Here is a 461,373-nt window from a genome sequence, read left to right as displayed (position 1 = left end):
TCAATTTTTGCTATGTTGGTAATTAAGGGCAGTGAAATGTACGGTCAATGTTATGGTAGCAAGGCACTTGATATATACAATGCTTAAACTCATTTGTTGCTTATCATTAGCTTAATATCAATCATTATTAGCAGAACAACATTTACGACCTGAATGACCATTTTTGTTTACAAGCGGTTGTGTTTTACAGTGTTTCGTTTGTGGATTTATAACTTGCAGTATTTGAGCAATCGGTCATATTTAACAATAACAAGGGTAAGGGGAAGTTGATGCAATCACTAAAAGTTAAAGACTACTTAAATACGCATCCAGTCACGTTCAAACCAAACATGCCAATTGAAGATGCTTCTGAACTATTAACCAAAAGTCACGAATTAGGTGGTCCAGTGGTTAACGAACATGGCAAACTTGTCGGTTTTTTATCGGAATCTGATATTCTGGAAAAAATGCTTGAAACCAGTTACTACTCTGAACATATATGCAGTGTGGCTGAACTGATGCGAACAGATGTGTTGTCGGTAAAACCATACACAAGCATTGTTGAAATAGCGCAAGACATGGTAAAAGCAAAACCCAAAGTCTACCCGGTTGTTGCCGATGACGGTTCTTTGCTTGGCACAATATGTCGTACCGATGTGCTCGCCGCGATTGACAAACAAATACGTTCAAGCTTTCAGGTAACGACTAAAATGGGTTAAAGGATCGAAGAAAAAGCCATTTTCTTGGCCTTGTGATCAATAAATATGTTGTGACCCAACAAGATTTACCTGTTAAAATTTAGGGCTGTTTAGCCCTTTTTCGCATTTTGAGTAAATTTTGTCCGAACAAAACCTTTCTTTAAAATCTCTGCTTGATCCACTGTTTCAACAACTGGCGAAAGTGCGCGGTTGTGATCGTGGACTTTTAAAAAAACGCCTACATGGTGTGAAAAAAATCCAAAAAGTTGAAAAGCAACGCGTCGCTTGCGAACAAATTTGCGTGGCAATAGAACAATCCATCAAAAAGAAACAGCGTTTAATAAATCATCTTCCTAAGGTTGTGTATCCAGAGCAACTACCGGTAAGTCAAGCGGTTGACACCATAAGTAAAGCAATAGAAGAAAACCAAGTGGTTATTATTGCCGGTGAAACAGGCTCGGGTAAAACCACACAAATCCCAAAAATTTGTTTGCAACTTGGTCGCGGCATTGACGGCTTTATTGGCCATACCCAACCACGACGTATTGCGGCTCGAACGGTCGCTAACCGAATAGCGGAAGAGTTACAGACCACATTGGGCGAACAAGTCGGTTATAAGGTTCGTTTTACCGATCAAGTCAGTGATAACACTTATATAAAGTTAATGACCGACGGTATTTTGTTAGCCGAGATGCAAAAAGACAGGCTATTACGCCAATACGATACCATCATTATCGATGAGGCCCATGAGCGCAGCTTAAATATTGACTTTATTTTGGGTTACCTAAGACAAATCTTACCGAAGCGTCCAGATTTAAAGGTTATTATTACCTCGGCTACGATTGATCCTGAGCGTTTTTCAAAGCACTTTTTTGATGCCCCAATTATTGAAGTTTCAGGACGAACATACCCCGTTGAAGTTTTATATCAGCCTTTGGATGAAGTCGATGGTGACTACATTCAAGGTATCTTAAACGCCATCGATACCCTAGACGATTTACCCCTTGGCGACATCTTAGTCTTTTTAAATGGGGAGCGTGAAATCCGAGATGTTGCTTATACTCTGGAAAAGCTTAATTTACGCGACACTCAAATTTTGCCACTGTTTTCACGCTTAACGGTTGCTGAGCAAAACAAGATCTTTGCCCCACATCGAGGTCGCAATATTGTGTTAAGTACCAACGTGGCCGAAACGTCCTTGACGGTTCCCGGGATCCGATATGTTATTGACCCAGGGACGGCGCGCATCTCGCGTTACAGTTATCGCACTAAAGTACAACGACTGCCCATAGAACCAATATCCCAAGCCAGTGCAAATCAGCGCTCTGGACGCTGTGGCCGTGTTGCCGCGGGTGTCTGTATTCGCTTATACAGTGAAGAGGACTTTTTATCTCGCCCTGAATTTACCGATCCGGAAATTCTACGTACCAACTTAGCGACTGTTATTCTGCAAATGTTGGCACTTGGGCTTGGCGATGTTGCTAAATTTCCATTTGTGCAAGCCCCAGATAATCGCAATATAAATGATGGTGTGCGCCTATTACAAGAACTTGCGGCTATTACCCTAGGTGATAACGCATTACCTAAACTGACGCAATCAGGACGGCATTTAGCTAAGTTTCCAATCGATCCAAGGCTGGCGAAAATGTTGTTGACCGCTACTACGTTAGGCTGTAGCCAACAAGTGGCAATTATCGTAGCTGCGCTGAGCATTCAGGACCCACGTGAGCGGCCAATGGAAAAACAGCAGGCGGCCGATCAATCTCACAGCCGATTTAAAGATAAAGAGTCGGACTTTTTATCTTTGTTAAACCTTTGGGTTTATGTTCAAAAACAACAAAAAGCACTGAGTGGTAATCAATTTCGCCAAATGTGTAAAAAAGAATACTTGTCTTATTTGCGCATAAGGGAATGGCAAGATATTTTTAGCCAGCTAAAACAAACGTTTAAAGATAACGATTTAACCTGGAATGATTTTGACCTTAGCGCCTTTGAAGAGTCACCAACGGGTTTAGACACATTACACCAAGCACTATTGTCTGGCTTATTAAGCCATCTTGGCAACTTAGATGAAAACCGCGAATATAAAGGGGCAAGAAACAGTCGTTTCTTTATATTCCCAGGTTCAGGACTCGCTAAGAAAACCCCAAAATGGTTAATGGCGACAGAACTTGTTGAAACCAGTCGTTTATTTGCTCGCATGTGTGCCAAAATTGATGTTGCCTGGATTGAGCCCTTAGCAGAGCATTTAATCAAACGCAGTTACCTTGAACCGCACTGGGAGAAAAAAAGAGGTGCGGTGATGGCCTACGAACAAGTCAGTTTGTATGGCTTGGTCATCGTCACTAAACGTAAGGTAACGTACACCGCAATTGAGCCAGAGTTATGTCGAGAAATGTTTGTTCGCGAGGCGTTAGTGCGTGGTGATTGCCAGATCAATGAAACTTTTTTACAGAAAAATAAACAACTGGTCGCGCAAATTGAGGATTTAGAAGATAAAGCAAGACGCAAAGACTTTTTAGTTGAAGAAGAAGAGTTGGTGCGTTTTTATCTTGACAAGATTCCGCCACAAGCGAACTCACAAGCTAGCTTTTTAGCTTGGTGGAAAACCCAAAAGAAATCTGATCCTAAGTTACTGGATTTTTCGAAAGAGCAGTTATTAAAGCAAGAGGGCAAATTAAGGGCGAGCGAATACCCGGATGTTTGGCAACAAAAAAATCTAAGCTTACCACTGAGCTATAACTTTGCCCCCGGTTCTGAAGACGACGGGGTTAGCGTAAATATCCCAATTAGTATCTTGAATCAGGTTGAAGAGCAGGGCTTTGACTGGATGATCCCAGCATTGCGCTTAGAGCTTATCACTGCGCTTATTCGTTCATTGCCAAAGCAGCAACGTAAAAACTTTGTCCCTGCGCCAAATTTTGCACAAGCTTGTTTTGAAGCGATTTCGCCTGCTTCTGGCAAAATAACCGAAGCGTTAGAAAAACAATTGCTGAGGATGAGTGGTGTTCGATTACCCGAAAATTGCTGGGACTGGGATTCGATTGAAAGCCATTTAAAAATGAATTTTAAAATTGTATCCCATCGCGGTAAGTTGCTCAAACAAGGTAGAGACTTAGGGCTATTAAAAGAGCAATTGCAAGGTAAGGTTAAGGAAAGCATTAAATCGGTGGCAGAAAAGGGCATCGAGAGGAAAAATATTACCGAGTGGGACTTTAATCACCTCCCCAAAAGCTATGAGAAAAAAGCCGGAGGGCTATCAATTCAAGCGTATGTTGGCTTAGTTGATCATAAAAACAGTGTGGCCATTGAATTATTTGAACACCCCACTCAAGCAGAACAAGCGATGCTAAAAGGTTTAACGCGTTTGGTGTTAATGAGTATTCCATCACCGATAAAGTATTTAGAAACCAAGTTACCGAATAAAGCCAAGCTTGGCTTGTATTTTAATCCTTTTGGCAAAATAACCGATTTACTGCAAGATTGCATTCAAGCCTGTGCACAACAGTTAATCAAAGAGCAGGGGCAGTTGGCGTATCAAAAAGCTGAATTTGAACAGGTAAGAGATACGGTACGTGCTGAAATCGCCGATAAAGTACTGGCAAGTGCACTGAAACTTGAGCAAATTTTAACCTTGCGCCATACCTTAGCAAAACAGTTAAAAGGTAATGTACCATTAACTATGATCCAGGCCCAAGGCGATATAAAACAACATTTAGAAAGCTTGGTTTATAAAGGCTTTGTTAGTGAATGTGGTAGCGATAAGTTAGACGATATCTTACGATACTTAAAAGCGATAGAACGTCGATTGGAAAAATTACCAATAGATCCAAATCAAGATAGGTTAAAAACCATGGATGTTGAAAAAGCCAAAGCTTGGTATCAAACGTTACTGAATCTACAACCCAAACATCAACCCATTAGTGAGGATGTTAAAGATGTTCGCTGGATGATTGAAGAGTTTAGAGTGTCATTATTTGCTCAAAATATGGGGACAAAAATGCCCATCTCGTTAAAACGAATTAAGAATCATATAGAACAACTGCAAGCTTAAATTAAAAACCCAGAGATCTTTTGCTCTGGGTTTTTTATATGCCTGTAAACACAGCAAAAGTTGACAAGAGTCGAAGCTCTACCTATAACTGATTTAAAGATCATAGTGTGTGTTTTATATGAATAACTGTTCACAAAAAAATCAACAGCATCGCAATGCGTTTCGGACCATGTTAAATCATCAGGTTAGGCTGTTATTTCTTGATGATGCCGAAAACATTGAAACATTTGCTAATTGTCGAGATGTAAGTGAGTGTGGTCTTGCCCTTGAAGTTGAACACCCTGTCGAAACAGGACAACGATTAAGGGTGCACTTTGAGTGGCAAGAAGAAAACCCATTGTCCATATCTGACTGCGAAGGCATTGTCCTTCGCTGCACACCTGAGAGTAATGAACTTTATTTATTAGCGGTTAAAATTACCGACTATTTATAGGGTTTATGCCAAAGTACTAATGTCGTATTCAACTTTGAAAGTTCGAGCTTATCTCATTTCACCTAATCATTTATAATTGATAGCCTAACCTAAAAAAGCCAGGTGATATTTTTATTGTTATTTTAATTGGATACAGTAAAGTAAAATGTGTTAATGCATTTATCCTACTAATTTAAAAGGGAAAATAATGAAAATAAAGCTATTGATTTGCTTGCTATCGATACTAAGCCTTACAGCTTGTAGTGCTTTTGTTAGCGGAAACAGCAATAAAAAAACGGTGTCCAGTAGTTTGATCAATTACTTGTACCCAGATCAGCAAAGTCGGGTGGAGCATAAAGCGGAAACACCCACTTTAAACCTACCAGTAAGAGTGGGTCTAGCCTTTGTACCGTCAACAAATAATGCTAATCATTTACCCAATGCAGAACAAATAAAACTACTCGAACAAGTGAAAGCTTCTTTCTTGCAATATGATTACATTGAAAGCATTGACGTTATTCCTTCAACTTATTTAACAGGTACTCGTGGCTTTGACGGCTTAGAACAAATTTCACGTCTTTATGATGTAGAGGTGATGGCATTGGTATCTTACGACCAAGTCACTAAGTCCTATGAGAATAAAGCCGCAGTGTTGTATTGGAGCATTGTTGGCATGTACTTAATCCCGGGAAATGACAATGTGATACAAACGTTTGTTGATACCGCTGTATTTGATATAAAAAGTCGAAAAATGCTGTTTAGAGCACCTGGGATCAACAAAGTAGAAGATAGTAGCACTGCGATTAAAGTCGACAAAACCATACAACAAAAGTCGATGAAAAGTTTTACCGTGGCCGTTGATGATATGGTGCTGAATTTAAACGAAGAATTGGCACGATTTAAAACACGAGTCAAAGAAGAGAATATTGCAAAAGTGACGCTTAAAAAAGGTTACAGTGGTGGCTCCCTCACAAGCTGGTGGCTGGCGCTTCTTATGGGCTCATTAATTGCTAAAGTTGGATTCAAGCATTTTCTTAAACAAAAGAGATAATTATTTTATCACCTTAGCAATAGTACAGATACCATCCTTAAATTAGTTAGATCTAAATTTAAGGATGGTATCTTTTTTTGTTATCGCAATAAGTTCAGTCACCAATTCGCTCGATATTTGCTTAAAGAGACATTACAATAGCCAACAAATTCATTAGATACAGATGTCATTATGTCATTACCTCCTTGCCCAAATTGCAAATCAGAATACGTTTACCAAGATCAAGAGCTCTTAATTTGCCCTGAATGTGCTCATGAGTGGAACCCAAATCAAATTCAAGAAGAAGACACTATTTCGGTAAAAGATGTGAACGGAACCTTGTTAGCCGAAGGTGATAAAGTGACGGTTGTAAAAGATTTAAAAATCAAAGGTAGCTCGCAAGTGATCAAAATTGGTACGAAAGCAACGATCAGACGAATCTTCGACAAAAAAGATCATGAATTAGATTGTAAAGTCGATGGTATCGGAGAAATGATGGTGACTGCGAAATTCGTTAAAAAAGCCTAAATCTCTCACTTTACATGCGCTATCTATTCATAAGCGTAGCCATGGTCTTAACGGCTTATGGGCTTGCGTTTAATGAAGCGCGAAAAGAAGTAGTCTACTTATGCAAAACTTTGTCGTTGGTAGCACAAGAGCTTCTGTTATTCGCCAATTAGATAGCGCGAAATTTTCTTATTATCAGCAAATTACATCCAATATACACTTTAAAAGTTAGGTACATGCTCATTTGTATCAGTGCACTATTGTATTGGATGCAAATGATAGGGTTAAAAGCGCAACCTATACTAACCGACTATTTTAAATAGCATGACTTTAACGTGAGTATTTGCTCAACGATATGGGCATAACGCACGTTCTCGATACAGTGGCTTTTATCTCAATAATAATACTCAAATGATTCATTGAGACGCTACGGTTTTTAAATAAAATGTAATTAATCCAAGACTATTTACCAAAAAAAGTCGATAATTAGCCCTAACGTAATCTCTTAGGCTTTCGCCTTTTGAACATCTTGTGCATTAATTGCAACAATTGCTTCATTCGCCTGCGACAGCAGCAACACTGTGGACATATATCCTATGGAAATCAAAGTAAACTTTCTCGATAACCTGCGCTTAGAAGCGAAGTTTGACGACTTTACGGTTATTACCGATCAACCTATTCGTTATAAAGGTGATGGCTCTGCACCTAGCCCGTTCGACTACTTTCTGGCCTCATCAGCTCTATGTGCTGCTTACTTTGTAAAGGTTTATTGTTTATCTCGTGATATTTCAACCGACAATATTCGTATTTCTCAAAATAATATCGTAGATCCAGAAGATAGATATAACCAGGTGTTTAAGATTCAAGTTGAACTACCAGAAGAGTTATCAGAAAAAGATAAAAAAGGGATTTTACGTTCAATAGAACGTTGTACGGTTAAAAAAGTAGTGCAAACAGGGCCAGAGTTTCAAATAGAAACGGTTGATAACCTAGAAGCGAATGCCCAAGCCATGTTGCTAAGTGAAAACGATGCGAATGCCTGTACTTACATTTTGGGTAAAGACTTACCACTAGAGCAAACCATTGCTAATATGACCGAGATATTGGCCAATTTGGGGATGAAAATTGAAGTATCATCTTGGCGTAATATTGTGCCAAATGTTTGGTCTTTACATATTCGAGATGCCGCCTCGCCGATGTGTTTTACTAATGGTAAAGGGGCAACCAAAGACAGCGCTCTATGTTCAGCTTTAGGGGAATTTATAGAGCGATTAAATTGTAATTTCTTCTATAACGACCAATTTTTTGGCGAAGAAATTGCGAACAGTGATTTTGTTCATTATCCGCATGAAAAATGGTTTAAACCAGGCCCTAATGACGAATTACCAGAGGGGATTTTAGATCCGTATTGTTTAGAGATTTATAACCCTGATGGAGAATTAAAAGGCTCGAATTTAATCGATACAAACTCGGGTAAAATCGATCGCGGTATTTGTTCAATTCCTTATAAAAGACAAAGTGACGGTGAAACCGTGTACTTTCCCTCTAATTTAATTGAAAACCTATTTCTAAGTAACGGTATGAGTGCCGGCAATAATTTATATGAAGCCGAAGTACAGTGTTTATCCGAGATTTTTGAACGCGCAGTCAAACGCCAAATTATCGAACAAGAAATTGCCTTGCCTGATGTCCCCGATCATGTTCTCGAAAAATATCCAAGTATTTTGGCAGGCATTGACGCCCTCGAAAAACAAGGTTTTCCTATTGTGGTCAAAGATGCCTCATTAGGTGGTCAATTTCCGGTGATGTGTGTCACCTTAATGAACCCAAAAACTGGCGGAGTATTTGCTTCCTTTGGCGCTCATCCAAGTTTTGAAGTGGCACTTGAGCGTAGCTTAACCGAATTGTTGCAAGGACGTAGTTTTGAAGGTTTAAACGATGTTCAGCGGCCAACGTTTAATAGCCAGGCGGTACAAGAACCAGAGAACTTTGTTGAGCATTTTATTGACTCAACAGGGGTAATTTCATGGCGTTTTTTCAGTGCCAAACACGACTATGAATTTTGCGAATGGGATTTTACCGGCACCAACGAAGAAGAAAGTGCCGGCTTGTTTGCTATCTTAGAAAACATGGGCAAAGAAGTCTATACCGCGGTGTTTGACCAATTGGGCGCGACGGCTTGTCGTATTTTAGTGCCTGATTACTCTGAAGTGTACCCAGTTGAAGACCTTATTTGGGATAACACCAATAAAGCGCTGAACTATCGACAAGATATCTTAAACATTCATCGCTTAAGTGATGAAGAACTTGCGGATTTATTACACCGTTTAGAAGAAAGCCAACTGGATGTGTATATTGATATTCGCACTTTAATAGGCATTGAATTTGACGAAAATACAGTTTGGGGTCAATTAACCATTTTGGAGCTTAAGATCTTAATTAACCTTGCCCTTGGCGATCTTGAGGAAGCGATTGAACAAGTTGAAGAGTTTTTACAATACAATGACAATACGGTTGAGCGAGGCTTGTTTTATCAAGCAATGCATGCGGTTCTTGAAGTGGCATTAAATGACGAACTGGACATTGAAGACTACTTATTTAGCTTTAAACGTATGTTCTCAGAATCGGTTATTGACAATGTGATCGGCTCAATTAATGGCGATGTTAAGTTTTATGGATTAACTGAAACCAGCATGCAATTAGAAGGGTTAGATAAACATTTACGTTTAATTGAAAGCTATAAAAAATTACACAGTGCGCGTGCAAAGGTTGCCGACAAATTTTGCTAAGGTAGCTTAAACCGTTGTTTCAAAATATAAAATTGATATGATAAAAGGCCAGTTTAGAAAACTGGCCTTTTTTATGAGGCAAAGTAAAGCTCGCTGATAGTAGAACAATAAAACGCAGGGTAGGTAAAGTTTAAAGATGGCAGAACCAGACTATTTATCAATAAATCAAAAAGCATGGGATATGCGCACGCCCACTCATTTAGCCTCCAAATTTTACGATGTAGGCGGATTTTTACAAGGCGCATGCACATTAAATCCTATTGAGCTTGAATTGCTTGGCGATTTAGTTAATGCAAAAGTACTGCATTTACAATGTCATTTTGGCCTAGACTCTTTGTCATTAGCGAGAAAAGGGGCGGATGTTACCGGTGTAGACTTATCCGCAAGCGCGATAAAAGCCGCGCAACAGTTATGCCTAAAAACAGGTTTAGCTGCCCAATTTATTCAAGCTGATGTCATCGACTTTGGTAAGACCAATAGACAACAGTATGATTTGGTCTTTACCTCCTATGGTGTCCTTTGCTGGTTACCGGATTTAAGTGCTTGGGCCGAAACGATTCATCGCGCTTTAAAACCTGGTGGCCAACTTATTTTGGTTGAATTTCATCCATTTAATGATGTGTTGTCAGGCTATGACTATTTTTTTCGAACAGAGCCTGATATCGAACAAGAAGAGACCTACACTGAGAACTGTAATGGTGCGCAATCAACGGTTGTAACGTGGCCGCATGCCTTATCGGAAGTGATCACGGCCTTAATTAACGCAGGCATGCAAGTTGAGGTATTTAACGAGCATAAATACAGTCCATACAATTGTTTTGAAGGCTTAGAACAGGTTGAAGGCAAAGGTTTTGTGAAAAAATATCATGGGCATACCGTGCCCCTCATTTATTCCATTAAAGCGCGTAAACAAGCTTCATTATGGTAAATTTGTGTAATTAATCACTGCAACGTACAAATAAAATAACGACATGTACTATCGCCTTTACTTTATTTAGGTTGATCGCATATGCTTAAATTTAACACATTTTAACTGCTGGCACTGGTAACTGAAAACATTGAGTCAGTACATAATGAAAACATTTTATTAAACACGAGGTTTATATGCTAGGTGAAAACCACTCTCTACTGAAAGAATTTCCAGATCACAAAGAACGTATTTTAAAGCTTAGTAAACAGGATGAAACGTTTGCTGACGCCCATAAAAAGTACGATGCATTAGATAAAGAAATTCGGATCTTGGAGTTAGATGGTTCACCCATAGATGATGCAGAAATGCATCAACTAAAACACGACAGAGCAGAGTTAAAAGATTCTTTATATCAACGTCTCGTTGAGGCAGAATAAACAAACACTAAAATACAGGGACGTTGTATGCACTTTCTCGAAAACCGGATCCCCCCACCTGTTGTCATGATGGTGTTTGGAGTCATTATGTGGGGCTTGTCAAAGTTTGATCAGCTCCTCATGCTCGAAGCAACTCTTCAGCTTAGCTTGCTTGTTAGCTTTATCGCCGCCGGGGCGATAATCGCGCTTGTTGCAATGGTAAATTTTAGGCTAGCCAAAACCACGGTTAATCCTTTACAACCTGATCAAGCCTCAACCTTGGTTGTCTCTGGGGTTTTTCGTTATTCAAGAAATCCTATGTACTTGGCTTTGGTATTTTTTCTTATCGCTTTTGCCCTTTATTTGTCATCGCTTTGGGCATCCCTTGGTATTGTCGGTTTTATTCTCTATATCAATGTGTTTCAAATAAAACCTGAAGAACGTATTTTAACAGCACGCTTTGGCCAAGCCTATCTGGATTATTGTGATCGGGTAAGACGTTGGATTTAACCTGCTTTGGTTTTAATTTGGGTTAGCGCCACCGTCTCTTTTTAAGCCGTTTAGCTTTAAAGTTGCGAAGTCTTCGCTTCATCTGGCAACAGTTTACGGATCACTTTTGCGGGCATACCGCCGACTAAAGAGAAGGGCGGAACGTCTTTATTGACCACCGAGCCACTTGCAATTACACTGCCTTTTCCTATTGTTACCCCCTGATTTATAATGACATTTCCACCAACCCAGACATCATCTTCAATGGTGATGGGAAGGCAAAAGGTTTCCCATTGTCGTCGTTTTAAGTGATCTAAAGAATGCGAAGCCGTATAGAACTGGCAATTTGGCGCTATCAATACGTGATTACCTATGTTGATATGAGCACCATCTAGCATCATCGCGCCCATATTAATTAGGCTGTTATTGCCAAGATGAATATGTTTGCCAAATTCGCAATGAAATGGAGGGCAAATAACCGAATTTTCACCGACATCTAACAGTTTAAAAAGGTGTTGTTGTGCTAATGCTCGATCAGATGTGTGGTTCACTTTTTGCAAATATTCAAACGCATCTTGTCGTAGCATTGTTATATAGGGATCAGACCCATCAAAGATTTCACCGTTGATCATTTTTTCATATTCGCTCATAACTCACCCTACAACTGCCGATTATCATGCTTTTTTTCGCGAACACCTTGCTGGTGCACTATCTGCTAATTTTATCTTACTCATTGAGAAATAAACATCATTTCGTTAAATGGAGTTAAAAACTCAACAACATTTTAATCCCCTAAAGTTGCGCGCAAATTGTTTTATGTAATGCTTATAAGTAGAACAACGTTGAGTTGGAGGAGTCTTGAAAGCGCTTTCCTTTGATCCGAGCACCGATACATTCGATTTAATCGATAAACCAATACCAGAGCCTTCAGATTATGACGTTTTGTTGCAGGTAAATGCCTGTGGTCTAAACCCTGTTGATGTCAAAATAACACAGTGGAAATCATTGGTTCCAAACATGCACGCACAATGGGTGCCTGGCTTAGATGTCAGTGGAACTGTGATCGCAAAAGGGCGTTATGTTACTCAATGGCAAATTGGCGATAACGTTTTAACTCATGGTGACATGCTCAAAGAACATGGTGGGTTTGCACAGTACAGCGTTCAAGATGCCCGCAGTTGTATTGTTCACCCAAATGTTGACTCAGCGGTTGCCGCCGCGACGCCTTGCGCCGGATGGACAGCATGGCGAGCGTTAGTTGATAAATTGCGTTGTCGAAAAGGCCAGTCGGTTTTCATTGCTGGTGGATCGGGTGGGGTAGGAAGCTTCGCGGTGCAAATAGCCGCGTATTTTCAATTAAAGCCAATTATAGCTTCTTGCTCAAAGGGTAATTTTGATTTTGTTAAATCATTAGGGGCTGATCATATTATTGATTATCAACAACAAGATGAATTAGACCAGATAAGAGATCTAACCAATGGCCAAGGGGTAAACTTGGGGGTTGATACAGTAGGCATTCCAACGGATCAAATGGTGGCAAATGCGTTGGGTTATGAAGGTAAAATGGTCGAACTTGTCGATGTTGTTAGACCAGATAAATATCAAGATGTTTTTCTTAAGGGCTTAAGTTTTCATCAATTAAGTTTAGGCAGTGGTCACCGAAATGGTGAAGATGCGTTGGCGGACTTAGTGCTGGCGGGAGAAGAATTTTCTGCCTTATTAGAGCAGGGGAAACTTCGGGTACCTAAGCTGGCTAAAGTAGGATTTACAGATCTAAAAGAGGCATTATTATCCATAGCGAAACAACGAACTGTCGGCAAAGTGGTGTTGTCAATTAACGAGTAAAGCTTTGATCCTCGGTATAATAGCTACTGATCACGTTTAAATCGTTTTGACTTATTAAGGGGAAAGTCTGACGCTTATAATAGCGCTTATAGGTTTTATAAAAAATATCACTCTGAGCAATAATGTCTAACTGCCGAATAAAGTCGATACCTAACTGCTCGTGCATTAAACAACAATCACTGTATGTTGCAATAACCTCAAATAAGCTTATGCCAGATTGAATCAGATGCTTATCTACCTCCATAAAAAAAGCAGCTCCGGTCCAATATACTCGCTTATAAGCGTTTAATTGCCACATGTTTGCACTGACATAACTAAGATTGCCCGACAGTTTCTTCGTCATTGCTGCACCACTTTGCAACCCGCGTCTTACCCGCTTAAGGTAATCTCTTTTACCCAAAACCCCACTTTTAAGCATCGCGATATATTGTACATAGGTGGCAAATCCTTCATTAAGCCAAAACGAAGGGTAGTCAAGGTAGGGTAAATATAAGTGCGAAATCTCATGATAAAGAGTCCAGTCTTCAATCAACTCACTTAAACTGGCGTTGATATCAATGTATAAGTTAATTTCATTAGGTGCGCCACGTATAACTTGTGCCCAAGGCACAGATTGGCTCGGATCAGTTGATTTTAAAACATTAAATTTAATCCGCTTAAAAGGAAACGTGCCAATTGTCCCTTCAACAGACCTTAAACCATGCTCTATCCAGTGATAAATAATGTGTGTATTTTTGCTTGTTAGCCCTGTCGTTGATATATCAACGTCTACTGCGTTACTTTGAAAAGGCAATAATAGAGTCAAAATAAAAAGGCGTCTAACCATAACAAGGTACATATTAATTCCTTTTCTAAGTGCCAATAAAACCATGAAGTATCCGTTAAAGGTTTTCGATGGTTGTTGATAAGCACTAGGCTGGTTTTTTATATTAAGCGTTTTATGCAGCAAGTGGGTCTATTGATGAAAATGATAATGTTAGCGTTTAAACATTGATTATTGAGAAATAAACTCAGTCATCACCGCGTTACGTAACAAAGCAGGCGGTAATAAACCCTGTGCCAGCAAAAAGTCATGATATTTCTTTTGATCAAACGCGTCTTGCATTAATAATTCGGTTTCAACTCGTAAGTCCATCAAGCGACAATAGCCATTAAAATAGGAAATAGCTTGCCCAGGTGAGCGAATACTGTATCTGTCTAATTCCGATTGGGCCATGGCCGTAGAGAGTACGATATCGTCGGTTAATATTCTTAATGCTTGGTCTTTGGTTATCGAGCCCGTATTTAATCCAATGTCGAGCAAAACCCGGGCCGAACGAATGAGTCGGCTCCAGTTTGTGGCAAATTGCCCTTCGAGGGTTAAAAACGGCTTAACTTCTTCTTCCATATAAAGCGCCCAGCCTTCTACATTGACCGAATTAAAGGCAAATAGCATACGGGCAATACTGACGCCGTTTTCAACCATGGCAGCAAATTGTAACTCATGACCGGGGCGAGCTTCGTGCGCAGAAAGTGGCCAAGCAGCCGCTTCATAGGTAAAATCATCAATGCTTACCTGTTCGCCATTTTGTCCTGTTGGTAATTTTAACGGCAATACAAATTCGCCGATTTCACCGGTATTATGAATCAAGCGTGGGGGCTTCATAAACGGTGCTGGTACCATCGCACTTTCGGCGTTTGAAGCGATACGAATATTTAGTGCTCGTTTGGGTAATGATACAATATTGTTTTTCTTTATAATGGCTTCTAATACATCATTTTTTTCTCGAAAAAAAGGCAATATTTTGTCGCCTGTTATTTGCTCGGACTTTAACCTTTTGAGCACATAGCGGTAGTCATTAATCGGAAAGTCTTTTCGTTGCGCTATTTGTCGTGCCAACCCATTCATATTGTTTTGTAATTGTTTAAACTCAACCCGAGCCCTTGATTGCAACTGATCTAATGGCATATCAATACCATATTGTTTGAGATTAAATTGATAAAGCTCTGTAGGTAAACGAAAGTCCTCACGAGCATGGGGTAAAATTTGACTCTTAAGGAACATTTTATACTGGACGGCTTGTTGTTTTAATTTTTGCAAGGCGGGTCGATAGCCCTCAATGTTATAACGTTGAAATAGTTGGCTAATTTCTGACAACAAAGTGTCAATCGAGTTTAAATGTTGGCTTACTTGTTGTTTTATTGGGGATTGCTTGTTGGTCGTTGCTAAATCGGCCTTCATACGGGCAATGGCCTGAGTTAGTAACGGGGTATAACCACGGGTTGAGCCAGTATATTTATTTAACCGAGTTAATGCGGCTTGATGTTGTTCGGGACTATTTTGAGGATCGAGCAAATTGCGTAACCCGTTATAAATCAGCGATGGAATATTTTGATAATACTTCAGGTGTTTATTTTTAAGTTTAATGCCTGCAATGGCTTGGTTACCAGCATCAATTAAAATAACCAAGTCTTGTTTCACCTTTGACTGCGATGTTGATGCAATCGCCAACTGTTTTTTTAAAGCGACAATGGCCGATGCTAAATCCTCTATTTGTTGTTGTTCATTGGCTTGAGTAACATTGCTGATGGCTTTATCAAAACCGTCGACGCCAAACTGGGAAGCATTTTCTGGCTCATAGGTTGCCATTACTTTTAATAAAATTTGGCTATGTTGGTTACTCTCGTTAACCCAATGGGAAACAGTACTGGCATTGGCGATAACCGGTGGCGCAAGTAAGCAAAATAGCAAAAATAGCCGAGGTATTTTAATCATTGATTAATAACCGTTTTAAATAACGTAAGATGTCTTAAGGTTAAGTGTTAGCGACAATGACCAGAATGGCAAAAGTGGGGCGATGAAAACCTGATCTTATGAAGATCAGGTTAAAAACTGACTAGGGCGATTAATCTTATTTACAAGAAAATTAATCCATTTGGCAAATAAGACCTTTAAGATAATAGCCTTCTGGATAATTTAACGAAATAGGGTGATCTGCTGCCTGCTGTAGTCGTTCTATAATGCGTCCTTCACGGTTGGCATCTAAGGCTGCATCGGCAACAATTTTTTGAAATAAGCCCGCATCCATTAACCCAGAGCAAGAGAATGTAAACAATAAGCCATTTTTGTTTAACAGTTGCATGGCTAACATATTAATGTCTTTATAGCCTCGACATGCTCCCTTAAGTTGGGCTTTTGAATCGGCAAACTTTGGTGGATCCAATATGATCATGTCAAATTTTTTGCCTTCGTCGCGATATTGACGAAGCAGTTTAAACACATCTTTTTTTAGAAACTGTACGTTGTTATCGGCTAAACCATTTAATTGTAAATTCTGTTTGGCTAAATCGAGGGCGGTCTGAGACACATCTACATTGATGACTTCTTTTGCGCCTGCATGTGCGCAGTGAAGAGAGAAAGTGCCAGTGTATGAGAAGCAATTTAAAATGGTTTTCCCACTTGCGTATCTGCCTGCCGCTACCCTTGAATCTCTTTGGTCAAGATAAAATCCGGTTTTATGGCCCTGTTCAACATCGACTTTTATTTTTAAACCATGCTCTTCTATAACGGTTTCGGTTGAACTTAAAGGGTCGCTAATCCAACCTTTGGTGAGTTCAAGTCCCTCTTTTTTTCGTACATCAACATCTGAACGTTCATAAATTGCATGCTCTGGGTAAAGCTCATTTAATACCGAAAATAGGGTGTGGCGATGAAAATCAGCCCCCGCGCTTAGCAATTGGCAACAAATAATTTGGTTATATACATCTATGGTTACCCCTGGCAGATTATCCGACTCACCTGCAATTAAACGATAGCCTGTTAAACCACCATCTGAGATAGCTTTGAGTCGACATAATTTTGCATTTTCTATCCGAGTTTTGAAAAAGTCCCTATCTACCTGCTCTGCTTGGTCAAACGTCCACACTCTGACCCGAATTTGAGAATTAGGTGAATATGCACCTTTAGCTATCCAATTTCCTTTACTATCATATATATCTATAGTCTCTCCAGAAAGCGGATCACCGATCACCTTATTGACGGCTTTAGAAAATACCCAAGGGTGACGACGGAGCAAAGATTTTTCTCTGCTAGGATTTAACATTATTCGTGCGGACATACTATATTTCTTTATAAATGAAAAAGAGCACTGATTGTAAACAATGCGGCATCAGGAAACAATCAAGCGACAATAACAAAGGGTTAAATATGAAAGTTTGCTATATTGCAAAGGTAACAGGCAAAGTGCAGGGTGTCTACTTTAGAGCATCGGCACAAAATCAAGCGATTGATTTAAGCCTAAGCGGATATGCGCATAATCAAGAAGACGGTAGTTTGGAAGTCATGGTGTGTGGCGATGAATACAACGTTCAGCAAATGATTGACTGGTTACATGAGGGACCAGAAGACGCGGAAGTGGTTAACGTTGTGACAGAGCAGACACCGCCAAGAGATCTTAATCATTTTTCTATCGGTTAAATATTAAACAGTTAATCCGATGATCCAGCATTTTCATGGTGGCATATTTGTTTGTCATTTAGCTACGTTGCAGCAAAGTGGCTAAAACTATATTATTGTGATTATCTGTTTTGGTTGCAAAATCATCTGCAACAACGTTTATATGCTCTTACCCTATAAAGCGAAAACGAGGCATGGTTTTACCATCGCGTTCAATGATTTCGGTAAACATCGACAAAGGTCTGATCCAAATCCCCCTGTCGCCATATAATGGCTGATAGACCACAAACTCTTCCTCTGTTTCACTGTGTCTTGCCAGGTGTAGGACTTGATAAAAATTACCTTTAAAATGTTGGTATTTACCCACTGGGATGCTCATCTAAATTCTCTTATAAACAAATAAAGCTAAAGTTTAAGGCTTTAGGGTCCCACATTGCCAGCAAATTTCGAAATTGGCGTCAATTTTTTCACGGCAAGAATGGCACTCCCAAAGGGTGGTATCAATAACCCCTGATTTTTGTTGCTCAATTAATTGATTCGCTAAGTCAGCTTGTTCAGGGTTAATAAGCCAAACTTGAGGCCAACATTCAACGCTTGGAACTTCACCGGCTATAGAGGTTAAATTTTGATTTTTTATGATGCACTCTATTTGGTGACTTTCTAGAATATTTTTTATGTGGTGCACTTGGATCAAATTGTCAGCGCTATATATTTTTTGCATGTTGACTCCAAACGTCTGCTTTTCTTCAATATAAATCAAAGTTCGGTTTATTCACAATAGGGCCCGTGTTTTTGCTCGCATTAAAAATAAAAAAGCCGCTGATGCGGCTTTTTTATTGGAGATATTAACTAAATTAAGAGTTACATGCTTCTTTTAGAGCTTTACCTGCTTTAAAGCCTGGTGCTTTAGTTGCAGCGATTTGAATTTCAGCACCTGTTTGTGGGTTACGTCCAGTGCGCGCTGCACGGTCACTTACTTTAAAAGTACCGAAACCAACAAGTGAAACATCACCACCGTTTGCTAACTCTTCAGTTACAGTGTTGATTAAGCTGTCAAGTGCACGTGTAGCAGAAGCTTTTGAAATATCAGCGCCTTCGGCCATTTTAGAAACTAATTCACCTTTGTTCATTGGGATTCCTTTTGTTACTAGTTGTTATTATTTATAAGTGCAAATCCATACTAGATAAAATTGAATTGATGAGCAATACCTTACCTAAAGTTTTTTTACTTATTTGTTAAAAAAATGATAAAAGGTAGGTTTTTAGAGGCTTATGCCTATTTCAAAGGCAAAAACTAGAGGGTTTTCAGGAGCAGTTGGTTAAATAATAGGTTAAAGTTTAACCCTGTGATGGCCAAAGTTTAACCCCATGTTGGATTTTTATATCAAGCTCAGGCACGTTTTGTTAGCCAAATTAAGGTTGAACAGCATAAAACTTTTATCTTAACCTGACGATCAATTAGCTGTGGCAGAAAATAATGTTTTAAGGAGCATTTTAATACGGTCAAAACGACCATGATCATAGTGTTATTATGAATTCTTATTTTTGACTGGAAAACTAATAGTAAAATAAGGAAATAAGGAAATAAGGAAATAGATGAAATGAAGGAAATTGGTTGCGGGAGCCAGATTTGAACTGACGACCTTCGGGTTATGAGCCCTAATTTTTTTACCTTTCTTAATGTATTTTATGTCCTTTCTATTTACTTTGATTTTCTTAGTGTCTGAAATATATAGAAAAGTCATATCAAATTTGTGACAAATGTGACTGATTGAGATGAACGTCTGTTTATAGAGTTGTCACAAATTAAAACTTTAATCTATGGTTGATAATAACGATTATTGACCTTCGGCCTTATTTTCTGGTGAGTGGGTTTACTTACATTGCGTGAATAAGGTAAGAAAAATTGACTAACAACCACAGCTTTATCCAAAACCTGAAAAAAGAACTTTCTGTGCACAGTTTTATGGAAGCAAAAGAGTTACTCGATAAAGTCAGTATGCGTGAATATGGATATATCGTTGAAGTAGTTAAACGCCTTTATGAAAGCTATCAGCTAGCGCTTACCCTTGAATGTCCAAGAAAGATTAAACAAAGCATCTCTAGACGTCATCAAGCTCTTGAAGCAATAATAAACAGCCAAACGTATGCTAATTATTCACAAGTCAGATTACCTCATAACGCTATTAGAGGGCGGATTCAGGAATACCCTATAACAGCGTTATTAGTCCAGAGTTTCTCGAGCGCATTACCACAAAAGAAAAGGGAGTTATTATTATTATTGACGTTCATCGTAGTCGAAATATTGTTATCTATTGGCGAACGTGAAAACAGTAAACAAGACCATGCGATTAGTCAATCTATAGTTAATAAAACTGAGAATAATCAACGCCCTAAGTCGCCGTGTCTACAATTTAGATTTTGCTAAGTCTTTTCTTAGAAAAAACTACTCACTTAATAAGTTTTGTATTTCAATTAATACCTATAACGCTTATGCTTATATACAGATAATAATAAGGACGTATCATGCATGACCATCAGGCGCTCATTGTTACCGCTTTTTTGATACTTGTTTTTGGTTTGGTGAGCAAACTTTCGGAAAAATCACCTATAACAGCCCCCATGTTTTTTTTGGCCGCTGGAATCTTATTTAGTTTTATCGGTTTATTTGATGTCCATGTTGAAATGGGGTTGATTAAAACCCTTGCTGAATTAACCTTAATTATCATTCTGTTTGTGGATGCATCATTAATTAAATTTGATAAATTAGGTCAAGCTCTTTCAGGTATCCCAACAAGGCTACTAGCTATTGGCTTACCATTAACTATGATTCTTGGAAGCGTAATAGGTTCACTCTTGTTCCCTCATTGGAGCATTTGGCTGATTGTTTTAATCGCCTTAATTTTATCTCCAACCGATGCAGCATTAGGTCAGGCGGTTATTAAAAGTGAGAAAGTTCCAAAAAACATTCGAGATTCGGTAAGTATTGAAAGTGGTTTAAACGACGGTATTGCACTACCGCCAATTTTAGTTTGTATTGCAGCATTATCTGCACCAGACGGAATGCTACCAGAAGGAGGTAATTGGTTTAATTATTTATTTTTACAATTAACTCTTGGGCCTTTGATTGGTGCTTTAATTGGCTGGGGAGGCGGTAAAGCGATTGAATTCGCCTCGAAAAGGGATTGGATGGCACCTACTTTTCAACAATTGTCGTCAGTTTCTTTAGCAATTGTAGCGTTTGCATTCGCTGAGTTGTTTCATGGCAATGGTTTTATTAGCGCATTTTTTGCTGGTTTAATATTGGCAGTACAAACTAAAGATATTCGTCACAGAATTCAAGAGTTTGGAGAGGCAGAGGGGCAATTATTCTCACTTTCCATTTTCTTCTTGTTAGGGTTGGTTGCAGTACCTACTTTCTTCCCATATTGGAATATGCAAACCTTTATTTATGCGCTACTTAGTTTAACTCTTATTAGAATGTTACCGGTATTTCTGTCTTTACAAGGTACCCAACTTTCGACATCGAAAAAGCTTTTCGTTGGGTGGTTTGGCCCAAGGGGGATAGCTTCGGTATTGTATTTACTGATAGTAATTGCCGAACTCGGTTCTACAGGATACGAAGAGGCACTTTCTGTTGTAGTTCTCACCGTAATATTGAGTACATTTTTACATGGGATTAGCGCAACGTTTCTAACGAATAAAATAAGTAGGTAGAAGTGAATTTATCCTTTTTTATTTTGCTAATTAGCCTTGTGTCCTTGCTTATTTTACCTAGCTTTTTTGAGCTTTATTGGCAAAGAATAGTAAGGATTTCATTGTTAATTACTATCATGTATGCGTTTTTAAATTTGGTTAAAATTCGTCATTGGGAGTTGCGAGTAGGCAGCTTTCTCGCATTGATTACCTTATGTTTAAACATACTTTGTTTAGAATATAATAACGAACATATAATACTAGCTACCATATTTATCAATATAGTTTTTCACGCTTTCATTATTGTTGAATTGCTAAGGTTTATAATTAATAGTCAAACTGTGAATGGCAATACGTTATCAGCCGCCGCATGCACATACTTAGTCATAGGATTGGTTTGGAGCTATATTTATGCATTAATTGACTTCTATAGTCCTGGTGCAATTTTATCTATAGATTCAAACAATGTTTTTGAATACTTTCCACAGTATTTATATTTTAGCTTCGTAACAATAACCACATTAGGCTATGGTGATATTTCACCAACTACAAATATAGCGCAAAATTGGGTAGTTTTTGAAGCAATTGTAGGGCAATTTTATTTAGCCATTTTAATTGCTAGATTAGTTGGACTTTATCAACCAAACAAAATTAAAGTAAAACAAGATTGAAAGAAAATTACTTTTTATAAATGTTAACATTATTTTAGAAAATCTATATCACGGGACTTATTATGGATTATGCAGCGTTGTTTTTAGTCTTTTTTGTCGGTATTGTCATTTTTTATGGCATTATCGTCATTCATGACATTCCTTATGAAATAGCTGTTCATCGAAACCATCCTCATCAAGATGCATTACATGTGGCGGGGTGGATCAGTCTGTTTACCTTGCATGTGATTTGGCCATTTTTATGGATATGGGCCACGCTTTATCGTGAAGATAGAGGTTGGGGGTTTAGCGGGAGTCAAACAACTACTGATTTATCTCAACTTAAATCAGAACTAGACGCTGTTAAAAGTGAATTAAATGAACTTAAACAACAACTATCAGCGGATAAAGGAGAAGAATAATGGACTTAATAATTATCTTAACCTATACCGCTATTTGTACGGTTGTTTTTAAAGTTTTTAAAATTCCAATGAACAAATGGACAGTACCCACGGCTGCTCTAGGTGGTATTGGGATATTGGCAACATTACTTATATTGATGAATTACAATCACCCATATGCAAAATATGGCAAAGAAATTTTTGTCAGTGTTCCTATTGTTCCTAACGTTACAGGCACAGTAAAAACTGTTGATGTACAAGCAAACCAGCCGGTTAAGCAAGGCGACTTATTGTTCACGATTGACCCTACACCTTTTCAAGCAAAAGTCGATCAATTAACTGCGCAACTAGTGGATGCCAGAAGTGCTGATTTACAAAATGACCAAAATTTGCAAACAGCGATAGCGAACGTAGCGCAAGCACAAGCAGATAGAGATAGAAAAAACGATAATTATCAACGCTACCTTCAGGGTAAAAACAATGCTGGGGAAAACTCACCGTTTACTGAACAAGAGCTAGAAAATAGAAAAAAACTATTTGAAGCCGCTGAATCAAAACTTACCGCAGTTAAGTCTGAGCAGCAACGTGTCAAGTTAGTCGCTGAAGCACAAATTGCAGGAGTTAATCCGAAAGTTGCACAGTTACAAGCACAGTTAGATAAAGCAATGTTTGACTTAAGTAACACTGAGATTCGCGCACCATCAGATGGTGTAGCAACGCAAGTTGCACTTCGCCCAGGTGTTCGCGCAGCATCACTGCCTCTACGTCCTGTTATGACCTTTATTCCCAAAGAGAAAAGACGGTTTGCCGGACTTTTTTGGCAAAATTCTTTGTTAAGAATGGAACATGGTTCAGAAGCTGAAGTGATATTTGATAGTGTCCCGGGGCGTGTATTTAAAGGTAAGCTTGTTCAACTATTACCGGCGATGTCTGAAGGTGAATTTCAAGCTAATGGTCAATTGATCTCTGCGAAAAAGCTTGCAGCACATGGGTTTGCTGTAGGTATCATCGAGTTGGAAGATGATTTATCAGAATTTAACTTGCCTTTAGGAGTACAAGGTAAAGCTGTGGTCATTAATGGAAATCATGATCCATTGCATGTGTCATTGATGCGTAGGATATTGTTAAGAATGATGGGGTGGATTAACTATGTTTACCCAATCAAGTGACAAACAGTAAGTAATAAAAAGCACTACTATTGTAGTGCTTTTTTTTATTGACGGATTTATCGTTTAAACTGATTCAATATCTCTGAAACAACTAGCTCTAAGGTGGCAGAACGATCTTTAGCGTCTGATTTTTTAAGCTTTTTAGTTGCCCAGCCATGCCAAGCTGGTTGCTTCGTTTTTACATCATAAATGTCAATCGCTAACATGCCTTCTGTATACTGTCTTACTTCAGTTTCGTTTGGCCAAGGAGCAGAAAAACCTGCGCCATAATAGCCTCCGTAGTAGCGTCTTCCCCACGTGAATGAGTGATAGCTAGAGGGATAAGAATTAACTTTAATTTTATCTCTGCTGCCGACAGAAAATGATACGGTAAAATCAGCTTCTTCCTGGTTTGAGACAAGCTTAAATCCTTGCGATAATAATTTCTTTTCAATTGAATCTGCTATCTCAAGTTTTAGTATAGGGCTCATTCTCTTAGGTGTGGCTATCGCTTTCGATTCATTTAACCATGTAAATGTTTGGTAATTAGTTGTATCTACTTTTTCATTTACGTCAAAATTGAGTTTTGGGTCATAAGTGGATTGACAAGCACCTATAAAAAATCCTACAAAACATATTAAACTGAGCTTTTTAAACATTGTCCCTTCCTTTTATATCTTGGCTTTCTTTTAAGCAAATGATAGTACCTATTTCATATTTAGGCTTTTTACAAAAAAACGCTATTAGAAAAAGCCTAATTCATAAGATACAAAGTATTGTTATTCAAATATATGTTTTTTCACAGTTGTTTTTATCTAGTGCACTCCCTGGCCGATAATGATTACTTAATCCGACACCAAGATTGTTACACTCAATAGTTAGAAACTAACATCTGTTTTTCGATACTTATTTTTGTTTATTGTGCGAGATAACCTTTGTAAAACGTTAGATAGGTTATATATTAAAAAATAGCCAACAATGAGAGAAAAACCTTTGTTTTTTCAATATAATACGGATTACTGGCTTTGTGTCTTAGAATAAAAAATAAGGAAACATATTCATGAAACTTGGCACTCAACTATTGCTAATTAGCTAATTAGCTCATTAGCCGCGCTTTCCTCTTGTACAAGCAATTCAAATAATGATTCAGCTCAAACGATAGAGCCAAAAGTTATTAATCCATGTAAAAAAATTAATGCGTTAATTGATGAATATGACAATAACTTTAACCGTATTAAGCTAGAACAAACTAACATGCGGTTTAGTCAAGTATGGAAAGCTAAATATCATCTAGTTGGTGATAGTTGTCAGATTTTCGCTTGGGGAAATGATAGACACACTTATTCATGCAGCGTATCTGCTCCTAATAAAGAAATAGTCGACTATTATTTTAACAACGCAAAAAATACCGCTCAATCTTGTCTAGGTGAACAATGGCAATCTGCTGAGGGACCTAGAACAAAAGACCAAGGCTATAAGGTTGAATTTACTCAACCAGGTAAGTATATTCTCTATATCCCAACAGTTTCCTCGTCGACTCATGCTTTGCTTTATCTGATATCGCCAGATAGTTTGCCTAAATTTACGGCTTGTATAATGACTGCCTTGATCTGAATGAAAAATAACATCAGAAGGCTTATCTCTGCTTTCATAAGCCATCATTAAGGCCTTGCTTGTTAAAGCACTATCTGGTGATAACGACATTGCCCAGCCAACAGGCTTACGGGCAAATAGATCTATAACAACCGCAAGATAGGCCCAGCGGTTTCCTACCCAAACGTAAGTAACGTCACCACACCAAACAGTATTTGGCTCAACTACATCAAACTGTCTATCTAGTAAGTTTGGTATTTCAACATGCTCTTTAGCGCCTTTTTTATAGCTATGCTGAGGCATTTGGCAGCTAACTAGCTCAAGCTCTCGCATTAGCTTAGTTGCTCGGTATCGACTTAAATCAAAACCACGGTTTGATGCTATATCCGCTATCGTTCTAGCACCTGCTGAGCCGTTGCTCTCTCGGTGAATTTGCTTAACTTCACTTAGCAAGCGTAATTTATCTGCTGGGATCGATTTATCCCTGATACGCCAGTATTTATAACTACTGCGGTGAACCCCAAACACTTCACATAAGGTTTTTATGCGGTATTTAGCCTTGTTGCTCTGATTGAGTTTCTCGATTAATTCGAATTGTTCAGGGAGTCTGACATCAACAGAGCGGTAGCCTTTTTTAGAATTTCCTTTTCTAATTCAATACGCTCTATCTTTTTCTTCAGCTCACGAATTTCTATTTGCTCTGGCGTCATTGGTGACGCTTTAGGTGCTTGACCTGTACGCTCTTCTTTTAACTGTTTCACCCATTTACTTATGGTTGAATAACCAACGCCCATTGCTTGAGCTGCCTCTGCATGAGTGTAGCCGTTATCGACGACTAATTGGGCTGTTTCTAATTTGAATTCTGGAGCGTAATTTGGTTTTTTCTTCTTTGCCATTTGTGTCACCTAAGTGGTTATGAGATGTATAATAACATCTCTAATTAGGTGGCCAAATTCAGTATGCCACTACACTAGGAGTTATGTATAAATATGGACTTGGCCAAAGTACTTCTCTAAAAACAGCTTATAAATATTTCGAAAGAGCTGCTAATAAAGGATTTGCAAATTCTCAATTTGCATTAGCCATGTTACATGTAGAAGCACAAGAAGAACATAAAGCAATTGAGTGGCTTCAATCATCGGCAGAGCAAGGCTATGCACCTGCCCAGTTTGAACTTTTCTATGCCTACAAAGATGGGCTTGGAACGGATAAAAACATTAAGTTAGCAACACGTTGGTTGGTTAAAGCAGCTCAATCAGGCCATGGTGAGGCAGCATCAATGCTTGCTTATATATATGAAAAAGGGATCGGTATTCCAGAAGATATTATAAAAGCAGGGGTGTGGTGGAAAAGAGCTGCTGCATTAGGTGATATATCAAGTAAAGTAGAAGCTGCTATGCTCTATGGTTCGCCTAATTCATCCGATGTTAATCATGAGAAAGCCATTAACTTATTGAAAGAAGTTGAAAATTCAAACACTCAAGATTCTAACATGGCACTAGGCTGGCTTGCATTATTCTATGAAGGTGGCTATTCAGGTGAAATAAATTACGAGAAAGCAGTTAAATATAGGGAAAAAGCTATAAAAATTGGTGAAACAAGCAGCCTATTTCCATTAGGTCTTCACTATTTGAACGGCAGTGGAGTTGAAAAGGATTTCCAAAAAGCGATGCAACTATTTAAAAAAGCAGGTGAAAGTGGTGATCACAGGGGTAGAGATTACTTAAAGGTTACTGGTTTTTATTAATCATTTGTTAAAAGATGACGCTGTAACTACATCTGTGTAATTGCCTATTATTAATCCTTAAAAAGCGCCTAAAATAGGTATTAGAGCGAGCATGGGTGACGTTGGTGCGTGTTGGGATAATGCGGTTGTAGAAAGGTTCTTCGGCAGCTTAAAACATGATTAGTTGTTAAAAGTACCACAACAGAGTCGTGAGCATATTAGAAATGATGTAACGGCATATATGAGCTAATTACAACTTAAAACGGCTTCATACAGCTAATGGTGATCTATCGCCAGTGGAGTATGAACAAAGTTCCTTAAGAAAAGTGTCCTGAATTAGTTGCGCAGAACAAAACCTCTACTGTTGTAGATAGACAACAACGTTCACAAACAAGAATGTCTAAACCTTGGCGCGACACAATGCAACACATTATCGCCAAAGAAGGGCGAATACGTTGAATTCAACACCCCCCGGAATGAACATCACATATCAAGCAGTATTTAAGGGACAATAGGGGCACACGAGGTGTTTTATCCCAACCGGCAAGAGAATATTTATCTTAATTGATTAACAGGAGCGACGTTTGGGCGAAGGTCAATTTGTTAGTTACTTAAAGATACTAAATGCATTTTGTGACACCGCGTTTGACACAGTTCAGGCACAAACTTAAAAAGTAGAGTATCACTGTTTGATAACGGAAAGATAGGAAAATTGGTTGCGGGAGCCAGATTTGAACTGACGACCTTCGGGTTATGAGCCCGACGAGCTACCAGGCTGCTCCATCCCGCGTCCGAATGTGTTTTATAAGTGATTATAAAACAAAGCCTTAGAAGTTTTAATTCATTCTAAAAAGAATTGGTTGCGGGAGCCAGATTTGAACTGACGACCTTCGGGTTATGAGCCCGACGAGCTACCAGGCTGCTCCATCCCGCGTCCGAATGTGTTTTATAAGTGATTATAAAACAAAGCCTTAGAAGTTTTAATTCATTCTAAAAAGAATTGGTTGCGGGAGCCAGATTTGAACTGACGACCTTCGGGTTATGAGCCCGACGAGCTACCAGGCTGCTCCATCCCGCGTCCGAATGACCTACAACAGAGTAGGTAAGCCAGTAAAGAGGTTTTACTTCCCCTTACTAAGGAAGATGTTCAGATATCCAAAAAACCGTATATAAATCAGAGATTTGGTTGCGGGAGCCAGATTTGAACTGACGACCTTCGGGTTATGAGCCCGACGAGCTACCAGGCTGCTCCATCCCGCGTCCGAATGTTCTACGTTGTTGTAGAAAGCCAGTAAAGTGATTTACTTCCGTTTACTAGGGAAGGTTTCAGAATACCAATATCTGCGTAAAGAGAAATTGGTTGCGGGAGCCAGATTTGAACTGACGACCTTCGGGTTATGAGCCCGACGAGCTACCAGGCTGCTCCATCCCGCGTCCGAATGCCTACATAATGTAGGAAAGCCAATAACTGTTTACTTCGAGTTATTACGAAGCGCTTCATTTTTAAGATTAATCTATACTGGAATTGGTTGTTGGAGTCGGTTCTTGTTATAGCGAACTGACGACCTTCGCCCAAAAACGTTTTTTCTTAAAATTGGTTGCGGGAGCCAGATTTGAACTGACGACCTTCGGGTTATGAGCCCGACGAGCTACCAGGCTGCTCCATCCCGCGTCCGAATGCCTACAATAGTAGGGAAGCCAATAACACTTTTACTTCTTGTTATTAAGAAGGTTCTCATTCTAAGCCAATTTCAACATAAATCAAATTTAACTTGATTCAATTGTTTACCCTATATATTGGTTAAACAAGAATTGGTTGCGGGAGCCAGATTTGAACTGACGACCTTCGGGTTATGAGCCCGACGAGCTACCAGGCTGCTCCATCCCGCGCCTGAAAACGAAGCGTACTATAGTGATTTGATTTTCTAAAAGCAAGTATATTTTGGGATTGTTGTGCTGTTTGTACTTTTCTTCAACACTTTGGGGTTTATTACTACAAATTTTAACCCTTTTAGGTTATTTCTATACGTATAGTTAAATTATTTTACCTTGATAACGGTCGAAATAAGACAAATGGACCTCTCTCGTTTATAATCCACGCCATTATTGATTTTGGATTTCAACATGACTCATTTTTTAGCATTAACTTCCTTTGGTATAGAATCGTTACTGGCACAAGAACTTACAGATCTAGGCGCAACAGAAGTTGTGCAAAAACCTGAAGGCGTTTATTTTGTTGCTGACTTTGCCACCGCTTACCGCATTTGTTTACATACTCGTTTGGCCAGTCGTGTATTAGTACGCATTGCAGAAGAAACCGCATCTGTAACAAAAGACGAGTTATATGATGCAGCTCGTGCAATACAGTGGCCTGAACATTTTGATTCAGAGTCCTTCTTTGCTGTCGACTTTGTTGGTAAGAACGAAGCGATTCGAGACTCACAATTTGGTGGGTTAACGGTTAAAGATGCCATTGTCGATTGTTTTAGAGAGGCAGGTTTTGAACGCCCGTCGGTGGAAAAACAAAATCCGGATATTCGAATCCAAGCGCGTTTATTAAGAAATAAAGTGACGTTTTACATCGACTTTTCAGGCCGGTCTTTATTCCAGCGTGGTTATAGAGAAGGCACAGGTGCGGCGCCAATCAAAGAAAACTTAGCTGCAGCGATGATAATCCGCTCTGGCTGGCTAGAAGATATTAGCAAGCCACTTGTCGACCCTATGTGCGGTTCTGGTACCTTATTAATGGAAGCCGTTTCAATGGCGGCCAAAATAGCCCCAGCTATTAGCCGAGAGCATTGGGGATTTGAACGTTGGAAGTTTCATCAACAAGACACCTTCGCATCTATTTTGGCACAAGCAAAGGCTGAGTCAGACCAAAATTTACAGGCATGCAAAGTAAAAGTGTTTGGCTCTGATATGGATGCCAAGGTGCTTAAAAGTGCCAAAGCGAATGCCCGTAATGCAGGCTTTGCCCATCTAATCGAATTTAAACAACAAAAGGCAGAAGACTTAACTAATGTCTATGGGCAACAAGGGCATATTCTTTTTAACCCACCTTATGGAGAACGTATTGGTTCGCTACCAGAACTGGTCTCAACGTTTACCGAATTAGGTAAAGTGTTTAAACAACATTTTTTACATTGGCGTGTTAGCTTAATTACCTCCAACATCGAAATGCTGTCTTTGTTAAAGTTAGCAAGCTATAAGCGTTATAAGTTTAAAAATGGCCCTTTGGACTGTCAGTTTGCTCTTTATGATATCAATGATAAGCAAATCGAAAGAACGCCCAAAGAAGCCGACTTTGCTGGTCAGCATTCAGATTTTGCTAATCGATTAAAGAAAAACCTAAAAGGCTTAAAATCTTGGTTAAAGCAAAATGCGGTAAATTGTTACCGTGTTTACGATGCGGATATGCCAGAATTTAACGTTGCAATCGATAAGTACGGCGATCATATTGTTATTTTTGAATATGCCGCGCCAAAAGGTATTGATGAAGCCCTAGCAGCCAAACGTTTACAAGAGGTCATATATTGGGCCCCTAAAGTGCTCGAAATTGATCCAAACAAAGTATCGTTGAAAGTACGGGCTAAACAAAAGGGTAAAAACCAATATCAGCAATTAAGCAAAACCAAAGACGCTTTAGTCGTACAAGAATATGATGCGTTATTTAAAGTGAATTTGTGGGATTACCTCGATACTGGCTTATTTTTAGATCACCGTAAAACCCGTCAAATAGTGGCGAAAAAAGCAAAAGGTAAATCTTTATTAAACCTTTTTGCTTATACCGGTTCGGTGTCAGTACAAGCCGCATTAGCTGGCGCTGAAAAAGTCACCACGGTCGATATGTCTAACACCTATTTAGAGTGGGCTAAAGATAATTTTGAGTTAAATAAGCTACGTGGTCATAAATACGGTTTCGTGCAAGCGGATTGTTTACAATGGTTAGAAAAAAATACCACAACCTATGATTTGGTGTTTATTGATCCGCCAACGTTTTCTAATTCTAAACGAATGGAAGACTCGTTTGATGTTCAACGCGATCATATCAACCTTATAAAAATGGGGATGAAATCGGTAAGCCCAGGTGGTGAGCTTATTTTTACCAACAATAAACGCAATTTTAAAATGGATTTTGATCAATTGAATTTGCTTGGTTTTAAAGCCGAGTGTTTGACCGAGCGCACCCGTGATGTGGATTTTAAACGCAATAAGCACATTCATAACAGCTGGCAAATTAGTCGTCTTTAGGAATAACCATGGCGTTAGAACCGAAATATCATTTATACGGCACCCAAGGGTGCCATTTATGCGAACTTGCTGAACAATTGTGTAACCAAGTTTTAGCAACAGAAGAATATAAATATTTGGATATAGTTGACTCGCCAAAACTGGTGGAATTATATAGTATCTCTATCCCAGTACTTGAACGCCTCGATAATGGCAATACCTTATTTTGGCCATTTAATTTAGAACAATTACAAGAGTTTATTTGTGGAACTGATTAGAATAACCAATGGTGAATTAGCCTTTGGCGAAGGTAAAATCCTTGATAATGCCGAACTTAGAATCAAACAAGGCGAACGTCTTTGTTTGGTTGGTAAAAACGGCGCTGGAAAATCGTCGTTATTAAAAATTTTAAATTCACAACAACTTCTGGACGATGGCAGCTTTGTTGTTTCAAATAATGTCCAAATTGCAATGCTCGCGCAAGACCCTCCGAAAAGTATTGACCAAACTATTTTTGACTATGTCGCTAAAGGGCTCAAAGCCAACGGTGAGTTAATCAAAGCATATCATGATATTGTTAATTTGGTGGCGGAAGATCCCAGTGCAACAAACTTGGAAGTGATGGCCAATGTACAAACCCAACTCGAGCAAAATAACGCCTGGGATGATGAACAGCGCATAGAGCAAGTTCTTTCAAAATTAAGTTTAAATGCTGATCAAAACATCAACGAACTCTCTGGTGGTTGGCTGAGAAAGGTTGCCTTGGCGCAAGCGTTAGTTACTAACCCTGATGTGTTATTGCTGGATGAGCCTACTAACCATCTAGATATCGACAGTGTGTTATGGCTTGAGAACTTTTTAAAAGGTTTTAACGGCACCATTGTTTTTATCTCCCATGACCGTGCTTTTATTCGCAGTCTTGCCACGCGCATTGTGGACTTAGACCGAGGTGTTTTAAAGTCCTATCCAGGGGACTATGACGCCTACTTAAGTCAAAAAGAACATGACTTACAAGTTGAAGCACAACAAAATGAATTATTTGACAAAAAACTCGCCGAAGAAGAGACCTGGATTCGTCAAGGGATCAAAGCCCGTCGTACTCGTAATGAGGGGAGGGTAAGAGCGCTTGAAAAATTACGTCTTGAGCGTAAAGCTCGTCGCGAAGTGAAAACTCAAGGCGAAATGGTGATGAGCCAAGGAGAACGTTCCGGTAAATTAGTCTTTGAATGTCAAGGTCTTGGTATTGAATTTGGTGGTAAGCAAATTATTAATAACCTTGATTTACTTATATCAAGAGGGGATCGTATTGCTCTGATTGGTGGTAATGGTACCGGTAAATCGACCTTATTAAAGCTAATTACCGAACAATATCAGCACACAGAAGGAAAAATGCGCCACGGGGTTAATCTAGAAGTGGCTTATTTCGATCAACACAGAGCGCAACTTGATGTTGATATGACGGTACAAGATGCGGTTTCCGATGGTAAGCAAGAGGTGATGGTTAATGGCAAACCTCGCCATGTTCTTGGTTATTTACAAGACTTCTTATTTAGTCCGAAACGCGCCAGAACACCGGTGAGAGCCTTGTCCGGTGGCGAAAGAAATAGATTATTACTGGCAAAATTATTTTTAAAGCCAAGTAACTTATTGATTTTGGATGAGCCCACTAACGACCTAGACATAGAAACACTGGAACTGCTTGAGATGGTCGTGGCAAACTATTCTGGAACGGTCTTATTGGTCAGCCATGATCGAGATTTCGTAAATAATTGCGTAAATACTTGCCTTTACTTTGATGGAAGTGGTCAAATAGAGCAAATTGTTGGCGGTTATTCCGATGTTGAAGAATATTTATTATTTCGCGCGGAACAAAAGAAGAAATTTGACATCCAACCGAAAAGTAAAGAGGATAAACAACCTTCTTTAACGACAAAGAATAAAAACAAGCTGTCTTATAAGGAACAACGCGAGTTAGATGCCTTACCAGGATTAGTGGAAACGATGGAAAGTCAAATTGCCGAGTTACAACAACAAATAAACTCGCCAGACTTTTTCAATAACGAACAAGCTAAAACCCAAACGGTTTTGGCCGAGTTACAAAAACTAGAATCTGAACTCGAAATCGCGTTTGACCGATGGACAGAATTAGAAGAATTTCAAGAGAAAAGTAGTTAATGAAAACCTTGATAAAATCCCTTTTAACCGTAAGTATTTCATCTGCCCTTTTATCACATGCTGCTAACGCTGCCACTTATGAAGTGATCGACTTAGGCTTAGTTGACACGGTTAAGAATACCTATGGTATAGAACAAAATAACGTGAATCAGTCGCTCTTGTCTGGTCAAACGTCGTATAATTTTCCTGTCCAATTTCAATATTTAGACGAAGATGACTTTGATGCCATTGTTAACCTGGCGGACCAAAGTCACGAGCAAGTATTTGATTTAAATGATATTGAAGATGAAGATGCGCTTCGAGCTGGCAACCCTACGGCTAACGATTTAGCTTGGACCATTCGTTTTTTACGAGCCCGTAGTGGAGATACTTATCAACACTATGGTGATACCTTTGTTTTTGTCAATGATGGCCAAGAAACCAAACAACTAACGGTCTTCGATCAAGAAATTCCAGGTACCGGCGAACTATCTCGCTCGACCAATAATGTTCCAGCTGGGATCACTGACGATGGCTGGGTATATGGTACTTCTTCAGCGCCTTATCTACCTTTACCCGTCTTTACCGATAACCGTGATGAAGAGGTAGTACACTGGGTAACCCACAGCAGTGATGGTGACCCTTTAAATGGTTTTTCTAGTCGTGGCTGGGTGAGTTTTGACGGTGAAAGTATTGTTGAGTTGGTGCCATTTGAAGCTACCTATGGTGGTGTTTCAGCTGTAAATGATATTAATATCAACCGTGTTGCCGTGGGTACTTCAAGTGTCGACTTAAATGAGAACACCTTAGAAGACATCAATAATGATGACAATTTAGGTTGTTTTGATAATGATTGGGTTGGTGAACGCGTACCTTTTGAAGTATGTATTTATCGTTATAAACAAAATTTATATTTTTCAAATGCCATAAAATGGGAAGTTAACACCGATGGTAGTGTTAACGTCGTTGATTTAGGGACAGGTGTGGTTAATGTCAATGCCGATGATGAGCGTTCATTTACCAGTTCTGCAACCGCGATTAATGATAATGATATCATCGTCGGCTATTCTAATTTTTGGTGGGACAAAGATGAAACCACACCGAGTAAAAATGAGCGAGTAGGCACTTTTGCTGCGGTATTTAAAAATGGGCAGGTGCTAGATTTTACTGACCGTGATGACTATTTTGAATCGCGCGCTACCGGCATTAACAACAGTAATGTTTTTATTGGCCATATGTGGAAGTCTATTAATGGTAATGCTCGGTCTAAATTTTTCTATGCCGATGCCAACAGTGAGCAGATCGTGCCAGTGTTCCCAGAAGACTTTTTTAATGGCTCTTCTAGCTTGGCACACGACATCAACGAACATGGCGTAATTGTTGGTGAAGGTGAAGTTGAAACCTTTATTGATTCACCTTCGACTCCGCGTCGTCGTCATGGCTTTATGTATGATATAAATACCGATACTTTTACTGACATCAATTCACTATTGTCATGTACTAGCCCATATACTGTGGTAGAAGGTCGTGATATTAACGAGAAGAATGAAATAATTGGTACTGCATTTATTAAGCAAGACAAATTAGACGCAAAAGGTCAGCCGATCATTATTGATGGTGCAGTTCAACAAGAGGATGTTCTTCGTGCTGTTTATCTTCGTCCAATTGAAGGCGGAGAAGTGGAAGATTGTAGTGCGTTAGAAGAAAAAGTTGAACGTAAAGGTGCAAGCTTTGGTTTGTGGTCTTTATTTAGCTTGGGTTTACTTGGTTTAAGTCGTCGATTTTTCACTAAGTAACGTTCATTTATCCCATCTGAACACAAGGCTGTAGTATCAAGCCATTACCTTTTGTCTGCACAAATGGTGAACTGTGCCCTATAAATCCCTTTGGCTCGACCAACTAGCTTAGAGCTAAAGGGATTGTCTATTGGACAAATATCTGTCCAACATAAACTTATTGTAGTAAGTATCGCGCTATTTGATTTTCCCTTCGATACCGTTAGGGTGGATTTATGTAGGCGACAACTAGGTAGGCCACAGCTTAACTTCCGCTTTTAGCGAATGACTGCCGCTGCATGTCACGACAACAGCAGAGTGTTTTGCTTAATAGAATTTCTAAATTCAGAGTCACATTATACCAATCCCATTAAGTTCTTACCCAACACAAAGTAACATCAGAGGTTCATTAACACGTTAATTTTTTTAGCATAGTCATAATATGGTACAAAAATTTAAAGCCATTAATGAATATCTGATGCACTGCCAAAGGGCGAACTTTAAAGGTTTTTATTCTCACTGAGTGTGCAAAGACTTAGTGGATTTGGTGTTATTAGCTTTAGCGGTATATTCTTCTAAAAATCTACGATGCCTTTTTTGGTGCCATGTAAGCATATTATCGGCAATTTTAACGGCATGACTTTGGTACTTAACCGCTGTGTCATAATCTCCAATTTCGGCATAAGCTCTAGCAAGATTATGGTGGCTATATGCGTCAGTCGGGTATCGTTTTACCATTTCTTTGAAAACTCTGATGCCTTTTTCTGGCAAGTTCTCTAGTAAGTAAAAACCTAAATTATTTATCGACGTTTTAGGCGAAACTTCAAATCCGTATTTTTGTTTAGATAAGTAATTATAATGCCTCACGATAGAATCAACTCCCTGCTGGGATATAGCTGATTCAGGAGGCAATCCATCATTAATATCATCAAAGAGCTTTTCTATTCCCGTAATCACTGAAACGAGGGGTAACGACATAAAATAATACTCTTCATAATGCTTGTAATGCCAATCTAACGATTCAGGGGCATGATTAGATAGTAAGGCTTGAAGTTGACCATAAGACTGCAATTGGTGTTCTTCTTTTATGTTTGTTCCGTGACTAAACAGTAAAAATTTGGGAGTGTTTTTAACTTTTTCTAATTTCGATTGAGCCGTTGATAATATTCCAGCGTAGTCATCTTGCAACTCCGGACTGATAGCGATATACGCATCAAACATTTCAGGTTTATTAATTAAAGTAGACAACACTAGTGTGCCGTTGCTCCTAAATCCGCTCATTATTCTAAAGCCGTTAGTTCTGTACTTACTATCAATTTCAGGGAGAAGTTGGGTCTCAAAAAAATCTAGGAGGGGGGTCGTTTTTCCTGAAGAATCAAAAAGCATCCCAACTCTATTTCCCTGAGCCGGAGTTACAATGATTGTCTGTAGCCACGGCCATTCGCCATTGTGACTCATCCAGTCATGCATTCCCCTAAGATATGTATCGGCATTTGGGTGAAAGTCGAACATTAATATATACGATTTTTTCTTATTGTTGGCATAGCCCGAAGGAAGAGAGACATTGAAGCTTAAGGGCTTTTCAAAGCTTGGATGAAGCAATTGAATTTGATCTTGAATGCTATTAGTCGCGGCATTGACGAAAAAACATGAACATAAAGCTATTATAGCTACTAAACGGTTGATATACATGACAATCCTTTGGTGATTTTTATTCTATAGTATCGATGTTATCACGACAGATTGTATTTTTACCAGACAAGTAAACGAGTCGAGTCATGGTAAATTTGCAGAGTTATCAATAATAACGTAAGTTATTGATTAATGAATTTAGCGGTTAATGGCCGTTGCGCGCTATAAGGTGACATTGAATTAAGCAATGTAGCAAACTTTCAAATAAGGTATTTCAGTGGAAATTATAGGATTTATTTTGGGCGGGATTTCACTTCTAGCGGTACTTTTAGATATATTTGTTTTTCACACCTATTTTCAGTTTTTCTCTGGTCGAAAGACGACATTAGAAAAAATGATCGAGAAAAAGTAAGTCCCGTTTTGAACGTACAACAGCCCTTTATAATATTTATAATAATCTCTTTTATTCTAAAAAGAGTTTCATTATTCACCTGTCCCAACGATATATCTCTAATTAGGTGAACAAAATAACTACGCTACTACAGATATCGTCAGTTCGTAACAAAACGGATATTGCCTGCCTTTGTCCATTAAAGTGCCATAGGCATTGAATCACCACCTATAAAAACAAAAAAGGAAAACACCATGAAAAGACCACTGATTAATTTATTGCATGCGCTCACTCGTACACTGCGTGCAGTACCCGTTGGAATTGTACTCATACTCAGTTTATTGTCATTTAACACCTTGAGCGCCGATGTTACTGAGGTGTCTGTGGTGAAAAGGGCATTGCCTGTTTATCCTAAGTACGCGATTAAAAATGGCTTAGAAGGCAGTGTATTAGTCAATTTCAGTATAGAAAAAGATGGAAATGTGTCTGATATTCAAGTGGTTGCTTCAGATCTCGATGGTCTTTTTGATGCCCCAACCATACTTGGGCTCCAGAAGTGGGTTTACACGAAGTCAGCACAAAAACATCGTAACCAATATGTAGCGATTGAATTTTCCTTGTCAGAAAAGCCGGCGGGAACGCAATACGCCAACGTTGAGAAAATTAAGGTTAGAGCAGAATAAATCGTAGTGCCTGAAGATCATAATTCCCACGATATATTGTAGCAAAACAGATCTCTAGCGATTGAAAATCAGCTCGTGGGGATTATATTTTAGCCAGAGATAGAGGCTGATAGCACTTAGAATACTTTATGTCTTTGACATGCGTTTGGGGCATGTCAATTACATAACGGCACAAATTGCAGCGTAAATATCTAACTTTGCCTGTAGGACTTACGTTGAAGCTTTTCAGCTAGTTACTTGGCTTCGCTTTCAAATCTTTCTTGGTGAGCAGTATCTATCTGTACAATAGCAGATAACTTTTGTGCGGCGAGCGGTTCCTTCCTTACTCGCTAAATGAGGATGCTAGAGTTACTTTAAAGTCATTGAAAGATGATATCTTAGAGATCGGTTACCCAATTGCTGAGACGAATAAAAAGTTTATTGACAAGAAGGTAATCGTACATTAGATTAAAGTAAGTTAAATTAAATCAAACACCTAACAGCAGAAAAGAGCGAATTATAGTCTTTCAGAACACTACTTATCTATCGAGTATTTAAAGGAGTTTCATTGAATCGAAATATATTTCTTCTTTGGCAGGGACAACTCATCAGTCAGCTTGGAATGCAGGCATATACAATAGCGATGATGTTTTGGCTTATGGAAAATGCAAAATCATCGATTTTGATGAGCACCATGATGATACTTTCTATTTTACCAAGTTCTCTCTTAGGTCCATTAGCAGGTGTTTTTGCAGATATTTATTCAAAGAAAAAAATAATCATACTTACTGACTTTCTACGAGGACTATCAGTATTTGCTTTATTTATTTTAATTTTCTGGGAGTTCAACAATAATTTGATCATTCTAGCTTTTGGGTTCGTTTCTATAATTTTAGGTATTTCTAGAGCATTTTTTCAGCCAACAGTTGATTCTTTGATACCTGAACTGGTAAGCCAAGAAAAGTTATCTAAAACTGTTGCTGCTTTCCAATCTAGTGCTCAATTTTCAAATATCATTGGTCAATTGCTTGGTGGTATATTATATAGACTCTTTGGTGCCCCATTGCTTTTTCTATTTGATTCAATTTCCTATATTTTCTCAGCCATCAGCCAAGCTTTCATAAAAACAACTGATAAAGAAAAAAGAATTTCTAAAGATATAAAATCAACGTTTAGTGAATATAAAGAGAACTTAGTCATAGGGTTAAAGTATGTAAAGAGCAACAAAGGCATGTTTCCATCGATGTTATTTGCATCTTCTGTAAACTTATTTTTAGCTCCTATAATGCTATTTTTACCTTTTCATGTTACCGAGCAAATCCAAGAAAAAGCTAACTGGTATGGATTTTTATTAGCGGCAATGGCTCTTGGAAGTATATTAGGTTACTGGGTATCAGCTTCGATTTCTTTAAAAAGTTTAGGCCGAACTTTTAAAATGTTTGTTGGAATGTTATCAATAGCAATAGGGATATACCTATTGAGTCAAAGTAAAATTTCTTTTCACTCTTTATTTTCAATCTGCATTGTAGGGCTGGGATTGGGGCTTTTCAATTTACAGTCGATAACTTTATTTCAAGAAGGCACACCTGATGAATTAAGGGGAAGGGTTATGAGTCTATTGATGGCCGTTTCAAGTGCTTTATTGCCCTTAGGCTTATTATTAAGTGGTTTTTTGGGGACATTAATAAATAACGATACGGCCTTAATATTCATGTTTTCTTCAGTATCAATTCTAGTAATCACAATTTTAAGCTTTTTGAATTTAAATATTCGGGAGTTTATTGGTAACGAAATCAATAGAAAGTCAGAGATTTGTAATTAACCTTATTTGCCAGCTGAAGTTAACTTGCGTAACTTCATCAGGCAAAAGACATAAAAGGGTGAACAATAGTCAATTGCTATTTGCTATTTTCCTGCGACTTAGACATGATGTCGTTGTACATCTGTAATATGCCTTTGGCTAATTTACCGTATTCTGGATGACGCTTAACCACATCCATCACTTGATGCGCATCGTCAAAAACTTGCTGTAAAAAGGCTGTATCGTACTCATCTAACACGCCACCAGCGTCGACTTTCGCTTGCAACTTTTTTACTTTTGCTAAGCGCTCTGTTTCAAAACGCTTTAATATCACGGCAATAACACCTTTATCTTTTTGTTGAAGATCCACAGTACACCTGCCATTTATCGAGAATCCATACTAAGTGAATTAAATATTAGACTAATTTAGTGTTAATTGGCATTTAAAACGGAACCACGGATTGAATTGTAATCCGATCCACAATAACAGAATAAACCTTCAAGCATCCATTATTGTAGCGTCAAATTGATGGCTCGCTTTAATGACAACTCTTGGTCTAAATAGGCTCAATTTAAAACGCAATGCAACGGAATAGGTTGTTATCACCTTAATCATTTGATGAATTCGGCTCGGCTTGGGATCAAATGCACGTATATTAGATATTGTTAATGGGTAGAGAGTGACACACAAGCGACATTAAAGTCACTTTGAAACTGGAGGAAGTCCATTCAAAAGCGTTATGCTATGACGACTTTATTTTTCTAACTTAGTTAATGACTCCAGGTGCCACAAAACGCTTATACAAAAAGGGCTATGAATGTTATTTCATAACCCTTTTTCTTTTTTGATAACGCCATACCAAATACAAGAAAGGTAAATGGCGAGCCTCTTGGTTTGTTAATGTTTAGACAAAATGAGGCAGATATATTCTCTATCTTTAGATTAAAACGATGAAGTATCGGTAAATAAACCCACTTTCAAATCGGTGGCAGTGTAAATAACTTTACCATCGACCGAAACCGTACCATCGCCAATGCCCATAAATAGTTTACGCTTAATAACGCGTTTTAAGTCTATTTTGTAGGTAACTTTTTTATTCGTTGGTAAAATTTGACCAGTGAATTTTACTTCACCTACACCTAGTGCTCGGCCTTTGCCTGGGCCACCTGACCATGCTAAATAAAAACCAACTAATTGCCACATTGCATCTAAGCCTAAACAACCAGGCATAACTGGGTCGCCTTTAAAGTGACAATCGAAAAACCAAAGATCAGGATTGATGTCTAATTCGGCAATGATCTCGCCTTTACCATATTGACCACCGTCTTCGGTGATTTTAAGGATGCGATCCATCATCAACATGTTGTCAGATGGAAGTTTAGAGTTACCAGGGCCGAATAATTCACCCGTGCCTGCTTTAATCAAGCCTTCTTTATCGTAAGAATTTTGTGGTTCCATAGGAGTCCAAGTTTCATAGTTTGTATCAATTTCTGCCGCATCTGCTGGGCTTATAGTATTGTGTTGATCCATATTTGCTCTAATTTTTTCTGATGAAAGGGCGATAATTGTTGTTCTTTCAGTGAACACTTGTAGCTTGAACTTTAGCGTACACGCGTACGCCAGACAACAACTTTTTTTATTAATTGCAATTTTTTTAGTTATGCGTAACCATAAGAATACATTGCAACAAGTAGAGAGTATTATGCCAAATAAAAAGCCTAAAACAGCTCTGACCAATGCTGAAAAACAGAAAAGGTATCGAGAGCGTCAAAAAAACGTTGGAAAAAAAGAAGTTAGAGGTTACCTTTCAGCAGAAGCTATGGAGTGCTATGAGAACATCAGCGCGCAAACAGGTTGGACCGACAGCACAATTTTGTCTAATGCTATGCGGATCACTTATGCCGCCTATAAAAATGGCCAAATTGGGTTGTTGAACAACTGGCTTACAGAAAATAAGCTGTAAACAAGTGTTCGCTAAAACTTGGGCATTATAATCGCGTTAAATAAACATTTTAATCATGACCTAAGATGTTGGATTACGCTACAATGCTGCTTGTAAAAGCAATTTCATATTAAGGTGATAAGGAAGAGAAAAGTGATCAAAGTATTATTGGTAGATGATCATGACTTGGTTCGTACTGGCATTAAACGATTATTAGAAGATGCAAAAGGTATAGAGGTGGTGAGTGAGGCATCTACAGGTGAAGAAGCTGTTCAGTATTGTCGTCAACATACACCCGATGTGGTTCTTATGGATCTTAATATGCCCGGCATTGGTGGTATGGAAGCAACCAAAAAGATTTTACGCTATTCACCGGACGTTAAAGTGTTGTTTTTAACCGTTCAAGTTGAAGAACCCATTCCGACCAAAGTGATGCAAATTGGCGCGTCAGGGTTCTTAACCAAAGCAGCTGGGCCTGAAGAAATGATCCACGCAATCAAAGCGGTAAAATCCGGTCAGCGCTATTTAACCTCTGAAATTGCTCAAAAAATGGCGCTTAGTCAATTTCAAGACAGTGATACTAACCCATTTAGCACGCTTTCGGAACGAGAGTTGCAAATCATGATGATGATCACCCGAGGTGAAAAAGTCATTACGATTTCCGAACAGTTGAATTTAAGCAGTAAAACGATAAACAGCTATCGTTATCGGATGTTTGAAAAACTGTCTGTATCTAATGATGTCGAACTGACTCACATTGCGATTCGGTATGGTATGTTAGATTCGAAAGGATTTTAAAGTGGATGACAGACCAAGCTATTAATCCATCCGAACAAGCCTTCGAATATAAGGCTTTTTTAGCCAGTGTTAGTGAGCAAAGCGGTGTATACCGTATGTACGATGTAAATCAACAGGTGATTTATGTTGGCAAAGCTAAAAACCTAAAAAAACGTCTCGCCAGTTATTTTCGCAAAGACCTTGGTAGTGTGAAAACCCGAGCCTTGGTCAGACAAATTCACGCGATTGATGTGACTTTAACCCACACTGAGGGTGAAGCATTAATCCTTGAAAATAATTATATTAAGAAATATCAACCCAAATACAATGTCTTATTAAGAGATGATAAATCCTACCCTTATTTATTAATTACCGATCATAAACATCCTCGGCTAACCTCGCATCGAGGTGGAAAACGCATAAAAGGTGAATATTTTGGTCCGTTTCCAACGATTGGCTCGGTTTGGGAAAGTCTGCGCTTAATGCAAAAATTGTTTCCAATAAGGCAATGTGAAGACAGTTATTATCGCGCTCGCTCACGCCCATGTTTGCAGTATCAATTAAAACGTTGCTCGGCCCCTTGTGTTGATAAAATTAGTCAAGATGAGTACAAGCAACAAGTTGATTTGGCGAGAATGTTTTTAAAAGGGAAAAACGATCAAGTGATAAACGTCTTGGTCGGTAAAATGGAACAAGCCAGTATCAAGCTTGAGTTTGAACAAGCGGCCCATTTTCGCGACCAAATAGCAACCTTGCGCAAAGTTCAGCAACAGCAATTTGTGACTGGGATGGCATCAGAGTTAGATGTTGTTGGATATTTCCGCTTTAAAAACCAAGCTTGCATGCATTTGCTGTTTATTCGCGATCATAAAATATTGGGCAGTAAAAGCTATTTTCCAACCATTCCCAATGATACCTCTGATGAAGAAATTATTAGTGCTTTCATAGCGCAACATTATTTAGGTGAGGGCGTTGATCAGGGTAATATAGCCAAAGAAATTATTTTACCCATGGACATATCAGCAAAAAATGAATTGGCTTCGCTATTAAGTCAACAGGTTGGAAGAGAAGTAAAACTTGCGGTAAAGGTAAGAACGGAACGGGCAAAATATCTTAACCTTGCCAACACCAATGCTCAGAATGCTCTGCAAGTTAAAAATAGCCATAAGCAGTCGATGCAAGCAAGATTTAATGAGCTTAATCAAGTCTTTGATCTAGGCAAACCGATTGAACGAATTGAGTGTTTTGATATCAGTCATACCATGGGCCAACAAACCATTGCATCTAATGTGGTGTTTAATACCGAAGGCCCGTTAAAAAGTGACTATAGACGCTATAATGTTGTCGGTATTACCCCAGGTGATGACTACGCTGCCATGTCTTTTGCCTTAAATAAACGTTATGGCAAAATGAAAGACTTAGACAAACTGCCTGATATAGTGTTTATCGATGGGGGGAAAGGGCAGTTAGCACGAGCTGAAAGTTTCTTTAATGATCTTAATATTGAGAAAACCCCATTATTAATTGGTGTGGCAAAAGGTGAATCACGCAAACCCGGGTTAGAAACCTTGATTATGGCGGGCAGTCACCAATTAATTTCGTTACCAGCTACATCACCCGCATTGCATTTAGTGCAACATATTCGTGACGAGTCACATCGGTTTGCCATTGCGGGGCACCGAGCTAAACGGGGTAAACAGGCAAAAAAATCGAGTTTGGAAGAGATCCCAGGCATTGGCGCGAAAAAGCGTCAGGCATTGCTAAAATATCTTGGCGGCTTGCAAGAAGTAAAGAAAGCCAGTGAAGATGAATTAACTAAGGTGCCGGGGATCAGTAAAGCATTAGCAAAAAATATTTATCAATCCTTGCATGAAAATAACTAAACATCATGTACAATGTCGTAAAAATAAAAAACAGTTTTGACTTATGTGGACTTTACCAAATCAAATAACGCTATTTCGTATTATATTAATTCCAGTTTTTGTACTGGTGTATTACTTTCATGACTTAATGCCCGAGGATTATTCTAAGAACTGGGCAAATTTTGCTGCCTTTGTGATTTTTTGGTTTGCTTCTATCAGTGATGCCTTAGACGGTTATCTTGCCCGCAAATTACAACAATCCAGTGCCTTTGGTGCCTTTATCGACCCCATAGCCGACAAACTCATGGTAACGATTGCATTAGTGCTGATTGTTATTGAATACCAAAGCCTTTGGGTTACCATTCCTGCTCTTATTATGATTGCGCGTGAAATTGTGATAACGGCATTACGCGAATTTATGGCCGATTTAGGTAAACGCAATAATGTTGCCGTATCCGATTTAGGTAAATGGAAAACAGCCGCACAAATGTTGGCTATAATGGGGTTAATATGGAACCCTACCTATGACGTACCTCTGGTTCTTTTTGATTTACCGGGCTTTATTTTGATTTATTTAGCTTGGGCGTTTTATTTTGTTGCAACATTATTTGCTTTTGTTTCTATGTTTCAATATTTAAAAGCATCATGGCCTGAATTATCGGGCGAAAAATAAGCATAATAATCGTGACTTTAGCTAAAATTTCGGCAAGTTAGCTGTATTTTGAGCAGTCAGTAAAAAAATGAAATTAAAGTGTTGACTCATCAATAGAACGATGTAGAATGCACATCCGTTGACAGGACGTCAGCAATTGAAAGCGGCTGTAGCTCAGTTGGTAGAGCATCACGTTGCCAACGTGAATGTCACGAGTTCGAGTCTCGTTAGCCGCTCCAATTTAACTAGGGAAGTACATCACCAGCTTGTTGATGAAATCGGCGGGTTGGCAGAGTGGCTATGCAGCGGATTGCAAATCCGTGGACCTCGGTTCGACTCCGGGACCCGCCTCCATTCTGCCCGGGTGGTGGAATTGGTAGACACAAGGGATTTAAAATCCCTCGTCTTAACGGACGTGCCGGTTCAAGTCCGGCCCCGGGTACCATTTCATCAAACAAAACTGTTGGTGTATAATTTGAAATATGCGGCTGTAGCTCAGTTGGTAGAGCATCACGTTGCCAACGTGAATGTCACGAGTTCGAGTCTCGTTAGCCGCTCCAATTTCAAATAAAATATAGATTATATAAAGCGGCTGTAGCTCAGTTGGTAGAGCATCACGTTGCCAACGTGAATGTCACGAGTTCGAGTCTCGTTAGCCGCTCCAATCTACTTTTTTACTACTTGATTATTGAAAGATGTCAGGGCAAAAGGCCGAAAGGTATCATGCCCGGGTGGTGGAATTGGTAGACACAAGGGATTTAAAATCCCTCGTCTTAACGGACGTGCCGGTTCAAGTCCGGCCCCGGGTACCATTTCAATATCAATAGTAACTCTGCGATGCGGCTGTAGCTCAGTTGGTAGAGCATCACGTTGCCAACGTGAATGTCACGAGTTCGAGTCTCGTTAGCCGCTCCAATTTCGTTTATGTATTCATAAACAAGTAGGGTACCAATCCTTACTATAAAAAGACTAACCCTGCGCCCGGGTGGTGGAATTGGTAGACACAAGGGATTTAAAATCCCTCGTCTTAACGGACGTGCCGGTTCAAGTCCGGCCCCGGGTACCATTCTTTAAAGAAAAACTGCAGAGAATGGAAAGGGATGTAATTAAGCGGCTGTAGCTCAGTTGGTAGAGCATCACGTTGCCAACGTGAATGTCACGAGTTCGAGTCTCGTTAGCCGCTCCAAATTTCGTATGGTAAATATCTGGCGGGTTGGCAGAGTGGCTATGCAGCGGATTGCAAATCCGTGGACCTCGGTTCGACTCCGGGACCCGCCTCCATTATTTATTGTACAACAATGCGGCTGTAGCTCAGTTGGTAGAGCATCACGTTGCCAACGTGAATGTCACGAGTTCGAGTCTCGTTAGCCGCTCCAATTTCGTTTATGTATTCATAAACAAGTAGGGTACCAATCCTTACTATAAAAAGACTAACCCTGCGCCCGGGTGGTGGAATTGGTAGACACAAGGGATTTAAAATCCCTCGTCTTAACGGACGTGCCGGTTCAAGTCCGGCCCCGGGTACCATTCTTTAAAGAAAATCTGCATCGAATGTAAAGGGACATAATTAAGCGGCTGTAGCTCAGTTGGTAGAGCATCACGTTGCCAACGTGAATGTCACGAGTTCGAGTCTCGTTAGCCGCTCCAATTTCTTCTTACGATATTCATAATCCCATCTTAATCTATTCCATAAATATTATCTTAAAGATAAAATATCTCATTGATTGTTTTTGATAAAATTTAATAATCAACTAATATCATAGCCAAGTTTATTTAATCTAAAGCGTGCTTAGCATTACCATAAGCGAGCTTCGAGGCTTTATGAATATTATTCGTAATGTAATGGCGATAATTGTTGGAATTATTGTTGGTGGCTTCGTTAATATATCGATTGTCAGTTTCGGTCCTAGCATGATCCCTGCGCCAGCAGGTGTTGACGTCACTAATATGAAGTCAATTGCCCAATCCATTCATTTATTTGAACCTAAACATTTTCTCTTTCCATTTATTGGCCATGCTGTCGGTACCTTTGTTGGTGCTTTGTGTGCCTTTTTAATTGCGGCCAGTTACCCTGTTTATATGGCCATTGTCGTTGGTTGCGTCTTTTTAGCGGGTGGAATAACTTCAGCATTTATGATCCCTGCACCACTGTGGTTTGTGATTGTTGATATTGTTTTTGCTTATCTACCTATGGCATTAGTTGCTGCGTTATTAATCAAAAAGATAATAACAAACCGTTATTAGCAAAACATCGATAAACATCCCGATACTTTTAATGAATATATGTTAGCAATGCACTTTATAACCAAAACTTTAAAAATACTCTGTATCACATTGATAATATTACTTATTGGTCTTGTCGGCTTTATTGGTTGGAACTTATATCCTCATCAGAATTTACAAAACCTGCCGGATGAATTAATTTCATTAAACTCTGAGCTGGGATTAAAACTGCTTGAACAGGCCGACTTTAAACAAGATTATGCCTTAATAGATAATCATTTTATTGCCCAAAGCACGGTGAGTTATTGTGGTGTTGCATCTGGTGCTATGGTGCTAAACGCTCTTGGTGAAAAAACAGACCAAATTAATTTTTTTAATGCGAACACCAATAATATCAAATCAAGGTGGCAAGTGACCTTCACTGGAATGTCGTTATCTGACTTAACGGGTTTTTTATTGGCTTATGGTAAACCCGTTAAAACATATTATGCCAGTGATTCATCGCTAGACTTATTTAGGCAGGTATTAAGGGATAATCTTCAAAACGAGCATGATTTTATCTTAGTTAACTATCAGCGAGAAGCTCTTGGGCAAGGCAGAGTTGGTCATATATCACCTATTGTGGCATTTCATCAACAAAACGATCTGGTACTGATTATGGATACAGCAGCCCATAAATACCCGCCAACGTGGGTGCCTGTTTCTTTATTATTTAACGCCATGCTAGAACAAGACAACAGTGTGGGGAAATCGCGCGGTTATATAGAGGTTTCGGCCAACTAAACAAATTTTGAAAAAAGCACCTCCCGATTGAGGTGCTAAAAGCTTTGATTGGGCTTCGATTGAAGCTTGACTAAGGCTTGATCAAGGTTTGGTTAATTGATCAACCTGAACTTTTAATTGCGCTAGAAAGTCATCGTTGGTAATGGTTTGGGTTTGTTGATCGAAGTTATCAAAAAAGTTTGGTAGCGATAAGCTTCCCTTAACCTTGGCGGCAAAGTAGGGGGCTGAAGTGACCGCGCTGGCTAATACATTTTGAGCGCCGCCCGGCCCTGGGCTAGTAGCCAACATTAATACCGGTTTATCTTGGTATACATTACGATCAATTCTTGACGTCCAATCAAATAAATTTTTAAAGGCTGCGGTGTACGAGCCATTGTGTTCAGCAAAAGAGATGATAATGGCATCGGCTTGACCTATTTTAGCGAAAAAGTTTTTGGCTAACTCGGGCTGCCCTAATTCATCTTCTCTTTCGTGACTAAACAGAGGTAGCTCATAGTCGTGGATATTAAGGGTTTCAATTTCTGCATTATTAACCAGAGATGCGGCAAATAAGGCTAATTGGGCATTAATGGAATTTGGATTATTGCTAGCAGCAAAAGCTAATACTTTCATTTATGATTCTCTCTTAATGTTTATTCTTTTATTAACCAGCACTATACCTGAAGTGGTAATGCCGATACATGTTGAATTTAATTTTTTATTTTAAATGTCTTTGATTAAGGTTTTTATCAGTAATATCTATTAACTGATGATAAACGCGATCTAAGACAAAAAAGTTCACCATAAATCTTACTTTAAGCTAAGAACCTTGCTCGAAGAAACGATATATGGCTTGAGTGATTTAGCCAAACAGGGTAACGTTTACATTTATAATAAAAATCAATTTATTCAATCACATTGAGGTAAATCCTAGCATGAACGACTTGGTTATTCGCGACGCAGTGGTAACAGACGCGGCCACCATCTTACACTTTGTTCGAGAATTAGCGATATTTGAAAAAGCTGAACATGAGGTTCAGGCAACTGAAGACAGTATACAGGCATCCATTTTTAGTGCCGATTCGGTAACCAAAGCTCTGATCTGCGAAAAAGCCGGGGTCGCGGTGGGGTTTGCCGTTTATTTCTTTAATTATTCAACATGGTTAAGTCAAAACGGGCTATTTTTGGAAGACTTATACGTGAGCCCTGAGCATCGAGGGGGCGGGGCTGGTAAGGCATTATTGAAACATCTTGCTAAAATTGCTGTAGAGAAACAATGCGGACGTTTTGAATGGAATGTATTAGATTGGAACCAACCCGCTATCGACTTTTATCAATCATTAGGGGCGAAACCTTTAAATGAATGGGTAGGTTATCGATTGACTGGGGACTCATTGATGCAATTGGCAAACAGCTAGTTGCCTAACGAAACCAATAATTTGCGCCATAATCTAATAGAGCAAAACACATTGGGGATATTTATGCATATTAACAGAAACATTTTGGCCATTGCTATGGTCTTATTATTAGTAGGATGCCAATCGGCATATTATTCTGCGATGGAAAAAGTCGGGGTTCATAAACGTGATATTATGCTTGATAGGGTCGAGGCCGCTCAAGAGTCACAAGTTGAAGCTCAACAACAGTTTACTTCTGCCCTTGACCAACTTAGCCAACTGATCAAATTTGAGGGTGGCGATTTACAAGCGCAATACGACGCGACTAATGAGCAATACGAAGCAAGTAAAGCCGCAGCAGATGATGTAACCGAACGTATTGACGCCATAGAAGACGTTGCTGGTGCGTTGTTTGAAGAATGGCAAACGGAAATTAATGAGTACAGTAGCGCCTCATTAAAACGAAAAAGCCAAAGCAAATTGGTTAATACAAATCGTCAGTATAATACCCTGATTAAGTCAATGAGAAAGGCATCAAGTCGAATGGAGCCAGTGCTAACGGCATTAAAAGACAATACACTTTATTTAAAGCATAACCTCAACGCGCGAGCGATTGGTGCTTTACAAGGTGAATACGAGTCGATAAAGGCCGATGTCGAAGTGTTAATAAATGACATGAATAAATCGATAGCAGAATCACAACAGTTTATCGATATGCTACAACCCGAAAGCTAAAATACCTACGATAGGATGTAATCGTAATTTATCTTAAAACATATTTATGAGAAGTAATATGCTAAACAATATATTAAAGACCGTCGCTTTATTCGTATTCGTCACTGGTTGTTCAACAACCTATAACCCTGAGGTGGATTTTAATCCAGAGTATAATTTTAATGCGGTTCAAAGCTATCATATTTTGGCCACATCAAAAACTGATCCGACAACAGACAATTTAAACAAACACGTTAGCGACTTGGATCATCAACGGCTAGTAAAAGCCATAGACCATGCTCTCGAACGCAAGTCTATGGTTGGTGTCGATAAAAAAGAAGAAGCAGATGTTTGGGTTAAGTATTTAATTACTAGTAAAGATAAAACACAGGTTCGTACTTATAATACTGGTTTTTATAACTGCTGGCATTGTCGTGGCACGTTTGGTTTTCACACCACAGATATTGATGTTCGCAATTATGTCGAAGGGACCGTGATCATTGACTTTATCGATCCAAAGTCTAATCGTTCAATTTGGCGTGCAGTGGAGTCAAAACCGGTTAAAAAGAATATCTCGGTTAATGAAAAACAAGCCAAAATTCAATTGATGGTAGATGCCATGTTGGCATCATTTAAATCACCAACACCATACGTGCAATAGTATTTATCTGGTATTAGTTGGGCACCAGTATCAACTTAAAAAGTCATAAAAAAACCTCGCATTTAGCGAGGTTTTTTTTCAGCATATGCTGAAAGCAGTCATTATTATCTGGCGCGGAAAATAATGCGACCTTTTGATAAGTCATAAGGTGTTAATTCAACAGTGACTTTATCACCTGTTAAAATACGGATGTAGTTTTTACGCATTTTGCCGGAGATGTGTGCTGTTACAACGTGCCCATTTTCTAATTCAACACGGAACATAGTATTAGGTAATGTATCTAATACTGTACCTTGCATTTCAATATTTTCTTCTTTCGCCATTGGGCGTTAAACCTCTAATAAAGACTAATTTAAAATTCTGCGCAGATAATGCCGAAATCCAAGCGATTTGTAAAGGAAATTATCAACTCTAAACCCAAAAGTGGAAAGTTTTTTATCAACATACACTCTGTCGCGTCTAAAAATTGCTTTGTTGGGTTATTTATGAAATTCGACCCATTGCTCGTTTTGTAAGCGCTGATGTGGGTAAAATGCTTTTTTGTAGTTCATTTTCGCACAGTCATCAATTTGATAGCCTAAATAAACAAATTCTTTGCCCAGTTGTTCGGCTAATTCTAATTGCATTAAAATAGCAAATTTTCCTAAGGATAACCTATGATAGTCTGGGTCGTAGAAAGTATATAAGGCGGACAATGCATCGGGTAAATGATCGCAAACAGCCACCGCAATCAGTTTACTTTGATCATAAATTTCGATAAAAAACTGGCTTAACTTAGTACTGAAAAGAAAACCTTGATATTGCTCTTTCGTCGCTGGATACATACTGCCATCTTGATGAATGGTATTAATGTATTTTTCATACAAGGGGTAATAGGCGGTTCCAGATATGGTTGCTACCTTAATGGTTAGGTGACGATTACTATTTAACAAACGCTTTTGACTTCGACTAGGCTTAAAGCGTTTAACTGGAACGCGCAACGATTCACAGGCTTTACAGGCTATGCAGTGAGGGCGATAAACTTGATCGCCGCTGCGCCGAAAACCGGCCATAAGTAGCCGTTGATAATTTTCGTTATTTAAATCACTTTCATTGGTGACCACAATCAATCTTTCTTGTTGATTGGGCAAATAATTGCAATCAAAGTTTTTGGTTAAACCAAATTGAAAATATTTATTTTCAGCCATAGTTTAGTTGTAACTCTTTTGGACACCAAAAGTCATCATCTATCGCCTGCTGCACGAGTTTGTTTAAGTGTTTTAAATAGTCTGCGCGCGAAATTTCAATGGCGCCCATCGATTGTAAAAAAGGATTTTGCAACTGACAATCAATTAATTCGATGTTTATGGTTTGTAAATGTTGGCAAAGAGCCAATAACGCGATTTTAGACGCATTAGGTTTTCGATAAAACATCGACTCACCACTAAAAGCACCGTTTATAGCAACGCCATATAAACCACCGACTAAGTGACCTTGCTCCCACACTTCGATGGAATGCGCAATCCCTAACTTATGCAACTCTAGATACGCGTTTAACATTTCAGGCAATATCCAGGTATCATCGTTCCGAAATGGCGCATCAGAGCAATTATTAATGACCTGTTCAAATGCTTGATTAATGGTAATGTGATATGGCGATTTTTTAACAAACTTTTTTAGGGTTTTGTTTACCCTTATTTGTTGGCAATAGATTATTGCTCTAGGATCTGGGCTCCACCATAAAATGGGATCGTGATCGCTGTACCAAGGGAAAATACCCTGGCGGTAAGCGCGAATTAAACGGGCAGAAGACAAATCGCCCCCTATGGCAAGTAAGCCATTGGGTTCTTGCAGGGCATGTTCGGGATGTGGAAAAGCCAGATCCTTGTCGTTTAATGAATAAAGGATCTGACTCATAACATGCTCAATAAAGGTTTATTGTGCGTCTAGGTAACGCTCAGCATCTAAGGCGGCCATACAACCTGAGCCAGCAGATGTGATCGCTTGACGATAAATATGGTCAGCAACATCGCCAGCGGCAAAAATACCTTCTTTGCTGGTTTGTGTTGCATTACCATGAGTACCGCTTTGAATGGTTAAGTAACCATCTTTCATATCAAGTTGGCCGGCAAAAATATCGGTATTAGGTTTATGCCCAATGGCAATGAAACAACCCGCAACATCAATTTCTTCGGTCGCATCTGACTTAGTGTCTTTTAATCGTAAACCAGTCACGCCCATGTCGTCACCAAGGACTTCGTCTAATGTGCGGTCAAGGTGTAAAATGATATTGCCATTTTCTACCTTGTCCATCAGACGTTTGGTTAAGATTTTTTCACTTCTAAAAGTATCACGACGGTGGATAAGGTGAACTTCAGAAGCAATATTCGCTAAGTATAAAGCTTCCTCAACAGCGGTATTACCACCACCAACAACAGCCACTTTCTGATTACGATAAAAGAAACCATCACAGGTTGCACAGGCAGAAATACCTTTACCCATAAACGCAGTTTCTGATTCTAAACCAAGATATTGAGCCGACGCCCCAGTACAAATGATTAACGCATCGCAGGTGTAACTACCGGCACTGCCTTTTAATTTGTATGGCTTTTGCGAGAAGTCTACTTCGTCAATGTGATCAAAGATAATTTCAGTATCAAACTTTTCAGCATGCTTTTGCATACGTTCCATAAGAGCAGGACCGGTTAAGTCATCTGCATCACCTGGCCAGTTTTCGACGTCGGTGGTTGTGGTTAATTGACCACCTTGTTGCATACCTGTGATCATCACAGGTTTTAAGTTTGCTCGAGCAGCATAAACCGCAGCAGTATAACCGGCAGGGCCAGAGCCTAAAATCAAAAGAGGGCAATGTCTTGCATCACTCATGTACAACTCCAAGAGAATAAAAAATGTTAATGCTTAGTTGATTGGGATTCTAAGCAAATAATACAAGGGTAACAATAAAAAAAAAGCGCAGTAACAATACTGCGCTTTTAAATTTAAAGATCAATTTTATGAAAGTGCAACTTTTGGTTCAACAAATTCAAAGCCTAAGCTTTGTGCAACGCTTTCACAAGTTACTTTACCGTCAATAACGTTTAAGCCGTTTAAGAAGTGCTCATCTGTTAATAAAGCTTCTTTGTAACCTTTGTTTGCCAATTTAATGATGTATGGCAAGGTTGCGTTGTTAAGCGCAAAAGTAGAAGTACGAGGTACCGCGCCTGGCATATTAGCAACACAGTAGTGGACAACGTCATCGACAATGTAAGTAGGCTCTGCGTGTGTTGTCGCTTTCGACGTTTCAATACAACCACCTTGGTCAATCGCAACATCCACAATTGCTGAGCCAGGTTTCATGTTCTTGATGTGTTCTGCTGTAACCAATTTAGGGGCAGCTGCACCTGGAATTAATACACCACCAATAACCAGATCAGCTTCTAACACGTGTTTTTCTAATGCATCAGCGGTTGAGTAAATAGCTTTTACTTTGTTACCAAACTGGGCATCAAGACGACGTAAAACATTGATGTTTCTGTCTAAGACAACAACTTCAGCGCCCATACCAACAGCCATTTGAGCAGCATTGTTACCAACCATGCCACCACCAATAACAACAACTTTAGCCGGTTCAACACCTGGAACACCGCCTAAAAGCATGCCGCGACCTAGGTTTGATTTTTCTAATGCCTGAGCACCTGCTTGAATTGACATTCGACCAGCAACTTCTGACATTGGCGCAAGCAGAGGTAATCCACCGTTTACATCGGTTACGGTTTCGTAGGCGATACATACGGCTTTAGACTTAATTAAATCTTCGGTTTGTGCAAGATCAGGAGCTAAGTGTAGGTAAGTGAATAAGATTTGACCTTCGCGTAACATTGCTCGTTCAACAGCTTGTGGTTCTTTAACCTTAACAATCATCTCTGCACGGGCGAATACTTCGGCTGCAGTGTCTAAAATTTCAGCGCCGGCATTAATGTAATCTTCGTCAGTAAAACCAATGCCAATACCAGCGTTATGCTCTACAAAAACAGAATGACCATGTGCAATAAGTTCACGTACGCTTGCTGGCACCATGCCAACGCGGTATTCGTGATTTTTTATTTCTTTTGGTACACCAATAATCATAATTTTTCTCTCTGAAAGTACGTGTGTAAAATTATCGGCAAGTATATCTCCTATTTGAAAGGATATAGTGTTGTATTTTGGGGTTAAATAGATAAAAATATCGGTTAATTTAGAATTTTTAGAATAATATTTGGTAGTGCGTGAATAATTATCAACTGGATAGAATCGACCGCAACATTCTGTTTGAATTACAGCAAAATGGACGGTTGTCTAATGTCGAACTTTCTAAGCGGGTCGGTTTAAGCCCAACGCCTTGTTTAGAAAGGGTAAGACGCCTAGAAAAAAACAACATCATTTGTGGTTATAGTGCAAATTTAAACCCTCAGTACTTAGGGGCTTCATTACTGGTGTTTGTCGAAATAACGTTAAGCCGAACATCACCAGATGTATTTGAAGAATTCTCTAAAGCCGTTCAAAAAGTGGATGTGATCCAAGAGTGCCATTTGGTATCGGGTAAATTCGACTTCTTATTAAAGACCCGGGTATCGGATATGCAAGCCTATCGTAATCTTTTAGGCGATACCTTACTGACATTGCCCTTTGTCAGTGAATCGCGCACTTATGTGGTGATGGAAGAGGTGAAAGCAGGTAATAAATTACCCATAAAGTAACCAAGCATAAAAATGGTCGGATACAACTATGTTATCCTACCCTAAATTCTGCTAATTTAAGAAAGATACAATAAAAATGAATACGCGGAACAATACTTTGTCTGATTCAGAATCTACAAAACTTACCGGAACTCAGCGTTTACTTGAGACTGGGTTAATATTTACCAGTATTTTTTCCATCTATTTGGTGGTTTGTTTACTGAGCTTCGATCAAGCCGATCCTGGATGGTCGCAAACGGCGTATCATGCCGACATTAAAAATGCAGGGGGTGTCTGGGGCGCTTACATGTCCGACATTCTGTTTTTTACGTTTGGTAAAATAGCCTTTACCTTCCCATTTGTACTGGCGCTTCTTGGTTGGGTGTTGTTTCAACGTGTCCATCTTTTATTCCAAATAGATTTCTTTACCCTCGGTCTTAAATTATTAGGGGGACTGTTTTTCTATATTGGTATCACCGCTATTTTCAGTATGAACTTTAGCGATATATACGGGTTTTCTGCTGGTGGGGTGGTAGGGGACTACGTATACATTAGCTTATTGCCGTTTTTAAATTACATTGGCTCAAGCCTTCTATTTTTAGTGCTAACTTGCTCAGGATTTGTTCTTGTCACTGGTTGGTCAGTGTTTATGATCATTGACTACATTGGAGAAAAGGCCATTGCAGTAGCTTTTGCTTTATACCATCTAGGTCTGAGCCTTAAAGACAAGTTTGCATCAGCCCCTGAAAAAGTGGGTACTGTTACGGCAAAAGATCCAACCCTTGCGAACTCCACAGATAGCGAGCAACAAGTCGACTCGCCTTTGGTTACCTCAGCTGGTAAAGAAAATGAGTTAATTACAGAGACTGAACTTGAGATAGAAGACAGTGCTCAAAGCCTATTTTCAGCTGACAGTATGGATTCTGCCAACATGGATACTATCGAAGCAAACACCTTTAATGAGGTGATAGATGAGGATTCGAGTATAGTGCAGGCGCCATCATTGGATGATGATTTTGTCGATATAGACGATTTAATGGATGAATCTGCGGTATTTAACATCGATGAAGAGTTTTCCGAGGGCGAATTAGACGCTGCCTTTTCAAATGTCGAAAAGCTTGATGTACCAGATGATAAGCCTGTTGCAAGCCAAAGTCAGGGGGCAGCTACTAAGGGTGACACGCCATTTGACAAATACAAGGGCATGCCAACAATTGAGTTACTGGATAAACCACATCGAACTAAAAACCCAATTAGCCCAGATGAGTTAGAACAGGTGTCGCGCTTGGTCGAGGCCAAATTGATGGATTATGGGGTACAAGCCGAAGTTGTTGCTGTGTTACCAGGACCTGTTATTACCCGTTTTGAACTTGATTTAGCCCCAGGGGTTAAAGTCAGCAAAATTACTAATTTATCAAAAGATTTAGCACGTGCTTTATCGGCTGCCAGTGTTCGTGTTGTGGAAGTTATTCCGGGTAAATCGGTTATTGGTCTTGAAATTCCAAATAAATACCGTGAAATGGTGCACTTAAGTGAAGTTATAGAGTGCGACGATTTTGTTAATTCTAAATCGTCACTGGCCATGGTTGTCGGTAAAGACATCGCTGGCGATCCCATTGTGGCCGATTTGGCTAAAATGCCACACCTGCTGGTTGCCGGCACCACGGGCTCTGGTAAATCGGTGGTGGTAAATGTCATGATCATCTCGATGTTGTATAAATCAACTCCTGAAGATGTGCGCTTTATCATGATTGATCCAAAAATGTTGGAACTTTCTATTTATGAGGGTATCCCACATTTATTATCTGAAGTTGTTACCGACATGAAAGATGCGGCTAATGCCCTTCGTTGGTGTGTTGGTGAAATGGAAAGACGTTATAAACTGATGTCAGCCCTAGGGGTTCGAAACCTAAAAGGCTATAACCAAAAAATTAAGCAAGCGATAGAATCCGGTGAGCCTATTACCTGTCCATTATGGAAACCGGGTGACAATATGCTGGACTCAGCCCCAGAACTTGAGAAACTGCCAAGTATTGTGGTGGTGGTTGATGAATTTGCCGACATGATCATGATTGTCGGTAAAAAGGTTGAAGAGCTTATCGCGCGCATTGCACAAAAAGCACGTGCTGCCGGTATTCACCTAATTTTAGCAACTCAGCGCCCATCAGTGGATGTGATCACCGGCCTGATCAAAGCGAATATTCCAACTCGAATGGCGTTAACGGTGTCTTCGCGTGTGGATTCGAGAACCATTTTAGATCAGCAAGGTGCGGAACAATTACTGGGCCATGGTGACATGCTTTACTTACCTCAAGGGACTAGTATTCCGCTAAGGGCACAAGGGGCCTTTGTAGACGACCATGAAGTTCATGCCGTGGTAAATGATTGGAAATCACGCGGCAAACCAAGTTACATTGAGGAAATTTTGTCTGGCGAAACCACCGAAGATAATTTACTACCGGGTGAAGTTTCAGAGTCAGAAGAGCAAGAACTTGATGTGTTATACGATGAGGCATTAGCCCATGTTACCGAAAGTCGCCGAGCGTCCATTTCTGGGGTACAACGTAAGTTTCGAATTGGCTATAACCGAGCAGCCAGATTGATTGAACAAATGGAAGCCTCAGGTGTTGTAAGTCCTCCGGGGCACAATGGTAATCGTGAAGTTTTAGCGCCACCGCCAGTAAAAAATTAATTCGATAGAGAACCTTAGATGTATTTTAAAAAATTATTACCCGTATCCATTATCGCGACTTGTTCTTTTTTTAGTTATGCCGAAGTCGCAACACCTGAGCGAGAGACTCAAGCTGTGGTCATCACTAACGCTGAGCATTTAAAACAGCAGTTAAGACAAAAACTTGATAAAAACAAAGGCTTTAGCTCGATGTTTAAGCAACTTGTTTTGGACAACGATGGCAATGTCTTGCAACAAAGCCAAGGTAAACTTGTGGTAAAACGACCTAATTTAATCTATTGGGAAACCCAGCAACCGGATGAAACTCTTGTTATTAGTGATGGTCATACACTTTGGTTTTATAACCCATTTGTTGAGCAAGTATCAGCGTTTAGTATAAGCAATGCGGTTACCAATACCCCGATTTTATTATTAAGTGATACTTCAAAGAAAACCTGGCAAGATTATCAAGTATCGTTAATTAAAGACAATGAATATGAAATTTTGTCGTTAAACGATGAAGCCCAAGTTAAATCGTTAAAGTTAGTTTTTGCAAACGACACTATTACCGCCTTTACGATTGTTGATGCGACGGGGCAAACGAGTCAGTTTGATTTATCGAACGTGGTGACCTCACCATTACCAAACGACAATGTCTTTACCTTTGAATTGCCTGCAGGCGTGGACTTTGATGACCAACGATAACGGCTCATTTTCTTTTGGTTTTGATGATCAAAACGATGCTCAAAACGAGGGGCAAAACCAGCAATTTGCCCCCTTAGCAGCGCGTATGCGCCCCAAAACAATTGAACAATATATAGGCCAACAACATTTATTGGCGATAGGGAAGCCACTTCGGATAGCGATAGAGCAAGGTCATTGTCACTCTCTTATATTTTGGGGACCGCCGGGTACGGGCAAAACCACATTAGCAGAGATTATTGCCCATTATGCTAATGCAGAAATTGAACGTATTTCTGCGGTTACTTCCGGGGTGAAAGAGATCCGCTCGGCGATTGAAAAAGCTAAAATGAATGCGCAAGCGAAAAACCGCCGCACTATTTTGTTTGTTGATGAGGTGCACAGATTTAACAAGTCACAACAAGATGCTTTTTTGCCGTTCATTGAAGATGGCACCATCACTTTTATTGGTGCGACCACGGAAAATCCAGCCTTTGAACTAAATCAAGCCTTGTTGTCTCGAGCGCGCGTATACTTACTTAAAAGACTGAGCGTTAGCGAGCTTGAAACCGTTTTAAAACAAGCATTAACAGATCCAGAACGCGGGTTTGGTAAGTACAGCGTTCAGCTCGAAGACAAAGCGCAAGAGTCGCTCATAGCATTAGCTAATGGTGATGCCAGACGGTTATTAAATTTACTGGAAAATTGCATTGACTTAGCTGAGAATCGCCAAGATACAATTCATATTTCTTTGGCCACAGTAAATTTAGTTGCCGGCGAAAAACAGGCTTTATATGATAAAGGCGGTGATCACTTTTACGATTTGATCAGTGCTTTTCATAAATCCGTTCGCGGCTCTAACCCCAATGCGGCTTTATATTGGTACAGTCGTATTTTAGAAGGCGGTGGCGATCCGTTATATGTCTGTCGTCGTTTGCTAGCGATTGCCAGTGAAGATGTCGGAAATGCCGATCCTAGAGCCATGCAATTAGGGGTTAATGCGTGGGATATTTACCATCGAGTTGGACCAAGTGAAGGTGAAAGAGCCATAGCACAAGCCGCGGTTTATATGGCATTAGCTCCCAAGTCTAATGCCGTTTATACCGCCTTTAAAGCGGCTCGCGCACTCGCTAAAGATACTGGCCATATGGAGGTGCCTATTCATCTTCGAAATGCAACCTCACAGTTAACAAAAAACATGGGCCATGGCCGAGAATATCGTTATGCTCATGACGAACCAGGCGCTTTTTCCCCCGGTCAAACTTATTTTCCTGAACAACTAGGAGAATTAGACTTATATCATCCGACCGATCGCGGTCTAGAGCGCAAGCTACAAGAAAAAATTGATTATCTCAATAGCTTAAATCAGCAAACAGGAATAGAATTTGATTAATAATGGCCTTATTTACCTATATATTGCCGCTGGAGGAGCTACTGGCGCCTGTTTACGGTTTTATATTGGTCAATTAGTCTTAAATTGGTTCGGAAAGGGATTCCCTTTTGCCACCTTGATCGTTAATATAACGGGTTCTTTGATCATGGGGGCTTTATACGGACTCATTGAATCCGGTGTGTTAGAGATTGTGCCATATCGCACTTTAATTGGTGTTGGCTTTTTGGGCGCATTAACCACCTTTTCAACGTTTTCATTAGATACCTTGTTGTTAATACAACAGGGAGATATTTTAAAAGCCATGTTAAACGTTTTACTAAATGTGGTGCTATGTTTATTAGCAGCGGGTTTAGGAATGTTTTTGTGTAGTAAATAAATAACAAGTGACAAATCATGCTTGATCCAAAATTGCTAAGAGCAGACTTACAAAACACTGCAGACTTATTAGCCCGACGCGGCTTTACTCTTGATACGCAAGCACTTACGGCTTTAGAAGAAGAACGTAAAGAATTGCAAGTTCGCACCCAAGAGTTACAAAACCAACGTAATACTCGCTCTAAATCTATCGGCCAAGCTAAGGCACGTGGTGAAGATATTCAACCATTATTAGCCGAAGTAGGTGAGCTAGGTAGCCAGCTTGATGCGGCTAAAGAAGAGCTAAATGTGATTTTAGCTAAGATTGATGAAATCGCATCTAAAATTCCAAACCTCCCAGATCAATCGGTTCCTGATGGAAAAGATGAAAACGATAACGTAGAAATACGTCGTTGGGGTACTCCTCGTGAATTTGATTTTGACGTAAAAGATCACGTCGACATTGCCACAGCCCTTGATAAAGGTCTTGATTTTGAAGCCGGTGCTAAATTGTCAGGTACTCGTTTTGTTGTGATGCGTGGGCAAATGGCTCGTTTACATCGTGCCATTGGACAATTCATGCTAGACCTGCACACCGAACAACACGGTTATAACGAAGCGAATGTACCATTATTGGTCAATCACGACTCATTGTACGGCACGGGTCAGTTGCCAAAATTTGGTGAAGATTTATTTCACACCGATTTGAGTAACAAGAAATTCTCATTGATCCCAACCGCAGAAGTACCACTTACCAATTTAGTGCGTGATGAAATTGTCGATGAAGCCGAGTTACCAATTAAGTTAACGGCGTTATCGAGCTGTTTTCGTAGTGAGGCAGGCTCGTCTGGTCGTGATATTCGAGGCTTAATTCGTCAGCATCAGTTTGATAAAGTGGAATTGGTGCAATTGGTTAAACCTGAAACCTCATTTGATGCGTTAGAAGAGTTGACCTTGCATGCCGAGAAAGTGCTGCAATTATTAGAACTACCGTACAGAACAGTGAGTCTGTGTACTGGCGATATGGGCTTTAGTGCAACCAAAACCTTCGATATTGAAGTATGGCTTCCTGCGCAAGGCACTTATCGTGAGATTTCTTCTTGTTCAAACATGGGGGATTTCCAAGCACGACGTATGCAAGCGCGTTTTCGTAACGAAAACAATAAGCCAGAATTGCTGCACACCCTAAATGGTTCTGGTTTAGCGGTTGGTCGTACCTTAGTGGCCATTTTAGAAAACTATCAACAAGCAGATGGTAGCGTTAAGGTGCCAACGGTGCTTCAACCATATATGGGTGGATTAACCCAATTAGGTTAATGGCTAAAGCTTTACGAGCATAAAGTTATAACTTAGGGATATTCCTGATATTGAAAAGGATCTGCTCATCAGATCCTTTTTTTATTGCTTATTTTACCACGCCTTACACTGTCCGAATTACCTTTGCTCCCCTTGTTTTAATGGCTAAAAACGGTTTTCATCTTTTCATTTAATTACCGCAGAAAGTGATCTAGGCTTAGGTTGTTAAATCTAAATTGAATACGGAGTGGGTAATGTATAAAGAAATTATTGCGTTTTGGTTTGAGGAACTTGAACCAAAGCAATGGTGGCAAAAAGATGATCAATTAGATCAACTCATTCAATCTCGATTTGCGCAACTGCACACTCAAGCCAAAGCCGGTGAACTTTACACTTGGCGTGAAAATGCTGTGGGCAGCTTAGCTGAAGTGATTATTCTTGATCAGTTTTCCCGGAATATCTATCGCAATAAACCTGAATCGTTTGCCAGTGATCCAATGGCTTTAGCGCTTGCTCAGGTTGCTATAGCGAAAAATTTTGACGCGAAATTATCAGCTGTACAGCGCAGTTTTTTGTATATGCCTTTCATGCACAGCGAGTCTGAAAAAATTCATCAACAAGCGGTCACATTATTTCAATCATTAGGCAATGAAAGCAGTTTGGAGTTCGAATTAAAACACAAAGTCATCATTGATAGGTTTGGTCGTTACCCACACAGAAATCAGATCCTCGCACGTAAATCATCAGCGCAAGAATTAGCATTTCTTGAGCAACCAAATTCAGCTTTTTAATCGCAATTAAACGAGATGATGGAATAGAAAAGAGATGAAAAAGGCATACAACATTGTGCAAATTGTTCGAATTTATGATCAAGAAAAGTTTAATCACTATGTTGATGGTCATATTCCCACGCTTGAAAAGTTTGGCGGTAAATTCTTAGTTAAAGGATGTCAGGGTGAAATTTTAGAGGGTGATTGGGAAAGTAACCTTATGGTCGTGCATGAATTTCCCAGTATCGCACAATTTAAAAAGTGGTATCAGTCAACAGAATATCGTCCTTGGAAAGAGATGCGTCAGTTAGCAGCAAAGGTTAATGTGATTTTGACCGAGGGCGAATAGAACCTTTCCTTTAACCTCACTTATGTTATTGTTGTTTTAAATAGAAAAAGTTGGAAATTTTTTGCTGACAGCATCGTTCTCCAACCCAGGAAAGGCTTTACTCACAAAGGAAAATGCGGTGAAATTTTCAACAATAAAGAATTCGTTTTGGCAATTTTCGTTAATGACTGCATTTGTGGTCTCAATAGTGTTGACCTTAATTATTGTTATTTGGGAGTGGCTTGAAAACCCAGGCGGTATTTTTCATGATCAACAGGGCACAAACTGGCACTTTGTTTACGATACCGCTATCAGTTGGTTTGTTCCAACCTTTATTTATGTTGCGATTATTAGTGCGGTATTATATTTTCTGCTCAAACTTATTCAGTGGTTTATAAAACTCGCCTTTAATAAAACGAAAACAACGATGAAAGAATAAATTAGCCGTTTATATTCATACGAGAGGCTAAATTGTTCTTTCAACCGTAATGTTAATTTATCTCATTTTGCCTTAACGCTGTGACTTTTGGGGAGCAGCGTTTTTACTTGGAAAAAATACTTTACAGGGGCATGTAAAGCGGTTCTGTTATTGTTCATCCTAGCCTTTATATTTGCTGATTAATCGTTGGCCAATATGGTTATCTAAATTTCTTCAATCTGCACGTTAACATTAAAAAATCGATAATTTTTACAAAATCAATGGCATCGGCTTTAATTAAGGGAACGTGATCTATGTTTAATGCTTCGCTTAGCACAGACTAGTTACGTATGTTGTCTCACATTAAGATATGAAACTTTAAGTGTTTTAACATCGTGATGTGCCTCTCAAATCATGTGGTATTGGGTTCTCGATTAATTTAATTACTATTTGGAGTAACAATGAACAACAAGATTATTGGGATTGTACTTATTATTGCGGGGGTAGCCTTAGCTTTATGGGGCTACAACATTTATGACTCTCCGAGTTCACAACTTTCAGAAGCAATCAGTGGCGAGGTTCCTATAGAAGCCTGGCTCGGTATGGTTGGTGGTATTATTGCCGTCTTAATTGGGATCACAAGGTTAAAGTGATGTTCAAAAGTTCAACTGATTTTTAATCAGTTAATAGGTGCTGAACGTGCAAGTCCTAATAAAATGCCTGTTTTTGACTTGCACCGCAACACGTTATACACCTAAAGCTTTGGCTTTAATAACGAGAGATTCAACGTAATATGACGCCTTTTAAATTGAAAACAACAACATATTCAGTCTTATTTTTATCCATTTTTATTGGTTTTTGTAATACCGCTTGTGCAGGAAAAACCAAACATCTTTCAGCAGAAGAGTCAGATCCTAAAGTTTTAGGTTGGATGGTTGGTAATCCACCACCACCTGATAAGCTTATAAGTCAACCTCAATCGAACTATTTTAGTTTTCCAAAACTACGTTGGACAGTCTGTCATATAAGAGAGTTTTTACCGACAAAAAATGTCGTCAAAGGGTTTGCTGATGCTACAGCCTTTGACTATGCCCTAGATGAAAACATTGACAACGTAACCTTTAAGCCCTCGGGTAGCCAAAATACCATGACCTGGAAGCAGTCTTTATCTGCAAACTATACCGACGGCATGTTGATTTTACATAAAGGTAAAGTTGTTTATGAAAAATATATTGGCTGTCTTGATGAAAATGCTAAACATGCAGCCATGTCAATGACCAAGTCTTTTACTGGGCTGTTAGCTGAGATGTTAGTCGCAGAAGGGACGCTAGATGAGACGGCTTTAGTCGGATCGATTATTCCAGAATTAAAAGGCAGTGCATTTGAGGATGCTACGGTTCGCCAAGTGATGGATATGACCACAGGATTAAATTACAGCGAAGATTATTCAGATCCTAACGCCGATATTTGGATTTATTCGGCTGCCGCCAGCCCATTACCAAAACCAGCAGACTATCAAGGCCCTAATGGCTATTATGAATACTTACAAACGGTTAAAAAAAGTGGCGAGCATGGCGAAGCTTTTGGTTATAAGACCATCAATAGTGATGCCTTAGGTTGGTTAGTGTCTCGCAGTGCGAATAAAAATTTAGCCGATTTATTGTCTGAGAAAATTTGGCAAAAAATTGGTGCGGAACAAGATGCGTACATGACCATCGATGGTAAAGGGGTACCTTTTGCCGGTGGCGGTTTGAGTGCAGGTCTTAGAGATTTAGGCCGTGTTGGACAACTTATGTTAAATGACGGGGCATTAGATGGACAGCAAATTGTACCGAAATCTGTGATAAGAAGTATTAAAAAAGGTGGAGACAAACAGGCTTTTGCAAAGGCTGGTTATGCATCGCTACCAGGTGGAAGTTATCGCAGTATGTGGTGGATATTTCACAATTTACATGGCGCCTATGCGGCCCGAGGTGTTCACGGCCAAACAATTTATGTCGATCCTGTGGCAGAGATGGTTATTGTGCGTTTTGCCTCTTTTCCTGAAGCCAAAAATGGCTACATTGATCCTACCTCATTACCTGCCTATCAAGCTGTAGCGGAGTATTTATTGTCGAAAAAGAATTAGGTAGAATTCGCTGATAAATTAGCCAAAACAGCATAACTGAGTTGTCGATGAGCATGTTAATTCGACTAGGCTTTATCTGGTGGTGCGTTCTTTTCTGCCAGCTCTGCTCTTTTGGCGATTTGCTCGGTTAATCCTTTAAATAAAAAGACATGTGCAGGTAAGCAAACATACCAGTAAATCAAACCAAGCGGGCCTGCTGGGTGCCAATAAGCGTTCGCTAAGATCAATCTATGATCGCCTTTATCCCGAATAATAAATTCTAATACGCCCGAACCAGGGCCTTTCATTTCCATTTTTAAAGTCATTACATTGGGGGGTTGCAAAGCAATAACTCGCCATGAATCAACGACATCACCAACTCGCACATTGACTGGATGGCGACGCTCGCGACGAAAGCTCGGGCCACCAAAAAACCAATCTAAAACTCGGCGCAAATACCATAAAAAATCAGCATAATAAAACCCTTTACTGCCCCCAAATGCCGTCACTTGCTCAAATATTGCCTCGACACTGGCTGATGAGCGAGCGCTGTCGCCAGTATTTTTTGCATAAAAACTGAATTTTGGATCATAATCTCGACATGAAATCGAGCCAGTCACCCAATGGGCTACTTTAGTATTTTGTTGCTCAACCTCTAAACACTCATATACGGCTTGTTCAAATGTTATTAATTTTAATGGGATTAGTGATTTTATTTCTTCATCGTTTGGGATCACATCCTGCTTTAAACCTTCTATTAAAGCTTTAGCAATATTAGCGGGCACCGAGGTCACGGCTCTCAGCCAATAAGACACCATTTTAGGGGTTAATAACGGTACTTTAATAAGGTTAAATTTATGCTTTGTGTATTTAGCGTATTCTTTCATCATTTGTTCATACGTTAATACGTCAGGACCACCTACCTCATAGATTTTGTTTCCTTGTATTGGTAATTCAATTAATTTAATAAAGTAGCTGAGCAAATTTGTCAAAGCGATAGGTTTTGCTTTGGATAATACCCACTTTGGGGTAAGGAGAATGGGTAAATGATTAACAATATCACGCATCACTTCGAATGCCGCTGAGCCCGGACCAACAATGATTCCAGCTCTTACTTCGGTCACCGGCACCGAAGTGGACGCTAAAATTTCACCTGTTTGTTTGCGCGAAAGAAAATGTTCTGATTGAGCGTTGGGGGGGAGTAGGCTGCCTAAATAAATGATGCGCTTTACACCAGCTTGCTCAGCTGCTTTGACAAAATTATGGGCGGCTTGATTGTCAAGTTTGGCAAAGTCTTTGCCCGCAGCCATTGAGTGTACCAAATAAAAAGCGATGTCTATATTGGCTAATGCTTGCCCCAGAGTTTCTGGTTTTAAAGCATCGGCAGAAACGGTTTCTATATCTTCCCAACCGCGAGCGAGTAGAACCCTTTTTTGACGTGCGCTTGCGCGCACATCATAGCCATGTTGTTTAAGTTCTGGAACCAAGTGGGTGCCAATATAACCACTGGCACCAAAGACAAGAACCTTAGTTTTTGTGGGCAAACATTACCTCATATTAGATTTTAAGGGGTTTAATAGGCAAGTCTCTATAACGCTTGCCTGTGGCCGCAAATATGGCATTGGTTAAAGCGGGCGCAAACGGCGATACCCCAGGTTCACCAAGCCCCGTAGGTGGATGATCTGAATCCATAATATGAACACGTACATTGGGCATTTCATTGATGCGAAGAACAGGGTAGTCGTGAAAATTGGAATTCACCACAGCGCCATCTTTAAAAGTAACTTCGGTATAAAGTGCTAATGACATCCCCATAACGACAGCACCTTCCATTTGTGCTGTAGCTCCGTCAGTATTTAAGACCTGACCGCAATCAATCGCACAATCTACGTTTACCACCTCAATGTTATCACCGTCTACTTTTACATGAACCGCCATCGCAACATAGCTTTGAAAGCTATAATGCACTGCTAAGCCGATGGCTTCACCTGGTGGCAGCGTTTTGCCATAGCCCGACTTGTTTGCGACCAGATTAAGGACGGCTTTAGAGCGCTCTACTTGCTCCTTTTGGTCTGGATTTGGGTTGCTGTCATATAAATTGTTTAAAAAGGCAAGGGGATCTTTACCCGCTTTATAAGCCAATTCATTAGCAAAGCTATTAAACGCAAAGCCATAAAAAATAGCATAAACAGCTCGATACCAGCCAATTCGAGTGTGTGCAGGCGCTTCACCCGTTTCGCTGCGAAAATTTGCTACGCCAAAAGGGTGATCATCTACGTCTTTTAAGCTATCTGCTGGTGCCTTTTGTAAGCCGGGTACGAATAAAGAGGTAATCGAGGGAAATGCCGCTCGATGAAGCCAACCTGTCACATTACCATCATTATCTAACGCGCCTTCAATATGTTGCGCATTAATAGAATGATAATAACCGGTACGAGTATCCTCTTCTCTGCTCCAGGTCAGTTGTACTGGCGCATTAATGTGTTTAGATAAAACGGCTGCTTCATGAACATAATCGCATTTAAATTTACGGCCAAATGCACCGCCAGCCATCATCACGTTAACATAAATGTTCTCTTGTTTAAGGTTTAAGTATTGTGCTAACACTTTTTGAATGTCTTCCGGGCTTTGAGTTGATGCCCACACTTCACATCGATCGTCTTTAACCCAAACCACACTGGCATTAGGCTCCATTGGCGAATGAGACAAATGACCACCGGTGTACGTTGCACTGACTTTATGTTTGGCTTTTGCAAATGCTTTTGTGATATCGCCACGCTCACTGACAAGCTCTGCTGGCTTTTCTACATTTTTAACCAACATCTTGCGATACTGTTTGGTGTCATAATTACCGTTAGGGCCACTATCCCATTCAATTTTTAGCTTTTTCAACGCTTGTTGAGCTGTCCAAGTGTTATCTGCAACAACCGCGACACCGCCAAGTGAGCCAAAGGGCACTTTTAACGGAGAAATCTCTACGACATCAATAACGCCTTTAACGTTTAATGCATCGGTTTTATCGAGCGATTTTAATCGCCCACCAAACACTGGGCAGTGTGTTATGGCCGCATACTTTAGACCTGGAAGCTTGGTATCTACGCCATAGGTTCGTTTGCCCACCACAACCATATGTTGGTCATGTCGATCTAGCGCTTTACCAATATAACGATACTCGCTTTTTTGTTTTAATTTAGGTTTATTGGGAACTGGCTGAAGCGCGGCCAAAGATGCGAGTTCACCGTATGCCAATGTTTGTTTTGTGGCTTTATTAATGACAAAATGATTTTCAGCGTAGCAATTATCGACCGATGTGCCCCAAACTTTTGCCGCAGCCGCGATTAACATGAGTTTAGCCGAGGCACCTGCTTCTCGCATTGGTTGAAACATGACTCGAATACTCGCTGATCCACCTGTTGCCTGAGGCCCATACTTTTCTTTATTTCCCTCACCTTGTTTTACGGTTACGCGTGACCAATCTGCTTCCATTTCATCGGCTACAGCCGCCGGTAAAGCGGTACTAATGCCTTGACCCATTTCACAGCGACCACAATATAGTGTGGTATCGCCATTGCTATCAAGATGTATAAAAGCGCTTGGATTAAATGTTTCAGCATCAGGGGAAGTGGTATTGGCACTAACACCGGGCAATGTAATTCCAATCATTAAGCCGGTGGTGGTGACCGTAGCCGTTTTTAAAAAAGTACGACGGCTTTGATTGCTAGGTTCTACATTATAGCCACTTGCTTTCATGGCAGCGATTACATGTGGGTTCATCTTAAACCTCCTTAGCTAAATCGTAAGAAGCAGATTTAATCGCTTTTTTTATTCGCTGATAGGTGCCGCAACGGCAAATATTGCCTTGCATGGCACTGACGATTTCTTCATCTGTAGGGTTAGGGTTGCTATTAAGTAAACTGGCTGCATTCATAATTTGCCCCGCTTGGCAATATCCACATTGGGGGACATTATGCTCTAACCAAGCCTTTTGCAGAGGATGTTGACCATCTTTTGACAAGCCTTCAATGGTGGTGATTTGTTTATCAATGATTGAATTTAACGGAGTGATACAAGAGCGCATGGCGACCCCGTCTACATGTACGGTACAAGCACCACAAAGGCCTGAACCACAGCCAAATTTGGTGCCCGTAAACTCTAGTCGGTCACGTAAAAACCACAATAAAGGCATGTCTTCGGGCACGTCAATGTCATATGCCGCGCCATTGATGAAAATCTTCTTACTCATGATGTCAACCTAGGTTAATAAATTGTTAATATACACCATAGCAGATCTTATATAGGCAAAACAATTTATCCCATTAATAGGGTAAGAAAATGGTTCTTTTGACTAAAACAAGTCAACAAGTAAAGTGAAGTTCAATAGAAGGGCGCAGTGAAGGGCTTAGTGAAGGGGGGCGCTAACAACAAACAAGAGATGTAACGCCAGCTAACACACTTTATTGAAAGCGTTGTTAGCTGGTTTATCATTTAAATACAGCGAGCTGGTTTGGGTAAACCCGCAATTTTAGTGGCTTGTTTAGCTGGACCTTTGGGGAACAGGCGATACAAATAACGACTGTTGGCTTTTTCTTCACCAAATTCTGCTTTTAATGCCTTTATTAAGGCTCTAATGGCAGGTGACGTTTTGTAGGTTAAGTAAAAATTACGGACAAAATTAACCACTTCCCAATGATCTTCGGTTAAGGTTATTTGCTCTTGTTCGGCGATGATAACCGCAAGGTCTTGGTGCCAGTCACTGACGTTGAGTAAGTAGCCTTGTTTGTCTGTTTCAATTTCTTGGTTATTAAACATTATTGCCATGTAATGATTTTCTCTGCTTGTTCGGTTTCTTCTATTAGGCTTTTATAATCCACGGCCTTAAACAATTTGGCTGGATTAATACCACGGGCGCTAGCGTGTAAGTCTAGATAAAGAATGGTATTTGATAAGGTTAAAAGACTCGGGTGGTTCACATTGTAAACGCCATCATCTAATAACAAAACCCGATCATCATTATTTAACAGGCTAAGGCATAAACTTAACCGGTCAGATTGAAAGCCGGACGTTCGCACTAAATGTAAATTTGCCATGAATTTCCTTAAAACGTTAAAACGACATCGCAATCAGCTAAAGATTGTTTGATGTCGGCAGGTGCAACAATATTGGCATGCTCAAATACCGACTGCTCGCTTAATTGCCTCGCTTGTAATGAGGCTTTACAAATATAAATATCTTCAATATCGTAAAATTCCAATGCTTGGAACGTGGCGACATAATCTTTATGACTTATTTCCTGTGGCAGTTGATTTTTTTGAATTTGGTAAACACCATCTCCGATAAAAAACATGCTCACTTTTAGCTCATAGCTGGCGAGAATTAAGGCTGCATCAAGTGCTTCTTTGCCGATACCGGCGTGAAACGTTGATTGAGAATTAATGATCGCGTAATGTTTGGCGGGTTTTGCAGCGTTTGCGCTCATAATTGCACTACCTTATCAGCACCATTTGTTAATACGGCCAACTCTCCTAAACCCGATATAGTAAAGGCTTGGTGAATATTGTGCTGTAAAGGGGTATCGGTTGAGTCTGATAAACCACGCTTTTCTGCAGCGCTAATACACAAATGTAATGGGGTTTGGCTGTTTTGATGAAACGCGACCCATTCGTTAAGCAAGTTTACTTCATCTGATGGAACTTGAATATTGGTATTCGCGTTTAATACGCCTTGTTGGTAAAAGAACACACCATTAATACGGTGGCCACTGGCTATTAAGCTTTTGGCGATTTCTAATGCTGTATTGGTTTTGTTGTCGGTCGGTGCAGTACTGACCACAAGTGCATAACAACTCAAAGACTTTCCTTACAATGAATGAGTTAATTTAACAAATAAAAAAGGCTCCCAAAGGAGCCTTTATAGTATAAATGATTTTACATCATATATTAATCGTCATTACCAGAAAGAGCGCCTAATAAGTGCAATAAGTGTACGAAAATATTATAAATATTTAAGTACAAAGATACTGTTGCACGGATGTAGTTGCGCTCACCACCGTGAATAATACGACTGGTGTCAAATAAAATTAAACCAGACATGATCATAATGATGGCAGCACTGATTGCTAATGAAAGTGCAGGGATGCCTAAGAAAATGTTAGCAATACCTGCGATCAAAGCAACGATTAAGCCGACCATTAAAAAGCCACCCATAAATGAGAAGTCTTTCTTACTGGTTAAGGCGTAGGCAGATAATGCGAAGAAAATTAACGCTGTACCGCCTAAGGCTTGCATGATTAAAGAGCCACCGTTAGGTAAAGAAGCATAAACATTAAGCATTGGCCCTAGTGAAGCGCCCATTAAACCTGTAAAAGCAAAGATCCAGAAGATACCGTTCGCTTTATCGGCTTGTTTGTGAACGACAAACAGCAAACCAAATGCCACCAACGTCATAACTAACGCGGCAATGTGAGACAGACCCATAGCCATAGAAACGCCTGCTGTTACGGCACTAAAGGCTAGTGTCATACCAAGTAACATGTATGTGTTACGCAGAACTTTGTTGATTTCAATTGCTGAGCTTTGACTCGCAACATTAAAATCCATTTGAGATTGCATAAAATTTCCTCTGAAAAGTTAATTACTTTAATTTAGATGGGGTTAAAGCGAAAAAATTCAATCCAATTTTATTTACGAAGGAATTATCTGTCTTTAACCTAAATTTAATTACCTTTATATCGCAAAGCGCGCGTAAGGTAAACCATCTTTGACATATTATGACACAGCTTTTTTAACAATTCCAAGCGAAAGCTGTGACAAAATATTATCGAATTTGGCTTACTTCATTATTACGAAAGCAATCGATGCTGTGATCATTTACCATCCCGCACGCTTGCATGTAAGCATAAATGATGGTCGAGCCAATAAATTTGAATCCACGTTTTTTTAAATCTTTACTTATTTTGTCTGAAATAGGGGAGCTAGATGGGTAATCAGTTAAGGTCTTTAGTGAATTATTAATGGGTTTAAAGTCAACGAAGGCCCAAATGTAATCACAAAAACTACCAAACTCTTGCTGAATTTTAATAAATTGCTTGGCGTTATTAACAGCGGCTTGCACTTTTAAACGGTTTCGAATAATACCAGGGTTTTGCAGTAAAGCCTCAATTTTAGCATCGTCGTATTTCGCTACTTTGCTGACCTCAAACTGGTCGAACAATTGACGGTAATTTGCTCGTTTTTTTAATACGGTATACCAACTTAAACCCGCTTGCGCCGCTTCTAAAGTTAAATACTCAAACATTTTTTGATCGTTAAATACAGGAACGCCCCATTCTTCGTCATGATATTTAACATAATCGGGTTTCGACTCATCTAACCATGGGCACCGGCACTTGGTGTTTTGCATAGACCCTCCAGTTGTTATCTTTGTTGCTTGTATTTATGCGTAATTTGAGGCAAAAATCAACGGAATGTACAAAAAAAGGGCAAACAAACTTTTTTTTAAAATTAACCCTTTACAAGGCTAAAAAGAGTCTCTATTATTCGCACCAACTTCAGGTGAGATGGCTGAGTGGTCGAAAGCACCGGTCTTGAAAACCGGCATGGGTTTGTAGCCCATCTAGGGTTCAAATCCCTATCTCACCGCCATGTTAAAAAAAGCCCGCTATTTAGCGGGCTTTTTGCTTTATAACTAATAAAGTTAAGACGTTACTTCATTAACAGACAAGGCTAATGAAAACTATCAACTTGGTTTTTACCCTATCCTTAGTCTGAATTTGACATTAATACCCGCAAGTTAAGTCAAATTTGATTACTAGGTTTTATACTAAGAATAATTACTGCATAAATACGTGCAACCACGAAGGCCATGGTACTGTGTTAATACACAATATTTTCAACAACAGTTATAAAAGAATATCAGATTTTTTGCCTGAACTTATGCTGATCATCGGTGTAAGCTTGTCTTTTGTTGCTGTTTTTTATATTCAAAATCATCAGAAGCAAAATATTACCGCTGAATTTGAACACATTGTTGAAAAACGAGCACAAGCATTGCAGCAAAATCTAAATTGGAAAGCTCAAACGCTGCGAAACCTAGCTGACTTTGTATCGGTTATCAAAGATAATGATGTTGATTTTATCAAAAATACCATCAAGCAATTTAATTTTAATCAACAAGACTTATTATCCCTAACCTGGCTGTCACATGATCAGTTAGTGTCAGAACACTTAAATGAAGAAATCAGTAATGCACTTAAATTAAAACAAAATATTCAGCAGTTTGGTCCCCAGTTTAAGGTGCAATTAGAACAACCTTCGTTACTGCAAAAAAATATTTTCACCCAAGAATTTATGGTTATTAATGGAAAAGTAACCATGCCATCAGAGCAACAACCAAAACCCTATTTTGTGGTTATTGTTCCAATAACCGATGTAAATGATCAAGCCCATCCTTTAGATACACAAACACGTAATGTATTTGGTTACTTTGTCGCGCTATACGATTTAAAAAATACTTTTGAGCAATCCGCTTTAATGGGGGACTCAATGGGTATTAACATGCGATTGGTGGATATCACTAACACTGAAAAAACCGTGTTATTAAGTCATCTAAGTCGCAAAAAAGATTTGAGTGTGAGTGATTTAAAGTATCATACCAATAACTTGGTGTTTGGCGATAAACGCTTACAATTAGAAGCGCAAGCCACCGACAGGTTCATTAAAGAACGGTTATCGTTTTTACCATTTATTGTGATACCGCTTGGCATGTTTATCAGCAGTTATTTTGCTCGATTCATAAAACGAAAATTTTATCCGAGTAATTTCGACAATTAACTTAGACCGACGTCCGCCTCTTTTTAGCCCATACTTGCCTGTTTATCTTAAAAATAACCCTGAGTCATCGCTTTTTCTGTTTTTATCTACGGCCAAACCGTTATACTGAGAAAAACCATAATTTAATTTTAAAAGGTGCTTGTTTTATCATGAAGATTAAACATATTCTCAGTATTTTCATTGCCACACTATCAATCTCTTTAGTACCCGCTGCGACGGCAAAGAGTGATAATTCTGATTTTTATACATTCGACTTCGAGCGAAAGTCTTATTCGATGAAAGATGTTGAGCAACAGTTTTTCACCACATTCCCACACGATGATCCAACCGCAGGTGATGTGATTTACGATCGTAAACTGTGGAAACATGACAATATGATCGAACTAAAAAACCAAGATGGTTTGTTTATGTACATTCGAAGTCGTGATGATGTGCCGATGTTTGATTCCGTTCGTTTAACCTCTAAAGCGTATTACAACATTGATAACAACGAAACCATTCTGTTTGTTTTTAAAGGTAAATTACCTTCAGCCAATGGTTTATGGCCAGCTTGGTGGCTAAATGGCGGGCAAGAACCGACATGGCTATACGCAGGCGAGGGTAAATTAGATACTGATAAACATTTAGACAGTTATTCAGGCGTCGGCCATTTTTATAACACCCCAAGTCCGGTAAACCCTACGGATTGGCCGGCGGCAGGGGAAATTGACATTATTGAAAACATTAATGGTCATAAAACTATTCATAATACCTTACACACTTGTCCACAGATGTTTGATGGGCAGTGGAATGACAGTACTGTGGCCATTAACTGTGCTAATGCTAACTCGAGCGATCCTAATCCAGGGTGTAGCGGTACCCCATATGAAATAGAAAAACCCGAAGGCACTTTTGCTATAGCTTGGCAAAAAGACACCATTAAATATTACTACTGGAACAGTAAAGATGATGTTCGTAAAGAAGGGGGACCTTTAAGTGAAAACCCTGATCTTGCTATGTGGGACAAGCAAAGCCTTAAAAATACAGTAAAATTACTGCCAGGAAGTCAAAGTTGTGATGCCAGCGTCCATGAACCATGGCAATGTAAGAGCTGTAAAGGCTCAGAAGATACTGGTTTTGTTAACATGAAAGTTATTTTTAACATTACCACCTGTGGTAAATGGGCGGGTCTACAGTTTGATGATACCCCAGAAGCACTTGCTAATTGTAAAGCGCACATTTTAGGTGAAGGTAAGTCAGACATAGACAGCCAGTCAATTAAGATTGAATACCTGTCGGTTAAAAAACTATAATCAATAGTACAAACCTAAACACTAGAAAAAAGGCTGATTTATCAGCCTTTTTTGTGTTATTTACTAAGGCACTAAGGTGATAGGTACTTCAACCGCGTGCGCCAGTTTGTTGGCAAGGCTACCGATTAATAAATCCATCACGGTAGAGCGACTTCGTCGGCCTACAAATAACATAGAGACGTCATTCTCTTTCAAGTATTTAGTGATTTGAAAAGCAGGATCACCCAATACGATGTCAGAGCTCACGTCTACTTCATCACTTTGTAGCTCTTTTAACATTGGTCCCATGACATGCTCTACAATATTCGCTTTTTGGCTTTCTTCACTCGGCTCAGGTGGGATGTATCCTTCAATCGCTAAGGGCATTTTATGGGTATTATCAATAACATAAAACAGTTTTACCGCAGCTTTGGTTAGTTTTGCTAGTTCAATGGCTTTTTGCGCTGCTCTAATACTGCAATCACTGCCATCGGTTGCAACTAGATAGGTATGTTCAGACATACTTCCTCTCTTAATAACGTTTCGTTATGTTACATCCTTACAGTTTCAGTATAGAAGTTGAAGAGGTTTTTATAAACCTAATAGCGGATGTTTTAATCGATTAAATAGGCCTTAAAATGCTAATAAAAAAGCCTGCTATAAGCAGGCTTAATACAGTGCGAACGAACAACGAAATTAGAATTGTTCGGTAAACGTTCGATTAATAACGTCTAACTGTTGTTCGTCGGTTAATGAGTTAAATCGAACCGCATACCCAGACACACGGATGGTCAATTGTGGGTACTTTTCAGGATTCTCACGAGCATCTAGTAACATTTCACGATCCAGCACGTTGACATTTAAATGTTGACCGCCTTCACGAGGTTTTTCTGTTTCGATGTTCACATCTCTAAACTCATCAATAGCAAGTTCACTGAACTTAGCTTGAGTGTCGGCAGGGTATTTTGTTGCGCTTTTTGAACCTAAGCAAATTGCCGTGTCGATGTCTTCATTTACTAACCAAATTGAGTTAATTAACGCTTGGTCTGATGATTTTAAAATCTGAATACCTTTCATTTGGCTAAAATCTCTGTGTTATGAAATAAAATTAAATCGGATCTTAACGATAAGATCCGCTAAAGGCGAATTTTAAGCTTGATCTAGCGCAAACAATTCAACGGTTTTCATATAATATAAATTACTGATTGACCCTCATATTGGTTATAAAAAACGCTTTTTATATTGCAAGTGGTTGAATATAAAACAAGTTGGGTTGAAAATAAGCAAACAGTTTAAATTTGAGTTTTTTTACTTTACAAGCTCAGCTGCAAGCTATAATATTCGCACCAACTTCAGGTGAGATGGCTGAGTGGTCGAAAGCACCGGTCTTGAAAACCGGCATACGTTTGTAGCGTATCTAGGGTTCAAATCCCTATCTCACCGCCATGTTAAAAAAGCCCGCTATTTAGCGGGCTTTTTGCTTTCTAGCACAAGTTCTCAACCTCATCGCCTTTTCAAATAAAATACCAGTGCCTCTTTTCATTTAACAAAAGCAAAATCAAACCTGAGTTTTGTTGTTCAAACTCAGGTTAACTGCTAAACCTAAGGTAGATCAGGTTTTTATTGTTCAATCATGGAAATTCTTACCACAGTAGGTGGCTTAGGGCTGTTTTTATTGGGCATGGTTATTATGACTCAGGGATTAAAAGAGTTAGCGGGCCAACAAATAAAAAACATCCTTGCTCATCTAACTAAAACACCTTTAAGTGCGGTTACTTTTGGTGCTTTATGTACCGCTTTAATGCAATCTTCTTCTGCCACCACACTCGCTGCTGTTGGTTTTGTGGCGGCCGAAATCATTACCTTTACCAGTAGCTTAGGGATCATTATAGGGGCGAATCTAGGAACGACCATAACCGGGTGGTTGGTGGCTCTTTTGGGCTTTAAATTTAAAATTGGAATCCTAGTATTTCCCTTCATCTTTTTTGGTGCTTTGCTTAAATTGGTGGCTAAAGGGCAGTTGTCGCATTTAGGTTTTAGTATTGCTGGCTTTGGCTTGGTGTTTTTAGGCATTAACCATATGCAATTGGGGATGGAGCAATTACAAGCGGTTTTTAGCTTTGATGGCTTCCCAGGTGATACCTGGTTTAGTCGAATACAACTCATAGTCTTTGGCATTTTATTTACCATTGTTACCCAGTCTTCAAGCGCTGGTATTGCCGCCACTTTAACCGCACTAAATGCCGACTTTATTGTGTTTGAACAAGCCGCAGCATTGGCCATAGGCATGGACATTGGGACTACAGCAACCGCTGCACTAGCGACGGTTGGCGGGTCAATAAACAGTAAGCGAACAGGTTTTTCTCATGTTATATATAACGTGTTAACCGCTATTATGGCGTTCTTCTTGATCAGCCCATTTATTGCCATCATAACCACATTTTTCCCCACTTTATTAACCGATGATAGTGAAATAGCTTTAGTTATATTTCATTCTGGTTTTAATTTTCTTGGGGTTTTGTTGGTTTTACCTTTTACTCACCATTTCGCGCATTTGATGCAAACTTTAATCGTGGCAAAACCGCATCAGCACAACCGCTTCCTGGACGAAAGCTTATTACAAACGCCAGATTTGGCGTTATTGAGTGTTCGAAAATCGTTACGTTCACACACTTTGGCCTTGCTGCATAGTTTACAGGATCTGTTGAAGCTAGGGAGCTCATCGCTAGATTTATCAGAACTTCAAACAAGTTTAAATGAATGTCACGATTATATTGACCGGATCCACCTGACACCATCTAAAGAGCAATTTTGGGCTCAGTTGATTCATTCTATTCATCTTATTGATCATCTTCAAAGACTGCATGAACGGTGTGAAGAAGATAGAGCAAGAGCAATCACAGCCAGTCAATGGCAAGGGTTAACGCCCTTTAAACAAAGGTTAAAAGAAAATATTTGTGATTTACAGTTAAGCCTTCAACATGAACAGTTAGAAAAGCTCAAGACGGTTTCCAATAATGCTTTAGCTTTGTCTGAACAAGTGAATGAATTTCGTCTTCAATTAAGACAGCAAGTTACCGAAGATATTGGCAAAGGGGCGCTTAGTGTCAGTGAGGGAACGCAAATTTTAGAGGCGATACGTTGGTTTAACCGAGTTTGCTATCATTTACACAGAATTTCTGACAGGATGTATACGCTGGAAAGCCTTAATACATTTAAAGTAGAAAAAGAATAAAAATAGGATTGTTGTGAAAAAAATCATTATCTTTGGCAACTCGTCATCGGGCAAATCCACGATGGCCAAAAATATGGCTCGTACATCGAATATTGAGCACTTGGATTTAGACACTATCGCTTGGGAAAACACAACCCCTCCTGTGAGAATGACGTTGGGGAAGTCACTCACTGTTATTGAAACATTTATTAATAGTCATTCCAATTGGGTTATAGAAGGCTGTTACGCCGACTTACTTGAATTGATTTTACCGCATGCTAATGAAATGATCTTTTTAGATTTGCCAGTTCAATCATGCGTTGAAAATGCCCAAAACAGGCCTTGGGAACCTCATAAATATCGCACTAAGCAAGAGCAAGACGCCAATTTAGAGATGTTAATTGATTGGATAAAAGCCTATCAACAACGTGATGACGTTTTCTCTCAACAAGCCCACCAAAGACTTTATGAAAAGTTTTCAGGGGCCAAGGTGCGATATACTGGTAGGCCTGGGTAAAATGCAGTTGCAAAGCGCACTCGATACCATCATTTTGGCTTGCGCTCTGGTTTTTCATTAGGGAAAATATCTCTTCACTTTACTATTGAGAATCGCTTATGTTGCATTTTTGGAATGGCAATAAATCTTCCGCTCGCCAATCTTACGAACTCGACTTACTTACATCTTGTTTAAGGGCTGCCGGCGTTCAAGAACCCTTGTTTGATGATAGAACCGATCGGCCAAAAGCTGAAGATGAAGGCAATGTCTTTAACCAAGGTAGCGACGTTCTAGTAACCGTCGCTGGCAATGAAAAATTTGAAGACCAAGATAAAATTATTGTGCCCCATCCACTTGCTAAAGGTTTACTTGGGATCCGGATATTACTCATTGAAAAAAGCCAACAACAACACTTTCAGAAGCACTTTAGCCAGAAACATTTACAGTCTATGGCCATTGGCATACCTGAAACTTGGGTTGATGCTGAGTTGTTTCGACAAAATGATTATTTAGTAAATGAGAAGGGCAGCTTTGAGCAATTATTTGCATTTATCGAAAATGGCGAGTTTGATTACAGTGCCTTAGGAGCAAATGAAATCGAGGAGATCGTCAAAGCACAACAGAATCAATACCCAGATGTTGGTATTGAATCCAGTTTAATATTGTATTACCCCTATCCCTTATTGTTTTATGTCAATGTGAATAAACCTGAATTAGCCCAACACATTGAACAGGGCTTGCTGAAACTACAGCAATCGGGGGAATTTGATCAGATTTTTTTCAAGCATCATGGCGATGTGGTTAAACGACTGAATTTACATCACCGTAAAGTCATTACGTTGAAAAACCCGTTTTTACCTGACCAATTTAAAGACTTTCATTCTCCTTTGTTAGCGCCATGATATAACCTCATACGTTTAGCGGCACGATAATTAAACAAAAAATGTCAGTTTTTAGGCGAACAATATACAAAAGCCATTTTTTTTGAAATTTCTTTGTTTTTCCTCTTTACAAGGTTGGCAACTAGCTATAATATTCGCACCAACTTCAGGTGAGATGGCTGAGTGGTCGAAAGCACCGGTCTTGAAAACCGGCATACGTTTGTAGCGTATCTAGGGTTCAAATCCCTATCTCACCGCCATATTAAAAAGCCCGCTATTTAGCGGGCTTTTTGCTTTTTATCCTATGGTAAATCTATTTACTCTCTGCTCTTTATCCCTGTTGCAATTCATTTTCTAATCCGGTTTGTTAACCAGGCCTATGCAGGCTAAAAATTTAAATTATACTAATCCCATTAAGTTTTTTGAATTGATCAGCGAACAGCTCTATTTTTAAAACAGTTAATTCAAAAGACAAAAGCAACGTATCATTAAAGATATTGAATACCTAAAACGAGGACAACGTATTAAGGTTTATGGCTTTTAAAAGGATCTTTGAAACGGGTCTTTTAAACGGATGGGACAATGGGAAAAATTGCAATATTGGCGTTTAAACCTAAAGCAGGCAATTTTGAGTTGTTAAAACGCTTGGTGCTAGAACATTATGACTTATTAGATCAACAAGGCTTGGTTAGCGCTCGTATGCCCGTCGTAATGCACAATAGCGATGATATTATCATCGAAATCTTTGAATGGTCATCAGATGAGGCCGCAATTTTGGCCGACATGAACCCCGTGGTGCAACAAATTTGGCAAGACTTTGAAGAAGTTGCTGAGCGTATTCCGATGGCACAATTACCTGAAGTCAATGACTTGTGTGCGCTTTTTTCCCCGATAAATTAATGTCATGCCTTAAGCGGTTAGGTCAATAGATTTGCTAAGCAAAGGCATTTTATGAATTTTTGTCTATTTAACATGTCTCAACTAAGAGTCTGTCGTTATTTTAGGTAACTGAATTAGATACTCGATATTGGTTCGTTTTGGTATTTTTCACTTTGTAACCAGTGGATAAAAAAGAGCACACTTAGTGATATTACAAGGAGATAATACCTAAACTGTCACTATTGATAACGCAATCAAGTTAGGAGACATAATGAATCTGAAGATTTGTCGTAACATTCTAAGTAGCATTACGTTTTCATTGTTGTTGTTTTCCTGTGCCCACGTCAATGATCCTCTAGCGGATTTAAAACACACAACACTGACCCATCAGTCACTTTATGACGATAATGCGTTTTTGGGCTACAAGGATTACTCGGTGGTTAGTCAAGATCAAATTTTTGCGTTAAATGATCAGATGAAGGCGTTTGTCGCCACCCAACTGCAAACCGAAAAAGAGCCTTATCAACGCGCAAAAAAACTTTTAACCCATTTATTTAGCCAATCTCCTACGTCGTTGCAATATCAAAATGGGGCTAATTTAACCGCCATTGAAACCTACAATCAAAACGTTGCCAATTGTTTGTCATTAACCATTCTTGCCTACACCTTGGCAGAACACGCGAAACTGACTTTAGCCTTTCAAGAAATCATCATTCCCGAGTACTGGGTTCGTAATGGACAATATAATCTGTTGACAGGGCATGTAAATTTAAAAGTGACTGGAAAAAAACAGGCTCCAGGTAAAGTCGTTTGGGGGCAAAACAGCATTACCATTGATTTTGATCCCTACAGTACCAAGCATCATTTTACCAAACGATTGATCAGCAAAAATAAAGTGACAGCGATGTTTTATAATAACCGTGGCGCTCAGGCAATTGTTGCTGGCGATAGCCCAAAAGCCTATGCCTACCTTAAAGCAGCCACATTAATGGACCCTAAATTTGGTCCCGCCTGGGCTAATTTAGGTTTACTTTATAAACAGCAAAACCTACTAGAGCTTGCCGAAAATACTTATATAAAGGCAATATCTTTAGATAATAAAAACTATAACGCTTGGAATAATTTAAGCATTTTATATGCAAGCCAAGCTAAAGATGAAAAAGCCAAAGCTATCGATATATATTTACTCAATGCTCGAATCCATAACCCTTATTACCATGGTCTTCTTGGTGATGAAGCGCTTTATCAGGGTAACTTTAGTCAAGCCATTAAACATTTTAAACGTGCCAATAAAATGAAACCCGAAGAAGATGAGTTTTACTTTGGCTTAGCCAAAGCGTACTTTAAGTTGGGTGACTTAAACAAGTCTCAACGCTACTTAATGAAAGCGAAAGCCCATGCTCCTTTTCAATCGATTGAAAAAAAATACCAAGACAAATTGAGTCTATTTTCTAGTTTATAAACCTATACATATTGGTTTTTCACGTCAATACTGGCATATCGAATCGATAAAGTGACAAATAGACAGTCTCAATGAGTCTGTTAACTTAATTAACACAGAGATTTAATATCTTGATTATACGAAAAATTATTAACTAAGTTATAATAGCCATATCTGCGCGGGTATGGGCATGTTCACAACCTTAATTACCCACATAAACGCATAATCTTGGCATAAAGCCATTATTAACTCATTTTGTTGTTTCACTTGGGGACTTCCATGAATAAAAAATTTATCACCGCTCAAGAATTATTAGAAGATTCTTTTCGCGTGGCCGCACAAGTATACAAAGACGGTTTTCGTCCTGAATTTATTATTGGCATATGGCGTGGCGGTGCTCCAATTGGTATTGCCGTACAAGAATATTTTGATTACAAGCAAGTTGAAACAGACCATATTGCGGTAAGAACATCGTCTTATTACGGGATTAATCAACAATCAAAAGAAATTAAAGTTCACGGCCTTCATTACTTAATTGAAAATGCTAACGCCGATGACAAACTTCTTATTGTTGATGATGTATTTGACTCTGGTCGCAGTATTGAAGCGTTAATTGCCCAAATTAAACAACAAATGCGTTTAAATACACCAACAGATATTCGTATTGCTTGTCCGTGGTACAAACCGAAAAATTCTAAAGTTGATATCGAGCCAGATTACTACGTTCATGAATCAGAAGAGTGGTTGGTGTTCCCGCATGAATTATCGGGCTTGACGCCCGATGAAATTATTGCAGGCAAGTCAGACTTAAAAAATATCCATGACTTGATCGTTGAAAAGTAGTTTTAAATGAGGAAGCTTTTGCTTCCTTTTTTATGGTGAAATATTTCTTATCGGGTTTTGTCAAACAAGGGTATCAGGTTGCTTCGGGGCAAACCCCTGATCCTAGATTTAAACAAGGCAGTATTGCGTTGCAAAAACCCTTGTTTAAGCAATTAGGTCTTGATTTAGATGCGTGCTTTAACGGTACCATCAATGTGAATATTAAACCTTACGCTTTTGACATTGTAAGGCCCGATTACACCTTTCATCACGTAAAGTGGGCCAAGGCGATGCCCGCTGAAAGTTTTTCGTTTATTCAATGCCAGCTTATGCACCGCGCCCGTTTTTATCCGGTGCTCGTATACTTTCCACATCCAGAAACCAAACCCGATCATTTCCAATCAAAATCGACCATAGAGTTACTTAGCCCATATATTGTAAACATGCACTATAACGACAAAGTGACCGTCATTATTGCGCAAAATACAATATCACTAAATAAAATTTAATGGTCAGCTAAGCACTCAGTACACATATTCTGTCTATACTTACAGCGCATCGATACTTACACCATAACTATTTTTCAGTAACTTATTAATACTCGTTCCCTCAGCAATATATTATTTGGAGATCGCATGAACTTAACCGACATAGCAAACTATCGTTATTCGACCAAAGAATTTAATTCAAATAAAAAGATACCCGAACCAGAGTTTCAGCAAATTCTAGATTTGCTTCGTTTTAGCCCTTCAAGTGTTAACTCACAACCCTGGCATTTTCTCATTGCCACATCAAAAGAAGCCAAAGAGCGGGTAAGCAAAGGCACGCAAGGCGTGTTCAAGTTTAATGAAGCTAAAATATTGGATGCATCCCATGTCATTGTGTTTTGCGCAAAAACAGAAATCGACGAACAATACATGTTACATCTTTTGGCATCTGAAGAACGAGATGGACGATTTGCAGAACCAGCACACAAAGATATGATGCACGCGGCAAGAGCGATGTTTATAAATATTCACCGTTATGATTTAAAAGATGTGCAACATTGGATAGAAAAACAAGTGTACTTAAATATGGGAACCATACTGCTGGGCGCGGGCGCTTTAGGTATTGATGGATTACCTATGGAAGGGGTAGACAAGCCTGTTTTAGACCAAGAGTTTGGCTTAAGAGAACAAGGGTATTCGGTCGTTGGGGTACTGTCGTTGGGCTATCGTGCCGATACTGACTTTAATGCCGCATTGCCAAAGTCAAGACTGCCATCAGAAGAAATATTTACCTTTTTACCCTAAAGCTTTAACGGCAACAATGCTAAATTTCGCATGCCCCTATACCCTAAAGTTTTGCTCCGATAGCGTTTAGATGTTGTCCTAAAGGCCAACCTTTATTGGTTGGTTTGCGCTAATAAAAATATAAAAACCTAATATTTGTTTTATATTTAAAGAGTATCGGCTTAATCAAGCTGTTGGTTTGATAGCACCATAAATAATGTTTAGTGAGTTCGTTAACAGAGTGCTAAGGGTGAAACAAAGGGCTTATAGTTTGAAGGAAAAACTTTATGCATGTCTTGAATGCGATTACTTGTTAACCTTGCCCCATCTGCTAGAGGGTGAAACGGCCTTTTGTCCAAGGTGTAGACACCCCATAGTACAACGTAAAATCAATTCCATTAATCGCACCTTAGCGGTTTGCTGTTCTGGTTTGTTAATTTTTATTCCCGCTGTTTTTGAACCTCTGATGTCAATGAAAATACTTTCTTTACAAAGTTCAGCCAGCTTGTTTACGGGCATGATTGCCTTGTGGCAAAGTGAAATGTATTTGGTCTCCAGTTTGATCTTTTTCTTTTGTATCTTTACCCCTCTAGTCAAGTTGTCCTGTGCGTTTGTTATTTGTGTCGGGGTAAAATTTCAGTGGGGATATCAAATGTGGTTTAAAAAACTTTTCTTGTACTACCACCGTGCCGATGTATGGGAAATGCTCGAAGTTTTTATGATTGGAGTGCTGGTAGCCATATTCAAGTTAAAAGATCTGGCAGACTTAACGTTAAACTTTGGCATTTTATGTTTTGCTACTTTAGTGGTTTGTGTGAACGCACTTAAAGTCACTTTAGATCACGACATGGTTTGGGACACCATTGATTATGACAAAGGATAAAACAATAGCGGTTAATGCCAAAGATAACGGCTTAGTGTTATGTCAAGTTTGTCATCAACTGGCGAAATACCAACAACAAGAGCAAAACTTTTGTCCTCGTTGTGGCTCTGCGATAGACGTTCGATTTAGAAACTCGCTGCAACGATGCTGGGCATTAACCATTTGCTCTTTAATTGTCTTTATTCCGGCCAATACGTATCCCATCATGACCTTCTTATATTTTGGTAATGGCCAAGGCGATACCATCTTATCTGGGATCATTGCGTTATTAAAATTTGAAATGTATCCAATTGCAGCCATTGTCTTTATTGCCAGTTTTTTAGTACCCGCGGCTAAAATCTTTGGCTTATTTCTACTGTTAAATTCTTTACGCAGACGATCAGCCTTTAGTCCAGAAAAACGAACTAAAATATATCGTTATATAGAATTTTTTGGTAAATGGTCAATGATTGATGTATTTGTCGTCGCTCTACTGGTTGCTCTTGTTGAGTTTGGTACATTTCTTCGGATAGTGGCAGGCCCAGGTGCTACCGCTTTTGGCATTATGGTCATTTTAACCATTTTTGCCGCCAATAGCTTTGATCCAAGATTACTATGGGATGAGGAGTCGGTGGATGACAGCACAACAAGTTAATGAACAACCTAAAGCTTTGGTGAAAAAATCGTCCACTATTTCGGCGATATGGTTGTTGCCGATAATCGCGGGTGTTATCGGCTTGTACTTGCTTTATAAATCCTTTACCGATGCGGGTATCGACATTGTGGTGCAGTTAGATCGCGCTGATGGTATTACCGTCAATAAAACCCAGCTTAGATACAAAGGGTTTCCTTTAGGTGTTGTTAGAGACTTAGCATTCACCGAAGATTTACAAAATGTCTTGGTGAGCATTGAAATGGATAATGCAGCAGAAGATTATTTAAATGAAAATACGTATATTTGGCTGGTTAAACCCGAGGTGAGTTTGTCAGGTATTTCTGGCCTTGATACTGTTTTAACCGGTAATTACTTTGAAATGTTACCCGGTGATGGCAAGCAAGAGCAACGCTATTTTGAAGCACTTAAAAAACCACCGGCTTTAAGTCAAGAGTACCCAGGCCTTCACCTTATTCTTCATTCCAAAGACTTAGGGTCCATATCTCATGGCAGCAGTGTGTATTACAAACAAATCAAAGTGGGTGAAGTCTATGCATATGAATTTTCCCAAGACAGTTCTCATATTGAAGTTAAAGTGATCATTGAGGAGCAATATGCTCATTTAGTCACCATGCACTCGCGTTTTTGGAATGCCAGTGGGATTTCGTTAAAAGGCGACTTGTCCGGCTTTAAAATGCAAACTCAGTCATTATCATCGATTATTGGAGGTGGCATCGCTTTTCATAACCCTGAGCCTGCAAAACACGACAATGAGGTAAACGATTTTACAGAATTTCCATTATATGAAGATTTCGAGCAGGCGCGTGCAGGCGTGAGTGTGGTGATGAATTTTCCGAAAAATAGTGGTGTAAAGGCTGGGGTCACTAAGGTCATGTTTGAAGGTTTTGAAGTAGGGCAGGTTGAAAGCCTGACCTTTAATGAAGACACCGGTGGGGTAAAAGGTAATGTATTATTAAACCCTAAGCTAGAGCCGTTTTTGCTTTCTAAAATGGACTTTTGGCTAGTAAAACCGATGATAAGTCTTGATGGGATTGCGAATTTAGACACCATTTTAAGTGGGGTATTTGTGTCATTTCGCTTAGGTGAGGGAGAGCCCGCTCGCGAATTTGATGTTTTACCATCGGCGCCCCCCTTAAATTTTTCAGAACCTGGGTTGCATTTATCGCTGTACTCAAACAATGTAAAGTCATTAGCCGTGGGATCAAACATTTACTACAAAGACTTAAAGGTCGGAACAGTACAAGATCATCAATTTATCGACGGTAATGACAGGTTTGAAGTAAAGATTCATATTATGCCTGAGTATCAACACTTAGTTAATAGCAGCAGTGTCTTTTACGAACTTAGTGGGATCACCGCAAAAGGCAGTTTACAGCAATTTACTTTAGAAACAGGCCCTTTACAGACCATTATTTCTGGCGGTATTGCCTTTCAAACCTTAAAACCACGCAAAGGTCAAACAGTAAAAAACGGGACGATATTTGCTTTAAACAGCAGTCTTGACGATGCGTTAAACAGTGAAATAGTGACTTTAACGGCGGATATTAATATTGATTTAGTCGCCGATCTTACGCCAGTAAAATTTGGTTCTAAAGTCATTGGCAAAGTCATTAAAATTGAGCCCTCATCCGATCTAAGTACATCGACAGTAACGATAGGTTATCAAACTCAGTACAAAGGATTATTTAAGCAAACGACAAAAGTTTGGTTGGTTGAACCTGATATTTCAACGGGCAACTTAGAAGGGGTTAATGCACTGTTTAATGGCAGTTTCATTGAAGTAAGCCAGGGCAGTGGAAAAGCACAGAATGCATTTACTTTATTGAGTCAAGCGCCGGTTAAAGAGGCATCTGCACCCGGGTTACAAATACACTTACGTTCCGATAACACGAATTCTTTAACCAAAGGGGCGGCGATTACTTATAAGCAAATGTTAATAGGAGAGGTCGATGCCATTAACTTTACAGAGCAAGGTGATGCGATAGATATTGCGTTGACGGTGGATGAGAAATTCCGTCATTTAGTGACCGAACAAACTCGATTTTATATAGGAAGTGGTTTTGATATCAAGGCGGACTTGACGGGGTTAAAAATTAAAACTGAAAGCGTCAGCAGTATTGTCCAAGGTGGTATTGCGATAGATAATCAACGCGCCGACTACAGCAAGCCCGCCAAAGAAAAAAGCCAATATATTTTATACAGTAAATTTGATGATCTAGAGCACACCGGCCGGCAAATCAAAGTAACGTTTGAGCAGATCATTGATATTCAAAAAGGTGCGAAAGTGCAGTTTCATCAACATCAAGTTGGATATGTTGAAGATGTATTATTAAATCCTGAACTGACGAAAACAATGTTAATCGTTAACTTAAACGATAAGTATGAGCGTTTAGCTAAAGTTGGCAGCAAATTTTGGTTGGTAAAACCGATCGTAAGCATCAGTGGTATAAAAGATGCGAAAGCCTTATTAACCGGCAATTACCTTGGTGTTATACCGGGGTCAGGCCATAGCCAAAATGAATTTATTGGCTTGGTTAAAGAACCCGCTTTACAATCCTTACCTACGGGCTTAAACCTTACCTTAACAGCAACAAGAGCCGGTTCAATTCGTGCTTCAAATCCGGTTTATTTTAGGCAAATACAGGTAGGTCAAGTACTAGGCACTGAGCTTAATCAACGCTCAAATGGGGTGTATATCTACATAAATATTGACAAACAACACCAGCATTTAGTCAGTTACTATTCTCGTTTTTACAATGTAAGTGGGGTAAATGTGCAAGCGAGCTTATTCTCGGGGTTTAATATAGACACGGCATCGGTAGAGTCTATATTTCAAGGTGGTATTGCCTTTTCCACCCCTGACGTCACCAATTTGAACAAAGTTGATAATGGCGCTACATTCAAGCTTTACCCCAAAGTAAAGCAAGAATGGTTAGATTGGCAACCGGTATTAACACCACCATAATCTAATATATTCTAAACAATATAATTAGTTAGCAATAAACCATTATATAAATTTAAACAAAGAACAAGTTAAAGCTATGATTTCATGGCATTTGGGCTAAGGTCATTTCTTTTTTGAATACACCTGGGCAAAGGGTAATTTATCTTCAACTCAACGGGTAAATATGGCCGTTTATAAGCCTAGTTTAAGCCTAAGTTTGTAGATTTAGGTTGAGATCTTATTCAAACCCCCGTATTTTATAAGGCTTGTGCAAACAAATCTTACAACTAAGCTTTGTCTCTTGCGGGGGCTTTTTTCGGCCTGCGTAATAATTTGCCAATGATTTTCAACGAATAAATTGAGAACAATAATATTATGAATAAATTAACCAAGCTCTTTGCCATCACGGCCGCTCTATCATCGGGTCAAGCAATGGCAAATGACACCATTTCAATAGATGACATTCCAAACATTGAACACGTACTGCAAAACGCCGTTAGCCCAAGTGGCGATTATGTTGCCTTTACCCGTAAATTAGCACCAGAGCTATACGTTGATAAAGACAGCAACAGTTTTAGCGAGCTGTACATTGTTGACAGTAAGGGTAATGAGCGTCCATTTATTACCGGGAAAGTCAATGTAAGCCGTCTAGAATGGTCGCCTGATGGCCAATTTATTTATTTTCTAGCAAAGCAGGGCGAAGATAAATTTACTGCGCTTTACCGTATTCCATTTAACGGTGGTGAAAGCCAAAAAGTTATGGCGTTAAAAGAAACGTCAATCAGTTCATACGACATCAGCCCCAAAGGCGATAAAATTGCTTTATTAGCAATGCCGGCCAAAGATAAATCTGAAAAAACATTGCAAGAACTTGGTTTTAAAGCCGAAGTTTATGAAATGGGATTGGATAATAAGCAACTTTTCGTTACTGATTTAGCCATTAACGACAAACCTCTAGCCCTAGAAGCGTTTGATATTAACGCGTATGTTGCGGATATGAATTGGTCTGAAGATCAAGACAAGTTGTTGGTTAAAACACAGCCGACAGCACTCATTGACGATACATACACCAAATCGCAATGGCATGTAATGGACTTAGCATCAAGTAAATTTACTTTATCACTTTCGACTGAAGGTAAATTGAATCAAGCAGAGTTTTCACCAAGTGGTGATTACATTGCCATTATTGGTGCAGAAGATAAGCACGATCCATCGGCAGGGCGCTTGTTTTTAGCCAATACCAACAGTGGCGAAGTGAGTGATTGGATCCCAAACTTTAAAGGTCATGTAAGTGACATTGAATGGTCAAATAAAAAAGATCAACTTAACTTCATTGCGCAAGTTAATACCGAATCTGTGGTTGCTAGCATTAAACCTGGCACAAGCACATACGATACCATCGTTAAGCCTGGTACGTTTATCGCCTCAAATCTAACCATCTCAGACTCTGACAAAACCATGATGGTGAATGGTCATACCGCAAAACACCCAAATGAAGTGTTTATGGTTCGCGATAACAAGGTTACTAAATTAACCGATTCAAACCCTTGGCTGGCAAACAAACGTTTTGCCAAGCAAGAAACCATAAGCTTAAAAGCTCGCGATGGTGTGGAACTTGATGGTGTATTGGTTTACCCATTAGATTATAAAGAAGGTACTCGTTACCCGTTAATTATGCAAGTGCACGGTGGTCCAGAAGCGCACGAGAAAAACGGTTGGGTAACCGCGTACTCTAAGCCAGGTCAAATGGGCGCAGCTCGTGGTTACGCTGTATTTTATCCTAACTACCGTGGTTCTACGGGTAAAGGTGTGGCCTATTCAAAACTTGGTCAAAACGACTATGCCGGTGCTGAGTTTAACGACTTAGTTGATATGAAAAACCACTTAGTTGAAATGGGCGTTGTTGATAGTAAGCGTGTTGGTATTACAGGTGGCTCATACGGTGGTTACGCATCGGCTTGGGGGGCAACTAAATTAACAGAGCATTTTGCCGCGAGTGTTATGTTTGTTGGTATTTCAAACCAGTTATCAAAATTTGGTACGACAGATATCTCTAACGAAATGCATTTAGTGCATGCACGTTCATACCCATGGGATAAATGGCAATACTACTTAGAGCGCAGTCCAATTTACTGGGCTCATCAGTCAAAAACGCCATTATTGATCATGCACGGTAAAGCCGATCCACGTGTGCACCCAGCACAATCGATGGAAATGTACCGCTACATGAAAGTGCAAGGTAAAGATGTTCGTCTAGTTTACTACCCAGGTGAAGGCCATGGTAACCGACGTGCTGCTGCGCAATACGATTACAGCTTACGTTTAATGCGTTGGATGGATAACTATCTTATCGAAGGCAATAAAGACATGCCTGAATATGAGTTAGATCATAAAGGCAAAATGGAAGCTAAGAAAGACAGCAACAAAGACCAAGCAGAAAACGACGCTTAAACATTTAGAGTTTCGGTAAATGAAAGCCCGCAAGTTGATACTTGCGGGCTTTTTTATTTTTCCGTGGTCAATGGTTAAGAATGCTTTCATAAAAAACATCAGTAACGGCATTCAAAAGTCTCCTAAAATCGCTACAAGGCGCTATTTATAACGGTTTAAGCCAGATAACGATTGAAAATGTCCGTGCGCTACGTGAATTCTTTTTTATTGTGGCTAACTTTAGCCACAATATTTAACCAGAAGCGCTTAAATGTTTTAGTAATCCACTGATATTAATACTATTTGTTTATTTGCGAGTAAGGCTGTGGATTATATTTAGGAGGTTGCTTTAATTGCATCCTGTATGTTTTGCATAACGCGTTTATGTTAATCTGGTCAGGCGAATGCATTTAGCTAAGCGCTAAGGTGTTTATAAGCTTACTCATCATATCGATAAAATAAGCCCAGCACAGAAATTTAAATACATATGACAAAGACAGGGCTATTTACATGGCTCAAATGTCCGTTAATGTTAATTAGTGGACATTTTGATTTTAAGCCTTTATAGTGTTGATTACGTCTCTTAATCCGTGTTTTGGGCTTCAAGTGTTATCTTTAGTTTAATATCTATACCGCTAGATACGTTTTTAACTGGTAATATCGTTGTCGTTAAATACGATTATGGATTGTTAAAAAGCCCTTACAATTTGCATTTTATTGCGCTGATTACAACCTTAATAATGATAATAATTTATGACCGATACTTTTACCGCTCAACCCTTGTTTGATTCTCATCGACATTTTCAATTACTTAAACGCAACCAAGTTTTCTCTGACGACACGCCAACCGTTAAACAATTTGTAGAGTCTGTAAGTCAAACGGTTGCCGATGCTTTTGATGACTATAAGTTCACCAAAGAATTTCTTCAGTCTAAAGGACGTCGAAATGAAGCTACGTACAATTTATTTCGCACCGAAACCGAAAAGTTTCTCTTGTGGTCATGGCTGATCAATAAAAAATCTATTGTGCAGTTAAAACGACGTGATCTTGAAGCGTATATTGACTTTGTGCATAAGCCACCGCATCAATGGATCTCGGATAATGTTTATCGTCGATTTGAAAATCGCAATGGTATTCGCGATGTTAATCCTGACTGGCGCCCATTCACAATAAAAATTCCCAAAGCTCAACGCCTTGATAATATTGATTTTAAAAAGAAAAAACAAAATTACCAATGTTCTCAAGATGCTTTAAAAGCCACCTTTTCAGTTCTTAATGTCTATTATGACTATTTAGTTAGTGAAGATTATGCCTTTGGCAATGCCATCGCTTCGGTGAAAAAAGACTGCCCTTATTTAATCAAAGATGCTTCTTACACCGAAGTGAAACGATTATCTTCACTGCAATGGGACTACATTTTAGAGTCGTCCGAACTTTTAGCCAGTGAAAATGACAACCATGAACGGACCTTATTTATAATAGCGACGCTTAAAACCTTATATTTACGTATATCTGAATTGTCTGAGCGCGCTAATTGGTCGCCTACAATGGGCCATTTTTGGCAAGATAAAGATAAAAACCACTGGTTTAAAGTTTTCGGTAAAGGTTCTAAACAACGTGATGTGTCGGTTCCAGACTCGTTTTTACCGTATCTAGAACGCTATCGGGCAAGCCGCGGCCTGTCTGGTTATCCCTTATCGAGTGAATCTGATCCTCTTATTCATAAACTAAAAGGCTCTGGCGGCATGACTTCTCGCCAGTTAAGGCGAATTGTGCAGCAAGCATTTGACTTTGCTTATGAACAAATGGTGCAAGAAGGATTTAAGAACGAGGCGCAAACACTAAAAGAAGCAACAACGCACTGGCTACGTCATACGGGGGCTTCTATGGATATCGACTCAAGGCCATTAAAACATATGGCAGACGAATTAGGCCATGCTAGCATGGGAACAACCGATAGAGTCTACGTGCAATCAGATCACCTTGAACGGGCTAAATCTGGTAAAAAACGTATTGTTGAAAGTCGATAAGTTTACTGTAAAGAACGAAAAAACTTATATAAGCACAGTATATTAACCAATAAAGGCCAATAATCTTGGCCTTTATTGGTTTAAGTTATCAATTTACTCGTCTTGAGCCGATATGGCGCTCGGCGCTGAAAAAGTTCGAAAATTAGGTAACTCTAGGGCTAATGCGGGGTCAAGCTTGACGTTATACCAGTTAATCCGCCAATCTAAGTGAGGGCCTGTCGAGCGCCCTGTTGAACCAATTCTTGCTACTGGTTGAGATTGTAATACTCTGTCACCAACTTTGACATCGGCACCACTTAAATGCAAAAACGTTGAGGTAATACCATGGCCGTGGTCAATCACCAAAGTACCGCCAGAATAAAACATGTCTGGTACCCAAAGCGTCACCGTACCTGCTGCAGGAGCATAGACAGGTGTGCCTTTTTTTCCCGCATAATCAAGGCCAAAATGCGGGTTTTTCGGAACCCCATTATAATAACGTTGACTACCATAAACCCCGGTAATAACCCCGTTTGCTGGGGCTTTAAAGCCATGGGCAAAGTCGATATTCGATGATGAAACCGCCCTTACCTGACCAATTTTTTTATTATCTTGGCGAATGCGCTCTAATGCTTTCGGATCTGGCTGCATGATTTTTTTGGCAATACCTTCAATCTTTTGAATGTTGTATTGACGTTTTGTTGGGGTTAAAGCTTTTGATAAGGTTTCACCCGATGGTTCGGTAATCGTTAAGGTATGTGTTTTGTCGTCATCACGAGAAAAACCAAAGGTAAAATAACCATGTTTCGACACTTTTAGTGCCCGATCATCAAAAAGCACTTTATTTGCTGCCTCGGTTTTGCCTACCATTAAGCCACCTTGGGTTAGCGCACCTTCGAGCTCGAGTAAAACCTCGGCGTTTGCCCAATTTAGGCAACAGGCTAAACATAAACCCCAAAAGGTGTAGACCTTATTTTTACGCATTAGCAATCGCTCCTTTACCGACACCTTCAAAAGCAACCACCTTAAAGTTTGCTTCTGGATGGCGTTGTTTTAATTGTCTGGCAATAAAATCGGCCAATAGTTCCACCGTGGAGTCGCAATCAACGACATCAAGGCGGGAGCTTAAAACCGCAATATCAAATCGACCTTGTGGCGCATAATAAGAAAAATATTGATGTTCTGGTTTTAAAGCCACTTTGGCATTAGCCGATAGTTCAATTTCGTCGATGGTTGCTCTATCTGATTCACTGGCTAAATATATATCTCGCCATCTGGTGCACCAATAGCGCTCTAATTCTAGATCTCGAGTACCGTCTTTATAAAGGTGGATGGGCGAGCGATGACCATGGGCTATGCGTTGACAATTACCATCGTGTTTTTTCAAACCATGGGTATAGTGGTAATAATCACCGACTATGTTTTCAGCTCTAAGGTGTAAAGAGATACCTTGCACGTTTTCAGGAAGTTGCTGTTTTATAACCTTTTCAAGGTAACGCGTTACGTTTTCTTCATTAATTTCAGCGCAGTCCAACTGAACAAAGGCCTGGCTTGGAGATTGTAAATACATCTCAAAACCTGGGGCGTCAAAGTCCACATACAAGTGATCAGAGCGCACTGACTCTGACACCTGTACATTGGTATCTTTTATGGGTAACACCAGCTTGTGATCAACCGCGTCATCGATGATGGCTTTTATTTGCTTTTTAACAATACCAAAATCTAAAACCATACTTTCTGCATTTAAATCACCACTTAAAGTGACATCAACAATCCAGCTTTCGCCCACAACGCCTCTTTGAGATGATAAATACGAAAAATCTATAACGGTTAAATCGTTAACAAACAGCTGCATGTTTTTCATAAGTGCCCTACTTTACTTGCCAAAGAATTTGCTCACCGGCACGAATAGGTACAACAACATCATCACCAAATGGCAGGGTTTTTGGAATATCCCAAGGTTCTTTAACCAAGGTGATCGTGTCTTCATGCCTTGGTAATCGATAGAAATCGGGGCCGTTGAAGCTCGCAAACGCTTCTAATTTATCTAATGCATTTTCCTGTTCAAATACCTCAGCATACAATTCAATAGCTGCGTGCGCAGTATAAGAGCCAGCACACCCACACGCATTTTCTTTATTTGATTTTGTGTGTGGTGCTGAGTCAGTACCTAAGAAAAATTTCTTAGAGCCACTTGTTGCAGCTTCAACCAGTGCTTGCTGATGAATATTACGCTTTAAAATTGGCAAACAGAAAAAGTGTGGTTTAATACCACCTACAAGCATGTCGTTACGGTTAAATAATAGGTGATGCGCGGTAATCGTTGCCGCGATGTTGTCAGAGCCATTAGCAACAAACTCAACCGCATCTTTGGTTGTGATATGCTCAAGAACGATGCGTAAGTCTGGGAAGTCTGCCACAACCGGGGTTAAAATTCGGTCAATGTATTCTTTTTCACGATCAAAAATGTCGATGTCACTATCGGTTACTTCTCCGTGAATGAGCAACGGCATGCCAACAGATTGCATTGCTTTTAATACTGGGTAGATATTTTTCACATCAGTCACACCCGAGGCAGAATTCGTGGTAGCACCTGCAGGATATAATTTTGCGGCATAAACTAAGCCCGCTTTGTGTGCTTCTTCGATATCGGCAGCGGTAGTATTATCGGTAAGGTAAAGCACCATTAAAGGTTTAAACTGCTCACTTTCGCTGGCATCCATAATTCGGTCATGGTATTGCTTAGCTTGTTCAGCATTCATTACCGGCGGCACCAAGTTAGGCATAATAATAGCGCGACCAAAATAGCGACTAATATCGCGAACGGTATCTTTTAATACGTCGCCATCTCTAAGGTGAACATGCCAGTCATCTGGTCTTGTAATGGTTAATGTGGTCATAAATAGTGTCTCAAATACTGCGAACTGTTTAATCATAAAACAGCATGAAAATGAAAATTAACGCATCCTACTCTGTGCTATGCCAAGATGCAAAAATAAATGTTGTTAAGACTGCTCTTTAACCGCTTATTCTTCGGTTGTATCAGCCTGATTTTGTTCCAATAACTTCATTAATTGTTCTTTTAAGTTAGGTGGGACTTTGTAAATGGTCAAACTGTCTTTTTCAGGATTATAAACCACATCTTGACCAAAGTGAGAACGCTCAAAACTGACGCTTATACCAGCACCATAACCTGAGTATTTTGTAACTTTGTTTATAACTGTTTGATCATGCGGAAAGCTTTCTTCTATTTCTAGTGCGTTGTCTTGGCAAAATTGATAAAAACTGTTGCTTTCGTCTTCTGTGCGAATGCTGGCCGATAACTCTTTTAAATGAACTTCTTGGCCAGAGTGATGTTGCTCTTTACAGTAGGTTAAAAGCTCTTTTCGAGCTTCTTGTTTTTCTTCTGCGTTCAGTTGATTAACATTGACGTATTGCTCAACGGCTTCAACTAAATTGTGCGATTGTTGTTTAGGATCGATACCTTCTTCGCAGTTTAAAAAATCGAGGAAAAAGTCGGCTACTTTGCGACCGGCACGACCTTTTATAAAAGAAATGTACTTACCCGATTCTCTGTTATCGCGATACGCGAATATGTCAACTCGTGCGGCTAACGTTAATCGAGTAATATCAATGTGTTGGTCGGCAGAAATATTTAACTCGCCGTCAACATAAAAGTGTTCAGAGATTGGCAGTAACGCCACCAATAAATATTGACCACCTAAAGCTTCATAATGACATGTTACGAGATACCCTGTTTCGGCCAATTCGTATTTTTCTAATTCTTTTTTAAGGCGTAAGCTTGCCTGGTTTGAAAATGGAATAAATTCGTCAGGATTATCAAGGTAGTCTTGCAGCAATTGATCAAATGGCTTTTCAAAACCGTCAACCGGCTCAGATTTAAAACCGCCAAAGGCTTTACTGCCCTTGCTGTTGTAAAGTTTATGCAAAGACTCAACAAAAGCGGACATCTTTTCCGTCACCGCAATCGGTCCATTGCTGGCCTCTAAGGTGACTTCTGTGCTGTTTTCCGCTTTATTAAGATAATGTAGATCGATATTGGTTATAATTAAACTCATAATAATTGAATGATAATACTTTTATTTTTAATTGTTGAAATTCGTTAGTATATTAACTTGTGCAAGCATTTGATAAACTACAGCTAAATTATTAACAGGACGAATGTAAATCTTATGCCTATTGTCTCAAAATACTCCAACGAACGCGTTGAAAAAATTGTTCAAAACCTTATCGACGTTTTAGTTGACGAAGAAGCTTCTACGGATCTTGCCCTAATGTGCTTGGGAAATACCATTTCCACTATTATAAATAATCAAGTACCAGAAAGCCAAAGAGAAAATATCAGTAAAAACTTTTCTGCGGCACTTGCAAAATCAATAAAAACAAAATAAAGATAACGCGATTACAATTATGGTAAATAAAGACAATACGACGTACAGCAAGCGTTTATTACAATTAATAAGTTGGGGCCATTGGTTCACTTTTTTTAATATTTTTGCCGCCATTATAATCGCGATAATTTTTCTCAATGCCGAGGGTATACCAGACGACTTGATTGGTAAATTCTATATGTTTACCAATTGGTTTAGCCATATGGCATTTCTAACTTTTATCTTATTTGTATTAACGGTATTTCCGCTGACCTTAATTTACCCTAAAACTCGTTTTATTCGGGGGGCGGCTTCCCTTATATTCACCTTGTTGCTTACCCTACTAATGCTTGATGGTTTTACCTATTACCATCTGGGTTACCATTTAAATTGGGCCTCAAGTAGCCAGATTTTTAGTTTGCTGTATGAAAAAATGCAGGTCAACAAGCTCGCTTTCGCAGGTCATATCGTATTAACCCTTTTAACCCTATTGGTGTTTGAATTAGTTGCCAGTAACTATGCTTGGAAGCATTTAAGAAGCTTACAGCAATTACTGTGGCCAAAGATCTTCGTTGGCGTTTTGGTGTCATCATTTTTTATCAGTCATCTAATTCACGTTTGGGCCGATGCCAATTTACAGTATTCGGTTTTACGACAAGACCGAGTGTTGCCGTTTTCTTATCCATCAACGGCAAAAACATTATTAACAAAGTATGGCTTATTTGATCAGCAAGACTATGCTCAGCGTCGTAACTTATCGATAAAATTGGAACAAAAAGCCCCACAATATCCCGATAATGGTGCCCAATGCGCAATCACCAATAATGTTCAGGGTTCGGTATTTATTGTTCTCAACGACGATACGTTAACCGAAAAACAAGTTAAGCAGTTTAAACTTAGCTCATCAATCCCTGCTTCCCAATTGTATAACCATATGGACAGTGCCTTAGACCATGATGCATGGTTTAACCTTTTATTCAGTCTGCCAAGCATTTACCAACAAGATATTTTGGCTCAAAATAAAAAACCAATGCTGTTTCAAGCGATGAGTCAACAAGATTTAACCACCAGTTTGACCGTGTTTTCTGAAAATAAAACAATGGGGATTGAGAGTGGTTTATCGTCTTTGTTTGAAAACAGTGAACAATTTAACGATATCGACAAGTTCCTTTCTGCATCTGCGTTAAACGGCTTTAAACAAGGGGTGCATATATTCTATTTTTCGGACATGTCAGAGTATAAATACGATTTATTTGTAAATGCCCTATTGCTGGCTCAAAAATCTAAGCAACAAAAAGACATCATTTGGCTTGGCTCTTTGGGCAATAAAAGCTTTGAGCAAAGCTTTTCGCCTAAACCCTCACTGCTTATTTGGCCGAATAAAAAAGCTCGAGAAATTACCCGTTTGTCGTCACCAATGGATATCCAACCAACGTTGATGCGTTATTGGTTGCAATGTAGAACGTCCTATAAGGAATACAGCAACGGCAAAAACTTATATCGATTAAAAAATGATCGCGTAATTGGTAACACCAGTAACGATGGTTTAATGATATTTAAAAAAGACAAAACCATTTTTATTGACCGTCAAGGTAACTTTGAAAGTTACTCTACACAGTTAAACACGCTTATATCAGAAAGTTACAACTTTCCAATGATGATAGATGGGATCAATAGTTTGAACCAGTTTTCGGTTTATCATCAACAAAAACAAGCGGTCAAATAAGCTAAAAAGACTATAAATTAAGCAGTTAAACAATAACTTGGATTTATTGATTGCAATCATTGAGTTTTTCATTAACATACAAAATTGTTGTCAAACAACATTTGTCGGGGTGTAGCGCAGTCTGGTAGCGCGTGCGTCTGGGGGACGTGAGGTCGCAGGTTCAAGTCCTGCCATCCCGACCATATTTTAGAGCCTGTTTTTACAGGCTTTTTTTATTTCCGCCATCTCTGAATCTACGACCCAAATTCATTCCATCGCACATATATCGCACCGCCCTGTCCGACTTAGAATTAACAACAGGGATTGAGCATAAGCAATAAAGAAAAATCCCCATGATAATGGGGCTAAATATTATTTTTTCCCATTGTTTTTTCTTTATAAAAATATATTACCTTTGTATCTTGGATGATCGCCCTGTATCAAATTTTTAAGATAGCAACATTGCGTGCTTGAAAACTGCCCTAAACGAGACTTATCAACTACGCTATTAACAGTACCTACTTGAAATTAATCCCAAATGCAGCGAAATACTAGTGGGACACGCATAGACTGGAAATCGATTTTAGAAAGTAATGGGCCTGTTATAACTGTCCTTGTATGTACAAATATACTTTGGGGTAACATTTATCCTTCTATGATCAACTAGGAGTAAATAATGAAACAATCGAAACTTATTGGCACAATTTTGTTGACATTGGGCATAACAGGTAATGCCGTTGCACAGAATGATTTTTATGCGGGTGCGAGCATCGGGCAAGCTACCATCGATGCGTGTAGCGGTCTCACCAGTTGCGACGATGAGGACACAGGCTGGAAGATCTTCGGCGGTTGGGAGTTCAATTCTAATCTCGCCTTTGAGGCCGCTTGGGTGGATTTTGGTGAGATCGATGGTTCCATAGACGGTTTCAAAGTCAGTGCCGAAGTAGACGGGTTTTCACTCGCTGCAAAGGGCATACTACCGCTCAATGAGCAGTTTGACCTGTTCGGCAAGTTTGGCGTGATCGCGTGGGATGTCGAAGGGGGTGGCGTAGCTTCCGGAATTGATGATGATGGCACAGACCTTTTGTATGGCCTCGGCGCTGAATACAAGTTCACTGATCAGTTCAGCATTGTCGCTGAGTGGGAGTGGTATGATATCGACGAAGACGTTGATCTGTTTTCTATCGGTGTACTGTTCAGGTTTTAACTGAACGAAACAATCAATCTCAAATAGGCCATTGTACAACCTCGCGACTCGGCACAACGGGATGGATCGCAGATGAACACTCGCCTCAGTTGGGCAGGAAGTTGAACGCAACCAACTCGAGCTTCGATACGTAGTAGGTTATTAAAAAACGAAAAAGGGCAGCCTTTGTGTCGCCGTACTTGGTCTTATAAATGATAATTTTGGAAGAATTGAATATTGGGGACGTAAGGTCGTAGGTTCAAGTCCTGCCATCCCGACCATATTTTTTAGCCTATTTTTTCTAGGCTACTTTGTTAAAAACAAATTATCATAACGCTATCAATAAATTAAACCAATCTCGTAATCTTTAGCTAAAATCACCTTTCAACAAGCCATAAAAACTAGGTTGTTTTTTGAATTTTTTAAAACAATTTTGTTTAGCCACTGCTATACTTGAGGCGCAGTAAGTACAATGAATTAACATTTGTCGAGGAGCTTTATTATGTCAGGCAATCTTGCATCATCTGACTATCTAAGTGACCAGCCAGAAGGTCTCGCCAATGATGTTTTACTTCAAATGCAAACACACATTGCTCAATTAAAAATACTGAGCATATTCCCGTCGGTCATTAAAGACAATTCTCATTATTCAACAAAGCGTCAAAGCAGGCGAAAGCGGCTCTGAAGCAACCTCTCTTTTAACAAAAAAAATAAATTGCCACCAAGGATCTCTGTATCTTCGATATATGAGACTTTCTCATTTAACCTAAAAAAATAAGGGTTTTACAATGAAGAGTATTAACAAGCAATTTAACAGCTCGAATCCGCTGTTTTATGGATTCGTATATACCATCTTTCTATTGTTTTTTTTTAGCGCATCTACACAAGCTGGCAAACCAACGCCAATTGATGTGCAATCTAAAATAACTATTTTTGACTCCCAACAATGTGTAAGGGAGCGCTCTACTTTAAGCAGTTTAACCTGTACCGCCAATGATGTTCGATTAGCCGACATTACATTGGGTTCAGGGGCTTCTGGAGAATGTACTGCGGGTGAAGATGTTACTCAAAATTTAAATTTCAGAGTCATTTCAACTGCTAATATTCGCTATAACTGGTCGTTTTATACTACGTTAGATAGCACAGCTACGCCCTTAGAAGGGCCAGGTAATGTGTGTTCTATTTGGGTCGGTGAAATTATTGGCGATGGTGCTAATTCTCAATCTGTTAATGGTGATGTCTGTACCGATGTTACTAAATCACAACCTGCTGAATTTATCGACCAAGCGTTAACCTTTAAATGTCAAGATACCGATGGTGATGGTTTTGTAGACCTACCCTATTGTGCGACTTGGAGTCAAAGTGATGATGACCTATGTACTACAGATAATATTGGAGATATAGACCCTAATTCACTGCCTGTACCTGGCTCTCCTTCAAAATGTAATTGTGAAGATATTGCAATTCCCGTTCTCGTAAAACCAGCAGCGCCAACGTTGGTTAAAGCACCTTTACAGGTATCTCGAACGGAAGCTCAAATTTATGCTGGTACTGATACCTTTGAATTTGATCTAAAAATCACTAACCCTAACGAAAGTGCTCCCATAATAATCACTGAAATAACCGATATATTTGATCTTCAACCCTATGTTATTCCTACTAACATAAACACCACACCCAATCTAATAGTAAACGAAGACGAAGTGTATTTAGTTAGTGCAACCGATAGCTCTGGTGGTACTTGTTTATCTAATGGTCCTATCACAATTGCTGGCGGGGAACATTATATCTGCAAAGTTACTTTTCGTTGGAAAAGCTTAGACCTTTATGACACTGATGGAAACTTTGATAATGGTGTTAAAGAAGATAAAGTGAACAGTTTTAAAGTTAAGTGGAAAAGTACAAATCAAGTTTCTGAAATCGAAGAAACGGGTCCATCTAACAACGCCATTGCCAGTATTACAGATGTGGCACCAATACTTACTTTATCAAAATCTGTAAGTCCAACATCTATCAATGAAACTGGTGAACCCAGCTTTGATCTGGTTACCTATACCCTGACTTTTGGTAATGACAGTGGTTGGGATACCATCAATATAAGCGATGAAAATCTAGCTGATGTATTACTGCAAAATGGACTCGCCCCCCAAAATATAGATTTGAGCCAATGTGATATTTCGAATTTAATTGTTGGTGAAGCGAATAAAGTGGACTGCGTATACTCTGTTAATCTTGCTTCAGTTTACCCCTCTTTAAATGCCGGTGATATTTACAAGAATACCGCTACCGCCACGCCAACCGATGAAGAAGGTAGTAATGGTGCGCAAAAAACAGCGATGGCAACGGTGGATGTAAACAATGTATCGCCAATGGTTACCTTGAAAAAATATGTTCGAGCGGGTCAATCGTTGAGTACTAATGTTGCAGATTATAATGATGTTTCAACCTTGGTAGGTGAATTCGAATTAAACGATTTAACCAACGCGCCTAAAGTTACTTACTTGTTTGTGGTAACCAACAATAGCTTCGAGCCTTTTACGATTGTTGATTTTATCGATTTCGCAGATGATAATGGCCAAGGCTTTAGCACCACTCCTCCATCTTCCAATTATGATGTAAACATCGCAGACACAACACCGTTATATAACTCGTGTAATGGACTTGATGGGTCAATTCTAAATACCAGTGTACCAACGTTTGATCCAATAAATCCGGATGCTAATAAAGTGCATTGTTTAATCACCTTTAAAGTGAAAGGTGATGATGACGAAAGTGTTGATAACACGGCTTGGGTCTTGGTTGATGATGGCGATAGTCCACAAGCGCTTCAGGATTTTGATACTGATGCTGCCATGGTAGACTTCACTCCAAAACCAATTAGTTTTAATCTTGGCATTGGTTTAAGCGCCATTATCGAAATAGAAGTCACTGCCGATGAGAATAACGTTGAAGCGACTGAATTTAATCCATTTGAAGATATTGTCGTGTTAGCTATCCCACAAGGTAGCACGATACCGACAGAGGTTTCCCTTCTTACAACGGACTTTAATAAATTTACTATTTCTAATATAGATTGCTCAGATCAAACGCAAGTCTTAATACCAAGTGACAATCCTGTCGAAGCATCTTACTCTTGTCGTTTTCAAGCATCTGCTAATAACGCTTCTTTGTTAGACACGGCGGTAGAAGTCATTGATAACTCATTAACCATCAAGGCAAGGGATAATGATGGTGGTACTCCAGAAAGGTTGTCGTCAACAATAACCGTGAAAAAATCAGCTAGTATGAGTAACTAGGTTAAACACGGATATTTAAAATTTACTACGAATTTAGTGTCACTTCTAAAATTCAGAAGTGGCACTTTTTTATCAAAGACATCAAATATAAGTTTTTGTTGAAAGTTATCACTTTTGAGCAAATACCTTGCGTAAAAATGTGCTTTCTTATCATCTTTGTGCATTGTTTTCTGCTAGGGGGAGTATCTTATCTGCCGAACCTTGTGGCTCAATTGTCCCGGCATTGTTGCCTTGTTGTTGCAAAAATTTCTCACGTTTTTTTAACTTTACTTGTTCTAAGTTTGCATATGCTTTACTGAAGTAGCGAGGTGATGAATCAATAGCAGATTGAAAAAAATATTCTGCTTGTTCAAGGCGCCCTTCAAGCATAAGAAAATACCCTATATCATTGTATGCCTCATATTCATGCATCACCTGTTTAAGCGTCGTTAAAGCGCGATCGTACAGCCCCTTGCGGGCGTAAACTAAGCCCAAATTACTCCAGGCCTTTGTGTAATCATTATCAAGATTAATGGCATCACGAAAATAGCGTTCAGCTGCTGTCAATTCACCCGTTAGGTAAAAAGAATAACCGAGGTTAGCCATTATTATGGCTGTTTGTTGTTTGGTTAGCGCTAATTTGTAATAAATCCGAGCTAACATAAAGTTACGGTGCATATCTTCGATGACGCCTGATGCGTTATATGAATCAACCGGGGACTCATCATCAAGGGTATGGTAACCAAACTGTCTTTTTGTCCCTAAGGTTCGTAACCTTTTTTGATCCAACAATATCGCTTTTTGAAGGTGCTCTTGCGCCTTTGAGTATTGGCGCCTTTCCATTTCTATTATGCCCAAATGTTGATGCGCTAAGAGCAAACCTGGATCAGAACTTAACGCTTCTTTATATGCCTTAGCAGCAATATCATCGCGCCCATCAAGGTCATGAATTCTACCAATGCGTAATAAAATTTCGGCATCATTGGGTTTCTGCTCTAAGCAATGAATATAGTAAAACAAGGCTTTATCCATTTCCTGACTTGTTTCTGCTTTTCTAGCTAAGGTAAGTGCTTTGTCATATGTTAGATTTTCAGCTATCGAACTGATCCCCTGCCCAGCTAATAAATCTTGTCTATTGAGTGCATTCTTGGTCGATTTTTTTGAATCAGTCGTTTGACATCCTAATAAAATACATGCCATCAACAAAAGCAGTAGCTTCGAAGTTATTCTTGTTGTCATTCGCTCGCCTATTTTTATTTAACTTTAAGGTTTTATTAGCAGCTTCATAGGTTTATTTAAAAACCGCCAATACTTTTAATATAGCTGGTCCAACGGCGACAATAAAGAAAGAGGGCCAAATGCAAACCATCATTGGAAATATCATTTTAACACCCACTTTTGCAGCCATTTCTTCTGCTTGTTGCAACCTCTTATCTCGGTATTCATCTGCATAAACTCGTAAAGTTTTAGCAATACCCGTGCCTAAACGAAGACTTTGCACAATAACTGAATTTAAACCTCGGATGTCCTCTAAACCGGTGCGTTCAGAAAATTCATGTAATGCTTGTTGCATGCTAAACCCCATTCTTACTTTACTGCAGACAAGACTTATTTCTTCAGATAAGTCGGGATGAACAAACGCCATTTCCTTACTTACACGTTGCAATGATTCTAATAAACCTAAACCCGATTCACAGCAAACCACGAGTAAGTCAAGGGCATCAGGGAAAGCTCGGCGTAAGGTTGCCATTCGCTTATTCGCTAAATAGGTGATAACCATCCCAGGAAGTAAATAACAAATACCACAAATTAGAGCGACTAGATAAAATGTGACGAAGGTAGATAAAGTGGGAAATAAGTAAGAAACAGCTGCGGCTAAAATAAGGCCAATTAATAATAATAATAGTTTTAGCGCATTATACAGCTTCAATGCATTTTCTGAGTGAAAGCCGGCATGAATAAGCAAACGCCGAGTCTTTTTATCCCCTGAAAATTGTTTGTCCAGAAACGATAGATTTTCTAAAGAATGTTCTAATGATGAACGTTTGCCGGTATCTTGTTGATCAACGGCTTGATTTTGGAGCTTTTGCAACTTAATACGTACCGGTGAGTACAAACCCGAATATACAAACCCTAATGCCACAGCAAGGGTAACACCCGCCAACAGCGCACCTATATATACCACCCAACGGGTTGTCATAGGATCATCGGTAAGACTTGTAATTAAACTGAAAATAAAATCCATAATTTATAGCTCAATATTTATTAATTTATTAATCCAGACGATGCCAACGACCATAGCGACACCCCCCCACTTTAATAAGTCAATGCCTTGTTCTGACTCGAATAAAGTGCTGACATAGCCTGGAGAAGAAAAGTATAAAATAGCAAATAGAACAAACGGTGTTAGAACCAATACCCAGGCAGACAGTCGCCCTTCAGCGGATAAGGTTTTTACTCTACGCTTAAACTTAAAACGTTGCCTAATAACCTTGGATAAACCATCAATTTTTTCCGCTAAATTCCCCCCTGTTTCTTTCTGTATACTGACAGCACTCACAAATGCCATAGCGGAAGTAGTGGGAACTCGGTTGACGAACGTCATTAATGCGGTTTTAACATCTGCGCCAAAATTTATTTGTTTAAACAGCACGTTAAATTCATCACTCAAAGGGCCATAGGTCTCATCAACGACCAATTTAATTGCTTCAGAAAAAGCATACCCTGCTTGCAGGCCGCGTTTGAGCACATCTAACGACTCTGGAAATTGCATTTCAATTTGTTCTAACCGATTATTTACTGCTCGTTTTAATCGAAGCCAAAAGAACACAATAACAATTAGGGCCCAAACGATAATAAAGACAAGATCAAAAGTGTAGAACCAAACGATTGGTATTGACACAATAAGTGTGGCAAGCAGTAATAATAGGTATTGATGACCAAACATCTTAGAGCCTGACATTTCCAGATTGCAGGTCAAATTTTCTATAAATTCAATTTTCTCAAGTCGAGCAAATATTGGTGAAAGTTTTTTTACCCGAGCATTCAGAAGTAAATTGACATGCATTCCTTCTTCGCCAGCTAACTCTCTAAGTTGTTTTTTCAACTCTTTGGTTTTTGCGCGCTGCGGGTTATAAATAGACACAAAAAGCGTTTGTGTCAAAAACAACACGGCAGCAAAGACTAAAAGCAAAAATATAAGCTGATTACTCATTAAACCTCCTAAAAACTTAATAGATCGTCATTAAGTCCAAAAATGGTATTGGGTAAATGGATACCTTTAGCTCTAAAATCTTTTACAAAATTAGGTACCACCCCACTACTGGTAAATTGCCCTAAGATATTACCTTGTTCATCTTTTCCGTGTCGTTTAAAGCTAAATATTTCAGACATGGTAATAACTTCTCCTTCCATGCCATTGATCTCCTGTACACTGGTAATTCGTCGCTTACCATCTTCATTTCGTTGCAGTTGAATAACAACGTCAATAGCCGAGGCGATTTGTGCTCTGATGTTCTTTATTGGCATATCAAAACCGGCCATACAAATCATATTTTCTAAACGACCTAGTGCATCCCTTGGGGTGTTTGCATGCAATGTCGTTAGAGATCCTTCGTGCCCTGTATTCATTGCCGCGAGCATATCAACGGCTTCGGCACCACGAACTTCTCCTATGACAATTCTATCGGGGCGCATCCTTAAGGTATTTCTGACCAAGTCTCTTTGAGTGACTTCTCCAACCCCCTCAATGTTGGCTATTCGTGTTTCAAGGCGTACCGTGTGTGGTTGTTGTAATTGTAATTCAGCCGAATCTTCTATGGTAATAATGCGCTCATCCTCAGGAATATAACCAGACAGAATATTTAACAAAGTGGTTTTGCCACTACCGGTACCGCCAGAGATAAGCACGTTAAGTTTTCCCATTACAACAGCCTCTATAAGCTGACCTATTTCAGGGCTCATAGAACCGTAGTCAATGAGTTGCTGTGCTGTGAGTTTATCAACCGTAAAGCGACGAATAGACATACTGGGCCCGTCTAGAGCTAAAGGCGGAATAATGGCATTCACGCGGGAACCATCTTGTAATCTGGCATCGACCATTGGCGATGATTCATCAATTCTTCGACCTACACTCGATACGATGCGATCAATAATATTAAGTAGGTGAGCATCGTCATAAAACTTAACAGGCACTCTTTCCAATTTGCCAAACCGTTCAACGTAAATATTGTCGTGACTATTAATTAAAATATCTGAAATACTGCTATCAGCTAACAAAGACTCCAAGGGACCAAGTCCCAATATTTCATCAAAGATTAACGCTATAATTTTTTGTCGAGTAGCGAGGTTTATTGGTTGATGAGTGTCATTGAGTAAATGATTGGCGACTTCGCTTATTTGCTCTTTCGCCTGACTTTCGTTCATGTTCTCCAATACGGATAAGTCAATCATTTGTAAAATCTTGGCAAATGTAGCCTGTTTTATCTCTAACTCTTCATTACTTAAAGCGAGATAGGGATGGTCGACTTCATCGACGGCGGAAACGGATGTGTTCTGGGTTTGTGAAGATAATTGCATTTAAAGCCGTCCTTTTAATTTAGCCCAAAAACCGGTTTTGACTTCTGACTTTATAAGGTGGGGAGCAACCACTGCAACGATGCGATTAAGATCGTTTTCTAGTTGCTTTGTGCCTTGTATTTCCTGCAAGGATTTACCTAAGTCGGTACATGCCGTTGCTAATTCATAATCATTATTGACCTTAATTATTCGTTCAACTTTAAGGGTTTTAGCGATATCATCTAGTGCAATTGAGCTGTGTTTAGTGGAAAAACGATTAACAACGATGTGGATACGAGCAATGTCTATGCCCATATTGTAAGTCAACTGTTCAATTAAGTGCTTGGCTTCTCGTATGCTGGCTATATTTTGTTGAACAACAATTAATATGATTTCTGATTGTTCAATTACGGGGATAGAAAAGTGGTCTAAACCTTGAGACAGGTCGGCCATCACCAATTTAAAATGATCCCGCATTTTATTCATTAATGCCGTAAACTTTACCTGCTTATCACGATCATTTGCAGACAAAAGCGAATAGGAACGTACCGGCATAAGGCTTAAGTTGTCACGACGACACATGATATTGATCATTGCACTTGCATCGAGTTTTTCTACATCATCTAAAGCGTCGTTGAGAAAATATGAAGGAGTAAAGTTTAAGCTTTCAGCCAGAGTGCCATGTTGTAAATCCATATCAACTAAGGCAACGGTTTCCTCAGTCTTTTTACAGAGCACCTGTGCTAATGCACATGCAATGAAGCTGGCGCCAGCTCCTCCCTTACCGTTTAAAATTGATACCAAAGGACATAACCGGCTAGGTAAATCAAGTTGTTCTACCGCTTTTTTAATGGAAGGAAGAAGGTCTACTTCTGCCGATTTTAACGAAACTAAGTCAGATAAATTTAGGTGAAGAGAGCGTCTTAATAACTGTTGCGGTAAGTTATCTCCAACTAAAATAAGCTTGGACTTTTCATTATTCACCTGTTTTAAATCTTGTGCTGTTTGTTGTTCATTTCCACAATAAACAACAATAACTACATGGGCTAACTCTTCTTTTTGTTCCATTTTATTTTTTATAATCAGTGACAAGCGATTAATAGGTGTTAATAAGGCTTTCATTTGTTTATTCACCTTTTCATCCTCGCACACTAGAAGAGCTTGCACAGAAAAAGGAAAAGTAACATTAGGCTCAATATCTTTATAGATTGGCTCATGATGTTCTTTGGTAACCGCATTCAAGTTAAACAATTTGGACTTCATACTGCACTCCTAATAATTGCTATTAACGAACTTAGCAACTTGTGTAGTCATAGCGACTGACTCCTAAACTTTCACGTGGAATAGTGGTTGAAAAATCAGGTGAATTCAGGGTTATCGAAAAGCCCGGTAACAAAAAATTATGCTGATAATTCTGGATCGTTACTCGAACTAAGCGCACATCACTAAAGTGAGTGGCTTGGGAACCGTTAAGTGTTAGATAACTCACCGCCACATTGTTGGCACTAAAATTAGGTAATAAGCTTTGCTGTTCGAATGATGCGATACCGGCTATGCCTGTACTTGCGCCAATGGTTTGTCCATCAAGCCCAGGATCGGTTAAAATGTTACACACTGCAGCTAATCTGGCTCCACGGCGTGAAACCTCGGTTAGCACGCTCCAGGTATACATTAATCGGGAAACTTCGAGTACGGCAAACAGAACTAAAAAAAAGATACTGCCTACAACGGCAAATTCAACAGTGTAAACACCTTGTACAGACCGGTTCATGCGCCTAAAGCCCTCATGGTATAGTTAACCGTTAATGGAAAACCTAAATTTGTCGAGTCATTAGTTATAAAATGAGGTAATGAGGTAAATATCATCGGTTGCCAATGATAACTGACACTGATAGTGACAAAATTACCCGTAGTCGATAAGGTGATGGTCGTAATATTGTCTGCAGATAGACCAGGAAGAAGCTCTTGTGATGCACTGGTATCTCCATGGATGAACAAGGCGAGTACTTCGTCACGAGCTAATGATAAGTCAACTGTTGAGGTAGTCCCATTAACCGCATGAACACTCATATATCTCGCGGCATCACGAGCAAATTTATTTAGTGCATTATATTGATATAGCATTCGAGAAAATTCTGCGACCGAAAAAATTATGAGCAGTAAAAAAGGCAACATTAAAGTTAACTCAACAACAGCCAAACCTGATATTCTTTTACGGTAAATCAACGTTTTTCTCTTCATGACTTATACCTAAGAATCAGTCGAACCGGGAACTCGGTAAAGCACTATTGTATAGGGCCCAATGCCATCTTCTGCTATACCTGAGGGAAGCCCAAGAGCACCACATTCTTTAAGAAATTCTCCAACGACGTATGATTCTTGTCCTCCCGATTGCACACTTTGGGTTAAAAAGAAGCAACCTGAACCTAAATAAGGAATGCTTGATGAGCCATTGGTTTGGTTGGTGCAGTCACCAACAACAACTGAAAGTACCCGACGTCCATCTGCGACGTTTACCCTAGTTTCTTCAGTCGTGCCATCAGTATGTATAGGTACTGTGCAGCTCGCTGATAGGCTTTCGTCGTAAGAGTCCCGTATGTAGTGATAATATCGGTAAGCGTTATTGGTATCAGTATCAATTGTAAAATAGTTTTGATCTTGTTCGTTTGTATGCTCGCTGATGGTCATCACTTGACCCTCGCAAGTATTTTTATCACTCGGAAAATCAGCATCATTGACTGGACCATTGTATTTACCAAAGCGAGTATTTAAACCTTGAGAGAGCGGGCCTACGGTATTGCCGGGCTCTGTTGGTATCCCCTCCCCTGGCGTTGATGTAGCTGGATCAGGTGGTGCAAAACAAGTTGGCACATTACTGTTTGAAGCACCTGCCATCGCATCACGGATGTCGGCGCCGCCTTGAGCATCATTGAGACGAATTAATTGAAAATTTCCAGGCCCAATAGACTCAGTACCCGCTCCAGCTTTCATAACATATAAACCACCTCCCGTTGGTGGTGAAGACTCATTATTAATTGGAAGCCCAAAAAAATCACCATCGTTATGGTTAAAATCATTGGGTTCTGGGGCACATACCAGCATTGGCACAAGATCATAATAGCACTCAATTAATCTGGTACTTGGACCTGCTTGTGCGGTTGCTGAAACCTGCTTATTAAAACTCATCACTTGAGCTAAAAAATTGCTTAACGAAACATTACTCACCCTAATTCGAACGTATTCTCCATTTGTACTCGGTGTCGAATTATCTATTTCAGGGGTCTGATAAAAATCTACCCAAATTTGGCTGGTTAATTGAGCGATACCATAGTCGGTGATATTAGTTGTGATCGCGCTACGAAGCTCATGATTATCTGGGTGATTAAGATTTGCATCTATCATTTCGATAGCAGCTTGTCGAGCATCTGAACGACTTACACCAAGATCTAACTCTTTAGCAGCATGAAGTGCAGCGGCATCGACAATATTTTGCAAGCGAGTTTTATGCAACAACATATGATTACCATCAAGAGCAAGGGCAGCCAATGCAATCAAAGCAAATAGAGCTATGGTGAATACCACTAAAATATTACCTGTTTGACGCTGGTAATGACCGCAATGACTCAAATCAATCACTTCGATATCTGGCATAATTTTTTCTGACTGTTGTTGGCAAAACTTCATGTCTGTGTTCATCTGTTATATCGCCACGTTGGGTTTGTTTTCATTGCATCAGCAATAAAAATCCTTTTGAGTCCTAAACCTATGTTAAGGTAAATATCGCTAACTTTACTTTCTTAAAATCATCAATTATCTATGCCTGTCGTTGCCTCTTGCAGATCGCTGTCAGCTGACTTAACATAGTTTTTTATCACTTGTTCTCCGTAGCTTCCGTTAAGTCCGGTTACTATGCCTTCATTTGTTTGAGATGACGTAGCATCGAGTATTTGGTGATGCTTAATATTAACGATGCTATCGGTAATTGGGTAAGGGTCGTTACTTGAGCAAGCACTCAACAAATAAATACTTACCGCCAATAGCACACCATTAGTTTGTCGTTCGGATAACATACTAGTTTCCTTCATTATTGGTTAATTGATGACCATAAACTTGTTTTGTTCCACCGCTGTCTGGCAACATAACGGTATTTCTGTTCTCTATTTGGTTTAGTGAATCTTGAGTTTTAGGGGGGTGCCTTGGTGTCATTTGACCTAGTAAATAAAAGCTTAAATCATCGACGGGGACAAAATTATCGGTTGGTAACACAATATTTTGTTTATTAAATGGTCTAACTAATCTAGGCGTGACCAGAATAACCAATTCAGTTTGCCCTTTGACAAACTCTTGACTCCGGAACAACTGCCCTAGAATTGGAATATCACCCAAGCCGGGTATTTTATCGACACTTTCACGCAAGTTATCACTGATCAACCCACCAATTGCAATGGTTTGTCCATCGCCGAGTTCTACCGTTGTTGAAGTGGTTCGTTTTAAAATAGAAGGTACCACAAAGGCAGAACCTGAGCCTTCAGGTCTTATCGTTACCGCATTGGCGTTACTTAATTCGCTTACAAATACATTTAAATTAAGATTAATTTTTCCACTATCTAAAATGGTTGGTAAAAAATTAACACCTACGCCAAAATCACGATACTCAACGCCTGTATTATCACGACCAGGTACTGGCACGGGCACTTCGCCACCGGATAAAAATTGTGCCTGCTGGCCACTTAATGCGGTGATGTTAGGTTCTGCTAAAATTTTTGCTAAACCATGCTGTTTAGCAACATCAAAAGCAAAGTTAAGCAACATTTCGCCATCGAGGTAACTACCAAAAAAACCCCTTGAAATTGCAGGACTAACACCTAAAGCATCAAATACATCGCCTCCCGATATAATCCCTGCTTGACCATCGGTGCCGTCAAAAATCATCGAAAACTTAGAGTCTAAACGTCTTGCTACTTCTGTTTGTACCTCTGCCACAGTGACTTCCAACATGACTTGTTGTCCACCTCCCACAGTGAGCATGTTAAGTACTTTACTGTACTGTGAATTTGCACTGGCAGCTTGCGCGTAGGCGCTTGCAAGTTCAACCGCCATATTCATTTTAGCTAAGGAAGAGGCTTGACCACTTAAGATTAATTGTCCTTGAGAGCTTTCAATGCCAATGTTTTCTTGCGGTAAATAGTGATATAAACGCTCACGTAAGCCGTTTAAATCATGCGACACTTCTAGGTTTATAACATCAAGGACTTGGTCATTTTTATCCCATAGCATCACATTGGTATGTCCAAGAGACTTTCCAACAATATATAATTCACTTGCTCGGATAATTAAAATATCAGCAATACTTGCATTACCAACCGATACCCGATGAATACCTTTGCCTATTTTTAGGGTTTTTGATTTATATATGGGGACTTTTACCGTACCTTTTTTCTCCATTGTTGGTCCACCAGCATAGGTGTTGCCCGCCCAAAGCAAGCTAATACTGAAAAAACCGAGGAGAACGATATTAAGCATATCCCTGACCATTTTAGTTATTTTTGCTGTTTTCATAGCGAATCCTTGTTTATTAAATAGAGACCGAGATAGTTTCTTTTACCACACCACGAATGACTTCAACTTTACGATTTATTGGTTGCGCTTTCTTCTTTGTGATCTTTTCTTTTATGTCCATATCAACATTTTTCGTGGGTAAGACTTTCGGTTGGGCAGCGTACATTTTCAGATCTTCTTGATTCGTTTTTTTATTATTAGGATTACGTAAAGCAAGTTGTAATGCCCCCTTTCGGGTTGCACTGAGTAAAGTTTCCGCTTGGGGTAAACTGACTTCAACCGTCACTGCACGTACTATCTGGGGCTTGCCTTCATCGGTGGAGGCGCGTTGATCAACAGCAAGGATTTTAATGTTTGATAACACCACTTCCGTCGATGGACCTCCCTTACTTTGAAACGTGGTGAGAATATCGACATGATTTCCGGGTAATATAAAACCTGATACGCCAATGACGTCATTTACGCGAATGGATACTGCACGCATATTTTCCCCGATCAAACTCGCTAAAGTACTGCCCTCACCTTTTTTTGATACGCGTTGGCTATGCAGTAAATCGCCAGGAAATAAGCGTTGTTTAGCCACCATTCCTTTTGCGTCTTCTAAGCTGGTGATTGCCCCTTGAGGAACCATTTCTTCAGGAACAGATACTAAGGCTATATTTTTGGTATTTATGATTGTTCCTGTACCAATGGGGGTGGTGACTTTTACCACTTGAACAAAGCCTTTTTGTACATTGACTGCTCGATTTTCATCGAGCCAACTTTTGGCGATATAGACAGCCCCTAAGCCAAAAGCTGCTGACAGTAAAATAAAAAGTAAAACATTTTTATTCATGATATTTCCTTCGCTATGTGCTGATTTAATGGCCATTCACTTTTAAATGAGTTCATTTTGTCTGCCGTATTTATGTTTCTGATACAAAGTAACTGTGCCAAGCATAGTTGAGTAATTCTTTGGTGATGGTTAATTCAATTTGATTAAATTTAATTTGATCACTGATAATTGATTGCAAGTCACGTGGATAGCAGGGTAAGAAATGACGCTGATGCCTTTCGTGTAAGTCTGTTACTAAATAGGTAAATATCTCATCACTGCACTCTAATCGTTGTTGCTGACATTGCTGAAACCACAAAATTCGGTACTGCTTTTCAGTTAATGGTTCAAATTCAATTTTATAGCCAATACGACGCAAAAACGCTTCGTCTACCAAATCACTCGGTGCTAAGTTGGTCGAGAACAATAAAATAAGTTCAAACGGTAATTCAAAGTGCAGTCCAGCTTGTAGGGTTAAAAAGTCACGAGACTCTTCTAGTGGAATAATCCAACGGTTAAACAGTGCTTTAGGAGATATGTTTTGCCTACCTAAGTCATCGAGTAGCAAAATCCCATTATTAGCTTTTAGCTGCAATGGTGCTGTATACAATTTGCTGTTGTTATCAAATCGTACATCTAACATATCCAAAGTTAACTCTCCGCCAGTTACCACCAAAGGTCGTTTACACAATAACCACCTAGGATCGTGGTGAGCATCAAGCATTAATGTATTCGTCTGTTCGATAGGCAGTACTTGATGAATTTCTGGATCAAATACTTGAATAATGTCGTTATTAACTTCAATGGCGTAAGGAATAAGTACAGCATCCCCAAAAACCAGATTAAGGTGACGACAGAAATAGCTTTTTCCCGTTCCTGCATGACCATAAATAAGAATAGGTTTTTTTGAGTTGAGCGAGGGACCAATGTGATTGATTAATTCTTCTGAAAAGGTTTGCTTGGTAAACGCTTGTTGTAATGAGTCCCTAGTAACGACTCGTTGGCGACTGCTTTGTTTTTTGCATATATCGTTATATTGACCAATCGGCACGGGCGCAGGACCAAGGTATCCGCTACGTTGAAAAGCCTTTTGCGCTTCGGCTCTGCCCAGATGACTGAGCACATAACGCATTTGTTGATTTTGTTTTTCATTGCCTTTATCAAACTCACTCGCCGCTTTTTTTGATGTATGGGCATTGTAATTCTCTACCCAAGCTTTACGTTTACATAAATCTAGCAACTCCTGAACAATACTTGGAGAAATACATAATAGCTTAGCTAATTCTATTAAGGTTAAGACACTATTAAACTGAATATGTTTAACCAGCAATTCTAATAATACGTGTTGTTTTAATCCCAAAGAAGATATCTTGGTTGGGTAAGGGGCAAGCTTGGAATGTTTTATTGTGGCTAAGCCTGGGCTTGAATTATGGTCAATATCATGTGTCTCTGTTGAGCTCAATTTTTGATTTTCTTGGGAAGAAAAGGCACTAGAGTTATGCGAACCCTGACTGTTTACGTCTTTTGAAGTATGTTTTAATTGTTCTTTTGTTGGCTGATATTCAGTGTCCTCAGCATCTTGTCGACACTGAGTTGATTCTTTTTTATTCTCTTTATCATTAATTTTTAATGACGTATTTTTAAATAAATTCATCATGGTTATTTTATTATCTTCTTATCAGAAGTTTATTAGTCGCCGTTGGATATCAGAGCCTTTAATGCGCTAGGATCTATCCTTAATGTGTATCGCTATGTAAAAATGGTACGGATTAAAGTTACTGACTAAAGTCCTAGGCAATAAACGCCTTAAAAGCTTGAGTGACCCCTGAATCATTAGCACATGCCCACAGCCAGCCTAAAAACAATGCAGGGGCATAAGGAACTTTCAAAGATGCGGCTTCACCCTGCTCGGCTTTAAAATAGGTTTTTGTTATAAGGCATTGCCAGTAACGGGTTAGTGTTAGCATAATGCCTTTAAACCCCACTTGGTAAATAACAAATAATAGAGTTGTTACTCCCCCAAAAATGACGGCATACAAGAGTGTTGAAAATAACATATTTTGCGCGACCAGCATCGGCCCTACGGCCATCATAAGTTTAATATCTCCAGCCCCAAGAGCCCTTAAGTAAAATAAAGGGAATAAAATAACAAAAGGTAGTAACACTCCGAGCAAAATATTCATTAAACCAGGTAGTTGAAACAACAATAATTGTAAAAGACACCCTACGATAAACACCCTTAAGCATAAGACATTAGAGATGCGCTGAACTTTTAAATCATTAAAAGTGGCGATAACGAATGCAATCGCAACCACCAGTAAGACTAAAAGTATTTTTATATCAGCGCTCAAAACCTGACCTAATGACTATTTACAGTTTGTAGAGGAAGCTGCATCACTAGCCCCATCAGCAGCTACACATAGGTTGTCAATGGTACCCTCGACAGCGTCTCCTAACTGGCTGAAAGCTGTTACCACAGCAACCGATACTAATGCACCCGCGATAGCGTATTCCACGGCGGTTAAACCGTTTTCATCTTCAATAAAGTCAGAAAATAATTTTTTTAAATCTTTCATCAAGTTAATACTCCCAAAAGCTAATTTTTTATTGGCACTAATTTAATAATAATGCTTTGACGTACAGAGATAGAGATATGGCATTGCATATCCTCAATGAGGGATAATATTAGTGAGCTTACTTTTAATGTGGTATCACACAGTTGCTAAAATATGTCACCAACTTGCGAAATTAAGAGAGTCTAAATACTGATATTGATTTTATCGGGTTTGTTTCAATCGATTGGAATAAGTCTATAAAGCTATAATAGGTTTGTGTTATGAGTGCTTCGAATTCGCGCTGACTTTAAAAAGTCCCTAAACGAGGCGATAAACATGACGACGTTACTCTCGCCAACTAAAAGTATAAAGACTTTTATATCAGCGCTTAAAGGCTTTAGTTAGCTACACGATGCAGTTGCATCACTGCCCGATGCTGCGGTACAAAGCTCGTTAACAGTACCTTTTACAGCGGTACCCAACTGGGTGAAAGCCGTTACCACAGCAACCGAAACTAATGCGCCAGCAATGGCGTACTCCACTGCGGTCAGACCGCTTTCATCTTCAATAAATTCTGAAAATAATTTTTTTAAGTCTTTCATTATTTAATACTCCGAAAAGTTGATTTTTTAATAGGCATTACTTTAATTAATAATGCTCATACAGAGGACGCGCATCGCTTATCCCCAACGAGGGGTAATGATAGTCAGCTTAAACTTTAAGTGGTATCACACAGTTGCTATTTTATGTCTCTAACTTGCGATATTACGGGGAATCACTGCTCAATTACTTGCAATGGGGAAGTTGTTTTTGAATATGACTTAAGCTTATATTTGTTTGTTTTCAAAATATTGAAAAAGTGCGCTGACACTTTGAGTTCTGCTTTTAAGTTTTGTAATGTGGCGATTACGAAAGTAATCGCCACTACCAATAAGAATTAAAGAATGCTTATTAAAATTATGTGCTTGAGGTACAGCCTGTAGTTGGCGTTGCCGCACTGGAACCTGATGCAGCTGTGCAAAGTTTGTTAACAGTACCTTCTACAGCAGTTCCTAACTGGGTGAAAGCCGTTACCACAGCGACCGATACTAATGCGCCAGCAATGGCGTATTCCACCGCAGTCAATCCGCTTTCATCTTCAATAAATTCTGAAAATAGTTTTTTTAAGTTTTGCATTAATTTAATACTCCGAGAAGTTGATTATTTTTAATAGGCATTACTTTAAATAATAATGCTCACGCACAGAGGTATGGCATTGCATATCCCCAATGACGGATAATAGTAGTGAGCTTGTATTTTATGTGGTATCACACAGTTGCTAATTTATGTTACCAACTTGCGACATTAGGGCTGGCTAAATGCAAGAGTTGTATTCGCAGATTCAGTTGCACTTGTTTGGGCTAAACCATCAAATCCATAAACATCGGGTAATTGATGCAACACACCTTGTTCGTCTACCCAAACGGTATAATACGCTAGGAAGGTAGGAATAGAATTATTTAATGCAAGAGTTTGGGTTTGTTTGCTGTTAAGGGCGGATGTCTCAAACTTGCTCTTATCGTTTTTGTTAATATTTTGGCTGGCCCCAGTTTGCCAGATATAATGCATTTGCTCTCTTTGAACACGACTTTTGTTTAATAAGTAGCGGGCAAGTAAATCAGCATCCTCTAAGCGCACACAGCCATGGCTCAATGCTCTATAAGGCTTGTTAAATAAAGATTTGACTGGAGTATCATGTAAAAAGATGGACTGGTTGTTAATAAGATTAAATCGGTATCGACCTAAGGCATTATACTGCCCAGGTTGTTGCACTAACCTATAATCTTTTAAAAGCTGTAAAAGAGGTAAGTTTGGTTTATTTAAGCCTACCTTTATATTAGAACCCGGCGAATTAGCAATTAATTGAAAACCTCTATCGTGCAAACTTATGTAATTATGTAAATATTCTGGCCATAAGTCGCTTTGAATGATGTTTCGTGTTGGCGTCCAACTCGGATTTAACGTGATACTATTAATTTTACTGATCATAAATGGGGTTGGGCGAGCTTGTTTACCAACAATGACTTTCATTTCTAGGCGTTCTTCACCTTCCTCGAAAACCCAGAGTTTAAATTGCGGAATATTTACAAATATGTAGTGGTCAGGTAATTGCTTAGGTAATAAAAACCAACGACTTAAATTCTTTTGTAAGCGAGCAACGATTTTTTTTACTGGGGTGTTCAAGACAATAAGAGTTTCTTCATCTAAATGGCCATTAATTTTTAGCCCGTGTCGTGATTGAAAGCGCTTTATGCCATTAATTAAATGGGTATCTAATATTGACTGTCGATATGCACTCAAATGTTTTTGTTTCTGGTCAAATGAATGCCGCGGTAAATCACCATGACGCTGTAATAATTCACGAATAAGCTTTATTTTGGGGTGCCTTTGCCCCAGTTTAGGGCTGAAATCGAGTTCAACCTTAGGCCACGGGTGATATAAAAAACCTTGGTAATGCTTAATAGCATGTCGAAGACGTGTAACTTGGTCGTATGGTGGAAGCATACGAGTTATTAATGATGCTAGTCGCTTTTGTTTCACTGCCAATTCAAACTCTTGCTCAAACGAGACCATATCAACCATATTATTTTCTTGACTAACGGGATAGTAATTATTCATTTTAAGGGGTTGAAAAAATCGTTGATTTGCATTTGAAGTGTTCTGATGAAGGTTAAGATTAGATAGGTTAAAGAGCGAAAACATCAATGTCGTCATTCGACGATCAAATTCCCTCGGTTGCTGTTTTGCTAATTGTCGAAGTTCTCCAAGTGCTACCCAACCCAAATCCTCAACCAATTCTATTAAGCTTAGACTTGCAAGAGTATGCTCTAGGAAGTTTCCATCCTTTGACGTATGTGTTTTTGCTAACCACAAGTACTCACGCTTTGCCATTGTGATAAAGGTTTGATATTGAGACTCTGTTATACTAGCCATTGGGGCTTGGAGCGTATTTAATTGACTATTTGCCACGGCCACGGATAAAAATGAGAAAGAAAGCAGAAATAAACACAGTAACGGCATGAAATAATGAGTTTTACGTTTAAACAGTGTCAAACCTCTCAGACGTTGTTGAAGTTTTATGCCCATAGCACCTGTATTCGTTATATAAGCGTTTAATAAAGTTTTGCTCTCATATTGTGAGCGACGATTCGTTGAGTTTCTCAATAGGTTGATTTCGTAATCGTTGATAAGATTGGTATAAATCACTGACGGTTATATTTTGCTCGCCTGTTGCATAGGAATGTGGGGTGACATTAAAATGAACCTTAAAGCTTCGACAAAAATGGGAAGGACTTGAAAAACCTAATTCATAGGCAATGTCTGTGACAGAGTTGTTTTGCTCTCTTAATAACCGTTCCCCCTCTTCTAACCGGCGACATAATAAGTAATTACGGTAAGTTAAACCGCACATTTCACGAAATAAATGCGACAATCGACTAGCGCTTAAATGCACCCGTTTTCCTAGGTCTTCGAGCGAAGGGGCTTTTTTAAAGTCTTTTTCAATGACCATCAACAACATTTCAAACGGACTGCTTTGTTTTAAAGTCTGACAGTAACCTTCAGGACAATGCCCTTTGGACAAAAAGATATTGTTCTGCTCAAAGGACTCACAGTCATTGCCCATTAGGTTACAAAGTAATCTATCAATATCTAATTTCGACATTGGTAATAAAAAAGCATCGTCCACACCAAGTCGTAAACAATGATGCAGTAAAGGAATTGACAAAGAAAGGGCTCCAACAAAGAAGCAACTGCGCACGAAACGTGCTTTTAATGCTTCAAGTATGTGCATATAAGCTTTGCTCGAGTTTTCACAAACATAAAAAATACCGACAGGATCTGTCGTTATTTCAAGCGCATCATCAACTGAGGTTGCCGTTATATTTAAGCCCGATACGGGACTTATTTTCTGTTGACAATCCTTAGCAAGCTCAATATCTGAAGATACGATGCAAATCTGTTGGGTTAATGGCAATATTGATGTCAAACTCCTGTTTTCCTTTTGACTGAATTAGAAATTTTTGAAAAATATTAGAAATAACTGCCGAGGTATATAACTAATAGATCAATTCGAAGCATAGTCAAGTTTGACAAGGCATGTTGTTTTCAAGGTTTGCCGTTAAGTTATCTCCCCTGAGAAGTAAACACTTCGAGTGAAATAACCTATTACCCTTCCCAATACGCTTCTTCTAAACTGTCTTCACGTTCTGGCAATCCTCTAGAAAGTCTCGGGCTGTGCTGGGCTAATACTTCATAGGCTGCTCGATTGGCGTATTTACAAATTTGAGAAAAAGACGAATAGCATAAGTCTTTGGTTGCGTGCTTTCTTGAGTTGGGTAACATCACTCGATGGTAATCATTTGATGCTAAATCGTGTAAAAGCGCCGAAAGTGCTGCATCTCCAGCACCATTGGTATTGCGAATAACTTCTGGCCCGCCCATAAACGGCGCAATATGCGAAAAGACTTTTATCGGAGTTTTACAATTCTCTTTAAGTTTTGGCCGAGAAAATTCGTATTGATTAAATTCTGGGATAACCCCAGGAAGCAGACTGCGGCTGGTTAAACGCTTTTCACTGTCTTCTGTATAACCTGCGGTATAAAGACCTGTGGGACCTGCTGTTATCAGCACCAAATCACATAAATCAAGGGCAAAGTCACTGGCCGCTAACGGGTCTGCAAAACCGGTCAACGCTTCCCCTTCGTCTTCGTTCATGGCTAATATGGTGACATGTTGTTTTATAAACTGTTGCCACCATTTAGGGTCTTCTGCAATCAGAAATCGAGTACCGAGTGTGAGAACCACGGGCACATTTGCTTCGTTAGCGTATTCAATCGCCTTCATTGCCGCTTCTTTCATGGTATCTTCAGGTGAAGATCGCATTAAATAGGCGGTTAGCACCAAAGCAGAAGAATTTTGAATCACGTCTTGGTCGATAAAATCTGGACTGAGTTTATCCATAGCGCCTTTACTAATGGCAAAAGTACGCTCGCCACAGTCCGTCACTAAGGTAAAGCAACGACCGATAGAGCCTTGAACAGGTTGCAAATAGTTTAAATTAACCCGAGAAGAGGTATTACATAAATACCGATAAGAATAACTGCCCACCTTAATGTTATTACTCATAACGCCAAATAATACCGACTTATCGTCGGCTAGGGTCGAATAATTATGAACGGTGTTGCCTATGGTGCCACCTGCAAATTGATTACTAATAAGTCCACCATCATTAATTTCATCATACAACTGTTTAGCCGTATCATCGTCGATTAATGTGGAATTACCTTTAGGTAATTTATACCGAGTCAATAAGTCGTCGGTTACCTTCGCTTCGATGTCGACAAGGATCTGGTCTATGCCGGTAATATAGGTTTGCGTACTTTCATCGCTATGTTTGATTTGCGCTAATAGCGGGTCTCTTTCGTTTACTGGGAAATAATGTTTATTTTTGCGTTGTCCAGGAAATTTCATCTTCAACCTTACTTAATTAAACAATTCGGTGATTATCTTTGAATACATAGCGTATTGACACTCAATTTAAAACTTAATTTAAACCTAACCACTCCCTGCAAGTTTAGGTCATTTATTGCTGTTCGGGTAAATTCTAAGAGCTGATTGCGCTACCAACGCTCTTTAAGTAACAGTTGTTAACTCTGTCGGTAAAAAAACAACCACAAAAACCCACTATTGACGGCATTTGCTTGATATTTTTTAAACTGGCGGTACAATCGGCTCACGAAATAGCTTACACGTGTACACTTTGGAAAGAATTAAAGGTATGAGTCAGATAAACCTTGTTAAGAAAATCCGTCAACATATGGCAACCATGGCGGATAAAACGGCTTTAAGAAACGGCACCAAAAAAGACTGGATTGATATCAGTTGGTCTGAATTTCAACAGCAAACAGACGAACTCTCTAGCGCACTGGTCGCTTGTGGATTACAAGAGCAAGAAAATGTTGGTATCTTTGCTAACAACTGTGCACGTTGGAGCATTGCTGATCTTGCTATTTTACAAAACCGTGCGGTTTCGGTACCTATTTACCCTACCAACACTCCAAAGCAAACGGCCTACATAATTAATGATGCTCAAATTAAAATATTGTTTGTCGGCGAACAAGCCCAGTTTAACGCGGCCGCATTAATTTTTGATCAATGTGACTCGTTAGAAAAAATTGTTGCGATGGACGATAAAATCGATCTGAACAACCACTCTAATGCACTGCATTGGCATGATTTTGTGCAACAGTACGTTGGCGATTTTTCAGAAGTTGAGCAGCGCATCAAAAATATAGCAGATACCGATCTCTTAACCATTATTTATACCTCGGGAACTACCGGCGATCCTAAAGGTGTGATGCTTGATTACAGTAATATTCATGCTCAGTTGCATTTACATGACATTCGAATTTCAATAAACGAAGACGATGTTTCGTTATGCTTTTTACCTTTGTCACACGTGTTTGAACGTGCTTGGACGTTCTTTGTGTTATACAAAGGCGCAACAAATTGTTATTTGTCAGATACCAATTTAGTCAAACGAGCTTTAGAAGAAATAAAACCTACGGTAATGTGTGCGGTACCAAGGTTTTACGAAAAAATTTATTCAACTGTGTTTGACAAAGTGTCTCGCGCCCCAATGCATCGCAAAATTATATTTACGTGGGCGGTAAATATGGGTGCTAAAGTTGCCTTAGCAAAACAACAAAATAAACCTATTGGTAAAGTGCTGGCGAAGTGCTACCAATTGGCAGACAAAATGGTTTTAAACAAGTTACGTCAAGTCCTTGGTGGTAACATCAAAATGATGCCATGTGGTGGTGCCAAACTTGATCCTATTATTGGTCGTTTTTTCCAAGCGATAGGCATTAATATAAAGCTAGGTTACGGTATGACCGAAACCGCGGCCACTGTCTCATGTTGGGATGAGCTAAATTACGATCCAGAATCGGTTGGTAGCATCATGCCAGGAGTTGAAATTAAAATTGGTGCGCAAGACGAAATTTTAGTGAAAGGCCCAATGGTTATGAAAGGCTATTACAATAAGCCTGAAGAAACTGCCAAAACATTCGATCACGATGGCTTTTTAAAAACTGGCGATGCCGGTCATTTTAAAAATGGTAACTTATACATTACCGACCGTATCAAAGAATTGATGAAAACCTCTGGCGGTAAATACATTGCACCTCAAATGATAGAAGGGGCATTAGGTAAAGATCATTTTATTGAACAAATAGTCGTTATTGCAGACACTAAAAAGTTTGTCTCTGCGTTAATCGTTCCCTGTTATGAAGTATTAGAAGAATACTCAAAAGAGTTGAATATCAAATACAATAACCGGATGGATCTAATCAAGAACAGCCACATTATTGAACTGTTTGAAAAGCGACTTGCAGATTTGCAAGATGAGTTAGCAAAATTTGAGCAAGTGAAAAAGTTCACCCTGTTGTCAAAAAACTTTTCGATGGAAAAAGGTGAAATGACTCCAACTCAAAAGCTACGACGCAAAGTCATTAATGAAAGATATAAAAATGAAATTGATAAAATGTATGGTGAGTAATTAACACTATATATCATCAACGGGAGCATTAAATAGGCTCCCGTTTTTATTTACCCAGTTGTAAGTGCTCGGCATTTATACCCACAAAATACTCACCCACCTTCGCCCCATGCAAAAGCCGTTAATGGCCAGGTCTTAAACAAATATGGTTAATATCATATATTGATCTAAAATTCTTCGTAGGCCGTTTAATAACTAGGCCAAGTCATTTTTGTCACCATCTTTTTAGACAACAATTTCTTGTCTAAACTTCAAACGTCTGCCTCTAAATGTGTTCTTGTGTCATGATTTTTGAAGTCATTGTCACCTTGACCAAAAATTCGGAGGATCTCATGATTCGTCACTACTATTTAAGCGAAAATCTTTCTGAGTTAGAGCAATTTGAAAAAGAATTGCTTAATAACGGCTTTACCTTACCGCAAATGCATGTTTTAAGTGAAAACGACGCCGACGTCCAATTACACCACTTAAATGAAGTAGAGTCCGTGTTAAAAAAGGACATCGTTCACTCAACGGAAGTTGGTGCTACGGTCGGAGCCATTGGTGCTGTCTTAGTACTGGCCACTACGTACCTTTTTCAGTGGTATCAAAGCCCAGCAGGTTGGATGCCATTTATTTTCTTGGCCATCATTGTACTAGGCTTTTGTACTTGGGAAGGAGGCTTCATTGGTATTCAACGACCAAATGTAGAATTCGAACGTTTTCAAAGTATGCTTCGAGATGGTAAGCACATATTTTTTGTCGACGCTGATGTGAAACAAGAAGCAACGTTAAACAAAGTTGTTAATAAACATCCTAATCTGGTTGTCGAGGGGATCGGTGAAGCAGCACCTGAGTGGATTGTACGAGGCCAGCAAAAATATCATGAGTTTATGAAAAATTAGGCTTACCTATTCTCTACTATCAGAAGCAAAAAAGGCGCATCAGCGCCTTTTTTGTTAGTGTATTTTCATCACAAAAATGGACGTATACACCTTCTATAAGAACACAATATAGCGCTAATTTCTGTTTTCTTCTGCTCTCACCTTTGCCTTCAACCCTGATCTAATAAAAATTTAAATAAAGTTAATACCTCTAATACCTCCTAATTAGGCAAACATTTATAAATTTATTTTCTATTACGAAAATGCCGGCAAAAATCCATAACAGACCTAGAAACACTTTACCTTTTAAACAGAAAAAACTTTTGACTTATTAAACAGTACCATTAGAGGTATGTGTGTATTCACACACCAAGCCATAGGGTTATAAGGGTTATTACAATTGCTTTATAAGGGGTTATCAGGGTTATGGCTGCAATATATTGCGGGGTTGTCAGGGTTATCTTGTAAATAAGTATGGGAGTTGTTAGAGTTATCAATAATTTTAATAAAAACACCTCGAGACTGGTATTATGCGCTTCCCTATTGTTCTGCTATTTAACCCCGAATCATCCGATTACAAAGTCACTGTGCCAGATTTACCTGGCTGTGAATGTCGGTCTAAAAGCATTGATAAAGGATTAGATGAAATTTTGGCGGTGATAGAGTCTCATCTATCGTTACTGAGTGAATATGGAGAAGATATTCCGGTGGCAACAAGTTTTGAAAATCATGTTGGTAAAATTGAATATCGAGGTGGTGTTTGGGCTATCGTCGATATCGACATCACCCCTTTTCTAGGTAAAAGCCATAAAATTAACGTCACCCTGCCTGAGTTGTTAATAAAGAAAATTGATGATCGGGTTTCGGTATCGCCGGAATATAAAACTCGTTCGGGCTTTTTAGCTTGTGCTGCCATTAATGAGTTAAAAAAATAATTCCCTTGTTTGTTTATAAGCCATCTAATTGACTGGCGAATAAGGTATAATATTGTTTCCAAAAATTAAAAAAGACTGGATGTTATGAATAAAAACCTATTACTGTTAAGCAGCTCTCGTGAAGGCAATACTGAGTATCTTTCCCATGCCAAGCCGATGATTAACGATCACTTAAAAGGCATAACCGAGGTTTTATTTATTCCCTACGCTGGCGTTAGTATCAGCTATGACGAATATACCGAACGTGTACAATCTGCATTATCCGATTGCCAAATAACCATTGTGGGGATTCATCAATGTGCCGACCCCATTGCTGCCGTGAAAGAAGCGAAAGCCATTGCTGTAGGTGGTGGCAATACATTTCACTTATTACACCAGTTATATCAACACAAACTTGTGAAAGAGATCCAAACCAGAGTGAATGACGGCTGCCCATATATTGGCTGGAGTGCGGGCTCGAATATCGCAGGTATGAGTATAAAGACAACAAATGACATGCCGATTATTCAACCCAAGTCATTTGACGCACTGAATTTAGTGCCTATTCAACTAAACCCTCATTACACTGACTTTAACCCGCCAGGGCACAACGGTGAAACACGAGAGCAACGTTTACAAGAATTTATGGTATTAAATCCAACGACTTATGTTATCGGCATTCAAGAAGGCAGTGCATTAAAAATGCAGAATAACCATTTGCGATTAATCGGTGGAAAACAAGGTTTTGTATTTAAAGCTGGCGATAAAACCACGGTTGAAGATCAAAGTGACTTAAGCCATTTATTGCCTTAAACCTGATTAATAATTTAGGCTATACCATTGGTTTAATTATAAAAATAATGATTTTAAGGTAACGCGTTACCTATGGTTTTTTCCTAAACCACCTTTCAAGCGAATTGATACAGCCCATCCCCTTGTTCTTTTAATAATTGATTTAATATTTAAGAATAAGGGGGTTCTTTTAAGCCATTTCAGTGTCAAATAATCTTGTTTTTAGCGTTTAGCGCAATAATATGATGTATTATTATTCTCGAACAGTTGTGGACAGCGAATAACTGAAATAGCGCAACCGTTAGCCCATTTACGGCTACCTTTAAAGCAGATAAAAACGTAGGCGATATACACGTAAATTTGCAGATATTAAGCGAGCTTGGTACTAGAGAGCCCTTCATTTGCTAAACTGCGCTTTATTTTGGGCTTTGTAGCGTTGCCGATTTTGAGTACGTTAAAGTAAATATCCATGCTTAGCCAAGCCATCAAGCACTTTAATTATGGCAATACTTGATGTACTCAATAAGGATATAAAATCTCAAATTTCGGCCATCTTAAGTCGAAATTTAACCAATTAGATAAAAGCAGGCATTTTTTTGCAAAAATTACGCCTTCTGGGGCAATATTTACTTGAGTCTATTTTTGGCACAGGTAATATAGCTAGCCCTAAAGAATTAAAATACTTGATAATTAACGAGGTCAAATAATGTCAGTTGCAACCATTACTGATGTACTAAAAGGAAAAATAGCTGTTGGTGAGACAGTGTCAGTACAGGGGTGGATCCGTACCCGTCGAGATTCCAAAGCAGGAATTTCATTTTTAGCTATTCATGACGGATCATGTTTCGATCCTATCCAAGCGGTAGTGCCAAGTGACCTTAATAATTACCAAAATGAAGTATTAAAACTAACAACAGGTTCTTCTGTAACAGTAACCGGCTCCTTAGTTGAATCTCAAGGTAAAGGTCAGTCTTTTGAAATCCAAGCCAGTGCTGTAACGGTACACGGTTTTGTTGAAGACCCAGACACTTACCCGATGGCAGCTAAACGTCATTCTATTGAGTTTTTACGTGAACAAGCGCATCTACGTGCCCGTACCAACATTGGCGGCGCCGTAACTCGTGTTCGCAACTGTTTGGCGCAAGCGATTCACCGCTTTTTCCACCAAAAAGGCTACTATTGGATCAGCACACCGATTATTACTGGGTCAGATACCGAAGGCGCGGGTGAAATGTTCCGCATCAGTACTCTGGACTTAGAAAACTTACCGCGTGATGATAAAGGGTCAATCGACTACAAAGAAGACTTCTTTGGTAAAGAAACCTTTTTAACCGTTTCAGGCCAATTAAACGTTGAAACATACGCTTGTGCCCTTTCTAAAGTTTATACCTTTGGTCCTACATTTCGCGCAGAGAATTCAAATACTTCACGCCACTTAGCTGAGTTTTGGATGGTTGAACCAGAAATCGCATTTGCTGATTTAAACGATGCTGCCACCCTTGCTGAAGAAATGTTACGTTATGTCTTTAAAGCCGTACTTGAAGAACGTGCTGACGATATGGCGTTTTTCCAACAACGTGTAGATAAAACGGTTATTGACCGTTTACAGTCAGTAGTCGATTCAGAGTTTGTTCGTCTTGACTACACCGATGCAATTGACATCCTTCTTAACTGTGGCAAAAAGTTCGAAAACAAAGTGTCATGGGGTGTTGATTTAAATTCTGAGCACGAGCGTTATTTAGCAGAAGAGCATTTTAAAGGCCCAGTTGTTTTACAAAACTACCCGAAAGACATCAAAGCTTTCTACATGCGTATGAACGATGACGGCAAAACAGTGGCTGCAATGGATATTCTAGCCCCTGGTATTGGTGAGATCATCGGTGGTTCACAACGTGAAGAGCGTTTAGATGTTCTTGATGCTCGTATCGAAGAAATGGGCTTAGACAAAGAAGACTACAGCTGGTATCGCGACTTACGTCGTTACGGTACTGTACCACATTCAGGTTTTGGTTTAGGTTTTGAACGTTTAGTTGCCTACGCTACTGGTATGCAAAACGTACGCGATGTGATCCCATTCCCTCGTACACCAAAATCAGCAGACTTTTAATTCGCCTTAAAGCCATTAAATAATGCTAAATAAAAAAAGAGAATCAGATGATTCTCTTTTTTTATTTCTATTAAAACTTGTTCAGTAATCCTAATTAGTTAATTAAATAAAACGACTTTTAATGACTTGGCAAATATCTTGTGCCCACTGCTGATAGACTTTAGCGCCTGGGTGAAATCCATCCGATGCCATAAGTTCAGTAGGGATCACCTTACTTTGCGTTGGCAGTTCAATCGGTAAATAATGCGCGTTTTGTCGTTTGCTTAACAATTTTGCCATCGCTTGATTAAAACCCTGTGCCCCGAAACCTAGAAACCATCGCAGTGGACTTGGGATCACCGGAAATTGCCCTACCGGGGGGAGCCCGCTAATGATCACTAGATTAGGCTGATATTTTGAATCCATTAAATCTAATAATTGATTGAGGTTTTTTAACCACTGTGTACGACTTTTACCTGTGGTTAAATCATTTAAGCCTATTGACGTAACAACCACATCTAATTTGCATTCAGGAAGCTTGGTTAAATGACGAATTGTCGATGCGGTAGTCGCCCCTGTTTTCGCTTCGAGTGACCATTGCACGGCAAAATGTTGACTTAATTGCTGACATACTTGGCCAATTAGCGCTTGGTCTTGATGTTCAACGCCAACACCGGCAGCCGCAGAATCGCCTGTGATCATTAGCCTTAATGGTTTGCCATTGCCCGTATGACCAAAACGCTCGCCTTTGGGCTCCGCTAATTTAGGCACTTGTTTACGTAAGGTCTTACCTTGAATAAAACACACAGGTAAAAGTGGTAGCAAAGCCAATTTTTTTAATGAATTAACCAAACCTTATTCCCAATAGTGGACAAAATCTTCGGCATCTTTGCGTTTTTTTATAGGCACATCTTTTGATGGAGTACCGATGTATAAAAAGCCGACAATGTCATCGTTAGAGTGGATCTTAAAAAATTGTTTTACTTTTGGATTATAAGCAAAATGGCCGGTTCGCCAAACCCCTTGAAACCCTTGAGCGACACAAGCCATTTGCATATTATAAATGGCACAACCTGCGGTAATTAACTGTTCTTGCTGTGGAACTTTAGGGTGGTCTTTATAGTTGGTCGCCACCGTTATGATCAGCGGTGCTCTAAACGCCATCTTACTGGCTTTATTGAGTTTAAAGTCATCACCACCCTGCTCTTTTACGATTTCAACAAACACATCGGTTAACTTTTTTAAGCCTTCACCACGAACAATATGAAATTGATAAGGATTTAACCCACCGTGATCGGGTACCGACATAGCAGCGGCTAAAATGTTATTAAGCGCATCGGCACAAGGCGCGGGTTCGCTAAGCGAACTAAAAGATTGACGTTCAAGTAAGAAATTAAGTACAGACATAAATAATTGAAATCTTGTATTAGGTATTAACCATAGATGATATGGGAAAGCGCAGCAAAATAACAGAGTTTAACCGCGAGCCCAAACCAAATGTTCACTTAATCATCGTTGTTTTGATGGGATAACAATAAAGGCTGGTTCGAAATTACATCCTAAACCAACCTTTCACTATGTCACTTTCACTTACACTTTCACTATGTAATTTTGCTTTAAGCGCTTTAGCAGACGAAATGGTTTGTATGAGATTAAGACTCATATCCCCAAGATTTATTTTTATCGCCATACTGAATACAGGTGGTTTGAATAAAAAGTAAGTACATTGTAATGAGCGAAAATTTCGTAAAAATTGGTTCAAAATAACTTGCCATGGTTAAACCAATAGCCACCGCTAAAAGCAAATACTTAAGCCCCACTTGAACTTGCCTAGAGTCAACGCCCAAAGCCCATAATCTAAACCACCAAGGCTGTGTTTTCCAATGTTCTGATTTTTTATCTATCACGTTAATTTCCTCTGTTAGGGTTGATATTTCAACTTCAAATACAGAGGCGAGAGATTTGAGTGTTTCTAAACTGGCACTTTGACCACTTTCGACACGTTGAATGGTTCTGATGCTAAGACCACTAAACCGAGCAACTTGTTCTTGTGACCAATTTTTTTCAGCTCTTAATTTTTTAACTATCATTATTATTCCTCGCTTCTGTGAGCGATTACCATGCCATTTTTCGCTTCGTGACGGTGACGAAATACACCCGACAGGATGCCGACAACGTTAAATTTTGTAACATAAGGCTCGCAGTAAAACCTAAAAACAGTGCGTTTATTTAAACGACCTGTTCGCTGTTTATTGAACCTTGTCTTTTGCTTTTTTACCTAAGGGAGAATCTACAGCAACCATTGTATCTGAACCACAAAATCGACATCCTTGGTAACGACTATAATGGCGCCAAAGTGAGTAGGTTATTCCTGGTACGATAAATAATAACCAAAGAATAATTTCAATAAGCAAACTCCCTCGAGTCACTATCTTAGGCTTTCCTATTGCTCCACAATAAGTACAAATTAATTTACTCACTCCCCTTCCTTTAACGTTTAAAGCCTTTGAAATCTTATCAAGGTGTTTGGCCTTAAATAAAATGTGCCAACCTTATTTTTTAAATATACCTGCTTTACTACCTAACACTGAAAACTAGAAAATATGTAAAGCTTGGTTCGTCATCTTAAGCAAAAGCCTTATTAAACTCTACGTTACCATTTGGCACGTCACCAGTTAAAACTAATGATAGAAAATACTCAGGCGGGACGCCGTTAAACACTAAGCCACTAAACGCTGTAAAACCGAAGCGGTTATAGTACTGGGGTTCGCCAAGAAGCACGCAACCTTTAGCGTTTAAGTCTCTAATGGCATCTAAACCTGAAAATATAAGCTGTGAACCCACACCTTGGTTTTGATATTCTGGCAAAACTGAAACCGGTGCTAAACCATACCAGCCAATAAATTCATCGTTTACCTTGACCTTAGAAAAAGCGATATGGCCAACCACCTCATTATTAATCTCTGCAACTAAAGACACAGACAGAGCATTATCGCTACGTAAGTTAGCGACTATGTTGTGTTCTGTTTGGTTACTGTGAGGATGGTTTTTAAAAGCTTCAATGATCACTTTTTCTATAGCATTTATGTCACCATCACACTCTGGACGAATATGTATTTTTTGAGTCATACCTTAAACCTTTTAGATTGGGCTAATATCTTGATAATTAACGAATTGAATAACTTAAATGTCGTTAAAGTTGGTCCTTAACTTTAGTAACCATTTTTTCAATATACTCAATGACTATCCATGGATCTGTGTCATCAAAAAGATGCGACGCATATTTCATAGTAACAGCCTCCGTATTTTTGGTAATTGCCTTTAGTTTTTCTTGCGAGCGGTTCCAAGAGTTTGTATAAGCGTCTACATCCTCATAACTCATTTTTGTTTGGCGTATACTTACGTGTGGAATGCCTCTAGACATGACCGTAACCGGAATATCTGCAGAAATAGCATACATCGTTGAAAGTGACGAAGCTTCTTCAAAATCTTCAAACGAATGATGATTACGTTCCCAGTCTATGATCCACTCCATCGTTTTCCAACCATCGCTTGACATGGATGATTTCAGGTCTTGATACCAACTTTCATGTACGGCATCAACAAAAACAATGCCTTTGACTATTTCAGGTTTTTTATGCGTGAAAGCCCTTGCTACTAATCCACCGAATGAGTGAGGCACAAGAATAACGTCTTGCCATTTTAATTTTTCGCTGAGCCCTTCTAGTTCATCAACTAACTCAGACATTGTTCTCACTTTAGGGTTGTCGTATGCACTTTTCCCATAGCCAGCACGGTCGTACATACACACTTTATAATTTTTAGGTTCGATGCCGCGAAATGTATTCTTATAGGTAGAATGTACCTCTAATCCCATTCCGGCTAGGAGCACAACGGTTAACTCACCTGTTCCTTTGCAAACATAAGCAATTTTATGTTCATTCACTTCGACAAATTCATCAGCGTGTTCTTGTGCCAACAAAAGACTTGAAAAACTAATGACACACAAAGTTAAAAAATATTTCAACATGCATTATTCCTTATAATCACTAACACTGACGAACTGGTTAATGTAATTTCATTAATAAACTGACAATCTTTACTTCTATTGACATGCCTCACTCAAACGAAGAAGCACGCATTAGGCTGTTCTTACTTAAGTGCATTGTTATGACCATAATTATCACTCACGTATTCGCTATTAAAATCGGCTTTTATTGCTAAGGATTTAGCAAAGGTGCTTTTCGCTGTCTCCTTATCTCCTTTTGATAAGTAGGCAAACGCTAAGCTGTCATAAACCTGAGGTGCATTGGGAAACAATGCAACTAAATATTCGAACATATCAAAGGCCTCTGCCCACGATCCTGTTTTGACAAGTTCCATGCCTAATTCATTGACTGTTCGGCCAATAAATTGCTTATAACCACTCTCGCGGTAAGCTTGTTTAAAGTGCTTAGCGAACGGCTGTTTTCCTTTAGTTTGGTAATACTTAAAGGCAAAGTTTTTTTCCAGTGGCCTAATAGATTCATACTCACCATTTTTGATAAACGACAGTATTCGACCAGAAATGAGCTCAGCGACTAAGTTATCTGTGTTGGCAAGTACCACAACTTCGTAACCATTTGTTAGATCAACTTCTACCGCCGCACTGACGCCCTGTCCGCCCCCATATGCCCGCCAATTTTGGCCATCCATTGCAAATATTCTGCGATTAAGAGAGTCTGAGTTTTTCAATATTTTATCGGTATAAAACAGTGCTCGATAGAATCGTTGCACATCCCCAACAGTCGATTCAATACCGCCATCAGGACTAGGATGTTCAGTAACCCCTACTTTCCTTAATGTACTGTCGTACTGGTAGGTATATCGAACCGACTGATTATGATGAGAATTAAAAGGTTTGAAAGTGGTCAAGGCCATTCCCGCTCGATGGAATATATTGTTTTTCAAGAGCTCCTCAAATGGCTTTCCCGTGATTTTTTCAAGAATCACACCTAAAACCACATACCCATAGTTTGAATATTGATGCTCAGAACCGGGGTTAAATAACAGAGGTCTGTTTATTAAAAGGTTTAGCTTCTTTTCTAGCGTATCGAAGGCAAGTGGATTTTCGCGATATTCGGCGACAAAGATATCGGCAAAGCCAGCACTATGGTTTAGTATATGTTCAATTGTGATTGTGTCGGCAAGAGGTTGTTTAAAGCCCAATTTAAAGGTAACCAGCTTATCGCTTAATCTTAACTTACCCGCCTCAACTTGTTGCAAGACTAGAACCTTAGTAAAGTCTTTCATGATAGAGCCAAGATTAAAACGGCTTTGACTCGTATTGTTTATACCTTCTTCAACATTCTGCAATCCATATGACGATAAGAATATTTCTTTATCATCTTTTGTGATCAGCAAACTCCCTGAAAACCACCCCATCTGATGGTATTGCTTGGCAATGGTGTCTGCTATTACGGCAAGTTTGGTGGAATGACTGCTCTGCTCATCTTCTTTATTAGAGGCTAGAGAACAGACTGAAAACAATAAAAATAACACTAAAACTGAATTTCGAATCATATGGCTGATACTCCTCTGTCATAATACCCGCATGCTAGACCAAATAGATCGAACTTCCTAGCATGCGACTGTTAGCTGTAAATAATTGCTGGTTGCTTAATACTCACTCTTAAAAAAATAATAAACCTTAAAGATTTCATTAATTGTTGTAGGGACGACAATTAATGCCCCTGCAATAAAATATGACTGAGCATAAAAAAACCTTCGCTCAGCATAATCTAAACAATTACTTATTTGGTCTAAATAGTTAAGTATATGATCATCATATGTTGCGATGCATTTGCCCGCTTCAATTAAAGTATTAACTTCATTCCAGTGAATACCTATGCCTAAGCCGATAAGTGCTAAACCATAAAGGAAGCTATACTTTTCGGCGTTTAAGAAGATAGCGAATAAAATTGCATACAGTAGAATTAGAGTATTCCAAACAATAAAGAATATATTCGAACTTAACTCTCTAAGTAAAACAAGGGTTAAGGCAAAGGCAATTGCGAAAATCCATTGTCTTGCAGAGAGTTTATATTTAAGCATGACTTCCTTGTTCACCTAACGCCTAACACGGGTAAATATTATTGCTAAAAAGTTGAGTAACGAAAACTGCAAACTTTAATTTGTCTTTAATAATTAGTTTGTTAGCTATACTATGCACCAATAATCATGGGGGTGCAATTGCAAGACATGCAGATAATTATCAAACCTAAAAAACAAAGACTAAAACTTCGCTCTTATTACATATAAAGCTAACAAAGCCATTGTCTTTAGATTTGCTATTCAAAGAGTAAATAAAATAGAGTGGCGTTCAAATTTTTTATATTTAAGCGAAATTTTTCTCAGAAATAATTTTAAGCCAGAGACGTGCATTAAAACGAATGTTGAAGCGCCCAATAAATCTACCATGGCCATGAGTTATAAACTCAACATAATTTCAGGATCGGCAACGAGCATGACTAAGCACATAGCCAACAAGTATGGGTTCCTGTTTATATGTTTTTTATGTGTAAAATGGTACAAATTACACAGTTGTTTTTCGCAGGCAAATAAACGTTGACGTTCCTACTATACCAAATGTAGCCAGAACAATAGGAGTAATGTGGTCATAGGCATTATTGAAAAAGAGCGAAACAACAAGCGCAATAAATAATAGTCCGAAAGCCATGAATTTCACTGAAACTATATAAGCAATAATTCTAACCAACCTGTTGCCTTTTGTATTAAGAGCCGCGACCACACAAATATAAGCCCCTACGATAATTAACGAATAAAAAGGTACTTTGCCCATTAGAAATGCACCTAAGCCAATTGCTGCCAATAAAGAGAAAAAAGCGGTTAAAACAAGCCTTAACACTTTCAATGGAATTCCTTATACATAATGCCCAAGTTAATGGGCAAACAAATGTTGGCTAAAATAAGCGATGCAAGGACAAAAAAACAAAGTTATTTGTCCGTCTTGAAAACCCATGTTAGCGGTAAATTAAGCAAACAATACCTTATAGAAAATATAGCCAGCTGGGATTAAAAGTAATATACCCCAAGTTAAACGTTTCGCTTTTGTTAATTGAAACTTCGGCTCAAACATCACCAAATCGCTAATCAACCACAATGCTGGTGCAATTGATAATATCAAGGCATCTGAACTAGGTATAGAAACAGTACCCGAGCGAGTAAACATAGTCAGTTCACCCGAAAAAGCACCAAACAAACAATAAATCAAAGCAGCCATTGGAAGTAAGTAGTGCTTAATAGCTCGAGTTTTTAGATCTGTGTTTTCATAATCCATTTTATAATTGTCCTTTTACACTTAACGCCTGAATAATATAAGAGTGAGTTTGGCAGTTTTATTGCGTTGTTTGCAACTAAATATGACAAGCTTTAGTGAATCATCACAATTGACTTGTTATGCATTACAAACCACCGGCTAAATCCAAAAAATTACCAGTAGAAAATGATGCTTTGTTAGACGTCAACCAATAAATAGCCTCGGCAACTTCATCAGGCAAACCACCCCGTTGCATCGGAACTTTACTTTTGAGTCGTTCTATACGATCTGGCTCTCCACCATCAGCGTGCATATCTGTATAAATCAATCCTGGGCGAACACAATTGACTCTGATACCTTCTGCGGCCACTTCCAACGACAGACCTTTTGTTAACGTGTCAATTGCACCTTTTGACGCAGCATAATCAATGTATTCATTCGGTGAACCTGTTCGCGCAGCTCCCGAAGAGACATTAACTATGACACCACCGAGACCACCATGACGAGTTGACATTCGTTTCACCGCTTCACGACAACACAAGAAGTAACCAGTCACATTGTTTATAAGAATAGAGTTAATCCTCTCTGCACTCATTTCGTCTAAGCGCATCTGCTTTTTTAAGATCCCAGCGTTGTTTATGACAACAGAAACAGTACCAAGCTCGCGGTCAACGGTTTCAAACAGTTGCAGAACATCACCTTCTTTGGAAACGTCAGCTTGAACAGAAATACAATGACCACCTAATACTTTGATTTCTTCGACAAGTGCCTGAGCAGCCTCTGCATTAGATTTGTAATTAATGCATACGGCGAACCCGTTTTGAGCAAAAAGCTTTGCTGTCGCAGCACCAATCCCTCGACCACCGCCTGTAATTACAACTACTTTTTGAACCTTCATTATTCATCCTTTTAACGCTAAATTTGATGTAATGCATAATGCTTATAACAAACTCACGGTGTGCGTCGTTTTGCCTTTTATTGTCAGTGTTGGTCTAGCTTTTGTAACAAAGATAAAAGCTGGTTTACAACCAACTCTGGCTCATCTACCTAAATTAAATGACCATTTTTTCTGTCACAATTGCCTTACCCTGTAAAAATGCACCTACCCAGCTTTTCTTAAGTTCACCCCACAAGTTCCTGCCTTCATTGGTAAAAAACAAATTAGCGAAGATTGAGCGCAGCTAAGCTTTTTTAGATCCTTTTGAGTAATTTGTTATATGCAAACTACACTACAAAGTTTTAATCATATGAAGCATTTCAGGCTTAAAACCAAGGTTATGATAAAAGTTATTTGCTTTTGAATTATTTGCAAATACTTCAAGGTGTATCAAACGACAGCCCAAACTCTTAGCCCATTCTTCAGCAGATGCCATTAATAGCTTACCGATACCCAAGCCTTGTGATTTAGGTGACACCGCCAGAAGTGGAATGGTGCCACAAATTTCCCCTGAAATGTCATCATTACGTGTACGAACATGAATAAAGCCTAGGGGAACATTGTTAAACTCAGCGATCAACGTTGTATTTGGGGTTAAGGTTTCAACAAGCATCTGTGAAATATAATTATCTTGCATTTTATTAATCGCATCATCGGAATGCCATTCTAATTGAGCAACTTCAGCTAAGTATGGTGACATCTCAAAAATAAACGGCTTATCACTTTCTTGTGCTTCTCTAATTACAATTGAATTTTTCATATAATATTGAATATTACTCTTGAACCTGAATTTCATAAAACGCCTTGTTAAGCGGCGTAAAATTAGTGGAGAATGAGCGCCAGCCAACTGTTTTGTGTTCACTTTGAGTGGCTTGTTAGGGCTAAGCATTATCTGCATGCTTTTGTTTTAACATGGAATATGCAAAAGACAAACAAAAATACCCTAGAAATTGTCCCGACAAAAACAACAGGAATTTTAGTTTGAAAGGTGCTTCCTCACTGAAAAAGCTTAAAACAAACATTCCAGGCGCAGCAAAGAATTCGTAACCAGGCACCAGCAGCGGAGCTAGGTTGTAGTTAAACAAATGAGCAAAAAATCCAAACAACACACCAACTGTACCAAAGATTGTGCCGAGTCGGTAAGGTGAACTTATTATTTGCTTAAATTTTAAATGCATTCCTTGCGAACCTTAACGTCAGTGTACTTGGCGTATTTAAGTACAGCAAAAATGCGTCAGATTGACACATTGGTTCTGTGTTTTATACATGGTAACCTAGCCAATACGCAAGCATTGGAATAACGGCTAACCCTAAAGTAAATATTAACCCAATGTTCCCCGGCTTAATTAAGAAGCTTTTTTGAGGTCTTTTAGGGTTAAAGAAAACCCTAATGCTTCCATCTTCCTCTTTTTGAATTCCATTCAACTGTTTTTCCAAAACAAACTTCATGTTATGCGATGCAATGATTATCCATGGTGAAACCCTTTTACCTACATACTCTTGTTGGCCAACTTTATATTTATACAATGCATTCACAACGTAGTTTTGATCTGATGTTGCCCACTCTTTCGCCCCCCAATTACTAATATTACGATTGACTAGACTACCTTTCGTGCTTGGCCATGATCGTATTTTCAATTGATAAACGGTGGAATAACACAATAAAACGGAAGTATACAACGTGGCATAAAACAAAATCCCTTGTTTCTCACCTTCTATGGCCAACGACCACATACTTAGAAAATATTCATGCATGGTTTACCATCTCTACCACATAAGGCCCACATTAAGGGGCTGATAATAGCTTGGCTAAAATTAGCGAAGAATGAGCGCCAGCCAAGCTTTAGGATTCCACTTTAAACAGCTTATTATGTTTTTATACGATATAGCAAATAGTTACCCAACAGCAATGGCCAAATTATTATTGCTACAGGCTGAACATAAAGCTTGTACTTTGACCATAGCTCGTTGCTTAAAGAAGCGTAAATAACGAGTGATAAAATTGCCAACCCGATAAAAAACAAGATTGTACCGATATTTAGAATACGCCATATAGAGTTGTTGAAAGCCAGCCTTTTGCCCCAGAAAAGATAAATTAACCCTTTACGTTGAATGACAGTAATGAGGCAGAATAACAAAGCACTTAAACACCAGAAAAGTGATGGGTAATAGCTGGAATTACTAGCCAAATTTAAAATGCCGAATTGCTGGTGACAGTACGAAAGAATAAGAATAACTAACACTATTGCGAAAATAGAGCGCCAGTATATTGCCCACATTAAAATAACTCCATTTTTACGCGCAAGCCTCTGGTGAAGCTGATTAATTGGCTTGTTATGTTTTTTGTGCACCATTGCTTAACAATAGAGCTACCAGCAATGTTGGAATTGCGGCATACATTAACGGTGCAACGGCAAAGCCAACATGATGTTGTCTACGCATTAAACCGCTTGTTATATGCCACTGTAGTAGTTTTCTGACCACCCTGCAAGAGGTTGAAACTTATCAATTTTTATTGCTTGATCTTCTATACAAGCTCTTTGACAAATAATATTTACGATTGCGCCATTACTAAGTTTTACTTGCGCTTGATACACATTAATCCTTGCTCTGCCACCAGGTAGGTCGGTATTGTCCCAAGCTCGCAGAACAGTGCCGTCGTAAGTTTCTACGTGCCTACCACGAATAAATACTTGGTCTACAAAGAGATATAAAACTAGTAAGGAAACAACTGAGATTATCGAATATTTAACGTATCGTATAGTCTGCATCTAAATTCCTTGTGGCAAATAACACCCCATTCAGGGGCTTTTACTAATTGGCTAAAAAGTCCCGCTTTAGTTGTTTGTTAGGTATTCGATAGCACTAAACTGTCTGTAAGCACTTTTTCAAGCAAATGTTTCTGATAACTTGCAAGTATTTGCTGTCGTTCCTCGTCAGTTTTCTGTTGTACACCATGAGCTATAAAAGCAGGCAAAATTTCCCACCCCATAAAGCCAAATATATCTTGATACAATCCATCAATTTTAGAACGATAATAAGCTAATTCTTCTTGTGAATTAGCGCCGCCCGTTGTGATTGAATACATCACTTTTCTAGGCTTTAGTTTTGCGTCTTTGCCATAAGCAAACCCTGAAGACAAAACCCTATCTATCCAGCCTTTCAACATGCTCGGAAACGACCACCACCATAAAGGGAACTGAAAAACTAATAAATCTGATGAAAGTAATTTATTCTGTTCGTCGGCGATAGTTTTTATAAATGTATTACTAGCTAACGCCAGTCGTTGAGCTTTGGCTAATTGAAAATATTCATCGCTTGGGAATGACGTTGTGTCGTCTTTGCCAGCAACAGGGTTAAAGTTTTGCTCGTATAAATCAGAAATGTTTACTTTGAATTTTTCTTTTCTGAATGTATCTAGAGCGACTTTATGTAACGCTAAATTAAAAGAATGTTGCTCAGGGTGAGCTACAACAAGATGAACTTCCAACATACTTCCTTAAAATACCTAACGCCCCATTCAGGGGCTTATAATAGTTTGCTAAAATTGTGTAGCGAAGCAAAACCAAGCAAACTGTTTTTAGTTTCGCTTAAGTGACTTCTTATGTGTTTTATTCGCCAAGCCATTTAAATTTGGCATCTTTGATTATTTTATTGAATTCAGCTTGAGTGATTTTGCCGTTAGCTAAATCATCTTCTGCTGGCCAAGCAACCTTCTGATATTCGTATTCTATAGCGGCAAGAATATAACCGAGCTTTCTTTCGGTGATATTTCCTTTATAGAAGTGATGCATCGCTAATTTTTTATTCCACAACTTACCATCTGGAGGTTGTGGTAACGTAAAATCAAGAGTAAGAAGCCTTTCATCTGATATTGTGAAACCTTTAGCTATTGAATCTTTAGCACATTCATAGAGCATATAATCAATAGAGTGTTGAAGGCCATAAAAATGCCAATCAAAACCAGCATTACAACCACCTACGATTTTTCCCTCTTTGTCAGTAATATCTATGACTCTTTCAGCGCAACCTGAAAGGCAAAATAGGACTACAATTGTTTTTAACAAATTTCGATACATCGATGAACTCTTCTAAACACATAACGCCCCATACATAATTGCCTGTTAGTTGCCAAACCACTCAATAGCTATTTTTTCATACTTTTGAATAAAGTTATTTTTTAATGCCATGTAAACATTAATATTATTATCACTTTTAGATGCAGCCTCTTTTTTGAAAACGCCATATTCTAAAGCTATGTCAGAATGCGCAATTAGATATTCTTTAAATGCTCTATGTCGATACAAGTGCAAGTCATTAGATTGAAATGCATGAACATGGTGACTACGTTGGTTGCCACCTTTTTGAAAATAGCGTCTACCTTCAATACCATTCTCGCCTTTTACTAGGTAACCAAGGGCTTCCATGTTATCAGCTGCATTATCTAACTCTTTAAGGTCGGTAACCTCTATTAGAATATCAATAACAGGCTTGGCTGCTAAACCAACTACAGAGGTACTGCCAATATGTTCTATTTTGACAGCGTTAATACCAATTGCCTTAGCTAGCAATACTCTTTCAGTTTCAAAAACATTCTTCCAATTTGGATCGTAATCAACAACCTCAACAACTCTAATGCTCAAATTGTTCTCCATTGGCAACTAACGCCCAAATAACAGGTTAAGTAATGGTTGGCTAAAATGTGAAACGAAGTGGAACGCAGCCAACTGTTACGTGTCCTTGTTTATTCTCTTGTTAGCGTGAAAATGCAAAATTTTGGTTTTGATGCCAAGATATTCATATGCAGCTGCGGCTTTTACAACAAGTCCTTCATCTCGGCATAGAAGTAAATGACAAAATGAAGCTATTCCGGCGTGAGTCATATCGCTAGAAGATCGCACAAAGCCTCTGGTGCTTTTCATGCCAGTATCTCTGTAATAACCTAAGAAGTTTAATTGGTGATAAATTCCATTAACCTTTTCTGATAGAGTTTTTTCTCTATCATTATTCGCTTCGTAAGGTTGAGGTTTAACACCGAAAAATATATCAATATCTAATTCAATATTCTCCATGCTGTTCTTTACGGAATCAAAGACTTTCTCAACTACATTAGGTGATTTTATATTTTTTAAAACTAACGCGCCTAGCCCAGTAGCTTGCTCAAATTGTTTTACTGGAGATTGCTCTTGATTATCTAAATCGTTACTCATTTGCTCATATTGTTCTCTTAACATTTGAGGCAGAGATTCTATTGCTGATTTCATTTCATCAGTAAAAGCGTCTTCTGACTCTAGATCTTTTAATGCATCATTTAGTAGTGATTTAAGCTCTTCACTTCCTTTTGAAAAAATATCTTCATAACTTTCGTCATTTCTTCCACCGTAAAATTTTTCTAGCATTGAAGTTAATCCATAACCATATTCAGGCATTGGTTCTTCATTTTCAATGAACCATTTCCAAATATCAAATACATCAATATTGTTAATTTTAGCGGAGCCTGTAAGGAGGTCATTTTCTAATGTTGGCTCTATGTATTTGGCATCCAGTTCTTGCAATGTATTTAGAAAAATTTCCTCTGAGCCTACTGATCTTTTAATTTCTTTCAAATTTTCATGGGAATATATTGGCGTTATATTATGGTCTTTGAGTAATTTTTTTATATTGTGCGGATCGCCCTTTCGAATTGAATCAAGAATGTTGTGATCTAGATACCCTAGTATTTCTTCAGCCATGATTCCGTTCTCCAGACTAGATGAAAGCTAATGCCCGCATAAGGAGCTGATAATGCTTGGCTATACTGTGCAGCGAAGCGGAACCGAGCCAAGCTGGTAGCAGTCCCGTTACTGTAATGGCTTGTTAGCTACTCTTTTCTTTGATCCATCGCTTAACAGGAACAATCCATTCTGATATCGGTCTATAAAAAGCACCATGTTCTTTACCCGTAGAAATAGAGATTTCTTCGAATGATTTAAGGTTAACACTTCTAGCTTGAAGCTTTTTACATGTACTAGCACCGTCAGTTGTTTCATAAACGGACAAAAAAGCACCATTCATTTTAATGTCAGAATATTTCTTTGAAACAATACGTCCACATCCAGCTAAAAGAACTGTATTAACAGGAGTTTCTTCCAAATAATGAGAGGCTAAACTGGTAATAAAAGCTCCACGAGAAAACCCCATAATGGTTATATGTTTAGCATTTACTCCACTTTTTATTAATTCTCTAACATTGTTAGCTAATACTTCTGCATGCTTAAAGGGATCTGTACCTTTGGAACGGTGGTACGCGATCAAGTTATATTCACTGTCTGATAATGACTCTTTTATCGCAGGAAACTCATAAACTCCCCACCTTGCATTTTTTGGAGTAGGATTTGTGCCTTCGACAATAAAGCCATGCGAATAAAACACAAATTTTTCATTCGCATTAATTTGTTCAGGAAATTTATCGTAAACATCCCCGGCAAAAGATAATGAAGAAAAAAGAATACATACTAATACTGAAAATTTGATACTGTCTCTCCTGAGTAGCTAACGCCTCAATAATAGGCGCATAAATGGTTGGCTAAAATTAGCGAGGTACGAGCGCAAGCCAACGGTTTTTTGTCCTTTTAAATGACTTGTTAAGTGTATAACCCCCTTTATTAGCAGCAATAATACCAGTGAATATATAACTGCTGTAACCACTATGTAAATAAAAATATTAAACGCGGAAGAGCTATACAGGGTAATAAAAAAGATTACGTAAGAAACAAAAAAAGAACAAGCAATCAATAGGTTAGAAAGTTTTATTTTATTTGAGTAATTTCCAACAACCAAAATAGTTATAAGTGAACATAGCAATCCACTTAACACTTGTGGGATTTCCATACACATTACAAAAAAATAAGCGATAAGGTCACACGAATTAATGTTAAACATTGACCTACACAATTCTACTTTTGGAGCTACAGCAAAATCCAAACGCAAGAAATGGGCATACCCTATAAATAATAGGGTAAATAAGGTAGTTAAAACGCCAATACTAGCAGAGTAGAACAATTTCATATATACACTTAACGCCGCGTTAAGCGGACAAAAATAGTTGGCTATAATTTGTGAGGCACGAACAAAAGCCAACTGTTTTTGTTCCGTTTAAACGCCTTGTTATGTGTTGAGTTTATGACTATAACGTATACCAATCTAAATGAATGCTTTCGGCCAAAAACTGTTATTCTGTTTTTGACAATTACATATTCACAAGGCACCAAAGTGCTATGTGATGGACTGGTTTTATATTAAGTGCTTTTCTGCTGAGCCCAAGTTCGTGACAGCCCAATCATGCATTGCCCACAAAACTGGCTCAAGCGATTGACCAACATTTGTCAGCGAATATTCGGTTTTCGGCGGCACCTCTGCAAATATTTTACGGTGCACAATCCCTTCATTCTCTAACTCACGCAGATGTTTTGTCAACATGCGTTGGGATGCATCAGGTATAAGCCTGCGAAGCTCATTGAAGCGCTTCGTACCACTCAGTAAGTGATGAATAATGGGACATTTCCAACGACCACCAATAACTTTGATTGTCATTTCTACTGGGCACTCTTCACTCATTTATTTACTTCCTTTAGATTTCTTTGGCTCAAAGCTTCATGGTTACAAAAATGTTCCTACTTACAAAAAAGAACCAATGTTCTATATTAGCTCTAGTAAGCCTTATTTATCAAAGACAATAAATTGTAGTCATTAGGAGAAACACCCATGAGCACTACACAAAGAGTCATTCACTATGGCGAACTACCCCAGGGTGGGTTTGCTGGTATTTTGGAAAGGCATATGGTTCTGAACCCGGAGTTATGGCCAAAGGCAAAAGACCGGACTGACATTAGTCATGGTCTTGGAGACTTTATTTATTTGGCGCTAGGTCAATTTTTACCCAACGATGGAGCGCCGATGCATCCGCATAAAGATGTCGATATTGTCAGCGTTGTTTTCTCTGGCAGTGTGGGGCATAAGGGTACTTTAGGTGATGGCACCGCAATTCACGCACCTGAAGTTCAGGTTCAGCGTGCTGGAACTGGTATGCAGCATGCTGAGTTTAACCTCCATGACACACCCGCTGATATTGCCCAAATCTGGTTTAAGCCACCCGAAAAAGGACTTGAACCTGCCTACAAAAATTTCAAACTCTCAGATAGTGGTTTAACAACTGTACTCGGCGGAACGGATGGCAGCTTCAATAGCAATATGGTTTGTAAGGTTGGTTACCTACCCGTCGGCGAAGAAATAACAGTCAATCAACCGTTTGTGGTTCTCATCACCCAGGGTAAAGGTAATGCAAATGGTGTACCTGTAACGAAGGGAGATTTAATAGAGGGTGAATCGCTTCAATTCATTGCTGGCCATGATTTAGGGTTGGCCCTTATTCATGCAAGCAACTAATAAAGGAAACTGAGGAATGATGATAACAAATACCCCCAAAATTTTTGCCTTTGCGACTTCAACCAGTCGTAATTCAATAAACAAGAGGAAATACGAAAATGAATAATACACAGATTACAGCGCTAAAAGCTTCGGCCATTCTTTGGGTTATCTGGGGAGTAGTCCATGCCTTCTTCGGTATTGCCATAATGGCTGTAGATACTTCTCAAGGCTTTGCCTACATTGCCGCAGGCGTTGTTCCTGAGACATTGAGTGCAGATTATCATTCAGCTATCGGTGCTATTTTGAATCAGCACGCTTGGAACTTGTTGTGGTTTGGCGTTGTGACAACTTTTGGCGGAATAATGATCTGGCGACGCAATATGACCGCTATCTGGGTCAGCGCCATGGTAGGCGGCACAGCGGATCTGGGTTACCTAATTTTTGTGGATTTCGGGGGCTTTGCTACGTTCTTCCCTGGTACGTTCATGACACTAATCGCTGGTTCTGCCATTTTTCTGAGCGGTTGGGTTTGGCTAGAACAACGCAAAAACTCTATATAAGGCGCCATGCAAATACCACCTGAAACCCCCAATCCAATGCCTACCAGCGTTGGGTTTATTGTTGGCGACAAAGGGATTCAGATGATAGAAAAACCGTGGTTTGTGCCAATCATTACTACGCCTATTCGATCCCTTGTGCACAAGGGATTATTCCACCACTAAGAGAATGATTTCATTATTATTTATAGACACATAACGCCCGCATAAGGGGCTAAGTAATGCTTGCTAAAATGTGAAGCGGAACCGAGCAAGCTTTACGTGTCCCGTTACTTTATGCGCTTGTTATATTTATTTTTGCATGTTGAGAACTAGATTTGAAACTCTGGCACCTAAATACTTCGCCGTATTTAAATCAAGCTGATTAACAATCCCGTCATTACTTTGAGCAACAACTCCTAACTGGCAACCAAGTCTATTTATTGAGTCATTGCTGTTGGCTGAATCAAGACCAACCCAGTACATACCATGTTGACTAGCTAAAATGGAAAAATATTGTATTGTGCTTGATTGGTCACCATTAAAAGCCGAGCCTGATGTTATACCCGCAGCTATTTTATCTGCCCACTCTTGAGCCTCCCAGAAATCACTTGTGGCATCAGCAAAGGCTTTAAATTGTGCCGCAACTCCTCCCATATATGTGGGAGATGCAAATATAATGGCTTCACAATTCCTTAGTTCATCGAAAACTTTATCATTTACAAAGCGGCCCTCTATTAACTCACCACCTTCGATTAAATGCTCATATACATCTAGGCCCTTACTCTCGATTTCACTTGACGCAGCTTTGACTAACTGTCCTGTTATATCTGTTTTAGTAAAATAGACAATTCCTACTTTAGGCAAAATGAACTCCGGTACTGAGATAAATATAACGCCCCAATAAGAGGCAAAAAATAGTTGGTTATACTTGTGAAGCATGAACAAAACCAACTGTTTTTTGTCCTGCTTGATTGTCTTGTTAGCTTAATTGTTCGAGTTAGCCTATATCACCTCGATACCTTTCAATTATTTTATGACCACAAGTTTTACAGATTAAATGCAAATCTCTTAACTCCATAAACCCAGCGGTTGGGCCTGCTCCCCAACCGGCAACTAAAGCTGATAAGAACTCTTTAATTTTTTCCTTTTTCCCTATTTTGGCCTGATATTGAGGTTTTACAATTACTCCTACATGCTCTTTATCTTTATTGCACTCTTTACAAAAACGTACTTCAATTTCCATGCCGATTCATCCATTTTCAGGGTTAAGCTAACGCCGTTTTAAGCGGCAAATTGCAGTTGGCCAAAATGTGTGAGGTACGAACAACAGCCAACTGTAATTTGTCCGACTTGAAAACCCTTGTTAGCTATCTTTTCTATGATAGTTATGAAAGTGATGAGACACACCATTTTTAGCGTTAATTGATAATGCATCATGTCTGTCTCGATAATGAACATAAAGTTCGTCCACTAATTCAATGCAAGCATGAAGCGCATCCTGAACTTCTTTAACCACAATACTATAAATTTTGTCCCTAGAGTTTTCATAAGTAGCCACTAAATCATACCCTGTTATTTTTGATTTGTGCGACTCCGACCACGCCATATTTTTAAACATTTGATCATCTTCTGTGTATAAATTACAGAAACCTTTATGTGCTCTTTCATTTCGGTCTAGTCGAAGTGGCATTCCAGTTTGATCTAATATTTTTAAGTGCTCTAGAATCTCCGAATGGTTTTCCTTGAGCACCTTTTTGAGCTGTTTTATGTTTAACTTGTGATCTGGAAGGTTAAGCTCTAAAACTTCATTTACAAAATGAAAAGCAATGTCTCTTAAGCTTGAAAATCTAAATAAAGATAAATCTACAATCGATTTTAGCCAATCATACCTATTTATATCTTGAACTGACGATTTCAAAGGAACTTCTTTAGCTCCAAGCATTTGAGGTATAACCCTTAGGTCAACGAACTGTTGCTCTAGGGCATCAAACCTAACATAGGTTAAGTGCGCATATGCCATATGTGGATCTGCTTCTGAAAACTCTTCCCAATTTTTATAAGGGTGATCATGGAGGAAATACATATTTATAGAGTCGTAAAGAACACCCTTAAATGTTGATTCTTCCAACCCCCAACAATAATATTCGTTATTCATCACACTCTCAGATTACGATAGATAGCTAACGCCCTATTAAGGGGCTTTTTATTAGTTTGCTAAAATGTGAAGCGCAGCGAAACCGAGCAAACTGTAAAAAGTCCCGCTTTAAATTCTTGTTAGTTTTTTTACGACACTGAACTACGATTGAAGGCAGAACGAAGCAACCCAATCCCTGCAATAGAAAATAAAAATGAAGTAATACCGTTTATCCATCGACTTGAACGTTGATACCAGTTCATAACACCACGATATGAGAAGCAAATTGAATACATAGCATTTGTAGAAAATCCGACAATCATGCAAACTACCAAGCCTGAAACAAGAGAAAGCATTCCATCATTTGAGCCTAATCCCACAGAAAGTGCAGCCATCCAAGCGATTACTGTTTTGGGATTAGAAATATTCATAATAACACCACGAAAAAACCACTTTTTACCTGAAGTATTTTCATCAATTATTTCAATTTTAGTTGAATTAGATTTGATAGTTTCTTTAGCTGAAAGGTAAGCAAGCCATAATAAATATAGACCTCCGAAAACCTTCAGTGCCATTAGCAAATAAATAGAACTTTGAAGAATAGCCCCCATACCACTTGCGGCGATAATTCCCCAAAAAACCAAACCAGCAGAAAGCCCTGCACCATAAATTAAACTAGTTTTTCTACCCTGACTCATTGCTATGGTCGCGTTAGAAATATTTGCGGGTCCAGGTGAAACAGCTATGACAAAAAATGCGATACCAATACTTAATAATGAAAGTAGATCTATCACTTATATTTCCTTTTTAATAAATACCACAATTGACTAAAAAACTAACGCCGCAATAAACGGCTAAGTAATAGCTGGCTAAAATTGTGAATGGAGTGAGCGCAGCCAGCTGTTGCGTGTCCGACTTTTAATTGCCTTGTTATATGCAAACTGCTATTCAACTAGGTATGCCATACCTCTGCACTTTGTGTGACTGTGACAGCTAGCGGTACTATTATTAACAATGCAAGAGTCAAAAACTAATGCATTACCACCTAGCTTTTGAGCTTTAATTTTTAGAGAAGAAATCAATGAACTTTTGCTAGGCTCTCGATCTCTAAAGTCTTTCTGGCAATAATTTGTTTCGACATAACCAACTTGCGAAGCTCCAAGCTCCCAAACTTCAGTATTGGTGTAGCTTTTTACGCTACCTTTTTTAACAGTATTCTCTACTTTATTCTTAACAAATCCCCCCATGTTAGAATTAAATTCTACTGAAGAACAACCAGCCAAAATTAGAGTGACTATTAAAAGTACGATTTTCATGCGACCTCCATATTGCATATAACAATTTAATAGTGCGCAATTTGCGCACTTTTCTACTACGCCATTGCTCACCTTTCTACTTTACACCCTTTTTACCAGAGTTTATTACTTTATGTCTATCAATTACTTAAGTTTCATGTGAATGAAAGGCTGATGAATAAATGTGCGCAAATTGCGCATTTTCTTGAATATATGCGCCCATGCGCTATAGCTGTATATATATACAGTTGTATTTCTTTAGGTGGTTAAATGAAAACTCGCTCGCCATTTTTAAATGCAATTGCTGAGTATATGCTTAAGAGGCAATATTCTTTGAGAACCGTTGATACGTATCTAAAGTGGATATCGTCATATATTCACTTTCATAACAAACGCCACCCTGCTTCTATGGGGGATAATGAAGTTTCAGCCTTTCTTGATAACCTTGTTTTGCAATTAAATGTATCACCGAGAACCCAAGCTACCGCCTTAAACTCCCTATCTTTTTTATATAAACATATCATTAAGAACGAATTATCTTTAAATCTTGAATTTGTTCGTTCTAAAAAACAACCGAAGTTACCCGTTGTTATGACGCCTGAAGAAGTTAAGTCCTTAATGGCTCATTTAAGTAAACGTTATTATTTGATTGCAGGCCTAATGTACGGCAGTGGTTTAAGAGTCATGGAAGCTATTCAATTACGAGTACAAGACATAGACTTTGACTATAAATGTATTAGAGTATGGAACGGTAAAGGATGCAAACACCGAGTTGTAACACTGGCAAAAGAACTGATCCCAACAATAAGAAACCAAATTATTCAAGTGAATGAATACCTTCAACTTGATGTTAAAAATCATCACTATGCTGGAGTATGGATGCCAAACGCATTAGCGAAAAAATACCCCTCAGCCAATAAATCAATTGGATGGCAATATCTTTTCCCATCGCAAAAATTAAGTGCAGATCCTGAAACAGGTGAAATTCGGCGTCATCACTTTCATCATTCGTGCGTGAGAAAAGCCGTCAAAAAAGCGGTAAATGCTGCCGGTTTAACCAAAGCTATAACGCCACACACTCTGCGTCATAGCTTTGCGACCCACCTTCTACAAAGTGGCGCAGATATTCGAACGGTGCAAACACAACTTGGTCATTCGGATGTTAAAACCACACAAATTTATACGCATGTGTTACAACAAGGAGCAAACGGTGTTGTAAGCCCACTGAGTAAAATTTTTTAATCAACGCCTCAGGTAACTCTATAACTAGTTTTAATCGTGTGTTTTAACGAATTAATCAACGACTTATTACAGCCTATTTAATTAAACTGTTATAAGGTATCAATACCCTGCCCCTTTTGGCTTAACCCAAGCCAGTAATCGACGCTTACATAGCGTCCTGGTCCGACAAAAAATAACGCCATCAACATAATAAAGTACGTCGCAGCAAACTCTATACCGTTATTTAACAACACCACATTACCTGTTTCGTATAACCAGTTTGGGTTGCCATTGTCGGCAATTATGTCTTTGATTCGGGTCAGTCTAACTGCGGCGTTGTCACTATTTTCTAGGCTTAGTTTTGCCGACTCAAACCCTAACCAGTCAAATACTTGGGCTGAACTGGTGGCGGAATTTGTTGGGGTAATGGCATACCAACCGTTTTCTAGATGCACCGTAGTTGCGGCAATAATCATAGTAAACATAAGTGGTAGGCTAATAAGGCGCGTAACTAAACCAATAAGCAGTAACCAACCACCAAAGAATTCGGTCCAAGCCGCCAAATTGGCTAATACCTCAGGAAAAGGTAAACCCAAACCCCATTGCTCGTTACCAAACCATTGCACAATACTGTCATCGGCTAAAAATTGTTGCATAAAAGTCGCATTTTCGTTGTTAAACTGCATTTTGTTATAACCCGCAATAATAAAAACAGGGGCGAGAAATAACCTAATTAACAACGCGGGAATCGCATCTAATTTTAATATTTGTTCTATAGTAGTATTGTATAAGTATCGGATTTTCATAAAATTCCTGTTTTTTAACTGAATTAAATATAAGAACATTGTAGTTCAGGTTTAATTTCAAAATTTTTTTCGTATTGGCTTTATTTATAGATAATAAATTGTAAAAAATTTTTAATAATTGCAGGTAATAAAAGCAATAATATTTTTTGCCATGTATGATGGTATCAATGAAGTAATTAAGACGTGAGGATATATGTCTGAAAAACCAAGTGTTATTAAAATGGTCCTAAAAAAAATATGGGGCTTGATAAACACCACTCGAAAAATAATTGTAAACTTAGTTTTTTTCGGGTTTTTGTTTTTATTTTTCATTTTGCTCTCTGACGACAGCGACAAAATTGTTGTTCCGGACTCTGCCGCATTAATTCTAAATTTGAATGGTGATATTGTAGAGCAAAAGACTCAAATTGATCCTGCTGATGCGTTATTAATGGAAGCCTTAGGCGAAGAAGAAGAGAATCCAGAAATTTTGATTACCGATCTTCTCGACACCATAAAACGCGCTAAAAATGATGACAGAATTAAAGTGTTGGTGCTTAGCCCGCAAAAATTAGGCCGAGCAGGCTTGCATCATTTACAAGTTATTGGTGACGCCATTGACGATTTTAAAGAATCGGGCAAAGAAGTCCTAGCTTATGGTGGTTATTTTAATCAAAACCAATATTACATCGCAGCACATGCAGACCAAGTTTGGCTTAACCCAGAAGGCGCGATAATTTTAGAAGGTTTTGGCCGTTATCGAACTTACTTTAAGTCGGCGCTTGAAAAACTTAACGTTACTCAACATGTATTTAAAGTGGGTACCTACAAAAGTGCCGTAGAACCCTATATTCGTGACGACATGTCTGAGCAGGCAAAAGAAGCGAATGAAGCTTGGTTAAACCAACTATGGGCAAGCTATAAAGCAGATGTTGCAGAACAGCGAAATATTTCAGTAGAAGATTTTGATGAGTCAGCCCAAGACTTATTACAAAAATTAAACCAAGCCGATGGTAGTTTTGCGGTGTACGCGTTAAATAATGGTTTTGTCGATGAGTTACGAACACAAGAGCAAATCCGTGTGGCTTTAATGGAAAAAGTAGGTAAAGGCAGCAGCAAAGACACTTTTGCTAAAATTTACTACAAAGACTACAGCCAAGCGACCAAAAACCCATTCCCTATTGTAAACCCACATACCGACAAAGTTGCGATTGTTGTTGCTAAGGGCAATATTTTAAATGGTCACCAGAAACCGGGTACCATTGGTGGTCAAAGTACTGCAAAATTGCTTCGTAAAGCACGAATGAACGACAACGTTAAAGCGGTTGTACTTCGTGTAGACAGTCCAGGTGGTAGTGCTTATGCATCGGAAGTTATTCGCCAAGAAGTAGAATTACTTAAAGCGGCGGGCAAACCAGTTATCGCATCCATGGCAAACTATGCCGCCTCAGGTGGTTACTGGATTTCGGTATCTGCCAATGAAATTTGGGCATCAGAAAATACCATCACCGGTTCAATTGGTATTTTTGGTATGTTTATGACCTTAGAAAAAGCACTGGATAAAATAGGTATTCATACCGATGGTGTTGGTACTACAGACTTTGCTGGTGTCGGTATTACCCGAGAATTAAATGAAGATATTGGAAAAATTATTCAGGCCAACATTAACCGAGGATATAAAAACTTTATCACCTTAGTCGCGAATAATCGCAATATGACCCCAGAGCAAGTTGATAACATTGCACAAGGGCGTGTTTGGACTGGAGCCAAGGCACAAGAACTCGGTTTGGTCGATAAATTAGGTGACCTAAATGATGCCATCGTGGCGGCGGCGAACATCGCAGGTTTAGAATCCTATGACACCTTATTAATTGAAAAAGAGCTGTCAGCGCGTGATTTATTTTTACAAAATATGCTCAATAATAGCGATGCTCTATTTGGTCAAACTCTGGTAGATGAACAGGAATACAACAACCCTACTCTGCGCACAATGATCAGTCAGTTAGTTAAAGAGTTTGAAAAAGTGAATCAGTTAAATGACCCTAAAGGCATTTACTCTATTTGTTTACGTTGTGAATTGTATTAATGGATTGAACAAGGCAAGTAACGAAGGCGCAAAATAATGTTTCTTTGTTACCACCTACCCTGATAAAATCAGCCCCAAATTATGGGGCTTTTTTATTTGAGAATCGAAAGCATGCACAATAACAGAAAAAAAATATACGTCGCATACACAGGTGGCACCATAGGAATGAAGCCAAGTGTCAATGGCTTTATTCCGGTCACTGGACATTTAACCCAGTCTATCGAAAAAATGCCCGACTTTCATCGTGATGAAATGCCCGAGTTTACCATCAACGAATACGCTCCATTAATCGATTCCGCCAATATGACGCCATCAGACTGGCAACGTATCGCTAACGACATTCAGGCTAATTACAACAAATACGATGGTTTTGTTGTATTACATGGTACCGATACCATGGCATTTACCTGTTCAGCTCTATCTTTTATGTTGGAAGATTTGTCAAAACCGGTGATTGTCACCGGTTCACAAATCCCATTAACGCAACTGCGATCAGATGGTCAAGAAAATTTATTAAACGCTTTATATATTGCCGCGAACTTCCCAATTAACGAAGTGGGCTTATTTTTTAATAACAACTTGTTTCGTGGTAATCGCACAATTAAAGCCTATGCCGATGGCTTTAACGCGTTTGAATCCCCTAACATGCCACCACTTTTAGAAGCCGGCATTAATATAAAACTCATTGCCGGTAGCATCAGCAACAATGGCAAAGATCATTTAACCGTAAGTCAAGTTAGTGAACAACCCGTTGGCGTTGTGCATTTATACCCAGGTATATCTCCAAAACTTATCGCAAACGTTATTCAACAACCGGTTAAAGCGTTAATTTTGTTAAGTTATGGAGTCGGTAATGCGCCCCAAGATCCCGAGTTATTAGAACAACTAAAAAATGCATCCGAGCGCGGCATTATCATTGTTAATTGTACACAATGCGTAAAAGGTAAAGTCAATATGGAAGGTTATGCCACGGGTAACGCGCTCAGTGAATGTGGGGTGATCAGTGGTCAAGACATGACCTTAGAAGCGACCTTAACAAAACTGCATTATTTGCTTAGTAAAAATTTTGACACAGAAACGACCCGAAAGTTAATGGGCACCAATTTACGAGGCGAATTAACGCCTTAGTCCTCGCTTTAATCAACCGCCTAATACTCAGTACTTATAGACCTACGTAAATAAAAAAGGCATTCGTTTAAAAACGAATGCCTTTTTGCTGTTGTTTCAACGTTGGCTTAATCGCCACAGCCTGTTAAGCGAGTTAAGCTAAGAATATTTTTTTGACTCTTTCTATTATCGCTTGCTCATTGTCGAACTTTCCACAAGCTAGCCACTGTGCAAGTTTATCAGACAACTGAGAAGTACTCCCCTGATTCAACTTATCCGCAAGTAAATTAACCTGCAGTTGCATACGCTCCTTGGCGAACTCTTGTGGCGATGGCACATTGGCTAATATTTCCAGTTCAAGGGTTAAAGCCGCGCGTTTTACTTTATCGGTTGAACAAGAGGCAAAGGTTTTTAGGTGTTTTTGCCAATGGCTATTCAACGACAAATAAACTTTGTCAGCGAATAAATCCTCAAAGCTAATGTCTTCATTTGAATAAGACTCAGCCAAGTCAAATAGATTAATATAAAGTTGTTTGGTTTTTTGAGTCTTTAACGATGATACAAGCTTAACCAGTTTGTTTGCTAATACATTACTTTGCTCAATCAACGCTTTATTAATTGGCTTTTGTTGTTTAATAGCATCCGTTAGAGTATCGAGTGTAGTCCGCAAAGCCTTGGCGTCGGTTAACGAAGAAACCGATTTGATTTTTTGCTCTATGTCAGCCAACTGTTGTTGATGTTGCGCCCATTGCGCTTGCTTTTTATGGTCTTGCTGGGCTTTAATGTTATCGCGTTTGGCAAAAACCGGATCGTTAACCTTTCTAAATGTTTGCCACAATTGATTTTCTTTTTGCGGGCCCGCAAAGCCAATTTCTTGCCAAGCTTGTTGCAAATGTTTCAGTTCTTCAACAGCATCAAAAACATTGTCTTTGTCGATTAACGTTTTCGCTTTTTCAATAAGTTGTTGCTTTAACTCGGCGTTGTTATCTTGAAACTGGTGAATCCGCAACTTAATGGGGTCAATAATTTTGCGATATTGTTTGACGATTTTTTGATACTGCTCGCGATCTACATCACCACTATGACGCCATTGGTTCATCAGTTTATGTAAGCGGGCGTCAATTTTTAACCAATTAACGTTTTCATCGTCACACTCTTGAGCAAGTTTTTGTAAATCTTCTAAAATTTGCTGTTTCACTTCTAAGTGAGCAGCCCGAATTTTAGTTTGTTCAGCATAGTATTCTCGACACGGTGCGAAAGCTAACTCACAAGCTTGATTAAACTGTGCATTGAGTTCTTTATCCAGCTCTGCATCGGCATGTCCTAAGGCATTCCAATGTTTACGATGTAATTTAACCTGTTTTGCTTGCTCTTCGGGATTGTCTTTTGGGTTATCAACCAAGTCTTGAATTTGTGCTAACAACTCTTTTTTTCTCGGGGTTACCACAAACGATTCAAGTTCATGCAATTCGTCAATCTTTTGACTGATTGTTGTAAACTCTTTTTCCAGCTTTTGCTGTTGCTCTGGTGCTAACTCAGCAATGAGATGAGTCAATTTAGTGTGCAAACCAAAAGCCGAATTATATTTACCACTGGCGATAAGTCTTTTTAATTCTGAGATTTTTTTACGAACATGGGCAAAATGTTTATGTTGCTCGCGCTCTAAAGGTTTTATAGCCTGATCCCAAGTTGTGGTGATTTCGTTGCGTGCCGCCATAATACTTGCAGGCAACAGATCTGAGGCCAGTTTGTCTATAGATTTCCACTTTTGTTGCCACTCTCGGTATAAGCCTTGGCGCTCATTTAACTCGCTCATATTGCTTGGCGCAACAAGCCCCGAAAATTTAGAAACCAAAGAAAACGCCAATGCAACGCTTTCACTCACCTGTTCCATATTGGCTAATTTAGCCATTAAAGCGGTTTGTTTTTTTAATAATGACTCGACCACGTGAGGTTCGAGTAACGAAGACTTAATTTCGTTTTCTAGGCCTTGCAGTTGGGTTTTAATCTGCTCTTGATCAAACTCGGCATCATTTAAAACGGACTCACTAATAGCATTAGCAATAGACGACAAACTGTGGTCAATGTTTTGTTGTTGCTCTGCCTTTAACTGTTTTTGCTTTTCAACAATATGTTGTTGCTGATAGGCTTCTTCCATAATGGCAAAATATTTTTTTAATTGTTCACAGATCTGCTGATGTTTTTTTATCACCGCGTGTTTTTCTTGTTCTGGTAAACAATCAAATTCGCTTTGATATAAAGCCCATTCTTGATCGATTTGTTCACGCTTTTGCACCATTGACTTATAGTCATTATGCTCTTTTAAAGCCAGCAATTTAGATAACAACAATTGCAGTTGTTTTCTCAATTTAATCGGCTTTTCAATATCGGCTTTAAGCGTATTGATCTTTTGTTCAAGCAAGGTTAAACCATGGCCTGCGTCCATTTTACGAGCCATTTTTTCAAGTTGTTCAAGATCATTTAAGCTGGGTAAAATTTGTTGCTGTAAGTCGATGTTGTTGGTTTTAACATAAAACAACGCAAGCGAAGTGGGTTTATCAATCTTATTTAATAGCAACGTTAAAATATCGGCATCATGCTCGTTAAACAGCCACTGCTCTAAAAATGCTAACTTTGCATTATTGGTGTTTAAAAACTTAAGCTTGTGTTCTTTACTCACGCCATCATGCGTTAAAATCGCACTTTGAAGCTGTTTTATACAAAATTGTTTGACTTCTAATACCGTGTTTTGCTCTGCTTGGGTTAAATACTCATTAACGTCATTGAGCTTTAACAACGCAGCTCGACGCACTAAAGGAGAAGGGTCGGCAGTTATTAAAGAACGTAAAATAAGCACTTTTTCAGCGTCGCTTAAATCAAATTCATTTAATGCTTCAATTCGCGTATTGGCGTCTTTATGTTGCCATTTTGCTTTAAATAAGTTGTTAAAAATCATAAATCGGAAAACCTTGCTATATCGTCTTTATTTTTATCGGGTTGCTTAAACTGGTTTCTAAGCTCGGCTTTGGTTTTAGTCACAATATGACCGTCGGCGCCTATGGTCATATTATCTTGATTATTTAGATGTCTGGCTTGATACGCCATGGTTAATTGCAATGCTGATTCTCGTTGTTCAATACCAACGTCAGTACCCTCGGGCCATTTACCGGTTTCGGCCGCCGACTTTAAACGTAAATACATTTGTTCGGACATTGAATCGACAACTGCTAATATATCCATAATATTATTTTCTTTTCATTAAGATTAAACGTACACGGTTAACTATATACCAAACAAAGCCAAACACGGCAGAGCCTGTTGCTAAACCATATTGCCACGAGTCTGGTGCGGGTTGTCCCCAAAACATAAAACCAAAGCCTGCACAAAATAACAACATTGCGATCATAGAATGAGTCATCAATTTTTGTGACTGTTCAATTTTATGTATACGTTGTTGGTTTTCGCGTTGCTCTTGGGTCATGTCTGCCACGACCGTATTGCAATGGCTACAAACAGCCGCTTTAGATGACATTTTTTTTGTACAATTAGGACATTCAATTAAAGCCATAGTTACCTCTGAATTTTTTAAGACCTAAATTTTACAACAAAAAAACACCCTTGCGGGTGTTTTTTCAATTTAGATTGGATTTTTTTTGATAACAACCAAGGTTATCTTAAACTTTATTTTTTAACTTCTTTTGCCAAAGTTCTGCGTTTTTAATGCCAAGTGCTTCAGGATCAAAAGTGTAAGTTTCTGAATTTGACTTAAATTGTTTATCATAATCTTTTAACGCCTTTATCGCAGGCTTTGCCATAAAGAAAATGATAATAATCGCAATAATGTTTAACCAAGCCATCAGGCCGACACCAACGTCACCAAGCCCCCAAGCAACATCGGCCGCTTTTACGGTTCCATAGAAGGTAGCCGCCATAATCATTACTTTTAAGCCAAACTGTAAGCCTGAAATATTTAAAGTACGTTTGATGTAAGCAACATTGTTTTCGGCAATAAAGTAATACGCCAAAATGGTGGTAAAGGCAAAGAAGAATAATGCTAAAGCAATAAACGGTTTGCCGACACCTTGGAACATACTGTCTACCGCAATTTGGGTATAAGCTGGGCTGTTGGCAGCAATATCGGCTGCCAAGTTTTGAACAATCATCGTATCACCTGCACCATGAACGTTATAAGCGCCCGTGATTAAAATGACAAATGCGGTGGCTGAACACACAAATAAGGTATCGATATAAACAGAGAAAGCTTGTACCAAACCTTGTTGCGCAGGATGCTCAACTTCGGCAACGGCAGCCGCGTGAGGGCCAGTACCCTGTCCGGCTTCGTTAGAATAAACACCACGCTTAACACCCCAACCAATAGCGGCACCAATACCGGCCATTGGCGAAAAAGCATCGGCTAGAATCAAGCCAATAATGCCAGGTAATTCCGTAATGTTTAACGCAATAATGACCATCGCAATGATGATATAGGCTAACGCCATAAAAGGAACAACAACTTGGGTAAAACGTGCAATACGTTTGACACCACCAAAAATAATAAAACCTAAGATCAATAAAATACCCGCAGCGGTTAAAATTTTGGTTGACGATAAAACACCAATACCGGTTTCAATCATCGCGCCAGGGCCAAAGGCTAATTCTACCGCATTACCGATACTGTTAGACTGTACCGTTGGTAACAAAATACCGGTTGCAATAATGGTGGAAATGGCAAAAATCCAAGCATACCATTTTTGCCCAAGGGCTTTTTCAATGTAGTAAGCTGGACCACCACGGTATTGACCTTCGTGTTCTTCTTTATAAATTTGACCTAAAGTAGACTCAATGTAAGCGGTTGCCGCGCCAAAAAAAGCCACAACCCACATCCAAAAAACGGCTCCAGGACCACCAAAACCGATGGCCGCTGCTACCCCTGCAATATTACCGGTACCGACACGCCCCGAAAGCGAAACCGATAACGCTTGAAATGAAGAAATACCTTTAGCAGAGCTTTTGCCTTCGAACAGCAAACGCCACATTTCTTTAAAATAACGGATTTGAACAAAGCGGGTAATAACAGAGAAGAATAACCCTGCCCCTAAACATAAGTAGATTAACGCAGGGCTCCAAATGAAGCTGTTAATATAATTTACAATCTCTAACAAAATATACCTCGATTTATTTATTGTTATAAGCAGTAGGTCTGACCGAAGTCAGACCTACTGAAATTTATTATTAATATTATTATTGTGTTATCTAAGTTGATCGACGATATGATAAATGGCGGTCAATGTGTCTTTACCTAATAAAGCACTGCGAACATCTGACCAGCCAACAATTGGGTCTGGCAATAAGTCATTGTCTTTAAATGGCATTTCAACAGTATAAGCAAGGCACTTAAACTCTTCACCGACCCAATTAGAACCTACCGTTAAATTGGCTTTGCCAGGTTCATCTTTATCGTAACCACGCTCATCTTGAAATTCTGGGGTGATCGCTAGAAGAATGTTTTTAAAGCTGTCTTCTAGGTTTTTAATTCGTTCATCATACGATGGAATGCCTTCACAACCGGCAACAAAGTTAACGGGCAATGCTTCATCACCATGAATGTCTAGGTGCATATCAACACCTGTTTCGTGCATTTTATTAACCACTAGGTACACTTCAGGGCTATTTTCCATTGAAGGGGACTGCCATTCGCGGTTTAAATTTACGCCCTTTGCATTGGTACGAAGGTGACCTCGCACACTGCCATCAGGGTTCATGTTCGGGACAAGATAAAAAACGGCTTTATTTAACAAAGCTTTGGCAACACCGTCATCTTCATCAAGTAAACGCTCAATAAAGCCTTCCATAAACCATTCAGCCATGGTTTCACCTGGGTGTTGACGAGCCGTTAACCAAATAACTTTTTTACCTTCGCCCTCTTCCCCAACTTTTAATAGGCTCATATCACGACCGTCTAGGGTTTGGCCTAAAACTTCTAATTGGCAATCTGGGTCTAATTGGGCTTGATGAATAAGATCTTGGTGGCGTTCGTAGCTATAAGGAGTGAAGTAAGCAAAGTACATTGAATCGTGTTCTGGTGTGACCTTAATGGTAAGGTTTTGACCATCGAATGTTGTCGGAACGCGAAACCAGTTAATGCGATCATAGGACGCGACGGCTTGGTAATCTTCCCAACCGGCAACATAAGCCGACTGTCCAGCATTGATGATGTTTAGAACATGCTCACAACGTTGATTATTGTGCAATTTAAAATGGAACCACTGATAGAATTCAGACTGGTTATCATGCTCAATTTCTAGTTGGATGTTTTGTGGATCTTCCAGACTAACGACTCGAATATTACCACTATCAAAATTGGATGTAATTTGCATAGGAACACTTTTTACTTATTAAAATTTTCATTAGTGTACACATTTATCACAAAAAGAAGAAGTCTTTAGTCCTTTCCAAAGTGAAAGCAAACGGATAATTTTTTGTCGCATTATAAACTGCGTAAAATTAAACCCAATTCTGTTGAATATCCCATCGATCGATGAACAACCTTATTATCATCAACAACATAATAACTTGGGTAGGCAGAAATTTTATAGGCTGCTTTTACTTGTTCATTGCCCAATAAAATAGGAAAGGTTAAATTGAGATCGCGAGCAAATACATCGACTTCGTTGCGGTCTCGATAATCTAGCGCAATGGCATACACCTTAACCTTGGTGTTATTTTCAAATCGGTTTTGCAAGTTGGTGATACTCATCCGACAAACAGAGCACCAAGGAGCAAAAAAATAGTACACGGACTTAGTATCTGTCGAATCTAAGGTATGTAGCTGTTGGTTTAGACCGACTAAATTAAAGCGAGGAGCTTGCTCTTTTTGCCAACTAGATAACATCCCACTTTCACGCAACGCAGCAACGCCATTAAAAATAATGACCACAACAATAATTTGGATAAAAAAGCTTTTCATGTAGATATCTATGTTCAAACGAACGCCAAAAATGAGAGTAAAAAATCGCTCTAAAAACCGTGTTAACTAAATGACCTTAAAACAATCCATTTACTTTCAAAGGATTGTACTGCATTAATGCAGGTATTATGTAACTTAGATTTTACGCCATGCATTAACATGAGTCACCAAGCAAAAACAACAAAGCACCAAAAGTTTAGCTTTGATGCTTTTATCGTCTTTATACCGGTATGAATCATTTCCCCTAAAAGAGGAGATGATTCATCTGTTATTTATTGCTGATGCGGTAAGCTTAAAATATTCACCCCAGCCATTTTATTCATCACTTTGATCACCTGACAAGAGTAACCAAATTCATTGTCATACCATACATACAATACAGCGCGGTCACCATCTACTATGGTGGCTTGAGAATCAATTACTCCAGCAAACCTTGAACCGACAAGATCGGTTGAAACAATTTCGGTTGATGGGTGTAATCTACTTGCTCTTGTAGCGAAGAATTCAATGAAATAGAACGTAAATAATCGTTCAATGCCGCGCGTTCAGTATGCTTTTTAAGGTTTAAATTTATGATCGCCATAGATACATTCGGTGTGGGTACCCTAATCGCATTGCCCGTTAACAACCCTTTAAGTTCTGGCAACGCTTTAGCAACAGCTTTGGCCGCACCGGTCGAAGTAATCACCATGTTCAGTGGTGCACTGCGCCCTCGACGCTCTGACTTATGATAATTGTCGATTAAATTTTGATCGTTAGTATAAGAGTGCACGGTTTCTACATGCCCATTTCGAATACCAAAAACATCATTAACCGCCTTCAATACAGGGGTTATGGCATTGGTGGTGCAACTGGCAGCCGAAATAATTTTGTCATCAAAGTGAATATCTTTATCGTTAACGCCATAAACCACATTTTTAATATCCCCTTTGGCGGGGGCCGTTAACAACACTTTTTCGACACCTTTACTTTTAAGGTGTTGACTTAAGCCTTCTTGATCTGTCCAAATGCCAGTGTTATCAACGACCAGTGCGTTGTGAATACCATATGTGGTGTAATCAATATCGGCTGGTGATTTAGCATAAATAACCTTAATAAAAGCGCCATTTGCTTTAATCGCACAGGCATCATGATCTATGGTGATACTTCCGTTAAACGCACCATGAATAGAATCACGGCGCAATAAAGATGCTCGTTTTTCTAAATCACCCTCGCCTCCAGGTCGGATCACAATGGCTCGTAATCGTAAATTTGCCATTGGGCCCGTACGTTCTATCAATAGACGAGCTAAGATCCGCCCTATACGTCCAAAACCATATAACACAACATCTTGCGGCCCAGTGGCTGCAGGCTGAGCAACCAAGTCTTTAAGTTCTTGCGCAAGGAAGCTTTCAACACTCATTTTTGACTGGTTTTGATAACAATACTTGTATGCAATTTTACCAATATCTATGTTTGCAGGGTGTAAATCCATCGACATCAAGGCATGTAAAAATGCATAACTGTCTCGCAGCCTTAATTTATTTTCTTCGTGAATAGTAACGGACTTATGTGCTTTTATAATGTCTATAGCTGACGCATTAACTAGAGGACGACCGTAAATAGAAATTTCAATACCATAGTTACGATAAAGTTTACCGATAAGAGGTAACATGATCTCTGCATATTCTTGGCGCTCTTGCCAACTTTTTTGATAGCGTTCTTGATTAGGGTGGGTCATTTTAAAAACCTTTATTGTTATAATTATCGCACTATCGCCTTAGCTTTTGCTTTGATTTTAAGCCAAATGACCGTGCTTTAAATGCGAACGCATTGTAATTCAAATAAAATGTTTTCACCACCCATTACATAAAGAAATAGCAACTGCAATGTAATCTGATAATAAATCAACAGTAATTGTGTAATATTACTACAAAAACGCAGTTTATTTTAAATTTTAAGCTAAAACGATACCATTTAAATATGTCGCCATGTAATTCGCCCTGGTGGATTTAGCTTGGACTTTCATCAAAGTCTAAGCTCAGTGAATTCACACAATAACGTTTATAGGTGGGTGCGGGACCATCGTCAAACACGTGGCCAAGATGAGACTGACAATACTTACAACGAATTTCGGTTCGAATCATGTTATGGGAATGATCGGGAAGGTATTCGATATTGCCGAGTTCTTCGTAAAAGCTTGGCCAACCACAGCCTGATTCAAACTTAGCGGTACTTAAAAATAAGCCTTTACGACAACAGGCACATACGTAGCGCCCAGCAGACCAATGATCATTATATTTACCACTAAAAGGCGCTTCTGTCGCGCCCAATCGGCAAACTCTAAAGGCATCTTCAGATAATGTTTTTTTATATTTTTCGTTGGGATCTGACATACAAAACTCCTTTACCTATTGGCCTTAAAAACAGGGTTAGCAATTTAAGCATGAGTTTAGTTTAGAACATTTGATTGCAGATAAAAAAATATCCTGTCGTTTTAGCAGTCTTTAAGGCGCTAAAACGGTCAGGATATTTACATGTTTGCCATCTAAAAATAAACGACAAAGGTCAAACATTTGAGTTAAGAAAGTAAATTAAATCGCTACGATTTGCTGTGTTTCACTCGTCCACTCAACATGATACTTCTGCCCACTGCTTTCATTTATTTTAAGGAAAGTGTGCGCGCCAAAGTAATCACGTTGACCTTGTAATAAGTTCGCTGGTAATACTGCACTTCGAATTGAGTCATAGTAGCTTAAAGACGAAGATAAAGCGCCAACAGGGATCCCCATTAAAGTTGCTTTAGCAATACCATGGCGACAGTTATTTTGGTACTTGTTTAATTCGTTAACAAAGAAACTGTCTAATAGTAGGTTATCTAAGTCTGGGTTACGCTCAAAAGCATCGGTGATTTTTTGTAAAAATGCTGCTCGAATAATACAGCCAGAGCGCCAAATTTTGGCAATAGAGGCAAAGTTTAAATCCCAATCACGTTCAACTGATGCCGCTTTCATTAGTTGAAAACCTTGCGCATACGCACAAATTTTTGCGCAGTATAAGGCATCATGAAGTTGATTAATAAACTCTTCTTTAGCAGTGTCATCCATTACCACATGTTCTGGGCCTGATAACTGCCCTGCTGCTTGCACACGGATGTCTTTTAAAGACGATAATGAACGAGCAAACACGGCTTGCGAAATAGTCGGTGCAGGACACCCCATTTCTAAAGAGCTGATTGCGGTCCAAAGTCCGGTCCCTTTTTGGCCGGCTTTATCTAAAATCAAATCAACCAAGTGCGTGCCCGTACTTGGGTCTTTATGGCGCAGTACTTCAGCGGAAATTTCCATTAAATAACTGTCTAAAACACCTTGATTCCAACGTTCAAAAATATCGGCAATTTGATCGCAATCCATTTGCAAACCCGTTCTAAGAACATGATAAGCTTCACAAATAATTTGCATATCGGCATATTCTATGCCGTTGTGAACCATTTTAACGTAATGACCAGCCCCTGCAGGACCAATATAATCTGCACATGGTTCACCATTTTTTATGATATCCCCAGGTTTAGTACGTTCAAGAGGTTTACCCGTATTTGCGTCAACTTTAGCGGCAATGGCACTAAAAATAGGTTCAATTTGCGACCAGGCACTCGCCGGTCCGCTTGGCATTAACGCAGGACCAAAACGTGCTCCTACTTCACCACCAGAAACAGCAGAAGAGAAGAAGATGAAGTTGTTTAAATATTTTTGCTCTCGAGCAACGGTATCAGTCCATAAACTGTTACCGGTATCAATAACGATGTCTTGTTGGCTAATACCAGCTTCGATAAGTTGTTGACAAACAATATCAACAATATTGCCAGCCGGCACGGAAAGAACAATAGTATAAGGGCTTTGTAAATGGCTCAACATTTGGTTTAACGATTCACAACCAAAAACTCTTTGTGCTTGCTCGCCTCGTTCTTGTGCATCTTGGGCTTGAGCGTCAGCGACTTTAGCAGGGTCAACATCAAATGCAGCAATAGAGTATCCATTATCTGCTAGGTTTAAAACCAAGTTTTTTCCCATTACACCTAGGCCAACGAAGCCGATGTCACATTTTTTTATCTCATTAGACATTTTCTATTCCAATAAATTTCTACTTATATTTAGCGAAAATTGAGATTTTATCGATTTAGGCTAAAATTTGCGTGTATTTTACATTATTAGTACAGGTGTGTGTAATGATTTAGTAAGAATTTGACCTATATCTAAATTTCTTACAAAAAAATGCCACTTTGCTCTTGTAAATAATTACAAATGTAGTAATTTTACACCCAACAACCAAACTTACTTTTCTAAAGGCAAATAAGCATGAAAAAAATAGCAATTAATGGTTTCGGACGTATCGGTCGCTTAGTTTTAAGACAATCAATGCATCGCGACAATTTAGAAGTTGTAGCTATCAACGACTTAATCGACGTAGATTACATGGCATACATGTTAAAATACGATTCAACTCACGGTCGTTTCAATGGTACAGTTGAAGTTGAAGGCGGTAACTTAATCGTTAACGGTAAGACAATCCGTGTTACTGCAGAGCGTGATCCTGCTCAACTTAAGTGGAACGAAGTAGACGTAGACGTAGTTGTTGAATCAACTGGTTTATTCTTAACTGACGAGACTGCACGTAAGCACATCGAAGCTGGTGCCAAGAAAGTTATCATGTCAGCGCCTTCTAAAGACGCAACTCCAATGTTCGTTGCTGGTGTAAACTTCGACGCATATAACGGTGAAGACATTGTTTCTAACGCGTCTTGTACAACAAACTGTTTAGCTCCTTTAGCTAAAGTTATTCATGACAAATTCGGTATCGAAAACGGTCTAATGACAACAGTTCACGCAACGACAGCAACACAGAAAACTGTTGACTCTCCAAGTGCAAAAGACTGGCGCGGTGGCCGTGGTGCAAGCCAAAACATCATTCCTTCTTCTACTGGTGCTGCTAAAGCTGTTGGCCGTGTTATCCCTTCATTAAACGGTAAATTAACAGGTATGGCTTTCCGTGTACCTACTCCTAACGTTTCTGTTGTTGACTTAACAGTTAACCTTAAAGAAGCTGCTACTTACGAAGAAATTTGTGCCGCAGTGAAAGAAGCGTCTGAAGGTAGCATGAAAGGTATCCTAGGTTACACTGACGAAGCCGTTGTTTCTAACGATTTCCTAGGCGAAACTTGTACTTCAGTATTTGACGCTGAAGCGGGTATCGCAATGACTGACAAGTTCGTTAAACTAGTTAGCTGGTACGACAACGAAGTTGGTTACTCTGACAAAGTTCTAGACTTAGCTGATCACATCCTTGCTCACTAATCTCTCTACTTTGTAGATAAAAAACCCTGCTTATGCAGGGTTTTTTTATGCCTTTTAAAAGGTTTAAGTAAACAACATAAAATATGTCTTAACGCTAAAATGAGTTTCTATAAGCTATTCACTATACCCTTTCTATGCGTTGATGAATTTGCTGAGCTAATTGATCAACTTTTTGCCAATCAATAAGCTCTACATTGGTGTTTAAATCGGTTGGACCTTTGGTTATTTTCATAATGAATCGGATCATTGTCCGATCAAATAAGCCATAGAGTTTGTAATTAATTTTTCCGGCAAATACCGCGACCAATTCGGGTTTAAAATCGACTTTATTAAAAAATTTTATAAGGTATGGGTTGGTATCTGGGCTGTTTTTTTCTGGTTTTCTGGCCACTACGTTGATCGAAAAGAAAGATAAAAATTTTTCTTTTGTTTCATCGGTTAAGTTGTTAAAAAAATCATGAACGGCTTTGCCATGTTTACCATAGCGAATACTTGCGCCAAGGATAATATGATCAAAATCTATTATCTCTTGTTGCTTAAAATCGGCTATAGCAATAACGCTTACGTTATGTGCAAAGCATTCCAGTTTTGATTGTAAATATTGGGCCACTTTGCGGGTAAAACCGTCGGTTGTGGAATAAATAATGGCGATATTGCTCATAAGCGACTTCTTGTATTATTGTCAGTATATGTTTTAGAACATAGTCTTTTAACGTCATTTTACAAAATATTATCAACACGACGTTTTATCTAAATCAATACAAAGATAGATCAGTCAATATATCGCACTCAACGATACGGTTAAAGTCGATAAAAAGAATAAAAAAAGGCTCTATTAGCGTTAATTGTTGAATGGTCAATGACCGTTTTGTGCCAATCAGAGTCGTTCACATAATTAGAAAAATAGCACCAAAGAAGCACGCACACTATCGAAAACAGTGCACGTCACAGAAAGAATACGCTCATCCATGAGCCTTCCTGCATTAGTGCATCCGTGCACGTCACAGAAAGAATACGCTCTTCCATGAGCCTTCCTGCATTAGTGCATCCGTGCACGTCATCCCACCATGTGTTTGGGTGGGATCTTTACCAGTTTCGAAGTGTCTCGAATGTCGCTTTTGTACCAATCAGAGTCGTTCACATTTTCAGAAAAAGAGCACCGTCATTGCGGCGAAGGCCGCAACCCCGTTGATTCATCAGTGCCTCTATAAACCGCATAATTAAATAAGATCAAAGTACAAATCTCGCCAATCGGGATTCACTTCCCCTATCAACCGCTCTTTCCATGGTCTATGCCATTGCTTTAATCTTTTTTCTCTCACAATAGCGTTTTCCATATCACTATAAATCTCAAAATAAACTAATTTAGTTAGGTTGTATTTGGCACTAAAGCCTTTAATTATTTTTTGTTTATGTTGATAAATTCGCTGAATTAAATTGCTAGTCACACCAATATACAAAACAGTATTTCGTGTGTTAGAAAGAATATAGATAGCGGGTTGGTTCATAATTGAAGTCCTTTTCAAAAAGAGAGCTTCAATTATAGAGGATATTTACTTTGTAGAAATAAATGTTACGAATTAAGAGGCACACTTTTACTAAACTAGGTTGCGGCCTGCGCCGCAATGACGGATATATTTTTCTAATATCATGAAGGGCTTCAAATCGCTTAAAGCGGACGTCGATGCCCGCCATATCTATTATTTAATTTACAGATAAGTGTTTGAAAGTCAAACTACTTACGTTAAACAACAATTAACGCTAATAGAGCCAAAAAAAAGGAGCTAAATGATGCTCCTTAAATATAGGGGTTAGGCCATAAGTTCGATGGCAAAGCAGACCTTATTTTTTGGCAATGGCAACGGCCTGCTTTGCTAATTCGGTGATTTGATCCCAATCTTTATTCTTTACCGCTTGGGCTGGGACTAACCAAGAACCGCCAATACAATCCACGCTTGATAACGCAAGGTAATCACTCATATTATTTAGGTTAATGCCACCGGTCGGGCAAAATTTAACATTAGGGAAAGGACCTGAAATCGCTTTAATCACTTTTACCCCTCCAACCGCTTCTGCTGGAAAAAATTTAAAATGATCGTAACCTGCATCAATTCCAGTCATTAATTCAGAAATCGAGGATATGCCAGGGATCAACGGCACTGTTCCCTTTTTAGCATACGCTAAGAGTTCGGGTGTTAAACCAGGGCTAATCGCAAATTTTGCACCGGCATCAATAGCTTGTTGTAAATTTTTCTTATTCGTTATGGTACCCGCGCCAATCATTGAATCGGGTAAATGCGTTGCGATTTCTTTAATCACCTCAAGTGCATTTTCTGTGCGTAAAGTCACCTCTAAAATATTGATCCCGCCTTTTATTAACGCCTTAGCGATAGGAACGGCATCTTCTACCTGTTCAATGACGAGTACAGGAACAATTGCTCCTTGGGAAAATACATCTTGTGGCTGAACGTGCCAATTGTTTGTTAACGACATAATGCCTCGCAGCTTGTAAAAAAGTAAACCTGATATCCATCCAGATTTATTGTTGTTTTAGGGGGTAATAAACCACATTTAACCATAAAAGGGCTTATCTATTCTTGTTCAGTAAATAAGGAACATGCACCAAGCTCTGCACCACTGAGGTTATTACGCATAAAACCAAAGATCTCTCGTCCCATTCCAACATGTTGATCTTGTGCTGTAAAAGCTGCTGCAGTACGTTGTTTTAATTCATTTTCATCCACTAGCAAAGTCAATTCACCGCTATGCCCATCAATTAGGATCATATCGCCTGTTTGTACTTTACCAATAAGACCACCATCGAGTGCTTCAGGGACTAGATGTATGGCTGCGGGCACTTTACCCGATGCGCCAGACATTCGTCCATCGGTGACAAGAGCAACATTAAAGCCTTTGTCTTGCAGTACACCAAGTGGCGGTGTGAGCTTATGTAATTCTGGCATGCCTCTGGCTTTAGGGCCTTGAAAGCGAACCACCGCAACACAATCTTTATTTAACTGACCAGATTGAAACGCCGCATCGAGCTCATGTTGATCTTCAAACACCACGGCAGGTGCTTTTATCACATCTTTACCTTCGCGAAGAGACGAGGTTTTTAGTACCGCACGGCCTAGGTTTCCAGTTAAGACCTTAAGGCCTCCGTCGGCTTTAAATGGTTTGTTAACACAAGCAATGACGTCGGTTTGTGTTGACTCTGTTGGGCCATCAACCCAAACCAATTCGTTGTTTATCAACGTGGGTACTTGGGTATATTTATCTAAACCAAAACCGCAAATTGTTTGCACATCTTTATGAAGTAAGCCGTGTTTGATTAATTCAGCAAACAATAATGCCATTCCACCCGCTTGTTGAAATTGGTTTATATCAGCAAAGCCGTTGGGGTAAATACGGGTGACTAGCGGCACCGCTTTTGATAAATCGGCAAAGTCATCCCAATTAATAATGATCCCTGCCGCTCGCGCAAAAGCAATAATGTGCATGGTTAAGTTGGTCGAACCGCCAGTAGCTAAAAGTGCGACAATGGCATTGACAATCGACTTTTCGTCGATCATTTTCCCAATAGGTAAATAGTTCCCTGATTGAGTGGTTAAACGGGTCACTTGCTTTGCGGCCGCTTTGGTCAGCGCTTCTCTTAATGGGGTATTGGGTGCAATAAAAGATGCGCCTGGCAAGTGCAGTCCCATGACTTCAACCACTAATTGATTTGAGTTAGCCGTACCAAAAAAAGTACAAGTACCTGGGCTGTGATAAGAAGCAGACTCAGCGTTTAACAGCTGTTCTTTATCGACTTCCCCCTTGGCAAACTGTTGTCGTACACGGGCTTTTTCTTTGTTAGGGATCCCACTAGGCATTGGACCTGCGGGAACAAAGACCGTTGGTAAATGGCCAAAAGTCATGGCGGCAATCAATAGACCAGGGACAATTTTGTCACAAATCCCCAACATTAAGACGCCATCAAACATGTTATGAGATAATGCCACCGCACTGGACATGGCAATCACATCACGGCTCATCAGACTTAAGTCCATACCGGGTTGACCTTGGGTCACCCCGTCACACATGGCAGGTACACCACCGGCAAATTGTGCCACCCCACCGGCTTCACTAACCGCTTGTTTTAAAATTTGCGGATAACTTTCATACGGTTGATGCGCTGACAGCATGTCGTTATAGGAGGACACAATCGCAATATCACTGTGATCCAAGCGCTTTAACTTTTGCTTATCTTGTTGCGCACAGGCAGCAAAGCCATGGGCTAAGTTACCACAAGATAACGCAGAGCGATGCACGGTATTTGACTTGGCAGCCTCGATTTTTTCAATGTAAGACTGACGAGTGGCTTTACTGCGTGCAATGATGCGCTCTGTTACCTCAAAGATAACTGGGTGTACATTAGACTCTAACATGTTTTAATGGGTCCAATAAATCTCACAAAGTTTAGTTGGATGTTGTAAAAACGCACGAATTGGCATTTCTCTGGCGTCATCAGACGATAAAGCTTGTTCAAGAACTTGTTGCTTTGAATCACCGACAATATGCAAATACAGATGGTTAGATTGAATAAGAGCCGTGAAATTAAAACTGATCCGCTCAAATGGGGCGGTAGTCGGTACCACTTTAATTAAAGCAGGCGTGGCATCTACATCAAGACCTTCATCAACTTGTGCACTGCAAGGGAAAATAGACGCAGTATGGCCATCTTCGCCCATGCCTAAAATGGTCACATCTAAAGGTAATACGTGCTGGTGCGCTTGCTCGGTTAGTTCAGCTAATTGCTCTTTCGTTAAGTCTTGACCTTGCTTTAAGGCAAAAAAGCGAGCTGCATGAGCATGATTAACCAGCAGATTTTCTTTGATTAACTTCGCATTACTGCTGTCATGTTGTTCATCAACCCAACGATCGTCGGCAAGGGTTACGGTAACTTTATGCCAATCTAGGTCGATATTGGATAACGCATCAAATAGGCCTTTAGGTGTACTACCACCAGAAAATGCGATACTTGCATGACCTTTTTGCTCAATAGCGTCTTGTAGTTGCTGCGCAATTTTTTCAGCAAGCGCCTGATCTAATTCCGCTTTACTTGTGAAAGTGTTTAATTTATTCATTATTTTTTAACCCTACTCTAATTCGTATAAACGGTCTTATTCATCCCAGCTACGTTCATCTAAGCCAATTAAGGAGGCAGAACTTAACGGCCCCCACGAGCCTGCGGCGTATTCTTTTGGTGGTTGCTCAGAATCATGCCAAGCGTCAATAATGCTGTCGGCCCATTTCCATGATGCTTCGACTTCATCACGACGGATAAACAAAGATTGATTACCTTCAATTGCGCTTAAAATTAAGCGCTCGTAGGCGTCAATCACCCGCTGGTTTTCATTGTAGTCAGAAAAGCTTAAATCCAGTTTGGTTTCTTTTACTTCGATGTCACTGGTGATCTTAGACACCTTATTCATCATCGACAGTTCGACACCTTCGTCTGGTTGCAAACGTATGGTCAGTTTATTCGCCGGTAACTGAATGAAACTTTTCTTAAAAATATTATGAGGTTGGTGTTTGAAATGAATGACTACTTCAGAATGCTTACAAGGCATTCGTTTACCCGTGCGCAAATAAAATGGCACTCCAGTCCAACGCCAGTTGTCAATTTCGGCTTTAATCGCGACAAAGGTCTCAGTATCACTGTCAACGTTGGCACCCTCTTCTTCTAGGTATCCTGGGACAGGTTGGCCGTTGATGTAACCAGCTCGGTACTGACCGCGCACCGCTTTTTGATCGATATTCGTTTTATTAATTGGTCGTAATGCTTTAATCACTTTCAATTTTTCGTCACGAATGTTTTCAGCTGAAAGATCAGTTGGTGGTTCCATCGCTAACAAAGATACGATTTGCAGTAAGTGGTTTTGTACCATATCTCGCATTTGACCAACACCGTCATAAAAGCCCCAACGACCTTCAATACCAACGCTTTCAGCCACCGTCACTTGCACATGGTCAATACAATTGTGATCCCAGTTGGTTGAAAATAACGAGTTAGCAAAGCGTAGTGAAATTAAATTCAGCACGGTTTCTTTACCAAGGTAGTGATCGATTCGATATATTTGTGATTCTTTAAAGTACTTATTAACCTGATCGTTGATCACAATCGATGATGCTAAATCATGGCCAATAGGTTTCTCCATCACAATACGGGCATTGTCATTGGCTAATCCATGGGCGTTTAAACCTTCAGTGATCAAATCGTATATGGATGGCGGTGTAGCCAAATAATGCATGGTGATCTTGTTTGGATCCAATAAGGCTTGGAGCCTAGCAAAACCCTCTTGATCGTTCACATCTAATTGTAAGTATGTGAATCGATTAACAAACTTATTAATAATCGTGTCATTCAAGTCTTCTTTTACATACTTAAATAAGTTCTCTTTAATAAACTGGTGAAACTCTTGGTCCGTAGAAGCATGCCTTGCCACACCAATAATTTTGGTGTTAGGTTGTAAGAGTTGTTCAGCTTCTAAATGGTACAAAGCTGCAAAAAGTTTACGTTTAGATAAATCTCCGGCAGCGCCAAATAAGACAATCTGCTCTGCAGGATTTAGATCTAGTTGTTTCATATATTTTATTCTTCTCTTGAAAATAATGAAATAAAACTACAATTAAAGGTTGATCTAGCGATATTTCGATCAACGGTAAACCTAACTCTGTTATTAAATGACATATAAATAATCAGAAGCCTTGATCTACTTTAATTTACAGGCGAAAAAGTGCGTAAATTTGTTTCATTGTACATTTTTTTCGGCTAATATCCCTAACTATAGGTGAAATAAATTTACAAAAGTAAACAGTTCATTTCGATAATAAAATTACAGTTATCAACCATAATATGAGGTCTGCTAATGAACATCTTAGAAAAAATCACTAATGAGTTTGATTCATTCAGTAAGTCAGAGCGTAAAGTAGCAGAAGTTATTCTTGCTTCCCCTGCAACCGTTATTCATGCAAGCATTGCTTCACTGGCTAAACAAGCTAACATTAGCGAACCTACGGTAAATCGCTTTTGTCGACGCTTGGATACCAAAGGATACCCTGACTTTAAATTGCACTTAGCACAAAGTTTAGCCAATGGTACACCCTACGTTAACCGTCACGTAGACGAAAATGATACAGCCGAAGAGTATACAACAAAAATCTTCGAATCTACTCAAGCAAATTTAGAAATGGCACGAAAAAATTTAGATTGTGCCACTATCAATAAAGCCGTAGATGTGTTAACGCAAGCGAAGAAAATCTCGTTTTTCGGCTTAGGGGCTTCTGCTATTGTTGCTCACGATGCGCAAAACAAGTTTTTCCGCTTTAATGTTCCTGTGGTCTATTTCGAGGACATTCTAATGCAGCGCATGAGTAGTATAAACTCTCAACAAGGTGATGTCGTCGTACTAATTTCTCATACAGGTCGTACTAAATCACAAGTTGAAGTGGCACAAATTGCCAAAGAAAACGACGCTATTGTAATTGGCATTACCGACAGTGGCACGCCACTGGCAAAAGAATGTAACATCGTATTGTCACCTACGGTGGCCGAAGATACCGACTTATACATGCCGATGTCTTCACGTATTGCCCAATTAACCCTAATTGATATTCTCGCAACGGGCTTTACCCTGCGTCGAGGCTCTAAATTTAGAGACAACCTGAAGAAAGTAAAAGACAGTCTTCGTAGTTCACGTTATGAGCGCAAAGACCTGTAATATACATTTTTAATCCAAAAAAAGGTGGAACACATGCCAAGAAGAACAAAAATAGTGGCCACCCTCGGGCCTGCTACCGATGATGATCAAATTTTACGTGAAATAATTCAGTCTGGGGTTAATGTTGTCAGACTAAACTTTTCACACGGTGTTGCCCAAGATCATCAAGAAAGAGCACAAAAGGTCCGCCAAATTGCCGCTGAATTAAATACCTATGTTGGTATTCTGGCCGACTTACAAGGGCCTAAAATCCGCATATCAACGTTTAAAAATGGTCCAATTCATTTAGCCATTGGTGACAAATTCATTCTTGATGCGGCTCTGGGTAAAGGCGAAGGCAACAAAGATCGCGTGGGTATCGATTACAAGGCATTGCCTCAGGATGTCAGCCAAGGTGATACCCTATTACTTGACGATGGCCGAGTACAGCTGCAAGTTGATCAGGTGATTGACCAGCAAGTTTATACGACGACCGTCGTTGCAGGTACTTTGTCCAATAACAAAGGCATAAACCGTTTAGGTGGTGGCTTGTCTGCTGCCGCTCTAACTGAAAAAGATAAACGCGACATTATTACGGCAGCCGATATCGGTGTCGATTTTATTGCCGTTTCATTTCCTCGCGATGCAAAGGACATGGAATATGCTCGTTCGTTAACAGAAGCTGCAGGGTCAAATGCCCGTTTGGTTTCAAAAATAGAACGCGCAGAAGCGGTCAACAATGAAAAAGTTCTCGATGATATTATTCTCGCCTCAGATATTGTGATGGTAGCTCGGGGAGATTTGGGTGTTGAAATTGGTGATGCTGCCCTTGTTGGAAAACAAAAGCACATTATAGCTCGAGCCAGACAACTTGATCGAGTGGTCATTACCGCAACACAAATGATGGAAACGATGATCCATAACCCAATGCCAACACGGGCCGAGGTGATGGATGTAGCAAACGCAGTATTAGATGGTACCGATGCGGTGATGTTAAGTGCAGAAACCGCCGCCGGGCAATTTCCAGTCGAAACCGTAAAAGCCATGAGTGCCGTCTGTGAAGGTGCCGAAAAAGAACGTTCGGCGAATACATCAAAGCATCGAATTGATGAAAAGTTTTTTGATGTGTCAGAAACCATCGCTCTATCAGCGATGTATGCGGCTAACCACTTGGTCAATGTAAAAGCCATTATATCTTTAACCGAGTCTGGTAAAACGGCCAAAGTAATGTCTCGTATCACCTCAGGCATTCCAATTTTTTCACTTTCACGACACTACTCTTCCCTTTGTCGCTCGGCAATTTATCGTGGGGTTTATCCGTTATTTTTTGATTCGACAAAAATCAGTCACGAAAACATATCCGCTCAAGCTTTAGCAACAGTCGCAGGCTCTGTATTGGCCAATTTAAAAGATGGCGACTCGGTGATATTAACATTAGGGGATGTTATGGAAACGGTTGGCTCTTCGAACACCATGAAGATCTTAACCTACCGAGAAAACGCATAGCGCTATTGGTAACTAATCTTAATGGGATTGGTATAAAAAAGCGCTTTAGCTGTTATTAACGTAAAAATAAAAAACACCTTCGTAATTTTGGTTACTAAGGTGTTTTTTTATGAGAGAGGGTTTATCGCCTGTGTCACTTGTAAAGGCATACAAAAAAGGGCCCAAAGGCCCTTTTGTCATGCATGCTTTGAAGTCTTATAAGACTTGCGAACGATTAATTAAAATAAACGATTAGATAAATCCAACATGCTTTCATCCATTGTGCGATTTTGGTTTTCAATGGCATCAATAATGTCATGGTGAACCAGTTTATTGCCTTGAAGCCCTACACAACGACCACCTTGACCTTGCATAAGAAGTTCAACAGCATAATCACCAAAACGAGAAGCGACCACACGATCACGACCGGTTGGTGCACCACCACGTTGGATATGGCCTAAAATAGTCGCACGAGACTCTAAACCGGTATCCGCTTCGATACGACGTGCTAAAGCATTAACATTGGTAACGTGCTCTGTGATCACAATGATGGCGTGACGTTTACCCTTTTCAATACCTTCATGGATTTGTGTTAATAACTTTTCTTCGTCTAAGCCACCTGATTCAGGGATGATCAAGTATTCAGCACCACCGGCAATGCTCGACCATAATGCCAGATCACCACAATGACGACCCATAACTTCAACAATTGAAATACGCTTGTGCGACGTTGAGGTATCACGCAAACGGTCAATCGCTTCAACAACCACATTTAAAGCCGTGTCAAAACCCACAGTGTAATCGGTACCAGCAACATCGTTATCAATGGTGCCAGGGATACCAATACACGGATAGCCCATTTCCGTTAATAATTTAGCGCCCATATAAGAGCCGTCACCACCAATGACCACGATCGCGTCTAAGCCGATTTTTTTCATTTGTTCAATGGCTTGTTTACGTACTTCTTCTTGCTTAAATTCTGGAAAACGGGCGGTGCCTAAAAAGGTACCACCTCGGTTGATAACATCAGAAACAGAGAAGCGATCAAGTTGTTCAATACGACCTGCGTGCAAACCCGCGTAGCCGTCGTAAATACCATATACTTCTAATCCATTAGATAAACCGCTACGTACAACTGCTCGAGCAGCCGCATTCATACCTGGTGCGTCACCACCACTTGTCATTACACCTATCTTTCGGATCATAAACGTCTCTTTTTTTTACAGTAAGTTAATATCTTGCCAATATGCTAAAAGTTTGTAGCGCCATGAACATACCTAAAGCCTATGAAACTCGGTCATGCGCTTAAGCTGAAAGAAAATTAATTACACAAACTCAATTTGTTTCAACACAATATTGGCTTTTTTAAAAGTTAACTAGAGTCTATCAAATCCCTGTTAACCAAGGCAATAAATACCATTACGAATGTAAATTAATATTAATTTTTTTTTGATTACAAACAAATTTTGTTTGGTTTATGGTTTTAATAAAGCGCGTTTTTAGTAAGAAAACAACATTCTGTATTTTACAAGGCTTTTTATTGGGTAAAACCGTATTTCCCATCAATTATAGATGGGAAAACTTAGGCAGGATAAAATTTTTTGTTGGTTTTAGCGAATGTAGTCGAAGTTATCTAACCATAGCAAAAAGATGCGTTATTGTTGGCACCCTTGTAAGTCCGCTGACGTTAACATATCAGCCGCCATTAAAACTCTAACCTAAAATGGCTTGTTTCACTTTATCTTTATAGCTACGACTGACTTTGAGCTCTTTTTGATTGGTCAAAATCAAATAGTATTCACCATTTACATGGTTTCCAAATTTATCGATATATTGCTTATTAACGATGCACGAGCGATGAATACGTAAAAACATTTTTGGGTCGAGCATTTCTTCTAGCTGTTTCATTGTTTTACGCAAAATATGGGTGTCACTATTGGTATGGACACACATGTAATCACCCGCGGCATCAATACAAAGAATATCTTTGGTCAAAACTAAGCTGGTTTCCCCAACATCCTTAATAGCGAGGGTTTGAGGGTAGGAATTTATCGATACCGGGGTGTTATTCGCCAATTCTTGTAATATTTGTTCACAATCATTACCGGTGATTTCGCTGACAAATTGAACCAACTTTTCTTTATGCTCACTGTCTTGCGCTTGCGCGATATCTTTCGCCACTTTTTCAATGGCCAGGGTTAACCTGTCATGATTCACCGGTTTTAACAGGTAATCGATGGCGTGGATTTCAAAGGCTTTTATGGCGTATTGATCAAAGGCCGTAACAAACACAATGCGCGGCATTTCGTCCATCACATCTTTAAGTTCTTTTACAACCTCAAAGCCATTTAACCCAGGCATTTGAATGTCTAAAAACACAAGGTCGGGTTTTAGCTCTACGATTTTCTCAATGGCTGTGCGCCCTGTTGAGCAGCATCCAATGATTTCTATCTTTTCAAAGGGTTGTAAACGGATTTCTAACCCTCTTTGAGCCAGTACTTCATCATCGACGATAAGTGTTTTTAGCGAATCATTCATTATTGTATTTTTGTTGAAAAGGAATTCTTATGCTTATTTTAACCCCTGAAGGGATATTGTCACTAGCTACAAGTGAATAATTTTCACCATACAGCGCCGATAGACGTTCTCGAGTATTTGCAAGGCCAACCCCATTTTCCCGAAACAGATTTCCATTAATAATTTCAGCACCGGGGCCATTGTCACTGACTTCAATTTGTAGGTCATTAGCAAAGTGCCCTACCTTAATGGCAATAACGCCATTACTTTCTTTCATGGCAATTGCATGTTTTATCGCATTTTCAACAATGGGCTGGAGAATAAGACTGGGCACTAAGGCTTTATTACAATCTTTTTGAACTTGATATTCAACTTGCAACCTATCGCCAAAACGGACCTTTTCAATATCTAAGTAGAGCTCTAAGGCTTTTACTTCTTGATTCAATGTCACTTGTTTCATTGGATCAAGCTCTAATGAATAGCGTAAAAACTCACTTAACCGTGAAACCATGCCATTAGCGGTTTTATTGTCATTGATTAAAATCAGCGTCGAAATCGCATTTAAGGTATTAAATAAAAAATGTGGGTTGAGTTGATAACGCAACATTTTAAGCTGAGCTTGATTGGCCATATTATTTGCACTCAGTACTTTTTGCTTTTCTTGTTGAAGCATTTGGTAGTATTTAATACCAAAGTACAAACCACTCCAACTGAGCATGATATAAAACGACCAAAGAGTCGATTGAGTGTAATATAACCAAAAGTCAGGTCTAAAACCGTGCTTATAGATTTCCCAGTAGGTGACATTTTTGACCACTTGCCATAGCAGGCCGGCAACATAAGAAGACACAATCATCACTAAGGCGATTTTTAGTGGGGTTAGATTCCATGCTTTTTGATAAACAAAACGAAGTGGGTATGAAAAAATGGCCCCGGCGTACGCTTGTAAGAAAATAACCCAAGTGAATAGGTCTCTTAAATCGTGTAATAAAGAACCTAGATAGTGAACTAAACCAAAACCGACCCAACCGCCGATATGCAATAGCCAAAAAAAACGATTACGGTTTTCTATAATTTCATGCCAATTCAAAATACTACTCAGTAAATAAAAATAACTAAGTAAATTATTACTTAGCTACTAGCTTACTTCACTGTAATTTACCGTAGGTTTAAAGCTCTTTGTCTCAAAACCTTGATTTTTATCTCCCTGTATCAAATTTAAAACACGGCTACAGAGAAAAATTAGGTAAATCCAAACATTTAGCATAATAATGTAAACAGTGCTTTTGGGTCTTAACCGACAGCGTGTTACTTTCACCCAAATACCAGAGAAAGTTAACTATATGAGCAACAACCAAGTAACGCGTAACCACTGATGTATTGATGTGATAAGGGTTAACGGAATATTTTTGATAAACAGCCAATAACTGAGATTGTTCTAGGGTTGATAAACGATTTATAGAGCATGCCATCGCTATATCGTACTCAATTGGGCCTAAGCAGGCCCAATCCCAATCTATGATATAACCTGAACTGAGAGTCGTAGTGACTTTAGAATGTGTTGCTTGCGCCAGCCCTTTTGTTGTATTGGCCAAAGAAATATTGCACATATCAGGATTGAGTAGCAGGTTATTAAAGTTCAAATCCCCATGAATTAACCCTATATTTTGTGGCAGCTGACCTTCTGTCACCACACTCTTTTTTATGCCCTGCGCCCACGGTTTTGCTAGGTTGTCTAGTTTGTCTTGCAAAAGCTGTTTTGTATTTGCTTGTATCGGGCTTTGTCGTATGGCTTGATAAACAGAATCTACAATATCGACCCTTACCACATTGGTAAGGGAGCTGATCGGCAATTGATGGGTTTGGGCTAACGCCAAAGCAAGGATGCTAAGTTTATTCGCGTTGTTAAGATTGCTCTGGCCAAGACTTACCCCATCAATAAATTCGCTGATCATCACAAATTGTTGATCGCAACTGTGTAGGACTCGAGCAGAAACGCCATTTTGAGCCGCTAAAGTCTGGCATTGCAGTGCATTGTAAAACACACTCGAGAGATTTGGTGTATCTCTTTTATACGCTTTTACAAATAAGGTGGTATCGCGACACTCTACCTTAAAACAAAAGTGGCTTTGCCCCGTCGTAATGACTTCGATGCAAATAATATTTTGTTTTGGTATTAGAGACTCTAATATGCGCTTGAGTTCGACAATGCTCACGTTTGTTTAATCCCTGCTAAATATGACGATATTGTTTTGCCCTCTAGGCGATGTTAAGACAGCTTTAGTGCAGCGAGTTGATCACCTCTTTGTTGCTTAAACACCTGATGCCATTTAACCCAACCTACAAAGCACATAACAAAGTTTATAAACGCTAATAATGCGGTTGGGTGTAGGCCCTTATTGATAAACAAATAAATCGATAATGCATTTATCACCATCCAATAAAGCCAGTTCTCAATCACCTTTATGGTGACTAAATAGGTGGTAAATACAGCAAATACGGTAGTGAAAGTGTCTAAATAGGCGTAATCGGCATGAGTGTAGTTGTCCATAACAAAACCTAGAGACAAACTCAGCACACTCAAACCCAGAATCAGTTTAACATGGGTGGATATACGCCAGCGCTGAATGGGCAACTCTTGGTATTGCGCGCCTTGTTGATGAAACTGCCATTTATACCACCCAAAAACCGCCATCGCCATGTAATACACATTAAGTAAACTTTCCATCAACAATGCAACATCAAAAAAGATGATGGTAAAGAGTAATGTACTGATAAACGCAGCTGGCCAGCACCAAATATTGTTTTGCGCCACCAACACCACATACGTTATTGATAAAATAACGGCGATAAATTCCCAAAATGGCAAATTTAAAAAATAAAGCAGAATATTTTCCATAATTGATGTCTCTATCGCCGGTAAAAAAGCGAATGCCGTCATTAAAAGTTAAGATTAAAGGTTAAGCCATACTCGGCAGGTGCGCCGAGTTGAATATAGTTTTGACTGTCATAACCTATTCGAGGGTCGTTGCCAAAATAATAACCACGAGTGGCATAATCGTTATCGGTTATGTTTTTTCCCCAAAGTTTTATTTGCCAATCGTCCTGCACGTAAGCCAATGAGGCGTGATAAATTTCAACAGGCTTTGATTTTTGTTGATGACTGTCGGAGAAATAAAAGCCATCTTTGGCATCCATCGCAACATTAATTAGCCACTGAGACGTTAGGTAGTAATTAATCCCCATATTGTACATATAACTTGGTGCATGCGCTTGTTCACGGCCTGAGTAGTCTTCACCATTACCATTGATAAAATCGATGTACTTAGACTTTAATAAGCCAACAGAGCCATACAATTCAAGGTTATTGGTTAGATGCCAGGTGGATTCAACTTCAATGCCTTGGTTACTGCCTTTCGCGGCGTTATCTATGTATACAACAAACTCTTGCGAACCGTCTGAACGTTCAATGGCATTGTAGGTTTTTACTTGCATGTCTTTTCTGTCCATATAAAAAACAGCCATTCGCATGGTGGCATTACCTGCAAGCAGTGATTGTTTTACCCCAAGTTCGTAATTGATTAAGTATTCGGAGTCAAAAGCACGATTTGTATCTGGCAGACTGCCATCAGTGTTTACCCCACCCGCTTTAAAACCTCGATTAATAGAAGCATAAACATTGGTGTTGTGAGCAAGTTGATACGCTAAAGCGATTTGACCACCGACCATGGTTTCATCAGGCTTAAAAGACAAGGCATTTGTGTCTTGGTAATTCGCTTGACGTTGCTCAATTCGCAGACCGGTCGATAGCCCCAATTTAGCGGTTAAATCACTGTCCAATTGCACATAAGTGGCAAGATTTTGACTTTGAAAACTTGAGCCAAAATCACTTTCTTCGTACGTATACTGGCGTCGTAAATCATCAACGCTGTCTTTAAAATATGCACCCAAAACCCAAGCAGTGCTGTTGTTAAACCATTTACCTTCGGGCTTAGATACTAACCTTAAATCAATGGCATGATTTTTCTTAGTGCGAAAGTAATGATCTGTTGAAGAATAGCCCCAAGGATGAAAATCAACAAAAGTCCAGTCTTCGTCGTAACCGTAATCAAGATCGGCATCGACATAGCTGGCGATAGCAATTAAATTTGCCCCTTTCATACCTTTATAGGTTGCTTTAATACTGGTTGCTAGGGTTTTATTATGATCAAAACCTGGCTGGTCAGAAAATGTAGTACGATTATTATCAAGAGAAAATGCGTCATATCCGTTATCAAAGTCGATATAAAATAACGCCATATCCAAGGTGAGTTTATCGCTGGGTTGATAAACCAATTTACTGCGAACGGTTAGTTCGTCTTTGTTATTGGTATCTTTTTTGTTTAAAAAAGTATTTTGGTTAAATCCATCACTGACAAATCGCTCTAAGGCAAATCGATAAGCCAAGCCTTGATCAATAGGGCCTGATAAGGTTAAACCTAAGGACTGGCTATTGTAGTTACCGAGCATGCTTTTCACCTGCCCCTCAAAATCATCGGTAGGATCATGACTATGTATATTGACCATCCCAGCCATCGCACTCGCGCCAAACCGAGTACCTTGTGGCCCTCGATAAACTTCTACCTGTTTAACATCAAATAAAGAGGCAACGCCGGCAATTCCAGAGAAATCAACATGGTCAATAATAACCCCTACAGAGGCATTCACGGGTTCTTTAAATTGGCTACGCTCACCTATGCCTCGAACTTGGAAAAAGCGGGCACGACTGCTCCCACTGGCAAAATTAACATTAGCGGTTGCCGCTATGATTTCTTCTAGGTTTTGCGCATTACGCGCAGAAAATTGTTGCTCCGTTAAAATCGATAAAGATGCAGGCACCTTGTTGATAGTTTGTTGCCTAAAGTCACCAATCACTTCAATAGACTCGATAGCACTTTCGCTAACAGAAGAAGTTTGTTCAACGGTTGTATTGGCAAACGTATTGGGGCTAAACGGTATTAAGGTACCAAGACAGGCACAATATAAGGACGATGTTTTTGTATTCATTTCAGATCTCTAACCAATTGCATTAGGATCCGGCACAAAAAGGGTTATTTGTAATTCAGCGTAAGCTGTAAAAGGCTAATATAGCGTAGCGCTTTTAGTTAATACAATTTAAAACCATTCCTACGCCGGTATTATCCGGTTCAGGTTCAAAGGGTTTGCTACTAAGGTTAATTAACGCTTTAGTGGTGCATCTCAGTTTGATAAAGCAATTATCAAACACCCCCTGGCTCGGTGGCATATTAGCAAGACTGTGCTATTTGTAAACAACTTTTATGTTTTTAGGATGGTTAAAATATCCTTAGAAGTCAGCCATATCCAATACACAAAAGCAAAAAAGGACCCCATAGGATCCTTTTAGTACATATTTCACGCTAATAATACTGAATTATGGTGAAACCAATTCTGGCTTTTCTTCAAAGGTGAATACCAATTGGTTGTTGTCTTTAGAAGTATCTACTTTGGCAACCCCACCTTGCATTAAGCGACCAAAGAGCAATTCGCTGGCCAGAGGTTTCTTAAGATGCTCCTGAATGATCCTTGCCATTGGTCTGGCGCCCATGGCTTTGTCATAACCATTTTGGGCAAGCCAAGCTCTGGCCGAGTCCGACAATTCGAGAGAGACCCCTTTAAGATCTAATTGAGCTTGTAATTCGACAATAAACTTATCGACCACTAATTCAATGACTTCAGGTTCTAGGTGATTGAACCAAATGATGGTATCTAAACGGTTACGAAACTCTGGTGAAAAGGTTCGGTTAATTTCACTCATCGCATCGTGGCTATGATCTTGTTGCTGAAAACCAATAGATTTTCGCGTGGTTTCAAGAACCCCCGCATTGGTTGTTAACACTAAGATGACGTTTCTAAAGTCCGCCTTACGGCCGTTATTATCGGTTAAGGTACCATGATCCATAACTTGCAGTAGGATATTGAATATATCGCTGTGCGCTTTTTCAATTTCATCAAGTAATACAACGCTGTGAGGGTGCTTAATAACCGCATCAGTCAGAAGACCGCCTTGCTCATAACCGACATAGCCAGGAGGTGCACCAATTAAGCGACTTATCGCGTGTTTTTCCATGTACTCTGACATGTCAAAGCGCAACAGTTCTACCCCTAACTGCTTGGCCAACTGTTTGGTAACTTCGGTTTTACCAACCCCAGTAGGGCCTGAGAATAAAAACGAGCCTATCGGCTTTTCTTCTTGCCCTAATCCTGCCCGACTTAATCTAATGGTTGAAGTTAAACTGTCGATGGCTTTATCTTGACCAAAAACCACCATCTTTAAGTTGCGGTCAATGTTCATCAAATTGTCTTTCTCAGTTGATGACACCGATTTTTCAGGAATACGAGCAATACTGGCGACAATTGATTCAATATCAGAAATATTAATCACTTTTTTGCGCTTATTGCTGCTCACAAGTTGCTGTTTTGCCCCTGCTTCGTCAATGACATCAATGGCTTTGTCAGGTAAAAATCGATCATTAATGTATTTTGCAGACAGTTCGGCCGCCGCTTTCAACGCTTTTAACGTGTATTTTACCCCATGATGCTCTTCGTATCGGTCTTTAAGACCTTGTAAAATCTTGGTGGTCTCACTAACACTCGGCTCATGAATATCAATCTTTTGAAAACGCCGTGCCAGAGCGCGGTCTTTTTCAAAAATGGTTTTAAATTCTTGAAATGTGGTTGACCCCATACAACGCAGTTTACCAGATGATAATAAAGGTTTGATTAAGTTAGACGCATCCATCATACCACCAGAGGCAGCACCAGCACCGATAATGGTGTGGATTTCATCGATAAATAAAATGGCGTGCTTGTCTTTTTCTAGGTCCTTAAGTAGAGACTTAAAGCGTTTTTCAAAGTCACCTCGATATTTAGTACCGGCAAGTAGAGCGCCCATATCTAACGAATAAATGGTCGCATCGGCTAAGACCTCGGGCGCATTGTTTTCAACAATTAACTTAGCTAAACCTTCCGCAATTGCGGTTTTACCTACGCCGGCTTCACCGACAAACAGCGGGTTGTTTTTACGCCGACGGCTAAGGACTTGAATGGTACGTTCTAATTCTTTGCTTCGGCCGATAATAGGGTCGATATGCCCTTTCATCGCGGCTTTATTTAGATTAAGCGCGTATTTGTCGACATTGCTAGTCGACTCTTCTTCGCCACCAAGGGTCGACTCGACACTCGGAGCCTCAACATCGGGGCTGCCATTTTTGGAAATGCCATGCGAAATAAAATTGACAATATCAAGACGGGTGATGTCAGATTTTTTCAGCAAATAAGAGGCTTGTGATTCTTGTTCGCTGAAAATGGCAACCAATACATTGGCGCCATTGACCTCTGTTTTACCGGATGATTGAACATGAAAAACAGCTCTTTGTAGGACCCGTTGAAACCCTAACGTCGGTTGGGTTTCTCGTTCGTCATCTTCAGCAGGAATAACAGGCGTTGTTTCATTAATAAAGTTTAGAAGTTCGACTTTCAGTTTTGCTAACTCGCCACCGCAGGCTTTAATAGCATCAACCGCTTCTGGATTTTCCAACAAAGCCAGTAATAAATGCTCAACCGTCATAAACTCATGACGAGAGTCCTTTGCTTGACGAAAAGCTAAATTTAAGGAAATTTCTAAATCTTTATTCAACATAGGCACTCTCCAAGTGTTCTACAACGGTTTTAATTCAACCTCAATACTGCATAAAATCTGTCTTAGACAGGTTCCATAGTACACATTAACGGGTGTTGATGATTACGAGCAAAACGACTTACTTGATCAACTTTAGTCTCTGCTACTTCGCTAGAAAACACACCGCAACTGCCTTTCCCTTTATAATGTATAGTTAACATTACCTCAGTAGCTTTGTCACTGTCCATATGAAAAAACTTTGTTAAAACTTCAACCACAAAATCCATAGGGGTGTAATCGTCATTTAATAACACGACCCGAAACATCCTTGGTCGTTTAATTTTTTCTTTTGGGTCCTGCTCTAACTGAATATCACTGTCAACAGCGTCTTTTACTTTACCCATACTAAAATAATAGCCCTAACTTAAACTGCAATAAAACTTTATCGTTAAATAAATGTAAAAAAAACCAATAATTTAGCTTGACTATTTTTCTAATTTATCTAAATTTGTTAAGTGACTAAAAAATAATCACAATAATGAGTTATTTTATCAAAAATGTTCATTGATTAAATTTTTATTTGCACAAATTTAGAATTAACCAATTTGATATCTTAACAATAATAAATGACTCAACTTGGATTGTAAAAATACCGAAACACAAAGAAGGAAGTAGAAGTATGGCAAACGGTACTGTTAAGTGGTTTAATAATGCTAAAGGTTTTGGGTTTATTCGTCCTGATTCCGGTGGTGATGATATATTTGCCCACTATTCAACAATACAAATGGATGGTTATCGAACGCTTAAAGCGGGTCAACCCGTTGATTACGAGCTTAATGAAGGTCCCAAAGGACATCATGCCGCGAGTATTCGCCCCCTCGATGCCGAGTAAAACATACCTTATTTCTAGATAACAAAATTACGCTTAAACTACTGAAACTAAGTGGCGTGTTTTGTTATCTGGTTACTCCCCTAAATTAACCTCTTGTATCTATCTTTTGCAATATTAGATGGAAAGCATTTAACCGTTATATCTCTTCTTATTTTTCTGTATGACATCCAAGCGGGCTAAAAGTGCCAAAAATTTTTTCGTTATAGCCATCCAAAACATAAAAGCTGCAATCTATAAAAATCAAAGACACGAATACAACTTCTACAACTACGGAACAAGCGCCCAGTAAGAACAAGCGACATGTACGGAACAAACCGAATAAATTAAATACACCCAGAAAAATAAGGGCCTTAATGGCCCTTATTCAATGCTTTTAGTGAGATATCTCTGCTCTTATATTACAGCGCGTTTAATATCGCATTTAAGCTCGCACTCGGTCGCATCGCTTCACTGGCTAATTTTGGATTTGGCTGGTAATAACCTTCAAGGTTGTTGGCAACACCTTGAGCCGAATTTAGCTCTTCAACAATAACCGACTCTTTAGCACTTAACTCTTTCGCAAGAGGTGTAAATAATGCTTTTAATTCAGCATCTTGCTGTTGCTCTGCTAATTCTTGTGCCCAGTACATAGCCAAGTAGAAGTGTGAACCTCGGTTATCGATTTGACCTATACGACGTGCTGGTGATTTGTTTTCAGCCAAGAAGGTTGCCGTTGCTGCATCTAAAGTATCTGCTAATACTTGGGCTTTTGGGTTATGAGCGAAATTGCTCAAATGCTCCAATGAGGCCGCTAAAGCTAAAAACTCACCTAAAGAATCCCAACGTAAATAGTTTTCTTTTTCAAATTGTTGCACGTGTTTAGGAGCAGACCCACCTGCACCAGTTTCAAATAAGCCACCGCCATTCATTAGCGGGACGATAGACAACATTTTTGCGGACGTACCTAACTCTAAAATTGGGAATAAATCGGTTAAGTAGTCACGTAGCACGTTACCTGTTACAGAAATGGTATCTTTGCCGTCTTTAATTCGTTGCAATGAAAAGCGCGTTGCTTCCACCGGTGATAAAACATGCAGCTCTAGGCCCGTTGTATCATGTTCAGGTAAGTATTGTTGCACCTTTTTAATCAATTGAGCGTCATGTGCACGGTTTTCATCCAACCAGAATACAGCTGGCGTATTTGTCGCTCTGGCACGATTTACCGCAAGTTTAACCCAATCTTGAATTGGCGCATCTTTAACTTGGCACATACGCCAAATATCGCCCTGTTCTACGTCATGCTGCATTAAAACCTGGCCATTTTCATCAACAACACGAATGGTTCCAGTCGCTGAGATTTCAAAGGTTTTGTCATGCGAGCCATATTCTTCTGCTTTTTGTGCCATTAGGCCAACATTGGGTACGCTACCCATGGTTTTAGGATCAAAAGCACCGTGTTTCTTACAAAAATCTATTGTCTCTTGATATACACCCGCGTAACTACGATCTGGGATCACCGCCACGGTGTCTTGCAACTCGTCGTTTTTATTCCACATTTTACCCGAAGAGCGGATCATCGCCGGCATAGAAGCGTCAATAATGACATCTGATGGCACATGTAAATTGGTAATGCCTTTATCGGAATTTACCATCGCTAAATCTGGACGCGCATCATAAACCTTGGCAAAAGCAGCTTCAATTTCAGCTTGTTGCTCTGCTGGTAAGGCTACAATTTTATTAAATACATCACCAACACCATTATTGACATCAACACCTAGCTCTTTAAATAAATCAGCATACTGAGTTAATACATCTTCAAAGAAAACCGATACACAGTGGCCAAAAATAATCGGATCAGACACTTTCATCATGGTCGCTTTCATGTGTAAAGAGAATAAAATCCCCTGCTCTTTAGCCTGCGCCATTTGTTGTGTTAAGAACGCACGAAGCTTGTTTTTACTCATGCACGAAGAATCAATGATCTCACCAGCAAGAAGCGGTAAGTCTTGCTTTAATACCGTAACGTCACCGTTATCAGCAGTCAGTTCAATATTGACTGTAGTAGCATCTTTAATGGTGACCGATTGCTCGCTGCCATAAAAATCACCTTCACTCATGCTGGCAACATGAGATTTTGACTGAGCAGACCATGCGCCCATTGAATGAGGATTGTTGCGCGCGTATTGTTTTACTGAAGCAGGTGCACGACGGTCCGAATTACCTTCACGAAGAACGGGGTTTACCGCACTACCAAGAACTTTGGCATATTGCGCTTTAATTTTTTGTTGTTCTTCGTTTTGCGGCTCTGCAGGGTAATCTGGTAAAGCATACCCTTTGGCCTGAAGTTCTTTAATAGCCGCTTTTAATTGGGGAATTGAAGCACTGATATTGGGTAATTTAATGATGTTTGCTTCTGCCGTTTTTGCCAGTTCGCCAAGCTCACCAAGTGCATCGCCCATACGTTGCTCTGCGGTTAAGTATGCTGAAAAGTTGGCAATGATACGGCCTGCTAAAGAAATATCTTTGGTGATCACATCAATATTTGCGTTTTTGGTGAACGCTTGAACGATAGGTAAAAATGAGTAAGTTGCAAGGGCTGGAGCCTCATCGGTGATGGTGTAGATAATTTTCGAATTTTCAATTGTCATATCATTTCCTTTTTATGCTCCTCGGTAATTTATATGGGAAATTTTTATTATTTACCGAGTGTGTGATGACGCTGATCTTAAATGATCAAATCGCCATTTATTAATAAGATGTTACTTTTGTAACTGCGCCGTAGTATATCAGCAGTTAATTGATTAAAATAGTTGTGCCAGTAAACTTTCTCGGCACAATCATTTATAGTCACTATTAATAAGTTTAATAGTCCGCTATGGCCTAACCTTTATCCAGACAATAATGAGAGCTTTGCTTTGAAATCAAACGCTAACAGCCCAAAACATCGACAAAAAAAACAACATGCAACGCCCTTGGGTAAAAAATCACCTAGCCACTCTCTAGCCTCAAAACAAAGCCGTTCTTTTAAACCAAAGAAAAAGCCAACAGGGCCCAAAAAAGTGTTGTTATTTAATAAACCCTTTGATGTCTTGACCCAATTTACGGATGATCAAAATCGTCAAACTCTTAAAGACTTCATTGATGTTGCCGATGTTTATGCGGTAGGACGACTCGATAAGGATTCGGAAGGCTTATTACTGCTAACCAACGATGGTAAACTGCAAAACACTATCGCCAGTCCAAAATACAACAAGAGCAAAATCTATTGGGTACAAGTTGAGGGCATCCCTGAACAATCTGCCCTAGCTCAGTTTCGCCAAGGCTTAGCATTAAAAGATGGAATGACGAAACCCGCTGGGGTCAAAATAATCGACCCGCCTGATGTGTGGGCAAGAATACCACCAATAAGAGAGCGAAAGAATATACCAACCACTTGGCTTGAAGTTACGTTAACCGAGGGTAAAAACCGACAAGTAAGACGAATGACAGCGCACATTGGTTACCCCACATTACGCCTTATTCGATATGCTATTGGTCCATATACTTTAGGTAATTTAAAGCCTGGACAATATCAACTACTGTCTAACGATAATGCGCATACAGGCTAACACCGGTGTTTAGGCCATAAATACCTTTAAGGTGATCATAAATGAAGGCTAAATCGTTTATGATGATAGCGTCAATACAGACAACAAGGGATCACATGAGTGCACAATTTAAACCTAACACCACCGTTTCTGCCGTAATTCATTGTCAGGGTAAATATTTAATTGTTGAGGAATTGGACAATAATAACGTGGTCTTTAATCAACCCGCAGGCCACCTTGAAGCCGATGAAAATTTGCTTGATGCGATGGTCCGTGAGATTGATGAAGAAACCGGATTAAGCATACAACCTAATAGCCTTTGTGGCATTTATTATCATTTACGCCAAAGTAATAACACCTATTACTTAAGAGTAAGTTTTATTTGCGAATTGGAACAACACTTAAAAGCACAGCCTAAAGACTCAGATATTATTAGAACCCATTGGTTGAGCAAACAAGAGCTTGAGCAAAGAAAATCTCAACTACGCTCTCCTTTGGTATTAAAATGTATTGAAGATTATGAACAAGGCCATCGATACCCATTAACAATGCTGCACACCAACGTGTTTGCATCCGACAATAAAGCCAAATAATTTTTACACATTGACTTGCATATTTACCTAAGCTCATTTACCTAAGCTCATTTACTTTTTAGGCAACAAGTACACCACTGCTGACGATTAAACCAAAAGAGCAATGTTCTATAACAACTGGCTCTTTTAGAATGTAATTTGCTATTAGCATTGGATTAAATTCATGATACAATGCGCGCCATTTTAAACCTGATGGAAAATATTCCTCTTGAGTACTGAAAACCCAAATTCACAAATTAAAGTCATCGTTGGCATGTCTGGCGGTGTTGACTCATCTGTATCGGCTTACCTGCTTAAACAACAGGGCTATCAGGTTGAAGGCCTGTTTATGAAAAACTGGGAAGAAGATGACGATGCTGAGTATTGTGCTGCAGCTGAAGATCTCAAAGATGCACAAGCGGTTTGTGATAAATTAGGTATTGAGTTACATACAATAAATTTTGCCGCTGAATACTGGGATAATGTATTTGAATATTTCCTAGAAGAATATAAAGCTGGTCGCACCCCAAACCCTGACATTATGTGTAACAAGGAAATCAAATTTAAAGCTTTCCTTGAATTTGCTTGTGAAGATTTAGGGGCTGACTACATAGCCACTGGGCATTATGTACAACGACGAGAAAAAGACGGCAAATTTGAAATGTTACGAGGTCTTGATAACAACAAAGACCAAAGTTATTTCTTGTACACTTTAAGCCATAAACAAGTTGGTCAAACTTTATTTCCAGTTGGTAATCTAGAAAAACCAGAAGTTCGCGCCATTGCAGAACGTGAAGGTTTAATTACCCATAATAAAAAAGACTCAACTGGTATTTGTTTTATTGGTGAGCGCAAATTTAAAGACTTTTTAGGTCGTTATTTGCCGGCACAGCCTGGTAAAATCGAAACCACAGAAGGTAACGTCATTGGTGAGCATTCAGGTTTAATGTATCACACCTTAGGTCAACGCAAAGGCTTGCATATTGGTGGTTTAAAAGACGCTGGAGAAGCCCCTTGGTACGTTGTCGATAAAGACATGCAACGCAATGTGTTAATTGTCGGACAAGGCAGTGATCATCCGCGTTTATTTTCCAAAGGTTTGTTTGCCAGTCAATTGCACTGGGTAAGTCGAGAAGAAATCGCCATTGGTGAAAGTTTTAACTGCACAGTTAAAACCCGTTATCGTCAACAAGACGTGGCATGTCGTGTCACTCGTATTGACCAAGACAATTATCAAATCATGTTTGAACAACAACAAAGCTCAGTGACCCCTGGCCAATCGGTGGTATTTTACCTAAACGAAGTGTGCTTAGGTGGTGGTATCATTGACACATTAATTCGATAACATAACGCATGAGTAATATTAAGGATCAAACCCTAACCTTTGCAGGGATCTGTCAAACCGTTGTTATGGTGCAAGATATTGCCCGTAAAAATAAGCTCGATGATGCGGTGTTTGAAGTAATGCTAAACAGCATTTTAAACACCAAACCAGAAAACGCTTTAGCGGTTTATGACGGCAATATCAATAATATCCAAGATGGCCTTAGTATGATTGTAGGCCAATTAGGTGACAGTAAAACTGCCAAAGACCCAGAGTTAACGCGCTACATGGTTAGCCTACTTAATTTGGAACGTCGGTTACAGAGTAAACCCAAAGTAATGGCAACATTAGCTGAACGCATCGAACAATGTCAGCGTCAGCTCGGCCACTTTGAGCTTAACAGCGATACCATGATCAGCAACCTTGCCAGTATTTATACCGATGTGATTAGTCCTTTAGGTACCAAAATTCAAGTGGCTGGTGAACCCAATATTCTAAAACAAGTGGGTAATCAAAACCGCATTCGAGCATTACTATTAGCTGGGATCCGTGCCACTGTTTTATGGCGCCAAATGGGTGGTAAACGTCGCAATATTCTATTTAGTCGACGTCGCATTGTTCGCACCGCTGAACAACTAACAAAACAATTTTAATAAAACTTTAACCCGACGCATCCCTTGTCGGGTTTTTTCTAACTTTCGGGAAAACTTATGGAACTTTCAAGTATTAGTGCAATTTCACCTGTTGATGGTCGTTATGGCAGCAAAGTAAAAGCCTTACGCCCTATTTTCAGTGAATTTGGTTTAATTAAATATCGTGTCACAGTAGAAGTACGTTGGTTACAAAGACTGGCTCAAACAGCTGGTATCGCCGAGGTTCCTGCTTTTTCTGCGCAAGCTAACGCGTTATTAGACAGCATCGTTGAAAACTTTTCTGAAGCCGATGCCAATCGCGTAAAAACCATTGAAGCAACAACCAACCACGATGTAAAAGCGGTTGAATACTTTTTAAAAGAAAAAGTTGCCGATAATGAAGAACTTAACGCCGTTTCAGAGTTCATTCACTTTGCTTGTACCTCAGAAGACATTAACAACTTGTCACACGCATTAATGTTAAAAGAATGTCGTGAGCAAGTTCTTCTCCCCGTATTAGACCAATTGTTAGGCGAAATTAAAAACCTTGCCATTGAGTACAAAACGATTCCAATGATGTGTCGTACCCACGGCCAACCAGCTAGCCCAAGTACTATGGGTAAAGAAATGGCCAACGTTTACATTCGTTTAAAACGTCAACGTGATCAAATCGCTAATATTGAATTTCTGGGTAAAATAAACGGTGCGGTTGGTAACTACAACGCCCATTTAAGTGCTTATCCTGAACTAGACTGGCACCAATTTTCTGAATCTTTTGTTACGTCTTTAGGGATCACTTGGAACCCGTTTACTACGCAAATTGAACCACACGATTATATCGCTGAGTTGTTTGATGCCATTGCCCGTTTTAACACCATCTTAATTGACTTTGATCGTGATATTTGGGGTTACATCGCCCTTGGTCACTTTAAACAAAAAACCATTGCCGGTGAAATTGGTTCATCGACGATGCCACATAAAGTGAACCCAATTGACTTTGAAAACTCAGAAGGTAATTTAGGTATTGCCAATGCGCTATTTGCGCACCTTGCGCAAAAATTACCAATTTCTCGTTGGCAGCGTGACCTTACAGACTCTACGGTACTACGTAATTTAGGTGTAGGTTTTGCACACTCGTTGATTTCTTACCAGGCGACCTTAAAAGGGATCAGTAAATTAGAAGTAAACGAGCAAAGTTTACTAAATGAGCTTGATCAAAACTGGGAAGTATTAGCAGAGCCAGTACAAACCGTTATGCGTCGATACGGCATTGAAAAGCCATACGAGAAACTAAAAGAATTAACCCGTGGTAAACGCGTTAATGGTGACTCTATGCGCGCCTTTATTGACAATCTAGAGTTACCAGAGCAAGCCAAAGCGGAGTTAAAAGCAATGACTCCAGCAAGCTACATTGGTCGTGCTGTGGCATTTATCGATGAGTTAGCCTAACTCATTGCTTTACGAAAAAGGCGCTTCGGCGCCTTTTTTATTTCCTATGTATACTGTTATCAGTGACATTCTATAAAGAGATCGGTTATGACTCATATCTTAAACTGGCAAGACTTGACGCCGGCAACGTTTTTATCGCAATACTGGCAAAAAAAGCCGTTAATTATTAAAAATGCATTTCAAGATTTTAACGACCCTATCGACGCCAATGATCTGGCCGGATTGGCCATGGAAGATTTTATTGAATCAAGGATCATCAGTAAAACAGATGCTAAATGGGACGTAAATCACGGTCCTTTTACTGACTTTTCTCAGTTTGGGGAGAAAAATTGGACCTTATTAGTCCAAGCCGTCAACAACTGGTTTGCTGATGTTGATGCACTTATTAAGCCCTTTAATTTTATCCCTAATTGGCGTATCGATGATGTAATGGTCAGTTTTTCTACCCCTGGTGGTGGTGTTGGCCCCCACTTAGATCAATACGACGTGTTTATCTTACAAGGTGAAGGCAAACGTCGTTGGCGTGTAGGCAAACCTGATGCCAGCTTAAAGCAGCTATTACCACATGAAGATCTAAAGCAGGTATCTGATTTTATTGCGGAAATAGATGAGATAACCGAACCTGGTGATTTACTTTACATTCCGCCAAATCACCCACACGATGGTGTGGCTATTGATAATTCATTAAATTATTCAATAGGATTTCAAGCGCCTAACCCTCAAGAATTACTTGGTGTTATTGCTGATCACCTGCTAGATGCTGACTTACTAGGTCAACGTATGGATGACCGTAAAAGGCAATTAACACATAAACCGCACGAGCTTGAGCCTAACGACATCAAACAACTGACTGAAATGGTACAAAACGCATTAACCGATGCCGATATGATGACAACCTGTTTTGCTAAATACCTCACCAGTGTACATCATTCGCTCAACTTGCTGGTACCTGTTGAACCACTGGATATCGATTTGATAAAGCAAATATTCGCCGAAGGTGAAATTTTAGAGCCCGTTCTGGGGATCAAATGTCTGCTGGTAAATCAAAACGATAACAGTGCATTGTACATCAATGGTGAAAAATTTGAGCTAATGACAGAGACCCTTGAACTAGGCCAAATGCTTGCTCAAAAGATGCCATTATCGGCTCAAAGCCTAGAGAAACAGCTGGATTGTTTGAAAAACCAACATTTGTTAACTAGGGTTATAAATAAGGGTTTTTGGTGTTTTGAGTGAGGTGAACAGTGCCTTATCGGGTCGATGTTGTTAATTGGCAGCAAGCGAAAAAGCAATTAATGACAGTTAGACAAAAAGTATTTGTCTATGAACGACGTATTCCGTTTGAGGTTGAATTTGATCAATTTGACCGCCAAGCGCACCATGTATTGGTTACCGATGAAGAATCGAATGAGCCGTTAGCAACAGGAAGAATAACCGATAACGGCGAAATCTCACGAATTTGCGTTGTGATCCCACAGCGCAAATCGCCAATAGGCAAAGAAGTGATTAAAACGCTATTACAAATAGCCCGCCAAAGAAAAGTGGAAGAAGTCTATATTAATAGCGCGCTTGATGCCGTTGACTATTTTACCAAACATCATTTTAGACCTGTTGGCTCAGTCTTTATGGAAGCCGGTATTCCACGACAGAGAATGGTCTGTAACATCGCCAATGTCGACTTTAAGCGCTTTTATCTTTCTCACTAACACGCCTGCTATTAAACCACACCGTAAAAAACTGGCTAGAAATCCAAAAAACCAGAAAAGATTCTTACACTTAACGTTTCGCTATACCACCCTCGCCTTATTGTCTTTTATACCAATCCCATTAAGGTTTTGCACAACACAGAGTGACAGAGTGAGCAAAAACTTAGTAGGAATGGTATTAGCTTTTGCCCCAAAGTTTATCGTTTTCAAACAGTTGGTACAAAGCTTCAGCTCGGTTGATCAGCACATCAGCAAATTGTTGTTGCGTACTATCATTTACTGAAGTAAGTAGGTTTTGCGCTTGAATTTGCCATTTTAACGAAAAATTACGCAATGCTTCTCGTGCATCAGAGGCCGCCGATACGGGAATATGATCACATGGTAAATCCCCACTGATCACCCATATTTGTTCATTTTTAAGGGTATTTAACTTCCACACAGCAACCGCTGGGACTAAATAACGACTATCAACCATTTTAACTGAGTCGGTGACATAACCTTTATCAGCCAAATACTTTGTTGCTTTTAAATATTGTTCTCTTACCCATTGACTTGCTTGTTGGTCAGTATTGTTTTGTTGATCGGACATAAAAATCTCAAATTTGTTATTTTTGTTTAGCAATGACCCTGAAAGGTTGTAAGAAAATCATTAGCGTGACGACATTCACACGCTAGTTTTCCCCTAATAACAACCCGGTCAAATTATAAGGCACTAATACTGTCGTAAATTCTATGTTAAAACAAGTGGATTTTTGAAAAATAAAAGGCGATATAAAGTGTATAAAAAAATCCACATAAAAAAGCCAAGATTTTATTGCCCTGACTGGTTTTAACACGTGTTAAATGATAAGGTTCGCGTTAATTTTTTATGGCATAAAAGCCCTAAAGTTTGTTCCCCAAATAGGTCCCGACTACACTAAGTCAATAAGTTAACTTATGGACATCTAAACAATATGAACAAACTTAAATGAGCATAACAATAAAACGGAGAAAACAGTGTCTTTTTTTGACTTGGTAGATTTTGATCATCACGAACAAGTTGTTTATTGCAGCGATGAAGAAACAGGCTTAAAAGCCATTATTGCAGTACACAATACCAATTTAGGCCCTGGCGCTGGTGGCTGTCGCTTTTGGGACTATCAAAATGATGAAGATGCGTTAAAAGACGTATTGCGATTATCAAGAGGCATGACCTATAAAAACGCGATGGCGGGTTTAAAGCTAGGTGGTGGTAAAGCGGTGATCATTGGTAATCCAAAACAGTTAAAATCTGAGCAACTGTTTAAAGCATTTGGCCGAGCGGTGAACAACCTAAATGGTCGTTACTACACGGCTGAAGACGTTAACATCACCCCATCGGACATGGCGGTTGTCAACCAAGTAACCGAGTTTGTATCTGGGCTTGAAGGCAAAAGCGGTAATCCGGGTCCTTTTACCGCTTTGGGTACCTTTTTAGGTATAAAAGCAGCGGTGAAATTTAAGCTTGGCAAAGAAGACTTAAACGGCATAAAAGTTGCTGTTCAAGGCCTAGGCAGTGTTGGCTACGCTCTTTGTGAAAAACTACACCAAGCTGGCGCTAAATTGGTTGTCACCGATATAAATGAAGAAACCTTAGCTAAAGCAAAAGCCGAATTGGATGCTAAAGTGGTTGGTTTAGATGAGATTTACTCACAAGATGTTGATGTTTTCTCACCTTGCGCGCTAGGTGCAACCATTAATGATGACACCATTGCGCAATTAAAAGCAGTGATCATCGCCGGTTGTGCGAACAATCAATTAGCCGAAAATCGTCACGACAAAGCGTTATACGATGCGGGTATTTTGTATGCACCCGATTATGTGATTAACGCCGGTGGTATTATCAATGTGGCGCTTGAAATTTACCCTGAGCCATACTGTTCGAAAGAAGCAACGCGCTTAGTGGAAAATATTTACAACACTTTAATGAAGGTATTTGAAACCGCCAAAGCAAAGAATCAACCAACGGGCTTGGTTGCTGATGAAATGGCTCGCGCCATTATTGCCAACAAGTAAACTTTACCTAGGTAAAGATAAGGGTTGGGCGATGAAAACATCGCTCTAAACAATAAAGCTAACAAGGTTTGCTTGTTAGCTTTTTTAATTAATACCAAGCTAGTTTTAACTTGCTATCCTTCACAATTTCACAAGAAAAGCGCAGGGTAAGCTTTTACTAGGCGTGTTTTAATAACACTTGTACAGGGTGTGGTAAGCGTTTATTTCCCAGTCGTTTTACCTGACTTCGGCATGAAAAACCCGTCACCATTTGATAAGCACTGTCACCGGCTTCAATAGGTTTACGCCAACTTAAATCGTAAATGCCTTTAGAATTGTCTAGATTTTGCTTTTCATGACCATAAGTTCCGGCCATACCACAGCAACCAACGCTTTGAGCTTTTATACGCAAACCAAAGTGATTAAAAATGTGTTGCCAATCTGACTCTGCCGAAGGTAGAGCCGTTTTTTCCGTACAATGCGCAAACAACTGGTAAAAGGGTAAATACTTAGGCTCATATGGCATTCTATTGGCAATTACGTCTTTTAACCATTCATGGGGCAGTAATACAGTAAAGTCGCCTCTTTTATCACCAAGAATTTGCTTATATTCATCACGGTAACAAAGTACCAGAGACGCATCCATGCCAACCATAGGAATATTTAATTGCTGCAATTGATTTAAAAACTCAGCACTGTTTTTAGCGGTTTGAGCGAACTTGGTTAAAAAACCTTTTACGTGTTGCGGTTTACCGTTTGGTTTAAATGGCAATAACACCGGTTTAAAACCCAGTTTACTGGCAAGATGCATCATATCGGCAACCACATTGGCGTCATAAAAACTGGTAAAGGGATCTTGCACGATAAATAGGTATTTTTGCTTTTGCTCATTCGATAAGCCCGCAAATTTGGCTAAGTTAAACTTTTCATAACCGCCCTGATTGACCTGCGTTTTTAACGTCGGTCGTGACAATAATGGGGTATCAACATACCCAAGGGTATGCTTAGCTAAGGTTTTAAATATTGGGTTATCGATGGTAAAGTTTACCAACGCGGGTGCCGTGGCCATAACGGGCGCGAGAGTTTCAATGTTGGCGACAAAATGATCTTTAAGCGGTCGCATATAACGTGAATAATATACCTGAATAAAACGTGCCCTAAAATCTGGTACATCGACTTTAACTGGACACTGACTGACACACGCTTTACACGCTAGACAACCGGACATGGCTGCCATTACTTCATTGGAATAGTCATAACGCCCCACGCCCTTAGTGACACTATTGGTCAGTTTCAAGACCAAGCCTTTGGCCGTAATTTTACCGCTTTGGGCTTCTAGTTGCTCAAAATCGACACCTTTATCGGCCAATAAGCGTAACCATTCTCGCATCAAACCGGCTCGGCCTTTTGGCGAGTGCTTTCGATCACGGGTGATTTTACTGGAAGGACACATCGGGCTGGTAGCATCAAAATTAAAACATAACCCATTGCCGTTACAATTCATCGCCGAAGCGTAGTCGGTTCGAACCTCAATTGGAATTTGACGATCGAAAGTACCGCGTTTGATGGCATCAACCGAAACCAGTGGCTGCTCTGACTTTATTGGCGTACAGATTTTCCCCGGATTCATTTTATTGAGGGGATCAAAGGCGGTTTTAATTTTTCGTAATTCAGTAAACAGCTCTGGGCCAAAAAACGTTGGCCCGTATTCACTGCGATACCCCTTACCATGCTCCCCCCACATTAAACCGCCATACTTTGCGGTGAGTGCGACCACTTGATCGGAAATTTCACGTAAGGTCACTTCTTGTTGCGGATCGCACATATCAAGAGCGGGGCGAACATGCAATACGCCGGCATCAATATGCCCAAACATGCCATAGTCAAGATTATATTGATCGAGTAACTGGCGAAACTCAAGAATAAAGTCAGCAAGGTTTTCTGGTGGTACTGCGGTATCTTCAGCAAAGGCAATCGGCTTTTTTTGCCCTTTCGTATTACCAAGCAACCCTACGGCTTTTTTGCGCATCCCATAAAGTCGGTTAATACTGGCTAAATCAAAAGTATATTGATAACCAATAACCCCTTGTTCTTGTTCAACTCGTTTATCAAGAACGGCTTTAAGCGCTTCGATTTTGGTTTTAACTTCCGCTTCGCTGTCACCAACAAATTCGACTAAATTCAAGCCGTCCATGACCTTGTTTTTTATATCAGTAATCAAATCACTTACCGAATGCCAGACAATGTCTTGTTTAGCCAGATTGAGGACCCGTGAATCAATGGTCTCAACCGACAACGCGTTGGCTTTTACCAGTTCTGGCGAATGGCGTAACGCGGATTCAAAGCTATCGTACTTAATGTTGACCAAAGCACGTGAAGTCGGGATGGGGGTAATATTTAATTTTGCTTCGGCAACCACTGCTAAGCTGCCTTCTGAGCCGGTGATCACTCGAGTTAAATCAAATGTACTTAAGTCCTGATCAAATACATTTTCTAAATCGTAACCGGTTAAGAACCGATTTAAACGAGGAAATTTATCTAATACTAGTTGACGATTTTCAAGGCAACTGTTCAAGGTAACATGATATAAAGATGCTATATCGCCTTCACCTTCAGCCAGTTTTTTAGCTTGCTCTATGGGCATTGATTTGGTGGTAAACTCTTCGCCACTAGCTAGCACACAACGCAAACCCAAAACATGATTAGACGTTTTGCCATACACCAATGAACCTTGACCTGAGGCATCGGTATTGATCATCCCACCTATTGTCGCACGGTTTGAGGTTGATAGATCGGGAGAAAAGAAAAAACCAAAGGGTTTTAAGTACGCGTTAAGTTGATCTTTTATCACCCCAGCTTGCACCCTAACCCAGCCTTGTGCAACATTGATTTCTAGGATTTCATTCATATGACGAGATAAGTCAATAACAATACCAGAGGTAAGTGACTGACCATTTGTTCCCGTACCACCACCACGAGCACTAAATTGAATTTCTTCAAATTCTTGCTCTGCAGAAAGTGCGGTGATTAACTTAATGTCTTCAACCGTCTTTGGATGCAAGACCGCTTGGGGTAATTGTTGATAGACACTGTTGTCGGTTGCTACGGCTAAGCGATCACCGTAATGACAAGAAATATCGCCAGTAAAACGACTTTTTTGTAAGCGCTTTAAAAAACGTTGATATAAAGGAGAAACAGCATCAAAAACGGAAAGCCTAGGTAACATAAAAGAAAATATAATCGCTACTAAAAGTTATCTATATGATGCAAAAAAATGGGCTTGAAAACAAACGGTTTATAAGCCAATTAATGAATAGTTTGAATAACTAAGTTTACTGAAACGTTTACAGAATAGGTTTTTAGCCAAAATCATGAAAAAGTTAAGACCCCTTAAGCCAAGTTGACTGGATAAAGCCCTCATGATTAATAAGTAGGGGTTGGCAACAAATGGGCCCTTATCAGAACCCATTTGTTTAGGTTTCGTTTGGATGCTTAACTGTGATGTTTGGCTAAATACAACCAAGTATCTAATACCGAATCGGGGTTAAGCGATACGCTGTCTATTCCTTGCTCTACAAGCCAGGCGGCCAAGTCTTTATGATCGGATGGTCCCTGACCACAAATACCAACGTATTTGCCTTGGGCCTTGCACGCCTGAATTGCCATTGACAATAGGGCTTTTACCGCTGGGTCACGTTCTTCAAATAAATGCGCAATTAAACCTGAATCACGATCAATGCCCAAGGTCAATTGTGTTAAGTCGTTGGAGCCAATAGAAAAGCCGTCAAAGTATTGTAAAAACTGCTCTGCTAATAAGGCATTAGACGGTAATTCACACATCATAATCACCTTAAGACCATTGTCACCGCGCTTTAAACCATTGTCGGCCAATATTTCTATCACTTGTTTGGCTTCATCTAAGGTTCTTACAAACGGGATCATCACTTCCACATTTGTTAACCCCATGTCATTACGCACCCGTTTAATGGCCTCGCATTCAAGGGCAAAGCAGGCTCTAAAGTCTTTTGAAATATACCGTGAAGCGCCGCGATACCCTATCATAGGGTTCTCTTCTTCAGGTTCGTATAATGACCCACCAATCAAGTTTGCGTATTCGTTTGATTTAAAATCGCTCATTCGAACAATCACTCGCTCAGGCGCAAAAGCGCACGCTAAGGTTGAGATCCCTTCGGTAAGTTTACTGATGTAAAACTCGGTTGGCGACAAATAACCAGCCATAATATCGGTAATTTCTTCCTGTACCTCAACCGATTCTTGGTCAAAGTTGAGTAACGCTTTCGGATGAATTCCGATCATTTTGTTGATCACAAACTCAATTCTTGCCAAGCCGATTCCTGAATGAGGTAATTGAGCAAATGAAAATGCCCTATCGGGATTACCTACATTCATCATCACTTTTATTGGTAAGGGAGGCATATTATCGATTTGAGATGATTTCACTTGAAACGCTAATTGGCCTTGATAAATATACCCAGTATCACCTTGCGCACAAGAAACGGTAACGTCGCTACCATCGGCAATGACTTGGGTAGCATCACCACAACCAACAACCGCAGGGATCCCCATTTCTCGTGCAATAATGGCGGCATGGCAAGTGCGCCCTCCTCGGTTCGTTACAATTGCTGATGCCCGCTTCATAATAGGCTCCCAGTCGGGGTCAGTCATATCTGTCACCAACACATCTCCGGGTAACACTTTATTCATCTGGTCTATCGACTGCAGAACTTTAACCACCCCTTTACCAATTTTTTGCCCGATTGCCCGGCCCGTACAAATAACATCCGAGCTATCTTTTAATTGGTATTGTTCAAGAATATTACCCTTCTCGTGGCTTTTTACGGTCTCAGGTCGAGCTTGCACAATATACAACTTGCCATCTAAGCCATCTTTTGCCCATTCAATATCCATTGGTCGATTATAATGTTTTTCTATGATCACCGCTTGTTTGGCCAACTCTTGCACTTCATCATCGTTGATTGAAAAGGTGTTGGCAATGGCAGGTTCTAGCTTAACAATTTCGACTTGCTTAGCGTGTTCTTGGCTATTGGCATACACCATTTTTATGGCTTTTGAGCCAATATTTCGGCGCACGACCGCTGGCCTATTTTGGGCCAGAATCGGCTTGTGCACATAAAACTCATCGGGATTAACCGCCCCTTGCACCACCATTTCACCAAGCCCATAGCTTGAGGTTATAAACACTACGTCTTCAAAACCGGATTCGGTATCAATTGAAAACATCACGCCTGAGGCTGCGATGTCTGAGCGCACCATACGTTGAATCCCTGCTGAGAGCGCAACCCCACGGTGGTCATAACCAGAATGCACTCGATAAGAAATCGCGCGGTCATTAAATAACGAGGCATAGACATGTTTGATTGCCACAAGCACAGCGTCTAAACCTCGAACATTTAAAAAGGTTTCTTGCTGTCCCGCAAATGAGGCGTCAGGCATGTCTTCGGCAGTCGCAGAAGAGCGCACCGCAAAAGACACATCGTCACCGTGTTCATCAACGAGTTGCTTATACGCGGTTTCAATGTCTTTTTGCATTGAGGGTAAAAATGGGGTTTCGATGATCCATTGGCGAATTTTATCACCGCAAGCTGTCAACTCGGCAATGTCATCGACATCAAGGGTATCGAGTATTTGGTGTATTTTTTCGTTGAGTCCACTTTGTTCAAGAAACTCATTAAAGGCGTATGCGGTGGTAGCAAAACCACCTGGGACTTGTACGCCAGCGTTTGATAAATTAGAGATCATTTCGCCTAAAGAAGCATTCTTTCCGCCCACAATAGGTACATCTTCCATTCCTAGCTGTTGATACCAAAGTACGTTCTGTTGCACCGGAGCGTCTCCTTAATAAATTATTATGTTATTGAAAGGTTAAGGATTTCTTTTTAGTCTAGACTACTGAATAATAATTTTAAAAGTTATCGCTAAGAGTTTTACAAGGGCCAATTATGCGAACGGCATTTTACATATCCGATGGAACCGCAATCACCTCTGAAGTATTTGGTCATGCTTTATTGTCGATGTTTCCAATTGAGCTTGAGCATATTACCATTCCCTTTGTAGAAACCGTTGACAAAGCCGAAGAGGTAAAACAGCAAATAAATAACTATTACCAGCGCACAGGTGAGCGCCCCATTGTTTTTCACACCTTTGTAAACCCTGAAATAAAAGACATTATTGACAGTTGTGAAGGGGTCATTTACAACTTTTTAGAACATTTTATCGCCCCCATGGAAGCAAGCCTGGGCCTAAAAGCGAAACCTCGAGCCCATCGAACCCATTCAATGCACGAAAACAGTTATGACTTTCGAATTGATGCGGTTAATTTTGCGCTCGCAAATGACGACGGCAGCCGTATTACCGACTACGAACATGCGGATGTTATTTTAGTTGGGGTGTCTCGTTCAGGGAAAACCCCGACCTCTTTATATCTTGCCCTGCAATATGGCATTAAAGCCGCCAACTACCCTTTTACCGAAGACGATATGGACGAGCTTAAACTGCCATCGTTTTTAAAAAAACACAAAGCGAAACTGTTTGGGTTGACCATTGATTCAAACCGATTACATGAAATTCGTGATGGTCGAATGGCAAATTCAACGTATTCGTCTGCTCGCCAATGTCGGATGGAAGTGCGCGAAGTTGAAAAGTTATATCAAAAAGAGCGAATTGAATTTATTAATACCACCAAACTTTCGGTGGAAGAAATTTCAGCAAAAATTTTATCTGCGACCGGATTACAACGTTACAAATATTAACCAAGCCTAAGAAACTTAGGCCAACTGTAAATATAATATGGCAGTTATGAGCAAAGTTGTTGTTAAAATAATTAAAAACCGTTTCCATTAAGCCTCTGCATCCGTTATGTTAAGCCTGTAAATTAGCTATATAAACGAAGATGCAATGACTATAAAAACAGATGAATTACGCACATCCCTGATCTCTCACTTAGTTTCTCCTGCGCAACTGGCGCAAGATATCCCATTATCGGAAGAAAATGCCAAATTTATCCTCGATGCTCGTAACACCATTGAAAATATTATTGTTGGTAAAGATAAGCGCCAATTGATTGTGATTGGACCGTGTTCGATTCATGACACTGAAGCCGCCATCGAATACGCTAAAAAATTAAAACAGTTGCACGATAAGTACAAAGATACCTTATATATTGTGATGCGGGTGTATTTTGAAAAACCGCGTACCACGGTTGGTTGGAAAGGGTTAATTAGTGATCCTGATTTAGATAAATCATTCAAGGTAGAAAAAGGTTTACGCCTAGCGCGCAATCTCTTGATGCAAGTAAACGAGATGGGCCTTCCAGCGGCTACCGAGTTTTTAGATATGGTAACCGGCCAATACATTTCTGACTTGATAAGTTGGGGCGCTATTGGTGCGCGTACGACCGAGTCACAAGTACACAGAGAATTAGCCTCTGCCTTATCTTGCCCAGTTGGCTTTAAAAACGGTACCGATGGCAACGTAAAAATTGCTATTGATGCGATTCAAGCAGCAAGCGTACCTCACGTACTCTATTCGCCAGATAAAAGTGGCCAAATGTGTATTTATGAAACGTCAGGCAATCCGTCAGCGCATGTGATTTTACGTGGTGGTAAAACCCCAAACTACCAGCAAGAATTTGTTGTTAAAGCCTGCGAACAATTGCGCAATGCCAACTTCCCTGCTCGGGTTATGGTTGATTGCAGTCACGGCAACAGTGAAAAAGATCACAACAAGCAAATTAATGTCGCAGGTGATATTAGTGCCCAAATCAAGTCGGGCTCGACCGGCATCTTTGGTGTCATGATAGAGAGCTTTTTAGTTGCTGGGAATCAAAAAGTAGAACCAGGTAAACCACTTACTTATGGCCAGAGCATTACCGATGCGTGTGTTAATTTGGAGCAAAGTCGAGAAATTCTAGACCTTCTTTCAGACGCGGTAAAAGACACTCTATAAGCGGGTCTCATAAAACAAGCACCGATTGTTCAATCAAAAAGCCAGTTTGACGAAATATCAAACTGGCTTTTTTGTGTTCTTTAAATGCTAACGAGGGCTGTTCGTTTAGCTTTGCTGCTTTGCTTCAATAAACAGTTCTACGCGACGATTTAACGATCTACCATACTCAGTGTTGTTATCGGCGATAGGTGCTATCTCGCCTTTACCAAACGCTTTAATGCGATTAGGCGACAGTCCATGGCCAATTAAAGCATTCATCACAGAGTTTGCACGGTTAACAGACAAATGCTGATTAAGCGACTCTGAGCCAACGCTGTCGGTATGTCCAACAACGATTAAACTGGTGTTTGGGTTACGCACTAATATTTCTGAAACCGATGCTAATGTTTGTTGAAATTGCGGACTGACATCAGATTGATTGGTTGCAAAAGTAATATTTGATGGCATCACCAATTTGATCACGCCAGCGCTGTCACGCTCAACACGAATACCGGTATTATACAGCTTCTCCCTAAGCTCTTGTTCTTGTCTATCCATATCTTGGCCAATAGCCGCACCGATACCTGTACCAATAACGGCACCAATCGCCGTTGCTTTAGAGTCTTTACCAACCACGTTGCCCAAGATACCGCCAACAACTGCGCCAATACCGGCTCCTCTGCTGGTATTATTTACGCGTTGTTCACCAGTATAAGGATCGATAGACGTTGTTTGACAACCCGTTAAAAATAACGCGGTGATAAGTGTTGATGTAATTAGTGACTTGTTCATAGAAATCATCCTTTAATGTTGTTCGGATACCAGGCTATTATCGCAAGAGTTTTATGACAGCGAGCTGAACAAAAACGGAAAAATGAAGAAAATGGTGGCGAAAAAGATAACTGATATAAAGAGAAAAGAGTTTAAGATTTAATGGCGCACATAATAACCGCTAACGAGACAATGCTAAAGGGGGATTTGTTTTGTTTACGGCTTTTTTTTAAAAAAAGAAAAGATCAGATAACCCAGAGCAGCGCCAAACCCTAACGAAATGGCAATTGGCATAAACCAACTGAAAAAGGTTTGCCAAATCATTTGATAAGACACCCCTTGCTCATTAATAAAGGCATCGGAAGTATTTACATAAACATCATAACCGGTAAGTAAAAAAGATAGGGCCAGGGCAATAAAAATAGCCATATTTATGATCGAACGCATATGTTTTACCTTTTGCTGTTTACCTCTTTATGTGACTCAGCAAACCGTCACTTGCGCTTTCAATTAAGTCTAAAACCAATTCAAAGCCGTGACTGCCACCATAATAAGGATCGGGTACCTCGGTAAACTCTGAGTTTAAATCATATTCCAAAAATAGCTTAATTTTATGATGATGTTCCTCTGGGGCCATTTTATATAAATTGCCCAAATTATCGTTATCCATCGCTAAAATAAGCGAAAATTTTTCAAAGTCATCTTCAATCACTTTACGTGCTTTGATGCCACTAAAATCATAGCCTCGTAACATCCCTGCATTTATAGATCGTGGATCAGGTTTTTTGCCCTGATGATAAGCCAAAGTACCTGCTGAGTCGATGTTAACAGATAAACCATGTAAGCCCGCTTTATAGCGAAATACAGCTTCCGCAGAGGGCGAACGACATATGTTGCCCATACACACAAACAGAATTGAGTCTATGTTGTTATTATTTTTTTTATCAGTCACTTATACAAACCTAGCTTTATGAAGACTTAAATACACATCTAAAAACATTAATCTATTTAGGGTCAAATTAATAGCATGCTGGGGCATTTTTGCAGAACAAGATGACTCAATTCATGGTGTTTATTGATCGTGATTATTTGTAACCGAAATAAAACATGGCACCTATGCTAATGTTTGCTCATCTAGAAGTTAAATTTACACACTAAATATTGCACTAAGAAAACCTTAAATTTAAAGTTTCTTTCCTTGGTTATTCTGCTAAAGTCTTAAAAATAAATTAGTTTTTTATTTCGTTTTTAGCTCTAGCTTTGACTACCATGAGATTCTGCTCGGGTATTGAAACTAAAAAAACGATCTGTATGAGGAGTCACTACAATGGAATGGTTTATCTTTTTACTGATCTTAATCCTAGCTAAAGACTCGGTAACGGTTTTATTAATTGCTGCTGTATTATGGGTTTTCCTTAATCGTCTGCATCAATTTGTTGAGAAATATAAACACTACGACGATGACCGTAAACCCTAACTCCTAATGTAAAATATTACATATCATACTAGGCGATGCTAATCAGCTAACAGCCTAGTAAGCTTTTGAACTTATTATCTTTTAAACAGTATCTTGAAAACACATTAACCAGGCAAACTCCCGCCCTTGTTCTAGCCAAGAGCGGTACAAAGACACTTAACTAGTTTATCTTAAATACTCATAATACGGTGTACGTCTGTAAGGAACGAGCACATATTGAGTTTGTAAAAAAGACACCAAGTCAATCAATTCGGTTACGGTCATGACATCGTTGTACACTGGCATTTTGGAATGCTTATCTAATTGGATCATGTCTTTAGGGTAACCAACAGCAAGTCGGTGTGAAGGGTTAATAATGGAAGTGACAAGTTCGGCGTAAGTTTTTACCTTAGTTGATTTACCACCAAGTTTTACCGAAATGTCAGGATTATTTTCAATATCACCAAGTTCCATACCTTCTAAGGTATGACAAGACAGACATTGATAATGCTTAAATACCAACTTTCCTTGTTCCGCATTACCTTCTGGTAAACTAAATCCCCAAGGGGCATTTGGTCCCTGATCGCAACTTACCACAGCAAAGCCAAATACAACAAAAAGAACCATACTTAAAATTTTCACAACAGCCTCCTTAATCAAAAATTAGGTAACTGAAAGAGGTCCTTCTCCTAGCTCTAATTTTAGCGACAAATAACAGATTTATCGTCATTTGGATGACTAATTAAAATGAATAAATTGGTCAGTATGTATGCAATTTATTACACAAAGACAGTAAACTGGCGGCAACTCTAGGTTGAGTTACCTGATGCCAATCAGTTTAGTTTAAGCTCAAAGGTCAAAATCCTTGGCATCCTCAAACATATCTTGCTGTAGCGCGATAACCCTTTCTTCTTCCGTTAAAATACCAACAAACGGAGTTTTGCGTCGATATCGTCGCATTTGTTCACTTTTTTCAACCATATGCAAATAAAAAACATCGGGTTGATCGTACATTTCTAAAATACTGAGCCAGGTTATATAAGCACCATAGCGTATTTTCCCTTGCGCTTTGCGCATTTCCAAATTCGTTTTCACTAATGAAACCAGTTCAGGGTTGGCTAATAGTTTTTTTGCCATCGCCGCATGCAATCGCAAAATTTGAGAGTCAATAAAGTTATCTTTAATATTTTGCCTTTGTAGGCGATATCTGTATTTATGTGATGAAGTGCTCATTTTTACACCCTATTAGGCACTATATGAGCCTAAATACGTTCTCTATTTTAAGTAAATTAGATTTAACATGTATTAGTTACAGTAATTAAATGTTATCGAATTATTGCTCCAAGTTACTGTTTAAAATTACAATTTTTAACAGCAGTTACTATAAAATATCGATAAATCATCAATCTGAATATGATATTGTTTCGTATATTGAGCTTTTAATTTTAAATAAACCTAAATGTTGAAAATACTACCTAAAACTTTACTACTTTTACTGTTGTTAGGACCAAACTTAGCGAACGCTAATTGGTACTACGGCCTGCTCACTTTAAAGCCTGCTAATAAGTACATTGGCGATGATGCAAGCCCTGTGCTATTTCCTGTTATAGGTTATAGAAGTGATACGTTACTGTTTACGGGTAAAGATCTTCATTACACCGTTTATTCTAATGATACCGTTTCATTAACCACCGGCTTAAGTGCACGTTTCGATGGTTTTGATGAAAATGATTCGCCATTTTTTGAAGGTCTAGACAAAAGAAAGAACTCATTAGATTTTGATGCCCAAATTCAGCTAAAACAAAACCAATGGATCTATAGTGCCGGTTTAAAACAAGACCTTTTGTCGGTACATGGCGGCTATGAATTGAGCTCTCACATTGGCTATCAAATTAATCATTTTGCACCTTTTTTCATCACGGCTAAAGTTGGAGCTAAATATCTGTCTCAAGACTTGTCACAATACTATTATGGCGTTGGCGAGAACGAGTCTTCTGTATTCGCGCCTTACAACACCGATGATGGTTTTGGAACACAAGCAAAAGTATTATTTTTTACCCCAATATTTTTTAATGCGATGACACGATTAGAGTTGTCTGTAAACCAATACAGCCGTTCATTAAGTGAAAGTCCGTTAATTGATGGCGATACGTCGCTTAGTGCGATGTTTATGTTTTTAAAACCATTTTAGTTCATATCATCCTTTCTGATTTTTACATACCTTGAGTTAGGCAAAATCGTCAACATTTTTGGTATCAGCATTTTGTTTAAAAGCTAGAGTTTTGTCTCTAGCTTTTTACTTTAGTAGATGCATTACCTGAACGTTGGCGTGTTTACCCCCCCACCTTTGTGAGTTAAGGTGTCTAAGTCAACAATCATTAGAACAAAGCCTTACTCATTAATTATTTTAAACACAAAAAAAAGACTATAATTAAACTCTATTCACCATCAATCTAAATAACTGAAAATAAACAATTAAATGGATAAAGAGTTACCAACAGTTATTGCCGGCCCAACCCCTAGAGAAGTTACGCGTAACCAAATTGTGTTGTATTTGTGACCACCCGTGCTGAAAAAGTAGGTGTGAGCTTTACAAATCAACAGTTAAAGTTAATCAACCAACCCATTGATAATGAACAGCATACACTCGTTTGTGTGGGTAAAAATGCTTACATCAATTTATTAACTCTACAACTTAAAAGCCCTCTTCAAGACAACACTTGGGTAGAATATGATGTGTTCATTGAAACGAACGGCAAATGTCGATTCAGCCACGTAAGGCTGGAAAAATAACGTTATACAACCAAAGTGGTATTGGTATATTACATATTAATAAATCGTTTGAAGTTACAGCCAAGGTTTTAACGAGAAATGGAGAGGTTGAATTTAAACCCAGCGAAATAAAAGCAAAACCGCAAGCAAAAGCGATAGAAAATGAAAACGACCCGTTAATATAATATCTGAAGTTAAGCCCTGTTGGTAAAGCCTATATACACAAAAAGCACAGTGTACCAACATTATGCTTTTTAAGTCTTAACCTTATGTGGGCTGTATTAAAGATGATTATTAGCAAGAGAGCATTTTTCTGGCTGCTTCAACCACAACAGAAATAGAACGTTGCTCAATTTCTTTATGGGCTTTGGCATCTGGTAATTCACCGCGGTGACGATTAACAATCACACCCGCCGCACAACCGGCTTTTAACCCCGAACTTGCACACATGGTAAGTAAAGTAGCCGACTCCATTTCAAAGTTTAACACCCCCATGTCTTGCCACTCTTGTGCTGAGCCTCGAAAGCGCCTTACCACACGTTTAGAAAATGTGTCATAACGTTCTTGGCCAGGATAAAATGTATCACTTGACGCTGTTACCCCTAAATAAACAGTCGCATCAAGGGATTGTGCTGCCTGATATAACGCGGTTGTACAAAAATAATCGGCTACCGCAGGAAATTCCATTGGCGCAAAATGTGAGCTTGCACCGTCAAGGCGTACCGAACCTGTGGTAACAATAATATCGCCAACGTTTATTTCTGGTTGCAAAGCGCCTGTTGTACCAACTCGTAAAAATGTGCGTACCCCTAGTTGCGCCAACTCTTCTACGGCAATAGAGGTTGAAGGACCACCAATACCGGTTGAACATACCACCACTTTATGCCCATCTAATTCGCCTAAATACAAAGTGTACTCTCGCTGTGAAATTAAAAATGTTGGATTATCTAAAAAGGTCGAAATGGTTTTTACCCGAGCAGGATCACCCGGAATAATGGCTAATGTTGCCCCTTGTAAATCGTCTAAGCTAACACCTAAATGAAAAACTTTTTTACTCATGGAACATTCCTAAATTTGTTTTTAAGATACTCAAATTGTAGGGGGTGAATTTTAAGCTCGCCAATACAACATGCCAAAACCTAAAAAAAAAGCCTGAATAAGATGTTTATTCAGGCTTTTATATTCGATGTTGATTACGGTTAACGTCTTTGCAACTTATTTTGTTTCTTTGCCAAAATATCATCAAACTCCCAAGGGTAATAAATTTGCCCTTGTAAGTCGGTCGCTGGATAAATGATCAAACTCAGTTCGTCTTCTTCCATGCCTGGTAGCCACTTGTTCTTTAAATCGTCTAAGCTAATGCTTTGGGCTTTACAGTGACTCCATTCATCACTTGCCCAAAGTTGGGCAGTTTCAGCGCTAGGCCAAAATGGCACAAAATCTTCCTCGTTTTCTTCACTATTTAACATTACAGCACCGTGTTCATCGGTGAGGATCCATGCTTGTTGATGCTCAAATAGGGCCTTCATAAACACTTGAAAGCGTTGTTCGTCATTTAATTCAACAGAAGCTAGGTCAGGTATTGTCATAAGTTATTAGCCTTGATTGATTCGATTAGTTGAAGCTTGCGCCAGTTTATCTAATAGCACTTCGGTATCTTGCCATCCGATGCACGCATCGGTGATACTTTGACCGTACTTTTCAGCTTTATTATTGACCAAATCCTGACGTCCTTCCACTAAGTGGCTTTCAACCATCACACCAAAAATAGACTGATTACCATCCACGATTTGTTGACATACATCGTCACATACCAACATTTGGTTTTCAAACTTCTTGCTTGAGTTGGCGTGAGAAAAATCGACCATCAACTTTTGTTTTAAGCCAACTTTGGCCAACTTCTCGCTAATGGCATTAACGTGTTCACGGCTGTAGTTTGGTTCTTTACCACCACGTAAAATAATATGACAATCACTGTTTCCTTTGGTTTCAACAATGGCCGAATTACCCAACTTAGTCACCGATAAAAAGTGATGTGGGGCACTGGCAGCGCCAATAGCGTCAACAGCCACTTTAATGGTGCCATCGGTACCATTTTTAAAGCCAACAGGGCACGACAAACCTGAAGCCAATTCACGGTGCACCTGCGATTCGGTAGTGCGAGCACCAATAGCCCCCCAACTCATTAAATCTGCCATGTATTGTGGTGTGATCATATCTAAAAATTCACCCGCACATGGTAAGCCCAGTTCATTTAATTGCAGCAGCAACTTACGTCCCATTCGTAGACCGTCGTTAATTTTATAACTGTTGTCCATGTAAGGGTCGTTAATTAAACCTTTCCATCCAACCGTAGTGCGCGGTTTTTCAAAGTAAACACGCATAACAATTTCTAACGAGTCTTTATATTTTTGACGTAGACGATTTAGTCGGCTGCCATATTCAAGAGCCGCTGTGGTGTCGTGTATTGAGCAAGGACCAATAACAACAAGTAAGCGTTTATCGTTGTCGTTTAAGATATTGCTAATGGCTTCACGACCTTCATATACCGTGCGTGAAATGTTTTCGGTATTGCGGTAACGCTCTAATAAAGCAACAGGGGGTAATAATTCTTTTATTTCACTGATGCGGACATCGTCAGTTTGGTAAAGCATAATATAAAGAAATCCTTTGGGTTTTAATGCATTTAAAGACTTTAATTGAACAATGTTTACGATGTAAACCCATATTTCGAGTTTTTATCTTAAAATGTAATATATCAGGCTTTTTATCGACAAGTACAACGACTTTAGCCTATATTTACTCAGCATTAACAGATGCATATTTTTACCACAATAAAAGGCCCTTTATGGTTATTTCAACATTGCCACTTATTGACTTACATCGTCACCTTGATGGCAATATTCGTCCATTTACGATTTGGGAGCTTGCTCAACAACACAATATGCCGGTGCCTGCAGAGAGTTTTGAAGAATTTTTACCGCACTTATTAATCAATGATAAGGCCGAAAATTTAATGGATTTTCTGCAAAAACTCGACTGGGGTGTAAAAGTATTAAAAACACTCGATGACTGTCAACGTATTGCACGGGAAAACGCTGAAGATCTTCAGCTTGCAGGTATCGACTACGCCGAACTACGGTTTTCTCCCTTATATATTGCGATGCAAAACAACCTTAATCCTTATGACGTTGTTGAAGCCATCATTGATGGTTTTGAACAAGGCTGCAAGCAATATAAGGTAAAAGGCAATTTAATTGGTATTTTAAGTCGCACCTACGGGGTCGACTCTTGCCAGCAAGAGCTTGATGCTCTGCTCCCCTTTAAACACAAATTAGTGGCCATTGATTTAGCCGGTGATGAAGGCAATAAACCCGCATCTTTGTTTGAACAGCATTTTAAACAAGTGGTAAAAGCAGATCTTGCGATCACCATACATGCTGGTGAAGCGGCTGGACCAGAAAGTGTTTGGGATGCCATTAATTTGTTGCATGCCAATCGAATTGGGCATGGCGTCAACAGTATAGAAGACCCAAAACTTATCGATTTTCTTATTAAAAATCAAATAACTTTAGAATGTTGCTTAACGTCTAACTATCAAACTGGTACTATCGCCGACCTAGCGAATCATCCTATTAAATTTTTTTTAGACCAAGGCGTTAGGGTTTGCTTAAATACCGATGACCCAGGTGTTGAAAATATTGAACTACGCGATGAATTTAAACTGGCTCAACAAATCGTTGGCTTAAACAAACAGCAAATAGAAAAAATTCAGCTAAATGCGCTAAATGCCGCATTTATCTCTGATTCAGAAAAATCAGCGTTACTTAAACAGAAAAACGCTTAATATTTATTGTTAACACAAAATTATTGAGGAAAAACATGGCTACTCCACATATTGCAGCAAAAAATGGTGACATTGCAGAAACGGTTCTAATGCCAGGTGATCCGCTTCGTGCGAAAGTCATCGCCGATACATTTCTAGAAAACCCTGTATGTTTTAATACTGTTCGTAACATGTTTGGTTACACAGGCACATATAAAGGCAAACGCGTTTCAGTCATGGGTTCGGGTATGGGGATCCCTTCTGCATCGATTTATGCAACAGAGCTTTACAAAGATTACGGGGTAGAAAAAATTATCCGTATTGGTAGTTGTGGCGCGGTGTTACCCGACGTAAAAGTTATGGACTTAATTATTGGTATGGGCGCAAGTACCGACTCAGGCGTTAATCGTTCACGCTTTGATGGCTACGACCTAGCCGCTATTGCCGACTATGGTTTGCTGAAAAACGTGGTAACCGCCGCAGAAAAACTGAATAAGCCTATTCGCATCGGTAATATTTTTTCTGCCGATCTATTTTACACACCAAAACCAGAGCTGTTTGACACCATGATCAAATTGGGCATTTTAGGTGTTGAGATGGAAGCCGCAGGCCTTTATGGCGTAGCCGCTGAATACGGCAAAAAAGCATTGTGTGTTTTAACTGTAAGCGATCATATAAAAACCGGTGAAAGTTTATCAGCGGAGCTTCGTCAAACATCTTTTACCGACATGATGGAAGTGACTTTAGAGTCTATTTTATTAGATTAATCACTTAAGGTAATCGCTTCTCCTTAGTGCCTTAAAGCAGTAAGCAATAAAAAAGGATTATGATTTCTCATAATCCTTTTTTTACCGCCTTAGCTCATGGCTAAGTCATCAGAAAGCTTAGAAAAAGCTCACTTTAAATTCAGCACCAACGAAACGCTCTTCGTTTACAATCGCTGTATTGTTGGTGAAGTCAACGGCGCCAATGGCTTGTTGCTCGTTGGTAATATTACGAACAAACAAAGAGGCATCATAGCTGTTGCTGTCAATTTCCCAAGCGTAACCTGTGCGTACACCACCTTCTAATAATGACTTACCAGCAAATTCTTTCGACTCGTATAAGAAGAAGCTGATGTCATCACGAAAAGACCAGTCAGTGTAGGCGTAGAATTCACCACCAGCAATTTCTTGTGAGTAACGCGCTGTAAAGTTGAAAATCCACTCTGGAGCGTGCGGTAAACTGTTACCATCAACAATTGCTTGGCCATCTTCGTTTAGCTTGTCAGTTACTGTACACAGGGCACAAACCGGTACTGACAAATCGCCGTCATTTAATTCCGTGTTGTTATAAGAAACGTTTGCAGTAATTGCGAAGTTTTCTGTTAATACAAACTCAGAATCAACTTCAAAACCGTAACCTACTGTTTCATTTGCATTTAATAGACGAGCTGTGTTGCTATCACCACCAACAGATGTCAATTGTTGATCATCCATTGTGTAATAGAATACAGAGGTGTTAACACGACCACTGCCATTTAATACGTCCGCTTTAACACCCGCTTCAAACGAGGTAATGGTTTCTGAATCGGCTACAGAAATACCATCGCCAAAGGCAAATAAGTTACGACCCTGAATGCTTGGTGCACGGAAGCTGTCCGCGATACGTCCATATAAGTTGATGTCGTTTGTATATTTGTGGGTAATACTTACATCCCAGCTCACATGAGTGTCGCTTGGATTTGCTTGACCTTCAACAAAATCAGGGAAACCTAACCAACCTAATGGAGATTGTGTACGTACGTTGGTGTATTCTTTTTCATCATCTGAATAACGAAGGCCTACGGTTACTGAGGTTAAATCAGATAAATCGTAATCTGCTGAACCAAATACCGCCCACGCTGATGTCTTTTGTTCTTGGTTTACCGCACCAGTCTTAGCACCGCCACTAAATAATGGATCGTAAGCAAAGCTTTCAATGGTAATGTCTTCGTCAAAGTAGAAAGCACCGACTTGGAAGTTAAAATCACCGCCAAAGTTACTGGTTAAACGCAGTTCTTGAGTGTATTGACTGTGATCTGGAATACCGTCTGAGGTTTCAGAGTCTAAAGTAATCACACCAGGACCCATTGTTGGTGCATAAACGGCACCGTAACCACCATCAACGTCTGCACGAGAGAATAACTCTGCACTTTCATAACCAGTGATTGATGTTACTAAGTAATCGCCAAAGTCGTACTCTAGTTTTAAGTTCCAACCTTCAATTTCAACTTGTTGAGTCGCACGAGCGGCTGAATCGTGATAAACCGTATCACGGTCAAAATCGCTGGCTAATTCATTAGAGCCTTCTTTAAATGCATTGGCATAGAAAGTGACTGGTTTTCCATCTAGTTCACGACTGTGATAATTGAATAAACCTGAAAAGTCACCTTGCTCGTATAAGAACTGAACTCGGTAAGCTTCATCGGTGTAGCCACCTAGAACGTCTTTTTGTTCAAAGCCTGGTGCTTTATTGTCAATGTAATTGTCACGATCTTGACGTAAAACAGAAACACGCGCTGAAAGGTTGTCCGTTAAACCGCCGCCTACAGCACCTTGGATATCGGTGGTCGCTTTGCTTCCGTATGAGCTTGATAGATAAAAATCAAAATCTTGAGATGGTTTAACAGAGTCAATTTTTACAAGACCTGCAGGTGTGTTACGACCAAATAGTGTGCCTTGTGGGCCACCTAACACTTCAACACGTTGTACATCAAAAACAGGGAAACCTTTCAAGATTGGATTTTCTTGTACTACCTCGTCTACAACTAAAGATACCGGCTGAGAAGCATTCAAATCGAAATCTGAGTTGCCCAATCCACGCATGTAAAAACGCGGGAAAGTACGTCCAAAAGAAGACTCTACAGATAAGCTTGGGATACGCGAGTTTAAGAAACGAATATCCATGGCACCTGAGCTGTATACGTCTAACTTTTCACCTTGTAAGGCAGAAACAGCAACAGGGATCTCCTGAGCATTTTCAGTACGCTTACGAGCGGTTACTTGAATGACTTCTAACTTAGTTGAATCTTTAGCTTGTTCTTCAACGGCTAAAGCTAGAGGGGCAACGGCAGTGGTGATAGACAAAATGGCAGCGTTAACGCCCCATGCTAGAGCGTTATTTTTAAAGGTTTTCATGTTTTCTCCCTGAACCAACTTTTGGGAAAACCAGCAAAAGTTGGCGAAATATTACGTAGATTTAATATTTAAATGAGTGTTATTTTTTATTCTTTATGTTTTATTTGATGCATTTTATGCGTAATAAAAACAAAAAAGCCTCCTCACTCATCTGAGTAAGGAGGCTAAATTGTAACCCAATTGCAACGCAATAAAAAGATTATGTGACCAATTTAATGCCTAAGTTTGACATTTTCTTTGCAACTTATACAACCAGTACATAATTTTGACCTTAGGTTAACTGATTTTTAAAAGATTCACCGTAGTTGAGTTTTCCTAAGTTAAAAATATCAGCCAAGGTGGCACCAATATCGGCAAACGTACTGCGCTCACCTAAGTCAATACTTGGCATATTTTTCTTATAAAAGATAACCGGAACATATTCTCGAGTGTGATCACTGCCATGCCAAGTTGGATCACAACCATGATCGGCGGTTAATACCACGTAATCGTCTTCGTGTAAGTGCTCAGCGATTTCATACAAACGCTTATCTAAGTACTCTAGAGCTTCGCCATAACCGACTGGATTACGACGATGACCAAAGTCTTGGTCAAAATTCACCAAATTGGTAAAAATAAGGGTGTTATCGCCTTGAATATTTAACTGCTCAATACTGGTATCAATAAGTTGTTCAAGACCCGTTGCTTTATATTTTTCTGAAATGCCTTGATGCGCAAAAATATCGGCAATTTTACCCACACTAACCACTTTACCACCCTGCTCGACCAATTTGTCTAACATGGTTGGCGCCGGTGGTAAAATTGAGAAATCTCGACGGTTACCAGTACGAACAAAGTCGTCCGCGTTTTTACCCACAAATGGACGCGCAATCACCCGGCCTATGTTTAAGTCGAGTTCATTAAGCAACTCGCGCACCTGTTCGCAATACGTAATTAAGTTGTCAATACCAAAAGTTTCTTCATGGGCCGCGACCTGAAATACCGAATCCGCCGAGGTATACAAAATGGGGATGCCTGTTTTCATATGCTCTTCGCCAAGCTCGGCAATAATATTAGTACCTGAAGCATGGCAATTACCTAAACAGCCGTGAACCCCTGTTTTTTGGTATATTTTTTCTAATAAGTCTTGCGAAAAGGAATTTTGTTTATCGCTAAAGTAGCCCCAATCAAACATCACTGGTACTCCCATCATTTCCCAATGACCGCTTGGGGTGTCTTTACCTGAGCTGATTTCAGCGGCGTAACCGTATGCACCAGTACTGGCTTGATTACCATCAACAGGAAGAGGTTGCTTACCTGCGCTTTGAGCAGCTTTTAACAAACCTAGAGAAGATAATGCCGGTAGGTTTAACTTTCTACCCATTTCTTGTTCAAATACATTCGCCAAATTAGCAAAGGTATTCGCACCAATATCATTAAAGGACTCGGCATCGGGGCCATGCCCTAACCCGAATCCATCGATTACTAAAATTAACGCTCTAGCCATTACGATGCTCCAATAATTTCGAAGTGATATGACCCTTAATTCTAGGTCATTTTTACTGACAAAATGTAACGTATTGTACGTTTATACGTTTTTATGTAGAAACAACATCCGCCAATGTGAACAACATGTATTATTTTGTTGAACATATCGTTTTATCCCTTTCATTTCTCGCATTATTGGCGAGATCCTGTAAAATCCTTATATCTAGTATAAGCCTTCAAAGAGATTATTTTGTCATTAGCTAATCTTACCATAATTGCTGTTGTTGGGGCATCAGCCTCTGGAAAATCACTTTTTGCTCAAACCATTCATGACGAATTAATCACTGAGCTTGGTGAAGACAGTATCACCATTTTAAAAGAAGACTCTTATTATCGCTGCCAAGATCACATGCCAATGGAGCAGCGGGTTAAGACCAATTACGATCATCCTAAAGCCTTTGAACATGAGCTTTTATGCTCTCATTTAGATCATTTAAGTCAAGGTCGCCCGGTGGAAGTACCGGTATACGATTACAAACAACATACCCGTAATAAAGAGCAGGTTGTGGTGACCAAACCAACAAAGATTTTGTTAGTGGAAGGAATCTTACTGCTTACCGATAAAAATTTACGCGATCGTTTTGACATTAACATCTACATGGATACGCCATTAGATGTATGTTTAATTCGACGAATTAAACGCGACTTACAAGAGCGTGGTCGTGATTTAAAATCGGTGATCAGCCAGTACCAAAAAACCGTTCGTCCAATGTATTACCAGTTTATAGAACCTTCTCGTAATCACGCCGATGTTGTGATCACCAAAGGTGGGAAAAACAGAACCGCTTTAGATGTTGTAAAAGCCAAAATTAGAGAACTAGCCAACCAACAACCGGTTAGTTAAAAACGCAAACAGCATTAAAAAAAATTCACCCTACTAAATGCTAGTTATGCAAATATTTTGCGCCATATTAGGTTAATTTTTGAGTCACTCTGTGAAGGTTTAGGGGCTCAAAAATTATCAGCACCAGTTTGCGAGATTGGTGTAATTGCCTTATTGGTTTAATATTATTAGCATTAGTCATATTCAAAAAACTTACTGAGGTTTTATATGAGCAATCAAGACTTGAAAACCGTTGCAAAACAAGCAATCAGTTATATGGACTTAACCACTCTAAACGACAATGATACCGATGAAATTGTTGCCAACTTAGCACACCAAGCGAGCACGCCTGCGGGTAAAACTGCCGCTATATGTATTTACCCGCGTTTTATTCCTGCGGCTAAAAAAGTTTTAAACAACAATGGCGTATTAGTCGCAACCGTGACTAACTTCCCGCACGGCAATGACGACATTGACATTGCGGTTGCAGAAACTAAAGCGGCCGTTGCCTACGGTGCTGATGAAGTGGATGTGGTGTTTCCTTATAAAGCACTTATGGCAGGTAACGAAACCGTAGGTTATGATTTAGTCAAAGCCTGTAAGGACGTTTGCCCTGATGGTGTGTTGCTAAAAGTGATCATTGAGTCGGGTGTTTTAGAACAAGAAAGCTTAATTCGCAAAGCAAGCGAGTTGTCAATCAAAGCGGGCGCTGATTTTATTAAAACGTCTACAGGTAAAGTCGCGGTTAATGCAACACCAGAAGCTGCAAAAATCATGCTACAAACCATTGCCGATTTAAACCCTAAGTGTGGTTTTAAAGCGGCTGGTGGGGTGCGCTCAACTGAAGATGCCAAAGTATACCTAGACATGGCTCGTGAAATTTGTGGTGAAGATTGGCTTTCTACCCGTACCTTTCGATTTGGTGCCAGTAGTTTGCTAAATAACTTACTTGCCACTCTTGGCTACGGCGAAGAAAAAGACGCAACGGGCTACTAACCCTGTTTTTATTAAGGGGCCTATTTAAATTAGTAAAGTTGGATAAAAATCCTTCAATCAGCTGATTTAAAGCCAGTCTGCAATAGATTTATCTTTTAATTGTTGATGCGAAGACCTATATTTGGGCCTTCGCATTTTTATATCTGTTTTATTATGGCGCAACTATATTTTTATTACTCGGCAATGAATGCTGGCAAGTCAACCGCTTTACTTCAATCCTCTTATAACTACATAGAACGAGGCATGAAAACTTTGATCTATACCGCGCAAGTGGATGACCGCTATGGCGTTAGAAAAGTGACATCAAGAATAGGGATAAGCTCAAAAGCCAATGTATTTTCGCCTAGCACTGACTTATTTGAACAGGTAAAAGAGTACATTCGAGACGGTAAAGTTGATTGCATTTTAATTGATGAAGCGCAGTTTTTATCAAAACAACAAGTACAGCAATTAACCAAAATTGTGGATATTTTATCAATCCCGGTTTTAGCTTATGGTCTGCGCACAGACTTTCAGGGCGAAACATTCGCGGGTAGTTCAGCCCTACTTGCTTGGGCTGATAAATTAATTGAACTAAAAACCGTATGTCATTGTGGCCGAAAAGCCAACTTTGTGTTGCGTTACGATGAAAGTGGTAAACCAGTCGCTTCAGGTGCCCAAGTCCAAATTGGCGGGAACGACAGTTATCAATCCGTTTGCCGTCAACATTTTAGACCGCATGTTTGGGACATCTAATACCTTATAATTGCGCTTTACCTTGGCTGATGTAAACACTTATCAGTCAAGGCTTGTTCCTGCTCTAATTTTCTTCTTATTTAGCCCTCGTTATGGGCGGTTTCCTGATGATGGTCAACCTCAATTTTGATCTGTATTGACTAAGCTTGATCTCACTCTTTTAATCTAAAATTTTAGCTTTATAATGGCGCGCTATTGAATATGAGTAACTAGACTGTTATTGAGATATTGGGGCTTATAATGGGAATTTTTGAACGATATTTAAGTCTTTGGGTAGGATTAAGTATTCTACTTGGGGTATTACTTGGTTTATGGCAACCGGACATATTTGCGGTTTTAGCCAAATTAGAAATTGCTCATGTCAACATACTTGTTGCCGTGCTCATTTGGGTAATGATTTATCCGATGATGGTCCAAATCGATTTTTCAGCCATTAAAGATGTTGGCAAAAACCCTCAAGGTTTGCTCTTAACCTTAATCATTAACTGGTTGGTAAAACCTTTTTCTATGGCGGCATTAGGTTGGTTATTTTTTGAAGGTTTGTTTAGCGATTTAGTCTCTGCCGATTCCGCCCAACAATATATTGCAGGGATGATTTTACTTGGGGTTGCCCCTTGTACGGCAATGGTTTTTGTCTGGTCTCATTTAACCAAGGGCAATCCAAACTATACCTTAGTGCAAGTGTCCGTTAACGACATCATAATGGTGTTTGCTTTTGCCCCCATTGCAGCTCTGCTATTAGGTGTAAGCGATATTGAAGTGCCGTGGCAAACTTTGCTAATTTCGGTCATTTTATATGTTGTTTTACCGCTATTGGCCGGCATTTTCACCCGCAAACAATTAAACAAGCGATCGAATTCTGCCGCCTTAGGGCAATTGTTGACTAACTTAAAACCCTATTCGGTTATTGGTTTATTGGCTACCGTAATTATTTTGTTTGGTTTTCAAGCCAATACCATCATTGAAAAACCGTATGACATGTTACTTATTGCGATCCCTTTAATCATCCAAACCTACGGCATCTTTTTAATAGCCTATGCCATCGCCAAATATATCAAGCTACCGCATAATATTGCAGGGCCTGCATGTATGATTGCCACCTCAAATTTTTTCGAGTTAGCCGTTGCCGTCGCTATTTCTTTATTTGGTTTACACTCAGGTGCCGCGCTTGCCACTGTGGTCGGCGTATTAGTGGAAGTCCCGGTCATGTTATCATTAGTCTACATAGTCAATAAAACCCGCTTAAGCTTTAAATAAACGGTTTCCCCATTGTAATTTTTTAAGGATTTTTAAATGAACACTCACCCATTTGATGCATTAGAAATTAGCGATAACGCCAGCATCATTTTCACCCCTTGTCCTGGTACCAAAGAAGCCAACTTAGAAGACTCCGTAACCCAGTTAAAGCAGGCTGGTGCAACAATGATCTTAACTATGATGTACGATGAGGAAATGCAACGAAATAACATTCAGTTATTACCTGAGTTGTGCAAACAACATGGTATTCGTTGGTATCAATTACCTATTGAAGACGATGAAGCGCCTAAGCAAGACTTTGAACAACGCTGGGTTCAGGTTAAAGACACATTGGTTAATGAATTAAAAAATGGTGGTAGCATTGTTGCTCACTGCAAAGGTGGCACCGGCCGAACCGGTTTGGTGTTAGGCCTAATTTTAAAAGCCTATGGCTTTAGTGAAGAGGACGCAAAAGCTAAAATTCAATCCGTTCGTCCGAAATCATTGGTTAACCCATTACAGCTCAATTACTTCATTGACTGTAAGCTGTAATTGCACATTAAAAAGCGAAAAGCCCTTTATCTTAACAAGCTAAAGGGCTTTTTTGTTGATGATGTTTTCCAGACTAGTGTTGCTGTTGGCTTGCTACAGTCTGTGTTTGTGGGCTCTTGGGCAATGAAACCTTAAGCACTAAATAACCGACGATGCCGGATAATAATGACCCTAAAATAATACCCAAGCGCTCATCAAATAATTTATTTAAATCGGTTGCTTCAAACGTAAGTGAGCCAATAAATAAGCTCATAGTAAAGCCAATACCACAAAGTGCTGCGGTACCATAAAGGCTTAACATGCTCATGCCTTTTGGTAATTTAGCCAGATTCATTTTAACCGCTAACCAACAAAGACCAAACACCCCCACTTGCTTACCGACCAGTAAACCTAGGGCGATACCAATTGGTACCGGATGTAAGATTTCATCCATCCCAACACCTGAAAGATCCAAGCCCGCGTTGGCAAAGGCAAAAACCGGCAAAACAAAAAAGGCTACAACCGAATGCAGGTCGTGTTCAAACGACTTTAAAGGTGAATAATTTGGATTAGTTTTTGACTTCAACGGAATAAATAAAGCGACCAACACACCAGATAGAGTGGCATGCACCCCAGATTTAAGCATCGCTACCCACATAATGAGGCCGATCACGACATACAAACTGCGTGCTTCAACGTTTTGTTTATTCATTAAATAAAGCACGGGTACACAACTTGCGACAACCATAAGACTGTGCAAAGAAATATTATCGGTATAGAAAATCGCAATAATAATGATCGCCCCAATATCATCAAAAATAGCCAACGATGTTAAGAAAATTTTCACCGAACTTGGCACTCGAGAGCCAAGTAAGGTCAGTACCCCTAGGGCAAAAGCAATATCGGTGGCTGCAGGAATTGCCCAACCACTTATGGCTTTAGGATCGTTGTAGTTAAAGTAAACATAAATTAACGCCGGTACCACCATTCCACCTATCGCACCAAGGCCGGGTAAAATAATGTTTCGTTTATCTGATAACTCACCTTCAATTAGCTCGCGTTTTAGCTCTAGGCCAACCAGAAAAAAGAATACCGCCATCAAACCATCGTTTATCCACAGCAATAAAGGCTTGGCGACTTCTAACGGACCGACTATTACGGCAACCGGTGTATCAAGAATCAAATCGTAGAGCGTGCTAAGGTTAGTATTAGCAAAAATAAGGGCCAAGGCTGCGGAGATAATGAGGATGATCCCCCCGGCCGATTCCATTTTAAAAAAGTCGGCAATAAAATTTTCGGAACTGGTTTGTTGCATGTAAATAATCACCTATTGAAAAATTTGTGAGTAAAACTGTCATATTATGTCACTAGACATGTTTGTTTGTATACAGTTTTAGCCATATTCTGGCAAAAGCCAGATGGGTCGCCTCCCATTTGATAAAAGATCTAACATCATTGTTGGAAAATTTGCCACTTTTCCTTGTTGTTAAATAAAATGGTCGTCTTAGCTATTGAAATATAGCCAAACCCTCAGTATTTGGGGAAGCTAAATTTAATGGAACTCGTCCTATGGAAATGGAACCTAAAAAGGCTAACGACAATTAGCACAAAAGTAAACCGCTAAGCCATTAATAATTCAACTAATCATCACAGTAAATCGTTTAACCGTTTAAAACCGTGCTCTAAATCTTCGATTAAATCTTCGATATCTTCCAGACCAATATGCAATCTGATCAGTGGGGTTTTATAGGGAAAGTCGGTTACCGTGCGCATTGAGTTAATCGAACTTACCGCAAGGATCAAGCTTTCAAATCCGCCCCATGAAAAGCCCATTTTAAAATGACACATACCATCTAATAATGCCGTCAATGCCTTAGGGTTTGACTGTTTAAGGACAAATGAAAACAACCCATTTCCACCTAAAAAATCGCGCTTAAAAAATTCATGGCCTGGGCAACTTTCTAACCCCGGATGTAAAACCGTTTCCACTTCAGCACGACTTTGAAGCCATTTAGCAATTTTAAGACTGCTTTGTTGGTGTTGCTTAAGCCTTACCCCAAGGGTACGAATTCCACGCATAGCAAGATAGATGTCATCGGGGGATGTGCACTGGCCAAGCAGGTAGGAGTTTTCTCGCAGTATGGGCCAACTCTTTTCATTAGCGGTTGCCGTACCTATCATCACATCAGAGTGCCCGACAATGTACTTAGTGGCCGCTTGCACAGACACATCAACACCGTGTTCAAAAGGTTTAAAATGAATCGGTGATGCCCAGGTATTGTCGAGCATAACCGTGATGTCTTGCTCCTTAGCATGAGCAATCGCACAAATAGCTGGAACATCTTGCACTTCCATGGTTAAAGAACCGGGTGATTCGAGAAATATTAGTCGGGTATTAGGCTGGATTAAGGAATCAATGTTAGCGCCAATAAGAGGATCATAAAAAGTTACGTCAATGCCCATTCGACTCAGGGTCTTCTGACAAAAATCTCGCGTCGGCTCATAGGCGGTATCAACCATTAACAGATGATCACCGGCCTGAACAAAAGCTAAGATGGCCGTGGTAATGGCAGCGGTACCACTTGGGTAGACATAACACCCTGCACCGCCTTCAAGTTCGGTCATGGCATCACAAAAAGCAAAGGTCGTTGGAGTCCCTCGTCGACCATAATACATCACCTGGTTGGCTTTATTCGCACTGGCTTGTTTCATTTGACTGACCGAATCAAATACCACCGTCGATGCCCGGTAAACCGGAGGATTGACAATACCCTGAGTCCATTTTGATTTTCTTCCCGCATTCACTATGGTGGTATTCTTTTTCATAACGTTCCTTTGAATTTACTTTGCAAATACTTGTCGGGTGTCGCTTTTGCTATGGCTCCTTTAGCGGTATAGCCATCTAAACATCTTATACCTAATACAAATATAAATACCACCTTTTTTATCGTTTTAACTCTAAATTATAATATGATCATAGCGTTAGATTTAAAATAGAGACAATTGATCATCACATATAAGAGCAAATCGCTTGCCAATAAAAGGGAGGATCCCATCGGCTACGGCCTCTAGTTGTCGGTCAATGTAAAACTGATAATCAATCGGAGCACTTTGATACTTTAACGTTTGTGGCCCTTGTGTGGTGATCACATACTCTATCCAGCCTTTATTTTGATATTGTAGTGGTAATCCCGCCTGCTTATTATGTTGATCAGCATGGCGTGCCGCTTTCACGTGCGGCGGTACATTTTTTTGATATTCATCTAATTTACGCCTTAAGCGTTTTCGATACACCAAGTCTTGGTCATATTTTCCAGCTAAAGTATCTGCAACCATATGCAAAATAAACTCTTCAACCGGCTCTTGCTTAAAGACTTTTAAGTACAATTGTTGTTGAAACGTTTTTGCCAATTGAGTCCAATCGGTGCGCACACTTTCTAATCCTTTAAAAACCAAATGTTCTTGCTTGCCTCGTCCGACTAAACCAGCATAGCGTTTTTTGGTGCCGACATCTTGCCCTCTTACTGTGGGCATTAAAAATTGGTGAAAATGGGTTTCAAACTCAATTTCAAGGTAACTCTCTAAGCCATACTCTTGCTTAATGTTTGTCGCCCATCGTTGATTAATAAAATGCATCATCTCTTTGCCAATTTTTTGGCATTGTTGGTCGGTTTTATCGGCACCAACACTGACAAAAATCGAGTCGGTGTCGCCATAAATAACCTGATAGCCCTGCTCTTCTATCCAGTCTTTGGTGGTATTTAACAACTGATGTGAGCGTTTAGTGATAGATCCCGAAAGCCTAGGATCAAAAAAACGACACCCATTAGAACCAAGTACGCCATAAAATGAATTCATAATAATTTTAAGCGCTTGTGATAATGGGGCATTTTTATCTGCTTTGGCTTTATCACGTTCAGCCCATAAAGTTTCAATAATGGTGGGTAAAAAATGCTTTTGGCGAGAAAAATATGCACCATCAAAGCCCTCTATAAATGGCCGTAAATTGGCATTTTTATTGGCGTTTTGTTGCCATTGTTGATGCTCACGCAAGCCCTCTATTAATCCCATAGGATCTATTTTAAAGGTGCGAATGATACTGGGGTACAAACTTTTAAAATCAAGAACCAACACATTTTTATATAAGTTTGGAATGGACTCCATAACATAACCGCCAGGAGAAACGAGCTCACTTTCACCATCACCCAGATTGGGAGCGACATAACCGGCACGATGTAATTTCGGTAGATACAAATTCGTAAATGCCGCAACTGAACCACCTATTCTATCAAGTTCTAACCCCGTTAAAGATGCCCGTAAGGTGGCAAACTCAAGCAGTTGTGTGTGCTTAAAAATATCCCAAACGAGTATACAATCTTGTAAGTTATACTCTGCAAGCTGTTGTTTATGATATTTAAATTTACGGGTGATTTCTTCGGCTCTGTTGTCAACATTATCAATCTTTTTTCCTACACCAAGCAGCTCTTGAGCAACATTTTCTAGAGCAAAACTGGGGAAGTTATAGGTCGCAGATTTGAGTAAGTCTATGCCATCGAGTACCACCCGACCGGCAATCATTATAAAGTGTTGCTCTGGGCTTAGCCTATTTTGGCGCCAGCTTGGTGCATTGCCATCACGGCCAATGGCAAATTTAACATTATTTAGATCACAGCGCTTTTGCAGCAATTTAAAGTCAAAATTAACAACGTTCCAGCCAATTAAAATGTCGGGATCCACTTCATTTAACCAATGTATAAAGCGAAGCAGTAAATCGTATTCATCTTTCACCCATTCAATATAGGTTTTGGCATTCGTTTCGGGTTCGCCGATCATAAATACTTTTGAGTGCTGCTCATTGTAGCCAGCAATAGAGTAAAGTTGTCCTTCAAATGAACATTCAATATCTATCGATAACAGGGTTAAAACAGGATCATGTGTTGCTCGCTTACTTTTGGCGTTAATCACCGATGGGTAGTTATTGACTTGAGTTTGCTCGCCGACAAATGTCAGAGACCCCGTAATAAAGCGCTCCATTAAATACCTATCTTCAGGCCTAATGTCGTCTTCATAACACTTAATGCCAGCATTTTTGAGTAATTCACGGGCTTTATAAAACAAAGATAAGCTTTGCAAATAAATAGCACTAACAAGCTGATCTTCAAATGTTTTTAAGTTCAGTATTTTAGTTTCAAAGACGATATTTTCGGTTTGTAATAATGACTCGGCATAATCCATAAATCGTTGCTCAATAAAGAAGATACACGATTGCCCTGTCACCTTTAGCTGTATCGGACCAGTAAAACCTTTGACCCAATAAAGAAGTGTCAACTGGCCGTTAATGTCAACGGCTTGGCGGGTTAGTAAAAATCCTTTATTTGTTGAAATCGTCATTAATTATTCGAAAACGCTCAATTTAACTGTTAATATATACAGCAGTATATTAAAGCTTCTGCCCAATGGAAACATAAAAACTATGTTAGGTGAAAAAACCAAGGAAATCATTCGCGCTGTCTACAAGGAAATTGGCAACAATCTTCCTAATTTTAGCCCGAGAAAAGAACAAGCCTATTTAATTGCCGAAATAGCAAAAACCTTGGCGGGAGAATACGCAAAAGATAGAAAGCATATTGTTATAGAAGCTGGTACGGGTACCGGAAAGTCCTTAGCCTATTGCTTAGGGGCCATTCCAATTGCGTTAAAACGGCAAAAGAAGGTGGTTATCTCAACGGCCACGGTGGCCCTACAAGAGCAATTGTATTTAAAAGATCTGCCGTTTTTACTAACCCATTCCAGTTTAAAATTTGATTTTTGTTTGGTCAAAGGTCGTCAACGTTATGTCTGTAAACAACGTCTTGCTATTGCGTGCAATGACAGCGAAGAAACAGCCCAAGTGGCACTATGGGAGCAAAAGCCCAAAGTCAGTGAAATAAAGTTACTTAAAACGTTGCAAGAAAAACTGGCCAGTGGCAAATGGCAAGGCGACAGAGACTCTTGGCCCAAACCGATTCCCGATCATATTTGGCGTCATATTCAAAGTGATAAACACAGCTGTTTAAAGCATTTAAATGAGCACAGCCAGTGCCCTTTTCATAAAGCGCGAGAACAAATGGACTTGGCTGATGTACTGATCATCAACCACAGTTTGCTATTAGCCGACATTGAGCTTGGTGGTGGCAAGATCCTTTCTGAGCCACAAGACAGTATCTACATTATTGACGAAGCCCATCACTTACCCGATATTACCCGCGATCACTCATCGGCCATGGCAACGGTAAAAGGGGCCATTGATTGGCTCAGTAAAATATCATCGACTGCTGATAAAATAGCTAAATTGTGTAGCTCCCAAAGGGCAATCGCGCCCGGTTTAAAGTTGGCCGATTATAGCCAAGAGATCATTAGCGATTTGCAAAAAGTGAACGGTTTTATTGATGCCAACCAAAATACGTACTTTATAGAAGACAAACAATATCGATTCGAGCATGGCTTAATTCCCAAAGAGCTTAAAAACCTGGCGGAAGACATTCAGACAGCAACGAAGAAATCCTTAAACGAAATAACCAAGCTGTACAACTTGCTGATGGAAGAAGTCAAAGACGGCTCGGTAAAAATCTATCAAGCAGAACCTTTGTTAGCGGAATCTGGTTTTCAAATTCAACGTTTAGAAAACCTAGAAAAAATTTGGCAAATGTACGCCAAAACCGACCCTGATAAAGGAGCCCCACTAGCCCGCTGGATTGAAAAAACCAGTGGCAAGCGAGATGACTATTTAATCTCAGCATCTCCAATTGAAGTTGGATTTATGCTTGAAGATAATCTGTGGAGTAAGTGTGAAGGTGCTGTTTTGTGTTCTGCCACCTTGTGTGCACTTAACAGTTTTGAGCACTTTAGACGCCAAGCTGGCCTTGGCAATAACGATGGTACCCAATACAAAAAGCTCAATTCACCGTTTAATTACCAAGAGAATGCCGTTTTATCGATCCCTAATATTGCTGTTGAACCAAATAACAGTGATATGTTTACAGAAGAGCTGATCAAACGTATTCCGAGTTTATTGAAAGAAAATGAAGCAAATTTGGTGTTATTTTCGTCTTATTGGCAAATGGAAAAAGTAGCGGAGAACATTCGCAAATCAGTAAAAACCAATATCCTAATGCAAGGTGAACATTCTCGACAATATATCTTAGAACAACATAAAACTTTGTGTGATGCCGGCAAGACCAGCATTATTTTTGGCAGTCAAAGTTTTTCTGAAGGCCTTGATTTACCAGGTAAATACCTAACAAATTTGATCATTACTAAGTTACCATTTTCAGTTCCCACGTCACCGGTTGACCAAGCGCAAGCCGAATACATCAAGCAAAAAGGTGGCAATCCGTTTATGTCTCTGGCAGTCCCCGATGCCTCTAAAAAGTTGGTTCAAGCCTGTGGTCGCTTACTTCGAAATGAGAAAGACAAAGGCACCATCACTATTTTAGATAGACGACTAGTATCAAAGCGTTATGGTAAGGATTTACTTGACTCTTTGCCCCCATTTAAAAGACAAATAGAATATTAAACAGCGCATAGGGCTAAGGCAATATTCGAGCCCAACCATTTGACTTGCACACGGGCTAAACAAAAAATTAAGCCCGTGTTCGGGTGCCACACCGACATTAAATTTTTAGCTATTCACCGCGTTTACTTTATACTGAATAAAAGATAACCCATTAAAAAATGTTGGATTTTAACCGATGATTAACGGTTTTATTAACAATAAATGAGTAATAACTTTCGCTAAATTCAACGTTAACAATAAAGGGTTGGTATAAAAACAAACCTACAACTGATACGTTACAGTGGAGTGTAAAATGAAAAAATTATTACTAGCATCTACTCTATTATTGTCTGTCGGCGCTGTTGAGGCGGCTCAGTCCATTCGCTGGGATAGTGCCACATTGTCTTATATTTCGGTTGACTTGAGCGGGAATCACCTCACCGGTGTTGGTGTTGAAGCGACCAAGTTAGTGAGCAAAAACATTATTGTTTCAGCAAATTATGGCGCTGTTTCCGATGATATTACATTGCTTGGCTCAACTGTAAAAGTCGACTTAGATACTTTATCCGTTGGCGTTGGTTTTCGCCATCCTTACTCAAAAAACACCGACTTTTTTGGCATCGTCTCCTATGAAGAAATGGAGTTTAATGCGTCTTACCAAAATAACTTTGATGCAGAAAGTGACAATGGCTATGGCCTGCAGGCGGGTGTTCGTACATTAATTAATGAGCGAATTGAGCTCAGTGGTTCGATAAACTATATCGATTTAGATGAAGAGTCAGAAGTAGGGTTTGATTTGTCCACTATGTATCACGTTAGTGAACGATTTTCCGCCAGTTTTGGCTATTCAAAGTACGATGAAGTCGATGCCATCTTTTTATCGGCTATCTTGTTTTTCTAGCAGATCCAACTTACATGGCTAACATACCAAGGTTTATAAGCAATTCTTATAAACCTTATCGGGTGGTTTTTAGTTGCTAACAGGAATTCACACCAGCAACATTGAGCGATTATTCAATACCAATATATTTATGAACTTGCACCGATAAACGCCAGTTATTAGCAATACATGTCTCAATAGCCAATTGGGTAGCACGCTCTTTTTGACTAATGGGTTGCAAGTAAATCGGTTTATTCAAAATACCATGCTCTTTGAGCAAGGCTTTAAGTTCATCCACATGATTTTGTGTAGCAACTGGATGTTTAATCTCATTCGCCCTTTCTAACGCGGTTTTTAGGACCTTGTAACCACCACGCATATTAATTTTGGGTGACACGGTTACCCAACAAGCATCCGACACTAAAATTTCAAACGTCCCCGACGTTTCAACCTGAGTGCTGTAGCCATGTTTTTCAAATAACTCACATAAAGGAGTTAGATCAAACATGCAAGGCTCACCACCGGTTATAACTAGGTGCTTGGCCCTGTACTGTTTGTTTTCGACAACCTGTAAAACTTGTTCGGGTGATAAATTAACCCACTCATCGGTTTCGGCATTTTTATTTAAAACGATATCGGTTGTGACCTCACTTTCTGGATTTACTTCCCAAGTATGTTTTGTATCACACCAAGCACAACCGACAGGACACCCTTGTAATCGAATAAAAATAGATGGTTGACCGGTAAACGAACCTTCACCTTGTAAGGTTTCGAACAATTCGTTGATTTTATAATGAATCATAATAATTAATCTTTAGGATCCTGAGTTTATGCAGTAAAATTGAAGTATTTGAAATTATACCTTAGAGAGCTGAAAAATGGCTGAAAAAATTAAAGAAAAAGTGGTTGTTGTATATTCTGGTGGGATGGATTCTTTTACCGTATTAAATCGCGCCAGAAAAGATGGTTATGATGTTTACGCTTTATCTTTTGATTACGGTCAACGCCACTCCAAAGAGTTAACCTTCGCGAAAGCAGTGTGTGACGACTTAAATATTCCACATAAAATTGTCGATATTCGGGCCATAAACCAGTTGTTGGCGGGCTCATCATTAACCGACGAAATTGATATTCCTGAGGGCCATTACGAAGAAGAGTCGATGAAGTCTACCGTGGTTCCTAATCGTAATATGATTTTAATTTCATTAGCTGTTGGTTATGCCGTTTCCATTGGAGCGCACAAAGTTTACTATGGCGCTCACTCTGGCGATCATGCTATTTACCCCGATTGTCGCCCAGAGTTTGTTGAGAAAATGAATGACGTTTGTCAAATTGCCAATTATGAAGCGGTTGAAATTTACAGCCCATATTTACATGACACTAAAATTGATATTTTGACCGACGGCTTAAACATGGGCTTAGATTACAGTAAGAGTTGGACCTGTTATAACGGTCGTGAAAAAGCCTGTGGTAAATGTGGTGCTTGTCAGGAGCGTTTAGAAGCTTTTGAAAAAAATAAGGTAACCGATCCACTACCATACGAATAAATCAGGGATTTGATGAACATCAGCATGGTTATCAAAACTACAATTTTTGTTAGCCATGCCTAAATTCCCACACCTAGTTTTTATCTTTTTTCATCGAGTATATGTTGAATTTCATCGAGTTCATCAGAGGTAAAAGTGCCTTGTTTTAACAGATGTTTGATCATCGTTATGGAGCCCGCACTTTGACCTTGGTGGGTAATGAACACATTTTCCCCATCAAGCTTCATCTTCTTTTTGATGATTTTCTTTGATTTTGCCCCATCACTGCTATTTTTACTAAGCTCTATAATAGCGGACTCATCTAATGCTTGTTGATTGATCCCGCTCCCCCCTTTTTCTATCCATTGAAAACTGTCTAAGTAAGGCTTTAATACTTCAATTTTTTTTTGTTGAGTTGAATCCGTCTTTTGCGCCGGATAAAGCGCTTCCATTACCATGTGTTGCTGTGATTGAGGTAATTGCGAAATGGCATATTGTAACTTCTGTTTGTTCGCAAGAACGGCTTTTGGTAAGTTAATACGAAACCGTTCACCATTTTTATCTATTGTCACCTCTGCATTTTGCTCATCTGTGGCGAGAATACTTACCTCCATCATACGTTCGACTTCTTTCGCATTTACAGGAGTAAGCAAAACACTACTGGCAATGACTAAAATACCGATTATTACAGTTCTGAGCTTTTGATTTGCCACGTGTATTTTCATTATTTATTCCTAAGCGATTAGATACCAGCATTAACTTTTAATTGACCTAGCTTAAATTTGTAACAATTTTGCTTCGAATTAGTCAAGATTTATTAACACGTTATTCTAAAATAACCGCCATAACCTGAGTTTTATAAGCTTATTCGATGAATAACTTGCGGTAAATCGCTGGATTTCACCTAAAATTAGAAAAGATATTGATTTAAGGAGGTCGTATGGAGTCGATATGGCAACATCATGCAGAGCATCTAGGTGAACTTGTCAACGCAAAAGACGAGTTACAAGCTCACTTATTTTTAGAACAATTAATGCTCTTCCCTGTAGATATTCAAGATAAAATCATCAACGATATTGCAAGTCTAGGTAAGTGTAAAACCGAAGATATTGAAGAAATCCTCAGTTACTATGCCAGCCGGGTATAATAACAGCCTAGGTTTTTAGCTGGATTTCACGAAGCTTAGCAATTTCGTCACGCAGTGCAGCCGCTTTTTCGAATTCTAAATTGCGGGCAAGATCAAACATTTCGTTTTCTAGGCTGGCAACTTTTTTATCAATTTCATCGGTAGATAAAATAACTTGTTGTTCAACTGGTTCAGCAACTTTTAAGCCACCCTTACCAACTCCGGTATCAACCCCCATAATATCGCCAATTTTTTTATTTAACCCTTTTGGCGTGATCTTGTTATCTATATTATGTTGTTGCTGTTTTTCACGGCGGCGATTGGTTTCATCTATTGCCTTTTTCATCGACTTGGTAATGCTATCGGCATATAAAATTGCTTTGCCTTCAAGGTTACGAGCAGCACGCCCAATAGTTTGAATTAACGAGCGCTCAGAACGTAAGAAGCCTTCTTTGTCTGCATCTAAAATAGCCACCAAGGATACTTCTGGCATATCCAGGCCTTCGCGCAATAAGTTAATTCCAATTAACACATCAAACACACCTAAACGTAAATCTCGAATAATTTCCATTCTCTCGACTGTATCTATGTCAGAATGAAGATAACGAGACTTAACGCCAGCTTCGGTAACATACTCGGCTAAATCTTCAGCCATACGTTTGGTTAACGTCGTCGCCAGTACCCTTTCACCTTTTGCGATTCGGATTTTTATCTCTGACAATAAGTCATCGACTTGCGTCGCAACCGGCCTTACTTCAATTTCAGGATCTAATAACCCGGTCGGTCTGACCACCTGCTCAGCCACTTCACCACCCGATTTTTCTAATTCGTATTGACTTGGCGTCGCCGACACATAAATCGTTTGCGGCGATATCGCCGTAAATTCGTCAAACTTCATTGGTCTATTGTCTAGCGCTGAGGGCAGTCTAAAACCATATTCAACCAGGTTTTCTTTGCGCGAACGATCGCCTTTATACATCGCCCCTATTTGAGGCACGGTAACATGCGACTCATCAATAATTAATAAGCCATCATCGGGCAAGTAATCAAATAAAGTCGGGGGCGCCTCACCTGGTCCACGACCCGATAGGTAACGCGAATAGTTTTCAATGCCAGAACAGTAGCCCAACTCGGTCATCATTTCGATATCAAATTGGGTTCGCTGAACAATGCGTTGTTCTTCAACCAATTTATTATTGTCTTTAAGCTGGGCTGAGCGTTCTTTTAATTCCACTTTAATCTGCTCAACCGCATTTAAAATTTTCTCTCGCGGGGTCGCATAGTGCGTTTTAGGGTATATCGTAACGCGAGGTAAAATTCGTTCAACATCACCGGTTAAAGGATCAAATTGACTTATACGTTCTACTTCTTCATCAAATAACTCAACTCGAATGGCAAGACGATCAGATTCTGCAGGGAATATATCAATAACATCACCACGCACCCGATAAGTCGCTCGTTGAAAAGCTACATCGTTTCGAGTGTACTGCAGCTCAGCTAAGCGCCGTAAAATATCGCGCTGATTAATAATGTCACCTTGTGATAAATGTAACATCATTTTTAAATAAGAATCGGGGTCACCCAAACCATATATCGCCGATACCGAGGCAATAATAATAACGTCTCGTCGCTCGAGCAAAGCTTTGGTTGCCGACAAACGCATTTGCTCAATATGCTCATTAATTGAAGCGTCTTTTTCAATAAATGTATCCGTCGTGGGTACATAAGCTTCTGGCTGATAATAATCGTAATAAGAAACAAAATACTCTACTGCGTTATTTGGGAAAAACTCTTTCATCTCACCATATAACTGTGCAGCCAACGTTTTATTGGGTGCGAGTAACATTGTTGGTCTATTTTGCTGAGCAATAACATTGGCAATGGTGAATGTTTTACCCGAACCTGTTACCCCTAATAAGGTTTGATGCGCCAAACCACTGTCTAAACCATCAATAAGTTTAGCGATAGCGGTAGGTTGATCGCCACTGGGTTTGTATTCAGAAACAATTTGTAAATCACGGCTCATAACGACAGGTTCTCGAATATCTTAAGGTTGGGCTAACGGTTTTGCAGAATTATATTGTTGGGTGAATAAATGGTACGACAACATAGCCATACATAAGTTACCAATTACCGCGCCAATAAAAAAGCCCTTAAGGCCAAACAATACACTCCCCATATAGGCAAGTGGTACATAAAAAATAAATAAACGAATGATGCTAAGTAATAAGGCCACCATAGGTTTGTGTAAGGCATTAAACGATGAATTAGTTAAAATGATGATACCTTGTAAGCCATAACTTAGCGGTAAAATCCAAATAAATAGCTCGATGATTTGAGCCACACTTTGTTCTTTTGCAAAAATATCGGCAATAAAAGGGGCTAGAAAAAGCAATAATAAATACACCCCTAATTGCCATATCAATACAAAACGCGTACTAACCATATACCCTTCTTTCACCCGTTCAGGTTTTCCTGCGCCAAGGTTTTGGCTTATAAAAGGCGGTAAAGTCATCGATAATGCTAACACCACCAAACAAGCAATAGACTCAATGCGAGAACCTACACCGAATGCCGCAACAGCTGACTCACCGTATCGAGCGACAATTGCGGTCATAATCGCGGCAGCAATTGGGGTTAACATATTGGCACCGGCAGCCGGTAGGCCAATAGATAAAATTCGTCGACTGGCTTTTTTCACCAAATCAACAGAAGGCAACGATAAATGTATAAGCTTTCGTTGAAACCCTAAAATATAAAAAATAAAGACTAAGCCAAACGCCCAAGACACTAATGTCGCCAATGCAGCCCCTTGAATACCCATAGCGGGAACAGGACCAAAGCCAAAAATAAAGATAGGATCCATTATTGCGTTAATAAGACCGGCACTGCCCATAACAATACTTGGGGTATAGGTATCACCAGAAGCGCGTAAAATGGCATTGCCAATCATTGGGCCAATTAAACCGACACTGCCTAAAAACCATAAATCCATATAGTCATGAATTAACGGTAGCAAGCTTTCTTTAGCGCCCAGTAATAAAAATATGGGGTCAGAAAGTAAATAGCCGACACTTGATAATATGGCAACGATTATCGACGTTAATAATAACGCAACCGTCGCATTGTCTCTGGCATCGTCTTCATCCCCTGTCCCTAGTGCTTTTGCAATAACCGCCGATGTTCCGATGCCTAAACCTATCGCCAGGCTAATTACCGTAAAAGTAATGGGAAAAGTGAAACTAATGGCGGCAAGAGGCTGGGTACCCAGCAAACTGACAAAAAACGTATCCACTAAATTAAACGTCATCAGTAAAATCATACCGTAGGTCATTGGTATGGTCATATTCTTAAGGGTGATACTGACGGGGCCGTTTAGTAAGTCTTGTTTTTTCTTGTTTACCGAGTTGCTCATTCGCGCCTTTTTCTATTGATAGGAGAAAACCTGACTATTGTAGAAGATAGTCGTTTGACTGGCTATTTATATTCTTACTTTTTAATAATACGACATTATCTAAGCCGTATAATAAATGGTTGCATAAGATTAAGCGCTAACAAATGAGAATATGGCCTATCTTGCTGGATAAACTAAATCAAATTGCAATGCGTAATGGACAGTTTAAGGGGGACTTAAACTAAACAGTAAACTTTTCTGGACCTGGTTTAAAAGGAAAAGACATAACTTGTTCAAATATCGACCCAAACAAAAAATACATGTATAACATAGAGTTACAAATGTACTAATAAACCAACCACAATATTATCCACAGCTTTAGTGGATAACTTAGGAAACGACAACATCCTTTTAATAAGCAATCGAAAAAGCTCTGAAAGCTAATAATCAGACACTGTTTGTATGCAAAACAAGCAAACGATACGTGTTTTAAAAAAATAATGTTTTTTAGTGTTGACAGGCTCTAAGGAGATAGATAATATTCCGCCCCGTTAGCAAGACACACCTTGCAAGTAACAATTCCTCAATAGCTCAGTTGGTAGAGCAACGGACTGTTAATCCGTTTGTCCCTGGTTCAAGTCCAGGTTGAGGAGCCAAATTATTAAATAATGGCTTTAAGCATCAAGCGAAAGCGGTTATATTTATAAAGAACAATTCCTCAATAGCTCAGTTGGTAGAGCAACGGACTGTTAATCCGTTTGTCCCTGGTTCAAGTCCAGGTTGAGGAGCCAAATTCGAAGTAGTTGGTAATCTACTCTAAAAAATTATTCCTCAATAGCTCAGTTGGTAGAGCAACGGACTGTTAATCCGTTTGTCCCTGGTTCAAGTCCAGGTTGAGGAGCCAAATTCGTAGTAGTTAGTAATCTACTCTAAAAAATTATTCCTCAATAGCTCAGTTGGTAGAGCAACGGACTGTTAATCCGTTTGTCCCTGGTTCAAGTCCAGGTTGAGGAGCCAAATTCGAAGTAGTTAGTAATCTACTCTAAAAAATTATTCCTCAATAGCTCAGTTGGTAGAGCAACGGACTGTTAATCCGTTTGTCCCTGGTTCAAGTCCAGGTTGAGGAGCCAATACAAAGGCCTGCATTTTTGCAGGCCTTTTTCTTTTCTGTCATAAAAATCCTCTCTTGGTTTTATTCTTTAATTGTAAATTCAACAATTGAATTCCTAGAACAACGATCTATGTTAATTTATGTATACGTTATGGCTCTATTTGAAAAAAGCCAAATCCTAAGGTAATTTCTGATAAGATAAGTCTTGCTAATATCAACCACAAAAGTCATCTGATGAACAAACCACTCTTTTTAATCACCTTTTTTATCTTATCTTGTTTTCATACGGTTTCAGCAGCAAAGCAATCGCCCACACATCAAGTTGCCCTAGCCTTTGATGGTGAACAAATCGCATACAATGTTTACGGTGAAGGCAGTTTATCGCTAGTGTTTGTGCATGGTTGGAGTTGTGATAGCCGTTATTGGCAAGAACAAATTGAGCTATTTGCGCAAAACTATCAAGTGATTACCATTGACCTTGTTGGGCATGGTCATTCGTCTTTAACTAGAGAAGATCACACCATGATGGCGTTTGCAAAAGATGTGAGTAGCGTCCTAATCAATGAAGGGGTTAATAAAGCGATTTTAATTGGCCATTCTATGGGGGGAACGGTCATCACCCAAGCTGCCTTATTATCACCTAAACAAGTGATTGGGGTGATTGGCGTTGATACCTTACATGACGTATCTTCCGTACTTTCAGCGCAAGATATCACAAATAGCGTTAAACCATTTGAAAATAACTTTATTAAAGCGTCACAGAATTTTGTTGTATCAATGTTTCCAAGTGATAGCGATCCCAATTTAGTAACTTGGGTTAAGGAAGATATGTCATCTGCGCCTAAAGATATCGCAATTAATGCTTTTACAAATTATTTTACCGTTTACCAAAATGGCGCATTAAATAAGGCCGTTAAAGAGCTCAAAATCCCCTTGGTATCCATCAATGCAAAGCTATGGCCAACGAATGTTGATAACAACCAAGCACACATCAATGACTATAAGCTCTTCTATATCAGTAATACAGGGCACTTCCCAATGTTAGAAAAGCCAGTGGCGTTTAACCAACTGCTTACAAAAGCTATCGAATACATTAGTGCAAAACAATAACCACTATGGACCGTGGCTTTCAAGTTTAACGCCATCGGCTTAAAACAATCGAATGACACAAAGTCTTGTGTCATTCGCTTTACACATTCAATCGCTTAAAAAGAGCACTATTTTGCCAGTAAGCCAAAGGCATTCACAACGAATTCGCTTTTCATAATACGGCCATGACCCTGCCCCTTCGCAACAAGTAAGCTAACGTTATCAATTTCATTTTCGGCTCTTTGCGATTCACCAAAGTCGGCAAATCTATCATTAGGATCGTGTACAATAACCGTGCTGGATTGTCTTAGCTTCAATTTATTAAATGGATCTATTGATTGCAATGGGTAACTGTATTCTTGTTCAACCTTAGCGACAACGGCGTTAAATAAGCGCATTGAATAGCCTGAGCGTTTTATAGAACCAAATAGGTTATCTAAGTAATTCAGTACCGGAGCAATCAGCAACAAAGGCTTGTCTTTAATTTTTTCGTGACGACACTCTATAACGGCTGCCGTCCCCATACTATGGCCTATGACACCTGCAACCTCATCGACTGAATCAAGAATCGCCTCTAAGCCATGTACAAAAGCAGGTATATGGCCGACTTCTCCTTCACTAAGACCATGAGCAGGATGATCATAAGAGATGGCCGTATAACCTTGTTTTGCAACATGCTCCATTAAGGGATAAAACTGATTAGCACTTCCCGACCAACCATGTGTCAGTACCCAAACGGGACCATCACCTAACCGATACGTATTTAGTGCGCCTTCATTGCACAATACAGTACTTTTTATCAAACCTTGTGGTTCTGGATTTTTCGGTTTCATTCGTACCGGTGTTAGTAAGAGTTTTCGAGCCGTTTTTTCTGCGTGTTTTGGCGCAACTCTATGATGAATGCGTGTAGTCAAATTTATCACACTCTTTTTAAAACTAAATTTATCGCCTGTATTAAAATAAATCTTAGCGCTCATTATTTTCCTTAAATCTATCGTAAGAACGTTCTTCCTTCATTTATTAGAAGAAATATATTCATATTGTTATCAGTAATTTAGAGATGTTTGATATTTAAATTGTTATCTGTAATTTAGAGATTTCTGATATTTAAATTGTTAAAAACACGGCTAATGTCTCGTAAATAATACCCACGCCTTATCAACAAGGCTTTGAGCGTTTCAATTTAACTGAAGACATTTTTAATTTGTAAAATGAACAAACAGCGAATGCTCTTTGTATAGCCAGTTTCTTAAATTCATTCTAAATTCATTGCGAGAATCGCCGCACCATATTCTGGTGAAGAAATCGCCGTACTTAACTGCTTTTGACTGTTTGGCGAAAGCCAAGGGTAGATCGATTCACTCAATCCACCTAGCATTGAAAGTCGCAAAGGAGACTCATTCAAAACTTGCTCAATTAACTTATCAAAGTATGTTGCGGCTTGTTTGATGATCTTTACAGCGGCTTGGTTGCCTTGGTTTGCTAGAGTTACAACCTGTGGCGCTAATTGCGCAAATAAACTTGAAGGGGCATTTAACGAATGACTTATAATATCGGTGGCTTTGTTCGTTTTAAAAAAGGTATAGACACTCTCACATAAATCACAACGAGAATGTAACCCGTCACTTTCTTCTAAGGTGTAACGAAGAGCTTGTAATCCTATCCACGCACCACTGCCTTTATCACCGAGTAAAAAGCCATGACCACCAAATTCTTTCACTTTGTTGTCAACTAATCTTATTCCGGCAGAGCCTGTGCCAGCAACGATCACCGCGCCATCACCATGATGTGCACCAATACACGCAATATATAGATCGGTTTCAATCCTAAATTTTTTAAAAGGATGCGCCCAACCCTGCATTTGTGCTTTCACCTCGGGCAAGTTGGCTCCAGCAACACCAGCCACCACAGTCAAATCTTTGATGTTTAGATTTAAGTTAGATTGTTTTAAAGCTTTTTTGGCAACCTCAACAATATAATGCTGGCACAAGGTCAAATTAATAACAGCATTAGCAGAATCTGAGGTGCTCTTTGCAACGAACATACCTTTGCTATCAACTAAACGAGCATTACACTTAGTACCACCGGCATCAATCCCTAAAAAGTATTGCAAATTATCCACAGTATCTCCTTTAGCCATCCGACTTTTGACAAATTTAGCCAATTAAATCGAACAAGTCCGAATAAAATAACACATTATCCCTGTTACATTCCTCTATAGGCAAGATGTAAAGCTAATTTGTTTGTATAGGAGAAGGGATAAGTAGAAAGTTATTCATAAAATGCGTATTATTTGGCAAATTTCTAAATATATTGCATTATGGAAGCATCAACCCTCGCTTTATTCATTTCAACCTTTTTCTTTGTTTCTATTACCCCAGGTATGTGTATGACCCTCGCTCTAACGCTAGGCATGAGCATTGGTGTGCGACGTACCATGTGGATGATGGTAGGAGAACTTCTAGGGGTCGCAACTGTTGCTATTGCTGCCGTTATAGGTGTTGCCACTATCATGCTAAAAGTACCTGAAATTTTTATTGTTTTTAAAATTATTGGGGCTTTGTATTTGGCCTATTTAGGCATACAAATGTGGCTATCTAAAGGTAAGATGGCCATTTCTTTGACGCCCTCAAAACAACAATTGGTTTCTGCTAAAAGGTTATTAAGCCAAGGTTTTATTACCGCTGTGGCAAACCCAAAAGGATGGGCATTTATGATTTCTTTGCTCCCCCCCTTTATCAACTCTGACGCCGCATTAGCTCCGCAATTAACCATTTTATTGGCCATCATTTTAGTGTCAGAATTTATCTGTATGATGCTCTATGCAACAGGTGGGAAATCACTTGGATTACTTATTTCTAAATCTGAAAATGTACGCCTAATGAACCGAATCTCTGGTACCTTAATGATAGGAGTCAGTGTGTGGTTGGCAATGAGCTAATCGCTTAATTTTGATAACTAACAAAATTAAACATCAGAGTTTGTGTTTTTTCACCTTGTTTAATATTAACAAACATAGTCCATACCATTTGAGGGTCTGTGCATGCGCCGAGCATGGTTTTGGCGATAAAATGCGTGTTGTTAGGCTTAAAAAACAAAGGGACTTTGCCCATATACATATCGCGCCCTTCTATCCAAGCCGATTTAATATCTTTTAGCTCAATTGAACCTAAAGTCAGTTGAAATTCAATTTCTTGCTCGCTCAAAATTCGCTTTGGTAAAGCCGTTAATTCAGCGCTACCAAACAAAGTCTCTTGAGTACAAACTTGGTGTTCAAAAGCACACAGGCTTGGGATTAATTTTGTTGTATTTTCATTGTATGACGCCAGGTTAAAAGTGAAATAACCCAGCCCGAATAAGAACAAAACCGTTAAAAAAATGTAAAAAGACTTAAGCACCCGTTTTTACTCGCTCGCAGACTTGATTAAACGGCTATTATTAAGGAAATGAATCAATTTTGCACACATTGTTAAACTTTTTGAAAACATTTACTTGATCCACATCATATTTTTACCATCATCTAATGACATTAGGGGGCAGAATCTATATTATCGCCCACTAAAAATAAACAGTTTTACCGACTGTGCATTTTTTGAACTATAACTAATAGACATGCCTTATACTTACGGTTTGTAAACAAGCATGAGCTATTATTTCTCATAACGATATAATTATAAATGTGGAACCATTATATATGAGTCAAAACAATCTGACAGAAATGGATTACAACTATAAAGTTGTTCGCCAATTTACTGTAATGACTGTTATTTGGGGTATAGTTGGCACATTAGTGGGTGTAATTATTGCGGCACAATTAATTTGGCCGGCTCTAAACTTCGACACTCCGTGGCTAACGTATTCTCGTTTACGTCCTTTACATACTAATGCGGTGATTTTTGCCTTTGGTACAAGTGCCTTATTTGCAACATCTTATTATGTTGTCCAACGTACCTGTAAAACGGCATTATTTGGTGGCAAGCTTGTGCCATTTACCTTCTGGGGCTGGCAAGCTGTTATTGTTTCTGCCGCTATCACTCTGCCACTTGGTCTTACCTCTTCAAAAGAGTATGCTGAATTAGAATGGCCAATTGACATTCTTATTGCCCTAGTTTGGGTTTCTTACGCAATCGTCTTCTTTGGTACGCTTATCAAGCGTAAAACGTCTCATATATATGTGGCCAACTGGTTCTTTGGTGGTTTCATCATCACAGTCGCTGTTCTACATATTGGTAACTCAATGGCAATCCCATTAACGTTAACCAAATCATACTCGCTATACTCTGGCGCTATTGATGCCATGATGCAATGGTGGTACGGTCACAATGCTGTTGGCTTCCTGCTAACCGCTGGCTTCCTAGGTATGATGTATTACTTTGTACCAAAGCAAGCTGAACGCCCTGTTTACTCATACCGTTTATCGATTGTTCACTTTTGGGCTCTAGTATCTTTATACATCTGGGCTGGTCCGCATCACCTTCACTACACAGCACTACCTGACTGGACTCAAAGCTTAGGTATGGTTATGTCTGTTGTTTTATTCTTACCATCTTGGGGTGGTATGATTAACGGTATTATGACGTTATCTGGTGCATGGCATAAACTTCGCCATGATCCAATCTTACGTTTCTTAATCGTTTCATTGTCTTTCTACGGTATGTCTACCTTCGAAGGTCCAATGATGGCAATCAAATCAGTGAATGCATTATCTCACTACACAGACTGGACTGTTGGTCACGTTCACTCTGGTGCGCTTGGCTGGGTTGCTATGATTTCAATTGGTGCGGTGTATCACCTAATCCCAGTGCTATTTAACCAAGGTCGTATGTACAGTATTAAGCTTATCAACATTCACTTCTGGTTACATACTACTGGTATTGTTCTTTACATTGTTGCTATGTGGATTTCAGGCGTAATGCAAGGTTTAATGTGGCGTGCAGTAAATACTGACGGTACGTTAACCTACAGCTTCGTAGAAAGTTTACAAGCATCGTACCCATTCTACTTCATTCGTTTTGTTGGCGGTTGTTTTGTCGTAGCTGGTTTCCTTCTAATGGCTTACAACATGTTCAAAACTATCGGTGCAAAAGACGGTAGTTTAGAAAAAGAAGCGGTTGCGTAAGGAGAATACAATGTCAATGAATAAACATGAAAAAGTAGAAAAACACGTTGGTTGGTTCTTCATTATTACCATCATGGCAATCAGTATTGGTGGTTTAGTTGAAATCACCCCGCTGTTTTTCCAAAAAGAAACCACCCAACCTGTTGAAAGTCTGCGTCCTTACACAGCGCTTGAAATGGAAGGTCGTGATATTTACATTCGTGAAGGATGTAATAACTGTCACTCTCAAATGATCCGCCCATTTCGTGCTGAAACTGAGCGTTACGGTCATTACAGTGTTGCTGGTGAATCTGTGTGGGAACACCCTTTCTTATGGGGTTCTAAGCGTACTGGTCCAGATTTGGCTCGTGTTGGTCAACGTTATTCTGACGACTGGCACTACGCTCATTTAATGGATCCTCGTTCTGTGGTACCTGAGTCAAACATGCCAGGCTACCCATGGTTAGCAGAAACGCCTATTAGTAATGAACTTTCTGCTAAGAAGATGAAATTATTTAACCAATTAACAAAAAATCGCAGCCACAAAGATGAGAATGGTAACTTCATTCCGCTTTACTCGGCTGAAGATATTGCTAATGCGGGTAAAGAATTCGCCACAACGAAAAGTATTACTGGTAAGGACTCTCTACAAGAGATTGATGCCCTTATCGCTTATTTACAATCACTTGGTCATGCGTTGAAATAATTATGGATTATGGCACCTTACGAGGCATTTTTACGGTTTTAATCTTTGTACTATTTATCATCATAGTGCTATGGGCTTACAGCAGAAAGCGTAAAGACTCATTTGATGAAGCCGCTAAATCTATATTAGAAGACGACGAGAAAGACAAACAAGTAGATAAAAAACAGGAGACTAATAATAATGTCTAGCTTCTGGAGTATATGGATAACCGTCTTAACCTTAGGTACGCTTATTGGCTGTATCATCATCTTACGCTGGTGTATGAAAAACTTCACCGGCGTTGAAGAAGGTAAGCCAATGGACCACGAGTTCGATGGTATCCAAGAGTTAAACAATCCACTACCTAAATGGTGGAGTACATTCTTCCTTGTTACCATTATTTGGGGTTTTGGTTATCTTGCTCTTTACCCTGGTTTAGGTAACTACGAAGGGTTATTTAAATGGCGCAGCTCAAACCAAGACGTTGCTAACATTGTGGACTCAAAAGAAAAAGCAGCCGCGGCTAAAGACGCTGGCATGTTGATTCAATATGACCGCGAAGTGAACCAAGCGGAAGAGCGCTACGGGCCAATTTTTGCTGAGTACGCAAGTCAATCGGTAGAACAGCTAAGTAAAAACGAAGAAGCCTTAAAAATTGGCCAACGTTTGTATTTACAAAACTGTTCGCAATGTCATGGTTCCGATGCGAAAGGCACCGTAGGCTTCCCTAACTTAACGGATACTGATTGGTTATACGGTGGCACGGGTGCTGATATTGAACACACCCTACTTTACGGTCGTAAAGCCAACGGTATGATTGCTTGGAAAGACATGCTAGGTGGTGAACAAGGCGTTAAAGAAGTTACAGCCTATGTAATAAGCCTTAACCCAGAACGCGCTGATAAAGTTAACGCTGACCTGGCTGCTAAAGGTGAACAAAAGTTTGCTATGTGTGCTGCGTGTCACGGTGATCAAGGCCAAGGTAGTTTAGCAATGGGTATGCCTTTAGGCGCCCCTGCCCTAAACGACAACATTTGGTTATACGGTGGTTCTGAACGTGCAATTGAAGAGTCTATCCGTAACGGCCGTGCTGGCGTGATGCCTGCTTGGAAAAGCATTCTTGGTGAAGATAAAATACGTGTGATCAGCGCATACGTATACAGCCTATCGCAACCAGAATAACCTTCGCTTTTGTTAACAACCCTGTATAGAAATTCTATACAGGGTTTTATTTTACCTAAGTATCAGTAAAAGAGTCCTTATACGAGTAATCGTGATAGAATGCTTACTCGTATAATGATTATTAAAAAGAGATTTGAGTTACTTTTATGCAAACACCTTGGTATAAAGAGCCTTGGGCTTATTTAGTTTTTATCCTTCCCATAAGTGCTGTTGTTGCGGGTATTACCACCCTTATTATCGCTAATACCAACCCAGATACGGTTGTTGTTGATGATTATTACAAAAAAGGCAAAAGCATAAATCAAGACATTCGTAAATTTAAAATGGCCGAAAAACTTGGCATTCGTTTTAATATGCATATCAGCGACAATGAAATTGTGCTGATACCAACAGGCATTGAAAAAACATTCCCAGTGTTAAATGTAAACTTTTACCATTCAACCTTAAGCCATCGCGATTTTGATTTAAAACTTACCCGCGATGGTAATGGACATTATCGTCAACAATTTGACCAAGACGTAAACGGCAAATGGCGAGTATCTATTACCCCGTTTGACGATAAGTGGCGTATGCAAACAATCGTTGCATTACCTCAAGTACAACCTACCGAATTTGAAATGCAATACTAACTATGAACGGATGTTTTCATTGTGGCGAATCCATTCCGCCAGGGCTAAAACTGTTTGTAAACATCGATGATAAAGATCAACCTATGTGCTGCTATGGCTGTCAAGCTGTGGCCCAGGCCATTGTTGAAAATGATCTACAAGATTATTATCGTTTTCGTACAGAAAAAAATAAAAAAGTTGACGAAGTCATTCCTCAGGCTTTGCTCGAACAACCTTCTGGTAATGATTTTATCAACGATGAATCGTTACAAAGTGAGTTTACCCACGATGCTGAACAAGGGCGAGAAACCATATTATCCATCGATGGTATGGCTTGCGCTGCCTGTGCATGGCTAATTGAAAAACAAGTTCAAAAACAACCCGGTGTGGTTAAAATTCAGGTCAATGCAACAAGTCAAAGAGCAACGGTTTGTTGGCAACCTGATACCGTACAACTGAGCGACATTCTTAATCTTATCCAGAAAATTGGTTACCAAGCTCTGCCTTTTAAAGCCAACTTAAACGAGCAAAAAAACGAACAACAAGCTAAAGCCTTTATTCGTCGCCTTGGGGTCAGTGGCATTTTAACCATGCAGGTAATGATGGTTGCCTTTGGTTTATATTTTGGTGCCTTTAGCGACCTAGCTGAGCACAATCTGACTTACCTTCGTGGGACCAGTTTTGTGCTGACTTTACCTATTGTGACCTATGGCGCATTGCCATTTCATATTGGCGCATACAAAGCGTTAAAAGCCAAACATTTATCGATGGACGTTCCGGTTTCCATTGCCATTATTTTGGCCTTTATCGCCAGCAGTTATGCGACTTTCACTCAATCTGGTGAAGTTTACTTTGAGTCGGTAAGTATGTTTACTTTCTTACTGCTTATTGGCAAATTTTTAGAGTTTAGGGCGCGAGCGCGAGCCGCCGAGGTGTCTGCAAATTTATTAAAACTTATGCCTCTAACCGCAACCAAGCTGGTGCAAGGCTGTGAGCAAATTGTCAGTGCTAAGTCCTTAGTTGCTTTGGATCAGGTGAGTATTAAACCAGGTGAGACCATTGCGGGCGATGGTGTAATTGTTGATGGTAATTCGAGTATCAACGAAGCCATGCTAACGGGAGAGCATGACCCCATTGATAAAAGCATTGGCGACGCTGTGTTTGCTGGGACGGTTAACGGCGATGGCAATTTGGTGGTCGAAATTAGTAAACCTAATGCGGAAAGTTTTTTAACCAACTTGATTCGCTTAAGCGAGTCCGCACAAGCGTACAAACCCAAAATAGCCAAATTATCCGACAGGATTGCACAATACTTTGTTGCCTTGGTGTTAGTCACCTCAAGCGCGACCGCATTGTATTGGTATCAAACCGAGCCACAAGACGCGTTTTGGATCGCCTTATCTGTATTGGTTGCAACCTGCCCTTGCGCCTTATCGCTTGCTACCCCAACCGCATTAACGTGTGGCACCATCAGTTTAAATCGCCAAGGGATTTTGATTAAAAACGCGCATGTTTTAGAAACCGTGCCCAAGCTTAATCGAGTCGCTTTTGATAAAACAGGTACCCTGACCCAAGGTCAATTTAGCCTTGATCGGCTAGTACGCGAGCCAAACTTTGAGCAGTTTAGTGACAACGACATTCTTGCGATTGCATCAACATTAGAGTCTCGTTCCGAGCATCCTATTGCCAAAGCCTTTTTATCATATCGAGATCATAGCGTAGCCATAGAAAACATAAAAGTTATCCCAGGTTGCGGTATTGAAGGGAAATATCAAGGTCAAACGATTCTGATTGGCAAATTTGAATGGGTTAAAAACTTTGCCAAAGTAAACTCAGCATACGATGATGCTCAGTGTATTTTGATATTAAATGGGCAATGCGTTGCTGCTTTTTATTTAAAAGACAGCATTCGAGACGATGCAGTGCTCGTTTTAGAGACGTTAAAACAACATCAAATCGAACCCATGCTCATAAGTGGAGACTCTAAAAAAGGGGTTGATGTATTTCTACAGCAACTCCCCATTAACGATGCTCACAGTGCTTGTAGTGCCCAAGATAAATTGAACATTATTGAACAACAGCAACGCCAGGGTAATCATTTAGCCATGGTTGGCGATGGGGTTAATGACTCCCCCGTATTCGCGGCAGCGCACGTATCGATAGCTATGGGCAGTGGCACCGAAATAGCGAAAAGTGGTGCCGATGTTATTTTATTAAACAATAAGTTGTCGTCTATATTAGCTCTTTGTCAGATCAGTGATAAAACCAATCGTATCATTCGGCAAAACTTTGGTTGGGCTTTTGCCTATAACGCCATCGTATTACCGCTTGCGGTTGCTGGCTTTATTACCCCATATCTGGCAGTATTAGGCATGTCTGCAAGTTCTATTATTGTGGTCAGCAATTCACTAAGATTATTAAAATAACGGGTCGGTATAGGCTACTTTATGAGTGTCATCTACATTTTAATTCCCATTGCCATTTTATTTACTGCTTTAGCCATTTATTTGTTTTTTTGGGCGGTGAAAACCGAGCAATTTGATGATTTAGAAAAACAAGGTATGAGCATCTTATTTGATGAAGACAAAACAGCCAAAAAACACAGCAAAAAACATAAACAACCCGATGCCAAAACAACCGAGCATCAGCACAAATCCAACTTAGAAGAGTCATCAGAAGACGAATGGAATTAAGTTATTTTTCGGCCTTTTTGATTGGTTTAGCAGGGGCCGGTCACTGTGTTGCTATGTGCGGAGGCATTACCTCTATGCTGAGCGCAAATGTTGTAATAAAACATGAAAAACCCAATATTAACCTTATCCTAGGTTACAATGCGGGTCGCATCCTTTCTTACTCTATTGCTGGGTTAATTGCCGGAGTCACAGGTTCTTTAGCTATCAAATCTATTGGGGTTCATGTAAACTGGCTCAGAGTGATTGCCGCCATCTTTTTAATATTCCTTGCCTTGTATATTGGTCAATGGTCTTTTTTACTCACTCGAGTAGAGGCCATCGGAAAAAAGTTATGGGTTAAAATTCAGCCTCTTAGTAAACGATTTATCCCTGTTAGCAATGTTAAACAAGCTTTAATGCTAGGTGCAATCTGGGGTTGGTTACCATGTGGCTTGGTTTATTCTACCTTAACTTGGAGTATGGCATCGGCAAATGGTATAGATGGGATGTTCATAATGATGAGTTTTGGACTTGGCACTTTGCCAGCTTTATTTACCCTTTCGCAAGGTTACGGCTTTGTTAGCAAAACTTTAAAAAATAATTATTTTCGTAAAGTTACTTCAATTTTTTTATTATTAGCAGGAATTTATTCTTTGATTATTGCTCTTGATCTAATTTTTTAGTAGAATTTTTTTGACTTTTTCCAAATACATCATAGAAGGTTGATATGCCTCAAACGATAGCGTATACAAATAATATAAAATGCCAGAGCTGTAGTATCAGTGAGTTATGTTTACCATTTAGTTTAAATGAAAGTGAACTAAACCTGTTAGATGATATTATCTCGCGTAAAAAACCGATCCAAAAAAATACTCAACTGTTTAAAGCGGGCGAATCTCTGCAAACGCTTTATGCGATCCGTTCGGGAACATTTAAAACCTTTATTATTTCTGAATCTGGTGAAGAACAAATTACCGGATTTCATTTAGCAGGGGATTTAATGGGCTTTGATGCCTTAAATAATAAAACCCATCCAAGTTTTGCGAAAGCGCTTGAAACCTCTATGGTTTGTGAAATCCCATTTGAAGTCCTTGATGTTTTATCATCAAAGATCCCTAAGCTTAAAGCGCAAATGATGAATTTGATGAGCAACGAGCTACATAGTGGTAACGAAATGTTGTTACTTTTAAATCGTAAAAACGCCGAAGAAAAGTTAGCGACTTTCTTAGCTTCTTATGGACGTCGACTAGGTGCCCGCCACTTATCTTCAACCGAGTTTTGTCTACCAATGACTCGCAGTGAAATTGGCAATTACATTGGCTTAACCATTGAAACCATTTCTCGCCTAATGACCCGCTTCCAAAAAGAAGGGTTAATTCGAGTAGAAAACAAATTCATTACCATTATCGACAAAGACCGTTTATATCAATTAGCGGGTATTAATAAAGTTAAATAATGGTAAAAAGAAATTAAATCAAATAATTAACGTCTAAGCAGGTTCTATTTGTAAGTATCAAATATTAATATTAAGCTTAATATGAGTTTTTAATATTGAATAGGTATACGCATGGAAAGTTATCAGAACCTCTTAGTCGTTATTGATCCCACCACCGAAGACCAAAAAGCCTTACAACGGGCGTGTACCCTAGCCAAGCAAACCCAAGCTAAAGTAACTGCATTTCTGTGCATTTACGACTTCTCTTATGAAATGACCACCATGCTTTCAGGTGAAGAAAGAGAAAGTATGCGTGCCACCGTTATTAAAGGTAGAGAGCAATGGTTAGACGACATCCTTATCGATTTTGACTACAAAATTGATTACAAAGTGATCTGGCATAATCGACCTTTTGAAGCCATTTTAAACGAAGTCGATGAGCACAAATACGATTTAGTATTAAAAAGTACGCACGAGCACCCTACTCTGCAATCTGTCATCTTTACCCCGACCGACTGGCATCTCATACGTAAGTGCTGGGTTCCACTATTGCTGGTAAAAGAGCATAGTTGGCCAGAAAACGGTCATATCCTCGCGGCTATTCACGCCAGCAGTGACGAGGAAGATCATATGTCTTTGAACAATAAAATTACCGAAGAAGCGATTAATTTAAGTAAGTTAATAAAAGCCGATACCCACTTTGTAAACTCTTATCCTGGTACACCTATTAATATTGCCATAGAAATTCCAGAGTTTGACGCCGCCGAATACAATAAAAATATGCAAGCACATCATATTAAAATGATGCAACAGCATGCCGCCAAATTTGGCATTGATAAAAAGTATTTACATGTTAAAGAAGGCTTACCTGAAGATGTTATAGAACAGGTTGCCAACGAACTTGATGCTGAATTAGTGATTCTAGGGACCATTGGTCGAACAGGACTTTCTGCCATGCTTATCGGCAATACCGCTGAGCATGTTATTGATAGAATTAATTGTGATCTACTAGCGCTTAAACCTGATGGCTATATTTCGCCATTTTTACAATAATCTGTCTTAAATAACCGACTTGCAAAGCCTCAATTACATTTTGAGGCTTTTTTATTGTTAAAGCGATAAGGTATAATGCACCATTTTCCATTGCAGGTTTACCAAATGTCGACTCAAACACCTACCGATAAAGTAGCTTTATCCATACTAAACAAATTAGAAAAACGCTTTCGCCATCAGGTAGGTAAAGCAATTTTTGATTACAACATGATTGAACAAGGCGACAAAATCATGGTGTGTCTATCGGGCGGTGCTGACAGCTACACCATGCTAGATATTTTAATCAATATGAAAAGCCGCGCCCCAATTGACTTTGACTTAATCGCGGTGAATTTAGATCAAAAGCAACCGGGTTTTCCTGAGCATATTTTACCTACCTACCTTGAAGCATTAGGGGTTGAGTATCATATTATTGAAGAAGATACCTACAGTATCGTTAAAGACAAGATCCCTGAAGGTAAAACCACCTGCAGTTTATGCTCTCGCTTACGTCGCGGTATTTTATACAGCACCGCCAAACGATTAGGTGCGACTAAAATTGCCCTAGGTCATCATCGCGATGACATGATAGAAACATTATTGTTGAATATGTTCTTTAATGGTAAAACCAAAACCATGCCAGCCAAGTTAGTATCCGATAATGGCGAGCACGTGGTTATTAGACCATTAGCGTATTGCAAGGAAAAGGACATTAAGCAATATGCTGAGTTAAAACAATTCCCAATCATTCCTTGTAACTTGTGTGGAAGTCAACCAAACTTACAGCGTCAGAATGTCAAACACATGCTTGCTGACTGGGATAAGCACTTCCCAGGACGTGCAGAATCGATATTTACAGCCATGCAAAATGTGGTGCCGTCACATTTATGTGATCATCAACTGTATGATTTTAAGTCAGTCGACTTATCAACAGGAGTCGTTGCAGGTGGTGATATCGCTTTTGACAAAGAAACCATTAAGCCACCTCAAGTCAATACCTTTACAAGTAATACCGAATCGTTAAACATCGTCGACATTGTCGAAATAAAATAGTTAATTTCTGGTAAAATGCCGAAATATGTTGATAAAGTGCAAGCTTTTGTTACAAATAGCTATGCTTTTGTAGTTTTATTACTTAAAATACCGCCGAAAATTTCTTGAGGCATAAGCTAACGCTTATACCAAATCTGATTGAGTAATGAGCAATAATCATACTCTTATTGAGATAACTGATTGAAATTTTTGGGTGGGAGATTTGGGTAATATCTACAGGTGTATCCAAAATTCCTCTAAGTGTGTGTTAACACATTTCATCCCTGAATTTTTTCAGCATACGTTGCATAAAGTGTTTTCTTAAAAATACCTTATGCAACGCTCATTAACGCAGTCAGACTTGGTATCATGCCTTGTATATCAAACCTCGTTTTGGGATAAAATTAATGTTTGAAAAATTATTCAAGCTATCTGAGCATAATACCTCAATCAAGCAAGAAGTCGTCGCAGGCTTTACCACCTTCCTTACCATGGCATACATCATTTTTGTTAACCCAAGTATGTTAGCCATGACGGGTATGGACCAAGGAGCGGTTTTCGTAGCTACGTGTTTAGCTGCAGCAATCGGTTGTTTAATTATGGGTCTATACGCTAATTACCCTATTGCCCTTGCTCCAGGTATGGGCTTAAACGCATTTTTCACCTTTACTGTGGTAATGGAACTAGGTTATTCCTGGAACGTTGCACTAGGTGGTGTATTCATTTCGGGTGTGGTGTTCACTCTTTTAAGTGCTTTTAAAGTACGTGAATGGATCATCAACTCAATTCCTCATTCATTACGATTTGGTATTGCTGCCGGTATCGGTATGTTCCTAGCATTAATCGCGCTAAAGAGCTCTGGTATTATTGTCGCAAGTGACGCAACTCTAGTTACTTTAGGTGATATTACTGCGTTTAATTCGTTAATGGCGGTTTTAGGTTTATTCCTAATTGTTGGTTTAATTAGCATGAACATTAACGGTGCTGTAATGATTTCAATTTTAATTGTTACGACCTTAGGTATTGTTTTTGGTGATGTTAACTACAACGGTATCGTTTCAATGCCACCATCTATTGCGCCAACGTTTGCCCAATTAGATATTGCTGGTGCCTTTAATGTTGGCATGATCAGTGTTATTTTTGCTTTCTTATTCGTTGACCTATTCGATACCTCTGGTACTCTAATCGCGGTTGCACAGCGTGGTAACATGCTAGACAAAGAGGGTAACCTTCCTCGTCTTAAAAAAGCCTTATTTGCTGACTCAGGTGCCACTATCGCAGGTTCTTTACTTGGTACTTCAACAACCACGAGTTATGTAGAAAGTACCGCGGGTGTTGCCGCTGGTGGTCGCACTGGTTTAACCGCTGTTGTTGTTGCTGGTCTATTCATTTTAGCCTTATTCTTCTCTCCTTTAGCAGGTATGATCCCAGCTTACGCTACCGCAGGTGCACTATTTTTTGTTGGTGTTCTTATGGTTGCTGGCCTTGTAAATGTTAAATGGGACAATCTGTTAGATGCCGTACCTGTCGTGGTCATCTTAGTATCGATGCCATTAACTTTCTCAATTGCCGATGGTATTGCGTTTGGTTTTATCTCATACGCAGCAGTACGTATTTTCAGTGGCCGATTCTCTGAAATTAGCCCAAGTGTTTGGTTCTTAGCCGCACTATTTGTTGGCAAATTCGCCTTCATGTAACTTTTTCGGGCAGAACTTCTCTGCCCTTTTTTTCAAATTTTAAAAATCAAATTAAATAATAAAACAGGGATCACCATGTCTAAAATGTTTAAAACACTTACCGGTGCCGTGGTTGCGGCTGCGTCTTTAGCTTCATTAAACGCTAACGCGGAAATGTTCTGGAGCGACAATTCTATTTCTTACCTAGATAACCTAGGTCACTATGAAGTAGCAGCTAACGACAACATTTCTGTTGTTACTGTAGAGCACGCATCGGGTCACAATTGGGGCGATTTATTCTTTTTTGCAGACCGTTTAGACTTTAAAGCTGACACTAAAAATATTGCCGCAAAAGAAACTTACTCAGAGTTTTCTCCACGTCTAAGCCTTAGCTACGCGACGGGTAAAAAGCTTGAGTACGGTATCATCTCAGATCTATTTTTGGCGACAACATGGGAACACTCTACCTATGTTTCTGCAGCATTTAACAACAGTTTTGATAACTACCTAGTTGGTGTTGGTGCCGATCTTAAACTTCCGGGATTTGCTTATGCAAACATTAACGTGTACCAAGCAAATAACGAAAAAATGGATAACGACCAACAATTAACGTTCGTATGGGGTTACCCATTCAGCATTGGTTCAGCTGACTTTATGTTAGACGGTTATATTGACTGGTCATCAGCTGAAGCGCACGCGGCTGATTTTCACTTTAACCCACAATTACGCATGGATGTGGGTAAATACTTTGGTGTACCAAAGAAATTTGAAGCGGGTGTTGAATACTCATACTGGCACAACAAGTTTGGTATCCCAGGCCTAGACAACGAGTCTGTGGTTAGCTGGATGGTTAAAGTTCACCTTTAATCCACTCTAGTCTATAAACAAGACATAAGAGTCAAGTCTTTACCCTTAATGTAGATAATATTTTTGGTATCGGCATAATTAAAAGGGCTATGAAATAACATTCATAGCCCTTTTTTAATTTCTGCGTGCCATTTAGAAACGAACACAAAACCTGTTATAAAGCGCCAAAGAGAAACACGCATAATCAAAAAAATACATCGTCATCCCACCATATTTTGAAGTAGGCGCCAAAACACGGTGGGATAATGAAATGGACCCACCCTTTATAACGGCTATAACGGCTATAACGGCGTTATGTTTCTAGGTCTTTGTCGGGCTGAACCTCGCTCTTTGCACTCACAGTGTTAATTAAGCACTACACCCTTGGCTGATACTAGTTGCAGTGCCTTCTTGCTCGACCCAATAATAAACGGACATACCTTCTCGTTTTTTACGAATGATATAAGTTTCACCTGGCTCTGCATTAAAACGAACACAACCTTCTGATGATAATTGTCCTTGGTAGTAATCAACCTTCACTTCGTTAAATCCTGCAATGATCTTGGCTTGCTCTGGGTAACCTTTGAAAAAATCACCTGCTGCCTGACCATTAATAGTGTTTATATACAAACGCTCATCTAACCCTACAAATATCCCATGAGCATGTTCAGAGTCAGCTTTAAGGAATGCCATGTTTTTTGCTGTCAAACCTTGTGGCTCATAGATATCTGTTGAAGCACACCCTCCCAGCAAGATTAAAGTTGATAGAAAACTTGCTGTAATTATTTTTTTCATTTCCTAACCCTGTTTAAAATACTTATGTTTCTTAGTAGAGCCAAGCATCCGTTTGCTACTACTTATTAATCAATAACTTACGATATTTAACTGACAGGCGCAAATATCACAAAACATTTTTTTGAAATTCTAACGCTACTGCCAAAAAATGTTAACTCAGACACTGTTTTGCAAGTATCACCTGCTTGCTTTAAAGACTCATGAAATAGGATAACGTGATGTATAGCGATAAAAGCTAAAAATAGTGTCTGATCAGTTTGATTTTTTCATCGTTAAATTCGAACAAGGTGACCAGCTTTTGTTTGCGACTATTTGCATCCACATTACCTTGTGGGTCTATACATGGGTGCAAATACTCAACAGTCACAGCATTTAAGCCTTCTATGATGTTTGATATTTCAATATCGCACTTGCCGTATTTCCCTAAGTAGTAAAGTAAACCTGCCTTATATTCTTCTTTCGTTTGCACAGCATTGAAGCTAGGGTGTTCAAACGTCGCATCATCCGTTAAAAGTGACAGCAGATTTTCGACATCACTCTCTTGAGAGTGTTTATGTTCAACGGCTTTTTGAGCATCAAAATATTCATTCACTTTAGTTGTTAAATTTTGCGCATAGCCAGCACTTGGTAGTAACAATAACCCCATTATTGCATATTTTAAAATCATATTTCCCTTACCTATAACCTATCTTTGAGTTGGTTGTTAACTGCCTCTTGCTCGCTCTCAACCAGCCTATAGTATTAACTTAAAATCAATACGTTACGCTATTTAACCAGCATAAGCAAATGCGCCATTTCAAATCAAATTATCGCGATTCAAGCGCTATTCACTCTTAGTGCAACGAATGTTTGTGCAAAAAAAATCCCATAGATACTGCATTTTATGGCCAACATATATGGGATTTTCGAAGAGAATATTTACCCCTAAAGTACAGCAAAGGACTTACGTGCAAATTCTTTTGCTACGGGGTTATGATAAATTGGTATTAGATTATTTTTCCATCCAGGGCGCGATGACCAAGGGAGGCTGATTAAATTCAAGCGCAATATCAGTAGCATCAAATTCCTCGGGCAATGCTAGTTGACATGTCGTAGCACTGCATTGAAGCAAAGACTTAATGCTTGGGTCGACAAAATCAAGATGATTGTTGGCGTCCAATTCAAAATGCAAACCTTGTAAATTAGGCATCATAAACCACAGAAAAGAACCAAACTCATCGACCAATTCCTGCATTTGCTCTTTTACTTGGGTTAAGTCGTTAAAGCTAAACGCTTTTTGCTCTTTATCTTTAAATTGGATTTGCATCTGTAAAGTACAATCCTGACGAGGGTCTTGTTGTTGTACTTGTAAGTAACCAAAATTGTCATAGTGCGCTTGCGAATAAGGGACCAAAATTTGATTATCGATACCAATATCAACGTTTTGTGCAGGCATACCTTTTGCAAGAGCCCTAACGTTTTTAAGCTCACATCGTTGACGCGTATGATTGTCAACGAGATAAAAGCCCATGGTGATCAAATCAAGTTCATTATCGTTAATAAGCTTTAAACGCTTGTAAAAGCCCTTATATTCAAGTTCAAGTCCGATGGCACTCATTGGAGTTACCAACATAGCAAGCGCTATACTGGCGCTGGCAAAAACGTTATGTATTTTCATATTATATTAATTATGTATCGATTTAGGTTTTGATGAAACGGGCATTGTGACGAAGCATTGTATTAATTTCGACAATGTAATCCATACCACGCTCTGAGTAAGGTAATAAACCCGTGGCCAAAATGTCAGCCTGAAGTTCGATGTTGTTTTCACGCAGATCGACTCTGATCTGTCGAAACAACGCATAGGCATTGTGGGTATTAATGTTTAGAAAGTAACGCGCCACCATCTGATCTACCGACTTAAACGCAGCCACTTCATGATTTAATCCACTTTCTCGCCCTTGCGGTACCAAACCACAGCCTTTTTTAAAGCACCACATACCAAAAAAGTTTAACCCTAAGCGAGCAAAACGAGAACTCCCCCAAGCAGACTCATTGGCAGCTTGCACTAAGACCAATTCGGTAGGAATGGCGTCTACTCTAGTCAGCAACTGGCGTACTTGTTGCTGTTTATCAAGAGATGGTGACACCGAATAGGTATCGGCCAACTGAGTTAACGCAAGCTGCTGTGGCGCTGAAAGCGCTTTACCATCATCAAGCAGTTGCTGTATTTTGATTAACTGGGCTCGGAAAGTTAAGATACGGGCGTTTTGAGCTTCAATTGCCGGCTTTATAAAATTAAAAAACCGACTCTTTTTTTCATTTGGATCTTTAATTGCGCCAAAATCCGGTAAATCGACGTTGTGCTTGGCTAAACCTTGTTGTGCTTTGGACTTAATTGTACCTTTACTGGCGCGGATCTCAGATTCGCTTTGATACAAAAATGGCGCAACAAGCATGTACGCAAAGAAGGCAGCAGCGACGAATTTCACCAAAATTTTAAACATAAATACCTCTTAGGCAGAAAAATAACTGTCTGGTGATTGTGTACCTTTATCGGAAGAAACCACCTGCATTTTTATGCCAAAAATTTCTCTATATAAAATACCTTTGACGTTATAAAACATCGGGGCCAGCCAAAGCATGGCGACACAAAATAAAGGCATAGCAATGATACTGGGCACACCAAAAGCCCATGGTAAAATCGATAAACACAACAAAGCAAAAAGCATTGCGTATATTTTAAATAAGTTAAACCACTCAAATCTTGTTGCTTTTAAAGACAATATAATCGCTTGCACAGGCGACATCTGTTTTTCGATGATCAATGGAATGGTGAGCGACAAAGCCACCGTTAAGTAAATACCAGGCAAAATCAAATAAAAACCAAGAGAGGTTAAACTTGAAACAATCACCGCCGCTAGGGCGATAAAGGCACTGCGTTTTAGGAAAGCAAAAACAAAGCCTGTACGGGTTTTGATCCCAACAGAGTGAGACACGCCCATCATCTCAACACCAGCAATAAATGGGTATAACACCACTGTTGCCAATAAATTGATGATCCATTGTTTTTGTGGATCGGCAATAACCGCTTCGGCTCCGCCCATATATTCAAAAGCAAAAAACGATAAGATCATACCAATTAACAACACCAATAATAAACCCGAGATAATCGGTTGCTTATTGGTCTTCGTTAAGGTCCAAGCTTCTTTAAGGACCGACTCTGGGCTAATTTTATACTCTCCGACCAATGCCTTTTCGACACTGCCGCCTATTTCAATATACTTTTTTGGTTCCACGAAACATCTTAAAAATCAGAACAAATTTAGACGATTATAAAACATCTGGCGACATAACTCACCCCAGATTTTTTACTTAGCCACCGAAGGCAATATTTAATGCTAAAAATATCAAGACCACGCCCATTAATCTGTCGATAATATAGCCCTTTGAAATGACCCGTTTTTGTAAATGATCGGTGGTAAGCAAATAAGAAATAAAACAAAACCATAGCCCAGTCGCAACGGCCATATACAGACCATAAACCGATTGCACAACAATTGGTGTTTGCGATGAAATAACTAACGAAAACAAAGACACAAAAAACAAGGTCGCTTTTACATTCAAGCCATTAACGAGAAAGCCCGTTAAATACGCTCGGACTAGAGTTTGCGGTTTTTCTGCGATACTCTGATTATCGTTGCCAGGAGTTTGTGGCTTAGCCATTATGCCCATAACCCCTAAATAGCCAAGATACGCAGCCGCAATGTAGGTTAAACCTTTAAATAAAGTTGGCGAGCTATGAATGAGTAAGCCAATGCCAATTAATGAATAAGTGACGTGCAATAATATGCCGGTGCCAATCCCCGCACTGGTGAGTAAGGCGTGTTTACGACCTCGGCCAAGGCTTTGTTTTACCACTATGGCAAAATCGGGGCCTGGGCTTGCCACCGCCAAAAAATGAACCACCACAATAATGACAAATTCGTCCCAATACGGCATAAAATCCATGTTATTTATCCTCTGTCCTTGTGTGTTGTTTAAAACTTAATAATAAAGATTGAAAATATTCTGCGCCTAACTCTTGGCTCAGTTTGATATTGGTATCCGGTATGCCCTCTGGATCGGGATGCGCTTTAACCGCTCTTTCCATGTCATCTTCCCGAATAAGGTGCAACGTTGGATAAGGCGAGCGGTTCGTAAAATGACTGGCATCGTGTTGTGGCACCCCCTCGAAAACGTAATTTGGATGAAATGTGGCAATTTGATAAATGCCTTCATACCCCAAACTTTCAAGTAATGCCTGACTCATATCCACCAAATCTAAGAAATCATAAAAATCGTTAAAATGCTCAGGAAATATCACCAAACTGGTGGCGATTTTAGGGTTATTATCGAGCACAACAAATTGTTGTTGTAATTGCTCTAGGGCTAACGCCATAGAATGTTGACGGATCACTGGGTAGGCGATGGTATTTTGCACAAATTCTTTTTTGGCAAACGGACAAAAATTCAGTTTAATAATCACCTGTTCTAGCCAAAGCTTAGTTTGAGCAACGACAGCACCGTCTTCGCTCTGGCCTATTTTGTTCATCATCTTAATTGCCCCACAGACAGTGTCTTGTATTTTATCATCCATACGTTAATTCATTACCAATTGGTGTTTCTTTTAAAAAAATATTATTCGCAGTTTACCTTAGAAGTGAATGAAATCATCGGTTTATTTTACATTACAAAAATATCTTAGCTTTACAGCAAAATGCGCATCTGTTTTACTAATAAAAAAGGGTTATTTGTATGCTTCGTTTTCTAACACACACCTTTGACCGATTGTTGTTTGTAGTCAATTTTATTGTTGCGGTTCAACTGCCCTCGTTTATCGTACAATATAAACAGCGTTTGGGCGGTCACCTTGATGAAGTAAGTTATCAACTCAGTCAATTTCAACACATTGCCGATAACCAACACAATGGTGACTTACAACAACTGTTAAAACGCTACCAAGGGAGTATTGACCCAAGTATTAATCAGACGGCTGAATTACTGGCCCAACTTTTGGCAAGGGTTGACGCATTATCGAAACAGCTAAATGCGCTTAATAACAGTGATTATTTAAGCCAAATTTATCATTTCTTTAGTCAATTTGACGCCGATATCGTTTTGGCCACCGCATCGCACTATCGTTTAACCATTCCACTTGAGCTTAATGCATTGTTAACGGGACTTATTGTTTCAACGGCATTTAGTTTGCTGCTATTTAGCGGCCAAGCATATTTTAAGGCCAAAGCTTATAACAATCCAAACATGCAAAAAAACTGATATTGCGCCGTAAAAGAAAACGAGGTCGGCAGGGTAATATTTAATAGCACCACAGGAGTATGCGGTGCTAGTTATTTGGTTTAATCAATCTTGCTCACTAAAAGCTTATCAACTCGAAACGCATCAATATCCACCACTTCAAATTGATAGCCAGCATACACCACCATATCCGTAGGTTTAGGTACTTTTCGAAGAAGGTACATCACAAAGCCTGCAATGGTTTCATATTGAGAGCTGTTAGGAAATTCTTCAATATTCAGTGCTTTCATTACATCCGTGATTGGGGTTGCTCCATCAATTAACCAAGAGTGATTGTCTCTAGCAATGATCTGCTCATCGACATCGTGCATTGCCCAGGTGCCCATAACAGCGCTCTGCAAATCATTGCTGGTTACGACCCCAACAACCAGGGCATATTCATTCATGATCAATGCAAAGTCTGTGCGTTTTTCTTTTAAATGATCCATCGCTTCAGCCAAATTTAAAGTATCTGGCAACATTGGACACGAATGCACCATGTGTTTATCACTTAAATCAACCGATTTGTTATTAATTAAGCTAATGAGTATTTCTTTGGCATTAACATAGCCTTTAATATTATCTAACTGACCTTCACATACCAAAAACTTAGAATGGGGTTGCTCACTGATCTTGCGTTTTATCTCTTCTTCACTATCGTTGGTAAGAAAATACACAATACTTTCTCGTGAGGTCATCGCAGATGTCACTGGTATAGATTGCATTTCAAAAACATTTTCAATCATTTGCTGTTCTTCTTTGTCAAGAACCCCAGCTTCTGCCCCGGCATCCATCACTGCGTAAATATCATCCGTTGTGATTTCATCATTACGAACTGTCGGTGCACGAACAATAGCCATGATCCCATCCGCCATAATGTTAATAAACCAAACCAAAGGCTTAAGCACACGAATGCACATTAACATTGGACCTACGAGAGCCATTGAAATTTTTTCAGGTATCGCCATCGCAATACGCTTTGGCATTAAATCCGCAATTAAAATAAACAAAAAGGTGACCAAAGCAAATGATAAGAAAAAACTGACTTTGCTTAACCACGGATCAGTCAGAAAATTTGACAATAAGGTGGCAATATACGGGGTAAAAGCTGACTCACCAACAATACCACCTAAAATAGCAACCGCATTTAAACCAATTTGAACAACGGTGAAAAAATTGCCCGGTTGCTCTTGTAACAACAATACCTTTTCTGCGCGCAGATCGCCTTCTTCAACCAATTGACGTAAACGCATTTTACGCGCCCCTGCCAACGATATTTCAGACATAGAAAAAAAACTGCTTATTGCAATTAATGTAAAAATTATGAACAAGTTTTCGATTAAACTCATATTGCACCAATACCTTTGTAAGGCATATAAATATTCTTCAGTGGATAAACAACGATTTATTACATAAGTAAGCCGAGCTAAACGTTTTACTGCCACTTGTAAATGACTAAACATAAAAATCAGTTATGACGAACATAAATAGGCACCAATAACGGTGAATGTGACGTATGTCACAATAACTGATTCAATTTCCCTAAAATGAGGGGCGGCAATACTACCACATGCTTACTTTAAAACAATGTTTATTTTTTAATCGATTTGTTAAAGTTTGCATCGTTTATGGCAACATTTCAGTCGTGTGTCTTTGGCCATAAAATAAGGGTTATTTACAACCAATTTGGCCGGTGTCGTTACTTTATTAAGGCCAAAAAAAAAGCTGCACAACGGCAGCTTTTTTAACTCTAAACATCTGAAACAATTACTTGTCTTTATTAGCTTCTTCAACCCGGTTTTTTAACTTTTGGCCTGGTCTGAAGGTTACAACTTTACGAGCAGAGATTGGAATATCTTCACCCGTTTTAGGGTTACGTCCTGGTCGTTCATTCTTAGTACGAAGGTCAAAATTACCAAATCCTGATAATTTAACTTGCTCGCCACTTTCTAAACATGATCTGATTTGTTCAAAAAACTCTTCAACCATCAGTTTTGCATCACGTTTACTCAAGCCAAGCTGCTCGTATAAGTGTTCTGATACTTCTGCTTTAGTTAGCGCCATAAAATTAGTCTCTTAAAGATGCATCAAACTCAGATTTCAATGCGTCAACTACTTTGGTAACCACATCATTGATATCTTTGTCCTCAAGTGTTCTGGTGTTATCTTGCAGAGTCAGAGCGATTGCCAGACTCTTAAATCCAGGTTCAATACCTTGTCCTTGGTATACATCAAACAATTCTAGGCTACATAGGTGATTTGTGCCAACCTTTTCAATGAGTTGTAGAACACTTTTTGCACTTACCTTTTCATTCACCACTACCGCTAAATCTCGGCGGTTTGAAGGGAACTTAGAAATCTCACTTGCTTGAGGAATTTTTTGAGTCAAAATTTCGCTTTGTAATAATTCAAATACGAAAGTTCGACCGTTTAATCCTAGCTTACGCTCTAACTCAGGATGAATGGCACCAACATGCCCAACTAAAGTATCACCTTTGTAAATTGCGGCGGTTTGCCCAGGGTGTAATGCTGGTACATCGGCGGCTTCAAAGTGATATGCTTTGGCATCGGCAGTAAGGGCTAATAAGGCTTCAACATCACCTTTGGCATCGAAGAAATCCACCACTTGTTTTTCCATTTGCCAATGTTCGCCATTACGTAAACCCGTGATCACACCAGAGAGCATGGCTTCTTGACGGACACCATTTTCAGCGTCACTGTCTGGAATAAAACGAAGACCGCTTTCAAATAAACGCACACGTGGTTGCTGACGATTTTGATTATGTACCACCGCTTGCACAAGACCGGTAAAGTGGCTTAAACGCATCACCGACATTTCCGAAGAAATTGGGTGTGGTAAAGTTAACACGTCTTGCTCTGGGTGCAGTAACGATTGAACTTTAGGGTCAACAAAGCTGTACGTAATGGCTTCTTGGTAACCACGATTAACTAGGGCATTGCGAAACTTACTAATGGTTAACTGCGCTTCTTTATGCGCACGCATCGACAGTGTAGCCACTGGTGCAACATTAGGAATATTGTTATAACCGTATACTCGAGCTACTTCTTCAGTCAGATCTTCTTCGATAGAAATATCAAAGCGATACGCTGGTACCGTGGCTGTCCAAGTGTCGTCATTAAATTCAACGTTCATACCAAGACGGGTTAAAATCTCGGTAACAGTATTGGTTTCAATGTGAATACCAATGCGAGAGTCTAATTTTCTACGACGTAACGTCACTTGTTTTGCTTGTGGCAGATGTTCTTCACTTACCGCTTCAACAACAGGACCAGCTTCACCACCAACAATGTCTAACAATAAAGCTGTCGCGCGTTCAATCGCTTGACGTTGTAATTGTGGGTCAACACCACGCTCGTAACGATGTGAAGCGTCTGTGTGTAAACCGTATTGACGGGCTTTACCTAAAATCGCTAACGGCGCAAAAAATGCACTTTCTAACAAAACATCTTTGGTGTGTTCGGTAACACCTGAATTAAGACCACCAAAGATACCAGCCATAGCCATTGGTTTCTGATCATCGGCTATCACCAAAGTTTGCTCTGAAAGCGTAACTTCGTTGCCATCTAATAGCGTAAGCTTTTCGTCTTTATTGGCAAAACGAACATTAATACTGCCATCAATTTTGGCTAAATCGAACGCATGCATTGGGTGACCAAGCTCTAATAAGACGTAGTTGGTAACATCGACAACCGGATCGATAGAACGAATACCACAACGACGTAGCTTTTCAACCATCCACAATGGCGTTGTGGCCGTTGGGTTAATGTTTTTAAGCACCCTTGCAAGGTATCGTGGACATGCTTGACCAGCAATAATGTTCACATCACGCTTGTCATCAATACTGGCATCAACGTCGATAATTTCAACATCATTTACCGCCATGTTGTTTAACACACCAACTTCACGAGCCAAGCCTTTAATGCCTAGACAATCACCACGGTTAGCCGTTAAATCGACATCAATAGTGACATCGTCAAGATTTAAGTATTGACGAATACACTGACCTACCGGAGCATCTAAAGGTAACTCAATAATACCATCAGCACTATCCGCTAAACCAAGCTCAGACTCAGAACACAACATCCCATGTGATGGTACGCCGCGCAGTTTGGCTTTTTTAATTTTAAAGTTACCCGGTAATACCGCGCCAACTTTTGCAACCGCAACTTTTAACCCTAAACGACAGTTTTTGGCACCACATACGATATCAACAATTTCATCGCCAACATTAACTTTTGTTACTTGTAATTTGTCTGCATCCGGATGTTGACCACATTCGATTACTTCACCAACAACCACATTGGTAAATTCACCGGCGACGGCTTCTGCGCCATCGACTTCAAGGCCAGCCATAGTAATTTGATGGGTTAATTCGTCAGTTGAAATCGCAGGGTTTACCCACTCACGTAACCAAGATTCACTAAATTTCATTATTGGCTTTCCTACTTAAACTGTTTTAAGAAACGAAGATCGTTTTCAAAGAATGAACGCAAATCGGTTACGCCATAACGCAACATTGATAAACGCTCAACACCCATACCAAACGCAAAACCGGTGTAAACTTCTGGATCAACACCAACACTGCGCAGTACATTTGGGTGTACCATGCCACAGCCTAGTACTTCTAACCATTTGCCGTTTTTACCTTTAACATCAACTTCCGCTGATGGTTCGGTAAACGGGAAGTAAGATGGACGAAAACGAATCTCTAAATCTTCTTCAAAGAAGTTATGCAAAAAGTCATGCAAAATCCCTTTCAGATGAGTAAAGCTTACGTCTTTGTCGACCATTAAACCCTCAACCTGGTGGAACATTGGGGTATGTGTTTGGTCGTAATCGTTACGATAAACACGCCCTGGAGAAATGATCCTAAGTGGTGGCTTCTCTGTTTCCATGGTACGAATTTGAACACCCGATGTTTGGGTTCTTAATACCAACTTAGGGTTAAAATAAAAAGTGTCATGATCGGCACGCGCTGGGTGATGAGCCGGAATATTTAACGCATCGAAATTATGAAAATCATCTTCAACTTCTGGACCCGCTTTTACTTCAAAGCCTAATTCACCAAAAAAGCTTTCAATTCGTTCAATTGTACGGGTTACTGGGTGCAAACCACCATGTTCCATGGTTCGACCAGGTAAAGTCACATCAATGGTTTCACCAGCAAGTTTTGCTTTGATTTGCTCTGCACGTAAAATTTCACCACGTTGGTGAATTAATTTTTGCACTTGTTGTTTAGCAACATTGATCAACTGCCCTGCTTTTGGGCGCTCTTCAGGACTTAATTTACCTAAACCCTTTAATTGTTCAGTCAATTTGCCTTTTTTACCTAAAAACTCGACCCTTACCAGATCAAGAGCAGCAGGTTCTTCTGCGCTTGCAACCGCTTGTTCAGCTTGCAAGATAATATCATCTAAATTCATAGTCTCCTCGGGCGAAAGTGAATTCGCGATTGACTTTTATTATCGGCAAAATTCTTGGTGAATTAGCCCAGATACAAAAAGGGATAATTTTACAGAAAAAATTATCCCTAACATAGTGTAAAGTTTTATTTTTAGCAGATTTTTTTGGATTCTTTAGGTAATTGCTAACACCACCCAAAAAAGTGGTTAAAAATAAACCACCCCAGCATCCTTTGACCGCGTATTAACGAAATAATACCGACTCTTTATTAAACCAATGCACACAAAACATTATGGTTAGTAACGCAAATACCCCAGTTGAGCCGAAAATCACAATGAGATAAGTGTAGTCGATAGTACCTTTTAACAACTCTTTAATTGCCAATGCCACGTTAGAAATAGGCACCATTGACCAGCCAAAAGTAAGGCTACTTCCTGGCAGCATCGCCACAATAACGGGCATGAACACCACCATGGTCAACGGCCCCATGTAGTTTTGTGCTTCTTTGTAGCTTTTAGCGTAAATAGATATGGCTAACGAACTGGCCGCAAAAATGGCTGAAACCGGCACGAGCAGTAATACAATTAAAATATAATCGTACCATTGCACTGACGAAAGCACTTGTGAAACCAAACCAAAATTAAGAACTTTACCAATAAGGTATGACCAAAACACCATACTAAAAATGGTAATAAGCGCCGTCATTATTGCGGTAGTGGTACTGCATAAAAACTTGCCCATTACCAAAGCAAAGCGTGACACGGGCGTTAACAATAAGGTTTCTATTGTACCTCGTTCTTTTTCCCCTGCCCCCAAATCAATGGCGGGATACATAGCGCCGGTTAAACACAAAGGGATCAAAATATAGGGGATAAAGCCACCGAGTTTTTCACCAAAGCTTTCTCTGTCATCGGCAGTATCTATATATTGATAGGCAACGGGTTGACGAAACGCTTGATACTCTTGTTCGAGCATGTTGATTTTGTCTAATTTTTGCTTCTGTAGATTGTCGGTATACTGGTTGAGTAACTTGTCTATCTTTGCTTGTGTTGCTTCAAAAATACTCGAACTGTTTGAATATACCTGCCAATGACTTTTTTCTAACGCCGCTATTTTTTCTTGGTGATTAGGGTCTAAAACCAACACCAGATCAACCTCTTCATTTTGAATAGCCGCGCGTATTTGCTCTTCGCCGGCAAGTGTTAGATCGAGTTTTTTAAAATCACTGTGGTAAAACACAGTTTCAGCGAACTTTGGCGCCGCGTGTTCGTTGATGATCACATAACGAATTTCCTTCTGATGCTGATCAAGGGCAAATTTAGCCCCAATAAAGCCCACAACCCCAAATAACACAGGAAATACCACCATTGGCAACGCCATGATAAAAAAGAGTGTTTTACGATCTCTTAGTAACTCCCTTAATTCTTTAACAAATACTAGCCACATCAGACTTCGCTCCTTGGATGATATTCATAAATGCTTTGCGTAAATCGCCACTTTCGGAATGTTGTTGAAAATCGCTTAAGCTGCCATTAAAGCAACTTTGTCCTCGCTCTATCACCGATACTCTGTCGGCAAGTAAGGCGATTTCATCAAGATGATGGGTTGAAAAAATAACTGCAGTACCTTGTTCTCGCATTTGTTGAACAAAATTCATAATGGTTTCGGTGGCCATAATATCAAGACCGGTTGTCGGTTCATCAAGAATCAATACTTCGGGGGAATGAATAACGGCGCGGGCTATCGATACCTTTTGCTGCATCCCAGTTGAGAGTTGTTCAACCCGCCTATCTAAATAATCCACGATGCCAAGTTGTTGATATATTTGCTCACCTTTAACGGCTAAATCTTTTTTACTGACCCCGTGTAAACGGGCAAAAAATTCAACATTTTCTTTGGCTGTTAGGCGTGCATAAAGACCGGTTTTTCCAGATAAGAAACCAATCTTTTGTTTCGCCAATAACGGTTTTTTCAACACGTCAACACCGTTTACCATAACCGCACCAGAGTCGGGTTTAAGGGCTGATGACAATATTCTTAACGTCGTAGTTTTGCCGGCACCATTAGCGCCAAGCAAACCTAATACTTCGCCTTTACTGCAATGAAAACTGACATTCTTTAAGGCGTGAAATTGCCCCCCTTGCTGCCTTGGATCAAGATCCGATTTTTTCTTCTTGTTATTTTCCGCTTTTGCCGCGAACGACTTGCTGAGATTTTCTACTGAAATCATGTTTACTCTTTCAACCCACTTAGATGATAACTAAGTTACTCATTTCGCTAATATAAAGTAAATACTTAGACGATATTATTTTTTCCATTTTATCTATTAAAAGGAGAGATTTCATAACAATATCTTTTAATTAATACCCGACAAAGGTACATTATGGCGGTTAGCAAAATAGGAATTAACAATGATAAAAAACATTTTTCTTAAGGGAGTTGTGGCCACCACGGCCTTGGTTATCTCATCACAAGCCGTTGCTCAAACCTACCAACAGGCTTATGACAGTATTTCAGATAAAGCGTTGCATAAACATGTCAAAGTGCTTTCTTCTGATCAATTCGGAGGGCGTTTACCAACCACTGACGGTGAGAAAAAAACTCTCGATTATTTAATTTCACATTTTAAACAAGCAGGATGGCAAGGGGCTAATAACGGTAGCTTTTTACAGCCTGTTGAATTATCTGAAATCTCCGCAAGCAGCGACATGTCACTTGTGGTAACAGGTAATGAGCAAACACAAGAGTTTGCTTATGTTGATGAAATGGTGTTGGCGACATCACGAGTTAGCACGCTTGAAAAACTTGAAAATTCTGACATCGTTTTTGTTGGTTACGGGATCAATGCCCCTGAGTATGACTGGAATGATTACGCAGATATTGATGTTAAGGGGAAAACCGTTCTGATGCTGGTTAACGATCCAGGTTTTGAAACACAAAACCCAGATTTGTTTACCGGCAGTGCGATGACCTACTATGGTCGTTGGACTTACAAGTACGAAGAGGCAAGTCGTCAAGGCGCAGCTGGTGCAATTATCATTCATGAAACCGCCCCGGCCTCTTATCCGTGGTCAGTTGTTACCAATGGTTGGACTGGTCCACAATACGGACTGTTCGCTGAAGATGGCAATAAAGGTCGAGTTAATGTCGAAGGCTGGGTTACAAAAGACACCACCGAAAAGCTGTTTAAGCAAGCGGGTTTAGACTTTAGCACGTACAAAGAAAAAGCGATTAAAGGCCCAATCAGCAAAAGCCTTGGCCTAAAAGCTAATGCCACTGTAAAAAGCACTATTAAGAACTCAACGTCGAATAACTTTGTCGCCACCTTAGCTGGTAGTAAAACCCCTGACGAGCACGTATTACTAACAGGTCATTGGGATCATATTGGTACCGATGACTCGCTATCTGGTGATAAAATTTATAATGGTGCGCATGATAATGCCACCGGCATTGGCGGTATTATTGAAATCGCCAAAGCGTTAGGCCGACTTGATCAAACCCCAGAGCGCTCGGTAACTGTGGTTGCTACCACAGCCGAAGAGCAAGGCTTATTAGGCTCTAAGTTTTATGCTGAAAACCCACTTTATCCGTTAAATAAAACAGTGGCTGTGTTTAACCTAGACAGTTTAAACATCTTAGGTCAAACAACGGACTTTACGGTTCGAGGTAAAGGAAAATCACAAGTTGAGGATTACCTTGAGCGCGCGGTTAAAACGCAAAATCGTGTATTAGCACCAGGAACAAATCCTGCCGCCGGCAGTTACTACCGTTCTGATCACTTCAACTTTGCCAAAGTTGGGGTGCCTGCTGTCTTTGCTGGTGGTGGCGTAGACCCTATTAATGAAGAAGTTGCGGCCTATCGTGAGAAAATGTTGCCAGAAATGCGCCGTTGCTATCACCAATTATGTGATGAGTACAACCCACAGTGGAATTTTGCGGGGGCTATTGCCGATTTGCAAGTGCATTTTGATGCGATTTTCCACTTAGCCAATTCAACAGACTGGCCTAAGTGGTCGGCAACAAGTGAGTTTCAACGCCAACTGCATGTAAAATAAGTGTTAATAAAATAATTTGAATAAATATTCTAACTTTTTAAATTTAGCTATTGATTTTTATATGTAAATATAAGACTCTCAAAGACGGGCAACTGAATTGCCCGTCTTTTTTTTAAATTAAATTTAACATCCTGCCGGTATTTTTCCCTTCACTTCAAGATTGAAATGTCTTAGGAACGTTGACTTTAATTTAGGTTAGGTTTGGATTTCGATTTCAGTTAATTTTCAAGGAGAATCAGAATTATGTGTTCAATATTCTGTATTCTGGACATCAAAGGTGATGCCAGTGAGTTGCGAGAACAAGCGATTGAGCTTTCTCGCTTACTAAGACATCGAGGACCAGATTGGTCAGGTGTCTACTCTGATCAAAATGCGATTCTAGTGCATGAAAGGCTAGCAATTGTTGACACTGAAAATGGCGCACAACCCCTTTATAACCGAAATCGAAATCATGTGTTGGCCGTAAACGGTGAAATATACAATCACACATCTTTAGAAGCCAACCTGACTATCGACTACGACTTTCAAACAAAGTCAGATTGTGAAGTCATCTTACCTTTGTATGAACAAATGGGTAGCGATTTTGTTGATAATTTGCACGGTATGTTCGCATTTGTGCTTTATAACCAAACAGATAATAGTTACTTAATTGCTCGTGATCACATTGGCATTATCCCCTTGTATATGGGCCATGATGAGCATGGTAACTTTTATGTTGCTTCCGAAATGAAAGCGTTAACCCCTATTTGTAAAACCGTAAGCGAGTTTCCTCCAGGCCACTTCTTAGACAGTCGAATCGGTAAAATAACCCGCTATTATCAACGTGACTGGCAAGACTATGAGGCGGTCAAACAGAATACAACCGATGTGCTCGCACTGAGAAATGCTTTAGAGCAATCGGTGAAATCACACCTTATGACCGATGTACCATATGGGGTGTTACTTTCAGGTGGTTTAGACTCTTCATTGGTGTCAGCGATCACCCAAAAATTTGCTGCCAGACGTGTGGAAGAAAACGATTTGTCTGAGGCGTGGTGGCCTAAGGTACACTCTTTTGCTTGTGGCCTTGAAGGGTCACCCGACTTAGTGGCCGCGCAAAAGGTTGCCGATGCCATTGGTACCATTCATCACAGTGTCACCTTTACCGTGCAAGAAGGAATTGATGCCCTAAAAGAGGTTATCTATCATATTGAAACATATGATGTAACCACCATTAGAGCGTCTACTCCGATGTACTTAATGGCTCGTAAAATCAAAGCGATGGGCATAAAAATGGTGTTGTCAGGCGAAGGCGCAGATGAGATTTTTGGCGGCTATTTATACTTTCATAAAGCGCCGAATGCCGAAGAATTTCATCAAGAATTAAATCGCAAGCTTGATAAATTACACATGTTTGATTGTTTGCGTGCCAATAAATCGATGTCGGCCTGGGGCATTGAAGCACGGGTACCGTTTTTAGATAAAAACTTTATGGACGTTGCGATGCGGATCAATCCTGACGATAAAATGTGTCGAGATGGGAAGATTGAAAAACACGTGTTGCGACAAGCCTTTGCAGGTTATTTACCGGAAGAAATTCTATGGCGACAAAAAGAACAATTCTCTGACGGGGTTGGTTATTCGTGGATTGATAGTTTAAAGGCCTTGGTTGAATCGCAAGTTAGCGATCAACAATTGGCTCATGCTAAATTTAAATTTCCCCATAATACCCCGGATACAAAAGAAGCGTATTTTTATCGCACTATTTTTGAACAACATTTTCCTTTGCAATCGTGCGCAGAGTGTGTTCCTGGCGGAAAATCGGTGGCCTGTTCGACCGAAACCGCCCTAGCGTGGGATGAAGCATTTCAAAACATGGCCGATCCATCTGGTCGCGCGGTTGTGAGTGTGCACAATAAAAGTTATTAAAGACCAATCCCCCTAAAAACAAAAAAGCGATAAAATAATTAGCTTAATAAAAAAGCTCTGAACTTAAATTCAGAGCTTTATATCATGATTTATTCCGCCAAGTACCAATAGCCTTTATTTAACATGGTTACGATAAACGCTAGAAAGTCTTTATTGTCGGCAAAAGCACTGATCATTTGGGCCGTTACACAAACATTATCACAAAGCATTTTAATCGCAGGCACCAAAGATTGGTCAAAGGTAACCTGCTCGGAGTTAATGTAAACCGTGCCCTGGTGAATACTGTCGCTAAAATAGAAGGCGCGCAGTCCTCCCAATCGCATAAGATCGTGTTGCTTTAACAACTGCGATACTTGTGTTGTTGTAAAAGGCTGATCGGCCGGCATTAAATCTAATTCATGCTTCGCTTCGGTTAAAAACGTACCGACGAATTTTTGCATCAATTCTTTGTTATCTAAGATGTGTTGCATGTTTTGCTTAATTAAGCCGAAATCATCTGCACTGATAGCGCCACTGTTGTTGGACAGAGGTCGATGAGGATCGCTGATCAATTCGTTGCCTAACTCATTATCTATTAAGAAATCGGCCAAACCACTTAAAAAATTGACCGACGAGTTAGATCGAAATCCAACCGAAAAACTCAATGAATTTTCAATGGTCACGCCATCATGTGGAAAGCCAGGAGGAATATACAAAATATCGCCGGGATAAACGACTTCATCAATGATCGGTGCAAAGGCCTCAACGTGCAACAAAGCTGGGTGGGCAGCGTATTCAACATGCGCCCCCTTATCACCCACACGCCAATTACGAACCCCAGTGCCTTGGCAAATAAACACATCATACCAATCTATATGGGGCCCTACGCCACCACCAGGTGTTGCAAAGCTGACCATCAAGTCGTCTAAGCGCCAGTGCGGAATAAATCGAAATGGTTCGATCATTTTAGCCGCATCTTCAGACCAATGATCCAGTGCTTGAACGACCAAAGACCAATTTTTATCACCTAATCGTTGAAAGCCATCAAAAGGACCAAATTCAGCGACATAGCTCTCACCTTCACGATAGATAATACGTGACTCAACATCTTCGAGCCCTGCAAGTCCTGCAACTTCATCTGCCTCTATTGGGGCTTTAAAGTTGGCAAAACCTTGACGGATTAATACCGGCTTTTTTTGCCAGTATTCTGTTAAAAACAGTTCGGGGCTAAATTGAGCAGGGTTTAGTACGTACATAAAAATCCTTAACTGGGATAGAAAATAAGCCCTAACAATCAGGGGCGAGTTGAGCACTCTTTAGGAACCGTAATTAGAGCAAAATATCGATAAGATAGGTAGATATGAGGTGTTATAAAAATGTAAAGTTTTGTAGGGTCGTGTTCTAAATCAATATCTTAAGCGCAAAATATTAGGGCATGATAATAAACAGTAGGAGGACAAATAAATGTATGACCACAATTTGATACGTTAAGCGCTTGCGCATTCGTAAATAACGACGAATGTTTTTTGAAGGTGTGTCTTGATCTGAGAAGCTCTTGGGCCTTCGCAGTTCTTCTTCTAAAAAGAATAACACTAAAAAGCTAAACCCAAACAGCATCACGCTCCAGCGATTATGTAACACCGCACCAAATAAAGCTATAACATTAAAACTAAGGCTAAAATATAGATGTTTACTGGTCGGATTAAACAACCGAGCGCTGAGTGATTCTGACCAGATAATTCCAGAAAGAAACGCCAATAATATGGCACTGGAAAAGGTAAACAACATCAGCAAGTATTGATCTGATAGCGCCAAAAGGTTGAGCTTTGTGAGCAGCATGACACCAGCAAGCAATAAAAAAAACACCACACCTATGGTTCCAATAACCCGCGCTGTATGGAAAATTTGATCATAATTAATTTGTGGTTCTTCTTGCAAGTTTAGCCCCTAAGCATAAAAATTTTTCGATACCATGCACCTGCCATTAAGTTTAGATGACTACATATACAAAAACAGGTAATTAACGTAAAGTTAAATATAATAAGGAAAAAATACAAATTACCTTGGTAAAAATAACCTTAAATGAGCGAATTATATTTTCCCGAAGAATTAAGTTGGCTAGCCTTTAACGAGCGGGTTTTACAAGAAGCTAAAGATAGCAATAACCCAGTGCTAGAAAGGCTCAGATTTCTTGGTATCTTTTCAAGTAACCAAGACGAATTTTTTCGGGTTAAAGTCGCCAATATTAGACGGAAAATATTAATAAAAAGAGCCGAAGGCGATAAACAGACCGTTGCTTTGTATCGCAATTTAATTGCTCAAATGCAACAAACAATATTGGAACAACATCGCGCATTTACCAGCGCCTACGACCATATTAAAGCCAGCTTAAAAGAGCACAACATTGAAATTGTCAGCCAAGAGCCGTTGTCCAATAACGAGCAAGTGTGGTTAAAAAAATACTTTCTCGATAAAGTCCTTAGATACACCCAGCCCATCATCGTCAGTCATCTCGTCGACTTTCCCGATTGCATTGAAGATCACCTTATTTACTTGTTTGTTGAAATTCAAAATAACGATGAATTGCGATATGCGGCGCTAGAAGTACCAACAACAGAAACCGATCGCTTTGTGTTATTACCCAAAAGCGAAAATAGCAAAGTGCAAAAAATTATTTTATTAGACGATGTTATGTGTTTTGCCTTAAACCTGATTTTTGAAGGCTTGTTTGACTTTACCAATATCGAAGCGTATTCATTTAAGATGACCCGAGATGCGCAGTACAGTTTAAGTGAGCAAGACTTAGATGATTCTCTCTTACTTAAAATGACTAAAGGGTTAAAACAACGCTTACATGCTGAACCCGTGCGCGTTGTATGTGATGAAAATATGCCCAGTCGAATGGAAAAAAAATTGAAGAAGCTATTGGGGTTCACTCAGTATGATAGCACCTTGCCTGGCAGTCGCTACCGTAACTTCAAAGATTTTATTGCCTTCCCCAACGTTGGAAAACCTGCTTTGCGCTTTAAAAAGCAAAAGTCATTAGATTGTGCGGCATTTAGACAACACAAAACCGTTTGGCAAGCAATCAGTGAGCAAGACATTTTGCTTCATTACCCATACCATAAATTTCATCATTTCAAAGAATTCATTCGCCAAGCCTCCTATGATCCCAAAGTCACCTCGATTAAATTGAATATCTATCGGGTCGCCAAAAAGTCTCAAATTATTGGCTCGCTTCTCGATGCCGTCCGCAATGGGAAAAAAGTCACGGTAAATGTCGAATTACGAGCCCGTTTTGATGAAAATAATAACATCGAATGGGCCAAGCGAATGACGGATGCTGGCATAAAAGTATTACTGGGTATTCCATCATTAAAGGTGCACTCTAAGCTATGTTTAATCAACCGCCAAGAGAACGATAAAATTGTAAAGTATGGTTTAATTTCTACCGGCAACTTTAACGAAGATACGGCAAAAATTTACACTGATGTCGCTTATTTTACCAAAGATCCCAACATAGCCGAAGAAGTCGACAACGTTTTTAATTTTATTGAACACAGCTACAAAAGTTTTCAGTTTGAACGATTATTAATTTCGCCCATTAATCAACGACAAAAACTTAACGCTTTAGTTGACCGTGAAATTGAATTTGCCAATGCCGGTAATCCAGCAAAGATACAATTAAAATTGAATAACTTAGTTGATCATCAGTTAATTAATAAACTCTATCAAGCAAGTAATGCAGGGGTTGAAATATCTCTGCTTATTCGAGGCATGTGCAGTTTACGCCCTGGTATTAAGGGATTTAGCGAAAACATTACAGTAACAAGCATCATCGACCGATACCTTGAACATGCGCGTATTATGCTATTTCATAATAACGCCAATGAGCGGATTTTTATCTCATCAGCGGACTGGATGACTCGTAATATTGAAGACAGGGTTGAAGTGGGTTTTGAAATCCCTTGTCTTCAGGCAAAACAACAACTGAAAGCCATTTTAGCTATGCAATTTAGCGACAATGTCAAAGCTCGGATAATAGATCAAGACCAAACTAACCTATACGTTGGTGCAAAAGACAATGCCCCTCTTTGTCAATCACAGGCAGAAATATATCGATACCTTAAAAACCTCGAAAAACAAAAATCTACCAAGGTTTAACGGTGACAGTAATATGCAGTTGTTATAATTAGACCATATTGGCAATTGAGCAAAGGTAAAATAGGACTATGACAACGCATCAACCCGAACAAAACAACGCCCCTCTTGGGCAAACCATTGCTGTCGTCGACCTTGGCTCAAACAGCTTTCATCTGGTGTTAGCCCGAATTATTGACAAAGACGTACAAATATTACTAAGAGAGAAAATTAAAGTCCGTCTTGCTGAAGGTCTTAGCAAAGACTTAGTGCTGGATCAGCCAAGCATAGAGCGTGGCTTAAAAACCTTGCAGATTTTTGCTCAAACCTTGGCGGGTTTTCACCCTGATGACGTAAAACTCATTGGGACATACACTTTGCGCAGCGCGCTAAATGCCAAAGAGTTTCTCGAAAAAGCTCGAAACATTCTTCCTTATCCCATTACTGTTGTCGCCGGACAAGAAGAAGCCCGCCTTATTTATCAGGGCGTTGCTCATAGTATGCACTTTACAGAAAACCGTTTAGTGATTGATATTGGCGGTGGTTCTACCGAGTTTGTTATCGGTAAAAACTTTGAGACCTTAGCATTAAGCAGTCGTAACACCGGTTGTGTCAGTTTGGCAAACTTATTTTTTACTAACGGTAAAATCAGCCAAAAGCGGTTTAAAAAAGCCTCCCTTTATGTAGAGCAAAAGCTACAACCGATAATCAAACAATACAATCAAATTGGCTGGCAACAATGCATTGGCACCTCAGGCACTATTTCAGCATTGACCGAACTCGCTCTCGCTAATGGCTTTACAGAAGATCACTTAACCCCAAAAGCCATGAGTAAAATTAAGAAACTTTTACTGTCCTTTGATCACTTTGATGAATTAAATGTTGAAGGGCTAAATGAAGACAGAAAGGCGGTTATTTTAACGGGCTTTATCATTTTAAATGAAGCCTTTAATTGCTTAAACATTGATTCTATTGAATATTGTGACAAGGCGTTACGTGAGGGCGTGTTGTATGAAATGGAAGAGCGGATGCAACATGACGACATCCGTGAACGCAGTGTCACCAGCTTAATACGTCGTATGAGCGTCGACGAAGAGCACGCTAAACGGGTGCAATCAACCGCCAAATTTCTGTATAAAAACACTTATAAAAGTTGGCACTTAAAAGATATTCCCGATGCGAAATTACTTTTAAAATGGGCGTCAAAATTACATGAAATAGGTCTGCATATAAACTCATCGGGTACCCATAAGCATTCTGCCTATATTATTGAAAATTCCGCCATGCCCGGCTTTAGTCAAGAGCAACTTTTGTTGTTATCAACTCTGGTTCGATTTCATCGAAAAAAAATTAGGGTGGATGACATTCCTGAATTTTCGTTGTACTCAAACCAGCAGGTATATCGACTGATTTGTTTATTTCGCTTAGCCGTATTATTAAACCAAAAAAGACAACCCGACTTTTTACCGGACTTTGACGTGTATGCTGACGATGAAGAAATAACTTTAGAATTCGATTTGGATTGGCTTAAGGGCAAAGACTTGTTTCAAGCCAACCTAACCAGTGAAAGAGATAAATTAAAAAAGATATCGATAGACCTTAATCACAGCCAAGTAGAAGAGTCGTTAGGGTTAAACCTGTCTAATTAGTCTTCTTCTTGCTCAACATTATGTTTACCCGAAGGCATTTTCACCGCTTTACAAAGGTACCCTTTACTGTGCGCAGAACGTGCGCAATCGGCACAAATATATTGTGGGCTTTCAATTATCTGTGCCAATTGTTCAAGCTTTTTTTCTATGTCTTTCTTTTTCCACTTACATAATGATTTTGCCATAGAACGCCCCACTCCCCTATATCTTTATAGTGTAATGAATAAACCCTTAGGCTGCGATTTTATCATGCTCAATTTGGTTAAAACTTCGCTTAATGATGCCTAAAGCATGCCAATTTAACCTGTTTTTTTCCTAACCGCATTAAATCTGCCTATTTTTTAATCTAAATCAACTTTACTGGAAAAACCCTACTGCAAAACTGGAAAAGACATCAAATTGTACTAAATAAGAATTAGGTGGATTGTATTTCACCTATTCGCAGGCCGGATCTTGGCTTGTTTACAGGCCATTCCGACCCATCCTTTCACCAACATTAAGGAGACTGATCATGGGCCTTGTCACAAGAAACAATTGGTTTGATATGGAACCGTTTGTTAGCCATTTTTTGACTCCAGATGATAAATCAGCCAAAAATGACTTTTTCAGCCCTCGGGTGGATATTAATGAAAAAGACGATCGTTATGAGATCAAAGCCGATTTACCAGGAGTGAAAAAAGAAGATATCAACATTGAACTTCACGAAGGGATGTTAACCCTTACGGCAAAAACTTTTAGCGAAGTAGAAAGTGAAAAAAACAAAGTGTTGCGCAAGGAGCGTCGCTCTGGCTTTTTCAGCCGCAGTTTTAACATTGGTAATGGGGTTTCAAATGATGACATTGACGCCAAATTTGAAGATGGTGTGTTAACAATCAACTTTCAAAAAATGCCAGAAAGAATCGACGAAACTAAAAAAATACAGGTACATTAATAAGTACAATCGAACAATTAACTGAAAATAATGGTCACGTGCCCTGCTCTAACTCGTGGCCATTTTTTTCGTCGAAATTTACCACTATCTTTGCTATCGTGATGCTCTTGAAAAACTTTCAGACATATTTTTAAGCCACTATGCATTTAAAAGAGATTGCAAAACAAAATTACGCCTGGGTCGAAGACATGGGTTGGCATAATAAAACGCCATTAGAAGCCCTTGCCCTTATTGCCTCCGAAGTAGGAGAAGCCGTTAATGAATGTCGAGGTACGACCCCCACTGAACATCTGGGTGAGGAGCTTGCCGATATCCTACTAAGGGTAGTCGACCTTGCCCACTGGCAAGGCATAGATATTGAAGCAAAAGTGATTGAAAAAATGGCCAAGAACCAAATTCGTGGAAATCGAGGTCGGTTAAAATAAAATGCCTTTACACCTAAACTCCTGCACGAATAGCGATATTAACAAAGCCGATTAATCCAGTTGCTTTACCCGCTTTAAATGATGCGTTTCTTTTTGCATAAACGCCCAAACCACCAATAAGGTAATGGCACACAACACAATAAGCATATTAACGAACCCATCCCAGCCATAAGTGCTATCGGCTAGGCGACCACCAGCAAAGCCAAAAGCTGCGCTGGCAGCAAAACCAAATGCATCAATTAAACAGACTAACGTGGCGCTATGAGGGCCACCAAATTCTATTGAGAATATCGACATGGGCAGGTAATACGCAGGGGCAATACAAAAAGCAAACACTCCAATACAAGCCAAAGCCATAATATATTGAGTTGATGGGTTTAATTCTATCAAGGGTAAGTATTTCAAGCTCAGTAAACACAATAAACTGAGCATAATACTCATACTGAAAAACCACGTTTTACCTTTAGCGGTTAGTTTGTCATAGCATAAAGCGGAAACAACAAGACCAAGCAAAGAGCCTGTTGGGAAAACCGTCGACACCATGGCTGCTTGAGATGGTGTGAGCAGATAGACTTCCATCAAGTAAACAGATACGAAGTCTAAAAATGCCATTAAACAGGTTAAGAGCATTAACATAACAACGACTAAATACACCCGAATGCTTTTACCAAAATACCAGAGCGCTTGCAAAGTAGTCGTTCCTTTTAAGGCATGGGACTGAGAATGGGTTGATAAGTTTGGTGTCAGATCTAATACCGACGAAGGATTATCGTGACTGTCAATGATAAAGTAATGACAAAACACGTACACGCCAAAGGCAAAAACAGCGGCACTAAATAACACATATTGCCATGACATAACGCTTAATAAGAAACCAAAAAACAAAGTCCCTACAACCACACTTAAGCGTGAACTCGTAGATAAAATACTCCAAACTCGGCCATATTGATTTGGTTGGTACCACTGCCCAATTAGCTTGGTTAGCCCAGGCCAACCTGATGATTTAAACCCATACAACAACACCGCAAAAAAAATAAACGCAAAGACGTTACGACTTAAGCCAAAAGCCACCACAGCACATGCGCTTAGACTTATACCAAGTAAAAATGTTTTGCGCCCGCCTATTTTATCGGCCAACGGACCCCAAACTATCTTGCCAACTAAAGCGCCTAAGGTACCAAAAGCGGCAAAATCGCCAATATCTGTTTTGCTTAAGCCTAAACTGGGATCCGCCAATAAAGCAGGACTGACTATGGTAAGCATTTGACGACAAATCATCATAGCGCCATACCCCAAATACATTGCAATAAGCAATTTCCATTGTCCTGACATCAAAAGCTCCGTTTAATCTGTATAAATTTCAACCACCCTAAACGCTACCCTAGCGAATTTTTAACCAATACGCCACAGATAGACTAGTCTTATGATGACGTTTTTTTTAACACTTAGAGGTTCTATTATGAAGCATCTTGCCCTGATGACGTTTCTGCTGATTTTCTCATTTGCCCCTCAAGCAGAGGAAAGTGTAATAAGCAGCTCCGGTATGGTCGACAGTTTAGTAAACAACTTAGACATTAGTAAATCTCAAGCCAGTGGTGGTTTGGGTTCACTGTTTCAGTTTGCGAAAGGGAATTTATCAACATCTGACTTTGCAAGTTTAACCGATGCCATTCCTGGTCTTGATGGTTTACTTGGGGCAGCGCCTGATGTATCAAGCTCATTGTCTTCTGGAGGGCTTGGTGGTTTGTTAGGCAAAGCATCTGAGTATTCAGACTCAATGAAAGGGTTAGCCAACTTAAAAAGCCAGTTTGACGCCCTTGGCTTAGATCCTGCGATGATCCAATCATTTGCCAGTCAAGCCTTATCTTATTTAAATACCGATCAGGGCTCGCAAGCTAAGTCTTTACTTGAGCAAGGCTTGGGCGGTTTACTTGGTGGTTAATAAGGTTCTTGCGTTTGCCCACTAGCGCGAAAAAAGCTTTAAAGCACGATACTTTGATATAGCCCTATTTTTATCAAAAAAATAGCCGTAAAGGCTATGGTAATAGGGCTAAGACTCTTTTAATTTTTAACATTGAAATTTACACAGATAAATCATCTGGAGTCTGTTGATGTCAAAGCGATCTGTACTCATGGCTATGTATGTGGGTTATGTTTTAATATTTCTATGCTGCAATCATTTATTTTTTATCATTTCTGAAATAGACCCTGCACTATTGCTCAATGAAAGTTGTAATCGATATAAGTTTTTATGGTTTTTCACCGTGTTTATTCCCATGCTTTGTATTTTTAAGCTGATGAAACGGTTTTATAAATCAGAATACCAATACCCAATGTACAGTAGCATATTAGGTCATTACAAATAACCTAACTCAGCACTTAACCTAGTTGGCGAGTAACCTAATTGAGAGATAACGGATGGGAAAATAAGGCTCTATTAGCGTTAATCGTTGTTTAACGTAAGTAGTTTGACTTTCAAACACTTATCTGTAAATTAAACAATAGATATGGCGGGCATCGACGTCCGCTTTGAGCGAACAAGAGACAGTCGAGGAACTGTAAGTTGAGCAAAATATTATTGTTTTTATTTGTATACGGGATAACAATTTCGGGAATTAATTCGATATTCAAATGAAATATCTATTAATCTTCACACTTTTTATTTTTGTAAATGGTTGTGCTTCAAAGAAGCCAAGCGAAAGTGTGGATTTTTGTAAAATGAAAGAGGCATCAGAACTTAATGGAGAATATAGTAATAAAAGTACGGACCTCCTAGGTGGTTCTGTCATATATTTTTCGCAGATAGTTTGGCCTGAATTTGATGAGTTCACATTAGAAGAGCACAAGCAAATAGATACGCTTTTAATAAGTACAACAACTAATCATAAAGTTAAAGTCGAAGCCTTTTCTGCTGGAACTCTAATCAAAACGGCTCAGCCAGAACATCTACAGACAGTTGAAAATGGAATTGTTTCTTTGCATGGCAATAATTCCATTTTGCCCCACTTGGGCACAATTGTTGGGGTGAATAGCGTTGAGCTATTTTTGTTTAAAGATTGCAGTAACAATATTGTACTTGGCAAAAATACCTCTCAAACAGGCTTAGGGTATATGGTTATTCCTATTACATTGAGCAATAGTTATTATGTAACTTTTTTGCGTGTACTTTCAAGCTGACAAGTGCATTAAGGGTGGACTCAACACTTGGCTTACGCTCGTATCTCGTTAATTTTAGCCAAGCTTAATACGGCCATATTGAGGCGTTAACGAACGGCAAAGAATGGCCATTTGCGCCTGTCGGTTAAATAGCGTAAGTTATTGATTAATGGTCAGTAGCGAACGGCTGCTGTGAGCGAACTACGGCCCTTTGCCATAACAGTATCATGATGGATGAAGTATTGAATGCTTAGAAAAATTTTAAACAAGTTTAGCCCGATTATTTATGTCCAAATATGGGAAAACCGCATAAGAGTGGTGGAGACGAAAACGGGCAAAGAGTTTGATGAAAAACCCTATCTATTGACCAGACAAAACAGCAAAGGGGTTAAGGTCATAGCGGCAATTGGTAATGATGCCCAGCATCCAACATCCTCTAATGAAGAATCTATAAATCCATTTTCCCACCCTCGTTTTTTACTTAATAACTTTTTCGTCGCTGAGAAAATTTTGCAGCATGCCATATATACGTTAATCGGGAAGTTTTCTCTTAAACCTGCACCCACTATTGTAATACATCCAATGGAAAAACTTGAGGGTGGACTGAGCCAGATTGAAGACAGGGCCTTTCGAGAATTAGCGGTGGGAGCTGGTGCATATGAAGTTGTTTTATACACGGGAAGCCCTTTGTGTATTAAAAGCATAGATATAGTAAATCTTAAGAAGCTAGACGATATTGTGAGCGCAGCCAGCATTTAATGATATATCATGTGGTTCCAAGTTTGACGTTAACTAACTGAAAAGGTTAATGTCTTCTTAGAGCGAACTACGGTCGTTCAAATCTTCTCTTCAAATATCAAAATATCTTCAAGGAACGAAATTGATTATCCGAAACACCATATTAAGTTTGGCTTTAACTTACTCTACAGCTTCGATCGCTGATGAATTAAATTTAGATGATATAGATGCTGTTTTCTCCAATATTAACGCGAACGGCCCAGGCTGTTCAGTAGCAATCACTCAAAATGGAAAGACTGTTTTTGATAAAGGATATGGGTTATCAAATCTGGAATACTCCACGCCTATCACAAGTGATAATCGCTTCTTAATTGGATCCACGTCGAAACAATTCACGGCATACGCAGTAGCTCTGTTAGTTAAAGAAGAAAAAATAAGTCTTACAGACTCTTTATCTAAGTTTTTCCCTCAATTTCCAGAATATGCGAAAAGAATATTGGTATCTGACTTAATTCACCATACAAGTGGTATTCGAGATATGGATCATCTGACTTATTTGGGGGGATTTGGAGAAAGTATCGATTACACGGATAAGGATGCAATGACATTTTTAACTAGGCAAGAAGCGCTTAACTTCAACCCTGGGGAACAATACATGTATTCGAACTCAAATTACTATCTTTTAGCCAAAATAGTAGAAATCGTAACTAAGCAAAGCTTTAGGGAATTTACGACCGAAAATATATTTAAACCGCTTGGTATGCATCATTCTCATTTTAATGATAATCATACTGAACTCATTAAACTGCGAGCAAGCGGATATTGGCCTTCCGACGAGAGCTACTCATTGGCTTTTAATACTATGGATATTGTTGGCGCAAGTGGTTTATATACCACTAATAAAGACTTACAGATTTGGTTTTCTGCGTTCCTGGAAGGTATATCAGGATCTAATAATAAAAGTGTTTTTCGAGAGATGATCAAAGTTGGGAAATATCGAAATGGCGAGAGTCTACATTATGCTTTCGGATTAGAAGTAGATAGTTTTAATGGAATGCAAAGAATTCATCATGGAGGTGGAGATGCCGGTTATCGAGCTATGAGCATGATCTTCCCTGAGAAAAAAACTGCATTTGGAATTCTTTGTAATGATGGATATGTAAATACCAAGAATTTAGCGCAAGGCCTCTCGAATGTGGTATTTGAAGTTCAGGGCGAAGATAGGCTGCATGAGGAACAAAATAAAAAAATTATCAACACAAAGGTAACTAGTTTTCTAGGAGATTATTGGAGTGACGAGCTAAAGCAAAAGATTTCTCTAACCAAGGATAATGCTTCTATTTTTTATCAGGTTAATAATCGAAATAAGTCTGAGGTTTATGGTCATGGGGAATCAACTAACTCATTAAATGTTTATTCCTCTGACGGAAATCAAGCACAATTAACATTAAACCCTAATTCTACGATTACAATCATGACGATGCGTCATGGTCTTAAGAAATTGACAGAATATGAGAAAGTCAGCGAAGGGGATTTTAGCTTACCATCAGATTATACGGGGAAGTATTACTCACGAGAATTGGACAGCTGCTATAAACTAACAGCGACTAATAACGGATTAATTCTAAAAATGGCTGGAAGTGCACCTCATGAATTAGCTGCAATTAAAAAAAGTGTATTTTCTGATAAGTATGGTCAGATAGTAATAACATTTGACTCTAATAGAGGCTTTTTATTAAGTTCGACCAGAGCTAAAAATATAGCGTTTGAAAAAGTCGAAACTTAACCTTTTAGACTTTAACTTATTGAAAGTGCTAATGTCTCTTAAGAGCTGTGAGTTCAACTGGTGAATGCAACGCTATCCTTATACTAGCTTAAGGAACGTTGACATGAAACAGAGAAAAGCGGATATTGAATATTTATTTGATACTGTCTTTATATGGCGCTGATCCTTTTTCGTGTTGTTAATCTACTATTTTATGTAAAAACGCACTCTATATAGAGTGCGTTTACCTAGACTAAAAAATAAATTGATATAGAAACCCTGCGCTAATAGCCATTGATAAAATTACAATCAGAAATGCCCAGATCATCTTGTTTTTGAAGATTGATTTAAGCAAGATGACTTCTGTCAAGCTAGCTCCAGCACTACCTATAATTAATGCCATAACCGCACCAAGTCCCATCCCTTTAGCTGCTAATGCCGCACTTAGAGGAATAACTGCTTCAGCTCTTATGTATAATGGAATACCGATAACTGCGGCAAATGGAATAGCAAATGGGTTATTCTCACTAGCAACATTTGCTACAAACTCTGTTGGCATAAAGCCATAGATAAGTGACCCTATCGCAATACCACCTATCAAATAAGGCAATACTTTTTTAAAGTCGCTCCAAGTGCTTTTCCAGATTTTTACCCATTTGCTTTCAGGCTTTGCTTTGCCTCCACAAGTCGCCCCACATCCCTTTTTTTCAGGCTCAACATAAGCTTCTGACTTCACGTACTTTTCAAACCCTAGTTTTTCGAGCATTACTCCTGCAACAATTGATACACCCATCGCTATTGCAAAGTAAAATAGCGTGACTTTTATTCCAAAAGTAACAGCGAATAAGCCAATAATAATTGGGTTAAGTAGAGGACTTGCGAACAAGAAAACCATCATCGTTCCAAATCCCGCTTTAGCACGAAGAAGTCCTTTCAAGAAAGGGATTGTAGAGCAAGAGCAAAATGGTGTTATTGCACCAAGCAAACTTGCGACAAAGTATCCTTTTCCGTTTTTACTGCTTAATATGCTCTGTATTTTTGTTGGAGGAATGTACTCCTGTAGAACACCAACGACATAACTAATCGCCAAAAAAAGTAAAGTTAGCTCTACGGCTAAAAAGCCAAACATATTTAAAGTATCAAAAACCATTTCTTCAGTTATATTCATATTTAAAATCTTACATTTCTAGTAATGTGGAAATGATAGATCCGAATACTGGACGTGTCAATTCATTTCTAGTAATATCGAAATATATATTTTAGGAGATAGCTAATAATGATGAGAACTGAAGACATAGCCAAAGCTTTTAAAGAGTTGGGTCATGCGACTAGATTGCTGGTATTTAAGAGACTTGTAAAAGCAGGTGAAAAAGGCGTTAGCGTAGGCACATTAAAAAATGAGTTAGATATTCCAAATTCAACATTATCACACCACATTTCCAGTCTTGTTTCAGCAGGGTTAATAAAGCAAAAAAGAGAAGGGAGAGTTTTATATTGTTCGGTTGAGTATGACAAGCTACTCTCAGTGATCTCATTCTTACAAGATGAGTGTTGCATTGAAGATACTAAATGATTAAAGAATCTCGAATGAGGTGGGGATTATATGGTCAATTGGCATCACAGTGCTAAGTTGAGCCAACTATCATCACCTTGCGCTTGATTCATTTGCCTAAACCATGCGATGTAATTATCAAGATAGTCCGTTCCAACGCCATTAAATTGTCTAAGCCACTGTTTCCAGCGCATCATCCAATTGTTGAGTGTTTGAATGTGGTAGATACCATCTATAACTCGCTTATGATCAAGCTCAAAAGGCATATGATCGATATGATAGGGGGATCAAATAAGTATCTTGATAAGTTAATTGGAATTTTCCAAGATCCCGCACTTGTTAACTACATAGATGTTTTTTCCAAAAACTCTCTTAGATACCTAAATCTGGATAAATACTTAAATCGTATGAGTCAAGATAACCCTGAGTTTCTTTCTTTTAGATCCAAAAGGTACTTAGAGTCTTTGGCGGCAGATATCGCATAACAATATCGGTTGAGAGGGATTTGCCTTCCGATGAGCTTGTTTATGCTTTACGCTACGCTAGTACAAGCCTCCCCCCGCTACGGTCAGTCCCTCACCGCTAGCGTTACAGAACGTTTGCTTTTGACAATCTCACTAATTTGTTACGAATGCCTGAACGACTCTGAATGGCACAAAACGGTCATTGACCATTCAACAATTAACGCTAATAGAGCAGAAAATAAACAGTGGCGTATTAGGTAAAAGTAAAAATAAAACAGAAGTCAAAGGGTAAGCTTTGATTTCTGTTTGCACTAAAGGCGGGCAGGAAGCCTAGTCGTCGTTTTTATTCACCACCATTCGAACACAACACCCTGGAGTATTGGCTAAGCTGTTTAATGGATTACTGTCATCACACTGAGTTGGTGTTGTTGCCAATTTATTGGTCGTTAAATTTTCGCCACATTGTTGGCATTGAGGATGATTGGGCGCAACAATGGCCTGACAATTTGAGCACTCAAAGACATTTGCATTGAGTGCTTCACAAGCATCACAATACTCTTCAAAATCTGCAATAGGAAAAGCGCAGCGTTTACAGGTTTTCATCATCTTTATTCACCTAACCATTATTAGAGCGGGTATTATGCAACGCCTGTAATCAAAAGGGTTATTAAAATATAAGGTAATTTTGTTACCAATTGATATTTATCAAGATGAAACGTTACATCCGTTGCAATGCTCATATCATACTAGAAAATGTCTATGTTAAGTACCGTATTATTTTATACGTGATAGCCGCTCACTTTATATCTGACCGATTAATTTGTGGGTATATTATCCCTATTTACAACGGCATTTAACGCCTTAAAGTAACCGTTACCGACACCACCCCATGATCACTGCTATAGCCATCTTGTTCAAACTTAGGGCTAATCAAGTGCTGGTCATAGGTTTCATAAGCAATAATTTCAAAAGTGCTTTTTGCATAACGAGTATCAAATTCTCTTGAAAATAAAATATGATCCAATACAGAACCCTTGTTGCCATAGTAGTGGGTTGGCGCTCTGTCAGCATTAGTGATGTTATTATCGCTATCGATAAATAAGTTCCACGAATCGTATAAGGTGTATTGGTTAAACTCTTTAGAAGATAAAGATTGGCCAAAATCTGTGGTTAAGTGATTAAGCACACCATCATTTAATTCGGTATTAAAATCCCCTAATACCACCACAGGATTTTGGCTTTGATGTCGCCTTAAGACCACATCCATCATCAACGAAGCGGCTTCCGTTCCCCGTTGAATCGATGCTCCCCAACTGCCTAATACTTTACATTGAGCTCTTTCAAGATTGTTATCGGCTTTAGGCTTGTCTTGATCAGCCACAAACTCAATCAAATCACGCTTTGATTTAAAATGAAGTACATAACAATCACAATCGCCAATATGCGGTAAGGTTACTGTTGCTCGCAAAATTTTTCGTTTAAGTTCAAAATCGGCTGCCAAGCCCAATAAGGCTTTAACCTTTTCGTTGGCTGTTAAGCCCACTACGTTGCTGATAGGGTAACGAGATGCAATGGCAACAACAGGTGCCGAATAAATAAAGTCGTCTTCGCATATGGGCGCATCGACTACAGCAAAGTAAGTGTAGCCCAAGGCATTCATTTGCTGCTTTAATGCGTCAATCGAAAACACTTCTTGAAACGCGATCACATCAGGTTTATGACTGGCCAAATAGTTATGGATCCAACGTTGTTTTATTTGCCATTGTTTTTCTGAGTAGATATTTTCAAAATCATAGTAAGCATTCGGTGGTTCGATATAGTTACATAAATTAAATGTGGTAAAAATTATTTCAGTGCTGATCATGGCAAATTTAAATCCTAATTAGGCCAACAAAAATGGCGAAAAGCACCTTTAACCTTAGCTAAAGACACCTAACATATAAACTTAATACCATGATTTATGTAACATTTTAATGAAAAAACAAAAGAAAAATAAAAATATTTTGAATTAAATAAGTTAAACTTTTAATAAGGTAAAGGAACAAGTATTGATAAGTGAATGCCAGCAATACATTTGAGGTGGTGAGATGAAAACCTTAAAAAGAACCCCTTACATACAAAGTTTAGTGAACAACTACATCCATGTTGAGAAATCTGATACCAACGTGCTGATTTACGCCACCATCATAGATTGGCCACTGCCCCATTCCCCAAAAACCGATACCAAGTTGGTAAAAACATTAGCCCCAAACTCACCTGAAGAGGACATTGACCTGGCCATTGACAGCGTGTTGGCTAACCCTCGATTTTTTACCACTTGCAAAAAATGCAACACGTTAAACCTTATGGGGCATATGTTAGACGATGAACTCTGTCTTGACTGCGCTGAACAGCAAGGGACGATATTTTAGTTCATCAACTTAAATACATAGCCCCGCTTATCTTGATACCATGCGCCCCCGTATTTAGTCAGAAAGGTAATATTCAACCGTTGAAACCACTCGTATTTTCTTAATATGTGGATTATTTTTATCACGATGACTAATGCTAAATTGGCCTTGTGAGGCGCGTTTAATTTTACCAAGCTGACTTTGGGAATCTGTTGCAAATTTTTGCGCGACTTCCCTAGCTTGTCTTGTCGCCTCTTCGACCATCTCAGGTTTGATCTCGTTCAAACGAGTAAATAAATATTCTATTTGAGAACGATAATCTTCGCCAGTAAACACAATTCCTTGTTTGCCAAGCTCTGAAAGTTTGCCCATTACGGAGCGCACGATATCAATATTTTTTGAATAAACGGTCACCGTTTGCGAGGCTGAATAACGAAACTCATTGCTTACATTGTTGTTGTATTGTTGAGCTAATTTGTCGCTAATAGCCGGAGATGCAAAGGTGATTTCGTCATTATTAATGCCATTTAAGACTAGGAAAGCGACGATATTGTCGGTATTGTTTTCTATGCCCTCATACAAGGATTCAAGATCATTCCCCGCGGTAATAAACTGTATTGGCCAAATAACAATATCGGCAGGATAATCGCGCTCCGATAAACCTTTTACAGTGACACTGCGCTCATATTGTTTAAATTCAATTGCTGCATTTGCCAGTAAATAGCCTAGTAGGGTAAAACCCAAAGCGACAAAGGCCCCTAAAATAAACGCCGAACTCTGATTACTTTTTTGCACACTCCCCTCCCTTTACCATGAAAGTAAAGAATAAGCTAAGGTTCGTACCGACAAGATAAATACCAAGTTAATAAAAACCAAAGCTAAGCTAAGTTAAGCTAAGTTAAGCTAATTACAGCATAGGAAATCAAATCAATAGAGACAACGATAAGAGGCAGAAAAAGGTCAAATAAAATGAAGTGGTTTGTTTGAGATAGAAAGAAGGTTTAAACCAAGCTCATTTAGGCAATAACTGCTTGCTGTTAACCAAGTCTTTTCGCCCAATTGCCATTATGATGTTTATCGCAATTTTCTTCGCTATCAAATAAAACATGATTCTTAATATGTTTCACCATTATATTTAAATGCTGAAGCTCTGACTGTATTAATGACTGCAACTGATTATTATCATCGGATAACAGATAACAATCTAAGCTCTCATTGGTATCAAATACACAGACAATTTTTAAACTGTTTGGAAAGTTTGAATAATTCACCACATGCGTCAACCACAAAAAACCCTCAATATCTTTTAGTGCCGTTTCACACACTTGGGTTAAGACGAAACGAAGTTGATTATCCAGTTTTTTATCTGATTTACGCATAACCTAATGATACCTAAAGCCTTATTATACCAATCCCACTAAGTCTTTGCTCACTCAGCGAGAATATAAAGGTTTTTAGACCCTTACAAAGAGTAGAACTGTCGATATACGACGGCAATAAAAAAAGCCATAAGCTTAAAGCTTATGGCTAACGAATTTAATGGTGCTTAAAGAGGTTAACCAAACATGGCCGCCAAATACAGCACAATGATGGTTACCACAAAGATGATCGCAATAAATGGCATAACCCACTTAATGAAACGACCGTATGGAATTTTCGCCAACGCTAAGCCGGCAACCAAATGCGCCGCCGTTGGAGCAAATAAGTTAATAATCCCACTGGCCGACTGATACGCCGTGATCATTAAATCACGACCTACGCCAGAAAAATCTGCAAGTGGTGCCATTAATGGCATTGAAACCGTCGCTAAACCAGAGGTAGACGATATAAAGAAGCTGAGTACGATATGAACCAAATACGCGACCACCACAAATACCCCGCTTGATAAACCGCCAACCATGCCTTCTGCCCAGTTCAAAATGGTATCGATGATCATACCATTATCCATGATCACAAAAATGCCGCGGGCAACGGCAACAACAAGGGCCACACCCATTAAGTCTTTCGCCCCTTCTAAGAAAGTGCCGACAAAGTCTCTTTCACCCATACGGTTTAATAGGCCAATCAAAATAGCCGATGTAAAAAACAGCGTTGATAATTCATCAAACCACCAACCAAGGGTTGGTACCGCATTCACCCCTAAATCTGACCATGGAATAACCCCATAAATCATTAATAAGAATGTACCTGCAAAGATACTCATGGTCAGCTTTTGCTTACCAGTAAATTCACTCACGTTGTCGTTTACATGCGAAAACTCGTCGTTAAAGGTAATATCTGCAAGAACCGATTTATTTTTATCCGCTTTGATTTTAGCCGCATAGCGCATGACAAAAATGGATGTGATGGTAATTAGTATAACCAATTGAATTAGACGAAGACCAATACCCTCGCCAATAGAAAGGCCAGCAAAACCAGAGGCAATACCCGTTGCAAATGGATTAACCGTTGACGATAAAACACCAATACCCGACCCCAGTAAGATAACCCCTGCAGTCACCATTCTATCGTAACCAGCGGCGGTCATCACCGGTAAGATAACCGCCCAAAAAGCAACGGTTTCTTCGGCTAAACCAAAAGTAGAGCCACCTAGAGCAAATAACGTGATAAGTACTGGGATCATTAATTGTTCTTTGCCTTCAAACGCTTTGACAATAGCGACAACACCAGCATCCAACGCCCCTGTTGCCATTGTTACCGCTAAAAACCCCCCGATAATCAAAATAAATAGCGAAATATCAACGGCTTTGTGAAAACCTTGGATAGGCGCTTTTAGCACTTCAATAACCCCTTGAGGTGATTGTTGCAACTCGGTAAACGTATTTGGAACAGGTAATAATCGCCCATCACCTGAATAATCTTTCACATCTTGGGCGAGAACAATTTGATCTGTGCCTTCTACCACATAGTTGTATTTACCGGCGGGCAAAATCCAGGTAAGTGCCGCCACCATCACAATAATGGAAAACAATATTGTATAAACGGTGGGCATTTGAAACGTTTTTTTCGGGGATGCATTCACGATTGAGTATTCCTCTAATTGATTAAGGTATCGCAGTCATTACTAATCAATAGCACTGAGTATTGTACAGTATGTATAAAGGCGCAATTTTAATGGTTTTTACCCTACTTGGGCAATCAATTGATGGTTTAATTTATCTTTCTTACTCAAGGTAACGATTTATCTAGAAAATAAAATAACAGTTAGCGAAAAATTAACCAGTTGAAATGGTCAGCTATCGCACCATATCACTTAAATACTCTAAATTGGTCATCACCATTGACAAGGCTGTTTATTAAAGGAGATTAACGACAAGTTTCAAATAGCTCATCATGACAACAGCTAAATGGGTAAAATGATTCGTTCCATTACAAAATTTTGTAAGCTGACACCACGGACGTTAACGGTTTGCGACTTCACAACGTTAAAGTCAAAGTGTGCAAAAAACGGCTTTGCGGACAAGCTTACCTGGGAATACAGCCTATTCATTTTTCTGGATTGAGCCAAAGCGATGATATGGCGCATTAGATGGCCGCCTACGCCCTGACCGATGTACTCTGTCGCGCAGTAAAAATGGTCGATGTAACCATCATCTTGAAGGTCGGCATACGCGGCGATATTTTCGTTAATGGTAACAACAAAGGGGTTTAGACTTTGCAACTTTTGTTGCCATTGATTGGGCTGATATTGACAAGGAGCCCATGCTTTCACTTGCGCCAATGAATAGTCTTTTATGCAATATTGTCTGATTGTTTGAAAATGCAGTTGCCACAAAGGTTGACAATCAGATATGTTAAATCTTCGTATTTGCAAAATGTTCTCCTTTCTCCTTTCTCCTTAAGCAACATACAAGCTGTCTATAATCAGCTTTACTGATCCTTTAATCGCTGACTTCTCAGCTTAACTCGTTTTAGCGCCCTTAAATTTTTCATATTGATTATCGTTAACACTGTTTAAAGAATATTTATCTCTTAAGACTCTAAACAGCAGTTATTACCAAGCTGAATAGGTGGACATTTTATTGAACCGAAAGAGCAAAAGACACAACAATCACCACGTAATGGCCTTAACAGGATATGGCACTTTTGGCATTGGTAATAACATTGGCAAGCATTTGTTGGCATGGTTTCGACCTTACTAAACCCACATTCGGGGCAGGTGATTTGAGATTCCAATTCAACTTGCATATAGCCTCTTTAAATATTCGACAGTGTATTAGCTGAGTAGGTTAAGCAGAGCAAGCACTAGTAGCTAGAGTGGCTAGTGTGTTTTAAAAGCCAGTGTTGTTATTTCACCAAGAAATTAAAATTAACAAAAGTATAGTCGTTGTCGATTTCTGAGATGGTGATCTCCGACCCTTTCATAAAGCTTGGACAAGCCATCACAATCGCTTTAATTTCTTCCTCAGATAACATGCTAATTTCGCGACTAACAAAGATAAAGCTTTGGGCGGTAATGCCCTCAAATTGCCAAGTTTGAAGTAATGCTTTAAACCCTGCTATCTGAGTTTTTTGCTCTTTAATAATTTTTGTACAGGGATCAATACGTAAATGGTCAAACTTACTATAGTTTTCACAACGTTCAATGGTCACAGTCATTTACTTAAATTCCTTTTGTTTCAATGATTTGCCATACCCATTTTAACCAAACCTTGACTAGTCTGACCAGCATTTTTTTTTAAACTTTATGATTAAAGGGTAAATGTTGTAGCCTGATCTCTTTGAGCATTGACTAAACGCTATATTAAAACGGCTGATATAAATATGATTCTAGCTGTTCTAGTGCCTTTGTTAATGAATGTTATTAAGCTCTTTGCAGACTTATGAGCCTTGAGAATATGAGCGGTGCTGAACTTGAGTTGGCCGACATGTGGTTGATGAACTTTTCCTTTTACCCTGCATCTTGCTACAAATTAATGGCCAAAATTACACTTCAGTAACGGTAATTTTAGGTCGTTAGGGTATCATTGTCATCGTTAACTTTTTAGTTTTCCTCCCTGAAATACTGTTTAGGCCACCTACATTAGGTGGCTTTTTTTTGCCTAATTATTTTTAAACCGACTTAAAACAACCGACTTATATCGCCTAACCTTACGCACCAGAAAACCCCATTAACATATTTTCCCCAACAAGGTTTTGCATAACTTTACAATTTATTAACGGTAAAGCATTTCTGTATCGGTATAATCCATATCGTTAACTTTCATAGTTTTCTTCCCTGAAATACTGTTTTTTGGCCACCTAGCTTAGGTGGCTTTTTTTTAACTATTTTTCACCAACTTTGTACCCTGACGTTCAGATTTTTTTGACTTTTATAGTAACCAAATTATTAAGATTAACAATCGATACAACAACGCCTTCTAAGGTTTACATCTTACTGACCCCAATATGTTCTTTGTACGGTATTTCTTGGTTTAGTCTGCTTTTAGAAGTTTCTTCATTGTAAAGTGTTTTTAGCCAGAACCTGCAGTGTGAGCACAGTTCAAAAATGAACAATAAAAAGATGTCTGAAAACTTTTATAATAAATTAAAATTTGATTGAACTTTATCAAAAATATGGCATCTGATATTTCAGTTAACGTAATATTTTCCTCCCTGACTTTATAGCCACCTTTATAAGGTGGTTTTTTTTTGCTTTTTCAACCTTCTTTATTTTTTACAAAGCAGCTTCCAACACGGTTTTTCGACTAAAGTATTTGCCACTAAAGCGATTAAGTATTCTGGTATTAAAGGCACAATATAGGTTTCTTTGCTATCTTTTAAACGAACGAATCCATCAATATAGGGCCTTCTTGCACCCTTTCATAAACAAATTTTAAATCACAATTAAAGTAGTCTTTGCAGTATATGTTTTAACAATATGCAAGAGTGTTCTTTTGTATTTATGAGCGTACAACACTCGTGATCTCGAGATATTAGCTCTATAAACAATTACTTTTAAAGGATCAAACCATGAAACAACTATTTATCCAAATTTTCCTGACCAGTGTCCTCGCTTTATTCTGCCTAAGCGGGATCTCCTTTGCCGAAGATGCCAAGCCTAAATCATTAGCAGATAGCTGGATTGTTGTCCCTAACGCAGGGCAATCAGAGCAATTTGAAGCCGCGCTCAAAAAACATCTAACGTTTCGTAAACAACAAGGCGATACCCGTCAATGGCACACTTATACCCCAGTTATTGGTAAAAATCTCAACTACTATGTTATTCGTTCATGTTGTACCGCATGGAACGACGTAGATGCATATAAACAATGGGGTGATGATAAAGAAGTGGGTAAGCATTGGATGAAAAATGTCGATAAGTTTGTCCAAAGCTATCAACATACTTACAACCGACTTGATTTTGAAAACAGCAAATGGGATGACACCAAAAAATATAACTACTTTGGCGTCAACCGAATGACCCCGATCCCTGGTAAAGGAAGCGAGATAAGAAAGTATAAAAAAGCGATCAGTGATAATGCCAAAGCGATGAATTGGCCTTTTTCTTGGTCTTGGAGTTGGGAAATTGGCGGAGACGAGAACCTAATTTTAGTCTTTCCTTATGAAAGCTACGCCGATATGACACCGCCAGAAAAGCCTTTCGCCACCGCGCTTGGTGAACACATGAAAGATAAAGATAAAGCAATGGAAATTCTTAAAAACTGGTCATCAAGTTTTAGTCACACTACGTATACGGTGTATGCTCATCGAGAAGAGTTGTCGATGAAAAAATAGCTTCGGGTTGGAACCCCGTGGTAAGCGAAAAATATAGGATCGCTAACTTAGGCAACGAGTGCAGAAAAAAGGCTTTGTAGCACTACCACAAAGCCTTTTTTAAAAACTACGAAAATTTAAGCTTAATTAAGCGATTGAACGGTTAATCTCTTGAAGCACTGCATGAGGGTCTTCTGCCTTGGTAATAGGACGACCTATGACCAAGTAATCAACGCCTAAGTCTATCGCTTGTGGTGGCGTCATTATGCGTTTTTGGTCGTCCACCGACGCCCCAACAGGACGAATACCTGGGGTCACGAGTTTGAAGTCTTTGCCTAGGGTTGTTTTAAGCATCTCAGCTTCTTGCGCCGAACACACCACCCCATCCAAACCGGCTTGTTGTGCCAACGTCGCAAGTTTTTTAACCTGTTGCTCTGGGCTAATGGTAATGCCTAATTCAGCCAAATCATCTTCCGACATGCTGGTTAAGACAGTAACCGCGATAAGCAATGGTGCTTTATCGCCATAAGGTGCAAGCGCTTGTTTCGCTTGTGCCATCATTTTGCTGCCACCGCTAGCATGCACATTCACCATCCACACCCCTAAATCAGCGGCAGCGGCGACCGCTTTTGCCACCGTATTTGGAATATCATGAAATTTTAAATCTAAAAATACGTCAAAGCCTCGACTGGTTAAGTTTTTAACAAACTCAGGACCAAAATGAGTAAACATTTCTTTTCCGACTTTTAATTTACAATCCTGCGGTTGAATCTTATCAACAAACGCTAATGCTTCGTCTTGCTTGGCAAAATCCAAGGCTACAACAACTTTGGCATCAGACATATATTTTACTCTCCTTCTAGGCCCCTAACTGGTTTTAATTGTTCCCAATCATGACAAGATGGGCACGACCAGTAATGGACTGTACTGTTAAACCCACAATTACGACAACGGTATCTGGGTCTTATTTTTAGGTAGGCCGCAACCAACTCTTTAATAACATCAAGGCTTTGCTTTGATGCATCATTATTGTTTTGGGCAAGTTGCATTTTAACAAAATGCTTAAAACCACGAATGGTTGGGCGACGGTTAAGTGCCGATAAAATGAATTCTTCGGCCTTTTGAGGTGATTCCTGCTCGGAAACAAACTCGAGGTATTTGATTAATGCAGTGGTACTGCCTGTTTTATCATATACTTGCTTGATAAATGGATAAAACTCTTCCTGATGATCACTTTTGGCAAAACACGCTTGCATTTTATCAATGACATCAGGAAAGAATTCTTTGTCTTGATAAAAAATTTCTTTATAACACTGACAAGCTTCGTTGTATTGTTCGCTGTTTTCGTACACTTGAGCCATCAATAGATTTGCTCGACTGGAGTTTGGATCAAGCTCTAACGCCATCTGCAATAGCTCAAGTTCTTTAATATACTCTTCTTTGGCCATTGCAAGGGCGGCAAGTTCGCAATAAAAGTTAGCCAATACATGCATCAAACGTTTGTCTGCTGTCTTTAAAACCGCTTTTTTTAATCCAATGCCCTTATCCCAATCCTTGGTTGATTGATAAATTTGCAACAAATAATTAAGGGACTTATTGCCATAGGTAGGAGTTTTGAGCAGTTTTAAAAACATTTTTTCGGCCCGGTCATACAAACCCGCAGTATGAAAGTCACGACCCAGTTCAAATACAGCTTGTTGTTTTTCTTTGTCAGACAACATGGGTTGACGGACTAAGTACTCATGAACCTTTAAGGCGCGGTCCAATTCCCCACGTTTGCGAAATAAATTGGCCATCGCAAAATGCGCTTCAACGGTATCGTCTTCAACTTCAAGCGCTTCTAACAGATATTCTATTGCTTTGTCGTGTTGATTCGATAACAGATAGTTTAAGCCAGTAGAATACTTAATAGTTAAAGCATCTTTGGCGTGTTGTTTTTTTTGCTTAATACTGTTTCTGCCCATAAACCAACCGTAAGCGACGGCAACAGGGAGCAAAAGAAAAAGTAATTCGTACATAAAAAACTATTTATCCGACGACGCGATGGATTTTTTACGTCTTAATTTACGCGTTAATGCCACTATGGTGACAAAGAGCGCGCCCATGAAAAAACCGGTAAGGGTAAAGATACTGACCGCCATCGCGACAGACATATTGGTTGCGGCAATAATGTAATTGAGTTCGATGATTTGTTTGTTTTGACTGCCAAAGATCAATGCCACCAATAGCAACGCGAAAAACAATAATAAGGATATGATCAGTTTCACAGGCAGCTCTCTATTTTTGTTATGGCGATATCATCGCAAAATTGAACCCCATTATAAAAGAAATGGGGTCAGGTTAAAATAATTTTAACCTGACCCCATACATTTGCAAAGTAAAAGCTTATGTCAAAGACATATTGACTCGCTCTCGTAATTCCTTACCGGGTTTAAAGTGAGGAACATACTTACCGCTTAACTCTACAGATTCACCAGTTTTTGGATTGCGACCAACACGAGGCGCACGATAGTGTAGTGAGAAACTGCCAAAGCCACGTATTTCAATACGATCGCCACTTTCTAGGGTATTGGACATCATTTCGATGATTTCTTTTATCGCTACTTCTACATCGCGAGCTGATAAATGGTCTAATTTATCGATTAAATTCTCAATCAGTTCTGACTTGGTCATTTGACCTCCGTAGTAATGAGTTTAGCTGTACTGTCTGCCTGGGCTATCTGGTTTGTATAAGTATAATTAGTGTAGACCATGAATTTCATTATAGTAAAGGCGTAAGCCTATAATTTAGATACAAAAAAGCCGCTAATTATAGCGGCTTTTTAATGAATTGGTCAATTATTTATAACAACTGACAAACTCGAGTATCAACAATTAACCTTTAGCGTTTTTGAACGCTTCAGCCATTGCACTTAAACCAGTTTCTTCGGTTTTGTTAATGTTGTCGATTGCAGTACGCTCTTCGGCTTGATCTTTCGCTTTGATAGATAAGCTGATTGAACGGTTCTTACGGTCAACACCAACAAATTTAGCTTCAACAGAATCACCAGCTGATAATTCAGTAGTTGCATCTTCGATACGCTCAGCAGAGATATCAGCTACACGGATGTAACCTTCAACGCCTTCACCTAGTTCAACTTTAGCACCTTTAGCGTCAACTTCAGTGATGGTACCAGTAACGATAGCACCTTTTTTGTTGTCAGCTAAGTAAGTGTTGAACGGATCGTCTTCAGTTTGCTTAACGCCTAGAGAGATGCGCTCACGCTCTGGGTCAACTTGAAGAACAACAGCTGAGATCTCATCGCCTTTCTTGTATTCACGAACGGCTTCTTCACCGCTATTCCAAGAAATGTCAGAAAGGTGAACAAGACCGTCGATACCACCGTCAAGACCGATGAAGATACCGAAGTCAGTGATTGACTTGATCTTACCAGATACTTTGTCGCCTTTGTTGAAGTTCTTAGCAAACTCTTCCCATGGGTTCGGGATACATTGCTTAAGGCCAAGAGAAATACGACGACGTTCTTCGTCGATCTCAAGAACCATAACTTCAACTTCATCACCCAAGTTAACAACTTTAGATGGGTGGATGTTTTTGTTAGTCCAATCCATTTCAGAAACGTGAACAAGACCTTCAACGCCTTCTTGGATTTCAACGAAACAACCGTAGTCAGTTAAGTTAGTTACGCGACCAGTAAGTTTGGAACCTTCTGGGTAACGGTTAGCAATTGCTGCCCATGGATCTTCGCCTAACTGCTTCATACCTAGTGATACACGGGTACGCTCACGGTCGAACTTAAGAACTTTAACTGGGATTTCATCACCAACGTTAACGATTTCACTTGGGTGCTTAACACGCTTCCAAGCCATATCAGTGATGTGTAGTAGACCATCGATGCCGCCAAGATCAACGAACGCACCGTAGTCAGTAAGGTTCTTAACGATACCTTTAACTTCTTGACCTTCTTGTAGGTTCTCAAGAAGTTGATCACGCTCAACACTGCTTTCTGATTCGATAACAGCACGACGAGAAACAACAACGTTGTTGCGTTTTTGGTCAAGCTTGATAACTTTAAATTCTAGGTCTTTACCTTCTAAGTGAGCAGTGTCACGTACTGGACGTACATCTACTAATGAGCCAGGTAAGAACGCACGGATGTTGCTAACTTCAACAGTGAAACCGCCTTTAACTTTGCCGTTGATAACACCAACAACAGTTTCTTTTTCTTCGTAAGCTTTTTCAAGGAACTGCCAAGCTTCGAAGCGTTTGGCTTTTTCACGAGAAAGAATAGTTTCACCGAAACCATCATCAGTTGCATCAAGAGCAACGTCAATTGCGTCGCCAACAGATACTTCTACTTCACCAGCAGAGTTTTTGAACTGGTCAATAGAGATAACTGACTCAGACTTAAGACCTGCATCAACGATAACGTTGTCTTTGTTTACAGCAACAACAGTACCTTTAACAATTGAACCAGGACGTGTTTCGATTTCTTTTAAACTTTCTTCAAAAAGTTGTGCAAAATTTTCCATAACTTGTATATATACTCAGTTATTAATCCAATCAACATACGTGTATCATGGGGTAGTTAAATTCACTTCGTGCATCCATGCAGTAAGCGTTTGTAAATGTTAGTTAATTAAAGCTAAATCAATGATTTAAGATAGCTTTTCATTTGCAAATAGCAGAATTTTTTCCACTACTTGCTCAATGCTTAATTCGGTAGAATCAATAATCAACGCACCTTCAGCCGGAACCAGCGGTGCAACAGTGCGATTCTGATCGCGCTCATCTCGCTGACGTATCTCGTCTAAAAGGCGCCCGATGTTAACATCAATCCCCTTTTGTTGCAACTGCTTCATGCGTCTTTGCGCTCTTTCTTCAGCGCTGGCAGTTAAAAAGATTTTTACCGGCGCATCAGGAAAAACCACAGTGCCCATATCACGTCCGTCAGCTAATAGCCCCGGCGCTTCTTTAAAGGCGCGTTGACGCCTAAGTAACGCTTCTCGTACACGCGGAAAAGCTGCCACTTTTGAAGCCAACTCCCCTACTTCTTGGGTACGAATGTTATCGGTTACGTCTTCGCCTTCTAAGATCACTCGCGGTTCATCTGCATCGACAATTTTAAACTCGACGTCCAAATGCGACGCTAACGGTATAATGGCATCTTCTTCGTCTACATTAATACCATGGTGTTGCGTTGCCACAGCGAGTACTCGGTAAATGGCACCACTGTCTAAAAAGTTCCAACCCAACTGTTCAGCAACTATCCTGGATACTGTCCCTTTACCTGCGCCGCTTGGACCGTCGATAGTAATTAATGGGATTTTTTCATTCATTAACGCATTTCCTGATTAATTGTTAAACCAACTTCATTCGCCAAAGCAACAAAACTTGGGAACGATGTCGCAACGTTTTCACATTCCAATATCGTAATTGTACCATTAGAACGTAATGAACTGATAGCAAAAGCCATGGCAATTCGGTGATCGTCTTGTGAATGCACCGTACCGCTACCTATTTGCCCACCGACAATGTCGATGCCATCAGCAACAACCGTGCAATCAATGCCTAATATTTCAAGCCCATCTGCCATGGCTTGAATGCGATCACTTTCTTTTACCCTTAGCTCTTCTGCGTTTCTTAGTCGGGTTACCCCTTTGGCACAAGCGGCAGCGATAAATATCGCTGGAAATTCGTCGATAGCCAATGGTACATCGGTTTCATCAATATCGATACCGTGCAGTTGGCTAGCATGCACAACTAAATCGGCTACTGGCTCAGCGCCTGCTTGTCGTTGATTGATTATGTCAATGTTAGCACCCATTTTAGTGACGATGTTTAGCACCCCAATTCGCGTTGGGTTCATGCCGACATTACGAAGTGTAATACTGCCTTGTTTGGCAATAAGACCGGCAATAATAAAAAACGTCGCAGAAGAAATATCGCCCGGCACATTAATGTCACAAGCGGTTAGGCGATGACCGCCCTCTAATGACACTTGATTGCCATTTACCAACACTGGGTAGCCAAAGGCTTTTAGCATACGTTCGGTATGATCACGAGTGATCCCAGGTTCGGTTACCGTTGTTACTCCATCAGCATAAAGGCCGGCAAGCAGTACGCAAGACTTTACTTGAGCACTGGCCATTGGCAATTCATAGTTAATCGCCGACAACGCATTACCAGCACCAATATTAATCGGTGGCGTACCATCGTCACTGGCGCTAATATCGGCGCCCATTTGGCGCAGAGGATTCACCACTCGCATCATAGGGCGTTTATTAAGTGAGTTGTCCCCGGCCATTTCAGAGGCAAATGATTGCCCCGCTAAAATACCTGACATTAAGCGAATGGTGGTGCCAGAATTTCCGACATTTAATGGCTCTTTAGGCGCGGTTAAACCATCAATACCATTGCCATAAACTGTTACTTCATTATGCTCATTGGGCCCTTCAATCTTAACCCCCATCGCTTTAAAAGCACGCATGGTGGCAAGACAATCTTCGCCGGGTAAAAAACCGCTGATTTTGGTCACACCATCGGCTAATGAACCAAACATAATGGAGCGATGAGAAATGGATTTATCACCTGGAATGGTAATATCACCTTGGATGACATCGCCAGGTGCAGTGACGAAAGTCAATGTCTGTTGATTTGACATGAAAATTCCTTATACGACAGAACTGTTTTGCTCGCTATAGTTTTGCGAGCGCACAACCATAGCGGGCGAATTTATTTTATTGTTATTGTTATTGTTTGATTTTGTCGCTTTATGCGTTATGTTGCTCAGCAAATTTTTGCATAAAATCGACTAATGCCTGCACACCTTCTATTGGCATAGCATTATAGATACTGGCTCGCATGCCACCAACACTGCGATGACCTTTTAAAGCCAACAGACCTTCGGCTTCGGCTTGGTTTAAAAACTCGGCATTTAAAGCGTCGTCTGGCAAGTAAAATGGCACATTCATTTTACTGCGATATTCTGGAGCAATACGATTACTGTAAAACGCACTGTTGTCAATATATTGATATAAAAGGTTGGCTTTTTTATCGTTTACTTCGCTAATCGCTTCAACCCCACCGAACTGTTTTAGCCAATCAAATACTAGGCTGGCTAAATACCATGCATAGGTTGGCGGGGTATTAAACATAGAGTCATTTTCAGCGGTGGTTTTATAGTCCAAAATAACCGGTGTTGTCGATTGGTGTTTGCCGAGTAAATCTTCACGTACAATGATAATGGTTAAACCCGATGGACCAATATTTTTTTGCGCACCCGCGTAAATTAAGCCAAATTTAGATACATCAAATTTGCGCGATAAAATGGTTGATGACATATCGGCAACCAAAGGTACGCCCCGTGTATCTGGTACATCAAACAATTCGATACCATCAACTGTCTCATTGGGACAATAATGCACATAGGCTGCATCTTTTGATAAGCCCCACTCGCTTACAGGCAATACGGAAGTTTTGCCCGCCGTCGATTGAATCGCATCAATAACGCGAACATCACCGTATTTTTTGGCCTCGGTTACCGCGCTTTTAGACCACGAACCAGTAACGACATAATCAGCACTTTGGCCTAAACCAAGTAAGTTCATCGGCACCGCAGCAAATTGACCACGTCCACCGCCATGACAAAACAATACTTTGTAGTTATCAGGAATCGACATCAACTCGCGTAAATCGGCTTCAGCTTGCGCCGCAAGTTGCATAAACGGTGCTCCACGATGGCTTAACTCCATCACTGAACAACCGGTATTATTCCAATTTAAAAATTCAGCCTGTGCTTTTTTCATCACAGCAGGTGGTAACATGGCAGGACCAGCACAAAAATTATATACCTGAGTCATCTTCTGTTTCTCTATTATCTGAATATCAATGCTTACCTTGTGGCATTGATGCGTTACATCAACAAAAAAAATGAGCGGTAAAAACCGCTCATTTTATTATTTATACACGTTTAATTATTCGGCTTCATCGGCAGCCGACTCATTATCCGCTGCATCAGAGCCTAAAGATGATGGGTTGTCACCTTCTACAACAGTGTGTTCTTCATCTGCTGTGGGCGTGTCTTCCTCATCAATTTCTTCAATTCGTTGCAACGCAACAACTTTTTCATCTTCTGCAGTACGAATCAAGCGTACACCTTGCGTATTTCGACCAATGACGCTCACTTCATTAACACGGGTTCTTACCAGAGTACCGTTGTCTGTGATTAACATGATTTCGTCATTTTCGTCTACTTGCACGGCGCCAACCACCGGACCATTACGATCGCTTACTTTAATTGACACCACACCTTTGGTCGCACGGCTTTTCGCTGGATACTCATCTAATTCGGTACGCTTGCCGTAACCGTTTTCAGTAACCGTTAAAATAGCACCATCGGACTTAGGTACAATCAAGGATACAACCTTTTGGTTACCTTCAAGTTTAATACCGCGAACACCCGTTGCCGTTCGACCCATTGCACGAAGTGCATGCATAGGTTCGCCCGTTTCAGGGTCAAGCTTAACGTCACCAGTTTCAGAATCTTTTAGCATCTCGTTAAAGCGTACCACTTTACCTTCGTCAGAGAACAACATAATGTCGTTGCTACCGTCGGTAATATCAACACCGATCAAGGTATCGTCATCACGTAAATTCAACGCAATAATACCGTTTGCACGAGGGCGTGAATAATCGGTTAATGGTGTTTTCTTAACCGTACCTGAGGCGGTCGCCATTAAGATGTATTTGTCTTCTTCGTATTCACGTACAGGTAAAATAGCCGTTATGCGCTCGTTCTTCTCAAGCGGCAGAATATTAACGATAGGACGACCTCGAGCAGTACGAGTTGCCAACGGTAACTGGAATACTTTCAACCAATACATTCGGCCACGGTCAGAGAAACATAAAATGGTATCGTGAGTGTTTGCCACTAATAGACGTTCAATAAAGTCTTCGTCTTTCATTTTGGTAGCGGCTTTACCTTTACCACCACGACGCTGTGCTTCGTATTCTGATAACGGTTGATACTTAACATAGCCTTCATGCGATAAGGTCACCACGACGTCTTCTTCGGTGATCAAATCTTCTAGTGACAAGTCATGTGATGCCAGTGAAATTTCGGTACGACGGTCATCGCCAAATTCATCGCGAATCAACTCTAACTCTTCACGGATAACTTCCATTAGGCGTTCAGGGCTAGCAAGAATATGCAATAGTTCTGCGATAAGCTCTAATAAATCTTTGTATTCGTTAAGAATCTTTTCATGTTCAAGGCCCGTAAGCTTATGTAGACGTAAGTCTAAGATAGCTTGAGCTTGTTGCATGGTCAGGTAATATTTACCGTCAACAATACCAAAGTTTGGTTCAACCCACTCTGGTCTTGCCGCATCATCACCTGCTCTATCAAGCATTTCTGAAACCGCACCTAACGACCAACCTTGTGATAATAACGCGGTTTTCGCTTCTGCTGGGGTTGGAGATTGCTTGATTAACTCGATAATTGGGTCAATATTGCTTAGCGCAATCGCTAAACCTTCAAGGATGTGAGCACGTTCACGGGCTTTGCGTAAGTCAAAGATGGTGCGACGAGTCACCACTTCACGACGGTGTAGTACAAATGCTTCAAGCATTTCTTTTAAGTTGAATAAACGTGGTTGACCATTATCGATAGCAACCATGTTGATACCAAATGATACTTGCATTTGCGTAAGCTTATATAAGTTGTTCAATACAACTTCACCAACTTCACCACGTTTGACTTCAACAACCATACGCATACCGTCTTTATCAGACTCGTCACGTAACGCTGAAATACCTTCAAGGCGTTTTTCTTTTACCAGCTCTGCCATTTTTTCAATTAGGCGAGCCTTGTTAACTTGGTATGGTAATTCGTGAACGACAATCGTTTCACGACCTGTAGAGTCGTCAACTTCGATTTCTGCCCGAGCACGAATATTTAATTTACCACGACCCGTTTTATACGCTTCATGAATGCCTGCAACCCCACTGATGATCCCCGCAGTTGGGAAATCAGGGCCAGGAATGTATTCGATAAGCTCGTCAATGGTAATTTCATCGTTGTCAATTAACGCAATACAGCCATTAATAACTTCATTTAGATTGTGCGGTGGAATATTGGTTGCCATACCAACGGCAATACCAGAAGAACCGTTAACCAATAAATTAGGAACACGCGTAGGCATAACTGCCGGCATATATTCCTGACCATCGTAGTTTGGTACGAAGTCTACGGTTTCTTTTTCTAAATCAGCCAAAATTGAATGCGATATTTTTTGCATTCTGATTTCGGTATAACGCATAGCAGCAGCAGAATCACCATCTACCGAACCAAAGTTACCTTGCCCATCAACAAGCATGTAACGCAGTGAGAATGGTTGAGCCATACGTACAATAGTGTCGTATACAGCGGTATCACCATGAGGATGGTATTTACCGATTACGTCACCAACAACACGGGCTGATTTTTTGTAGCCCTTATTCCAGTCATTTCCTAAGTCGTGCATAGCGTATAAAACGCGACGATGCACTGGTTTCAAACCATCACGCACATCGGGTAATGCACGACCTACAATTACACTCATGGCGTAATCTAGATAGGAGGTTTTTAACTCATCTTCTATATTTACTGGAACGATTTCTTTAGCCAGATCGGTCATAAAACGATGCTTTCCCTAAATGTAAGCAAATTTGCGAAAATTATTATTATCGAGTCAGGATAGGAGCAATAATTTTGCTTATCTCTGCACGGTCTTATTACGAGAGCGATTTACACTGTCGCCAGTTTGTGTTCGTTTGCCAACTACTTTTGACAAGGGCATTGCCCACAATACAAACACCTAACCTTGTAATAAAATTTAAAAATAAAATGTACCACGATGAACCTAAGATGTGTACCTTTTTTACAAGTTCAAAATCAAATCTCGCAACCGCTCCTTACCCAAAGTTTTTTTTCACCGAACAAATCATTTTGCAAATAAAATTTGCAGGTTAAATTTTATCCGCTATTAATTTAATACAGAGATTATAAAAATAAGTAAATACAATGGCCTGCATAGAAATTAAGAAAGTCACCGTATTATATTATAAGTCGTCTAATACCAACCCAAAGTGCACCCTGTGCCAAAAGGTTATGATGTGCCCAGTTGCCCCTACTGGTAGAATAATTATTAAAGATGAATTTAAAATGAATAAATCCATTGTGGCGGTTTGTGAAGGCGAAGTGAATTTACTAGCCGATGATAGCAAGCCTACCATTGTCACCCCGCAAGTGCGGGTTAAATAATTCGAGTAAAGAGCTGATTGGCTTTATTACTACCGCTTTTGGCTTACTTTTTATCCCCTTAAAATCCACCCTGTCACATTCTAAGCCAAAACATTGATGTTACCCTAAGCACTTCGATATATTTTTACAACTTATATAGGTGACTGTGTTAAACCTAAATAATTATTTGAAAAGCTTTGTTATCTGAATCAGTTTGGTTAAAATCAGGCACAAACAACATACAGTGCAGTTAACCATGTCTAAAGATTTTAATGTTAATCCAGAAGAAATCGCCAAGTTTGAAAAGGTCGCTCACCAATGGTGGGATCTAGAAGGTGATTTTAAACCATTACACCAAATTAACCCGTTACGAAGAAACTTTATCATTTCACATGTCGGCAGTTTGCAAGACCTTAATGTGATTGATGTCGGTTGTGGCGGTGGCATTCTTGCTGAGAGTTTAGCCCGCATTGGCGCGAATGTGACGGGCATAGATATGGGTCAAGAGCCACTAAACGTCGCCAAACTTCATGCCCTAGAATGCGGGATTGAATTAGATTACGAAAAAATCACCGCCGAACAAAAAGCACAACAGCAAGCTGGCCAATACGACATTGTCACATGTATGGAAATGCTTGAGCACGTACCCGACCCAGCATCAATTGTGCGAGCTTGCGCTGATATGGTAAAACCCGGTGGTTATGTGTTTTTCTCCACCTTAAATAAAACCGCTAAATCATACCTTTTCGCCATTGTTGCTGCCGAGAAAGTTTTAAAATTGGTCCCTCAAGGCACGCATGACTGGGACAAGTTTATTCGCCCATCACAACTTATCGGATGGGCTGAAGAAGCAGGGTTAAAATGCTTTGACAGTGCCGGCATTCACTACAACCCAATCACAGACAACCATAAATTAGCGGATGGTCTAGAAGTGAATTATATACTGGCTATGCGCAAACCCAAGGAAGATTAATGAACAAAATTGAAGGGGTATTATTTGACTTAGATGGTACTTTATTAGATACCGCCAAAGATTTAGGCGAAACCCTAAATTTTATCTTGCAACAGCATGACATTGCCCCTTTATCATTTCACCAATATCGTATAACGGCGGCCAATGGGGTTAAAGCACTACTAGAACTGGGGTTTAAAGAGCAATTGGTAGAGCTCGATATCAACAACCTAATTCAGCAGTTCTTTGCGCATTACCAGCAAAATATCGCTCACCACACCAAATTTTATGATGGCATCGAAGCGATGTTAGACAGTTTGAACAATAGCAACATTCCTTGGGGGATTGTGACCAACAAACCAGGCTTTTTGACCACCCCATTATTAGCCCAATTTGATATTTTTGCTCACAGTAAAACCAACATCAGTGGTGATACCTTATCGCGACGAAAACCTCACCCAGAGCCGATGCTGTTGGCCGCCAGTGAGTTAAACATCCCTTGCCAACAAATCTTATATTTGGGCGATGCCGAACGTGATATGCAAGCAGGTAATGCGGTCAATATGACAACCGTTGTTGCAAACTGGGGCTACATTGATGAACCTGAACCATTGGCCGCTTGGCAAGCGGATCATATTATCAATAAGCCCGAACAACTTATGCAGTTTATAAAATAATCAATTTGAACAAACATTGACTAAATTTATAAGCCATTGTTTTTAATAGAATTAAATATTTTTATCATTTTTAGTTATAAAGCTCAAAAAATTTCATCTAAAAACTATTTAAAAAATTTTTAGGCGAATAATTTCTAAAAAAAAATATTGATTTTTCACATTTACATAAAAAACAAGGCTCTTCTAAGTAAGTTAACACTAACAGCAATAGAGGTGATAAAAATTCATTTATAAACACCTCTATTTTGGGGTTGCATTCAAAGTGAAACCTCATTATCTTGTGATAACACACAGCGATAAACCCTATATGTTGTGTATTATTTTTAAACAACATATGTAGTAGGAAATCGTCATTAGCTTCAAAGATTGAACAATCTTAGTACCATTTACCGCTTTGGCGGGGTAAAAAATGAAGCTTATATTCTCGTTTCCACTGTAATCGATATAAACATAAAAATTAGAACTATAAAAACGAAATTAACAGGTCATTCATGAATACTAATCTCTCTGTCACCAAACGTGACGGCAATAAAGAACCCATTGATTTAGACAAAATCCATCGCGTTATTGACTGGGCAGCGGCAGGACTTGATTCTGTGTCTGTCTCTCAGGTTGAGCTAAAGTCACACATTCAGTTTTATGATGGTATTAAGACCGAAGACATTCATGAAACGATTATCAAATCAGCCGCTGATTTGATTTCAGAAGATGCCCCAGATTATCAATATTTGGCGGCACGCCTTGCTATTTTCCATTTGCGCAAAAAAGCCTATGGTCAATATGAGCCACCGGCCCTTTACGAACACGTTGTAAAGTTGGTCAATGCAGGTAAGTATGATGCGCACCTGTTGGCTGACTATACGCCTGAAGAGTTCGCTCAAATGGATCATTTTATTGACCATGATCGCGATAAAAACTTCAGCTACGCTGCCGTAAAACAGCTAGAAGGTAAATATCTCGTACAAAACCGAGTGACTGGTGAAATATACGAAAGTGCACAGTTTTTATATATTTTGGTTTCTGCCTGCTTATTTGCTAACTACCCAAAAGACACTCGTCTTGAGTATGTTAAAGGCTTTTACGATGCGATCTCTAAATTCAAGATTTCATTGCCGACACCTATTATGGCCGGTGTGCGCACGCCAACACGACAATTCTCATCATGTGTACTGATTGAATCAGGTGACAGCTTAGACTCAATTAACGCAACGACCAGCTCGATTGTAAAATATGTATCACAACGTGCCGGTATTGGTATTAACGCCGGTCGCATTCGAGCCTTAGGTAGTAGCATTCGAAATGGCGAAGCCTTTCATACAGGTTGTATCCCATTTTATAAGCACTTTCAAACGGCGGTTAAAAGTTGTTCTCAAGGGGGTGTTCGTGGTGGTGCAGCAACCCTATTCTACCCGTTATGGCACCTAGAAGTAGAAAGCTTACTGGTTCTAAAAAACAACCGTGGGGTAGAAGAAAACCGTGTTCGTCATCTAGATTACGGCGTGCAATTTAACAAAACCATGTACCAACGTTTGATCAAAGGCGACTATATCACCTTGTTCAGCCCTTCTGATGTGCCTGGTTTATACGATGCTTTCTTTGAAGACCAAGACAAGTTTGAACAATTGTACACGCAATACGAAGCCGATGATTCAATTCGTAAGAAACGCATTAAAGCCATTGAATTATTCACCTTGTTCGCACAAGAACGGGCAAGTACAGGTCGTATTTACTTACAAAATGTTGACCACTGTAATACCCATAGCCCGTTTGACCCAACGGTGGCACCGGTTCGTCAATCAAACTTATGTCTAGAGATTGCTTTGCCAACAAAACCATTGAACGACATTAACGACCCTGATGGTGAAATTGCGCTATGTACGTTATCAGCCTTTAACCTTGGTAAACTTGAAAGCTTAGATGAGCTTGACGGTTTGGCTGATTTAGTGGTTCGTGCTTTAGATAGCTTACTCGATTACCAAGACTACCCTGTACCGGCCGCTCGAAATGCGACCATGGGTCGTCGTACTTTAGGTATAGGCGTGATTAACTACGCATACTACCTAGCTAAAAATGGTGTATTTTATTCAAACGGAAGTGCGAATAACTTAACCCATCGCACCTTTGAAGCAATTCAATACTACTTGTTAAAAGCATCAAACCAGTTAGCCATTGAACAAGGTGCCTGTCCTAAGTTTAATGAAACACGTTTGGCTCAAGGTATTTTACCAATTGATACTTACAAAAAAGACGTCGATAACATTTGTACCGAAAAACTTCACCTTGATTGGGAAAGTTTACGTGAAAGCATTAAAGAGCACGGTGTTCGTAATTCGACTGTGTCAGCGTTGATGCCATCTGAAACGTCATCACAAATTTCAAATGCGACCAATGGTATTGAACCACCGCGTGGACTTATCAGTATTAAAGCAAGTAAAGATGGGGTGTTAAAGCAAGTTGTTCCAGAATATGAACGCTTAAAGCATAACTATGAATTACTTTGGAATATTCCAGATAATACCGGTTACCTAGAGTTAGTCGGGATCATGCAAAAGTTTGTTGACCAAACCATTTCGGCCAATACCAACTACGATCCGTCAAAATTTGAAAACGGTAAAGTACCTGTTAAACAAATTTTAAAGGACATGCTATTAGCCTACAAACTTGGTGTAAAAACCATGTACTATCACAACACACGTGATGGTGCCGACGACAGTCAAGGCGATATGGAAGATGATTGCGCAGGCGGTGCATGCAAGATATAGGCGGTTTGTTTTTTAAACAAATGATGTCGAGTACACAACTTACATGATCTGTACTGAGCGATAAAAAGGTGAAGCGTAAAGCTTCACCTTTTTTGTTTTCACTGCCCCACAGCCCCAACATAACATTTATTTTTTCGGCTCTATTAGCGTTAATTGTTGTTTAAAGTAACTAGTTTGACTTTCAAACATTTACCTGTAAATTAAACAATAGATATGGCGGGCACCGACGTCCGCTTTGAGCGATTTGAAGCCTGATGCGTATATAGACAAAAAGCGCCGTCATCCCACCATGCTTTTGGGTGGGATCTCCTTACGCATACAGTGAGTAAGAAAATCGATTTACTATAGTTCCTGATATAAATCTTTCCACTTAGGGTTTACTCTTTTAATAAGTCTTTATTTCCATGACCTCTGCCACCGTTTCAACCTTTTCTCTCGATAAATAGCACTGTCGATGTCATCAAACAGTTCAAAATAAACTAACTTTTCTAGATTATATCTCTTGCTAAAGCCTTCAGTAAGTTTCTGTTTGTGTTGCAATACTCGTTGAAGTAGATTGCTAGTAACGCCAACATAGATAACAGTATTGGATTCGTTTGAAATAATGTATATGGCTGGTTGTTTCATGTTTGAAGTCCTTTTCAAATATATGAACAACTATAGTCGATAATTAAACGGTGAAGTAAAATAGACACTTCGAAACTGGTAAAGATCCCACCCAAACACATGGTGGGATGACATGCACGGATGCACTAATGCAGGAAGGCTCATGGATGAGCGTATTCTTTCTGTGACGTGCACTGTTTTCGATAGTGTGCATGCTTCTTTGGTGCTCTTTTTTTGAAAATGTGAACGACTCTGATAGGCACAAGACGATCATTGGCCGTTCAACAATTAACGCTAATAAAGCCTATTTTTCGCACTTAATCACCGTTGTTTACAACTAATGCCATAACCGCATCGATTGTTTAAAATTGTTTATCGGGAAAGACCCTAAGGATATAGAGCGATGTGGGCATCAATGTAGTCGTTACGCTAACAACAGGCTAAATATTGCTTGCATAACATACGGCGAGAAGAAACAGCAAGACAAAATAGCGGATCACAGATGCCCTCTTGTGCCTAAATTCATTCAACGATATTAAAATGATAACTTCTCAGTGGCTTTGAGCGAACACTATGCGCTCATTTCATAAGCTAGGGTTGTTGTTTTAACCATAATAAGGCGCTGTCAGAGTCGTCGAAGTAGTGCACTTTACCACCCACAAACCAGCCTCCTATTTTTGCTGCGATCTCCATCCAAAACTGATGACCGACAATGGCGATATTATGAAAGCGTTTACCATGTTTTAATCCAAGCTTTAAATCATCCCACATTGCTCTCGCTTCCCAACCAACCATTTCAGTGCCATCAAACAGAACATTAATATTGGCATCTTTGTGCTCTTGCACGGCTTCATCGATCATCGGAGTAATTTTTTCATAATCGAGATGCGTTAGTTTCCCAGTTACTTTTATCGCCAAGTAAATACACTCATCTTCACTTAAAATTTCAATTTTTAATGCATGACTTTTCATTTTCAATATTCCTTCAAAGTAATAACGTTTAAGCCGTTCATCCTTGAAATATGGTGTTCATAACAACTCAAACTGAGGTTTAACTTGCTCAAAGTACGCCAATGTTTGAGTGACCTATGTAAATACTAACGCAAAATAACGTTTCGTGGTTGATTAGCCCCAGTTTTAAAACGTCAACATGCGCACCTTTGATTTAGATCAAGTGTAAAAATAATAAAAAATATACTTTTTTTTTACTCTGTAAAAAAGACTTCAACAAAATCAAACACCTTTGAAAATACAGCTAAAATAGCGCTAAAAGTACGTTACACCCTGTAACACGATGTTACAGACAATTAGAGGAACTAACTATAAAGTGCTACCATCTAGTAAGTTTCATCAGAAATTTACTGCATACAAACCAAACTCGAAGCCCCTGTTTGAGGCTTCTTTTATTTAAAAATCAACCTCGTTTGCAACTGGAGAACCCAAATGTCTGCAATTATGAGTTTTGTCGGAATTTTTGTCCTAATTGGTTTAGGCCTTTTACTCTCCGACAACCGTAAAAAAATTAACTGGCGTACCGTTTTAGGTGCGTTTGCAATCCAAGCATCTTTAGGTGCTTTTGTTCTATATATTCCCTTCGGTCAAGATGTGCTACAGTCCATCAGTAACGGTGTTCAAAACGTTATTGACAGCGCCCAAGCTGGTATCAATTTCTTATTCGGTGGGTTAGGTACAGATGCAATGTTTGCTAATGGCGTAGGCTTTGTTTTCGCTGTTCGTGTCCTTCCAGTTATTATTTTCTTCTCTTCACTAATTTCTGTTCTTTACTATTTAGGCGTTATGCAATGGATTATCCGTATTATCGGTGGTGCATTACAAAAAGCCCTAGGTACATCTCGTACAGAATCTATGTCAGCTACTGCCAACATTTTCGTTGGGCAAACAGAAGCGCCTCTAGTTGTTAAACCATTTATCCCTACAATGACTTCTTCTGAGCTATTCGCCATTATGGTTGGTGGTTTAGCGTCTGTTGCTGGTGCAGTATTAATGGGATATGCCGGTTTAGGTGTTGAACTTAAATACCTCATTGCCGCGTCTTTCATGGCGGCACCTGGTGGTCTATTAATGGCTAAATTAATCAAGCCTGAAGTAGAAGATTCGGCTCAAGAAATTGAAGACCTTCCTGATGACGTACAAGAAGCCCAGCCATCTAACATCATTGATGCGGCTGCAACAGGTGCTTCTAACGGTCTTAAATTAGCTGTAAACGTTGGTGCAATGTTATTAGCTTTTATCGCGTTAATCGCTTTGCTTAACAGCATGGTTGGCGGTATTGCAGCTATCTTCGGTTTCGAAGGCGTAACCATTCAATTATTACTAGGCTACATCTTTGCACCACTTGCGTTCTTAATTGGTGTTCCAATGGAAGAAATCGTACGTGCAGGTAGTTTAATTGGTCAAAAATTTGTTGTTAACGAGTTCGTAGCTTATGTTGACTTTATCAGCATCAAAGAAGCGTTATCAGCGAAAACTCAAGTTATCATGACCTTCGCGTTATGTGGTTTTGCTAACTTGTCTTCGATTGCAATTTTGCTTGGTGGTATCGGTACTATGGCGCCAAATCGTCGTCCTGACCTAGCAAAAATGGGCTTAAAAGCGGTATTCGCTGCATCGCTTGCTAACTTAATGAGTGCTGCAATCGCCGGCTTATTCTTCTCTTTGTAAGCAAAGAAGATTTGCTCTTGGGAGGAAAGAACCACTCTTTCCTCCTAAAATAAGAGATTAAAACATAACTAATGTGTTTAACGTGGAAATGACTAACATGAAAAAACTTGCTCCTGTTGCTTTATTAGCAGCTTCAACAATCGCAATCTCAGCACCTGCTGCTGCAGAACAATATTATGGTTTCATGGACGTATCTGTTAACTTCCTAGACTGGACTGCCGAAACAGAAAGATTAACCAACGACGGTAAAAGAGACTTCTTATTCTTAGAAGTTGAAGGTGGTGCCGGTTTTGATTGGGGTGATCTTTACGGTTTCTTCGATCTAGAAAACCCTGGTAACGTAGGCCAAGACAAGGAAGGCAAAAACAACAATTTCCGTATCGCAACTAAAGGTAGCATCGCTGTTAACCTTGGCGATAGCAATTGGAATGCTTATAGTCACGTTTATCACTTTGAAGACGCTGGCTTTTACGACACCAACGTTGTTTTAGGTGTGAGCTATGACGTATTCACAGAGTCGGGTTTTTGGATCAAGCCTTTCTTAGGTGCTCACATCGAAAACCAAACGTTTGCAGGAAATGGCTTTAACGGTTACATGACGGGTTGGGTTCTTGGTTATGACTTCCAAGTCGGTACTCAAAAGTTCTCGGTAAACCAATGGCACGAAACTGAATTTGGTCGTAAAGATCAATTCGCCAGTGGCCCATTCAAAACTGTAGGTCACAATGGTGCAGTTTCAGCTTGGTGGCACATCGACCAAAACTTTACGGTTGGTCTGCAATACCGTTATGCTGATCACAAACTTGGTACCCCTGGTTTCCAAGATGCAATCATCTATACAGCTAAATACAACTTCTAATTACAGACGTTGTTATTAATTGATAAAGCCAGTACCTAAGGTACTGGCTTTTTTGTTTTATAAAACCCTTGTCATGTATCCCCATTAGTAACCCAATAAATAGCACAACAAAGCACACGTTTTATGTTGAAGCCACCTCTAAGTGCCGTGCTGATTAGTTTGAGGATGTTCAAACGCTACCTTCGACTATACTTTTGCTAATGATAGTAGGCTGTAGGTCCACAGCATTGGAGATGAAACCATGAAAACTCATACATTAGCAAAACATTTAACTTGTACTATAGCAGCAGTATTTGCCTCTTTTGTCGGTGCCCAAGACACGCAAGAAATGATCAAAAGCGCGATGAGCGCTGCACCCGCGTCAGTAACAGAAAACGCCACGTTTAAAGCTCCCGATGGCACGGTGTTAAAAAAAGGGAGTAACGGGTATACCTGTTACCCACAGACCGAGGGTATGGGGCCGATGTGTAATCAAGCTGGTTGGGATGAATTGATCCACGCCTTAATGAATAAACAAGACTACACCCCTAAAGGACTGAGCATTTCTTACATGCTTGCAGGTGAAGGTACGGCCCCCGGTGTGAGTAATAGCGATCCATACGAAACAGACCCAACTAAAGTAGATGATTGGGTTAAAGAAGGACCACATTTAATGATTATCTTGCCTGATAAATCGATGTTAGAGGGGATCTCAACTAACCCATCCGATCCGGTTTATGTGATGTGGGGAGATACCCCATATGCGCATATTATGATCCGCATTTCAGAAGAATAAACCTCATACCAAAACACGGCGAGTTAAGGGCAATATACTCAACTGGCCGTGTCTATTACCCGCGTCACTGCTCTGGGTTCTACTTAGCTTTTATTCTTCACTTGTTAAGATTGGCAACTGAGTGCATGGCTTGCGTCTTACATTGGGTTACTTTTAAAACATTTTATAATTTTATAAGTAGAGCCAAGTAAGCGTGAACGACAAAATCACCCACATTAATATTATCAAGGGGATCCCAACTCGCATAAAATCAGAAAATTGATAACCGCCAGCGTTCATAACCAACAAGTTGGTTTTATAGGCCATTGGGGTGGCGTAACTTAAATTGGCGCCAAACAGCACGGCTAGTACAAAGGGCTCTGCTGGTGCACCAAGCTGATTGGCCACTGAAATGGCAATGGGCGTACCAATAACAGCGGCGGCATTGTTAGACACAATATTGGTTAAAATAGCCAATAACAGCATTAGGGCCGCGAGCACACCACCAACAGGCAAGCTTTGAGATAAAGCAACAAATGACTGAGCGATATACTCTGCCCCTCCCGTTTCCATCATAGCAACACCTAAGCCAAGCGAGGCTGCAACGATTAAAATAACCTGCGTACTCATGGCCGCCGATACTTCTTGCCAGTTTAAACAGCGGGTTAGTAATAGAGCTAACACACCACAAAGAGAACTAATGACAATGGGAAATATGTCTAATACCGGAATAATTACCACCGCAAACAATATGAATAATGCCAGCCCAGCTTTTTTGGTTTTTTGCAATTGTGAAGCACCATCTAAAACCAGAAGCCCTTGTCTATCTTTTAAGCTATCAACTTGCTCTTGAGAGCCTTGTACTAACAGTATATCTCCAATGTTAAGTTTGACTTTGCCTAGGCTCTGACGGCCGACATCCATTGGTTTCCCTTCTCGATGCAGTGCGACCACCGACAACTTGTGTAAGTGGGCAAATGACACCTGCTTTAATGTTCTGCCATTAAGACCCGAACCTTGAATGATCACAATCTCAGCGAGGATCTGATCTTCAGCAGTAACTAAAGGATGATCATCATCTAATTTATGTTGCCCTGAATACAATGTCGCCCCTAGCACACTTTCGAATTCTTTTAATTGGTCAGGGTAATCTTTAACCTTTAGACGATCGCCTGCGCGTATAACCGTATCGGGAAAAGGGATCAAACTGTGATTGTCGGGTTTTCTTTGAACCCCACCAATTTGCATCTGGCCATCGGTCAGAGCAATGATTTCGGTTACTGTCTTACCTTCGGCCACACTGCCTTCACTAATGTTTAAATAGGCGGTAAATAATCTTGGTGAGGTGTCGGGTAAAGTAGGTGTACGAGACGGTAAGATTCGCGGTGCGATTAGCCACAAATACAACATGGCAACGGAACTGGCAATAAGAGCCGGTAAAGCAAAGTCAAACATGCCAAACCGTTCTAACCCCATATCATTAGCCACACTAACCACCAGTAAGTTAGTCGAAGTTCCGATGGTTGTTACCATACCACCAACCAAAGTCGCTAAGCCCATTGGCATTAACATGCCACTTGGATCTGATTTAGTTCTTAGCGCCACATTAATTAAAATCGGTAACAGCAACACAACTATTGGTGTGTTATTAACAAATGCACTAAGAGAACCAGCAATAATCAGGGTTAATAACAACGACAATGTCGGCCAGTTTTTCCAAAGTTTCGCCAAACTTCGGCCAATAGGTTCAAGGGCGCCTGTGCGTACTAAAGAAAATCCAATGATCATCAAACAACACACGGTAACCAACGCTTCATGACCAAAACCATAAAAAAACTCGCTGGGTTTCAGTACCTCACCACGGTTAGTTTGAAAAGGAAAAAGAGTAAAGCCTGCGGCTAAAACCGCTATCACCACCAAAGACGATGTTTCCAGTGGAATGTCGTCACGTTTAAACAAGTACAAGGCAAATAAAGTAAAAATCAAAACACCCAACGCATGGTAATTTGGTATATCTGGAAAACTGATATCGAGCATCGTGATTCTCAATCCTTTAAATAATCCCTTCGCCATGGTCGATAGACGCAATGTCGCGTATGTGTTCAACCAAAGTCGATTTTGGGCAATAGCATGATCAATACATTACAGTGTAGACGAGCCCTAAAAAGAACGCGACAAAGAGAATTTCATCTTTAAATACAAATATTTACCATACTTTACAAGTAGTTGATAGAGTTAACATATTTTCACTTAGTCAGCAAATAAGTTATTTATTTTTATAAGAAAAACAGTATTTTTAAGCTTTAATAAAGGGGGCAATTCAAGCCACTAAGCATTATTATGCAAAGCTTTGAGTCATAGTTTGCTGATTTTAAATAACAAAGAAAATCTCGCACAAATTTCAACAATATTGAGTAGAAAATTTAATGTCAATGGTGTTATCATCGTCATTAGATTTAGGCACGGAATATCAAAAAATTCCTGTTTCATAGTCAAAAAACAATAATAAATAATACGTGTTACAAAGCCCTATAAATGGATGCTCCGTATCATCGATACTTTCTGCCATTCTTTCAGGACACCATAGACACTATTGAATTAATACAGCGGACTCACAAAGATGGTGAATTCGCTTTGGTATTTTACAATAATTCATTGAATATTAAGTATTTAATGAAGCTCAGTTAAAAAGCATTAAATACTGCTCTTTTCGGCATTTCGCAGTATTTAAAGGAGAAACCATGTCGTATTCAACGTTTAATCAAAACATAAACGATCCTTTATTAGAGCCAATGTTTATGGGACAAACCGTGAACGTGTCCCGTTATGATCAACAAAAGCATCCTATTTTTGAAAAATTAATCGAAAAACAACTGTCATTTTTCTGGCGTCCAGAAGAAGTCGACATTTCTAAAGACCGTGCTGACTGGCAGTCGCTAACAACCAGTGAAAAGCATATTTTTATTTCAAATTTAAAATATCAAACATTACTAGACTCTATTGCGGCTCGAAGTGTTAACGTTAGTTTATTACCTTTGGTTTCTATTCCTGAGCTTGAAACCTGGATTGAGACATGGGGTTTTTACGAAACCATCCATTCTCGCTCTTACACCCATATTTTACGAAACTTATTTACTAACCCTTCAGAAGTATTTGATGACATCGTCATTAACGAAAACATCCTTAAGCGTGCAAGTGCGATCAGTAAATACTTTGACCGCGTTATTTTGTTAACTCAACTTTACCAATCTCAAGGTGAAGGTACTTACACTGTTGAAGGTGAAGAAGTTGAAGTTTCGGTGCGTGAAATCAAAAAAGCGTTATACCGTTCTGTATGTTCTACCAATGCATTAGAAGCGATTCGCTTTTATGTGTCATTTGCCTGTTCGTTTGCTTTTGCTGAGCGTGAATTACTCGAAGGTAACGCCAAAATCATTAAGCTAATTGCTCGTGATGAAGCCGTTCACTTAACCGCGACTCAACATATTTTAAATATTTGGGCGAGTGGTAAAGACGACCCAGAAATGGCCGAAATTTCGAAAGAACTACACCAAGAAGGTCTAGAGCTTTTCTTAGATGTTATTGAGCAAGAAAAAGATTGGGCTGAATACTTATTTAAAGACGGGTCAATGATTGGTTTGAATGCCGAAATTTTAAAACAATACATTGAGTACTTATCAAATCAACGTTTACAAGCCATTGGTTACCCTGCTCAGTTTGAGATTAAGAGTAACCCTCTACCTTGGATCAATTCCTACTTATCGAGTGATAACGTTCAAGTAGCACCACAAGAAACCGAAATTTCTTCTTACCTAGTTGGCCAAACCGACTCTGCGGTAGACAGTGCTGATTTTGCAGGTTTTGACTTATAACCGTTATTGATTAATGAGTCATAAAGTAAAAGTTAATGGTGAGGTTGTCGAACAAGCGTTTGACAACCTCATTCACAAAACCACTTTGGAATTTCTTGAAGCCAATCAAGTTGAAGTCCATTATCACTGTCGTGACGGGTTCTGCGGGGCTTGTCGTGCCGTATTAAACGCGGGAGAAGTCACTTACCATAAAGGTGAACCTTTGGCTTTTATTAGAGATAACGAAATCCTACCTTGCTATTGCATACCTAAAAGCGACATTGATATTACCATTGAATGATTGTCTACTCGCCAATACCTGAGCCTACCAGAGCCAACAGTCCCCTTACCTTTATACACCCTATTTTGCGCTATAAACGCTCTGCAAACGATTATCTCTTCACAACTTACACAACGACTTCATAACCTACTGAATTTAAATATTTATTTTATATAAACATCACTTATCCATTAGAAAAAACACAGGATTTTCAAGCTGTATCTCGCTTTAATTAGGGTGTCGTCAAGGAAGGTCGCGTTAGTTTTATAGCGTTAGTTTTATATTTAGTTTAGTTAGTTAGTTATTAAACATTGGGCGAAATTCTTTGGTTGTTAATGTACTGATGAATAAACGAAGCAAGTCTTTAGACGTTACGTTGTCGTATTAAACGAATTGGTTCGTAAGGAGGACAAATGAAATCGATTATGACATCAATAGCCGCTATGGGATTATTAGCTATTACGTCAACAACTCAAGCCGTGGAATACGAGTTTGTAGCCGCTGATAACTCTCCAGCTACCAAAACCTGTCTTTATGCTGTAACCAATGATTTAACGGGTCTTAAGTTTATGGCGACCAGATTGTTTAGTCGAAACTATAGAAAGTTGAGCCAAGAAATTTCATGTAACGGTCTAGACATTAATCACTTCGCACACACCTATGGAGCGTATGAAACAAGTGCATTTTTAAATAAAAGAGTATTACCTAAACATCGTATTAATTACTCTGTTGAGATTATAGATATTGCTAAGACTAAGGATGAGTCAGGTATCAAAAAGGTTATTTACATCGCCAGCAATTAAATAAAAAACTTGTTTTACTTGGGATAAAACCCAGTAAAGAAGTTAAAGAAAAGACTCATAGATAATTCTTGTACATGCAGACATCTTACATTAGGTGCCTGCAATTTTGTGTTTAATGAGTTGCCTTGGATTTATTTATTGCTATGACTACTAAAGTTGATCTTCAAGAGGTAGAAGTGACATAAACCAAACTTTAAAACGATCCCATGCAGAAGTTTGTGGTTCTTTATTAAATTGCTCACCCGTTACTCTGTCATCCCAAACCAATGCCTCTGAATTTGGATCTTTTAGCTTAACTTGCCATGCATATTCTGCGACGTTGTTACTCACCCATTGCGATAACGAATGACTCAGTTTTTCACTGTTGATTAATAGCCCCATTTCGGTGTTTAAATTAAATGAACGAGGGTCTAAATTCATTGTTCCTATAAATATTTTTTTATCGTCAAAGGCCATGGTTTTCGCATGTAAACTGGCGGTAGATGAACCTGAAAAATGTCTCCCCTGTTTACGCTTTTTCGCCATTAAATCACTAGGTTTAAGCTCCCACAATTGCACCCCTGCACGAAGTAAGTCAACCCGATACTCGGCATAACCAGAGTGCACCGCCGATACATCGGTTGCCGATAGAGCATTGGTTAAAACAATAACCTCCACCCCTCTACTCACCCATTCAGTAAGGGTTTTAACCCCCTTATCTTTAGGAATAAAATACGGGGAAACGATAATTGCTTTTTTATCTGGCTGCCCCATTTGAGCAAATAAATCGGCAGACATATTAGCCGATTTGTCGTTAACTTTATTTAGAAGTTTATCGGGGTGATCGTAGAACAATGTCGTTTGCTGCCAATCGAAGCTTAATTTTTTATTAAGCAATTGCTCAACAAAACTATTATTTTTAAGTTGTATCACATATTCGTTGTCTTCATTGTTACTCATATAATCATCAAGGTTTTTCGATGTTTGCGTTAAACCTTGTTGATGACTCGGCCCCGATAACAATTCAATTGGGTACGATAATTGATGATTCCAATAGGTGTCAAATACCGACGATGCATCTGACACTGCGCTTCCCACAGCCATAACATCTAAGTCAATAAATTCTGAGCTATCTTTCGCAGAAAAATAGGCATTACCCATATTGCGTCCACCGGTTATAAATATTCGGTTGTCAACAATGAAGCTTTTGTTGTGCATTCGTCGGGAGAGTTGCCCATAGTTGCTGATAAACCCCAGTGCACGGAATGTTCTGTTTGGAAAAGGGTTAAATAAACGCACTTCGAAGTTTGGGTGAACAGCAAGAGCGGCTAGGTCTATCTCACTTTCTGCTTGCGCTAAGTCGTCAAGAAGTAACCTAACTCTTACCCCTCGGTTAGCGGCATCGAGCAAAAACTTGGTGAAAATAATTGTGGTTTGTTGGCGGTGATATAAGTAGTACTGTACATCGATAGTATGTTCAGCCGCTTGAATTAATGCTAACCGTGCGACAAAGGCATTAACACCATCAACTAAAGGGTAAACGCCGGTAAGTCCAGGATATTGATCACTAATTGCATCACCAATACGGCTTGGGGTGTTTGCATCGATAGCATAACTTTCTGCAACTGTGTTGCGTTCAGGTAGCTGAGCACAACCGGTTAAAAAGCCAATATAAAGTGCAAAATAAAGGGATTTTATACTGTTAGATAGCATCTGAGGTTTCCAAACTGGGTGGTTTTATGCACACGATTCTCAAATATTCACTGGCACTAAACAGGGGTAGCCTTAAGGGCTTATCAACTATTAAGACGATCTGTACATAACTATAGATGATATAAGAAAAGATGATGGGGCTTAAATTCGCTATTTTCCATATTATTAAAGTGTTTTGATATAACCGTACGTTAAGATTAATCAAAATTTGGATTAATTTCTTCGTGTTCAAAAACACCGATTTAGTGCCGTGCATGCAATAGCAACCTTGTTGAACTTAGCAACAATTTACTTAAAATTTGATTTTACCATCATCCAGACTAGCCTTTTATAAGCTAGTTAGGGGAGGTTTTTATAAGTTTCAGCTGAGTTAACCTAGCTTCGAATCAATTTTATTGAGCCATATATTCCGCTGTATCGAGTGCTTAACTTAAAAAAGGTGTGATGTTAAGTGCCTCCCAAAGGTTTAGGTGCATGTTGTTGCATTTGCATTTATGTGTTCATATTTACACGAGGAAACAATAATGGAAACCTTATTACCCGTAATTATTCAACTAATAAGTGGCGCTGTTGGCGGTAACGTTGCCGGCAGTTTAATGAAAAATTTATCTCTTGGTACCTTACTAAATTCGCTCGTTGGAATTCTTGGCGGTGGTATAGGTGGGCAGATCCTTGCGATGTTTGGTATGGATATTGGCTCAGGCGCAATGGATGTAGAAAGCGTTCTTGGCAGTATTGCTGGCGGTGGCGTTGGCGGCGGTGTGTTGTTAGCTATTATAGGCGCAATTAAAAAAATGTTAGGGGGTTCTGCGTAAGGTCTAAGCGCATACTAAACACTAAGTGAGTGAGCTTTTGGCGTATTTTAAATCAGTATAAGCTCTCGTTAAAGTAAGTCTGCCAATCTACTGATCAAATAATTTCACTAAACAATTAAAAATCCGTAGTCGATTAACTGGCTACGGATTGTAATATATTGCCATTGAATAAAAACGCGTAAACCAATCATCTTGCTACTACACACACCACAACACATAACAACATAATTAAGCCTGCAAAGCATACATACAGTCAGCTGTTAAAAAGTCTTTTCCTGTTATAACCTTGACGTTAACTGATTGAAAAGGTTAATGTCTCTTAAGAGCGATTTGAAGCCTGATGCGGATAAATGCAGGAAGGCTCATGGATGAGCGTATTCTTTCTGTGACGTGCACTGTTTTCGATAGTGTGCGTGCTTCTTTGGTGCTATTTTTCTAATTATGTGAACGACTCTGATTGGCACAACTCGGGCAAATAGTTCACCTCGACACTTAAGGGGCTTCCATCCAAAACCATGATGGGATGACGGCTTTATTTTTCTGATTTAGTTAATGACTCTGAATGCTACAAACCTGCCGTTGAGTATTGGTGATAAAGATAACCAATATTGGCACTTAACCTTACAATTTAAATGACTTAAAAACTTTAAATCAATAACTTAAAGCCCATTTGCATTTTTTATTTGTTTGTAGATAACTCTGAGTTCATACATAAAAAAGCAGCCGAAGCTGCTTTATTAATACTGTGTTAGAAAACGTTAGCATTTAATTGCTCTGCAACATAATCGATAACCCGTTGTGCTCTCACACTATTGCCTGCATTGTCTAAACGAGGAGAAAATACTGCTATTGAAAATTTACCCGGTGCGACAGCAATAATACCACCACCCACCCCACTCTTTGCAGGAAGTCCGACTTTATACGCCCAATCACCACTGGTTTCATAAAGCCCCGCAGTGGTCATTACCGCCAATAAGTGTTCAACATTCTCATCACTCATGAGTTGTTTTTTAGTGATGGGATGTGTGCCATTATTTGCAAATGGCGCCGCCATAATGGCTAAATCTTTTGTTGTCACACCTACTGAACATTGTCGTGTGTATAAATCTAAGTTTATGGCAACATCGCCATAAAAACGTTTATGGGCTTTGAGTAGCTGAGCAATAGCCAAATTACGATCATTGGTTTTTGACTCCGACTCATAAACATCTTCTAAGACGGGCAACGTCGCATTAGCAAATTGATTATACCAATTAGAAACGTCTTGCCATTTACTCTTTCCATCACCATTAAGTAAACTCATGGTGGCAATGGCACCTGCATTAACAAGAGGATTCATACTGCGTGCTTTATTTAGTTCAATCGCCAAAATTGAATTAAACGGTAAACCCGTTGCATTAACGCCAACCTTTTCTACTACGACATCCGCACCTTGTTGCTCTAGGGCAAGGGCTAAGGTGAATACTTTTGAGATTGATTGAATGGAAAATCGCTCATCCACATCCCCATAGGTATATAATTTGCCCTCGGTAGTGACTAAAGCAATGCCAAATAACTCAGAGTCGACCTTCGCAAGTGCTGGAATGTAATCAGCATTCGCGCCTGAATTATCATTTTTATACAAAGTATGAGCACTGGCTAATACCTTATTAATGTCGACCTTTTCACTGGAATTAGCGCATGCGCACATCGGTACGATACAAACAATAATCAACAGCCATCTAATCATCATAATGATTCCTTAATATTTAAATGCAAAGGAGGTTTGCAAGCGGGTATTATCGTCAGAGTCGCCGGCTTTACTTTCAACCTCTCCCCATTGCAACTCTATGCCAATTTTTGCCATCGGGATGGGTGACCAAATAAAATTAGCGGTACTGTATAAGCTCTTATGAAATGCGTTATCAAATTGACTGGCTATATTATCGACTTCAACATAACCGGCACCAATGGCAGTACTCATATTTGAATTCCATTGGTGATCTAAGTAAATAAAGCCACCAAACGCTTCTATGGCTCGAAGCTCGCCTTGACTATTAACGCCAGCATCTGCGCCACCCGTTTGCTCGGCATAAAGGTTACAACAGGGATCATTTAGATAACGACCAATGCCCTTCCCATACGCCAATTGGTATTTAATACTGTCATTGCTGGCTACTTGATATGCCCCAGTTAAGTTAACACCCCAACCTAAGGCGCTATCAGAGGCACTACCACCATCGGTGAATTCGGCTTCGTAACCAAGTTTTCGTAGCAATACAGAACTTTTAAAATGACCGAAATCACCACTCTTATAATAAAAACCTGCGATATCAGGCCATTCATTGACTTCGTCATACTGATAACTGTTTGGGTCGAGTGTATTGGGTAGAGCAAAATCAGAATCAGAGCGCTCTATTGAAATCGCCAACTTTTCTGAATCATTTATAGAGTAGGTATAACGTACCTGTGGTTGGCGCGCGAAAACCATGGCGTTCGGGCCCCAGTAATCGAGCATATTGGGAAATGAATCAATATCCATAAAGCCGGTAAAAGTTTTTCCCGCTCCCAAACCACCAAGCTCCCCCCACAAGTGCAATAAATTTAAACTTTCGTTGCCATTACTTTGAAAAAAATCAAACTCAAAACGCGTTTTCATGTCACCAAAAGTGGTTGGGGTTATACTTTTAACATACAGTTTAGATTGTCCTGCTGACAATAAGGTGTTGTCATCAACCGTGTTGTTTTCGTAAGCAATAGATGAAGGTTGAAAGCCAGCGCGATTGGTCATCTCACCATGATTGTAAATAGCATCAAGCCAAATTTGGCCACCAATTTGTAAACGCGTATCGGTACCACTTAACCGAATACTTCGCTCTGGGGTTTTATATTTATGACTTGAACGCTGTTTAAAAGCTCGTAAAGTACGAAATGAGCTAGCGCTTTGCCCATTTCGCTTTTCGTTAATGGCTTTTTCTTGTACTTGATCTTTAAGATCTTCTATTTGAGCGTCTTTATCTTCAATTTGGCGCTCTAAAGTGGCTAGTCGCCTTTCAAGAGCTTCTAAGCGCGTTTCAACATCCTTCTCGCTAGCAAAGGCAGTTGACGATAGTATGCTTAAAGTGAGTACAAATATAGCAAAAAACGGCTCTTTTACAGTTGCTTGAGGAATCGTTGAGAAAGTATTTGTTGCCATGAAATATCCTAGTATCGCTATTATTCGAATGGATTTATTCTTAAGGAATAAGCGTTACTCAAGTGTAGATTACGTACACAAATGCTGCCAATGCGCCCCTCATTTTGTAACGATTTTTTATCCTTATTAAAAACAACTGGTTTAGTGACTTTATAGCCAATATAGCGCTGAAATATACTCTCATTTATGATTTTTCATAAACCGTCTATAGTTAAAAATAACGGTTCATTTTTTTGTGTATTGGAGGGTATATGGAAATTAATAATTTGCTTGATATGGACAGTGGTATTGTATTTGGTATTGTCAATGAACGCCTTCGTCTTGAATGTAAAGATTTAGACGAATTGGTATCTCGGTACAATTTAGATGAAATGGTGTTGGTAGAAAAAATGGCATTAATTGGTTACGAATATGATCCTATTTCAAACCAATTTAAAGCCAGTTAAGTGCTTTCATCATACCTAAGACCTCCTTTATTAACGACCTTCTTGGGGTTTTATTGTTGCACCAAAAGACCTTTACCTCGGTGCACTGTCACCTGTGATATTGCACTTAAGCCCTACTCTTTTGCCGTACACTCTGAAATTGGACATTGACTCGCTAATGACAACTTTCGTTATCAATACACCTTGTTATTTCGATTGCAGGGAAACATAACGTGAACCCGGTGGTTTTGGCGGTTTGCCTTATGCTTGGTTTAGCTCTGCTTAGAGTCAATGTGGTGATCTCGCTTATTGTGAGTGCGCTTGTTGGTGGTCTAATGGCCGGTCTTTCCATGCACGATACCATTAAAGCGTTTGAAAGTGGTTTAGGAAATGGTGCAACAACAGCATTAAGTTATGCCATGTTAGGTACCTTTGCGGTTGCTATTTCACGCTCTGGCATCACCGATTTATTGGCCGCAACACTAATCAAAAAAATTCGTGCAAAACCCAGTACATCTGCCAGTAAGATGGCAACTCGCTCGCTAAAATACAGTATTTTGTCACTGCTTTTATTACTTTCAATTTGCTCTCAAAATGTGATCCCAATTCATATTGCGTTTATTCCCCTAGTGATCCCCCCCTTGTTACATATCTTTGCCAAATTAAAACTCGATCGTCGGCTTATTGCGTGTGTTTTAACGTTTGGTTTAATCACCCCTTATATGGTAATTCCCGTTGGCTTTGGTGGCATTTTTATCGAAAATATTTTGTTGCCAAACTTAAATCAAAACGGCTTAACCGTTACCCTAGCTCAAATCCCTATGGCAATGCTCCTACCTGCCATAGGCATGTTTTTCGGCTTATTAATAGCCGTTTTATTTAGCTACCGAGCACCAAGGGACTACGATGAACAAAAAATTTTAGCCATTGAACCTGAATCGAGTAGCATCAACATAACGCATGTATATATTGCAATAACGGCGATTATATTGGGTCTTGCGACCCAAATTTCTACGGGTTCGATGATCATAGGGGCGCTTGTAGGCTTTAGCGTGTTTGTTATTTCAGGCACCATTAAATGGGATCAAACTCAGGATGTTTTCATTCAAGGCATTAATATGATGGCCCTGATAGGTTTTATTATGATTGCCGCCGCCGGCTTTGCTGCTGTTATGAAAGCCAGTGGCGGGATCGAAAGCTTGGTTTTGTCTTTATCTTTTGCAATCGGTGATAATAAACCCCTAGCGGCTTTATTAATGTTACTGGTGGGGTTAATGATCACCATGGGCATTGGTTCATCTTTTTCTACCATCCCGATTATTGCAGCAATTTATGTCCCTTTATGTCAAAGCTTTGGTTTTAGCGACATGGCAACAATAGCCCTTGTTGGCACTGCTGCAGCACTTGGCGATGCCGGTTCACCAGCCTCTGACTCAACTTTAGGGCCAACTTCTGGCTTAAATGCCGATGGCCAACACGAGCATATTTGGCAATCAGTGGTGCCAACATTTATTCATTACAATCTGCCTTTAATTGGTTTTGGTTGGTTAGCGGCTATGTGGTTTTAAACGCAATCTATTTTTTGGTATCTTCGGTTTACGTGTTAAGATTTTGTTTTTACATGGCAAACGATTAAACAGAGATAAAAATGAATAATAATGGCATTGGTGGCTCAAGCCCGGAGCAAGAGTTAGCAAAACTTTCCGATATGACTCAAAATGTACAGCCTGTCGGTGAAAGTGAATTTAAACAGCGTATCGAAAAAGCACAGCGCCTTATGCAGCAGCAACATATCGATGCTATTTATTTAAATGCCGGTACCAATTTATATTATTTTACGGGCACCAAGTGGTACCCTTCTGAGCGCATGGTGGGTGCTATCTTACCCGCCCACGGCGAAATTCAATACATAGCCCCTTACTTTGAAATTGACACATTAAACCAATATATGGTGATTAAGGGCGACATCAAAGGTTGGCATGAACACCAATGCCCTTATCAACTAACCGCAAAAATACTGGCCAAAATGGGCGTTAGTCATGGGCGCATTGGCATTGATGAGTCAACCTCGTTTTTTATTAGCCATGGTATAAGCCAATGTGCACCCGAGCTTAGTTTTATCGATGCAAAACCTGTTACTGCAGGTTGTCGCATGCAAAAATCAAAAGCCGAAATTGCTTTATTACAGCAAGCTAAAGATATGACTATGGCAGTCCACAAAGCTGCAGCCAAGATTTTACGCCTTGGCATAACCACCAAAGAAGTCGAAGAATTTATTGATGCGGCCCATAAAAAAGTAGGGGCACCTGCAGGCTCGTATTTTTGTATTGTACTGTTTGGGCAGGACTCTGCCTATCCGCATGGGGTAGCCAATCCAAAAACATTAGAACAAGATGATATCGTCTTAATCGATACGGGGTGTCAGGTTCATGGTTACAATTCGGATATTACCCGCACGTATGTTTTTGGTAGCCCTACAGAAAAACAAATCAAAGTTTGGCAAGACGAAAAGAAGGCGCAACAACTTGCGTTTGATGCGGCCAAAATCGGGACGCCTTGCGCCAATGTAGATATAGCAGCAAGGGCGTATTTAGAGCGACAAGGCTATGGTCCAGAATATGCCCTACCTGGGTTACCGCATCGTACAGGTCACGGTGTCGGCTTAGATATTCATGAATGGCCTTATCTGGTAAAAAGCGAACAAACGTTATTAGCTCCTGGTATGTGTTTTTCCAATGAACCAATGCTCTGTATTCCATCAGAGTTTGGCATTCGCCTTGAAGATCATTTTTACATGACCGAACAGGGGCCAAAGTGGTTCACAGAACCGGCACACAGTATTGATAACCCTTTTGGTTATCATCTTTAATATTAACCTAGGGCGCTGGCCATCCTAGCGCCTTTAGCTCGACCTAACTTTATGTCGCATAAAATATTTATTATTGGTTTACCTCGAACCGGCACCACCAGTGTATGTCATGCATTTTTACAGCTCGGCTATTTAACCGCTCATACCTGTTATACCAAAGCATGTTTGGCACAAGCCGAAGTGATTGCCGATACCCCTATCTATTACGATTTTGAACAACTTGATGCTTTGTATCCGGGGTCAAAATTTGTTTACCTCAATAGAGACATGGCACTTTGGCTCCCCTCCATAAAACAATTATTGCAGCGCATGCAGCATAATTTAACGCGCCAAGACGGTGGTTTTAACCCCCATATAAAACGTTGTTTTCTTGAAACATTTACCCCATTTACCGAGCATAATATTGGTCAAGATGGCTTTTTAACTGACTGTTATTTACGTCATCAACACTATGTAGAAAGTTACTTTCACCATCGTGAGAACGATTTATTAAGTATTGATATTAGTGCACCTGAAAGTTTTGCAAAACTGCTGGCTTTTATTAATAAAGAAAGCAATATCAAGGGATTTGAAAAATTAAATATGGGCGGAAAAGTCACTGCATGGAACCAAATAAAACACCCAAATAAAGTGCAATCAACCCATAATGGTAAAATTGATAAACACATTTACTGACCAACCATTGCTTAAATCCCCCTAAGGTAGTGGTCAGCAAGTTGGCAATTGGTTAGAATGTTAAAATATTTTCTCATTTAACTAGGTTTTATATATTTATGGCTGCCTTTTTAGAATACATTCCACTGATAGTCTTTTTTATATTTTTTAAATTATTCGATGTTTTTGTCGCCACAGGCGCTTTAATCGTGGCATCTGTATTGCACTTATTGGTATTGAAACTGCAGAAAAAACCCATTGAAAAAAGGCAATGGATATTCTTAGGTCTGATTGTTGTTTTTGGCTCTATGACCATTATTTTTCATGATGACTTATTTTTAAAGTGGAAGGTAACCATCATTAATGGCATTTTTGCCCTTGCTCTGTTGTTCAGCCGTTATGGTTTAAAAAAGAATTTAATGGAAAAGTTCATGGGTGAACAAATTAAATTACCTAAGTCGATTTGGGATAAATTTAATTTAGCCTGGGCAAGTTTTTTCATGTTGTGTGCTGTGCTCAATTTATACATCGCATATAACTTTGACCAAGAAACTTGGGTTAACTTTAAAGTCTTTGGGCTAATGGCGATGACGTTTGTTTTTGCTATTGTCTCTATCTTGTCGATATACAAATATTTACCGCAAGAAGAATCAGCAAACGTTAGCACGCAAGAAAGCTCTGATTTAAACGAGCAAGAACAACAAAAATAAGGTGTTATATGCTTTACATGATTTACAGTGAAGACGTACCTAATTCACTTGAAAAACGCTTGTCGGTACGAGACAAACATTTAGCGCGATTAAAAACATTGCAAGATCAAGGTCGTTTGGTTATTGCCGGTCCATGTCCAGCCATTGACAGCAATGACCCAGGACAAGCCGGCTTCACTGGTTCGCTTTTGGTTTTAGAATTTGATTGTCTAGAAGACGCTAAGCGCTGGGCTGACGACGACCCTTATATGGCTGCAGGTGTTTATCAAAAAGTGACGGTAAAACCCTATAAAAAGGTCTTTGGTACTTAGTTTGTTCTGTTAGAGCACTGTGAACAGTCTCTAATGAAAATCTCTGTGTTAGTGTTCTATGGTTAAAAACAACACTAACACAGCTCCCGTTTTACACGATTTCCGCATAAGTTAATAACATACACTCTAGATTTTTAATCACTTAACCGTGTTTAGATACCTTGTGACGGACTTTGTTTGGTGCTTTCATCATCATTTTCGCTCCAATCTTTTGCGTTCTCACCGCCTTGGTTTTCTTGAATCGCTTCAATTTCCGACTTCGACTCCGAGCTATCACTGAGCATTACCGAAATCCATTTGCCTCGTTCGGTATTTTCAAAGGCTATTTTTATGATCATCGTTAAGGGAACCGACAACAACATTCCTGCAGTACCTAATAGCCAGCCCCAAAATATTAAGGATAAAAATACAACCAAGGTCGATAAGCCCAAACCTCGACCTAAAAACTTAGGCTCTATCACATTACCCATCACCATATTAATGAGCACATAGCCACCAGCAATAACCGCAACCGAAATAGGATCAAGTTGCAGTAAGGCCAATAACACCGCCGGCACGGCCGCAATGATCGAGCCGATGTTGGGAATGTAGTTAAACAAGAACGCCAATACACCCCATAAAATAAAAAAGTCCAAGCCAAAAGCCCAGAGCATCGTACTAACTAGCACGCCAGTACCTAAGCTAACCACGGTTTTAATCGCTAAGTACTGATTTACCGCTGACAAAAACTTGTCAATCTTTTGGATTTTCATCAACGGATCTTTTAACGCCAAATGCAATTTTGCTGGCACACTCGGCGCTTCAAACAACATAAAAACCACGGTTAACAGGATCAAAAATAAATTGGCCATGATATTACCAAAGCCAGATAGCATATTGGTGGCAAATCCCATGGCCGCACCTGGGTCTATGTACTCGACAATCACCGATGACGACATCATGATGTTATATTCTGCAAGCTTATCGACAAGCAGCACAAATTTGTCACTTAACTGTTGTTTGTATTGTGGCATTAACGAAGACAATTCGTTGAGTGAAGTGCCAATAAGACTCGCTAAGCTCATGCCTAAGCCAAGGATAATGGCGATAACAAACACCACCGCCAAAACCTTGGGTATTTTAAATCGTTCCAACCGTTTAATCAGCGGATTACAAATGATGGCCAAAAATACAGACAATAAAAACGGGATCAATATGTCGCTTGCTGTTTTCATGCCTGCCAAAATGATGACAACCGCAGCAATGGTAAAAATGCTACGACTAGGCGGTGGTATAGACGGCGTTGAATTCATAGTTTTCTCTTATTTTTAGTCTTATCATAACCATAACAAAATTATCTATTATTTTGAATTTATTACGTTAACCAGAAATCTATCATGCCTAACTTAAGTTGTGAATATTGGCTATTTACGCTATTTTTAAGGTAGGTGCTTATCACACTTTGACAACACATTAACGGCTCTAGAAACAATAATTATGTTGGTTTTCCTTTCTTATGAAGATACTTATTACTGGCGGTTCAGGCCTCATTGGCTCACATTTTGTTAATACTTATATCGATAAATATCAATTCGATATACTGAGTCGTCAAGGTAGCGGCTGTGCTCATTTATTTACCTCTGCGAAGACGTTAACCTTTATTAAAAATATTGAGCAAAAGTCCAATTTAAACGAATACGATGCGGTTATTAATCTTGCTGGCGAGCCTATTGTTGATAAACGTTGGACCACCAAACAGAAACGCAAAATATGTCAAAGCCGTTGGAAATTGACCCATCATTTAAGCAAGTTAATTAATGATTCAACCTCCCCTCCTGCGACCTTTATTTCCGGTTCAGCGGTTGGCTTTTATGGTCGCCAGGGTGACGATGAAATTAATGAGTCATTTACCAAAGTTTACCCTGAGTTCAGTCATCGGGTGTGTAAAATATGGGAAGATAAAGCCAAGCTTGCGCAAGCAAAAACCCATGTATGTTTACTTCGAACTGGCATAGTGTTAGATCCTAAAAAAGGTGCCTTAAGTAAAATGTTGCCAGCGTTTAAATGCGGTGTCGGTGGTAAAATATCGCATGGTAATCAATACATGCCCTGGATCCATATTCAAGATATGGTCAGGGCGATAGACTTTTTGCTGACAAATCCTAGCAGCGAAGGAGTCTATAACGTAACAGCCCCAACCCCAGTCACCAACAAAGAGTTTTCAAAAACCTTAGCGCAAACATTACATCGTCCAGACTTTGCCACAGTACCGGCTTTTGCCTTAAAACTTCTGATGGGGGAAAGCGCCGACTTGGTGTTATACGGCCAAAATGCAATCCCACATCATTTACTCAAAGAAAAGTTTGAGTTTAAGTTCCCTACATTAGAACCTGCCTTGCAAGATCTATTGTCATAACATTAGCGGTAACAGATTAGGCTCTTTAACAAAGACATTGATAAAGAACGAAAGACAAAAAAGCCACCTTGAGGTGGCTTTTAATTAAAGAGTTCTTCTTATTAAGGTTAAACTCGATAAGTTAAGCAATCGCCAACAGGATGCCAAGCCTAAAATACCGACAAAAAGAGCACCTGATACAATTCCCAGCGCCCAATAGGCAAAATGCCAACTGGGTTCAATTTTAAACAACTCCGTTTGAACAAAATAAACGGCAATCTCCATCACCACACTGGCTAAGAAGCCAGAAATGGCTCCTAAGACAACAAACTCCAATAAGGTCGAGTTACGCAGCAAACTGCCTTTAGCGCCAAGAGTGCGCAAAATCGCAAGTTCTCGTTCACGCTCTTCCATACTGGCTTGAACTTGTGCCACTAACACCAGTGAACCCGCAATGAGTACGAGAGCTAAAATAAACTCTATTGCTAGCGATACCTGACCAATGACGGTTCTTAGTTGATTGATTAAAGCGTCAACATCGATAACCGAGATGGTTGGAAATTGAGATAAAAACTGCTGCATGTCGTCCCTGAGTGTTTGGGGCACATGCACAGAAGCAATGTATGTGGCTGGAAAATCTGAGAGAACTCCTTGACTAAAGATCATATAGAAGTTGGGTTGCATCGATTGCCAGTTTACTTCACGAATACTGGTAACCGGTAACTGCACCGCCTCAGTACCAATTTGAAAAGTGAGGTTATCACCAAGTCGAACGTCTAAGCGCTCGGCAAGTCGTTGCTCTATTGATACTTCGGCAACGGTTGAATTGGGTTCAAACCAACGTCCTGCGACGACTTTATTCTCATTGGGTAGTTCGTTTCGCCAAGTCATGTTTAATTCACGACCAATACCTCGACGCCCTTGTTCGGAAGCATCGTCCTCTTCTTTAGAAGCAGACTTTGTTAACACATCTTCATTAATGGCCGTTAAGCGCCCTCTGACAATGGGGTAAAGGCCACTGGCAGCCATATTATTTTCGGCTAAGAAAGACTCTACTTGGGGTACTTGTTGCTTGTTTATATTGACTAAAAACTGATTTGGTGCAGTTTCTGGTAATTGCGCTTGCCAGTCATTTATCAAATCGTTTCTAACCACCAACATCATCAACAACAACATAATAGCAATAGTGAAACTGACCAATTGCACGTTATTGTGTTTCGCTCTTCGCTTTAAATTCGCCATCGCCAATAATAAGGACTGACCGGCACCAGAACCAATTTTACGACCGGCATTAACCAATAAGTGTCCAAACAATGCGAGCACTACTATTGCGATACCAGCGCAAAGCATTAATACCAGTGACAGAAATATATCTTTTGAAAACAGCACCAGCAAAGCAAAAACCGCCAAAAAAGCGGGGATATATCTTAACCATGTTTGGCCTGAGCTAAAACCATTAAACCCTCGAATAACCGATAATGCAGGGGTAGATATAAGCTCTTTCATTGGTGCTATAGCAAAAGCACTGGCGCAAATAAGGCCGGTAAATATGGCGACCACAAACGGATACATTGACTGGGTATTCGCCGATTCAGGCAAATACTCTGCCATGTAACTTAGGGCAATTTGTTGCAAACCATAGCCAATAAGCATGCCCACGACAATAGAAAATAAGGCTAAAGACGCCCAGTGCAATAGATATAAGTTACGAATATAACTCAGACCTGCCCCCATCGCCTTAAAAACCGCAACCATGGGCTGATGACGCTGAGCATAACGACGGCTGGCAACCGAAACCGCAACCGCAGCTAAAATAATACCTAGCATGCTAGCAAGCGATAAGAACTTTTCTGCCCGTGTAAGTGCATTAGCCAAAGGTGATTGCTGACCTTTAATGTCTCGCCAGCGTTGATACTCTTGAACTTGTGGTTTCACCCACTTTTCAAATTGAGATATATTATCCAGCTCGCCAGCAAACAGATATTTGTAGGTTAATCGACTGCCCGGCTGAACCACTTCTGTTTTCGCTACATCAGCAATATTTAGAATAACCCTTGGACCTTGGGTAAAAACACTAAATGACGCATCTGGCTCTTGATGAATCACCCCATCAATAACAAATTTAGCAACCCCAAGCTCGATCGAATCACCAATAGTGACCGCAAGTTTATTTAACAGCGATTGACCAACCCACACGGTGCCTAACTTAGGTGCATTGGCATTAGCATAGTCCGATGTTAATGCTGTACGTACAAGCAGCTCACCACGCAACGGATAGGCGTCACTGACGGCTTTCACCGACGATAACAACATATTGTCGCCGGCGAATACCATGGATGAAAACAATAACTGTTGTGCATGTTGTACGTTACTTTCTTCTGCTTTTTCAATGATTTTTGAATCGATTGGACGCGATGACTGCAATACCCTATCGGCAGCAATAAAGCTGTTACTTTCACTGATCAACGCTGATTGAATTTTGTCGGAAAAGCCCGATAAAGAAAATACGGTTGCCACGGCTAACATAATGGCAAAACAAATAATGGTTAATTCGCCTCGTTTTAACTCGTGTTTAAATAAGCGAATCGATTGCTTTATCCACATTGGCATCTTAACCCACCTCCGCCATTGGTAGGCTTTGGTCAACAAACTGCCCAGCGGACATGGTTAACTGGCGTTCACACTTAGCGGCCAGTTTTTGATCATGGGTGACAAGTACTAACGTTGTTCCTTGGCGTTGATTAAGTTCAAACAATAAGTCGCTAATATGATCGCCAGTTTTACTGTCAAGATTACCCGTTGGTTCATCAGCAAATAAAATATCAGGGTTAGCAATAAACGCTCGTGCGATAGCAACACGCTGTTGCTCGCCTCCTGAAAGTTGACTTGAAAAATGCTCTACACGACTGTCAAGCCCAACTTTTTTGAGCATCTCAACAGCTTTGGATTTAGCGTCTTTATCGCCTTTTAATTCTGCAGGTAACATCACGTTCTCAAGTGCTGTTAAACTGTTGATCAACAAAAACGATTGAAAAATAAAACCTACGTGTTCTGCGCGAATTTTGCTACGCTGTTCTTCGTCAAATTGATGCAACGGATGCCCTTTTAACAAAACTTCGCCTGAAGAAGGTAAATCTAAGCCCGCAAGCAAAGATAATAAGGTCGTTTTGCCAGATCCTGAAGCACCAATAATGGCAACTGTTTCACCACTATTTACTTGCAAATCTATTGGCTGCAAAATAGTAAGTGATTTTTCATCTGATCCACTGCCGGTTACTACCGTTTTGGTTAACTGTCGACAATCTAAAATAATGCTAGGTGATGTATTCATGTTTAAAAAACTTTTTCTGACTGTAATTGTTATCTTTACTAGTACGTTAGTAAACCAAACTTTGGCTCAAAACTCTATTCTACTATTAGGTGATAGCCTCAGTGCAAGTTATGGAATGAAGCAAAATGAGGGCTGGGTGGCGCTCTTAAACAAGCAATTAGCGAAGGAAAATGCGCCCTATTCCATTATTAACGCCAGTATCTCTGGTGAGACTACAGAAGGCGGTTTAGCTAGACTTCCGGCTATTTTAGCTAAAGGGGAATATGATTATTTATTAATTGAACTGGGGGGAAATGACGGCTTAAGAGGGTTCCCGCCAAATCTAATTAAAAAAAATTTGTTACAAATGATTAATTTAGCTAAAAACAACGATGTTCAGGTACTTCTGTCTAATGTTCGGATCCCACCAAACTATGGTCCGAGATATTCACAAATGTTTGCAGATGTGTTTACCGCAACCGCAAAACAAACCAATACCCCTTTGCTGCCATTTTTTGTTGAAAAAATAGCGCTAAATCCAGATTACATGCAAGCAGACGGGATTCACCCAACCAAAGAAGCGCAACCATTATTAGCTCAACAAATGAAAGAGTACCTTGACCAATACGTGAAATAACCGTTAATTGTTTTAAGGCAGCGACAATAGGTGTTGTTTGTTGCTGTCAAAATTAATCACATTGAGCGCAATTTAACCTTGCATGTTTAGATTGCATGTTTAGATTGCGCCTTCCCCTTAAAAAATACCTGTCGAATTTTCACCTCGCCTTAGCTTAACCGAGCCCTACCTAACTTAGGTGTGTTGTGCAAAAACTTAATGGGATTGGTATTAGTAAATACTCTGGAGCGTTTAGCGACAACGAGTAATAGGAAAATTAACTTAGCGAGAAAGAATTCAATGGATAAAGTTTTAGATACAAAAAAGCCGACTTACGTCGGCTTTTTTGTCACTTAAATAAGTGGCGTCCCCTAGGGGATTCGAACCCCTGTTACCGCCGTGAAAGGGCGGTGTCCTAGGCCTCTAGACGAAGGGGACGCAAAATTAGTTGGTTTGATTTATCTGACGATAAAACAGTTACTAATGAGCTTTCTTCAACCAGAAGGTAAAGACCTAGCAATAACGTAATTAAAAGAATAAGTGGCGTCCCCTAGGGGATTCGAACCCCTGTTACCGCCGTGAAAGGGCGGTGTCCTAGGCCTCTAGACGAAGGGGACGCAAAATCGGCTCACAAAGCATTGCCTTGTCGATCTTGTGTCCGGTGTAAACACCTGGCACTAGAACTTAAATCACTTAAGCTTTTAACTTGAAATTTTATTTATTGAAAGTAAGTGGCGTCCCCTAGGGGATTCGAACCCCTGTTACCGCCGTGAAAGGGCGGTGTCCTAGGCCTCTAGACGAAGGGGACGCAAAATCGGTTCACAAAGCATTGCTTTGTCGATCTTGTGTCCGGTGTAAACACCTGGCACTAGAACTTAAATCACTTAAATTCATAAATTGTTTGATAAAGTAAGTGGCGTCCCCTAGGGGATTCGAACCCCTGTTACCGCCGTGAAAGGGCGGTGTCCTAGGCCTCTAGACGAAGGGGACGCAAAATCGGTTCACAAAGCATTGCCTTGTCGATCTTGTGTCCGGTGTAAACACCTGGCACTAGAACTTAAATCACTTAAGTTATCAATAAATAAGTTGGCGTCCCCTAGGGGATTCGAACCCCTGTTACCGCCGTGAAAGGGCGGTGTCCTAGGCCTCTAGACGAAGGGGACGCAGAATATGTTTTAGACGCATCTTTAACAAGATAAAGATTTGAGCTTTAAACATTCTGTGTCTGGTGTAAACACCCGGCACTAAGAACTTGAAAATACCTAAACGGTACAACTTATTTTAAAAAAATTGGCGTCCCCTAGGGGATTCGAACCCCTGTTACCGCCGTGAAAGGGCGGTGTCCTAGGCCTCTAGACGAAGGGGACGCTGATATTACATGAAGCCTTTCAATCAACATGTAATGACGCATTCGCTATACCTCAGTATAACGCCTTCTCACAAGTTACCTTGTGTCGGTTTTTGCCAAAACCTAAGTAAGTAAAAGATGGTGGAGCTATGCGGGATCGAACCGCAGACCTCTTCGCTGCCAGCGAAGCGCTCTCCCAGCTGAGCTATAGCCCCTCACTATTTACTTACACTTTCAGGAGCGACCTAGTCTCCGTGAAAGCGAGGCGAATATTAGACACCTACCGCAAAAGTGTCAACACCTTTTTTTAATAAATTTAGAAAAATATCGATATTTATGTTCAAACGCTTATTTATCGATCAGATTGATTATTTTATATCTAAAGCAAACGAAATGCGTAATGAAAACGTCTGCATTATGAGGCTGAACAGATTAAAAACAAAGGCTAATGAAACCGTATCTAGAAAACGTTTTAAATAAAAGTTCATTGGCTGATCACCCTACGAGTCCCTCTCCCCTACTTTCCTATACATTATGATTGGTCAAAAACCTATCAAGTCCAAACTATCACACCATCACTTGCGCCTTTACTTGTGCTCATGGCACAAACAACGGAAAATTTAACCTTTGCCTAGGCACGTTTAATCAAGTTAAGTAAAGCCACTTATATAACACGTCCATGGTTTTACTCGTGGGTGAGATTGCAATCATTTATCTTCAGGTTGTTGTCGCCACATTTTAGTTAATATGCTGTTATTGGATTATTGCCTATGGGTTTTATTGCCCACATTGTTTGAAATAACAACTTCCTCTATATACATCAACTCAAAAATAGCGGTTATAATACAGGTATGAAAATAATAATAACAAATCACTTAACAATGACTTTAACTGTTAAATGGTTTTGTTCAGGTACCCCATATGCATATTAAACAATCAAAGGTCGTCGCCATTGGCGGTGGACACGGTCTTGGCAGAATATTATCTACCCTCTCCTTCTTAGGCGATCAACTTACGGGGATTGTCGCGACAACAGATAATGGTGGTTCCACAGGTAAGTTACGCAAACGCAGCAGTTCTATTGCGTGGGGCGATCTTCGAAATTGCCTCACCCAATTGGTTGAGGAAGATTCTGTCGGCAGTAAACTGCTTAATTTTCGTTTTGATGATACCGATGAGCTTGCAGGTCATAACCTGGGTAATTTAATTTTATATGCCTTAAATGAAATTCATTCTAAGCCGATGCAATCGATTTCTTTAATAAGGCAGATGCTCAGGGTTAAGACTTCGGTGCATCCAATGTCGGTAAAACCAACCGACTTGCTGGCATTTTATAAAGAAGGCCGTTACAAAGTAGGCGAAATGTCTGTAGACGATATGCCTGAAATGCCAAAGAGTTTGATGCTGGCCCCATTAGTTAAAGCTCTGCCTGAAACGATTAAAGCCATATTAGAGGCCGACATCATTATACTTGGCCCAGGAAGTTTCTTAACCAGTATTGTGCCGCCTTTGCTAGTTCGAGACATCAGTAATGCCATTGCCAAAAGTAAGGCGCACTGCGTATTTATTGACAATCTGGCTAAAGAAAACAGCCCTGCGGGTAAGCTTAGCTTAGATCAAAAGTTGCAATGGCTGAGTTACAATGTTGGCAATCAATTAATTGATACCATTATTACAGAACAAGAAGATGCCCAGAGTGAGTACGCTAACATCATTAACGCCCCTTTATCTAGCGCCAAAGACAAAGGTTTTCATGATCAAGATAAACTCATTAGTGCGTTAGAGTTGGCTTTATCTGAACACTTTGAGCGTAAAGCCTTGGTGTCAAATGTTTAAAGAGAAAGTGACAATAGATGCAAGGCAACTATTGTGTCGCCTCAATAAGCGCAACTAGTACCTTTTACCTTTAGTAAACTGCTTTAAATAAAAAAGCTCAGAATAAATCTGAGCTTTTTTATTATTAACTGCCCCGTTCTAAGACGATTTTTCATCTTGGCTAATACGACTTGCTACTGCACCAACTTGACCTTTATATTTAGCATCTTTACGCTCATTATATGGACGCAGTGCAGCACCAGACATGGTTTCAAAGTTTAATGCCGCTATTTTCATCTTAGGTCTAAGAGCCAGTGGTAGTTTACCCGAATTATAAAATTCCAACACAATTTGGCCAGACCAACCTGGATCAATTCGATGCGCGGTTACGTGAACCATAAGACCTAATCGAGCCAGTGATGAACGTCCATCTAACCAGCCAACAATATCAGATGGTAAAGTGACAGACTCAAGCGTGACGGCTAATGCCAACTCACCTGGATGTAAAAAGAAGGCTTCACCATCATCAATGTGGATTTCATCACTCATCACAGTGTTCATCGCTTTTTGAACTTCATCTTTTGGCCCACTTAAATCAATATAAGGGGCATTATGGTCCTCAAAAACTCGAAATTTATTGCCTAAACGAATATCAACACTAACCCCAGATATCATGCTTTCATCGGGAGTCGGCTGAATAATAATTTTTTCTTGTTCAAGTAAAGTTTGAATGTCTTTATCGCAAAGTCTCATGATTATTCTTCTTTAATTATAATGTTCGGTGTATAAGGACTGTTGGCATCCAGTTGATAATATAGGGTTGCAGCCATGCTACGCGCTATATTACGATAAAATTGCGCTAACTCACCAGTTGCATTTTGCAACACACAATTGGTGCCGGTATCACCGTCCTCACGGATAGATAAGTTTAATGGTAATTGCCCCAGCACAGGCACGTTAAATTGTTCACTGATTCGATTAGCCCCACCGACGCCAAATAAGTGCGATTGATGGCCGCAATTATCGCAAATGTGATAACTCATGTTTTCAACCACCCCAAGAACTGGCACTTGAACTTTGTCAAACATGGTGATGCCCTTTTTGGCATCGTCTAAAGCTATGTCTTGTGGGGTTGTGACAATACAGGCTCCGGCAACTGGTATTTTCTGCGCTAGGGTTAATTGAATATCACCGGTGCCCGGTGGCATATCAACAATCAAATAATCTAAATCAGGCCAGTCGGTTTCATTAAGCATTTGCGTAAAGGCCGTACTTGCCATAGGGCCACGCCATACCGTGGCATCGTCTTCGCCCATCAGAAAACCAATAGACATCGCACTTAAACCTTCTGCAGTTAACGGCTGCATTAGCTTGCCATCTTTAGATGTGGGTCTTTGCCCTTTTAGATTGAGCATAGTCGGCAGTGATGGCCCATAGATATCCGCATCTAAAATCCCCACGCTGGCGCCTTCGGCCATTAATGCATATGCCAAATTTACCGATGTGGTAGACTTTCCAACCCCACCTTTGCCTGACGCAATAGCAATAATATTTTTAATGCCTTTTACTTGGTGTTGACGTACTGGATTTACCTTGAGCGATAATGACAGCTCTAGATCAATGTCTAACGCATCAACCATCTCAGCCAGCAAGTTTTCAAGTTCGCCTTGGCAAGGAAAAGGTAGGCACATCGAAACCACATAATGTCGAGATTCTTTTTTAACGTCAAAATCTAACACGCTATGTAACAGACCATCAGGAAAGGTTGTCGATTTGTGATCTTGCAGGTATTTTTTTATCTCGTCGGTTAAATCCGAAGATTTATCCTTACTAGAGAACAAATTTTTTATCATATTATTGGTTTTCTCAGCTTTATGAGGTTTTTCAAATAATTTTTAATGAAAAAACGCCCTAAATTTTGTACTATCTGTGCCATTATTTCCACAGATATCTACTTTTATTTAGGTAATTTTCGTCAATGACCAGCAAAAATCGCAAGATCTTGGTAACCAGTGCGTTGCCTTACGCTAACGGGCCAATCCATTTAGGCCACTTATTAGAGTACATTCAAACAGATATTTGGGTTCGTTTCCAAAAAATGCGTGGCCACGAAACATATTATGTGTGTGCCGATGACGCACACGGTACGCCAATTATGTTGAAGGCACAACAACTTGGTATCAGCCCTGAAGAAATGATCAACCAAGTTCGTGAAGAACACATGGCCGACTTTGCTGATTTCCAAATTGAGTTCGATAATTACCACTCGACCCATAGCGAAGAGAACCGCCTTTTTGCCGAGCAAATTTATAACCGTTTAAATGAAAATGGGCACATTAAAACGCGCACCATTTCACAATTATTCGACCCACAAAAGGAAATGTTTTTACCCGACCGTTTTGTAAAAGGTACCTGCCCTAAGTGTAAGAGCGAAGATCAAAACGGTGATAACTGTGACAGCTGTGGTGCAACCTATTCACCAACGGACTTAATTAACCCAATTTCTGTAGTATCAGGTGCAACACCTGTACTTAAAGACTCAGAGCATTACTTCTTTGACCTGCCTGCATTTAAAGACATGTTGCAAGACTGGACTCGCAGTGGCGCGTTACAAGAAGAAATGGCGAATAAGTTAAATGAGTGGTTTGAGTCTGGGCTTCAGCAATGGGATATTTCTCGCGACGCGCCGTATTTTGGTTTTGAAATTCCTAACGCACCGGGTAAATTTTTCTACGTATGGCTAGATGCACCTATTGGTTACATGGGAAGTTTTAAAAACCTATGTGATAAAAAAGGCATTAACTTTGATGAGTTTTGGAAAAAAGATTCAGCAGCAGAGCTTTATCACTTCATTGGTAAAGATATTATTTACTTCCACTCATTATTCTGGCCTGCCATGCTAAAAGGCTCAGGCTATCGCCAGCCAACCAATGTATTTGCCCACGGTTTTGTGACCGTAAACGGTACAAAAATGAGTAAATCTAAAGGAACCTTTATCAAAGGCCGTACTTATTTAGAACATTTAAACCCAGAATATCTTCGTTACTACTTTGCTGCCAAACTAACCAGTCGTATTGATGATTTAGACTTAAACCTTGAAGACTTCGCTCAACGTGTCAACTCAGATATGGTTGGCAAAGTGGTTAATATTGCATCTCGCTGTGCAAGCTTTATCAGCAAGAAATTTGACGGAATGTTATCAAGTCATGTTGACGATCAAGCTTTAGCAAACGAAGTGATGAACGCCGGTGATTCTATTGCAGCACACTATGAAGCTCGTGAATTTAGTAAAGCGATGCGTGAAATCATGGCACTTGCCGATAAGGTAAATGAATACATAGCGGTTAAAGAGCCATGGCAATTAATTAAAGATGAAAGCAAACGTCAAGAAGTTCAGGACATTTGCTCTTTAGGTATTAACCTATTCCGTATTTTAATGATTTACTTAAAGCCGGTTTTACCAGAGCTAGCAGCTAAAACAGCGGGCTTTTTAAACGATGATCTGAACTGGGATGGCCATAAAGCTTTATTACTAGATCACAAGATCAATAAATTTAAAGCGCTATTACAACGTGTCGAAATGGATAAAGTAAACGCCATGGTTGAAGCATCAAAAGACAATTTAGCCAGCACTCAAACCGAAGAAAAAGCGCCGGTAAGTGAGCATTTAACCAATGACCCTATTAGTGCAGAAATCAGTTTTGACGATTTCGCTAAAGTCGATCTTAGGGTCGCAAAAATCATCAAAGCTGAGCACGTTGAGAAAGCCAATAAACTACTGCAAATTGAAGTGGATTTAGGTGGTGAAACTCGTCAAATCTTTGCTGGCATTAAATCGGCTTATCAACCTGAAGATTTAATTGGTAAATTAACCGTGGTGGTTGCTAACCTTGCGCCGCGTAAGATGCGCTTTGGGATGTCTGAAGGCATGATCATTGCCGCAGGCCCTGGTGGTAAAGATATCTTTATCTTAAGCCCAGACAATGGTGCTGAGCCGGGTATGCGTGTAATGTAACCCCTGTAACTTATGCTCAAATCATCTGAGCTCAAATCGAAAAGGGATCTATTGTAGGTCCCTTTTTTGTGTTTAATACCAACCTGCTCTGCTTGTCGCCATTTTTGTAATGAGCAATGACTCGTTAACGTTAATCATTGTCAAAATCATAATTTATAGTGACAACAAATAAAAAGGGCAAAGATTTGCTTTCAGATGTTCTAAATAAAGCGACTAAGGCTTGAATTCAAACAGAACAAGTAAATTGCATGAAAACGGTGTATTAGATATGAAAAATGGACCAAAACAATCGCTTTGATCCATTTAAGTTAAACTTTAAAATACCAGCTTACCACTCGATACTGATTTTAGTACCCGATTCAACTAAGGCTAAAAATTCATCCATTTCTTCATTGGTTAATGCAATACAGCCGTTCGTCCAATTAAACCTTTGAGCCATTTTCGCTCTGTGCTCAGTACCATTTTTTTGACCGTGGATCATAATAAAACCACCTGGGTTAACGCCCTTCTCTCTTGCCCGTTCAATGTCTTGTTTATTGGGATAACTGATGTGCATTGCCCGATAAAAAGACGAGTCTTCTTTAATATAGTCAAGCTTGTACTCACCTTCTGGTGTTCTTTCATCCCCAACTCGCTCTTTATGGCCTTTGGGTTGACTGCCAAGCGCTATATGGTACTTTTTGACAAGTTTATCACCGGCGTATAAGTACATTTTGCGCGACGATTTGTCGACTTTAACTAAATCGACTTTAGCTTGGTAGACGGTGCCTTGGTTAATGCTAGCAAACGTGGTAAAACAAGCTGTGGTGCATGCTAAAAGTAGAAAAGTACGTATGTGTTTTATCATCTAGGGTAAATATATTCTCGTTGCGATAGACCTGTTCAAACCCCTTTAAAACGGGGGAAAGAACGTTTTCAGACTCAGATTAAATCACACGATCAAAAAACCCGCAAGATATGCGGGCGTTTTAAATTGTTAACCACGTGTTAAGTGATTGATGATACTCACGTTATGCCATATGCATTAACATATTACTAGGCTCTTCTAGGAAAGATTTCCATAAATTATTAAAGCGAGCGATGGTGCCACCATCAATAACGCGATGATCGCCACTCCAACTCACCTGCATAATGGAGCGTGCTTCAACATCACCTTGCTCATTAAATCGTGGCAAGGTTTGCAATTTACCCAGCGCCACAATAGCAACTTCCGGTTTGTTGATAATCGGAGTAGCAACAGTCCCACCGATCGCGCCAATATTGGAGATACTAATGGTGCCGGCTTTTAAGTCCGAAGAGGCCACCCGACCTTGACGAGCATCATTGGTCAAACGAGTCACTTCTTTGGCGATTTCAACAATCGATAAGTTTTGAACTTGTTTAACATTAGGAACCAGCAAGCCAACTTTAGAATCAACCGCCATACCAATATTATGATCGTCAAAATAGGTTATTTCTGTGCAGTCGTCGTTCACTTTGCTGTTCATCAATGGGAACTGTTTTAACGCCAACGACATTGCTTTGACAAAAAATGGCATCATGGTGAGCTTAATATCTTGCTTAGCGTAAACCTCTTTCAGCTCTTTTCTTAAAGCAATAAGCTTAGTTAGGTCAATTTCCTCACAATAGGTGAAGTGCGGTATGCTCGACACGGACGCCACCATAGCCTTTGCCATAGCGGCTTTAACGCCACGAATGGGTTCTACTTTAGAATTTCCAACAACTGGGGTGGTTTTCGCTGGTGTATCAACGTTATTTGTGTCTGGTTGAGTGTAATTTATGACATCTTCTTTATACACCCGTCCTTTTGGTCCTGAGCCTGGGATCTGATGAATATTGACGTTTAGCTCTCTGGCAATACGTCTCACAGCGGGGCTGGCCAATGCCTTACCTGATGGTGTTGAAGTACTTTGAATGACTTTATTGGCGTTGCTTTGGCTAGGTGTTGTAATCGCTTGTGTCGTTTTTAACGTGTTGTTCAAAGCGGGTTCGCTTGAAGCAGGTTCGCTTGCGAGCGCTTCGGTGTGCGATAAAACATTTTCACCACCAGAGTCAACACGGTGTTCAATGGCAAACAAAGGCGAATGGACTTTGGCAATATCGCCTTTATCATAATAAAGGCTCACCACTTTGCCGGCATGCTTAGCAGGGATTTGGACCAAGGCTTTATCGGTCATCACATCCACAACGGCTTGGTCTTCGGCAATGACCTCACCCTCGCTAACAAGCCATTCAACGATTTCACATTCAACAATGCCTTCGCCAATGTCAGGTAAAATAAAATCTTCAACCACCGAGGACGTACTCAATGAGCTTTGCACTGACTCAGAATTTTGACAAGAAGCAGATGGGGCTTCAATTTGGGCTGATGCTTGTTCACCTTCTTTTTCCATCGCAAATAAAGGTGAATGTACTTTGGCGATATCCCCTTGTTTGTAATAGAGCTTGGTTACCACACCACTGTGCATAGCTGGAATTTGCACCAAGGCTTTATCGGTCATTACGTCAGCAACGGGTTGATCTTCTTTAATATGATCCCCTTCAGCGACCAACCATTCAACCAGTTCGCATTCCACTATGCCTTCACCAATATCCGGTAAAATAAAATCTATACTCATTTTAGTCTTCCTAATAATTTACCGAAGCCATGATTGCTTCAAATGTTTTCAATTCGTCCGGCATATATTCTTTTTCATGAGCCAACGGGAATGGCGTATCAAGCCCACACACACGAGCGATTGGTGACTCTAGGTGTAAAAAGCATTTTTCTTGAATGGTCGCAGCAATTTCACCAGCAAACCCCCCGGTTAATGGTGCTTCATGGTTAATTAACAAACGGCCCGTTTTAGCCACAGAGGTGGCAACCGTTTCAACATCCCATGGTAAAATGGTTCGCAAGTCAATTATTTCACAAGAAACGCCTTGTTTTTCCGCCATTTCGGCGGCTTTTTCGAGGGTCTCCATCTGGGCCCCCCAACCTAGCAAGGTTATATCAGTGCCGGCTTTGACCACTTCAGCCTTGCCCAGTGGTAATTGGTAATCTTCTGCCGGTACTTCACCTACGGACGCGCGATACAATTTCTTTGGTTCAAAAAACACCACCGGATTGTTGTCTCGAATGGAGGCTAATAACAAACCTTTAGCTTGGTATGGATTGCGTGGTACCACAATTTTTAAACCTGGGGTATGAGCAAAATACGCTTCTGGTGATTGACTGTGATAAAGACCACCGGCAATTCCTCCCCCATAAGGGGTACGAATGGTTAGGTTCCCCACATTAAATTCGTTACCACTGCGATAGCGAAACTTTGCCGTTTCATTAACGATTTGATCAAATGCTGGAAAAATGTAGTCAGCGAATTGAATTTCAGCAATGGGGACGCTGCCCTGAGCTGCCAAACCATTGGCAAAACCTAAAATACCTTGCTCAGTTAACGGGCTATTGAAACAACGGTCTTTACCAAATTTTTCTTGTAAATGACTGGTGGCACGAAAAACGCCACCAAAATGGCCGACATCTTCACCAAAACATACCGCGCTATCATTTTCGGTCATGGCAATATCTAGCGCATTATTAATTGCCTGTAATAAATTCATTTGCGGCATTATTTTATTCTCCCTGACGTCACCGGATAGGCTTGTGGGTATTTCTTAATGTGTTGTTTTAAATCCGACAATTGTTGCTGTAAATGCTCTGGCACTTGGTCGTACACATCGGTAACTAATTCGTCTAACTCGGGTTTGTCTATTATCTCAGCCGTTTTCACCGCTTTTAACACCTTATCTCGCAAGCCTTCGAACAACTCAGAATCTTGTTCTTGACTCCACCAATTTTGCGCTAACATCCAGTTTTTCATTCGTAAAATTGGATCGTGCTCAGCGTATTTCGCTTCCTCATCTTTGGTACGATAACCGGTTGGATCATCCGAAGTTGAATGAGCACCAAGGCGATAAGACATTGCTTCAATTAGCATCGGTTGGTTATGTTCAATAACGTATTTGCGCGCAACTTGGGTCGCTTTTAATACCGCAAAAATGTCGTTACCATCGACTCGTAAGGTTTTAATGCCATACCCCACTCCGCGAGACGCGATACCGTTACCAGCGTATTGTTCTTTTGACGGGGTTGAAATGGCGTAGCCATTATTACGACAAAAGAATATAACCGGTGCATTATGAACCGCGGCCATGTTAAGGCCGGCATGAAAATCCCCCTCTGACGCCGCGCCTTCACCAAAATAACAGATAGTGCATTGTTTATTCCCTTTTAGCTTTTGGCCATAAGCGTAGCCTGCTGCTTGTGGAATTTGGGTCCCTAAAGGTGAAGAAATGGTCATGTAATTTAATTCATTAGAACCGTAATGAATTGGCATTTGACGACCTTTACCTAAATCTTTTTCATTTGAAAACATTTGATTCATAAAGTTCTCAAGGCTAAAACCGCGAAACATCAATGCGCCTTGTTCACGGTATTGACCCATGATCATGTCGTTATCATCAAGTCCTGCGGCGCTACCAACCGTTGCGGCCTCTTCACCAAGCGCGGTCATGTAAAAGCTCACTCGACCTTGACGTTGGGCCGCGACCATGCGTTCATCTAAAACACGGTGCATGGCTAGTGTATGGTAAATTTTTGTCGCCAGCTTTTGATCAATGTCCGGTAGTTCCGCACCAGAGTATGTAGTGCCGTCTTGCTGTAAAATTTTTAATATTGGAATGTCGACGCTATGACCGTCGATGTACTCAGGTGCATGAGTCACTCGGTCTGCTTGATAGGTTTGTGAGTGCATAAGCTTCTCTTTGTTGTTCCCTACAGTAATAGTTATTTGCTCTTGGCTGTCGCCATATTGTTAATATTGGTGACACCTGTCACCTTTTTTAGAGCATATTTTCGTTATTTTAGAATGTCGAAAACTTTACCCATACGTAAACTGAAGTGCAATATTTTAGTAAAATTAACAACGTAAATTTAAATATTAGTGGAAATAAGGCTTTACACTTTTACCCAAGGTAAAGCCTTTACCTAAACGGCTCGTTTTATTCACCACGTTAAAGTCGTTACAAAGTCGTTGGAATAACCGTCAATAATGCCCGTTGGCCGATAGCAACATCCGCATTAGGGAATATAATCGCCTCACCAGGCTCGGTGACTCGATGTTCAATCTCACCATCGGTAGCTAATAAATAATCCACTGGAAAGTCGGTGAAGTTTTCGGCATCATCAGGAAAATGCAGCACAAAGTGCTCGGCCGTTCGATTGATGGTTTTAAAAATTTTAAATAAGTTAAATTTACTTGGCTCATATTGACCAAGCATCAACGGTTGTCCGCTTAATAAACGGCTTAAACTTTGCTTAGTCGCGGCAAAATTAGCCATGTCATTTTCACCAAACGGTTTTACTTTACCAAGCTCTACGGTGAATCCATGCGCTTGAAACCTATTGGTTGAAAAGTAACTAAACGTAGTGGTTGGACTGTTCGAGATCAAAATTGTGTTAATTCCACAACTTAATAAGAACTGTAATTGTTCTTTACTATGTTCACGTTCTCTTAAATAGGGATAAACCGCAAACTTGTCGTTTTTTGAACCTCGAATAGCAGTGTGTAAATCGTAGTGTAATCGCTCTCTTTGCGGCGAAATTTGACTACCTTGTTGGTAAAATTCGCTGAGGACATCTTCCAGTACTTTGGCTCTTTTTCGTTCTTCATTGACCAAACCGGCACCGTCACTGTGAGCCCCAGAAAACAAACGGTTCATGTTTTCTTCGACAAATCGCTGGCCTAAGTTAATGGCAGCAGGATTACCAAATAAAAACAATACCCTTTCGGTCAAGATTAAATCGCCAAAAATAATCTCTTGGATTAACTGCTGACAAATTTCAATCGGCGCCGTTTCATTACCATGTACGGCTGAGGACAACACTATATCTTTATTCGACGTTGCATGACCAGGCTCAAAGCTAATGATCCCTGTATCAAGCACCCGCATCAGGGTCTGTTGGCCACTGATTGGGTGAATTAAGGTATGAGAAAAGGTTTCAGGTAACTGATGTGGATATTGACGCGTAATCGCAAGAAAGTCGCCGTTAATTAATAATTGTTGTTTTATATTTGGCACTGGTACCCCCTGATTTTCAGATTCACGCTATTCTATGCAAAATTTCTTGTTGAGGCGAATAATATCCTAAAGTCATTGAATCATTTGGGTGCATTGAATAAAAAAACGCCATCACAGATGGATGGCGTTTAAACAGATGAGTCGCTATAACGTACAGATTTTATAAACCGGCTTTTTTAAATGCTGCGCTCACTAACTCTTTGGCTTCGACAAAAATAGTTTGTAAGTGCTCTTCACTGATAAAGCTTTCACCGTAAATTTTATAAATTTCCTCAGTACCTGATGGGCGAGCGGCAAACCAGCCGTTTTCAGTCACCACTTTCACACCACCAATGGCGGCGTTGTTGCCCGGTGCATGACTTAAAACCGCAAGAATTTTTTCACCCGCTAAGGTCTCTGTGCTGATATCATCTTGTGACAACGAGGTTAACACTTTCTTTTGCGCTGTAGTGGCAACGGCATCAACTCGTCCGTAGTTTGATTCACCTAATTCGCTGGCCAATTCAAGATACCACTGATGTGGATCTTTACCGGTTACCGCCAACATTTCGGCGGCCAATAAGCACATTACAAAGCCATCTTTGTCTGTGGTCCAACAGCTACCATCTTTGGCTAAGAAAGAGGCACCGGCACTTTCTTCACCACCAAAGGCAAAACTGGCATCCATTAAGCCATTGACAAACCATTTAAACCCAACCGGCACTTCTGCTAAAGGCTTATTAAGTTTTACCGCTAGGCGGTCGATTAATGAGCTTGAAACCAGTGTTTTGCCTATTTTTGCTGTCGCAGGCCAATCATTTCGGTGGGTAAATAGGTAGTTAATGGCCACGGCTAAATAATGGTTGGGGTTCATTAACCCACCCGATTTAGTCACAATACCATGGCGGTCAAAGTCAGGATCATTACCAACACTAATGTCATAATTGTCTTTCATCGCAATGAGACTTGCCATGGCATAAGGTGATGAACAATCCATTCGAATTTTTCCATCTTTATCAAGACTCATAAAAGAGAAGTTTGCATCAACTAATGGGTTAACCACGTCGATATTCAAACCATATTCTTTGGCGATTGCAGGCCAATAATCAATACCTGAGCCACCTAATGGATCGGCACCAATACGAATACCGGCTTTGCGAATAGCTTCCATATCAATAACTTGAGCTAACTCTTTAGTGTAAAAGTCAATAAAGTCAGCACGCTGTAGTAAAGGTGATTGCATTGCTGCGCTAAATGGTAACTGCTTTACCCCCGCTAAATTGTTGGCAAGTAATTCATTAGCACGTTGTTCAATTAGCTTGGTAATACCACCTTCTGCAGGACCACCATGTGGTGGGTTATATTTGATTCCACCATCGGTTGGTGGATTGTGCGACGGTGTAATGATCAAACCATCGGCTTGCTCAGAGTGCTTTTTATTATGCGCTATGATCAAACGAGAAATCACAGGAGTTGGCGTAAAACCTTCATCCTGTTGAATAACAACAGGCACGTCATTGGCAATTAGTACACTGATCGCATTGGCAAAAGCAGGCTCTGACAAGGCATGAGTATCTTTCCCTAGATAAAGTGGACCAGTAAAGCCATGCTGCTTACGGTATTCAGCTACCGCTTGTGAAATCGCTAAAATATGATGTTCATTGAAGCTGACTTTTGAAGCATTGCCCCGATGGCCGGATGTACCAAAAGTTACCTTTTGCTCGACGATGTCGGCATTAGGTTTATAGAGAAAATAATCACTCGTGAGACGGGCGATATTAACTCTGTCTTCGGGTCTTGCTGGTTTCCCAGCGTGAGGATGGATGCTCATTAAGTGTCCTTATATCAGTGTTGCTTGATATTTTAGGTTATAAAAGATCTCGGATTGCTTCGGTTTCTTCTACTGAATACCCCAAAACAGTAGCAACATCGGTTAACATTAACTTTTTCTTTGTGGTGTTTGAGTTAGTGATCACCCAGTATTTTGTGTCCGGTATTTGTTTTGGTTTTGTCGAACTGCCATTTTCCAATAAATCAGATTCACTGGTGGCAAAGTACAAACGGTCACGACCACGAATATCTAATACTTCGTTAAATTGTTGTGGGTGAACACGGCACAAAGCGGATAAAATCAGTAGAAAACGTCCTACTGCGCCACGTTGAGTCGCTAACTCTTCTTTGTTGATCAGATCGAAAACATCTTGGTTATAAACCGGTGTATCGTTTACGCTTGATTCAGCCTGCGTTTCGGTAATAACATCAACGTTATTTTCGCCGTCATTTAAAGCTGTTGTAACGTCTGCATCTAAGCTTGCTGATTGATCGATGTCTTGCTCTGTTTTTTGTTTTTGTTGTTCTGAGACCGGCTTCACAGTATCTGTATCAGTTGTCGCAACCTTTTGATCAATGATTAATAATCGTCTTAAAATATCTGAGGCGCTTTCACCAATAAACTTGGTATTTGAGGCAATATACTGATATAGCTCGTCATCAACTTCGATGGTTTTCATTTACTTTCCACTAGACTTATTATTAGAAAGTGTCCAATTATACGTGTCTTATTGGTAACTCTCTAGCAGATTATGACTCGATTTTTAAATTTTTTATTGAGTCAAAACAAACTCTTTTTCATCGTTAGAAAAAATTATCATCAACATAACGTCTGGGTGAGCAATCTTTAGCTTTAATTGAGCGTTTCGTTAGCCAATTGATTACGCTATTATACGCCCCTTTAAATAAATGGCTTAAATTAAGATATCGATGCAAAACAATCTTCTAAATTACACCGTTCAAGGGGAGCTTCACCCTAATCAACCCCCAATCATCGTCATTCACGGCTTATTTGGCAGTTTAGAAAATTTAAACTCGGTGGCCAAAGACATCGCACACTATAGCCAAGTAATCAGTGTTGATGTTCGTAACCATGGTAACTCGTTTCACCACAGGTCAATGGCATATAACGACATGGCGGCTGACATTTTAACCCTCATGGCCCATTTGAACATTGAAAAAGCCATTCTATTAGGTCATTCAATGGGGGGAAAAATTGCTATGCAGTGTGCACTAAATGCCCCTGAGAAGGTTGAAAAACTCATTGTTGCTGATATTGCTCCTGTCACCTACCAACATTCTCATCAACAAATCATTGCTGGCTTAAAGTCAATTAATCCAGATGCCATTGAAAATCGTAAACAAGCTGATGAGAAATTAAAAGCGTACGTACAAGAGTTGGGGGTACGTCAATTTTTATTGAAGAACTTAGCCAAAGCTGAAGATGGGTTTTATTGGCGGGCAAATATTAACTATATCAGTGACGCATATGATCAAGTTATTGCCGGTAACCAAAGTGAAAGTCACTTTGATAAACCGGTATTGTTTATTAAAGGTAGCCAGTCAGATTACATAAAACCGGAACACAGACCACACATAGTTGCTTTTTTCCCCAATGCTAAGGCTAAAATCATTCAAGGCGCAGGTCACTGGTTGCACGCGGAAAAACCTGCCGCTTTTAACAAAATAGTGAAAGACTTTATTTTGAATTCTTAGCGCCCAGGCAGATATTTGAGTGATTAAAGCGATAAATAATGGGTATTTTTTACCGCCATTTTTATCAAGATTTTTTATGTAAATAGGCATGACCTTATGGTATAGTTCGCCGATATTACCAATCGGTATCATAAGCAAGGTGTAGTATGCTTCTAGAAAATATCGAATTAATCGAATCGATTGGCTTGAATTTATTTTTCCTGGTCATTTTTTTCTTTATTGGTATGTCGATCCACGACGTGATGAAGAAAAATGATGTACCTAAAAAAGGCAGATACGTTGTTTATCTTGTCTTGTTTCTAGGATGTGCCGGATTTATCGCCAAAGGGGTGATTCAAATCATTTGGGAAAGTAAAGGAATAGGCTGATTTATGGCTAAACAAGCAGCAGATTTAACAACAATCGATTTGTTTGTTGATGAAAAACGACCAGGACGGCCAAAAACGAATCCGTTTTCGCGCGAAGTACAGGTTAAGATTAACAAGCGAAATCAAGTAAAAAGAGATAAAAGTAAAGGCTTAAAACGGGTGGAATTTAAATTACATTCCGATGTCTTTGCAAAGCTAGACAATCTAGCAAAAGATAAAGGCGTAAGCCGAAGTCAGCTAATTGAGTGTTTGATCACAAAAGCATTAGTAACTGAAAGTAATTAAGATTTAAGGGTTTAGAAGATGGCAACAGTCGGACTTTTTTTTGGCAGTGATACCGGTAATACCGAAGCCGTAGCCAAAATGATCCAAAAGAAGTTGGGTAAAAAAAACGTAGATGTTAAGGATATCGCAAAAAGTACCAAAGAAGATATTGCAGAGTTTGATTTGCTTATCTTAGGTATCCCTACTTGGTATTATGGTGAAAACCAATGTGACTGGGATGACTTTTTGCCAGAGCTTGAAGAAATTGACTTCAACGACAAATTAGTGGCTATTTTTGGTTTAGGTGATCAAGAAGATTACGCTGAATACTTTGTTGATGCGATGGCACCACTTCGTGATATCGTTGAAGCTAAAGGGGCTATCATGGTTGGTCAATGGTCAACGGAAGGTTACGAGTTTGAAGCATCTAAAGCCCTTATAGATGAAAACACTTTCATTGGTTTGGCTCTTGATGAAGATCGTCAGCCAGAACTTACCGAAGCACGTGTTGATGCTTGGATTGAACAACTGAACGATGAAATGTGTCTTTCTGAGTTGCTCGACTAATAGACATAATATTCTTACAACTTGAATTCTTAAAGCCCTGCATGATGCAGGGCTTTTTTTTACGACAATAGTTGTCGGATTTATACTCGATGCTTTTCAAATCGCTTCAATAGATAAAATTTACTGAAAATAATTCTCGTTTAGCCCTTTTATCCAATGAAATAACCCCCTATAATTTCAATCATATTTATTCAATCATGGACTCAGTTAGGTTTGTATGCCAGATCAAAATGAAGAATTAAAAAGAGCTGGATTAAAGGTTACTTTACCAAGAATCAAAATTTTAGATATCCTACAAAAGCCCGCGAATCAACACGTCAGTGCCGAAGAAGTTTATAAAATTTTATTAGACCAACAAGAAGAAATTGGTCTAGCTACTGTGTATCGTGTATTAAATCAATTTGATGATGCCGGTATAGTTACTCGCCACCACTTTGAAGGTGGTAAGTCAGTCTTTGAACTATCCCACAAGGCACACCACGACCATTTGGTGTGTTTACGTTGTGGCAAAGTGGTTGAATTTGAAGATGATATGATTGAAAAACGCCAATTGTTGATTGCCAAAAAGAATAAGATAAAACTGACCAATCACAGCTTATATTTATATGGTGAGTGTGAAGATCGCGATGCATGCAATGCGTTTCGTGAAGAGCACCAATAAAGTAATTTACATAATCTTTAAATAAAGAGTTTGATATTTTTATCATTTATTTTAAAAGAGCTTTTGAATAATGCATTCAAAAGCTCTTTTTTATCTTCTAAATTATTGGTAACACATCAATGATATAAAAAGGCAACAAAGAAAATGGCCGATAACACTCTATAAAACTTGATTAATTTAAATTTTTGTTGCTATTTATGGAAACGATGAAGTTTGGCAAAGAACCTATTGCTAAGACTTAAGTTATGATAACACCGACCAAGCACAAGTTAACCACCGCAAGTTCCATAAAGAAAGTCTTTCGATATGTCGGTTTTATTTTCTCCAATAACTTTCAAATCTTCGGTTGGTTGTTGATATCCACACAACCAGGAAACGGGGCTCACTTCGTTTGATTCATCAATGGCAGGTCTAAAGGTTAAATATTTCCCTTCGAGTTGTTTAGGGACCTTATTACCAATTAGCAGATGTATGGCGCCATTTTCAATCGTGACACTTTTTAGTTTTCCTGACATTTTTTTATTAAATGCTGGGATACCTGCTTGTTGATTATTTTCTGGAAACTTAAAGTGTTGCGTATAGTAAATGGTGATTTGGTGCTTTAAAGTACCGGCGTAGGTAATAGGCTCTGCCATATGGGCTTTAAGTGTTAACTGAGAATAAACTTGCGCTGCGACAGACGATAAGACTCCAAGAATTAATATAGCCATCATTAATTCCATGAAAGTAAATCCTTTTATCTTGTGCATTTCACATCTCTCATTATTAATATCGGTTTATACATCACAGTCATTGGCATAGTAGTTGGGAAGGTAGTTGTTATAAACCCATACTTTTTAATTGTGAGACTTTCTCTAAGCATTTTTTATACGTATTTTTGTCCGTCTGCTTAGTTCAAATAGACTAATACATTGTAACGTTAATGATATTTGTTAAAAATATCATTAACCATTGGTAAGTTTAGCTGAAAATATAATATTTTATAAGTAATTCAATAGCTAATAATCATCTTTTTATCATAATATGCATGCAACGAGTTTACCAGCGCTGAAAATCAAGCCAACAAGCTGTGTTTCATAACCCTGTTTTGACAGCAATTGCTAACGCGAAATCGCTTTAGCAGATAAATGAGTAAGATGACCGAATGAGTAGGCGAAGCGCCAAAAACTCAGATAAAAAAAAGCGATGCCTAAAACATCGCTCTTTTTATTAGTGCGGGTAGTTTAAACAAGTTTAAGCAGAGACTTTCGCCCATGTATCACGCAAGCCAACCGTACGGTTAAAGACTAAATGCTCTTTGCTACCATCCTTATTATCTAAACAGAAATAACCTTGACGTTCAAACTGGTACGCATGTTCTGCAACAGCATCAGCCAATGCAGGCTCAACCCGTGCGGTGTTAATCACGACTAATGAGTCTGGGTTTAATACTTCATGGAAATCTTCGGCTGCAGCTGGGTTTGGCACCGTAAATAAGCGATCGTACAAACGAATTTCGGCTGGTAAACTGTGCTCTGCACTCACCCAATGAATAACGCCTTTAGGTTTGGTGCCATCTTCAGGGTTCTTGCCAAGAGTATCCGGGTTATACGAACAATAAACCGTTGTCACCTTGCCGTTTTCATCCTTGTCACAACGCTCTGCGGTAATAATGTAAGCACCACGCAAGCGTACCGATTTACCCAGTACCAGACGTTTGTACTTTTTGTTTGCTTCTTCACGAAAATCTTCTGCTTCAATGTACAACTCACCACTAAAAGGCACTTCTCGTGTGCCCATGGCATCATCATTTGGATGGTTCTTCACTGTTAAAATTTCACGTTCACCGACAGGATAGTTTTCAATAACCACTTTAATGGGATCGAGTACGGCCATGGCACGCGGTGCATTTTCATTTAAATCTTCACGGATACACGCTTCAAGAACGCTCATTTCTACTGTATTATCCATTTTAGTGACACCAATTCGTTTGGCAAATTCACGAATAGAAGCAGGTGAAAAACCACGACGACGAAAACCAGCAATCGTTGGCATACGAGGGTCGTCCCAACCGTTCACCAGTTTTTCAGTGACCAAAGAGTTTAATTTACGTTTACTCATCACCGTATATTCTAGGTTTAAGCGCGAAAACTCGTACTGGTGTGGTTCTGATTCAATGCTGATATTTTGAATTACCCAATCGTATAAGCGACGATTGTCTTGGAACTCTAATGTACATAATGAGTGCGTGATATTTTCAATCGCATCCGAAATACAATGGGTAAAATCGTACATTGGGTAAATGCACCATTTGTCACCGGTTTGATGGTGATGAGCAAATTTAACTCGGTAAATTACCGGATCGCGCATACAAATGAAACTTGATGCCATATCAATTTTTGCGCGTAGAGAACATTCCCCTTCTTTAAACTCACCGTTTTTCATTTTCTCAAACAGTGCTAGGTTTTCTTCCACTGGCGTATCACGATATGGACTATTTTTTCCGGGTGCATTTAACGGTCCACGGTATTCTCGCATTTGCTCTGGGGTAAGAAAACACACATAGGCCAAGCCTTTGTTAATCAATTCCACTGCATAGCCGTAGAGTTGATCAAAATAATCAGAAGAATAACGTACATCTCCAGACCATTTGAAACCTAACCAACGCACATCTTCTTGAATAGAGTTGACATAGTCGATGTCTTCTTTCTCAGGGTTAGTGTCGTCAAAACGTAAGTTACACTGTCCGTTATAATCTTGAGCAATCCCAAAATTTAAACAAATAGATTTGGCGTGACCAATATGTAGATAACCATTAGGCTCTGGCGGGAAACGAGTTTGCACACTGGTGTGCTTGCCACTGGCCAGATCGGCGTCAATAATTTGACGAATAAAATTGCTAGGACGGTTTTCAACTTCCGACATCTAGAGAACCTCTGAAAAATTAAAAAATATAAAACTTAGGAAATACTGAATCTTGCATTATAGCAACAGTTAATCGCATCTAATAGTGCAATATTTAAATAAGTGTCACTCTCATAAACTTACCAATGTCTTTGCTCGGCATTTATTATTAGCCGTGACATCAAGCTATAAATATAGCGAATACCTTGACACTAGAATGAGCATAAATAAAAGTCCCCAACGAACAGTTGATCTTTTTAGCCAACCAAAGCGTTAGCTTTCATATAAACAATATAAACGAGTTTTATTTTGCCTGTTTAATCGACCTAAACTGTGCATACCCTAATCAGCTTATATCGGTCATGACCAACGCGAGCCTAAAATGAGTAATGACATACATCGTTTTGCAAACATCGACTTGAAATACATCGAAAACGACAAGCACATTTTCGCGTTAAATAACTTACCTTTAATCACCATATACGATGATAATTTCTTTGTCCGTAACGATTACGACATTTTATCCTTGGGCCAACGCCAATACCTCATTAATTTCTTTATCAAATATGGGTTTACGGTGAAATCAGGGAAATTATTACAATTAAATCAGACAAATTTACACTTCCCCACCCCTTCTCGGCTGTTAGCCGTCTCCACTTTTGCCCCGTGTTTGCTTAAAAAAAACAATACGGATTACTACTGTGTAACACCGACAACCTTTGCCGAATGTCTGTTTTATCGGATGGCTAAAAATGAATCAGAGCAAGGCTCGCAGGCGATCACAAATGGCATTGAAGCGTTAAAACAACTTATCAACACCTGCCCATTTAATATCGAGTACCTAAGAGACATAAGTTATCGCAATCCTATCGAGCAACTGACTATACAACATTACGCCATGTTAAAAGATTATCAACAGCAAGTCATAGCGCAAAAGTTTAAACGCAAAAAAGCCTTATAAGGTGATTTATGAATCCCCGACTATACTCTTTAGCATTATAGTTTTACCCGCGCTAAAACGGTTGAACATAATGTCCTGTTAGCTCATATATTTTAATTAAGGAATAGTCGATGATAAGCCCTTACCCACGAACGTTTTCTCACATTGGAATTTCAGTTCCAGATTTAGACGCTGCGGTGAAATTTTACACTGAAGTACTTGGTTGGTATTTGATCATGAAACCCACCACGATTGTCGAAGATGACAGCCCAATTGGTGAAATGTGTACCGATGTATTTGGTAAAGGATGGGGAAGCTTTAGGATTGCTCATACATCGACTGGCGATCGTATAGGTGTTGAGATTTTTCAGTTTGAAAATCAACAAAACCCAGCGGATAACTTTGAGTATTGGAAAACAGGAATTTTTCATTTTTGTGTACAAGATCCAAACCTTGAAGAGCTTGCTGCAAAAATTGAAGCTGCCGGTGGTAAAAGACGGATGAAAGAACCTCGGTATTATTACCCTGGCGAAAAGCCTTATCGAATGATTTATATGGAAGATCCGTTTGGAAATATTTTAGAAATATACAGCCACAGTTACGAACTTACCTACTCGGCTGGTGCGTATTAAGGTCGAGTGATTTGTCATTGAGTTTTTATTGCTAAAAAGATAAAAATTCTAGTAACAAAAAAGGTCGCATACGCGACCTTTTTAGATTCTACACGCTGTGCGGTGCAGCGTTAAAACAGATTATTTCCAACCTGTTTTTTCAGCTAATGCTTTACCGATGTCAGCTAGAGAACGAACGGTTTTAACACCCGCTGCTTCAAGTGCAGCAAATTTTTCATCGGCTGTACCTTTACCACCAGCAATAATCGCTCCGGCATGTCCCATACGCTTGCCAGCAGGTGCGGTCACACCTGCAATGTATGATACAACAGGCTTAGTCACGTTGGCTTTGATGTACTCCGCTGCTTCTTCTTCAGCCGTACCACCAATCTCACCTATCATCACAATTGCTTCGGTTTTTGGATCGTTTTCAAACATTTCCAAAACGTCAATGAAGTTCGTGCCTGGGATTGGGTCACCACCAATACCAACACATGTTGACTGACCAAAACCTGCGTCGGTCGTTTGTTTAACCGCTTCATACGTAAGGGTACCTGAACGTGAAACGATACCTACTTTACCTGGCTTGTGAATGTGACCTGGCATAATACCAATTTTACATTCACCTGGGGTAATAACACCTGGACAGTTAGGGCCGATCATACGAACACCCGTTTGCTCAAGTTTTACTTTCACATCAACCATATCTAAGGTTGGGATACCTTCGGTAATGGTTACGATAAGCTCGATGCCTGCATCAATAGCTTCAAGAATGGCGTCTTTACAAAATGGTGCTGGTACGTAAATAACGGTTGCTGTTGCACCCGTTGCTTCTACCGCTTCGCGCACGGTATTAAATACCGGTAGACCTAAGTGCTCTTGGCCACCTTTGCCAGGTGATACACCACCAACCATTTGCGTACCGTAAGCGATTGCTTGTTCCGAGTGGAAAGTACCTTGACCACCAGTGAAACCTTGACAGATTACTTTTGTATCTTTATTGATTAATACAGACATTATTTAGCCTCCGCAGCAGCAACAACTTTTTGTGCAGCATCAGTTAATGACTCGGCAGCGATGATGTTTACATCTGAACTTGCCAATACTTCACGACCCGCTTCCGCGTTTGTACCTTCTAGACGTACAACAACCGGTACGGTTACTCCAACTTCTTTAACAGCAGCAATAATACCTTCTGCGATCATGTCACAACGCACGATGCCACCGAAAATATTAACAAGAACCGCGTTTACATTGTCATCTGATAAAATGATCTTAAAGGCTTCTGCAACACGTTCTTTGGTTGCACCACCACCAACATCAAGGAAGTTTGCTGGCTTACCACCGTGCAAGTTAACGATGTCCATGGTACCCATCGCAAGGCCTGCACCGTTAACCATACAACCAACGTTCCCATCTAAAGCAACGTAGTTAAGTTCCCATTGAGCGGCATGAGCTTCACGCTCGTCTTCCTGTGAAGGATCGTGCATGGCACGAATCTTAGGTTGACGGTATAAAGCATTACCATCAACACCAATTTTGCCGTCAAGACAGTGTAAATTGCCTTGCTCAGTAATGACCAGTGGATTGATTTCTAATAACGCGAAGTCAAAGTCGTTGAACATGTTAGCAAGACCCATAAAGATCTTAACGAACTGCTTCATTTGAGTAGGGTTTAAACCCAGTTTGAAACCTAATTCACGTGCTTGGTATGGCTGAGGACCAACAAGTGGGTCAATTTCAGCTTTGTGAATTAGCTCTGGTGTTTCTTCAGCAACGGTTTCAATCTCTACGCCACCTTCTGTAGAAGCCATGAAAACCACTTTGCGGCTTGCACGGTCAACAACGGCACCAAGATATAACTCATTGGCAATATCAGTACAGCTTTCAACTAAAATTTTAGAAACTGGTTGACCATTTTCGTCTGTTTGATAGGTAACAAGATTCTTGCCTAACCAGTTTTGCGCAAATTCTTTAATTTCTTCTTTTGTTTTAACGAGTTTAACACCGCCAGCTTTGCCTCGACCACCAGCATGAACTTGTGTTTTAACTACCCACATATCACCGCCAATCTTATCGGCAGCTTCTGCAGCTTCTTGAGGTGTATCACATGCAAAACCTTCAGAAACTGGTAAACCATACTCTGCGAACAATTGTTTCGCTTGATACTCATGTAAATTCATGGCATTTCCCAACTACTTTTTTATTTTAAATTGGTGCTTATTTTCTTGCTTTAGCGTTAATTTTGAGCAAATCCAGTTGTGCACAAAACATAACAAAATTTGAACATTGGTTTGTAATAAAACAAGAATAAAAACACGACGGGTTTTTCGCTTGCACTATCAGTCATACAGCTATATTGCCAATTAGCACCAATAATGAAGCAGAATATTATTCTGGCGCAAATTATAACGACAAAACTGTGCATGTGTAAGCCTAATTAACCAAATAATTACGTTATTTTTGGCATTTATTGGCCATTTTTTCGCATTTGTTGAGAATTCAACCAATAGCCAACTTTTAAGCCTTTTGATGAAAATATTTGCGGGGATTTGGGACGAGAATGATATTGATTTTTAAGAACACAAAAGCCGCAATAGCGGCTTTTGTTAACTGAACATTTCGATTATTAGATATCTAACAACAATCTTGTTGGATCTTCCAATAGTTCTTTAATGGTCACAAGGAATCCTACTGATTCTTTACCATCAATCAAGCGATGATCGTATGAAAGCGCAAGATACATCATAGGTAAAATTTCAACTTTACCATTCACCGCCATAGGACGGTCTTGAATCTTGTGCATTCCTAAAATACCGGCTTGAGGCATGTTAAGAATTGGGGTTGAAATTAACGAGCCAAATACGCCACCGTTAGTAATGGTAAAGTTACCACCCTGCATTTCATCCATAGTCAACTTACCATCACGACCTTTGATTGCTAAATCGCGAATACCGTTTTCAATACCTGCCATGCTAAGTTTATCAGCATCACGAAGAACCGGTGTTACTAAACCTCGAGGGGTTGAAACCGCGATCGAAATATCAAAGAAATTATGATAAACAATATCGTCACCATCAATAGAAGCATTAACCGCTGGATAGCGTTTTAATGCTTCCGTTACCGCTTTAACATAGAACGACATAAAACCTAAACGAGAACCATGACGCTGTTCAAAAACATCTTTGTATTGAGCTCGTAAATCCATAATTGGTTTCATGTTCACTTCGTTAAACGTTGTTAACATGGCCGTTGAATTTTTCGCTTCCAATAAACGGTTAGCGATGGTTTTACGTAAACGGGTCATCGGCACACGTTTTTGATTGCGATCACCATGGGTCACATTCGGTGCAGAAGCAGGTGCTTTTGTCGTTTCTGTTGCTTTTGCATTAGAAGGTTTTTTGGCTTTCGCTAAATGTGCTTCAACGTCTTCTTTTGAAATACGACCGCCCTTGCCAGTGCCTTTAACGGCTGCTGGTGTTAAGCCTTTCTCCGTTAATAAACGACGTACAGAAGGTGATGCGATATCATCAGAGTTATCATCATTTTCATCTTGATCAGAAGAAGTAGACTCTGTTGCACTACCGGTTTTTAAATGACCAATAGTTTGCTCACCTAATACCGTATCGCCTTCATCATGAATAATTTTTTCAATGATACCATCGGCTTGTGCAACGACTTCTAAAACCACTTTGTCGGTTTCAATATCAACTAAATTTTGATCGCGAGTAACCGCTTCACCTTCGCTTACGTGCCAAGTGGCAATAGTTGCATCGGCAACCGACTCAGGTAATACGGGTACATTGATGTCAATGGTTGCAGTCGACGCTGTCGATGCTTTTGCCTCGTTACTTGCTGATGTAGTTTTAGTGCGCTCATCAGATTGAGATTGAGTTTCATTGCTATCATTTGAGCTCGCCTGCTCTTTACCAGCAGGCTCTAGGGTACCAATAACTTGTTCACCTAAAACAGTTGCGCCTTCGTCTTGGTCAATAGCGGCTATTACACCATCTTCTTGGGCTACAACTTCTAAAACCACTTTATCGGTCTCAATGTCGACTAAAACATCATCACGAGAAACTTTATCACCTACTTGAACATGCCAGTTTGCAACTGTAGCGTCTGCCACCGACTCAGGTAAAACTGGAACCTTGATTTCAGTTGTCATGTTTATTCCTTACTAAAATTCTTTTCTTCTTTGGCTTAATTATTATTTAGTGCATCTGCAACTAATGCTTGTTGTTCTTTTACATGCAATGACATATATCCACATGCCGGTGCGGCGGCTGCTTTACGACCTGCGTATCGCAAATTTGCCCCTTCTGGGATCACACTGCGAAAATGATGTTGACTACAGTACCATGCACCTTGGTTTTGTGGTTCTTCTTGGCACCAAACAAAGTCTTCAGCATGTTCATATCGAGCAATAATATCTTTGGTCTCTTGTTCTGGGAACGGATACAACTGTTCTATACGAATAATGGCAACGTCATCTTGTTCATTTTTACGACGCTGATCCAACAGTTCGTAATAAACCTTACCAGAACACATGATAACGCGTGTTACCTTATTCGGCTCGATGTCATCGATTTCGTCTATCACATTACGATACGTACCTTCCGCTAACTCTTCTAAAGAAGAAACCGCTAAAGGATGACGTAACAAAGACTTAGGTGACATTACTATAAGAGGTCTACGCATTGGGCGAACCACCTGACGTCGCAGCATGTTAAATACCTGCGCGGGTGTTGACGGTACACACACTTGCATATTGTGATCCGCACACAATTGTAAGAAGCGCTCTAAACGAGCAGATGAATGCTCAGGTCCCTGCCCTTCATAGCCATGTGGTAATAAAATGGTTAAGCCACATAAACGACCCCATTTTTGCTCACCTGACGATAAGAACTGGTCAAAAACAACTTGTGCCCCATTAGCAAAGTCACCAAATTGCGCTTCCCAAATGGTTAGGCCCTTAGGCTCTGCTGTTGCATAGCCATATTCAAAGGCTAAAACCGCAACCTCAGATAAAACGGAGTCGTAAATTTCAAATGGACCTTGACCTTCTGATACATGTTGCAACGGCATAAACAACGAAGCATCTTTTTGATTGTGCAAGACCGAGTGGCGGTGGAAGAAAGTACCACGCCCTGCATCTTGACCGGTAATGCGCACGCGCTCACCTCTATCAACAATACAGGCATACGCCATATTCTCAGCAAAGCCCCAATCCAAGAGCTTTTCACCTTTCGCCATTTTTTTACGATCATCGTAAATCTTCTTTACTCGAGACTGGAGTTTATGATCTTCAGGGAACGTGGTGATACTGTTGGCTAATCGCTTAAGCTTGTCGATTGAGATTTCATCATCGTATTCATCATCCCAGTCATGTCCAACATATGGGGTCCAGTCAACCGAATGCTCGGTCATTGGACGCCATTGTTCTACTGTGCACTGACCTTCATCAAGCAGTCTGCGATAGTATTCGACCAGCTCTTTTGTTTGATTCAACGTGATTGAACGTTCTTGATCTAGCGTTTCTGCATAAATTTGACGTGGCGTTGGATGCTTCTTAATTTTTTGGTACATCAATGGCTGAGTCGCATTAGGCTCATCCGCTTCGTTGTGTCCATGACGACGATAACAGACTAAATCAATGACCACGTCGCGTTTGAATTTATTGCGATAATCAAGAGCAACTTGGGTCGCTAAGATAACCGCTTCCGGATCGTCACCATTGACATGGAATATTGGTGCCTGCACCATTTTAGCGATATCGGTACAATATTCTGTTGAACGAGTATCTTCTTGTTTCGAGGTTGTAAAACCAACTTGGTTGTTCACCACAATGCGAATGGTACCACCGACTTTATAAGCCGCGGTTTGCGACATATTAAAGGTTTCTTGTACCACACCTTGACCGGCGATAGCGGAGTCACCATGAATGGTAATAGGCAATACTAAGTCGCCTGTTTTACAATCACGACGATCTAAACGGGCACGAACAGAACCCATAACAACCGGGTTAACAATTTCAAGATGCGATGGGTTAAAGGCTAAAGCGACATGAACATTACCACCAGGGGTGACAAAATCAGATGAATAACCCTGGTGATATTTCACATCACCCGAGCCAATATGGTCAACTTTGCCAGCAAATTCATCAAAAAGTTTGGTTGGGTTTTTACCCATGACATTCACTAACACATTTAATCGACCGCGATGAGCCATACCAAGAACCACTTCCTTGGTTCCGTGCTCACCTGCACGGGTAATTAATTGTTTTAGCATAGGGACTAAGCTGTCACCACCTTCAAGAGAGAAACGCTTAGCTCCTGGGTATTTCGCTCCTAGGTATTTTTCTAAGCCGTCAGCGGCAATTAACCCTTTAAGGATTTCGGTTTTTTCAGCAATGTTAAATTTTGCTTGCGATTGCACCGATTCTAAACGTTGCTGAATCCAACGTTTTTCTGTGGTTGAGGTAATGTGCATGTATTCAGCACCAATTGAACCACAGTAGGTTTTATTTAGGGTATTGTAGATATCACCCAACTTCATCGACTCTTGCCCAACGGCTAAAGACCCGACGTTAAATTCTTTATCAAATTCAGATTTTGAAAGGTCGTGATGGGCTAAGTCTAAATCACGTACTCGTGAGCGGTCCCATAGACCTAAGGGATCTAGACGAGCATTTTGGTGTCCTCTAAATCGATATGAATTGATTAATTGAAGAACTCGAACTTGTTTCGCATCTGCTTCAGATGAGGTATTAATAACCGTTTTTGCGCCTTCTTTGGCTAACTGACGAAATTCTTCACGTACAACCGAGTGGTTGGTGTCTACGTCTACCCCATCTACTTTAGGTAGTTCGTCAAAAACCTTGCGCCATTCATCGGATACAGAGTGCGCGTTTTCAAGATACGATTCGTATAATTCTTCTATGTATTCAGCATTATTGCCGCTGAAATGGGAAGACTCTAACCAAGCCTTCATTGCACCTTCTGGCATTGCCTGTTCCTAATTTTCTAGATTAAAGCAACTTTATTTAATGGTTTAGAAATAAAGCCAGAATCGCAAGACTCTGGCTTCATTTTGTTAAACCGCTCTTTGTAACAACATGGACTTGATAGAACCTATGGCCTTCGTTGGGTTTAACCCTTTAGGACATACATCTACACAGTTCATAATGCCATGACAACGGAATACGCTATACGCATCTTGTAAGTCGTCTAAGCGTTCATCGGTTGCCGTATCACGGCTATCGATTAAGAATCGGTAAGCATGCAATAGACCGGCTGGACCAATAAACTTATCTGGATTCCACCAAAAAGATGGGCAAGAGGTAGAACAACAAGCACATAAAATACACTCATATAGCCCGTCAAGCTTATCACGCTCTTCAATGCTTTGTAGGTGTTCACGAGCTGGTGGGTTTTGACCATCATTAATTAAGTATGGCTTGATTTTTTCATATTGATTGTAGAATTGCGTCATATCAATAATTAAATCACGAACCACAGGTAAGCCTGGTAGTGGACGCAGTACAATCACTTTCTGTTTCAAGTCTGATAATGGCGTTATACACGCTAAGCCATTCTTACCATTCATGTTTAAGCCATCGCTACCACACACACCTTCACGACATGAACGGCGAAATGCTAAAGTAGGATCTTGCTCTTTTAACAGAATAAGGGCGTCAAGTACCATCATATCTGAGCCTTCAGGGACTTCCAGCTCATATTCTTTCATATAAGGTTTCGTATCAACATCAGGGTTGTAACGATAGATTGAAAACTTCTGCTTCATTATTTCAACTCCTTAGTAAGTACGAACTTTTGGTGGGAAAGCTTCACGATGAACTGGGGTCATATTGACGTCACGCTTAGACATTTCTTCAGTGTCAGGTGAGTAAATGGTATGACATAACCAGTTTTGATCGTCACGGTCTTGGAAATCTTCACGCGCATGCGCACCACGAGATTCGGTACGGAAGTTTGCCGCTTTAGCAGAACAGTACGCTGTTTCCATCAAGTTATCTAATTCTAGACACTCAATACGTTGAGTATTAAATTCAGATGATTTGTCATCAAGACGGGCGTGTTGTAAACGCTCACGAATGGTCTCTAGCTCTTTCATTCCTTCAGCCATCGCATTACCTTCTCTAAATACCGAGAAGTTCATTTGCATACACTGTTGTAAGTCCTTTCTGATTTGAACAGGATCTTCACCCTTTTCAGAGTTCTCCCAACGGTTGAAACGAGCAAGTGCAGCGTCGATGTTGTCTTGTCCCGCGTCACGTGCGTTTTGCGTATCTGCTAGGTATTTACCTAAGAAATTACCCGCTGCACGGCCAAATACAACTAAGTCAAGTAATGAGTTACCCCCTAGGCGGTTCGCACCGTGTACAGAAACACAGGCAATTTCACCAACGGCAAACAGACCTTCAACCACATTCTCATTGCCATTTTTATCAATTTGAATTGCTTGACCATTAACATTACAAGGAACACCACCCATTTGGTAGTGACAGGTTGGAATAACTGGAATAGGCTCTTGTGCAGGATCAACGTGAGCAAACGTTTTAGATAAATCACAAACGCCTGGTAAGCGTTGATTCAATGTCTCTCGACCTAAATGGTCTAATTTTAACTTAATGTGTGGACCCCAAGGACCGTCACAACCACGACCTTCACGGATTTCGGTCATCATCGAACGCGCAACAACGTCACGACCTGCAAGATCTTTGGCATTTGGCGCGTAACGCTCCATAAAGCGCTCACCATCTTTATTTAACAGGTAACCACCTTCACCACGACAACCTTCGGTCACAAGGACACCGGCACCGGCGATTCCCGTTGGGTGGAACTGCCACATTTCCATGTCTTGCATTTGTACGCCAGCTCGAAGTGACATACCAACACCATCACCCGTGTTTATGTGGGCGTTGGTTGTTGAAGCAAAAATTCGACCTGCACCACCTGTTGCTAATACGGTTGCACGCGCTTTAAAATACACAACTTCGCCAGTTTCAATGTCAATAGCCGTACAGCCAACAACCGAACCGTCGTCATTTTTAACCAAGTCTAAGGCATACCATTCAGAGAAAACGTTGGTTTTATTTTTAACGTTTTGTTGGTACAAACAGTGTAACAAAGCGTGTCCGGTACGATCCGCCGCTGCCGCGGTTCGCGCGGCCTGCTCACCACCGAAATTCTTTGACTGACCACCAAAAGGACGTTGGTAAACTTTACCGTTTTCAAAACGTGAAAATGGTAAGCCCATATTTTCAAGCTCGATGATCGCTTCAGGGCCGGTTTTACACATGTATTCAATCGCGTCTTGATCACCGATAAAGTCAGAACCTTTAACGGTGTCATACATATGATGTTCCCAATGGTCATCATGTGCATTACCTAACGCAACAGTGATACCACCTTGCGCTGATACCGTATGAGAACGAGTTGGAAAAACTTTTGAAATTAGGGCACAAGATTGGCCCGATTCAGAGATTGCTAAAGCCGCACGCATACCCGCGCCGCCAGCACCAATTACAATCGCGTCAAATTCGCGAACAGGAACGTTATGCACTTAAACACCCCACACAATAAGAAACACAGCCACAGTGTATACAAACAAGGTAACAGTAAAGATGAATTGAAGAAAACCACGCAATTTGATGTTTTTTACGTAATCAGTCAAAACTTGCCAGATACCAATCCAACCGTGGTATAAAACCGACAAAGCGGCCAAAATGGTAAATACTTTCATGCCTAAGTTGGCAAATAGGCCTTGCCAGATGTCAAACGTCACTTCTGGAGTAATGAGAAAAAAGCCTAATAAAAATAAACTGTATGCTGCCAGTACAATGCCTGAAGCTCGAATAAGGATAAAATCGTGAACGCCATTACGGCCTAAGGTTGCGACATTGCCTACCATAACCAAACTCCTGCTGCGATAGAAAGAAGGATCCATAATGCAATAACAATTTTTGCACTGGTTTGACCCGAACCTTTTTCTTCAAGGTGACCAAAATCCATTATCAAATGTCGAACGCCACCGACAAAATGGTAGATAAGAGCAGACAGTATGCCCCAGATGATAAATTTAAAGAATGCACCATCAATATAGCCTTTTATTTCTGCAAAACCCTCTGCAGATGAAAGTGATATTGAAAGTGCCCAGATTAAGATACCAACTGCGAAAAACATCATCACCCCGCTTATGCGGTGTAAGATAGAGGCTTTAGCAGCAGCTGGAAACTTGACTTGAGTCAAGTCAAGATTTATAGGTCGTTGTTTTTTCACAATTCTTGCCTAAATAATTTGATTATCTAACTATTGTTATTATGAGCATTGAAACAAAACAGATCATTTTGCTCATTAATGCCACCTCTGTTTTCTAGTCTTCATTAAGTATTTTCTACGTGGTCCATTTCGACGTGGAGAACGTAATGATACTACGACTACAAATAGATCGGGGAAATTATATAGATGTATAAATTGAATTACAATTTTAACAATATTTTTATTGGCCCTAGGGTGACTATATGATGGATTTTTAGACGAATTTTTACTTTTTCTTAAACTTGTATACTTTTAAATTGACTTTCAGGCAGGTAAATAGAGTAGAATAAAGCAATTCACCTACGGGCTTACTGACAAAAGACCCGTTTCAATCGAGTTACGTTTGTTATATTTCAAATGTTCCATTTTGTAAACTGCGTTAACAAATATAACTCGATTGATGTTTGCAAATGACGCAAATCCAAAAATATTAGTCAGATTTTAATAATTAGAACTATGAAATTAAGAGAGGAAACTTCTATGGCTGATTCGAAAGCCACTCTGAGTATTGCAGGTCAAGACATTGCTGAATTACCAATTCTTAAAGGTACCGCTGGCAACGACGTGATTGACATTCGCACATTAGGAAGCAAAGGTTATTTCACTTACGACCCTGGATTTTTAGCAACCGCATCATGTGAGTCGAAAATCACTTACATCGACGGTGCTAAAGGTATATTGCAACACCGAGGCTACGCAATCGATGATTTAGCAAAACATGCTGACTATCTTGAAGTATGTTATCTATTGCTAAATGGTAAAGCCCCAACTCAAGAAGAATACGACGAGTTTACAAATGTGATCACCAATCACACTATGGTTCACGAGAAGATTGCCCACTTTTACCAAGGCTTTTTATCTGATGCTCATCCTATGGCAATGCTTTGTGGTGTTGTTGGTGCGATGTCTTCTTTCTATCACTCAGACCTAGACATTAATGATCCTGAACAACGTATGCGTTGTGCTCATCGTTTAATTGCTAAGCTACCAACCTTAGCAGCTATGGCTTATCGTTACAGCATCGGTCATCCTTTTGTATACCCTCGTAATGATTTGTCATACTCTGCAAACTTCTTGCACATGATGTTCTCTGTTCCTGCTGAAGAATACAAAGTTAGTCCGACGTTAGCAAAAGCCATGGATCGGATCTTTATATTGCACGCGGATCACGAGCAAAATGCTTCGACGTCAACGGTTCGTTTAGCCGGTTCTTCAGGGGCTAACCCATACGCTTGTATTTCAGCAGGTATAGCATCGCTTTGGGGCCCTGCACATGGTGGTGCTAATGAAGCATGTCTAAACATGCTAGAAGAAATTGGCACTGTCGATCGTGTTGACGAGTTTGTGGCTCGTGCCAAAGATAAGTCCGATCCATTCAGATTAATGGGCTTTGGTCATCGTGTTTATAAAAACTTTGACCCTCGTGCTACGGTAATGCGCGAAACGTGTCATGAAGTCTTAAGTGAGTTAGGGATCACAGATCCACTTCTAGATGTTGCCATGGCACTAGAAAAAGTAGCGCTGGAAGACCCGTATTTCATCGAGAAAAAGCTATATCCAAACGTTGACTTCTACTCTGGCATTATCTTAAAAGCTATCGGTATCCCAACAAGTATGTTTACCGTAATTTTTGCGATGTCTCGTACGGTTGGCTGGTGTGCCCATTGGGATGAAATGTTAGGTCAACCAGGTCAGAAAATCGGCCGTCCTCGTCAAAATTACACCGGTGAAATCAATCGTGATTTTACCCCTCTAAACAGGCATCAGTAATTTAAACGATGTTACCAAGGCAGCTTAGGCTGCCTTTTTATTGCTAAAATTTGCATATTTATCATTTATATTCCTAAATTTAACTCAGACTAACCGTTACATTAAACAATGAGAGAGCCGTGTCTGAGCCTAGCGCTTCAACTTCGCTATATCCTGATAAACCCACCATTTTAATTGTCGATGACGAACCGACAAACATCGACATTGCGTCAAATTTATTAAAAGACGGGTATAAAATAAAAGCCGCTACCAATGGCGAATTAGCGCTAAAAATTGCCTCTAGTGGGCAACCGTTAGATTTAATACTACTTGATGTGATGATGCCCCAAATGGATGGCTTTGAGGTTTGTAAAGCGCTAAAGCAAAACCCGCAAACGAAATCGTATCCGGTTATTTTTCTTACTGCCAAGTCCGAAATCAATGACATCACCCAAGGTTTTTTACTGGGGGCTGTGGATTACATCACCAAACCCTTACAGCCCGAGGTGCTAAAAGCTCGGGTTAAAACGCATGTGAGTTTACGCCAAAGCCAATTTGCCTTAGAGCAGCAAGTGCATACTCTGATAGAAAATACTAAGTTACGAGAAGACATTGAAAAATTAACCCATCACGATTTAAAAGGCCCGCTTGGGGTCATTTTATTTGAGACTCCAAAGATTCCAGATCAACAGGTCAAACAGTCAATTGAAGAGTCCGTCAATAATGTTTTAGGGATGATCAACAATACTTTAGATGTGTTTAAAATTGAAAATGGTACCTATCCATTTAACCCAGACATGGTCGATTTAAATAAATTAGTCGACGCCTCCGTTAAAGCGGTAAACACACTGGCGAAGCGAAAAAATATAGCTTTTAATATCACCTCGGATCCCCCCTCTACTTATATCGATGCGGAAGAGTTACTGTGTTTATCCATTTTTAATAACTTGGTTAAAAATGCCGTAGAAGCGTCACCAGACAATGAGACTGTTTACATTAACATACGCGAATTAAACGACAGCAAAGTAGAGTTTTGCATTGAAAACACTGGCGTGGTTCCCCAAGAACTTCGTGCCAATTTATTTGATAAATTTACCAGCTCAAATCATGCTAGAGGTTCTGGTCTGGGTACCTATTCCGCTAAATTGATGACCGAGGCTCAAAACGGTGAAATTAATTTCACCGTCATTAATGAAAAGACAACCCAATTTAAAGTGATCATGCCCGCCTATTAACCCTTTGTGTTCCAATTAAGGCGATTTATTGACAAGCGGTTAGCTTTACCTCAAGTGTAAAGTCCATTTCATCGCACCATTGGTCGATAAACGCTTGGCTAGTACTGATATTTGCCTATAATGTTTTGTTTTCCAAAGCCTGTCTTTAACCGTATCTTTAATCCACAGAGGAATCGATGATTTTTAAACAGCTACTTACCACTGGCCTAGCGTTAAGTTTATCTGCTTGTGCCCTTGTTCAAGGGGAGCAAACGAGCAATAAGCAAGCACTTATTTCGTACCCAGAGTATACTGGCGCATATGAGGGATTTACCCTTGTGATAGACGAGCGTTTTAATACATTTAACCCAGAGATATGGCGCAAAGGCGATGGTGCTGTTGGCAATGAATCTCTTTGTCGCTTTCAAGACCAAGGTATTGACGTTAAAGATGGTCTGCTGAACTTAATAATTCAAAAAGAAGACATCGCATCAAGTTGGTCAGAAGATCATCAACACATGAAAAAAGCTTACCCCTATTCGTGTGGTGAGCTTAGAACGCTGCCGGAATTAAAATTTCGTTATGGTCGTATTGAGACAAGAATGAAAGCCCCCAATAGGGAAACCGCATCTGGGTATATCTCATCCTTATTTACCTACACCAATAATTACGACCCTAAGGCCGCGGATGCAGGCAACCAAGAATGGGAAGAAATTGATGTCGAGCTAGAAGGTGGTCGTCCAGATAAATTTCAGGCAAACCTGATTTATGGTAAAAATACTTGGGAATGGTGGCGAACTCGTAACTATGGTGCTTGGGAAGACAAAATTGTTGTTGGACCAGTAGATGAATGGCGGGTATTTGCTATTGAATGGTTACCTGATGCCATTCGTTGGTATGTTGATGGTCAATTAGTTAAAACTCTAAAACAATCTGATATTGATTGTCAGCCAGAGTGTGTCGGACCACAGCAATTTGCGACCCCAATCCCAGATAATCCAACCAGCTTATTTATGAATTTTTGGATTCCGGTTGATATTATTCAAGATACTTTTGGCGGCAATAAAAAAGATAATATTTACCCCATGATAACCCAGTATGACTGGTTTAGATATTACCAATTAGACTCTCATCCAGCGTCGGTTAAACCGTTTAAGTAACGTTTTTAATAAGCCGAAACTAGGACTTAAACAACTGATTTTCAAGGGTATCCCCTTGGATCAGTTGTTTATATTGCCATTGCTGTCGATAACATAATTGCAATAATGCCATATCCATTTTTTGACACTGTACCGCACAGGCTATCACAAACTCTTTGTCTTGAGTTCTTTCCACTTTAATGACCCCTGTCAAAGCACTTACCTGAGCAATAAAGTCGCTATAATCTTGAGCCATTCGAATGGTTAAATGGCGCACATGTTTCTGCTCATTGTGATTATGATGGTGTGATAATTTGCCGTGTTGTAAAAATAACACCCGCTCACACACCCGTTCTAATTCACTTAAGTCATGTGAACTAAGAATAAAGGTAATGTTCTCAGACAAAGATGCCACGAGCTCACGTACTTCTCTGGCGTGAATCGGATCAAGCCCGGATGTCGCTTCATCAAGCATAATAAGTTCTGGCTCGCCAATCAGAGTCTGCGCTATGGTTAAGCGTTTTCGCATCCCATGTGATAATGCCCCAGGTTTTTCTTTAAAAGTATCACCAAGTCCCACTAAAGATAGTACTCGCTCAGACTCAACGTGCGCTTGCTTACGACTAAAGTTTTGTAACTGCGCATAAAACGCCAACTGTTTACCGACACTAAACCTAGGATCAAGTTGAGCATCTTGAGGTAAAGCGGCCAGTTTACCTAAATTAGTTTGATGCCCAGGTTGATGACCAAATAATCTTACCGTGCCACGCGTTGGTTTTATGTAGCCACACAAAATACTAAATAAGGTAGTTTTACCCGCCCCATTAGGCCCAACCAATGCAATCGGACTTCCGCTGGTTAATGAAAAATTGACGTTATCGAGGGCTTGCTTATCAGCAAAATATTTATCGACGCCCTGCACTTCAATTAGTGCCCTAGGATTTTTACTCACTATCGACATTATAAACTGCTCCTTTGATGCATCCATGTTGCCAGTGCAAGAAAGCCGATGGTCTGTGATATCGGGATAAGATACGTTACAAAAGTGGTGTTCGCGGGGTTAATAACATCTTCGATTTGTACGCCAGGAGTGAGCAAATATAAATACGATGCAGGGGCAAAAAAATACGCTAATGATGCGACGAATATAGGCCATAAGGTAAAGAACAAAATGGTATAAATAAGACAACGCTTAGCAGAGAGTGAGACGCTATTGACCAAGCTCATCAGAGCCACAAACGGCAAGATTAAAATGAGCAACTGAATAAATATATCTATGCATAAGGGCAAGGCGATAAGAAGTAAACTCGGGGCGCGAACTAACACCAAAATCATGGTCGCAAGCAAGGTGAAAATAACCAACAGGGCCATAATCACCAGCTGTCCTAAAAAACGGCCAAACACGATTTCACTTCGTGTCGATCTTAACGAAAGAAATCGTAGTGTTCCTCTTGCCCTATCTCCACACGTTTGATCGCAAGAAAAGACAATCGCGAAAAGCACAAACGAGTAAACGGCTAACATCCAATATATAACCAGCTCGGCGACAGGCCAAGTGAGCAGTTCTCTTAATCCCATCGCACCAAATAACCGTTCTGCGATATCCTCAAAAGCTGGGGTTGAGAGCCATTCAACAGCTGAGCTAATTGGGTAATATAACAATAACGCCCACACCAACAAAAAAGCTGAAACACTCAATACACCGGTGCGCGTTAAAAATAATCTGACCAATTCAAATTGCGCAATAAGCCATATTCTCTTTGCGAAAGGGATTAGAACCATAAAATATCAACTGTTAAGCAAAAATTTATAAACACACAATGTCACAATCAACCAAATAGCAGACAAAATCAACCTTTAGTAATAAATATTAATGATTGGTAAAATTTGCTAACAATTTGTAATTTTAACTAATCAAATTTTTTATTTATGCTTTATGAGAACTTTATGGGGCATCTTAACCTACGAAAACTAAGGCAAATTTAAAATTTGAATAGTTTGGCACGTTAGATGCAGGAACTAACCATCGAATGAAACGAAGGTTGAAAAAATGACGTATTCCACACAACACATCAACAAACTAATTTGCGCATCTACCCTAATTATTTCGGCTTTGCTGTTGCAAGGTTGTAATAATGCTAAAGCGACTGCCGAGAATAAAGAGCCAGAGATTATCGCTATCCCCGTTGAAGTTGCTAATGTTACAGAAGGTGAAATTAGTACCAACTATGTCACTACCACCGTTCTTGAGCCCAAAGACGAAGCCGAGGTTATTTCAAAGGCATCGGGGATCCTAGAAAAGCTCTATGTAGAAGAAGGTCAATACGTTGAAGCTGGCACTCTGCTTGCCGAAATAGAACCAGAGCGCTTTAAGCTAAACTTAGCCAAAGCCAAAGCCGAGTTGGCCAGTATTAAACGAGAGCTTGAGCGAATAAATAAAGTTCACTCACAAAAATTGGTTAGTACCGATACTTACGACAAGATTAAATGGTCATACGAAGTGGCATTATCAAATTTGAAATTAGCTGAATTGGATTTAAAAGAAACCAAAATTGTGGCGCCAATATCTGGCTACATTGCCATGCGTTACGTTAAAGAAGGTAACTTAGTTGAGCAATATAAAAAACAAAAGTTATTTCACATCGTCAAACAAGATGTTCTTGAAGCCACCATTAACTTACCAGAACAAGAACTTAGTAAATTAAAAATAAATCAACCTGCAAAACTCAAATTTACCGCTATGCCAGAGCAAGAAGTGGTTGCTTATGTAAAACGCATAAGCCCTATTGTTGATTCTAATAGTGGTACTTTTAGAGTAAAGCTCAACGTTGAAAACGCCAATAACACATTAAAATCAGGCATGTTTGCACAAGTTAAATTGGTATATGACGTTCATCAAAACACTCGTTTACTACCTAAAAAAGCCGTTATTTCAATGGATAATAAACATACGGTATATAAGATAACCGATAACAAAGCCGAAAAAACAGTGGTGACTTTAGGGTACGAAGACGATGCTTTTGTAGAAATCTTAGATGGATTAAACATTAACGAGCAAGTCGTGATCACCGGGCACAACAACCTAAAAGATCAAGCGGTAGTGCAAGTTATCGACGCGATTTAAACCACAATACCAATAATAATTAAAAGGATATAATCATGAGTGTGGTGAATATTGCAGTCAAAAGACCAGTGACTGTTTGGATGTTTACGTTGGCGTTTTTGCTATTTGGTATGGTGTCGTTATCAAGGTTGTCGGTCAACCTGTTACCCGAGCTGTCGTACCCGACCTTGACCATACGGACCGATTACGTAGGCGCTGCACCTGGTGAAGTAGAACAGTTGGTAACCAAACCCATTGAAGAGGTAGTGGGCATTGTTAAAGGTGTACGCAATGTCCAATCCATTTCTAAAGCTGGACAGTCCGATGTCTTACTGGAGTTTGAATGGGGTATCGAAATGGACTTAGCCAGTTTAGAGGTTCGAGAGAAACTCGACATTATTCACCTTCCTCTGGACGTTAAAAAGCCTTTGTTGCTGCGCTTTAACCCAAATTTAGATCCCATTATACGTTTTGCGCTTAAGGCGAAAGATTCTACTGAGCAGTTTGATCAACAAACGCTTAAGTCGATTCGCGATTACGCAGATGAAGAGCTTAAACGTAAATTAGAATCGGTCAGTGGGGTAGCTTCGGTAAAACTGGGTGGGGGTCTTGAAAAAGAAATCCAGATTTTAATCGATCAGCATAAAATCTCACAATTAGGGATCAGCTCGCAACTGATTATTCAACGTTTACAACAAGAAAACATCAATCAAGCAGGTGGTCGGGTAGAAGATGGTACCAATGAATATTTGGTGAGAACCCTAAATCAGTTTCAAACTTTAGCTGATATTGAAAATGTTTATATTACCAGTGTGGATGGTACGCACATTCGCTTATCCGATATTGCTGATGTTGTCGACTCGCATAAAGAACGCAGCTCAATAACCCGAGTCAACGGCGCGGAAGCGGTCGAGATTGCGTTATACAAAGAAGGGGATGCAAATACCGTAAACGTGGCTAAAAGCGTTGATTTTCGCCTCAACCAACTCACCGATGAGATCCCCGAAAATTTTGAACTTATTAAAGTGTATGATCAATCAACGTTTATCGCTAACGCCATAAACGAAGTAAAAAGCGCCGCGGTAATGGGTGGGCTTTTAGCGATGATTGTACTTTACCTGTTTTTAAAGAACATTTGGTCAACGGTGATCATTTCTATTTCCATTCCGGTTTCAGTGATAAGTACGTTTAATTTAATGTATTCCAATGACATTAGCCTAAACATTATGAGCTTAGGCGGTATAGCATTAGCTATCGGTTTGCTTGTAGATAACTCCATTGTGGTGCTTGAAAATATTGCCCGACACAAAGAAATGAAGCAACACCAAGGTGATATAAAAGAAGCCGCAAGAGTTGGCACCAAAGAGGTTTCTACTGCCATTGTTGCGTCAACATTAACCACCATGGCGGTCTTTTTTCCTTTAGTATTTGTTGAGGGCATCGCGGGTCAGTTATTTCGCGATCAAGCATTAACCGTAACCTTTGCTCTTTTAGCCTCTTTAATCGTCGCGTTAACATTAATTCCGATGTTGTCCTCGCGAACCTCTAAACCTACGCCATCTGAAGTGGTATCACCAACAAAAAGAGTAATCGCCAACGATGCCAACAAAATAAAAAAAGTCGGTTTTTATTTGGCCACCCCTTTCGTTTGGTTGGTTCGTGGTTTGTTCTATTATCTGCCTTTGTTTGTTTCATTATGTTTAACGTTTACTTTTCGGTTAGGTAAAAAGGTTTTCGCAAAAGTATTTGGGCCAATCATTTGGGCTTTCGATCGCGCATATTTAGCCATTGAAAAAAGTTATCATCGATTACTGCAACTCGCTCTAAAAGCACGTGTTTGGGTTATTTTTGCCATCATCACGCTATCGGCGACCGCCATTCCACTTATCAAGCAGCTGGATGTCGAAGTTATCCCCCAACTGTCACAAGGTGAGTTTTTTGTAGAAATAACCCATCAACCTGGCACGCCTTTAGAACAAACCGATGCCACCTTAACCCGACTGTCAGTGATGGCCGCAGACATTGACGCCATTGAACGCACCTATACTCTAGCGGGTACGGGGAGCTTAATGAATGCTTCACCAGCACAAGGTGGCGACTACTGGGGACGATTAAATGTGGTGTTAAAAACAGGTAGTTCGCGTAAGACGGAACAAGACGTTAAGGAGAAGCTTCGTCTCTATTTGCAAACCATTCCAGGGATTCAAATGAAATTTGCCAGCCCTGAGCTATTTTCCTTTAAACCACCTGTTGAAATTGAACTTGGGGGCTATGATTTAACTCTTCTTAAACAATACAGTGACGAACTTAATCGCCGCTTAAGCGATAACCCTCGTTTTGTTGATGTGAAAACCTCACTGCAAACAGGGCACCCTGAAATCAAAGTGTTTTTTAACCACGAACGCCTAGCACAATTGGGTTTATCAGCCCCAGAAGTAGCAAAACTGTTGACCACAAAAGTGGGTGGCAGTGTCGCCGGTCAGTATTCTCTTAATGATAAAAAAATTGATATTTTAGTGCGCGCAAATGAGCAAAGTCGAGATTCAGTCAGTGACATCAGACAACTTATTATTAACCCTCAAAGCGACAAGCCTATTACCCTCGCCGCAGTTGCTGATGTGCAAATATCCACAGGCCCCAGTGAAATCACCCGCATTGACCAACAACGCGCTGCGGTTATTTCTGCAAACTTTGCCTATGGTGATATCAGTGCGGCGGTGACTGAACTAAAAGAGATCATTGCACAAATGCAAGTACCGTTAAATATTGCTGTGCAAATCACCGGTCAAAACGAAGAAATGGATGTGTCGTTTAATTCCTTAATGTTTGCACTCGCTCTGGCGGTCTTTTTGGTGTACCTAGTTATGGCGTCGCAATTTGAGTCTTTGCTACACCCATTTCTTATTTTATTCACCGTACCATTAGCCGCCGCGGGTTCGATTTTTGGTTTATACCTAAGCCAAACCCCTATCAGTGTGATTGTCTTTATAGGTTTGATTATGCTCGCCGGTATTGTAGTGAATAACGCCATCGTCTTAGTAGATAGAATAAATCAACTTAGAGCACAGGGGCTTGAGAAAACGCAAGCCATTATTGACTCTGCAACGTCAAGGCTAAGACCCATTGTGATGACCACGTTGACGACAACGTTAGGGTTACTGCCTTTGGCTATAAGCCAAGGAGAAGGCGCCGAAATTCGCGCCCCTATGGCCATAACCGTGGTCTTTGGCTTAGGGTTTGCTACCATACTGACTCTATTTTTTATTCCCACCTTGTACAGCGTCTTTGATCGTAAACGTTTTGGTGGTGATCATGACTGATTTTAAATCCCCCCTAACAACAGGCAAAGACAGTATGGGCGCGTCACTGGCGGCTTTTGCTCTGCGTCGCCCTATCACCACGGTGATGATCTTTTTATCCTTGCTTTTAACAGGAATTTTGGCCAGTCGTTTACTGCCATTGGAAAAATTCCCTGGCATTGATATTCCAAGACTGTGGATTCAAGTGCCCTACCCTGATGCCTCACCAGCAGAAGTTGAGCGCCTTATTACTCGTCCGATAGAAGAGTCGTTAGCAACAATTTCGGGCGTTAAACGCATGCGCTCGACCTCGCATGAAGGTGGTACCGACATTGTCCTTGAATTTAACTGGGATGAGAACATTAATGCCAAGAGCATTGAAGCGAGAGAAAATGTCGACGCCATTCGCCAACTCTTACCCAATGATGTTGAACGCGTATTGGTTTATCAATTTAATACCAACGATATGCCGGTATTTCAGTTAAGAATTTCATCACAACAAGACTTATCACTGGCCTATGATTTACTTGAACGCAACCTTAAACGTCCGATCGAACGCGTTCAAGGGGTCAGTAAAGTTGAGCTTTATGGGGTTGATAAACGCCAAATAAATATTCGTTTAGACCCAGATAAACTGGTCTCCTTGCATATCAATCGAGCTCAATTGGTTCAAACCTTAAATGACAATAACTTTTCTGTTGCTTCAGGGTATTTTTACGACAACGACAAAAAAGTGATGGTAAACCCGATTGGGGAATACCGCTCGTTAGACGATGTAAAAAATTTAATTGTGCAAAACGGCGTGCGCTTAAAAGACATTGCCGACATCACCTATGCTCTGCCGATCCCATGGGAAGGACGCCACTTAGATCAAACCTACGCTATTGGTATGAACATCTTAAAAGAGTCGAATGCTAATCTGGTGGAGGTCGCCGATAGAGTACTAAAAGTTATTGATAAAACGAAAGAAAACCCACAATTTAACGGAATAAATTTATACATTATGGACAACACAGCTGATGGTGTTACCCGTTCATTAGCCGATCTGCTTGAAGCAGGCTTAATAGGTGCCTTGTTATCTATTGGGGTGCTGTACTTGTTTTTACGTCACTTAGTGACCACGATGATTGTGGTATTGTCGGTTCCTATCTCTCTTTGTATTACTCTGGGCGTAATGTATTTTGCCGGCTATAGCTTAAATATTTTATCTATGATGGGGTTATTATTGGCCGTAGGTATGCTAGTAGATAATTCGGTGGTAATAACTGAGTCTATTTTTCATGAAAAGCAGCATCATAAAGACCCTTTAACAGCGACTAAAATTGGGGTTAACAAAGTGTCCTTGGCGGTTATTGCAGGAACCGCAACCACCATGATTGTGTTTTTACCTAATATTGTTGGCCAAAAAGTACAGCTCACTATTTTCCTTGAGCATGTTGCCATTGCGATTTGTATTTCGTTATTCGCTTCATTGATTATTGCCCAGACCTTGATCCCATTATTAACCAGTAAAATGAAGCTATCACTTACACCTAACAATAGTGGGGCATTTACCCGTTTTTTAACCGTCTACCTTAACAGTCTGCAATGGACTCATAAACATAAAAAAATTACCGCCGTAATAGCCTTGCTTATTTTAATCAGTATTGCCATTCCTATGGGCGCGGTATCTTCCGATGAAGAGCAAAATTTTAATGACAACAGGCTGTTTATTAGTTGGGAGCTAAACGAGCAATTTAATTTTGAAACCGCTGAAAAAATTACCCATAAAATGGAAGCGTTTCTGTATGAGCACAAAGAGGAGTTCTTAATCCAGTCGGTATACAGCTATTATGCCGGCCATAGCTTACAAACTACGCTGATTTTAAAGGATGGAGAATTGCCTATTTCAATGAAAGAATTAAAACAGCGGATTCGAGATAAGATGCCAAAATTTGTTCGTGCAACGCCAAGGTTTGGTTTTGATCAAGGCAATGGTGGTGGCGTGCAAATAAACCTTACGGGCTTATCAACCGATGTGCTTTTGCAGCTTAAAGACAATTTAATCCCGCTTATTGAACACATTGACGGTATTTCAGATGTCAGCTCAAATACCCGAGGACTCAAAGAAGAGATGCAGATTAAAGTTGATCGAGTCGCGGCTTTTCGATATGGATTAAGTTCAACCGATGTATCAAATGCCGTTTCGTTAGCGTTACGAGGCACCCCTCTTCGTACATTTCGCCATGGCGATACCGGCGAAGTCGATATTTGGCTTAACTATGACCTAAAAGTAAAAGAGTCGATTGCGGAATTAAAAAAACTGCCAATCACCGAGTTTAACAACAAAGTGATCACGCTCGACAGCGTTGCCACAATGGAAGTAAAACCAAGATTGAGTGAGATTCACCGCTTTAATCGCCAAACAGCGATTACCATCCAAGCGAACTTAGACGATATAACTCTAGAGCAAGCACGTGAGCGGATTGTAACAACCATGAACGCCATTGAGCTACCTTCTGGTTATCATTACAGTTTAGACGGCAGTTTTACTCGTCAAGATGAGTCTGAAAATGTCATGGGTGTTAATATGTTATTGGCTATCTGTATGATTTACATCGTTATGGCTGCTTTATTTGAAAGTTTATTATTGCCAACGGCGGTGATCACCTCTTTGTTATTTTCATTTGTTGGCGTCTTTTGGGCATTTTTTATTACGGGTACCCCAATGTCGGTGATGGGCATGATAGGCATGCTCATTCTCATGGGCATTGTCGTCAATAACGGGATTGTTTTAGTCGATAGAATAAACCAACTTATTGAAGCCGGTAAAGAGGTTCAAGATGCCGTGGTTGAAGGGTGTCGCGATCGAATTCGCCCAATATTAATGACAGTATCTACTACTATTTTGGGTTTGATCCCGCTTGCCTTAGGTAACACCCAAATTGGTGGTGATGGTCCAACCTACGCTCCTATGGCCATTGCAATTATCGGTGGCTTGTTGTTCTCAACCATGACCAGCCTATACTTGGTACCCTTGGCTTACATGGCGTTACTACAATTAAAAGAGCACAGTAGACGGATTATCAATAACGCCAAAATCATGGTCAGTCAGCTACTTAAAGCCTAGTTTAGTCTGCTTTTGTCATGATCTTGAGGTTTTCGAGAGGTAACGAAATCTCAAGATCTTCGACCAATCTTTCTGTATAATAACTCGGTTTTTTCAACCTTGTGGAAACTGATTGTACATGTCGGATTATCAACTACGTTTTGGTGGTATCGAGCGTCTATATGGCGTAACGGGTGCTGAACATATTAAACAGGCTCATTTTTGTGTTATTGGCATTGGTGGTGTTGGCTCTTGGGTGGCCGAAGCTTTAGCCCGTAATGGCATTGGTCAAATTACCCTAGTCGATTTGGATGATATTTGTATGACCAATATTAATCGTCAAATCCATGCTTTAACCAATACCGTAGGCGAGAGCAAAGTTGAAGTGATGGCTGAGCGCATTAAGCAAATCAACCCTGAGTGTGTGGTTAATGAAGTGGAAGATTTTATTACCATGGAAAATCTGACCGAGTTAATCCACTCAGAATTTGATTATGTAATTGATGCGATTGACTCTGTGCGGGTAAAAACCGCGCTTATCGCCCATTGTAAACGCCAAAAAATTCCGATGATCACCATTGGTGGCGCAGGTGGACAAATTGACCCAAGCAAAATTGAGATAACCGATTTAAGTAAAACCTATCAAGATCCGCTTTTAGCTAAGGTCAAGAATCAATTACGTCGCGACTACAATTTTTCGCGTAATGTGAAACGCAAGTTTTCCATTGATGCCGTGTTTTCATCGGAGCAATTAATTTACCCAACCAATGATGGCGATGTTTGCCATGCTAAACAAACCCAAGATGGGGCCATGCGATTAGATTGTAGTGGTGGTTTTGGCGCAGCAACGCATGTGACAGCAAGTTTTGCCTTTTTTGCGGTAAGCCGTGCTATGAATAAGTACTTAACGAAAAAAAACTGTAAATAGTCTCTCTTTACCTGCCCTTAAAGGCGTCTTATTTTTCACTCAGAAAAACTTGATGACGCCTTTAAAATCATCATTTAATTAGCCTTAATCTTCGCCTTACATTCTCTTGAGTCGTATATAGTAAAGTTTTAATGGATTTTATCGCTTATACTCATTGCCAACATATCAAACTGATGATCCACAATGTAAAGGGGTAACTATTAAACTAGCTATCACCTTGATTGCTAAAGGTGGAAAACTTAGTGGTTGCAGCCCAAGTTTCTACATCTAATGTTTATCTCGCCAATAGGTCAGTAGCATGGGAATAATTATAGACTCGAAGGTAATAGAAATGTTTTTCATACAATGCCATCTTTCATTTTTACTTAAACCGTAAAAGTACATTGAATATACGACTCTGTAATTTACTCAAAGATACAGTACATTTCATAGCCCTTTCCTAAGAATGCATAGCACAGGTTAAAGTCATTTTGTCTCAAATTTAATTTTTCCTTATCGATAATTTTTATTTGTTTTACTCAATGGCAAAACAGCATTACTTTTCAATAGCTTAATTAAGCAAAAAAAAACAACTATTTCAGAGGGATATGTGTATGAAGCACATTTTATTCGTTTTAACATTTATGAGTGCAACGGTTATGGCTGAAGAAGAACAAGCAAGCGTGAGTTTTGTAAGAGACTCTTACACTTATTGTGTAGACTATGCAGAAGGTGAAGAAAATAAAAAACAAGCTATTTTGGTTTGTGTAAATGAAGAGCTTGAAGCTTCAGGCTACAAAACCTTTAAATCGGTTAAAGAAATTAAAGATTACATTAAGCAAGACTAATATCTAATTTATGGCCTAACCCTTTTTTATTAAGCGAAACAATAAACCTTTAAAACAGCCACTTTAATTTGTATTTACAGTGGCTGTCTATGTGTTGGAAGTCCAGTCTGTGTGTTATTTAGTGAAACTTTAGCCTTCTTGCCATTTTCATTGTGATCATAACCTGAATATTAACAGGTACTTTAATTACTTATCTTAGAAAGTTGCTGATCGTGCAACCTAGACAATATCAGCAGTGCGCAAATCGCCCCAATTAGCGCCAACGCCATATCAGATTGAGTGTCCCAAACGTAACCTTGGGTACCTAAAAACGCTTCCGCATTTTCGCCTGTTAAAAGAGCAACCCACCATTCAATCAACTCATAAAAGGCACTAAAAGCTAGACAAATAGAAACGATAATAACATTTAACCATCCATGGCCATTAACCACGTTTTGCCGAATCAATATTTCTCTTGCCAATAATGCTGGCACAAAGCCTTGAAAAAAGTGCCCTACTTTGTCGTAGTTATTTCTATCAGCACCAAGCAAACCGTCAAAAAACGGCACTTCTGCATAGGTATAATGACCACCAACCATTAGCACAATACAGTGCAATAAAATGAAAGCATAGAGCATTGGTGTCAGTCGATACGACTTAAACGTCAGGGCCAGTAATAACGCGCCAATCAGTGCCGGCGCCACTTCTAAAGCCCAAGTAAATTGATCTTTTGGGCTTATGGCGGACCAGATAAACACAACTGCAAAAATAATGATCCAAATATATTTCATCTTCTACCCCGTCATTTTTATTTATCTTTTAGTAATTATTAATATTTTATAAATTTTTCATCATGTTATATAAAGCACTGTATCAACTAAAAGAATCTATAACCACAGGGTAAGCGATTAGTTAGCTTATTTTAAAAAGTAATCATTCTTTATTTGAAATTCAGCTAATACATCAACAACGCGCATCCCTGCATTTCTTGCGGCTTTAATACCCGTCTTTGCATCTTCAAATACGATACACTGACTTGGGCTCACCTTCATTAGTTGCGCACAACGAATGAAGGTATCTGGTGCTGGTTTGGGGTGCTTGATTTGATCGGCACCAACAACATGATCAAATACATCGCTTAAACCACACAGTTCTAAAATACTTTTTGCTTCGATTGTACTTGCACCCGTTCCTACCGCCATCGGTCTAATACCTTTGTTCCTGCGAGCAAAGTCGGCAAGTTTAGTAGGCTTAACATAATCGGGAAGAAGCGAGTGTGACAAATTTTCTTTGCATAATGTGGCTGCATTAATGTCTATTTGGCTTAACTGGTAATGCTTAATTAAATACTCGATGGTTTGCTTGGTTGGCACCCCTGCAAGCGAGCGCATCAGTGTAAAATCAACCGGAATAGAAAATTCGGTCAAAGTTTCTAGCCATGCTCGCTGATGCAGTTGTCCACTGTCGATTAAGGTGCCATCCATATCAAAAATTAAACCTTGGTATTGAGAAAATAAATCTTGCTGTATCAATGTTGGCATCGTGTTTCCTAGTTTAAAGCATAACAGTGTGTGCACACCTTACGACACATCTAGCGCTTGAAACAATACTTTTTCAACATAACGCCCTATCGTTTCTATAAATAATGGTTACACTAGGTCAATTTTATTGCTTAGCAAATGTTTCGTATTTTAACGTTGCCGTATAAGAGTGAGTCAAAATTCATCTTCTCATGGCATTAAAAAAATAGATATCTCAATTCGATGTGTATGCAAAGTGGGCTTTATGTCAGACATTATCTCTTTTGCACCTTCACTAATTGGCGCTGACATCCAACCATATAACGAAGACGTTTGTTCAGTTTAGGGTGACTCTGAACCTCGCCTATATGTTAATGTTTACCATTCAATAATGGTTAAAACAACAACACGTAATGTTCAGCTGAGACGTTGAGAAATCCCGCTATATGGGGGGATTAGGCTTGCCTATAATGAGTGAAGATAGCACGAAAGCCAGGCGTTTTGCGCCCTTGCCATTATTGACTTGTTATATGACGGACAAGCTCATGTAGTAAAAACGATCATCAGCATTATCAACAATAAACCCAGTACGACTATACAGTTGATGGGCAGGACTTCGCTGAAAGACTTTGAGGTCGATGAATTCTAAATTTCGTTGTCGTGCAATATCGATTACTTTGGAAATCACTTGGGCACCGTATCCTTGGTTTTGATGGGCAGATCCAATCTCGATGTCACGAAGTTGACATCGTCCTCCCTCGAACGATAGTCTAAGTACACCTATGTGTTGACCATCAGCCAAAATATCAAAGTTTGATAGATCTTTGGTTGCTTGGTAAACATCTTCTACACTCCAATCTACTGAGTACATTTCGTAGTACGGTTTCATGTTGTCAAACGTAAACTGGGCAGCAGACCTTAAGTCTTTGGTATCAACAATCTTTAGCATCGACCTAGTCTTAGAACCTGTCTATAGTGAACGAATCGTACATTTTCTAATTTGCATCGCTCACTTTTGCAAATAGTATATTTTTAACAGAGTAGCTAACTAATTGCTAGCCATAAGGAAATAAAATAACTATGCCACTACAAAACGAAAAAAACCTTAACAGGCATGTTAAAAGAAGATTTAATTACATTGTGTAGAGATATAGAGAATATTCAGAAGTGGGTTAAATCGATTTATGCATTTAAAAACGAAAAAATCCCGTAACGGGCATGTTTAAAGAATATTTAATTATATCATTTAGATATATAGGGAATATTTGAGTCAAAAATATTGGCGGAGTGGACGGGACTCGAACCCGCGACCCCCGGCGTGACAGGCCGGTATTCTAACCAACTGAACTACCACTCCGCGATTATTTTTGCATTCTCTTAATATGAGAATTGTGTTAAATAGACAATGGGGTATGAATATTTAACTTTTTACATAGTTGGCGGAGTGGACGGGACTCGAACCCGCGACCCCCGGCGTGACAGGCCGGTATTCTAACCAACTGAACTACCACTCCGCGCTATATGTCGCTAAGTATACATGTATTTGAGTTTTTTAAAGCTGAAAAATCGTGGCGGAGTGGACGGGACTCGAACCCGCGACCCCCGGCGTGACAGGCCGGTATTCTAACCAACTGAACTACCACTCCGCAGAGATTTTTAGCTTTTGTATCGTTGGCGGAGTGGACGGGACTCGAACCCGCGACCCCCGGCGTGACAGGCCGGTATTCTAACCAACTGAACTACCACTCCACTTAGGATACAAACTGATGAACTTAATTGGCGGAGTGGACGGGACTCGAACCCGCGACCCCCGGCGTGACAGGCCGGTATTCTAACCAACTGAACTACCACTCCACACTTAAGTCATCTGCTCAACACATGTCGTTGAAAGCGAGGTGGATAATACGGATATGATTTAATTACGTCAACAGTTTTTTTGATAAAATTTAAGAAAAAGTGTTAAGTGAACAAATGTCGATCAATCCGAATAAATAATCAACAAGTTTTTACTGTTCGCTTGATCATCCTTGTTCTGTTCGCTCACCTCGCCAGATACTCTGCCCTGCTTTTTTCTCTATCAGAGATAACCGCTCATCATGCGCGGCCAATTCTTGTTCATCAGCCATCACTATCGATAATGGTGCTCGATTGGCATCTAAGCGACGAATTCCATCACTATTGTTATTCGACTCAGAACTCGACAGATTTAACGTGCTCTGATAACGCGTCATTTCAATATAGACATACGCTAATAGTTGAGCATCAATTAAAGCGCCGTGATAGGTACGATCAATTAACTTATCAACTCGATAATGTTTCGCCAAGAAGTCTAAGGTTTTTGGTGAACCAAATTGATCGCGAGAAACCTTTAAAGTATCGGTGATTTTACATATATCAGCGGTTTTTGGCAGGTTTTGCCTTGTCATCGCAAACTCATGATCCATAAAGCCAACGTCGAATCGCGCGTTATGAATAATAAGTTCAGAGCCTTTAATAAAGTCAATGAACTCATGAGCCACTTGATAAAACAAAGGTTTATCGATTAAAAATTCATTGGTAAGGCCGTGAACGTTAATAACTTCTTGCTCCATTTCCATTTGAGGATTTATGTAAGCGTGGTAAGTTCGACCGGTTAATTTTCGATTGACCATTTCAACACAGCCAATTTCAACGATACGATGACCTGCTTTTGGGTCGATACCGGTCGTTTCCGTATCCAGTATGACCAGACGTTCGTATTCTGAGTTTTGTTGGGTTTGCAAAACGTTCCCTTTTGGTTTTATCAATCACAATATAAAGACCTATTGTAAATCATTCACACGCTAATAAAACTGGTTTTTTGTTTATCTGCTCGCAACACTTGAAATTACCCTCTAGTTATTTACTATATGCCTTATAAGCAAATGATATAACTTAAAACTTATATTTATGACCACGACGTCGTGTCATCTTAACGCTAATAAATAACACAGTGCTAATAATTATAAAGGTCTCTACTATGCAACCGGTTATTCAATATTTTTTTCATTCCCCTTCTTTTACCTTAAGCTACGTCGTCTTTGATCCACAAACCAAAGAATGCGCCATTATCGACCCTGCTTTAGATTACGACCCAACGGCTAGCCGTGTGGATTCTGACTTTGCAAATGCGCTGATTAATTACGTACAAAAGCACGAGCTTAGATTAAAGTACATTCTAGAGACGCACGCCCACGCTGATCATATTTCGTCAGCGTTTTATTTAAAGAAAAAACTTGGGGGGGAAATATGCATTGGTCAACATATCAAAAGTATTCAAAAAACCTTTAAGAGCATCTTTAATTTAGCCAAAGACTTCAATACTCAAGGGGTGCAATTTGATAGGTTACTTACAGAAGGAGATACATTGGCGCTGGGTAAATTATCTATTAAGGTTTTATCTACCCCAGGTCATACCCCAGACAGCCTAACTTATGTGATTAACGATAATGCGTTTATTGGCGATACCTTGTTTATGCCAGATTCAGGTTCTGCGCGTTGCGACTTTCCAGGTGGTGATGCGGCGCTATTATACCAATCAATTCATAAAATTTATGCGTTGGGCGATAAGACTCGATTATATATGTGTCACGATTATCAGCCCGGAGGTCGTGAATTAAAGTATGTCACGACCGTTGTCGAGCAAAAGCAAAACAACATTCAAATTAGCCAAGATGTATGTGAGCAAGATTACATCGAAAAGCGCAATGCTCGGGATGCCACCTTAGCCAACCCCAAATTAATCTTTCAATCATTGCAATGCAATATTCAAGCTGGCGACCTGCCACGCGCAGAGCACGACAACTTACACTTTTTTAAAACCCCTATTTCAGGTATTGATGCATTAAATTAAGGCAACCCAATCGACTTAAAATCAGCTCATGCCAAACTAAAATAGGTGTGAGCCACCTACCCTGCTTTTGTATATATAACCTAACTTTAATCTTCTATCATCTCAGGGAACTCTGTACGATTAATTTTTGCGCGCTTATGTTGTTTACAATACCAAAGTAAAACGACGCCAATCATGCTTTGCCCTAAAAGGGAGGATTTATCACCGAGTTCTAACCACCAATACAAGCCCCACGAAAAGGCAACATTGAGACTTACCAAAACAGTCGCGATTAACATCACCTTCGGCCAAAAGCGTTTTGCTATTGAACTGCCTTCAGGCCTTCTTTGTAACAACAGGTAGGCAAAAAACCAGCCCGGTAAACCTATAACCAAACTCAGATAAAATGCCTCTGAGTCGGGATAAAACCAACGAATGACCGACAACTTATCATTAAAATTGGAAAACGAAACCAATCCAACCACGTATCCTTTAAGTAAATACGCTAACAGAAAATAGTAACTCACCGATAATTTTAGGCAGTTGTATTTATCAAAGTCTTTCAGTGAGTAATGGGCAAGAGGATGCATAATTAATTACTTTTTAGATAAATGCGCTAGTGACTGAGCGTTTTTCTCCCAGTTTTGACCGTCAAAATGTTCTGTTTGCCATTGCTCCCAATCATCGGAGTCTAAACAGCGTGCGTTAACACTGTAACCATCAGGATTTGACCTGGGTATATAAAATGATTTAACCCCGCAATGTCGGCAAAAATAGTGCTTCGCCATTTGGGTATTGAAGGTATAGCACTGCAAATGTTCTAAACCGGTTAACAGCTTAAATTTGTGCGCTGGACTTATCAAATGTAAAAAGCCGACTTTTATGCACATAGAACAGTTACACTGATGCAACACAACAGGCAGCTCAACTTCGACTTCAAAACGTACTTTTTTGCAATGACAACCGCCACTATATTTGCTCATTCTACCACCTTTTTCTTTTGCACTTTAAATGGTTCGTTACGGGACGTGGTGCTGGTTTCTTTTTCTAACTCTCGAATACCTTTTTGCAGTGCTTTTAATGCTTTTGACTTAAATTCTCGGCGATATAAAACCAGTACAACAAAGACCGATGAAGACATAAAAATTAAAGGGTCGATAAACCAACTTAACAACGACAAAGAAAAATAATATGAACGTAAACCGTAGTTATAGGCATGTGCTGCCTGATCTTGAGCAACCGCCATCTGTTTGGCGTAACTTAATAAATGGGGTTTTTGGGTTCGGGGTTCATAAGGTGCCGCGCCTATCATAATATTGACAAACCCATATTGACGCATTGACCATGTAAACTGAAAAAATGCCATCACAAAGATTCCGATTAAAAAACATAGTTTAATCTGAATAGCGACAACACTGGGTTCGCGAGTAAAGGTTATACTGGCAAGCACACCTCTTATTTGTTCAACTTGGGAAAACAAAGCCAGCGCCCCCGCCAATACGAACAAGGTGGTAGAGGCAAAAAATGCAACATTTCGTTCTAAATTGGCCAGCAAAGCGGCATGCGCGACCCTAACCTCGGTATCAAATATTTGCCGCATCCATAAAATTCTATGTTGTTGGGTACAACGAGATATACAAGCGGTGTTTTTGGCTTTGGCTTTTGAGAAAAAGGTGTAACCAACCCAACACGTAACAAATATAATAATGGCAACAAAATCAATTAAGTGTAATGGCACCTTTCGCTCCTATGACCATGACTTTTTGCTTTAGAGTGTCTTGCACTTGCCCTGATTATGCCAACAATTATTCTGAAATTCGAGAAAAGACATTGACTTATTTCATTAACTTTAAACAAATGCTTCGGTTATGATTAAAGTGCGTCGCTTAGTGTTACCAAACACAATGTGTGCTCTGCAAAAGCGGTAGTCACTAATTTTCACCTTTGCTGTTTTCTTCTCCACTCTTATTATCCGGTTCATCTTGTGTCTTTATTGGTTGTTCTAGTTGACCCGTTTTTACTTGTTCGGTCTTTAATTCAAGCTCTTCTGCCACTGAGGCTAGATAACGCGATTTCGCCTTTTGCACGATTTCAGGGTCGACTTTTTTGTTATCATCTATTACCACGGTTGCTGAAATTTGATCATGAATGGCTTGACGATTAGGATCCCAGTAAATCTGTAAAAAACCCAATAGTCCTGTCGCAATGCCCGCGCCATAGCCACCGTACCTGCCAAAGCTATCCCAAAGAGACAGCTCGGTTCCATCCAGTTGAATCACCCGTATTGAAAATAATTTTTTGCCTGGTGTTTGTCCATGCCACCTTGAAGTAAAATAAGTAAAATATAAAGCCGCCCAACCAAAGCCCAACCCTAAATCATCGATGATGCCTCGAATAAGCTTTATTATTGAATACACGGGTTGCTTAACAGGTTGGTGTTTAGGCTCTTGCCCTGAGAGCTGACTTGCCGATTGTGTTGCTTGTACTATTTCTTCATCAACGCCGGTTAACTGTTCTTGTTTCACAGTAGGACTCGTGTCAGTTGTCTGTTGAAGCTTCTGTTCGGTTGTATTGTTTGCCTCATTTTTTTGCGCCACTAAGCGTAAATATTCGCTTTCTAAACCAGCAACTAATTTGTTTTTTTGGTCTAAAGATAATTCTGTTTGCTCTGCAATGCTGTTAAACAAGTCTTTGGCTTTGTTCTGGTCAAGGTTAAATTCAAGTGCTTGCTCAGGTATGTCTTCAAATACTTGTTTCCAACAATCTACATTGTTTTGACATGCAAGATCAGATGCTTTTTTAATGGTCTTAATAATTAAGGCTCCGACTTGTAACCCTTTGCTTAGCTCTTCACCATTTTGCTCAATATGAATATCACCAACATTGTTCATACTTCCTTTGCGCTCATCTTCCATCAGAGGGTTAACAATGGGTGGGATCACTTTCATTAACACCAAAAACAAAAGGAACACACCAACGAGTCTCATAAAAGCACGACGCTTCTTGCCCTTCACTTTATTACCCGTAAGCTCTTGTACTCGTTGCTGTTGCTTTTGGCTATAACGAAAAGCCAAAATGGCCAGTGTAATGGCGAGAAACTCACCACCTGCACTGCTTAAAATCGCAATAAGGAGTAGATCAATCAAGATGGCAAACCCTCGCTTCATAGGGCCGGCAATGGGGGTGCCATATAAACTGGGATCAAGCTTAAACGCAAATGGAGTGATAATTTCTTGAGTTTCATCAGCGCTAAGTTTTGATTTTGCTTTAAAAAACAGTTTTTTCATATTTTTTCTTTAGCCTGTCCTTGATTGAATACCTAAGATTGTTGCTAATCTTTAAACTCGCACATATGTGTTTATCAGTATAGGTTTAACCACTGAAATATGAATATCAGCAGGTGTCTTTTATAAGCCGAGACTAAGTCGGTTAATGGTTATTTTTTAATATTCCAATAAGAAATAAAAACATTAAAACCTTAGGTTATTAGTTATAACGTCTAGTTCCTTTCTCACAATCAAAATACCTGTAATCTATCTATACTAAACTATAAGAAATTTAAACTTTATAAAAGCATATTTCAAAGGATCGACGATGACTAACCTCTATCAAGATAATGCAGAATCCATCGGTAAAACCCCATTAGTGAAGCTCAACCGAGTAACAGGTGGAAATGTTTATGCCAAAATTGAAGCGCGAAATCCCAGTTTTAGCGTAAAGTGCCGAATTGGCGCCAACATGATTTGGGATGCAGAAAAACGTGGAACCTTAACCAAAGACATTACCATTGTTGAACCGACCAGTGGCAACACCGGTATTGCGTTAGCGTTTGTGGCGGCCGCAAAAGGATATAAGCTGATTTTAACCATGCCTAATACCATGAGCTTAGAGCGACGTAAGTTGTTAATTGCTCTTGGTGCTACGTTAGAACTTACCGAAGGTGCTAAAGGGATGAAGGGCGCGATAGAAAAAGCTGAAGAAATTAAAGCTAGAGATCCCGATAAGCATCTTATTCTGGGTCAGTTTGATAACCCCGCCAATCCCGCAATTCACGAACAAACGACTGGACCTGAAATATGGCATGACACCGATGGTGAGGTCGATATCTTTGTCGCGGGTGTGGGTACTGGTGGCACCTTAACCGGGGTTTCAAGATACATTAAAAAGACGCAAGGCAAAGCCATTCAAACCATCGCCGTAGAGCCTGAAGATTCACCAATTATCGGTCAAGCCCTTGCTGGTGAAGAGCTCACCCCAGGCCCCCATAAAATTCAGGGTATTGGTGCTGGGTTTATTCCTGGCAATCTCGATTTGTCACTGGTTGATGGCGTTGAACGGGTATCTAATGACGATGCCATGGCGATGGCACATAGGTTAATGAAAGAAGAAGGGATATTAGCCGGAATTTCATCTGGTGCGGCCATTGTTGCCGCTAAACGTATTGCTGAGAAGCCTGAAAATGCTAATAAAAATATCGTCGTTATTTTAGCCAGTTCAGCCGAGCGATATCTCTCTAGTCCTTTGTTTGCAGATACCTTTACCGATGCGCAATTAAACCAATAATTACATCGCTGTGACATAATAGAAGCCTCCTTTAGGAGGCTTTTTTGTTTTATCTCAATATTAAAATATTGTAACTTAATGTTACATCCCTTATGCTAGTAAATTCATAATAAATATAAATAAAGACTTTAACCATGTAAGTAGTATACGGTTATGAGAAAAGCATTCACCCCTGAACACCTTTTTCCCGCCTTAGCCTTAGTGTCAATATCCTTGATATTTTGGCAGAATTTTGGGATGAATAAATCTTTACAAATATTCCCCGCTCAAGATGTCAAAATCGTTAACTGGAACGACAGTATAAACGATGGTAATTCCACGGGTAAAACCAATATACGGGACTCTAAGGTTGAACTTCAATGTGAACTCAAACGGTCGCAAAACACCTTCGCCTTTTGTGGTTATTTAATGCCACTACAACCTTCTGGTAAGGGTATGGATTTGACTCGTTATGACAGCCTAGATGTTGAACTGTCGATGACGTCTTCAAGTAAAGATACCATTATCTTGTACTTGCTTAATGAAGAGTTCGATACCAACGGCAACAAATTTAAACGTTCAAATGCCCGTACCATTTACCCTGGCTCAAATACAAAATTGTATTCATTAGATTTAAACAGTTTTTCAGTGCCTTCTTGGTGGTTATTTTCCAATGGCGAACGCGCCGATGGTAACAGTGAAGCAAAATTGAATAATGTGACCCATGTCCAAATTTCCAGTGGCGATAACACCAGTGAACGCGAAGAAATCATTGAAGTAAGTTCGGTATCGCTAAAAGGTAAATGGATATCAAAAGAGCAGTTATATTTGTCACTCATTCTGCTTTGGTGTTTTATCATCATAATTAATTTTTTCATCAGCACCCTTAAGCTGCGTAAAAAACTTAATGTCAGCACACAAAAAGCCAATGAGCTCAATCAGATCAATCGAATATTAAAAATCGAAAAAGATAAATTTGAAACCCTAGCAAAAGTTGACCCATTAACGGGCGCCTACAATAGAGCCGGTGTACGAGACATCTTAGATAGAATACTTCATCAGCAAGATAGCGATATTCCTTGCTCTTTGATCATGCTAGATATTGATTATTTCAAAAGAGTGAATGACACCTTAGGTCATGACGCGGGTGATGATATTTTGATTAATTTAGTCAAACTGATCCAATCACATACCCGAGAGTCCGACCATCTTGTGCGTTGGGGGGGAGAAGAATTTGCCCTCATTTGTGAAAACACCAGTGAACAGATCGCCATAAACATTGCCAATAAGTTGTGTTCGATCATTGCTCAACATAAACACTTTATTGCTCCCATTACCTGCAGTTTTGGGGTGAGTAAGTTAACGTCTATGAATATTGAAGATTGCTTTAAAGAAGCGGATGTTGCCTTATACAACGCCAAAGGACAAGGGCGCAATAGAGTGGTGATCAGAGAATTTGCTTAAATCATATTTGCCGTTTTAAACCCAAAATCTAATCATTTTAAATGATAGACTTTGGGTTTGCACACCAGGTCATTTTATTGACCGAGAACCTTACCTTCTCGTCTTGGATCGGCACCACCTATCAATTTGTCGTCAACGACTTCTATGGCATGAATACCACTGTTTAAGTCTCGAATTGATACTTTATGTCCCATATCTTCTAACTTAGGCGCTAAATCAACTAACGCCGTACCCTTTTCTAAGGTGGTTACTTTATTGCGATTGGTCATTTTAGGTAAGTTTATCGCCGTTTGGATATCCAATTGCCAATCCAGCACAGCAATAATCGTTTGAGCTACGTAATTGATAATTCGACTGCCACCTGGTGAACCTATCACTAAGCGTAAACTACCGTCAGAATTAAATACCATCGTTGGCGCCATTGAGCTGCGTGGGCGTTTATGAGGTGCTAACGCATTAGCCACGACTTTACCGTCTTTTACTGGGTTTAAAGAAAAATCGGTTAACTGGTTGTTGAGCAAAAAGCCGTTGACCAAAACCGCTGAGCCAAAAGCCATTTCTATCGAGGTCGTCATTGAAACAGCATTTGAGTTAGCATCGACAATGGAAATGTGTGAAGTTGATGGCATTTCAATGGCATCATCATCCGCTTGCGCGATGACATGAGCAAACTCACCTGCAACGGCCTCCCCCATATCGGCATTTGGTTTTATTAAGCCAGATCGAAAATTTAGGTACTGCGGATTTAGTAACTGACCGACAGGAACATCAACAAACGTCGGATCTGCAAGATACCTGGCTCTATCAGCAAAGGCTAAACGTGAGCTCTGAGTAAACAAATGGACCGATTGCAAGTCATTTGAAGCAAAGCTTGCTAGGTTATATGGTTCTAATTGTTTTAATATTTGCAACACTGCAACACCACCAGAGCTAGGTGGAGCCATCCCACACACTTGATAAAGTCGATACGCACCACATACAGGTGCAACTTCTCGTGCTTGGTAATTCGCCATATCTTCCAATGATAAAACCCCTGGCGCGATGCTGGTATTTTGCACAGCTTGAACAATGTCTTTGGCTATCCAACCAGTATAAAAAACCTTACTCCCTTGAAGCGCAATCGCTTGATAAACCCGAGCAAGTTCAGGATTTTTCAACAAGGTTCCCGCTTTAAGTGCTTCACCATTCGGAAAGAAATAATCAGCTGCAGGTTTTAACTTTTTCACCCCTGGGTTAAAGGACATAGCGATTAATTTTGCCAATCTAGGTGATACCACAAAACCTTCTGTGGCCAACTTTATGGGGTAGTCAAATAGGCTTTGCCATGGCAATGTGCCATATTTTTTATGCGCTTGCTCTAACGCTTTTAACACCCCAGGAACGCCGACACTTCGACCACCAACAACGGCATCAATCCATTTAACGGGGGTTCCATCGGGCTTTAAAAAAAGGTTTTGGTTAGCCTTTGCCGGTGCCTGTTCGCGTCCATCAAATGTGGTTAGGTGATTATGTTTATTGTCGTAATAAAGTAAAAATGCGCCTCCACCAATGCCAGAGGATTGAGGTTCAACCAATGTTAAGGTAAGTTGCACGGCAATTGCTGCATCAATTGCGCTACCACCGCGAGCTAATATTTGTCGTCCGGCTTCACTGGCGTATGGGTTAGCTGCTGCCACTAAAAACCTTTCACCAACTTTCGCTTTTGCTTGTTGTAAACCGGTCGCGGCTTCAGGCTCTCTTATTTCCCTTTGTACTTTGTTTTTGTCACTTAAAACAGAACAAGCGGTCAGTAAAACAGCAAAACTAATGATGATTAATCGATATGTCACTGGGGAAGATACAAACATACTCTGGCAAATCCCTATGTAATGTACTGGATACGTACTTTAAAAATTTAAGGTGTTAGTAAACTTAACGTGGTCAAGCCACATCTAAGGTGAATGTTGCTTGCTCAATGTTAATTGAAATTGGTTAAATAATGCAAAACTATCGTGCATTGGCGCATATTTTTGTTGGCTGTTTTCAAGTGCTGTCAACGCATGAACGGTGGCTTCAAAGCTAGATACATCGGTTGCTTTATGGTGTTTGCGAATAATATATTCACTGGTAATATCACTTGCTAATGTTAATTTCGCCAAATTATGTAAATTGCTCGAAAGTTGAAACATTTTATAGGCTTTTTTCCACGTACCATCGAGAATCAACAGCAAGGTTTGTTGTTGCGTTGGCACGTCCATTGGACTAACCTTTAGCGCCTCGTCATCTGGATACAATAAAACCACGTTGGTATTGGGGTCGTCAATTTTTGCGTTTAATTCGGGGTTATGACTAAAGTTTTCACCGACGATGATTTTACACTTATCAAGACAAAGGCTGGCTAATTTCGCCGTCCCCTTTACTTTATTCACTTCAGAAGGGTGTTGTAAAAACCAAACCTCTACCTGATTTTTAACCTGACAAGCGAATTGGCAAATGCATGTGACTAGCGGTCGTTCACACCTTGTGCAATACTGTCTGCTCATTTGTATATCAATACTCGTTTAAGAGAAAAAAGAACACACAGTATAAGTTGAATTCCTTTTATGTTGAAGTTGTCATTACCCATTTCTAGGCAAGCACTCGTGTTACCGCTTATTGTTTTATCCTTATCTCTGCTGGTGTACCTGTTTGCGCCCTACTTTGAAAGTGGGCTTATTTACGACAAAAATCTGGTCAATAGCGCTGAACTATGGCGTCTCTTTACAGCGCATTTTGTTCATACCAATTTTAATCATTTACTGTTGAATTTAGCCGGTTTAACCATGCTTTGGGCATTGCATGGCGATCATTACAGTCATTTGCATTATTTTCTGGCCCTACTGACCTCTGCCCTGGTTTGCGCTTTGGGGATTTACTTTTATAGCCCTGATATTGTTCGCTATGTCGGCTTATCTGGCGTTTTACACGGTTTATTTGTGTGGGGCGCGATATGCGATATACAAAAAGGTTGGCGCTCGGGATATTTATTGTTTATTGGCGTTTGGGTAAAGGTCATTTATGAGCAAATTTATGGCGCCAGCGCCGATGTGGAAGTCTTAATTAACGCTAACGTCGCCATTGACGCTCATATGTGGGGCGCTTTAGGTGGCCTGCTATTTACCATAGTTTTGGCTTTATTTAATAAGGTCAAACAAAATCGTATAAATACTCACTTTTCAACTTAATCATTCTTCAAACGAGTGACTCCTTAACCATATTGTTAAGGCCAAAGGGCGAATAAAAAAGGGACCTGTTAAAGATCCCTTTGTCTAGCTTTCGATTTTATAGGTTATCTAACACATGTCGATATAACACCGGCAGTGAAGCAACGGTTAAAGCGTATTTTCAAACAATTTGAAAATACGACGATATTCGTCTAGCCAGCTGCTTGGCTGCACAAAACCATGTGGTTCAACTGGGTAAATGGCGGTTTCAAAGTCTTGCTTTTCAAGCTCAATTAAACGCTGAACAAGTCTTACGGTATCTTGGAAGAATACGTTGTCATCCACCATTGGCGCATTGATCAAAAGAGGTTTGCTCAAACCTTCGGCAAAGTAAATTGGCGAGCTGCGCTCAAACGCAATTTTATCATCTTCAGGTGTGTTCAAAATATTTGAGGTATAGCCATGATTGTACGATGTCCAATCTGCGACTAAACGCAGCGCTGATCCCGATTGGAATACTTCTGGCTCTTTAAATAGCGCCATTAACGTCATAAAACCACCGTAAGAGCCACCGTAAACACCAACTCGTTCACGATCAACATTGGCGTTTTCAACTAACCAGTCAACGCCATCAAGCATGTCTTCAAGCTCTGGCTTACCCATGTGACGGTAAATTGCAGTGCGCCAATCACGTCCGTAACCAGCAGATGCGCGATAGTCCATATCGATAACCGTGTAACCTTCTTGTACCAAAAGTGAATGGAACATAAATTCACGGAAATATCCTGACCAACCTAAGTGCGAGTTTTGTAAGTAACCCGCACCGTGCACAAACATCACCGCTTTACTTTTTTCGCTAGCCGATGCTTGTTCACCTTGATAAACACGAGAAAAAATACCTTGTTTGGTATGCGATGAAGGTACCTCAACCACCGTTGGCGCAACCCAAGGCATAGATAGAAACTCCGCAGACACCGTCTGGGTAATACGAGTTGCACTGGCGCCAGCTTTTGCATCTTGCACATAAAGCTCTGGTGGCATTGTAGTGGTAGAGTGTTCAATTAATAACTTGTTCTCATCAGGCGATAAGGCATAGTCATTTTTGCCGCCTAAATCAGTTAATTGAGTCAGCTTGGCGTCATTTACAGCAACAGAGTAGATTTCATAAATGCCAGGATGCTTTTTGTTACCTTGAAAATAAAACTTAGTGTCATCTTTGGTTAAGGTCAGATCGCGCACTTCATATTGACCTTGAGTTAACGCTTTTGCTTTGCCATTAACAGGTTTTACATATAAATGCGAATAACCACTCTCTTCTGATAAGTAATACAGAGTTTCGCTGTTATTCATCCAGCCGTAACTGTTAAACGACCAATTAATCCAAGCGTCATCGTGCAGGCGATGCTGATTAACAAACGCTTTGTTTTCAAAGTCAATGGTTGCAATCCAACGATCTTTGTTATCCCATGCGCGTAACATAACGGCGACTTGTTTTGAGTCGTTATGCCATTCAATGTTGTTCATCATGTAAATATTACGAGGCGACTTTTTCGACTCGTAGGTTTTACCTTCGCGAGCATAGTTCTCTTGGCGAACCTTAGCCAACACATCTTCATCAAAGCCAGGTAAAGTGTCGTATGACAACAAGTATTGGGCGTCATTTTCTAAATCAAGTAGGTAAACTTGTTCAGAGTATTTGCGGTTATCTGATACGCGACGACGTACTTGCTGTGCATCGATGGTGGCTTCTGAAGTAATGTAATTTGGCATAATATCGCCTTTATTACTCCAAGGTTCATCTTTTGCCACGCTCACAACCATCATTTTACCATTGGGAGATAATTCGGCATTGGCAATACGTTTACCTTCCCCAAAGTAAAATACTGACGTTGCAATAGTGTCATTTTCACTCATTAATTGGCTGTTTTGCTTAGCCTTTAAATCAGAATTACGCTTTTGTAATGCAATGTAGTCAATCAGTTTGTGTTGTTCTTTAGAGATATAGCTTTGCTCTTCACGAGCAACACCAGGTGTGTTACTGGTTTTAAGATTTGCCAGTTCACGAATTTGATTGTTTAGGGTATCAAATTGATAAAAAATATTACCTACACGATAAGCAACATGGCCATTAGACAAAAACATTGCTTGGCTTTCTTGGGCTGTGGTGTATGTAAGCTGGGTAACGTTAGCTGTTACCAAGTCTTTTAAAAACACGTTGCCTTTAAAGGTATATAACTCTTTGGTGCCGTCAGCACTTAGAACAGCATTACGATCAGAACGAAGATGAAGTTCGTTTAACGCAACTTTATCACCATTACCTTGGCTCATTAATCTCTTTTCGATGAGATCTTGAAGCGGGTTTCCTTTGCGCTTTTGCATATAGTAAACCGTATTGGCGTCGTCGCCCCAATACCAACTCATCGGAGAACGTGCGATCCAGTCAGGATCAGACATGATTTTTTCCAAAGTGATCACTTTGGTGTGATCTGGGTGAGTCGGTTTTTCCCCCTGAACTGGCGCGCTTAACGGGGTATTAGGCGTAACCGTATTGCCTTTGGAAATGTCATTGGCCGCACAGCCGCTTAAGAGGAAAGTGACGGAAGCCACTAGTAACGAATATTTCATATTATTATTCACTTTTTAAAAAGATACTGTATTTAACCAAACATTGGTTCCTAATGGCAACTTGAGTCGGGTAAAAAGAAAGCAACTAAGCCAACAAAATGCCCGGTTGTGCAAATTTCACACAAATATTTCAACTTTCTTTACCAATAAGTTTGCTATAATCGCCCCCGATACGCCTTTGGCAACCATTTACAAATAAGAGTTATCCCAATCTATGATCCCATTACCAAAAACAGAATTATTTGATTATCCCAAATACTGGGCTGAATGTTATGGCTCTGCCCCATTCTTTCCCATGTCTAAAAAGGAAATGGATGCACTCGGTTGGGACAGTTGTGACATCATTCTAGTGACCGGCGACGCCTATGTTGATCACCCAAGTTTTGGTATGGCAATTATTGGCCGGATGCTGGAATCACAAGGTTTTCGTGTTGGTATCATAAGCCAGCCAGATTGGCATTCTAAAGATGCTTTTATGACATTGGGCAAGCCCAATCTATTTTATGGGGTAACAGCGGGTAACATGGACTCGATGATTAACCGCTATACTGCTGAACGGCGAATTCGCCACGATGACGCCTATACCCCTAACAACGAAGGTGGCAAACGCCCAGATCGAGCGGTGTTAGTTTACAGCCAACGTTGTAAAGAAGCCTACAAAGATGTGCCAGTTGTTATTGGTGGTATTGAAGCCAGTCTTCGCCGAATAGCCCATTATGATTATTGGTCTGATAAAGTTCGACGCAGTGTGTTGTTTGACGCCAAAGCCGATATCTTAATTTATGGTAATGCTGAACGTCCGCTCGTTGAAGTGGCGCATAGAATAGCGCGCGGTGAAAACGTAACTGAGATTAAAGATGTCCATGGTACCGCATTTATTACCAAAACAGCCTTGCCAGGTTGGCGTGGTGTTGACTCGCGCAGTATTGACCGTCCAGGTAAAATTGACCCGATTGTTAGCCCATATCAAGAAATTACAGCTTCAACCTGTGAGCAATCAACCGATGAGCAAGATAATAGCGTCGACGTTAGTAAAGAGGCTGTACCGATTCAAATCAGTGATTATCAAAATAAAAGCTGGAGCAAAAGATTCAAGCCTTGGGAAAAAACCTACGTTAAATTACCAAGTTTTGAGCAAGTATCGAATAACAAAGTACTCTATGCCCATGCTTCGAGAATTTTTCATCAAGAAGTTAACCCAGCCAGTGCCAGAGCTTTAATGCAAAGCCATGGCGATCGCAGTATCTGGTTAAATCCGCCAGCGATTCCACTGAGTGAAAAAGAAATGGATGGGGTGTTTGGTTTACCCTATGCTCGGGTACCACACCCAAGTTATGGCGATGCAAAAATTCCCGCGTATGACATGATCAAAACCTCGATTAATATTATGCGTGGTTGTTTTGGTGGTTGTTCATTTTGTTCAATAACCGAGCACGAAGGACGCATTATTCAATCTCGTTCGCAGCAATCTATCATTGACGAAATTGAAGATATTAAGGCCAAAGTACCTGGTTTTACTGGTGTTATTTCCGATCTTGGTGGACCAACAGCGAACATGTATCAATTACGTTGTAAAAGCCCAAAAGCAGAAGCGACGTGTCGTCGACCAAGTTGTGTTTGGCCAGATATTTGTGGTCATATGGATACCGACCATACCCCAACGATTGAACTTTATCGTAAGGCTCGAAAAGTTAAGGGGATTAAAAAAGTATTAATTGCCTCAGGGGTACGCTATGACTTAGCGATTCGTGATCCAGACTACGTGAAAGAATTGGCAACGCATCATGTGGGTGGTTATTTAAAAATCGCACCCGAGCACACCGAAGAAGGGCCATTGGCGAAAATGATGAAGCCCGGCATGGGTTCGTATCACAAGTTTAAAGAGATGTTTGACCATTACTCAAAAGTTGCCGGTAAAAAACAATATTTGATCCCATATTTTATTTCGGCCCATCCAGGCACCACAAATAAAGACATGATTAACTTAGCATTATGGCTAAAAAGCAATGACTTTAAACTGGATCAGGTGCAGAATTTTTATCCGTCACCGCTTGCTAATGCGACAACGATTTACCATACAGAAATGGACTCGTTAAATAAAATCCGTAAAGATAATGCTTCGGTTCCAGTGCCCAAAGGCACAATCCAAAGACGTTTGCATAAAGCCATTTTACGATACCACGATCCGGTAAATTGGCCGATCATTCGCGAAGCGATCACTAAGATGGGACTGGCTAGAAAATTGATTGGCAGTGGTCCGGGTTGTTTAGTACCCGCTGAAACCCGAGCAGAAAAGAGTATGGCGTTTAAGAAAGGTAAAAATAATGCCAGTGGACGTAAAACATCTCCAGGTCAACAAAGGCCGATGTCTAAAGGCAAACGGGGTTCGAACAAGAGTCAACCTGGGTTGACTCGTTTTAGTAACGACCAGTTTAAAAAACGAAAATAAATTTTCATATATATCATAAGCTAGACACTCTGAAATTTTGAGTGTTTAGCTTTTTTCATCGTTTTGCTGCTGCTCATTTTTATCTAACTTAGGCTCATCACTTAGCCTAATACGTTTTAATTGATCATTCTCTTTATTCCCCTTCACCATGTGCAAATGCACATCTTGTTGCGGAAATGGGATTGAGATCCCTTCTCTGTCAAACCTAAGTTTTACTTCTTTGGTGACATCCCAATAAACATCCCAGTAGTCATCGGTTTTAACCCATGGACGGACAATAAAATCAACAGAGGAAGTATTTAATGTATGTAATTTCACCATAGTTTCCGGTACAGGTAATACCGCTGGATGTGACGTCGCGATATCGATTAAAATCTGCTCAGCTTTGAGTAAATCATCGTTGTAACCAATACCAAAGACCATATCGACTCGTCGAGTTCGCTCATGGGTAACATTTTTTATTACATCACCCCAGATTTTATTATTCGGCACAATAATGATTTGATTATCAAAGGTTCTGATCGTGGTATTTACTAAGCTCATTTTATTAACTTTGCCATCAACGCCACCGGCATGAACAAAATCACCAACATCAAATGGACGATAAATGAGTAACATCATACCGGCGGCCAAATTAGAAAGACTGTCTTGCAAGGCCAAACCAATAATCACACCAGCGATACCAAAACCGGTTAGAACTGGGGCTAAGTTGATGCCAATTTGAGATAAGCCGATGAGAATCGCAATCACCCAAACGGTCTTACTCGATATGGATATAAAAAAGTCTTGCATCAATTGAGAGAAATTTAAATTCTTAGATGCAACGGTTTTACCAACCACCCGTCGAGTTAATTTGGCCACTGGGTGGGCAATAAATAAAACTAAGATAAATATCAGTATTTTAAAAAATACATCCGCTGCGTTCTCACTTAACCAGTTGAACACACTTTTAGAGGCGCTTACTAATATGCCCCAAAGGACTTCAAAGTCGAGTAAATCGTGCGTAATACTCCCTGTCGCTTTAAAAATAAGCTGACGATATTCTGCCGTTTTCATCCCCATTTCAGCGGCGTCTGAGCTTAGTTGACGTAAACTGTTTACGGCAATATCTAATCGCTGATCGTTGATCAATTTTTGCAATTGAAAACTCGCCTTTTCTGACTCTGGACTTTGCGATAATTGCGTCGAAACGGTTTTTTGTTGCTGCATTAAATAGTCAATAGATGCCGACACCAAGTCCATACGAATTTCGTATTTTTCTTTTAAAACCTCAACGGTTTTGGGTTTTGCTATTCCCAGTTTTTGACGCCACTGCTCATTTTGCCAACTCCAACGATACATCAGATCAAAAAATTCATGCAACTCTTTATAACCAGGCAATAAAGATAACTTAGCATCGAGCTCTGCTGTATTGATTTCATTGACCTTCTCAAGAAACTTACCTTCTATGTATGTCATCGCTCGTTCGGTATAATTCGCTTGGCCCTTAACCATTTGTTGTAAAACTTTGGGTTCAAAAACTTCCTCATCAATGGCGGTTTCAATACTGGCTCTTAATGCCATATTTTTTTGGTAGAGTCGAAGTTGAATAGCATCATACTCCTCACCTGTCGCCGATTTTAGGGCAAGCGATAATTCCTTTATTTCTTCTGTAGATTCGTTGATTTCTTTACTCAACGAAGCCATTTCGGTTTGCTTTTGATCGTTGTTCTGTGTTTCAGATGGTGATGAATCTTGCGCTTGAGCCAGAGTTGATAAGATTAAAAGGGTAAAGGCAAAAAGCAGGTAAAATCGAATGGGTAATAGAAGGTTTTTAGAATTCATAAAGATAGCCTAATAACAGTTGATGTTATATTGAGTATTTAGGTATAAAAGAGGTCTACTTTTAGCAGTTTAGAACACAAATCAATTCCTTGTATAATTAATAGCCTATCTATTAAATGAAACTCCCATCGTTATTTTTATTTCCCCTCTAAAATAAAATGTTAGAATAACAGTCATTAATTTTGATCACGTCTTATCATCACTACAAAACTTATGAACATGCAACAGCCTAAAATTAATAAGTACCTTTTTTACGTTACTTTGTCGTATTCCTTTAATGTCCTTCGTCCCATTGAACAGGTTTTAAAACAACGAGGACATCAGGTTGCTTGGTTTATACCTCAACATTCAGAAGCGGCCGCGTTCAGTGAAACAACCGATCGACTTTTTAGAACCATTGCTGAAGTTAAAGCATATCAGGCCGATGCCGTGCTTGTTCCTGGCAATTATATTCCTGACTTTTTCCCAGGAATTAAAGTTCAAGTTTTTCATGGCTTTGATTCTGGTAAGAAAAACAAATTTAATATTCGTGGTTTTTTCGACCTTTATTGCACCCAAGGCCCGAATATCACTAATGCATTTAACAACATAAATGATGGTACTTGTGAAGTTGTCGAAACCGGTTGGTCTAAATTAGACCCTCTTTTTACTTTGCATGCTGACACCGATAAATATCAAAGTGCATCACCTACCATATTATATGCACCAACGTTTTCACCGAAATTAACCAGCACCTATGCGTTGCTTCCTCATATTGAATCACTGGCTAAAAAACACCCATGGCAATGGCTGATTAAGCTACACCCAAAAGCTAAGACAGACGAAATAGCGATGTTTAAAGCTTTGGCTCAGCGCCAGCAAAATGTTCGATTTATTGAAACCAGCAATGTCATTCCTCTATTGCAAGCAGCAGATGTATTAGTTTCAGATACCTCATCTATCTTGGCTGAATTTGCCCTGCAGGCAAAGCCAGTGGTTGCTTTGAACAACCGTAGACCAGAAGATTGGATGATTAACTTCTCAAGCCCTGAACATCTAGAAGAAAAGATTGAATATGCATTAAGTAATGACCCTAAGCTACTGTCACTCATTGATCAGCACTGTAGCAGCATCCACCCTTACAAAGATGGTCAATCGAGCAAACGAGTGGTTGAAGCCATTGATGATTTAATTAGTCGAGGGACTGCGCATTTAAAAGCCAAGCCTTGGAATATTATCCGCAAACTTAAAATGCGTAAAAAGTTTAAGTACTACCATTGGCGATAAGCTAGCCCAACAGGGAAAACCAGCTGAAAAAGCTAACAGTATCAGTCTAGGAATTTAAAGCTCGCTAATCTTATGTTGACATTTTGCCAGTTAAAAGTTTATCGAGCTTGCTTGGTGGTGAAAACCACGTTCATCTAAGCGCTGTTTATTTGTAACAAATGCAGCCTTAGTTCATTCTTCTTCCTACTATTGTCTTTGCCAAAAACCTTTAGCAAAGCCACTAAAAGTGTTCTCATTAAAGTAAAAACTAAGTACCGCAATGACCTCCTTTGGCGTATAATGCGCACAATTTTAACTTGTCAGGATACCTGCTTTGATCACTACAGCAAATATTACGATGCAATTTGGGGCAAAACCCTTATTTGAAAACATTTCGGTTAAATTCGGTGGCGGCAACCGTTACGGTTTAATCGGGGCAAATGGTTGTGGAAAATCAACCTTTATGAAAATTTTAGGGGGCGATTTAGAACCTTCTGCTGGTAATGTTTCTATTGATGTGAACGAACGTGTAGGTAAACTTCGCCAAGATCAATTCGCCTTCGAAAACTATTCGGTTATCGATACCGTAATTATGGGGCACACAGAACTGTGGGCCATCAAAGAAGAGCGCGATCGTATTTATGGCCTTGCCGAAATGAGCGAAGAAGAAGGGATGAAAGTGGCAGACCTTGAAGTAGAGTTTGCCGAAATGGATGGCTACTCGGCTGAATCGCGCGCGGGTGAATTACTATTAGGTCTTGGTATTCCTACTGAGCAACACTTTGGCCCAATGAGCGAGATTGCTCCTGGTTGGAAACTTCGTGTCTTGCTAGCACAAGCGTTGTTTTCTGATCCTGATATATTGCTTCTTGATGAACCAACCAACAACCTTGATATCCACACCATTCAATGGTTAGAAGATATTTTAAACGACCGTAATTCTACCATGATCATCATCTCGCATGACCGTCACTTCTTAAACAGTGTGTGCACTCACATGGCCGATTTAGATTATGGAGAACTACGTATTTATGCCGGTAATTACGATGAGTATATGCTAGCGGCTACTCAAGCACGCGCTCGTTTAATGGCTGACAATGCTAAGAAAAAAGCACAAATTTCTGATCTACAAGACTTTGTTCGTCGATTCTCAGCCAATGCATCAAAAGCCAAACAAGCAACATCACGCGCTAAGCAAATTGATAAAATTCAATTGGAAGAAGTTAAAGCGTCTAGTCGCGTTAACCCTTTTATTCGCTTTGAACAAGAGAAAAAATTATTCCGTAACTCATTAGAAATTGAGAATTTAAATAAAAGTTTTGATGGCAACCATGTCTTAAAAAATATGAATTTAATGGCGGAAGTTGGTGAGAAAATTGCCATCATTGGTGAAAACGGTGCGGGTAAAACCACCCTATTACGAATTCTCATGGGTGAATACCAAGCCGATACCGGTTTTGCCAACTGGTCAGAAAATGCAAAAATAGCCTACTATGCCCAAGATCATGCACATGAATTTGAGCAAGACATGAATTTATTTGATTGGATGAGCCAATGGCGCAGTCCCGGTGATGACGAGCAGGTGATCCGTGGTTATCTTGGCCGACTACTGTTTTCTTCTGATGATATTAAAAAGTCGGTAAAAGTGCTATCCGGTGGTGAACAAGGCCGTATGTTATTTGGTAAGATGATGATGCAAAAGCCCAACATCTTGGTGCTAGATGAACCAACAAACCATATGGATATGGAGTCTATCGAATCGCTAAACATTGCCTTAGAAAAGTACGAAGGTACGATTGTCTTTGTATCACACGATAGAGAATTTGTATCATCGATTGCGACACGTATCATCGAGCTAAAATCCGACGGCTACGTTGACTTTGCCGGTACTTATGAAGAGTACTTAAAATCTCAACAGGCCTAGGCTGCCATTTTTACGAATCGGGCTTTTAAGCCCGATTTTTTTTTCATTAAACAACGTGAGTCACTTTACGTTCATCAGCGAACAAAACACAATTTACTTGATCCCATCAAAACTGACTAAGTCAGCCCTCATTAACCTCTTTTTTGAACCATGTCGTTATAGCCGGTTGATAAATTAACCACAGCCTTTGATCTGACTCAACAAATTTGTTACAAAGTAAACAGGAGATTAACCATTGTCGCCGTTTTTAATTATACTCAAACTATGGCAATACAATTTATAACCATAATGAGCCGAGCAAAAATTAATACTTTAATATAAAAAATTTCAGAACAAAATGTGATTGCGTTTGTCTATAACCTAGTCCCCCACAAAATTAAAAACATCGCCTTTGATCAGCAGGCTAAATTTACGCTATTAAGCGTGATTCAGTTCTGAAAAGATAAGAGATAAGATGACTTTAACAAAGTTATATACGAGGCTTTAATGACAAGAAAATCGAACTTTTTTACCAATAAAGCATTTACATATTGATTAAAGATTAACCGCTATGCGCTGGTAATGAGTCATCAATTTTCTATAGAACAATTTTTAAACACTGTAAGCAATTGAAATATAAGGGGTAAAAGTAGCGTTACAAATTTGGTACACATTTTAAGAAAAAATGCTTGTATCTCAGGAAAGATAGGAACATTCTAATATTGAAAACAAAATTTAGGAGACATATATGAAAATAATTATTTCTGGACATCACATTGAAGTTACTGAAGCTATCTCCGATGTTATTAATAGTAAATACGAAAAAGTTGCAAACCATTTCCCGAGCCTAATGTCCCTTGAAGTTATAATTACGGTAGACAAAAACACTCAAAAAATTGAAGCCGTCACCAACTATGAAAACCAAACTGTTGCCATTTCGGCAAGTGACGATGATTTATATAAAGCCATTGGTGCATCTGTTAAGAAGATGGAAGCGGCGCTGAAACACCGCAAAGGTATTTTAAGCGCAAACCTGCATAATAAGTACGAAGTACCGCAATCTGAATTAGTTGCCAACGCTTAAATTTCCCCTAATATCAATAAAAAAGAGCTCATTTGAGCTCTTTTTTGTTTGTCACCGATAACCTAAGTTATTCTGCCTTTGGCGATGGTTTTGGTTTTTTCTTAACCATCGGCATGTCGGCAAAATTATCCTCACTAAAGATGATTTTCTTCTTAGTCTTCGCTTTCGTTGTGGTCTTTTTAGCGTTTGTCTTAGAACTAACCTTTTCTGTTTTTTCGACCTTAGTTTTAGTTTTTGGTTTCAAACCTTTAAATTTGGCCGTTAACCCCTCAACTTCAGAAAAACTAAAACGCTGTTGTAATAAGGCACTAATATTCAAATAACTTTGCCAATCTTTCGGGCCGACAAACGAAATAGCATCCCCTTTCGCTCCGGCGCGCCCGGTTCGACCAATGCGGTGAATGTATTCTTCACTGTGTTTTGGCAAATCAAAATTAATAACATGAGATACATTAACTAAATCTAAGCCACGTGAAGCTAAATCGGTTGTGACTAGAATTTTTTGCAAACCTTTGGCGAAACCTTCCATTATACGATTTCGATCGCCCTGTTTTAATTCACCGCTTAACGCCACGCTATCAATCCCTTTTGCGTTAAGCATGGTAGCTAAACGCTCGGTATCAACGCGAGTGGCGGTAAAAATAATGAGCTGATGAATATTTTCATGCTTAATAAAATGCTCTAGCAAGGCTTCTTTATGTTCAACATTATCGGCTAAATACAAGCGTTGAGTAATATCGCTGTGCTCGCTATTTATTGCACCAATAGCGATTCGTTTTGGCTTGTTAAGCAAGTCTTGAGCAAATTCTTCAACTTGGTCATGATCCAGTGTTGCCGAGAACATTAGAGTTTGACGTTTACGATGATCGGCGGCCTGATTAATTTGCTTTAATTGGTCGGCAAAGCCTAGATCTAACATTCGGTCTGCTTCATCTAAAATTAACAGCTCTAAGCCGTTTAAGTAAAACAGGCCTTTGGCTAAGTGATCGGCGACACGACCGGGTGTTCCCACCACAAAATCAGGGTTTTTATCGAGCACTTTTACTTGATCGTTAAAGTTTTCACCGCCCAAAATTAAAGCCGATTTAAACTGGGTACCCGCTGTTACCGCTCGCAATTGAGCATAAACTTGTTTCGCTAGCTCACGCGTCGGCGTTAAAATTAAAACTCTTGGATCTTTTTTCGATAATGCTCTGTTTCGAATTAATCGATGTACCGCAGGTAACAAAAATGCCAAAGTCTTACCCGAACCGGTTTTAGATGAGGCGATTAGATCAGCGCCCGACATAGCGGCAGGAATGGCTTGTTGCTGTATTTCGGTTGGGGTTTCATGTCCCATGTGAGCAACAGATGTTAACAAACGACGGTCAAGATTAAAGTGTGCAAATTGCAATTAAGTTCTCCTAAAATGCAAACAGTCAAAACAGAAAAGCTACACGATAAGTGTAGCTTAAACTAAGTTAAAACAGGCTGTAGATCAGCCTATTTCGAAATACCCATTATTAAGCGTTAGCGGCTCTCTCATCAATAAAGCGAATTGCTTTGTCGATTCGAGCAACAACTTGATCACGCTCTAGGAGTGCTAAAGTAATGTCTAACGATGGCGAGTTCCCTGAGCCGGTAGCAGCAACACGCAAAGGCATGCCGACTTTGCCCATACCCACTTCTAACTCTTCGGCTGTCGCATTGATTGCAGCATGAATATTTTCAGCTGTCCAATCGGTTAGCGCAGCAAGCTTGCTCTTAGCAAGCTCAAGAGGCGCCTTAGCTACGCCACGCAAATGCTTTTTCGCGGCTTTTTCGTCAAACTCAGAATATTCTTGATAAAAGTAACGCGAAATTTGCGCCATTTCCTTTAACGTCTTAACGCGGTCTGCTTGCACTTTTACCACGTCAGAAAGTGCCGGTCCATGGTCCGTATTAATACCTTGATCAGCCATATGCCACGCTAAGTGCTCTGCAACATACTCAGGGTCTAGGGTTTTCATATAATGTTGATTAACCCAAATAAGCTTGTCGGTATTAAACGCAGATGGGGCGCGGTTACAGCCAGTCAAATCAAATAATTTGATCATTTCTTCGCGAGAAAAAATCTCCTGATCACCGTGTGACCAACCTAAACGCACAAGATAGTTCAACAGCGCTTCAGGTAAATAACCTTCGTCACGGTATTGCATAACACTTACCGCACCGTGGCGTTTAGATAAGCGTTTACCATCATCACCTAAAATCATCGGGATGTGAGCATACTGTGGAATTGGTGCGCCCAAGGCTTGTAAAATGTTAATTTGACGAGGCGTATTATTTACGTGGTCATCGCCGCGGATCACGTGAGTGATTTTCATATCCCAGTCATCAACAACAACCGTTAAGTTGTACGTTGGTGAACCATCTGAGCGAGCAATGATTAAGTCATCCAATTCACTGTTTGAAATTTCAATATTGCCTTTAACAATATCTTCAATAATCACCGAGCCTTCTAATGGATTTTTAAAGCGAATAACGTATGGCTTATCTTCAGGATAATCAGTACGATCACGCCACAGGCCATTATAACGAGGCTTTTCGCCTTTCGCTTTTAACTCTTCACGCATTGCATCGACTTCTTCAGGAGTACAGTAGCAACGATAAGCGTGACCGTTATCTAACAGTTGTTGAATCACTTCTTTGTAGCGCTCAAAACGATGCGTTTGAAAATAAGGCCCTAAATTCCAGTCAAGATTTAACCAATTCATACCATCCATAATGGCATCAACCGACTCCTGAGTTGAGCGTTCCAAGTCAGTATCTTCGATACGAAGCACAAAATCACCGCCATTCTTTTTGGCGTATAACCAACTGTAAAGAGCAGTACGTGCTCCACCTACGTGTAAATAACCAGTTGGGCTTGGTGCAAAACGGGTAGTTAAAGTCATAGTCATCTCACTGAATAATTCTTATCTGGGTCAAACAAACAAGAAACAAAGGTCAAAAAAATTGTCGCGTATTTTAACAGCTCAAGCTAAAAACTTCATCTGATTAATCATCTTTGAATTGGTTTTTTTATCAAGAAATTGAGTCAGATAAGTTAGCCATGAAGCGATTAAATTGCCTAAATAGAAGCCTAGCAACTGTTTCTTCTTTAGCAATAAGTTGGTGCGAGTATTCAAGGCCAATGTAGGCCAAAAAAGTTAGGCTAAAATTTGCTCTCGCATATGCAGTTGAAATCACCTGCCAAAAGTAAAGGCAAATTTTAGAACACGCTGATACAAAAACTTCAGATTAAAAGTGCATGTGCAAAAGGGGATAAAATTATCTAAGTGGTGGACGGTACTGGGCTCGAACCAGTGACCCTCGCCTTGTAAGGGCGATGCTCTCCCAACTGAGCTAACCGTCCATTGGGTCTTAGAGGACATAATTTTGAATGGTGGACGGTACTGGGCTCGAACCAGTGACCCTCGCCTTGTAAGGGCGATGCTCTCCCAACTGAGCTAACCGTCCAGTCAAAATTGTCACAATGATATTGCAGAATATGGTGGACGGTACTGGGCTCGAACCAGTGACCCTCGCCTTGTAAGGGCGATGCTCTCCCAACTGAGCTAACCGTCCAGGATCTTTCATTTACTTGATGATCATGATGTCACATGAAATGGTGGACGGTACTGGGCTCGAACCAGTGACCCTCGCCTTGTAAGGGCGATGCTCTCCCAACTGAGCTAACCGTCCATCGAGTAAATTAGGGATATGAATTGAATGGTGGACGGTACTGGGCTCGAACCAGTGACCCTCGCCTTGTAAGGGCGATGCTCTCCCAACTGAGCTAACCGTCCATTCAAAACATAATACAGAGAACTTCATCAAAGATGGTGGACGGTACTGGGCTCGAACCAGTGACCCTCGCCTTGTAAGGGCGATGCTCTCCCAACTGAGCTAACCGTCCGTCTCTGTGGATGCGTATTATAGGGAACACTTTAAAAGTGTCAACACAAACTTTGATAAAAAAACAGATTATTTAATTGAATGCTGTTTTTTAATACAAAATGTTTAAATGGCGTTCAAATTCGTTTTATTCTAGCCAATTTATGCCTTAATAAACCATTAAAAACACTTCTTTAGCTGAATATTTGCCGTTGATTCACCGCTACCTTGCATCTAGGCCATATTCAATCGCCCTTTATAATCGCACTGTTATTAGTGCCTCTATAATAGTCAATTTCTATAATAGTCAATTTCTATGATCTGGTCTTTCTGTATTTCGCGGTGCTCAAGATGCTAGCTAATAAGATGTTACCAACAACAGTTTAATGCTTATTCATTATTGATTGTGACGCACTAGCCAAATGACAATATTCCCATGACAATATTCCCATGACAATATTCCCTGGACCTTGAACGCTTGTTTGTAGCTCAAGCGCAAACCCGAAGCTGTTCTATAATAGTTACCAATTGAAATAGTTACCCGTTGACATTGGGGGTTATCAACTAAAATGAAACGTAAGAACGTTGATTCCACTTAGGTAGACAGGACACATTATGGAAAGTTTTAATCATGATCTTAGCGATCTTTTTGCCCAGTTAGGTTTATCTTCAAACCGCAACGACATTGTCGAGTTTATAGAACAACATAGAGGCATAGAAAGTTCCACTCGTTTATGTGATGCACATTTTTGGAGTCCTTCACAACGTTCATTTATTAAGGATGCGATTAGCCAAGACTCAGATTGGTGTGAAGTCGTTGATACCCTAGACAGTTTATTACGCTAGCATGCTGACAAGTTAAGCAAACATTTAGATTGCGATTAGCACGGTAAATTGTCAATGAATTAAATTATGAACCAAACGACAACATTGCATACAAGAAAGCTATATAACCATATTAAGTTCTCTGTTCTTATTACTTGTTAAGCGCACGGGTTTAAAAGTTGTTTTATCGCTTACCTAAAAAATCTTTAAAACATTATAACTTCAAAGCCATAACCTAAAGGTGCTCACACATTTCGTTGCTAAATAACCCTACCTCTTTAGCGTATACCTGATCACAACCTTACCAAGATGTTATTAATAACGCATTGCAAGCACCGGCTTTCTATCTTAATCGAAATGACAAATGCAAATTCGAGCGCAAGCGCCCCAAACTGAAAATAATAAAATTAACACCGCATTACTCGATGCTCTAGCCGAAAAAATACATTAGTTTTTCTAATGACAAATAAATAAAAAAGTACAGCCAAAAACAACCATGTTTACTTTCAGATCGGATTTAGTAAATAATTTGTTGCGAGCTTTTGAAAGTTTCCAAATCAACCAACAACTGCAATTTTGACCTAGATCAAACAATCAGAACAAATACCATAAAACCCCTACAGAGCCCGCCAGGAAAGGCTGTACAGATAAATTTACAGTTTATTTTTTTGCTTTGTAACAATGTGTAACACCCTATTGTAACCATCAGCAAACAGGCAGAAAATGAAACCATATCGAAGCTAATTAGAAATTAGTTCTAAACAAAAGTTCAACACAAAGTTATTTAGAAAATTTAATCTAATTCCAAACAAAAGGAATACAACAATGAAACGTTTTACAACAGCAATCACAACCTTACTTATCGCTTCTACTTCTTTCGTTGCTACAGCGAATGAGACAACGCCAATGAGTTCTTACATGGAAGATGCTTTAATTCAAACATGTAAAGCTGCAGCAAGTGATAGAACAATCAAGCTAAACAAAACTTTAAAAGAGTTTCGCTTAGACGAAAAAACAGTGGCATTAAACGTTGTATGTAACGGTGAAGACATCATCAGCTTTGCTCAAAATCGTGGTGCTGAGACAACAGCCACTCGTCTAAACAAGAGCATCGGCCAGTCTATCATTACTGACATCCAACTCGTAAACTCTGGTAAATACCAAGTTAACTTCCCTGTTAGTCCTAAATAGTAAGGAACCCTTAGGAATAAAAATAACAATTAAGGACATTTTAAATAGGAGATCACAATACCGATCTCCTATTTTTTTATCTTCTCAAACTTATATCCACGACTTTTATAACCACGTTTTAAAATACCTCGTCACTTGGCAATATTGCTTATCAACCATTGCCACAGATCTTTTGTCATCATAAAGCGACTTTTGTTTTCACATACTGGTCATTGCTTTTTGCAAAACTGTATGCTGTTCATCAGAACGTGTTAAAATACACAACAATATAAACTTGACGAGGAAACAGCGTGGAAATAGAAGTACTGGCGATTGAAGTCAATGAAGAACCTATTGAGCTGTGTAAACTTTTAAAAATAGCCAATTTAGTGTCTGGGGGTGGTGAAGCCAAGATGGTGATAAGCCAAGGCTATGTCTACCTTAATGGTGAGCTTGAATTGCAAAAACGAAAAAAAGTCTATTGTGAAGACATCGTGCAATTTAATGGCGAAGCGATTATGCCAATCATGGCGCAAGAACTCATTAAAAGCCCACTCGCTCTAAACGAACCTAGTTTGCCAACAGTTAAAGATACAAATTTCGCGAATGAGTCAAATAACAACAACGACACCAAGCGAAAAAAAGCGAAGAGTTCACAACCACATAAAGCGAAAAAAAATAAACCCAATACATCAAAAGCGAATACCGCGAAAACCCCGCCTAAACCAGGGGCTCGTCGTTCAATCAAGTTTTAAACGCACAAGGGAGTTGTTTCTCCCTTGCTCCTACTCTCTCTTTGACATTGAGTCCATTGCTTTAAATAAAATAATATAAACCCAGCAAAATAAACACGGCCAACAACAAAGACTCGGTTAAGATCAATAAAACAGGTTTCCAGCCAACAGAGACAATTTGCCGCAACGATGTTTTTAATCCTATCGCCGACAGGGCAATGACCAACAGGGTTCCTGACAAAGACTTAATCATTTCAGCTATATTTTCGGGTATAAAACCCAAGTTATTCAGTAATGCTAAAATAAAGAAACCAATCAAAAAGGTCGGCACAAAACTGGTCACCCCTTGTTCTAATTGGTCCTCTTTACTTTTAAAAGCAAAAAAGATGATAACAACAATAGGCAACAATAACGCGACCCGTAACAGTTTTATATAAGTAGCGACATCGCCTGCAGGTTCCGACACCGTATAACCGGCGCCAACGACTTGAGCAACATCATGAATCGCCCCGCCTATAAAAATTCCTGCTAACTGATCATTTAAGCCTAAATAAGACACCAACAAAGGATAAAATATCATTGCGAAGGTGCCAAACGTTGTCACCCCAATCACCGTTAAGGCAAAATACTTTTCCTCATATTGTTTTTTTGGCAGGACCGTCGCAATGGCAGCCGCCGCGGACGCCCCACATACGGCAACTGAACCGCCAGACAATACCCCAAAGACAGTTGGTAGCTTAAGCAAACGCGCCAATAATACGCCACAGAGCATCAGCAGTGCCATTGCAGTAACGACAATTAATGGGGCTGCAATGCCAAGAGAGATAATCTCATCAAATGATATACGCACCCCGAGTAACGCCACGGCAAAGCGCATTAAGTTTTTGGATGAAAAATTAATTCCCGGCTGAAATTTAGCTCTGGAATATAAAAAATGAAACACCAAACCCGATAACATAGCAAACAACATAACAGGGGCTTGATAACGAGTCGCTAATGCCATCGCTAAAGCACCGACCATGCAGCTAATAACAATACCTAAGCTGTGGGTTCGTAAAAAATGGATAAAAGTAGGGAATAATTTTAGATTATTGGTGGACATCAAAAACACAAATAAAGGTTGATAAGGAATATCGTACATCTTATGTGAGTTACTAGATTGGTGCAAACTCAAAAGCTTGATAGCAACATCAATGTCGGTCGTGCGTATTATTACAGTCTACGTAAGGCGATAGTATGCCATTCATTTTTTATCTGACTTTTATTTTTCTTATATCGACATATGCGTCAATTTTTGCCTGAGTCATCAAACTTGTTCAGATAAATTGCCAATTTAATTGAACAGATTTGCTTTAAAAAAATTGAGTTCAGCCAAAGGTTTGTTAAAGTATTGTAACTTACAATAATAATTGTTTACGTAACCCAAGTTATTTCTCTCAATCTAATCGCTATACCTTATGCGGTGGCCAATTTAATTAGAAATAACACCTTTACGGGTTGTGATTATGTAAACATACAAATGGAGTTTCGATGGCTGGATTTAATAAAGTTGTATCAACCTATGAAGAAGCGCTTGCTGGCCTTAGCGATGAGATGACCGTAATCTCTGGTGGTTTTGGCTTGTGTGGCATACCTGAAGGGTTAATTGCCCAAATCAAAAAAATGCAGACCAAAGGTTTAACCTTAGTGTCCAATAACTGTGGCGTTGATGATTTTGGTCTCGGTTTATTACTACCAAATCGTCAAATTCGCAAAATCATTGCCTCCTATGTCGGCGAGAATGCCGAATTTGAAAGGCAAATGCTCTCAGGAGAATTAGAAGTAGAACTAACTCCTCAAGGTACTTTAGCCGAAAAAATGCGTGCTGGTGGTGCAGGTATTCCAGCCTTTTTTACTGCAACAGGTTACGGCACCCCCGTCGCTGAGGGTAAAGAAGAGCGCGTATTTAATAATCGTCATTATATTATGGAGGAGTCTATCACTGGTGATTTCGCCATTGTAAAAGCTTGGAAAGCAGATACTTATGGCAACCTTGTGTATCGTCATACAGCAAGAAACTTCAATCCGATGGCGGCGACGTGCGCGAAAGTCACCGTCGCTGAAGTCGAGCACATCGTACCACCTGGTGAGCTTGATCCAAATGAAATTCATACTCCTGGGATTTATGTTAATCGGCTGATCCAAGGTACGTTTGAAAAACGCATCGAACAACGCACCATACGCCAAGCATAAGGAGATAAGAATGGCTTTAACAAGAGAACAATTAGCACAACGTGTGGCGCAAGAGCTGAAAGATGGCTATTACGTCAACCTTGGGATTGGGATCCCAACTTTAGTCGCAAATTACGTGCCCAAAGGCATTGACGTCATGCTGCAATCAGAAAATGGATTACTTGGCATGGGCGCTTTTCCAACCGAAGATGAAATTGATGCTGACTTAATAAATGCCGGCAAACAAACGGTGACCATGGCTACAGGAGCGTCAATATTTAACAGTGCTGACTCTTTCGCGATGATCCGCGGTGGTCATATAGACTTGACTGTATTAGGGGCTTTTGAAGTTGATGTCGATGGTAACATTGCATCATATATGATCCCGGGAAAACTGATCAAAGGCATGGGTGGAGCAATGGACTTAGTTGCTGGCGCCGACAATATTATCGTCACCATGACGCACGCTTCTAAGCATGGTGATTCTAAATTATTAAGTCAGTGTACATTACCATTAACGGGCAAAGGCTGTATTAAAAAAGTCCTTACCGATTTAGCATTTATTGAAATTAAAGACGGTAAATTTCATTTGTTAGAAAGAGCGCCAGGGGTTAGTGTAGAAGACATTGTCGCCCTAACCGAAGGCGAACTTGTGGTGCCAAAACATGTCCCAGAGATGCGTTTTAATTAACGGATTGCTTTTGCAGGCATTCGCTTAATTATAAAATATCGGTTAGGGTAATGCCAATACCAAATCTATTTTGTTTATGATCATAATCTATTAGAGATTCACCATAACCGGTAAATAACTGGGCGTATCCTCGAAGTTTTCCCCACATCGGGAAGGTTAATCCAAGTTCAAGTGCGCCCTTGTGAGTAGCAAAGTTTTCACGTAACGTAAAAGATACTTCAAGAGTGTCATATTTATATGCCCCACCAAGCTGAAAATACCCCATGTAATCATTTATGTCAGGGTTATCATCGCCATCAGCATCGGTTGGTTTGCTTTTTTTCGACTCTTCTAATCGGTACCAAGGTTTAAATTGAAATGCCCAATTTCCCACATTCCAAATAAGACTGGCGTACACCCGATTCCAACTTCTTGAGATGGCCGTTGAACGACCGTTAGATTGATGTTCAATACCAATGGTATAAGCCAAGTTTGCCCCAAACGGTTTCCACTGCAGTGGGGCAAAATAAAATATTTCAGGTTGATAATTGGTTTCGCGAAACGGCTTTGATATTTCTGAAGAATACACTTGCCACCATGATTGCAGTGTAATAGCAAAATTTAAAGAATCATATTGGGTAAATATACTGTCGTAATTAAGTGGCACCTTAATACTGAGTTGATATTTTGCCTCTATGTCTTCAATATTTTTCGACCAAGCTGGATCTAATGCTAAATAAACATCACGGTTACTTCGATCGGTAAACAACACAGGTAATACATAGTTTCGTCGATGTGGGGTGATCACAAACTGATCAAACTTGGTGGCGTGTTCACCCAAAATACGTTTAGCCAACACCCCTTGTTGATCGAGATTATTATGGACTTGAAAAACACATTCTTGTCTGATTTTAGATACCAATGTGCGTCCGTTTGCAGCTTTGAGTTTATCCAATAGGCATTGTTCAATTTCAATGTCGTTGCTACCCACAGAAGGATTTTGTTGCTGGGTCTTATGTTCTTGAGCATAGCCATTTTGAATATTGACTACCCCACCCCATGCACCGATGAGTAAAATGGTATGTAAAAATACCGATAGCAGTTTATTTTTGGTCAAGATCCCAAATCCTTGTTACGTTTTTAAATCATATTTTACAGTGTTAACTGTATTAATTAGCTCTTCTTTAAACATAACAATAAAAACATAAATAACAATGTTTATAATAACTTATAAATATTTAGATGAGCCTTTACACTGGCAGTATTGGTTTTGTTTTGCTGTTCAGCCTTGTTTATCGATTAAATCATGGCATCCACATAAGTCCCAAAAACAAAACCTGAACAAAACAAAAAATTAATTTATATTTCACCGTGTTTTCACTTGACGAACCCTTCTCATAGGCTTTAATGTAATATAAAACAGCAATGAGATAACTTTTATGAATAACCTGAACCACCATCATCACCATTTAATCATCGACTAGCCCTCAGGTTATTCGCTGAGAGGCTGTGGACCTTTCAGCGCAACGCTCGTAAATAGCAGCCCCGAAAGAGTCCTCTTTTTCGGGGTTTTTTAATTTCAAAATTTATGAGAATGTACTATGACAACAATAAATGACAATCAACGTTTACGAATAGCTATTCAAAAGTCGGGCCGATTAAGTGATGAGTCACAGGCATTATTTAAACGCTGTGGGATGAACATCAGCCTTACCGATCGTCGCTTATTGGCTCATGTTGGCAATATGCCCATCGATATTATGTTGGTTCGTAGCGCGGACATTCCGGGCCTAGTGATGGATGGGGTCTGCGATTTGGGAATTGTTGGCGACAATACCTTAGAAGAACACGCGCTTGAGCGTCAACTCATGGGCGAACCGGCCCAATATCATAAAATCACCTCGTTAAAGTTTGGTGCCTGTCGACTGTCAATTGCTTTACCTGAAGAAGTAAAGTACGACGGCGTGCAATCACTTGACGGATTGCGTATCGCCACTACCTACCCCCGCCTTTTAAATCGTTTTGCTAAAGATAACGGTATTCGATTTGACATATGCAAACTCAATGGCTCTGTTGAGGTGGCACCAAGAGTTGGATTAGCCGACGGTATTTGCGACTTGGTATCAACCGGCACCACCTTAGAAGCGAACGGATTAAAAGAAGTGGAAGTCATTTATAAGTCTAAAGCGGCATTAATCAAATCTGAACAAGGGTTAAACCCAACCAAGCAAGCCACCCTTAATACCCTGCTACCAAGAATTAAAGGAGTGCTAAAAGCCAGAGAGAGTAAATACATTATGTTGCATGCGCCAAAAGACAAATTAAATGACGTCGTCGCTTTAATGCCTGGGCGTGAAACCCCAACCGTACTGCCTCTGGCTGAGCGAGAAGACAGAGTGGCCATTCACATGGTGAGCACTGAAACCTTTTTTTGGGAAACCATGGAAGAGTTAAAACAATTAGGTTGTAACTCAATCTTGGTCATGCCAATTGAAAAGATGATGGGGTAAAGCATGCAAATTTGGTCGTCATTAAATCAACAGCAAAGAACCAAAGCTCTGTCGCGCCCAGCTATTAATAATGTTAAAAGCTTATCTACTGCGGTTAAAGATATTATTAAACAGGTAAAACTACACGGCGATGATGCGCTTTTTACCCTCACTGAACAGTTTGATCGAGTCTCGTTAACATCACTCAAAGTCAACACCTTGCAAATTGAGGCAGCCACAAAACGTTTGTCCCAAGAGCGCAAAGAGGCGATTCAACTGGCTTATCAACAAATAGAACGCTTTCACCGTGCCCAAGCTCCCAAGGACATAACTGTTGAAACTTTACCTGGAGTGGTATGCAGTTTAAAAACAGAAGCCTTAGAAAGTGTTGGCTTGTATATACCAGCGGGAACAGCACCACTGCCTTCAACCGTGCTTATGCTTGGGGTCCCAGCTCAAATTGCTGGATGTGAACGAGTAGTATTAGCCTGCCCGCCAGATAAAAATGGCCAGCTTGCAGATGAAGTTCTTTATGCTGCTAGGCTTTGTCATATTAACGAGATTTATAACATTGGCGGTGCGCAAGCGATAGCTGCTTTAGCCATTGGAACCGAGAGTATTCGTCCGGTCAGAAAGATCTTTGGCCCAGGTAATCGATTTGTTACCGAGGCCAAAACGCAACTGGCACAATCTATTCCGGGCTTTGCTATTGACATGCCTGCGGGTCCTTCAGAATTGTTGATTATTGCCGATGCTCAAGCGCAACCCTCATTTGTTGCCGCCGATTTACTATCACAGGCAGAGCATGGTAGCGATTCTCAAGTTATTCTAATTAGCGATAGTGAACGATTGATCTTAGAAGTAAAAGAGCAACTTGAACAACAACTTAAACTCCTTTCACGACAAGATACAGCGCGCCAAGCATTAGCCCAAAGCCGTTTTATTATCACCGACGATTTAGATCAGGCCGTGGATGTATCAAACCAATATGGGCCAGAACATTTGAGTGTGCAAACAGCCCAACCAAAGCATTTACTTAAAAGGCTTCGTAACGCTGGATCTATTTTTATTGGCCCCTACTCCCCTGAGTCAGCGGGTGATTACGCCAGTGGTACCAATCATGTTTTGCCCACTTATGGCTATGCCAAAGTAGCGTCGTCATTATCACTTATTGATTTTAGCCGTCGCTATACAGTGCAAGAGTTATCTAAACAAGGCCTTGCTCAATTAGCCGATACCATCATTGAGTTAACCGATGCCGAAGGTTTAGATGCTCATCAACGAGCCGTTACTATTCGCTTTGAAGATAGCAATTGTTTCGATCAAAATGATCGACAGGAGAAAAACCATGTCTAGCACAGATATCGTGCAAAAATTGGTGCGCAAAGACATCCGTCAAATGAGCGCTTATCAAAGCGCCAGTCGAGAACAGACCATAAGCAGTGGGTGTTGGCTAAATGCCAATGAAGCAGGTGGCAATGAATCGCTGACCGTGTTGCTTGAGCACTTAAACCGATACCCAGATTTTCAACCTCAACAGGTGGTAGAAAATTATGCCCGCTATGCCGGTGTGAAACCGGCTAATGTATTGGTAAGTCGCGGTGCCGATGAAGGAATCGAATTACTCATCCGAAGTTTTTGCCAAGCGCAACACGACAGCATTTTAATTTGTCCCCCCACCTATGGGATGTACCGAGTCAGTGCCACCGCACAAGGGGTAAACACCATCAGTGTCCCCTTGACCCAAGAATATCAATTAGACGTTGAATCTATCAGCACCTATAAGGGGCAATGTAAAGTGATTTTTGTTTGTGCACCTAACAACCCAACGGGCACTAAAATAAAGCAACAAGACATATTTACATTGCTTGAGGTATTTAAAGAAGATGCTTTGGTGGTGGTGGATGAAGCTTACATAGAGTTCTGCTCTGCGCAAACGATGGCACCTTTTATTGCCCAACATCCGAACTTGGTGATCTTGCGCACCTTATCCAAAGCTTTTGCTCTAGCAGGCCTGCGTTGTGGTTTTACCTTAGCTCATAACAATGTGCTGGCGATGATGAAAAAAATCATCGCACCTTATCCCTTATCACAACCTGTTGCGACTCTGGCCGCCAATGCTTTAACACCAGCAAACATTGCCATTATGCACACCCGAGTGACCGATATATTAGCTCGAAAACAACGCACTCTGGCGCTGTTAAAAAACCAACCATGGATAGAACACATTTTGCCGTCGGCGACCAATTTTGTTTTATTTAAAACCAAAAAAGCCAAGAGTTTGTTTGATTTTTTAAATCGCAAAGGCATTTTGATTCGTAATCAATCCAGTCAACCAACTTTAGACAACTGTTTACGCGTTAGCATTGGCAATGAAGATGAAATGAAAAAGTTTTATTGCGCTGTCGAAGAATTTAATCAAGTTAATCTAAACCAAGTTTCGCTTTTAGGATCTAATAAACAATAAGAAAAGGACCCAAAATGTCTGCAGAAAATATTTTATTTATCGACCGTGATGGTACTTTGATTGAAGAACCTATAAGTGATAAACAAGTCGATAGTCTAGAAAAACTGGTGTTTGAGCCTGACGTGATCCCCGAACTGTTAAAACTGGTGGCTGCGGGATACAAATTGGTGTTGATCTCAAATCAAGATGGTTTGGGGACAGCCAGTTTTCCCACAGAGAATTTCGAATTAGCTCAAAACAAGATGCTCGATATATTTGCCAGTCAAGGTGTGACCTTTGCTGATATTTTAATTTGTCCGCATTTTGCTCAGCAAAATTGTGCTTGTCGCAAACCAAAATTGGGCTTGGTCAAAGATTACTTGCAGCAACAACGGATCAATTTTCGCAACTCTTACGTTATAGGCGATCGGTTAACCGATGTTCAATTAGCCGACAATATGGGACTAAAAAGTTTTAAATACAATCGCCAAACTCTAAATTGGCGTCACATTGGCGCTGAGCTTTTAAGCAAGCCAAGAACGGCTAAGGTAAATCGTAAAACTAAAGAAACCAATATTGAAGTCTACGTTAATCTCGACCAACAAGGCGAAAGTGAAATCAGCACGGGTATTGGCTTTTTTGACCACATGCTTGATCAAATCGCCACTCACGGTGGTTTTAACTTAAAATGTGTGGTTCAAGGTGACTTACACATTGACGATCACCACAGTGTCGAAGATACCGCCTTAGCCCTAGGAGAAGCATTAAAATTGGCACTAGGCGATAAACGTGGCATTAAACGCTTTGGTTTTGTCTTACCGATGGACGAATGCAAAGCCGAATGTTCTATTGATCTGTCAGGGCGCCCTCATATCGAGTTTCATAGTGAATTTACCGACAATCGGGTTGGCGGTATGTCAACCCAAATGGTGCCACACTTTTTTAAAAGTTTGACCGATGCTATGGCCATTACCCTGCACTTATCCACGAGTAAAGGCAATTGCCATCATCAGGTTGAAAGTTTGTTTAAAGTATTTGGTCGAGCTTTATCTCAGGCCATCGCCATCAGTGGCGATCAACTGCCAAGCTCGAAAGGTGTCTTATGAGTCACCTTACAAAAAAGCAACAGCAAACCCGTACAACGGGTGCGCAACATCACGTAGATGCGGTGATTATAGACACCGGATGTGCCAATATCAGTTCATTAAAGTTTGCGCTTGAACGCCTGGGTTATCGTATTTCTGTATCGAAACAATATGAACATATTTGCCATGCTGCGAAAGTGTTTTTACCAGGGGTTGGCTCTGCGGCTTTTGCTATGCAACAAGTTGAACAGCGCCAGTTAACCCAGGTCATACAATCGTTAACCCAACCCGTATTGGGTATTTGTCTTGGCATGCAATTAATGACCAAACATTCAATAGAAAATGATACTGACACCTCATGTCTAGGCCTGATAGATACCAATATTAGCAGAATAAACGTTACCGATACCGCCTTAAGGTTACCCCATATGGGTTGGAATACTCTTACTAAAATCAGTGATTCACCGTTATTTGAGCAAATAAGCGAGCAAGATTACTTTTATTTTGTGCACAGTTACTGTGCCCCAATAACCCCATTTACCTTGGCGCAATGTCAATATGGACAAAACTTTTCAGCCAGTTTACAAGCAAACAATTTTTATGGTGTGCAGTTTCACCCTGAACGTTCAGGCCAAGCTGGAGCAACTTTATTAAGAAACTTTATGGAGTTATGCCAATGATTATTCCAGCGATTGATTTAATCGACGGTAAGACAGTGCGCTTATATCAAGGTGACTATCAACAACAAACCAATTATCAAGTAAGTCCTGAAGCCTTGATAGAACGTTATTACCAAGACGGTGCAAGATGGCTACATTTGGTCGATTTAGATGGTGCTAAAAACAGTCGCGATCGCCAAACATCGCGGTTAACACAATTGATAAGCCAGGCAAAAATGCCAGTGCAAGTAGGCGGTGGCGTACGCACAGAAAATGACTTAAAAACCTTATTTGATATTGGCGCTAAACGAGTGGTGATTGGCTCCATGGCAATTAAACAGCCCGAACGAGTACGTTCTTGGCTTGCGCACTACGGCAAGGACAGCATTGTTTTGGCATTAGATGTGCGCGTCGATGCAAAGGGCACAAAAATGCTACCAACCCATGGCTGGGTTAATGACAGCGATGTCAGTCTTGAACAACTCATCCGTTTTTACGGTGAGGACAATTTGCAGCATGTTCTTTGTACCGATATTTCTAAAGACGGCACCCTAACCGGCAGCAATGTTGAATTATATCGAGAGCTTAAACAACAATTCCCTAAAATAATTTGGCAAGCTTCTGGAGGCATCGGTAGCCTGAATGATATTCAAGCGGTCGCTAAGTCCGGCACCGATGGCATTATTTTAGGTCGCGCATTACTGGAAGGAAAGTTTAGCGTTAAGGAGGCTATCAAATGCTGGCAAGACGCATAATTCCCTGCCTTGATGTCAAAGATGGACTGGTGGTTAAAGGGGTTAAATTTCGCAATCATGAAATCATAGGTGACATTGTTCCTCTAGCAAAACGCTACAGTGAGTTAGGGGCTGATGAGCTGGTTTTTTATGATATTACTGCCAGTAGTGACGGTCGAGTTGTCGATCGTAGCTGGGTAGAGCAAATAGCTCGGGTCATTGATATCCCGTTTTGTGTCGCTGGAGGCATAAAAACCGAAGAAGATGCTCGCGAGTTGTTGTTAATGGGAGCAGACAAAATTTCAATCAACTCCCCGGCTTTAAGCGATCCAAGTTTAATAACTCGTCTAGCCGCAAGATTTGGTCAACAGTGCGTGGTGGTTGGTATCGACTCATTTTATGACCAAAACTTGGGACAATATCAAGTGTATCAATTTACTGGCGATGAATCGAAGTCGGCCAAAACGCAATGGCAAACCAAAGATTGGGTAAAAGAAGTTCAAGCCCGAGGCGCTGGTGAAATTGTGTTAAATGTGATGAACCAAGACGGGGTACGTCAAGGCTATGACATTGAACAATTAAAGCAAGTACGTCAATATTGTCGTATTCCCTTAATAGCATCAGGCGGCGCCGGCACCATGACTCACTTTAAAGAGGTATTTGAACAAGCAGACGTAGACGGCGCCCTAGCGGCCAGCGTATTTCACAAAGGCCTAATCGAAATACACGCGTTAAAACAATACTTGAGCCAGCAAAATATTGCGATTAGACGATAAGGTTGAAAACAAAATGATCATAACAAAAGACAATATCGAGACCCTAGCCTGGGAAAAAATGAACAATCTATTGCCTGCGATTATTCAGCACGCTACAACGGGTGCCGTTCTGATGCAAGGCTATATGAATAAAGAAGCGCTTGAGCTCACTTTAAGCGCTAAAAAAGCAACGTTTTTTTCACGCTCTAAACAACGCTTATGGCGAAAAGGCGAGACATCTAAAAATGATTTAAATGTTGTTGAGGTTTTAACCGACTGTGATCAAGACAGCTTATTGGTTTTATCATATCCTGCGGGGCCCACGTGTCATTTAGGCAGCCATTCTTGCTTTGCTGAAGAGTCGATCACGACAAAAAATTTTCTCAACTACTTAGAACAAGTTATCGAGCAACGCAGTAAAGAAAAAAGTGATAGCAGTTATACCGCAACATTATTAGCGCAAGGGACAGCACGGTGTGCACAAAAAGTTGGTGAAGAAGGGGTTGAAGTGGCCCTTGCAGCGGCAACTTCCCAGCGCGAAGAACTGATCGGCGAATGCGCCGATTTGTTTTACCATACCTTGGTATTACTTAAAGATCAGGGTGTTGAGCTTAGTGAAATTATGGCAAAATTACAGCAACGTCATAAATAACAAGAGAAAGACCATGAGTCTCACAATTACTTGGCAAGATTTGTCATTTTCTAAACTCACCGTAGATCAACTTTACGATGCGCTAAAACTTCGGGTCGATGTGTTTGTAGTTGAGCAAACCTGTTACTACCCAGAGTTAGACGAATGCGATCGTCACCCTCAAACTAGGCATTTACTGGGCTATAATGGAAACGACTTGGCCGCTTATTTACGCATTTTGCCACCAGGGGTTTCCTATCCAGATTATATTAGCATTGGCCGAGTGGCTACCAAACGAGAATATCGAGGTCAAGGGATTGGTCACCCATTGATGGAAAAAGCATTGGCATTATGCAAAAAGCATTGGTCTGGTGTAAATATTAAGATATCAGCTCAGGAACATCTTGAAAAATACTATAACCAACATGGCTTTGTACGTGTATCGGATATGTATTTAGAAGATAACATTCCGCATATCGCGATGATCAAAGAAGTGTAACCTTCGAAAGAGCAATGTAATTACACCTTCAAATTGAAAAAAGGCGAATTGACTGTTGCCAAATATCGCCTTTTATTCGCTAAAGCACCCTATTAATGGTACTTGTTAATGGTTCTTTTTTACTAATTTATTTAAAGAACTGGCTAAAAACTTATCATAAGGCGCTTCAAAAGACACCCGCTCACCTGTTTTAGGATGGGTAAACTCAAGACTTGCGGCATGTAAAAACAAACGTTTTAAGCCTTTTGCATTCATCTCTTCGGTAAAGTCTTCCGCCCCGTACTTACTATCACAAGCAATAGGGTGACCTTTAACCTGACAATGCACACGAATTTGGTGCGTTCTCCCCGTAACCGGAAAGGCCCTTACTAACGTACATCCTTGATAATGCTGGATCACTTTATAACGCGTTTCAGACTCTTTACCATTAACGTTGTCAACAACGACCACTCTTTCACCGGACTTAAGATCATTTTTTCTTAAGCCCTCGGTTACTCGAGTCAGTTTATTTGGCCAATGACCTTTGACTAATGCATGATAAAATTTTTGCACATTTTTATTGCGTAACTGCTCATGTAAATTTCTTAAAGCGGAGCGCTTTTTGGCGACCATCAAACAACCGGATGTATCTCGGTCTAAGCGATGCACCAATTCAAGCATTTTAGCTTTAGGGCGTAATGCCCGCAACGCTTCAATTAAGCCAAAACTTAAACCACTACCACCATGCACCGCCATGCCGGAAGGTTTATTTATAACGATTAGACAATCATCCTCGAATAAAATGTGCTTTTCTAACGACGAAACGATATTAAGTTGAGTCGAAACCGGTGCGGATTCTTCAGAAACGCGAATAGGCGCAACGCGGATGACGTCATCGGTCTGCAATTTATATTCTGGCTTGGTGCGTTTTTTATTGACTCTGATCTCGCCTTTTCGCAGCAAACGATAAATCATGCTTTTTGGCACCCCTTTCAGGGTTTTAAGCAAATAATTGTCAATTCTTTGCCCCTGATGATCTTCATCAACGGTAAAAAATTTTACTTTTGGTCGATCTTCAGCAACGGCACTAGGCGCTGACTGAGACGAACGATTTTGTGGGGATTCTTCTTTCATTTGGCGATTTTAGCATATCTGTCGTATTTTTTTACTAAAATTGATCGTGAAAACAAATATATTTAATTGCCTTATTGTAAGTTTTAGTGGGATAATGTTTAGGTTATTGATGTTAATTTCCAATAACGCATAAAAACGAAGTTCTTCAAGGACCGTAAGAGGTTTTCTGCGGCGACGTTATCGTACGTAAAGTTGTGCCAAAAGGGCATTGATACGATATACGCATCGCCACTTGTTTGCATCCACGATAGTGAACATATGGATGTTAAAAACATAAACAAAGAATCCAGTGATAAAGAACATTATTTAAAAATATAACCACAGCATGAATGCTGAGTTAAAAAGTTAAACAACGTTTCGGTGAACAGTTTCATCCTAATTATCAAAATAAATGATTAGCATACCGAAACCTATTGAAAACAATCAGAATTTAAACAGACCCAGTATTAAGGGCGTTGACATCCGTGAGGCTGGCAACCCTGTATAATTGTTGCAAACAGTGCATCAAAAGATTGCTTTTGTACTCAACGTCATGTTGTGACATAAAAATTAGAGTCACAATTATATGAAACGCATGTTAATTAATGCTACACAATCGGAAGAGTTCCGCGTAGCACTTGTTGACGGCCAGAGCTTGTACGATTTAGATATTGAAAGCCCAGGTCACGAACAAAAAAAATCCAACATCTACAAAGGTAAAATCACTCGCGTAGAACCATCTCTTGAAGCGGCATTTGTCGATTATGGTGCCGAACGCCATGGTTTCCTACCGATGAAAGAAATTGCCCGAAGCTACTTCCCTCAAGGATATAGTTTTCAAGGTCGTCCTAACATCAAAGATGTATTAAAAGAAGGCCAGGAAGTTATTGTTCAAATTGATAAAGAAGAGCGCGGCCAAAAAGGTGCAGCTTTAACCACTTTTATCAGTTTGGCAGGCAGTTACCTTGTATTAATGCCAAACAACCCAAGAGCCGGTGGTATTTCCCGCCGAATCGAAGGTGATGAACGTACCGAACTTAAAGAATCTTTAAGCAAGCTTACCTTGCCTAAAGGTATGGGGTTAATTGTACGTACGGCTGGGGTTGGTAAAGCTTATGAAGAGCTAGAATGGGATTTAAATGTGCTTTTAAAGCATTGGAATGCCATTACTGAAGCAGCTGAGTCGCGCCCTGCACCATTTTTAATTCACCAAGAAAGTAACGTTATCTTACGTGCTATTCGTGATTATTTACGTCGCGATATTGGCGAAATCGTTATTGACCGTCCAAAAATTTATGAAAGCGTTAAGCAACATATTCAATTGGTACGTCCAGATTTTATTAATAAAGTAAAACTGTACAAAGGCGAAGTGCCGTTATTTACCCATTACCAAATTGAATCTCAAATTGAGTCGGCGTTTCAACGTGAAGTACGTTTGCCATCGGGTGGCTCAATTGTTATTGACCCAACCGAAGCGATGACAGCCATCGACATCAACTCTGCCCGAGCAACCAAAGGCAGTGATATTGAAGAGACAGCCTTTAACACCAACTTAGAAGCAGCAGAAGAAATTGCTCGTCAATTAAGATTGCGTGATTTGGGTGGTTTAGTGGTCATCGACTTTATCGATATGACTCCTGTACGCCATCAACGTGAAGTTGAAAACAGAATGCGCGATGCTGTTCGTTCTGATCGTGCTCGTATCCAGCTAAGTCGTATCTCGCGCTTTGGCTTGTTAGAAATGTCACGTCAACGTTTGCGTCCGTCAATTGGCGACACCAGTCAAAGCGTATGCCCACGCTGTAGCGGTACCGGTCATGTTCGCGGTGTAGAGTCTTTAGCATTGTCAATTTTGCGTTTAATGGAAGAAGAAGCCATTAAAGACAAAACCAGCCAGGTTCATGCTCAAGTTCCAGTGCCGGTGGCGACTTATTTGCTTAATGAAAAGCGCAATGCGGTTGGTCACATTGAAAAAAGCCACAATGTAAAAGTGCTTATTTTGGCCAACAGCGACATGGATACCCCTCAATACGAAGTGGTTCGTGTACGTGATGATGAAACCACCTCTGAAGCCAGCTATGCGATGAAAATGACTGTTGCTCAGGCTGAAGAAGCGGTAATGCCTAAATTCCAAAAAGAAGCCGTTAAACGCGACGAGCCGATACTTCAAGGGATGACAGCTCCTAAGCCAGCGCCAGTTAAAGCGAAAGCTAAGAAACAAGAGCAGACCGATTCTGTTGGTTTTATTGCCGGTATCATTGCATTTTTCAAATCCTTGTTTGCCAGCGAAGAAAAGCCTAGCAATAAGAAGAAGCAATCTTCAAGAAATCATCGCAATGACAAGCAAGACAGACGCAACCGCAAACCTCGCAATCAACAGCGCCGCAATAAACCGGCAGAGCGTAACAAAGATAGTGAGCAAGTAGCGGCACAAGATAAAAAACAACCACAGCGTAAGCAACCAGCGAAAAAGCAAGCACCAAAAGTGGCTGAGAAGTCGCAAGACAAGCCAAAAGAGGAAAAAGTTGCTGAGCGTCGTCAACGTCGTAATGTTCGTAAAAAAGTTCGTCTTGAAGAACCGGCTAACCTTGCTGATAAAAAAGCAGAGAACACCGAAAAGCCAAGCACTAAGAAACAACCAGAAAAAGCAGTACGCAAAGATAAGGTTGAGAAAGACACGGTGCAAAAGCCAGTCGATGATGTGACTGAAAACATCCAATTAGAAGACTCTCAAGACGCGGTAAAAACAGAGTCTAATGACGCTACCGATAAAACAGAGCAACGTTCAAGAAGTCGTCGTTCTCCACGTCACTTACGATCTCACGGTCAACGTCGTCGTAAAGACAAGAAAGTAGAAGCGGTTATTGAAAATGCTGTTGCTGAAAATGCCAGCATTGAAGAAAAAATAAAAGACGATCCAGTAACGGCTCGTTACCCAAGTGCAGCAGATGAAAACACCGAAGCAACATCAGCCAGCTCTAAAGTAGCCAGCCAAGAGCAACCTTCTGAAGTACAAACTCAGTTAGACTTTGTTGAACCAAAGCTAGAACAGCCAGCAGCAGGTGCTAATAGCACAGCGTCTGTCAGTGACGAACTTGCAAAGGTTGAGAAACAAGAACCTGTGGTAAATGAAAACCAACAGTCACTTGCTTTTAACGAAGAGCAGACAACTGAGCAGGCGTCTGATTCGGCAGCAAAAGAGACAGTCCCTGTTGAGTCGCCAGTACAAGCCACTCAAGTTGAAGATACTCAAACTAAAGAGGTTTCGGTTGAACCCGTTGAGCAAAAAGCAGTTGCAACCGCGGATGCTGAGCAAGCTAAGGAAGCAAACACGTTAACCGAGCAAGCAAGTGCCGTAAAAGTTTCTACCACTGAAGAACTTTCAACCCAACCGACTGCTCAAGAGGTTGCTCAAGAGGCCGTGGTTTCAGCTGAATTAACTGATAAAACTGAGTCTGTTGAAGAACTGCAAGCTGAGCAAAAAACAGAAACGTCATTACCGACCAAAAATGTTGCAAAAGCTTCGGTTACGAAAGTTGCTGCAGAAAAGGTTAGCCAAGTGAAAGCATCGGCATTAACAGGTAAAGCTCATGCAGGAATGACCAAGCCAAAACCAGTCGAGGTAAGTGAGCAAGTTATTCCAACGGCAAGCTTAAGTGTTGAAGAGCGTACCCAAGTAACGCGCTCAACAAAAACAGCTTCGTTGGCATCGGCCACGAATAAAAGCTCAGCGAGCCCGACCAAGCCACAATAAAATAACCTTAGGTTAATTTGACCATATAAAAAGCCAGTTCGCACTGGCTTTTTTATTCCCATAAAATAATGCCTGTTTACTTTATAAGGACAGTAAGGGGGCGTTTTTTTCTAAAAACTTAATCCCAATCCCCTTCACATTCATCAACTCATCCAAGGTTTTAAAACCGCCATGAGTATCACGATAGTCAATAATCGCTTGCGCTTTTTTCACCCCAATGCCTTTTAAGCTGGTTAACTCATTTACACTCGCATTATTAATGCTTACTTTATCAATCAGCTTTTCCGCTTTGGGTGAATCTGGGCTGTTAGCGCCAGCATGGGTGGTAAATAAGACTGGTAAGCACATCAATAGACATGCAAAAAGCTTGGTAGGTACAGTTTTCATATGTAGTTCCTTTACAATAAATGATTAAATGACCACGCCTTGTGGTCATCTTCAATATAGATCAGCGCCCTAACAAGTCAAATAAATGTTGAAAACCGATGTGAGTGCAAAAGCATACGGTTTAATTGAAATGGTTTAAACCCAATGCGTAATTTAGCTTAGTTAACATCAAGTGCGTAACTGTTGTTCCACCCAATCTTTTACTTCGGCAAAGGGGTATTGTTCAAGGCAGCCAAAATGCGCTAACTTTCTCAGTTTAAGTCGTGTAAAGATAGGTGTTGATAAACCACATAAAAACTTACTGATGATGTCATCACTGGCTTTATCTTTTAACACCTCTTTGGCTTGTTCCGTTAAGCGAGAAAAATCCATCGTGCTAAGTTTTGCTAGAGGTTTGGCTGTCGGGAGTGTGGTGATATGGCCATGGCAAACCGAACAGTGTTGGCAATCTTCAGATAAAGTGATATCTGAAAAATACTCTGCTAACTGCTTACTAATGCAACTGTGAGAGGTAAAAATAGATAGCAGTTTATCAACTCTGGCAATATCGCTTTGCTCCTTTTGCATAAACCTTTGATGTAATGAACTTACTAAGGCGGTGTTATCTTCGCTATTACTTGTCACTGTGTAGACTTCAGTCAACTGCTTTGTTTGTAACTCTATCAAATCATTGTCACTGAAATATTCCAAGGCCGTTAACACCCGCTCTCGGTCACTCGGGTACAAGTAATTGAGTTGGGTAAAATCAAGACTGTACCATACTCTTGCTTTTTGACAGCTTTGCAGTAGGGCTCTAACAAAGTTTTGCCTTTCTCCTTTAAACATCTCGATTAACTGGTTTTCGTTCACCTTAAGCTTAAACTTATATTCAGCAAAGTAACTGTAAGCCGGTCGAATAACCTGCTCTAATTCTAAATAAACCAATAATGTTTTTAAGGTTAATGGGTTAATATTTGATTGTTGCGAAAAGCTATTTAAAACCAGCTCAAATTGACCATTATTTAAATGTGCTTGTTGTTGTAAGTCTTTGACTACATACGCGATATCTTGTTGTTGCGGCGTTGCTGCATAGACAAAATTTTCTAAAATATGACGATTGTCTAAGTTGACAAACAACAAACAATTTGAGATTTGACCATCGCGCCCTGCCCGGCCAATTTCTTGCGCGTAGTTTTCAATTGATTTTGGCAAGTCATAATGAACCACATAACGAATATCAGACTTATCTATGCCCATGCCAAAGGCGATGGTAGCGACAATCAGTTTATGCTTAGAATCCATGAAATTTTGTTGGATCTGCTGTCTAACCTCGCTGTCCAATCCTGCATGGTATGCAATTGCTTCAATACCAAGCTGTTGCAACTGCTGCGCTAAATCTTCTGCTGTTTTTTGCAAGGTTACATAGATAATGCCAGACAAGCCAAGTTTTGGCTGTAGCCATTGCTGTAAGCATTTTAAACGCATATCTGCGTCTACGGATTGCACTTCAATGTGTAAATTGGCTCGGTAGAATCCGGTGATTGCGACATTAGTATCTGCAATATCAAACTTGGTGCACATATCATTAATCACCGCCTTAGTGGCCGTTGCCGTTAATAAAAGCACTTGAGGTATTTGAAACTGTTTCTTATAGAGCGGTAATTTCAAATAATCTGGTCGAAAGTTATGTCCCCATTCCGAAATACAGTGAGCTTCGTCAATAACCATCAAAGATATTGGAATTTGCTGCAAAAAATGGCGAAACCGTTCGTTATTTAACCGTTCAACAGATATCATCAGGACCTTGATTTGACCGCAACGAACCCCATTCATCACATCCCTTACCTGTTCTTTACTTTGGCTAGAGTCAATACTTGCTGCGGAGATCCCTTTAGTGGCAAGAAAACCTAGTTGATCTTGCATTAAAGCCAATAACGGTGAAATAACCACGGTTAAATGCGGTAATGCTAGAGCCGGTAATTGGTAACACAATGACTTGCCTGATCCTGTTGGAAAAATTGCCGCGACGCTTTGCCCTTCAAGGATTGAATTGATCACCTGCTGCTGACCAGGGCGAAAGGTTGAAAAGCCAAAATAAGATTGCAATAAATCAGTAGCAAGATTGGTTGTGCTTTTTAGCATAACGGTTTAATTTTTCATCCTCAGAAATTCAATGTTGTCGCCAAATAGGCTTAAAAAATTAAGCATTTGAAGGTATATGGTTTTTGCTAACGTCAGTGCCCTGCGTCCACATATTTATTGTTTTTAGTAAAAATTTTAATCATTTCAACCTGTTATAAGCTAATTGTTGGATTCGTTCAACTATCGCTTTAACCCCATTGCCACGAGAAGGGCTTAAATGTTGCATTAAGCCGAGATGTTCAAAGTATTCACTGATATCAAATTCAATAATCTGTTTGGGTGTTTTTTGTTGATAGACACTTAAAATAATGACCATCAGGCCCCGAATAACCTTAGCATCACTGTCACATTCAAACCACAAGGTGTTAATGTTTGGGCATATTTTAGTTTTTAACCACGCTTTACTTTCACAACCAGAAATTAAATCTGTCGGCTGACGTTCGCCTTTGTCTAAGCGTGGCAATTGTTTTGCCAACAACATGATCTCGCGATGCTTAGCATCCCAAGTTCTTGCCTTAGCAAATTTTTCTAAAACCTCACTTTGACGCACAAATTCTGCTTGTTGTGTGTCCTCTTGAGGGCTTGAATTCGCCTCAAACGGCTTCGGCACTATCGGTTTTGACTCTAACCTGTGCTCTTGCGCACAATACAATTTCAGCTGTTGAATAAAATAATCGACTTCAGCGTAAGTATTATAAGCGGTCAATGACACCCTAACCGCCCCATCTAGATTAAAATAACTCATTAATGGCATCGTACAATGATGGCCACTTCGTACCGCAATCCCTTTGGAGTCTAGGTAAGCGGCTAAATCTTGGTGATGAATGTTGTTTACGGTAAAACTAAAAATCGGTACGTCAGGACAGCCTTGTGCCAACAAAGTCACAGGTTCAAGCTCAGCAAGCTTTTGATACATGTATTGGGCAAGGTCATGTTCATAAGCAAACATCAAGTTTCTAGATGGTTGTGAAATTAATGTGCAACTTTCACCTAAGGCAATGACGCCTTCAATATCTGGGGTTCCCGCTTCAAATTTGTGCGGTAAAGTATTGTAGGTGGTCGCTTCAAAACTAACGTGTTTTATCATTTCGCCACCAAATTGATATGGCGGCATTATGTGTAATAAAGATTTCTTGCCATATAGAGCACCAATTCCGGTTGGTCCATACATTTTGTGGCCGGAAAAAACATAAAAATCACAATTTAAATCCTGCACATCCACAGGTAAATGCGCAATGGCTTGAGCACCATCAATAACACTGATCGCGCCCTGTTTGTGGGCTAATGCCACAAGTTCTTTGACTGGGTTAATTTTACCAAGGACATTAGAAACATGGTTAATGGCGATGATTTTACATTTTGAACTGATCAGAATTTTAGCGTTTTCAAGACTGATCCGGCCATCACTTTGTAAGGGTAACACCACAAGCTTTGCCCCTGTCATGGTGGCAATGTGTTGCCAGGGCACAATATTGGCATGATGTTCTGCTTGCGACACCACGATTTCATCATTAGCACGCAAGTGGGACAAGCCATAGCTGTGCGCTATCAAGTTTATCGCTTCAGTAGTGCCTTTTGTCCAAATGATTTCAGTTTCTTCTTTGGCATTGATGAATTGAGCGATTTGAGTTCTAACTTGCTCAAACAGACGGGTTGCTTTAGAACTTAAATAATGTGAAGAACGATGAACATTCGCATTGCTTTGCTGATAAAAATCTACCGAAGCCTGAACCACTGACAAAGGCTTTTGAGTTGTAGCCGCATTATCAAAATATACCAACGGATAGTTATTGCTATATGTTTGTAAAATTGGAAAAAGATCTCGAAACTTGGCGACTGAAAACATTCTGGCTCACTATAAAATGGGCTTAATTAATAGATTGAATGGCAATTATACCGTACATCGATTGCGATGTTGTGCTTTACCCGGTTTTTTTAGCAAATGTCAGGCAAAAAGAACAATCTTTGACTATAACTAGGTTACTGAGTTTTTATTGTTTTAATCAATCCCACGGTTGAATATAGAATCAAAACAGTTGTTTTTAAAACTTTAAAACTTAGATAAAGCTACTTGGAAACAATAATATAGCCTACTCCACACAAAGCTGTCAGGTAGGTAATTAATGTCAAACGCTTAAAATACAAGAGGGATAATATGGCACTGTTCTCTTGGTTTCGAACTTCGAAACAATCAAGAAATTCAATGATAAATGACAATAGGAAATTAAATCTAAAACACAAACGTATGTGGCCCATTACTCAAACTCAAATGGGAACCCCAGAACCATCTACCGAACGCCAAGTCGATGAGGACGCAATCGATACACCAATAAACATGGATAAATAAAATTAGTACTCTCCCTGAGAGATGAGCCTTTGTCTCTCAATGATTTTTTCCACAGCCCCCGCTTTTTTAAACCAATGGTTAGCTCTTTCTAAATGCCCTTGTTGACGTGCATAAAGCCCAAGATTGTAATAATACGCAGGCATTTTCAGATTGTGTTCACCGCGATTGATCATTTCCTGATAAATCGGTTCTAACGCCAGTTCAAAATGTTGCATTTGGGTTGTCGAAGCTACGGCTTTAAAAGCCTGACTGCTGCTTAAGTCACATGAATCGGTGGCAAACACTCCGACTTCATTGGCAAACCCCATTGGCGTGCCTAATTGATAGCCTTGATCGGTTTTATGAGTTATCGGCGTACTGGCTTTAATGAAATCAAACCAAGGTAATACGTGTTTAAGCTTAGCTCTGGCCTCTTGCTCGGTTAAAAAAGTTAACGGGTGAGTGATATACACATTTTGACGAACCAAGGGGGCATTGTCAGGTTCACAGTCCCGATGCCCTTCTGGTAATGGGTATTCGTCAATAAACCCAAGTAAGTGCAATAATTCATGCTCTAAGACTTTGATATCATCCCGACTGTCCATGTATAAAATGCCATGATTCACATTAGCACCCCCAAATGGCACCACGGTTGCTATGTACCTGACATGCTCTGCCAGATCCAAGTTTGCATAAATATCTTCTCGACATTGAATGGGTGCGCTAGCGTTATTTGTGCACCCTAAAGCTTGTTCATTAATATAGCGTACCGGTAAGAAACAGAATTGTTGTCCAAAAAATTTGTGTTGTTTTAATGTGCTTAAATAGCCATTGATTTTGTTAATATTTGCCTTGTTAGTGGCAAAAAATTGAATAGAGTTCGCACATCTATCCTGTTGTTCAATGTTTGTAAATAAAACATTTGCTTGATCTTTTTGCCGCTTCCCTACACCCAGACCTACTTGATCATCAAAGCGAATGTCTAGGAGCCATTGCTTTAATTTAAGCTGCTTCGGTTGGGATAAATGTGGCAGAATGCTGTTTAACCAGGTTCGATCATCTGCCCATATAGCCAGTTCAATGGCGATCTTTTGCGCCTCTTCACTGGAATCAATAAATCGACTTATTTTCACTTTTAGATTTTGCAGTTGTTGTTCATTAAAACGCTGCTGGCTAAGAAAGCTCTGACCTAGATTAATAATCGCTTGCTGTGAACCCAGCTCTAGCGCCTTTTGGTACCAATAATGACTAAACTGCGCGTCTTGTTGGGAGAAGAAGTGCTGAGCCATGGCCCAAGCGTAGTTAGGATCAGAACGTCCTAGGATTTGACCATACCGTAGCCAAGGCGCGCTGCCTTGGCGACTTTGAGTATATGCGACTTTATAGGCACTGGTCAGTTTTAACCCTAAACCATAGTCAAGTTGGGCAGGAGTTTGACCGTGCGTGGCTAAAAGCTCTTTTAAGTATTGACTAACAGAAAATGAGCTGTGGCTTAGTAATACGCACAGTAAAAAAATAATACTGCTTTTAAACTTCACAGTGACCGACCAACATACCGCCTTTATGGCTCGCGTATTGGCCCCATTCTAACGTTAAGTAATTCAAGTTCTAGTTTGGCGTATCGGTGTTCAACAAATTCATACACATTGGTGCTTAATGCCAATTTAAAATAATCAGCCGCCAGATCTTTTCGGCCTTTGTTTAAGTAATATTTCCCTAAATAGAAATAACCTTCGCACAATCTGTCGGTAAGCTCTTTATGGCTATTAACGTCTTTAGCCATCGAACGAATGAATTCTTGTTCCGAAATATCGTCAAGATATAAGCGCAAAATATTATTCGCCCAACCATCGTGCATCAATGCGTTGAAGTTTTGTTGCAACCGGGTAAGAGCCGCCTTTTCATCGATTTGCTGCTCAACGAGATACAACCAAACGCTACGATAAGGGTCATTTTGCTGTTGCGCTTTAAACGTATTTAAATCGTCTATGGCTAAATTAGGGCGACCACCATAATACAATGCAATACCACGATTTAAATAGGCGTACTGATGATTAGGATCGAGTTCTATTGCAGAATCAAAAGCCTCATACGCCTGCAAAAACTGTTGTCTTTGAGTGTGATGGATACCGATAAAATTATAAGCTTCCACCATATCTGGTTGTAATCTTAATGCTCTTTGAAAATCAAAATTAGCTAACGCACGTAATCCGACACTATCAAATATAATGCCACGATCATAAAACAGTCTGGCTTTTTGTTCGGGACTGACATCGGCCCGGTTAATGATTTCTGATAATCGGGCTAACGCGATTTCACTTTGTTGATTAATCGGTGCTGGTTCAGCAATGATAAGGTTGGAGACATTCGAAAAATAATTATCTGTAGTGGAACAACCACATAAAAAAGACAGTACAACTAACACTGTTATAGATTTAATTTTCACACAATTTCCCAGATAAGATGCTAATGCTTCTTTCAAAAGTTTAGCAGAATAAAAATGATTGTAATGTGTATATAAAAAAAGGGAGATTTAACCCTCCCTTATTCAGAACGCTTATTACGCACTTTCCAATGAGTGGTCAGTGCGTCGCTAATTATTCTGCGGCTGTTTCATCAGCAGCTGGCTTGTCAGCCGCTTCTTTCATGCTTAAACGAACACGGCCTTGGCGATCAACTTCCAATACCTTAACCGTTACTTCCTGACCTTCAGAAAGGAAATCAGTCACATTGTTCACACGCTCTTCAGCAATTTGTGAAATATGAACCAAACCATCTTTACCAGGTAGTACATTAACAAAAGCACCAAAGTCAACGATGCGTACAACTTTACCCGAGTATACAGCACCCACTTCAATTTCAGCGGTTAAAGACTTGATGCGGTTGATCGCATCTTCAGCTTGTTCACCTGACGTTGCCGCGATTTTTACCGTACCATCATCTTCAATTTCAATGGTCGTGCCGGTCTCTTCAGTAAGTTGGCGAATAGTTGCACCACCTTTACCAATTACGTCACGGATTTTGTCTGCGCTGATCTTCATTGTATGAATGCGAGGAGCAAACTCAGAGATGTCTTCACGAGCAGAGTTAATCGCTTGATCCATAACACCTAGGATATGAATACGTGCACCTTTAGCTTGGTTCAATGCCGTTTGCATGATCTCTTTGGTGATACCTTCAATTTTGATATCCATCTGCAATGCAGTAATACCATTTTGAGTACCAGCTACTTTAAAGTCCATGTCACCTAAGTGATCTTCATCACCTAAGATATCAGAAAGAACAACGTGGCTGTCGCCTTCTTTAACTAGACCCATCGCAATACCGGCAACGGAATCTTTAATCGGTACACCAGCATCCATAAGTGCTAATGAAGTACCACAAACAGAAGCCATTGACGATGAACCGTTCGATTCGGTGATTTCAGACACCACGCGAACCGCGTATGGGAATTCTTCCATTGACGGCATCACCGCGGCAATACCACGCTTAGCCAAACGACCGTGACCAATTTCACGACGCTTAGGAGAACCAACAAAACCGGTTTCACCCACACAGTATGGAGGGAAGTTGTAGTGCAACATAAAGTTGTCAGTTTTTTCACCTAAGATGGTTTCAACACGCTGTGCATCGCGCGCGGTACCTAAGGTTGCAGTAACTAATGCTTGGGTTTCACCACGAGTAAAGACAGCTGAGCCGTGAGTACGAGGAAGGACACCAGTCATCACATCAAGAGCACGGATCATTTCAGGGTCACGACCATCGATACGAGGCGCGCCAGAAGTGATGCGTTCACGAACAACTTTTTTCTCTAAATCGTGGAATAAGTCTTTTGCTTCTTGTACGTTTAATTCGTCATCTTCTGCTGCTAACTTTTCAACTAGGGCATTGCGAATTTCGGCAATCTTTTCGTAACGAGCGGCTTTTTCCGTAATTTGGTAAGCTTGTTTCACATCTTCTGTTACCAGGTCAGCGATTTTAGCTGTTAACGCTTCGTTTTTCACTGGTGCTTCCCAGTTCCAAGATGGCGCATTGACTTCAGCAGCAAACTCTTTGATTGCATTAATCGCTTTTTGTGATTCTTCGTGGCCGTATACCACAGCGCCAAGCATAATTTCTTCAGATAATACGTCGGCTTCTGACTCAACCATCAAAACGGCTGATTCTGTACCAGCTACAACCAAATCTAATTTGCTTTGCTCAAGCTCTGATTGTAGAGGGTTTAATATGTACTTATCGTTGATGTAACCAACACGAGCAGCACCTACTGGGCCATTAAAAGGCATACCTGTAATCGCTAATGCGGCGGAGGTACCTAATAATGAAATGATGTCTGGTGCAATTTCTGGGTTGGCAGAAACAACGGTAACGATAATTTGAACTTCGTTGGTAAATCCTTCAGGAAATAAAGGACGAATTGGACGGTCAATTAAACGTGCAGTTAGGGTTTCTTCTTCGGTAGGACGACCTTCACGTTTGAAGAAGCCACCAGGAATTTTACCTGCTGCGTATGTTTTTTCTTGGTAGTTAACCGTTAATGGGAAGAAGTCTTGGCCTTCAACCGCTTCTTTTTTACCTACAACAGATACTAATACAGATGTATCATCCATACTGGCCATAACGGCGGCTGTTGCTTGACGAGCGATAACACCGGTTTCTAGTGTTACTGTATGCTGTCCGTACTCAAATGTTTTAGTAATCGGAGTCACTGTTTTTTCCTTATATGGTAGAGCCCAACGCCCTACGTTTCATTTTATATATAATTTCGCAAGTAATTATACGCACTTAGCGACTTAAAGCCACTAATAAAAATGCTCAAATTAATAATTTTTATAAATTCATATTGATGTTTTATTGAACACTCAGATTATTTATCGAATATGATTCATTTTTTCAACAAAATCGGCTAAAGCATTGGTTCTATAGCATGCACTTGCCTGCTTAAGGTCGTCCCGATTGACCAAAACCGTACGCATACCTTGTCCTCTTGCAGTCTCTAGGTTTAGCGGCTGATCGTCATACATCACAGCGTTATTCGCCGCAAAATTAAAGTGCTGACATATGGTTTGAAAAGCGTGCGGATCAGGCTTCATTTTATAGTCGGTTAGCTCAACCGAAAACACCCCTTCAAAGTACTCATAAAGGCCTAAATGCTGCAATACCCGAGTCGCATAAGTGTTCGGGGAATTGGTAAACACATAGCGTGTTTTTGAGCAATTAGATAACGCAAGATTTAATCGTTGATCGGGTTGAACATGTCGTAAGTCAACATCATGACTGTATTGAGCAAATTCTTCTAAGTCTATTTCAGGATGGTGCAGTTGCACTCCTCTACCTGAACCACCGTATTTTAGGTAGTACTGCTCACAAAGTTGGTTTGCTTGCGCTAATGTGATGTTTAATTGTTGGCTCAGAAAATAGCGCATGCGAGCACCAATTTGTTCCAATATTTGATTTTTAGGATGATAAAGGGTGTTGTCGAGATCGTACAAATGCACGTCCCGTTGTTGTAAAGCCAGCAACGATACTTCTCCTTATTGGTGGCAACGGCGGCAACGGATTAAAACGATAGTAACAACTATTTATACCAAGAGTTGTAGCAATTGGTAACAGAAAATTATTACCTCGCATTCCCTGATCTCACCGATGCTAAGTAAAAAAGCGGAGTAAAAAAACATTAAACTCGGTGCTTATACCAATACTTTTAGTCAGTAAATAGCAGACAAAAAAAAGGAGCCAATAGGCTCCTTTTTCCGTTTTGGGTACGTGCTTATTAGCGACGTAGGCCTAAACGTGCAATTAGGTCAGTGTAACGTGCAACGTTTTTACCTTTAAGGTAGTCAAGAAGCTTACGACGTTGGCTAACCATACGTAGTAGACCACGACGTGAGTGGTGATCGTGGATGTGCTTTTTGAAGTGACCTTGTAGGTGGTTGATTTGTGTAGTTAACAAAGCAACTTGTACTTCAGGAGAACCAGTGTCACCTTCAGCTTGAGCGTATTCTGCAACGATTGCAGCTTTTTCAGCAGCAGATAAAGACATAATATATACCTTAGTGTTAAAAGTTAAAATCAATGTCGAGCCAAACACTAATTCAGCAAGACACATTAAAGAGCGCGTATTCTAACAATAAATCCGCGCAATGCAAGTGTTTTTAGCTTACTCGCTGTTGGTGTGCAATACCACCAAGCGTTTGGGTGCCAACATACCGTCCTGATTAATTTCACCCACACCAATAAAGCGTTTTTGTTCACCGACAGTCAGTTTGAGCATTTTATCATGCGCTTGCAAGTTACCTACCATAACTGGATTACCATGTTGCAGGTATCTGGCAGATTCCTCGTCGACATTGACTTCTTGCAATTCAAACAAAGCCGTATCCATATTGAGTAGCAACGGGTCTAACAGCTCTGAAGGGCTCTTATCTTGGGCTTTAGCTTGCTCAAGTAAGGCTTCAAGCTGCTCTAAAGTGACCATTTTTTCAATTGGATAGGGGCCAACTTTAGTACGTCTGAGCATGCTCACGTGTGCACCACAGCCTAACAGCTCACCTAAATCGTCAACAATGGTTCTAATATAGGTGCCCTTAGAAACATGAATTTGCATATCCACTTCGTCGCCTTCAAAGCGCAACAAATCAAGTTGAAATACGGTGATATCGCGAGCTTCACGTTCTACCGTGATCCCTTCTCGGGCATATTTGTATAAAGGCTGACCTTTGTGCTTCAATGCTGAATACATCGAAGGCACTTGCTTTGAGTGACCGCGAAAAGAATCCAACGCTTGCATCAGTTCTTGTTCACTAACATTCACTGCTTTTTGCGCAACGACTTCACCATCGGCATCGCTGGTCGTGGTGCGAATACCTAACTTTGCGGTAACAATATAGGTTTTATCGGTATCTAATAAAAATTGTGAAAATTTAGTCGCTTCACCCAAACAAATCGGTAACATACCCGTCGCCAAAGGATCTAAGGCGCCAGTATGACCGGCTTTGTTGGCAAAATATATTCGTTTTACAGCTTGTAAAGCATGGTTTGATGACATGTCATAGGGCTTATCCAATAACACAATGCCATCGACCTGACGACCTTTTCTACGCCTTGCCATGAGTTAATCTTCCTGCGGTGAGTTATCAGCAGAATCATTGCTTTTCTTGCTGGCTTTTTCTTCGTCTTCACGGATCACTTTATCAACAAGAGAGGTCATTCGAACCCCTTCGACTAATGATTGATCGTATTGAAAACGCAGGTTTGGCATAATGCGAGCGCGTAAACGCTTAGCAAGCAATGAACGAATAAAACCGGCGGCATCATTTAACACATCTAAAGAGGTGTTAACTTTTTCTTGGTCGTCGTCAAAAAAGGTAACGAAAACCTTGGCATACGCCAAATCACGAGTCACTTCTACCGCAGAAACCGTTAACATGCTTAAACGAGGATCTTTGATTTCTCGTTGCAAAATAACGGCAATTTCTTTCTGGATTTGTTGTGCAACTCGATCTGTTCGAGAAAATTCTCTGGCCATATCAGACTCCGGAAAAAAATAGGGGCTAAGCCCCTATTTTACTAAGACTTAATGATTAAAGTGTGCGTTTAACTTCGACCGTTTCGAATACTTCGATTTGGTCACCCACTCTAACATCATTATAGTTTTTAACGCCGATACCACATTCAGTACCATTACGTACTTCTTGGACATCGTCTTTAAAGCGACGTAATGATTCTAATTCACCTTCGTAAATAACGACGTTCTCACGTAGAACACGAATTGGCGCGCTACGCTTGATGTTACCTTCGGTAACCATACAACCAGCAATAGCACCGATTTTAGGTGATTTAAACACGTCACGAACTTCCGCTAAACCAATGATTTCTTGCTTAAATTCTGGTGCAAGTAAACCACTCATCGCTGCCTTAACTTCATCAATTAATTGATAAATGATGCTGTAGTAGCGTAAGTCTAGGTTTTCAGATTCAATTACTTTACGAGCCGCGGCGTCCGCACGAACGTTAAAACCTACCACAATCGCATTTGAAGCTGCAGCAAGAGAAGCATCCGTTTCGGTGATACCACCAACACCAGAGCCAACAATTTTAACTTTCACTTCGTCAGTAGACAGTTTTAATAATGAATCTGAAATGGCTTCCAATGAACCTTGTACGTCAGATTTTAATACGATATTAACTTCAGACACATCGCCTTCAGCCATATCGGTAAACATATTTTCAAGCTTGGCTTTTTGCTGACGAGCAAGTTTCACATCACGGAATTTACCTTGACGGTATAACGCAACTTCACGTGCTTTACGCTCATCTTTAACAACTGTCGCTTCATCACCTGATTGAGGTACACCACTTAAGCCTAAGATTTCAACAGGAATTGATGGGCCAGCTTCTTCAATTGGTTTACCTAACTCATCACGCATCGCACGTACGCGGCCATATTCTAGACCACATAAAACGATGTCACCTTGGCGTAAAGTACCTTCTTGAACTAATACAGTAGCAACTGGACCACGGCCTTTATCAAGCTTCGATTCAACAACCACACCGTTTGCCATTTTATCAACGACAGCCGTTAATTCTAATACTTCTGATTGCAGCAATACCGCATCAAGTAATTCATCAATGTTGGTACCCGCTTTGGCAGAAACGTGAACAAATTGGGTATCACCACCCCATTCTTCAGGAATAACGTCGTGTTGTGCTAATTCGTTCTTAACGCGATCTGGATCAGCTGTTTCTTTATCGATTTTGTTTACCGCAATAATAATGGGTGCATCGGCCGCTTTTGCGTGCTGAATCGCTTCAATTGTTTGAGGCATAACACCATCATCTGCTGCAACAACAATGATAACGATATCGGTTGCTTTAGCACCACGTGAACGCATAGCGGTAAACGCTGCGTGACCTGGCGTATCTAAGAAAGTGATCATGCCATGACCAGTATCTACGTGATACGCACCAATGTGCTGAGTAATACCACCGGCTTCAGCGTCTGCTACTTTTGATTTACGAATGTAATCAAGTAACGAGGTTTTACCATGGTCAACGTGCCCCATAATAGTAACCACTGGTGCACGAGTGATTTCTTCACCGGTGTGACCACGATCGCCAAGTACCGCTTCTTCTAAGGCATTTTCTTTCACCAATACCACTTTATGACCCATTTCTTCAACAACTAAGGCTGCTGTTTCTTGGTCTATAACTTGGTTAATGGTTGCCATTGCGCCCATTTTGAACATGACTTTTACAACTTCTGCGCCTTTAACCGCCATTTTATCGGCTAGTTCAGCAACAGAAATGGTTTCACCGATGCGAATTTCACGTTCAACCGCTTTCGCTGGTTTTTGGAAACCATGTTGTAAAGAAGATGGCGCATTTAAAGTTGATTTGCCTTTACCTTTACCACGACGGTTGCCTTGAGTCTCTTTTTGACCAGGCTTTTTCTTGCGACGACGACGGCCACCAACTTCTTCTTGTTGGTCTACTTTGTCTTCCGCTTCTTGTGCGTATACAGACGAAGTAACATGAACAACTTCTTGCTCTTTTTTACGACGTTCTGCTTCTTGTGCTTGCCAGCGAGCTTCGTTTTCTTCGGCTAGTTTTTTCGCTGCTTCAGCCGATAGACGCGCTTCTTCTTCGGCTTTAGCTGCGGCTTCTGCTTCTTGCGCTTGGCGAATACGATCCGCTTCTTCTTGTTCCGCTTTGGTTTTTGCAGGAACAACTTCTTCAGGTTTATTCGCACGAGCTTGCTCGGCTTTGGCTTTCGCTTCAGCGTCGGCTTTTGCCTTAGCTTCCGCTTTTGCTTTCGCCTCGGCTTCTGCTTTGGCTTTCGCTTCGGCAGCCGCTTTGGCTTTTGCTTCCGCCTCTGCTTTAGCTTTTGCTTCAGCTTCGGCTTGCGCTTTCGCTTCGGCTTCTGCTTGCGCTTTTAATTCTAAGTCGCTTGCTTTTACGTAGGTACGCTTTTTACGCACTTCTACTTGTACTTGCTTCGCTTTTGAACCAGAACCTGTGGTGATGGTTGACTTAGTTTTACGATTTAGTGTCATGCGCTTTGGTTTTGCGCCCGACTCATCACCATGTTGCTTTTTCAAGTACTCTAGTAATGTTTCTTTTTCTTGTTCTGTGACATTGTCACTTGCCGTTTTTTTAATGCCGGCATCGGCAAGTTGAGCCACCAAACGGTCTGCGTCTGTACCAATTTCGGTAGCGAGTTGTTTTACAGTTACATCTGTCATGTAATAATTTCTCCTTGCTCGAGCTTATTCTTCATTAAACCAGCAAATATTTCGAGCAGCCATGATAAGCTCGCCCGCTTTTTCTTCATCAAGCTCTTCAATATCCGAGATATCGTCTATGCCTTGGTCGGCTAAATCTTCTAGCGTGATCACGCCACGACTTGCCAATACGTAGGCTAAATGCTTATCTAAACCTTCAAGATTTAATAAATCATCTGCTGGCTCAGCATCTTCTAATGACTCTTCTGATGCCAAGGCCTGGGTGGTTAACGCCGCTTTCGCTCGCTCTCGCAATTCTTCAACGGTTTCTTCATCTAAACCGCTAATTTGCAATAACTCTTCAACCGGTACATAAGCTATTTCTTCAAGAGAAGAAAAGCCTTCTTCGGCCAACATGGTGGCAAAATCGTCATCAATATCTAATTTTTCGGTGAATAGCGATAACACTTTGTCATTTTCAGCGTCGTGTTTTGCTTTCATATCTTCAACTGTCATTACATTCAATTCCCAGCCTGTTAATTGGCTAGCTAAACGAATGTTTTGACCGCTTTTACCTATTGCCATAGCAAGGTTGCCCTCTTCTACAGCGATATCCATGGTGTTTGAATCTTCATCCACTATAATCGAGGCAACTTCAGCAGGTGCCATCGCATTAATTACAAATTGTGCAGGGTTGTCATCGAATAACACGATGTCTACACGTTCGCCGCCAAGTTCACCTGACACTGCTTGGACACGAGAACCTCGCATACCAACACACGCACCAACAGGATCGATGCGTTTGTCATTTGATTTTACGGCGATTTTGGCACGAGAACCCGGGTCACGGGCAGCACCTTTGATTTCCAACATTTCTTCACCAATTTCTGGCACTTCAACGCGGAAAAGTTCAATCAACATTTCAGGTTTTGCACGGCTTACAAATAACTGTGCACCACGTGCTTCTGGTTTAATGTCGTACAATAAGCCACGAACACGATCACCTGGACGGAATACTTCACGAGGTAACATTTCATCGCGAAAAATAACCGCTTCTGCATTATTACCAAGATCGAGAACAATACTTTCACGACTGGCTTTTTTCACCACACCGGTAATGATTTCACCCAGTTGATCTTGATATTCTTCAACCACTTTAGAACGCTCAGCTTCACGTACTTTTTGTACGATAACTTGCTTGGCCGTTTGCGTGGTGATACGGTCAAATTTAACCGATTCAATTTGGTCTTCTACGTAATCGCCCAGACCAATTGTTTCATCTTCATATTGAGCCGCAGACAAACCGATTTCAGCATAAGGATTTTCAGTTTCAGCGTCGTCTGCAACAACTAACCAACGACGGAAAGTATCAAAATCGCCGGTTGCACGGTCGATTTCAACACGAACCAAAATATCGCCTTCATACTTTTTCTTCGTTGCTGTTTCCAGCGCAGTTTCCATTGCTTCAAAAATTTTTTCACGAGGTAATGCTTTCTCATTCGATACAGCATCTACTACCAGTAATATTTCCTTACTCATCCTTTATTGCCTCACTTCTTTTAATTCTGCTTAGAATATGTTGACCATTTACTTTGACCAAGCTCTGACCAGACAATGCTATTAACATATTCTGATGGTGTTCATTTATGGCTTAAAACTTTGCCACTAAATTTGCTTTGTCAATGTTACCTATCGGTAACTCATAATCTTGACCATCAACGACCACAATTAAATTGTCGCCTTCAATGGCTTCAAGTAAACCTTTAAACTTACGACGGCCATTTAATGGCATCGCCAGTTTTACTTCAACAGTTTCACCTAGCACTTTTTCATAATGCTCTTTGCTAAACAAAGGTCTGTCAACGCCAGGAGATGAAACCTCTAGGCTATACTCGGTGCTAATTGGATCTTCAACATCTAATACCGCACTGACCTGGCGAGAAACATCCGCACAATCGTCGACATCTATGCCATTTTCATGATCAATGAATAAACGCAATACTGAGTGATTACCGGCACTAATATATTCAACACCCAGCAATTCTCTTCCGGTCATTTCTACGGTAGGACGTAACATCTCAGTTAACTTTTGTTCAAACTTGCTCAATCAGATTCTCCAAAAACAAAAAAAGGGCCTCAAGCCCAATAAAAACACCAAATAGTATTGGTATAGTAATCTAGGCTCATTGTACTGCTAGAACGCAGATACAAAAAAGCCCCATTCACGCGGGGCTTATATGATGAACCCTTTGTGTCACAATAAAGATGACCTTAGCCATTCAATTTATTGTCTCGTGGAACTTAAGTTATTATCCTTAGAGTTATTAGGAAAACAACATCCCACTTCAAAGCTTGGGCAATTATATCGCCAGTGAATTAAAATCGCAATAAAAACCTTTATCCACTGCTCGGTTGCGTTAGATTAGCGGCGATTATTTTTCAATCGAATCGGCGCGAAAACGGATGCGTCCTTATAACCCAAGTTTTTATCACCATTTAGTGGTTTTATATCTAGGTTGCCAATAAAATGCTCTCGGTATTGACTGCCGTCATTATCACAATACGCTAACATAAAACCTAGGGTCTTGTCCGCGGTTAAAGTAACCGGTTTATTATCGGCTTTATTTAAAGCAAAAGTGTCGTCATAAATAGCAATGGCTACTTCCCAATGTAAAGTGTTTTCTTGCCCGTGTTGTGCTTTCCATGCCGACTTAATATGATCATTTAGTAAAATAAAGTTAGTACTGCCATCGGCCAAGTTCGGTCCTATGTCGGCCACTTGATTATCTAAACCAATATGATAAGCAAATGCATTAAAATTAAATTGATGATCACCACCTGAGTTATCTTCATCAACAAAAATTTCCAAACAATCATCGTCCCAATACATGTAGGTTGGATCGCGATGTTGATCAAATAAAATATTGTCTTTAATTTCCGCTGCTAAATATAAATACTGCTGATCCCAGCTTAACTTATAGCGGCCCTGAAAATCATTTGCATCAGGCATACCGCCAATAATCGGTTTATCGATGGGTAACCATGGGGTATTTTGCCAAACCGTTTCAGTTAACTGACCATCAATGGTCATAGCTTCATTTGCTTTATATACATACGTTACTGGCTCAGTACTGGCGAGTAAACTCGTGCAAGGGTTAAGTAAGGCTAAGGAAGCGAATAATGGGGCAGAAAATTTATACATACATTGAGATATATTGGCTTAATTGATGCCTATATATTACCCCTTTTTTTGTTTCTTTTTGTGAAAATCATGGCAAAAATCGACGAAAAGGATGCTTTTATCGTCATTTCTTTAAAATAAAACCTTTTAATCGTCATCGTTTGCTCCCTTACAAAGTTTCTCGACTAAAAGCGTCCACCAATGCATCAAGCCTTTGTAGACATTATGGGTTAAGGATTTGATGGATTAGTTTTCGCACTTGTGATCTTAATATATCGTGATGAGTGCGTTGATGCCATATTTGGTAGATGGTCACCGCAGGGAGTTCTAGTGGTGGTTCACAACACACCAAATTGCCATGTTCATTCATCGCCTGTAAGGCGACAGAATTGAGACATGTTAATAGATAATTGGTTTGGCTAACCACCTTGGCTGGCACCATAAAACTTGACAAGCCACAAACCACATGACGTTTTTTACCAATTTTTGCCAGTGCTTTATCGACCATGCCATTTAAGTCGCCTGTTAATGTGGTCACAATGTGCTGACAGGCTACATAGTCGTTTAACGTAAGTGTCCGTTGAATAATGGGATGTTCTGCTCTGACCAACACTTGCATATGTTCTTGGGCCAGTTTTTGTTGGAAAAAAGTCGTTGGCAAATCATTGTAAAAGCCTGCAATAGCAATATCACATTGCCCATTTTCAAGCATTTTTCGAGGCAGTACCCCGTTGGTGTTATGGGTAACGACTTGTACTTTTGGCATTAATGACTGCATGGCTGGTAGTAATTTGGGTAGCAACAAACTTTCCATATAATCGGTACTGTATATATGAATGATGTCATTAACTTCAGATATAGGGGTGCGTAATTCATCCTGATAAAAGAGATCGATATCCGATATTAGTCGAGACACCTTGGTAGCAATGGCATGCGCTTTAGGCGTTGGCACTAGCGTATTCGTGCCACGAACAAACAGCGGATCATCAAATTCTTTTCGCAATTTATTTAGTCGATGACTCAAAGCCGGCTGACTAATTGCCAACCTTTTGGCGGCTTCAATGGCTGAGCCTTCTTGATATAACAGATGAAATAAATACAACAAATTTATATCTTTGTTAGCGATATTCATATTTTGAAATTGATATATAAATTATATTCATTATTTAATTGTAGTTATTCGCTCTAAAATACCCACCTTAATAATTGGTTTGCTGTACAGGTCATCTATTCTTTAAACGAGTTAGACCAAAATACAAACAATGATACAAACGATTCGATCCCACAAATTTAAACGGTTTATCTTAATAGCGGCATAGCAATATCAAGGTAAGACCTAATGGCATCTTAGATGCAAATATTTAATGTTAATTGTGTAAACCCGAGTTTAGGTTTTTACACATCGAGAATTTTTATGAATAACACAGTGTTTAATATGTTTAAGCAAGCTCTGGCTTTCAAAAACGAATCTAGATCACGCAGGCTTTTGTCGTACGCTTTAGTGGTTCTGTTTACTAGCACTTCAATCGCAAGCAAGGCTACACCAAACTTGCCACCGTTGCATGATAGTGCTCTTGATATTGTGGTTGAGCTGCCCTTTCGACCGGGAAATGTCAGCGTTACCACCTCCGGCCGAGTATTTGCGACGATTCACCCTTTCGCAGGTGAACGTGGTGTACAACTGATTGAAATAAAGCCAAAAGGTAAATATCAACCTTGGCCTTCAAATGCCCTTCAATCTCCTGAGGGCTCATACTCAGCCAAGACCATTGATAGCCCATTAGGAATTACTGATGACAAACAAGGTGGTTTATGGATTGTCGATATGGGCAACCACCTTGGCTATACTCGAATTTGGGGCTTTGATATTGAAACGGGTAACGTTATCGCTAAGATTAATTTGCCTAAAGAAATTGTGCCAGCAACCAGTTTCGTGCAAGATTTAGTGGTAGATCGCCAACGAGGTTGGATTTACCTAGCAGACCTTGCAAACCCGAGTATTATCAGTGTTGAGTTATCAACGCAGAATGTTCGCCGTTTCAGTGACCATCCTGGATTACAACCAGAAGCGGGGGCCACCATGATCATTAACAACGAACCGGTGTTATTTGCCGGTCAACCAGCCCATTCAGGTATTAACCCGATCACTTTATCAGATGATGGTGAAACCTTATTCTTTGGCGCCATGAATGGTACTTCTTGGTATCGTTTACCTACAATTGGCTTACGTCAACAAAGTAGCGATAAAGCGATAAAAGCGAGCGTTAACAAAGTAGGTGCTAAACCTATTTCTGATGGTGCGACAACGGATAAAATGGGCATTCATTATTTTACCAACCTAAATGCAAATGGAATCGATATATTATCAAAAAATGGTAGGTTAACGCCGTTGCTTAGAGATCCCAGATTAGACTGGCCAGATAACGTTTCTGTAAGTGCCGATAACTGGCTATATATCTCAGTTAACCAATTGCATAAGTCCACCCCGTTTAGTGGCAGCGATAAAGGCCAAGCACCGTATTTTATATACCGATATAAACTCAAGTAATTTTTTTATTACACAGTAAAAACACATTCTCCGTCATGCTCACTCTGTGACGGCTCGTTATTAAAGGCAAAAAAATGACCACAAATTTATTCGAACCATTCAAGCTTAATGACACCATTACGCTTTCCAATCGTATTATTATGGCGCCACTTACACGTTGTATGGCGGATGAAAACTTAGTACCAACCCAACTAATGGCTGATTATTACGCTCGCAGAGCCGATACTGGCCTAATCGTGTCAGAAGCAACCATTATTCGCCCTGACGGTCAAGGCTACCCGAATACACCAGGTATTTTCACTCCAGAACAAATCGCTGGATGGCGCCAAGTTACCGATGCCGTGCATGCTCAAAATGGCAAAATATTTGCCCAGTTATGGCATACCGGTCGCCTAGCTCATCCATACTTTTTCAACAATGGTGACGTACTTGCGCCATCGGCGATAGGCATTGACGGTAGCGTACCACGACAACGTGAGCTGCAATACCAAACGCCTAAAGCTGCAGATCTGGATGATATTAAGCAATTGATCATAGATTATCGCCAAGCTGCGATAAATGCGCTAGAAGCCGGTTTTGATGGGGTTGAAATTCATGGCGCCAATGGTTATCTACTTGATCAATTTTTACATTATTCAAGTAACATTCGTGACGATGAATTTGGTGGTAGTGCTGAAAACATGGCGCGTTTTGCGCTTGCGGTTATTGATGCGGTCATTAATGCTATTGGTGGTCATCGCACCGC

General features: G+C 39.9%; 413 protein-coding genes, 47 tRNA genes, 5 pseudogenes and 1 riboswitch (1 of these 466 only partly in view). Of the genes and pseudogenes, 214 read left to right on the top strand and 251 right to left on the bottom strand.

Annotated features, from left to right (window positions below; all coding sequences use genetic code 11):
- The first annotated feature begins 269 nt into the window (after positions 1-269).
- The 9 genes from ACAY00_RS08220 (at position 270) to ACAY00_RS08180 (ending at position 11,305) form a co-directional block, all read left to right on the top strand.
- Positions 270-698 carry a CBS domain-containing protein gene (locus ACAY00_RS08220; RefSeq protein ID WP_371372341.1) on the top strand — a complete coding sequence of 143 codons (429 nt, stop codon included), beginning with the start codon at positions 270-272 and terminating at the stop codon, positions 696-698.
- 118 nt (positions 699-816) lie between these two features.
- Entirely contained in the window at positions 817-4,731 is a 3,915-nt protein-coding gene (hrpA, locus tag ACAY00_RS08215) for an ATP-dependent RNA helicase HrpA (protein WP_371372339.1), read from the top strand.
- 118 nt (positions 4,732-4,849) lie between these two features.
- The gene (locus tag ACAY00_RS08210; RefSeq protein ID WP_371372337.1) at positions 4,850-5,164 is read left to right on the top strand and encodes a PilZ domain-containing protein; all 315 of its coding nucleotides are present in this window, start codon (positions 4,850-4,852) and stop codon (positions 5,162-5,164) included.
- 187 nt (positions 5,165-5,351) lie between these two features.
- Positions 5,352-6,194 (top strand): rhombotarget lipoprotein, encoded by an 843-nt coding sequence (rhlP, locus tag ACAY00_RS08205; RefSeq protein ID WP_371372335.1) that lies wholly within the window; start codon positions 5,352-5,354, stop codon positions 6,192-6,194.
- Positions 6,195-6,365: 171 nt separating this feature from the next.
- On the top strand, positions 6,366-6,701 hold the full coding sequence (locus ACAY00_RS08200) for a zinc ribbon domain-containing protein YjdM (RefSeq protein ID WP_371372333.1): 336 nt from the start codon (positions 6,366-6,368) through the stop codon (positions 6,699-6,701).
- A 575-nt stretch (positions 6,702-7,276) separates the two neighbouring features.
- Positions 7,277-9,469: an OsmC domain/YcaO domain-containing protein gene (locus ACAY00_RS08195; RefSeq protein ID WP_371379629.1), complete on the top strand. Its 2,193-nt coding sequence runs from the start codon at positions 7,277-7,279 to the stop codon at positions 9,467-9,469.
- 136 nt (positions 9,470-9,605) lie between these two features.
- Positions 9,606-10,397, top strand: a complete 792-nt coding sequence (locus ACAY00_RS08190) for a class I SAM-dependent methyltransferase (protein ID WP_371372331.1) — start codon at positions 9,606-9,608, stop codon at positions 10,395-10,397.
- Between the two features lie 176 nt (positions 10,398-10,573).
- The gene (locus ACAY00_RS08185) at positions 10,574-10,816 is read left to right on the top strand and encodes a YdcH family protein (protein WP_371372329.1); all 243 of its coding nucleotides are present in this window, start codon (positions 10,574-10,576) and stop codon (positions 10,814-10,816) included.
- 27 nt (positions 10,817-10,843) lie between these two features.
- A complete protein-coding gene (locus ACAY00_RS08180; RefSeq protein ID WP_371372327.1) occupies positions 10,844-11,305 on the top strand; it encodes an isoprenylcysteine carboxylmethyltransferase family protein in 462 nt (153 codons plus the stop codon).
- Positions 11,306-11,361: 56 nt separating this feature from the next.
- On the opposite strand, the gene ACAY00_RS08175 is transcribed toward ACAY00_RS08180, so the two are convergent.
- A complete protein-coding gene (locus ACAY00_RS08175) occupies positions 11,362-11,934 on the bottom strand; it encodes a sugar O-acetyltransferase (protein WP_371372323.1) in 573 nt (190 codons plus the stop codon).
- Between the two features lie 208 nt (positions 11,935-12,142).
- Between ACAY00_RS08175 and ACAY00_RS08170 the strand changes: the two genes are divergently transcribed.
- The gene (locus ACAY00_RS08170) at positions 12,143-13,129 is read left to right on the top strand and encodes a zinc-binding dehydrogenase (RefSeq protein ID WP_371372321.1); all 987 of its coding nucleotides are present in this window, start codon (positions 12,143-12,145) and stop codon (positions 13,127-13,129) included.
- On the opposite strand, the gene ACAY00_RS08165 is transcribed toward ACAY00_RS08170, so the two are convergent.
- From ACAY00_RS08165 to ACAY00_RS08155, 3 genes are all read right to left on the bottom strand, one after another.
- Positions 13,119-13,967, bottom strand: coding sequence for a hypothetical protein (locus ACAY00_RS08165; protein WP_371372319.1), 849 nt, complete (start codon positions 13,965-13,967; stop codon positions 13,119-13,121). The genes ACAY00_RS08170 and ACAY00_RS08165 overlap by 11 nt on opposite strands.
- A gap of 156 nt (positions 13,968-14,123) precedes the next feature.
- Positions 14,124-15,884: a DUF885 domain-containing protein gene (locus ACAY00_RS08160; protein WP_371372317.1), complete on the bottom strand. Its 1,761-nt coding sequence runs from the start codon at positions 15,882-15,884 to the stop codon at positions 14,124-14,126.
- Between the two features lie 151 nt (positions 15,885-16,035).
- Entirely contained in the window at positions 16,036-17,226 is a 1,191-nt protein-coding gene (locus tag ACAY00_RS08155) for a class I SAM-dependent methyltransferase (RefSeq protein WP_371372315.1), read from the bottom strand.
- Between the two features lie 89 nt (positions 17,227-17,315).
- Here ACAY00_RS08155 and ACAY00_RS08150 point away from each other — a divergent pair, with 89 nt between their 5' ends.
- On the top strand, positions 17,316-17,585 hold the full coding sequence (locus ACAY00_RS08150) for an acylphosphatase (protein ID WP_371372312.1): 270 nt from the start codon (positions 17,316-17,318) through the stop codon (positions 17,583-17,585).
- A gap of 148 nt (positions 17,586-17,733) precedes the next feature.
- On the opposite strand, the gene ACAY00_RS08145 is transcribed toward ACAY00_RS08150, so the two are convergent.
- From ACAY00_RS08145 to ACAY00_RS08135, 3 genes are all read right to left on the bottom strand, one after another.
- The gene (locus ACAY00_RS08145; RefSeq protein ID WP_371372310.1) at positions 17,734-17,943 is read right to left on the bottom strand and encodes a DUF1653 domain-containing protein; all 210 of its coding nucleotides are present in this window, start codon (positions 17,941-17,943) and stop codon (positions 17,734-17,736) included.
- 33 nt (positions 17,944-17,976) lie between these two features.
- Positions 17,977-18,285, bottom strand: coding sequence for a DUF2007 domain-containing protein (locus ACAY00_RS08140; RefSeq protein WP_371372308.1), 309 nt, complete (start codon positions 18,283-18,285; stop codon positions 17,977-17,979).
- Between the two features lie 133 nt (positions 18,286-18,418).
- On the bottom strand, positions 18,419-18,694 hold the full coding sequence (locus ACAY00_RS08135) for an HU family DNA-binding protein (protein ID WP_371372306.1): 276 nt from the start codon (positions 18,692-18,694) through the stop codon (positions 18,419-18,421).
- A 776-nt stretch (positions 18,695-19,470) separates the two neighbouring features.
- On the opposite strand from ACAY00_RS08135, the gene ACAY00_RS08130 reads away from it, so the two are divergent.
- The 5 genes from ACAY00_RS08130 (at position 19,471) to ACAY00_RS08110 (ending at position 23,480) form a co-directional block, all read left to right on the top strand.
- Positions 19,471-19,992 carry a hypothetical protein gene (locus tag ACAY00_RS08130; RefSeq protein WP_371372304.1) on the top strand — a complete coding sequence of 174 codons (522 nt, stop codon included), beginning with the start codon at positions 19,471-19,473 and terminating at the stop codon, positions 19,990-19,992.
- 98 nt (positions 19,993-20,090) lie between these two features.
- Positions 20,091-21,281 (top strand): cation:proton antiporter, encoded by a 1,191-nt coding sequence (locus ACAY00_RS08125; RefSeq protein ID WP_371372302.1) that lies wholly within the window; start codon positions 20,091-20,093, stop codon positions 21,279-21,281.
- A 2-nt stretch (positions 21,282-21,283) separates the two neighbouring features.
- Positions 21,284-21,931, top strand: a complete 648-nt coding sequence (locus ACAY00_RS08120; RefSeq protein ID WP_371372299.1) for a potassium channel family protein — start codon at positions 21,284-21,286, stop codon at positions 21,929-21,931.
- A gap of 62 nt (positions 21,932-21,993) precedes the next feature.
- Positions 21,994-22,332, top strand: a complete 339-nt coding sequence (locus ACAY00_RS08115; RefSeq protein WP_371372297.1) for a DUF3302 domain-containing protein — start codon at positions 21,994-21,996, stop codon at positions 22,330-22,332.
- On the top strand, positions 22,332-23,480 hold the full coding sequence (locus ACAY00_RS08110) for an HlyD family secretion protein (protein WP_371372295.1): 1,149 nt from the start codon (positions 22,332-22,334) through the stop codon (positions 23,478-23,480). Before ACAY00_RS08115 ends, ACAY00_RS08110 begins: the two co-directional genes overlap by 1 nt.
- A gap of 56 nt (positions 23,481-23,536) precedes the next feature.
- Here the strand turns inward: ACAY00_RS08110 and ACAY00_RS08105 are convergent, their stop codons facing one another.
- Both ACAY00_RS08105 and ACAY00_RS08100 read right to left on the bottom strand, forming a co-directional pair.
- Positions 23,537-24,118, bottom strand: a complete 582-nt coding sequence (locus ACAY00_RS08105) for a DUF4136 domain-containing protein (RefSeq protein ID WP_371372293.1) — start codon at positions 24,116-24,118, stop codon at positions 23,537-23,539.
- A gap of 856 nt (positions 24,119-24,974) precedes the next feature.
- Positions 24,975-25,948 (bottom strand): annotated as a pseudogene (locus tag ACAY00_RS08100) (IS3 family transposase); the annotation flags it as partial.
- Positions 25,949-26,031: 83 nt separating this feature from the next.
- Here ACAY00_RS08100 and ACAY00_RS08095 point away from each other — a divergent pair.
- Both ACAY00_RS08095 and ACAY00_RS08090 read left to right on the top strand, forming a co-directional pair.
- Complete coding sequence (locus ACAY00_RS08095) at positions 26,032-26,799, top strand: tetratricopeptide repeat protein (RefSeq protein ID WP_371372291.1); 768 nt, start codon at positions 26,032-26,034, stop codon at positions 26,797-26,799.
- A 76-nt stretch (positions 26,800-26,875) separates the two neighbouring features.
- Positions 26,876-27,113: pseudogene (locus ACAY00_RS08090) on the top strand (integrase core domain-containing protein); the annotation flags it as partial.
- Between the two features lie 378 nt (positions 27,114-27,491).
- Here the strand turns inward: ACAY00_RS08090 and ACAY00_RS08085 are convergent.
- From ACAY00_RS08085 to ACAY00_RS08055, 7 genes are all read right to left on the bottom strand, one after another.
- Positions 27,492-27,568, bottom strand: a tRNA-Met gene (locus ACAY00_RS08085).
- 67 nt (positions 27,569-27,635) lie between these two features.
- A tRNA-Met gene (locus ACAY00_RS08080) sits at positions 27,636-27,712 on the bottom strand.
- 67 nt (positions 27,713-27,779) lie between these two features.
- Positions 27,780-27,856, bottom strand: a tRNA-Met gene (locus ACAY00_RS08075).
- 105 nt (positions 27,857-27,961) lie between these two features.
- A tRNA-Met gene (locus ACAY00_RS08070) sits at positions 27,962-28,038 on the bottom strand.
- 97 nt (positions 28,039-28,135) lie between these two features.
- A tRNA-Met gene (locus ACAY00_RS08065) sits at positions 28,136-28,212 on the bottom strand.
- Between the two features lie 161 nt (positions 28,213-28,373).
- Positions 28,374-28,450, bottom strand: a tRNA-Met gene (locus ACAY00_RS08060).
- A gap of 141 nt (positions 28,451-28,591) precedes the next feature.
- Positions 28,592-28,668, bottom strand: a tRNA-Met gene (locus tag ACAY00_RS08055).
- A gap of 234 nt (positions 28,669-28,902) precedes the next feature.
- Here ACAY00_RS08055 and rlmKL point away from each other — a divergent pair.
- Genes rlmKL through ACAY00_RS08035 form a run of 4 tightly spaced genes read left to right on the top strand, consistent with a single transcriptional unit; the run spans position 28,903 to position 34,958 of the window.
- The gene (gene rlmKL / locus ACAY00_RS08050) at positions 28,903-31,029 is read left to right on the top strand and encodes a bifunctional 23S rRNA (guanine(2069)-N(7))-methyltransferase RlmK/23S rRNA (guanine(2445)-N(2))-methyltransferase RlmL (RefSeq protein ID WP_371372289.1); all 2,127 of its coding nucleotides are present in this window, start codon (positions 28,903-28,905) and stop codon (positions 31,027-31,029) included.
- An 8-nt stretch (positions 31,030-31,037) separates the two neighbouring features.
- Positions 31,038-31,286: a glutaredoxin family protein gene (locus tag ACAY00_RS08045; protein WP_371372287.1), complete on the top strand. Its 249-nt coding sequence runs from the start codon at positions 31,038-31,040 to the stop codon at positions 31,284-31,286.
- Positions 31,273-33,183, top strand: coding sequence for an ABC transporter ATP-binding protein (locus tag ACAY00_RS08040; RefSeq protein WP_371372285.1), 1,911 nt, complete (start codon positions 31,273-31,275; stop codon positions 33,181-33,183). Before ACAY00_RS08045 ends, ACAY00_RS08040 begins: the two co-directional genes overlap by 14 nt.
- The gene (locus tag ACAY00_RS08035) at positions 33,183-34,958 is read left to right on the top strand and encodes a DUF3466 family protein (protein ID WP_371372283.1); all 1,776 of its coding nucleotides are present in this window, start codon (positions 33,183-33,185) and stop codon (positions 34,956-34,958) included. Before ACAY00_RS08040 ends, ACAY00_RS08035 begins: the two co-directional genes overlap by 1 nt.
- Before the next feature lie 495 nt (positions 34,959-35,453).
- On the opposite strand, the gene ACAY00_RS08030 is transcribed toward ACAY00_RS08035, so the two are convergent.
- Entirely contained in the window at positions 35,454-36,629 is a 1,176-nt protein-coding gene (locus ACAY00_RS08030) for a tetratricopeptide repeat protein (protein ID WP_371372281.1), read from the bottom strand.
- Between the two features lie 585 nt (positions 36,630-37,214).
- Here ACAY00_RS08030 and ACAY00_RS08025 point away from each other — a divergent pair.
- Positions 37,215-37,643, top strand: coding sequence for an energy transducer TonB (locus ACAY00_RS08025; RefSeq protein ID WP_371372279.1), 429 nt, complete (start codon positions 37,215-37,217; stop codon positions 37,641-37,643).
- A 547-nt stretch (positions 37,644-38,190) separates the two neighbouring features.
- Complete coding sequence (locus ACAY00_RS08020) at positions 38,191-39,444, top strand: MFS transporter (protein WP_371372277.1); 1,254 nt, start codon at positions 38,191-38,193, stop codon at positions 39,442-39,444.
- A gap of 76 nt (positions 39,445-39,520) precedes the next feature.
- On the opposite strand, the gene ACAY00_RS08015 is transcribed toward ACAY00_RS08020, so the two are convergent.
- Positions 39,521-39,793, bottom strand: a complete 273-nt coding sequence (locus ACAY00_RS08015) for a hypothetical protein (protein WP_371372275.1) — start codon at positions 39,791-39,793, stop codon at positions 39,521-39,523.
- A gap of 573 nt (positions 39,794-40,366) precedes the next feature.
- Complete coding sequence (gene fabA, locus ACAY00_RS08010) at positions 40,367-40,882, bottom strand: bifunctional 3-hydroxydecanoyl-ACP dehydratase/trans-2-decenoyl-ACP isomerase (protein ID WP_371379625.1); 516 nt, start codon at positions 40,880-40,882, stop codon at positions 40,367-40,369.
- Between the two features lie 244 nt (positions 40,883-41,126).
- Here fabA and ACAY00_RS08005 point away from each other — a divergent pair, with 244 nt between their 5' ends.
- The 19 genes from ACAY00_RS08005 (at position 41,127) to ACAY00_RS07915 (ending at position 47,663) form a co-directional block, all read left to right on the top strand.
- Positions 41,127-41,387, top strand: a complete 261-nt coding sequence (locus tag ACAY00_RS08005; RefSeq protein ID WP_371372273.1) for a hypothetical protein — start codon at positions 41,127-41,129, stop codon at positions 41,385-41,387.
- A 132-nt stretch (positions 41,388-41,519) separates the two neighbouring features.
- Entirely contained in the window at positions 41,520-42,164 is a 645-nt protein-coding gene (gene uvrY / locus ACAY00_RS08000; RefSeq protein ID WP_371372271.1) for a UvrY/SirA/GacA family response regulator transcription factor, read from the top strand.
- Positions 42,165-42,169: 5 nt separating this feature from the next.
- Entirely contained in the window at positions 42,170-44,026 is a 1,857-nt protein-coding gene (gene uvrC / locus ACAY00_RS07995) for an excinuclease ABC subunit UvrC (protein WP_371372269.1), read from the top strand.
- Between the two features lie 43 nt (positions 44,027-44,069).
- Complete coding sequence (gene pgsA / locus ACAY00_RS07990) at positions 44,070-44,678, top strand: CDP-diacylglycerol--glycerol-3-phosphate 3-phosphatidyltransferase (protein ID WP_371372267.1); 609 nt, start codon at positions 44,070-44,072, stop codon at positions 44,676-44,678.
- 142 nt (positions 44,679-44,820) lie between these two features.
- A tRNA-Gly gene (locus ACAY00_RS07985) sits at positions 44,821-44,896 on the top strand.
- Between the two features lie 41 nt (positions 44,897-44,937).
- Positions 44,938-45,011 (top strand) — tRNA-Cys (locus ACAY00_RS07980).
- 4 nt (positions 45,012-45,015) lie between these two features.
- Positions 45,016-45,102 (top strand) — tRNA-Leu (locus ACAY00_RS07975).
- A 39-nt stretch (positions 45,103-45,141) separates the two neighbouring features.
- A tRNA-Gly gene (locus ACAY00_RS07970) sits at positions 45,142-45,217 on the top strand.
- A gap of 28 nt (positions 45,218-45,245) precedes the next feature.
- A tRNA-Gly gene (locus ACAY00_RS07965) sits at positions 45,246-45,321 on the top strand.
- 61 nt (positions 45,322-45,382) lie between these two features.
- Positions 45,383-45,469: transfer RNA gene (locus ACAY00_RS07960), tRNA-Leu, on the top strand.
- 27 nt (positions 45,470-45,496) lie between these two features.
- Positions 45,497-45,572: transfer RNA gene (locus tag ACAY00_RS07955), tRNA-Gly, on the top strand.
- 64 nt (positions 45,573-45,636) lie between these two features.
- Positions 45,637-45,723 (top strand) — tRNA-Leu (locus ACAY00_RS07950).
- A gap of 44 nt (positions 45,724-45,767) precedes the next feature.
- A tRNA-Gly gene (locus ACAY00_RS07945) sits at positions 45,768-45,843 on the top strand.
- A 21-nt stretch (positions 45,844-45,864) separates the two neighbouring features.
- Positions 45,865-45,938, top strand: a tRNA-Cys gene (locus ACAY00_RS07940).
- Positions 45,939-45,957: 19 nt separating this feature from the next.
- Positions 45,958-46,033: transfer RNA gene (locus ACAY00_RS07935), tRNA-Gly, on the top strand.
- 64 nt (positions 46,034-46,097) lie between these two features.
- Positions 46,098-46,184, top strand: a tRNA-Leu gene (locus ACAY00_RS07930).
- A gap of 44 nt (positions 46,185-46,228) precedes the next feature.
- Positions 46,229-46,304, top strand: a tRNA-Gly gene (locus ACAY00_RS07925).
- A 174-nt stretch (positions 46,305-46,478) separates the two neighbouring features.
- On the top strand, positions 46,479-46,901 hold the full coding sequence (locus ACAY00_RS07920; protein ID WP_371372265.1) for a hypothetical protein: 423 nt from the start codon (positions 46,479-46,481) through the stop codon (positions 46,899-46,901).
- Positions 46,902-46,991: 90 nt separating this feature from the next.
- Positions 46,992-47,663: a phytochelatin synthase family protein gene (locus tag ACAY00_RS07915; RefSeq protein ID WP_371372263.1), complete on the top strand. Its 672-nt coding sequence runs from the start codon at positions 46,992-46,994 to the stop codon at positions 47,661-47,663.
- Between the two features lie 81 nt (positions 47,664-47,744).
- Here the strand turns inward: ACAY00_RS07915 and ACAY00_RS07910 are convergent, their stop codons facing one another.
- A complete protein-coding gene (locus tag ACAY00_RS07910; RefSeq protein ID WP_371372261.1) occupies positions 47,745-48,275 on the bottom strand; it encodes an NADPH-dependent FMN reductase in 531 nt (176 codons plus the stop codon).
- A gap of 302 nt (positions 48,276-48,577) precedes the next feature.
- On the opposite strand from ACAY00_RS07910, the gene ACAY00_RS07905 reads away from it, so the two are divergent.
- From ACAY00_RS07905 to ACAY00_RS07895, 3 genes are all read left to right on the top strand, one after another.
- Positions 48,578-49,060, top strand: coding sequence for an N-acetyltransferase family protein (locus ACAY00_RS07905; protein ID WP_371372259.1), 483 nt, complete (start codon positions 48,578-48,580; stop codon positions 49,058-49,060).
- Between the two features lie 63 nt (positions 49,061-49,123).
- The gene (locus ACAY00_RS07900; protein ID WP_371372257.1) at positions 49,124-49,774 is read left to right on the top strand and encodes a DUF2959 domain-containing protein; all 651 of its coding nucleotides are present in this window, start codon (positions 49,124-49,126) and stop codon (positions 49,772-49,774) included.
- Positions 49,775-49,832: 58 nt separating this feature from the next.
- On the top strand, positions 49,833-50,414 hold the full coding sequence (locus ACAY00_RS07895) for a DUF4136 domain-containing protein (RefSeq protein ID WP_371372255.1): 582 nt from the start codon (positions 49,833-49,835) through the stop codon (positions 50,412-50,414).
- A gap of 104 nt (positions 50,415-50,518) precedes the next feature.
- On the opposite strand, the gene infA is transcribed toward ACAY00_RS07895, so the two are convergent.
- From infA to ald, 5 genes are all read right to left on the bottom strand, one after another.
- Positions 50,519-50,737: a translation initiation factor IF-1 gene (gene infA / locus ACAY00_RS07890; RefSeq protein ID WP_011043571.1), complete on the bottom strand. Its 219-nt coding sequence runs from the start codon at positions 50,735-50,737 to the stop codon at positions 50,519-50,521.
- Positions 50,738-50,893: 156 nt separating this feature from the next.
- Entirely contained in the window at positions 50,894-51,601 is a 708-nt protein-coding gene (locus ACAY00_RS07885; protein ID WP_371372252.1) for an arginyltransferase, read from the bottom strand.
- Positions 51,594-52,310, bottom strand: coding sequence for a leucyl/phenylalanyl-tRNA--protein transferase (aat, locus tag ACAY00_RS07880; protein ID WP_371372250.1), 717 nt, complete (start codon positions 52,308-52,310; stop codon positions 51,594-51,596). Before aat ends, ACAY00_RS07885 begins: the two co-directional genes overlap by 8 nt.
- 18 nt (positions 52,311-52,328) lie before the next feature.
- Positions 52,329-53,279 (bottom strand): thioredoxin-disulfide reductase, encoded by a 951-nt coding sequence (gene trxB, locus ACAY00_RS07875; protein WP_371372248.1) that lies wholly within the window; start codon positions 53,277-53,279, stop codon positions 52,329-52,331.
- Between the two features lie 126 nt (positions 53,280-53,405).
- Positions 53,406-54,521, bottom strand: a complete 1,116-nt coding sequence (gene ald, locus ACAY00_RS07870) for an alanine dehydrogenase (protein WP_371372246.1) — start codon at positions 54,519-54,521, stop codon at positions 53,406-53,408.
- A gap of 140 nt (positions 54,522-54,661) precedes the next feature.
- Between ald and lrp the strand changes: the two genes are divergently transcribed.
- From lrp to ACAY00_RS07815, 11 genes are all read left to right on the top strand, one after another.
- Positions 54,662-55,132, top strand: a complete 471-nt coding sequence (gene lrp, locus ACAY00_RS07865) for a leucine-responsive transcriptional regulator Lrp (RefSeq protein ID WP_371372244.1) — start codon at positions 54,662-54,664, stop codon at positions 55,130-55,132.
- Positions 55,133-55,208: 76 nt separating this feature from the next.
- A complete protein-coding gene (locus tag ACAY00_RS07860) occupies positions 55,209-57,803 on the top strand; it encodes a DNA translocase FtsK 4TM domain-containing protein (RefSeq protein WP_371372242.1) in 2,595 nt (864 codons plus the stop codon).
- Positions 57,804-57,821: 18 nt separating this feature from the next.
- Entirely contained in the window at positions 57,822-58,487 is a 666-nt protein-coding gene (gene lolA, locus ACAY00_RS07855; protein WP_371372240.1) for an outer membrane lipoprotein chaperone LolA, read from the top strand.
- On the top strand, positions 58,474-59,856 hold the full coding sequence (locus ACAY00_RS07850; RefSeq protein ID WP_371372238.1) for a replication-associated recombination protein A: 1,383 nt from the start codon (positions 58,474-58,476) through the stop codon (positions 59,854-59,856). Before lolA ends, ACAY00_RS07850 begins: the two co-directional genes overlap by 14 nt.
- Positions 59,852-60,232: a fluoride efflux transporter CrcB gene (crcB, locus tag ACAY00_RS07845; protein WP_371379622.1), complete on the top strand. Its 381-nt coding sequence runs from the start codon at positions 59,852-59,854 to the stop codon at positions 60,230-60,232. The genes ACAY00_RS07850 and crcB overlap by 5 nt, the downstream gene beginning before the upstream one ends.
- A gap of 17 nt (positions 60,233-60,249) precedes the next feature.
- Positions 60,250-61,527, top strand: a complete 1,278-nt coding sequence (gene serS / locus ACAY00_RS07840; RefSeq protein ID WP_371372236.1) for a serine--tRNA ligase — start codon at positions 60,250-60,252, stop codon at positions 61,525-61,527.
- A 233-nt stretch (positions 61,528-61,760) separates the two neighbouring features.
- A complete protein-coding gene (locus ACAY00_RS07835) occupies positions 61,761-62,297 on the top strand; it encodes a DUF924 family protein (RefSeq protein WP_371372234.1) in 537 nt (178 codons plus the stop codon).
- Positions 62,298-62,331: 34 nt separating this feature from the next.
- The gene (locus ACAY00_RS07830; protein ID WP_371372232.1) at positions 62,332-62,625 is read left to right on the top strand and encodes a DUF1330 domain-containing protein; all 294 of its coding nucleotides are present in this window, start codon (positions 62,332-62,334) and stop codon (positions 62,623-62,625) included.
- Positions 62,626-62,743: 118 nt separating this feature from the next.
- Complete coding sequence (locus ACAY00_RS07825) at positions 62,744-63,043, top strand: hypothetical protein (RefSeq protein ID WP_371372230.1); 300 nt, start codon at positions 62,744-62,746, stop codon at positions 63,041-63,043.
- 440 nt (positions 63,044-63,483) lie between these two features.
- Positions 63,484-63,675, top strand: a complete 192-nt coding sequence (locus ACAY00_RS07820) for a DUF3185 family protein (RefSeq protein WP_371372228.1) — start codon at positions 63,484-63,486, stop codon at positions 63,673-63,675.
- Between the two features lie 140 nt (positions 63,676-63,815).
- A complete protein-coding gene (locus ACAY00_RS07815; RefSeq protein ID WP_371372226.1) occupies positions 63,816-65,150 on the top strand; it encodes a serine hydrolase domain-containing protein in 1,335 nt (444 codons plus the stop codon).
- A 65-nt stretch (positions 65,151-65,215) separates the two neighbouring features.
- Here ACAY00_RS07815 and ACAY00_RS07810 read toward each other — a convergent pair whose 3' ends face one another.
- The 9 genes from ACAY00_RS07810 to ACAY00_RS07770 all read right to left on the bottom strand — a co-directional run bounded on the left by ACAY00_RS07810 (position 65,216) and on the right by ACAY00_RS07770 (position 72,527).
- A complete protein-coding gene (locus ACAY00_RS07810; RefSeq protein WP_371372224.1) occupies positions 65,216-66,673 on the bottom strand; it encodes a DUF2867 domain-containing protein in 1,458 nt (485 codons plus the stop codon).
- A gap of 13 nt (positions 66,674-66,686) precedes the next feature.
- On the bottom strand, positions 66,687-68,903 hold the full coding sequence (locus ACAY00_RS07805) for a xanthine dehydrogenase family protein molybdopterin-binding subunit (RefSeq protein ID WP_371372222.1): 2,217 nt from the start codon (positions 68,901-68,903) through the stop codon (positions 66,687-66,689).
- Between the two features lies 1 nt (position 68,904).
- Positions 68,905-69,372, bottom strand: a complete 468-nt coding sequence (locus ACAY00_RS07800) for a (2Fe-2S)-binding protein (RefSeq protein ID WP_371372220.1) — start codon at positions 69,370-69,372, stop codon at positions 68,905-68,907.
- Positions 69,373-69,614: 242 nt separating this feature from the next.
- A complete protein-coding gene (locus tag ACAY00_RS07795; protein ID WP_371372218.1) occupies positions 69,615-69,947 on the bottom strand; it encodes a TusE/DsrC/DsvC family sulfur relay protein in 333 nt (110 codons plus the stop codon).
- Positions 69,938-70,216, bottom strand: coding sequence for a sulfurtransferase complex subunit TusB (tusB, locus tag ACAY00_RS07790; protein WP_371372216.1), 279 nt, complete (start codon positions 70,214-70,216; stop codon positions 69,938-69,940). The genes ACAY00_RS07795 and tusB overlap by 10 nt, the downstream gene beginning before the upstream one ends.
- An 8-nt stretch (positions 70,217-70,224) precedes the next feature.
- Positions 70,225-70,605 (bottom strand): sulfurtransferase complex subunit TusC, encoded by a 381-nt coding sequence (gene tusC / locus ACAY00_RS07785; RefSeq protein WP_371372214.1) that lies wholly within the window; start codon positions 70,603-70,605, stop codon positions 70,225-70,227.
- Positions 70,602-70,976 carry a sulfurtransferase complex subunit TusD gene (gene tusD / locus ACAY00_RS07780; protein WP_371372212.1) on the bottom strand — a complete coding sequence of 125 codons (375 nt, stop codon included), beginning with the start codon at positions 70,974-70,976 and terminating at the stop codon, positions 70,602-70,604. The genes tusC and tusD overlap by 4 nt, the downstream gene beginning before the upstream one ends.
- A gap of 89 nt (positions 70,977-71,065) precedes the next feature.
- Positions 71,066-71,737, bottom strand: coding sequence for a Bax inhibitor-1/YccA family protein (locus ACAY00_RS07775; RefSeq protein WP_371372210.1), 672 nt, complete (start codon positions 71,735-71,737; stop codon positions 71,066-71,068).
- Positions 71,738-71,942: 205 nt separating this feature from the next.
- Positions 71,943-72,527: a DNA-3-methyladenine glycosylase I gene (locus ACAY00_RS07770; RefSeq protein ID WP_371372207.1), complete on the bottom strand. Its 585-nt coding sequence runs from the start codon at positions 72,525-72,527 to the stop codon at positions 71,943-71,945.
- A gap of 151 nt (positions 72,528-72,678) precedes the next feature.
- On the opposite strand from ACAY00_RS07770, the gene ACAY00_RS07765 reads away from it, so the two are divergent.
- From ACAY00_RS07765 to ACAY00_RS07755, 3 genes are all read left to right on the top strand, one after another.
- Positions 72,679-72,769: transfer RNA gene (locus ACAY00_RS07765), tRNA-Ser, on the top strand.
- Between the two features lie 279 nt (positions 72,770-73,048).
- On the top strand, positions 73,049-73,957 hold the full coding sequence (locus ACAY00_RS07760) for a hypothetical protein (RefSeq protein WP_371372205.1): 909 nt from the start codon (positions 73,049-73,051) through the stop codon (positions 73,955-73,957).
- Positions 73,958-74,106: 149 nt separating this feature from the next.
- A complete protein-coding gene (locus ACAY00_RS07755; protein WP_371372203.1) occupies positions 74,107-75,249 on the top strand; it encodes a hypothetical protein in 1,143 nt (380 codons plus the stop codon).
- Between the two features lie 63 nt (positions 75,250-75,312).
- Here ACAY00_RS07755 and ACAY00_RS07750 read toward each other — a convergent pair whose 3' ends face one another.
- Complete coding sequence (locus tag ACAY00_RS07750; RefSeq protein ID WP_371372201.1) at positions 75,313-75,750, bottom strand: universal stress protein; 438 nt, start codon at positions 75,748-75,750, stop codon at positions 75,313-75,315.
- A gap of 174 nt (positions 75,751-75,924) precedes the next feature.
- A complete protein-coding gene (locus ACAY00_RS07745; protein ID WP_371372199.1) occupies positions 75,925-76,305 on the bottom strand; it encodes a glycine radical domain-containing protein in 381 nt (126 codons plus the stop codon).
- 278 nt (positions 76,306-76,583) lie between these two features.
- Here ACAY00_RS07745 and ACAY00_RS07740 point away from each other — a divergent pair.
- The 15 genes from ACAY00_RS07740 (at position 76,584) to ACAY00_RS07670 (ending at position 93,175) form a co-directional block, all read left to right on the top strand.
- A tRNA-Ser gene (locus ACAY00_RS07740) sits at positions 76,584-76,674 on the top strand.
- A 187-nt stretch (positions 76,675-76,861) separates the two neighbouring features.
- Entirely contained in the window at positions 76,862-78,463 is a 1,602-nt protein-coding gene (locus ACAY00_RS07735; protein ID WP_371372197.1) for a Na/Pi cotransporter family protein, read from the top strand.
- A 13-nt stretch (positions 78,464-78,476) separates the two neighbouring features.
- On the top strand, positions 78,477-78,959 hold the full coding sequence (locus ACAY00_RS07730) for a shikimate kinase (RefSeq protein ID WP_371372195.1): 483 nt from the start codon (positions 78,477-78,479) through the stop codon (positions 78,957-78,959).
- Between the two features lie 98 nt (positions 78,960-79,057).
- Positions 79,058-79,840, top strand: coding sequence for a hypothetical protein (locus ACAY00_RS07725; protein ID WP_371372193.1), 783 nt, complete (start codon positions 79,058-79,060; stop codon positions 79,838-79,840).
- A 148-nt stretch (positions 79,841-79,988) separates the two neighbouring features.
- Positions 79,989-80,079: transfer RNA gene (locus ACAY00_RS07720), tRNA-Ser, on the top strand.
- Positions 80,080-80,401: 322 nt separating this feature from the next.
- On the top strand, positions 80,402-80,719 hold the full coding sequence (locus tag ACAY00_RS07715) for a hypothetical protein (protein ID WP_371372191.1): 318 nt from the start codon (positions 80,402-80,404) through the stop codon (positions 80,717-80,719).
- A 250-nt stretch (positions 80,720-80,969) separates the two neighbouring features.
- Entirely contained in the window at positions 80,970-82,160 is a 1,191-nt protein-coding gene (locus tag ACAY00_RS07710) for a tetratricopeptide repeat protein (protein WP_371372188.1), read from the top strand.
- A 258-nt stretch (positions 82,161-82,418) separates the two neighbouring features.
- Entirely contained in the window at positions 82,419-82,982 is a 564-nt protein-coding gene (locus tag ACAY00_RS07705) for a phosphoribosyltransferase (RefSeq protein ID WP_371372186.1), read from the top strand.
- A gap of 32 nt (positions 82,983-83,014) precedes the next feature.
- Positions 83,015-83,470 (top strand): hypothetical protein, encoded by a 456-nt coding sequence (locus tag ACAY00_RS07700; RefSeq protein ID WP_371372184.1) that lies wholly within the window; start codon positions 83,015-83,017, stop codon positions 83,468-83,470.
- A 126-nt stretch (positions 83,471-83,596) separates the two neighbouring features.
- The gene (gene nfsB, locus ACAY00_RS07695; RefSeq protein ID WP_371372182.1) at positions 83,597-84,253 is read left to right on the top strand and encodes an oxygen-insensitive NAD(P)H nitroreductase; all 657 of its coding nucleotides are present in this window, start codon (positions 83,597-83,599) and stop codon (positions 84,251-84,253) included.
- Positions 84,254-84,503: 250 nt separating this feature from the next.
- Complete coding sequence (locus tag ACAY00_RS07690; RefSeq protein WP_371372180.1) at positions 84,504-85,115, top strand: paraquat-inducible protein A; 612 nt, start codon at positions 84,504-84,506, stop codon at positions 85,113-85,115.
- Complete coding sequence (locus ACAY00_RS07685; protein WP_371372178.1) at positions 85,102-85,749, top strand: paraquat-inducible protein A; 648 nt, start codon at positions 85,102-85,104, stop codon at positions 85,747-85,749. The genes ACAY00_RS07690 and ACAY00_RS07685 overlap by 14 nt, the downstream gene beginning before the upstream one ends.
- The gene (locus ACAY00_RS07680; RefSeq protein WP_371372176.1) at positions 85,730-88,735 is read left to right on the top strand and encodes an MlaD family protein; all 3,006 of its coding nucleotides are present in this window, start codon (positions 85,730-85,732) and stop codon (positions 88,733-88,735) included. The genes ACAY00_RS07685 and ACAY00_RS07680 overlap by 20 nt, the downstream gene beginning before the upstream one ends.
- A 354-nt stretch (positions 88,736-89,089) precedes the next feature.
- A complete protein-coding gene (locus ACAY00_RS07675) occupies positions 89,090-91,165 on the top strand; it encodes a S9 family peptidase (RefSeq protein WP_371372174.1) in 2,076 nt (691 codons plus the stop codon).
- A 732-nt stretch (positions 91,166-91,897) separates the two neighbouring features.
- A complete protein-coding gene (locus ACAY00_RS07670) occupies positions 91,898-93,175 on the top strand; it encodes a tyrosine-type recombinase/integrase (protein WP_371372172.1) in 1,278 nt (425 codons plus the stop codon).
- A 93-nt stretch (positions 93,176-93,268) separates the two neighbouring features.
- Here the strand turns inward: ACAY00_RS07670 and ACAY00_RS07665 are convergent, their stop codons facing one another.
- The 4 genes from ACAY00_RS07665 to yejK all read right to left on the bottom strand — a co-directional run bounded on the left by ACAY00_RS07665 (position 93,269) and on the right by yejK (position 97,233).
- A complete protein-coding gene (locus tag ACAY00_RS07665) occupies positions 93,269-94,138 on the bottom strand; it encodes a M23 family metallopeptidase (protein WP_371372170.1) in 870 nt (289 codons plus the stop codon).
- Positions 94,131-95,009, bottom strand: a complete 879-nt coding sequence (locus ACAY00_RS07660) for a 6-pyruvoyl tetrahydropterin synthase family protein (RefSeq protein WP_371379619.1) — start codon at positions 95,007-95,009, stop codon at positions 94,131-94,133. Before ACAY00_RS07660 ends, ACAY00_RS07665 begins: the two co-directional genes overlap by 8 nt.
- Positions 95,010-95,025: 16 nt before the next feature.
- Positions 95,026-96,054, bottom strand: a complete 1,029-nt coding sequence (gene pyrC / locus ACAY00_RS07655; RefSeq protein WP_371379616.1) for a dihydroorotase — start codon at positions 96,052-96,054, stop codon at positions 95,026-95,028.
- 126 nt (positions 96,055-96,180) lie between these two features.
- Positions 96,181-97,233, bottom strand: a complete 1,053-nt coding sequence (yejK, locus tag ACAY00_RS07650) for a nucleoid-associated protein YejK (RefSeq protein WP_371372168.1) — start codon at positions 97,231-97,233, stop codon at positions 96,181-96,183.
- Positions 97,234-97,347: 114 nt separating this feature from the next.
- On the opposite strand from yejK, the gene ACAY00_RS07645 reads away from it, so the two are divergent.
- From ACAY00_RS07645 to ACAY00_RS07625, 5 genes are all read left to right on the top strand, one after another.
- The gene (locus ACAY00_RS07645; protein ID WP_371372166.1) at positions 97,348-97,566 is read left to right on the top strand and encodes a DUF1414 domain-containing protein; all 219 of its coding nucleotides are present in this window, start codon (positions 97,348-97,350) and stop codon (positions 97,564-97,566) included.
- A 19-nt stretch (positions 97,567-97,585) separates the two neighbouring features.
- Positions 97,586-99,271, top strand: coding sequence for a DUF3413 domain-containing protein (locus tag ACAY00_RS07640; protein ID WP_371372164.1), 1,686 nt, complete (start codon positions 97,586-97,588; stop codon positions 99,269-99,271).
- A 105-nt stretch (positions 99,272-99,376) separates the two neighbouring features.
- A tRNA-Pro gene (locus tag ACAY00_RS07635) sits at positions 99,377-99,453 on the top strand.
- A 473-nt stretch (positions 99,454-99,926) separates the two neighbouring features.
- Positions 99,927-100,457 (top strand): outer membrane beta-barrel protein, encoded by a 531-nt coding sequence (locus tag ACAY00_RS07630; protein ID WP_371372162.1) that lies wholly within the window; start codon positions 99,927-99,929, stop codon positions 100,455-100,457.
- Positions 100,458-101,224: 767 nt separating this feature from the next.
- The gene (locus tag ACAY00_RS07625) at positions 101,225-103,732 is read left to right on the top strand and encodes a hypothetical protein (protein ID WP_371379462.1); all 2,508 of its coding nucleotides are present in this window, start codon (positions 101,225-101,227) and stop codon (positions 103,730-103,732) included.
- A gap of 150 nt (positions 103,733-103,882) precedes the next feature.
- Here ACAY00_RS07625 and ACAY00_RS07620 read toward each other — a convergent pair whose 3' ends face one another.
- From ACAY00_RS07620 to ACAY00_RS07530, 19 genes are all read right to left on the bottom strand, one after another.
- Positions 103,883-104,950, bottom strand: a complete 1,068-nt coding sequence (locus ACAY00_RS07620) for a tetratricopeptide repeat protein (RefSeq protein WP_371379459.1) — start codon at positions 104,948-104,950, stop codon at positions 103,883-103,885.
- A 52-nt stretch (positions 104,951-105,002) separates the two neighbouring features.
- Positions 105,003-105,956, bottom strand: a complete 954-nt coding sequence (locus tag ACAY00_RS07615; protein ID WP_371379456.1) for a type II secretion system F family protein — start codon at positions 105,954-105,956, stop codon at positions 105,003-105,005.
- A 3-nt stretch (positions 105,957-105,959) separates the two neighbouring features.
- Entirely contained in the window at positions 105,960-106,925 is a 966-nt protein-coding gene (locus ACAY00_RS07610; protein ID WP_371379453.1) for a type II secretion system F family protein, read from the bottom strand.
- A gap of 8 nt (positions 106,926-106,933) precedes the next feature.
- A complete protein-coding gene (locus tag ACAY00_RS07605; RefSeq protein ID WP_371379450.1) occupies positions 106,934-108,289 on the bottom strand; it encodes a CpaF family protein in 1,356 nt (451 codons plus the stop codon).
- Complete coding sequence (locus ACAY00_RS07600) at positions 108,290-109,531, bottom strand: CpaE family protein (protein ID WP_371379447.1); 1,242 nt, start codon at positions 109,529-109,531, stop codon at positions 108,290-108,292.
- A 31-nt stretch (positions 109,532-109,562) separates the two neighbouring features.
- Complete coding sequence (locus tag ACAY00_RS07595) at positions 109,563-110,039, bottom strand: TadE family protein (protein WP_371379444.1); 477 nt, start codon at positions 110,037-110,039, stop codon at positions 109,563-109,565.
- A complete protein-coding gene (locus tag ACAY00_RS07590; RefSeq protein ID WP_371379441.1) occupies positions 110,036-110,509 on the bottom strand; it encodes a TadE/TadG family type IV pilus assembly protein in 474 nt (157 codons plus the stop codon). Before ACAY00_RS07590 ends, ACAY00_RS07595 begins: the two co-directional genes overlap by 4 nt.
- 9 nt (positions 110,510-110,518) lie before the next feature.
- Positions 110,519-111,964, bottom strand: coding sequence for a pilus assembly protein TadG-related protein (locus ACAY00_RS07585; RefSeq protein ID WP_371379438.1), 1,446 nt, complete (start codon positions 111,962-111,964; stop codon positions 110,519-110,521).
- Between the two features lie 110 nt (positions 111,965-112,074).
- A complete protein-coding gene (locus ACAY00_RS07580; protein WP_371379435.1) occupies positions 112,075-112,338 on the bottom strand; it encodes a hypothetical protein in 264 nt (87 codons plus the stop codon).
- Between the two features lies 1 nt (position 112,339).
- A complete protein-coding gene (locus tag ACAY00_RS07575) occupies positions 112,340-113,827 on the bottom strand; it encodes a type II and III secretion system protein family protein (RefSeq protein ID WP_371379432.1) in 1,488 nt (495 codons plus the stop codon).
- 16 nt (positions 113,828-113,843) lie between these two features.
- A complete protein-coding gene (gene cpaB, locus ACAY00_RS07570; protein WP_371379429.1) occupies positions 113,844-114,662 on the bottom strand; it encodes a Flp pilus assembly protein CpaB in 819 nt (272 codons plus the stop codon).
- A gap of 70 nt (positions 114,663-114,732) precedes the next feature.
- On the bottom strand, positions 114,733-116,298 hold the full coding sequence (locus ACAY00_RS07565) for an AAA family ATPase (RefSeq protein ID WP_371379426.1): 1,566 nt from the start codon (positions 116,296-116,298) through the stop codon (positions 114,733-114,735).
- Between the two features lie 133 nt (positions 116,299-116,431).
- Entirely contained in the window at positions 116,432-116,992 is a 561-nt protein-coding gene (locus ACAY00_RS07560) for a prepilin peptidase (protein WP_371379423.1), read from the bottom strand.
- A 15-nt stretch (positions 116,993-117,007) separates the two neighbouring features.
- Positions 117,008-117,217: a Flp family type IVb pilin gene (locus ACAY00_RS07555; protein ID WP_371379421.1), complete on the bottom strand. Its 210-nt coding sequence runs from the start codon at positions 117,215-117,217 to the stop codon at positions 117,008-117,010.
- Between the two features lie 380 nt (positions 117,218-117,597).
- The gene (locus ACAY00_RS07550; RefSeq protein WP_371379418.1) at positions 117,598-117,798 is read right to left on the bottom strand and encodes a Flp family type IVb pilin; all 201 of its coding nucleotides are present in this window, start codon (positions 117,796-117,798) and stop codon (positions 117,598-117,600) included.
- Positions 117,799-118,153: 355 nt separating this feature from the next.
- Complete coding sequence (locus tag ACAY00_RS07545) at positions 118,154-118,372, bottom strand: Flp family type IVb pilin (RefSeq protein WP_371379415.1); 219 nt, start codon at positions 118,370-118,372, stop codon at positions 118,154-118,156.
- A gap of 168 nt (positions 118,373-118,540) precedes the next feature.
- The gene (locus ACAY00_RS07540; protein ID WP_371379412.1) at positions 118,541-120,169 is read right to left on the bottom strand and encodes a L,D-transpeptidase family protein; all 1,629 of its coding nucleotides are present in this window, start codon (positions 120,167-120,169) and stop codon (positions 118,541-118,543) included.
- Between the two features lie 196 nt (positions 120,170-120,365).
- A complete protein-coding gene (locus ACAY00_RS07535; protein ID WP_371379409.1) occupies positions 120,366-121,223 on the bottom strand; it encodes a helix-turn-helix transcriptional regulator in 858 nt (285 codons plus the stop codon).
- A 179-nt stretch (positions 121,224-121,402) separates the two neighbouring features.
- A complete protein-coding gene (locus tag ACAY00_RS07530; protein ID WP_371379406.1) occupies positions 121,403-122,707 on the bottom strand; it encodes an inosine/guanosine kinase in 1,305 nt (434 codons plus the stop codon).
- Positions 122,708-123,014: 307 nt separating this feature from the next.
- Here ACAY00_RS07530 and ACAY00_RS07525 point away from each other — a divergent pair, with 307 nt between their 5' ends.
- The 5 genes from ACAY00_RS07525 (at position 123,015) to asnS (ending at position 129,472) form a co-directional block, all read left to right on the top strand.
- Positions 123,015-124,796, top strand: coding sequence for a long-chain fatty acid--CoA ligase (locus ACAY00_RS07525; protein ID WP_371379403.1), 1,782 nt, complete (start codon positions 123,015-123,017; stop codon positions 124,794-124,796).
- A 332-nt stretch (positions 124,797-125,128) separates the two neighbouring features.
- A complete protein-coding gene (locus ACAY00_RS07520; protein ID WP_371379399.1) occupies positions 125,129-125,680 on the top strand; it encodes an NAD/FAD-utilizing enzyme in 552 nt (183 codons plus the stop codon).
- 509 nt (positions 125,681-126,189) lie between these two features.
- Entirely contained in the window at positions 126,190-126,594 is a 405-nt protein-coding gene (locus ACAY00_RS07515) for a type II toxin-antitoxin system HicB family antitoxin (RefSeq protein ID WP_371379396.1), read from the top strand.
- Positions 126,595-126,678: 84 nt separating this feature from the next.
- Entirely contained in the window at positions 126,679-127,386 is a 708-nt protein-coding gene (gene pepE, locus ACAY00_RS07510) for a dipeptidase PepE (protein WP_371379393.1), read from the top strand.
- A gap of 685 nt (positions 127,387-128,071) precedes the next feature.
- Complete coding sequence (gene asnS, locus ACAY00_RS07505; protein WP_371379390.1) at positions 128,072-129,472, top strand: asparagine--tRNA ligase; 1,401 nt, start codon at positions 128,072-128,074, stop codon at positions 129,470-129,472.
- A gap of 102 nt (positions 129,473-129,574) precedes the next feature.
- Here the strand turns inward: asnS and ACAY00_RS07500 are convergent, their stop codons facing one another.
- From ACAY00_RS07500 to ACAY00_RS07395, 22 genes are all read right to left on the bottom strand, one after another.
- Positions 129,575-130,303, bottom strand: a complete 729-nt coding sequence (locus ACAY00_RS07500; RefSeq protein WP_371379387.1) for an SGNH/GDSL hydrolase family protein — start codon at positions 130,301-130,303, stop codon at positions 129,575-129,577.
- Between the two features lie 3 nt (positions 130,304-130,306).
- Positions 130,307-130,858 (bottom strand): NAD(P)H nitroreductase, encoded by a 552-nt coding sequence (locus ACAY00_RS07495; RefSeq protein WP_371379385.1) that lies wholly within the window; start codon positions 130,856-130,858, stop codon positions 130,307-130,309.
- Positions 130,859-131,103: 245 nt separating this feature from the next.
- Positions 131,104-131,541: a helix-turn-helix domain-containing protein gene (locus ACAY00_RS07490; protein ID WP_371379382.1), complete on the bottom strand. Its 438-nt coding sequence runs from the start codon at positions 131,539-131,541 to the stop codon at positions 131,104-131,106.
- A gap of 159 nt (positions 131,542-131,700) precedes the next feature.
- Positions 131,701-131,931 (bottom strand): hypothetical protein, encoded by a 231-nt coding sequence (locus ACAY00_RS07485; protein WP_371379379.1) that lies wholly within the window; start codon positions 131,929-131,931, stop codon positions 131,701-131,703.
- A 145-nt stretch (positions 131,932-132,076) separates the two neighbouring features.
- Positions 132,077-132,580 carry a GNAT family N-acetyltransferase gene (locus ACAY00_RS07480; protein ID WP_371379377.1) on the bottom strand — a complete coding sequence of 168 codons (504 nt, stop codon included), beginning with the start codon at positions 132,578-132,580 and terminating at the stop codon, positions 132,077-132,079.
- A gap of 64 nt (positions 132,581-132,644) precedes the next feature.
- Entirely contained in the window at positions 132,645-133,481 is an 837-nt protein-coding gene (locus ACAY00_RS07475) for an alpha/beta fold hydrolase (protein WP_371379374.1), read from the bottom strand.
- A 122-nt stretch (positions 133,482-133,603) separates the two neighbouring features.
- Complete coding sequence (locus ACAY00_RS07470; RefSeq protein ID WP_371379371.1) at positions 133,604-135,013, bottom strand: serine hydrolase; 1,410 nt, start codon at positions 135,011-135,013, stop codon at positions 133,604-133,606.
- 96 nt (positions 135,014-135,109) lie between these two features.
- Positions 135,110-135,544, bottom strand: coding sequence for a hypothetical protein (locus ACAY00_RS07465; protein ID WP_371379368.1), 435 nt, complete (start codon positions 135,542-135,544; stop codon positions 135,110-135,112).
- Between the two features lie 481 nt (positions 135,545-136,025).
- Positions 136,026-136,364 carry a hypothetical protein gene (locus ACAY00_RS07460; protein ID WP_371379365.1) on the bottom strand — a complete coding sequence of 113 codons (339 nt, stop codon included), beginning with the start codon at positions 136,362-136,364 and terminating at the stop codon, positions 136,026-136,028.
- 120 nt (positions 136,365-136,484) lie between these two features.
- Positions 136,485-136,790 (bottom strand): hypothetical protein, encoded by a 306-nt coding sequence (locus ACAY00_RS07455; protein WP_371379362.1) that lies wholly within the window; start codon positions 136,788-136,790, stop codon positions 136,485-136,487.
- 124 nt (positions 136,791-136,914) lie between these two features.
- Positions 136,915-137,667 carry an SDR family oxidoreductase gene (locus tag ACAY00_RS07450; RefSeq protein WP_371379359.1) on the bottom strand — a complete coding sequence of 251 codons (753 nt, stop codon included), beginning with the start codon at positions 137,665-137,667 and terminating at the stop codon, positions 136,915-136,917.
- 331 nt (positions 137,668-137,998) lie between these two features.
- Positions 137,999-138,466: a GNAT family N-acetyltransferase gene (locus ACAY00_RS07445; protein WP_371379357.1), complete on the bottom strand. Its 468-nt coding sequence runs from the start codon at positions 138,464-138,466 to the stop codon at positions 137,999-138,001.
- Between the two features lie 121 nt (positions 138,467-138,587).
- Positions 138,588-138,884, bottom strand: coding sequence for a hypothetical protein (locus tag ACAY00_RS07440; RefSeq protein WP_371379354.1), 297 nt, complete (start codon positions 138,882-138,884; stop codon positions 138,588-138,590).
- Positions 138,885-138,966: 82 nt separating this feature from the next.
- Positions 138,967-139,461, bottom strand: coding sequence for a hypothetical protein (locus ACAY00_RS07435; protein WP_371379351.1), 495 nt, complete (start codon positions 139,459-139,461; stop codon positions 138,967-138,969).
- A 113-nt stretch (positions 139,462-139,574) separates the two neighbouring features.
- Positions 139,575-139,985 (bottom strand): septation protein IspZ, encoded by a 411-nt coding sequence (locus ACAY00_RS07430; protein ID WP_371379348.1) that lies wholly within the window; start codon positions 139,983-139,985, stop codon positions 139,575-139,577.
- A 174-nt stretch (positions 139,986-140,159) separates the two neighbouring features.
- Positions 140,160-140,477, bottom strand: coding sequence for a hypothetical protein (locus ACAY00_RS07425; protein ID WP_371379345.1), 318 nt, complete (start codon positions 140,475-140,477; stop codon positions 140,160-140,162).
- A gap of 77 nt (positions 140,478-140,554) precedes the next feature.
- Positions 140,555-141,199 carry an NAD(P)H-dependent oxidoreductase gene (locus ACAY00_RS07420; RefSeq protein ID WP_371379342.1) on the bottom strand — a complete coding sequence of 215 codons (645 nt, stop codon included), beginning with the start codon at positions 141,197-141,199 and terminating at the stop codon, positions 140,555-140,557.
- 118 nt (positions 141,200-141,317) lie between these two features.
- A complete protein-coding gene (locus ACAY00_RS07415; protein WP_371379339.1) occupies positions 141,318-141,785 on the bottom strand; it encodes a hypothetical protein in 468 nt (155 codons plus the stop codon).
- Between the two features lie 45 nt (positions 141,786-141,830).
- Positions 141,831-142,349, bottom strand: coding sequence for a GrpB family protein (locus ACAY00_RS07410; protein ID WP_371379336.1), 519 nt, complete (start codon positions 142,347-142,349; stop codon positions 141,831-141,833).
- 87 nt (positions 142,350-142,436) lie between these two features.
- The gene (locus ACAY00_RS07405; RefSeq protein WP_371379334.1) at positions 142,437-143,438 is read right to left on the bottom strand and encodes a hypothetical protein; all 1,002 of its coding nucleotides are present in this window, start codon (positions 143,436-143,438) and stop codon (positions 142,437-142,439) included.
- Positions 143,439-143,562: 124 nt separating this feature from the next.
- Positions 143,563-144,117 carry an alpha/beta hydrolase gene (locus ACAY00_RS07400; protein WP_371379331.1) on the bottom strand — a complete coding sequence of 185 codons (555 nt, stop codon included), beginning with the start codon at positions 144,115-144,117 and terminating at the stop codon, positions 143,563-143,565.
- An 861-nt stretch (positions 144,118-144,978) separates the two neighbouring features.
- Positions 144,979-145,302: a winged helix-turn-helix transcriptional regulator gene (locus tag ACAY00_RS07395; RefSeq protein ID WP_371379328.1), complete on the bottom strand. Its 324-nt coding sequence runs from the start codon at positions 145,300-145,302 to the stop codon at positions 144,979-144,981.
- A 147-nt stretch (positions 145,303-145,449) separates the two neighbouring features.
- Here ACAY00_RS07395 and ACAY00_RS07390 point away from each other — a divergent pair, with 147 nt between their 5' ends.
- On the top strand, positions 145,450-146,130 hold the full coding sequence (locus tag ACAY00_RS07390; protein WP_371379325.1) for a pirin family protein: 681 nt from the start codon (positions 145,450-145,452) through the stop codon (positions 146,128-146,130).
- 98 nt (positions 146,131-146,228) lie between these two features.
- The gene (locus ACAY00_RS07385) at positions 146,229-146,672 is read left to right on the top strand and encodes a hypothetical protein (RefSeq protein ID WP_371379322.1); all 444 of its coding nucleotides are present in this window, start codon (positions 146,229-146,231) and stop codon (positions 146,670-146,672) included.
- A gap of 288 nt (positions 146,673-146,960) precedes the next feature.
- Here the strand turns inward: ACAY00_RS07385 and ACAY00_RS07380 are convergent, their stop codons facing one another.
- The 5 genes from ACAY00_RS07380 to rcsF form a co-directional block, all read right to left on the bottom strand.
- Positions 146,961-147,515 carry a flavodoxin family protein gene (locus tag ACAY00_RS07380; protein WP_371379319.1) on the bottom strand — a complete coding sequence of 185 codons (555 nt, stop codon included), beginning with the start codon at positions 147,513-147,515 and terminating at the stop codon, positions 146,961-146,963.
- Between the two features lie 133 nt (positions 147,516-147,648).
- Positions 147,649-147,894, bottom strand: coding sequence for a hypothetical protein (locus ACAY00_RS07375; protein WP_371373922.1), 246 nt, complete (start codon positions 147,892-147,894; stop codon positions 147,649-147,651).
- Between the two features lie 120 nt (positions 147,895-148,014).
- Positions 148,015-148,806 (bottom strand): Cthe_2314 family HEPN domain-containing protein, encoded by a 792-nt coding sequence (locus ACAY00_RS07370; RefSeq protein ID WP_371379316.1) that lies wholly within the window; start codon positions 148,804-148,806, stop codon positions 148,015-148,017.
- Between the two features lie 128 nt (positions 148,807-148,934).
- A complete protein-coding gene (locus ACAY00_RS07365) occupies positions 148,935-149,579 on the bottom strand; it encodes a LysE family translocator (RefSeq protein ID WP_371379314.1) in 645 nt (214 codons plus the stop codon).
- A 150-nt stretch (positions 149,580-149,729) separates the two neighbouring features.
- Positions 149,730-150,101: an Rcs stress response system protein RcsF gene (rcsF, locus tag ACAY00_RS07360; RefSeq protein WP_371379311.1), complete on the bottom strand. Its 372-nt coding sequence runs from the start codon at positions 150,099-150,101 to the stop codon at positions 149,730-149,732.
- A 249-nt stretch (positions 150,102-150,350) separates the two neighbouring features.
- Here rcsF and ACAY00_RS07355 point away from each other — a divergent pair, with 249 nt between their 5' ends.
- A complete protein-coding gene (locus ACAY00_RS07355; protein ID WP_371379308.1) occupies positions 150,351-151,322 on the top strand; it encodes an integron integrase in 972 nt (323 codons plus the stop codon).
- 89 nt (positions 151,323-151,411) lie between these two features.
- On the opposite strand, the gene ACAY00_RS07350 is transcribed toward ACAY00_RS07355, so the two are convergent.
- Positions 151,412-152,107: a DoxX family protein gene (locus tag ACAY00_RS07350; protein ID WP_371379305.1), complete on the bottom strand. Its 696-nt coding sequence runs from the start codon at positions 152,105-152,107 to the stop codon at positions 151,412-151,414.
- A 193-nt stretch (positions 152,108-152,300) separates the two neighbouring features.
- On the opposite strand from ACAY00_RS07350, the gene sppA reads away from it, so the two are divergent.
- Both sppA and ansA read left to right on the top strand, forming a co-directional pair.
- Positions 152,301-154,172 (top strand): signal peptide peptidase SppA, encoded by a 1,872-nt coding sequence (sppA, locus tag ACAY00_RS07345; RefSeq protein WP_371379302.1) that lies wholly within the window; start codon positions 152,301-152,303, stop codon positions 154,170-154,172.
- Between the two features lie 111 nt (positions 154,173-154,283).
- Positions 154,284-155,300, top strand: coding sequence for an asparaginase (ansA, locus tag ACAY00_RS07340; protein WP_371379299.1), 1,017 nt, complete (start codon positions 154,284-154,286; stop codon positions 155,298-155,300).
- 133 nt (positions 155,301-155,433) lie between these two features.
- Here the strand turns inward: ansA and ACAY00_RS07335 are convergent, their stop codons facing one another.
- The 9 genes and pseudogenes from ACAY00_RS07335 to gndA all read right to left on the bottom strand — a co-directional run bounded on the left by ACAY00_RS07335 (position 155,434) and on the right by gndA (position 166,346).
- Positions 155,434-158,235, bottom strand: a complete 2,802-nt coding sequence (locus ACAY00_RS07335) for a DUF349 domain-containing protein (protein ID WP_371379297.1) — start codon at positions 158,233-158,235, stop codon at positions 155,434-155,436.
- On the bottom strand, positions 158,232-158,519 hold the full coding sequence (locus tag ACAY00_RS07330; protein ID WP_371379294.1) for a YeaC family protein: 288 nt from the start codon (positions 158,517-158,519) through the stop codon (positions 158,232-158,234). Before ACAY00_RS07330 ends, ACAY00_RS07335 begins: the two co-directional genes overlap by 4 nt.
- A 4-nt stretch (positions 158,520-158,523) precedes the next feature.
- Entirely contained in the window at positions 158,524-158,847 is a 324-nt protein-coding gene (locus tag ACAY00_RS07325) for a hypothetical protein (RefSeq protein ID WP_371379292.1), read from the bottom strand.
- 106 nt (positions 158,848-158,953) lie between these two features.
- Positions 158,954-160,441 carry an alanine/glycine:cation symporter family protein gene (locus ACAY00_RS07320; RefSeq protein WP_371379289.1) on the bottom strand — a complete coding sequence of 496 codons (1,488 nt, stop codon included), beginning with the start codon at positions 160,439-160,441 and terminating at the stop codon, positions 158,954-158,956.
- Positions 160,442-160,528: 87 nt separating this feature from the next.
- Positions 160,529-161,656, bottom strand: coding sequence for a M14-type cytosolic carboxypeptidase (locus tag ACAY00_RS07315; protein ID WP_371379286.1), 1,128 nt, complete (start codon positions 161,654-161,656; stop codon positions 160,529-160,531).
- 110 nt (positions 161,657-161,766) lie between these two features.
- Entirely contained in the window at positions 161,767-162,246 is a 480-nt protein-coding gene (locus ACAY00_RS07310; protein WP_371379284.1) for a TlpA family protein disulfide reductase, read from the bottom strand.
- A gap of 272 nt (positions 162,247-162,518) precedes the next feature.
- Positions 162,519-163,966: pseudogene (locus tag ACAY00_RS07305) on the bottom strand (glyceraldehyde-3-phosphate dehydrogenase).
- Between the two features lie 271 nt (positions 163,967-164,237).
- Positions 164,238-164,621 (bottom strand): peptide-methionine (R)-S-oxide reductase MsrB, encoded by a 384-nt coding sequence (gene msrB, locus ACAY00_RS07300; RefSeq protein WP_371379281.1) that lies wholly within the window; start codon positions 164,619-164,621, stop codon positions 164,238-164,240.
- A gap of 198 nt (positions 164,622-164,819) precedes the next feature.
- Positions 164,820-166,346, bottom strand: coding sequence for an NADP-dependent phosphogluconate dehydrogenase (gene gndA / locus ACAY00_RS07295; RefSeq protein ID WP_371379278.1), 1,527 nt, complete (start codon positions 166,344-166,346; stop codon positions 164,820-164,822).
- A 234-nt stretch (positions 166,347-166,580) separates the two neighbouring features.
- Here gndA and gap point away from each other — a divergent pair, with 234 nt between their 5' ends.
- A complete protein-coding gene (gap, locus tag ACAY00_RS07290; RefSeq protein ID WP_371379276.1) occupies positions 166,581-167,576 on the top strand; it encodes a type I glyceraldehyde-3-phosphate dehydrogenase in 996 nt (331 codons plus the stop codon).
- Positions 167,577-167,697: 121 nt separating this feature from the next.
- Here the strand turns inward: gap and hemG are convergent, their stop codons facing one another.
- From hemG to zwf, 6 genes are all read right to left on the bottom strand, one after another.
- Positions 167,698-168,237 (bottom strand): menaquinone-dependent protoporphyrinogen IX dehydrogenase, encoded by a 540-nt coding sequence (gene hemG, locus ACAY00_RS07285; protein ID WP_371379273.1) that lies wholly within the window; start codon positions 168,235-168,237, stop codon positions 167,698-167,700.
- A gap of 559 nt (positions 168,238-168,796) precedes the next feature.
- The gene (locus ACAY00_RS07280; protein ID WP_371379271.1) at positions 168,797-169,084 is read right to left on the bottom strand and encodes a GIY-YIG nuclease family protein; all 288 of its coding nucleotides are present in this window, start codon (positions 169,082-169,084) and stop codon (positions 168,797-168,799) included.
- Between the two features lie 334 nt (positions 169,085-169,418).
- Positions 169,419-170,069, bottom strand: coding sequence for a bifunctional 4-hydroxy-2-oxoglutarate aldolase/2-dehydro-3-deoxy-phosphogluconate aldolase (locus ACAY00_RS07275; RefSeq protein ID WP_371379269.1), 651 nt, complete (start codon positions 170,067-170,069; stop codon positions 169,419-169,421).
- A gap of 98 nt (positions 170,070-170,167) precedes the next feature.
- On the bottom strand, positions 170,168-172,003 hold the full coding sequence (edd, locus tag ACAY00_RS07270; protein ID WP_371379265.1) for a phosphogluconate dehydratase: 1,836 nt from the start codon (positions 172,001-172,003) through the stop codon (positions 170,168-170,170).
- A 3-nt stretch (positions 172,004-172,006) separates the two neighbouring features.
- A complete protein-coding gene (gene pgl / locus ACAY00_RS07265) occupies positions 172,007-172,702 on the bottom strand; it encodes a 6-phosphogluconolactonase (protein WP_371379262.1) in 696 nt (231 codons plus the stop codon).
- Between the two features lie 36 nt (positions 172,703-172,738).
- Positions 172,739-174,205, bottom strand: a complete 1,467-nt coding sequence (gene zwf / locus ACAY00_RS07260; RefSeq protein ID WP_371379259.1) for a glucose-6-phosphate dehydrogenase — start codon at positions 174,203-174,205, stop codon at positions 172,739-172,741.
- Positions 174,206-174,487: 282 nt separating this feature from the next.
- Here zwf and ACAY00_RS07255 point away from each other — a divergent pair, with 282 nt between their 5' ends.
- Together ACAY00_RS07255 and pyk are read left to right on the top strand one after the other, a co-directional pair.
- Positions 174,488-175,339: a MurR/RpiR family transcriptional regulator gene (locus ACAY00_RS07255; RefSeq protein WP_371379256.1), complete on the top strand. Its 852-nt coding sequence runs from the start codon at positions 174,488-174,490 to the stop codon at positions 175,337-175,339.
- Positions 175,340-175,372: 33 nt separating this feature from the next.
- Positions 175,373-176,824 (top strand): pyruvate kinase, encoded by a 1,452-nt coding sequence (gene pyk / locus ACAY00_RS07250; protein WP_371379253.1) that lies wholly within the window; start codon positions 175,373-175,375, stop codon positions 176,822-176,824.
- Positions 176,825-177,042: 218 nt separating this feature from the next.
- Here the strand turns inward: pyk and pfkA are convergent, their stop codons facing one another.
- The 8 genes from pfkA to clpS all read right to left on the bottom strand — a co-directional run bounded on the left by pfkA (position 177,043) and on the right by clpS (position 187,402).
- Positions 177,043-178,008, bottom strand: a complete 966-nt coding sequence (gene pfkA, locus ACAY00_RS07245) for a 6-phosphofructokinase (RefSeq protein WP_371379250.1) — start codon at positions 178,006-178,008, stop codon at positions 177,043-177,045.
- 508 nt (positions 178,009-178,516) lie between these two features.
- Positions 178,517-179,341 (bottom strand): LytR/AlgR family response regulator transcription factor, encoded by an 825-nt coding sequence (locus ACAY00_RS07240; RefSeq protein WP_371379247.1) that lies wholly within the window; start codon positions 179,339-179,341, stop codon positions 178,517-178,519.
- Positions 179,334-180,410: a sensor histidine kinase gene (locus ACAY00_RS07235; protein WP_371379244.1), complete on the bottom strand. Its 1,077-nt coding sequence runs from the start codon at positions 180,408-180,410 to the stop codon at positions 179,334-179,336. Before ACAY00_RS07235 ends, ACAY00_RS07240 begins: the two co-directional genes overlap by 8 nt.
- 139 nt (positions 180,411-180,549) lie before the next feature.
- Entirely contained in the window at positions 180,550-181,536 is a 987-nt protein-coding gene (locus ACAY00_RS07230; protein ID WP_371379241.1) for a hypothetical protein, read from the bottom strand.
- Positions 181,537-181,589: 53 nt separating this feature from the next.
- A complete protein-coding gene (pnuC, locus tag ACAY00_RS07225) occupies positions 181,590-182,219 on the bottom strand; it encodes a nicotinamide riboside transporter PnuC (RefSeq protein WP_371379239.1) in 630 nt (209 codons plus the stop codon).
- A 41-nt stretch (positions 182,220-182,260) separates the two neighbouring features.
- Positions 182,261-184,366: a TonB-dependent receptor gene (locus ACAY00_RS07220; protein ID WP_371379236.1), complete on the bottom strand. Its 2,106-nt coding sequence runs from the start codon at positions 184,364-184,366 to the stop codon at positions 182,261-182,263.
- 100 nt (positions 184,367-184,466) lie between these two features.
- Positions 184,467-184,600: riboswitch (TPP riboswitch) on the bottom strand.
- A 151-nt stretch (positions 184,601-184,751) separates the two neighbouring features.
- Positions 184,752-187,019, bottom strand: coding sequence for an ATP-dependent Clp protease ATP-binding subunit ClpA (gene clpA, locus ACAY00_RS07215; RefSeq protein ID WP_371379233.1), 2,268 nt, complete (start codon positions 187,017-187,019; stop codon positions 184,752-184,754).
- A gap of 62 nt (positions 187,020-187,081) precedes the next feature.
- A complete protein-coding gene (clpS, locus tag ACAY00_RS07210) occupies positions 187,082-187,402 on the bottom strand; it encodes an ATP-dependent Clp protease adapter ClpS (protein WP_371379229.1) in 321 nt (106 codons plus the stop codon).
- Positions 187,403-187,677: 275 nt separating this feature from the next.
- Here clpS and cspD point away from each other — a divergent pair, with 275 nt between their 5' ends.
- Positions 187,678-187,890, top strand: a complete 213-nt coding sequence (gene cspD, locus ACAY00_RS07205) for a cold shock domain-containing protein CspD (RefSeq protein WP_371379226.1) — start codon at positions 187,678-187,680, stop codon at positions 187,888-187,890.
- Between the two features lie 398 nt (positions 187,891-188,288).
- On the opposite strand, the gene ACAY00_RS07200 is transcribed toward cspD, so the two are convergent.
- Positions 188,289-190,517, bottom strand: a complete 2,229-nt coding sequence (locus ACAY00_RS07200; RefSeq protein WP_371379223.1) for an NADP-dependent isocitrate dehydrogenase — start codon at positions 190,515-190,517, stop codon at positions 188,289-188,291.
- Positions 190,518-190,784: 267 nt separating this feature from the next.
- Here ACAY00_RS07200 and ACAY00_RS07195 point away from each other — a divergent pair, with 267 nt between their 5' ends.
- The 7 genes from ACAY00_RS07195 (at position 190,785) to ACAY00_RS07165 (ending at position 197,139) form a co-directional block, all read left to right on the top strand.
- Positions 190,785-191,477, top strand: coding sequence for a pseudouridine synthase (locus tag ACAY00_RS07195; protein WP_371379220.1), 693 nt, complete (start codon positions 190,785-190,787; stop codon positions 191,475-191,477).
- Positions 191,478-191,572: 95 nt separating this feature from the next.
- Positions 191,573-192,049 (top strand): NUDIX hydrolase, encoded by a 477-nt coding sequence (locus ACAY00_RS07190; protein WP_371379217.1) that lies wholly within the window; start codon positions 191,573-191,575, stop codon positions 192,047-192,049.
- A 253-nt stretch (positions 192,050-192,302) separates the two neighbouring features.
- On the top strand, positions 192,303-193,373 hold the full coding sequence (mnmA, locus tag ACAY00_RS07185; RefSeq protein ID WP_371379612.1) for a tRNA 2-thiouridine(34) synthase MnmA: 1,071 nt from the start codon (positions 192,303-192,305) through the stop codon (positions 193,371-193,373).
- 8 nt (positions 193,374-193,381) lie between these two features.
- Positions 193,382-194,005: a high frequency lysogenization protein HflD gene (hflD, locus tag ACAY00_RS07180; protein ID WP_371379214.1), complete on the top strand. Its 624-nt coding sequence runs from the start codon at positions 193,382-193,384 to the stop codon at positions 194,003-194,005.
- Positions 194,006-194,062: 57 nt separating this feature from the next.
- On the top strand, positions 194,063-195,433 hold the full coding sequence (gene purB, locus ACAY00_RS07175) for an adenylosuccinate lyase (protein WP_371379211.1): 1,371 nt from the start codon (positions 194,063-194,065) through the stop codon (positions 195,431-195,433).
- Between the two features lie 87 nt (positions 195,434-195,520).
- Positions 195,521-196,669 carry a JmjC domain-containing protein gene (locus ACAY00_RS07170; RefSeq protein ID WP_371379208.1) on the top strand — a complete coding sequence of 383 codons (1,149 nt, stop codon included), beginning with the start codon at positions 195,521-195,523 and terminating at the stop codon, positions 196,667-196,669.
- 8 nt (positions 196,670-196,677) lie between these two features.
- Positions 196,678-197,139 carry a GNAT family N-acetyltransferase gene (locus tag ACAY00_RS07165; RefSeq protein WP_371379205.1) on the top strand — a complete coding sequence of 154 codons (462 nt, stop codon included), beginning with the start codon at positions 196,678-196,680 and terminating at the stop codon, positions 197,137-197,139.
- Positions 197,140-197,317: 178 nt separating this feature from the next.
- Here ACAY00_RS07165 and ACAY00_RS07160 read toward each other — a convergent pair whose 3' ends face one another.
- Complete coding sequence (locus tag ACAY00_RS07160; RefSeq protein ID WP_371379202.1) at positions 197,318-197,728, bottom strand: DUF4826 family protein; 411 nt, start codon at positions 197,726-197,728, stop codon at positions 197,318-197,320.
- A gap of 407 nt (positions 197,729-198,135) precedes the next feature.
- On the opposite strand from ACAY00_RS07160, the gene ACAY00_RS07155 reads away from it, so the two are divergent.
- Positions 198,136-199,173 carry a Glu/Leu/Phe/Val family dehydrogenase gene (locus ACAY00_RS07155; protein ID WP_371379199.1) on the top strand — a complete coding sequence of 346 codons (1,038 nt, stop codon included), beginning with the start codon at positions 198,136-198,138 and terminating at the stop codon, positions 199,171-199,173.
- A 157-nt stretch (positions 199,174-199,330) separates the two neighbouring features.
- On the opposite strand, the gene ACAY00_RS07150 is transcribed toward ACAY00_RS07155, so the two are convergent.
- Together ACAY00_RS07150 and ppsA are read right to left on the bottom strand one after the other, a co-directional pair.
- Positions 199,331-202,378 carry an FAD-binding and (Fe-S)-binding domain-containing protein gene (locus tag ACAY00_RS07150; protein WP_371379196.1) on the bottom strand — a complete coding sequence of 1,016 codons (3,048 nt, stop codon included), beginning with the start codon at positions 202,376-202,378 and terminating at the stop codon, positions 199,331-199,333.
- Positions 202,379-202,644: 266 nt separating this feature from the next.
- The gene (gene ppsA, locus ACAY00_RS07145) at positions 202,645-205,017 is read right to left on the bottom strand and encodes a phosphoenolpyruvate synthase (protein ID WP_371379193.1); all 2,373 of its coding nucleotides are present in this window, start codon (positions 205,015-205,017) and stop codon (positions 202,645-202,647) included.
- Positions 205,018-205,133: 116 nt separating this feature from the next.
- Here ppsA and ACAY00_RS07140 point away from each other — a divergent pair, with 116 nt between their 5' ends.
- Together ACAY00_RS07140 and ACAY00_RS07135 are read left to right on the top strand one after the other, a co-directional pair.
- Positions 205,134-205,943, top strand: a complete 810-nt coding sequence (locus tag ACAY00_RS07140) for a pyruvate, water dikinase regulatory protein (RefSeq protein WP_371379190.1) — start codon at positions 205,134-205,136, stop codon at positions 205,941-205,943.
- Between the two features lie 145 nt (positions 205,944-206,088).
- Complete coding sequence (locus ACAY00_RS07135; RefSeq protein WP_371379187.1) at positions 206,089-207,138, top strand: 3-deoxy-7-phosphoheptulonate synthase; 1,050 nt, start codon at positions 206,089-206,091, stop codon at positions 207,136-207,138.
- 105 nt (positions 207,139-207,243) lie between these two features.
- On the opposite strand, the gene ACAY00_RS07130 is transcribed toward ACAY00_RS07135, so the two are convergent.
- The 3 genes from ACAY00_RS07130 to ACAY00_RS07120 all read right to left on the bottom strand — a co-directional run bounded on the left by ACAY00_RS07130 (position 207,244) and on the right by ACAY00_RS07120 (position 208,789).
- Complete coding sequence (locus ACAY00_RS07130; protein WP_371379184.1) at positions 207,244-207,909, bottom strand: OmpA family protein; 666 nt, start codon at positions 207,907-207,909, stop codon at positions 207,244-207,246.
- 195 nt (positions 207,910-208,104) lie between these two features.
- Positions 208,105-208,335, bottom strand: coding sequence for a hypothetical protein (locus ACAY00_RS07125; protein ID WP_371379181.1), 231 nt, complete (start codon positions 208,333-208,335; stop codon positions 208,105-208,107).
- A 19-nt stretch (positions 208,336-208,354) separates the two neighbouring features.
- Positions 208,355-208,789 (bottom strand): low molecular weight protein-tyrosine-phosphatase, encoded by a 435-nt coding sequence (locus ACAY00_RS07120; RefSeq protein ID WP_371379608.1) that lies wholly within the window; start codon positions 208,787-208,789, stop codon positions 208,355-208,357.
- A 426-nt stretch (positions 208,790-209,215) separates the two neighbouring features.
- On the opposite strand from ACAY00_RS07120, the gene ACAY00_RS07115 reads away from it, so the two are divergent.
- The gene (locus ACAY00_RS07115; RefSeq protein WP_371379178.1) at positions 209,216-209,365 is read left to right on the top strand and encodes a hypothetical protein; all 150 of its coding nucleotides are present in this window, start codon (positions 209,216-209,218) and stop codon (positions 209,363-209,365) included.
- Positions 209,366-209,530: 165 nt separating this feature from the next.
- Here ACAY00_RS07115 and ACAY00_RS07110 read toward each other — a convergent pair whose 3' ends face one another.
- Positions 209,531-209,986, bottom strand: coding sequence for a c-type cytochrome (locus ACAY00_RS07110; RefSeq protein WP_371379175.1), 456 nt, complete (start codon positions 209,984-209,986; stop codon positions 209,531-209,533).
- Between the two features lie 207 nt (positions 209,987-210,193).
- Positions 210,194-210,577: a hypothetical protein gene (locus ACAY00_RS07105; RefSeq protein WP_371379172.1), complete on the bottom strand. Its 384-nt coding sequence runs from the start codon at positions 210,575-210,577 to the stop codon at positions 210,194-210,196.
- Between the two features lie 226 nt (positions 210,578-210,803).
- Here ACAY00_RS07105 and ACAY00_RS07100 point away from each other — a divergent pair, with 226 nt between their 5' ends.
- Together ACAY00_RS07100 and ACAY00_RS07095 are read left to right on the top strand one after the other, a co-directional pair.
- Entirely contained in the window at positions 210,804-211,535 is a 732-nt protein-coding gene (locus tag ACAY00_RS07100; protein ID WP_371379169.1) for a MipA/OmpV family protein, read from the top strand.
- Between the two features lie 568 nt (positions 211,536-212,103).
- A complete protein-coding gene (locus tag ACAY00_RS07095; protein WP_371379167.1) occupies positions 212,104-212,301 on the top strand; it encodes a hypothetical protein in 198 nt (65 codons plus the stop codon).
- A 109-nt stretch (positions 212,302-212,410) separates the two neighbouring features.
- Here the strand turns inward: ACAY00_RS07095 and udp are convergent, their stop codons facing one another.
- The 3 genes from udp to aroG form a co-directional block, all read right to left on the bottom strand.
- Entirely contained in the window at positions 212,411-213,175 is a 765-nt protein-coding gene (gene udp, locus ACAY00_RS07090) for a uridine phosphorylase (RefSeq protein WP_371379164.1), read from the bottom strand.
- Between the two features lie 140 nt (positions 213,176-213,315).
- Positions 213,316-213,705 (bottom strand): DUF2750 domain-containing protein, encoded by a 390-nt coding sequence (locus ACAY00_RS07085; RefSeq protein WP_371379161.1) that lies wholly within the window; start codon positions 213,703-213,705, stop codon positions 213,316-213,318.
- Positions 213,706-213,711: 6 nt separating this feature from the next.
- Positions 213,712-214,770 carry a 3-deoxy-7-phosphoheptulonate synthase AroG gene (gene aroG / locus ACAY00_RS07080; RefSeq protein ID WP_371379157.1) on the bottom strand — a complete coding sequence of 353 codons (1,059 nt, stop codon included), beginning with the start codon at positions 214,768-214,770 and terminating at the stop codon, positions 213,712-213,714.
- A 194-nt stretch (positions 214,771-214,964) separates the two neighbouring features.
- On the opposite strand from aroG, the gene add reads away from it, so the two are divergent.
- Together add and deoD are read left to right on the top strand one after the other, a co-directional pair.
- Positions 214,965-215,963, top strand: coding sequence for an adenosine deaminase (add, locus tag ACAY00_RS07075; RefSeq protein WP_371379154.1), 999 nt, complete (start codon positions 214,965-214,967; stop codon positions 215,961-215,963).
- 35 nt (positions 215,964-215,998) lie between these two features.
- Positions 215,999-216,709, top strand: coding sequence for a purine-nucleoside phosphorylase (deoD, locus tag ACAY00_RS07070; RefSeq protein WP_371379151.1), 711 nt, complete (start codon positions 215,999-216,001; stop codon positions 216,707-216,709).
- Positions 216,710-216,826: 117 nt separating this feature from the next.
- On the opposite strand, the gene ACAY00_RS07065 is transcribed toward deoD, so the two are convergent.
- Positions 216,827-219,100: a TonB-dependent receptor gene (locus ACAY00_RS07065; RefSeq protein WP_371379149.1), complete on the bottom strand. Its 2,274-nt coding sequence runs from the start codon at positions 219,098-219,100 to the stop codon at positions 216,827-216,829.
- A gap of 271 nt (positions 219,101-219,371) precedes the next feature.
- The gene (locus ACAY00_RS07060; protein ID WP_371379147.1) at positions 219,372-220,586 is read right to left on the bottom strand and encodes a phosphopentomutase; all 1,215 of its coding nucleotides are present in this window, start codon (positions 220,584-220,586) and stop codon (positions 219,372-219,374) included.
- A 231-nt stretch (positions 220,587-220,817) separates the two neighbouring features.
- Here ACAY00_RS07060 and udk point away from each other — a divergent pair, with 231 nt between their 5' ends.
- The 5 genes from udk to ACAY00_RS07035 all read left to right on the top strand — a co-directional run bounded on the left by udk (position 220,818) and on the right by ACAY00_RS07035 (position 224,969).
- Positions 220,818-221,471 (top strand): uridine kinase, encoded by a 654-nt coding sequence (udk, locus tag ACAY00_RS07055; protein ID WP_371379145.1) that lies wholly within the window; start codon positions 220,818-220,820, stop codon positions 221,469-221,471.
- A 207-nt stretch (positions 221,472-221,678) separates the two neighbouring features.
- Positions 221,679-222,446 (top strand): deoxyribose-phosphate aldolase, encoded by a 768-nt coding sequence (gene deoC, locus ACAY00_RS07050; protein WP_371379142.1) that lies wholly within the window; start codon positions 221,679-221,681, stop codon positions 222,444-222,446.
- Between the two features lie 153 nt (positions 222,447-222,599).
- Positions 222,600-223,181, top strand: a complete 582-nt coding sequence (locus ACAY00_RS07045; protein ID WP_371379139.1) for a thymidine kinase — start codon at positions 222,600-222,602, stop codon at positions 223,179-223,181.
- A 240-nt stretch (positions 223,182-223,421) separates the two neighbouring features.
- Complete coding sequence (arsB, locus tag ACAY00_RS07040) at positions 223,422-224,438, top strand: ACR3 family arsenite efflux transporter (protein ID WP_371379136.1); 1,017 nt, start codon at positions 223,422-223,424, stop codon at positions 224,436-224,438.
- Between the two features lie 36 nt (positions 224,439-224,474).
- Entirely contained in the window at positions 224,475-224,969 is a 495-nt protein-coding gene (locus ACAY00_RS07035; RefSeq protein ID WP_371379134.1) for a tyrosine-protein phosphatase, read from the top strand.
- A 73-nt stretch (positions 224,970-225,042) separates the two neighbouring features.
- On the opposite strand, the gene nhaA is transcribed toward ACAY00_RS07035, so the two are convergent.
- From nhaA to ACAY00_RS07020, 3 genes are all read right to left on the bottom strand, one after another.
- On the bottom strand, positions 225,043-226,263 hold the full coding sequence (gene nhaA, locus ACAY00_RS07030) for a Na+/H+ antiporter NhaA (protein WP_371379132.1): 1,221 nt from the start codon (positions 226,261-226,263) through the stop codon (positions 225,043-225,045).
- Positions 226,264-226,595: 332 nt separating this feature from the next.
- Complete coding sequence (locus tag ACAY00_RS07025; RefSeq protein WP_371379130.1) at positions 226,596-227,774, bottom strand: cystathionine beta-lyase; 1,179 nt, start codon at positions 227,772-227,774, stop codon at positions 226,596-226,598.
- Between the two features lie 162 nt (positions 227,775-227,936).
- Complete coding sequence (locus ACAY00_RS07020; RefSeq protein WP_371379127.1) at positions 227,937-230,339, bottom strand: DNA polymerase II; 2,403 nt, start codon at positions 230,337-230,339, stop codon at positions 227,937-227,939.
- A gap of 82 nt (positions 230,340-230,421) precedes the next feature.
- Between ACAY00_RS07020 and dinG the strand changes: the two genes are divergently transcribed.
- Entirely contained in the window at positions 230,422-232,503 is a 2,082-nt protein-coding gene (dinG, locus tag ACAY00_RS07015) for an ATP-dependent DNA helicase DinG (protein ID WP_371379124.1), read from the top strand.
- Positions 232,504-232,795: 292 nt separating this feature from the next.
- Positions 232,796-233,383 (top strand): outer membrane beta-barrel protein, encoded by a 588-nt coding sequence (locus ACAY00_RS07010; protein ID WP_371379122.1) that lies wholly within the window; start codon positions 232,796-232,798, stop codon positions 233,381-233,383.
- Positions 233,384-233,492: 109 nt separating this feature from the next.
- Here the strand turns inward: ACAY00_RS07010 and queE are convergent, their stop codons facing one another.
- Positions 233,493-234,164, bottom strand: coding sequence for a 7-carboxy-7-deazaguanine synthase QueE (gene queE, locus ACAY00_RS07005; protein ID WP_371379119.1), 672 nt, complete (start codon positions 234,162-234,164; stop codon positions 233,493-233,495).
- An 88-nt stretch (positions 234,165-234,252) separates the two neighbouring features.
- Between queE and queC the strand changes: the two genes are divergently transcribed.
- Positions 234,253-234,909: a 7-cyano-7-deazaguanine synthase QueC gene (gene queC / locus ACAY00_RS07000; protein ID WP_371379605.1), complete on the top strand. Its 657-nt coding sequence runs from the start codon at positions 234,253-234,255 to the stop codon at positions 234,907-234,909.
- A gap of 80 nt (positions 234,910-234,989) precedes the next feature.
- Here queC and ACAY00_RS06995 read toward each other — a convergent pair whose 3' ends face one another.
- Entirely contained in the window at positions 234,990-235,613 is a 624-nt protein-coding gene (locus tag ACAY00_RS06995; protein ID WP_371379117.1) for a hypothetical protein, read from the bottom strand.
- A gap of 215 nt (positions 235,614-235,828) precedes the next feature.
- Here ACAY00_RS06995 and ACAY00_RS06990 point away from each other — a divergent pair, with 215 nt between their 5' ends.
- Positions 235,829-236,035, top strand: coding sequence for a hypothetical protein (locus ACAY00_RS06990; protein WP_371379115.1), 207 nt, complete (start codon positions 235,829-235,831; stop codon positions 236,033-236,035).
- A gap of 7 nt (positions 236,036-236,042) precedes the next feature.
- Here the strand turns inward: ACAY00_RS06990 and uvrB are convergent, their stop codons facing one another.
- A complete protein-coding gene (uvrB, locus tag ACAY00_RS06985; RefSeq protein WP_371379112.1) occupies positions 236,043-238,040 on the bottom strand; it encodes an excinuclease ABC subunit UvrB in 1,998 nt (665 codons plus the stop codon).
- Between the two features lie 21 nt (positions 238,041-238,061).
- A complete protein-coding gene (locus tag ACAY00_RS06980) occupies positions 238,062-239,429 on the bottom strand; it encodes an MATE family efflux transporter (protein WP_371379109.1) in 1,368 nt (455 codons plus the stop codon).
- A 559-nt stretch (positions 239,430-239,988) separates the two neighbouring features.
- On the opposite strand from ACAY00_RS06980, the gene ACAY00_RS06975 reads away from it, so the two are divergent.
- From ACAY00_RS06975 to ACAY00_RS06950, 6 genes are all read left to right on the top strand, one after another.
- Positions 239,989-240,064, top strand: a tRNA-Asn gene (locus tag ACAY00_RS06975).
- Positions 240,065-240,123: 59 nt separating this feature from the next.
- Positions 240,124-240,199, top strand: a tRNA-Asn gene (locus ACAY00_RS06970).
- 37 nt (positions 240,200-240,236) lie between these two features.
- Positions 240,237-240,312: transfer RNA gene (locus tag ACAY00_RS06965), tRNA-Asn, on the top strand.
- 37 nt (positions 240,313-240,349) lie between these two features.
- Positions 240,350-240,425, top strand: a tRNA-Asn gene (locus ACAY00_RS06960).
- 37 nt (positions 240,426-240,462) lie between these two features.
- Positions 240,463-240,538 (top strand) — tRNA-Asn (locus ACAY00_RS06955).
- Between the two features lie 215 nt (positions 240,539-240,753).
- Positions 240,754-241,629, top strand: coding sequence for an alpha/beta fold hydrolase (locus tag ACAY00_RS06950; RefSeq protein ID WP_371379106.1), 876 nt, complete (start codon positions 240,754-240,756; stop codon positions 241,627-241,629).
- Positions 241,630-241,736: 107 nt separating this feature from the next.
- Here the strand turns inward: ACAY00_RS06950 and ACAY00_RS06945 are convergent, their stop codons facing one another.
- A complete protein-coding gene (locus ACAY00_RS06945; protein ID WP_371379103.1) occupies positions 241,737-242,585 on the bottom strand; it encodes an alpha/beta hydrolase in 849 nt (282 codons plus the stop codon).
- 278 nt (positions 242,586-242,863) lie between these two features.
- Complete coding sequence (locus ACAY00_RS06940) at positions 242,864-243,730, bottom strand: BadF/BadG/BcrA/BcrD ATPase family protein (RefSeq protein WP_371379100.1); 867 nt, start codon at positions 243,728-243,730, stop codon at positions 242,864-242,866.
- A 195-nt stretch (positions 243,731-243,925) separates the two neighbouring features.
- Between ACAY00_RS06940 and ACAY00_RS06935 the strand changes: the two genes are divergently transcribed.
- Positions 243,926-244,549 carry a LysE family translocator gene (locus tag ACAY00_RS06935; protein WP_371379603.1) on the top strand — a complete coding sequence of 208 codons (624 nt, stop codon included), beginning with the start codon at positions 243,926-243,928 and terminating at the stop codon, positions 244,547-244,549.
- Positions 244,550-244,553: 4 nt separating this feature from the next.
- Here the strand turns inward: ACAY00_RS06935 and ACAY00_RS06930 are convergent, their stop codons facing one another.
- On the bottom strand, positions 244,554-245,006 hold the full coding sequence (locus ACAY00_RS06930; RefSeq protein ID WP_371379097.1) for a hypothetical protein: 453 nt from the start codon (positions 245,004-245,006) through the stop codon (positions 244,554-244,556).
- A 296-nt stretch (positions 245,007-245,302) separates the two neighbouring features.
- On the opposite strand from ACAY00_RS06930, the gene ccoN reads away from it, so the two are divergent.
- The 13 genes from ccoN to ACAY00_RS06865 all read left to right on the top strand — a co-directional run bounded on the left by ccoN (position 245,303) and on the right by ACAY00_RS06865 (position 257,895).
- Positions 245,303-246,727, top strand: a complete 1,425-nt coding sequence (gene ccoN, locus ACAY00_RS06925) for a cytochrome-c oxidase, cbb3-type subunit I (protein WP_371379094.1) — start codon at positions 245,303-245,305, stop codon at positions 246,725-246,727.
- Positions 246,728-246,737: 10 nt separating this feature from the next.
- Positions 246,738-247,412 (top strand): cytochrome-c oxidase, cbb3-type subunit II, encoded by a 675-nt coding sequence (gene ccoO, locus ACAY00_RS06920; RefSeq protein ID WP_371379091.1) that lies wholly within the window; start codon positions 246,738-246,740, stop codon positions 247,410-247,412.
- 2 nt (positions 247,413-247,414) lie between these two features.
- A complete protein-coding gene (locus ACAY00_RS06915; protein ID WP_371379089.1) occupies positions 247,415-247,600 on the top strand; it encodes a cbb3-type cytochrome oxidase subunit 3 in 186 nt (61 codons plus the stop codon).
- Positions 247,593-248,573 carry a cytochrome-c oxidase, cbb3-type subunit III gene (gene ccoP / locus ACAY00_RS06910; RefSeq protein ID WP_371379085.1) on the top strand — a complete coding sequence of 327 codons (981 nt, stop codon included), beginning with the start codon at positions 247,593-247,595 and terminating at the stop codon, positions 248,571-248,573. The genes ACAY00_RS06915 and ccoP overlap by 8 nt, the downstream gene beginning before the upstream one ends.
- Positions 248,574-248,719: 146 nt before the next feature.
- Positions 248,720-249,202 carry a FixH family protein gene (locus tag ACAY00_RS06905; RefSeq protein ID WP_371379083.1) on the top strand — a complete coding sequence of 161 codons (483 nt, stop codon included), beginning with the start codon at positions 248,720-248,722 and terminating at the stop codon, positions 249,200-249,202.
- Between the two features lie 2 nt (positions 249,203-249,204).
- Positions 249,205-251,607, top strand: coding sequence for a heavy metal translocating P-type ATPase (locus tag ACAY00_RS06900; RefSeq protein WP_371379079.1), 2,403 nt, complete (start codon positions 249,205-249,207; stop codon positions 251,605-251,607).
- A gap of 21 nt (positions 251,608-251,628) precedes the next feature.
- Positions 251,629-251,874 carry a cbb3-type cytochrome oxidase assembly protein CcoS gene (gene ccoS, locus ACAY00_RS06895; protein WP_371379076.1) on the top strand — a complete coding sequence of 82 codons (246 nt, stop codon included), beginning with the start codon at positions 251,629-251,631 and terminating at the stop codon, positions 251,872-251,874.
- Complete coding sequence (locus ACAY00_RS06890; RefSeq protein ID WP_371379073.1) at positions 251,865-252,536, top strand: sulfite exporter TauE/SafE family protein; 672 nt, start codon at positions 251,865-251,867, stop codon at positions 252,534-252,536. The genes ccoS and ACAY00_RS06890 overlap by 10 nt, the downstream gene beginning before the upstream one ends.
- A gap of 44 nt (positions 252,537-252,580) precedes the next feature.
- Positions 252,581-253,309, top strand: coding sequence for a fumarate/nitrate reduction transcriptional regulator Fnr (gene fnr, locus ACAY00_RS06885; RefSeq protein WP_371379071.1), 729 nt, complete (start codon positions 252,581-252,583; stop codon positions 253,307-253,309).
- 111 nt (positions 253,310-253,420) lie between these two features.
- Positions 253,421-254,341, top strand: coding sequence for a universal stress protein UspE (gene uspE / locus ACAY00_RS06880; protein ID WP_371379069.1), 921 nt, complete (start codon positions 253,421-253,423; stop codon positions 254,339-254,341).
- Between the two features lie 105 nt (positions 254,342-254,446).
- Entirely contained in the window at positions 254,447-255,373 is a 927-nt protein-coding gene (gene ttcA, locus ACAY00_RS06875; RefSeq protein ID WP_371379067.1) for a tRNA 2-thiocytidine(32) synthetase TtcA, read from the top strand.
- 386 nt (positions 255,374-255,759) lie between these two features.
- Positions 255,760-257,049 carry an NCS2 family permease gene (locus ACAY00_RS06870; RefSeq protein ID WP_371379064.1) on the top strand — a complete coding sequence of 430 codons (1,290 nt, stop codon included), beginning with the start codon at positions 255,760-255,762 and terminating at the stop codon, positions 257,047-257,049.
- A 75-nt stretch (positions 257,050-257,124) separates the two neighbouring features.
- Positions 257,125-257,895, top strand: a complete 771-nt coding sequence (locus tag ACAY00_RS06865) for an outer membrane protein OmpK (RefSeq protein WP_371379062.1) — start codon at positions 257,125-257,127, stop codon at positions 257,893-257,895.
- Between the two features lie 348 nt (positions 257,896-258,243).
- Here the strand turns inward: ACAY00_RS06865 and ACAY00_RS06860 are convergent, their stop codons facing one another.
- The 7 genes from ACAY00_RS06860 to ACAY00_RS06830 form a co-directional block, all read right to left on the bottom strand.
- The gene (locus ACAY00_RS06860) at positions 258,244-258,669 is read right to left on the bottom strand and encodes a hypothetical protein (RefSeq protein WP_371379060.1); all 426 of its coding nucleotides are present in this window, start codon (positions 258,667-258,669) and stop codon (positions 258,244-258,246) included.
- Positions 258,670-258,904: 235 nt separating this feature from the next.
- The gene (locus ACAY00_RS06855) at positions 258,905-259,336 is read right to left on the bottom strand and encodes a nuclear transport factor 2 family protein (RefSeq protein ID WP_371379058.1); all 432 of its coding nucleotides are present in this window, start codon (positions 259,334-259,336) and stop codon (positions 258,905-258,907) included.
- 324 nt (positions 259,337-259,660) lie between these two features.
- Positions 259,661-260,326: a DUF2987 domain-containing protein gene (locus tag ACAY00_RS06850; RefSeq protein ID WP_371379056.1), complete on the bottom strand. Its 666-nt coding sequence runs from the start codon at positions 260,324-260,326 to the stop codon at positions 259,661-259,663.
- A gap of 22 nt (positions 260,327-260,348) precedes the next feature.
- Positions 260,349-261,155, bottom strand: coding sequence for a glucosaminidase domain-containing protein (locus ACAY00_RS06845; RefSeq protein ID WP_371379053.1), 807 nt, complete (start codon positions 261,153-261,155; stop codon positions 260,349-260,351).
- 9 nt (positions 261,156-261,164) lie between these two features.
- Complete coding sequence (locus ACAY00_RS06840; protein WP_371379050.1) at positions 261,165-261,947, bottom strand: hypothetical protein; 783 nt, start codon at positions 261,945-261,947, stop codon at positions 261,165-261,167.
- Between the two features lie 76 nt (positions 261,948-262,023).
- The gene (locus tag ACAY00_RS06835) at positions 262,024-262,659 is read right to left on the bottom strand and encodes a LysE family translocator (protein WP_371379047.1); all 636 of its coding nucleotides are present in this window, start codon (positions 262,657-262,659) and stop codon (positions 262,024-262,026) included.
- 1 nt (position 262,660) lies between these two features.
- Entirely contained in the window at positions 262,661-263,287 is a 627-nt protein-coding gene (locus ACAY00_RS06830; RefSeq protein WP_371379044.1) for a DUF1415 domain-containing protein, read from the bottom strand.
- Between the two features lie 158 nt (positions 263,288-263,445).
- Here ACAY00_RS06830 and ACAY00_RS06825 point away from each other — a divergent pair, with 158 nt between their 5' ends.
- On the top strand, positions 263,446-263,967 hold the full coding sequence (locus ACAY00_RS06825) for a DUF2937 family protein (protein WP_371379042.1): 522 nt from the start codon (positions 263,446-263,448) through the stop codon (positions 263,965-263,967).
- Positions 263,968-264,047: 80 nt separating this feature from the next.
- Here the strand turns inward: ACAY00_RS06825 and ACAY00_RS06820 are convergent, their stop codons facing one another.
- The 6 genes from ACAY00_RS06820 to ACAY00_RS06795 form a co-directional block, all read right to left on the bottom strand.
- A complete protein-coding gene (locus ACAY00_RS06820; protein ID WP_371379039.1) occupies positions 264,048-265,334 on the bottom strand; it encodes a hemolysin family protein in 1,287 nt (428 codons plus the stop codon).
- Positions 265,335-265,752: 418 nt separating this feature from the next.
- Positions 265,753-266,049 (bottom strand): integration host factor subunit alpha, encoded by a 297-nt coding sequence (locus tag ACAY00_RS06815; RefSeq protein ID WP_371379036.1) that lies wholly within the window; start codon positions 266,047-266,049, stop codon positions 265,753-265,755.
- 4 nt (positions 266,050-266,053) lie between these two features.
- The gene (gene pheT / locus ACAY00_RS06810; protein ID WP_371379033.1) at positions 266,054-268,438 is read right to left on the bottom strand and encodes a phenylalanine--tRNA ligase subunit beta; all 2,385 of its coding nucleotides are present in this window, start codon (positions 268,436-268,438) and stop codon (positions 266,054-266,056) included.
- 11 nt (positions 268,439-268,449) lie between these two features.
- On the bottom strand, positions 268,450-269,430 hold the full coding sequence (gene pheS, locus ACAY00_RS06805) for a phenylalanine--tRNA ligase subunit alpha (protein ID WP_371379030.1): 981 nt from the start codon (positions 269,428-269,430) through the stop codon (positions 268,450-268,452).
- A gap of 223 nt (positions 269,431-269,653) precedes the next feature.
- Complete coding sequence (locus ACAY00_RS06800) at positions 269,654-270,856, bottom strand: ABC transporter permease (RefSeq protein WP_371379028.1); 1,203 nt, start codon at positions 270,854-270,856, stop codon at positions 269,654-269,656.
- Positions 270,837-271,640 (bottom strand): ATP-binding cassette domain-containing protein, encoded by an 804-nt coding sequence (locus ACAY00_RS06795; protein WP_371379025.1) that lies wholly within the window; start codon positions 271,638-271,640, stop codon positions 270,837-270,839. Before ACAY00_RS06795 ends, ACAY00_RS06800 begins: the two co-directional genes overlap by 20 nt.
- Before the next feature lie 181 nt (positions 271,641-271,821).
- On the opposite strand from ACAY00_RS06795, the gene ACAY00_RS06790 reads away from it, so the two are divergent.
- Positions 271,822-273,465 carry a M28 family metallopeptidase gene (locus ACAY00_RS06790; protein ID WP_371379022.1) on the top strand — a complete coding sequence of 548 codons (1,644 nt, stop codon included), beginning with the start codon at positions 271,822-271,824 and terminating at the stop codon, positions 273,463-273,465.
- A gap of 243 nt (positions 273,466-273,708) precedes the next feature.
- Positions 273,709-275,373, top strand: coding sequence for an asparagine synthase B (asnB, locus tag ACAY00_RS06785; RefSeq protein ID WP_371379019.1), 1,665 nt, complete (start codon positions 273,709-273,711; stop codon positions 275,371-275,373).
- An 89-nt stretch (positions 275,374-275,462) separates the two neighbouring features.
- Here the strand turns inward: asnB and ACAY00_RS06780 are convergent, their stop codons facing one another.
- Positions 275,463-276,608, bottom strand: coding sequence for a JmjC domain-containing protein (locus tag ACAY00_RS06780; protein ID WP_371379015.1), 1,146 nt, complete (start codon positions 276,606-276,608; stop codon positions 275,463-275,465).
- 172 nt (positions 276,609-276,780) lie between these two features.
- On the bottom strand, positions 276,781-277,290 hold the full coding sequence (locus ACAY00_RS06775; protein ID WP_371379013.1) for a DUF3429 family protein: 510 nt from the start codon (positions 277,288-277,290) through the stop codon (positions 276,781-276,783).
- A 144-nt stretch (positions 277,291-277,434) separates the two neighbouring features.
- Between ACAY00_RS06775 and ppk1 the strand changes: the two genes are divergently transcribed.
- Both ppk1 and ppx read left to right on the top strand, forming a co-directional pair.
- Positions 277,435-279,516 carry a polyphosphate kinase 1 gene (ppk1, locus tag ACAY00_RS06770; RefSeq protein ID WP_371379010.1) on the top strand — a complete coding sequence of 694 codons (2,082 nt, stop codon included), beginning with the start codon at positions 277,435-277,437 and terminating at the stop codon, positions 279,514-279,516.
- 68 nt (positions 279,517-279,584) lie between these two features.
- Positions 279,585-281,141, top strand: coding sequence for an exopolyphosphatase (gene ppx, locus ACAY00_RS06765; protein ID WP_371379007.1), 1,557 nt, complete (start codon positions 279,585-279,587; stop codon positions 281,139-281,141).
- On the opposite strand, the gene ACAY00_RS06760 is transcribed toward ppx, so the two are convergent.
- Positions 281,138-281,326, bottom strand: a complete 189-nt coding sequence (locus ACAY00_RS06760; protein WP_371379004.1) for a hypothetical protein — start codon at positions 281,324-281,326, stop codon at positions 281,138-281,140. The genes ppx and ACAY00_RS06760 overlap by 4 nt on opposite strands.
- 326 nt (positions 281,327-281,652) lie before the next feature.
- Between ACAY00_RS06760 and ACAY00_RS06755 the strand changes: the two genes are divergently transcribed.
- The gene (locus tag ACAY00_RS06755) at positions 281,653-282,072 is read left to right on the top strand and encodes an Hsp20/alpha crystallin family protein (protein ID WP_371379002.1); all 420 of its coding nucleotides are present in this window, start codon (positions 281,653-281,655) and stop codon (positions 282,070-282,072) included.
- Positions 282,073-282,212: 140 nt separating this feature from the next.
- On the top strand, positions 282,213-282,497 hold the full coding sequence (locus ACAY00_RS06750; protein WP_371378999.1) for a MazG nucleotide pyrophosphohydrolase domain-containing protein: 285 nt from the start codon (positions 282,213-282,215) through the stop codon (positions 282,495-282,497).
- Positions 282,498-282,548: 51 nt separating this feature from the next.
- Here ACAY00_RS06750 and ACAY00_RS06745 read toward each other — a convergent pair whose 3' ends face one another.
- Complete coding sequence (locus tag ACAY00_RS06745; protein ID WP_371378996.1) at positions 282,549-283,829, bottom strand: MFS transporter; 1,281 nt, start codon at positions 283,827-283,829, stop codon at positions 282,549-282,551.
- 127 nt (positions 283,830-283,956) lie between these two features.
- On the opposite strand from ACAY00_RS06745, the gene ACAY00_RS06740 reads away from it, so the two are divergent.
- The 4 genes from ACAY00_RS06740 (at position 283,957) to ACAY00_RS06725 (ending at position 288,177) form a co-directional block, all read left to right on the top strand.
- Positions 283,957-284,439 carry a DUF2780 domain-containing protein gene (locus tag ACAY00_RS06740; protein WP_371378994.1) on the top strand — a complete coding sequence of 161 codons (483 nt, stop codon included), beginning with the start codon at positions 283,957-283,959 and terminating at the stop codon, positions 284,437-284,439.
- 689 nt (positions 284,440-285,128) lie between these two features.
- Positions 285,129-285,674, top strand: coding sequence for a hypothetical protein (locus ACAY00_RS06735; RefSeq protein ID WP_371378991.1), 546 nt, complete (start codon positions 285,129-285,131; stop codon positions 285,672-285,674).
- 225 nt (positions 285,675-285,899) lie between these two features.
- Positions 285,900-286,412: a rod shape-determining protein MreB gene (locus ACAY00_RS06730; protein ID WP_371378989.1), complete on the top strand. Its 513-nt coding sequence runs from the start codon at positions 285,900-285,902 to the stop codon at positions 286,410-286,412.
- Positions 286,413-286,533: 121 nt separating this feature from the next.
- The gene (locus ACAY00_RS06725; protein WP_371378986.1) at positions 286,534-288,177 is read left to right on the top strand and encodes a serine hydrolase domain-containing protein; all 1,644 of its coding nucleotides are present in this window, start codon (positions 286,534-286,536) and stop codon (positions 288,175-288,177) included.
- Positions 288,178-288,409: 232 nt separating this feature from the next.
- Here the strand turns inward: ACAY00_RS06725 and ACAY00_RS06720 are convergent, their stop codons facing one another.
- Positions 288,410-289,324 (bottom strand): permease, encoded by a 915-nt coding sequence (locus ACAY00_RS06720; protein WP_371378984.1) that lies wholly within the window; start codon positions 289,322-289,324, stop codon positions 288,410-288,412.
- A gap of 111 nt (positions 289,325-289,435) precedes the next feature.
- Between ACAY00_RS06720 and ACAY00_RS06715 the strand changes: the two genes are divergently transcribed.
- A complete protein-coding gene (locus ACAY00_RS06715) occupies positions 289,436-289,729 on the top strand; it encodes an ArsR/SmtB family transcription factor (protein ID WP_371379599.1) in 294 nt (97 codons plus the stop codon).
- A gap of 44 nt (positions 289,730-289,773) precedes the next feature.
- Here the strand turns inward: ACAY00_RS06715 and ACAY00_RS06710 are convergent, their stop codons facing one another.
- The 3 genes from ACAY00_RS06710 to ACAY00_RS06700 form a co-directional block, all read right to left on the bottom strand.
- The gene (locus tag ACAY00_RS06710) at positions 289,774-289,974 is read right to left on the bottom strand and encodes a hypothetical protein (protein WP_371378982.1); all 201 of its coding nucleotides are present in this window, start codon (positions 289,972-289,974) and stop codon (positions 289,774-289,776) included.
- 528 nt (positions 289,975-290,502) lie between these two features.
- Positions 290,503-290,778: a hypothetical protein gene (locus ACAY00_RS06705; protein ID WP_371378980.1), complete on the bottom strand. Its 276-nt coding sequence runs from the start codon at positions 290,776-290,778 to the stop codon at positions 290,503-290,505.
- Between the two features lie 247 nt (positions 290,779-291,025).
- Positions 291,026-292,036, bottom strand: a complete 1,011-nt coding sequence (locus ACAY00_RS06700) for an endonuclease/exonuclease/phosphatase family protein (RefSeq protein WP_371378977.1) — start codon at positions 292,034-292,036, stop codon at positions 291,026-291,028.
- A gap of 223 nt (positions 292,037-292,259) precedes the next feature.
- Here ACAY00_RS06700 and ACAY00_RS06695 point away from each other — a divergent pair, with 223 nt between their 5' ends.
- The gene (locus ACAY00_RS06695) at positions 292,260-292,583 is read left to right on the top strand and encodes a hypothetical protein (protein ID WP_371378974.1); all 324 of its coding nucleotides are present in this window, start codon (positions 292,260-292,262) and stop codon (positions 292,581-292,583) included.
- Positions 292,584-292,637: 54 nt separating this feature from the next.
- Here the strand turns inward: ACAY00_RS06695 and ACAY00_RS06690 are convergent, their stop codons facing one another.
- The 6 genes from ACAY00_RS06690 to ACAY00_RS06665 form a co-directional block, all read right to left on the bottom strand.
- Entirely contained in the window at positions 292,638-293,357 is a 720-nt protein-coding gene (locus tag ACAY00_RS06690) for an SIMPL domain-containing protein (protein ID WP_371378972.1), read from the bottom strand.
- Positions 293,358-293,599: 242 nt separating this feature from the next.
- A complete protein-coding gene (locus ACAY00_RS06685; protein WP_371378969.1) occupies positions 293,600-293,941 on the bottom strand; it encodes a Fis family transcriptional regulator in 342 nt (113 codons plus the stop codon).
- Positions 293,942-294,117: 176 nt separating this feature from the next.
- Entirely contained in the window at positions 294,118-295,584 is a 1,467-nt protein-coding gene (locus ACAY00_RS06680; protein ID WP_371378966.1) for a YfcC family protein, read from the bottom strand.
- 321 nt (positions 295,585-295,905) lie between these two features.
- Positions 295,906-296,376, bottom strand: a complete 471-nt coding sequence (locus tag ACAY00_RS06675) for a GNAT family N-acetyltransferase (protein WP_371378963.1) — start codon at positions 296,374-296,376, stop codon at positions 295,906-295,908.
- 158 nt (positions 296,377-296,534) lie between these two features.
- Positions 296,535-296,750, bottom strand: a complete 216-nt coding sequence (locus ACAY00_RS06670; RefSeq protein WP_371378961.1) for a GDCCVxC domain-containing (seleno)protein — start codon at positions 296,748-296,750, stop codon at positions 296,535-296,537.
- Positions 296,751-296,849: 99 nt separating this feature from the next.
- A complete protein-coding gene (locus ACAY00_RS06665) occupies positions 296,850-297,161 on the bottom strand; it encodes a hypothetical protein (RefSeq protein ID WP_371378959.1) in 312 nt (103 codons plus the stop codon).
- Between the two features lie 1,353 nt (positions 297,162-298,514).
- Between ACAY00_RS06665 and ACAY00_RS06660 the strand changes: the two genes are divergently transcribed.
- A complete protein-coding gene (locus tag ACAY00_RS06660) occupies positions 298,515-299,279 on the top strand; it encodes a hypothetical protein (RefSeq protein WP_371378956.1) in 765 nt (254 codons plus the stop codon).
- A 126-nt stretch (positions 299,280-299,405) separates the two neighbouring features.
- On the opposite strand, the gene pyrF is transcribed toward ACAY00_RS06660, so the two are convergent.
- The 9 genes from pyrF to gyrA form a co-directional block, all read right to left on the bottom strand.
- Positions 299,406-300,101 (bottom strand): orotidine-5'-phosphate decarboxylase, encoded by a 696-nt coding sequence (gene pyrF, locus ACAY00_RS06655; protein WP_371378954.1) that lies wholly within the window; start codon positions 300,099-300,101, stop codon positions 299,406-299,408.
- A 5-nt stretch (positions 300,102-300,106) separates the two neighbouring features.
- Positions 300,107-301,276 carry a lipopolysaccharide assembly protein LapB gene (gene lapB, locus ACAY00_RS06650; protein ID WP_371378951.1) on the bottom strand — a complete coding sequence of 390 codons (1,170 nt, stop codon included), beginning with the start codon at positions 301,274-301,276 and terminating at the stop codon, positions 300,107-300,109.
- Between the two features lie 6 nt (positions 301,277-301,282).
- Complete coding sequence (locus ACAY00_RS06645; protein WP_371378947.1) at positions 301,283-301,525, bottom strand: lipopolysaccharide assembly protein LapA domain-containing protein; 243 nt, start codon at positions 301,523-301,525, stop codon at positions 301,283-301,285.
- Between the two features lie 118 nt (positions 301,526-301,643).
- Entirely contained in the window at positions 301,644-301,931 is a 288-nt protein-coding gene (ihfB, locus tag ACAY00_RS06640) for an integration host factor subunit beta (RefSeq protein ID WP_371378944.1), read from the bottom strand.
- 201 nt (positions 301,932-302,132) lie between these two features.
- Positions 302,133-303,791, bottom strand: a complete 1,659-nt coding sequence (gene rpsA, locus ACAY00_RS06635; RefSeq protein ID WP_371378941.1) for a 30S ribosomal protein S1 — start codon at positions 303,789-303,791, stop codon at positions 302,133-302,135.
- Between the two features lie 126 nt (positions 303,792-303,917).
- Positions 303,918-304,598 carry a (d)CMP kinase gene (gene cmk / locus ACAY00_RS06630; protein ID WP_371378938.1) on the bottom strand — a complete coding sequence of 227 codons (681 nt, stop codon included), beginning with the start codon at positions 304,596-304,598 and terminating at the stop codon, positions 303,918-303,920.
- Entirely contained in the window at positions 304,598-305,923 is a 1,326-nt protein-coding gene (gene aroA / locus ACAY00_RS06625) for a 3-phosphoshikimate 1-carboxyvinyltransferase (RefSeq protein ID WP_371378936.1), read from the bottom strand. The genes cmk and aroA overlap by 1 nt, the downstream gene beginning before the upstream one ends.
- Positions 305,924-306,032: 109 nt before the next feature.
- Positions 306,033-307,121 carry a 3-phosphoserine/phosphohydroxythreonine transaminase gene (serC, locus tag ACAY00_RS06620; RefSeq protein WP_371378934.1) on the bottom strand — a complete coding sequence of 363 codons (1,089 nt, stop codon included), beginning with the start codon at positions 307,119-307,121 and terminating at the stop codon, positions 306,033-306,035.
- Positions 307,122-307,235: 114 nt separating this feature from the next.
- A complete protein-coding gene (gene gyrA, locus ACAY00_RS06615) occupies positions 307,236-309,938 on the bottom strand; it encodes a DNA topoisomerase (ATP-hydrolyzing) subunit A (protein WP_371378931.1) in 2,703 nt (900 codons plus the stop codon).
- 386 nt (positions 309,939-310,324) lie between these two features.
- On the opposite strand from gyrA, the pseudogene ACAY00_RS06610 reads away from it, so the two are divergent.
- The 4 genes and pseudogenes from ACAY00_RS06610 to nrdA form a co-directional block, all read left to right on the top strand.
- Positions 310,325-310,453 (top strand): annotated as a pseudogene (locus tag ACAY00_RS06610) (hypothetical protein); the annotation flags it as partial.
- A gap of 346 nt (positions 310,454-310,799) precedes the next feature.
- Positions 310,800-311,516: a bifunctional 2-polyprenyl-6-hydroxyphenol methylase/3-demethylubiquinol 3-O-methyltransferase UbiG gene (gene ubiG, locus ACAY00_RS06605; RefSeq protein WP_371378929.1), complete on the top strand. Its 717-nt coding sequence runs from the start codon at positions 310,800-310,802 to the stop codon at positions 311,514-311,516.
- The gene (locus tag ACAY00_RS06600) at positions 311,516-312,172 is read left to right on the top strand and encodes an HAD family hydrolase (RefSeq protein ID WP_371378927.1); all 657 of its coding nucleotides are present in this window, start codon (positions 311,516-311,518) and stop codon (positions 312,170-312,172) included. Before ubiG ends, ACAY00_RS06600 begins: the two co-directional genes overlap by 1 nt.
- 491 nt (positions 312,173-312,663) lie before the next feature.
- Positions 312,664-314,934, top strand: a complete 2,271-nt coding sequence (nrdA, locus tag ACAY00_RS06595) for a class 1a ribonucleoside-diphosphate reductase subunit alpha (RefSeq protein ID WP_371378925.1) — start codon at positions 312,664-312,666, stop codon at positions 314,932-314,934.
- A gap of 396 nt (positions 314,935-315,330) precedes the next feature.
- On the opposite strand, the gene ACAY00_RS06590 is transcribed toward nrdA, so the two are convergent.
- Positions 315,331-315,561, bottom strand: a complete 231-nt coding sequence (locus ACAY00_RS06590) for a GIY-YIG nuclease family protein (protein ID WP_371378922.1) — start codon at positions 315,559-315,561, stop codon at positions 315,331-315,333.
- 570 nt (positions 315,562-316,131) lie between these two features.
- Positions 316,132-316,512: an STAS/SEC14 domain-containing protein gene (locus tag ACAY00_RS06585; protein WP_371378919.1), complete on the bottom strand. Its 381-nt coding sequence runs from the start codon at positions 316,510-316,512 to the stop codon at positions 316,132-316,134.
- A gap of 471 nt (positions 316,513-316,983) precedes the next feature.
- Between ACAY00_RS06585 and ACAY00_RS06580 the strand changes: the two genes are divergently transcribed.
- The 3 genes from ACAY00_RS06580 to ACAY00_RS06570 all read left to right on the top strand — a co-directional run bounded on the left by ACAY00_RS06580 (position 316,984) and on the right by ACAY00_RS06570 (position 319,856).
- Positions 316,984-318,222 (top strand): NupC/NupG family nucleoside CNT transporter, encoded by a 1,239-nt coding sequence (locus tag ACAY00_RS06580; protein WP_371378916.1) that lies wholly within the window; start codon positions 316,984-316,986, stop codon positions 318,220-318,222.
- Between the two features lie 97 nt (positions 318,223-318,319).
- Positions 318,320-319,081, top strand: coding sequence for an outer membrane protein OmpK (locus ACAY00_RS06575; protein WP_371378913.1), 762 nt, complete (start codon positions 318,320-318,322; stop codon positions 319,079-319,081).
- Positions 319,082-319,322: 241 nt separating this feature from the next.
- The gene (locus ACAY00_RS06570) at positions 319,323-319,856 is read left to right on the top strand and encodes a hypothetical protein (protein WP_371378910.1); all 534 of its coding nucleotides are present in this window, start codon (positions 319,323-319,325) and stop codon (positions 319,854-319,856) included.
- A 171-nt stretch (positions 319,857-320,027) separates the two neighbouring features.
- Here the strand turns inward: ACAY00_RS06570 and ACAY00_RS06565 are convergent, their stop codons facing one another.
- Complete coding sequence (locus ACAY00_RS06565; protein ID WP_371378907.1) at positions 320,028-321,872, bottom strand: SLC13 family permease; 1,845 nt, start codon at positions 321,870-321,872, stop codon at positions 320,028-320,030.
- Positions 321,873-322,576: 704 nt separating this feature from the next.
- Here ACAY00_RS06565 and nrdB point away from each other — a divergent pair.
- The 3 genes from nrdB to ACAY00_RS06550 all read left to right on the top strand — a co-directional run bounded on the left by nrdB (position 322,577) and on the right by ACAY00_RS06550 (position 324,769).
- On the top strand, positions 322,577-323,707 hold the full coding sequence (gene nrdB / locus ACAY00_RS06560; protein ID WP_371378904.1) for a class Ia ribonucleoside-diphosphate reductase subunit beta: 1,131 nt from the start codon (positions 322,577-322,579) through the stop codon (positions 323,705-323,707).
- 13 nt (positions 323,708-323,720) lie between these two features.
- Entirely contained in the window at positions 323,721-323,987 is a 267-nt protein-coding gene (yfaE, locus tag ACAY00_RS06555; protein ID WP_371378901.1) for a class I ribonucleotide reductase maintenance protein YfaE, read from the top strand.
- 392 nt (positions 323,988-324,379) lie between these two features.
- Positions 324,380-324,769 (top strand): DUF3718 domain-containing protein, encoded by a 390-nt coding sequence (locus ACAY00_RS06550; RefSeq protein ID WP_371378898.1) that lies wholly within the window; start codon positions 324,380-324,382, stop codon positions 324,767-324,769.
- 150 nt (positions 324,770-324,919) lie between these two features.
- On the opposite strand, the gene ACAY00_RS06545 is transcribed toward ACAY00_RS06550, so the two are convergent.
- Positions 324,920-326,461, bottom strand: coding sequence for a phospholipase D family protein (locus ACAY00_RS06545; RefSeq protein WP_371378895.1), 1,542 nt, complete (start codon positions 326,459-326,461; stop codon positions 324,920-324,922).
- Between the two features lie 524 nt (positions 326,462-326,985).
- Here ACAY00_RS06545 and ACAY00_RS06540 point away from each other — a divergent pair.
- Entirely contained in the window at positions 326,986-327,276 is a 291-nt protein-coding gene (locus ACAY00_RS06540; protein ID WP_371378892.1) for a hypothetical protein, read from the top strand.
- 748 nt (positions 327,277-328,024) lie between these two features.
- Here ACAY00_RS06540 and glsA read toward each other — a convergent pair.
- A complete protein-coding gene (gene glsA / locus ACAY00_RS06535) occupies positions 328,025-329,008 on the bottom strand; it encodes a glutaminase A (RefSeq protein WP_371378888.1) in 984 nt (327 codons plus the stop codon).
- 9 nt (positions 329,009-329,017) lie between these two features.
- The gene (locus tag ACAY00_RS06530; protein ID WP_371378886.1) at positions 329,018-330,451 is read right to left on the bottom strand and encodes a DcaP family trimeric outer membrane transporter; all 1,434 of its coding nucleotides are present in this window, start codon (positions 330,449-330,451) and stop codon (positions 329,018-329,020) included.
- A 251-nt stretch (positions 330,452-330,702) separates the two neighbouring features.
- Here ACAY00_RS06530 and ACAY00_RS06525 point away from each other — a divergent pair, with 251 nt between their 5' ends.
- The 6 genes from ACAY00_RS06525 (at position 330,703) to ACAY00_RS06500 (ending at position 335,420) form a co-directional block, all read left to right on the top strand.
- Complete coding sequence (locus ACAY00_RS06525) at positions 330,703-330,897, top strand: DUF4250 domain-containing protein (protein ID WP_371378883.1); 195 nt, start codon at positions 330,703-330,705, stop codon at positions 330,895-330,897.
- Between the two features lie 212 nt (positions 330,898-331,109).
- Positions 331,110-332,444: a Na+/H+ antiporter family protein gene (locus ACAY00_RS06520; RefSeq protein WP_371378880.1), complete on the top strand. Its 1,335-nt coding sequence runs from the start codon at positions 331,110-331,112 to the stop codon at positions 332,442-332,444.
- Between the two features lie 80 nt (positions 332,445-332,524).
- Positions 332,525-333,745 carry a M24 family metallopeptidase gene (locus ACAY00_RS06515; protein ID WP_371378878.1) on the top strand — a complete coding sequence of 407 codons (1,221 nt, stop codon included), beginning with the start codon at positions 332,525-332,527 and terminating at the stop codon, positions 333,743-333,745.
- A 51-nt stretch (positions 333,746-333,796) separates the two neighbouring features.
- Positions 333,797-334,420 (top strand): sulfotransferase, encoded by a 624-nt coding sequence (locus tag ACAY00_RS06510; protein WP_371378875.1) that lies wholly within the window; start codon positions 333,797-333,799, stop codon positions 334,418-334,420.
- Positions 334,421-334,518: 98 nt separating this feature from the next.
- Positions 334,519-335,109: a septation protein A gene (locus tag ACAY00_RS06505; protein ID WP_371378872.1), complete on the top strand. Its 591-nt coding sequence runs from the start codon at positions 334,519-334,521 to the stop codon at positions 335,107-335,109.
- A gap of 8 nt (positions 335,110-335,117) precedes the next feature.
- On the top strand, positions 335,118-335,420 hold the full coding sequence (locus ACAY00_RS06500) for a YciI family protein (protein ID WP_371378868.1): 303 nt from the start codon (positions 335,118-335,120) through the stop codon (positions 335,418-335,420).
- A gap of 152 nt (positions 335,421-335,572) precedes the next feature.
- Here ACAY00_RS06500 and ACAY00_RS06495 read toward each other — a convergent pair whose 3' ends face one another.
- A complete protein-coding gene (locus ACAY00_RS06495; protein ID WP_371378866.1) occupies positions 335,573-336,712 on the bottom strand; it encodes an AI-2E family transporter in 1,140 nt (379 codons plus the stop codon).
- 203 nt (positions 336,713-336,915) lie between these two features.
- On the opposite strand from ACAY00_RS06495, the gene ACAY00_RS06490 reads away from it, so the two are divergent.
- Entirely contained in the window at positions 336,916-337,815 is a 900-nt protein-coding gene (locus ACAY00_RS06490; RefSeq protein WP_371378863.1) for a TIGR01777 family oxidoreductase, read from the top strand.
- 84 nt (positions 337,816-337,899) lie between these two features.
- On the opposite strand, the gene ACAY00_RS06485 is transcribed toward ACAY00_RS06490, so the two are convergent.
- Positions 337,900-340,398: an ABC transporter permease gene (locus ACAY00_RS06485; protein WP_371378860.1), complete on the bottom strand. Its 2,499-nt coding sequence runs from the start codon at positions 340,396-340,398 to the stop codon at positions 337,900-337,902.
- A gap of 7 nt (positions 340,399-340,405) precedes the next feature.
- Entirely contained in the window at positions 340,406-341,125 is a 720-nt protein-coding gene (locus ACAY00_RS06480; RefSeq protein WP_371378857.1) for an ABC transporter ATP-binding protein, read from the bottom strand.
- On the opposite strand from ACAY00_RS06480, the gene ACAY00_RS06475 reads away from it, so the two are divergent.
- A complete protein-coding gene (locus ACAY00_RS06475) occupies positions 341,124-341,741 on the top strand; it encodes an arylesterase (RefSeq protein ID WP_371378854.1) in 618 nt (205 codons plus the stop codon). The two genes, ACAY00_RS06480 and ACAY00_RS06475, sit on opposite strands and share 2 nt — an antisense overlap.
- A 341-nt stretch (positions 341,742-342,082) precedes the next feature.
- Here the strand turns inward: ACAY00_RS06475 and ACAY00_RS06470 are convergent.
- The 7 genes from ACAY00_RS06470 to ACAY00_RS06440 all read right to left on the bottom strand — a co-directional run bounded on the left by ACAY00_RS06470 (position 342,083) and on the right by ACAY00_RS06440 (position 343,283).
- Positions 342,083-342,158: transfer RNA gene (locus tag ACAY00_RS06470), tRNA-Glu, on the bottom strand.
- A 103-nt stretch (positions 342,159-342,261) separates the two neighbouring features.
- A tRNA-Glu gene (locus ACAY00_RS06465) sits at positions 342,262-342,337 on the bottom strand.
- Positions 342,338-342,452: 115 nt separating this feature from the next.
- Positions 342,453-342,528, bottom strand: a tRNA-Glu gene (locus ACAY00_RS06460).
- A gap of 106 nt (positions 342,529-342,634) precedes the next feature.
- A tRNA-Glu gene (locus tag ACAY00_RS06455) sits at positions 342,635-342,710 on the bottom strand.
- Positions 342,711-342,807: 97 nt separating this feature from the next.
- Positions 342,808-342,883: transfer RNA gene (locus ACAY00_RS06450), tRNA-Glu, on the bottom strand.
- A 128-nt stretch (positions 342,884-343,011) separates the two neighbouring features.
- Positions 343,012-343,087, bottom strand: a tRNA-Glu gene (locus tag ACAY00_RS06445).
- Between the two features lie 120 nt (positions 343,088-343,207).
- Positions 343,208-343,283, bottom strand: a tRNA-Ala gene (locus ACAY00_RS06440).
- A gap of 706 nt (positions 343,284-343,989) precedes the next feature.
- Between ACAY00_RS06440 and yvcK the strand changes: the two genes are divergently transcribed.
- On the top strand, positions 343,990-344,904 hold the full coding sequence (yvcK, locus tag ACAY00_RS06435) for a uridine diphosphate-N-acetylglucosamine-binding protein YvcK (RefSeq protein ID WP_371378852.1): 915 nt from the start codon (positions 343,990-343,992) through the stop codon (positions 344,902-344,904).
- Positions 344,905-345,042: 138 nt separating this feature from the next.
- Here yvcK and dcd read toward each other — a convergent pair whose 3' ends face one another.
- Both dcd and apbC read right to left on the bottom strand, forming a co-directional pair.
- The gene (dcd, locus tag ACAY00_RS06430) at positions 345,043-345,636 is read right to left on the bottom strand and encodes a dCTP deaminase (protein WP_371378850.1); all 594 of its coding nucleotides are present in this window, start codon (positions 345,634-345,636) and stop codon (positions 345,043-345,045) included.
- Between the two features lie 2 nt (positions 345,637-345,638).
- Positions 345,639-346,736, bottom strand: coding sequence for an iron-sulfur cluster carrier protein ApbC (gene apbC / locus ACAY00_RS06425; RefSeq protein ID WP_371378847.1), 1,098 nt, complete (start codon positions 346,734-346,736; stop codon positions 345,639-345,641).
- Positions 346,737-346,861: 125 nt separating this feature from the next.
- Between apbC and metG the strand changes: the two genes are divergently transcribed.
- Positions 346,862-348,898, top strand: coding sequence for a methionine--tRNA ligase (gene metG / locus ACAY00_RS06420; protein WP_371378844.1), 2,037 nt, complete (start codon positions 346,862-346,864; stop codon positions 348,896-348,898).
- A gap of 328 nt (positions 348,899-349,226) precedes the next feature.
- Here the strand turns inward: metG and ACAY00_RS06415 are convergent, their stop codons facing one another.
- From ACAY00_RS06415 to seqA, 7 genes are all read right to left on the bottom strand, one after another.
- The gene (locus ACAY00_RS06415; protein WP_371378841.1) at positions 349,227-349,745 is read right to left on the bottom strand and encodes a murein L,D-transpeptidase family protein; all 519 of its coding nucleotides are present in this window, start codon (positions 349,743-349,745) and stop codon (positions 349,227-349,229) included.
- A 163-nt stretch (positions 349,746-349,908) separates the two neighbouring features.
- Positions 349,909-351,516 (bottom strand): dihydrolipoyllysine-residue acetyltransferase, encoded by a 1,608-nt coding sequence (locus tag ACAY00_RS06410; protein WP_371378838.1) that lies wholly within the window; start codon positions 351,514-351,516, stop codon positions 349,909-349,911.
- A gap of 10 nt (positions 351,517-351,526) precedes the next feature.
- Positions 351,527-352,504, bottom strand: a complete 978-nt coding sequence (locus ACAY00_RS06405; protein WP_371378835.1) for an alpha-ketoacid dehydrogenase subunit beta — start codon at positions 352,502-352,504, stop codon at positions 351,527-351,529.
- Positions 352,504-353,688: a thiamine pyrophosphate-dependent dehydrogenase E1 component subunit alpha gene (locus ACAY00_RS06400; RefSeq protein ID WP_371378832.1), complete on the bottom strand. Its 1,185-nt coding sequence runs from the start codon at positions 353,686-353,688 to the stop codon at positions 352,504-352,506. Before ACAY00_RS06400 ends, ACAY00_RS06405 begins: the two co-directional genes overlap by 1 nt.
- A 268-nt stretch (positions 353,689-353,956) precedes the next feature.
- The gene (gene astE, locus ACAY00_RS06395) at positions 353,957-355,015 is read right to left on the bottom strand and encodes a succinylglutamate desuccinylase (protein WP_371378830.1); all 1,059 of its coding nucleotides are present in this window, start codon (positions 355,013-355,015) and stop codon (positions 353,957-353,959) included.
- Between the two features lie 160 nt (positions 355,016-355,175).
- Positions 355,176-356,825, bottom strand: coding sequence for a phosphoglucomutase (alpha-D-glucose-1,6-bisphosphate-dependent) (gene pgm, locus ACAY00_RS06390; RefSeq protein WP_371378826.1), 1,650 nt, complete (start codon positions 356,823-356,825; stop codon positions 355,176-355,178).
- A gap of 37 nt (positions 356,826-356,862) precedes the next feature.
- Complete coding sequence (gene seqA, locus ACAY00_RS06385; protein WP_371378823.1) at positions 356,863-357,504, bottom strand: replication initiation negative regulator SeqA; 642 nt, start codon at positions 357,502-357,504, stop codon at positions 356,863-356,865.
- Between the two features lie 250 nt (positions 357,505-357,754).
- Here seqA and ACAY00_RS06380 point away from each other — a divergent pair, with 250 nt between their 5' ends.
- From ACAY00_RS06380 to fur, 5 genes are all read left to right on the top strand, one after another.
- Positions 357,755-358,540, top strand: a complete 786-nt coding sequence (locus tag ACAY00_RS06380; protein ID WP_371378821.1) for an alpha/beta fold hydrolase — start codon at positions 357,755-357,757, stop codon at positions 358,538-358,540.
- Positions 358,541-358,686: 146 nt separating this feature from the next.
- Positions 358,687-358,908 (top strand): DUF2788 domain-containing protein, encoded by a 222-nt coding sequence (locus ACAY00_RS06375; protein ID WP_371378818.1) that lies wholly within the window; start codon positions 358,687-358,689, stop codon positions 358,906-358,908.
- A gap of 3 nt (positions 358,909-358,911) precedes the next feature.
- On the top strand, positions 358,912-359,193 hold the full coding sequence (ybfE, locus tag ACAY00_RS06370; RefSeq protein ID WP_371378816.1) for a LexA regulated protein: 282 nt from the start codon (positions 358,912-358,914) through the stop codon (positions 359,191-359,193).
- An 18-nt stretch (positions 359,194-359,211) separates the two neighbouring features.
- On the top strand, positions 359,212-359,739 hold the full coding sequence (gene fldA / locus ACAY00_RS06365) for a flavodoxin FldA (protein WP_371378813.1): 528 nt from the start codon (positions 359,212-359,214) through the stop codon (positions 359,737-359,739).
- Between the two features lie 217 nt (positions 359,740-359,956).
- Positions 359,957-360,400, top strand: a complete 444-nt coding sequence (gene fur / locus ACAY00_RS06360; protein WP_371378811.1) for a ferric iron uptake transcriptional regulator — start codon at positions 359,957-359,959, stop codon at positions 360,398-360,400.
- Positions 360,401-360,669: 269 nt separating this feature from the next.
- Here fur and ACAY00_RS06355 read toward each other — a convergent pair whose 3' ends face one another.
- A complete protein-coding gene (locus tag ACAY00_RS06355; protein ID WP_371378808.1) occupies positions 360,670-361,149 on the bottom strand; it encodes a pilin in 480 nt (159 codons plus the stop codon).
- A 484-nt stretch (positions 361,150-361,633) separates the two neighbouring features.
- Entirely contained in the window at positions 361,634-363,304 is a 1,671-nt protein-coding gene (gene glnS, locus ACAY00_RS06350) for a glutamine--tRNA ligase (RefSeq protein WP_371378805.1), read from the bottom strand.
- A 361-nt stretch (positions 363,305-363,665) separates the two neighbouring features.
- On the opposite strand from glnS, the gene ACAY00_RS06345 reads away from it, so the two are divergent.
- Together ACAY00_RS06345 and ACAY00_RS06340 are read left to right on the top strand one after the other, a co-directional pair.
- Entirely contained in the window at positions 363,666-364,244 is a 579-nt protein-coding gene (locus tag ACAY00_RS06345) for a hypothetical protein (RefSeq protein WP_371378802.1), read from the top strand.
- A 110-nt stretch (positions 364,245-364,354) separates the two neighbouring features.
- Positions 364,355-364,855 (top strand): lactoylglutathione lyase family protein, encoded by a 501-nt coding sequence (locus ACAY00_RS06340; RefSeq protein ID WP_371378799.1) that lies wholly within the window; start codon positions 364,355-364,357, stop codon positions 364,853-364,855.
- 120 nt (positions 364,856-364,975) lie between these two features.
- On the opposite strand, the gene sucD is transcribed toward ACAY00_RS06340, so the two are convergent.
- From sucD to sdhC, 9 genes and pseudogenes are all read right to left on the bottom strand, one after another.
- Positions 364,976-365,851, bottom strand: a complete 876-nt coding sequence (gene sucD, locus ACAY00_RS06335; protein ID WP_371378796.1) for a succinate--CoA ligase subunit alpha — start codon at positions 365,849-365,851, stop codon at positions 364,976-364,978.
- Positions 365,851-367,017, bottom strand: a complete 1,167-nt coding sequence (gene sucC / locus ACAY00_RS06330) for an ADP-forming succinate--CoA ligase subunit beta (protein ID WP_371378794.1) — start codon at positions 367,015-367,017, stop codon at positions 365,851-365,853. The genes sucD and sucC overlap by 1 nt, the downstream gene beginning before the upstream one ends.
- Positions 367,018-367,463: 446 nt before the next feature.
- Positions 367,464-368,600 carry a 2-oxoglutarate dehydrogenase complex dihydrolipoyllysine-residue succinyltransferase gene (odhB, locus tag ACAY00_RS06325; protein ID WP_409375231.1) on the bottom strand — a complete coding sequence of 379 codons (1,137 nt, stop codon included), beginning with the start codon at positions 368,598-368,600 and terminating at the stop codon, positions 367,464-367,466.
- 237 nt (positions 368,601-368,837) lie between these two features.
- Positions 368,838-369,002, bottom strand: a pseudogene (locus ACAY00_RS06320) (biotin/lipoyl-containing protein); the annotation flags it as partial.
- 35 nt (positions 369,003-369,037) lie between these two features.
- Positions 369,038-371,842, bottom strand: a complete 2,805-nt coding sequence (locus ACAY00_RS06315; RefSeq protein WP_371378791.1) for a 2-oxoglutarate dehydrogenase E1 component — start codon at positions 371,840-371,842, stop codon at positions 369,038-369,040.
- An 87-nt stretch (positions 371,843-371,929) separates the two neighbouring features.
- The gene (locus tag ACAY00_RS06310) at positions 371,930-372,640 is read right to left on the bottom strand and encodes a succinate dehydrogenase iron-sulfur subunit (protein WP_371378788.1); all 711 of its coding nucleotides are present in this window, start codon (positions 372,638-372,640) and stop codon (positions 371,930-371,932) included.
- Positions 372,641-372,652: 12 nt separating this feature from the next.
- Complete coding sequence (gene sdhA / locus ACAY00_RS06305) at positions 372,653-374,362, bottom strand: succinate dehydrogenase flavoprotein subunit (RefSeq protein ID WP_371379596.1); 1,710 nt, start codon at positions 374,360-374,362, stop codon at positions 372,653-372,655.
- A 60-nt stretch (positions 374,363-374,422) separates the two neighbouring features.
- Positions 374,423-374,770, bottom strand: a complete 348-nt coding sequence (sdhD, locus tag ACAY00_RS06300; protein WP_371378785.1) for a succinate dehydrogenase, hydrophobic membrane anchor protein — start codon at positions 374,768-374,770, stop codon at positions 374,423-374,425.
- Complete coding sequence (gene sdhC / locus ACAY00_RS06295; RefSeq protein WP_371378783.1) at positions 374,764-375,138, bottom strand: succinate dehydrogenase, cytochrome b556 subunit; 375 nt, start codon at positions 375,136-375,138, stop codon at positions 374,764-374,766. Before sdhC ends, sdhD begins: the two co-directional genes overlap by 7 nt.
- A gap of 519 nt (positions 375,139-375,657) precedes the next feature.
- Between sdhC and ACAY00_RS06290 the strand changes: the two genes are divergently transcribed.
- The 3 genes from ACAY00_RS06290 to ACAY00_RS06280 all read left to right on the top strand — a co-directional run bounded on the left by ACAY00_RS06290 (position 375,658) and on the right by ACAY00_RS06280 (position 379,300).
- Positions 375,658-376,947, top strand: a complete 1,290-nt coding sequence (locus ACAY00_RS06290) for a citrate synthase (protein WP_371378780.1) — start codon at positions 375,658-375,660, stop codon at positions 376,945-376,947.
- A 119-nt stretch (positions 376,948-377,066) separates the two neighbouring features.
- A complete protein-coding gene (locus ACAY00_RS06285) occupies positions 377,067-378,161 on the top strand; it encodes a response regulator (protein ID WP_371378777.1) in 1,095 nt (364 codons plus the stop codon).
- 176 nt (positions 378,162-378,337) lie between these two features.
- Positions 378,338-379,300 carry a family 16 glycosylhydrolase gene (locus tag ACAY00_RS06280; RefSeq protein ID WP_371378774.1) on the top strand — a complete coding sequence of 321 codons (963 nt, stop codon included), beginning with the start codon at positions 378,338-378,340 and terminating at the stop codon, positions 379,298-379,300.
- Positions 379,301-379,319: 19 nt separating this feature from the next.
- Here the strand turns inward: ACAY00_RS06280 and ACAY00_RS06275 are convergent, their stop codons facing one another.
- Together ACAY00_RS06275 and ACAY00_RS06270 are read right to left on the bottom strand one after the other, a co-directional pair.
- Positions 379,320-380,240: an ABC transporter ATP-binding protein gene (locus ACAY00_RS06275; protein WP_371378771.1), complete on the bottom strand. Its 921-nt coding sequence runs from the start codon at positions 380,238-380,240 to the stop codon at positions 379,320-379,322.
- Positions 380,240-381,061, bottom strand: a complete 822-nt coding sequence (locus ACAY00_RS06270; RefSeq protein ID WP_371378769.1) for an ABC transporter permease subunit — start codon at positions 381,059-381,061, stop codon at positions 380,240-380,242. The genes ACAY00_RS06275 and ACAY00_RS06270 overlap by 1 nt, the downstream gene beginning before the upstream one ends.
- Before the next feature lie 268 nt (positions 381,062-381,329).
- Between ACAY00_RS06270 and ACAY00_RS06265 the strand changes: the two genes are divergently transcribed.
- From ACAY00_RS06265 to ACAY00_RS06245, 5 genes are all read left to right on the top strand, one after another.
- The gene (locus tag ACAY00_RS06265) at positions 381,330-382,403 is read left to right on the top strand and encodes an efflux RND transporter periplasmic adaptor subunit (protein WP_371378766.1); all 1,074 of its coding nucleotides are present in this window, start codon (positions 381,330-381,332) and stop codon (positions 382,401-382,403) included.
- A 35-nt stretch (positions 382,404-382,438) separates the two neighbouring features.
- Positions 382,439-385,702: an efflux RND transporter permease subunit gene (locus ACAY00_RS06260; protein WP_371378763.1), complete on the top strand. Its 3,264-nt coding sequence runs from the start codon at positions 382,439-382,441 to the stop codon at positions 385,700-385,702.
- Positions 385,695-388,790 carry an efflux RND transporter permease subunit gene (locus tag ACAY00_RS06255; RefSeq protein ID WP_371378760.1) on the top strand — a complete coding sequence of 1,032 codons (3,096 nt, stop codon included), beginning with the start codon at positions 385,695-385,697 and terminating at the stop codon, positions 388,788-388,790. Before ACAY00_RS06260 ends, ACAY00_RS06255 begins: the two co-directional genes overlap by 8 nt.
- A 118-nt stretch (positions 388,791-388,908) precedes the next feature.
- The gene (tcdA, locus tag ACAY00_RS06250) at positions 388,909-389,697 is read left to right on the top strand and encodes a tRNA cyclic N6-threonylcarbamoyladenosine(37) synthase TcdA (RefSeq protein ID WP_371378758.1); all 789 of its coding nucleotides are present in this window, start codon (positions 388,909-388,911) and stop codon (positions 389,695-389,697) included.
- 593 nt (positions 389,698-390,290) lie between these two features.
- On the top strand, positions 390,291-390,524 hold the full coding sequence (locus ACAY00_RS06245) for a hypothetical protein (RefSeq protein WP_371378755.1): 234 nt from the start codon (positions 390,291-390,293) through the stop codon (positions 390,522-390,524).
- 182 nt (positions 390,525-390,706) lie between these two features.
- Here ACAY00_RS06245 and ACAY00_RS06240 read toward each other — a convergent pair whose 3' ends face one another.
- The 9 genes from ACAY00_RS06240 to dnaQ form a co-directional block, all read right to left on the bottom strand.
- Positions 390,707-391,294 carry a DUF2238 domain-containing protein gene (locus ACAY00_RS06240; RefSeq protein ID WP_371378752.1) on the bottom strand — a complete coding sequence of 196 codons (588 nt, stop codon included), beginning with the start codon at positions 391,292-391,294 and terminating at the stop codon, positions 390,707-390,709.
- A 126-nt stretch (positions 391,295-391,420) separates the two neighbouring features.
- Positions 391,421-392,044 carry a beta-phosphoglucomutase family hydrolase gene (locus tag ACAY00_RS06235; RefSeq protein WP_371378749.1) on the bottom strand — a complete coding sequence of 208 codons (624 nt, stop codon included), beginning with the start codon at positions 392,042-392,044 and terminating at the stop codon, positions 391,421-391,423.
- 505 nt (positions 392,045-392,549) lie between these two features.
- Positions 392,550-392,972, bottom strand: coding sequence for a GNAT family N-acetyltransferase (locus ACAY00_RS06230; RefSeq protein WP_371378746.1), 423 nt, complete (start codon positions 392,970-392,972; stop codon positions 392,550-392,552).
- 331 nt (positions 392,973-393,303) lie between these two features.
- Positions 393,304-393,380, bottom strand: a tRNA-Asp gene (locus ACAY00_RS06225).
- Positions 393,381-393,460: 80 nt separating this feature from the next.
- Positions 393,461-393,537 (bottom strand) — tRNA-Asp (locus tag ACAY00_RS06220).
- A 55-nt stretch (positions 393,538-393,592) separates the two neighbouring features.
- Positions 393,593-393,669: transfer RNA gene (locus tag ACAY00_RS06215), tRNA-Asp, on the bottom strand.
- Positions 393,670-393,695: 26 nt separating this feature from the next.
- Positions 393,696-393,772 (bottom strand) — tRNA-Asp (locus ACAY00_RS06210).
- Positions 393,773-393,800: 28 nt separating this feature from the next.
- Positions 393,801-393,877 (bottom strand) — tRNA-Asp (locus tag ACAY00_RS06205).
- 167 nt (positions 393,878-394,044) lie between these two features.
- Positions 394,045-394,785 (bottom strand): DNA polymerase III subunit epsilon, encoded by a 741-nt coding sequence (dnaQ, locus tag ACAY00_RS06200; RefSeq protein WP_371378743.1) that lies wholly within the window; start codon positions 394,783-394,785, stop codon positions 394,045-394,047.
- 236 nt (positions 394,786-395,021) lie between these two features.
- Here dnaQ and ACAY00_RS06195 point away from each other — a divergent pair, with 236 nt between their 5' ends.
- Positions 395,022-395,894: an MBL fold metallo-hydrolase gene (locus ACAY00_RS06195; protein WP_371378740.1), complete on the top strand. Its 873-nt coding sequence runs from the start codon at positions 395,022-395,024 to the stop codon at positions 395,892-395,894.
- Positions 395,895-395,980: 86 nt separating this feature from the next.
- Here ACAY00_RS06195 and ACAY00_RS06190 read toward each other — a convergent pair whose 3' ends face one another.
- The 4 genes from ACAY00_RS06190 to ACAY00_RS06175 all read right to left on the bottom strand — a co-directional run bounded on the left by ACAY00_RS06190 (position 395,981) and on the right by ACAY00_RS06175 (position 399,160).
- Positions 395,981-396,463: a DUF2919 family protein gene (locus ACAY00_RS06190; RefSeq protein ID WP_371378737.1), complete on the bottom strand. Its 483-nt coding sequence runs from the start codon at positions 396,461-396,463 to the stop codon at positions 395,981-395,983.
- A 6-nt stretch (positions 396,464-396,469) separates the two neighbouring features.
- Positions 396,470-396,856 carry a GFA family protein gene (locus tag ACAY00_RS06185; RefSeq protein WP_371378734.1) on the bottom strand — a complete coding sequence of 129 codons (387 nt, stop codon included), beginning with the start codon at positions 396,854-396,856 and terminating at the stop codon, positions 396,470-396,472.
- The gene (locus ACAY00_RS06180) at positions 396,853-397,611 is read right to left on the bottom strand and encodes a DUF599 domain-containing protein (RefSeq protein WP_371378731.1); all 759 of its coding nucleotides are present in this window, start codon (positions 397,609-397,611) and stop codon (positions 396,853-396,855) included. The genes ACAY00_RS06185 and ACAY00_RS06180 overlap by 4 nt, the downstream gene beginning before the upstream one ends.
- Before the next feature lie 193 nt (positions 397,612-397,804).
- Entirely contained in the window at positions 397,805-399,160 is a 1,356-nt protein-coding gene (locus ACAY00_RS06175) for an RDD family protein (RefSeq protein ID WP_371378728.1), read from the bottom strand.
- 307 nt (positions 399,161-399,467) lie between these two features.
- Between ACAY00_RS06175 and cysK the strand changes: the two genes are divergently transcribed.
- Both cysK and ACAY00_RS06165 read left to right on the top strand, forming a co-directional pair.
- Complete coding sequence (gene cysK / locus ACAY00_RS06170; RefSeq protein ID WP_371378725.1) at positions 399,468-400,436, top strand: cysteine synthase A; 969 nt, start codon at positions 399,468-399,470, stop codon at positions 400,434-400,436.
- Positions 400,437-400,589: 153 nt separating this feature from the next.
- On the top strand, positions 400,590-401,879 hold the full coding sequence (locus ACAY00_RS06165; protein WP_371378722.1) for a GGDEF domain-containing protein: 1,290 nt from the start codon (positions 400,590-400,592) through the stop codon (positions 401,877-401,879).
- A 74-nt stretch (positions 401,880-401,953) separates the two neighbouring features.
- On the opposite strand, the gene ggt is transcribed toward ACAY00_RS06165, so the two are convergent.
- On the bottom strand, positions 401,954-403,726 hold the full coding sequence (ggt, locus tag ACAY00_RS06160; RefSeq protein WP_371378719.1) for a gamma-glutamyltransferase: 1,773 nt from the start codon (positions 403,724-403,726) through the stop codon (positions 401,954-401,956).
- A gap of 84 nt (positions 403,727-403,810) precedes the next feature.
- Positions 403,811-404,401 (bottom strand): tRNA-uridine aminocarboxypropyltransferase, encoded by a 591-nt coding sequence (locus tag ACAY00_RS06155; protein WP_371378716.1) that lies wholly within the window; start codon positions 404,399-404,401, stop codon positions 403,811-403,813.
- A gap of 60 nt (positions 404,402-404,461) precedes the next feature.
- Between ACAY00_RS06155 and rrtA the strand changes: the two genes are divergently transcribed.
- Entirely contained in the window at positions 404,462-405,082 is a 621-nt protein-coding gene (gene rrtA, locus ACAY00_RS06150; protein ID WP_371378713.1) for a rhombosortase, read from the top strand.
- A 147-nt stretch (positions 405,083-405,229) separates the two neighbouring features.
- On the opposite strand, the gene ACAY00_RS06145 is transcribed toward rrtA, so the two are convergent.
- A complete protein-coding gene (locus tag ACAY00_RS06145) occupies positions 405,230-407,686 on the bottom strand; it encodes a S9 family peptidase (protein WP_371378710.1) in 2,457 nt (818 codons plus the stop codon).
- Between the two features lie 214 nt (positions 407,687-407,900).
- Between ACAY00_RS06145 and ACAY00_RS06140 the strand changes: the two genes are divergently transcribed.
- Entirely contained in the window at positions 407,901-410,135 is a 2,235-nt protein-coding gene (locus ACAY00_RS06140; RefSeq protein WP_371378707.1) for a YgiQ family radical SAM protein, read from the top strand.
- Positions 410,136-410,180: 45 nt separating this feature from the next.
- Here ACAY00_RS06140 and ACAY00_RS06135 read toward each other — a convergent pair whose 3' ends face one another.
- On the bottom strand, positions 410,181-411,959 hold the full coding sequence (locus ACAY00_RS06135) for a mechanosensitive ion channel domain-containing protein (RefSeq protein WP_371378704.1): 1,779 nt from the start codon (positions 411,957-411,959) through the stop codon (positions 410,181-410,183).
- 213 nt (positions 411,960-412,172) lie between these two features.
- Here ACAY00_RS06135 and ACAY00_RS06130 point away from each other — a divergent pair, with 213 nt between their 5' ends.
- The 3 genes from ACAY00_RS06130 to hpf all read left to right on the top strand — a co-directional run bounded on the left by ACAY00_RS06130 (position 412,173) and on the right by hpf (position 416,191).
- On the top strand, positions 412,173-413,225 hold the full coding sequence (locus ACAY00_RS06130; RefSeq protein WP_371378701.1) for a CDP-glycerol glycerophosphotransferase family protein: 1,053 nt from the start codon (positions 412,173-412,175) through the stop codon (positions 413,223-413,225).
- Positions 413,226-413,538: 313 nt separating this feature from the next.
- On the top strand, positions 413,539-415,128 hold the full coding sequence (locus ACAY00_RS06125) for an ABC-F family ATPase (RefSeq protein ID WP_371378698.1): 1,590 nt from the start codon (positions 413,539-413,541) through the stop codon (positions 415,126-415,128).
- Between the two features lie 727 nt (positions 415,129-415,855).
- Positions 415,856-416,191, top strand: a complete 336-nt coding sequence (gene hpf / locus ACAY00_RS06120; protein WP_371378695.1) for a ribosome hibernation-promoting factor, HPF/YfiA family — start codon at positions 415,856-415,858, stop codon at positions 416,189-416,191.
- A gap of 67 nt (positions 416,192-416,258) precedes the next feature.
- Here hpf and ACAY00_RS06115 read toward each other — a convergent pair whose 3' ends face one another.
- The 8 genes from ACAY00_RS06115 to ACAY00_RS06080 all read right to left on the bottom strand — a co-directional run bounded on the left by ACAY00_RS06115 (position 416,259) and on the right by ACAY00_RS06080 (position 420,110).
- Positions 416,259-417,584: a DEAD/DEAH box helicase gene (locus ACAY00_RS06115; protein ID WP_371378693.1), complete on the bottom strand. Its 1,326-nt coding sequence runs from the start codon at positions 417,582-417,584 to the stop codon at positions 416,259-416,261.
- A gap of 109 nt (positions 417,585-417,693) precedes the next feature.
- Positions 417,694-419,106 (bottom strand): glutamate--tRNA ligase, encoded by a 1,413-nt coding sequence (gene gltX / locus ACAY00_RS06110; RefSeq protein WP_371378690.1) that lies wholly within the window; start codon positions 419,104-419,106, stop codon positions 417,694-417,696.
- Positions 419,107-419,491: 385 nt separating this feature from the next.
- A tRNA-Val gene (locus ACAY00_RS06105) sits at positions 419,492-419,567 on the bottom strand.
- A 28-nt stretch (positions 419,568-419,595) separates the two neighbouring features.
- Positions 419,596-419,671, bottom strand: a tRNA-Val gene (locus ACAY00_RS06100).
- A gap of 32 nt (positions 419,672-419,703) precedes the next feature.
- A tRNA-Val gene (locus ACAY00_RS06095) sits at positions 419,704-419,779 on the bottom strand.
- A 41-nt stretch (positions 419,780-419,820) separates the two neighbouring features.
- A tRNA-Val gene (locus ACAY00_RS06090) sits at positions 419,821-419,896 on the bottom strand.
- 28 nt (positions 419,897-419,924) lie between these two features.
- Positions 419,925-420,000, bottom strand: a tRNA-Val gene (locus ACAY00_RS06085).
- Between the two features lie 34 nt (positions 420,001-420,034).
- Positions 420,035-420,110: transfer RNA gene (locus ACAY00_RS06080), tRNA-Val, on the bottom strand.
- Positions 420,111-420,703: 593 nt separating this feature from the next.
- Between ACAY00_RS06080 and ACAY00_RS06075 the strand changes: the two genes are divergently transcribed.
- From ACAY00_RS06075 to ACAY00_RS06065, 3 genes are all read left to right on the top strand, one after another.
- Entirely contained in the window at positions 420,704-420,934 is a 231-nt protein-coding gene (locus ACAY00_RS06075; RefSeq protein WP_371378687.1) for a DUF2789 domain-containing protein, read from the top strand.
- A gap of 804 nt (positions 420,935-421,738) precedes the next feature.
- The gene (locus ACAY00_RS06070; protein WP_371378685.1) at positions 421,739-422,104 is read left to right on the top strand and encodes a DUF3718 domain-containing protein; all 366 of its coding nucleotides are present in this window, start codon (positions 421,739-421,741) and stop codon (positions 422,102-422,104) included.
- 290 nt (positions 422,105-422,394) lie between these two features.
- Positions 422,395-422,838 (top strand): RNA-binding S4 domain-containing protein, encoded by a 444-nt coding sequence (locus ACAY00_RS06065; RefSeq protein ID WP_371378682.1) that lies wholly within the window; start codon positions 422,395-422,397, stop codon positions 422,836-422,838.
- 61 nt (positions 422,839-422,899) lie between these two features.
- On the opposite strand, the gene ACAY00_RS06060 is transcribed toward ACAY00_RS06065, so the two are convergent.
- Positions 422,900-423,958: a YeiH family protein gene (locus ACAY00_RS06060; RefSeq protein WP_371378679.1), complete on the bottom strand. Its 1,059-nt coding sequence runs from the start codon at positions 423,956-423,958 to the stop codon at positions 422,900-422,902.
- Positions 423,959-424,347: 389 nt separating this feature from the next.
- On the opposite strand from ACAY00_RS06060, the gene ACAY00_RS06055 reads away from it, so the two are divergent.
- The gene (locus ACAY00_RS06055; RefSeq protein ID WP_371378675.1) at positions 424,348-425,049 is read left to right on the top strand and encodes a CoA transferase subunit A; all 702 of its coding nucleotides are present in this window, start codon (positions 424,348-424,350) and stop codon (positions 425,047-425,049) included.
- A gap of 10 nt (positions 425,050-425,059) precedes the next feature.
- Positions 425,060-425,719 (top strand): 3-oxoacid CoA-transferase subunit B, encoded by a 660-nt coding sequence (locus ACAY00_RS06050; RefSeq protein ID WP_371378671.1) that lies wholly within the window; start codon positions 425,060-425,062, stop codon positions 425,717-425,719.
- A 28-nt stretch (positions 425,720-425,747) separates the two neighbouring features.
- Here ACAY00_RS06050 and ACAY00_RS06045 read toward each other — a convergent pair whose 3' ends face one another.
- Positions 425,748-426,815: a phospholipase A gene (locus tag ACAY00_RS06045; RefSeq protein WP_371378668.1), complete on the bottom strand. Its 1,068-nt coding sequence runs from the start codon at positions 426,813-426,815 to the stop codon at positions 425,748-425,750.
- A gap of 493 nt (positions 426,816-427,308) precedes the next feature.
- On the opposite strand from ACAY00_RS06045, the gene hisG reads away from it, so the two are divergent.
- Genes hisG through ACAY00_RS06000 form a run of 9 tightly spaced genes read left to right on the top strand, consistent with a single transcriptional unit; the run spans position 427,309 to position 434,996 of the window.
- On the top strand, positions 427,309-428,208 hold the full coding sequence (gene hisG, locus ACAY00_RS06040) for an ATP phosphoribosyltransferase (RefSeq protein ID WP_371379593.1): 900 nt from the start codon (positions 427,309-427,311) through the stop codon (positions 428,206-428,208).
- A gap of 3 nt (positions 428,209-428,211) precedes the next feature.
- A complete protein-coding gene (gene hisD, locus ACAY00_RS06035; protein ID WP_371378665.1) occupies positions 428,212-429,543 on the top strand; it encodes a histidinol dehydrogenase in 1,332 nt (443 codons plus the stop codon).
- Complete coding sequence (gene hisC / locus ACAY00_RS06030; protein WP_371378661.1) at positions 429,536-430,654, top strand: histidinol-phosphate transaminase; 1,119 nt, start codon at positions 429,536-429,538, stop codon at positions 430,652-430,654. The genes hisD and hisC overlap by 8 nt, the downstream gene beginning before the upstream one ends.
- A gap of 14 nt (positions 430,655-430,668) precedes the next feature.
- Entirely contained in the window at positions 430,669-431,739 is a 1,071-nt protein-coding gene (hisB, locus tag ACAY00_RS06025) for a bifunctional histidinol-phosphatase/imidazoleglycerol-phosphate dehydratase HisB (RefSeq protein ID WP_371378658.1), read from the top strand.
- Entirely contained in the window at positions 431,736-432,398 is a 663-nt protein-coding gene (gene hisH / locus ACAY00_RS06020; RefSeq protein ID WP_371378655.1) for an imidazole glycerol phosphate synthase subunit HisH, read from the top strand. Before hisB ends, hisH begins: the two co-directional genes overlap by 4 nt.
- Positions 432,395-433,132, top strand: a complete 738-nt coding sequence (gene hisA, locus ACAY00_RS06015) for a 1-(5-phosphoribosyl)-5-[(5-phosphoribosylamino)methylideneamino]imidazole-4-carboxamide isomerase (RefSeq protein WP_371378651.1) — start codon at positions 432,395-432,397, stop codon at positions 433,130-433,132. Before hisH ends, hisA begins: the two co-directional genes overlap by 4 nt.
- A complete protein-coding gene (gene hisF, locus ACAY00_RS06010; protein ID WP_371378648.1) occupies positions 433,114-433,887 on the top strand; it encodes an imidazole glycerol phosphate synthase subunit HisF in 774 nt (257 codons plus the stop codon). Before hisA ends, hisF begins: the two co-directional genes overlap by 19 nt.
- Positions 433,888-433,900: 13 nt before the next feature.
- The gene (gene hisIE, locus ACAY00_RS06005; protein WP_371378645.1) at positions 433,901-434,518 is read left to right on the top strand and encodes a bifunctional phosphoribosyl-AMP cyclohydrolase/phosphoribosyl-ATP diphosphatase HisIE; all 618 of its coding nucleotides are present in this window, start codon (positions 433,901-433,903) and stop codon (positions 434,516-434,518) included.
- 13 nt (positions 434,519-434,531) lie between these two features.
- A complete protein-coding gene (locus tag ACAY00_RS06000) occupies positions 434,532-434,996 on the top strand; it encodes a GNAT family N-acetyltransferase (RefSeq protein ID WP_371378642.1) in 465 nt (154 codons plus the stop codon).
- 105 nt (positions 434,997-435,101) lie between these two features.
- Here ACAY00_RS06000 and rluC read toward each other — a convergent pair whose 3' ends face one another.
- A complete protein-coding gene (gene rluC / locus ACAY00_RS05995) occupies positions 435,102-436,109 on the bottom strand; it encodes a 23S rRNA pseudouridine(955/2504/2580) synthase RluC (RefSeq protein WP_371378639.1) in 1,008 nt (335 codons plus the stop codon).
- Between the two features lie 565 nt (positions 436,110-436,674).
- Between rluC and rne the strand changes: the two genes are divergently transcribed.
- Positions 436,675-439,842 (top strand): ribonuclease E, encoded by a 3,168-nt coding sequence (gene rne, locus ACAY00_RS05990; protein WP_371378636.1) that lies wholly within the window; start codon positions 436,675-436,677, stop codon positions 439,840-439,842.
- Positions 439,843-439,923: 81 nt separating this feature from the next.
- Here the strand turns inward: rne and ACAY00_RS05985 are convergent, their stop codons facing one another.
- The 3 genes from ACAY00_RS05985 to ACAY00_RS05975 form a co-directional block, all read right to left on the bottom strand.
- A complete protein-coding gene (locus tag ACAY00_RS05985; protein WP_371378634.1) occupies positions 439,924-440,229 on the bottom strand; it encodes a ComEA family DNA-binding protein in 306 nt (101 codons plus the stop codon).
- A gap of 168 nt (positions 440,230-440,397) precedes the next feature.
- Complete coding sequence (locus ACAY00_RS05980; RefSeq protein ID WP_371378631.1) at positions 440,398-442,350, bottom strand: ATP-dependent DNA helicase RecQ; 1,953 nt, start codon at positions 442,348-442,350, stop codon at positions 440,398-440,400.
- 139 nt (positions 442,351-442,489) lie between these two features.
- On the bottom strand, positions 442,490-444,196 hold the full coding sequence (locus tag ACAY00_RS05975) for a SufS family cysteine desulfurase (RefSeq protein WP_371378627.1): 1,707 nt from the start codon (positions 444,194-444,196) through the stop codon (positions 442,490-442,492).
- Between the two features lie 357 nt (positions 444,197-444,553).
- Between ACAY00_RS05975 and ACAY00_RS05970 the strand changes: the two genes are divergently transcribed.
- Complete coding sequence (locus ACAY00_RS05970; RefSeq protein ID WP_371378624.1) at positions 444,554-444,697, top strand: hypothetical protein; 144 nt, start codon at positions 444,554-444,556, stop codon at positions 444,695-444,697.
- 2 nt (positions 444,698-444,699) lie between these two features.
- Here ACAY00_RS05970 and ACAY00_RS05965 read toward each other — a convergent pair whose 3' ends face one another.
- From ACAY00_RS05965 to ACAY00_RS05910, 12 genes are all read right to left on the bottom strand, one after another.
- A complete protein-coding gene (locus ACAY00_RS05965) occupies positions 444,700-446,214 on the bottom strand; it encodes a hypothetical protein (RefSeq protein ID WP_371378621.1) in 1,515 nt (504 codons plus the stop codon).
- Between the two features lie 23 nt (positions 446,215-446,237).
- Complete coding sequence (nlpI, locus tag ACAY00_RS05960; RefSeq protein ID WP_371378618.1) at positions 446,238-447,122, bottom strand: lipoprotein NlpI; 885 nt, start codon at positions 447,120-447,122, stop codon at positions 446,238-446,240.
- A gap of 151 nt (positions 447,123-447,273) precedes the next feature.
- The gene (gene pnp / locus ACAY00_RS05955; protein ID WP_371378615.1) at positions 447,274-449,385 is read right to left on the bottom strand and encodes a polyribonucleotide nucleotidyltransferase; all 2,112 of its coding nucleotides are present in this window, start codon (positions 449,383-449,385) and stop codon (positions 447,274-447,276) included.
- A 162-nt stretch (positions 449,386-449,547) separates the two neighbouring features.
- Positions 449,548-450,198: a pyrimidine 5'-nucleotidase gene (locus ACAY00_RS05950; RefSeq protein ID WP_371378612.1), complete on the bottom strand. Its 651-nt coding sequence runs from the start codon at positions 450,196-450,198 to the stop codon at positions 449,548-449,550.
- A 251-nt stretch (positions 450,199-450,449) separates the two neighbouring features.
- The gene (rpsO, locus tag ACAY00_RS05945) at positions 450,450-450,719 is read right to left on the bottom strand and encodes a 30S ribosomal protein S15 (RefSeq protein WP_371378609.1); all 270 of its coding nucleotides are present in this window, start codon (positions 450,717-450,719) and stop codon (positions 450,450-450,452) included.
- A 117-nt stretch (positions 450,720-450,836) separates the two neighbouring features.
- Entirely contained in the window at positions 450,837-451,787 is a 951-nt protein-coding gene (gene truB, locus ACAY00_RS05940) for a tRNA pseudouridine(55) synthase TruB (RefSeq protein WP_371378606.1), read from the bottom strand.
- 3 nt (positions 451,788-451,790) lie between these two features.
- Positions 451,791-452,204, bottom strand: a complete 414-nt coding sequence (gene rbfA, locus ACAY00_RS05935; protein ID WP_371378603.1) for a 30S ribosome-binding factor RbfA — start codon at positions 452,202-452,204, stop codon at positions 451,791-451,793.
- Positions 452,205-452,259: 55 nt separating this feature from the next.
- Positions 452,260-454,920, bottom strand: a complete 2,661-nt coding sequence (gene infB, locus ACAY00_RS05930) for a translation initiation factor IF-2 (protein WP_371378600.1) — start codon at positions 454,918-454,920, stop codon at positions 452,260-452,262.
- Between the two features lie 24 nt (positions 454,921-454,944).
- Positions 454,945-456,438, bottom strand: a complete 1,494-nt coding sequence (gene nusA / locus ACAY00_RS05925) for a transcription termination factor NusA (RefSeq protein WP_371378597.1) — start codon at positions 456,436-456,438, stop codon at positions 454,945-454,947.
- Positions 456,439-456,550: 112 nt separating this feature from the next.
- Entirely contained in the window at positions 456,551-457,006 is a 456-nt protein-coding gene (gene rimP / locus ACAY00_RS05920; protein ID WP_371378594.1) for a ribosome maturation factor RimP, read from the bottom strand.
- Between the two features lie 315 nt (positions 457,007-457,321).
- Positions 457,322-458,101 (bottom strand): sugar-binding protein, encoded by a 780-nt coding sequence (locus tag ACAY00_RS05915; protein ID WP_371378592.1) that lies wholly within the window; start codon positions 458,099-458,101, stop codon positions 457,322-457,324.
- A gap of 202 nt (positions 458,102-458,303) precedes the next feature.
- Positions 458,304-459,185, bottom strand: a complete 882-nt coding sequence (locus tag ACAY00_RS05910) for a LysR family transcriptional regulator (RefSeq protein WP_371378590.1) — start codon at positions 459,183-459,185, stop codon at positions 458,304-458,306.
- A gap of 381 nt (positions 459,186-459,566) precedes the next feature.
- Between ACAY00_RS05910 and ACAY00_RS05905 the strand changes: the two genes are divergently transcribed.
- A complete protein-coding gene (locus ACAY00_RS05905; RefSeq protein ID WP_371378587.1) occupies positions 459,567-460,628 on the top strand; it encodes an L-dopachrome tautomerase-related protein in 1,062 nt (353 codons plus the stop codon).
- Positions 460,629-460,702: 74 nt separating this feature from the next.
- On the top strand, positions 460,703-461,373 hold the 5' portion of the coding sequence (locus ACAY00_RS05900; RefSeq protein WP_371378584.1) for an alkene reductase. Its footprint extends 373 nt past the window's final position; 671 of the gene's 1,044 nt are visible here — the first part of the coding sequence; its start codon is at positions 460,703-460,705; its stop codon lies off the right edge, out of view.

The sequence above is a fragment of the Thalassotalea sp. 273M-4 genome (assembly GCF_041410465.1).
Classification (GTDB): domain Bacteria; phylum Pseudomonadota; class Gammaproteobacteria; order Enterobacterales; family Alteromonadaceae; genus Thalassotalea_A; species Thalassotalea_A aquiviva.
Note: the sequence above shows the minus strand (reverse complement) of the source record. Positions and strands in the feature narration are given on the sequence as shown.

Coding starts and splice junctions, on each gene's coding strand:
- ACAY00_RS08220 (WP_371372341.1), top strand. CDS start 270: ATGCAATCACTAAAAGTTAAAGACTACTTAAATACGCATCCAGTCACG.
- ACAY00_RS08210 (WP_371372337.1), top strand. CDS start 4,850: ATGAATAACTGTTCACAAAAAAATCAACAGCATCGCAATGCGTTTCGG.
- rhlP (WP_371372335.1), top strand. CDS start 5,352: ATGAAAATAAAGCTATTGATTTGCTTGCTATCGATACTAAGCCTTACA.
- ACAY00_RS08200 (WP_371372333.1), top strand. CDS start 6,366: ATGTCATTACCTCCTTGCCCAAATTGCAAATCAGAATACGTTTACCAA.
- ACAY00_RS08195 (WP_371379629.1), top strand. CDS start 7,277: ATGGAAATCAAAGTAAACTTTCTCGATAACCTGCGCTTAGAAGCGAAG.
- ACAY00_RS08190 (WP_371372331.1), top strand. CDS start 9,606: ATGGCAGAACCAGACTATTTATCAATAAATCAAAAAGCATGGGATATG.
- ACAY00_RS08185 (WP_371372329.1), top strand. CDS start 10,574: ATGCTAGGTGAAAACCACTCTCTACTGAAAGAATTTCCAGATCACAAA.
- ACAY00_RS08180 (WP_371372327.1), top strand. CDS start 10,844: ATGCACTTTCTCGAAAACCGGATCCCCCCACCTGTTGTCATGATGGTG.
- ACAY00_RS08175 (WP_371372323.1), bottom strand. CDS start 11,934: ATGAGCGAATATGAAAAAATGATCAACGGTGAAATCTTTGATGGGTCT.
- ACAY00_RS08165 (WP_371372319.1), bottom strand. CDS start 13,967: ATGTACCTTGTTATGGTTAGACGCCTTTTTATTTTGACTCTATTATTG.
- ACAY00_RS08160 (WP_371372317.1), bottom strand. CDS start 15,884: ATGATTAAAATACCTCGGCTATTTTTGCTATTTTGCTTACTTGCGCCA.
- ACAY00_RS08155 (WP_371372315.1), bottom strand. CDS start 17,226: ATGTCCGCACGAATAATGTTAAATCCTAGCAGAGAAAAATCTTTGCTC.
- ACAY00_RS08150 (WP_371372312.1), top strand. CDS start 17,316: ATGAAAGTTTGCTATATTGCAAAGGTAACAGGCAAAGTGCAGGGTGTC.
- ACAY00_RS08145 (WP_371372310.1), bottom strand. CDS start 17,943: ATGAGCATCCCAGTGGGTAAATACCAACATTTTAAAGGTAATTTTTAT.
- ACAY00_RS08140 (WP_371372308.1), bottom strand. CDS start 18,285: ATGCAAAAAATATATAGCGCTGACAATTTGATCCAAGTGCACCACATA.
- ACAY00_RS08135 (WP_371372306.1), bottom strand. CDS start 18,694: ATGAACAAAGGTGAATTAGTTTCTAAAATGGCCGAAGGCGCTGATATT.
- ACAY00_RS08125 (WP_371372302.1), top strand. CDS start 20,091: ATGCATGACCATCAGGCGCTCATTGTTACCGCTTTTTTGATACTTGTT.
- ACAY00_RS08115 (WP_371372297.1), top strand. CDS start 21,994: ATGGATTATGCAGCGTTGTTTTTAGTCTTTTTTGTCGGTATTGTCATT.
- ACAY00_RS08110 (WP_371372295.1), top strand. CDS start 22,332: ATGGACTTAATAATTATCTTAACCTATACCGCTATTTGTACGGTTGTT.
- ACAY00_RS08105 (WP_371372293.1), bottom strand. CDS start 24,118: ATGTTTAAAAAGCTCAGTTTAATATGTTTTGTAGGATTTTTTATAGGT.
- ACAY00_RS08095 (WP_371372291.1), top strand. CDS start 26,032: ATGTATAAATATGGACTTGGCCAAAGTACTTCTCTAAAAACAGCTTAT.
- rlmKL (WP_371372289.1), top strand. CDS start 28,903: ATGACTCATTTTTTAGCATTAACTTCCTTTGGTATAGAATCGTTACTG.
- ACAY00_RS08045 (WP_371372287.1), top strand. CDS start 31,038: ATGGCGTTAGAACCGAAATATCATTTATACGGCACCCAAGGGTGCCAT.
- ACAY00_RS08035 (WP_371372283.1), top strand. CDS start 33,183: ATGAAAACCTTGATAAAATCCCTTTTAACCGTAAGTATTTCATCTGCC.
- ACAY00_RS08030 (WP_371372281.1), bottom strand. CDS start 36,629: ATGTATATCAACCGTTTAGTAGCTATAATAGCTTTATGTTCATGTTTT.
- ACAY00_RS08025 (WP_371372279.1), top strand. CDS start 37,215: ATGAAAAGACCACTGATTAATTTATTGCATGCGCTCACTCGTACACTG.
- fabA (WP_371379625.1), bottom strand. CDS start 40,882: ATGGAACCACAAAATTCTTACGATAAAGAAGGCTTGATTAAAGCAGGC.
- ACAY00_RS08005 (WP_371372273.1), top strand. CDS start 41,127: ATGCCAAATAAAAAGCCTAAAACAGCTCTGACCAATGCTGAAAAACAG.
- uvrC (WP_371372269.1), top strand. CDS start 42,170: ATGACAGACCAAGCTATTAATCCATCCGAACAAGCCTTCGAATATAAG.
- pgsA (WP_371372267.1), top strand. CDS start 44,070: ATGTGGACTTTACCAAATCAAATAACGCTATTTCGTATTATATTAATT.
- ACAY00_RS07920 (WP_371372265.1), top strand. CDS start 46,479: ATGAATATTATTCGTAATGTAATGGCGATAATTGTTGGAATTATTGTT.
- ACAY00_RS07910 (WP_371372261.1), bottom strand. CDS start 48,275: ATGAAAGTATTAGCTTTTGCTGCTAGCAATAATCCAAATTCCATTAAT.
- ACAY00_RS07905 (WP_371372259.1), top strand. CDS start 48,578: ATGAACGACTTGGTTATTCGCGACGCAGTGGTAACAGACGCGGCCACC.
- ACAY00_RS07900 (WP_371372257.1), top strand. CDS start 49,124: ATGCATATTAACAGAAACATTTTGGCCATTGCTATGGTCTTATTATTA.
- ACAY00_RS07895 (WP_371372255.1), top strand. CDS start 49,833: ATGCTAAACAATATATTAAAGACCGTCGCTTTATTCGTATTCGTCACT.
- infA (WP_011043571.1), bottom strand. CDS start 50,737: ATGGCGAAAGAAGAAAATATTGAAATGCAAGGTACAGTATTAGATACA.
- ACAY00_RS07885 (WP_371372252.1), bottom strand. CDS start 51,601: ATGGCTGAAAATAAATATTTTCAATTTGGTTTAACCAAAAACTTTGAT.
- aat (WP_371372250.1), bottom strand. CDS start 52,310: ATGAGTCAGATCCTTTATTCATTAAACGACAAGGATCTGGCTTTTCCA.
- trxB (WP_371372248.1), bottom strand. CDS start 53,279: ATGAGTGATGCAAGACATTGCCCTCTTTTGATTTTAGGCTCTGGCCCT.
- ald (WP_371372246.1), bottom strand. CDS start 54,521: ATGATTATTGGTGTACCAAAAGAAATAAAAAATCACGAATACCGCGTT.
- ACAY00_RS07860 (WP_371372242.1), top strand. CDS start 55,209: ATGAATACGCGGAACAATACTTTGTCTGATTCAGAATCTACAAAACTT.
- lolA (WP_371372240.1), top strand. CDS start 57,822: ATGTATTTTAAAAAATTATTACCCGTATCCATTATCGCGACTTGTTCT.
- ACAY00_RS07850 (WP_371372238.1), top strand. CDS start 58,474: ATGACCAACGATAACGGCTCATTTTCTTTTGGTTTTGATGATCAAAAC.
- serS (WP_371372236.1), top strand. CDS start 60,250: ATGCTTGATCCAAAATTGCTAAGAGCAGACTTACAAAACACTGCAGAC.
- ACAY00_RS07835 (WP_371372234.1), top strand. CDS start 61,761: ATGTATAAAGAAATTATTGCGTTTTGGTTTGAGGAACTTGAACCAAAG.
- ACAY00_RS07830 (WP_371372232.1), top strand. CDS start 62,332: ATGAAAAAGGCATACAACATTGTGCAAATTGTTCGAATTTATGATCAA.
- ACAY00_RS07820 (WP_371372228.1), top strand. CDS start 63,484: ATGAACAACAAGATTATTGGGATTGTACTTATTATTGCGGGGGTAGCC.
- ACAY00_RS07815 (WP_371372226.1), top strand. CDS start 63,816: ATGACGCCTTTTAAATTGAAAACAACAACATATTCAGTCTTATTTTTA.
- ACAY00_RS07805 (WP_371372222.1), bottom strand. CDS start 68,903: ATGAACCCACATGTAATCGCTGCCATGAAAGCAAGTGGCTATAATGTA.
- ACAY00_RS07800 (WP_371372220.1), bottom strand. CDS start 69,372: ATGAGTAAGAAGATTTTCATCAATGGCGCGGCATATGACATTGACGTG.
- ACAY00_RS07795 (WP_371372218.1), bottom strand. CDS start 69,947: ATGGCAATAATGTTTAATAACCAAGAAATTGAAACAGACAAACAAGGC.
- tusB (WP_371372216.1), bottom strand. CDS start 70,216: ATGGCAAATTTACATTTAGTGCGAACGTCCGGCTTTCAATCTGACCGG.
- tusC (WP_371372214.1), bottom strand. CDS start 70,605: ATGAGCGCAAACGCTGCAAAACCCGCCAAACATTACGCGATCATTAAT.
- ACAY00_RS07775 (WP_371372210.1), bottom strand. CDS start 71,737: ATGCAATCTCAAATGGATTTTAATGTTGCGAGTCAAAGCTCAGCAATT.
- ACAY00_RS07770 (WP_371372207.1), bottom strand. CDS start 72,527: ATGCAAAACACCAAGTGCCGGTGCCCATGGTTAGATGAGTCGAAACCC.
- ACAY00_RS07755 (WP_371372203.1), top strand. CDS start 74,107: ATGAAGATTAAACATATTCTCAGTATTTTCATTGCCACACTATCAATC.
- ACAY00_RS07750 (WP_371372201.1), bottom strand. CDS start 75,750: ATGTCTGAACATACCTATCTAGTTGCAACCGATGGCAGTGATTGCAGT.
- ACAY00_RS07745 (WP_371372199.1), bottom strand. CDS start 76,305: ATGAAAGGTATTCAGATTTTAAAATCATCAGACCAAGCGTTAATTAAC.
- ACAY00_RS07735 (WP_371372197.1), top strand. CDS start 76,862: ATGGAAATTCTTACCACAGTAGGTGGCTTAGGGCTGTTTTTATTGGGC.
- ACAY00_RS07725 (WP_371372193.1), top strand. CDS start 79,058: ATGTTGCATTTTTGGAATGGCAATAAATCTTCCGCTCGCCAATCTTAC.
- ACAY00_RS07715 (WP_371372191.1), top strand. CDS start 80,402: ATGGGAAAAATTGCAATATTGGCGTTTAAACCTAAAGCAGGCAATTTT.
- ACAY00_RS07710 (WP_371372188.1), top strand. CDS start 80,970: ATGAATCTGAAGATTTGTCGTAACATTCTAAGTAGCATTACGTTTTCA.
- ACAY00_RS07705 (WP_371372186.1), top strand. CDS start 82,419: ATGAATAAAAAATTTATCACCGCTCAAGAATTATTAGAAGATTCTTTT.
- ACAY00_RS07700 (WP_371372184.1), top strand. CDS start 83,015: ATGGTGAAATATTTCTTATCGGGTTTTGTCAAACAAGGGTATCAGGTT.
- nfsB (WP_371372182.1), top strand. CDS start 83,597: ATGAACTTAACCGACATAGCAAACTATCGTTATTCGACCAAAGAATTT.
- ACAY00_RS07685 (WP_371372178.1), top strand. CDS start 85,102: ATGACAAAGGATAAAACAATAGCGGTTAATGCCAAAGATAACGGCTTA.
- ACAY00_RS07680 (WP_371372176.1), top strand. CDS start 85,730: ATGACAGCACAACAAGTTAATGAACAACCTAAAGCTTTGGTGAAAAAA.
- ACAY00_RS07675 (WP_371372174.1), top strand. CDS start 89,090: ATGAATAAATTAACCAAGCTCTTTGCCATCACGGCCGCTCTATCATCG.
- ACAY00_RS07670 (WP_371372172.1), top strand. CDS start 91,898: ATGACCGATACTTTTACCGCTCAACCCTTGTTTGATTCTCATCGACAT.
- ACAY00_RS07665 (WP_371372170.1), bottom strand. CDS start 94,138: ATGCGTAAAAATAAGGTCTACACCTTTTGGGGTTTATGTTTAGCCTGT.
- ACAY00_RS07660 (WP_371379619.1), bottom strand. CDS start 95,009: ATGCAGCTGTTTGTTAACGATTTAACCGTTATAGATTTTTCGTATTTA.
- pyrC (WP_371379616.1), bottom strand. CDS start 96,054: ATGACCACATTAACCATTACAAGACCAGATGACTGGCATGTTCACCTT.
- yejK (WP_371372168.1), bottom strand. CDS start 97,233: ATGAGTTTAATTATAACCAATATCGATCTACATTATCTTAATAAAGCG.
- ACAY00_RS07645 (WP_371372166.1), top strand. CDS start 97,348: ATGCCTATTGTCTCAAAATACTCCAACGAACGCGTTGAAAAAATTGTT.
- ACAY00_RS07640 (WP_371372164.1), top strand. CDS start 97,586: ATGGTAAATAAAGACAATACGACGTACAGCAAGCGTTTATTACAATTA.
- ACAY00_RS07630 (WP_371372162.1), top strand. CDS start 99,927: ATGAAACAATCGAAACTTATTGGCACAATTTTGTTGACATTGGGCATA.
- ACAY00_RS07625 (WP_371379462.1), top strand. CDS start 101,225: ATGAAGAGTATTAACAAGCAATTTAACAGCTCGAATCCGCTGTTTTAT.
- ACAY00_RS07620 (WP_371379459.1), bottom strand. CDS start 104,950: ATGACAACAAGAATAACTTCGAAGCTACTGCTTTTGTTGATGGCATGT.
- ACAY00_RS07615 (WP_371379456.1), bottom strand. CDS start 105,956: ATGGATTTTATTTTCAGTTTAATTACAAGTCTTACCGATGATCCTATG.
- ACAY00_RS07610 (WP_371379453.1), bottom strand. CDS start 106,925: ATGAGTAATCAGCTTATATTTTTGCTTTTAGTCTTTGCTGCCGTGTTG.
- ACAY00_RS07605 (WP_371379450.1), bottom strand. CDS start 108,289: ATGCAATTATCTTCACAAACCCAGAACACATCCGTTTCCGCCGTCGAT.
- ACAY00_RS07600 (WP_371379447.1), bottom strand. CDS start 109,531: ATGAAGTCCAAATTGTTTAACTTGAATGCGGTTACCAAAGAACATCAT.
- ACAY00_RS07595 (WP_371379444.1), bottom strand. CDS start 110,039: ATGAACCGGTCTGTACAAGGTGTTTACACTGTTGAATTTGCCGTTGTA.
- ACAY00_RS07590 (WP_371379441.1), bottom strand. CDS start 110,509: ATGAAGAGAAAAACGTTGATTTACCGTAAAAGAATATCAGGTTTGGCT.
- ACAY00_RS07585 (WP_371379438.1), bottom strand. CDS start 111,964: ATGAACACAGACATGAAGTTTTGCCAACAACAGTCAGAAAAAATTATG.
- ACAY00_RS07580 (WP_371379435.1), bottom strand. CDS start 112,338: ATGTTATCCGAACGACAAACTAATGGTGTGCTATTGGCGGTAAGTATT.
- ACAY00_RS07575 (WP_371379432.1), bottom strand. CDS start 113,827: ATGAAAACAGCAAAAATAACTAAAATGGTCAGGGATATGCTTAATATC.
- cpaB (WP_371379429.1), bottom strand. CDS start 114,662: ATGAATAAAAATGTTTTACTTTTTATTTTACTGTCAGCAGCTTTTGGC.
- ACAY00_RS07565 (WP_371379426.1), bottom strand. CDS start 116,298: ATGATGAATTTATTTAAAAATACGTCATTAAAAATTAATGATAAAGAG.
- ACAY00_RS07555 (WP_371379421.1), bottom strand. CDS start 117,217: ATGAAAGATTTAAAAAAATTATTTTCTGACTTTATTGAAGATGAAAAC.
- ACAY00_RS07550 (WP_371379418.1), bottom strand. CDS start 117,798: ATGAAAGACTTAAAAAAATTATTTTCAGAATTTATTGAAGATGAAAGC.
- ACAY00_RS07545 (WP_371379415.1), bottom strand. CDS start 118,372: ATGCAAAACTTAAAAAAACTATTTTCAGAATTTATTGAAGATGAAAGC.
- ACAY00_RS07540 (WP_371379412.1), bottom strand. CDS start 120,169: ATGGCTAGTATAACAGAGTCTCAATATCAAACCTTTATCACAATGGCA.
- ACAY00_RS07530 (WP_371379406.1), bottom strand. CDS start 122,707: ATGAAATTTCCTGGACAACGCAAAAATAAACATTATTTCCCAGTAAAC.
- ACAY00_RS07525 (WP_371379403.1), top strand. CDS start 123,015: ATGAGTCAGATAAACCTTGTTAAGAAAATCCGTCAACATATGGCAACC.
- ACAY00_RS07520 (WP_371379399.1), top strand. CDS start 125,129: ATGATTCGTCACTACTATTTAAGCGAAAATCTTTCTGAGTTAGAGCAA.
- ACAY00_RS07515 (WP_371379396.1), top strand. CDS start 126,190: ATGCGCTTCCCTATTGTTCTGCTATTTAACCCCGAATCATCCGATTAC.
- pepE (WP_371379393.1), top strand. CDS start 126,679: ATGAATAAAAACCTATTACTGTTAAGCAGCTCTCGTGAAGGCAATACT.
- asnS (WP_371379390.1), top strand. CDS start 128,072: ATGTCAGTTGCAACCATTACTGATGTACTAAAAGGAAAAATAGCTGTT.
- ACAY00_RS07495 (WP_371379385.1), bottom strand. CDS start 130,858: ATGTCTGTACTTAATTTCTTACTTGAACGTCAATCTTTTAGTTCGCTT.
- ACAY00_RS07490 (WP_371379382.1), bottom strand. CDS start 131,541: ATGATAGTTAAAAAATTAAGAGCTGAAAAAAATTGGTCACAAGAACAA.
- ACAY00_RS07480 (WP_371379377.1), bottom strand. CDS start 132,580: ATGACTCAAAAAATACATATTCGTCCAGAGTGTGATGGTGACATAAAT.
- ACAY00_RS07475 (WP_371379374.1), bottom strand. CDS start 133,481: ATGTTGAAATATTTTTTAACTTTGTGTGTCATTAGTTTTTCAAGTCTT.
- ACAY00_RS07470 (WP_371379371.1), bottom strand. CDS start 135,013: ATGATTCGAAATTCAGTTTTAGTGTTATTTTTATTGTTTTCAGTCTGT.
- ACAY00_RS07465 (WP_371379368.1), bottom strand. CDS start 135,544: ATGCTTAAATATAAACTCTCTGCAAGACAATGGATTTTCGCAATTGCC.
- ACAY00_RS07455 (WP_371379362.1), bottom strand. CDS start 136,790: ATGGATTATGAAAACACAGATCTAAAAACTCGAGCTATTAAGCACTAC.
- ACAY00_RS07450 (WP_371379359.1), bottom strand. CDS start 137,667: ATGAAGGTTCAAAAAGTAGTTGTAATTACAGGCGGTGGTCGAGGGATT.
- ACAY00_RS07445 (WP_371379357.1), bottom strand. CDS start 138,466: ATGAAAAATTCAATTGTAATTAGAGAAGCACAAGAAAGTGATAAGCCG.
- ACAY00_RS07440 (WP_371379354.1), bottom strand. CDS start 138,884: ATGCATTTAAAATTTAAGCAAATAATAAGTTCACCTTACCGACTCGGC.
- ACAY00_RS07435 (WP_371379351.1), bottom strand. CDS start 139,461: ATGCATGAATATTTTCTAAGTATGTGGTCGTTGGCCATAGAAGGTGAG.
- ACAY00_RS07430 (WP_371379348.1), bottom strand. CDS start 139,985: ATGTGGGCAATATACTGGCGCTCTATTTTCGCAATAGTGTTAGTTATT.
- ACAY00_RS07425 (WP_371379345.1), bottom strand. CDS start 140,477: ATGCAGACTATACGATACGTTAAATATTCGATAATCTCAGTTGTTTCC.
- ACAY00_RS07420 (WP_371379342.1), bottom strand. CDS start 141,199: ATGTTGGAAGTTCATCTTGTTGTAGCTCACCCTGAGCAACATTCTTTT.
- ACAY00_RS07415 (WP_371379339.1), bottom strand. CDS start 141,785: ATGTATCGAAATTTGTTAAAAACAATTGTAGTCCTATTTTGCCTTTCA.
- ACAY00_RS07405 (WP_371379334.1), bottom strand. CDS start 143,438: ATGGCTGAAGAAATACTAGGGTATCTAGATCACAACATTCTTGATTCA.
- ACAY00_RS07395 (WP_371379328.1), bottom strand. CDS start 145,302: ATGAGTGAAGAGTGCCCAGTAGAAATGACAATCAAAGTTATTGGTGGT.
- ACAY00_RS07390 (WP_371379325.1), top strand. CDS start 145,450: ATGAGCACTACACAAAGAGTCATTCACTATGGCGAACTACCCCAGGGT.
- ACAY00_RS07385 (WP_371379322.1), top strand. CDS start 146,229: ATGAATAATACACAGATTACAGCGCTAAAAGCTTCGGCCATTCTTTGG.
- ACAY00_RS07375 (WP_371373922.1), bottom strand. CDS start 147,894: ATGGAAATTGAAGTACGTTTTTGTAAAGAGTGCAATAAAGATAAAGAG.
- ACAY00_RS07370 (WP_371379316.1), bottom strand. CDS start 148,806: ATGAATAACGAATATTATTGTTGGGGGTTGGAAGAATCAACATTTAAG.
- rcsF (WP_371379311.1), bottom strand. CDS start 150,101: ATGAAAATCGTACTTTTAATAGTCACTCTAATTTTGGCTGGTTGTTCT.
- ACAY00_RS07355 (WP_371379308.1), top strand. CDS start 150,351: ATGAAAACTCGCTCGCCATTTTTAAATGCAATTGCTGAGTATATGCTT.
- ACAY00_RS07350 (WP_371379305.1), bottom strand. CDS start 152,107: ATGAAAATCCGATACTTATACAATACTACTATAGAACAAATATTAAAA.
- sppA (WP_371379302.1), top strand. CDS start 152,301: ATGTCTGAAAAACCAAGTGTTATTAAAATGGTCCTAAAAAAAATATGG.
- ansA (WP_371379299.1), top strand. CDS start 154,284: ATGCACAATAACAGAAAAAAAATATACGTCGCATACACAGGTGGCACC.
- ACAY00_RS07335 (WP_371379297.1), bottom strand. CDS start 158,235: ATGATTTTTAACAACTTATTTAAAGCAAAATGGCAACATAAAGACGCC.
- ACAY00_RS07330 (WP_371379294.1), bottom strand. CDS start 158,519: ATGGATATATTAGCAGTTGTCGATTCAATGTCCGAACAAATGTATTTA.
- ACAY00_RS07325 (WP_371379292.1), bottom strand. CDS start 158,847: ATGGCTTTAATTGAATGTCCTAATTGTACAAAAAAAATGTCATCTAAA.
- ACAY00_RS07315 (WP_371379286.1), bottom strand. CDS start 161,656: ATGCAAATTACATCCAATTTTGATAGTGGTAATATTCGAGTCGTTAGT.
- ACAY00_RS07310 (WP_371379284.1), bottom strand. CDS start 162,246: ATGAAAAGCTTTTTTATCCAAATTATTGTTGTGGTCATTATTTTTAAT.
- msrB (WP_371379281.1), bottom strand. CDS start 164,621: ATGTCAGATCCCAACGAAAAATATAAAAAAACATTATCTGAAGATGCC.
- gndA (WP_371379278.1), bottom strand. CDS start 166,346: ATGTCTAATGAGATAAAAAAATGTGACATCGGCTTCGTTGGCCTAGGT.
- gap (WP_371379276.1), top strand. CDS start 166,581: ATGAAAAAAATAGCAATTAATGGTTTCGGACGTATCGGTCGCTTAGTT.
- hemG (WP_371379273.1), bottom strand. CDS start 168,237: ATGAGCAATATCGCCATTATTTATTCCACAACCGACGGTTTTACCCGC.
- ACAY00_RS07280 (WP_371379271.1), bottom strand. CDS start 169,084: ATGAACCAACCCGCTATCTATATTCTTTCTAACACACGAAATACTGTT.
- ACAY00_RS07275 (WP_371379269.1), bottom strand. CDS start 170,069: ATGTCGTTAACAAACAATTGGCACGTTCAGCCACAAGATGTATTTTCC.
- edd (WP_371379265.1), bottom strand. CDS start 172,003: ATGTTAGAGTCTAATGTACACCCAGTTATCTTTGAGGTAACAGAGCGC.
- pgl (WP_371379262.1), bottom strand. CDS start 172,702: ATGAATAAATTAAACACTTTCACAAGTAAAGCGGAATTAGATCAGGCG.
- zwf (WP_371379259.1), bottom strand. CDS start 174,205: ATGAAACAACTAGATCTAAATCCTGCAGAGCAGATTGTCTTATTTGGC.
- ACAY00_RS07255 (WP_371379256.1), top strand. CDS start 174,488: ATGAACATCTTAGAAAAAATCACTAATGAGTTTGATTCATTCAGTAAG.
- pyk (WP_371379253.1), top strand. CDS start 175,373: ATGCCAAGAAGAACAAAAATAGTGGCCACCCTCGGGCCTGCTACCGAT.
- pfkA (WP_371379250.1), bottom strand. CDS start 178,008: ATGATCCGAAAGATAGGTGTAATGACAAGTGGTGGTGACGCACCAGGT.
- ACAY00_RS07240 (WP_371379247.1), bottom strand. CDS start 179,341: ATGAATGATTCGCTAAAAACACTTATCGTCGATGATGAAGTACTGGCT.
- pnuC (WP_371379239.1), bottom strand. CDS start 182,219: ATGGAAAATATTCTGCTTTATTTTTTAAATTTGCCATTTTGGGAATTT.
- ACAY00_RS07220 (WP_371379236.1), bottom strand. CDS start 184,366: ATGAATACAAAAACATCGTCCTTATATTGTGCCTGTCTTGGTACCTTA.
- clpA (WP_371379233.1), bottom strand. CDS start 187,019: ATGTTGAATAAAGATTTAGAAATTTCCTTAAATTTAGCTTTTCGTCAA.
- clpS (WP_371379229.1), bottom strand. CDS start 187,402: ATGGGTAAAGTAAAAGACGCTGTTGACAGTGATATTCAGTTAGAGCAG.
- cspD (WP_371379226.1), top strand. CDS start 187,678: ATGGCAAACGGTACTGTTAAGTGGTTTAATAATGCTAAAGGTTTTGGG.
- ACAY00_RS07200 (WP_371379223.1), bottom strand. CDS start 190,517: ATGACAATTGAAAATTCGAAAATTATCTACACCATCACCGATGAGGCT.
- ACAY00_RS07190 (WP_371379217.1), top strand. CDS start 191,573: ATGAGTGCACAATTTAAACCTAACACCACCGTTTCTGCCGTAATTCAT.
- mnmA (WP_371379612.1), top strand. CDS start 192,303: ATGTCTGGCGGTGTTGACTCATCTGTATCGGCTTACCTGCTTAAACAA.
- hflD (WP_371379214.1), top strand. CDS start 193,382: ATGAGTAATATTAAGGATCAAACCCTAACCTTTGCAGGGATCTGTCAA.
- purB (WP_371379211.1), top strand. CDS start 194,063: ATGGAACTTTCAAGTATTAGTGCAATTTCACCTGTTGATGGTCGTTAT.
- ACAY00_RS07170 (WP_371379208.1), top strand. CDS start 195,521: ATGACTCATATCTTAAACTGGCAAGACTTGACGCCGGCAACGTTTTTA.
- ACAY00_RS07160 (WP_371379202.1), bottom strand. CDS start 197,728: ATGTCCGATCAACAAAACAATACTGACCAACAAGCAAGTCAATGGGTA.
- ACAY00_RS07150 (WP_371379196.1), bottom strand. CDS start 202,378: ATGTTACCTAGGCTTTCCGTTTTTGATGCTGTTTCTCCTTTATATCAA.
- ACAY00_RS07140 (WP_371379190.1), top strand. CDS start 205,134: ATGCGAACGGCATTTTACATATCCGATGGAACCGCAATCACCTCTGAA.
- ACAY00_RS07135 (WP_371379187.1), top strand. CDS start 206,089: ATGACTATAAAAACAGATGAATTACGCACATCCCTGATCTCTCACTTA.
- ACAY00_RS07130 (WP_371379184.1), bottom strand. CDS start 207,909: ATGAACAAGTCACTAATTACATCAACACTTATCACCGCGTTATTTTTA.
- ACAY00_RS07125 (WP_371379181.1), bottom strand. CDS start 208,335: ATGCGTTCGATCATAAATATGGCTATTTTTATTGCCCTGGCCCTATCT.
- ACAY00_RS07120 (WP_371379608.1), bottom strand. CDS start 208,789: ATGGGCAACATATGTCGTTCGCCCTCTGCGGAAGCTGTATTTCGCTAT.
- ACAY00_RS07115 (WP_371379178.1), top strand. CDS start 209,216: ATGGAATGGTTTATCTTTTTACTGATCTTAATCCTAGCTAAAGACTCG.
- ACAY00_RS07105 (WP_371379172.1), bottom strand. CDS start 210,577: ATGAGCACTTCATCACATAAATACAGATATCGCCTACAAAGGCAAAAT.
- ACAY00_RS07100 (WP_371379169.1), top strand. CDS start 210,804: ATGTTGAAAATACTACCTAAAACTTTACTACTTTTACTGTTGTTAGGA.
- ACAY00_RS07095 (WP_371379167.1), top strand. CDS start 212,104: ATGTCGATTCAGCCACGTAAGGCTGGAAAAATAACGTTATACAACCAA.
- udp (WP_371379164.1), bottom strand. CDS start 213,175: ATGAGTAAAAAAGTTTTTCATTTAGGTGTTAGCTTAGACGATTTACAA.
- ACAY00_RS07085 (WP_371379161.1), bottom strand. CDS start 213,705: ATGACAATACCTGACCTAGCTTCTGTTGAATTAAATGACGAACAACGC.
- aroG (WP_371379157.1), bottom strand. CDS start 214,770: ATGCTTTACCAAACTGACGATGTCCGCATCAGTGAAATAAAAGAATTA.
- add (WP_371379154.1), top strand. CDS start 214,965: ATGGTTATTTCAACATTGCCACTTATTGACTTACATCGTCACCTTGAT.
- deoD (WP_371379151.1), top strand. CDS start 215,999: ATGGCTACTCCACATATTGCAGCAAAAAATGGTGACATTGCAGAAACG.
- ACAY00_RS07065 (WP_371379149.1), bottom strand. CDS start 219,100: ATGAAAACCTTTAAAAATAACGCTCTAGCATGGGGCGTTAACGCTGCC.
- ACAY00_RS07060 (WP_371379147.1), bottom strand. CDS start 220,586: ATGGCTAGAGCGTTAATTTTAGTAATCGATGGATTCGGGTTAGGGCAT.
- deoC (WP_371379142.1), top strand. CDS start 221,679: ATGAGCAATCAAGACTTGAAAACCGTTGCAAAACAAGCAATCAGTTAT.
- ACAY00_RS07045 (WP_371379139.1), top strand. CDS start 222,600: ATGGCGCAACTATATTTTTATTACTCGGCAATGAATGCTGGCAAGTCA.
- arsB (WP_371379136.1), top strand. CDS start 223,422: ATGGGAATTTTTGAACGATATTTAAGTCTTTGGGTAGGATTAAGTATT.
- ACAY00_RS07035 (WP_371379134.1), top strand. CDS start 224,475: ATGAACACTCACCCATTTGATGCATTAGAAATTAGCGATAACGCCAGC.
- nhaA (WP_371379132.1), bottom strand. CDS start 226,263: ATGCAACAAACCAGTTCCGAAAATTTTATTGCCGACTTTTTTAAAATG.
- ACAY00_RS07025 (WP_371379130.1), bottom strand. CDS start 227,774: ATGAAAAAGAATACCACCATAGTGAATGCGGGAAGAAAATCAAAATGG.
- ACAY00_RS07020 (WP_371379127.1), bottom strand. CDS start 230,339: ATGACGATTTCAACAAATAAAGGATTTTTACTAACCCGCCAAGCCGTT.
- dinG (WP_371379124.1), top strand. CDS start 230,422: ATGTTAGGTGAAAAAACCAAGGAAATCATTCGCGCTGTCTACAAGGAA.
- ACAY00_RS07010 (WP_371379122.1), top strand. CDS start 232,796: ATGAAAAAATTATTACTAGCATCTACTCTATTATTGTCTGTCGGCGCT.
- queE (WP_371379119.1), bottom strand. CDS start 234,164: ATGATTCATTATAAAATCAACGAATTGTTCGAAACCTTACAAGGTGAA.
- ACAY00_RS06995 (WP_371379117.1), bottom strand. CDS start 235,613: ATGAAAATACACGTGGCAAATCAAAAGCTCAGAACTGTAATAATCGGT.
- ACAY00_RS06990 (WP_371379115.1), top strand. CDS start 235,829: ATGGAGTCGATATGGCAACATCATGCAGAGCATCTAGGTGAACTTGTC.
- uvrB (WP_371379112.1), bottom strand. CDS start 238,040: ATGAGCCGTGATTTACAAATTGTTTCTGAATACAAACCCAGTGGCGAT.
- ACAY00_RS06980 (WP_371379109.1), bottom strand. CDS start 239,429: ATGAGCAACTCGGTAAACAAGAAAAAACAAGACTTACTAAACGGCCCC.
- ACAY00_RS06950 (WP_371379106.1), top strand. CDS start 240,754: ATGAACAAACCACTCTTTTTAATCACCTTTTTTATCTTATCTTGTTTT.
- ACAY00_RS06945 (WP_371379103.1), bottom strand. CDS start 242,585: ATGAGCGCTAAGATTTATTTTAATACAGGCGATAAATTTAGTTTTAAA.
- ccoN (WP_371379094.1), top strand. CDS start 245,303: ATGAGTCAAAACAATCTGACAGAAATGGATTACAACTATAAAGTTGTT.
- ccoO (WP_371379091.1), top strand. CDS start 246,738: ATGTCAATGAATAAACATGAAAAAGTAGAAAAACACGTTGGTTGGTTC.
- ACAY00_RS06915 (WP_371379089.1), top strand. CDS start 247,415: ATGGATTATGGCACCTTACGAGGCATTTTTACGGTTTTAATCTTTGTA.
- ccoP (WP_371379085.1), top strand. CDS start 247,593: ATGTCTAGCTTCTGGAGTATATGGATAACCGTCTTAACCTTAGGTACG.
- ACAY00_RS06905 (WP_371379083.1), top strand. CDS start 248,720: ATGCAAACACCTTGGTATAAAGAGCCTTGGGCTTATTTAGTTTTTATC.
- ACAY00_RS06900 (WP_371379079.1), top strand. CDS start 249,205: ATGAACGGATGTTTTCATTGTGGCGAATCCATTCCGCCAGGGCTAAAA.
- ccoS (WP_371379076.1), top strand. CDS start 251,629: ATGAGTGTCATCTACATTTTAATTCCCATTGCCATTTTATTTACTGCT.
- ACAY00_RS06890 (WP_371379073.1), top strand. CDS start 251,865: ATGGAATTAAGTTATTTTTCGGCCTTTTTGATTGGTTTAGCAGGGGCC.
- fnr (WP_371379071.1), top strand. CDS start 252,581: ATGCCTCAAACGATAGCGTATACAAATAATATAAAATGCCAGAGCTGT.
- uspE (WP_371379069.1), top strand. CDS start 253,421: ATGGAAAGTTATCAGAACCTCTTAGTCGTTATTGATCCCACCACCGAA.
- ttcA (WP_371379067.1), top strand. CDS start 254,447: ATGTCGACTCAAACACCTACCGATAAAGTAGCTTTATCCATACTAAAC.
- ACAY00_RS06870 (WP_371379064.1), top strand. CDS start 255,760: ATGTTTGAAAAATTATTCAAGCTATCTGAGCATAATACCTCAATCAAG.
- ACAY00_RS06865 (WP_371379062.1), top strand. CDS start 257,125: ATGTCTAAAATGTTTAAAACACTTACCGGTGCCGTGGTTGCGGCTGCG.
- ACAY00_RS06860 (WP_371379060.1), bottom strand. CDS start 258,669: ATGAAAAAAATAATTACAGCAAGTTTTCTATCAACTTTAATCTTGCTG.
- ACAY00_RS06855 (WP_371379058.1), bottom strand. CDS start 259,336: ATGATTTTAAAATATGCAATAATGGGGTTATTGTTACTACCAAGTGCT.
- ACAY00_RS06850 (WP_371379056.1), bottom strand. CDS start 260,326: ATGAAAATACATAACGTTTTTGCCAGCGCCAGTATAGCGCTTGCTATG.
- ACAY00_RS06845 (WP_371379053.1), bottom strand. CDS start 261,155: ATGTTTAAAATTTTGGTGAAATTCGTCGCTGCTGCCTTCTTTGCGTAC.
- ACAY00_RS06835 (WP_371379047.1), bottom strand. CDS start 262,659: ATGGATTTTATGCCGTATTGGGACGAATTTGTCATTATTGTGGTGGTT.
- ACAY00_RS06830 (WP_371379044.1), bottom strand. CDS start 263,287: ATGGATGATAAAATACAAGACACTGTCTGTGGGGCAATTAAGATGATG.
- ACAY00_RS06825 (WP_371379042.1), top strand. CDS start 263,446: ATGCTTCGTTTTCTAACACACACCTTTGACCGATTGTTGTTTGTAGTC.
- ACAY00_RS06820 (WP_371379039.1), bottom strand. CDS start 265,334: ATGAGTTTAATCGAAAACTTGTTCATAATTTTTACATTAATTGCAATA.
- ACAY00_RS06815 (WP_371379036.1), bottom strand. CDS start 266,049: ATGGCGCTAACTAAAGCAGAAGTATCAGAACACTTATACGAGCAGCTT.
- pheT (WP_371379033.1), bottom strand. CDS start 268,438: ATGAAATTTAGTGAATCTTGGTTACGTGAGTGGGTAAACCCTGCGATT.
- pheS (WP_371379030.1), bottom strand. CDS start 269,430: ATGAATTTAGATGATATTATCTTGCAAGCTGAACAAGCGGTTGCAAGC.
- ACAY00_RS06800 (WP_371379028.1), bottom strand. CDS start 270,856: ATGTGGCTAGTATTTGTTAAAGAATTAAGGGAGTTACTAAGAGATCGT.
- ACAY00_RS06795 (WP_371379025.1), bottom strand. CDS start 271,640: ATGATTTCAGTAGAAAATCTCAGCAAGTCGTTCGCGGCAAAAGCGGAA.
- ACAY00_RS06790 (WP_371379022.1), top strand. CDS start 271,822: ATGATAAAAAACATTTTTCTTAAGGGAGTTGTGGCCACCACGGCCTTG.
- asnB (WP_371379019.1), top strand. CDS start 273,709: ATGTGTTCAATATTCTGTATTCTGGACATCAAAGGTGATGCCAGTGAG.
- ACAY00_RS06780 (WP_371379015.1), bottom strand. CDS start 276,608: ATGTACGTACTAAACCCTGCTCAATTTAGCCCCGAACTGTTTTTAACA.
- ppk1 (WP_371379010.1), top strand. CDS start 277,435: ATGAGCGAATTATATTTTCCCGAAGAATTAAGTTGGCTAGCCTTTAAC.
- ppx (WP_371379007.1), top strand. CDS start 279,585: ATGACAACGCATCAACCCGAACAAAACAACGCCCCTCTTGGGCAAACC.
- ACAY00_RS06760 (WP_371379004.1), bottom strand. CDS start 281,326: ATGGCAAAATCATTATGTAAGTGGAAAAAGAAAGACATAGAAAAAAAG.
- ACAY00_RS06755 (WP_371379002.1), top strand. CDS start 281,653: ATGGGCCTTGTCACAAGAAACAATTGGTTTGATATGGAACCGTTTGTT.
- ACAY00_RS06750 (WP_371378999.1), top strand. CDS start 282,213: ATGCATTTAAAAGAGATTGCAAAACAAAATTACGCCTGGGTCGAAGAC.
- ACAY00_RS06745 (WP_371378996.1), bottom strand. CDS start 283,829: ATGTCAGGACAATGGAAATTGCTTATTGCAATGTATTTGGGGTATGGC.
- ACAY00_RS06740 (WP_371378994.1), top strand. CDS start 283,957: ATGAAGCATCTTGCCCTGATGACGTTTCTGCTGATTTTCTCATTTGCC.
- ACAY00_RS06735 (WP_371378991.1), top strand. CDS start 285,129: ATGAAATATCTATTAATCTTCACACTTTTTATTTTTGTAAATGGTTGT.
- ACAY00_RS06730 (WP_371378989.1), top strand. CDS start 285,900: ATGCTTAGAAAAATTTTAAACAAGTTTAGCCCGATTATTTATGTCCAA.
- ACAY00_RS06720 (WP_371378984.1), bottom strand. CDS start 289,324: ATGAATATAACTGAAGAAATGGTTTTTGATACTTTAAATATGTTTGGC.
- ACAY00_RS06715 (WP_371379599.1), top strand. CDS start 289,436: ATGAGAACTGAAGACATAGCCAAAGCTTTTAAAGAGTTGGGTCATGCG.
- ACAY00_RS06710 (WP_371378982.1), bottom strand. CDS start 289,974: ATGCCTTTTGAGCTTGATCATAAGCGAGTTATAGATGGTATCTACCAC.
- ACAY00_RS06705 (WP_371378980.1), bottom strand. CDS start 290,778: ATGATGAAAACCTGTAAACGCTGCGCTTTTCCTATTGCAGATTTTGAA.
- ACAY00_RS06700 (WP_371378977.1), bottom strand. CDS start 292,036: ATGATCAGCACTGAAATAATTTTTACCACATTTAATTTATGTAACTAT.
- ACAY00_RS06695 (WP_371378974.1), top strand. CDS start 292,260: ATGAAAACCTTAAAAAGAACCCCTTACATACAAAGTTTAGTGAACAAC.
- ACAY00_RS06685 (WP_371378969.1), bottom strand. CDS start 293,941: ATGCGTAAATCAGATAAAAAACTGGATAATCAACTTCGTTTCGTCTTA.
- ACAY00_RS06670 (WP_371378961.1), bottom strand. CDS start 296,750: ATGCAAGTTGAATTGGAATCTCAAATCACCTGCCCCGAATGTGGGTTT.
- ACAY00_RS06665 (WP_371378959.1), bottom strand. CDS start 297,161: ATGACTGTGACCATTGAACGTTGTGAAAACTATAGTAAGTTTGACCAT.
- ACAY00_RS06660 (WP_371378956.1), top strand. CDS start 298,515: ATGAAACAACTATTTATCCAAATTTTCCTGACCAGTGTCCTCGCTTTA.
- pyrF (WP_371378954.1), bottom strand. CDS start 300,101: ATGTCTGATGCCAAAGTTGTTGTAGCCTTGGATTTTGCCAAGCAAGAC.
- lapB (WP_371378951.1), bottom strand. CDS start 301,276: ATGTACGAATTACTTTTTCTTTTGCTCCCTGTTGCCGTCGCTTACGGT.
- ihfB (WP_371378944.1), bottom strand. CDS start 301,931: ATGACCAAGTCAGAACTGATTGAGAATTTAATCGATAAATTAGACCAT.
- rpsA (WP_371378941.1), bottom strand. CDS start 303,791: ATGGAAAATTTTGCACAACTTTTTGAAGAAAGTTTAAAAGAAATCGAA.
- cmk (WP_371378938.1), bottom strand. CDS start 304,598: ATGAATGAAAAAATCCCATTAATTACTATCGACGGTCCAAGCGGCGCA.
- aroA (WP_371378936.1), bottom strand. CDS start 305,923: ATGTCAAATCAACAGACATTGACTTTCGTCACTGCACCTGGCGATGTC.
- serC (WP_371378934.1), bottom strand. CDS start 307,121: ATGACTCAGGTATATAATTTTTGTGCTGGTCCTGCCATGTTACCACCT.
- gyrA (WP_371378931.1), bottom strand. CDS start 309,938: ATGACCGATCTGGCTAAAGAAATCGTTCCAGTAAATATAGAAGATGAG.
- ubiG (WP_371378929.1), top strand. CDS start 310,800: ATGTCTAAAGATTTTAATGTTAATCCAGAAGAAATCGCCAAGTTTGAA.
- ACAY00_RS06600 (WP_371378927.1), top strand. CDS start 311,516: ATGAACAAAATTGAAGGGGTATTATTTGACTTAGATGGTACTTTATTA.
- nrdA (WP_371378925.1), top strand. CDS start 312,664: ATGAATACTAATCTCTCTGTCACCAAACGTGACGGCAATAAAGAACCC.
- ACAY00_RS06590 (WP_371378922.1), bottom strand. CDS start 315,561: ATGAAACAACCAGCCATATACATTATTTCAAACGAATCCAATACTGTT.
- ACAY00_RS06585 (WP_371378919.1), bottom strand. CDS start 316,512: ATGAAAAGTCATGCATTAAAAATTGAAATTTTAAGTGAAGATGAGTGT.
- ACAY00_RS06580 (WP_371378916.1), top strand. CDS start 316,984: ATGTCTGCAATTATGAGTTTTGTCGGAATTTTTGTCCTAATTGGTTTA.
- ACAY00_RS06575 (WP_371378913.1), top strand. CDS start 318,320: ATGAAAAAACTTGCTCCTGTTGCTTTATTAGCAGCTTCAACAATCGCA.
- ACAY00_RS06570 (WP_371378910.1), top strand. CDS start 319,323: ATGAAAACTCATACATTAGCAAAACATTTAACTTGTACTATAGCAGCA.
- ACAY00_RS06565 (WP_371378907.1), bottom strand. CDS start 321,872: ATGCTCGATATCAGTTTTCCAGATATACCAAATTACCATGCGTTGGGT.
- nrdB (WP_371378904.1), top strand. CDS start 322,577: ATGTCGTATTCAACGTTTAATCAAAACATAAACGATCCTTTATTAGAG.
- yfaE (WP_371378901.1), top strand. CDS start 323,721: ATGAGTCATAAAGTAAAAGTTAATGGTGAGGTTGTCGAACAAGCGTTT.
- ACAY00_RS06550 (WP_371378898.1), top strand. CDS start 324,380: ATGAAATCGATTATGACATCAATAGCCGCTATGGGATTATTAGCTATT.
- ACAY00_RS06545 (WP_371378895.1), bottom strand. CDS start 326,461: ATGCTATCTAACAGTATAAAATCCCTTTATTTTGCACTTTATATTGGC.
- ACAY00_RS06540 (WP_371378892.1), top strand. CDS start 326,986: ATGGAAACCTTATTACCCGTAATTATTCAACTAATAAGTGGCGCTGTT.
- glsA (WP_371378888.1), bottom strand. CDS start 329,008: ATGATGATTAGATGGCTGTTGATTATTGTTTGTATCGTACCGATGTGC.
- ACAY00_RS06530 (WP_371378886.1), bottom strand. CDS start 330,451: ATGGCAACAAATACTTTCTCAACGATTCCTCAAGCAACTGTAAAAGAG.
- ACAY00_RS06525 (WP_371378883.1), top strand. CDS start 330,703: ATGGAAATTAATAATTTGCTTGATATGGACAGTGGTATTGTATTTGGT.
- ACAY00_RS06515 (WP_371378878.1), top strand. CDS start 332,525: ATGAATAATAATGGCATTGGTGGCTCAAGCCCGGAGCAAGAGTTAGCA.
- ACAY00_RS06510 (WP_371378875.1), top strand. CDS start 333,797: ATGTCGCATAAAATATTTATTATTGGTTTACCTCGAACCGGCACCACC.
- ACAY00_RS06505 (WP_371378872.1), top strand. CDS start 334,519: ATGGCTGCCTTTTTAGAATACATTCCACTGATAGTCTTTTTTATATTT.
- ACAY00_RS06500 (WP_371378868.1), top strand. CDS start 335,118: ATGCTTTACATGATTTACAGTGAAGACGTACCTAATTCACTTGAAAAA.
- ACAY00_RS06495 (WP_371378866.1), bottom strand. CDS start 336,712: ATGAATTCAACGCCGTCTATACCACCGCCTAGTCGTAGCATTTTTACC.
- ACAY00_RS06490 (WP_371378863.1), top strand. CDS start 336,916: ATGAAGATACTTATTACTGGCGGTTCAGGCCTCATTGGCTCACATTTT.
- ACAY00_RS06485 (WP_371378860.1), bottom strand. CDS start 340,398: ATGTGGATAAAGCAATCGATTCGCTTATTTAAACACGAGTTAAAACGA.
- ACAY00_RS06475 (WP_371378854.1), top strand. CDS start 341,124: ATGTTTAAAAAACTTTTTCTGACTGTAATTGTTATCTTTACTAGTACG.
- ACAY00_RS06480 (WP_371378857.1), bottom strand. CDS start 341,125: ATGAATACATCACCTAGCATTATTTTAGATTGTCGACAGTTAACCAAA.
- yvcK (WP_371378852.1), top strand. CDS start 343,990: ATGCATATTAAACAATCAAAGGTCGTCGCCATTGGCGGTGGACACGGT.
- dcd (WP_371378850.1), bottom strand. CDS start 345,636: ATGAGACTTTGCGATAAAGACATTCAAACTTTACTTGAACAAGAAAAA.
- apbC (WP_371378847.1), bottom strand. CDS start 346,736: ATGATAAAAAATTTGTTCTCTAGTAAGGATAAATCTTCGGATTTAACC.
- metG (WP_371378844.1), top strand. CDS start 346,862: ATGACCAGCAAAAATCGCAAGATCTTGGTAACCAGTGCGTTGCCTTAC.
- ACAY00_RS06415 (WP_371378841.1), bottom strand. CDS start 349,745: ATGATAAAACACATACGTACTTTTCTACTTTTAGCATGCACCACAGCT.
- ACAY00_RS06410 (WP_371378838.1), bottom strand. CDS start 351,516: ATGAGTATAGATTTTATTTTACCGGATATTGGTGAAGGCATAGTGGAA.
- ACAY00_RS06405 (WP_371378835.1), bottom strand. CDS start 352,504: ATGCCGCAAATGAATTTATTACAGGCAATTAATAATGCGCTAGATATT.
- ACAY00_RS06400 (WP_371378832.1), bottom strand. CDS start 353,688: ATGCACTCACAAACCTATCAAGCAGACCGAGTGACTCATGCACCTGAG.
- pgm (WP_371378826.1), bottom strand. CDS start 356,825: ATGAGCATCCATCCTCACGCTGGGAAACCAGCAAGACCCGAAGACAGA.
- seqA (WP_371378823.1), bottom strand. CDS start 357,504: ATGAAAACCATCGAAGTTGATGACGAGCTATATCAGTATATTGCCTCA.
- ACAY00_RS06380 (WP_371378821.1), top strand. CDS start 357,755: ATGCAAAACAATCTTCTAAATTACACCGTTCAAGGGGAGCTTCACCCT.
- ACAY00_RS06375 (WP_371378818.1), top strand. CDS start 358,687: ATGCTTCTAGAAAATATCGAATTAATCGAATCGATTGGCTTGAATTTA.
- ybfE (WP_371378816.1), top strand. CDS start 358,912: ATGGCTAAACAAGCAGCAGATTTAACAACAATCGATTTGTTTGTTGAT.
- fldA (WP_371378813.1), top strand. CDS start 359,212: ATGGCAACAGTCGGACTTTTTTTTGGCAGTGATACCGGTAATACCGAA.
- fur (WP_371378811.1), top strand. CDS start 359,957: ATGCCAGATCAAAATGAAGAATTAAAAAGAGCTGGATTAAAGGTTACT.
- ACAY00_RS06355 (WP_371378808.1), bottom strand. CDS start 361,149: ATGCACAAGATAAAAGGATTTACTTTCATGGAATTAATGATGGCTATA.
- glnS (WP_371378805.1), bottom strand. CDS start 363,304: ATGTCGGAAGTTGAAAACCGTCCTAGCAATTTTATTCGTCAAATTATT.
- ACAY00_RS06345 (WP_371378802.1), top strand. CDS start 363,666: ATGAGTAATGACATACATCGTTTTGCAAACATCGACTTGAAATACATC.
- ACAY00_RS06340 (WP_371378799.1), top strand. CDS start 364,355: ATGATAAGCCCTTACCCACGAACGTTTTCTCACATTGGAATTTCAGTT.
- sucD (WP_371378796.1), bottom strand. CDS start 365,851: ATGTCTGTATTAATCAATAAAGATACAAAAGTAATCTGTCAAGGTTTC.
- sucC (WP_371378794.1), bottom strand. CDS start 367,017: ATGAATTTACATGAGTATCAAGCGAAACAATTGTTCGCAGAGTATGGT.
- ACAY00_RS06315 (WP_371378791.1), bottom strand. CDS start 371,842: ATGCCAGAAGGTGCAATGAAGGCTTGGTTAGAGTCTTCCCATTTCAGC.
- ACAY00_RS06310 (WP_371378788.1), bottom strand. CDS start 372,640: ATGAAGCAGAAGTTTTCAATCTATCGTTACAACCCTGATGTTGATACG.
- sdhA (WP_371379596.1), bottom strand. CDS start 374,362: ATGCGTGCGGCTTTAGCAATCTCTGAATCGGGCCAATCTTGTGCCCTA.
- sdhD (WP_371378785.1), bottom strand. CDS start 374,770: ATGGTAGGCAATGTCGCAACCTTAGGCCGTAATGGCGTTCACGATTTT.
- ACAY00_RS06290 (WP_371378780.1), top strand. CDS start 375,658: ATGGCTGATTCGAAAGCCACTCTGAGTATTGCAGGTCAAGACATTGCT.
- ACAY00_RS06280 (WP_371378774.1), top strand. CDS start 378,338: ATGATTTTTAAACAGCTACTTACCACTGGCCTAGCGTTAAGTTTATCT.
- ACAY00_RS06275 (WP_371378771.1), bottom strand. CDS start 380,240: ATGTCGATAGTGAGTAAAAATCCTAGGGCACTAATTGAAGTGCAGGGC.
- ACAY00_RS06270 (WP_371378769.1), bottom strand. CDS start 381,061: ATGGTTCTAATCCCTTTCGCAAAGAGAATATGGCTTATTGCGCAATTT.
- ACAY00_RS06265 (WP_371378766.1), top strand. CDS start 381,330: ATGACGTATTCCACACAACACATCAACAAACTAATTTGCGCATCTACC.
- ACAY00_RS06260 (WP_371378763.1), top strand. CDS start 382,439: ATGAGTGTGGTGAATATTGCAGTCAAAAGACCAGTGACTGTTTGGATG.
- ACAY00_RS06255 (WP_371378760.1), top strand. CDS start 385,695: ATGACTGATTTTAAATCCCCCCTAACAACAGGCAAAGACAGTATGGGC.
- tcdA (WP_371378758.1), top strand. CDS start 388,909: ATGTCGGATTATCAACTACGTTTTGGTGGTATCGAGCGTCTATATGGC.
- ACAY00_RS06245 (WP_371378755.1), top strand. CDS start 390,291: ATGAAGCACATTTTATTCGTTTTAACATTTATGAGTGCAACGGTTATG.
- ACAY00_RS06240 (WP_371378752.1), bottom strand. CDS start 391,294: ATGAAATATATTTGGATCATTATTTTTGCAGTTGTGTTTATCTGGTCC.
- ACAY00_RS06235 (WP_371378749.1), bottom strand. CDS start 392,044: ATGCCAACATTGATACAGCAAGATTTATTTTCTCAATACCAAGGTTTA.
- ACAY00_RS06230 (WP_371378746.1), bottom strand. CDS start 392,972: ATGCTAAAGATTGTTGATACCAAAGACTTAAGGTCTGCTGCCCAGTTT.
- ACAY00_RS06195 (WP_371378740.1), top strand. CDS start 395,022: ATGCAACCGGTTATTCAATATTTTTTTCATTCCCCTTCTTTTACCTTA.
- ACAY00_RS06190 (WP_371378737.1), bottom strand. CDS start 396,463: ATGCATCCTCTTGCCCATTACTCACTGAAAGACTTTGATAAATACAAC.
- ACAY00_RS06185 (WP_371378734.1), bottom strand. CDS start 396,856: ATGAGCAAATATAGTGGCGGTTGTCATTGCAAAAAAGTACGTTTTGAA.
- ACAY00_RS06175 (WP_371378728.1), bottom strand. CDS start 399,160: ATGAAAAAACTGTTTTTTAAAGCAAAATCAAAACTTAGCGCTGATGAA.
- cysK (WP_371378725.1), top strand. CDS start 399,468: ATGACTAACCTCTATCAAGATAATGCAGAATCCATCGGTAAAACCCCA.
- ACAY00_RS06165 (WP_371378722.1), top strand. CDS start 400,590: ATGAGAAAAGCATTCACCCCTGAACACCTTTTTCCCGCCTTAGCCTTA.
- ggt (WP_371378719.1), bottom strand. CDS start 403,726: ATGTTTGTATCTTCCCCAGTGACATATCGATTAATCATCATTAGTTTT.
- ACAY00_RS06155 (WP_371378716.1), bottom strand. CDS start 404,401: ATGAGCAGACAGTATTGCACAAGGTGTGAACGACCGCTAGTCACATGC.
- rrtA (WP_371378713.1), top strand. CDS start 404,462: ATGTTGAAGTTGTCATTACCCATTTCTAGGCAAGCACTCGTGTTACCG.
- ACAY00_RS06145 (WP_371378710.1), bottom strand. CDS start 407,686: ATGAAATATTCGTTACTAGTGGCTTCCGTCACTTTCCTCTTAAGCGGC.
- ACAY00_RS06140 (WP_371378707.1), top strand. CDS start 407,901: ATGATCCCATTACCAAAAACAGAATTATTTGATTATCCCAAATACTGG.
- ACAY00_RS06135 (WP_371378704.1), bottom strand. CDS start 411,959: ATGAATTCTAAAAACCTTCTATTACCCATTCGATTTTACCTGCTTTTT.
- ACAY00_RS06130 (WP_371378701.1), top strand. CDS start 412,173: ATGAACATGCAACAGCCTAAAATTAATAAGTACCTTTTTTACGTTACT.
- hpf (WP_371378695.1), top strand. CDS start 415,856: ATGAAAATAATTATTTCTGGACATCACATTGAAGTTACTGAAGCTATC.
- gltX (WP_371378690.1), bottom strand. CDS start 419,106: ATGACTTTAACTACCCGTTTTGCACCAAGCCCAACTGGTTATTTACAC.
- ACAY00_RS06075 (WP_371378687.1), top strand. CDS start 420,704: ATGGAAAGTTTTAATCATGATCTTAGCGATCTTTTTGCCCAGTTAGGT.
- ACAY00_RS06070 (WP_371378685.1), top strand. CDS start 421,739: ATGAAACGTTTTACAACAGCAATCACAACCTTACTTATCGCTTCTACT.
- ACAY00_RS06060 (WP_371378679.1), bottom strand. CDS start 423,958: ATGTACGATATTCCTTATCAACCTTTATTTGTGTTTTTGATGTCCACC.
- ACAY00_RS06055 (WP_371378675.1), top strand. CDS start 424,348: ATGGCTGGATTTAATAAAGTTGTATCAACCTATGAAGAAGCGCTTGCT.
- ACAY00_RS06050 (WP_371378671.1), top strand. CDS start 425,060: ATGGCTTTAACAAGAGAACAATTAGCACAACGTGTGGCGCAAGAGCTG.
- hisD (WP_371378665.1), top strand. CDS start 428,212: ATGCAAATTTGGTCGTCATTAAATCAACAGCAAAGAACCAAAGCTCTG.
- hisC (WP_371378661.1), top strand. CDS start 429,536: ATGTCTAGCACAGATATCGTGCAAAAATTGGTGCGCAAAGACATCCGT.
- hisB (WP_371378658.1), top strand. CDS start 430,669: ATGTCTGCAGAAAATATTTTATTTATCGACCGTGATGGTACTTTGATT.
- hisH (WP_371378655.1), top strand. CDS start 431,736: ATGAGTCACCTTACAAAAAAGCAACAGCAAACCCGTACAACGGGTGCG.
- hisA (WP_371378651.1), top strand. CDS start 432,395: ATGATTATTCCAGCGATTGATTTAATCGACGGTAAGACAGTGCGCTTA.
- hisF (WP_371378648.1), top strand. CDS start 433,114: ATGCTGGCAAGACGCATAATTCCCTGCCTTGATGTCAAAGATGGACTG.
- hisIE (WP_371378645.1), top strand. CDS start 433,901: ATGATCATAACAAAAGACAATATCGAGACCCTAGCCTGGGAAAAAATG.
- ACAY00_RS06000 (WP_371378642.1), top strand. CDS start 434,532: ATGAGTCTCACAATTACTTGGCAAGATTTGTCATTTTCTAAACTCACC.
- rluC (WP_371378639.1), bottom strand. CDS start 436,109: ATGAAAGAAGAATCCCCACAAAATCGTTCGTCTCAGTCAGCGCCTAGT.
- rne (WP_371378636.1), top strand. CDS start 436,675: ATGAAACGCATGTTAATTAATGCTACACAATCGGAAGAGTTCCGCGTA.
- ACAY00_RS05985 (WP_371378634.1), bottom strand. CDS start 440,229: ATGAAAACTGTACCTACCAAGCTTTTTGCATGTCTATTGATGTGCTTA.
- ACAY00_RS05980 (WP_371378631.1), bottom strand. CDS start 442,350: ATGCTAAAAAGCACAACCAATCTTGCTACTGATTTATTGCAATCTTAT.
- ACAY00_RS05975 (WP_371378627.1), bottom strand. CDS start 444,196: ATGTTTTCAGTCGCCAAGTTTCGAGATCTTTTTCCAATTTTACAAACA.
- ACAY00_RS05970 (WP_371378624.1), top strand. CDS start 444,554: ATGATAAATGACAATAGGAAATTAAATCTAAAACACAAACGTATGTGG.
- rpsO (WP_371378609.1), bottom strand. CDS start 450,719: ATGTCTTTATCTGCTGCTGAAAAAGCTGCAATCGTTGCAGAATACGCT.
- truB (WP_371378606.1), bottom strand. CDS start 451,787: ATGGCAAGGCGTAGAAAAGGTCGTCAGGTCGATGGCATTGTGTTATTG.
- rbfA (WP_371378603.1), bottom strand. CDS start 452,204: ATGGCCAGAGAATTTTCTCGAACAGATCGAGTTGCACAACAAATCCAG.
- infB (WP_371378600.1), bottom strand. CDS start 454,920: ATGACAGATGTAACTGTAAAACAACTCGCTACCGAAATTGGTACAGAC.
- nusA (WP_371378597.1), bottom strand. CDS start 456,438: ATGAGTAAGGAAATATTACTGGTAGTAGATGCTGTATCGAATGAGAAA.
- ACAY00_RS05915 (WP_371378592.1), bottom strand. CDS start 458,101: ATGTATAAATTTTCTGCCCCATTATTCGCTTCCTTAGCCTTACTTAAC.